Source organism: Bradyrhizobium erythrophlei, assembly GCF_900142985.1.
Taxonomy (GTDB): domain Bacteria; phylum Pseudomonadota; class Alphaproteobacteria; order Rhizobiales; family Xanthobacteraceae; genus Bradyrhizobium; species Bradyrhizobium erythrophlei_B.
In genome coordinates, this window is the sequence record NZ_LT670849.1 from 2,572,700 (window position 1) to 3,027,648 (window position 454,949).

The 454,949-nt window shown below is 61.3% G+C and carries 431 protein-coding genes, 7 tRNA genes, 7 pseudogenes and 1 riboswitch (2 of these 446 running past the window's edge); of the genes and pseudogenes, 229 read left to right on the forward strand and 216 right to left on the reverse strand.

The features are described from left to right. Window positions 1-1,785: the 3' portion of a putative bifunctional diguanylate cyclase/phosphodiesterase gene (locus BUA38_RS11900; RefSeq protein ID WP_072818096.1), read on the forward strand. The gene continues 108 nt to the left of window position 1, outside the view; 1,785 of the gene's 1,893 nt are visible here — the last part of the coding sequence; its start codon lies beyond the left edge, outside the window; its stop codon occupies window positions 1,783-1,785. 268 nt (window positions 1,786-2,053) lie between these two features. Here BUA38_RS11900 and BUA38_RS11910 read toward each other — a convergent pair whose 3' ends face one another. The 4 genes from BUA38_RS11910 to BUA38_RS11925 all read right to left on the reverse strand — a co-directional run bounded on the left by BUA38_RS11910 (window position 2,054) and on the right by BUA38_RS11925 (window position 4,622). Then, window positions 2,054-2,293: a hypothetical protein gene (locus BUA38_RS11910; RefSeq protein ID WP_072818098.1), complete on the reverse strand. Its 240-nt coding sequence runs from the start codon at window positions 2,291-2,293 to the stop codon at window positions 2,054-2,056. A 320-nt stretch (window positions 2,294-2,613) separates the two neighbouring features. Then, window positions 2,614-2,805, reverse strand: a complete 192-nt coding sequence (locus tag BUA38_RS11915; RefSeq protein WP_072818099.1) for a hypothetical protein — start codon at window positions 2,803-2,805, stop codon at window positions 2,614-2,616. Between the two features lie 544 nt (window positions 2,806-3,349). Beyond that, the gene (locus tag BUA38_RS36670) at window positions 3,350-3,739 is read right to left on the reverse strand and encodes a hypothetical protein (RefSeq protein ID WP_156898500.1); all 390 of its coding nucleotides are present in this window, start codon (window positions 3,737-3,739) and stop codon (window positions 3,350-3,352) included. 643 nt (window positions 3,740-4,382) lie between these two features. Then, the gene (locus BUA38_RS11925; RefSeq protein WP_072826056.1) at window positions 4,383-4,622 is read right to left on the reverse strand and encodes a PilZ domain-containing protein; all 240 of its coding nucleotides are present in this window, start codon (window positions 4,620-4,622) and stop codon (window positions 4,383-4,385) included. A gap of 520 nt (window positions 4,623-5,142) precedes the next feature. Here BUA38_RS11925 and BUA38_RS11930 point away from each other — a divergent pair. After that, window positions 5,143-6,120: an ABC transporter substrate-binding protein gene (locus tag BUA38_RS11930; protein WP_072818101.1), complete on the forward strand. Its 978-nt coding sequence runs from the start codon at window positions 5,143-5,145 to the stop codon at window positions 6,118-6,120. A 183-nt stretch (window positions 6,121-6,303) separates the two neighbouring features. On the opposite strand, the gene BUA38_RS11935 is transcribed toward BUA38_RS11930, so the two are convergent. From BUA38_RS11935 to BUA38_RS11950, 4 genes are all read right to left on the reverse strand, one after another. Next, window positions 6,304-7,521, reverse strand: a complete 1,218-nt coding sequence (locus tag BUA38_RS11935) for an ABC transporter substrate-binding protein (protein WP_072818102.1) — start codon at window positions 7,519-7,521, stop codon at window positions 6,304-6,306. A 543-nt stretch (window positions 7,522-8,064) separates the two neighbouring features. Continuing rightward, window positions 8,065-8,436 carry a hypothetical protein gene (locus BUA38_RS11940; RefSeq protein ID WP_072818103.1) on the reverse strand — a complete coding sequence of 124 codons (372 nt, stop codon included), beginning with the start codon at window positions 8,434-8,436 and terminating at the stop codon, window positions 8,065-8,067. Next, on the reverse strand, window positions 8,433-9,146 hold the full coding sequence (locus BUA38_RS11945) for a hypothetical protein (RefSeq protein ID WP_072818104.1): 714 nt from the start codon (window positions 9,144-9,146) through the stop codon (window positions 8,433-8,435). Before BUA38_RS11945 ends, BUA38_RS11940 begins: the two co-directional genes overlap by 4 nt. Window positions 9,147-9,978: 832 nt before the next feature. Next, window positions 9,979-11,502, reverse strand: a complete 1,524-nt coding sequence (locus BUA38_RS11950) for an SGNH/GDSL hydrolase family protein (protein ID WP_072818105.1) — start codon at window positions 11,500-11,502, stop codon at window positions 9,979-9,981. Between the two features lie 496 nt (window positions 11,503-11,998). Here BUA38_RS11950 and BUA38_RS11955 point away from each other — a divergent pair, with 496 nt between their 5' ends. Further along, window positions 11,999-12,796 carry a hypothetical protein gene (locus BUA38_RS11955; protein WP_072818106.1) on the forward strand — a complete coding sequence of 266 codons (798 nt, stop codon included), beginning with the start codon at window positions 11,999-12,001 and terminating at the stop codon, window positions 12,794-12,796. Window positions 12,797-13,496: 700 nt separating this feature from the next. On the opposite strand, the gene BUA38_RS11960 is transcribed toward BUA38_RS11955, so the two are convergent. The 7 genes from BUA38_RS11960 to BUA38_RS11990 all read right to left on the reverse strand — a co-directional run bounded on the left by BUA38_RS11960 (window position 13,497) and on the right by BUA38_RS11990 (window position 22,959). Next, window positions 13,497-13,862: a hypothetical protein gene (locus BUA38_RS11960; RefSeq protein WP_156898501.1), complete on the reverse strand. Its 366-nt coding sequence runs from the start codon at window positions 13,860-13,862 to the stop codon at window positions 13,497-13,499. 123 nt (window positions 13,863-13,985) lie between these two features. Continuing rightward, complete coding sequence (locus BUA38_RS11965) at window positions 13,986-14,666, reverse strand: TetR/AcrR family transcriptional regulator (protein ID WP_083587557.1); 681 nt, start codon at window positions 14,664-14,666, stop codon at window positions 13,986-13,988. Between the two features lie 726 nt (window positions 14,667-15,392). Next, window positions 15,393-15,581, reverse strand: coding sequence for a hypothetical protein (locus BUA38_RS36675; protein WP_156898503.1), 189 nt, complete (start codon window positions 15,579-15,581; stop codon window positions 15,393-15,395). A gap of 147 nt (window positions 15,582-15,728) precedes the next feature. Continuing rightward, window positions 15,729-16,379, reverse strand: a complete 651-nt coding sequence (locus BUA38_RS11975; protein WP_072818109.1) for an NYN domain-containing protein — start codon at window positions 16,377-16,379, stop codon at window positions 15,729-15,731. Between the two features lie 685 nt (window positions 16,380-17,064). After that, window positions 17,065-18,321, reverse strand: a complete 1,257-nt coding sequence (locus tag BUA38_RS11980) for an efflux RND transporter periplasmic adaptor subunit (protein WP_072818110.1) — start codon at window positions 18,319-18,321, stop codon at window positions 17,065-17,067. Further along, window positions 18,318-21,509 carry an efflux RND transporter permease subunit gene (locus tag BUA38_RS11985; protein WP_072818111.1) on the reverse strand — a complete coding sequence of 1,064 codons (3,192 nt, stop codon included), beginning with the start codon at window positions 21,507-21,509 and terminating at the stop codon, window positions 18,318-18,320. Before BUA38_RS11985 ends, BUA38_RS11980 begins: the two co-directional genes overlap by 4 nt. A gap of 277 nt (window positions 21,510-21,786) precedes the next feature. Beyond that, complete coding sequence (locus tag BUA38_RS11990) at window positions 21,787-22,959, reverse strand: patatin-like phospholipase family protein (RefSeq protein WP_072818112.1); 1,173 nt, start codon at window positions 22,957-22,959, stop codon at window positions 21,787-21,789. 685 nt (window positions 22,960-23,644) lie between these two features. Between BUA38_RS11990 and BUA38_RS11995 the strand changes: the two genes are divergently transcribed. Next, a complete protein-coding gene (locus BUA38_RS11995) occupies window positions 23,645-24,676 on the forward strand; it encodes a cytochrome P450 (protein ID WP_083587980.1) in 1,032 nt (343 codons plus the stop codon). 15 nt (window positions 24,677-24,691) lie between these two features. Here BUA38_RS11995 and BUA38_RS36680 read toward each other — a convergent pair. From BUA38_RS36680 to BUA38_RS12005, 3 genes and pseudogenes are all read right to left on the reverse strand, one after another. Continuing rightward, window positions 24,692-24,811: pseudogene (locus BUA38_RS36680) on the reverse strand (Ku protein); the annotation flags it as partial. 224 nt (window positions 24,812-25,035) lie between these two features. Beyond that, window positions 25,036-26,148, reverse strand: coding sequence for a Gfo/Idh/MocA family protein (locus BUA38_RS12000; protein ID WP_072818113.1), 1,113 nt, complete (start codon window positions 26,146-26,148; stop codon window positions 25,036-25,038). Between the two features lie 123 nt (window positions 26,149-26,271). Continuing rightward, window positions 26,272-27,276 (reverse strand): aldo/keto reductase, encoded by a 1,005-nt coding sequence (locus BUA38_RS12005; protein ID WP_072818114.1) that lies wholly within the window; start codon window positions 27,274-27,276, stop codon window positions 26,272-26,274. A gap of 137 nt (window positions 27,277-27,413) precedes the next feature. Between BUA38_RS12005 and BUA38_RS12010 the strand changes: the two genes are divergently transcribed. Next, window positions 27,414-28,313, forward strand: coding sequence for a LysR family transcriptional regulator (locus BUA38_RS12010; protein WP_072818115.1), 900 nt, complete (start codon window positions 27,414-27,416; stop codon window positions 28,311-28,313). Window positions 28,314-28,462: 149 nt separating this feature from the next. On the opposite strand, the gene BUA38_RS12015 is transcribed toward BUA38_RS12010, so the two are convergent. Next, the gene (locus BUA38_RS12015) at window positions 28,463-29,377 is read right to left on the reverse strand and encodes a LysR family transcriptional regulator (protein ID WP_072818116.1); all 915 of its coding nucleotides are present in this window, start codon (window positions 29,375-29,377) and stop codon (window positions 28,463-28,465) included. A 102-nt stretch (window positions 29,378-29,479) separates the two neighbouring features. Between BUA38_RS12015 and BUA38_RS12020 the strand changes: the two genes are divergently transcribed. Further along, window positions 29,480-30,481, forward strand: a complete 1,002-nt coding sequence (locus BUA38_RS12020; RefSeq protein ID WP_072818117.1) for an aldo/keto reductase family protein — start codon at window positions 29,480-29,482, stop codon at window positions 30,479-30,481. A gap of 215 nt (window positions 30,482-30,696) precedes the next feature. Further along, window positions 30,697-30,873, forward strand: coding sequence for a hypothetical protein (locus BUA38_RS36685; protein ID WP_156898504.1), 177 nt, complete (start codon window positions 30,697-30,699; stop codon window positions 30,871-30,873). Window positions 30,874-31,205: 332 nt separating this feature from the next. On the opposite strand, the gene BUA38_RS12025 is transcribed toward BUA38_RS36685, so the two are convergent. Then, window positions 31,206-32,003: an adenylate/guanylate cyclase domain-containing protein gene (locus BUA38_RS12025; protein WP_244553243.1), complete on the reverse strand. Its 798-nt coding sequence runs from the start codon at window positions 32,001-32,003 to the stop codon at window positions 31,206-31,208. 467 nt (window positions 32,004-32,470) lie between these two features. On the opposite strand from BUA38_RS12025, the gene BUA38_RS12030 reads away from it, so the two are divergent. Both BUA38_RS12030 and BUA38_RS12035 read left to right on the forward strand, forming a co-directional pair. Beyond that, window positions 32,471-33,481: a fumarylacetoacetate hydrolase family protein gene (locus tag BUA38_RS12030; RefSeq protein ID WP_072826059.1), complete on the forward strand. Its 1,011-nt coding sequence runs from the start codon at window positions 32,471-32,473 to the stop codon at window positions 33,479-33,481. A gap of 104 nt (window positions 33,482-33,585) precedes the next feature. Next, window positions 33,586-34,956: an IS5/IS1182 family transposase gene (locus BUA38_RS12035; protein WP_072818119.1), complete on the forward strand. Its 1,371-nt coding sequence runs from the start codon at window positions 33,586-33,588 to the stop codon at window positions 34,954-34,956. Window positions 34,957-35,504: 548 nt separating this feature from the next. On the opposite strand, the gene BUA38_RS12040 is transcribed toward BUA38_RS12035, so the two are convergent. Both BUA38_RS12040 and BUA38_RS12045 read right to left on the reverse strand, forming a co-directional pair. Next, entirely contained in the window at window positions 35,505-36,659 is a 1,155-nt protein-coding gene (locus tag BUA38_RS12040; RefSeq protein ID WP_072818120.1) for an IS110 family transposase, read from the reverse strand. Window positions 36,660-36,883: 224 nt separating this feature from the next. Then, window positions 36,884-37,935: pseudogene (locus tag BUA38_RS12045) on the reverse strand (IS110 family transposase). Window positions 37,936-38,243: 308 nt separating this feature from the next. Between BUA38_RS12045 and BUA38_RS12050 the strand changes: the two are divergent. The 4 genes and pseudogenes from BUA38_RS12050 to BUA38_RS12065 all read left to right on the forward strand — a co-directional run bounded on the left by BUA38_RS12050 (window position 38,244) and on the right by BUA38_RS12065 (window position 42,912). Beyond that, entirely contained in the window at window positions 38,244-39,446 is a 1,203-nt protein-coding gene (locus tag BUA38_RS12050) for a tetratricopeptide repeat protein (protein ID WP_072818121.1), read from the forward strand. Between the two features lie 246 nt (window positions 39,447-39,692). Then, the gene (locus tag BUA38_RS12055; protein WP_072826060.1) at window positions 39,693-40,679 is read left to right on the forward strand and encodes an ABC transporter substrate-binding protein; all 987 of its coding nucleotides are present in this window, start codon (window positions 39,693-39,695) and stop codon (window positions 40,677-40,679) included. 161 nt (window positions 40,680-40,840) lie between these two features. Further along, window positions 40,841-41,872, forward strand: a pseudogene (locus BUA38_RS12060) (IS110 family transposase). A 524-nt stretch (window positions 41,873-42,396) separates the two neighbouring features. Further along, on the forward strand, window positions 42,397-42,912 hold the full coding sequence (locus BUA38_RS12065; RefSeq protein ID WP_083587560.1) for a hypothetical protein: 516 nt from the start codon (window positions 42,397-42,399) through the stop codon (window positions 42,910-42,912). 258 nt (window positions 42,913-43,170) lie between these two features. Here the strand turns inward: BUA38_RS12065 and BUA38_RS12075 are convergent, their stop codons facing one another. Together BUA38_RS12075 and rocD are read right to left on the reverse strand one after the other, a co-directional pair. Then, window positions 43,171-43,515, reverse strand: coding sequence for an antibiotic biosynthesis monooxygenase family protein (locus BUA38_RS12075; protein WP_072818123.1), 345 nt, complete (start codon window positions 43,513-43,515; stop codon window positions 43,171-43,173). 124 nt (window positions 43,516-43,639) lie between these two features. Beyond that, a complete protein-coding gene (gene rocD / locus BUA38_RS12080) occupies window positions 43,640-44,854 on the reverse strand; it encodes an ornithine--oxo-acid transaminase (protein ID WP_072818124.1) in 1,215 nt (404 codons plus the stop codon). A gap of 305 nt (window positions 44,855-45,159) precedes the next feature. Between rocD and BUA38_RS12085 the strand changes: the two genes are divergently transcribed. The 3 genes from BUA38_RS12085 to BUA38_RS12095 all read left to right on the forward strand — a co-directional run bounded on the left by BUA38_RS12085 (window position 45,160) and on the right by BUA38_RS12095 (window position 47,274). Further along, the gene (locus tag BUA38_RS12085; protein WP_072818125.1) at window positions 45,160-45,387 is read left to right on the forward strand and encodes a hypothetical protein; all 228 of its coding nucleotides are present in this window, start codon (window positions 45,160-45,162) and stop codon (window positions 45,385-45,387) included. A 103-nt stretch (window positions 45,388-45,490) separates the two neighbouring features. Beyond that, a complete protein-coding gene (locus tag BUA38_RS12090) occupies window positions 45,491-45,691 on the forward strand; it encodes a hypothetical protein (protein WP_072818126.1) in 201 nt (66 codons plus the stop codon). Between the two features lie 935 nt (window positions 45,692-46,626). After that, window positions 46,627-47,274 (forward strand): ABC transporter ATP-binding protein, encoded by a 648-nt coding sequence (locus BUA38_RS12095; protein WP_072818127.1) that lies wholly within the window; start codon window positions 46,627-46,629, stop codon window positions 47,272-47,274. On the opposite strand, the gene BUA38_RS12100 is transcribed toward BUA38_RS12095, so the two are convergent. From BUA38_RS12100 to BUA38_RS12125, 6 genes are all read right to left on the reverse strand, one after another. After that, complete coding sequence (locus tag BUA38_RS12100; protein ID WP_072818128.1) at window positions 47,255-48,688, reverse strand: esterase/lipase family protein; 1,434 nt, start codon at window positions 48,686-48,688, stop codon at window positions 47,255-47,257. The two genes, BUA38_RS12095 and BUA38_RS12100, sit on opposite strands and share 20 nt — an antisense overlap. An 11-nt stretch (window positions 48,689-48,699) precedes the next feature. Further along, on the reverse strand, window positions 48,700-49,821 hold the full coding sequence (locus BUA38_RS12105) for a hypothetical protein (protein ID WP_072818129.1): 1,122 nt from the start codon (window positions 49,819-49,821) through the stop codon (window positions 48,700-48,702). Beyond that, window positions 49,821-51,002 (reverse strand): hypothetical protein, encoded by a 1,182-nt coding sequence (locus tag BUA38_RS12110; RefSeq protein ID WP_072818130.1) that lies wholly within the window; start codon window positions 51,000-51,002, stop codon window positions 49,821-49,823. The genes BUA38_RS12105 and BUA38_RS12110 overlap by 1 nt, the downstream gene beginning before the upstream one ends. Before the next feature lie 28 nt (window positions 51,003-51,030). Then, the gene (locus BUA38_RS12115; RefSeq protein WP_072818131.1) at window positions 51,031-52,917 is read right to left on the reverse strand and encodes a glycoside hydrolase domain-containing protein; all 1,887 of its coding nucleotides are present in this window, start codon (window positions 52,915-52,917) and stop codon (window positions 51,031-51,033) included. Between the two features lie 70 nt (window positions 52,918-52,987). Further along, window positions 52,988-54,178 (reverse strand): hypothetical protein, encoded by a 1,191-nt coding sequence (locus tag BUA38_RS12120; protein WP_072818132.1) that lies wholly within the window; start codon window positions 54,176-54,178, stop codon window positions 52,988-52,990. Between the two features lie 38 nt (window positions 54,179-54,216). Next, window positions 54,217-54,690 carry a hypothetical protein gene (locus BUA38_RS12125; protein WP_072818133.1) on the reverse strand — a complete coding sequence of 158 codons (474 nt, stop codon included), beginning with the start codon at window positions 54,688-54,690 and terminating at the stop codon, window positions 54,217-54,219. Window positions 54,691-55,494: 804 nt separating this feature from the next. Between BUA38_RS12125 and BUA38_RS12130 the strand changes: the two genes are divergently transcribed. The 3 genes and pseudogenes from BUA38_RS12130 to BUA38_RS12140 form a co-directional block, all read left to right on the forward strand. After that, complete coding sequence (locus BUA38_RS12130) at window positions 55,495-56,421, forward strand: hypothetical protein (RefSeq protein WP_072818134.1); 927 nt, start codon at window positions 55,495-55,497, stop codon at window positions 56,419-56,421. A 568-nt stretch (window positions 56,422-56,989) separates the two neighbouring features. Beyond that, a complete protein-coding gene (locus tag BUA38_RS37525) occupies window positions 56,990-57,619 on the forward strand; it encodes a neprosin family prolyl endopeptidase (RefSeq protein WP_072818135.1) in 630 nt (209 codons plus the stop codon). Window positions 57,620-57,966: 347 nt separating this feature from the next. Continuing rightward, window positions 57,967-58,464 (forward strand): annotated as a pseudogene (locus BUA38_RS12140) (IS5/IS1182 family transposase); the annotation flags it as partial. Window positions 58,465-59,078: 614 nt separating this feature from the next. Here BUA38_RS12140 and BUA38_RS12145 read toward each other — a convergent pair. The 4 genes and pseudogenes from BUA38_RS12145 to BUA38_RS38010 form a co-directional block, all read right to left on the reverse strand. Beyond that, on the reverse strand, window positions 59,079-59,954 hold the full coding sequence (locus tag BUA38_RS12145) for a hypothetical protein (protein ID WP_072818136.1): 876 nt from the start codon (window positions 59,952-59,954) through the stop codon (window positions 59,079-59,081). Window positions 59,955-60,276: 322 nt separating this feature from the next. Then, a complete protein-coding gene (locus BUA38_RS12150; RefSeq protein ID WP_072818137.1) occupies window positions 60,277-63,576 on the reverse strand; it encodes an HD domain-containing protein in 3,300 nt (1,099 codons plus the stop codon). Window positions 63,577-63,899: 323 nt separating this feature from the next. Then, window positions 63,900-64,739, reverse strand: a complete 840-nt coding sequence (locus BUA38_RS38005; RefSeq protein WP_244553244.1) for a helicase-related protein — start codon at window positions 64,737-64,739, stop codon at window positions 63,900-63,902. 176 nt (window positions 64,740-64,915) lie between these two features. Further along, window positions 64,916-65,461 (reverse strand): annotated as a pseudogene (locus tag BUA38_RS38010) (DEAD/DEAH box helicase); the annotation flags it as partial. Between BUA38_RS38010 and BUA38_RS38015 the strand changes: the two are divergent. The 5 genes from BUA38_RS38015 (at window position 65,384) to BUA38_RS12180 (ending at window position 70,648) form a co-directional block, all read left to right on the forward strand. Next, the gene (locus tag BUA38_RS38015) at window positions 65,384-65,641 is read left to right on the forward strand and encodes a hypothetical protein (protein WP_244553360.1); all 258 of its coding nucleotides are present in this window, start codon (window positions 65,384-65,386) and stop codon (window positions 65,639-65,641) included. The pseudogene BUA38_RS38010 and the gene BUA38_RS38015 sit on opposite strands and share 78 nt — an antisense overlap. 404 nt (window positions 65,642-66,045) lie before the next feature. Then, a complete protein-coding gene (locus BUA38_RS12160; protein ID WP_072818138.1) occupies window positions 66,046-66,930 on the forward strand; it encodes an HNH endonuclease in 885 nt (294 codons plus the stop codon). A gap of 348 nt (window positions 66,931-67,278) precedes the next feature. Beyond that, window positions 67,279-67,542, forward strand: a complete 264-nt coding sequence (locus BUA38_RS37820; RefSeq protein ID WP_197685928.1) for a hypothetical protein — start codon at window positions 67,279-67,281, stop codon at window positions 67,540-67,542. Window positions 67,543-67,573: 31 nt separating this feature from the next. Continuing rightward, window positions 67,574-68,701, forward strand: coding sequence for an MrcB family domain-containing protein (locus tag BUA38_RS12170; RefSeq protein WP_072818140.1), 1,128 nt, complete (start codon window positions 67,574-67,576; stop codon window positions 68,699-68,701). A 684-nt stretch (window positions 68,702-69,385) separates the two neighbouring features. Beyond that, the gene (locus tag BUA38_RS12180; protein WP_072818142.1) at window positions 69,386-70,648 is read left to right on the forward strand and encodes a vanadium-dependent haloperoxidase; all 1,263 of its coding nucleotides are present in this window, start codon (window positions 69,386-69,388) and stop codon (window positions 70,646-70,648) included. Between the two features lie 330 nt (window positions 70,649-70,978). Here BUA38_RS12180 and BUA38_RS12185 read toward each other — a convergent pair whose 3' ends face one another. The 4 genes from BUA38_RS12185 to BUA38_RS12200 form a co-directional block, all read right to left on the reverse strand. Next, window positions 70,979-71,434: a phage terminase small subunit P27 family gene (locus tag BUA38_RS12185; RefSeq protein WP_244553301.1), complete on the reverse strand. Its 456-nt coding sequence runs from the start codon at window positions 71,432-71,434 to the stop codon at window positions 70,979-70,981. Window positions 71,435-71,463: 29 nt separating this feature from the next. After that, a complete protein-coding gene (locus BUA38_RS12190) occupies window positions 71,464-72,738 on the reverse strand; it encodes a site-specific DNA-methyltransferase (protein WP_072818143.1) in 1,275 nt (424 codons plus the stop codon). Between the two features lie 181 nt (window positions 72,739-72,919). Next, the gene (locus BUA38_RS12195; RefSeq protein ID WP_172806023.1) at window positions 72,920-73,771 is read right to left on the reverse strand and encodes a helix-turn-helix domain-containing protein; all 852 of its coding nucleotides are present in this window, start codon (window positions 73,769-73,771) and stop codon (window positions 72,920-72,922) included. Between the two features lie 356 nt (window positions 73,772-74,127). Continuing rightward, complete coding sequence (locus BUA38_RS12200) at window positions 74,128-74,316, reverse strand: helix-turn-helix transcriptional regulator (RefSeq protein ID WP_072818145.1); 189 nt, start codon at window positions 74,314-74,316, stop codon at window positions 74,128-74,130. Window positions 74,317-75,040: 724 nt separating this feature from the next. On the opposite strand from BUA38_RS12200, the gene BUA38_RS12210 reads away from it, so the two are divergent. From BUA38_RS12210 to BUA38_RS12255, 10 genes are all read left to right on the forward strand, one after another. Beyond that, window positions 75,041-75,490, forward strand: a complete 450-nt coding sequence (locus tag BUA38_RS12210; RefSeq protein ID WP_072826063.1) for a DUF2924 domain-containing protein — start codon at window positions 75,041-75,043, stop codon at window positions 75,488-75,490. Further along, window positions 75,436-76,890, forward strand: a complete 1,455-nt coding sequence (locus BUA38_RS12215; protein WP_244553245.1) for a recombinase family protein — start codon at window positions 75,436-75,438, stop codon at window positions 76,888-76,890. The genes BUA38_RS12210 and BUA38_RS12215 overlap by 55 nt, the downstream gene beginning before the upstream one ends. Before the next feature lie 65 nt (window positions 76,891-76,955). Further along, window positions 76,956-77,324, forward strand: coding sequence for a hypothetical protein (locus BUA38_RS12220; RefSeq protein ID WP_244553246.1), 369 nt, complete (start codon window positions 76,956-76,958; stop codon window positions 77,322-77,324). A gap of 76 nt (window positions 77,325-77,400) precedes the next feature. Then, complete coding sequence (locus BUA38_RS12225) at window positions 77,401-78,930, forward strand: DUF2235 domain-containing protein (protein WP_072818148.1); 1,530 nt, start codon at window positions 77,401-77,403, stop codon at window positions 78,928-78,930. A 1,117-nt stretch (window positions 78,931-80,047) separates the two neighbouring features. Continuing rightward, window positions 80,048-81,250: an SIR2 family NAD-dependent protein deacylase gene (locus tag BUA38_RS12230; protein ID WP_072818149.1), complete on the forward strand. Its 1,203-nt coding sequence runs from the start codon at window positions 80,048-80,050 to the stop codon at window positions 81,248-81,250. 48 nt (window positions 81,251-81,298) lie between these two features. Further along, window positions 81,299-83,185 (forward strand): ATP-binding protein, encoded by a 1,887-nt coding sequence (locus BUA38_RS12235; protein WP_197685929.1) that lies wholly within the window; start codon window positions 81,299-81,301, stop codon window positions 83,183-83,185. Further along, complete coding sequence (locus BUA38_RS12240) at window positions 83,182-83,391, forward strand: KTSC domain-containing protein (protein WP_072818151.1); 210 nt, start codon at window positions 83,182-83,184, stop codon at window positions 83,389-83,391. Before BUA38_RS12235 ends, BUA38_RS12240 begins: the two co-directional genes overlap by 4 nt. Window positions 83,392-83,689: 298 nt before the next feature. Then, on the forward strand, window positions 83,690-85,009 hold the full coding sequence (locus BUA38_RS12245; protein ID WP_072818152.1) for a DUF2130 domain-containing protein: 1,320 nt from the start codon (window positions 83,690-83,692) through the stop codon (window positions 85,007-85,009). A 698-nt stretch (window positions 85,010-85,707) separates the two neighbouring features. After that, window positions 85,708-86,796 (forward strand): hypothetical protein, encoded by a 1,089-nt coding sequence (locus BUA38_RS12250; RefSeq protein WP_197685930.1) that lies wholly within the window; start codon window positions 85,708-85,710, stop codon window positions 86,794-86,796. 117 nt (window positions 86,797-86,913) lie between these two features. After that, complete coding sequence (locus BUA38_RS12255) at window positions 86,914-87,684, forward strand: hypothetical protein (RefSeq protein WP_156898506.1); 771 nt, start codon at window positions 86,914-86,916, stop codon at window positions 87,682-87,684. A 100-nt stretch (window positions 87,685-87,784) separates the two neighbouring features. On the opposite strand, the gene BUA38_RS12260 is transcribed toward BUA38_RS12255, so the two are convergent. Together BUA38_RS12260 and BUA38_RS12265 are read right to left on the reverse strand one after the other, a co-directional pair. Continuing rightward, window positions 87,785-88,588 carry a competence protein CoiA gene (locus BUA38_RS12260; protein WP_338076361.1) on the reverse strand — a complete coding sequence of 268 codons (804 nt, stop codon included), beginning with the start codon at window positions 88,586-88,588 and terminating at the stop codon, window positions 87,785-87,787. A 528-nt stretch (window positions 88,589-89,116) separates the two neighbouring features. Further along, a tRNA-Ser gene (locus BUA38_RS12265) sits at window positions 89,117-89,206 on the reverse strand. A 190-nt stretch (window positions 89,207-89,396) separates the two neighbouring features. Here BUA38_RS12265 and BUA38_RS12270 point away from each other — a divergent pair. Then, window positions 89,397-89,726 carry a hypothetical protein gene (locus BUA38_RS12270; protein WP_425304956.1) on the forward strand — a complete coding sequence of 110 codons (330 nt, stop codon included), beginning with the start codon at window positions 89,397-89,399 and terminating at the stop codon, window positions 89,724-89,726. A gap of 33 nt (window positions 89,727-89,759) precedes the next feature. Here BUA38_RS12270 and BUA38_RS12275 read toward each other — a convergent pair whose 3' ends face one another. The 4 genes from BUA38_RS12275 to BUA38_RS12290 form a co-directional block, all read right to left on the reverse strand. Further along, window positions 89,760-91,205 (reverse strand): trehalose-6-phosphate synthase, encoded by a 1,446-nt coding sequence (locus tag BUA38_RS12275; RefSeq protein WP_072818156.1) that lies wholly within the window; start codon window positions 91,203-91,205, stop codon window positions 89,760-89,762. 177 nt (window positions 91,206-91,382) lie between these two features. Then, complete coding sequence (gene otsB / locus BUA38_RS12280; protein ID WP_083587564.1) at window positions 91,383-92,219, reverse strand: trehalose-phosphatase; 837 nt, start codon at window positions 92,217-92,219, stop codon at window positions 91,383-91,385. Between the two features lie 5 nt (window positions 92,220-92,224). Further along, window positions 92,225-93,751, reverse strand: coding sequence for an MFS transporter (locus BUA38_RS12285; protein ID WP_083587565.1), 1,527 nt, complete (start codon window positions 93,749-93,751; stop codon window positions 92,225-92,227). Window positions 93,752-94,177: 426 nt separating this feature from the next. Then, window positions 94,178-96,217: a methyl-accepting chemotaxis protein gene (locus BUA38_RS12290; protein WP_072818157.1), complete on the reverse strand. Its 2,040-nt coding sequence runs from the start codon at window positions 96,215-96,217 to the stop codon at window positions 94,178-94,180. Between the two features lie 396 nt (window positions 96,218-96,613). Here BUA38_RS12290 and BUA38_RS12295 point away from each other — a divergent pair, with 396 nt between their 5' ends. Beyond that, entirely contained in the window at window positions 96,614-97,726 is a 1,113-nt protein-coding gene (locus tag BUA38_RS12295; RefSeq protein ID WP_072818158.1) for a CaiB/BaiF CoA transferase family protein, read from the forward strand. Window positions 97,727-97,738: 12 nt separating this feature from the next. Continuing rightward, on the forward strand, window positions 97,739-98,050 hold the full coding sequence (locus tag BUA38_RS12300) for a DUF1272 domain-containing protein (protein ID WP_072818159.1): 312 nt from the start codon (window positions 97,739-97,741) through the stop codon (window positions 98,048-98,050). Window positions 98,051-98,059: 9 nt separating this feature from the next. Here the strand turns inward: BUA38_RS12300 and fahA are convergent, their stop codons facing one another. From fahA to BUA38_RS12325, 5 genes are read right to left on the reverse strand one after another with little or no spacing between them, the layout of a single operon-like run. Next, entirely contained in the window at window positions 98,060-99,331 is a 1,272-nt protein-coding gene (gene fahA / locus BUA38_RS12305) for a fumarylacetoacetase (RefSeq protein WP_072818160.1), read from the reverse strand. A gap of 47 nt (window positions 99,332-99,378) precedes the next feature. Continuing rightward, a complete protein-coding gene (gene hmgA, locus BUA38_RS12310; RefSeq protein WP_072826068.1) occupies window positions 99,379-100,725 on the reverse strand; it encodes a homogentisate 1,2-dioxygenase in 1,347 nt (448 codons plus the stop codon). Window positions 100,726-100,727: 2 nt separating this feature from the next. Then, on the reverse strand, window positions 100,728-101,681 hold the full coding sequence (locus tag BUA38_RS12315; protein WP_072818161.1) for an MBL fold metallo-hydrolase: 954 nt from the start codon (window positions 101,679-101,681) through the stop codon (window positions 100,728-100,730). Window positions 101,682-101,699: 18 nt separating this feature from the next. After that, on the reverse strand, window positions 101,700-101,924 hold the full coding sequence (locus BUA38_RS12320) for a DUF2783 domain-containing protein (protein ID WP_072818162.1): 225 nt from the start codon (window positions 101,922-101,924) through the stop codon (window positions 101,700-101,702). Window positions 101,925-101,931: 7 nt separating this feature from the next. Continuing rightward, complete coding sequence (locus BUA38_RS12325) at window positions 101,932-103,560, reverse strand: FAD-dependent oxidoreductase (RefSeq protein WP_072818163.1); 1,629 nt, start codon at window positions 103,558-103,560, stop codon at window positions 101,932-101,934. Between the two features lie 203 nt (window positions 103,561-103,763). On the opposite strand from BUA38_RS12325, the gene BUA38_RS12330 reads away from it, so the two are divergent. Further along, complete coding sequence (locus BUA38_RS12330) at window positions 103,764-104,213, forward strand: MarR family winged helix-turn-helix transcriptional regulator (protein ID WP_083587983.1); 450 nt, start codon at window positions 103,764-103,766, stop codon at window positions 104,211-104,213. Between the two features lie 18 nt (window positions 104,214-104,231). Here the strand turns inward: BUA38_RS12330 and BUA38_RS12335 are convergent, their stop codons facing one another. Both BUA38_RS12335 and BUA38_RS12340 read right to left on the reverse strand, forming a co-directional pair. Next, window positions 104,232-104,576 carry a RidA family protein gene (locus BUA38_RS12335; RefSeq protein ID WP_072818165.1) on the reverse strand — a complete coding sequence of 115 codons (345 nt, stop codon included), beginning with the start codon at window positions 104,574-104,576 and terminating at the stop codon, window positions 104,232-104,234. Window positions 104,577-104,673: 97 nt separating this feature from the next. Beyond that, complete coding sequence (locus tag BUA38_RS12340) at window positions 104,674-105,480, reverse strand: N-acyl homoserine lactonase family protein (protein WP_072818166.1); 807 nt, start codon at window positions 105,478-105,480, stop codon at window positions 104,674-104,676. Between the two features lie 334 nt (window positions 105,481-105,814). On the opposite strand from BUA38_RS12340, the gene BUA38_RS12345 reads away from it, so the two are divergent. From BUA38_RS12345 to BUA38_RS12360, 4 genes are all read left to right on the forward strand, one after another. Then, on the forward strand, window positions 105,815-107,293 hold the full coding sequence (locus tag BUA38_RS12345) for a caspase family protein (RefSeq protein WP_072818167.1): 1,479 nt from the start codon (window positions 105,815-105,817) through the stop codon (window positions 107,291-107,293). Window positions 107,294-107,389: 96 nt separating this feature from the next. Beyond that, window positions 107,390-108,049 carry an OmpA family protein gene (locus tag BUA38_RS12350; RefSeq protein ID WP_072818168.1) on the forward strand — a complete coding sequence of 220 codons (660 nt, stop codon included), beginning with the start codon at window positions 107,390-107,392 and terminating at the stop codon, window positions 108,047-108,049. A gap of 42 nt (window positions 108,050-108,091) precedes the next feature. Further along, on the forward strand, window positions 108,092-109,006 hold the full coding sequence (locus tag BUA38_RS12355; protein ID WP_072818169.1) for an efflux RND transporter periplasmic adaptor subunit: 915 nt from the start codon (window positions 108,092-108,094) through the stop codon (window positions 109,004-109,006). Next, on the forward strand, window positions 109,006-112,131 hold the full coding sequence (locus BUA38_RS12360) for an efflux RND transporter permease subunit (RefSeq protein WP_072818170.1): 3,126 nt from the start codon (window positions 109,006-109,008) through the stop codon (window positions 112,129-112,131). Before BUA38_RS12355 ends, BUA38_RS12360 begins: the two co-directional genes overlap by 1 nt. Window positions 112,132-112,138: 7 nt before the next feature. Here BUA38_RS12360 and BUA38_RS12365 read toward each other — a convergent pair whose 3' ends face one another. Beyond that, window positions 112,139-112,813, reverse strand: a complete 675-nt coding sequence (locus tag BUA38_RS12365; RefSeq protein WP_072826069.1) for a Crp/Fnr family transcriptional regulator — start codon at window positions 112,811-112,813, stop codon at window positions 112,139-112,141. Window positions 112,814-112,978: 165 nt separating this feature from the next. On the opposite strand from BUA38_RS12365, the gene BUA38_RS12370 reads away from it, so the two are divergent. The 3 genes from BUA38_RS12370 (at window position 112,979) to BUA38_RS12380 (ending at window position 117,855) form a co-directional block, all read left to right on the forward strand. Then, window positions 112,979-114,832, forward strand: a complete 1,854-nt coding sequence (locus BUA38_RS12370) for an AsmA family protein (RefSeq protein WP_072818171.1) — start codon at window positions 112,979-112,981, stop codon at window positions 114,830-114,832. Window positions 114,833-114,940: 108 nt separating this feature from the next. Further along, on the forward strand, window positions 114,941-116,905 hold the full coding sequence (locus BUA38_RS12375; protein WP_072826070.1) for an adenylate/guanylate cyclase domain-containing protein: 1,965 nt from the start codon (window positions 114,941-114,943) through the stop codon (window positions 116,903-116,905). Window positions 116,906-116,943: 38 nt separating this feature from the next. After that, complete coding sequence (locus BUA38_RS12380; RefSeq protein WP_072818172.1) at window positions 116,944-117,855, forward strand: efflux RND transporter periplasmic adaptor subunit; 912 nt, start codon at window positions 116,944-116,946, stop codon at window positions 117,853-117,855. Between the two features lie 269 nt (window positions 117,856-118,124). Here BUA38_RS12380 and BUA38_RS12385 read toward each other — a convergent pair whose 3' ends face one another. Further along, window positions 118,125-119,009 carry a caspase family protein gene (locus BUA38_RS12385; RefSeq protein ID WP_072818173.1) on the reverse strand — a complete coding sequence of 295 codons (885 nt, stop codon included), beginning with the start codon at window positions 119,007-119,009 and terminating at the stop codon, window positions 118,125-118,127. Between the two features lie 378 nt (window positions 119,010-119,387). Between BUA38_RS12385 and BUA38_RS12390 the strand changes: the two genes are divergently transcribed. From BUA38_RS12390 to BUA38_RS12425, 7 genes are all read left to right on the forward strand, one after another. Next, window positions 119,388-121,127 carry a hypothetical protein gene (locus tag BUA38_RS12390; RefSeq protein WP_072818174.1) on the forward strand — a complete coding sequence of 580 codons (1,740 nt, stop codon included), beginning with the start codon at window positions 119,388-119,390 and terminating at the stop codon, window positions 121,125-121,127. Window positions 121,128-121,378: 251 nt separating this feature from the next. Next, the gene (locus BUA38_RS12400; protein ID WP_072818176.1) at window positions 121,379-122,104 is read left to right on the forward strand and encodes a thermonuclease family protein; all 726 of its coding nucleotides are present in this window, start codon (window positions 121,379-121,381) and stop codon (window positions 122,102-122,104) included. 90 nt (window positions 122,105-122,194) lie between these two features. After that, entirely contained in the window at window positions 122,195-122,980 is a 786-nt protein-coding gene (locus tag BUA38_RS12405) for an LssY C-terminal domain-containing protein (protein ID WP_072826071.1), read from the forward strand. A gap of 203 nt (window positions 122,981-123,183) precedes the next feature. Next, on the forward strand, window positions 123,184-124,371 hold the full coding sequence (locus BUA38_RS12410; RefSeq protein WP_072818177.1) for a pyridoxal-phosphate-dependent aminotransferase family protein: 1,188 nt from the start codon (window positions 123,184-123,186) through the stop codon (window positions 124,369-124,371). A 172-nt stretch (window positions 124,372-124,543) separates the two neighbouring features. Next, a complete protein-coding gene (locus tag BUA38_RS12415; protein ID WP_244553248.1) occupies window positions 124,544-125,614 on the forward strand; it encodes an ABC transporter ATP-binding protein in 1,071 nt (356 codons plus the stop codon). Window positions 125,615-125,622: 8 nt separating this feature from the next. Continuing rightward, a complete protein-coding gene (locus BUA38_RS12420; protein ID WP_072818179.1) occupies window positions 125,623-126,687 on the forward strand; it encodes an ABC transporter substrate-binding protein in 1,065 nt (354 codons plus the stop codon). A gap of 126 nt (window positions 126,688-126,813) precedes the next feature. Continuing rightward, a complete protein-coding gene (locus BUA38_RS12425) occupies window positions 126,814-128,532 on the forward strand; it encodes an ABC transporter permease (RefSeq protein ID WP_072826072.1) in 1,719 nt (572 codons plus the stop codon). On the opposite strand, the gene BUA38_RS12430 is transcribed toward BUA38_RS12425, so the two are convergent. Both BUA38_RS12430 and BUA38_RS12435 read right to left on the reverse strand, forming a co-directional pair. Continuing rightward, on the reverse strand, window positions 128,529-129,635 hold the full coding sequence (locus BUA38_RS12430; protein ID WP_244553249.1) for a hypothetical protein: 1,107 nt from the start codon (window positions 129,633-129,635) through the stop codon (window positions 128,529-128,531). The two genes, BUA38_RS12425 and BUA38_RS12430, sit on opposite strands and share 4 nt — an antisense overlap. Window positions 129,636-129,692: 57 nt before the next feature. Then, a complete protein-coding gene (locus BUA38_RS12435) occupies window positions 129,693-131,129 on the reverse strand; it encodes an MBOAT family O-acyltransferase (protein ID WP_072818180.1) in 1,437 nt (478 codons plus the stop codon). 144 nt (window positions 131,130-131,273) lie between these two features. Between BUA38_RS12435 and BUA38_RS12440 the strand changes: the two genes are divergently transcribed. Next, complete coding sequence (locus BUA38_RS12440; protein WP_072818181.1) at window positions 131,274-133,376, forward strand: S9 family peptidase; 2,103 nt, start codon at window positions 131,274-131,276, stop codon at window positions 133,374-133,376. A 131-nt stretch (window positions 133,377-133,507) separates the two neighbouring features. Here the strand turns inward: BUA38_RS12440 and BUA38_RS12445 are convergent, their stop codons facing one another. The 6 genes from BUA38_RS12445 to BUA38_RS12465 all read right to left on the reverse strand — a co-directional run bounded on the left by BUA38_RS12445 (window position 133,508) and on the right by BUA38_RS12465 (window position 139,800). Beyond that, window positions 133,508-134,227 carry a ribonuclease activity regulator RraA gene (locus tag BUA38_RS12445; protein ID WP_072818182.1) on the reverse strand — a complete coding sequence of 240 codons (720 nt, stop codon included), beginning with the start codon at window positions 134,225-134,227 and terminating at the stop codon, window positions 133,508-133,510. A gap of 132 nt (window positions 134,228-134,359) precedes the next feature. Further along, window positions 134,360-136,099, reverse strand: a complete 1,740-nt coding sequence (gene araD, locus BUA38_RS12450) for an L-arabinonate dehydratase (RefSeq protein ID WP_072818183.1) — start codon at window positions 136,097-136,099, stop codon at window positions 134,360-134,362. A gap of 123 nt (window positions 136,100-136,222) precedes the next feature. Next, window positions 136,223-136,723: a response regulator gene (locus BUA38_RS38020; protein WP_244553250.1), complete on the reverse strand. Its 501-nt coding sequence runs from the start codon at window positions 136,721-136,723 to the stop codon at window positions 136,223-136,225. A gap of 27 nt (window positions 136,724-136,750) precedes the next feature. Continuing rightward, complete coding sequence (locus BUA38_RS12455) at window positions 136,751-138,142, reverse strand: two-component system sensor histidine kinase NtrB (RefSeq protein ID WP_244553305.1); 1,392 nt, start codon at window positions 138,140-138,142, stop codon at window positions 136,751-136,753. Between the two features lie 453 nt (window positions 138,143-138,595). Beyond that, on the reverse strand, window positions 138,596-139,231 hold the full coding sequence (locus tag BUA38_RS12460; protein ID WP_072818184.1) for a response regulator transcription factor: 636 nt from the start codon (window positions 139,229-139,231) through the stop codon (window positions 138,596-138,598). Between the two features lie 263 nt (window positions 139,232-139,494). Further along, entirely contained in the window at window positions 139,495-139,800 is a 306-nt protein-coding gene (locus tag BUA38_RS12465) for a pilus assembly protein PilZ (RefSeq protein ID WP_072818185.1), read from the reverse strand. A 441-nt stretch (window positions 139,801-140,241) separates the two neighbouring features. On the opposite strand from BUA38_RS12465, the gene BUA38_RS12470 reads away from it, so the two are divergent. The 3 genes from BUA38_RS12470 (at window position 140,242) to BUA38_RS12480 (ending at window position 142,616) form a co-directional block, all read left to right on the forward strand. Then, window positions 140,242-141,420: a hypothetical protein gene (locus tag BUA38_RS12470; RefSeq protein ID WP_072818186.1), complete on the forward strand. Its 1,179-nt coding sequence runs from the start codon at window positions 140,242-140,244 to the stop codon at window positions 141,418-141,420. Between the two features lie 243 nt (window positions 141,421-141,663). After that, window positions 141,664-142,236, forward strand: a complete 573-nt coding sequence (locus BUA38_RS12475) for a TetR/AcrR family transcriptional regulator (protein WP_072818187.1) — start codon at window positions 141,664-141,666, stop codon at window positions 142,234-142,236. 182 nt (window positions 142,237-142,418) lie between these two features. Next, window positions 142,419-142,616, forward strand: coding sequence for a hypothetical protein (locus BUA38_RS12480; protein ID WP_072818188.1), 198 nt, complete (start codon window positions 142,419-142,421; stop codon window positions 142,614-142,616). A gap of 324 nt (window positions 142,617-142,940) precedes the next feature. Here the strand turns inward: BUA38_RS12480 and BUA38_RS12485 are convergent, their stop codons facing one another. The 3 genes from BUA38_RS12485 to BUA38_RS12495 all read right to left on the reverse strand — a co-directional run bounded on the left by BUA38_RS12485 (window position 142,941) and on the right by BUA38_RS12495 (window position 145,637). Continuing rightward, the gene (locus BUA38_RS12485; protein WP_172806025.1) at window positions 142,941-144,134 is read right to left on the reverse strand and encodes an ABC transporter substrate-binding protein; all 1,194 of its coding nucleotides are present in this window, start codon (window positions 144,132-144,134) and stop codon (window positions 142,941-142,943) included. Window positions 144,135-144,553: 419 nt separating this feature from the next. Next, on the reverse strand, window positions 144,554-145,177 hold the full coding sequence (locus BUA38_RS12490) for a DUF4865 family protein (protein ID WP_197685951.1): 624 nt from the start codon (window positions 145,175-145,177) through the stop codon (window positions 144,554-144,556). 76 nt (window positions 145,178-145,253) lie between these two features. After that, window positions 145,254-145,637 (reverse strand): tautomerase family protein, encoded by a 384-nt coding sequence (locus BUA38_RS12495; protein WP_072818191.1) that lies wholly within the window; start codon window positions 145,635-145,637, stop codon window positions 145,254-145,256. 111 nt (window positions 145,638-145,748) lie between these two features. Here BUA38_RS12495 and BUA38_RS12500 point away from each other — a divergent pair, with 111 nt between their 5' ends. The 4 genes from BUA38_RS12500 to BUA38_RS12515 all read left to right on the forward strand — a co-directional run bounded on the left by BUA38_RS12500 (window position 145,749) and on the right by BUA38_RS12515 (window position 149,175). Continuing rightward, window positions 145,749-146,600, forward strand: coding sequence for a LysR family transcriptional regulator (locus BUA38_RS12500; RefSeq protein WP_072818192.1), 852 nt, complete (start codon window positions 145,749-145,751; stop codon window positions 146,598-146,600). 131 nt (window positions 146,601-146,731) lie between these two features. Next, a complete protein-coding gene (locus BUA38_RS12505; RefSeq protein ID WP_156898507.1) occupies window positions 146,732-147,733 on the forward strand; it encodes an AlbA family DNA-binding domain-containing protein in 1,002 nt (333 codons plus the stop codon). A gap of 1,045 nt (window positions 147,734-148,778) precedes the next feature. Then, window positions 148,779-148,958 (forward strand): hypothetical protein, encoded by a 180-nt coding sequence (locus BUA38_RS12510; protein WP_072818194.1) that lies wholly within the window; start codon window positions 148,779-148,781, stop codon window positions 148,956-148,958. 13 nt (window positions 148,959-148,971) lie between these two features. Continuing rightward, window positions 148,972-149,175 (forward strand): hypothetical protein, encoded by a 204-nt coding sequence (locus BUA38_RS12515; protein ID WP_072818195.1) that lies wholly within the window; start codon window positions 148,972-148,974, stop codon window positions 149,173-149,175. Between the two features lie 873 nt (window positions 149,176-150,048). On the opposite strand, the gene BUA38_RS12520 is transcribed toward BUA38_RS12515, so the two are convergent. After that, window positions 150,049-150,135 (reverse strand) — tRNA-Ser (locus BUA38_RS12520). 324 nt (window positions 150,136-150,459) lie between these two features. Further along, complete coding sequence (locus BUA38_RS12525) at window positions 150,460-151,581, reverse strand: ROK family protein (protein ID WP_072818196.1); 1,122 nt, start codon at window positions 151,579-151,581, stop codon at window positions 150,460-150,462. A gap of 329 nt (window positions 151,582-151,910) precedes the next feature. On the opposite strand from BUA38_RS12525, the gene rplU reads away from it, so the two are divergent. The 3 genes from rplU to BUA38_RS12540 all read left to right on the forward strand — a co-directional run bounded on the left by rplU (window position 151,911) and on the right by BUA38_RS12540 (window position 153,521). Then, window positions 151,911-152,420 carry a 50S ribosomal protein L21 gene (rplU, locus tag BUA38_RS12530; protein WP_072818197.1) on the forward strand — a complete coding sequence of 170 codons (510 nt, stop codon included), beginning with the start codon at window positions 151,911-151,913 and terminating at the stop codon, window positions 152,418-152,420. An 84-nt stretch (window positions 152,421-152,504) separates the two neighbouring features. Further along, complete coding sequence (gene rpmA, locus BUA38_RS12535) at window positions 152,505-152,774, forward strand: 50S ribosomal protein L27 (protein ID WP_072818198.1); 270 nt, start codon at window positions 152,505-152,507, stop codon at window positions 152,772-152,774. 156 nt (window positions 152,775-152,930) lie between these two features. After that, complete coding sequence (locus tag BUA38_RS12540) at window positions 152,931-153,521, forward strand: GNAT family N-acetyltransferase (protein WP_072818199.1); 591 nt, start codon at window positions 152,931-152,933, stop codon at window positions 153,519-153,521. 7 nt (window positions 153,522-153,528) lie between these two features. On the opposite strand, the gene BUA38_RS12545 is transcribed toward BUA38_RS12540, so the two are convergent. Then, entirely contained in the window at window positions 153,529-154,446 is a 918-nt protein-coding gene (locus BUA38_RS12545; RefSeq protein WP_072818200.1) for a DMT family transporter, read from the reverse strand. Window positions 154,447-154,736: 290 nt separating this feature from the next. On the opposite strand from BUA38_RS12545, the gene obgE reads away from it, so the two are divergent. The 11 genes from obgE (at window position 154,737) to BUA38_RS12600 (ending at window position 165,948) form a co-directional block, all read left to right on the forward strand. Beyond that, entirely contained in the window at window positions 154,737-155,801 is a 1,065-nt protein-coding gene (gene obgE, locus BUA38_RS12550) for a GTPase ObgE (RefSeq protein WP_072818201.1), read from the forward strand. Between the two features lie 68 nt (window positions 155,802-155,869). Continuing rightward, the gene (proB, locus tag BUA38_RS12555) at window positions 155,870-157,012 is read left to right on the forward strand and encodes a glutamate 5-kinase (RefSeq protein ID WP_072818202.1); all 1,143 of its coding nucleotides are present in this window, start codon (window positions 155,870-155,872) and stop codon (window positions 157,010-157,012) included. A gap of 284 nt (window positions 157,013-157,296) precedes the next feature. After that, window positions 157,297-158,589, forward strand: a complete 1,293-nt coding sequence (locus tag BUA38_RS12560) for a glutamate-5-semialdehyde dehydrogenase (protein WP_072818203.1) — start codon at window positions 157,297-157,299, stop codon at window positions 158,587-158,589. Between the two features lie 40 nt (window positions 158,590-158,629). Continuing rightward, window positions 158,630-159,262, forward strand: a complete 633-nt coding sequence (locus BUA38_RS12565) for a nicotinate-nucleotide adenylyltransferase (protein WP_072826074.1) — start codon at window positions 158,630-158,632, stop codon at window positions 159,260-159,262. A 489-nt stretch (window positions 159,263-159,751) separates the two neighbouring features. Further along, window positions 159,752-160,102: a ribosome silencing factor gene (rsfS, locus tag BUA38_RS12570; RefSeq protein WP_072818204.1), complete on the forward strand. Its 351-nt coding sequence runs from the start codon at window positions 159,752-159,754 to the stop codon at window positions 160,100-160,102. 129 nt (window positions 160,103-160,231) lie between these two features. After that, window positions 160,232-160,714 (forward strand): 23S rRNA (pseudouridine(1915)-N(3))-methyltransferase RlmH, encoded by a 483-nt coding sequence (gene rlmH, locus BUA38_RS12575; RefSeq protein ID WP_072818205.1) that lies wholly within the window; start codon window positions 160,232-160,234, stop codon window positions 160,712-160,714. Between the two features lie 37 nt (window positions 160,715-160,751). After that, window positions 160,752-162,116: a murein hydrolase activator EnvC family protein gene (locus BUA38_RS12580; protein ID WP_072818206.1), complete on the forward strand. Its 1,365-nt coding sequence runs from the start codon at window positions 160,752-160,754 to the stop codon at window positions 162,114-162,116. Beyond that, complete coding sequence (locus BUA38_RS12585; protein ID WP_072818207.1) at window positions 162,113-163,492, forward strand: S41 family peptidase; 1,380 nt, start codon at window positions 162,113-162,115, stop codon at window positions 163,490-163,492. The genes BUA38_RS12580 and BUA38_RS12585 overlap by 4 nt, the downstream gene beginning before the upstream one ends. 183 nt (window positions 163,493-163,675) lie before the next feature. Next, window positions 163,676-164,899 (forward strand): divergent polysaccharide deacetylase family protein, encoded by a 1,224-nt coding sequence (locus BUA38_RS12590; protein ID WP_072818208.1) that lies wholly within the window; start codon window positions 163,676-163,678, stop codon window positions 164,897-164,899. Window positions 164,900-164,917: 18 nt separating this feature from the next. Further along, window positions 164,918-165,418 carry an RNA pyrophosphohydrolase gene (locus BUA38_RS12595; RefSeq protein WP_072818209.1) on the forward strand — a complete coding sequence of 167 codons (501 nt, stop codon included), beginning with the start codon at window positions 164,918-164,920 and terminating at the stop codon, window positions 165,416-165,418. Between the two features lie 26 nt (window positions 165,419-165,444). Next, entirely contained in the window at window positions 165,445-165,948 is a 504-nt protein-coding gene (locus BUA38_RS12600; RefSeq protein WP_072818210.1) for an RNA pyrophosphohydrolase, read from the forward strand. Here BUA38_RS12600 and BUA38_RS12605 read toward each other — a convergent pair. The 6 genes from BUA38_RS12605 to BUA38_RS12630 all read right to left on the reverse strand — a co-directional run bounded on the left by BUA38_RS12605 (window position 165,945) and on the right by BUA38_RS12630 (window position 172,800). Further along, window positions 165,945-167,630 carry an adenylate/guanylate cyclase domain-containing protein gene (locus tag BUA38_RS12605; RefSeq protein ID WP_072818211.1) on the reverse strand — a complete coding sequence of 562 codons (1,686 nt, stop codon included), beginning with the start codon at window positions 167,628-167,630 and terminating at the stop codon, window positions 165,945-165,947. The two genes, BUA38_RS12600 and BUA38_RS12605, sit on opposite strands and share 4 nt — an antisense overlap. Window positions 167,631-167,708: 78 nt before the next feature. After that, complete coding sequence (locus tag BUA38_RS12610; RefSeq protein ID WP_072818212.1) at window positions 167,709-168,116, reverse strand: F0F1 ATP synthase subunit epsilon; 408 nt, start codon at window positions 168,114-168,116, stop codon at window positions 167,709-167,711. A gap of 118 nt (window positions 168,117-168,234) precedes the next feature. Beyond that, window positions 168,235-169,677, reverse strand: coding sequence for a F0F1 ATP synthase subunit beta (gene atpD / locus BUA38_RS12615; RefSeq protein WP_072818213.1), 1,443 nt, complete (start codon window positions 169,675-169,677; stop codon window positions 168,235-168,237). A gap of 48 nt (window positions 169,678-169,725) precedes the next feature. Beyond that, window positions 169,726-170,604, reverse strand: coding sequence for a F0F1 ATP synthase subunit gamma (locus BUA38_RS12620; protein ID WP_072818214.1), 879 nt, complete (start codon window positions 170,602-170,604; stop codon window positions 169,726-169,728). 109 nt (window positions 170,605-170,713) lie between these two features. After that, the gene (gene atpA / locus BUA38_RS12625; protein ID WP_072818215.1) at window positions 170,714-172,243 is read right to left on the reverse strand and encodes a F0F1 ATP synthase subunit alpha; all 1,530 of its coding nucleotides are present in this window, start codon (window positions 172,241-172,243) and stop codon (window positions 170,714-170,716) included. Beyond that, window positions 172,243-172,800, reverse strand: coding sequence for a F0F1 ATP synthase subunit delta (locus BUA38_RS12630; RefSeq protein ID WP_072818216.1), 558 nt, complete (start codon window positions 172,798-172,800; stop codon window positions 172,243-172,245). The genes atpA and BUA38_RS12630 overlap by 1 nt, the downstream gene beginning before the upstream one ends. A gap of 650 nt (window positions 172,801-173,450) precedes the next feature. Between BUA38_RS12630 and BUA38_RS12635 the strand changes: the two genes are divergently transcribed. Beyond that, the gene (locus BUA38_RS12635; protein ID WP_072818217.1) at window positions 173,451-173,945 is read left to right on the forward strand and encodes a septal ring lytic transglycosylase RlpA family protein; all 495 of its coding nucleotides are present in this window, start codon (window positions 173,451-173,453) and stop codon (window positions 173,943-173,945) included. 133 nt (window positions 173,946-174,078) lie between these two features. On the opposite strand, the gene BUA38_RS12640 is transcribed toward BUA38_RS12635, so the two are convergent. Beyond that, on the reverse strand, window positions 174,079-176,292 hold the full coding sequence (locus tag BUA38_RS12640; protein WP_072818218.1) for a primosomal protein N': 2,214 nt from the start codon (window positions 176,290-176,292) through the stop codon (window positions 174,079-174,081). An 85-nt stretch (window positions 176,293-176,377) separates the two neighbouring features. Here BUA38_RS12640 and BUA38_RS12645 point away from each other — a divergent pair, with 85 nt between their 5' ends. Together BUA38_RS12645 and BUA38_RS12650 are read left to right on the forward strand one after the other, a co-directional pair. Continuing rightward, on the forward strand, window positions 176,378-177,349 hold the full coding sequence (locus BUA38_RS12645) for a tyrosine recombinase XerC (protein WP_072818219.1): 972 nt from the start codon (window positions 176,378-176,380) through the stop codon (window positions 177,347-177,349). Window positions 177,350-177,456: 107 nt separating this feature from the next. Further along, the gene (locus BUA38_RS12650; protein WP_072818220.1) at window positions 177,457-178,044 is read left to right on the forward strand and encodes a DUF4337 domain-containing protein; all 588 of its coding nucleotides are present in this window, start codon (window positions 177,457-177,459) and stop codon (window positions 178,042-178,044) included. Between the two features lie 16 nt (window positions 178,045-178,060). Here BUA38_RS12650 and BUA38_RS12655 read toward each other — a convergent pair whose 3' ends face one another. The 12 genes from BUA38_RS12655 to BUA38_RS12710 all read right to left on the reverse strand — a co-directional run bounded on the left by BUA38_RS12655 (window position 178,061) and on the right by BUA38_RS12710 (window position 191,790). Beyond that, window positions 178,061-178,591 (reverse strand): hypothetical protein, encoded by a 531-nt coding sequence (locus tag BUA38_RS12655; protein ID WP_072818221.1) that lies wholly within the window; start codon window positions 178,589-178,591, stop codon window positions 178,061-178,063. Window positions 178,592-178,626: 35 nt separating this feature from the next. Further along, entirely contained in the window at window positions 178,627-180,030 is a 1,404-nt protein-coding gene (gene lpdA / locus BUA38_RS12660; RefSeq protein ID WP_072818222.1) for a dihydrolipoyl dehydrogenase, read from the reverse strand. A gap of 36 nt (window positions 180,031-180,066) precedes the next feature. Beyond that, the gene (locus BUA38_RS12665; protein ID WP_072818223.1) at window positions 180,067-180,813 is read right to left on the reverse strand and encodes an SDR family oxidoreductase; all 747 of its coding nucleotides are present in this window, start codon (window positions 180,811-180,813) and stop codon (window positions 180,067-180,069) included. 31 nt (window positions 180,814-180,844) lie between these two features. Beyond that, a complete protein-coding gene (gene odhB, locus BUA38_RS12670; protein WP_072818224.1) occupies window positions 180,845-182,083 on the reverse strand; it encodes a 2-oxoglutarate dehydrogenase complex dihydrolipoyllysine-residue succinyltransferase in 1,239 nt (412 codons plus the stop codon). Window positions 182,084-182,196: 113 nt separating this feature from the next. Beyond that, window positions 182,197-185,154: a 2-oxoglutarate dehydrogenase E1 component gene (locus BUA38_RS12675; RefSeq protein WP_072818225.1), complete on the reverse strand. Its 2,958-nt coding sequence runs from the start codon at window positions 185,152-185,154 to the stop codon at window positions 182,197-182,199. Between the two features lie 136 nt (window positions 185,155-185,290). Beyond that, on the reverse strand, window positions 185,291-186,175 hold the full coding sequence (gene sucD / locus BUA38_RS12680; protein WP_072818226.1) for a succinate--CoA ligase subunit alpha: 885 nt from the start codon (window positions 186,173-186,175) through the stop codon (window positions 185,291-185,293). Between the two features lie 37 nt (window positions 186,176-186,212). Further along, entirely contained in the window at window positions 186,213-186,689 is a 477-nt protein-coding gene (locus BUA38_RS12685; protein ID WP_072818227.1) for a DUF1579 family protein, read from the reverse strand. Window positions 186,690-186,691: 2 nt separating this feature from the next. Beyond that, a complete protein-coding gene (gene sucC / locus BUA38_RS12690; RefSeq protein WP_072818228.1) occupies window positions 186,692-187,888 on the reverse strand; it encodes an ADP-forming succinate--CoA ligase subunit beta in 1,197 nt (398 codons plus the stop codon). A gap of 168 nt (window positions 187,889-188,056) precedes the next feature. Continuing rightward, on the reverse strand, window positions 188,057-189,025 hold the full coding sequence (gene mdh / locus BUA38_RS12695) for a malate dehydrogenase (RefSeq protein ID WP_072818229.1): 969 nt from the start codon (window positions 189,023-189,025) through the stop codon (window positions 188,057-188,059). A 133-nt stretch (window positions 189,026-189,158) separates the two neighbouring features. Beyond that, window positions 189,159-190,343 (reverse strand): cell division protein ZapE, encoded by a 1,185-nt coding sequence (zapE, locus tag BUA38_RS12700; protein WP_072818230.1) that lies wholly within the window; start codon window positions 190,341-190,343, stop codon window positions 189,159-189,161. Window positions 190,344-190,409: 66 nt separating this feature from the next. Continuing rightward, window positions 190,410-190,946: an RNA 2',3'-cyclic phosphodiesterase gene (gene thpR / locus BUA38_RS12705; RefSeq protein WP_072818231.1), complete on the reverse strand. Its 537-nt coding sequence runs from the start codon at window positions 190,944-190,946 to the stop codon at window positions 190,410-190,412. A 190-nt stretch (window positions 190,947-191,136) separates the two neighbouring features. Next, window positions 191,137-191,790, reverse strand: a complete 654-nt coding sequence (locus tag BUA38_RS12710; protein WP_072818232.1) for an arylesterase — start codon at window positions 191,788-191,790, stop codon at window positions 191,137-191,139. Between the two features lie 49 nt (window positions 191,791-191,839). Here BUA38_RS12710 and BUA38_RS12715 point away from each other — a divergent pair, with 49 nt between their 5' ends. From BUA38_RS12715 to BUA38_RS12730, 4 genes are all read left to right on the forward strand, one after another. After that, window positions 191,840-192,574 (forward strand): ABC transporter ATP-binding protein, encoded by a 735-nt coding sequence (locus BUA38_RS12715; RefSeq protein ID WP_072818233.1) that lies wholly within the window; start codon window positions 191,840-191,842, stop codon window positions 192,572-192,574. Next, window positions 192,571-195,141: an ABC transporter permease gene (locus tag BUA38_RS12720; RefSeq protein WP_072818234.1), complete on the forward strand. Its 2,571-nt coding sequence runs from the start codon at window positions 192,571-192,573 to the stop codon at window positions 195,139-195,141. The genes BUA38_RS12715 and BUA38_RS12720 overlap by 4 nt, the downstream gene beginning before the upstream one ends. Window positions 195,142-195,386: 245 nt before the next feature. After that, window positions 195,387-196,178 carry a Bax inhibitor-1/YccA family protein gene (locus BUA38_RS12725; RefSeq protein WP_072818235.1) on the forward strand — a complete coding sequence of 264 codons (792 nt, stop codon included), beginning with the start codon at window positions 195,387-195,389 and terminating at the stop codon, window positions 196,176-196,178. 80 nt (window positions 196,179-196,258) lie between these two features. Continuing rightward, window positions 196,259-196,789 carry a GNAT family N-acetyltransferase gene (locus BUA38_RS12730; RefSeq protein WP_072818236.1) on the forward strand — a complete coding sequence of 177 codons (531 nt, stop codon included), beginning with the start codon at window positions 196,259-196,261 and terminating at the stop codon, window positions 196,787-196,789. A gap of 58 nt (window positions 196,790-196,847) precedes the next feature. Here BUA38_RS12730 and BUA38_RS12735 read toward each other — a convergent pair whose 3' ends face one another. From BUA38_RS12735 to acnA, 3 genes are all read right to left on the reverse strand, one after another. After that, complete coding sequence (locus tag BUA38_RS12735) at window positions 196,848-197,219, reverse strand: DUF2794 domain-containing protein (RefSeq protein WP_072818237.1); 372 nt, start codon at window positions 197,217-197,219, stop codon at window positions 196,848-196,850. Window positions 197,220-197,665: 446 nt separating this feature from the next. Next, entirely contained in the window at window positions 197,666-198,433 is a 768-nt protein-coding gene (locus BUA38_RS12740; protein WP_072818238.1) for a DUF1223 domain-containing protein, read from the reverse strand. Between the two features lie 149 nt (window positions 198,434-198,582). Continuing rightward, window positions 198,583-201,303, reverse strand: a complete 2,721-nt coding sequence (acnA, locus tag BUA38_RS12745) for an aconitate hydratase AcnA (protein ID WP_072818239.1) — start codon at window positions 201,301-201,303, stop codon at window positions 198,583-198,585. A gap of 183 nt (window positions 201,304-201,486) precedes the next feature. Between acnA and ccmA the strand changes: the two genes are divergently transcribed. The 5 genes from ccmA (at window position 201,487) to BUA38_RS12770 (ending at window position 204,345) form a co-directional block, all read left to right on the forward strand. After that, window positions 201,487-202,089, forward strand: coding sequence for a heme ABC exporter ATP-binding protein CcmA (ccmA, locus tag BUA38_RS12750; RefSeq protein WP_072818240.1), 603 nt, complete (start codon window positions 201,487-201,489; stop codon window positions 202,087-202,089). Further along, window positions 202,086-202,754, forward strand: a complete 669-nt coding sequence (gene ccmB / locus BUA38_RS12755; protein ID WP_072818241.1) for a heme exporter protein CcmB — start codon at window positions 202,086-202,088, stop codon at window positions 202,752-202,754. The genes ccmA and ccmB overlap by 4 nt, the downstream gene beginning before the upstream one ends. A 70-nt stretch (window positions 202,755-202,824) precedes the next feature. After that, window positions 202,825-203,565 (forward strand): heme ABC transporter permease, encoded by a 741-nt coding sequence (locus tag BUA38_RS12760; protein ID WP_072818242.1) that lies wholly within the window; start codon window positions 202,825-202,827, stop codon window positions 203,563-203,565. Window positions 203,566-203,569: 4 nt separating this feature from the next. Next, window positions 203,570-203,746, forward strand: coding sequence for a heme exporter protein CcmD (gene ccmD, locus BUA38_RS12765; RefSeq protein WP_072818243.1), 177 nt, complete (start codon window positions 203,570-203,572; stop codon window positions 203,744-203,746). 2 nt (window positions 203,747-203,748) lie between these two features. Next, window positions 203,749-204,345, forward strand: a complete 597-nt coding sequence (locus tag BUA38_RS12770) for a DsbE family thiol:disulfide interchange protein (protein ID WP_072818244.1) — start codon at window positions 203,749-203,751, stop codon at window positions 204,343-204,345. 35 nt (window positions 204,346-204,380) lie between these two features. Here BUA38_RS12770 and BUA38_RS12775 read toward each other — a convergent pair whose 3' ends face one another. The 3 genes from BUA38_RS12775 to ftsY all read right to left on the reverse strand — a co-directional run bounded on the left by BUA38_RS12775 (window position 204,381) and on the right by ftsY (window position 206,691). Further along, on the reverse strand, window positions 204,381-204,998 hold the full coding sequence (locus BUA38_RS12775; protein ID WP_072818245.1) for a Crp/Fnr family transcriptional regulator: 618 nt from the start codon (window positions 204,996-204,998) through the stop codon (window positions 204,381-204,383). Between the two features lie 145 nt (window positions 204,999-205,143). Continuing rightward, a complete protein-coding gene (locus tag BUA38_RS12780; protein WP_072818246.1) occupies window positions 205,144-205,743 on the reverse strand; it encodes a septation protein A in 600 nt (199 codons plus the stop codon). Between the two features lie 9 nt (window positions 205,744-205,752). Then, the gene (gene ftsY, locus BUA38_RS12785) at window positions 205,753-206,691 is read right to left on the reverse strand and encodes a signal recognition particle-docking protein FtsY (RefSeq protein WP_072818247.1); all 939 of its coding nucleotides are present in this window, start codon (window positions 206,689-206,691) and stop codon (window positions 205,753-205,755) included. 176 nt (window positions 206,692-206,867) lie between these two features. Here ftsY and BUA38_RS12790 point away from each other — a divergent pair, with 176 nt between their 5' ends. Then, complete coding sequence (locus BUA38_RS12790) at window positions 206,868-207,608, forward strand: RluA family pseudouridine synthase (protein WP_072818248.1); 741 nt, start codon at window positions 206,868-206,870, stop codon at window positions 207,606-207,608. 3 nt (window positions 207,609-207,611) lie between these two features. Here BUA38_RS12790 and BUA38_RS12795 read toward each other — a convergent pair whose 3' ends face one another. From BUA38_RS12795 to dapF, 3 genes are all read right to left on the reverse strand, one after another. After that, a complete protein-coding gene (locus BUA38_RS12795) occupies window positions 207,612-209,003 on the reverse strand; it encodes an MFS transporter (protein ID WP_072818249.1) in 1,392 nt (463 codons plus the stop codon). A 120-nt stretch (window positions 209,004-209,123) separates the two neighbouring features. After that, window positions 209,124-210,395, reverse strand: coding sequence for a tRNA (N(6)-L-threonylcarbamoyladenosine(37)-C(2))-methylthiotransferase MtaB (mtaB, locus tag BUA38_RS12800; protein WP_072818250.1), 1,272 nt, complete (start codon window positions 210,393-210,395; stop codon window positions 209,124-209,126). Next, window positions 210,392-211,264, reverse strand: a complete 873-nt coding sequence (gene dapF, locus BUA38_RS12805; RefSeq protein WP_072826075.1) for a diaminopimelate epimerase — start codon at window positions 211,262-211,264, stop codon at window positions 210,392-210,394. Before dapF ends, mtaB begins: the two co-directional genes overlap by 4 nt. Window positions 211,265-211,466: 202 nt before the next feature. Here dapF and BUA38_RS12810 point away from each other — a divergent pair, with 202 nt between their 5' ends. Together BUA38_RS12810 and BUA38_RS12815 are read left to right on the forward strand one after the other, a co-directional pair. Then, window positions 211,467-212,135, forward strand: a complete 669-nt coding sequence (locus BUA38_RS12810) for a GyrI-like domain-containing protein (protein WP_072826076.1) — start codon at window positions 211,467-211,469, stop codon at window positions 212,133-212,135. Window positions 212,136-212,142: 7 nt separating this feature from the next. Further along, on the forward strand, window positions 212,143-212,862 hold the full coding sequence (locus tag BUA38_RS12815) for an SIMPL domain-containing protein (protein WP_072818251.1): 720 nt from the start codon (window positions 212,143-212,145) through the stop codon (window positions 212,860-212,862). Window positions 212,863-212,890: 28 nt separating this feature from the next. Here BUA38_RS12815 and BUA38_RS12820 read toward each other — a convergent pair whose 3' ends face one another. Then, entirely contained in the window at window positions 212,891-213,874 is a 984-nt protein-coding gene (locus tag BUA38_RS12820) for an MBL fold metallo-hydrolase (RefSeq protein WP_072818252.1), read from the reverse strand. Between the two features lie 239 nt (window positions 213,875-214,113). On the opposite strand from BUA38_RS12820, the gene ffh reads away from it, so the two are divergent. The 7 genes from ffh to BUA38_RS12855 all read left to right on the forward strand — a co-directional run bounded on the left by ffh (window position 214,114) and on the right by BUA38_RS12855 (window position 219,860). Next, window positions 214,114-215,667, forward strand: a complete 1,554-nt coding sequence (gene ffh, locus BUA38_RS12825; protein ID WP_072818253.1) for a signal recognition particle protein — start codon at window positions 214,114-214,116, stop codon at window positions 215,665-215,667. 51 nt (window positions 215,668-215,718) lie between these two features. After that, complete coding sequence (gene rpsP, locus BUA38_RS12830; RefSeq protein WP_072818254.1) at window positions 215,719-216,051, forward strand: 30S ribosomal protein S16; 333 nt, start codon at window positions 215,719-215,721, stop codon at window positions 216,049-216,051. A gap of 18 nt (window positions 216,052-216,069) precedes the next feature. Then, window positions 216,070-216,597 (forward strand): ribosome maturation factor RimM, encoded by a 528-nt coding sequence (rimM, locus tag BUA38_RS12835; RefSeq protein ID WP_072818255.1) that lies wholly within the window; start codon window positions 216,070-216,072, stop codon window positions 216,595-216,597. Further along, the gene (gene trmD / locus BUA38_RS12840) at window positions 216,594-217,313 is read left to right on the forward strand and encodes a tRNA (guanosine(37)-N1)-methyltransferase TrmD (RefSeq protein ID WP_072818256.1); all 720 of its coding nucleotides are present in this window, start codon (window positions 216,594-216,596) and stop codon (window positions 217,311-217,313) included. Before rimM ends, trmD begins: the two co-directional genes overlap by 4 nt. A 103-nt stretch (window positions 217,314-217,416) precedes the next feature. Beyond that, the gene (gene rplS / locus BUA38_RS12845; protein ID WP_072818257.1) at window positions 217,417-217,797 is read left to right on the forward strand and encodes a 50S ribosomal protein L19; all 381 of its coding nucleotides are present in this window, start codon (window positions 217,417-217,419) and stop codon (window positions 217,795-217,797) included. Between the two features lie 328 nt (window positions 217,798-218,125). After that, window positions 218,126-219,532, forward strand: a complete 1,407-nt coding sequence (gene leuC, locus BUA38_RS12850) for a 3-isopropylmalate dehydratase large subunit (RefSeq protein WP_072818258.1) — start codon at window positions 218,126-218,128, stop codon at window positions 219,530-219,532. Between the two features lie 112 nt (window positions 219,533-219,644). Next, window positions 219,645-219,860, forward strand: a complete 216-nt coding sequence (locus BUA38_RS12855; protein ID WP_072818259.1) for a hypothetical protein — start codon at window positions 219,645-219,647, stop codon at window positions 219,858-219,860. Window positions 219,861-219,975: 115 nt separating this feature from the next. On the opposite strand, the gene BUA38_RS12860 is transcribed toward BUA38_RS12855, so the two are convergent. Continuing rightward, entirely contained in the window at window positions 219,976-220,473 is a 498-nt protein-coding gene (locus tag BUA38_RS12860; RefSeq protein ID WP_156898508.1) for a hypothetical protein, read from the reverse strand. On the opposite strand from BUA38_RS12860, the gene BUA38_RS36690 reads away from it, so the two are divergent. Next, a complete protein-coding gene (locus BUA38_RS36690) occupies window positions 220,472-220,669 on the forward strand; it encodes a hypothetical protein (RefSeq protein ID WP_156898509.1) in 198 nt (65 codons plus the stop codon). The genes BUA38_RS12860 and BUA38_RS36690 overlap by 2 nt on opposite strands. A 126-nt stretch (window positions 220,670-220,795) precedes the next feature. On the opposite strand, the gene BUA38_RS12865 is transcribed toward BUA38_RS36690, so the two are convergent. Further along, a complete protein-coding gene (locus BUA38_RS12865) occupies window positions 220,796-220,993 on the reverse strand; it encodes a hypothetical protein (RefSeq protein ID WP_072818261.1) in 198 nt (65 codons plus the stop codon). A gap of 257 nt (window positions 220,994-221,250) precedes the next feature. Between BUA38_RS12865 and BUA38_RS12870 the strand changes: the two genes are divergently transcribed. Next, entirely contained in the window at window positions 221,251-221,469 is a 219-nt protein-coding gene (locus tag BUA38_RS12870) for a hypothetical protein (protein ID WP_156898510.1), read from the forward strand. 201 nt (window positions 221,470-221,670) lie between these two features. Here BUA38_RS12870 and BUA38_RS12875 read toward each other — a convergent pair whose 3' ends face one another. After that, entirely contained in the window at window positions 221,671-221,967 is a 297-nt protein-coding gene (locus tag BUA38_RS12875) for a hypothetical protein (RefSeq protein ID WP_072826077.1), read from the reverse strand. A gap of 248 nt (window positions 221,968-222,215) precedes the next feature. On the opposite strand from BUA38_RS12875, the gene BUA38_RS12880 reads away from it, so the two are divergent. The 3 genes from BUA38_RS12880 to BUA38_RS12890 all read left to right on the forward strand — a co-directional run bounded on the left by BUA38_RS12880 (window position 222,216) and on the right by BUA38_RS12890 (window position 223,841). Then, on the forward strand, window positions 222,216-222,506 hold the full coding sequence (locus BUA38_RS12880) for a DUF1330 domain-containing protein (protein WP_072826078.1): 291 nt from the start codon (window positions 222,216-222,218) through the stop codon (window positions 222,504-222,506). A gap of 24 nt (window positions 222,507-222,530) precedes the next feature. Continuing rightward, window positions 222,531-222,929, forward strand: a complete 399-nt coding sequence (locus BUA38_RS12885) for a metallopeptidase family protein (RefSeq protein WP_072818263.1) — start codon at window positions 222,531-222,533, stop codon at window positions 222,927-222,929. A 123-nt stretch (window positions 222,930-223,052) separates the two neighbouring features. Next, window positions 223,053-223,841: a hypothetical protein gene (locus BUA38_RS12890; protein ID WP_072826079.1), complete on the forward strand. Its 789-nt coding sequence runs from the start codon at window positions 223,053-223,055 to the stop codon at window positions 223,839-223,841. A 3-nt stretch (window positions 223,842-223,844) separates the two neighbouring features. Here the strand turns inward: BUA38_RS12890 and BUA38_RS12895 are convergent, their stop codons facing one another. After that, entirely contained in the window at window positions 223,845-224,723 is an 879-nt protein-coding gene (locus BUA38_RS12895; protein WP_072818264.1) for an HpcH/HpaI aldolase/citrate lyase family protein, read from the reverse strand. A gap of 323 nt (window positions 224,724-225,046) precedes the next feature. Here BUA38_RS12895 and BUA38_RS12900 point away from each other — a divergent pair, with 323 nt between their 5' ends. Further along, window positions 225,047-225,688: a carbonic anhydrase gene (locus BUA38_RS12900; protein WP_072818265.1), complete on the forward strand. Its 642-nt coding sequence runs from the start codon at window positions 225,047-225,049 to the stop codon at window positions 225,686-225,688. Window positions 225,689-225,728: 40 nt separating this feature from the next. On the opposite strand, the gene BUA38_RS12905 is transcribed toward BUA38_RS12900, so the two are convergent. Together BUA38_RS12905 and BUA38_RS12910 are read right to left on the reverse strand one after the other, a co-directional pair. Next, complete coding sequence (locus tag BUA38_RS12905; protein WP_072818266.1) at window positions 225,729-226,271, reverse strand: TIGR00645 family protein; 543 nt, start codon at window positions 226,269-226,271, stop codon at window positions 225,729-225,731. A 33-nt stretch (window positions 226,272-226,304) separates the two neighbouring features. Further along, window positions 226,305-227,339: an aspartate-semialdehyde dehydrogenase gene (locus tag BUA38_RS12910; RefSeq protein ID WP_072818267.1), complete on the reverse strand. Its 1,035-nt coding sequence runs from the start codon at window positions 227,337-227,339 to the stop codon at window positions 226,305-226,307. Between the two features lie 138 nt (window positions 227,340-227,477). Here BUA38_RS12910 and BUA38_RS12915 point away from each other — a divergent pair, with 138 nt between their 5' ends. Together BUA38_RS12915 and BUA38_RS12920 are read left to right on the forward strand one after the other, a co-directional pair. Next, entirely contained in the window at window positions 227,478-228,257 is a 780-nt protein-coding gene (locus BUA38_RS12915) for a hypothetical protein (RefSeq protein WP_072818268.1), read from the forward strand. A gap of 151 nt (window positions 228,258-228,408) precedes the next feature. Then, window positions 228,409-228,825 carry a hypothetical protein gene (locus BUA38_RS12920; RefSeq protein WP_172806026.1) on the forward strand — a complete coding sequence of 139 codons (417 nt, stop codon included), beginning with the start codon at window positions 228,409-228,411 and terminating at the stop codon, window positions 228,823-228,825. A 109-nt stretch (window positions 228,826-228,934) separates the two neighbouring features. Here the strand turns inward: BUA38_RS12920 and leuB are convergent, their stop codons facing one another. From leuB to BUA38_RS12940, 4 genes are all read right to left on the reverse strand, one after another. Next, window positions 228,935-230,047: a 3-isopropylmalate dehydrogenase gene (leuB, locus tag BUA38_RS12925; RefSeq protein WP_072818270.1), complete on the reverse strand. Its 1,113-nt coding sequence runs from the start codon at window positions 230,045-230,047 to the stop codon at window positions 228,935-228,937. 119 nt (window positions 230,048-230,166) lie between these two features. Then, window positions 230,167-230,952: a molybdopterin-dependent oxidoreductase gene (locus tag BUA38_RS12930; protein WP_072818271.1), complete on the reverse strand. Its 786-nt coding sequence runs from the start codon at window positions 230,950-230,952 to the stop codon at window positions 230,167-230,169. Between the two features lie 12 nt (window positions 230,953-230,964). Further along, the gene (locus BUA38_RS12935) at window positions 230,965-231,594 is read right to left on the reverse strand and encodes a cytochrome b/b6 domain-containing protein (protein ID WP_072818272.1); all 630 of its coding nucleotides are present in this window, start codon (window positions 231,592-231,594) and stop codon (window positions 230,965-230,967) included. Between the two features lie 327 nt (window positions 231,595-231,921). Further along, window positions 231,922-232,476: a fasciclin domain-containing protein gene (locus BUA38_RS12940; RefSeq protein ID WP_072818273.1), complete on the reverse strand. Its 555-nt coding sequence runs from the start codon at window positions 232,474-232,476 to the stop codon at window positions 231,922-231,924. 432 nt (window positions 232,477-232,908) lie between these two features. On the opposite strand from BUA38_RS12940, the gene BUA38_RS12945 reads away from it, so the two are divergent. Both BUA38_RS12945 and BUA38_RS12950 read left to right on the forward strand, forming a co-directional pair. Next, window positions 232,909-234,447, forward strand: coding sequence for a malonate--CoA ligase (locus BUA38_RS12945; RefSeq protein ID WP_072818274.1), 1,539 nt, complete (start codon window positions 232,909-232,911; stop codon window positions 234,445-234,447). Between the two features lie 37 nt (window positions 234,448-234,484). Next, on the forward strand, window positions 234,485-234,865 hold the full coding sequence (locus tag BUA38_RS12950; protein WP_072818275.1) for a hypothetical protein: 381 nt from the start codon (window positions 234,485-234,487) through the stop codon (window positions 234,863-234,865). Window positions 234,866-234,982: 117 nt separating this feature from the next. On the opposite strand, the gene BUA38_RS12955 is transcribed toward BUA38_RS12950, so the two are convergent. Next, window positions 234,983-235,843, reverse strand: coding sequence for a sulfite exporter TauE/SafE family protein (locus tag BUA38_RS12955; RefSeq protein ID WP_072826080.1), 861 nt, complete (start codon window positions 235,841-235,843; stop codon window positions 234,983-234,985). A 10-nt stretch (window positions 235,844-235,853) separates the two neighbouring features. Beyond that, the gene (locus tag BUA38_RS12960) at window positions 235,854-236,105 is read right to left on the reverse strand and encodes a hypothetical protein (protein WP_072818276.1); all 252 of its coding nucleotides are present in this window, start codon (window positions 236,103-236,105) and stop codon (window positions 235,854-235,856) included. 102 nt (window positions 236,106-236,207) lie between these two features. Between BUA38_RS12960 and BUA38_RS12965 the strand changes: the two genes are divergently transcribed. The 7 genes from BUA38_RS12965 (at window position 236,208) to BUA38_RS13000 (ending at window position 244,158) form a co-directional block, all read left to right on the forward strand. Beyond that, window positions 236,208-237,137 carry a LysR family transcriptional regulator gene (locus tag BUA38_RS12965; protein ID WP_072818277.1) on the forward strand — a complete coding sequence of 310 codons (930 nt, stop codon included), beginning with the start codon at window positions 236,208-236,210 and terminating at the stop codon, window positions 237,135-237,137. Between the two features lie 250 nt (window positions 237,138-237,387). Further along, entirely contained in the window at window positions 237,388-237,786 is a 399-nt protein-coding gene (gene sdhC / locus BUA38_RS12970; RefSeq protein WP_072818278.1) for a succinate dehydrogenase, cytochrome b556 subunit, read from the forward strand. 29 nt (window positions 237,787-237,815) lie between these two features. Next, window positions 237,816-238,190 (forward strand): succinate dehydrogenase, hydrophobic membrane anchor protein, encoded by a 375-nt coding sequence (gene sdhD, locus BUA38_RS12975; RefSeq protein WP_156898948.1) that lies wholly within the window; start codon window positions 237,816-237,818, stop codon window positions 238,188-238,190. Window positions 238,191-238,192: 2 nt separating this feature from the next. Continuing rightward, a complete protein-coding gene (gene sdhA, locus BUA38_RS12980; protein ID WP_072818280.1) occupies window positions 238,193-240,022 on the forward strand; it encodes a succinate dehydrogenase flavoprotein subunit in 1,830 nt (609 codons plus the stop codon). A 14-nt stretch (window positions 240,023-240,036) separates the two neighbouring features. After that, window positions 240,037-240,819, forward strand: coding sequence for a succinate dehydrogenase iron-sulfur subunit (locus BUA38_RS12985; RefSeq protein ID WP_072818281.1), 783 nt, complete (start codon window positions 240,037-240,039; stop codon window positions 240,817-240,819). Window positions 240,820-240,887: 68 nt separating this feature from the next. Beyond that, window positions 240,888-241,715 (forward strand): FkbM family methyltransferase, encoded by an 828-nt coding sequence (locus tag BUA38_RS12990; RefSeq protein WP_072826081.1) that lies wholly within the window; start codon window positions 240,888-240,890, stop codon window positions 241,713-241,715. 661 nt (window positions 241,716-242,376) lie between these two features. Further along, on the forward strand, window positions 242,377-244,158 hold the full coding sequence (locus BUA38_RS13000; protein ID WP_072818283.1) for an OmpA family protein: 1,782 nt from the start codon (window positions 242,377-242,379) through the stop codon (window positions 244,156-244,158). A gap of 73 nt (window positions 244,159-244,231) precedes the next feature. On the opposite strand, the gene argG is transcribed toward BUA38_RS13000, so the two are convergent. From argG to BUA38_RS13030, 6 genes are all read right to left on the reverse strand, one after another. Continuing rightward, window positions 244,232-245,569 carry an argininosuccinate synthase gene (gene argG / locus BUA38_RS13005; protein ID WP_072818284.1) on the reverse strand — a complete coding sequence of 446 codons (1,338 nt, stop codon included), beginning with the start codon at window positions 245,567-245,569 and terminating at the stop codon, window positions 244,232-244,234. Window positions 245,570-245,650: 81 nt separating this feature from the next. Then, window positions 245,651-246,433, reverse strand: coding sequence for a phosphatase PAP2 family protein (locus tag BUA38_RS13010; protein ID WP_072818285.1), 783 nt, complete (start codon window positions 246,431-246,433; stop codon window positions 245,651-245,653). A 43-nt stretch (window positions 246,434-246,476) separates the two neighbouring features. Next, entirely contained in the window at window positions 246,477-246,968 is a 492-nt protein-coding gene (locus tag BUA38_RS13015) for a hypothetical protein (RefSeq protein ID WP_072818286.1), read from the reverse strand. A gap of 64 nt (window positions 246,969-247,032) precedes the next feature. Beyond that, the gene (gene rlmN, locus BUA38_RS13020) at window positions 247,033-248,226 is read right to left on the reverse strand and encodes a 23S rRNA (adenine(2503)-C(2))-methyltransferase RlmN (protein WP_156898949.1); all 1,194 of its coding nucleotides are present in this window, start codon (window positions 248,224-248,226) and stop codon (window positions 247,033-247,035) included. Window positions 248,227-248,392: 166 nt separating this feature from the next. Next, window positions 248,393-248,812 (reverse strand): SRPBCC family protein, encoded by a 420-nt coding sequence (locus BUA38_RS13025; RefSeq protein WP_072818288.1) that lies wholly within the window; start codon window positions 248,810-248,812, stop codon window positions 248,393-248,395. Between the two features lie 9 nt (window positions 248,813-248,821). Then, entirely contained in the window at window positions 248,822-249,406 is a 585-nt protein-coding gene (locus BUA38_RS13030) for an invasion associated locus B family protein (RefSeq protein WP_072818289.1), read from the reverse strand. A gap of 211 nt (window positions 249,407-249,617) precedes the next feature. Between BUA38_RS13030 and BUA38_RS13035 the strand changes: the two genes are divergently transcribed. The 3 genes from BUA38_RS13035 to BUA38_RS13045 all read left to right on the forward strand — a co-directional run bounded on the left by BUA38_RS13035 (window position 249,618) and on the right by BUA38_RS13045 (window position 253,079). After that, a complete protein-coding gene (locus BUA38_RS13035) occupies window positions 249,618-250,592 on the forward strand; it encodes an NADPH:quinone oxidoreductase family protein (protein WP_072818290.1) in 975 nt (324 codons plus the stop codon). 356 nt (window positions 250,593-250,948) lie between these two features. Beyond that, window positions 250,949-251,869, forward strand: coding sequence for a hypothetical protein (locus BUA38_RS13040; RefSeq protein ID WP_156898512.1), 921 nt, complete (start codon window positions 250,949-250,951; stop codon window positions 251,867-251,869). A 28-nt stretch (window positions 251,870-251,897) separates the two neighbouring features. Beyond that, complete coding sequence (locus BUA38_RS13045) at window positions 251,898-253,079, forward strand: TAXI family TRAP transporter solute-binding subunit (RefSeq protein WP_072818291.1); 1,182 nt, start codon at window positions 251,898-251,900, stop codon at window positions 253,077-253,079. Window positions 253,080-253,154: 75 nt separating this feature from the next. Here BUA38_RS13045 and BUA38_RS13050 read toward each other — a convergent pair whose 3' ends face one another. Beyond that, window positions 253,155-253,529, reverse strand: coding sequence for a YkvA family protein (locus BUA38_RS13050; protein WP_072818292.1), 375 nt, complete (start codon window positions 253,527-253,529; stop codon window positions 253,155-253,157). An 81-nt stretch (window positions 253,530-253,610) separates the two neighbouring features. Next, a complete protein-coding gene (locus BUA38_RS13055; protein ID WP_072818293.1) occupies window positions 253,611-253,916 on the reverse strand; it encodes a 4a-hydroxytetrahydrobiopterin dehydratase in 306 nt (101 codons plus the stop codon). 286 nt (window positions 253,917-254,202) lie between these two features. Here BUA38_RS13055 and BUA38_RS13060 point away from each other — a divergent pair, with 286 nt between their 5' ends. Both BUA38_RS13060 and BUA38_RS13065 read left to right on the forward strand, forming a co-directional pair. Beyond that, window positions 254,203-255,630 carry a TAXI family TRAP transporter solute-binding subunit gene (locus BUA38_RS13060; RefSeq protein ID WP_083587570.1) on the forward strand — a complete coding sequence of 476 codons (1,428 nt, stop codon included), beginning with the start codon at window positions 254,203-254,205 and terminating at the stop codon, window positions 255,628-255,630. A 94-nt stretch (window positions 255,631-255,724) separates the two neighbouring features. Next, complete coding sequence (locus tag BUA38_RS13065; protein WP_156898513.1) at window positions 255,725-255,994, forward strand: hypothetical protein; 270 nt, start codon at window positions 255,725-255,727, stop codon at window positions 255,992-255,994. A 67-nt stretch (window positions 255,995-256,061) separates the two neighbouring features. On the opposite strand, the gene BUA38_RS13070 is transcribed toward BUA38_RS13065, so the two are convergent. Next, window positions 256,062-256,640, reverse strand: a complete 579-nt coding sequence (locus BUA38_RS13070) for a TIGR00730 family Rossman fold protein (protein WP_244553252.1) — start codon at window positions 256,638-256,640, stop codon at window positions 256,062-256,064. Window positions 256,641-256,802: 162 nt separating this feature from the next. Here BUA38_RS13070 and BUA38_RS13075 point away from each other — a divergent pair, with 162 nt between their 5' ends. Continuing rightward, entirely contained in the window at window positions 256,803-258,359 is a 1,557-nt protein-coding gene (locus BUA38_RS13075; protein ID WP_072818295.1) for an alkaline phosphatase D family protein, read from the forward strand. Window positions 258,360-258,371: 12 nt separating this feature from the next. On the opposite strand, the gene BUA38_RS13080 is transcribed toward BUA38_RS13075, so the two are convergent. Then, window positions 258,372-258,755 carry a response regulator gene (locus tag BUA38_RS13080; RefSeq protein WP_072826085.1) on the reverse strand — a complete coding sequence of 128 codons (384 nt, stop codon included), beginning with the start codon at window positions 258,753-258,755 and terminating at the stop codon, window positions 258,372-258,374. Window positions 258,756-258,960: 205 nt separating this feature from the next. On the opposite strand from BUA38_RS13080, the gene BUA38_RS13085 reads away from it, so the two are divergent. From BUA38_RS13085 to BUA38_RS13095, 3 genes are all read left to right on the forward strand, one after another. Beyond that, window positions 258,961-259,716: a Crp/Fnr family transcriptional regulator gene (locus tag BUA38_RS13085; protein WP_072818296.1), complete on the forward strand. Its 756-nt coding sequence runs from the start codon at window positions 258,961-258,963 to the stop codon at window positions 259,714-259,716. Window positions 259,717-259,961: 245 nt separating this feature from the next. Next, the gene (gene typA, locus BUA38_RS13090; RefSeq protein WP_072818297.1) at window positions 259,962-261,788 is read left to right on the forward strand and encodes a translational GTPase TypA; all 1,827 of its coding nucleotides are present in this window, start codon (window positions 259,962-259,964) and stop codon (window positions 261,786-261,788) included. 152 nt (window positions 261,789-261,940) lie between these two features. After that, a complete protein-coding gene (locus BUA38_RS13095; RefSeq protein ID WP_072818298.1) occupies window positions 261,941-263,188 on the forward strand; it encodes a flavin monoamine oxidase family protein in 1,248 nt (415 codons plus the stop codon). A gap of 3 nt (window positions 263,189-263,191) precedes the next feature. Here the strand turns inward: BUA38_RS13095 and BUA38_RS13100 are convergent, their stop codons facing one another. Genes BUA38_RS13100 through BUA38_RS13120 form a run of 5 tightly spaced genes read right to left on the reverse strand, consistent with a single transcriptional unit; the run spans window position 263,192 to window position 267,247 of the window. Further along, window positions 263,192-264,094, reverse strand: a complete 903-nt coding sequence (locus BUA38_RS13100) for an HNH endonuclease (RefSeq protein WP_072818299.1) — start codon at window positions 264,092-264,094, stop codon at window positions 263,192-263,194. 38 nt (window positions 264,095-264,132) lie between these two features. After that, the gene (locus tag BUA38_RS13105; protein ID WP_072818300.1) at window positions 264,133-264,540 is read right to left on the reverse strand and encodes a thiol-disulfide oxidoreductase DCC family protein; all 408 of its coding nucleotides are present in this window, start codon (window positions 264,538-264,540) and stop codon (window positions 264,133-264,135) included. After that, window positions 264,540-265,862, reverse strand: a complete 1,323-nt coding sequence (locus BUA38_RS13110; protein ID WP_072818301.1) for an SDR family oxidoreductase — start codon at window positions 265,860-265,862, stop codon at window positions 264,540-264,542. The genes BUA38_RS13105 and BUA38_RS13110 overlap by 1 nt, the downstream gene beginning before the upstream one ends. A 3-nt stretch (window positions 265,863-265,865) precedes the next feature. After that, on the reverse strand, window positions 265,866-266,333 hold the full coding sequence (locus BUA38_RS13115; protein WP_072818302.1) for a DUF2269 family protein: 468 nt from the start codon (window positions 266,331-266,333) through the stop codon (window positions 265,866-265,868). Further along, complete coding sequence (locus BUA38_RS13120) at window positions 266,330-267,247, reverse strand: alpha/beta hydrolase family protein (protein WP_072818303.1); 918 nt, start codon at window positions 267,245-267,247, stop codon at window positions 266,330-266,332. Before BUA38_RS13120 ends, BUA38_RS13115 begins: the two co-directional genes overlap by 4 nt. Window positions 267,248-267,478: 231 nt before the next feature. Here BUA38_RS13120 and BUA38_RS13125 point away from each other — a divergent pair, with 231 nt between their 5' ends. Both BUA38_RS13125 and ppa read left to right on the forward strand, forming a co-directional pair. Beyond that, window positions 267,479-267,988: a GNAT family N-acetyltransferase gene (locus tag BUA38_RS13125; protein WP_072818304.1), complete on the forward strand. Its 510-nt coding sequence runs from the start codon at window positions 267,479-267,481 to the stop codon at window positions 267,986-267,988. A 150-nt stretch (window positions 267,989-268,138) separates the two neighbouring features. Beyond that, complete coding sequence (gene ppa, locus BUA38_RS13130; RefSeq protein ID WP_072818305.1) at window positions 268,139-268,669, forward strand: inorganic diphosphatase; 531 nt, start codon at window positions 268,139-268,141, stop codon at window positions 268,667-268,669. Window positions 268,670-268,832: 163 nt separating this feature from the next. On the opposite strand, the gene folD is transcribed toward ppa, so the two are convergent. From folD to BUA38_RS13145, 3 genes are read right to left on the reverse strand one after another with little or no spacing between them, the layout of a single operon-like run. Further along, entirely contained in the window at window positions 268,833-269,717 is an 885-nt protein-coding gene (gene folD / locus BUA38_RS13135) for a bifunctional methylenetetrahydrofolate dehydrogenase/methenyltetrahydrofolate cyclohydrolase FolD (RefSeq protein WP_072818306.1), read from the reverse strand. A gap of 24 nt (window positions 269,718-269,741) precedes the next feature. Then, window positions 269,742-270,053 (reverse strand): DUF167 domain-containing protein, encoded by a 312-nt coding sequence (locus BUA38_RS13140; protein WP_072818307.1) that lies wholly within the window; start codon window positions 270,051-270,053, stop codon window positions 269,742-269,744. A gap of 11 nt (window positions 270,054-270,064) precedes the next feature. Next, complete coding sequence (locus tag BUA38_RS13145) at window positions 270,065-270,355, reverse strand: YggT family protein (RefSeq protein ID WP_072818308.1); 291 nt, start codon at window positions 270,353-270,355, stop codon at window positions 270,065-270,067. Window positions 270,356-270,566: 211 nt separating this feature from the next. On the opposite strand from BUA38_RS13145, the gene BUA38_RS13150 reads away from it, so the two are divergent. Then, window positions 270,567-270,642, forward strand: a tRNA-Ala gene (locus BUA38_RS13150). Window positions 270,643-270,837: 195 nt separating this feature from the next. Here BUA38_RS13150 and BUA38_RS13155 read toward each other — a convergent pair. The 5 genes from BUA38_RS13155 to BUA38_RS13175 form a co-directional block, all read right to left on the reverse strand. After that, window positions 270,838-271,620 (reverse strand): glutamine amidotransferase, encoded by a 783-nt coding sequence (locus BUA38_RS13155; protein WP_072826086.1) that lies wholly within the window; start codon window positions 271,618-271,620, stop codon window positions 270,838-270,840. Window positions 271,621-271,676: 56 nt separating this feature from the next. Next, window positions 271,677-272,456 (reverse strand): SDR family NAD(P)-dependent oxidoreductase, encoded by a 780-nt coding sequence (locus BUA38_RS13160; protein WP_072818309.1) that lies wholly within the window; start codon window positions 272,454-272,456, stop codon window positions 271,677-271,679. Window positions 272,457-272,654: 198 nt separating this feature from the next. Continuing rightward, a complete protein-coding gene (locus BUA38_RS13165) occupies window positions 272,655-273,131 on the reverse strand; it encodes a TerB family tellurite resistance protein (protein ID WP_072818310.1) in 477 nt (158 codons plus the stop codon). A 309-nt stretch (window positions 273,132-273,440) separates the two neighbouring features. Further along, window positions 273,441-274,850, reverse strand: coding sequence for an adenylate/guanylate cyclase domain-containing protein (locus tag BUA38_RS13170; RefSeq protein ID WP_072818311.1), 1,410 nt, complete (start codon window positions 274,848-274,850; stop codon window positions 273,441-273,443). Between the two features lie 52 nt (window positions 274,851-274,902). Further along, entirely contained in the window at window positions 274,903-276,291 is a 1,389-nt protein-coding gene (locus BUA38_RS13175) for a cytochrome P450 (RefSeq protein ID WP_072818312.1), read from the reverse strand. 229 nt (window positions 276,292-276,520) lie between these two features. Here BUA38_RS13175 and BUA38_RS13180 point away from each other — a divergent pair, with 229 nt between their 5' ends. Then, window positions 276,521-278,203 carry an MFS transporter gene (locus BUA38_RS13180; protein ID WP_072818313.1) on the forward strand — a complete coding sequence of 561 codons (1,683 nt, stop codon included), beginning with the start codon at window positions 276,521-276,523 and terminating at the stop codon, window positions 278,201-278,203. Between the two features lie 236 nt (window positions 278,204-278,439). Here the strand turns inward: BUA38_RS13180 and BUA38_RS13185 are convergent, their stop codons facing one another. Then, window positions 278,440-278,667 carry a hypothetical protein gene (locus tag BUA38_RS13185; RefSeq protein ID WP_072818314.1) on the reverse strand — a complete coding sequence of 76 codons (228 nt, stop codon included), beginning with the start codon at window positions 278,665-278,667 and terminating at the stop codon, window positions 278,440-278,442. Window positions 278,668-278,991: 324 nt separating this feature from the next. On the opposite strand from BUA38_RS13185, the gene BUA38_RS13190 reads away from it, so the two are divergent. Further along, window positions 278,992-280,014 (forward strand): polysaccharide deacetylase family protein, encoded by a 1,023-nt coding sequence (locus BUA38_RS13190; protein ID WP_072818315.1) that lies wholly within the window; start codon window positions 278,992-278,994, stop codon window positions 280,012-280,014. Between the two features lie 10 nt (window positions 280,015-280,024). Here the strand turns inward: BUA38_RS13190 and BUA38_RS13195 are convergent, their stop codons facing one another. From BUA38_RS13195 to BUA38_RS13235, 9 genes are all read right to left on the reverse strand, one after another. After that, the gene (locus BUA38_RS13195) at window positions 280,025-280,294 is read right to left on the reverse strand and encodes a hypothetical protein (protein WP_156898514.1); all 270 of its coding nucleotides are present in this window, start codon (window positions 280,292-280,294) and stop codon (window positions 280,025-280,027) included. 105 nt (window positions 280,295-280,399) lie between these two features. Then, window positions 280,400-280,825 (reverse strand): hypothetical protein, encoded by a 426-nt coding sequence (locus tag BUA38_RS13200; protein ID WP_156898515.1) that lies wholly within the window; start codon window positions 280,823-280,825, stop codon window positions 280,400-280,402. A gap of 32 nt (window positions 280,826-280,857) precedes the next feature. Beyond that, window positions 280,858-281,187 carry a hypothetical protein gene (locus tag BUA38_RS13205; RefSeq protein ID WP_072818318.1) on the reverse strand — a complete coding sequence of 110 codons (330 nt, stop codon included), beginning with the start codon at window positions 281,185-281,187 and terminating at the stop codon, window positions 280,858-280,860. Then, window positions 281,184-281,645, reverse strand: a complete 462-nt coding sequence (locus tag BUA38_RS13210; RefSeq protein WP_072818319.1) for a hypothetical protein — start codon at window positions 281,643-281,645, stop codon at window positions 281,184-281,186. Before BUA38_RS13210 ends, BUA38_RS13205 begins: the two co-directional genes overlap by 4 nt. A 128-nt stretch (window positions 281,646-281,773) precedes the next feature. Then, window positions 281,774-283,414 carry an amidohydrolase gene (locus BUA38_RS13215; RefSeq protein WP_072818320.1) on the reverse strand — a complete coding sequence of 547 codons (1,641 nt, stop codon included), beginning with the start codon at window positions 283,412-283,414 and terminating at the stop codon, window positions 281,774-281,776. A gap of 110 nt (window positions 283,415-283,524) precedes the next feature. Further along, window positions 283,525-283,600, reverse strand: a tRNA-Thr gene (locus BUA38_RS13220). Window positions 283,601-283,886: 286 nt separating this feature from the next. Next, window positions 283,887-285,587, reverse strand: coding sequence for a heme biosynthesis protein HemY (locus tag BUA38_RS13225; protein ID WP_072818321.1), 1,701 nt, complete (start codon window positions 285,585-285,587; stop codon window positions 283,887-283,889). Between the two features lie 22 nt (window positions 285,588-285,609). Next, window positions 285,610-286,770 carry a COG4223 family protein gene (locus BUA38_RS13230; RefSeq protein ID WP_072818322.1) on the reverse strand — a complete coding sequence of 387 codons (1,161 nt, stop codon included), beginning with the start codon at window positions 286,768-286,770 and terminating at the stop codon, window positions 285,610-285,612. A gap of 33 nt (window positions 286,771-286,803) precedes the next feature. Further along, window positions 286,804-287,538, reverse strand: coding sequence for a uroporphyrinogen-III synthase (locus tag BUA38_RS13235; protein ID WP_072818323.1), 735 nt, complete (start codon window positions 287,536-287,538; stop codon window positions 286,804-286,806). Between the two features lie 29 nt (window positions 287,539-287,567). On the opposite strand from BUA38_RS13235, the gene tsaD reads away from it, so the two are divergent. Together tsaD and BUA38_RS13245 are read left to right on the forward strand one after the other, a co-directional pair. Further along, the gene (gene tsaD / locus BUA38_RS13240) at window positions 287,568-288,710 is read left to right on the forward strand and encodes a tRNA (adenosine(37)-N6)-threonylcarbamoyltransferase complex transferase subunit TsaD (protein ID WP_083587572.1); all 1,143 of its coding nucleotides are present in this window, start codon (window positions 287,568-287,570) and stop codon (window positions 288,708-288,710) included. A gap of 9 nt (window positions 288,711-288,719) precedes the next feature. Further along, entirely contained in the window at window positions 288,720-289,700 is a 981-nt protein-coding gene (locus tag BUA38_RS13245) for an NAD(P)H-dependent glycerol-3-phosphate dehydrogenase (protein ID WP_072818325.1), read from the forward strand. A gap of 45 nt (window positions 289,701-289,745) precedes the next feature. Here the strand turns inward: BUA38_RS13245 and BUA38_RS13250 are convergent, their stop codons facing one another. Both BUA38_RS13250 and BUA38_RS13255 read right to left on the reverse strand, forming a co-directional pair. Then, window positions 289,746-290,354: a hypothetical protein gene (locus BUA38_RS13250; RefSeq protein WP_156898516.1), complete on the reverse strand. Its 609-nt coding sequence runs from the start codon at window positions 290,352-290,354 to the stop codon at window positions 289,746-289,748. Between the two features lie 150 nt (window positions 290,355-290,504). Continuing rightward, window positions 290,505-291,248 (reverse strand): haloacid dehalogenase type II, encoded by a 744-nt coding sequence (locus BUA38_RS13255; protein ID WP_072818327.1) that lies wholly within the window; start codon window positions 291,246-291,248, stop codon window positions 290,505-290,507. A gap of 97 nt (window positions 291,249-291,345) precedes the next feature. Here BUA38_RS13255 and BUA38_RS13260 point away from each other — a divergent pair, with 97 nt between their 5' ends. The 3 genes from BUA38_RS13260 (at window position 291,346) to BUA38_RS13270 (ending at window position 292,331) form a co-directional block, all read left to right on the forward strand. Continuing rightward, the gene (locus tag BUA38_RS13260; protein ID WP_072818328.1) at window positions 291,346-291,759 is read left to right on the forward strand and encodes an EVE domain-containing protein; all 414 of its coding nucleotides are present in this window, start codon (window positions 291,346-291,348) and stop codon (window positions 291,757-291,759) included. Between the two features lie 108 nt (window positions 291,760-291,867). Then, window positions 291,868-292,065 carry a hypothetical protein gene (locus BUA38_RS13265; RefSeq protein ID WP_072818329.1) on the forward strand — a complete coding sequence of 66 codons (198 nt, stop codon included), beginning with the start codon at window positions 291,868-291,870 and terminating at the stop codon, window positions 292,063-292,065. Window positions 292,066-292,082: 17 nt separating this feature from the next. Further along, a complete protein-coding gene (locus BUA38_RS13270) occupies window positions 292,083-292,331 on the forward strand; it encodes a hypothetical protein (RefSeq protein WP_156898517.1) in 249 nt (82 codons plus the stop codon). Between the two features lie 642 nt (window positions 292,332-292,973). Here the strand turns inward: BUA38_RS13270 and BUA38_RS13275 are convergent. Further along, entirely contained in the window at window positions 292,974-294,140 is a 1,167-nt protein-coding gene (locus tag BUA38_RS13275) for a DNA topoisomerase IB (RefSeq protein WP_072818331.1), read from the reverse strand. 403 nt (window positions 294,141-294,543) lie between these two features. On the opposite strand from BUA38_RS13275, the gene acs reads away from it, so the two are divergent. Together acs and BUA38_RS13285 are read left to right on the forward strand one after the other, a co-directional pair. Then, window positions 294,544-296,496, forward strand: coding sequence for an acetate--CoA ligase (gene acs / locus BUA38_RS13280; RefSeq protein ID WP_072818332.1), 1,953 nt, complete (start codon window positions 294,544-294,546; stop codon window positions 296,494-296,496). Between the two features lie 421 nt (window positions 296,497-296,917). Continuing rightward, on the forward strand, window positions 296,918-297,427 hold the full coding sequence (locus BUA38_RS13285) for a L,D-transpeptidase (RefSeq protein WP_072826087.1): 510 nt from the start codon (window positions 296,918-296,920) through the stop codon (window positions 297,425-297,427). A 34-nt stretch (window positions 297,428-297,461) separates the two neighbouring features. On the opposite strand, the gene BUA38_RS13290 is transcribed toward BUA38_RS13285, so the two are convergent. Further along, window positions 297,462-297,680 (reverse strand): DUF1674 domain-containing protein, encoded by a 219-nt coding sequence (locus BUA38_RS13290; RefSeq protein ID WP_072818333.1) that lies wholly within the window; start codon window positions 297,678-297,680, stop codon window positions 297,462-297,464. 144 nt (window positions 297,681-297,824) lie between these two features. Here BUA38_RS13290 and BUA38_RS13295 point away from each other — a divergent pair, with 144 nt between their 5' ends. From BUA38_RS13295 to purH, 3 genes are all read left to right on the forward strand, one after another. Then, entirely contained in the window at window positions 297,825-299,180 is a 1,356-nt protein-coding gene (locus tag BUA38_RS13295) for an RsmB/NOP family class I SAM-dependent RNA methyltransferase (protein ID WP_072818334.1), read from the forward strand. Window positions 299,181-299,318: 138 nt separating this feature from the next. After that, window positions 299,319-301,073 carry a heparinase II/III family protein gene (locus BUA38_RS13300; RefSeq protein WP_156898518.1) on the forward strand — a complete coding sequence of 585 codons (1,755 nt, stop codon included), beginning with the start codon at window positions 299,319-299,321 and terminating at the stop codon, window positions 301,071-301,073. A gap of 70 nt (window positions 301,074-301,143) precedes the next feature. Further along, window positions 301,144-301,224: riboswitch (ZMP/ZTP riboswitch) on the forward strand. 22 nt (window positions 301,225-301,246) lie between these two features. Then, window positions 301,247-302,839 carry a bifunctional phosphoribosylaminoimidazolecarboxamide formyltransferase/IMP cyclohydrolase gene (gene purH, locus BUA38_RS13305; RefSeq protein WP_072818335.1) on the forward strand — a complete coding sequence of 531 codons (1,593 nt, stop codon included), beginning with the start codon at window positions 301,247-301,249 and terminating at the stop codon, window positions 302,837-302,839. A 16-nt stretch (window positions 302,840-302,855) separates the two neighbouring features. Here purH and BUA38_RS13310 read toward each other — a convergent pair whose 3' ends face one another. Then, window positions 302,856-304,241: an MFS transporter gene (locus tag BUA38_RS13310; RefSeq protein ID WP_072818336.1), complete on the reverse strand. Its 1,386-nt coding sequence runs from the start codon at window positions 304,239-304,241 to the stop codon at window positions 302,856-302,858. Between the two features lie 108 nt (window positions 304,242-304,349). Here BUA38_RS13310 and ggt point away from each other — a divergent pair, with 108 nt between their 5' ends. Then, entirely contained in the window at window positions 304,350-306,101 is a 1,752-nt protein-coding gene (gene ggt / locus BUA38_RS13315; RefSeq protein ID WP_072826089.1) for a gamma-glutamyltransferase, read from the forward strand. 6 nt (window positions 306,102-306,107) lie between these two features. Here ggt and BUA38_RS13320 read toward each other — a convergent pair whose 3' ends face one another. Further along, window positions 306,108-306,773: a glutathione S-transferase family protein gene (locus BUA38_RS13320; protein ID WP_072826090.1), complete on the reverse strand. Its 666-nt coding sequence runs from the start codon at window positions 306,771-306,773 to the stop codon at window positions 306,108-306,110. 148 nt (window positions 306,774-306,921) lie between these two features. Between BUA38_RS13320 and BUA38_RS13325 the strand changes: the two genes are divergently transcribed. The 4 genes from BUA38_RS13325 to panE all read left to right on the forward strand — a co-directional run bounded on the left by BUA38_RS13325 (window position 306,922) and on the right by panE (window position 310,132). Beyond that, entirely contained in the window at window positions 306,922-307,497 is a 576-nt protein-coding gene (locus BUA38_RS13325; protein ID WP_197685931.1) for a DUF2239 family protein, read from the forward strand. Window positions 307,498-307,779: 282 nt separating this feature from the next. Then, entirely contained in the window at window positions 307,780-308,388 is a 609-nt protein-coding gene (locus BUA38_RS13330; RefSeq protein WP_072818338.1) for a 2-hydroxychromene-2-carboxylate isomerase, read from the forward strand. 21 nt (window positions 308,389-308,409) lie between these two features. Next, complete coding sequence (locus tag BUA38_RS13335) at window positions 308,410-309,147, forward strand: SDR family oxidoreductase (protein WP_072818339.1); 738 nt, start codon at window positions 308,410-308,412, stop codon at window positions 309,145-309,147. A gap of 64 nt (window positions 309,148-309,211) precedes the next feature. Further along, entirely contained in the window at window positions 309,212-310,132 is a 921-nt protein-coding gene (gene panE / locus BUA38_RS13340; protein WP_072818340.1) for a 2-dehydropantoate 2-reductase, read from the forward strand. 105 nt (window positions 310,133-310,237) lie between these two features. On the opposite strand, the gene BUA38_RS13345 is transcribed toward panE, so the two are convergent. After that, window positions 310,238-310,774 (reverse strand): c-type cytochrome, encoded by a 537-nt coding sequence (locus BUA38_RS13345; protein ID WP_156898952.1) that lies wholly within the window; start codon window positions 310,772-310,774, stop codon window positions 310,238-310,240. Window positions 310,775-310,905: 131 nt separating this feature from the next. After that, window positions 310,906-312,165: a PQQ-dependent sugar dehydrogenase gene (locus BUA38_RS13350; RefSeq protein WP_072818342.1), complete on the reverse strand. Its 1,260-nt coding sequence runs from the start codon at window positions 312,163-312,165 to the stop codon at window positions 310,906-310,908. 308 nt (window positions 312,166-312,473) lie between these two features. Here BUA38_RS13350 and BUA38_RS36695 point away from each other — a divergent pair, with 308 nt between their 5' ends. Continuing rightward, complete coding sequence (locus BUA38_RS36695; protein ID WP_156898519.1) at window positions 312,474-312,626, forward strand: hypothetical protein; 153 nt, start codon at window positions 312,474-312,476, stop codon at window positions 312,624-312,626. Between the two features lie 5 nt (window positions 312,627-312,631). On the opposite strand, the gene BUA38_RS13355 is transcribed toward BUA38_RS36695, so the two are convergent. Then, window positions 312,632-312,706 (reverse strand) — tRNA-Gly (locus tag BUA38_RS13355). Window positions 312,707-313,076: 370 nt separating this feature from the next. Between BUA38_RS13355 and trxA (BUA38_RS13360) the strand changes: the two genes are divergently transcribed. Beyond that, window positions 313,077-313,991, forward strand: coding sequence for a thioredoxin (trxA, locus tag BUA38_RS13360; protein WP_072818343.1), 915 nt, complete (start codon window positions 313,077-313,079; stop codon window positions 313,989-313,991). An 87-nt stretch (window positions 313,992-314,078) separates the two neighbouring features. Continuing rightward, window positions 314,079-314,753 (forward strand): LON peptidase substrate-binding domain-containing protein, encoded by a 675-nt coding sequence (locus tag BUA38_RS13365; RefSeq protein ID WP_072818344.1) that lies wholly within the window; start codon window positions 314,079-314,081, stop codon window positions 314,751-314,753. A 9-nt stretch (window positions 314,754-314,762) separates the two neighbouring features. Here BUA38_RS13365 and BUA38_RS13370 read toward each other — a convergent pair whose 3' ends face one another. The 7 genes from BUA38_RS13370 to BUA38_RS13400 form a co-directional block, all read right to left on the reverse strand. Further along, entirely contained in the window at window positions 314,763-315,182 is a 420-nt protein-coding gene (locus BUA38_RS13370; protein ID WP_072818345.1) for a hypothetical protein, read from the reverse strand. After that, window positions 315,172-316,065, reverse strand: a complete 894-nt coding sequence (locus tag BUA38_RS13375) for an FAD:protein FMN transferase (protein WP_244553253.1) — start codon at window positions 316,063-316,065, stop codon at window positions 315,172-315,174. Before BUA38_RS13375 ends, BUA38_RS13370 begins: the two co-directional genes overlap by 11 nt. 1 nt (window position 316,066) lies before the next feature. After that, window positions 316,067-316,540, reverse strand: a complete 474-nt coding sequence (locus BUA38_RS13380; protein WP_072818347.1) for an FMN-binding protein — start codon at window positions 316,538-316,540, stop codon at window positions 316,067-316,069. Window positions 316,541-316,625: 85 nt separating this feature from the next. Then, entirely contained in the window at window positions 316,626-318,194 is a 1,569-nt protein-coding gene (locus BUA38_RS13385) for a hypothetical protein (protein ID WP_072818348.1), read from the reverse strand. Between the two features lie 274 nt (window positions 318,195-318,468). Continuing rightward, complete coding sequence (gene feoB / locus BUA38_RS13390; RefSeq protein ID WP_072826091.1) at window positions 318,469-320,340, reverse strand: ferrous iron transporter B; 1,872 nt, start codon at window positions 320,338-320,340, stop codon at window positions 318,469-318,471. Between the two features lie 21 nt (window positions 320,341-320,361). After that, window positions 320,362-320,643: a FeoA family protein gene (locus BUA38_RS13395; RefSeq protein WP_072818349.1), complete on the reverse strand. Its 282-nt coding sequence runs from the start codon at window positions 320,641-320,643 to the stop codon at window positions 320,362-320,364. A gap of 238 nt (window positions 320,644-320,881) precedes the next feature. After that, complete coding sequence (locus BUA38_RS13400; protein ID WP_072818350.1) at window positions 320,882-321,232, reverse strand: hypothetical protein; 351 nt, start codon at window positions 321,230-321,232, stop codon at window positions 320,882-320,884. 108 nt (window positions 321,233-321,340) lie between these two features. Here BUA38_RS13400 and BUA38_RS13405 point away from each other — a divergent pair, with 108 nt between their 5' ends. The 5 genes from BUA38_RS13405 to BUA38_RS13425 all read left to right on the forward strand — a co-directional run bounded on the left by BUA38_RS13405 (window position 321,341) and on the right by BUA38_RS13425 (window position 326,599). Beyond that, window positions 321,341-321,877 (forward strand): TetR/AcrR family transcriptional regulator, encoded by a 537-nt coding sequence (locus tag BUA38_RS13405; RefSeq protein ID WP_072818351.1) that lies wholly within the window; start codon window positions 321,341-321,343, stop codon window positions 321,875-321,877. A gap of 345 nt (window positions 321,878-322,222) precedes the next feature. Then, a complete protein-coding gene (gene cpaB, locus BUA38_RS13410; protein ID WP_072818352.1) occupies window positions 322,223-323,017 on the forward strand; it encodes a Flp pilus assembly protein CpaB in 795 nt (264 codons plus the stop codon). A 32-nt stretch (window positions 323,018-323,049) separates the two neighbouring features. Further along, window positions 323,050-324,564: a type II and III secretion system protein family protein gene (locus tag BUA38_RS13415; protein ID WP_083587989.1), complete on the forward strand. Its 1,515-nt coding sequence runs from the start codon at window positions 323,050-323,052 to the stop codon at window positions 324,562-324,564. 23 nt (window positions 324,565-324,587) lie between these two features. After that, the gene (locus tag BUA38_RS13420; RefSeq protein WP_072818353.1) at window positions 324,588-325,337 is read left to right on the forward strand and encodes a CpaD family pilus assembly protein; all 750 of its coding nucleotides are present in this window, start codon (window positions 324,588-324,590) and stop codon (window positions 325,335-325,337) included. After that, complete coding sequence (locus BUA38_RS13425; protein ID WP_072818354.1) at window positions 325,334-326,599, forward strand: AAA family ATPase; 1,266 nt, start codon at window positions 325,334-325,336, stop codon at window positions 326,597-326,599. The genes BUA38_RS13420 and BUA38_RS13425 overlap by 4 nt, the downstream gene beginning before the upstream one ends. Before the next feature lie 27 nt (window positions 326,600-326,626). On the opposite strand, the gene BUA38_RS13430 is transcribed toward BUA38_RS13425, so the two are convergent. Both BUA38_RS13430 and BUA38_RS13435 read right to left on the reverse strand, forming a co-directional pair. Continuing rightward, window positions 326,627-327,427 carry a tetratricopeptide repeat protein gene (locus tag BUA38_RS13430; protein ID WP_072818355.1) on the reverse strand — a complete coding sequence of 267 codons (801 nt, stop codon included), beginning with the start codon at window positions 327,425-327,427 and terminating at the stop codon, window positions 326,627-326,629. 172 nt (window positions 327,428-327,599) lie between these two features. Continuing rightward, window positions 327,600-327,845: a PilZ domain-containing protein gene (locus tag BUA38_RS13435; protein WP_072818356.1), complete on the reverse strand. Its 246-nt coding sequence runs from the start codon at window positions 327,843-327,845 to the stop codon at window positions 327,600-327,602. Window positions 327,846-328,226: 381 nt separating this feature from the next. On the opposite strand from BUA38_RS13435, the gene BUA38_RS13440 reads away from it, so the two are divergent. Continuing rightward, window positions 328,227-328,424: a Trm112 family protein gene (locus BUA38_RS13440; RefSeq protein WP_072826093.1), complete on the forward strand. Its 198-nt coding sequence runs from the start codon at window positions 328,227-328,229 to the stop codon at window positions 328,422-328,424. Between the two features lie 2 nt (window positions 328,425-328,426). After that, complete coding sequence (locus BUA38_RS13445; RefSeq protein WP_072818357.1) at window positions 328,427-329,368, forward strand: alpha/beta hydrolase family protein; 942 nt, start codon at window positions 328,427-328,429, stop codon at window positions 329,366-329,368. Window positions 329,369-329,381: 13 nt separating this feature from the next. Here the strand turns inward: BUA38_RS13445 and BUA38_RS13450 are convergent, their stop codons facing one another. Then, complete coding sequence (locus tag BUA38_RS13450) at window positions 329,382-330,602, reverse strand: ubiquinone biosynthesis hydroxylase (RefSeq protein WP_072818358.1); 1,221 nt, start codon at window positions 330,600-330,602, stop codon at window positions 329,382-329,384. A 95-nt stretch (window positions 330,603-330,697) separates the two neighbouring features. On the opposite strand from BUA38_RS13450, the gene tesB reads away from it, so the two are divergent. Next, a complete protein-coding gene (gene tesB / locus BUA38_RS13455) occupies window positions 330,698-331,582 on the forward strand; it encodes an acyl-CoA thioesterase II (protein WP_072818359.1) in 885 nt (294 codons plus the stop codon). Here tesB and BUA38_RS13460 read toward each other — a convergent pair. After that, a complete protein-coding gene (locus BUA38_RS13460; RefSeq protein ID WP_072818360.1) occupies window positions 331,567-332,445 on the reverse strand; it encodes a GYF domain-containing protein in 879 nt (292 codons plus the stop codon). The genes tesB and BUA38_RS13460 overlap by 16 nt on opposite strands. A 303-nt stretch (window positions 332,446-332,748) precedes the next feature. Between BUA38_RS13460 and BUA38_RS13465 the strand changes: the two genes are divergently transcribed. The 7 genes from BUA38_RS13465 to BUA38_RS13495 all read left to right on the forward strand — a co-directional run bounded on the left by BUA38_RS13465 (window position 332,749) and on the right by BUA38_RS13495 (window position 341,176). After that, window positions 332,749-333,087, forward strand: coding sequence for a P-II family nitrogen regulator (locus tag BUA38_RS13465; RefSeq protein WP_072826094.1), 339 nt, complete (start codon window positions 332,749-332,751; stop codon window positions 333,085-333,087). A gap of 455 nt (window positions 333,088-333,542) precedes the next feature. Further along, window positions 333,543-333,881 carry a P-II family nitrogen regulator gene (locus BUA38_RS13470; protein WP_072818361.1) on the forward strand — a complete coding sequence of 113 codons (339 nt, stop codon included), beginning with the start codon at window positions 333,543-333,545 and terminating at the stop codon, window positions 333,879-333,881. A 36-nt stretch (window positions 333,882-333,917) separates the two neighbouring features. Then, a complete protein-coding gene (locus tag BUA38_RS13475; RefSeq protein WP_072818362.1) occupies window positions 333,918-335,363 on the forward strand; it encodes an ammonium transporter in 1,446 nt (481 codons plus the stop codon). 258 nt (window positions 335,364-335,621) lie between these two features. Next, on the forward strand, window positions 335,622-336,836 hold the full coding sequence (locus BUA38_RS13480; RefSeq protein WP_072818363.1) for an aminotransferase class I/II-fold pyridoxal phosphate-dependent enzyme: 1,215 nt from the start codon (window positions 335,622-335,624) through the stop codon (window positions 336,834-336,836). Then, complete coding sequence (locus BUA38_RS13485; RefSeq protein WP_072818364.1) at window positions 336,836-339,286, forward strand: DNA translocase FtsK; 2,451 nt, start codon at window positions 336,836-336,838, stop codon at window positions 339,284-339,286. The genes BUA38_RS13480 and BUA38_RS13485 overlap by 1 nt, the downstream gene beginning before the upstream one ends. A gap of 126 nt (window positions 339,287-339,412) precedes the next feature. Beyond that, window positions 339,413-340,243 carry an outer membrane lipoprotein carrier protein LolA gene (locus BUA38_RS13490; protein WP_083587574.1) on the forward strand — a complete coding sequence of 277 codons (831 nt, stop codon included), beginning with the start codon at window positions 339,413-339,415 and terminating at the stop codon, window positions 340,241-340,243. Between the two features lie 117 nt (window positions 340,244-340,360). Then, complete coding sequence (locus tag BUA38_RS13495) at window positions 340,361-341,176, forward strand: exodeoxyribonuclease III (protein ID WP_072818365.1); 816 nt, start codon at window positions 340,361-340,363, stop codon at window positions 341,174-341,176. A 20-nt stretch (window positions 341,177-341,196) separates the two neighbouring features. Here the strand turns inward: BUA38_RS13495 and BUA38_RS13500 are convergent, their stop codons facing one another. Together BUA38_RS13500 and BUA38_RS13505 are read right to left on the reverse strand one after the other, a co-directional pair. After that, the gene (locus BUA38_RS13500) at window positions 341,197-341,637 is read right to left on the reverse strand and encodes a cyclic nucleotide-binding domain-containing protein (RefSeq protein ID WP_072818366.1); all 441 of its coding nucleotides are present in this window, start codon (window positions 341,635-341,637) and stop codon (window positions 341,197-341,199) included. A 39-nt stretch (window positions 341,638-341,676) separates the two neighbouring features. Beyond that, window positions 341,677-342,363, reverse strand: coding sequence for a response regulator transcription factor (locus tag BUA38_RS13505; protein ID WP_072818367.1), 687 nt, complete (start codon window positions 342,361-342,363; stop codon window positions 341,677-341,679). 224 nt (window positions 342,364-342,587) lie between these two features. Here BUA38_RS13505 and BUA38_RS13510 point away from each other — a divergent pair, with 224 nt between their 5' ends. Continuing rightward, the gene (locus BUA38_RS13510; protein WP_072818368.1) at window positions 342,588-343,157 is read left to right on the forward strand and encodes a L,D-transpeptidase family protein; all 570 of its coding nucleotides are present in this window, start codon (window positions 342,588-342,590) and stop codon (window positions 343,155-343,157) included. An 18-nt stretch (window positions 343,158-343,175) separates the two neighbouring features. Then, on the forward strand, window positions 343,176-343,961 hold the full coding sequence (locus tag BUA38_RS13515; protein ID WP_072818369.1) for a 2-keto-4-pentenoate hydratase: 786 nt from the start codon (window positions 343,176-343,178) through the stop codon (window positions 343,959-343,961). 13 nt (window positions 343,962-343,974) lie between these two features. Here BUA38_RS13515 and BUA38_RS13520 read toward each other — a convergent pair whose 3' ends face one another. Beyond that, complete coding sequence (locus tag BUA38_RS13520; protein ID WP_072826096.1) at window positions 343,975-344,664, reverse strand: YggS family pyridoxal phosphate-dependent enzyme; 690 nt, start codon at window positions 344,662-344,664, stop codon at window positions 343,975-343,977. Window positions 344,665-344,767: 103 nt separating this feature from the next. Between BUA38_RS13520 and BUA38_RS13525 the strand changes: the two genes are divergently transcribed. The 4 genes from BUA38_RS13525 (at window position 344,768) to holA (ending at window position 350,891) form a co-directional block, all read left to right on the forward strand. After that, window positions 344,768-346,462, forward strand: coding sequence for a diguanylate cyclase domain-containing protein (locus BUA38_RS13525; RefSeq protein ID WP_072818370.1), 1,695 nt, complete (start codon window positions 344,768-344,770; stop codon window positions 346,460-346,462). A 126-nt stretch (window positions 346,463-346,588) separates the two neighbouring features. After that, complete coding sequence (leuS, locus tag BUA38_RS13530; RefSeq protein WP_072818371.1) at window positions 346,589-349,213, forward strand: leucine--tRNA ligase; 2,625 nt, start codon at window positions 346,589-346,591, stop codon at window positions 349,211-349,213. Then, window positions 349,200-349,751 (forward strand): LPS assembly lipoprotein LptE, encoded by a 552-nt coding sequence (lptE, locus tag BUA38_RS13535; RefSeq protein WP_072818372.1) that lies wholly within the window; start codon window positions 349,200-349,202, stop codon window positions 349,749-349,751. The genes leuS and lptE overlap by 14 nt, the downstream gene beginning before the upstream one ends. A 111-nt stretch (window positions 349,752-349,862) precedes the next feature. Then, window positions 349,863-350,891: a DNA polymerase III subunit delta gene (gene holA / locus BUA38_RS13540; RefSeq protein WP_072818373.1), complete on the forward strand. Its 1,029-nt coding sequence runs from the start codon at window positions 349,863-349,865 to the stop codon at window positions 350,889-350,891. An 18-nt stretch (window positions 350,892-350,909) separates the two neighbouring features. Here the strand turns inward: holA and BUA38_RS13545 are convergent, their stop codons facing one another. The 7 genes from BUA38_RS13545 to hemJ form a co-directional block, all read right to left on the reverse strand. Beyond that, on the reverse strand, window positions 350,910-351,791 hold the full coding sequence (locus BUA38_RS13545; RefSeq protein ID WP_072818374.1) for a ParB/RepB/Spo0J family partition protein: 882 nt from the start codon (window positions 351,789-351,791) through the stop codon (window positions 350,910-350,912). A gap of 64 nt (window positions 351,792-351,855) precedes the next feature. Next, window positions 351,856-352,707, reverse strand: coding sequence for a ParA family protein (locus tag BUA38_RS13550; protein ID WP_072818375.1), 852 nt, complete (start codon window positions 352,705-352,707; stop codon window positions 351,856-351,858). Beyond that, window positions 352,704-353,423, reverse strand: coding sequence for a 16S rRNA (guanine(527)-N(7))-methyltransferase RsmG (rsmG, locus tag BUA38_RS13555; protein WP_072818376.1), 720 nt, complete (start codon window positions 353,421-353,423; stop codon window positions 352,704-352,706). The genes BUA38_RS13550 and rsmG overlap by 4 nt, the downstream gene beginning before the upstream one ends. Before the next feature lie 98 nt (window positions 353,424-353,521). Then, window positions 353,522-355,417: a tRNA uridine-5-carboxymethylaminomethyl(34) synthesis enzyme MnmG gene (gene mnmG, locus BUA38_RS13560; RefSeq protein ID WP_072818377.1), complete on the reverse strand. Its 1,896-nt coding sequence runs from the start codon at window positions 355,415-355,417 to the stop codon at window positions 353,522-353,524. Between the two features lie 106 nt (window positions 355,418-355,523). Continuing rightward, a complete protein-coding gene (gene mnmE / locus BUA38_RS13565; protein ID WP_072818378.1) occupies window positions 355,524-356,885 on the reverse strand; it encodes a tRNA uridine-5-carboxymethylaminomethyl(34) synthesis GTPase MnmE in 1,362 nt (453 codons plus the stop codon). A 201-nt stretch (window positions 356,886-357,086) separates the two neighbouring features. Further along, window positions 357,087-358,352, reverse strand: coding sequence for a transcription termination factor Rho (gene rho, locus BUA38_RS13570; protein ID WP_072818380.1), 1,266 nt, complete (start codon window positions 358,350-358,352; stop codon window positions 357,087-357,089). A 258-nt stretch (window positions 358,353-358,610) separates the two neighbouring features. Then, the gene (hemJ, locus tag BUA38_RS13575) at window positions 358,611-359,033 is read right to left on the reverse strand and encodes a protoporphyrinogen oxidase HemJ (protein ID WP_072818381.1); all 423 of its coding nucleotides are present in this window, start codon (window positions 359,031-359,033) and stop codon (window positions 358,611-358,613) included. A gap of 468 nt (window positions 359,034-359,501) precedes the next feature. Between hemJ and BUA38_RS13580 the strand changes: the two genes are divergently transcribed. Genes BUA38_RS13580 through dnaQ form a run of 4 tightly spaced genes read left to right on the forward strand, consistent with a single transcriptional unit; the run spans window position 359,502 to window position 362,290 of the window. Beyond that, window positions 359,502-360,338, forward strand: coding sequence for a pyruvate, water dikinase regulatory protein (locus BUA38_RS13580; RefSeq protein ID WP_072818383.1), 837 nt, complete (start codon window positions 359,502-359,504; stop codon window positions 360,336-360,338). After that, window positions 360,335-360,943 (forward strand): Maf family protein, encoded by a 609-nt coding sequence (locus BUA38_RS13585; RefSeq protein ID WP_072818385.1) that lies wholly within the window; start codon window positions 360,335-360,337, stop codon window positions 360,941-360,943. Before BUA38_RS13580 ends, BUA38_RS13585 begins: the two co-directional genes overlap by 4 nt. A gap of 1 nt (window position 360,944) precedes the next feature. Next, window positions 360,945-361,544: a dephospho-CoA kinase gene (coaE, locus tag BUA38_RS13590; RefSeq protein WP_072818387.1), complete on the forward strand. Its 600-nt coding sequence runs from the start codon at window positions 360,945-360,947 to the stop codon at window positions 361,542-361,544. 44 nt (window positions 361,545-361,588) lie between these two features. Continuing rightward, window positions 361,589-362,290 (forward strand): DNA polymerase III subunit epsilon, encoded by a 702-nt coding sequence (gene dnaQ / locus BUA38_RS13595; RefSeq protein ID WP_072818389.1) that lies wholly within the window; start codon window positions 361,589-361,591, stop codon window positions 362,288-362,290. Here dnaQ and secB read toward each other — a convergent pair. Next, window positions 362,287-362,778 carry a protein-export chaperone SecB gene (gene secB, locus BUA38_RS13600; RefSeq protein WP_072818391.1) on the reverse strand — a complete coding sequence of 164 codons (492 nt, stop codon included), beginning with the start codon at window positions 362,776-362,778 and terminating at the stop codon, window positions 362,287-362,289. The two genes, dnaQ and secB, sit on opposite strands and share 4 nt — an antisense overlap. A 654-nt stretch (window positions 362,779-363,432) precedes the next feature. Between secB and BUA38_RS13605 the strand changes: the two genes are divergently transcribed. The 3 genes from BUA38_RS13605 to BUA38_RS13615 are packed head-to-tail and all read left to right on the forward strand — an operon-like array spanning window position 363,433 to window position 366,228. Beyond that, a complete protein-coding gene (locus BUA38_RS13605; protein WP_072826097.1) occupies window positions 363,433-364,137 on the forward strand; it encodes a Tim44/TimA family putative adaptor protein in 705 nt (234 codons plus the stop codon). A gap of 34 nt (window positions 364,138-364,171) precedes the next feature. After that, window positions 364,172-365,650, forward strand: a complete 1,479-nt coding sequence (mltA, locus tag BUA38_RS13610; RefSeq protein ID WP_425304976.1) for a murein transglycosylase A — start codon at window positions 364,172-364,174, stop codon at window positions 365,648-365,650. Window positions 365,651-365,652: 2 nt separating this feature from the next. Next, a complete protein-coding gene (locus tag BUA38_RS13615; protein ID WP_072818394.1) occupies window positions 365,653-366,228 on the forward strand; it encodes a Smr/MutS family protein in 576 nt (191 codons plus the stop codon). A 4-nt stretch (window positions 366,229-366,232) separates the two neighbouring features. Here the strand turns inward: BUA38_RS13615 and BUA38_RS13620 are convergent, their stop codons facing one another. From BUA38_RS13620 to hslV, 5 genes and pseudogenes are all read right to left on the reverse strand, one after another. Beyond that, complete coding sequence (locus tag BUA38_RS13620) at window positions 366,233-367,357, reverse strand: hypothetical protein (RefSeq protein ID WP_072826098.1); 1,125 nt, start codon at window positions 367,355-367,357, stop codon at window positions 366,233-366,235. A gap of 203 nt (window positions 367,358-367,560) precedes the next feature. Then, a complete protein-coding gene (gene hslU / locus BUA38_RS13625) occupies window positions 367,561-368,862 on the reverse strand; it encodes an ATP-dependent protease ATPase subunit HslU (RefSeq protein ID WP_072818396.1) in 1,302 nt (433 codons plus the stop codon). Window positions 368,863-368,911: 49 nt separating this feature from the next. Next, window positions 368,912-369,505: a DUF2585 domain-containing protein gene (locus tag BUA38_RS13630; RefSeq protein ID WP_072818397.1), complete on the reverse strand. Its 594-nt coding sequence runs from the start codon at window positions 369,503-369,505 to the stop codon at window positions 368,912-368,914. A gap of 14 nt (window positions 369,506-369,519) precedes the next feature. Then, window positions 369,520-370,015 (reverse strand): annotated as a pseudogene (locus tag BUA38_RS13635) (GNAT family N-acetyltransferase). Window positions 370,016-370,027: 12 nt separating this feature from the next. After that, on the reverse strand, window positions 370,028-370,588 hold the full coding sequence (gene hslV, locus BUA38_RS13640) for an ATP-dependent protease subunit HslV (protein ID WP_072818399.1): 561 nt from the start codon (window positions 370,586-370,588) through the stop codon (window positions 370,028-370,030). A gap of 206 nt (window positions 370,589-370,794) precedes the next feature. Between hslV and hisB the strand changes: the two genes are divergently transcribed. From hisB to coaA, 7 genes are all read left to right on the forward strand, one after another. Then, window positions 370,795-371,388: an imidazoleglycerol-phosphate dehydratase HisB gene (hisB, locus tag BUA38_RS13645; RefSeq protein ID WP_072818400.1), complete on the forward strand. Its 594-nt coding sequence runs from the start codon at window positions 370,795-370,797 to the stop codon at window positions 371,386-371,388. 25 nt (window positions 371,389-371,413) lie between these two features. After that, entirely contained in the window at window positions 371,414-371,944 is a 531-nt protein-coding gene (locus tag BUA38_RS13650) for a DUF2628 domain-containing protein (protein ID WP_072818402.1), read from the forward strand. Beyond that, the gene (gene hisH, locus BUA38_RS13655; RefSeq protein WP_072818404.1) at window positions 371,941-372,591 is read left to right on the forward strand and encodes an imidazole glycerol phosphate synthase subunit HisH; all 651 of its coding nucleotides are present in this window, start codon (window positions 371,941-371,943) and stop codon (window positions 372,589-372,591) included. The genes BUA38_RS13650 and hisH overlap by 4 nt, the downstream gene beginning before the upstream one ends. Next, window positions 372,588-373,328, forward strand: coding sequence for a 1-(5-phosphoribosyl)-5-[(5-phosphoribosylamino)methylideneamino]imidazole-4-carboxamide isomerase (gene hisA / locus BUA38_RS13660; protein WP_072826099.1), 741 nt, complete (start codon window positions 372,588-372,590; stop codon window positions 373,326-373,328). Before hisH ends, hisA begins: the two co-directional genes overlap by 4 nt. 65 nt (window positions 373,329-373,393) lie before the next feature. Next, entirely contained in the window at window positions 373,394-374,167 is a 774-nt protein-coding gene (gene hisF / locus BUA38_RS13665; RefSeq protein ID WP_072818406.1) for an imidazole glycerol phosphate synthase subunit HisF, read from the forward strand. 89 nt (window positions 374,168-374,256) lie between these two features. After that, on the forward strand, window positions 374,257-374,580 hold the full coding sequence (locus tag BUA38_RS13670; protein WP_072826100.1) for a phosphoribosyl-ATP diphosphatase: 324 nt from the start codon (window positions 374,257-374,259) through the stop codon (window positions 374,578-374,580). Window positions 374,581-374,595: 15 nt separating this feature from the next. Then, window positions 374,596-375,552 (forward strand): type I pantothenate kinase, encoded by a 957-nt coding sequence (coaA, locus tag BUA38_RS13675; RefSeq protein WP_072818408.1) that lies wholly within the window; start codon window positions 374,596-374,598, stop codon window positions 375,550-375,552. 6 nt (window positions 375,553-375,558) lie between these two features. Here coaA and BUA38_RS13680 read toward each other — a convergent pair whose 3' ends face one another. The 4 genes from BUA38_RS13680 to BUA38_RS13695 all read right to left on the reverse strand — a co-directional run bounded on the left by BUA38_RS13680 (window position 375,559) and on the right by BUA38_RS13695 (window position 380,176). Next, complete coding sequence (locus BUA38_RS13680; RefSeq protein ID WP_083587575.1) at window positions 375,559-376,620, reverse strand: alpha/beta hydrolase; 1,062 nt, start codon at window positions 376,618-376,620, stop codon at window positions 375,559-375,561. Window positions 376,621-376,847: 227 nt separating this feature from the next. Continuing rightward, the gene (locus tag BUA38_RS13685; protein ID WP_072826102.1) at window positions 376,848-379,085 is read right to left on the reverse strand and encodes a PAS domain-containing hybrid sensor histidine kinase/response regulator; all 2,238 of its coding nucleotides are present in this window, start codon (window positions 379,083-379,085) and stop codon (window positions 376,848-376,850) included. 147 nt (window positions 379,086-379,232) lie between these two features. Then, entirely contained in the window at window positions 379,233-379,619 is a 387-nt protein-coding gene (locus BUA38_RS13690) for a hypothetical protein (protein ID WP_072818409.1), read from the reverse strand. A gap of 149 nt (window positions 379,620-379,768) precedes the next feature. Next, window positions 379,769-380,176, reverse strand: coding sequence for an LIC_13387 family protein (locus tag BUA38_RS13695; protein WP_072818411.1), 408 nt, complete (start codon window positions 380,174-380,176; stop codon window positions 379,769-379,771). Window positions 380,177-380,436: 260 nt separating this feature from the next. Between BUA38_RS13695 and BUA38_RS13700 the strand changes: the two genes are divergently transcribed. Genes BUA38_RS13700 through BUA38_RS13710 form a run of 3 tightly spaced genes read left to right on the forward strand, consistent with a single transcriptional unit; the run spans window position 380,437 to window position 381,590 of the window. Continuing rightward, window positions 380,437-380,613 carry a hypothetical protein gene (locus BUA38_RS13700; RefSeq protein ID WP_156898520.1) on the forward strand — a complete coding sequence of 59 codons (177 nt, stop codon included), beginning with the start codon at window positions 380,437-380,439 and terminating at the stop codon, window positions 380,611-380,613. A 43-nt stretch (window positions 380,614-380,656) separates the two neighbouring features. Further along, window positions 380,657-381,085 (forward strand): cupin domain-containing protein, encoded by a 429-nt coding sequence (locus BUA38_RS13705; RefSeq protein ID WP_072818415.1) that lies wholly within the window; start codon window positions 380,657-380,659, stop codon window positions 381,083-381,085. A 40-nt stretch (window positions 381,086-381,125) separates the two neighbouring features. Beyond that, window positions 381,126-381,590, forward strand: a complete 465-nt coding sequence (locus BUA38_RS13710) for a cupin domain-containing protein (protein WP_072818417.1) — start codon at window positions 381,126-381,128, stop codon at window positions 381,588-381,590. 251 nt (window positions 381,591-381,841) lie between these two features. Here BUA38_RS13710 and BUA38_RS13715 read toward each other — a convergent pair whose 3' ends face one another. Both BUA38_RS13715 and BUA38_RS13720 read right to left on the reverse strand, forming a co-directional pair. Then, complete coding sequence (locus BUA38_RS13715; protein WP_156898521.1) at window positions 381,842-382,942, reverse strand: BMP family ABC transporter substrate-binding protein; 1,101 nt, start codon at window positions 382,940-382,942, stop codon at window positions 381,842-381,844. Between the two features lie 105 nt (window positions 382,943-383,047). After that, the gene (locus BUA38_RS13720) at window positions 383,048-383,797 is read right to left on the reverse strand and encodes a GntR family transcriptional regulator (RefSeq protein WP_072818419.1); all 750 of its coding nucleotides are present in this window, start codon (window positions 383,795-383,797) and stop codon (window positions 383,048-383,050) included. A gap of 271 nt (window positions 383,798-384,068) precedes the next feature. Here BUA38_RS13720 and BUA38_RS13725 point away from each other — a divergent pair, with 271 nt between their 5' ends. From BUA38_RS13725 to BUA38_RS13735, 3 genes are read left to right on the forward strand one after another with little or no spacing between them, the layout of a single operon-like run. After that, complete coding sequence (locus BUA38_RS13725) at window positions 384,069-384,251, forward strand: ribbon-helix-helix protein, CopG family (RefSeq protein ID WP_072818421.1); 183 nt, start codon at window positions 384,069-384,071, stop codon at window positions 384,249-384,251. Next, window positions 384,248-385,204 (forward strand): DUF1989 domain-containing protein, encoded by a 957-nt coding sequence (locus BUA38_RS13730; RefSeq protein ID WP_072818423.1) that lies wholly within the window; start codon window positions 384,248-384,250, stop codon window positions 385,202-385,204. The genes BUA38_RS13725 and BUA38_RS13730 overlap by 4 nt, the downstream gene beginning before the upstream one ends. Continuing rightward, on the forward strand, window positions 385,204-385,857 hold the full coding sequence (locus BUA38_RS13735; protein ID WP_072818427.1) for a flavin reductase family protein: 654 nt from the start codon (window positions 385,204-385,206) through the stop codon (window positions 385,855-385,857). Before BUA38_RS13730 ends, BUA38_RS13735 begins: the two co-directional genes overlap by 1 nt. A 108-nt stretch (window positions 385,858-385,965) precedes the next feature. Here the strand turns inward: BUA38_RS13735 and BUA38_RS13740 are convergent, their stop codons facing one another. The 4 genes from BUA38_RS13740 to rsmI all read right to left on the reverse strand — a co-directional run bounded on the left by BUA38_RS13740 (window position 385,966) and on the right by rsmI (window position 389,353). Continuing rightward, a complete protein-coding gene (locus BUA38_RS13740) occupies window positions 385,966-386,931 on the reverse strand; it encodes an MBL fold metallo-hydrolase (RefSeq protein ID WP_072818431.1) in 966 nt (321 codons plus the stop codon). A gap of 122 nt (window positions 386,932-387,053) precedes the next feature. After that, window positions 387,054-388,001: a glutathione synthase gene (gshB, locus tag BUA38_RS13745; protein ID WP_072818433.1), complete on the reverse strand. Its 948-nt coding sequence runs from the start codon at window positions 387,999-388,001 to the stop codon at window positions 387,054-387,056. A gap of 40 nt (window positions 388,002-388,041) precedes the next feature. Continuing rightward, window positions 388,042-388,428: a YraN family protein gene (locus tag BUA38_RS13750; protein WP_072818435.1), complete on the reverse strand. Its 387-nt coding sequence runs from the start codon at window positions 388,426-388,428 to the stop codon at window positions 388,042-388,044. Then, complete coding sequence (rsmI, locus tag BUA38_RS13755; protein WP_072818437.1) at window positions 388,415-389,353, reverse strand: 16S rRNA (cytidine(1402)-2'-O)-methyltransferase; 939 nt, start codon at window positions 389,351-389,353, stop codon at window positions 388,415-388,417. Before rsmI ends, BUA38_RS13750 begins: the two co-directional genes overlap by 14 nt. 270 nt (window positions 389,354-389,623) lie before the next feature. On the opposite strand from rsmI, the gene BUA38_RS13760 reads away from it, so the two are divergent. Then, a complete protein-coding gene (locus BUA38_RS13760; protein WP_083587576.1) occupies window positions 389,624-390,904 on the forward strand; it encodes a penicillin-binding protein activator in 1,281 nt (426 codons plus the stop codon). Window positions 390,905-391,058: 154 nt separating this feature from the next. Here BUA38_RS13760 and hemW read toward each other — a convergent pair whose 3' ends face one another. The 3 genes from hemW to rph form a co-directional block, all read right to left on the reverse strand. Continuing rightward, the gene (gene hemW / locus BUA38_RS13765) at window positions 391,059-392,246 is read right to left on the reverse strand and encodes a radical SAM family heme chaperone HemW (protein ID WP_072818439.1); all 1,188 of its coding nucleotides are present in this window, start codon (window positions 392,244-392,246) and stop codon (window positions 391,059-391,061) included. A 134-nt stretch (window positions 392,247-392,380) separates the two neighbouring features. Then, entirely contained in the window at window positions 392,381-393,010 is a 630-nt protein-coding gene (gene rdgB, locus BUA38_RS13770; protein ID WP_072818441.1) for an RdgB/HAM1 family non-canonical purine NTP pyrophosphatase, read from the reverse strand. 3 nt (window positions 393,011-393,013) lie between these two features. Continuing rightward, complete coding sequence (rph, locus tag BUA38_RS13775) at window positions 393,014-393,727, reverse strand: ribonuclease PH (protein ID WP_072818443.1); 714 nt, start codon at window positions 393,725-393,727, stop codon at window positions 393,014-393,016. A gap of 156 nt (window positions 393,728-393,883) precedes the next feature. Here rph and hrcA point away from each other — a divergent pair, with 156 nt between their 5' ends. After that, window positions 393,884-394,972, forward strand: coding sequence for a heat-inducible transcriptional repressor HrcA (hrcA, locus tag BUA38_RS13780; protein WP_072818445.1), 1,089 nt, complete (start codon window positions 393,884-393,886; stop codon window positions 394,970-394,972). 106 nt (window positions 394,973-395,078) lie between these two features. Continuing rightward, window positions 395,079-395,681 (forward strand): nucleotide exchange factor GrpE, encoded by a 603-nt coding sequence (gene grpE, locus BUA38_RS13785; RefSeq protein ID WP_072818446.1) that lies wholly within the window; start codon window positions 395,079-395,081, stop codon window positions 395,679-395,681. Window positions 395,682-395,821: 140 nt separating this feature from the next. Here grpE and pncA read toward each other — a convergent pair whose 3' ends face one another. Further along, window positions 395,822-396,538: a bifunctional nicotinamidase/pyrazinamidase gene (pncA, locus tag BUA38_RS13790; protein ID WP_072818448.1), complete on the reverse strand. Its 717-nt coding sequence runs from the start codon at window positions 396,536-396,538 to the stop codon at window positions 395,822-395,824. Window positions 396,539-396,668: 130 nt separating this feature from the next. Continuing rightward, window positions 396,669-397,604, reverse strand: coding sequence for a hypothetical protein (locus BUA38_RS13795; RefSeq protein ID WP_072818450.1), 936 nt, complete (start codon window positions 397,602-397,604; stop codon window positions 396,669-396,671). Between the two features lie 354 nt (window positions 397,605-397,958). On the opposite strand from BUA38_RS13795, the gene dnaK reads away from it, so the two are divergent. The 9 genes from dnaK (at window position 397,959) to BUA38_RS13840 (ending at window position 405,634) form a co-directional block, all read left to right on the forward strand. Further along, window positions 397,959-399,860, forward strand: a complete 1,902-nt coding sequence (gene dnaK, locus BUA38_RS13800) for a molecular chaperone DnaK (protein WP_072826105.1) — start codon at window positions 397,959-397,961, stop codon at window positions 399,858-399,860. A gap of 127 nt (window positions 399,861-399,987) precedes the next feature. After that, the gene (dnaJ, locus tag BUA38_RS13805; protein WP_072818452.1) at window positions 399,988-401,121 is read left to right on the forward strand and encodes a molecular chaperone DnaJ; all 1,134 of its coding nucleotides are present in this window, start codon (window positions 399,988-399,990) and stop codon (window positions 401,119-401,121) included. Window positions 401,122-401,306: 185 nt separating this feature from the next. Further along, window positions 401,307-401,909, forward strand: a complete 603-nt coding sequence (locus BUA38_RS13810) for a class I SAM-dependent methyltransferase (RefSeq protein WP_072818454.1) — start codon at window positions 401,307-401,309, stop codon at window positions 401,907-401,909. 46 nt (window positions 401,910-401,955) lie between these two features. Beyond that, window positions 401,956-402,534 carry an NADPH-dependent FMN reductase gene (locus tag BUA38_RS13815; protein WP_072818455.1) on the forward strand — a complete coding sequence of 193 codons (579 nt, stop codon included), beginning with the start codon at window positions 401,956-401,958 and terminating at the stop codon, window positions 402,532-402,534. Window positions 402,535-402,541: 7 nt separating this feature from the next. Beyond that, the gene (gene pyrF / locus BUA38_RS13820) at window positions 402,542-403,249 is read left to right on the forward strand and encodes an orotidine-5'-phosphate decarboxylase (protein ID WP_072818457.1); all 708 of its coding nucleotides are present in this window, start codon (window positions 402,542-402,544) and stop codon (window positions 403,247-403,249) included. 21 nt (window positions 403,250-403,270) lie between these two features. Further along, entirely contained in the window at window positions 403,271-403,576 is a 306-nt protein-coding gene (locus BUA38_RS13825; protein WP_072818458.1) for a DUF1330 domain-containing protein, read from the forward strand. Between the two features lie 51 nt (window positions 403,577-403,627). After that, window positions 403,628-404,443: a 4-hydroxy-tetrahydrodipicolinate reductase gene (gene dapB, locus BUA38_RS13830; protein ID WP_072818460.1), complete on the forward strand. Its 816-nt coding sequence runs from the start codon at window positions 403,628-403,630 to the stop codon at window positions 404,441-404,443. A gap of 28 nt (window positions 404,444-404,471) precedes the next feature. Next, on the forward strand, window positions 404,472-405,095 hold the full coding sequence (locus BUA38_RS13835; protein ID WP_072818462.1) for a 2,3-bisphosphoglycerate-dependent phosphoglycerate mutase: 624 nt from the start codon (window positions 404,472-404,474) through the stop codon (window positions 405,093-405,095). Beyond that, window positions 405,092-405,634, forward strand: coding sequence for a GNAT family N-acetyltransferase (locus tag BUA38_RS13840; RefSeq protein WP_072818463.1), 543 nt, complete (start codon window positions 405,092-405,094; stop codon window positions 405,632-405,634). Before BUA38_RS13835 ends, BUA38_RS13840 begins: the two co-directional genes overlap by 4 nt. Here BUA38_RS13840 and BUA38_RS13845 read toward each other — a convergent pair. Further along, window positions 405,631-406,524, reverse strand: a complete 894-nt coding sequence (locus BUA38_RS13845) for a methylated-DNA--[protein]-cysteine S-methyltransferase (RefSeq protein ID WP_072826106.1) — start codon at window positions 406,522-406,524, stop codon at window positions 405,631-405,633. The genes BUA38_RS13840 and BUA38_RS13845 overlap by 4 nt on opposite strands. A 118-nt stretch (window positions 406,525-406,642) precedes the next feature. Continuing rightward, complete coding sequence (locus BUA38_RS13850) at window positions 406,643-407,161, reverse strand: DUF2244 domain-containing protein (RefSeq protein WP_072818465.1); 519 nt, start codon at window positions 407,159-407,161, stop codon at window positions 406,643-406,645. Window positions 407,162-407,183: 22 nt separating this feature from the next. Here BUA38_RS13850 and nth point away from each other — a divergent pair, with 22 nt between their 5' ends. The 4 genes from nth to BUA38_RS13870 all read left to right on the forward strand — a co-directional run bounded on the left by nth (window position 407,184) and on the right by BUA38_RS13870 (window position 410,506). Continuing rightward, a complete protein-coding gene (nth, locus tag BUA38_RS13855) occupies window positions 407,184-407,960 on the forward strand; it encodes an endonuclease III (RefSeq protein ID WP_072826107.1) in 777 nt (258 codons plus the stop codon). Window positions 407,961-408,156: 196 nt separating this feature from the next. Then, window positions 408,157-409,362 (forward strand): ABC transporter substrate-binding protein, encoded by a 1,206-nt coding sequence (locus BUA38_RS13860; protein WP_072818466.1) that lies wholly within the window; start codon window positions 408,157-408,159, stop codon window positions 409,360-409,362. A gap of 71 nt (window positions 409,363-409,433) precedes the next feature. After that, window positions 409,434-409,781 (forward strand): hypothetical protein, encoded by a 348-nt coding sequence (locus BUA38_RS13865; protein ID WP_156898522.1) that lies wholly within the window; start codon window positions 409,434-409,436, stop codon window positions 409,779-409,781. Window positions 409,782-409,855: 74 nt separating this feature from the next. Further along, a complete protein-coding gene (locus BUA38_RS13870) occupies window positions 409,856-410,506 on the forward strand; it encodes a polysaccharide deacetylase family protein (protein ID WP_072818468.1) in 651 nt (216 codons plus the stop codon). Between the two features lie 4 nt (window positions 410,507-410,510). On the opposite strand, the gene BUA38_RS13875 is transcribed toward BUA38_RS13870, so the two are convergent. Together BUA38_RS13875 and BUA38_RS13880 are read right to left on the reverse strand one after the other, a co-directional pair. Further along, complete coding sequence (locus tag BUA38_RS13875; protein ID WP_072818469.1) at window positions 410,511-411,263, reverse strand: sulfate transporter family protein; 753 nt, start codon at window positions 411,261-411,263, stop codon at window positions 410,511-410,513. A 152-nt stretch (window positions 411,264-411,415) separates the two neighbouring features. Then, the gene (locus BUA38_RS13880) at window positions 411,416-412,261 is read right to left on the reverse strand and encodes a YiiX/YebB-like N1pC/P60 family cysteine hydrolase (protein ID WP_083587577.1); all 846 of its coding nucleotides are present in this window, start codon (window positions 412,259-412,261) and stop codon (window positions 411,416-411,418) included. Window positions 412,262-412,646: 385 nt separating this feature from the next. Between BUA38_RS13880 and BUA38_RS13885 the strand changes: the two genes are divergently transcribed. Continuing rightward, window positions 412,647-414,050 (forward strand): flavin monoamine oxidase family protein, encoded by a 1,404-nt coding sequence (locus BUA38_RS13885; protein WP_072818471.1) that lies wholly within the window; start codon window positions 412,647-412,649, stop codon window positions 414,048-414,050. Then, window positions 414,050-414,742 (forward strand): ATP-binding protein, encoded by a 693-nt coding sequence (locus BUA38_RS13890; RefSeq protein ID WP_072818473.1) that lies wholly within the window; start codon window positions 414,050-414,052, stop codon window positions 414,740-414,742. The genes BUA38_RS13885 and BUA38_RS13890 overlap by 1 nt, the downstream gene beginning before the upstream one ends. A gap of 140 nt (window positions 414,743-414,882) precedes the next feature. Here BUA38_RS13890 and pheT read toward each other — a convergent pair whose 3' ends face one another. From pheT to rpmI, 5 genes are all read right to left on the reverse strand, one after another. Further along, complete coding sequence (gene pheT, locus BUA38_RS13895; RefSeq protein ID WP_072818475.1) at window positions 414,883-417,288, reverse strand: phenylalanine--tRNA ligase subunit beta; 2,406 nt, start codon at window positions 417,286-417,288, stop codon at window positions 414,883-414,885. Continuing rightward, window positions 417,285-417,758 (reverse strand): endonuclease domain-containing protein, encoded by a 474-nt coding sequence (locus BUA38_RS13900; protein WP_338076355.1) that lies wholly within the window; start codon window positions 417,756-417,758, stop codon window positions 417,285-417,287. The genes pheT and BUA38_RS13900 overlap by 4 nt, the downstream gene beginning before the upstream one ends. Before the next feature lie 77 nt (window positions 417,759-417,835). Beyond that, complete coding sequence (gene pheS / locus BUA38_RS13905; RefSeq protein ID WP_072818477.1) at window positions 417,836-418,918, reverse strand: phenylalanine--tRNA ligase subunit alpha; 1,083 nt, start codon at window positions 418,916-418,918, stop codon at window positions 417,836-417,838. A gap of 172 nt (window positions 418,919-419,090) precedes the next feature. Next, window positions 419,091-419,450, reverse strand: coding sequence for a 50S ribosomal protein L20 (rplT, locus tag BUA38_RS13910; protein ID WP_072818479.1), 360 nt, complete (start codon window positions 419,448-419,450; stop codon window positions 419,091-419,093). 70 nt (window positions 419,451-419,520) lie between these two features. Further along, window positions 419,521-419,721, reverse strand: a complete 201-nt coding sequence (gene rpmI / locus BUA38_RS13915) for a 50S ribosomal protein L35 (RefSeq protein WP_072818481.1) — start codon at window positions 419,719-419,721, stop codon at window positions 419,521-419,523. A 274-nt stretch (window positions 419,722-419,995) separates the two neighbouring features. Between rpmI and BUA38_RS13920 the strand changes: the two genes are divergently transcribed. Next, window positions 419,996-420,418 (forward strand): hypothetical protein, encoded by a 423-nt coding sequence (locus BUA38_RS13920; protein WP_072818483.1) that lies wholly within the window; start codon window positions 419,996-419,998, stop codon window positions 420,416-420,418. A gap of 179 nt (window positions 420,419-420,597) precedes the next feature. Here the strand turns inward: BUA38_RS13920 and infC are convergent, their stop codons facing one another. Beyond that, complete coding sequence (infC, locus tag BUA38_RS13925; protein ID WP_156898956.1) at window positions 420,598-421,137, reverse strand: translation initiation factor IF-3; 540 nt, start codon at window positions 421,135-421,137, stop codon at window positions 420,598-420,600. 255 nt (window positions 421,138-421,392) lie between these two features. Between infC and BUA38_RS13930 the strand changes: the two genes are divergently transcribed. Together BUA38_RS13930 and BUA38_RS13935 are read left to right on the forward strand one after the other, a co-directional pair. Continuing rightward, window positions 421,393-422,193 (forward strand): alpha/beta hydrolase, encoded by an 801-nt coding sequence (locus tag BUA38_RS13930; protein ID WP_072818484.1) that lies wholly within the window; start codon window positions 421,393-421,395, stop codon window positions 422,191-422,193. A 75-nt stretch (window positions 422,194-422,268) separates the two neighbouring features. After that, window positions 422,269-422,736, forward strand: coding sequence for a nuclear transport factor 2 family protein (locus BUA38_RS13935; RefSeq protein ID WP_072818486.1), 468 nt, complete (start codon window positions 422,269-422,271; stop codon window positions 422,734-422,736). Here BUA38_RS13935 and queG read toward each other — a convergent pair. Then, a pseudogene (queG, locus tag BUA38_RS13940) lies at window positions 422,733-423,842 on the reverse strand (tRNA epoxyqueuosine(34) reductase QueG); the annotation flags it as partial. The gene BUA38_RS13935 and the pseudogene queG sit on opposite strands and share 4 nt — an antisense overlap. A 54-nt stretch (window positions 423,843-423,896) precedes the next feature. Further along, the gene (locus BUA38_RS13945; protein ID WP_072818490.1) at window positions 423,897-424,589 is read right to left on the reverse strand and encodes a glutathione S-transferase family protein; all 693 of its coding nucleotides are present in this window, start codon (window positions 424,587-424,589) and stop codon (window positions 423,897-423,899) included. A 180-nt stretch (window positions 424,590-424,769) separates the two neighbouring features. Here BUA38_RS13945 and BUA38_RS13950 point away from each other — a divergent pair, with 180 nt between their 5' ends. Next, window positions 424,770-425,576, forward strand: a complete 807-nt coding sequence (locus tag BUA38_RS13950) for an undecaprenyl-diphosphate phosphatase (protein WP_072818492.1) — start codon at window positions 424,770-424,772, stop codon at window positions 425,574-425,576. Between the two features lie 4 nt (window positions 425,577-425,580). On the opposite strand, the gene BUA38_RS13955 is transcribed toward BUA38_RS13950, so the two are convergent. Continuing rightward, window positions 425,581-426,549 (reverse strand): complex I NDUFA9 subunit family protein, encoded by a 969-nt coding sequence (locus BUA38_RS13955; RefSeq protein ID WP_072826112.1) that lies wholly within the window; start codon window positions 426,547-426,549, stop codon window positions 425,581-425,583. 175 nt (window positions 426,550-426,724) lie between these two features. Here BUA38_RS13955 and BUA38_RS13960 point away from each other — a divergent pair. Then, window positions 426,725-426,811 (forward strand) — tRNA-Leu (locus BUA38_RS13960). A gap of 67 nt (window positions 426,812-426,878) precedes the next feature. On the opposite strand, the gene BUA38_RS13965 is transcribed toward BUA38_RS13960, so the two are convergent. Then, entirely contained in the window at window positions 426,879-427,214 is a 336-nt protein-coding gene (locus tag BUA38_RS13965; RefSeq protein WP_072818494.1) for a hypothetical protein, read from the reverse strand. A gap of 175 nt (window positions 427,215-427,389) precedes the next feature. Continuing rightward, complete coding sequence (locus tag BUA38_RS13970; protein ID WP_072818495.1) at window positions 427,390-427,638, reverse strand: hypothetical protein; 249 nt, start codon at window positions 427,636-427,638, stop codon at window positions 427,390-427,392. A gap of 170 nt (window positions 427,639-427,808) precedes the next feature. Between BUA38_RS13970 and BUA38_RS37530 the strand changes: the two genes are divergently transcribed. From BUA38_RS37530 to ptsN, 8 genes are all read left to right on the forward strand, one after another. Further along, window positions 427,809-427,967, forward strand: a complete 159-nt coding sequence (locus BUA38_RS37530) for a hypothetical protein (protein WP_172806027.1) — start codon at window positions 427,809-427,811, stop codon at window positions 427,965-427,967. A 179-nt stretch (window positions 427,968-428,146) separates the two neighbouring features. Continuing rightward, window positions 428,147-428,773 carry a ribonuclease D gene (locus tag BUA38_RS13975; protein ID WP_072818497.1) on the forward strand — a complete coding sequence of 209 codons (627 nt, stop codon included), beginning with the start codon at window positions 428,147-428,149 and terminating at the stop codon, window positions 428,771-428,773. Between the two features lie 252 nt (window positions 428,774-429,025). Beyond that, a complete protein-coding gene (gene lptC / locus BUA38_RS13980; protein WP_072818499.1) occupies window positions 429,026-429,757 on the forward strand; it encodes an LPS export ABC transporter periplasmic protein LptC in 732 nt (243 codons plus the stop codon). A gap of 4 nt (window positions 429,758-429,761) precedes the next feature. Then, on the forward strand, window positions 429,762-430,532 hold the full coding sequence (locus BUA38_RS13985; protein WP_072826113.1) for an LptA/OstA family protein: 771 nt from the start codon (window positions 429,762-429,764) through the stop codon (window positions 430,530-430,532). A 214-nt stretch (window positions 430,533-430,746) separates the two neighbouring features. Continuing rightward, on the forward strand, window positions 430,747-431,733 hold the full coding sequence (gene lptB, locus BUA38_RS13990) for an LPS export ABC transporter ATP-binding protein (RefSeq protein WP_072818501.1): 987 nt from the start codon (window positions 430,747-430,749) through the stop codon (window positions 431,731-431,733). Window positions 431,734-431,867: 134 nt separating this feature from the next. Beyond that, a complete protein-coding gene (rpoN, locus tag BUA38_RS13995; protein WP_072818502.1) occupies window positions 431,868-433,505 on the forward strand; it encodes an RNA polymerase factor sigma-54 in 1,638 nt (545 codons plus the stop codon). A 60-nt stretch (window positions 433,506-433,565) separates the two neighbouring features. Beyond that, window positions 433,566-434,171: a ribosome hibernation-promoting factor, HPF/YfiA family gene (gene hpf, locus BUA38_RS14000; protein WP_072818504.1), complete on the forward strand. Its 606-nt coding sequence runs from the start codon at window positions 433,566-433,568 to the stop codon at window positions 434,169-434,171. A 321-nt stretch (window positions 434,172-434,492) separates the two neighbouring features. Beyond that, window positions 434,493-434,954 carry a PTS IIA-like nitrogen regulatory protein PtsN gene (gene ptsN, locus BUA38_RS14005; RefSeq protein WP_072818505.1) on the forward strand — a complete coding sequence of 154 codons (462 nt, stop codon included), beginning with the start codon at window positions 434,493-434,495 and terminating at the stop codon, window positions 434,952-434,954. A gap of 99 nt (window positions 434,955-435,053) precedes the next feature. Here the strand turns inward: ptsN and BUA38_RS14010 are convergent, their stop codons facing one another. From BUA38_RS14010 to BUA38_RS14025, 4 genes are all read right to left on the reverse strand, one after another. Next, window positions 435,054-435,317 (reverse strand): DUF1150 family protein, encoded by a 264-nt coding sequence (locus BUA38_RS14010; RefSeq protein ID WP_072818507.1) that lies wholly within the window; start codon window positions 435,315-435,317, stop codon window positions 435,054-435,056. A 50-nt stretch (window positions 435,318-435,367) separates the two neighbouring features. Then, on the reverse strand, window positions 435,368-435,793 hold the full coding sequence (locus tag BUA38_RS14015) for an Hsp20 family protein (protein WP_072818509.1): 426 nt from the start codon (window positions 435,791-435,793) through the stop codon (window positions 435,368-435,370). Window positions 435,794-435,984: 191 nt separating this feature from the next. Beyond that, window positions 435,985-437,184, reverse strand: a complete 1,200-nt coding sequence (locus BUA38_RS14020) for a CaiB/BaiF CoA transferase family protein (RefSeq protein WP_072818511.1) — start codon at window positions 437,182-437,184, stop codon at window positions 435,985-435,987. A gap of 118 nt (window positions 437,185-437,302) precedes the next feature. Beyond that, window positions 437,303-437,728, reverse strand: a complete 426-nt coding sequence (locus BUA38_RS14025; RefSeq protein WP_072818513.1) for an organic hydroperoxide resistance protein — start codon at window positions 437,726-437,728, stop codon at window positions 437,303-437,305. 155 nt (window positions 437,729-437,883) lie between these two features. Between BUA38_RS14025 and BUA38_RS14030 the strand changes: the two genes are divergently transcribed. Then, complete coding sequence (locus BUA38_RS14030) at window positions 437,884-438,345, forward strand: MarR family winged helix-turn-helix transcriptional regulator (RefSeq protein ID WP_072826114.1); 462 nt, start codon at window positions 437,884-437,886, stop codon at window positions 438,343-438,345. Between the two features lie 87 nt (window positions 438,346-438,432). Here BUA38_RS14030 and BUA38_RS14035 read toward each other — a convergent pair. Both BUA38_RS14035 and BUA38_RS14040 read right to left on the reverse strand, forming a co-directional pair. Further along, window positions 438,433-438,508 (reverse strand) — tRNA-Ala (locus BUA38_RS14035). 63 nt (window positions 438,509-438,571) lie between these two features. Continuing rightward, window positions 438,572-438,985 carry a TIGR02300 family protein gene (locus BUA38_RS14040; RefSeq protein ID WP_072818514.1) on the reverse strand — a complete coding sequence of 138 codons (414 nt, stop codon included), beginning with the start codon at window positions 438,983-438,985 and terminating at the stop codon, window positions 438,572-438,574. A 147-nt stretch (window positions 438,986-439,132) separates the two neighbouring features. Here BUA38_RS14040 and aroA point away from each other — a divergent pair, with 147 nt between their 5' ends. The 11 genes from aroA to BUA38_RS14095 all read left to right on the forward strand — a co-directional run bounded on the left by aroA (window position 439,133) and on the right by BUA38_RS14095 (window position 450,310). Then, window positions 439,133-440,482, forward strand: a complete 1,350-nt coding sequence (gene aroA / locus BUA38_RS14045; protein ID WP_072818516.1) for a 3-phosphoshikimate 1-carboxyvinyltransferase — start codon at window positions 439,133-439,135, stop codon at window positions 440,480-440,482. Further along, a complete protein-coding gene (gene cmk, locus BUA38_RS14050) occupies window positions 440,479-441,117 on the forward strand; it encodes a (d)CMP kinase (protein ID WP_072818518.1) in 639 nt (212 codons plus the stop codon). Before aroA ends, cmk begins: the two co-directional genes overlap by 4 nt. A 241-nt stretch (window positions 441,118-441,358) precedes the next feature. Beyond that, window positions 441,359-443,062 carry a 30S ribosomal protein S1 gene (gene rpsA, locus BUA38_RS14055; RefSeq protein ID WP_072818519.1) on the forward strand — a complete coding sequence of 568 codons (1,704 nt, stop codon included), beginning with the start codon at window positions 441,359-441,361 and terminating at the stop codon, window positions 443,060-443,062. Window positions 443,063-443,265: 203 nt separating this feature from the next. Next, window positions 443,266-444,243 (forward strand): signal peptide peptidase SppA, encoded by a 978-nt coding sequence (gene sppA, locus BUA38_RS14060; RefSeq protein ID WP_072818521.1) that lies wholly within the window; start codon window positions 443,266-443,268, stop codon window positions 444,241-444,243. Window positions 444,244-444,435: 192 nt separating this feature from the next. Beyond that, entirely contained in the window at window positions 444,436-444,735 is a 300-nt protein-coding gene (locus tag BUA38_RS14065; protein ID WP_072818523.1) for an integration host factor subunit beta, read from the forward strand. Window positions 444,736-444,796: 61 nt separating this feature from the next. After that, entirely contained in the window at window positions 444,797-445,180 is a 384-nt protein-coding gene (locus BUA38_RS14070) for a lipopolysaccharide assembly protein LapA domain-containing protein (protein ID WP_072818525.1), read from the forward strand. A 61-nt stretch (window positions 445,181-445,241) separates the two neighbouring features. Beyond that, a complete protein-coding gene (locus BUA38_RS14075) occupies window positions 445,242-445,901 on the forward strand; it encodes a phosphoribosylanthranilate isomerase (RefSeq protein WP_072818527.1) in 660 nt (219 codons plus the stop codon). Continuing rightward, window positions 445,898-447,115: a tryptophan synthase subunit beta gene (gene trpB / locus BUA38_RS14080; protein WP_072818528.1), complete on the forward strand. Its 1,218-nt coding sequence runs from the start codon at window positions 445,898-445,900 to the stop codon at window positions 447,113-447,115. The genes BUA38_RS14075 and trpB overlap by 4 nt, the downstream gene beginning before the upstream one ends. Beyond that, window positions 447,112-447,936: a tryptophan synthase subunit alpha gene (gene trpA / locus BUA38_RS14085; RefSeq protein WP_072818530.1), complete on the forward strand. Its 825-nt coding sequence runs from the start codon at window positions 447,112-447,114 to the stop codon at window positions 447,934-447,936. The genes trpB and trpA overlap by 4 nt, the downstream gene beginning before the upstream one ends. A gap of 101 nt (window positions 447,937-448,037) precedes the next feature. Beyond that, window positions 448,038-448,979, forward strand: coding sequence for an acetyl-CoA carboxylase, carboxyltransferase subunit beta (gene accD, locus BUA38_RS14090; protein WP_072818531.1), 942 nt, complete (start codon window positions 448,038-448,040; stop codon window positions 448,977-448,979). An 86-nt stretch (window positions 448,980-449,065) separates the two neighbouring features. Further along, window positions 449,066-450,310 (forward strand): bifunctional folylpolyglutamate synthase/dihydrofolate synthase, encoded by a 1,245-nt coding sequence (locus tag BUA38_RS14095; protein WP_083587991.1) that lies wholly within the window; start codon window positions 449,066-449,068, stop codon window positions 450,308-450,310. A 54-nt stretch (window positions 450,311-450,364) separates the two neighbouring features. Here the strand turns inward: BUA38_RS14095 and trxA (BUA38_RS14100) are convergent, their stop codons facing one another. The 3 genes from trxA (BUA38_RS14100) to addB all read right to left on the reverse strand — a co-directional run. Beyond that, window positions 450,365-450,685, reverse strand: coding sequence for a thioredoxin (gene trxA, locus BUA38_RS14100; RefSeq protein ID WP_072818535.1), 321 nt, complete (start codon window positions 450,683-450,685; stop codon window positions 450,365-450,367). A gap of 71 nt (window positions 450,686-450,756) precedes the next feature. Beyond that, window positions 450,757-454,284 carry a double-strand break repair helicase AddA gene (gene addA, locus BUA38_RS14105; RefSeq protein WP_072826115.1) on the reverse strand — a complete coding sequence of 1,176 codons (3,528 nt, stop codon included), beginning with the start codon at window positions 454,282-454,284 and terminating at the stop codon, window positions 450,757-450,759. After that, window positions 454,278-454,949, reverse strand: partial view of a double-strand break repair protein AddB gene (gene addB / locus BUA38_RS14110; RefSeq protein WP_072818536.1) — the final stretch only. 2,472 nt of this gene lie beyond the right edge of the window; only the last 672 of its 3,144 coding nucleotides appear in the window; the start codon falls outside the window, past its right edge — the gene reads right to left on this strand; its stop codon occupies window positions 454,278-454,280. The genes addA and addB overlap by 7 nt, the downstream gene beginning before the upstream one ends.

Genomic DNA, 454,949 nt, shown 5'->3' on the forward strand with positions numbered 1-454,949 from the left:
GATATCAGCGACAACCGCTCAATTCTCAAACGGCGCTTCGAGCGCCGGGGCTTTGATGTCGCCGAAGCCGAGTCGGGCCTGATTGCCATTGACATGATCGAGAAGACTCCGTTCGATCTGGTTCTCCTCGACGTGATGATGCCGGGCATCGACGGAATGGAGACGCTTAAGCGCATTCGCAGCCAGAAATCCGCCTCCGCGCTGCCGGTGATCATGGTCACCGCCAAATCGGAAAGCGACAATATTGTCGATGCGCTCGAGCAGGGCGCCAATGATTACGTCACCAAGCCGGTTGACTTCGCTGTGGCGCTGGCGCGCGTGAATACGCAGCTGAGCCGCCGGCGTGCCGAGCAGCAGGTAGCGGCGGCCAACGAGGAATTGCGCAAGGCCAACGAAGACCTCGAGCGTCGCGTCGAGGAGCGGACCCATCGGCTGATCGATGCCAATCAGCGGCTCAAGGAAGAGATAGCGGATCGCGAGGAATTGCAGGCAAAATCGCAGTATCTGGCCTATCACGATTCCCTGACCGGCCTCGGCAATCGGCTTTTGTTCAAGGAACAGCTCGATGAGGCGCTAAAGGACGTCTCGGTGACGCCGCATCCTTTGGCGGTGCTGTTCCTGGACCTCGATGGCTTCAAAGCCGTCAATGATACGCTTGGACATTCCGTCGGCGATTTGTTGTTGAAGTCCATCGCGGCGAAGCTGCGCGATCTGCTTCCCTCCACCGACCGGATCGCCCGACTCGGAGGCGACGAGTTTGCCATCCTTCAGATGTCGAGCCCGCAGCCCACATCTTCGACGTTGCTCGCGGAGCGGATCATCGAAATCGTCGCTGAGCCGCACAATATCGATGGTCATGAAGTCACCGTCGGCGCCAGCATAGGCATCGCGATCGCCCGTCCTGGCGAAATGAGCACCGAAAGCCTGCTCAAGAGCGCCGATCTCGCCATGTATAGCGCCAAGTCCGATGGCCGCGGCACCTACCGAATTTTCGACCCGCAGATGGACGCGGTTATTCAGACGCGGCGTTCGCTTGAGAGGGATATGCGGACCTCGCTCGCGCAGGGCGGATTCGAGCTCTACTACCAGCCGCTGGTCAACTTGCAGACGAAGCGGGTGACGGCCTTCGAAGCGCTGATGCGCTGGAACCACAGGGATCGCGGCGCGGTCCCGCCGTCGGAGTTTATTCCGGTCGCCGAGGATATGGGCCTTATCGTCCAGCTCGGCGAATGGGCCCTTCGGCAGGCGTGTGCAGAAGCAGTGGAATGGCCGGACGATATCCGGATATCCGTCAACCTGTCGCCGCTACAATTCTCAAAGGGGAATTTGGTGTCCACCGTCGTGAGCGCGCTGGCTTCCTCTGGCCTCCCGGCTTCTCGGCTTGAGCTGGAAATCACTGAATCTGTCTTGTTGGAAAAGTCCGAGCGCAATATTACGGTTTTGAATCGACTGCGCGAACTTGGCGTCCGCATCTCGATGGACGATTTTGGTACGGGTTATTCGAGTATCGGTTATTTACGCAGCTTCCCATTCGACAAGATAAAGATCGACAAGTCGTTCGTGCGTGACTTGCTCGTCGATGAGGGGAGCCTTGCGATCGTTCGCGCAATTGCCGGGCTCGGCGTCAGCTTTGGAATTACGACCACCGCCGAAGGCGTCGAGACCGAGGAGCAAGTGCGCTGTCTAAATCTCGAAGGCTGCATCGAGGTTCAAGGATATTTTTATAGCAAACCCATTGTGGCGAGCCAAGTCGCCGGCGTGCTCGCAAAATTGAACGAACAGTAATGAGTGAGTCGTCGATGCCGTTTTTGCTGATGAATTTCAGGATCTACATTTCATGCTCGAGAATTTCGAAGCAGATTATGCTGCAGCTTTGTCGCAGCGTGCAAATCGCCCGATGCGAGAACACGGCATTCCTGTCACGCCGGTTATCTCCCGACAGCGGGCATCTGATGACGGCTGCTTAGTGTCGGCCTTGGGCCAAAATCGGAAATCTCAATAAGAAGCCGCCCGCAGGCGGCGATTGGCGTGACCCACATTGGTCCGCACCGTTTCAGGTCTCCACCTTATGGAGAACAGTAGCGTCGTTCATAATCACGAGGCTGCCATCAAAGCGACCATCGAGCTGTTCGCCCGTGACTAGGCTGTAGCGAATCTTGCCGGGAATTCTAATTACCGAGCCCCCTAACGGCCGGCAGACAACCATGTCCTGCTTACGAACGACAGTATAACGCCGACCCATGTTATCTTCGGCAAAAAACCTATCTACTTCCTTTTCTGTTATTATGCCCATCGAGCAGAACTCCGCTCTGCACACACATGGCCGGACGGTATCCGTAAATCGCGAACGAAGCGGTTAAGTCGATAATCCCAGGTTGATCTTAATTTGAAGATAAACTGCTCGATTGGGACGCGACATATCACCGGCGGCTCTATTTCGGTCGCTGTAGTCCAATTGCGCCAAACGGCGCGTCCGCTTCACCCTCCGACAACGGACATCGTCTGCAACTGAGCATGTCTGTTTCGTGCCAAACCCGGACATGGCGGATGCGAGCCACATCCAAAAGGAAAAGCCGCCTTCAGGCGGCTCCTGGATAGACACGTTCCGCCAATCTACGCCTTCAACCAGCGGGTCCCAACCGCGATTGACTTGATTGGTTTTCTCTCTAGAGGTTCATTGCTGTGCAAAAGCTCTTTTGCATCATGCACAGCCCGCAGCGCAGCGGCTTTCCGGTCGAACTTAATGATGCCGATTTGCCCCTCGCAAACGATCCAGTCTTGATCGACGTGAATGATTCTGTACACGGCGACGCTCCTCTCAAATTTGAAGCATCTATTGCCTTAAACAGGAACGTTCTAATTCACGCCGGTTAACGCAAATCGCGCCGGGCCAAAAAAATTCGGCCCTATAAAGGTTAATAAGACCAGAGAAAATTGCTGCCTTCGAGGTTGCCCCATGGAACTAAGGGCGACTCTCGTCAATAGCACTCGACCGATCTAATCCGGCAAGTCGCTCGTCGAGTGCCAGATCGAATTCGAAGTTACATGCCGCACAGCGGTAGCGATCATTGGCGCACACCCAAGCAATCGTTTTTGGCGCTGTCATACCGCACCGGGGACAGGCGATTTCAACGCCATTATCGTATAAAAAAAGAGTCATGGCTTGGCGTCGAGAGCCTCCTTAGGCGACAATATCAATCAGCGCCGCAGCATCAACTGCGGACATAGACGCTGTTCAAGAGCCCGTTTCACAAGGCGAATGATGATGTACGGTTCGATTACATGATGACGATTCGGGGCCGGAGCAACCGCCGCGTTAGTGTGCAGCATGGAAAGCAGGTTCGAGGTTCTAAGGCTTGATATCGGAAAGCGCTTTTCTCAGAGTTATTTTCTCTGTTGGTAGCGGAGTCTCGTCGGTAGCGAAACTGCTTTCGATCCATTCAAGTGTTCGGAGAACTTCCGGGTAAATTGAAAAATCGTACTCGCTCCGCGCTACTCCGAAAAACTCTCGACCCCTTTCACTGGCTAAAGCTCGTCTTAACCGCCTTGTAAAAAGTGACAACTGCTCGTTAGTAGGTCTAACGCCGGCCTGAATGGTTTTTCTCTCCATCCGCCGGTCTACCGCTTCGCGTCGTTCACCAATCATCTGTTTTTCTGCGTCTGAGCGCGTGTCCGTGCCAGACCGCCGATCCTCAGTGACTCGCTTGTCTGATTTTGAACGGCTATAATCGCTATCCATCGGGACCCTCCAGAACGGAGTTTGCCTACGTGCACGCAGCGTTGGCAGACTTGGTTGATGGTAGCTTATCTGTCCGAGATTTTGGCGCCGTGACCCGCTGCATTACAAGGCGACAGCTCCGGCACTCGAATGTGAAAATGAGCGGTTCTGAACGCCAATCTTCGCGACAAGACATCACCATTTTCGAATGGCAACTTGGGCAAACGGGCAGAGGCTGACCAAAAGAAGCGATAAGGTTCGTAGCCGTCGAGATGAAACGAGCATCCTGCATGAAAGCACCAGCTAACCCCAAAATGACCCTTGATTCCATTCACCCTCGTTCAGCCAGATAAGCGCTTCGCGTGCGCCTAACCGAATGATTCTCTCCTCGTTGAAGAGCGACGGGATGCACGTTGAGAGATATAAGAGGTATCCCCGGCGGTCACGAAAGAGCGCTTCTCGTGCTTCACCAGGCGCAAGCGTTTCCGTGTCTAGCAAGGCAATGTTTCGCAAAAAGAGCATCTGCATTATTCGGAATACCATTTGTTGAAGTAGAAAAATCGATCTAACTGACTTGAACTCAAATCGGGGCGGATCAGACATTCAGATCTCACCGCAAGATTTCATCATTACTCTGGGCTGCTAAGGTTCCTTAGATATAAGTTCAGTCGAACGTAACGCCCAGGCGAAAGTCTCTTCGCCACACCACCCGACACCGCAGATTCAACCTTTCCTCCGACAAGATCAGAGAGAATGTTGAAGGCATCCCCTTTGCTTGCGAAACTTCCAGTGAAGCACCGGTCATCGATATGTCGCGAACGATGCAGGGAGTTTTGTCGCCGCCGCATTCGATTATGGCAGGCTTCGCAACACGGACCCGCGGTGCACTCCGAGTTTGAACCATCCTGCTAACCCCGACATAAGCTTTGCGTTGTTTCCGGGTTGCAGCTCCGCCACGCGAGAAAAAAGCGAACTGACTGCCGCTATTGAGCTGCGAAACTATGCTAGCCCTCGTTCGCACACACAGCGAGCATCACCAAATGAAGTCAGCAAACTTCGAAATGAGAAAAAAACACATTTGAAAAGCTTTGTTATCTTCAACGTCAATCGTTAATTATCCGCTAATCATAGCTTTCCGTGCAGGCAACAAGAATGACCGGTTGGCCCTCCTCGAATGTCGCGAATTATCGCACTTCCGCCCAAACTCGGAAATCGCTGGTCGCAATCGCGGGGTCCAGTTTACCCCTGAAAGCAGACTCAAGTTGGTCATCGCGGCATGTCGGTTTAGTGCCCAGAAGGGGAAATCAGTCGCCGTCAGGACGGTGCTAAGCCCAAACGTCACAGATGGCCTTATCAAACGGACGGCGTCCGCCTTGGCGTGCTATCGTGTTCAACACTGAAAACCTTTGAGTAAGGGAGCTGGTATGAGGCGCCGCGAGTTCATCAGCCTTCTCAGTGGCGCAACGGCATCGCTCGGCGTGTCGTTGCCGCTCGCTGCACAAGAAGCGGGCCGCATCTACCGTATCGGCTTCTTGAGCGGGGGCCCGCGCGACGCGGCGCATATCATTGCTTTCTTCGAAGAATTGCGCAGGTCGGGCTTCAGCAGCGGCCAAAATCTAGCGATTGTCGCTGGCGGATTTGGTCTGCGCGACGAACAGTTTGCTGAAACCGCTGTGACACTTGTCGAAGCGGCGCCCGATGCAATCGTCAGCACTGGTCCGGTTGCCACCCGCGCTGCGCAGGCGGCGACGAAGACGATTGCTATACTTGCTTCGTCCGACGACATGGTGGCGGATGGATTGGTGCCGTCGCTTCGGCAGCCGGGTGGCAACATCACCGGCGTCAGTCTGTTCGCGCCGGAACTCGACGGCAAGCGGCAAGATATCTTAATGGAGGCGGTGCCCGGCATTCGGCGCGTCGCCGCGCTCGCTGATCCCAACGTCGCCACTACCGAGCATCTTCAGGTCTTAAGGGATCGGGCGCGCGCTCGCGGCGTCGAATTATCGGTTGTTTCCGCACGCACACCCGAGGAGATCGCGCCAGCCTTGAACGCGGCGAGTGCCTCAGGGGCCCAAGCACTCAACGTTCTGGCAACGCCGCTGTTCTTCTTCAATAGGCATACCGTGATCGTGCGCGCCGCAGCGTTGCGCCTGCCCGCAATGTACCAGTGGCCTGAAATGGCAGAAGAGGGCGGCTTCGCGGGGTACGGTCCGCGTATCACTCAATGGTACCGTGAGCTGGCCCGGTTAGTCGCCAAGGTGCTGCGCGGCGCCAAACCTTACGATCTTCCTATCGAACAACCGACAAGGTTTGAGCTGGTCATCAATCTCGAGACGGCCAAGGCGATCGGTCACGAAATTCCGACCGGGCTCATAGCGCGTGCGGACAAGGTAATAGAATAAACGGCGGTGGTGGCGTTGCTCGCGCCCATGTCTCGTTCGGGTCATTCGCGTCGCTTTGACCGCGCGCCGCTCACTTCCGGTCTTCCCCGATAAGCAGTCATTCTCGGGTCGTTCGGTATGTGTCAAAGGTGCCATGAGTCGACCTAGACGCCGACGGGATTTTGCCGCGTGGACCATCTAGTGTCAGTTACCAGCGACCACTCCACTGTAGAGAGGACCGAGGAGCTCAATGGTTTCGCCATTGAAGCGAGTCATTTGCATGTGCTTTACAGGGAAATAGTCAGTTGGACTCGTATTAATTTTGATGCCAGGAAGTAGCAGTCCTAATTCAAGGTCTTTGATGTTGGCGGCCTGGCGCATGACATTTTCGCGTGTGAGATCGTCGCCGCATTGCCTCAAAACCTGGACCATGGTTTGAGCCACGAGATACCCGTAGGCCGTGAATGTATTGGTGCGATCGCCCTCGGGATAATACTTGGCCATGAAGACCTCCCATTCCTTAACTGCCGGATCATCCTTCAAAAGCGGGTCAGAGGGATCTTTGAGATAGCCCGCCGACAGAATGCCATTTGCGACCTCAAGGCCGGCTGGTTTCATAACCGCGCCGATCGAATTCGATATACTCGCGAGTAGTCGGATCGGCTTCCAATCCAACTCAGCCATCCTGCGTATAGCTTGGACAGCTGTCTTCGGCGTAGCCGCTAAGAAAATGATGTCGGCACCGGATTCCTTGAGGGAAATAACCTGTGAATCGACCGTCGGATCGGTGATTTCGTAAGGGACTTCAGCAACGACCTGCATCTTGCCGTCGAGGCCCTCCTTGAGGGCCATCAGATATTCCTTGCCCACATCGACGTTTAGATAAAGGACGCCGACCCTGGAGCTTGGATGGTTCTTAAGCAGATACTGCGCGTAGATGCGTCCCTCATTATCGGCCGTCGGTGACCACCCCATCGTCCATGGAAAATTCTTCGGATCACCGAATCTTTTGTTAGGAGCCGAAACAAAAAGCTGGGGCACCTTCCTATCATTTAGATATTTCTCGATGGCAATATTCATCGAGCCGCCGAGACTCTGAAAAATCAAAAGGACTTCGTCTCCCTCGACAAGCTTGCGCGCCTGTTCGACCGTTTTTGCGGGATTGGAGCTATCGTCATAGCTGATAAACTTGATTTTGCGTCCGTTGATGCCGCCTTCCGCGTTAATCTTTTCGAAGTAGGCTGTCTCTGTCTTGCCAATGACGCTGTAGGACGAGATCGGCCCGCTGTAGGGCATGATGTTGCCGATCTTTATTTCGCTATCGTTAGCACCCGGATCGTACTTCCTTTGAGCAAGCGAGGGGCTTGCAGCAATAGTCGCCAGTCCGAGAACACCCACCATCAACAGTCGCAGGCTGCCCATAATTCCCTCCCACCAACAAGCATTGGTCGACACTACCTCTCCCACTAAAAGCTACGGCATATTCGACAATCCTACTGCAACTTGAAGGTAAGGGATATCTGGATCAGAGGTTGCGGTCGGCGATATTTGACCAGCCCGTGTCCGCCTCGGATCAGTCGCGTCGGTTTGACCCTCTGCCGATTACTTCCGGTCGGGCCCTTATGAGCAGACACAGACCGGCCAGGCATGTCTCAAAAGTGCCAACAGTGGGTCCGCACATGATGTCCGAATCGGGTCAATCGCGTCACGCTGACCGCTCGCCCCTCACTTCCGGTCTTCCCGAAATAGCAGACATTCTCGGGGTCATTCGGCATGTCGCAAATGTGCCAGACTCGGACATCGGGCTAATCATTCGATCGCCGCGTCGGGGCGGGCTAGGATCGCGGCGGCACTGCTAACAGCAGCTTCTCTTTCCCTTTGCGTCTTCACGTAATCAAACATCGAACCGTGGCCCGATCAGCAGCATGGTGACGAGGATTTGCCACCATGCTGCTGTCGTCTACGTTACGGCAGCACGTTGGTGAAGCCTCCGCCGACACCGACACCATGGTTGTTGGAGAAGGCGCCGCTCAAGGCCGCACCGCCACCCGGACCAGCCACTGCACCGGACTGACCGACCGATTGGCCGATGGAACTGCCAATGCCCGCACTGAGGCTTCCCGCAGGCGTCGCAACGGCAACACCGCTCCCCACCGAGGTATTGATACCATTGGCCGCCGAGGCCGCTGCTGCGTTACCCAACGTTCCAGCGCCGGTGATCGTGGTCACATTACCAAGATTGAAACCACCACCAATGGCGAGCGTCGAGCCGGCATCGGCCGGCACAATGCTTCCCACCAGAGCGATGAACGCGGCACTCATCAATAGCTTCTTCATTGTGACTCCTCCTTTTCGGTTCCCGCCACGGCGGTTGCCGGGACGGGTGATGCTGCCGCGTGAATGACTTCACTGCTCGGCACCGATTTCTTCTTCCATGCCGAGCGGTGAACGGTGCGAGCCCAGACGCGGCAGCGCTGCTGGGTCACATCGTAGTCCTTGCAAAGACGGTTCTTGCCGGTCGCCCCCACCAGCCAAATATCGCCGATGGTGGAGGACTGCTCCCCGGAAGCTTCCGCCCGCGCGTAGCGGGCGGGCGCGGGCGGCAGGTACTGGTCGCAAACCTCCGGCATCGCGCGATAGACGTCGCCGTTAAGGCAAAGCCGCGCCACTGCGGCCTTCTTCAGGCCCATGCTCCACAGCGTCCGAGCATCGAGCCGCGCCGCGCAGCCAGGATCAGGGATCGTGGTGCCGAAGCTGAATCCGGTCCCGACAAACGCTCCGCCGCCGGAAATCGACCCGAGGCACGTTTCGAGCCCGGCCGCGGCCAAGCCCGGTGCGACAACGCCCGGCACGTTCTTGACCGTCTGATCGGCCGGCACGGTGCTGTTGCTGGTGATCGTCGCCGCGCCGCCCTGCCCCGAGATCGCCTGCGAAGTCGACGTTGATTTGGCAACGCCGACGCCCGTCCCCATCGCCGTCGATGATTGAGCGCACGCAGGCCCGCTCGCCGCCATCGCAACGATGGCAGCCGACAAAAGCCGCTTCATGTGTGGTTCTCCGCGCGCCGGTGAAATGAAAATTCACAGCCGTCCGCCGACGGCGACACGAAGAAGAAAAAGCTATCCTTGCTTGCTCACGAGACGCAGCGCGTCGGTGAACTCTCCCAATTGATTCAATTTATCTTAAATTTTAGCATTTTCATCCGCAGATTTGTTTCGTGGTTAACAGGCGCGACCGCTATCACTCAATTTGGCAATGCGCCATCAGCAGGCTTACCGACGCCTGCGAGCAGTTCATCGCCGGGTTCGTGCAAGCAGCTGCAGATGCGTTGGACCGCGTGATAACAGTGCTTTGCGGCGACAGAATTGTTTACCAATCAATGTCCCTGATTCTGGTGTCCGCAATGCTGCCGGACATACGCGATCATTCTGGCTGCCGACAGCGACCGACAAATTTATCCCGACTTTCGTCGCGCAGTATAACTTCAGCCGAGTGTATGTCTGTTGTGGGATCTGCGGACGTTCTTGCTCTGTATGATCATGGTCTGCTTCGCATCCGAAAGCGGACCTTCGAATACCCCCCTCGAATTTCGCGATACTTTTTCAGATGAGGCTGTGAGCTCACTGAAAATAAATAGTTAGCTGCCGATAGCCGCTGCCCCACCTTCGGCTACACCATCTCCGTAAGTATCCGACACAGCGAGATTTTCTTAGACCCCAAGTTGGGGGCTGCTACAAAACCGGCCAACTCGCGCTCAAAAATGGCAGCCGAGCAGAAAAAAATCCCTGAGTGATAGTGGGGCCGGTCGGCGCACGCCGGTTTGCTAGAGATTGACCCACCCCCCACGGTCGGGACCGGCACCCCGCCAAGTCCTAAACTCTAGCGGCGATGCTTTTTCAACTTTAGCGATGCCTCCGGTGCCCGGGCATTGGCATCGAGCGATGTCGATGCCAATGGCGTCTCACCCTTGGCCTCTTCGTGTCGGACTTCGCGGCGCGGCCACGCAAAATCATCGGCGCGGCCGGGCGGCGGCGTCAGCGCTTCACCCTTGAACAGCGTACGTGCGGCGAGCGCATCGACCGCGGCAGGTCGTGTACCCGGCGCCCCGAGCAATTGATCGGTGGGGACCGAGGAGGCCGCCAAGGGAACGATCGGCCCGGCCAGCGGACGCGGCGTCGGCTGACCCGGCAGTGCATTGGCGTCGGGCGTCGTAGGCTCGGTTGGCAGTGTGATCGGCGACGAACGCGCGGCGAGCAGGCGCGTGATTTCGCGCTCGACATAATGTGCGAGCTTACGCGCGCCGGCCTTGGTGAAGTACACGCCGTCAGAAGAACGCAGCTGTCTGGTCTGACCTTCGAAGTCCGGGCCCTTCTGCAGGAAGCGGCCAGCCTCATCAACAAAGCCATCCCAGACATCAACATAGGTGATGCCGGCCTTGCCGGCCACATCGCGATAGAGCGAATCCAGGAACAGCGTGTCGGCGGTCGCCTTGGGGCCATACACCACCGGCAGACCAACCCATAACACCGGCACCCCCTTGGACTTAAGCACGCCGATCATCTCTTCGATCTTTTTTTTGTAGAGCTCGACCCAAGGTCCCTCGCGAAACTCATAAAGGCCGTTCGGCGAGCGCGCGGCTTTCTCCGGTGCTATGACCGTCGGCGGCACATCACTGTTGTCGGCGGCATCGGCCGGCGATAATTCGTAATCCGTAGCCTTGGTTGAGCGATCGGGCTTCGCGGCGGGTCTTGCGCCTGAAGGCTTGCTGTCAGGTTTGGCCTTGGCGTCCTTGTCGCTCTTCTTGTCCGGCAATTTATTGTCGGATTTATCGGTCGCGGGCTCGCGAATTGCGATACGGTCATCGAGCCCGAGCATGACGACAATGGCGTCCGCTTTTTCGGTGGCGAGAATGCCTTTGGCGGCGGCGGCCCAATCGGCCGGATCGCCCTTCGGCTGATATTTGATCAGGCCGGAAACTGTTTTGTGTTTGCGGATCACGCCCATGTCGGGCTGTTCGGCATAGGCGTCTTCAAGACCATAGGCGAGCCAGTCCGCCATGGCGTCACCAAGCACAAGAATGTGGCGCTCCGGTACAGTATTGCGTTTGTCGGGCGGCGGCGCCTTGGAAAAATCCCCTTGCACGGGCTGTAACGTTTGCCGGCCATTCCAACGAGGCTGCGGCGCATGCTGCTGGAACGGCGTAACCGCGTCGTTACCAGGCCAGCCGCCACCGAAGCCGGCGCCACCGCGTTGTGGTTGCGGCCGCTGCTGAAATCCACCGAAATTAAAGAACTGCGCCGAAGTGGGTCCGACCATGCCGACCACCATCCCCGCCGCAATGGCTAGCGCAATCAACCGGCCACTCTCGGTAAAGATGCACGGCTTCTTTGGCTTGTCCGGCATGCTCTTGGACCGCACAGACGCATAACTCGCCTCGACGAAGACTACCACTAACGCTGTGACGAGTCTCAGGTTACCGTGAAGAGCGTTACCGCCAGTGAGGGCCAAACGAGCAACAGCCCATGTCCGGTTCGGGCCAAACGCATCGCCCTGACGGCGCCCCGCACACTTCCGGTCTTCCTCTATGAACAGAAATCACGCAGTGCGAGGGTGACCTCCAACTTTCTGGCCGACGGACAAAACCGTGCGGAGCATCGTCGCCTGCTTGACGCCAGCGTCGAGACGTCACGACCACACGACTTCGCGTCCGCCTCAGCGTTCGTCTCGTCGCGCCAACAGCGAAAGTTTTGCATTCTTATTCACGAAAGTCCGCCTCCCGCTTGATCGGTTCCCAAACCCCAGTGAAATCAAGGATTCTCCTCAATCGTGGCGGTGATTGTCGCTTTTTGGCCCTCAATAGCAGCGTACTCGTAAACCAATAATCAGGAGGCATCACCCAATGCCGACGAAAGACGGTTTGACTAACGACCATCCTTTGCCTCTCTTTCTCGCCGAACATGCCGAAGAACCTGAGCAGTGGGATATCGGGAGCGCTTGGGATAGAGCGGTTATCTCGTCGCGAATCCTCAAGACGAGTATTTTGGCTGTAACGGCGACAGCGATCGGTGTCGCGGTTATATCGGTGGGAAATCCAGTCATGCTTCTTGCGAACGTCAAGGCCTCGCTGTTCGACGCATCGGCGTTGCGTCCTGGCACTGGTCAATCGGCGCCAACAATTCAATCGACCGCCGGCACTCAGGATCTACTGCCGACCGCAAGGGACGAGGCGCCAATTAACCCCGGCGCTAACCCTGAGTCGGCGCCGCCATCAGACGGCATCGCAACGGATACGCCAACACGCAACGAAATTGCTGCCGCTTTTGAACCTGCCGATCAGAGTCGGGCCGAAGCGGGTCAACCGTCAGCCGATGACTTGTTCAAGCAATTCCAAGCGTGGGCGGCACAGCAAGATCAACGGGCACAGGTCAGTTCCGCACAACCCGCGCAAGATGCCTCATCACAGGTTGTGCAAAATGCCCGACAACAGGTCCGACCCATGCAAGTGCACCGACAGGTCCGTCACGTGCAGAATGCGCGGGCAGAGATCCAGTCGGTGCAAAATCCCCGAAAAGGGGCCCGGCAGGAGCAAAATGTACGAATACAAGTCCCGCCCGTACAAGACGCCCGAGTACAGGGTCAGTCTGTACAAAATGCCCAGGCACCGTCGTTCCTGCAAAGCCTCGGTTTGCGCAATTAGACCTAGCAGGAAGTGACGCTCTCCAAGCCTGATCAAGCCGTTTCGATTGGCGGTCTTGTTGAGCGATGATATTCTGTATTTGAGGGTTGGTCTAACCCTAGGGCATGGACGATCCTTGATGCACGGGGTCGCACCCCAAATGTGCGGTCGAGTAGCCGGCCCATTGTTAGGCCGAGGGGCCGGGGGTCGCTCCCCCGGCTTCCTTTAGCCGCCTCAGTGGCAACGCCGAAGTACCGCCGAGCGAGAAGGTAGCAAGTTCCGCACCTTCGTTGTCGAGGGGCGCCAGCAGCCCCGCCGACAGATACAACTAAATCGCCGGACTCGTGAAGCTCCAAACGGGCGACTTTCTCTCTTCCTCAACGCAAGGGACGAGAACCGCGAGCTCACCACCTGCTTTGGCGAAAACCGCGAATTCCCGTTGGCGTCAAACTCACACCTCGGACCGCAGCAGCGCTAGGTCCGCGCATCCCCTAATAGCGGACGGGCGTCGCCGCAACCAAGGCCGCGTCGTCCAGCACCGCTAGCTACTCACGAACTGCGCGGCGTGATCGAACTGGGTCTAGTCTTTCGGCGCCCTGCACTCCGCTTTCGCGGTTAGGCGCGCCTGAGCGATGCACACTGTCTAGGCTTTGTTAGTTTTCTTATCAGTTGCCGACACATATCTACCGTCGGCAATTGGAGAGCTTCTGCCGGAACCTTATCAACTCCGAGCCGACTTCGATTGACGAGCGCGCTTTTGCAGCAAGATCACGCCTTCGGCGATTTCATCGCGCGCCTTGTTGTATGCCTTCATCTCATACTTTGTCGGCTGCTGGTCGCCCCGATTTTCGATCGGGATTTTCGCATTGAGGTCCAACATCGCGGCGACCATTCGAAGCGCCCCCCGCAAGACGGAATTAATCGGTTCGTCGATATCGTCTTTGCCGCGCTCAAGCTTCAGCATCCGGATAGCCACACCCTTGGGGTCGGAACTTTCTTTTTCTGCGGCGTCATAAACCGCAACAAACTCTTTCATATCTTCGACTAGATCGGATTTTGGCCGTTTGCCGCTTAGAGTATGCAGCATGCTTCCGGCTAGACGACGACGCTGTATCGGGGAACGTTCTAACCGCACGGCGCCCTCGCGTAGTGAACCTGCGTCGCGGAGGACCGACCGACAGCAAGCGACCCTTTTAGGATACAGCTTGGTTCATTTGGCGCGAATCCCACTCAGGAAGAAGTCGACGGCAGCCTTTCGATGTCGCTCTTCGGTCTTTGGATCGGTTGGGATGCCGTACAACGTCAGACGTTTGCCGTGCCCCAGCACAAGATTGAGGAACATGTCAGCCGCAAGTTCTGGGTCGTCCACTTTGATATGGCCGCGGGCGGCGGACTGACGCAAAATAGTTGAAACGCTCCGGACCGCACGTAGCCAGCCTTCTTCGTTTGCAAGTTTTGCCAACTCAGGAAATTGGACAGCCTGCGCCGAAAGGATCCGCTGCAGCGCGCCCGCGTCAGGCGCCAACGTGTATGCAACCATATGTCGGCTAAGCTCATGCAAAGTCGTCTTGATGCTTTTGGGGCTGGTCTCGGTTGCCTGGGCTTCAGCCGCCGCTGATACCGGAGCGAACCACCTTCGTATCCTGCCTCGCAGAACGGCGGCGAAAAGATCCCGCTTATCGTGGTAGCGAGCATAGACGGTTGGCTTGCTTATGCCTGCCGCCTCCGCAACCGCATCGATAGATGTGCCGTCAAAGCCTCGCTCCATGAACAGCCTCGTTGCGACGTCGAGCAATCGCACGTCACGCGCCTCAGCCTCTTCCCGGGTGGGACGGCCGCCACCACCCCGCCGGATCGTCCGCTCGAGAGCTTTAATTCCTGTCTTGGTCAACCAAAATTCCCTTGTCACCCGATTGAAGGTGGGATTATATAAACGATACAGTTTGGTTTTTTAAAACTACCTGCCTGAATGCTCTTCGTAAAGGTGCTCATAGGCAACGGTCAGCGAAAGGGTCCTCGCCTCGGCACCGCAACTGAGAGACTGGACCGCCGCATGAACTCTTTGATCGAAGCTTATCAGGGCATTTTTGCGGGGACAAGATTCGCGACCACGGGGTTCGCGATGGAAACGGCCGGCCTAGGTTGCCCCACCTCGCTAGGCTTGGACGTCGTGGAGCGGCCTGCCTGTAGGATTGTCCCGAATCTCGGGCAGGCCGCTCGTGGATTGCAACCCTGGTATATGGTGCTCTCGAGGGAGAGCCCGCGGAAGAGATTTTGACCATGCCCAATCGGTCAATTTCCGACCCAGCCCCACTCCACGCGGTGGTCATTCTCTCTGTGAGCATTGGGGTTGTCGTTTCGGCCCTGGTTCTCCTCGTCCTCGTCATCTTCTTTTGATGAACGGTGCACGACGTGATCGAGTCGGTCGGGTCAGGGATTTCAATATCCGGCAGAAATGCTCTGGCATTCTATCTTCCCGCCCTCTTTCTCCCGGCGCCGCAAGGAGAAGATTTGCGTGTACGGACTTCGAGCCGGTTCGTTAAATCCGCCGCCGGTCCGGGATCCATGTAACTGGTGGAGGTCGGCGGCTAAGGGCATGGCCAGCACTTGCTCGAGCTTAATCGAACTGCACGACACCGAGCATCTCGGCATAACAGGCCACGGCAAAAGCCAGCCCCAACAATATCCCGGTCGCGAAAAGCAATCGGCGAAGGGATCTCGCAACTACTTCAAGGTTGGGGCTCTCGCCGTCGTCCGCCTTTTCCATAGCTAACACAGGATGCCTCCTGGCGGTATCGGTACGCACCGACGATCTCCGTTCGGACGCCTTCGGCCATCCGGCTATTGGGGGCATGCGATGGTTCGGCTCCCGCTGGGCCAACGCGAACGCAATCGAGCTCAGAGCCGAGGCGAGAGAGCATGCACCACAGCGACGCGGATAATGCTGAAGGCCCTAACGCGACTTTGCGCGTTCAAGTTCGGTTTCCCGCGGCGCATAGCCGCCTCCTGACGATGTCCGCCGCTGAACGTGGTGCGTGGTATGTTGATTCGCTTCGCGCGGAACCGGACGCTGGGACGGATCGCGGCCGAGCTTGGATTGCAGTTCCAGTAGATCGGTGAAAACGTCGGCCTGGCGTCGCAACTCGTCAGCGATCATCGGCGGCTGGCTCGAAATCGTCGAAACCACGGTCACATGGACGCCACGGCGTTGCACTGCTTCGACGAGCGAGCGAAAGTCTCCGTCCCCGGAGAAGAGCACGATGTGATCGACGTGGGCGGCGAGTTCCATGGCATCGACTGTAAGCTCGATGTCCATGTTGCCCTTGACCTTCCGGTTGCCGGTGGCGTCGACAAATTCCTTGGTGGGTTTGGTAACGACGGTAAAGCCGTTGTAATCGAGCCAATCGAGCAGCGGACGAATTGACGAGAACTCCTGATCTTCAATGACCGCGGTATAGTAAAATGCGCGCACCAGCGTTCCCTGGCACTGGAACTCCTTTAGAAGCCGCTTGTAATCGATGTCAAAGCCGAGCGCCTTGGCGGTAGCATAAAGATTGGCGCCGTCGATAAAGAGCGCAGTCCTGTTAGCTGAAGAAACTGTCATTTGCCGCTCCTTCGTTCAATCTAAGCTAATTTTCTTGACGACGCCGCGCCCACGCAGAAACACCAACGTAACGTATCGTCGCGTATGGGCTTGTTGCCTTCGAACTTCTCGGCGCGAAGGTGACCATTGACGCCGCACACATGGCATCCAATGGCGTCATTCACTCCTTTTGTGCGCGGACCTGTCGGGCGTTCTCATGAGATATAAACGATACAGTATAGTTTTCAACTTGCCAAGCGGTGTGCGGGTTTTTTGCGGAGCCGCCTTGGGAGTCACGGATAGCGGCCCCGCGCGCAAATCTGCGTCGGGCATAACTCTGCAGATCGTCGAACTGACGCCAACCTTGCTCACGAATAGCGGCAGGTCGATATCGCGTTCGGCGCGTTCGAGAAGATCCCGGCCGGCTTCCGGTCCGAGGTGCTATGGCACAGCCACGTTCACGATGATCTCGGTTCACCGTGGCTGAGGGCCAGCCGTCTGAGCTACGGACCCAAGCGCCCGCCCGCGACCAGGACGCGCAACCGCGGGTGGCGGCCGATGATCAGTGATCACGGGTTCGCTCATCTCTCGCATACCGTAAGTGCCGCGGCCGTTATCGAAGAGCGTATTGTCGAATTCCCGAGCTCAGCCGATGATTTGGTGCGCGCCCAAGGACTGTCTGCGACACAGCGTGGCCTCAGAAGATCTATGACTTGCTTTGTCCCAGGCGTACCTTGCTGCCGTCGGGCAGATCGACGGCTGGATTGAGGATCACCTGATCGCCCCCCTTGACGCCGCTGTTGATCTCGACTTCTTTCCCAAGGTCGCGCACGATCGTCACCTTGCGCAGATGCACCACACCATTCTCCACCACTCCGACCTGCAGCCCCGCCTCGTTGAAGATAATCGTATCCGCGGACACCTTGAAGCTTGGAGTCTTGCGCGGAATGTGGAGCTCGATGGTGCAGTAGATCCCGGGGCTGAGAGTTCCGTCGGGATTCGGGATATCGATTTCCGTCAGCAGGGTGCGGGACCCGGGCTGCAAGGCGTTGGCAATCCGCGTCACCTTGCCTGGAAAGGTGCGATTCGGGATTTCGGGCACGTGCACGACGGCTTCGATGCCCGGCTGCAATCCGAACGCTTGGTCCTGCGGCACGAAGACCTGGGTTCTGATCACGTTGCCCTGCATGATCGTGAACATGAACGTGCCGCTGGTCGCGTCGGCTTGCACCAGGCTGCCAATATCCACATTGCGCTGGGTAATGACACCCTCGAACGGCGCTACCACGCGCTGATAAATTTTCTGCTGATGCAGGACCTGCACCTGAGCTTCTTCCGCAACTACGTTGGCCTGTGCGACGTCGACGGCCGCTTCCCGTGCCTTGAGCGTCTGGACGTCGATGGTCCCTTGCTGAGCGGTCAGCCAGCCTTTGCCGACCAGCGGGCTATCGCGGTCCCATGTCACCTGCGCAAGCAGCCGGTTGGCTTCCGCCTGCTGCAGTGCCGCCTTGAGCTGTCCCAGCGTGGCCTCGGCCTGCGATATCTGGTGATCGAGTTCGGGAGCCACGATCTCGGCCAGCAATTGTCCCTCCACTACCCTGTCGCCAATGTCCACTTCGCGCTTAGCGAGATAGCCGCTCGCGCGAGCGAACACGTTTGCGGCCGCGAATGCCGACGTGGAGGCGGGCAGACTGACGATTTGGATGCTGCCGCCGGGCTGTACCGACGCCACGCGAACCTCCGGGACAAGATCGCGGCTTTGCTCCGCGGTGGCGATCACCTGTCGGTGCTGCTCATAGTGGCTCCATGCTCCGAAAGCCAGCGTTGTCACTAGAAGCAGCACCACCCCGAGAACAGGCAACAGGCCTGTCCAACGGCCGCGATCCGCGCGGCGCAACGAGGCGCCTGCTTTGTCGTTCGTCTCCAGCGCGCGCTTGAAATTTAACGGTTCGTTCGAATTCATTCCGGTACCTCGTCAAACACGCCGCGATGTGGTGTGCCGTCGTTTCGTTTGCGAAGTAACGCGAACAGATACGGCACCAGAAACAGTGTGGTCGGCGTGGCGAACAGCAGGCCACCGACAACCGCCCGTGCCAGGGCCGCATTTTGCTCTTCGCCGGCGCCGCCAATAGCCATCGGAATCATGCCGACGATCATGGCAGCCGCGGTCATCAGTACGGGGCGGATCCGCGTGTGCCCGGCCTCGATGGCAGCCTGGAATGCAGTCTTTCCCGCTAGTTGCTGTTCTCGAGCGAATGTCACCAAAAGAATCGAGTTCGCCGATGCGACTCCCACCGCCATGATCGCGCCCATCAGCGAAGGCACATTCAGGGTGGTGCCAGTAACGAACAGCATGGTGACGATGCCGCACAGTGTCGCCGGCAAGGCCAGGATGACAACGAACGGATCGCCGAAATTCTGATAGTTCACGACCATCAGCAGATAGACAAACACTGCGGCGAACAGCAGGCCGATGCCTAGATCGAGGAATGCGCCGTTCATGCTCTCGATTTGCCCGATAACCTGAATGGTGTTTCCGGGCTTAAGCTGCTTCTGCAGGTCGGCCACGATATTGCTGATGTCGGTGGAGACGCTGCCGAGATCACGGCCCTGCGTGCTGGCGTACACCTCATAGACCGGCTGTATGTTGGCTTGGTTGGCGTTGGTCGGGATGTTAGCTCGCTTGAATGTCGCAACGTTACTCAGCAAACCCGGTACCGGGACATCGGTCAGGGATGAGGATAGTGAAGTGGAAACCGGCGTATTGCCGAGATCGCTCAGCGAACCGATCCTGTTCTCCGGCGTCTGGACCGCGAGATAATATGGGATTCCCGATTTCGGATCGGTCCAGAAATTCGGTGTGACCTGCTCGGATGAGCTCAGGCTGACATTGAGGTTGGTGGCAATGGTGTTCGCATTCAGCCCGAGCTGCGCCGCTCGCGTGCGGTCGATAGTGACATAGAACGCGGGCGCATCGACTTCCTGCTGCAGATGCGCGTCCACGATTCCCGGTATCGTCGCGATGCGCCGGCGCAACTCCCGCGCAACCCGCAGATTGTTGGCCCTGTCATAGCCGGCGGTACGCACGTCGATTTGCGCCGGCAGCCCGAAATTGAGGATCTGGGTGACGATGTCGGCCGCCTGAAAGTAGAATGTATCTTCGGGAAATTTCTCGGGCAGCACCGTTCGCAGCTTGCGGACGTATTCACCGGTTGCCGCGTGCCCCTCCTTCAGCGAGATCAGAATGAAGCCGTCGTTCACGCCGATGGTCGAGCCATCGGTGAACGCCAGATTGTAGGCCCTCGCCGGCAGCCCGATATTGTCGACCATCAATTCGCGATCGCTCTCGGGAATGATCTCGCGGATCTTGTTTTCGACCTCCTGGAAATTCCGCTCGGTCGATTCGATCCGGGTACCGGCCGGTGCACGAAGGTGAAGCTGAATCTGTCCGCCGTCGATGGCCGGAAAGAAGTCGCGGCCGACCAATGGGAACATCACCCCTCCGAGGACCAGCAGCAGAACCATAGCGGTAGGAATAATGAACTTGTTCTTTAGCAATTCCTTGAGCGACCCCGAATAGGCCTGACGCATCGACTCGAAGCGTCGCTCGAACGCTGCATGAAAACGGGCGAATAAGCCCCGCGGAGTTCCCTCAATGGGACCATGATGTTCATTCTTAAGCAACAGGCCGATGGTGATCGGCGTCAGGGTGCGTGACAGACCGTAAGAGGCCAGCATTGCGAACACGACTGCCAATCCCAGTGGCGTGAACAAATATTTTGCCGGACCGTCGAGGAACACCACGGAGGTAAAGACGCAGCTGATAGCAAGCGTCGAAACCAGCGTCGGCACGGCGATGCCGGCCGCTCCATAGAGCGTCGCTTGCGGCAGTGGTTGCCTTTCTTCCGTAAGCAGGCGGTGAGTGTTCTCGATCGTGACCGTCGAATCATCGACTAGGATTCCGATCGCAAGGGCAAGTCCGCCGAGCGTCATGGTATTAATGGTATTGCCGAGGAAATATAGCGCGATCAGCGAGCTCAGAATCGAAAGCGGGATCGAGATCATGACAATGAGTGTCGATCGCCACGATCCGAGGAACAGCAGGATCATCATTGCCGTCAGCGCGGCCGCGATCGCGCCCTCGCGTAGCACACCGATCACCGATTCCTTCACGAACACGGACTGATCGAACAATTCATGTATCTGCATGCCGGGAGGTGCAGCGGCTCGCGATACCTGTAAAGCCTTACGGACCGCGTTGACGACGCTTAAGGTCGAAGCGTTACCGTTCTTGATTATGCTGAGCAGAACCGATCGCCGGCCGTTCTCCCTCACGACGTTTTGCTGCACCAGCCAGCCGTCGTGAACCTGGCCGACGTCCTTTACGAATACGGTGGCGCCGTTCACGACCTTGACCGGAATATCGTTGAGATCGTCGATGGTCGTGGGCGTCGCGTTGGTCTGAACCGCATATTGCTTGTTGTCGATTTTTGCGGTGCCGGAGGGAAGCGTTAGATTCTGAGTATTGACCGCGTTCACTACGTCAAGCGGCGTCAGCCCCTTGGCCAGCAGCTTTGACGGATCGAGATCAACCATGATCTGGCGATATTTTCCGCCCGCAGGAGTCGGAAGCGTGATCCCGGGTATCGGGGCCAGTTGCTGGCGGATTCGATAGATGCCGTAGTCATAGAGTTGCTGCTCGCTGAGCGTATCGGAACTCAAGCTTATCTGAAGCACCGGGACGCTCGACGCATTGAATTGCACCACCGTCGGGGCCTGGATTCCCGGCGGCAGCGCCGAGCGCACACTGTTCGTCGCGGACACAATCTGCGCTATGGCGAGGTCAAGATTGACGTCTGGCTGGAAGAAAATCTTCTGGACCGAGAGCCCGGCTAAGGACTGAGCCTCGATGTTCTTGATGCCGTTGACGTTCGTGCTGATCGTATACTGGCTGTAGGTGGTGATACGCTGGTCTATCTCCGGCGTGCTAAGGCCGGTATAGGTCCAGATCACCGTCACGACAGGAATGTTGATTTCCGGGAAGATGTCCGTAGGCATTTTCCAGCATGCAACGACGCCCAGAAACATTATCAGCGCCGCCGCCACGTAGTATGTGTGCGGAAAACGTAGAGCGAACCGAACAATGCCCATAGTCTATCCTTCCGATGGCCGGTCTTCGAAGGCCGGAGGATACCGACGCGGGTCTTGCTCAAATTTACCCGGCGACTTCGCCGCAATTCGTAGCCGTCTGCTACAGACAATCCGGAGACTCGTCGCGTCCGATCTCACTAACCATCGGAGCAAGGTATGCGCCCGTTTTTAAACTATACCGTATCGTTTTTACTTTAGCAAGCCGGCCTTGGCGGTAGAATAAAGTTTGGCGCCGTCGATAAAGAGCGCAGTCGATGCAGCGCTTGTCGTTTTGTCCCTAGTCGCGACCGTCCCGCTCCAGGTCGAAAACCGCGACGCTTTCGTGATTGGCAGGTCGTTTCAGAACATTCGGATGCCGTAGCGTCCGCACCGTGTCTTGGTAACCGGCGCGCCAATGAGTCTCCATGCTTGAGCGCGAGAATTCGTAGTCTTTAGAGTTTCCCTCGTAGTTCTTGGCCCGATAGATTAAGTGTACCATGTTGTAGACCTTGCGGCCGGCGATGGAGCCGAGCAGTTTCGCATTGGGTTCGTCCTTCAGATTATCAGGTAGGCTCTCAAGCAAGGCGGCGACGGTGTTGCGTATCCGCTGGGCACGCTTGAACTGGTCCGTGTTGGCTCGGGTGCGGCTGGAATATTGGATCTCTTTTTGTCGCGTTTCGACTTCGGCCATGTTGCCAGGAAAATCTCCCCGCGCACTCCATAGGTCGACCTGGAACGCCAGCGTGTCCTGGCGCGGAGTGCTGTCCAGCACCCATTGCAACGGGGTGTTCGAGATAAGGCCGCCATCCCAATAGCGCTCGCCGTCGATTTCGACCGCCGCAAAGGCCGGCGGCAATGCGCCGCTAGCCATCACGTGCTCGGGCCGGATCGTGTGGGTCGTCGAGTCAAAATAAACGAAATTGCCACTCCGCACGTTGACCGCGCCGACGCTGAACCGCATTTCCCGAGCGTTGATGCGGTCAAAATCGACAAGGCTTTCGAGCGTGCTTCTTAGCGCGGACGCATCGTAGAAGCTGGTCGCTTCGATCGATCCCGTCGGATGCAGCCAGGGAGACAGAAGTCGCGGCGCGAAAAATCCGGACGCACCGCTCAACATGGCTGAATTGGCGCTGATTTGGTTCATGAGTCCACGGACCCAGTCGCCCTTCGCCAAAGGCGTCAGAAAATCCTGCGGCCAGCTCCCAAAGACATCCGAGGTAACGCGCTCCCAGAACTCTCGTAGCTTTTCCACCCGCCTTTCCGGCGGGTTGCCTGCGATAAGGGCCGAATTGATGGCCCCGATCGAAATACCCGCTACCCAGTCCGGGTGGATGCCGGATTGCACCAGTGCCTCATATACGCCAGCCTGGTAAGCTCCAAGGGCGCCACCCCCCTGCAGCAGCAACGCGATGCACTCGAAGGGCGGGCGGCCCTCAGTGCAATGGTGTTTTTTCTGGTCGGCCGGCAACATGATTTTAAGGCTCCTCCAAGGTGGCCTTAGGTTCTCCGAGATCCACAGCAGGCTCACCATGGCCTCGACACCGCCGGCGAATAGGTCGTCAAGCGGTCGGAGACTAATCGCTAAAGAATCTGGCGGATCCCGGTGTCAGGGGCCTTCTGAATCGCGTCAAGGAGCAACTCGTGCCGTTGACGACATCAATCTGGGCTGACGGATCATTTCCGGGCGCGAAGGTGACTACCTCACGCCGCATACGTGGCATCCCGCGACGTCATTCACTCCTTTTGTGCGCGGCCGCACTTGTCGGCATCATGCCCGCGTGCTATGTAAACGATACAGTATAGTTTCCATCGTGCCAAGCCCGGCAAGCGAATTTTTTGCGGAGCCGGCTTGAGAGGCATGGATAGCCGAGGAACCCAGTTCTCACCGAAATCAGGAGTCACGGGAGGCCGCCTTCTTTTAGTGGTTTCCGACTTTGCGGAAACGCCGCTCGGATAACCGGCCTTATTCGTGAGGATGCAGGAACATCTCCCCAGTGCACCACCCAGACCGTCAAGATGATCAAAAGACTTCGTTCTTGAGGAGTGAGAGGAACCAAACTCCGTTTGAACGAATATCCAACGAAGTGGTCAGGATTCGCGGCATCCAACTTGCGCGCCAGATCCTTCGGAGCGACGGTCTCCGGCAAGCTGGATTCATGGCGGAGATTGCAAATCGATTCACAAAGCGTAGCCGTGCGCCCGTCCTCTTTCAGGAGGGGGACGCTCATCGGAAACAAAGGAGTGCTACGGCGCGCTTCTTTGCTCCCAAGGTCGTCGCTACTCGCTACCGTCAACTTATGCTGGAGCAGAGCAAGCGATTGATGAAGGACTTGCGTTCGACCGGCCGCGCTCAACTGGATTCGCTGGGCCTGGAGCTGTCTGTCGCCGTGACCGCCGAGATAGTTGGGCTGACTGATCGGTGCAGCCCTGGTTTGGCAAACCGGTTAAGTAGCTTCTGCAACGAAGAGCAGCAGAGTTCCGGAAGGCTGGCGACCTTCACAAGAATGGCCTTTGCCCTTTATCGGATGGTGCGGTTTTTCTTATGCGACGTGATGCCGGCGATAAGGTCGCGCAGGATTGTTCGGCGGCAAGACATCATTTCGCATCTGATCGATCAAGGCTACAGCAACCGGGAAATTCTTATCGAGTGCATAACCTACGGCGCAGCGGGCGTCGCGACAACCCGCGAACTGATCGTTGTGGCTGCCTGGCATCTCTTTGACCGCATGGATCTGCGGATGCGGTTTCTGAATGGTGACGAAATCGACCGAATCGCAATCCTTGAGGAGGTGATTAGACTTGAACCTGTCGTTGGCCTGCTTTATCGGCGCGCCGAACAGAACCTGCTTCTCGACAACAACGGACGAGCGGAAAGTATATCGGCCGGCACGTTGCTCGCGATAGACATTCGAGCCGTCAACGTCGATCCCGCGGCCGCGGGAGTCTGTCCTTACAGACTCGATCCGGACCGACGGATTGAGGATCATAGATTTCCCGGAAGCCTGATGAGTTTTGGTGATGGTCCGCATCGTTGTCCCGGTGCAGCGGTCGCATTGCTAGAAAGCGCAATTTTCCTCAACCACCTTTTTAGGGTTCCTGGAATTCGGCTGACGCACACGCCTACGATGACGTCGAATCCACTAGTCGAAAGCTACGAACTCCGGGGTGCCATCGTCGAGTGCAACTAGCGCCTTCAATCAGGCTTTACCGGCTCGCTTCTGGTTGATCAGGTCAATCAAGGCAGTCTCATAGTGGTCCTCGAACTTCTCAGGCCCGAACGACCCAGACTCCTGGTTGACGATATGCTTGGCAAGATCGAGCATACTCCCCTCCCAAAGGTGACGCCCCAACACCGACTGGATCACCTCTGTCCCGCCGTGGCACCTCGTTAAAGGACGGTTGCAGCTGCATTTGGCCGGCTATATTAGGTCTCGCGGATGCTTATAAGAATGCCGTAAATATAGCGGAGCGGGACCGGTCCCGCGCGGCGCGGCCCTTGCTGCCGAAGAAGAGCGCGTTTTTCCGACCCATTCTTCGATTGGCTGACTCAGGTTAACTTGGTGCGACGCTCGGTTTCGGCAGCTTCCTCAACTGCCGCGATCACCCGATGCAGCGCGACCGCGTCGTCGAAGCTTGGCGCCGTGTGGGTGCCTTCCTGCAGGTCCTTGGCCATTCTGGCGTAGTTGCGGGCGATGTTCCCGGGGATCACCTCCACAGGGAAGCCAGTACGGTAGGACGCAGGAACCTCCAGCGTCTGGAACGCCTTCTGGTCGCCCCGCGCACCCTTGAGCGAGAGCGGCACGAGCTGCGCGTGGCCGAAGGGGCCGGATACCCGGATATCTCCCTTCGTGCCGTTGATCTCCCAGAGGAGGCCGTCGCCGTCCCGCGCCATCCCGCCGCGATAGTGAATGGAGACGGGTGCGCCGTTGGTCAATACTCCGCTCACCAGTACCTGGTCAGGAGCGGACACAGGCAACGTCTCGCCGGTATCGGCGACAAGCGCCGTGGTACGCCTAGTGGAGAGCACCGAAGATACATCTGCGAACTTGCCCAGCACATCGGTAAGCGCAGCGAGCGTATGTCCCACCGGAATCGTCAGCATGGTGGCGCCACCAGCCTTGTCGAGCAGATAGGCATTGTCTTTCTTCTGAGGGATGACCCCGCCCCAGCCACCGCCTCGCGCGATTAGTGTGGTCGACAGCACCTCGCCGACGAAGCCGTCCGCGATGAGCTTCTTCAAATACTCAATTTCCGGGGCGACACGCGCTTGCGTTCCGATCACGCCCAACACGCCCTTGGCCCGGGCGACCGCGGCGAGTTTCTCGGCTTCCGCCAGGCCGTTGCCCAGAGGCCATTCGCAATAGACGTGTTTGCCCGCTTCGATCGCCGCCTTAACGATCTCCAGATGATGGGTCACCTTGACCGTGACGGTCACGATGTCGATCTCGGGTGCCGAAACCATCTCCGCAACATTTGCGTATGCCTTCGGCAGACCCATAGCGGCGGCCGCCGCTTGGGAACTTTCCAGGCTGGTGTTAGCGACGCCGGCGATCTCGAAGCTCTCAGGCAGCGCGCGCAGCGCAGGGACATGGCCTCGGGCTGCCCAGCTCCTGCCAGGTTGCAACCCGACGATGCCCACCTTGAAGCGTTGTTCAGTCATAATGTTCGGTTCTCCATCGGCCTGTCTCGGCCGGGCCGTAGTTTGTGCTCAAGCCCATACAAGCCGGAGGCCGATGGTTGAGACCACAAGGGCGCTCCGGCCGATTCACGCGTCTTCATCTGGTTACTCCGGGTGCGGTGATTGGCGCTCGGACAGCTTGAGGACTGCGGGCGGCAGCCGCTCGCCAACGACCTCGATCCGGGCCAGGCGCGCCTCGATGGCGGCCATGTCCTCATCGGAAAGGCTCACTTCGGACGCGCCGAGATTTTCCTTCACGCGGTCTAATCGGCGCGTGCCGAAGATCGGCACGATGCTGGGCCCTCTTGCCAGGAGCCAGGCGAGCGCAACCTGCGCGGCGGTGGCGCCCTTGGCCGCGGCGAGCAGTTCGACGGCCTCGACCACAGCCTGGTTGGCCTTCATCGCCTCGGGAGTGAAGCGCGGGGATCCCGCGCGGAAGTCGTTCACACCGAAGCTCGACGTACTCGGAACCTTGCCGGTCAGGTAGCCCATCCCGAGCGGGCTCCAAGGCACGAAGCCGATGCCTAGTTCTTCGCAGAGAGGCAGCACCTCCGGCTCCGGGTCGCGGGTCCACAGCGAATATTCGCTTTGGATCGCAGTGACGGGCTGGACGGCATGGGCGCGGCGGATAGTGTCCGCCGCCGCTTCTGAAAGACCGAAGTGGCGCACCTTGCCGGCCGCAATCAGGTCCTTCACCGCGCCGGCAACGTCCTCGATGGGGACGTTTGGATCGACGCGGTGCTGGTAGAGAAGATCGATGTGGCTGGTGCCGAGGCGTCGCAGCATCGCATCCGTTGTGCGCTTGATGCGCTCCGGCTGGCTGTTGAGCCCGCGACGTTCGCCCGTCGTCGGATCAATGTCGAAGCCGAACTTGGTGGCGATCAAGACCTCATTGCGGAAGGGCGCCAGCGCTTCCCCGACCAAGGCTTCGTTGGTCCAGGGACCGTAGACCTCGGCAGTATCAAAGAGGGTGACGCCGAGGTCTAGGGCGCCGCGTATGACGCGGATGCTCTCGGCCTTTTCCGGCGCTTGGCCGTAGGTCGAAGCGAAGCTCAGGATTCCAAAGCCGAGTTCGGACACCTCCAGGGCGCCCAACTTTCTCATGCGCATCTTGCAACTCCTATCGAACCGGATGGCCGAGCGCCGTCGGCGGCGCTGGCCGTCGATGATGTCGAGCGAAGATGGACTGGCAGCGTGCAGTCGATTAGAGTGGTAATCGTGCATGAAGCTATTAGCGAGGCTTATGAATGCTGAACGACGAACTGAGCGACCTCGCGAACTTCGCCGCTGTTGCGGATGCCCGCAGCTTCACGCGCGCCGCGGCCAAGCTTGGGAAGTCGCAGTCAGCCTTGAGCCAGTCGGTCCGCCGGCTAGAAGAGCGCCTGAAGCAGCGTCTACTCACGCGCACCACCCGCAGCGTGATGCCGACGCCTGCGGGCGAGCAACTCTTGAGCACGCTTCGCCCCGCTCTTGGCGAGATCGAGGCTCAGCTCAATGCGCTCAGCGAGCTGCGTGAATTGCCCTCGGGATCGCTCCGGCTCACCGCCGGCCGGCATGCCGTTGAGACGGTGTTGTGGCCCGCCCTGCTTCGGCTGAATACGCGCTATCCCGACATCAAGGTTGAGGTGTCGATCGAACCCGCTCTCACAGACATCGTCATCGAACAGTACGACGCCGGCGTTCGGAGGGGGGAACAGATCGCCCGGGATATGATCGCCCTGCGTATCGGCCCTGATCTACGGATGGTGGTCGTCGGATGCCCGGCCTACCTCGCAGAACACGGCATCCCGGTCGAACCGCAGGACCTCACGCATCATCGCTGCTGCAACATCCGCCTGCCGACCTCCGGCGGCCTTTATGCCTGGGAGTTCGAGCGCGACGGGCGCAGCGTCACCGTCAACGTCGATGGCCCCTTCGTCCTGAACGACATGCGCCTGCTCATCGATGCCGCCCTTCATGGCGCGGGGTTGGCGATCGTGTTGGAGGACATGGTGGCGCCGTTCACCGCCGATGGACGCCTGGTCCGGGTATTGGAAGACTGGAGCCCGCCGATCTCCGGCTACCATCTCTATTACCCTAATCGGCGCCACCCTTCCCCGGCGTTCGCTGCGCTTCTGAAGGAACTACGGGCCAACTCTCATCTATAAGTAGGGCGAATGGCGGATAGCGCGTACCACCGGTGACCGGCGTTGTGCTGCGGACGATATCGCGCCGGACGAGGACGACGAGGCGATCACCTTGTCAGCGCGGTCGGTTGCTGCGCACGCGCCGCGATCGACCGCCCGTCCGGTGTCCTTCAAGACGCCTTCGCGCGATTCCGATAGACCACCTCCTTGGCCAGATCGACGAAGGCACGAAAGCTCGCGGCCATGTGGCGGCGTCCCGGATAATAGAGGCAATATCCGGGATAGGAGGGCGTCCACTCGCTTAGAACTTCAATCAGCCTGCCTGAGGCGATGTCATCAGCAACCGTCCACTCGCCTACATAGGCAAGACCGATACCGGCCCTGCTCGCTTGCGCGATCATCTCGGGCTCATCGAGTGTGAGGGGCCCCGGCACATCGATCCTCATCGCTTCGCCGTGACGTTCAAACTCCCAGCGGTAGAGGGCGCCGCTTGAATAGCGCGCGCGGATGCATTCATGATCCATCAGATCGGCCGGCGCGGTGGGCCGGGACCTGTTTGCGAAATAGCTTGGCGCCCCGACCACGACATGCCGCGTATGTGGACCAAGCGGCATCGCGATCATGTCCTGCGGAACCGCTTCAGCCAAACGCACCCCGGCGTCGAACCCGTCCGTGATGATGTCGATCAGCCGCCCCTCGGTTACGATTTCGATCTTCATCTCGCTATAGCGACGAAGATACTCGACGACGAAGGGCATCAGCAGCCGGCGTCCCCCGGCGAGCGAGCAACTGAATCGTAGTGTGCCTGTCGGTTTGCGGCTGTGATCGGCGATCGCCTGAGCGGCATTGCGGATGTCCGACAGCGCCGGCGCGATTGCCTCGACGTATTCGCGGCCAGCACTCGTCAGGGCGACGTTGCGCGTCGTGCGGTTGAAGAGGCGAACGCCAAGACGGTTCTCAAGACCGGCGACGGCATTGCCGATCGCTGTCGGTGACATCTCAAGTTCGCGTGCCGCCGCACGGAAGCTTCCTAGCCTGGCGATGGCGACCACAGCCTCGAGTTCCATCAGTCCACTCTTGTGCATTGTCACGATTCTCTGGATACGCCATCGCAGTTTATCTCGATTATCGAGACGATCAAAGTCCGTTATGGGAGAAGCCATACTCAATGACGCAAGGCGGTCGGAATGCCCAAAGCCCCCATCACCAACATCACCTTCGGCACCATGACGCTCGGCTACCGCGGATACGGAGCCCGGGTTCATGACGCTGCGACCGCAGACGCAATGCTTGGCGCCGTCTTGGAATTTGGCCACAACCAGCTCGACACGTGCTCTGTCTATGGCGATGGAAGCTGCGAACAGATGTTGGGTGATCTCCGCGCCGGCGAACGGTTCGGCATCGCCACGCGGATTCCTTCCGGAAACACTCGCGGCCACGAACCTGAGAATCTGAAGCGAGTCTTCAAGGAGTCCCTGGCGCGCCTGAAGACCGACAAGGTCAAGATCTTCTATTTAGTGACGCGCGACAACGCAACGCCGATCGAATCGACGCTGTCGACCGTTCAGGAACTTCATGATGAAGGCCTGTTTGAAGAGTTCGGCGTCAGCAATTTCAGCGCGTGGCACGTGGCAGAGACATCGGAAATAGCCGCGCGCCATGGATGGATAAGGCCGAGCGTCTACCAGGGAATGTACAACGCGATCACGCGTGCGGTTGAACCGGAACTGTTCAAATGCCTCGGCAACTATGGCATCCGCTTCCATGCTTTCAATCCGCTGGCCGGCGGCGCTTTCAGCAGGAATTTTGCCGATAGCGCTGCGGTAGCCGGTTCGCGTTTCGACAGCTCAACTGCTCAAGGAAAACTGTATCGCGATCGCTATCTGAACGACGCCTATCTCGATGCCTTGGCGGAAATCCACCGATCGTGTGTGGGCCATGGTCTCGATGCGGTCTCCGTGGCGCTGCGCTGGCTGATTCATCACTCCCAGCTAAACGCCGGACGCAACGACGGCGTCATCATCGGCGCCTCTTCACTGGAGCATCTGCGGCACAATCTTACGGCCGTGACTGAAGGTCCGTTGCCACCCGATGTCCTGATTGCGATCGACGATGCAGCCCTCAAGGCCCAGCCGAAATGGCCACCCTATTTCTTCGGCAACGAGGTCTTCGGTCCTGGAGCGAAGTGAAGCGCGGTTGTAGAGTTAAAGAGCAACCGTCGGGTTGGAGCGGCGGCTGGCCGTCCCGGTCGGCTCAGCCCGCAAAGTCGGAACGCGAAGACCGAGACATTATAACAACAGTCGTCGTGCAAAATTCCAAAATGCTGACCCGGACGCGTGGTTAAGAAAACGTTAACTGATTTGTGGAGATATAAGCGCACCGATGATTCCAGAAGGAGTTCTCGATGGCGAAGTTTGCGATTGGCGAGACGGTCGATAACGCAGCCGACGACCATGAGGTGGGTAAGGTCATCGCCGTGTTCCCAACAGACGACGGCCACTTTAGATACGCGGTTGACATGGAAGGGTACGGCGCGCTCCAGTTTTTCAACGAAGAAAAACTAGTCGTTCACCCCTGCTAGGAATGGCTCATGATGGGCCGCGCAACGCGGCCCGTGGTGAGGCCAATTCGCAAGATCAAACTCGATCGTGTGTACGCGCAACCGTGGGGTCCGCGTTACCCCCGCGAACGGAAGTAGTTTGGCGAGCCCTTAAGGTCCGGAAATGGGATGGACCGGCCGTGCTCCCGCCCCGAACCACTCAGACAATGAGCGGAGGGCTGAGAAGCACGAGGAGCAGATCGCCATGCCCCATAATAAAACCGCTACCGTCGCACAAACCATTGGCATCGATACGGGCAAGAATAAGGGCCATAACCCGACATGCGGTCAGGTCCATCGCCACAGAGACATCATCATGCGGTTTGAGCAGTGGGAATATCGAGACCGACTACATCAATCCCTTCTACACGTCCGCGAATTGGAAGCCGCCCCAGATCGCGAACCTTCACCGGCAGTGCGGACCGAAACTGCTCCATGCCCGCTCGCGATGCGAGAAAACCGCCCTCAACGCTGCGGCTGAGTTCCTCAAGTCGCGCAGCCGCGTTCATGACATCGCCGTTGAAGACGATCGCGCGCTTTATGTCGCCGATTTCGCCGACGATCACCGCTCCAAAATGTAGACTTCCGCGAATGCGGGGTAGGACTCCGAACTCCCGCTCAAGCTGGCCAGCTGCGAGCGATAATTCATCGCGCATCGCTATGAAACAACGCAGCGGACGGCAATCGACTGCGCCGCTGCGTTCGCGCCAGGTCACGATCACCTCGTCGCCGACATAGTTAAGGACTTCACCCCGATAATCGACCACGGCAAGGGTAAGCAGACGAAAGGTGCGATCGAGCAGGCGATGAATGGCGATCCCGCCGAGCCGCTCGGCCAGTCCCGTTGATCCCGCTATATCGACAAAAAGCACGAAGCGGTTTTCCTCGACCGGGAGATGATATCGCCCAGTGACGAAGTTTAGGAATGCGCGGGGCCCGATGATGTTGGCGATCCCGAGAACGAGGTTGGCCAAAACCACGAATACAACGGAGTAGACGATAGATATCCAGAAGGTCTTGCGAGACGGATCGGGAGGAACCCGCGCGATAATCTCACCCAACTGGAAGTACAGAATGGGAACGATGATAGCCGCATAGATTGCGGTTCGCACCAGCAGATTGGCTGTGAACGAAAGGCTACCAAGCCACGGACGCATCGGACCTTCCAGGACGAACAGCGAGATGCCGCCGAGCGCGACCCCAAGAAAGACTCCATACGCAATCCCTGCCGCTATCGCAGAAGGCGACATGAGACCATTTGCAACAACGAAAGCGACTCCTCCGATCGCGCTGGCAACGGTGACGACCGCAAGCAGTCGCAGCTTTCTTTCAAGCCGTGCGTTCATCGGACCCTCATCTGTCTATAGCGCTAAGAGAGGCGACATGCGCCCTTTGCAACACAGTATAACCACGAGAATTGCTTCCTAGTCCGTTGCGGGACGTATCGCGGACATTGCCACCGAAGATATATATTTGCGGGGCGCAACGTTCGGCTCTTCCAATTCGACCCTCCTTCTGTATCGTCGGCCAATTGGAGCGAGCCGAGCTTGCGCCTAACCGTTTTCAAACGGAGGAAACGATGACCACGCGCCGGGATTTCATCAAGACCGCAGTCGCGGCAACCGTCGGCACCTCGGCCTTCGGGCAAGCAACACAAGCAAAGACGGATCCTGCGACTGGGCCAAAACAATTGCCACGGGGGCTAACTCTGCTCTCGATTGCAAAGGCTGGCGGTGCCGAGACACTCGGCGTGAAGTTGCCGAGTGGCATTCTGGACGTCGCGGACGCGCGAGAGGCATTGAAGATCAACGCGCCAACGACGCTTGAGGATCTCCTTGCCTCTGGGAATGCTGGTGCTCTCGAGCAACTGATCGCCGCAGGGAAGGACCGACGGGAATTCCTGCGCGACGAGGTCAATATCAAATTCGGCCGCTTGTTTACGAAGCCCGGGAAGATCGTTTGTGTGGGCTTGAACTATAAGGAACACGCCGAGGAAGCCGGGGAGAAACTCCCGACAGTGCCCATCCTGTTCAACAAATTCAATAATACACTCAGCGCTCACAATTGCACGATCAAGCTTCCGCCTCGCGAAGTCTCCTATAAGTTCGACTATGAGACCGAACTCCTAGTAGTAATGGGAAAGACGGCTCGCAACGTTTCGGAAGCGGAGGCCCTCGACTATGTGGCTGGTTACGCGATTGGACACGACTTCTCAGCCCGCGATCTGCAGCTCGAGACGGGCGGCCAATGGATGGTCGGCAAGACGTTGGACGATTTCGCGCCCATAGGACCGTACTTCGTATCGGCGGATCTAGTGGATCCAAACAATCTGTCTATCGAGACGTTTGTGAACGATGAGACAAAGCCGCGTCAGTCGTCCCATACCTCGAAGTTTATCTTCAATCCGCAGAAGGTGATTTCATACACTTCCAAGATGTTTGCGCTGGAGCCGGGAGACATCATCTTCACTGGTACCCCTTCGGGGGTGATCATAGGTATGCCGAAGGAAAAGCAGGTTTGGCTCAAGGCTGGCGACAGAATCGTAAGCCGGATCGATAAACTTGGAACGTTGAAGTTTGATCTCGCTTGAGAGAAAAACTTCCGCCATTGGCAGATTTTGTTGCAGAAGTCGGTTGAGACAGGCCTCCAACCGTGATTCCGTTGTGTCGACGCGAATCGCGGCGAGGTCGATCCATGATGGGCCGTCTGAAGAGTGACCAAGGTCAACTGTTCTACGAGTTTCATCTTGGCGAGGCGGTTCCCGAAGATCATCTGGTGCGGAAGATCGATGCTGCTCTCGATCTTTCCTGGCTTCGCAGCGAACTGGCACCTCATTATTCATCGATGGGTCGCCCATCAATCGATCCGGAGTTGATGATCCGGATGCTGGTCGTGGGGTATGTCTTTGCGATCCGCTCGGAGCGATTGATCTGCCGTGAAGTGCAGGTGAACCTCGCCTATCGCTGGTTCTGCAAGCTCGGCATCGAAGATGCCATCCCGGACCATTCAGCGTTCTCGCGTGCCCGCAACGAGCGTTTCCGCGAGGGGAATGTTTTTCGCCACGTGTTCGAGCGGGTCGTCGAAGCGTGCCTCGCGGCTGGGCTGGTTGGGGGTGAAGGTTTTGCCGTTGATGCGAGCCTGATCGCGGCCGACGCCAACAAGCAGCGCTCGATCGCGGGTCAGGATTGGCGCAGGGATCGCGATCCGGCGAGGTCTAGCCGTGCGGTGAAGGAGTATCTGGCGACCCTCGACGATGCGGCGTGGGGCGCCGCCAGCGACGTTGTCCCGAAGTTCGTCTCGCCGTCCGATCCGGCGGCGCAGTGGACCGGGGCTCACAAGGGGCCAGCGTTCTTCGCTTCCTCCGACAACTATCTCATCGACGTGAAGTTCGGCGTCATCGTTGACGTGGAGGCATCCCGCTCCATTCGCCAGGCCGAGGTCGGCGCGGCGAGGACCATGCTCGAGCGAACGGAGGAGCGCTTCGGCCTCAAGCCGGAGCGGCTTGCGGCCGATACCGCCTACGGGACGGCTTCGATGCTGAACTGGCTGGTCGAGGAGAAGGGCATCGCGCCACATATTCCGGTGAACGACAAGTCGCAGCGAGACGATGGCACCTTCTCACGCAGCGATTTTCGATATGATCCGGCAAGCGACATCTACCTCTGCCCGGGTGGAAAGCGGCTCAGGACGAGCGGCACGGTGCACGATGACAAGACGCTTCTGTATCGTGCCAGCAGGCGGGACTGCGGGATATGCCCGCTCAAACCCCAGTGCTGCCCAAAGGAGCCATCACGCAAGATCCCGCGCGACATCCATGAGCGCGCCCGCGACGTTGCCCGGTCTTTCGTTGGCTCCGAGGGCTTTGAGCAGTCGCGGCGTGAGCGCAAGAAGATCGAGATGCGCTTTGCACACCTCAAACGTATTCTGAGGCTCGACCGGCTTCGACTGCGTGGCCCACGAGGGGCCCAAGATGAATTTGTTCTAGCCGCCATCGCCCAGAACCTACGACGGCTAGCCAAATTGGTCGCCCGGCCGCCGCCATATGCGCTTCAGTGCATCGCGTAGCGTCACAGTTGCGTAAACATCAGGGTGGCAGCCGCTCAGGATTGAGCGGCATCAACCGCCCCGTCAAAAACCTCAATCGCAATCCTCGCCAACCCAACCAACTACTTTCGCAACAAAATCGGCACTTTTCCGACGTTACCGACCACGCAGTCCACGTCTGTTCACGAGGGTAAAGCGGACTCGCAACGTACCTGCGAAACGACGCGAATGACCCGGATGTATGGACCGGCTGCTTTTCGCAAGAGAGATCGTGCGTGGATAGCGGAAGTCGCTGATAAGTATCCGGCCTCACATGATGATTCCTCTGTCAACGGTTTTCTGCCGACGGCGATCCGAGGTGAGCTCTCTTGCTGCAGGGCTTCCCTGCTAACCTCACATCCGGCGGGATGGTAATCCCGACCACTGTCCCACATTCGGGACGGGAGAGCTTCGAAGGAACGGCACCACTCTGTGAAGACGGCGCCGAAGCGCCACGCCGGACAACGGCGACGTTCCCTCGGATCACCGGACCGCTGTGCCGTTGCAGCGCTGCCCGGTTTCGGCGACGGTTAGATGGAGGGCTTCATGACCGCACCCTCAAGCATCACACCGTCGATGACGAACCGCCATAAGGCAACCAGGAGTTTACGCGCGAGCGCGACCACCATGACCTTGCGAACGCGGCGGCCAGTCGAACCGACGCGCTCACGGAACCAGACCACCTGCGTGGCGCCCGGTTGGTAGCGTTGCCAAAGCCAGGCCAATTCGACCATCACTGTTCTGAGCCGACGGTTGCCCGCTTTCCCGATGCCCCGCTCACGATCGATGCCCCCGCTGTTATACGGGGTCGAGGTGAGGCCGGCGTATGACCCGAGCGCCTTGCCATTAGCGAAGCGTCGAACAAATGCTTCTCGCACCAGCACGGTTGCGCTCTGCACACCGATGCCGCGCAGGCGGATGAGTTGCTGGATCATTTTTCCGGCCTGGTCCGGAGCGTCAGTTTTAGCGACGGCATCACGTTCAAGTTCTAACTCCGCAATCTGCACAAGCACGAGTTCCAGCCTCGTAAGCAAACGCGCGATCTTGGCCAATGCATTTGGCGGTATCGGATTGCCAAGGCCGGTCCGCAGCTCAGTCAGCCGGCGGCGACGGCTTTGAAGAAGGGGATTGTAATCGTCCGCGCCCAGTGTCGCCAGAATGGCGCCGATCCGATTCACGAGGCCGACGCGCTCGGAGACCAGCTCACTCCGCTCCCGGACACACCGCCGCGCATCCTCATCGGCTTCGTCTGGGATTGGCACCATCGAACAGACGCGGGGCTCACCGCGAAGCCAGGCAAGCAAAGTGCGCAACAGCAGCTCCGCATCGATGCCGTCCGATTTGGCGCGACGCATGCGCCGGTCCACCGGTACACTCGAAGGCTGGACGACGTGCACCTCTATGTCATGCGCTATGAGCCATCTCGCCAGCCAAAACCCGCACCATCCGGCCTCATAGCTGGCGATCACGCGCTTGACCGGGCGACCAGCGGCAGCAGCTCGGGTTCGATAGCCATTAATCGCCACCAACAGATCATTTTTATTCGGCTCGATAGTCCGCTTTGCCTTGGTCTGCGAAAGGCCAGGCACCTGCCCCGCTAACACCCAGCTCTTGTTGCTCAACTCAATCGCTAGAACGAGCGTTTGATCGTAATCGACAGGCAGAATGTTGGTCGAATGATTCATGATCAGACCTCCGGTTTAGGAGGACGCAGCTTAGCTCCTCTGCGCCTCAATCATGGGATCTGTTTGATCGGCTCGCGGGCCGTGGCCTTGATGGGAATACGCACGCATCTTGGTCTCATTAACGGACAGGTTGGCGAACAACCATTCGGGTCACCAGACTCTCGATGCGTTCATCGATCCGTTCCATGCATTTTCTCTGTCGCGAACTCCGATGAGGTCTTGGCTCAGATCGCCACGGCCTCGTGACGGTTGATGTCAAAGGTCTTTTCGTTACGCAGGATGCTCCAGGCGATCCGTGCCAGTTTGTTGGCGAGGGCCGTCGCCAGCTTGTTGCGGTGAAGACGTGGTGCTGCGTTCAGAAGCCATGCTCCAAAGCTGAAGCGCTCCCAATTGTGCGGACGCATCAGGATGACGTTTGCGGCCTGGATGAACAGGGTTCTGAGATACTTGCTCCCGCGCTTGGAAATGCGGCCGAGGATGGATCGGCCACCTGTGCTGTACTGGCGTGGTACGAGACCAAGCCATGCGCCGAAATCGCGTCCGCGCTCGAATGCCTCGCCGGTACCAATGGCGGCGACCACGGCGGTCGAGATCAGCGGGCCAATGCCGGGAACGCTCATGAGGCGCTGGCAATTGGCTTCCTTCTCGCTGATCTTCTCGACTCACCGGTGATCGTCTCGATTCGTTTATCGAGCGAAATCCAGTCCTCATAAAGGCCCGCGATCAGGCCGCCCATCCGGGGCGATATCTCGTCCTGGCGGTTCTTTAAAATTGCCAAGAGAGAGTTGCGCAGAGCCCTCGATCCGGTCCTGACCGCGATGCCTTGCTCGATAAGGAAGGCTCGGATCTGATTGATCGTGGCAGTCCGACGCGAGACCAGGCGGGAGCGAACGCGATGGCAGGCCTGAAGATCGAGTTGATCCTGTGTCTTCTCGCGCACGGTGCGCAGGTTCGGCCGCAGGGATGCTTCAGCAATGGCTTCGGCATTGTTGTAATCGTTCTTTTGCCCCTTCACGAACGGCTTCACATAGATCGCAGGGATGATCCTGGGCTCATGCCCAAGCTGCCGCAGAGCCCGGCTGATAAAGTGCGCACTCAGGCACGCCTCCATGCCGACGATGCTCGCAGGCAGTCTTTTGAAGGTCTCAATGAGCGCAAGTCGCTTGATCTTGCGGCGAAAAGCGATCTTACCGTCTGCGCTAAAGCCGACAATGTGGAAAACTTCCTTGCCAATGTCGACGCCGATCGAGGCCAAGGGCGGTGTGGTGGTATCCATGGGCTGCTTCTCCGGGTGCTGCGGTATAGTCTTTGAAGACTATCCCCGCGGGGGAAGCAGCCGGTCCATCCCATTAGCGGAGATTTCGCGCGCCAACCAGATGCAACGGCGGAGGATGCCCGTTCCAGCGGCATACCGTGCAACGATTGCTTCGCAGCATCCGCCGCAAGAGCACGACGGCAGGGCCGTAGACCGTTCGGAGACAGGCCTATAGAATAATTAAGCGAATGCTTAACAGGGATATAGAAGGCCGATCCAATGAGGAAGCAGTGCTGGCTTATGGAGGAGCGTGCGCTGCGGCAATTGTAATGTTGACGTTATCCTCGGCGGACGCACAGTCGCAAAATTGGAAGTGGTGCGCCAAGCTGGTGCCGAACGTTACGCCGGACATGCAAATATTCGGCTGCAAAGCGCTGATAAAATCGGACAGCACAAGTCGACCGGACGCGGCTTTCTCCTACAATCTCGGTAACGGGTATTATGACAAACAGGATTACCAACTAGCTATCGCCAACTACAACGACGCCCTCCGGATCAGACCCCGTGACGTGCATGCATTAAAAAATCGGGGGAGAGCGTATCACTTTAGCGGCGATTACGATCGTGCAATCGCCGACTATAATGAGGTCATCCGGCTTAGCCCAGATGATAGCGTTCCGTTTTTTCTTCGAGGCTTGGCGAACTACAGAAAGAAGGACTACGACCGCGCGATTTCAGATTACGATCAGGCTCTTCTGCTTAATCCAACAGACGAGGAATCTTTTGGCGCACGCGGAAATGCCTATTTCGACAAGAAGGACTATGATCGTGCCATCGCTAGCTATAACGAAGCGCTTCGGATCAAGCCAAATTATTTGAACGCATTGCACAACCGCGGCCGGTCTTACGAAATTAGGAACAACTACGATGCGGCCATTGCCGATTTCGGTGACGTGATCAGGATCGATCCTACCAACGCAAGTGTCCGCAACGAGCGTTGCTGGCTAAGGGCAATTACTGGTCACGATTTGCAAGAAGCACTTCTCGACTGCGATGAATCGCTTCGCCTTAATCCCGACGGCCACGCGCTTAACAGCCGTGGGCTCGTGCAACTCAAACTAGGTGCATTCGACCGAGCGATTACTGACTACGACGCGGCCATCATATTCAACGGAAATGACGCCGATTCATTATACGGGCGCGGCGTTGCGAAACTGAAGTTGGGCGATACAGCCGCCGACATCGCCGCCGCCAAAGCAGTGAAAGCCGACATCGCGGATGTCTATTCCAGTTACGGCATAGACGGGATTAGCCCTGTAGCCGGGATTAGCCCTGCAGCCACGCCTCCCACAGCTCAAACTGTTCAGACAGCGCCTTCCGCGGCGGGCGACTGTTCGCGAGCCGAGACGCATTGGAAGAGCGCCGAAGATATCAGAACGCTTGCGGCCTATCAGGACCACCTTAAGCGTTTTCCCAATTGTGATTTTGCGGGGCTAGCGGCCGCACGCATTGAGCAACTATCAAGGAACTAGTAGGATGTGCTATTGGCACCGAACGGACATGCCGCGATGTCCGAGTTGAATCTGCTTTCGGGGTTAAACCAGACCTCACGATTGCGGACGCCGACTTGCGAGTTTGACCCATCTCGGTCATTGCGCGAAGCCGGATTTTGTAACACAATTCACCCGCCGCGTCCTTTTCGCTTCCACTCATTTCTGATTTGATCCTCTGCATTACATGCCGAAGGCGGTCGGTCCTGTACCTTGGGGCTCGAAGAGATGAGACGGCGTCAACTCGTGGGGGGAATTGTCGGATCGGCGATATTCTGGCCGTTCGACGTGCTTGGGCAGCAAAGATCACCGGTGCGGCGCATCGCAGTTTTGTTGGGTTCGGCACCGTCCCCGCAGGCTGAGCAGTATCTTTCCGCGTTTTTTCTTCGTCTCGCAGACTTGGGATGGAAGGCGGGAGTTAACCTGCAAGCTGATGTTCGTTGGTGGAAAGACGGACAAGACCAGATGAAGCCCATTGTGGCGGAGCTGCTCGCATCGTCACCTGATGTTGTCGTTGCTTTCACCAATCTCGCCGTAGCCATTTTAAGGCCGTTCGCAGGAGACATCCCGATCGTATTTGTCGGCGTCGGCGACCCGATTGGTGACGGGATCGTATCAAGCCTGGCTCATCCTGGCGGCACTATCACTGGTTTTACCAGCCACGACGCTTCGATGGGCGGCAAATGGCTCGAAATGTTTAAGGAAGGCTGCCCTTCTCTGGCTCGCGTTACGGTGATCCTTCATCCAGAAACGCGTACCCACCGTGCGCATTGGCAATCCCTGGCGGCTGCAGCACCCCAATTCGGGATTGAGGCGACGGCTGCTGCTGTACACGACGCAGCCGAAATCGAGAATGCGATAGTCTCGTGTGCTTCAATGGAGAACGCAGGAATAGTTGTTCTTCCTCATGCCGTGACGCTTGTAAATCGCGAGCTCATTGTCGCGCTGTCGCTACGCTACCGCTTGCCTGCCATGTTCCCCGCCTTCGGAGCCATCGCGGCAGGGGCGCTCTTTTCTTATAGTCTGGACTGGGAAGTGAGCTTCCGCGGGACCGCTGAATACGTTGATCGCATTCTACGCGGCGAGCGGCCGGGCGATCTTCCGGTGCAGGAGCCAACCAAGTTCTGGCTTGCCGTCAACCTCAAGACTGCGAGCGCAATCGGGGTCGCGGTCCCTGCTTCCTTTGTGAGCCGCGCCGACGAGGTGATCGAGTAGAGCCGCGTTGCTGCACCGCATGAGTCCGGAAGTGGCACAAAGATGGGGTAATCGGCCGGCCCAGCTTGTGGATAGCTGAAGATTTTGGGTGCTGCGCTTCAGGCTGATGGTGAAACGAGGTCCGTGGTAACGGCCTCAAGCATCAGAAGGAGAAGCGCAGCATGGACCATTTTGCTGGATTGGACGTATCGGTCAAGGAGACAAGTGTCTGCATTGTGGATGACACGGGCAGGATCGCGAAGGAATTAAGGGTAGCAAGCGAGCCAGACGCTCTGCTGCGGGTTCTGGGGAACCCGGCCTACCGTTTCAAGCGGATCGGATTGGAGGCTGGGCCGCTGTCGCAATGGCTTTTCGGTGCGCTTGCCGAAGCAGGCTTGCCTGTCATCTGTGTCGAGACGCGGCACATGCGGGCGGTTCTGAAGGCGCAGATCAACAAGACGGATCGCAACGATGCGCGCGGTATGGCCCAGATGATGCGGGCGGGGCTTTATCGCCCGGTGCATGTGAAGACGCTACGCAGTCAGAAACTGCGAATGCTGTTGACCCATCGCAAACTGCTGCAGTCCAAGGCCATCGCCATCGATAACGACCTGCGAGGTACTTTGCGCAACTTCGGCCTCAAGGTGGGCGTGGTAGGAACGGTGAAGTTCGAGGCGCGCATCAAGGAGCTTGTCGAAAGCTTCCCGGATCTTGCTGAGTTAGTCGAACCGCTGCTGATTGTCCGGCGGACGCTTCGTGAGCAGATCGGCATTCTTCATCGTCGCTTGCTGGCTATCGTTCGGAATGATGATGTGTGCCGGCGCCTGATGACCATCCTGGGTGTTGGTCCCGTTGTGGCACTGACCTATCGCGCAACTGTCGACGTGCCCGCCCGCTTCCGAAACTCCAAGGCGGTCGGGGCGGTGTTTGGGCTCACGCCTTCCAGGTATCAATCTGGCGAGATTGACCGACCCGGCGCCATATCAAGGTGCGGTGACGAGATGATGCGGGCAATGCTCTACGAAGCGGCTCATATCATGCTGGTGCGTTTGGCAAAGTGGTCCTGGCTCAAGGCCTAGGCCATGAAGATCGCCAGGCACCGCGGGATGAAGAAGGCGATCGTGGCGCTGGCGCGCCGGTTGGCGGTGATCATGCACCGCATCTGGGTTGACGGTACCGAGTTCCGATGGAGCCGGGAAGTTACAGCGGCGTAGGATTAAACGCGATAGGAGGACACTCGAGCTCCACCGAGCGGTGGAATGATGTCCCTCGCGGGACGATGGATGAGGTGAGTTCGTATGTCCGCTTGGACCCACTGTCTGTAAGACGGCAAGGCCGCCCCAAAGATTGTTCCACCTCGTCTTCGAATCCCATACTGGAAGGGCCTTGGTGCCGATTCCGAAGAGAAGCACGAGCCCGTGGGCGACACCAACACCGCAAACATGGATAGTCTGAAAGTGCTTGACCCCTAACGGCCGATTAGAGAAGCAGACATGGCCGATCTCGATGACGATGTCCGCTTCTGAGGGCGAAACAGACATGACGACGCCGAGCTGTGACTTCCGTTAGTGACCCGTTGCGGACCCTCCGGCCACCGTACTCCGCAAGTAAGCGTCAGCAGAGATCACATTCCGTTGTTTTGGCCTGATGCCGATTGAGGTTCGACACAATCTAGGCACACTTGTTGGAGCGTTATGGCTCGCGCAACAGGCTGGTAGGGCTCAGCAGGGGATTGGCAATGCAAGCACCGATCATCTGGCTGGTCGTCGTCGCAGCCAATTGGCAGCTATTTCGAGTCCATGGCTTCAGGGCCTTGTGCCTGTTTCCGGCCGCCACGCTTTTGCTTGGCACCTCCGTTGTGTCCGCCGTCGAGGCGCCAAGCCGACCGTCCTTGGAAAAAAACAGTTTTTATCTGTCGTCCGCCGGTTTTCGTGTTCAGGTCGCCAACGATCCCGCTGGGCAAAAAGCGCTGCATGCGCTGCCGGCGCACCGTTTCGTCGTAAACGGAACTGGCGAAGCCTTGCGCTACTTTTACGCCGAGCCGCAGCATTGCGTCTGCATCTTCGTCGGCACCCAACAAGCCTATGACAGGTACCTCCAGATGCTCAACCAGCCGCTAAAGCCGACCGACGAAGTGGCTCCTGATTACAAGACCCAGACCGGCGTGCTGTCGAGCGGCCAGCCGTTGCGGCAGAGCACGCGTGGCGACCCCACCACGCTGTCGGATTATCTCAGCACTCTCTACCCTCATTAATGAGGGGCCGGGACGACTTCTATCTCGCGGTGCTCGCCGCGATCGCTGCTTCGCTGACCCGCAAGCAACAGGCGCGTCAGGCCAGCCCGATCGCCCCCTTCTCGCCAAGGAAGCATAGCAGTTACAACGGAGGTCAATACGGAGAGGCTTGCCTGAACGCGATGGTAGGGGCCGGTTGAATTGAAGGTCGTCTTGGGCAAATGGCGGGCAGCCCTCGCGAACAAGCTCAACTACGTCGCATGAGGCACTCACACTTCATCAACGTCGGCTTCCCGCCACCATGCCTTTGCTGCCTCCCACCGCCTGAATAATCTCGAACCCCTCGAACTGCGGGTGCCCAAGATAGAGCGGCTTGTTATCTCCGGCTTTGTGATGCGCGGCGCGGAAAGCTTCGGACTTTGTCCATGCTTCAAAGGTGGCGCGGTTCTTCCACACCGTGTGTGACGCATACAGCGTGTGGCCCTCTGCTTCAGGACCTTTGAGAAGGTGGAACTCTACAAAGCCCGGCACCTTGTCGAGTTGACTGTCGCGCGACAACCAGACGCTCTCGAATGCAGCTTCCGATCCCTTGATCACTTTGAAGCGGTTCATCGCGATGAACATCTAATGTCTCCTGTTATCGTGTTCGAGCCACTTAACCGATGACAGCGCAATCAAGCTATCGATAAGTATTTGAAAAGCGAAAAGGCAGAACGCTCTCCCGCGGGTGACGGCGAAGCATCGCTCATCATAAGAAATCCTGTCTCAAGGTGGCACCAATTCTCTCCAGCGCCCAATCAACTTGATCGTTGGTGATCACAAGGGGTGGGGCAATGCGGATCGTGTGTTCATGTGTGTCCTTGGCAAGGATGCCTCTGCTCTGCAGAGCCTCACAGTAACGACGTGCAGCGCCTGCTTCTGGGTGAAGTTCGACTGCCAGCATTAGCCCGCGTCCGCGCACCTCGCGGATCGTGTTGGCGCGGATGCTCCTGAGGCCATCGAGAAACCGCGCGCCCTGGACGGCGGCGTTCTCAATCATTCCTTCCTCGACAAGCGCGCGCAAAGCTGCCCGCGCCACCGCGCAGGCGAGCGGGTTGCCGCCGAAGGTTGAGCCATGCTGACCGGGTTTCAGGGTGCCCAGCACTTCGTTATTCGAAAGGACGGCCGACACTGGATAAAAGCCCCCAGACAACGCTTTGCCGAGTAGCGTGACATCTGCCTCGATGCCATCGTGTTGCTCAGCGAGCAACTTGCCGGTACGGCCGAGTCCGGTCTGGATCTCATCGAGGATAAGCATCACGTCGTGCGCGGTGCAAAGCTCGCGTACCTTCTTGAAATAGCCGGGCGACGGGAGGATGACGCCAGCTTCTCCCTGGATTGGCTCGACGAGGAAGCCGACAGTGTTCGGCGTTATCGCCTCCTCCAACGCCGTGGCGTCGCCGAAGGGTATGATTTTGAAGCCCGGCGCGAACGGTCCGAAGTGCTTGCGTGCGGCCGTGTCGGTGCTGAAGCCGACAATACCGAGGGTGCGTCCGTGGAAGTTGTCGGCGCAGACTATGATCTCGGCTTGCCCATCCGGCACGCCCTTCACTTCGTATCCCCATTTGCGCACGGCCTTGATCGCACTCTCCACCGCCTCGGCACCGCTATTCATGGGCAGTATCTTGTGCGACCCGGTGAGCTCTGCGATCTGCTCGTAGAAGGGGGCCAGTTGGTCGTTGTGGAATGCGCGGGAAGTCAACGTCAGCTTACTCGCCTGTTCCACTATTGCGGCCAGAATCTTCGGATGGCAGTGCCCCTGGTTCACTGCCGAGTAGGCTGATAGGCAATCGAGATAACGGGTGCCTTGCGTATCCCACACCCAGACGCCTTCGCCGCGCGATAGAACAACGCCTAGCGGTTCGTAATTCTGGGCGCCAAAACGCGCTTCCGTTGCGATGAAATCAGTTGCCGGTCGACCCATCTTTCAACACTCGAGTTGGAGCGAGCAACACCAATTGGGTCTCCAATCGGCTTTATCATAACCCTGGCTTGCGCCATAGGCCAGGATCAGTGGCATTACATGCGGCAGCCCGCGAGATGTCACAATCACAGGCTGGCGAAGTCCTCGCCATGGCGTAATCTTGAAACGCCAGCGCCATCACACCAACCAGCCAACGGCGCTTTCGCTTTGTGAGAGGTCCTGCAACGACGTTGGCAATGTCCTGGGCCTGTCCAAGACGCCCTAGCGGGGTAGTCGAAACATACATCTTCATTCGTTCCTCGGTGTTGGCGCTGCTTGACGATACGACCTCCATCCCGGAGCCGCTTCGCATTATTGCCACCTTGATGAAAGGCGTGATGGCAAACTGCGGGGTCTCGGACGATCTTGTCGTTGCGGCTCCCCCGCTTGAACTGCCGACCGTCGATTTTCACATGCTCTGGCATCGCCGCACGGATCAACATCCGGCTCATCAATGGCTTAGGGCCTGTATCGCCGAAGCAGCGGCAAATTAGTTGGCTGAGCCAACCAAGCCCGACCATGGCACTCCCTCCGGGGCGGCTTGCCCAAACCAGTCGACAATCCGCAATTCAAGAAGGTCGCCGAACGTATCGGCGAATGGGTGCACGGCTCGGAATTCCGATCGGCGTGCAGCCGAACCACGCCTGGCGTCACCTCTTCAAGAGCGTGGCGCGGCACGTCAGGATGGATCGTGAAGTCGAAGGATTCCTCACAGGGCATCGACCGAAGAATTCGAACGCCGGCAGCGACTACGGCGACCGGCGGATCGAGACAATGTCGGCGGAGATTGAGAGATAACCGCGTCCGCGAAATCCAGTCCGGTGGGAAAGAGGGCTCACGCCTGAGCGCTACGATGAAGCGCAGAATTTGCGGGGCGAATTTTGCGTTCGACGTCGAGCGGCTTGAGCTTGCCGGCCATGTGTTCTCCCTCGCAAAATGCATCCTCCGAACCCACGGCGAGCAGCTACGGCTTGCGCGGTGACTAAGGGTAACATCGCGGAACTGGCCAACTGCCTTTATCGCGCTACTCGTTGTTTTTGCTGTCGCTTCGAACAATGGGATACAAAGTAGTGGCGGAAGACCCATCTTCCGAACCCATGGTCAAAAAACTACTGCTTGCGGGAGGAATTAGCGCAAAATCGCGGAATTCTTCGGTGGCCTTGCGGAAGATTCGAACAATCGAATACTGGGGGGAGCTGTGGCGTAGAAATGGCGGAGGGAGAGAATCTAGAGAAAACCTTGCTCGAGTTTGACCGCAGACCCTCTCGCTAGGGAGGCATCCGGTCGAGCGGTCAGACTCTCTCAGTCCGGGACGGGACCCCCGCCGCGGTATACATTGGATCTTACAAAGTCCCGGGCGGAATCTAACTGATAGTCACGAGGCTCTCCCGCGGGTGAGGCTACATTTCATATCGAACGTGCCTGTTGCGTACCTATTCAAACTCCCGCCCGGCCCTTCGTTGGCAAAACGGACCTAGAGGCGCAGGGCACGCCCCGCACCGGATTCGATTTATCGTTCAGCACAATGGCCAAAGTGCCGACCCAATCGAAATTCGGTAGCATTAGGGCTATGAAGGCCGAATTCTACAATCAAACTCTAAATCCCGTCGACCGAGCGCTCTATTCGGCTTCCGGATTGGGGCTTATTGTGTTGAGAGCCTGATAGGGCATGCGAAACCTTTTGCGCCTGAAAGCTTGGCCGAACGCCAATTACCAGCGTTACGGGAGAAGAGATGTCGATAAAAATTGCGAAGAGCAAAGTCGCCCAAGGCATCTATCTTCTTCGTTTCAAGACCCAATATGAGCTGACGGCGACCTTCCTGCGAATACAGGAATACTACGAGTCGCCACACTTTCACGGCCGTATCTTCTCGCTGGAAGAATATATGGACTGGTATGCCAAGCGGCACGGCAATTTCACGTACTATGAGGACTGGGCGGGATTCAACGTACCCTCGACGGCGTTCCGGCCATTTTATGAGGGCAAGTTCGATCCGCTCAGCAGAAAAGAGAAACAGTTGCTGCGGCTCTTCAAAGACCTGCGGCACCGATTTTACGTGATCGGTATCTATGGCACCGGCGCCAAAGGCAGCTTGACCCACGAGCTTGCACACGCGCTCTTCTTCATCGACGATGCTTATCGGAAGGCTGTCAACGAGGCGATGCGCGGTTACGATACCAGCAAGCTTGCTAAAGAGATAGCCGAGGCAGGCTACGCAAAACATGTCATTCCTGACGAGATACAGGCTTACATAGTCGCGCCTTCCGGGAAGCTCGGAGCGGAACCCGCGCTCAAGCCCCTGAGGCAGGAGTTGCTCGCGCTCTTCAGGCAGTATTCCAAGAAGCTGTCGGTGTCCGGTCTCAGGAAAATTTCTGGGTGATATAGGCAATCGTCTGCGGCTGCCGGAAATAGTTACAGTGCCAGACCTGATCGGAGGTCCCGAAGTCGCAGGGTTGGTCGGCGAGCTGAAGGTGCGGTACGCCGAAATCGGTCATGGATGCAGTGTCGACCACCAAATCGTTGTGGTCGGGAAAAATCGCATTAGTCGCGATATCGGCGATCGTGCTCTTACGGAAGTATTGCCAGAATTTCCACGCGGGACTGGCCGTTTCGAAATTAGATTGCACCGCATAATAGAGAGGTTCGACGGCACATGGCCCGAGCCGTAAGCGATCGATTTCGTGGTTGTTGTTGACGGCCGATTGTCCGCAGAGCCCGGGTATCAGTGCGACGACACCGTCCACCAACGGTGTCCTAGCAAGCGCGCCGGTAGCCGACACAACGACCTGCACCAGTTTTCCAGCCACCCACATGAATGGGTTCGCGACGCCTACCAGGTTCAACGTTGCCTGCGCGAACGATCCGATGTTCGACAACAAGCTGAGCGCGCCCTGAAGCTTGTCAGGAGCGGCAAGCGACGTCCCGTTAAGTGGTGAGCCGACAAGGACGGCGCGTACTGGCCTGTCAGGCAAAATGCTCAACGATTTCCCGAATGCCTCCAGCCACCATCTCACCACCAACCCGCCGCGGCTGTGGGCGATGACGTCAATCTGGCCGGAGGCACTAGCGAAGAGCCGCTCGAGTTCAAGCGCGTTGATCATCGGGCTGATCGCCAGTGTTGCGTGCTCGAAAAATACGACATTTTTGTACGACTTTTCGCCACTCATTGCGGCGCTGAGGAAGTTCCGCCCGTCGTTGGTGGCCTTGAATTCATTGAGCATATTCTCGGCGTTCGAGAACGTTCCGTGCACGAACAGCAATGTATGGTCGCCGAGTGCGCCAGCAAAGTCGGCGTCGTCCAGTTTGAAGTCACCGTTAGGCGTGGTTCGGAGCGGCCTTAGTCGTGAGCGAAGCGAAACGTCGAGGGCTGAGTTGAGCTGCTGGTCGATTAAGCCAACCGCTGCAACGATCTTGTTCGGCGCTAACACCGGAAACGTTCGGGTTAACACCAGGGGCCCTCTTCTCATCTCCGGCGGGTTCACTATCGGCGGTACGGAGAGGCCCGCACGTCGGCGAAGTCGGCGGCGCCGAGGGCCGATATCAAGATCTGAGGGCACACCTTCCGGAATGTCGTCACTCCATAGAAGTACGCCATCCTTCTCAACTAATGAAACAGTTTTGATTGGGTCATCAGGAGTATTTGAGGCTCGCCTCCGTCGACGGCGCAAGCCGCCGACGGATGCTCCCTCCTCGTCGTACGGCCCGTAGAGTCCCCTAAACAGATCTTCGTCCTTGTCCCAAGCATCCGTCAGGGACAGAAAGAGGTCAGAGCTATCGTTGTCGTCTTGTGGCATGTTCGGATCCGTCAATCGTTGACGATCGGAAGCGGAGTCACTGGTGGACTGGCCATGCGCGCGACCTGGATGTCTAGAAGACTGTCGAACTCTTTTCGGCTGCGTAGGTTAGCACGGCCTTGCTCCTGCGCTTCAGCGAACCTTTTCGCTGCCGTCAGGTAGGTTGCCTCGAGCATTACCAAATGGCCCGAGGTCACATACGCCATTACCTCGGCATAGTTGAGCTTGGTCAACCGCCAGCCGTACGCGTCAACGTAGGGTAAGGCCGCTTCTCGAGCCGCCCGGCTTCCGACGCCAGGGACCGTCGGTGGAATCGTCTTGACGGAGACGAAGTGGTCGTGAGCGCCTTCCGAGCGCCAGTAACCGACAAATGCGTGGTCGACGAGCAGAACCACAACTGGATAGACGCCGATATATTCCAAGCATGAGGCGAGCAGGAGCGCGAGGTCTATGCAAGTACCACTATTTGAATTCAGTATCTCTGTTGGCGTGCGAAGGCGCTGAGTTTGTTCAGAATAGGCAGGTGGCGGGTTGATATACTGTATCCGATATTCGTTGACGAGCGCGGTCCAGATTGCCTGGACTTGTTTGTCGACCCGCGAGACTGATTCCTGATAACCATCGAAGCCGGCCGCAGGATCATCCATGATCCCAATGAGATAGCGTCGTGACGAATTTATTATTTTGAGAATGGCCGGATCCCTTGGCAACACAAAGGACGGCAGCCACGGATTCTTCTCGGTATCGTCAAGCCATTCATCCACAGGTATTAGAGTGACTCGCCTAGTATCTTCAAACGCAGTCTCGTTTTCGCAGGTCACCTTGACGTAGACCGTCGATTGCACGCGTTCGCGCAGCGAACGTGGAAGATTTTCCGTCAGCGGAATCTTGACCTTTGGCGCTAGCGCGAGTTGCACTTCATCAAGGAGCGCGTGTGTATATCGGTACGGATAGCTCGCGGCGCCGACGAACAACTCAACCCTTATCGCGATATCCCTAAGCGGCCGATCCACGAGTTTCGTTAAAGTCAGCGCATTCAGGAGTTCCCGATTGTTATGCAGCAGCGAGTAGTTAACCTCTTCGGCAATCTCGAGGTAGACGTGGAGGCAGTCGCCAATCGGAACATTGGGCATCAACGATCTCCACTTCGTCTTCTTGCCGAAGTGAATCGCCGTTTTTCGCGTGCATCAGACCGTTTGATGATGCTGCGACCCAGCCAGATGACAATGGCGGTGCCATGCATGCGCTCCCCGTCCATTGTCGACCATGCTTCGAGGAATGCAGCGGGGATCGGTCGACTACGATGGCACCACGCCCAGTAAAAGGCCTGAAAAAATCGTTCGGCAAACTCATCGTCGATCTCATCTAGGAAGCCGATAGCGGCATATGCGCCTCGCTTAACCAATTCACGAGCCGTGCGCGCTCCCGAATAATAGAGGTTTAGCGTAATGATAAACGGTGGCCTTTTTGATTCGAGCAGTAGGTCGGCTAGTTCGTCGTAACGGACTGGCAATTCGCTGTCGTAATCTCCGCGAAGGATCATCCCGTCATGCAGGTGGTCCGTCTTATCGATCACGTCGGCTTTTCTCGCCACCGCCGTGTAGAAATCTTCGATCAGCCAGGCAACCTGATGCGTGTCAATACCGGTAACGTGGATCGCTTCCCAAGCCCGTGAGTGAACTCTGGCTTTCAACTTGCTGAACGGTTCGGTTCGTGAGAACTCAAGCTCTTTCTTCCCACGGATATTTACCGCAGCGTTAATGCGCTCTTCTTCATCCTCGAATTCGTATTTCTGCTCGATACGCCCTGGTGAGCTTTCAACGAACAGGACATTTCTGGGTTTGGACGGAGTGACTGCGGAGCCATTCGAAAAGCATCGTGTAACCAACAGCGACTCGAAGCGCCCAATATTGCGTGTAGCTGAGCTCAGCAGATATTCCCAAGGGATTTCCGACGCTGCGTCCAAAAACTGAGCCGCATCCGACGTCGCCGAACCATCGCGGTACAGTTCGACTTCGATGTGCTCGGCCGATGCAAATCGCTGCATGGCGTCGCGTCCGATTCCCAGCTCCGCTAGATCGTCTATTGCCTTCGTGCCAAAATAGTCGCGCATGTCAGGGGCGCCGGACCAGCGCGTTCTAACACGCAGAATATAGCCCCAATGCATGGCCATGCGGACGATGACAGGCGCTGCCTTACCCGGCACGAACTCTTCGATCAGCTCCTTGTTATCGTCGTGCGCGCGTATCGCGATCAGAGGCCGGTCGGCTTGAGGGATTGCTGTGTTTCTCCCGGGTGGGGTCCTTCTTGCCATCCACTCCCCCTTCAAAGCATGCTGGTTTCTAGAGGTGTTTGATCAACTGGGCACTGGAATAACCAACCTTGAGGCTTTGCATATCCGCCTGCAATTGTGTCCAGTTCACCCCGTCTGGCGTCGTATTCGAGGTCTCAATAAAATCCCTACTCAAGAGTGCGTAAGCTTCGTCGCAGTAGGCCGACCAGAACTGATAGGTCATCCGCTTAAGTTGACCCCAGGTGACGCAGAGCAGGCCGCGCTGGTCATAGCCGACCACAGGGACGGCATGCCCTCCCCACGAACCTGGCGCGCCAAGACCGGCAGCGCCGCCGGGCGGCACTGACCAAACATCCTGGGTCTGGGCTGACAGCGGCAGTGCCAGTCCGATATAGACATTTCCGAACCAGTGGATGGCATCCTTTATCGCGGTGACGTTACCGACCTCGATGCTGGCGTAGGCGGCCAGCATGTCGCCGTTGACGCCCTGGTTTAACCAGTGATTGAGCACGTCAACTTCGACTGCTCCTTGATCAGTGGATTTGTTTTCCGGGTTGTAACCGCCGACAGCCTCGTAAAGCTTGACCACGTCATCATCGGAAAGCCGCCGCGGCGCTTTAGTATAAGTAGTCCACTGCAGTATGGTGTGACCGACTGCTGCGCAGGTGCAATCGCCGAGAACATCATTTTGCATCATTCCCCAATCATCGACGTCTGAGAACCAGTCAACACTGTCAGGCGGTGCCGGCAGCGCGGCAAGCGGCAAATATGCTGCGAGCATCGGTACGCGAGGATCATGTCGCGCGTGCCGTTTCCCCAGCGGCATGTGGGAATAGTCGACGACCGGACGGGATGCCTGCGGTCGCCGGTTCGTTATTTTCGCAGCCGTTGCGATCACTGGCCATCGCGTCGCTATGATGAACTTTCGCAAGAAATTGCTGTCTTGCAGAGCGTGCCCCTGGTTGCCGCCGAGACCACGTATGACCGACGCGTCGACGATTTCATCGCAAAAGTCGACATGGTGGCCGCCATCTGGCCATTGAAAAACAACGATGCATCCGGGCTTTAAATCGCAAGCTGTGCCGTAGGTAACGTAGGATTTGGCAGCGGCGCTCTTAGTCGACCGGTAGCCAGTTTCTTCAAGGGCGGCACAGACGGTTGCGGCACACGACTCGGGCGTGAACCCGTTCAGCGCACCGTAACTCGTATGTGAGAATATTTCTTCGGTGAAGGCGGTTGGCTTTGCACCGGTTTGCTGGACCTCACCGCGATGCCGACGCATCCAGTCCATCCATGGTGTATCCGTTGCAGGGCTCGCTGCACGGGCCGCCACTTGCGCTGCCTGCTTGACGGAGAAGGCGCCAAAATCGCCGTTGATCTCGTTATTGTCGATACTAAGCCCATGGTAGGCTTCATCGATATTCGGATCCTGCGCCAGGGACCACTTCTTACTTGAATAGTACTGTTTTGATCCAGGGAAACCTCTTGAGGCGCTCAACCAGGCATGTTGGCACGCGCCATCGCTAAGTAGCGCATCACATACGACGCCATCACCATAGACACCAAGTAGATAGGCGCCATTGATTATCGACGAAACGCCACTGAAATAAGCGCGCACACCCGGCAAATCCTCGGTATCGAGTTCGGAATCCAACGCAAAGTAGATCGCGGTCCCTTTCGGCTGCCCGACATCCGTCGCCTGCTTCAAGGCAATTTTTGCATCGCGCTGGCCGGCAGCTTTGGTCAGAGCTGGCCGCGCCCCGTCCTCGAAGACCGTGAAAATCTGCAAGCCTGCAGTGCTGATCGCTAGTGCTTCATTTTTGGTCAGCCTCTTCTGCGGATTTGAAGAGTAGTAGCGGCCGACAGCGTCATATTCATCGGAAATGATAAATTTCAGGCACTTAGTGACGTCTTGGTCCGCATCCAGTGCTTTCATTTTGCAACTCCGCACACGAATATGTTCCATTTGAAAATCGGAGCAACGCGACGCCGTCGCGAAAAAATCGTCAAAGCGCGAAACCGAATTTAAGAAGTACCTGGTTGACTTTGACGAGTGTATCCTTGTCCGTTCCGTTGTCGTACTCGAGAGACACGGAAGATGTCCCTGGAATTACACACTGCGCTACGTCGCCTGTTTTGGGAGCCGAAGAATCAGTCGACTTGCACGAGCCGAGCTTGTACTGCAGTGCGATAGAGTAATAGGGGAGGTCCGCATTCGTGCGGCTGTCCCGGAAATATTGGGCAGTTCCGATAATTGAGAAGCGGCCAACAAGCCAGTCCGGCCAAAGATGGTTTTCGTCCCGAATGGGAAAGAGCCCTAGATGCGTCCGGACGATCGCACCGTAGTGGGCGGTGTCACCCTTCGTGAGGTTAGTCAAGCCGACTTCATTTACGTTCAGCCAATCGGTCTCAGCCCTGAACTGCCAGAAAAAGCTGTAGTATGGACTTCCTGCTCCGGTCGCGCCGAGCGCGAGCAGGGGCGCGACTGGCTCGTAAGCCAGAGTCGCCCCCTGCACACGAGCGAACCCGCTGAAATCCGTTTGGTAGAATGGCGACAAATACCAAAAATGGTCCTTGATGAACCACTCGGTTGTCGAGACGGCGATGCCGATGTCGGTGCCTGCTCGCAAAGCGCTGTTTGTACCCTTCTTCGCGGGATCGGCCCATGATCCGTTAGCCGAAACGAACGGCGCAACGGCATAACCCAGCACAAAAGGTTCGCGCGGATTATCTTGGCAGTGCGCGCCAAACGCGAGGTAGCTGACCCTACCGTTCACGGTCGCATTTTGTGTCTTGGCAAGTTGGTCGTTCGTGTAGCTCGCGGTAGCGCCCTTTGCATCTGTTGAGCTTGAGCTGGCCTGCGGGTCGAGATCGTAATAGAAATTGTCCAAAGGATCGGCACGGACGAAAATCCTTTTGGAATAATCCCAGCAACCTGGCTGAGTCAGCGGATTGGTCGACGCTGTCATCGCCTTTGGGGGTGGCACCGGCGTTGTATCCGGCTTCACAACCTTGTTGGCGATTGCTTTCGCACGGGCAGGTCTTTTTGAGATGTTGCGACAGATCGCCTGATCTGAGGGGTCGAGATCGGAGCGGGAGCAGTAAGACTGCAAATAGCCGGCAAGCTCTCCTGATCGCGCCGGCACGGTTTGAACAACAAAGAGGATTACAAATCCACCGGCGTATATGACCTTCATCGGTGCACTCCCCCAACTCAGAATTACCTAACTGTGGTTCACGACTTGCTCCGGTAGAAGTTCATGATGCAATTGACGAAACCACCGAGCGTCTTCCCGTTCGCGCGGACGTCCTCCGGCCAAAGCACAAGCTTGTCAGTATCGAAGCGCCCATACGTCATGCAGACCTGTGCGAAATACCAAATCCCGTCAGGTACAGACGCACCAGAGGAGTTGATCAGGCCGCCATCCACCTTGGTAGAATTTGGTGTCGCGGGGTTATACGGCTTACCTCCGGGTAATGACGCAGCCGCGTGAAGAACGATGTCCTTGGCGATGGCCGAGGTCATGGGACCCGACGACGTGAGGTCAACCGCCCTCGTCCGCAAGCGATGAGCTCTTAGCATCATACTCACGCCGGTTGCCTCTAACTGGGCAGCATGTGCGTGCAGATCTTTCGCCAGCGCCTTTTTTGACCTCTTTTTCTGTTTATTGGCGCGACCCCGCCTTTTGTCGGCAGCTCTCTTCGGCATGCCCAAAATCCGCTCGATAGAATGAAATAAAAAATGCTATTTTAAGTCTACGTACCAATCAGCACAGGAGTCAAAGAAATTTTTGGAACAAGGTGACGCACCTGCGCAGGCAGAAAATAATCACAGCTACCCGCATTGCCGCTGTCGCTATTCAGCAAAGTGTCGGATACCGCAACGCAATCGGGAGCTTTTGCTTGTAAACGGCAATTCGGAATGACCATTCCGACCGCTGAATTCTAAGCGGCCGCCGGGTTTCGTTCTTCAGTCCCGAGCGCCACCAGGAAATATAATCCGATGCTCATGTCCGCTTCGTCGCCAAGGTGATCCGAGATACTCAAAGCGCACAACGATAAGTGGACGACCGTCAGTTGAAGCGCGCTAACATTTTCAAGGCAACGTACCTGACCAATTATTGAAACGTCGCCAATCCGCGGGCCTTGCTGATTTTCAATCACGAATGCAACCCCTAACCGGCGGTTGCAGCATTAGCAGCCAGCATCGATGGATTGACAAAGTATTTTCCGCAGCTAATGATTGAAGCGCGCCGGTCCGTGCAAATTTGTCGGCGAATGAGTATTTTTATTCGGCGACGTACGTACTTTGCCGTCGCGTAATGTTGATGAGTTCGACAGCGGCTTTTCATTCCCGGGCTTTTTCTCGGAAGGCATCACAACCAAGCTTCGACTACGCTATCGCCGAAGTCGATTCTCGCAATTTTTGACTTTTGCTCAAGTTCGCTGGTTCGAACAGGAGATCGTTCCTGCACGTCTAAAAGCATAGCTTCGCAATCAAAGGGGGAACGTGATGCGCGAGGTTCAGAAGCTTTTTGGAATAGCGCTGTCGTTTGGTTTGACCGCTTGTGCAATCCACCCGCTTCCTGAGAATGTGACGGGCGTCAAGACGACCCAAATCGTTCATCGCATCAGATGCGAAGCACGCGATGCGGTGCTTGAGGCGGTCGCGAGCACACCACAACGGCAATCGGCGCTTAGTCAAATCGGCATCGTTTACGCCTTCTCCTTGTCAGGCACTGAAACGGACAGCTTTATGCCGTCGGCAACATTCATATCGCCGTTGGCAACCGGCTCTTGGAGCGTCAACGCTTCAGCCGGCGATACGGTTTCTCGGCAAAATGTTCGTACGTTCACGATAGTCGACAATTACAATACGCTGCTTCAGATGAACGCGGGCTTGTGCGCGGCACAGCCGAAGGGAGTAAACTATCAGTATCCCGTTGTTGGCAGCATCGGCATTGCGGAGATGGTCAGGACCTTCATTGGAATGGCTTCGCATGCCAATCTGGAGCCTGAGCAGCAAGGAAATATCACGCAGTTTAACGGCGCGCTTGATACAAACATCAATGGTGCCCCGACGATGGTCGACACCATTTCGTTTATGACGACGCTGAGCGGCGGCGTAACGCCTACACTCACATTGACACCCGTTGGATCGGCCACTCAGTTCACTGGAGCCAATCTAGGCGTAAGCTTCATGCGCCAGGACGCACATCAGGTCATTGTTGGCCTTGCACTTCCCGGTCAGATCGTTAGGCCGGTCTCTGCCAGTCATCTCTTGACTGCCAGGGTGTTCACCTCCGCCAATCAACCGCGGTCGCCGCTGCTGATTTCTGCAGCCTCGCCACGCACTGCGACCGAGCAGGCTGCACTAGAGGCGGTGAACAATCAGATCATCCGCTATCAGCTTCCAAGGCCGTTTATCGTGACGCAGTAGGAGCTGGGAGATCAAAATGCCGCGGCACCTAAACAGAAGCTCTTTTCATGCGGGCTCGGCGCCGCCTCTTATCCTTTCGTTTTTCATCGGCCTCGGGAGCGCTCCCGCGATATCCCAACAGCGAGCGTCGGTAGTCGTTTGCACGGCTCGTCCCACAGGTACAGCCGCGCCACCACTGATGACTCCCCCACCTCAAAAATTGACCTCAGACGGCTCAGTCGCGACACAAACGCCTTCCTTTGGGCAGCCCGTTTGCCCCGATGGGCAAATACCCGTATTCACGCCGCCTGCCAATTCGGCTCTCACCATCCGGCAGAACGGGACGCCGGGTAATCGGCCGTTAAAGGGTAATCCCCTTCTGCAGCCTCAATCATCCACCTCGGTCCCTTCGCCGGGACAGCAAGGCCCGGCCGTGTTCCGCGAGTTCAGCGAGGTGTACGGCGAACGCGCTCGTGTCCCGGAAAAACCGCCCGCTAACCCATCCCCGAATTGCCAGGGTAAGATGGACGATGGGAGTTGCTACTATTACGGCTCTGCGGGCCTTTGGCGAAACGTTACGGGAGGCGGGATGACGACTTCTGTCAACCGCCCCCGTTATGTCGAAACCAAAGGGCAGGGACATTCGCTGAACGAAATCGCCGTTCAAGGAGGAACGAAAGCGGACAACATTGCCGAAGTCGGCTGGATTGTCTCAACCGACTTTAACGGTGACGCTGATCCGCACATTTTCGTGTTTCACTGGGTCGATGGGATCGGCAAAGGCTACGATGGCTACGGCTGGGTCCAGTTCAGCAATCGCTATTATCCAACGCAGAATATCTCCGCACTTGTCGGCCGGGAAATTTACGTCGGGTATGTCCTGTACAAGGGCAATTGGTGGGCCTGGTTCGACGGCGATTGGCTCGGCTACTTCCCAGAATCACTGTGGGGAACCAACTTCGGCACCGCCACACTTGTTCAGTGGTTCGGCGAGGTTGCGACCGACAACGGCGTGCCTCCGCAGATAGAAATGGGTGACGGCAAATTACCGCCGCCACCGACCGCCGCTCATATGTTTAACGTTTGCGATGTTGACGTAACGGCATGGACTTGCTTCGTGCGCAACGACCAGCAGATTTCCCCGCCCGCTGCACCGAAATTCTACAGTATTTCTCAAACTGGTTTTGGCGATCTGCGCTACGGCGGGCCAGGACAATGAATGCCGCTGGCAAGATGGGAATCAAGCCTGAGATATCTCCGCGACCCGACTTGATTGAATTTTATTTTCGAGTTTGGTTGCATCGCCGAAGGCGATCGAAGGCACGCGGCTTCAGGCTGTTGCACCGACTTCCGCAAAGACCGTCGGTCCTGGTAAGCCGACGAACCAGCCTTCAAGAAGCAAGAACGCTCATGTTGTCTGGCTCCCACCGACAACGACTACCCCTCGCCGGTCGTTGAAGTTGTCATGCCAAGCGGCACAAGCCCGACCTCAGCTAGCGGCATCCTGCAAATGGCGCGAGGCGTTCTTCGGCACAATGCCGATAATTTGCGGGACAACAAAATTGCCCCGCGCCTTACGAGTTCGGCGTGAAGGCCTCCATCGTCACCAACAACCGCCGGGCTCCCGGTGGCCTGTTCGTGCTGCACGCCAGGGCGATACCCGATAACCCGTACGACGGTCACACCTTGCGGGACGTCATTGACTGCACCGAGACACTCACCGGCTGTCCGATCGAGCGAGCCTATATCGACAAGGGATACCGCGGCCACGACGCGCAAAATCCCCGCCGCGTCTTCATCTCCGGCCAGAAGCGCGGCGTCTTCGGTGCCATCAAGTGCGAGCCGCGCCGCCGCTCCGCCATCGAGCCCATCATCGAACACCTGAAGGCCGAAGGTCATCTCGGCCGCTGCTACATCAAAGGCCGCGCAGGAAACGCCGCCAACCATCCTCTGGGCCACAACTTCTGCCGCATCCTCGCCTGGCTGAGAGTACTCTGGTGCCTCTTCCTGTTCGCGACATGGGGCACGCTCGCCTGTCCAGCCTCGCTCAATTCGGCTTCTTAACGGACGACATCGTAGTCTTCGCGAGATAAATGTAATGGATTCCGCGGCTAATCCTACTTGGATCCACTGCATATTATCTCGTCAAGGGAATAGCCGCACTTATTCCCGCCGTATGTATTCAGGCGACGAGCAGTGTACGCCGTGCATCTGTCCTTTGCCCAACCCTCGATCGAACTGCCACAATATAAATAGACGTCGTGGGGAGGGCACGCTCGCTCATATTCACCAGCACAGATTCGATAAACGGTCGGAGGAGTCGGAGGAGTTGGGGAAGGAGTAGGAACAGCCGTAGTGGCGATCTGAGGAACAATCTTCGCGATACAATCAGCATATAATCGGTATGCCTCGATCCGATTGCCTTCGGGTATTAGCAAGAGAAATTCGGATGAAGAACGCAAGACTTGTCGGGAGCTCTCGCCCGAGTACAACTTGCTTATCGAATCTATGATATTTGCGCTCAGGCTAATCTTTTGGCTATCGGCGCAAGCCTTCAGCGAGCGATCAAATTCATCCGGCGTCGGCAAAGTTTGTGCGTCGCAAAATCGGTACATCGACAAGGCGATGAAAACGATTGAAAGACCAGTACGTCCGACTTTCATGAGAAAGGTGCTCCGCTAGGGCCCTGATTTACGTCGCCTGCGTGCGACGGGTCTTAACGAAGTACCGTCGTCGTTTGTCTCCGATGAAGAACAAGGATGCATATAGGCTGCACGCGGTCTTCGTCCCAAAAACACCTGAGCGGCCTCCACTAATTGTGACAAGATCAGCATCACGAGCGAGGTACTAAATCCTAAAATAAACGGTAGCAGCAAGATGACTGACTGTTTGGTAACAACACTCAAGTTTGGATCGTAAAATACCGTCGGCTTCCAAACCGCCTTGAGAAATTCCAGAAATTGCGGATATCCGAAGGGCAACGTAAGGACGACACCGAAAAGTGCGCCGAGAGCAATTCTTAGCGACATCAGACGGATATTTGTGAGATCAAATGTGATGTCGTCCTGGATAGAAAGCGCATTCATTCCAATTGACGCAGACGCTCCGATCGCTCCTAAGCTGGCTATCCATACTAAGTAAACCAGAAACAAGACATAGTCCGGGAAATCGACCGCGCCCATAACGAAGACTGCGAAAAAAATCGAGAGGCCAGCTAGGCCCAAAAAATAGAGAGGCAACCACGCGAGCATCCACGGGGTTTCTCCCATCAAGAACTTCCTTCGGAGTGCCGGTGTTAATGCTGAAAAGAGAGCTTGAGTGAATCTACCAACATTATTCCACTCTTCGGCCGTTGGCATCCTTCCTTTCGGATCGAAATACAGACCGAAAAGATCGCCAAAACTTATTGCCGAGTCTGACCCGCTGATGGGTATCGCCTCTTGAAAGAAAAATTCCTGCAACTGCTTGAGACGGCCAACCCGACGACAAAACGTTTCGTCGCCTATCGCGAAAGCGTCACCTGTGGTCAACGAGTCTGGATACGCTTCGACCATGCAATTAGCCCTTGATGCAACAATGTACTGGGCCAAAAAAGTATGCCTAACCATAGGCGCCGTCTAAATCACTTGCAACTCCGGGCTGATAACCTGCGACATCTAATTTGGGCTGAGAGTTCTGCCATCGGCCGAGGGAAACCTTTTCGCAGCTCGAGGCGTTTTCCGAAGAGCAGGGATTCGCGCACCACCTGTTATGGAACATAGGCAACTGGCCGAGAGCCACTCATCATATGAAATTCAAAAAATCTTCGAGCGTTTATCGTTTCGCATCGGCTCACCGATCAAGCAGTGCGCGACCTTCCATTTTTTTTGCTTCGTCTCAGCTTGAGAAATGAGTAGCCCTTCTAAAAATTTCTTCCGCAATCTCTCGGAGAGAAGGAGACGCAATCTGATCTCTGCAGTAGGCTATGAATTGGCGGCGGTCTTCCGGAATTGAAAATCTTTCTATATAAGCGAACGCTTGGAAAACCGCATCGAGCTTATCGAAGTCACGCGCCAAGGCCCCGCATCGATCGGTTCCTAATTCAAACTCCCTCCATCGCGTCGCGATCTCGGTTAGTCGAGATAAATTCTGGTACGTCGCGAGAGTGGCGATTCTTTCTATTGCCGGCCCCTCCTTGGCCTTTGTTGCGCCGTCAGCTGGCGTATAATCACCTATGTAAGCCTCTGCGAGATCATGATAGACGAGCAGTTGCAAGATTTTACTGCGCTCTTCTTCAGTCACCGGTGGCGTAACACAATTGCATAGTAGCTCCGCCAATAGCATGGTTCCGAAAACATGCGAGGCAACCGTTTCAATCACCTCTCCCTTCTCGGAAAATTTTCGTTCGATCCACCCTGCTCGCGGCAACGATTTTAGAGCATACAGCTCAAGTATAGCATCGATGCTCGAATATACCGGCTTGGAGAGGCTGTTGTGGACCATAACCAAAAACGCCCTTAAACGATCACCGAGGTTAATGTCGCTTCCGAGCACTCGAGTTATCAACCCAAGCTCCTCCTCTCGGTCCGCAGTCGCAAGATTGCCTTTCTCGTGGCGGAAGCGAACCAACGAAAAGTAAGTCAGAATGCAAATTCTATCATACTCTTTGCTGGCGCCTTTCAACGCATCGCTGATCCTCTGCCCTAAAATATGTCGTGTTCGAGACCAGCTACCTCCCTTGTCTTCCAACTCTAATTCAACTGTCATGCCGGTGCTTTGATGATCGCGGTAGTATTCGAGATGGAAGCTACGATTGAGACCATCTTCGTAAGGATCGCTCAGAACGTCGGAAATGTAAGAGTCGGTCGCCTCTCTGTTTTGGTTCATTGAGCGGCTAATTTGTAACGATCTCCTCGCCAATCTCCAAAATTTCATCGATTGCTCCTCTTTCGGCATTTCGGTCCGGTCGAGGAGATGAGGCGCGACGTCGTCGAATGCGGCTTGAGCTGCTCGTTTTCCTTTCGCTGATCGGGCACGGCCGAAAAGATAGAGAGCGTACGACAGCCCCGGGGGCTCCAGCTTGCTCAAGATCTTCCGCGCGGCTGCGAGAACGGTTTCCTCTATCCTGGGGTCGCTCAGGAGGTCTTTGACGTTTTTGTTCACGTCGTCAGAAAATACCAGTCCCAGAAAAGCCTTCTCGTCCATTCCGAGCGACCTGAAGGCAGTATCCACTTTATTAAATTCAGCAAGAATATAGACCGTCGCTTGCGCTATAAGGGCCGTCTGAACAACTCGTGGAAAATGTGCGAAAGCTTCTGAATATCGATCTGCCGCTTTTGTCCGTCGTTCAGCTTTCGCGTTTGATTTCGCCAATGCACGGCAATAGGAACGCATTGCTTCGACACAAATCAAATTGAAAGACGGATCTTTGATCCTCCCGTATGTATCGAAATACAGATTTTCCATGGAGCGAAGAACAAAGAGAGTGCCGTTCTCCAGCTTCGTGAACGCGAGTTTTTCAAAATTGTCCAAAAAGATTGAGATGACGAAATGGTTTAGATAGGAGAAGCCCAACCGTTTCAGTGAGGCCAGGATCTCAACTGATGATAACTTTGCCTCAAAGCCGCAGGTCTTCGCCATTCCTGCAATCACGGACTTTGCGCGCTCCTCGTCCCTAATGGAAATCGCCTTGAGGTCGACCACCAAATCAAACGACAAATCAAAGATATATGGCTCCTTGGACGAATCGTTGGCTGTTGTAATTAGTTCGAAGTGATCTCGGCCAAACGCAAAGATGAAGGTCGGCTCGTTTTCAGCAAGGAGTTCCTCAAGCAGATCTAGCAACGGCGGCTCGTCATCGTGGCCGAACAACTCATCCAAAAAAATAACAACGCTACGCTGTGAACCGATCAGATTTGGGGCATCGCGATTGATCCGCTGCAGCAGCGTTGCCTCTAGAGTAGATGACTTCGCTTCCGAGCATACGTTTCTAACATTCAAAAAAACTGTTTCGGGTGACAACGCCATCCGCCGGACGTACAATTGCGTTGCCTTGAGCACAGCACTTTTTCCGCCGCCACCTCGCCCTTGAACGAGGAACCGTCCTTTTCTTACCTTTCCGCAAACTCGAACAGCAAATTCGGAAAATTTCATCGAACCAAGCACCTCGTCAGGCCCACGCGAGGAAGTCTTGCTTAGTTCGAGGTTCGCAAAGCGATCGTCAAAATCAGACGGTTCAAGGGATGTGACAATCCTCTGGCCCGGGTAGTCCGATGAATAATCCGCGCTGTGTACCAAGCTGGCCTTAGCCAACGACGCTTGCTCCGCTCCAAACAGCTTGGGTTGGCGCAATAAGAGCTTCACCGTCTGACGTGCGTTAGCCATTGCCCATTGGCGGATCACACCCTTACCGATGGCATCGTATTCTGCCTTTTCCGACGTCGCCGGATCACTAATGGCGCGTATGGCATAAAATGGGGGTGGCACTTTGAGCGCCAACAGGCCATCTGAGATCAGTCCACTCTCCATGTCCGCCGCTACATAGTTGCGATCAGATCGTCTCAGCACCGACTCCTTGAATTTCTCCGATTTCATCAGCATGTTGCTAATGGCAAACGGCCCCGAGACGATCGCGGGTGCCTCAGCAAGCTTGTTTCTAGATTGCCACGTCCTTAGATTTCGCTTTTCTTCTTCAGTTAACTTCACACTCGACGCTCTAGCGAATGCGAAGAGGCCGTCGATCTTATTCGCTTCTTGAAACGGCACTGAATTTACGATGCTCGAGGCTATAGAGCTAACGGGCGCAGGCTTTCCGCCAGTCAGAATTTCATAGCCTCCTTCGTTGTCGTCCTGCGCAGCAGACCGGTGGTCGATGACATTAAGATGCGTGGGAACCACTACATCTCCCACCTTCGCATCCTTGATCATCCCCGAGATACCGACATTCAGAACAAATTTTGGCGAATACTCCCTAGCGAAGACTACAGCTGCATCCCTTATCCGGGGGCCGATCTCCCCCGCGACGACAAACATCCCCGTACGCCGGTGTCCCCCGTCATCGACATAATCGAAGGCGTGATACGGGAAAGATTCGAGGTTTGGCTGCTCTCTAAGGGGATAGAAGCCGTCGCGGTGAAATATTCGCGCTTCCTCCGTCAGAGCGACCAGAATAAGCACATCAATCGGATCAGTTGCCATTTAGCGCTCAAAAATGTTCAATTGGAAAACCGTGGTGGCACCCAGGAATGAATTTGGGCCCTTATCTTGTACAATTATAGTCACCTACCCAAGGTTGATGCAATCCAACAAACACGAGACCCCGCTCCCCTGGCCACAATGCTGGCAGGCATCTCTCGATCGGGCGCCTCCGTATTCAGAATCAAACTGACCGCATCGGCTTCTAGACAATGGGCGTTGTGAGCTAGGGACTAAAATTGGACACGACCGACGCTTCCGAACGTTCTTCTCCGAACCGGACATCGGAAGCCGACAGAGATGTTTGAGAAATTGCCGTCCGCGCGCTACTCACTGAGCGCCCTATTGACGAATGCGAGCGATCCCTGGCGGTCGATCAAGCGCTGTTGACAAGCATCGCAACACACCACCTTCTGCTGCCGCACTCCGCGATCCGCAAAGACTAGTTCCAACAGCCAAGTCGAAAAGCTCCTGCGTGCAGATCGCTTGGGTCCCGTGAAATACCCAACGAGAGCCTCGCGGAAGCATCCATCGGTCGTCGTTAAGCGTGCCATTCGATCGATTTGCGCGACCTTATGTTTCAAGGCGGCCAAGGCCTCGGCAGGCAACAATTGCGCGTTCCGCACCGCCCGGTCGGCCATAAACTGCAAGAGACGGGTATCGCGCCGCACATTGCTCCGGTCGTGCAACAGCACTGCAACAGAGGCTTTGCCGTCTCGGCCGGCCCGTCCAAATTCTTGCAAATAGTCCTCAATCGAGGACGGATGCTGCCAATGGATGACCATACGAACATTTTTGATGTCGAGTCCCATGCCGAAAGCGCTCGTGCAGATGATCCGATCTACCTCCGGCCGACTTTCTCCGGAAAACCTCTTCAAGAGCTGCTCCCGCTCCCAGGCGCCGCTGAGCTGCGAATGATAGAAAGGCGTTTCCAATCCCTGTTCGCTAAGATGCTTTTGCAGCGCCTCTCCAATCTTACGGGTTGGCACAAAAATCATTACCTTACCTCTATGGGGCATCCGAACACGGCACAGCTGGGCTATCACCCCAGGGCGTTCATCGACTGGCACGCCCCATCGAAGAAGCGCAATGTTGGGCCGGTCGACCCCACGCACGAATACTTCGGCGTCGGGAATCCCGAGCGACTCCAAGATGCGCTCTTGCATCTCCTGTCCGGCGGTTGCCGTGAACGCCAAAACGGGCGGCAAACCCAGAGCCTCGCGAACTTCTTTGAGACGGCCATACTCGGGCCTAAAATCCCTTCCCCATTGGTCAACACAAGGGCCTCGTCTATCACCAGAAACGCGGGGCGAACCGACCGCAGTTGCTCCTGCTCATGGGCGCTCCGAACAAAGAACCGCTCGGGCGCTACGTAAAGTAGCTTGAAAGAATTGCTCGCCAGCAACCGATAGCGAAGCCGTTTCTCATCTGAGCCGATGTCGCTGTTGATGAAGCTGGAAGGAATTTTGCGCCTTAATAATGAGGAGACCTGCTCGCCCATGAGCGCTTTCAGCGGGGAGACAACCACACTGACCCCTCGCCGTAGCACCGCCGGCAACTGAAAGCATAGCGTCTTGCCAAAGCCGGTCGGACTGACGACCAGCAGCGAACGACCCCTCAGAGCAGCTTGGACGACCGGCAGCTGCCCGTCCCGAAAACGATCCAAGTCAAAGAGCCGGAGCGCGGGCCCAAAGTTTTCGCTTTGCTCAGATACCGAACCCTGTCGATCGAGCCAGAGGGCTAGTCTCGCTGCCCAGCGTTCGATGACACGGCGAGCAAGTCCGGCGGAGAGTTTGGGATGATGTGCAGCATGACAGCCATCGCACAGGGTGATCAAATTAGATGGCTCATCGCTGCCGCCGGCAGAGCGTGGGACAAGGTGATGAATGTCGGCTTCATGGGGATCGCACGACCTCCCGCACTCGACGCACCTGAACTCATCGCGTCGAAGAATGCTCTCTCTAACTCTGCGCCAATTCTCTTCAACTGCACCCGTCACGATGATATCGCTTTTGTACGAATAGTTGGATCTCAAGCCGCCCTCTGCAATGGCAACCGATTACCCTGATCGGACGCATCAGCGTTGACTAACGTACGGGTCAGGAAAAAGGAAGTAGCAGGACAGGGATAAGGTCTTGCGACGGTTTGGCGGAGATCGTGGCTCAGGTCACCACTAGTGGTGCGTCTGGCAGTTCCTTCCGCGCTTCGTAAACTAGAAGTTATGGCAGAATTCGGCTAATGGCCTAGAAGCGCACCCAGCAGGTTACCTTCTACGCAGACCAGTCTGATGGCTTGCGGGGCCAACAGCACCCTCCTTGGGGCTAGTAAGCGGCCCTAGCCAGCCATCAATTGCGGGTCTACCAAAAGACGAGCAGACGTCGGAATGCCTATTCAAAGTACTTTGCAAATAGCGTCGATATACTGATATTCTTTGTGAGCACCGTTCTAGGCTTACCTCGCGTTCATCGAAAAATGGGAATACCCCCGAACCTCGCAGCTGAAGTCCTAGCCAAGTGCGGCAGGCATTGCTGCATCTGTCGACGGTTTAGGCCGACCCAACTGCAAGTGCACCACATTGATGAACGGAAAGATGGAGGCGGTGATGATTTCGACAATCTTATTGCGATCTGCATCAGCTGCCACAGTGATGTTCACACAAATACCAAGCTGACGCGGCGCTTCAGCGACGAAGAACTTAAACGCCATCGCGATAACGTCTATCGGCTCGTTGCTGATGGAAAACTGCCGTCCGGCATCGCCGGCTCCGACGATCTCGTTGCAATAACAGCGGCCGTAATCGAAACCTTGCGTTCAAAATCCGGTCAGGAAGTTGCCGATGACAAGGACTTTCCGCTGGAAGCGCTGGATATATTGCTTTGCGCTACGGCCGAAAAGAAGCCCGTGAAGATACTTCGGGAAAATAGCGCTGTAAGCGTTCACGCTGGAAATGGGCACTTCTTGTTCGGCAGTGGCGAAGTCATCACGAATGGTCGACCTACTAGCGTACAGAAGCTCGTCTCGCTAGGGCTCGTCGAAGGTTCGGCGGACGTATTGGAAGTAACATCGAAAGGATACGCGTTCGCCGATGACGTAATGTCCGCCAATCCGAGATATACGATGCTGAAGGCAAAATGCCTCCACTGCAGCCTTCACTTTATTGTCTGCACAGATTTTCCGGAGCGGCACTCTCATGCGACGCTAATTTGTCCCGAGTGCGGGCAGCAACAAGGGGCTTTCCTAATTTGGCATCAGCAGATGTTCGGATTCATATTTCAATCCGTGCCCGGTAGACAGCAGGCTGTTGCTGGAGCTGGTATTGATCTGAAAGCAACGCAGTCTTTTAGAGTTAAAGAGTAGCGACAAGAGTATCCGCGCGGCCTCAACCAGCAACGGGTGATCGAGATTAACGTCCAGCGTGACCGCCCTCACGACTAGCTCTGCCAAGCCGTAAGTGGGGCGGTTCTCCAGTTTAAACTCTCCTTCTATACACGATCCTGAGGACTCGCCAGTTGCCAACCGCAAGATTCGGAGAAACGATCGTCGCCAAGGAGTGCGCCTGCCCGAAGTGCAAGCGTCCACCCACCCTCAAGCGCCTCCCCAACAACTTCAAATGCGCTGATCTTATTTGCGACTTCTGCGGATACTTGGCCCAGGTGAAGGCCGCCACTGTTCGAGACCACAACGTCGTTCCCGAAAGGATTTTAGGTGCGGCGTGAGAACCGCAAAAAGATGGAATGCCGGCTGCGATTTATTTCCCTAAAATACGCGATCTACTATTTGCCGGCCGACGTCGAAGAAGTTGCAATGTTCAAACCTCGCGTGCCGTTGTCGGAAATCGCACGGCGAGCCGGCTGGCGCGGCTTTCTTTACGATTTTAAGGGATCAGCGCAGCTTTTGGTGAGGCTGCGTCGAGCTGCAAATTGGTGCGGCAATACACGCGACATATCGATAAAGCGTCATCTCAAGTGATGTAGCGATCGGTTCGACACTGGGGAACGAGATGCTTGAGCTCGATAAGGTCTTTGAAGAATATCTTCCGAACTCGGAAGAGATGGTTGGAGACGTTAAGACCAGGCGACGGCTCAGCCCCGGACAGGCGCTCGCCGTTGACACCACGATCACAGATGATTTGCCTCGGCTAATCGAGATAATCATTTCTAGCTTTGGACGCGATGTCAAAAGCTACAGGGTCTATGGGTCGGTCGGTCAACTCAACTGGACCCTCGCCTACATCCCATGGGTAGCCGTCCTACGACGGAATATTACCACGTCAACTGAGCGTGGTTACTACGTCGTTTTGCTGTTCAGCCAGGACATGCAGGAATGCTTCCTGTCACTGAACCAGGGGTTCACTCAATTCCGGGAAACCTTTGGCGACAAGATCGGTCAAAAGAAGATCTCGCAAGTTGCTCGACTGGCGGCCGAGGTCCTACAAATCCCTCCGAGCTTTATCGTCGGGCGCCTCGACTTGTCGGCAACCAGACCCTTGGGGAAGGGCTATGAAAACGGTGCGATTGTCAGCCGCCGCTACAGCGTACACGATGATGTTTCCGAGGATCAGTTCCGAGCGGATCTTTCTCAGCTGCTAGAACTATACGACCAGCTAGCAACAAAGCTGGGCACCAATCTATCGGACCATCTCGATCAGCTATCTTCTGACGACTACCAAGAGGCTGCCAACGAAATTGCGACTACTGAGACGGAAAAGTCATTGCCATCGGGCAGTCTGCTGCCCCCCTCGAAAGTTGTCGGGAAAGAAGGAGCAAAGTACAAGCGAAATCCCGAAATGGCGGCTATTGCGATACGGGCCGCCAAGTATCAATGCGAAGTCGACCCATCCCATGGGACTTTTACGTCCCGAAAAACCAAACAACCATTCGTCGAGGCGCACCATCTAATCCCGATGCAACAACAAGACGAATATGAGGTCAGCTTAGATGTGCCTGAAAACATTGTCGCGCTTTGCCCCGGTTGCCATCGGCGATTTCATCACGCCCGATTCGGCGAGCTAAAGGCTTCGCTTGGCCAATTGTTCTCAGCAAGGGAAGGCGCTCTGAAGTCTAGAGACATCGTGTTGGAACTTGCGGGATTGCTAAAGATTTACAAAAGCGACGTTGATGAAGATTAGCACGAGACGTCGGCACTAAGCATCTAGCGGCTCGGGTCCCCCCTGGCGAATTTCGCGACGTTTTTCCAAAGACGCCCCTAGCTATCTCGATACAGGTGAAAATAAATGGCCGATTTGATTGAGCTAGCCGACGATCTAAGGATCTTCTCTCCACCCGAATTTCACAAGCCTTGGATTAGTCGGTGGTTTTTACGGTGCACCCGAAATTAGCGCTTTGCTGCCCACGGGACCCGTCAGCCAAAACCTTGGCGGACGAGAAAAAAATCCCTGAATGATGGTGTGGCCGGTCCATGGGCGATTGTTCGCCAGGGATTGACCCACCCCCAACCCCTCGCGTGCTCTGCCTCTAGTGAATCTTGTCGACCGCGTAACACAGCCACGGTTTCGGCCCCAGCCGCCGCATGTCAGTTTCACTCTGAGGAGCCGACATACGATAGACGTTCGGGCCGGCCGGCTATGGGCCAGAACCAGACTCGCAATGTGAGCTTATTCACATCCCGATCGACCGGGTTGTGCTTTAATGTCAACCGCAAGGTCGTCCGGTCTCTCGGAGAGCAGATGGCGACTTCCTCGATCCAGCGACGCAATTTCAGCTGTCTAACTAGCGGCTCGCCGCTGCGCGCTCGCAGCAGTCCGGCCTTGCGCATTTTCCGTGACATCTGCAACAGCATCTAGGAGGGACATATGCCCCTAAGCCATTTGATTTCCGCCGTCATGTTCGGATCTTGGCTTGCCATTGGCGTTCCCGTCTCGGCAAAGGCCAATGTCATCACCGATTGGGATGAGAAAGCGGTCGCTGTCGTTATGCCAGCTGGGCCTCTCGGCGTGTCACAGCAGATCTACACAGCTCAGCGAATGATGGGAATGGTCCACGCCGCGATGTTTGACGCGGTTAATTCGATTGAGCGGCGCTACGAACCGTATCTGGTGCAGTTGCCCGCGGATCCGGCCACTTCCAAGGAAGCCGCTGCTGCAGCGGCTGCCGCTACAGTACTGGCGACAATTGACGAAAAGACTGCGCGCGAAGTGACGGTCACCCTCGCGACCTATCTCGCATCGATCCCTGATGATGGTAGTGCGAAAGCGGATGGCATCAGGCTCGGCGAAGCAGTCGCTGCCAAGGTGTTAGAAGCCCGGGCAAATGATGATCACAACGCGGTCGATGACTACCGCCCAAGGACCGCGCCAGGCGTATATGTGCCAACCTCCATCACCGCGGCCTCGACCTGGTCGAAAGTGAAGCCGTTTGCCCTGACGACCGCATCCCAATTCCGACCAGATCCGCCAATTTCACTGTCGAGCAGGGAATGGGCAACTGACTACAACGAGATCAAGGACTACGGCCGCCAGACTAATGCCAAGCGTTCGACGCAGCAGACCGAGACCGCACGATTTTGGCTTATGGTCGGCCCACCAGCCTATCATCCATTCGTGCGTCAGCTCGTAACCGCCAAACAGATGAATGTCGGTGACAGCGCGCGGCTTATGGCGCTCGCGGCAATTGGCCTTAACGACGCGCTGATCGCCGTGTTCGATGCCAAGTACCACTATAACTTCTGGCGGCCCATAACTGCGATCCGGAATGGTGATATTGACGACAACGACCTCACGGAACGCGAGGCGACCTGGCAGCCGATTGACAATACGCCAATGCATCCGGAATACCCGTGCGCGCATTGCATCCTCAGCGGCTCCATCGCGGGTGTTATCAAGACAGCGTCAGGAAGCGAGGACATTCCCGAGATCGCGATAACAAGTCCCACCGCACCTGGCGTGACCCACCGCTTTACCAATATGACGGCCTTTACCGATGAGGTCGCGAATGCTCGTATCTGGTCCGGTTTCCATTACCGCTTCTCGACCCGGGTCGGTACGGATATGGGTCTCAAGATCGGTGAATACGTTGTGAAAAACGTGATGCAGCCAGCCCAGACGGCGGGACGTTAGCAACCCTTGCAGCCCGCGGGCGTGATTCCTGTGTCTCGATGGCGAGTGCCACTGCGGACCTCAAAAAAATGAGGCCCGCAGGGAATGATTTCGCGAGATGGAGACAAGCGTCCGCAGTTCTCGCCAAGGCATCCCGCGAAAGGAGCGGTATGCGGACAGCATGCAAATGTCGGGTCGGGTCAGCAGCTGTCACCCGCGCGCTGATGAACAGCTTCGGCTTACCGCCGAAAGCAGCCCATGAAGTCGTTCGGGGCTTTTCTTATTTAATTCCAACTTTTTGCGTGTGAACCAGGGACACCGGTCAACGGGCGCAACGCTGCCGACTTTTGGCTACCCCCCACCCTCCGGGACTTCCTCGTCATAGTCATCTTCCGTCAGTTCGAGGAGCGGGAGTTGATCGGGCGGCGGCACCAATATGCGGCTGCGGCTCGCAGGCGTGAACCCAAACTCAGATGCGATCCGCATCATCAGCTCCGCCTGCCTGTTTGCGAGCCCCAGATAGGGTGATTGCATGGGATAACCGGTCGGCGATTTCACCATCGTCCCATATTTCTGGATCTGTACCATTGCCTCCGCCCACAAAGCATACGCCCCGCAATAGGTAGCCAGCGCGCCGCGGTCGAGATGGGTGATCAAGTTCAGCTTCGACAACTCCGCCGTGAGGCGCTCCCATTCCTGCCTGGCTGTCGGGCTTAGTTCGGGCGGGCATTCCGGCGCAGCGGGCGCGGGCCTCGGCTCGTGCGGGTTCAGGGGACGCTTGCCGGGATTGCCGGTCAAAGCTTTCATCCTCGACGGTTTGGGTCTGCGCCCGCGGATCATGACGCTTCCTCGGCCCGGTGGGTTGCGGGCTCTAGCGTATCGAAGATAACGCCGTCGCTTTGGCGTTTGGCTTTCTCCCCCGTAAAGGCCTGCCAGCGGCGGATCGCGAGATCGACAAACAACGGATCGATTTCAATGCCGAAGCAGACGCGCCCGCAGGATTGCGCCGCGATCAGTGTTGTCCCACTGCCGAGGAACGGCTCATAGATTGCCTGCCCGGGGCTGGAATTATTCAACATCGGCCGGCGCATGCATTCGACCGGTTTTTGGGTGGCATGCTTAGTTTCAGCATCCTGCCCGCCGCTACCGATCGTCCAGAGGGTGGTTTGCTTTCGATCGCCGGTCCAATTGCCCTTCTTACGAACGGCGTACCAGCACGGCTCGTGCTGCCAGTGGTAATCACCCTGGCTCATGACGAGGCGCTCCTTAGCCCAGATGATCTGCGCCCGAATGGCGAAGCCGCTCTTCACCAAGCTGTCGGCTACGATGGTCGAGCGCAGCGCGCCGTGCCAGACGTAGGCGATTTCGCCTGGGAACAGGCTCCACGTCGGCGTCCAATCCGCGATCTCGTCGTTACGGATCTTGCCCTTCCGCGCCGAAGTATTGACGCCGCGACGATGGCGCCACTCGGGATCGTATTCAACGCCGTACGGCGGGTCGGTGACCATCAAATGCGGAACGACACCGGCCAATAGCAAACTCACCAGGCGCTCGTCCCGGCTATCGCCACAAGCAACGCGATGGGGTCCGAGCTCCCAAATGTCACCGGGTTGCGATACCGCGATCTCGGCGACTTCCGGGACTTCGTCCTCATCGATCAGACCGCTCTCAATCAGCGTAAGTGCCGCTGCCAGTTCCTTCTTGTTGAAACCGAGGGTGGAAAGGTCGGCGCCCATCCCCGAAAGATCGGCGAGTTCGAGGCGAAGCATTTCGGCGTCCCAGCCGGCGTTCAAGGCGATTCGGTTGTCGGCGAGCACCAACTGCCGGCGCTGGAATTCGGTCAGGCCTCGGAGCATGACCACCGGCACCGCCGCCAAATTGAGCTTGCGAGCTGCCGCTAATCGACCGTGGCCTGCGATGATGTCGCCTCCCTCACCGACCAGGATGGGGCTCGAGAAGCCAAACGCGCGGATGCTGCCCGCGATTTCCGCGACCTGGGCCGCACTATGGGTGCGCGCGTTGCGCGCGTACGGGATTAGTCGATCGAGCGGCCAATATTCGATTTCAAGGTCCGCAGGAACTGCATCGGCGTTGATTGCATCGAAATTCATTGTGCGATCTCTTTCTTCTGCCGTAGGGGCCCCACCCCCTTGGCAATTTCGCGACGTTTTTCACACGCACTACCGTCAGTTTGGCTCAACGTTTTTCGCTTTAGATCGAGACGACCGGCTTTTGCGAGCAGCGGTACTCAAAAAAAATGATTTTCAGAATTTCGCGCAAAAAGATGCGTCTCTAGGACACCGGTCCGGAACCCGGAGCAGTAGAGTTTTGGTCCCCCCCGGGGTCGAGCGCGATGGGCTTCGGCGAAGCCACGACGGTCGACTTTCGTGCAAGCAATTCGTTCAACAGACTCCTCAGTCCGGAGCCACGCAACTGCAGTTCGGCGTCGGTCGTCTCGCGCATCAGGTTAGGATCAATGGCTTCGACGATTTGACCGTAGAGAGATGGCTGATCGCCGTATCGATCGAACAAATCACGGTTCCAACGCCGCTCGGCGGCGTCGCGAGCCACGCTGCGAGACGCAGGTGACCACAACACACCCTGGGAGTTGGAGGACTCCGGATAATGCTTAGCTTGCCTTGCTAAGCCCTTTTCACTTTTTGACGCGCTTCGAGCAATTGCTGTATGAGATACTGCTGTTGCTAAGGTTCCCCTTAAAAGGTTCTTTTGAAAGGTTTGGGGGCCAACCTTGTCGCTGTCAAAGTGACATGCTTGGCCAGAACATGGTGTCACTTCCGTCTCAGACTTTTGCAAACGTCGCCGACTGCGCCGCGCGTTCCATTCGGCCACGACCTGGGTGAACCGCAGCCACACGGGCTCATAGCTATTCCGGTGGAAGTGACCACCGTGCCGAACGCGGCGAATATACCCGAGCTCGACCAAGCGATTGATCGAGCGCACAACAGTGCGGCGGCTCATCCCAATCAAATCAGAAATGCGATCAAGGCTCGGATCGCATTGCGCCGTCTTGCGATTGAAATGGTCGATAATCGCGGCGGCGACCCGCTTTTCGGAGTTCGATAACTCGGTCGCCAAGTTGATCGCCTTGTGGGCCAACAAGGTACTTAGGGCCGTCACGGCCATGTTCATCTCCGCCTCGAGCATGAGCGTCCTGGCTTCGCCGGAAAACGCTTCTTTGCAATTGCGCCTAGGGTACTCGTTCTAACGCGGCGGCGAGTTGAACTGCCTACCGGCGAGCCGTCGCGATCGAACAAGGCCTTTGGCTCTAGAGTAATCGGCGTCTCGACGACACCACCATCGGTTGGGAACTAGCCAGAGTTTCTGCTTGGCCACTTCCGATTCGGTCGGCTGATCGACCAAGCCTCAGCTGCGTATACGTTAGAGCCGGCTCGCGACAACGGTTGATCTGAGGTCAACGGGTTTGGACGTACACAAACGAGCAACCGCGCAAGCAGAGGAAAGCTCTAGGGCTGCATGACCTAGATCTGCTTTTCGATCCAAGCCAACAAGTCGCTCATTCGATAGCGAATCGAACGCCCGAGCTTGAGATAGGGCGGTCCTTTGCCTTCACTACGCCAAGCTTGCAGCGTGCGAAAGGACATGGATAGGAAGCGCGCGGCATCCTTTTCGGTGACAAGCGCGGATACATCGAGGTTTGGAGACAACATTGGGAGCTCTCCGTGAAGCCATAAATGGATGAGAGAGCAGCTGGAGTTCGGGCGAGATCGATCATTCGCGCACCAAGGCGATTGGCCGCCGGCGCGTCGTCAGCGCGCCGCAGCGATAGTCAGATCGATTTTGGAAAAGGAGAGGAGATTGCGCCCGTAGCCAGTGCTCAATCATACAAGACAAAAAAGCCCAGCTCCGGGCTGGGCTTTCTCGTATCTCTGAGCGCGCTTCGCGCGCCTGCCTGAATCGGTTCTAATCGATCAGACTTACGGCGGATCTATTCCGTTTGAACCGTTAGTCCGCGATGGCGATCACCAACCGATTCATTCTATCGCTCGCGTGCGACAGCCGCTGGAAAATAAAGGACTGATTCGCAATCTTCGTCAACCGAACGAAAGGCTCGACAGCTGATACATCGATTTTATCCACTGATGCGCCAAACTCCTTCTTGTACGTTTTAGATCGCTTAAACTTGTTTGACCCCGATGCAGGCACGAGCGGGCTAGAAAGAAGGCCGCCGTACGCTATGGCATAGGACATGCAGTGGCATACAGAAAAGCCGAAGCCAGTTCTCGATGAAATCGCGGGCATCTTAGCGGCAGGTCTCCTGCGTGTTCTGGAGCGGAAGTCCAGCCAAAATTTGCTCTGTGAGGCGAAAACCCCACTCGACTGTCGCCCCACTTCGAGGGGTCATGTCCAGCAAAAATGCAAGGACATCGCTCCGTGAAAGATACGATTTTGGCCCAGCTGATCGCCCTGAAAGGCGCCCCCGGGGATGCCTTAAAAGCCCGCTGGCGCGAACTTTTCGATTCCGAACCGCCTGCCTACAACCGCCGCTTTCTGGAGAGCCGGTTGGCCTACCGCATCCAGGAATTGGCCTATGGCGGCCTGAGCCGAGACACCGTCGATCGCCTAAAGGCGCTAGCGAAGCAACACGCCAGCAGCGATCCGGCTGAGCGGAAAGTCCGGCCTATCCTCCGACCGATTGCCGGGACCAAGCTCATCCGGGAGTGGCAGGGCGTCGAGCACTGCGTCACAGTGCGTCCCGATGATTTCGAATACCAGGGGCGGCCCTATCAGTCGTTGTCCTCGGTCGCGCGGTTGATCACCGGGACCAAGTGGAATGGGCTCGTCTTCTTCGGCCTAAAGCAAGCCGTCCAGGGGCGGAAGTAGCCATGGCGCGTCGCCGGTCGACAGGTCAGGATACTTTCTCCCAAGGGCGTACCGCGGCTTTTGGGGCCCTGGAGGCCGCAACTCGGGTACCCGGTCGCAAACTGCGCTGCGCCGTCTACACGAGGAAGTCCAGCGAGGAAGGCCTCGACATGGATTTCAACTCGCTGGACGCCCAGCGGGAGTCCTGTGAGGCATATATCTCGAGCCAAAAGGCAGAAGGCTGGGCGTTCGTTTCTGATCGTTATGACGATGGCGGCTTTTCCGGAGGAACGCTGGAGCGCCCGGCGCTGAAGCGTCTCCTCGCCGATGTCGCCGCCCGGAAGATCGATGTCATAGTCGTCTACAAAATCGACCGGCTTTCCCGCTCGATGCTCGACTTCCTCAATCTCGTCGAGCTGTTCGAGCGCCATGGGGTTACCTTCGTTTCAGTTACACAGTCCTTCAATACCAAGGATGCGATGGGCCGAATGGCCCTGAACATCCTCGTGACGTTCGCCCAGTTCGAACGCGAGCTGATCGGCGAGCGCATAAGGGACAAGGTGGCGGCCTCGCGCAAGCGCGGCAAATGGATGGGCGGCTGGACGCCACTCGGCTATGAAGTCCGCGACCGCAAGCTAATCATTCACGAACAGGATGCCGAGCGGGTACGCGCGATCTTCCGGCGGTTCGTCCAGCTCAAATCCGCCACCCTGCTCGCCCGCGAGCTCGTCGCCGCCGGCGCGACTAACCGATATGGCCACGTGCTGGACAAGGGCGTTCTGTACAAGCTCCTGCACAACCGCGTCTATATCGGCGAAGCCGTGCACAAGGGAACATCATATCCCGGCGAACACGAACCGATCATCGACCGCGCGCTGTGGGACCAAGTTCATTCCATTTTGAAGGTAAGCCCCCGCACGCGGGCTGGCAGGGCACGAGCCCAGACCCCAGCTTTGTTGCGCGGCCTCTTGTTCGGGCCCGATTGCGCGGCGATGTCGCCGACAAACGCGCGCAAAAAGGGTGGCAGGCTCTACCGCTACTACTATAGCCAAACGGCGATGAAACGGGGTGGCGGCGCCGACTGCCCGATCCGGATGGTCCCCGCCGCCGAAATCGAACGTATCGTCCTCGGCCAGATTCGGCATCTTATCCGGACGCCGGAGGTGATTGTTCAGACCTGGCGCGCTGCCAAAAAACTCGGCCATGAGGTAACGGAGCGAGAGGTCCGCTCGGCGCTTGCCGAATTCGAAGAGCTCTGGGACGAGCTATTCCCGGCGGAACAAGCCCGTCTTATGGAACTCCTGGTGCAGCGGGTCGATCTCTATCCCGACCGTCTGGATATTGCCTTGAAGATCGAGTGGCTGACCTCACTCCATAGCGAGCTTCGGCAAGCGGCCAACCTTCAGCAGGCCGCCGAATGATGCCGCCCAAAACCATAACCGTCGGCCCAGCCGAGCGACCAAAAATCAGCCGCGACGGCCGTATCATGGTCATTAGTATCCCGATATCGATGCGGCTGACGGGAGGTAGGAAGAAGATCGTCACCCCCGCCAATGCCGCGCCGTGGTCACCGCCGCCGGCCCGGGTTGACAATACGGTCGTCAAGGCACTGGCACGCGCTCACCGTTGGCGCGGTATGCTTGAATCGAATCTGTTTGCGACGGTGCGCGATCTCTCCAAGGCCGAGAAGATCAACGAAGCCTATGTGTGCCGGGTTCTTCGTCTGACGCTGTTGTCGCCCAAGATCACCGAGGCGATTCTTTCAGGAAGGCTGCCCGATACGATCGACCTGGCAAAACTCCTAAAGCCGTTTCCGCTCGAATGGGAACGCCAGGAAGCGTCTTTCCTTCGTTGAGGCGGCAACCCGTCTCTATCCCTTGCTCAATACAACTTATGATATAGATTGCGCAGCTCTCTATGAGGGGTGCGCGATGGCAAAGAACATCGTGATATTTTCAGACGGCACCGGCCAGGCTGGCGGGATCAACTTCGACGAAGCACGTACCAACGTCTACAAGCTTTATCGCGCGTGCCGGGTCGGCCCGGATTCGCCGATCAATCCTGCCGAGCAGGTTGCCTTCTATGACCCGGGCCTCGGATCCGCGGCGGACGGCAGTCAATTCAAGATTGGCTGGATGCGATGGATTTATAACCTCTTGAGCATGGCCACTGGATTAGGCATCACCAACAACATCATTGACTGCTATGCGGCAATCATCCGGCTCTACGAGGACGGAGACCGGATTTTCCTCATCGGCTTCAGCCGAGGTGCCTATACGGTGCGCTCCGTCGCCGGCGTGATGTCTTACTGTGGAATTCCGCGTCACCTACCTGAAAGCGCCCCATTGCAACTCGATCTCAAGGGATCCCGCGCACTTGCCGAGCACGCGGTAAAGGACGTCTATCAGTTCTGCTCGTCGTACGACCGTTCGAAAATCGGACGCTACCTCACCTTCATGATGCAAACGCGTGATGCGATCGCAGCAAAATTCAGATCGGATCACGGTTGCTCCGCTACAAAAGACGGCGTCGAACAGGCAAACGTCTTTCCTTACTTTATTGGGGTGTTCGACACTGTCGCTGCGCTTGGCAACAAGTGGCTAGCCCCGATCCTAATCGGCGCAGTCCCGGCTATTCCGTTTGTCCTATACTATCTGGGGAGTGCGCTTGACCCGATTTTTCCTGCGGCGGGCCGCGTTGCCAGGGATCTAGGCTATTTCAGCGTCGTGGTCGCCATTCTGGTCTATCTCAAGAACTACCTGAAAATCGCCCCCTCTCTGCCTGGATACGGCTTCTTCAAACGTCTTGCGACGCTGCACCTGACGCGGTCCAAGCACAGATTCTATGACACGACGCTGAACGTAAACGTCGACTACGCCAAACACGCGATTTCCATCGACGAAGATCGCGCTGATTTCGCCAGAGTGGGTTGGACGCCCACGGCGAAAAAACTCAACAGGCGAGACGACCACGATGACTTGTATTTTGAGCAGGTTTGGTTTCCAGGCGTCCATGCCGACGTGGGCGGTGGCTATATCGAAAACGAAGCTCGTCTGTCCGACGGCGCCATGAACTGGATGCTTGCTGCTGCGTCCATTGTTCCCAACGGATTGAAGCACGACGGAAGCGTTCTTGGGCTGTGGCCAAACCCAAGTGGCCCGCAACATGATGAGCAGGCGGGCTCCTTCTTCAAGAAAGCTTTGCGCGAGCTTCCGACCGACACCACGGGCGTGGCACAATCGCCCATGCACAAATCGGTCTACGAGCGTTTTACAAATGGTCCGGTGCTGATTTTCAATCAGATAGGACTCTATCGTCCGACCAATCTGCGAACCCACGTGGACTTCGCGCCGTATTTTGGTGGCGGCTCGAATCGTCCCGGACCAAATCCCCCAAAAACCTGCATTGCGGACGACATCGAAGCGAAGTGGATCGCGGCCAGCTGTCCTGGCCGGATCTAAAGCCTACGATTCGTACATGAGATGTTACGGAATAAGTCGGTCAGTGGCTGACCCGCACTGCTCAGAGACTGCCATCAATCGGGGCTTACTCGACGAGACATCCTAACTCGCGGCAGCAGCTCTAGCCCGGTAGTAGTCCCGCTTGCTGCTTCCATCCAAAGAATAGTGACGAGAGTTCTTCGGATAGAACGTTTGGCGTCGTCCAGCAGAACTTATCTCCCAAACATAAACTTGAGGAACGTGGAGCCGCTGGCCGATTGGATATGGTTCGCTTCGACGACTGACGACCATATGTGGGAATTCAACATCCTGGTATTCCTTGAACAGTGTCTTCAACATTGCCACTCTAGGGTTCTCGTGCGCCACGAGCATGGTCCTGTGCGGCTGGTTATCACCTAGCCTCAACAGTGGCCGTGGTTGTGTTACAGCCCTTGTCATCCCGGCAAACGCAGGCTTCGCAAAAAGCGATTGGAGCGCGGATCGTTTTCCCCCCAAGACAAAGAAGCATCGGGCACCAGATGCCTGCACCAGCAGCTCGAGACGGATCAAATCCCAGAGGATACTTTGAACCGATGGAATCGACGTTCCGACCCACTTCGACTCCACTGCGATCGAAATCGTTGGGTGCGGGTCACAAACAGCAAAATCGATCTCAGGCCTTCTACCAACCCCGGTAGAAAGCGCAGCCAGAATCGGATGCTTATATTCAGCGTGGGCTCGGTTGCCTGTTCGAGAACTCAATATTTGACCGATAGGATGTGTCAGATACTTCTCGCTGAATAACCCACTCCGATCACAAGCGAACTCGAATTGGAGCCATGCTCCCACTCCGGTCGTTAGAATTTTCGCGTAGTCCATCTCGCTCCCCTACCCTAAATCTCCTGACCATCACCACGGACGGCAGCTCCAAAAGTGGGACTATTATTGTATCGACACATGGCAACGGCCATGCCGAAGAAGTCTGTAGAGCAACTGACTCCATTAGCGTGTGTGGTTAGGCCTAGCCGGGCAGCGTCGGTTGGCCGACGCGCGATACTAGACAAACGCTTACCTTGACGGTTGTGCTACAAAAGTTACACAATCTGTAGAATCAAGATGTAAATTGGGGGCGGAAACGATGACTTCCGGGCACGACGCCCATCAGTGCGTGACGCAACTGAGACAGACGCTTGCTGCTGATAAGCTCCCGATCGGATTCTTCCTTGGCGCCGGGTGCCCTTGCGCCGTAATGGTCAAAGATAAAACCGGGTCCGGATCCTCGTCAATTATTCCGGACATTCGGGGACTTACCTCATATATCGACGGAATATTGACCGTTAATGAGGACGTGAAGGGCTCCTACGCAAAGCTATTGGGCCTGTTCAAGGAAGACGAGGTTGACGCGCCCAACGTTGAGGTGATGCTCAACCAAGTCAGGCAATTCAGTAAAGTCGCTGGGAAAGCTGGCGTCCGGGGGTTGGCCGCGGACGAACTGACTAAGCTGGACAAGCATATCTGTAACACAATTCGCACAAGAGTTACTCGAGCTCTTCCACCTCCCCCAACTCCCTATCATTGCCTCGCAGAATATATCGGACGTCATCGAACGACCTCTATGGAGCTGTTTACGACTAACTACGATCTCCTTCTGGAAGAGGCACTTGAGTATCACCAGGTGCCGTTTTTCGACGGATTTATTGGATCGGCTCGCCCCTTCTTCGACCAGAAAGCGATTGAAGATTCCGAAATCCCATCAAGATGGACTCGCTTGTGGAAGCTGCACGGATCTATCAATTGGCGATTTCACAAGGAATCGAAGTCTGTCGTTCGCACCGAGCGAGAGGAGATCGGCGACGAGCTGCTCATCCATCCGTCCCATCTGAAGTATGACGAGAGCCGAAGGATGCCCTACCTCGTCATGGCCGACCGTCTCAAACATTTCCTGAAGCGCGGCGAGCGTCCGGTAGCGCTCTTCCTTTTCGGATATTCCTTTGGCGATGAACACATCAACGAAGCCTTGGTCGATTGCCTCCAGTCAAATCCATCAGCCGCCTGCTTCGCGATGCAGTTTGGTGCGCTTTCCGGCTACCCTGCCGCCATCGAGCTTGCGGTCAAAAACTCGAACTTGTGCTTGATGGCAAAGGACGGCGCTATAATTCGCCGTCAACAGGGTGGTTGGCTCATGAACCCCGGCCGGGATATTTCCTCGCTCGCCGGTGTATTTACTGACGCAGGGGCTAAGGGCACCGACAACGATGCTCTCCGCCCCTGCCATTTTGAAATTGGTGACTTTGCCAAATTCGGGGACTTCCTGCGCTCGATCTCGAACGCAACGAACTGAGACAGGTATGCCGTCATGTCTCGGATAGACCCTACCCTGCTAGGCACTGTGGAAGACGTAAGCGGTGCGACCATCCGCGTTAAGCTCGGCAGCGAGACGGTCTCCGGACTGAGCTTCATCGAGGGGCAAAGCTATCGCGTTGGACAGGTTGGCGGGTTTGTACGTATTCCGCTTGGATTCGTGAACCTCTACGGAGTGATTTCGCAAGTCGGCGCTAGCGCCGTACCGGAGCGTCTGGCCGAGGTTGAGATCCACGGCAATAGGTGGATGACTATCCAGTTAGTCGGCGAAGGCCAGCCCGGAGCGCGTTTTGACCGGGGCATCTCTCAGTTTCCCACCGTCGGCGACACCGCCCATCTTGTTACGGAAGCTGACCTACAGACCATCTATGGGCGTCCTAACGACTATCGCTTCGTACAAGTTGGTCAGCTTGCGAGTGCGAACAGCATTCCAGCTTTGGTCGAAATCGACAAGCTCGTGACCCGACACAGTGCAGTGCTGGGCACGACTGGCTCTGGTAAATCTACAACGGTTGCCGGTTTGTTGGCCGCGCTTTCTGATCGTGGACGCTATCCTTCGGCTCGTATCCTGGTTATCGACATCCACGGCGAATATGGCAGAGCCTTGCAGGACCGCGCTGCGATTTTCCGAATTAGTCCGGATCTCGGGAAAGGCGAACTTCCGCTTTACATTCCCTACTGGGCGATGACGCTCGACGAACTTCTCCCCATAACGCTCGGATTGATTGAAAACTCCGCCGATCGAGGAGCGGTTATCGATCAAATTACCGCTCTGAAGCTCGACGGCTTAAAGACCAATGCTCGCCCTGGAGTAAGCGCTGACACTCTGAGCGTCGATACACCAATTCCTTTCAGCATTCATAAGTTCTGGTTTGATCTTCATTGCGAGATGCGATCAACGCATTTCGAACGTGACGGCCAGGCTCAATCCCGTGCCACCTGGGCTTTGGAAATCGATCCGGCAACAACAAAGGCCGCGCAGGAAGGAAGCCCGATCAGAGGCATTCCTCCTCGGTTCCGAGCCGCCAAAGATATTAAAGGTGATACTGAAAAGATCCGGCATAGCCGTTCACCCCTGTCGATCAGTCGACAGATCGATGCGCTTGGATCGAAAATTCGGGATCCTCGTTTCGATTTCTTGCTGCGTCCGGGACCTTACTGCCCAGCAGAAGATGGAAAAACCGAGCAGGACCTCGACACACTGCTTGCCGACTGGCTCGGCGATCGCAGCCCAATAACCATACTCGATCTGTCCAATATACCTCCTTCGATACAATCCGAGGTCGTCGGGGCTGTTCTTCGTATCTGCTACGACGCGCTTTACTGGAGCCGGAGCATCCCCGAGGGCGGTCGAGAACGACCGTTGCTTGTCGTGCTCGAGGAAGCACACGCGTATCTTCACGAAAAGCAGATCGCGTCGGCAGCTGTCAAGAAAATTGCCAAGGAGGGACGCAAATACGGGATAGGCATGATGCTGGTCAGCCAACGGCCGGCAGAGATAGACCAGACTATTCTTTCGCAATGCGGAACGTTGTTTGCACTCCGACTGTCCAACGCCGAGGACCGCAGCCATGTGAAGGGAGCGGCTTCCGATAATCTCGACGGTCTATTTGCGATGCTTCCCGTTCTGCGGACTGGAGAAGCCGTGATTATCGGCGAAGCCGTCAACTTGCCGATCCGCGCGCTCATCAATCCTCCAGGGGCCAACCGAAGGCCCGATAGTTCTGATCCGAAGGTAGTTCTCTCCGGCTCAGAAGCGGACGGATACGAGGGTCCGGGAGGCTGGAATCAAAAGCGCGATCCGGCGAACTATGCTGAAGCTGTCGAACTATGGCGCCGCCAAAATCCTCGGCCAACCAATGTCCATATCGATCCGATTGCTACCGCAACGACAAAACCAGGAGAGCAGAAGTGAAACGCGATCCAGTGACTTCTACCAACATTGCAGAGGTCGGCTACGACCCGAACAGCCGCACGCTTGAGGTCCTGTTTAACAGCGGCGCGGTTTATCAATATTTCGACGTTCCGCAACAAATCTACAACGACCTTATGCAGGCCCCTTCAAAGGGTGGATTCGTTAATGCGAACGTGAAGGGACACTATCGTTACGCTCGAATATAGCGGGAGTGGCGCAGTCTACAGGCATCATCGGCACGCGCCAGATCCCGGAACGTAGAGGCGCAGCTTGCGCGTCAACGCCGCCGATTTTCCGCCTCCCTGAGCCATCTTGAGGCAATCATCTCATGGTCTGTGGCTAATGGCGTTGTGCAGTCTGGGGTTTCGGTGGAAAACCAAAGGAAAGTGGCAATGTTTCCGACGTTGATCGAGAGATCCGGGGTAAAGCCACCTTTCCAACCCGCTGCCACACCTAGAGCGGCTTGTGGCCGGGCGACGCCCAGCCTGGCTTCGCGGAGGACTCATGAGCTTTCAAGCCACCGAGACGGGTTCAAATCATGAGCCCACGTTGCGCTGCCCCAACTGCAATCACGAAATTCGCTTGACCGAGTCCCTGGCGGCCCCGCTCCTCGCAGCCACTAAACAGCGGTTCCAAGAGCAGCTTGCTGCAAAGGATGCAGAAGTCCATCGCAAGACTGAGGCATTGCAGAAGGAGCGCGATCAAGTCGAACAAGAGCGCCAGACTATCGACGATCAGGTCAACCAAAGGCTGTCGGCCGAGCGTAGTCAATTGATCGCCAGCGAAAGCAAGAAGGCCCGCGACGCGGTTTCCGCGGAACTGCTCGCGCGCGACGGTGAATTGGCCGAAATACGCCAGATTCTGGAAGTGAATAACGCCAAATTGGCGGAAGCTCAGCAAGCCCAAGCTGAAGTGATGAGAAAGCAACGCGCTCTGGACGAAGAAAAGCGCGAGTTTGATTTGACAATTGAAAAGCGGGTTCAGGCGTCGATCGACGAAATTCTAGTTAAGGCTCGCCAAGACGCCGACGAGGCCGCGCGACTGCGCGTGGCCGAAAAAGATCAGACCATTGAATCGATGACGCGAACGATCGAGGAATTGAAGCGCAAGGCAGAGCAAGGATCGCAACAGGCCCAAGGCGAGGTTCTGGAGCTTGAGCTCGAAGAGCTTTTGCGCGGACGCTTTCCAACCGACTCCATCGACCCGATCGGCAAAGGTGAACTTGGTGCAGACGTAATGCAGCAGGTGAACGGCGCGATTGGCCAGCCCGCCGGCATCATTCTCTGGGAGATCAAGCGCACCAAGGCTTGGAGTGATGGATGGCTTGCCAAACTGCGGGACGACCAGCGCCGATCCGGCGCCGATGTGGCACTGATTGTCTCTCAGGCCTTACCTAAGCATGTCGAGCAATTTGATCTGGTCGAGGGCGTTTGGGTCGCTCATCCCCGTTGTGCTCTTCCGGTCGCTGTGGCCCTCCGCCAAGGATTAATCGACGTGAGTAGCTCACGATTGGTCCAGCAGGGCCAGGAAACGAAGATGGAACAGGTCTATCACTATCTGACCGGCACCAAGTTTCGCCAACGTGTGGATGCTGTCGTTGAAAAGTTCAACGATATGCGGGACGACCTCGACAAGGAACGCAAGTTCATGGGACGTCAATGGGCCAAGCGAGAAACACAGATTCTGTCGGTGCTCGACTCTACGGTCGGCATGGTCGGTGATTTGCAAGCAATTGCCGGCAAGGCAATGCCAGAGATCCCAAGCCTTAATTTGCAATTGTTGGAAGATGCGACCGAAGCCGAACGGAAGGTCAGCGGACTATGACGCCGGCGCCCGTCACCTCTACTGAATGAATTCGGTTCGAATTCTCGCCCTCGCGCCGCAGTTTAGGTGATGGATTTCTGATTCGCGTCGTCGCGAGCGGAGATCGGACCGACACGGGCTGCGAAGGTCTAATAGTCTCCGCAAAACGGGAATTTTTCGAGCATGTGCCGGAGACTTTCCGCCGTTTCTGGAGGCTGCGAGAGCGGGAGCTTAGAGACAAAGCTAAACGAGCAAAATCCCCGGTTTCCGGACCTGTGAAGTCCAGGTTATATTTCGTCGCTAACAGCGGGACTGCCTTGGCTGGCGTGGCAGGAATCAAAACCTCACATTTCTTTTGGCCAGGAACGGATCCACGATCGGCAGAAGACCTCGCGTTTTTAGTGGCAGCCGCAGCGACGCCTTACGCATCAATCACCAAGCTTGTGGCAATTTCTCCCCTGGGGCGACTCCGTGGCGATTCATATTTCACGAAAAGTCGCCCCAAAGGGCGGCCTTAGAAACGCCTGATAAATCACCAGCTCGTCTCGTTGCGGGGATGCGCAACAGACGTCCCCACAGATTGCCGCCGATTGTGATTTCTCTCAGCTCATAAGGACTTAGACCAGCTAGGGTTCGCTTTCCCCTTTCCCGCCGTTTCGATTCTTTGAGCCGCTGAGGTTTGGGGGAGGGGCGTATTTCCAGGTAGCCTCGATCATTGGTTGAGCTATCGTATATTGCGCTGTTGGGCATTCCACGGTGGGGTGGGCGAAATGTTCGAAAACAAGAAGTTCGACGTTGAACACGCATTGAATCTGTACGCCGATAGCTTTTCCCTTTTTCCGGCACCGGCAATCTATGACGAAGAAGCACTCAAGCCGCTTAAGTCGGTCATTGAGCGGTGCCACATCTATCTCATCGGCACCGTGCCGAAAGTCGACTTCGTGGGCGCCAGGCAATCCAATCGAACCCTGTTCGTTTCAATGGAAGTGCTCAGCAAGGCTTATGAGATCAGCTGGCCTCTGCCTGATGGCATTGAGCTGAAGCACGAAGACGGCCTTTGGTATCTTCTTGACCAGCAAGGAAAGCGAAGCTTTGTGACTGAAGACGCGATGTTCCAACAGTTGGCGCTGACTTATGACTGCTTGAAGTTTGACGTCCAGTACATCGGGCAAGCATATGGCTCGGACGGCTCTCGCAACGCCTTAGATCGCCTCCGAAAGCACGAGACGCTGCAAAAGATCTCCTTGCAGGGCGTTCCGGAAGGATACCGTCTCGAATTGATTTTGCTCGAAGTGGTGCCCGCGACACGGGTCGTAACCGTTTTTAACCCGAAGGCCGAAGACAAAACACAGGGGAGAGAACGGATCAAAGCGGGGCTAGATAAGCTTTTCGGTACCGACGAGAAGGAGCGGGTAAGCCTCTTCGAAGCGGCATTCATTCGCTACTTCAGGCCCCCCTTCAACGAGAAATTCAAAGATAGCTTTCCGTCAACGAACATGAAAGTGCTCAAAGATTGCTACGCCAAAGACTTTTCAGCGGTGGTGGCCGAAATTGGCTTCGACGAACTACCGTTCAAGCTTTGCTCCGGTCACGTTGAAGCCAAGGATCATCATATAGCCAGCTTTAATTTGAGCACCGCGGAAGAACGGGCGGTCTTTTTCTCACCGGCCGAAAAATCCGTAGTAGATCTAGCGAAGCTGGCGGATGCAATGTCAAATCTTACGGTCGGCGAATCTGTCGACCTCTCGAGATTGCTGCGAGAGAGATGGAAAATTCCTATCTCGGCTGAGAGTAAGAAACAGTCCTGAGCCCACGACCCTGCTGCCGTAATAGAGCGGCTAGCTAAGGTCGGCGCAAAAGAAAGCGATTTTGGATAGAAAAATGATCTATCGCAAAAGGAATTTTCCCGCCGGAAAGAAATGCAGATGGCTGATGAAATCGTATTAGCCTTTCATTTTGACACTCCGCCTCCAGCGGACGGTTTCGGTGACGTTTTTGTTGCGTTGGCACGGGACTATAACGAAGCGACCGAAGGTCGGGTTCTGGTTATCAAGAGTATTCAGAGCGGATCGATCATCGTTGCGCTGACGGATGCCGCATTAGCTGCAGCTCCTTACGCCGCTGGGGCGCTCGTCGTTATCGGAGCTGCCAATGCTGTGGCGACTTTTGCAAAAAACCTAAAAGAATGGTTTGGGCGCGCCAAATCTGATGAAGGCAGAAAACGCCTATATCGAAGAGGCAAGAAGGCACCAGGGCAGCGCTCCGTGGAAGCTATCATCACGGTCGCGGCGAAGAACGGACTAGGTGCGCGCGTGAAATACACATCTCCGAAGGGTGAGGTAATCGAGGCCGAATTGACGCCGGCTCAAGCTGTCCAAGCAGTCGAGATGTCGGCCACACGGCCAACGAAGTTAGCTGAGATCGAGGCGAAACAACGCCGAGCCCTCGCAAGACCCGATGTCATGGCCGCATTAGAAAAGTTACGCGACGCTGGCAATGCCAACCTTTCGCCGGTACAGATCGAAAGCCTCATCGATATCATTGTTGCCGCTCTCGAGCTGGCAGGGGCCGAATATGCGCTGCCATCAATTGCCGCTCATCTTGAGATGCACGGCATGCATGAATTTGCGAAGGCGGTTCGGAAGCATATAAAGAGACCGGGCGGTACACTCGCGCCACCGATTACGACAAGGTAGGCCCAGCAAAGTCCGCTTTCATCGCTCCCATGTCGGGAACGGCGTTTCGGGCAAAGGGTCGGCTGCGGTTCAAGAGGTAAGCTGACGCCATCCGATCCGCTCAAAATCGCTTAAATCGTCGGCGAGGCCATCCTCCACCGGGTATTCCTGGAAACCGTGGAGCCGCGCGTGTCCCCCTAATCCATTGAGTCAAACCGTCCAGATACTCTTGAACGGCGATCAATCGAGGACGACTTGGAGCTACTTGCAGAAATTGCTCACGCGACATTCCAACAACCACAGCACTTCCCTCCGCACGCCCCGGAAGGAGACACCAAAGCCCGTCTCTGAACGGATCTGGTGCTCGGCTTTCATCTAAGCCCCGGAAATCAAAAATGACCGGTATCGAGCTTTCAAGCCACATCGTGGGAAAGCATTGATCAGGGAAAGTGAGGAGAAAATATCCGTTGATAGGCGTGCGCCTGAAATCATCCTTCCCCTTGTTAAACCGTGGATAGTCCCGCTGCAGGCGGGTGCCATCAACAATCCAAATCATATTTCCGTAAAAGCGCTCGCGTTTAGTCCGTTCGAGCGGGTCGAGATGCGAATGCTGAAACTCAATCACGAGGCCATGTGGGGTACGAACGTCAGCAATGTGCTTTTCGCCGGATTGCCCATCGTACTGGATAATTTCCTGCCAATCGGCCGGAAATTTGTTCTTCCATGCGCGGTGCCATTCGGTTTCCTTTTCGGCCCAGGAATCGCAATCTCGAACTCCCCGGTGCGCCCAATGCGAGACTCTGTGCGCGCCACACTTGGCAATAACCTCGCCATTGCAATTGGGGCACATCCCCCTCCCGCCGGGGTGGGCTTCAACACGTTGAGCATTTACGAGCGCAAACTTCATGCTGCATGGCCCCCGCATCAGGACGGGAAGAAATAGCTTGAGCTTTGCCAAACCGTGTACGCCGGCAACATGATTGAGAACGCAACGCTGCTCGGTGAAACAGGTCGAAAGTTAATAGACTGGATTGGTCACTCGCAACTTGGCGGGCGCCGAGACGATTAGCGGTGGCCATTCGTCGGCGACATTTGGTTGCGGGGTTCAAAGTTGCCAAAATACAAAAGCCCTCGAAATCGTGACGATTTCAGTGGCTTATGTTTCTTTGGTTGCAGGGATAGGATTTGAACCTATGACCTTCAGCTTATAATGCACTTAGTTGGTTGAGGGAGAGGGATCCAAAATGGCTCGTTCGGAATCCGTTGTTACATCAAGTAAATCGGAGACCAGACTTCGTACTGCGGTACAAAGGCCTTGGAGAAAAATCTATTCTCCAGGCCCTATCGAGAGCATCTGATGCTGTCCGCCACATTCTCTGGGGCGAAAACCCAGGCAAAACTCGTGGGGTTTTTGCGGTTTTCCCGGCATTTGGTACGGCGAGCTTGTTTTTGGTGGCGGAGAGAGTGGGATTCGAACCCACGGTACGGTTTCCCGCACACACGCTTTCCAAGCGTGCGCCTTAAGCCACTCGGCCATCTCTCCGAAGAGGCTTCTCTTGAAGGGGCGCGCGGACTTTTGCAAGTGACCGCGAATGGCTTCGGAGCAATTTCCACAAGATATTGATATTGCTATATAATTTGTATAGCCGGCATTTCGGCTCCATCCATCTGAACCTAAAACCGCCGACGTCAGGCTGTTAGGTCGTAAGGCATGAATGACGGAGAAGCGCGACATGGCCGCCTACAAGGCAACGATGGTTCTGGTTATCCTGTCGGCTGCGGCTTGGGCAGTGCCGGCGCAGGCTCAGCAACGCTGTCATCGCGAAGGCACCGATGTGACTTGCGACGACGGGCATCGCGGCGTCTGGTCGGGCGATGCCATCATCTGGGCCGACGGCACCCAATCACGTTCGTCGCCGCACCCGAGTGTCATCATCGGCAACAAGTCATCTGTGCGCGTGGGACCTGGCGTTTTCGTCGGTCAGGGCAAAGGCATGGTGCCGCTCGAGGACCCGAGCAAAGCGCGCTGCGTCACCCTCGACGAGGTACCTTACTGCAATTGAGACGTGACCGCCGCCTGATCCGCCTGTCAACGATCACGCATTGACGGAACGGAGCGGCCGCAAGTTCGGCGACCTCACGACCGGCTGCGTCAACGCTTCTCCTTCGGAGCGCGCCTGTTGCAACGCCTCGACGAAACTGGAGAACCATTGCTGGATCGAACGGCGCTCGAGCTTTGCCATCATCGCCTCCCAGCGCATCCGCCGCTCGAGCAGCGGCATCGAGAGCGCGGTCGCAATGGTCCGTGCCATGCAATCGATATCGTGCGGATTGACCAGCAAAGCCGTATCGAGTTCGTTGGCCGCGCCCGCAAACTTCGACAGCACGAGAACGCCGGGATCATCCGGATTCTGCGCGGCGACGTATTCCTTCGCCACCAGATTCATCCCGTCATGCAGCGGCGTCACGACGCCAACCTGGGCGGTGCGATAGAAGCCGGCGAGCACCGTCTGGCTGAAGCCCTTGTTGAGATAGCGGATCGGCGTCCAGTCGACCTCGCCATGAAGGCCGTTGACGTCGCTCACGAGTTTCGCAAGCTCGTTTTGCAGATTGCCGTAAGCTTCGATCGCGCCGCGCGAAGGCGTTGCGATCTGCAACAGCGACACGGTGCGCGCCAGCGACGGGTGCGCCGTCCACATGCGGTCGAACGCCTTGATGCGGTTGACGAGCCCCTTGGAATAATCGAGCCGGTCGACGCCGATCGCAAGCTTCTCGCCATTCAGGCTGCGGCGCAGGCGCGATACGTCGGGATGCGATACCGCCTTTGCTGCCTGACGGGTAAATTTTTCGACATCGATACCGATCGGAAACACCGCAATGCGGGTCGTTCCGTGCTGTGACATCACCACGCCGTCCTCAACCATGAGGTCGAGGGTGGACGAGAGATAGTTGGAGAAATTTTCGCAATCGTCCTCGGTCTGGAAGCCGATGAGGTCATAGGCCAGCATGGCTTCAACCAGTTCGCGATGATGCGGAACGCCTTCGATGACATCCCGCGGAGCCCACGGCGTATGCAGGAAGAAGCCGATCGGCTGGTTGACGCCGAGGTCGCGCAATTCCGCGCCCAGCGCCAGAAAATGATAATCCTGAATCCAGAACGTGGTGTCAGGTTTACGGAACCGCAGCAGTGCCCGCGCCATGAACGCGTTGACTTCGCGGTACGAGAGATAATCGCCCTGCGACACGCGGATCAGATCGGCGCGCGAATGCAGCGCCGGCCACAAAGCCGAGTTGGCAAAGCCCTCGTAATAGCCGCCATAGTGCGCCGCCGGCAGATCGAGCATCGCGAGCGCGCCTGCGCCGAGCGCCTCGACTTCAGCAAAAGGTTCCTTCTGCACGCCATCGCGAACGCGGCCGCTGGAACCGACCCAAATCGCGCCTGATTTTTCCACAATCGGGAGCAATGCGGCCGCCAAACCGCCGGTAATCGGCTCGTTGGCGTTGCCGCGCGTAATGCGATTTGAGACGACGACGAGGCTCACCGGGTTCCCCTCCTGATGCTTCGCTCGCGTGTTAACAACCGTTCATCAATATGGTTCCTGGTCACTTTTCCTATGAATTGAAACCGAATTCAGGCGATGCAGCGTCCGGATTCGGCGGGCCTGCGTCAAAATTCGTTCACGCCCGATTAAGCGCTCTAAACGACATATTCCATCGATTCACGACGCCGCCGAAGCCTTGCCGTAATTGACGAGGCGCAGGAGCCAGGCCCTGACATGGCTCGGCTCATCGAATTGACCGGCCACGCCCTGCGCGTGTCGGCCAACCGAAAAAGCAATCCCGCCGAGACCGGGCATTGCTGCGAACACCGATTCATCGGTGACGTCGTCGCCGATGAAAACCGGACGGCGGCCCAGGAACGGCTCGTGACTCATCAACTCTCGTACGCCAGTCGCCTTGTCGAAACCTGACGGCTTGATTTCGCAGACGCATTTTCCGGGCAAAACCTCGATCGGCGCATTCGGCAGATCGGCCCTGATCAACGACACCGCCTCGTAGATCGCTTTCTCCGCATGCGGCGCTAAACGATAATGCAGCGCGAGCGAGTAGCCTTTGTCTTCCAGCAGAATGCCGGGGCTCAACCGCGCAATCGCCGCAAGGCGGCGTTTCAATTCCTGATCCATCGGCGGCGCGTGGGTGGCAACGGCTTCGCTGCCGATCGAAAGCCGCATTTCGGCGCCGTGCCCGCCAATCGCCGGAAACCGCTCCGGTGCGAAGATCAGGTCGATGTCGTTGAGCGAACGCCCGCTGACCAGCGCGAGCGCGCCGTTCGTCCGCTCGTGCAAGGTACGCAGCGTCGCCGCCAGTCCCGGTGGGACCCACACCTCGCGCGGCGTCCGCGCGAGGTCGAGGAGCGTGCCATCGATATCGAGCAGGATGGCGCACGCGTCGAGACACTTCGCAAGCTTTTCCGCAATCAGGTCCAGCGAAGCGCCCTCCACCGGCCAGGCTTCTTCGCGCGCAGGGATCACACGGCTTGCGAGACTTTCAATCATCGAGATTACTCCACGGACGCCAGCGGCTGCGCGACCGATTCCAACGAACGCCGTTCGGCCGCCACCGCATAGCGCCAGCCGACGGCGGCGGCGATCAGCATCAAGACGGAGCCAAGCAAATAACCCGCAAAGACGCTGCTGCGCGAGCCGGTATCGATCAGCGCCCCCAACAGGATAGGGCCGGCGACGCCGCCAATCGCGGTGCCGATCGCATAGAACAAGGCAATGGCCAAGGCACGCACCTCCAGTGGAAAATTCTCACTCACGGTAAGATAGGCAGCACTTGCGGCAGGAGAAGCAAAGAAGAAGATCACCATCCATGCGACGGTCTGGGTCTTGGCGCTCAATGCTCCGATCTCGAACAGGTAGCCCGAGAGCGCGAGCAGGATACCGGAAACGCCATAGGTCAGCGCGATCATCGGACGGCGCCCGAGCGTGTCGAACAAGCGGCCGAGCACCAGGGGGCCCAAGAAATTGCCGGCCGCGAATGGAAGGATATACCAGCCAACCTGATCGGCCGGTATCCCGTAAAAGTCGCTCAATACCAGCGCGAAGGTAAAAAAGATCGCGTTGTAGAAAAACGCTTGGGCGATCATCAGCACCAGCCCAACCAGCGAGCGGTCGCGATAGACCTTGAACAGCGTATGCGCGACCTCCGATAGCGGGGTGTAGTCGCGCATGCGTAGCCGCAACTTTGGCCGGGCAAGCGAAGGCGCGTCTTCGGCAGCAGCCGGCCGTTCCTGGGTGTGTCCGGTGACGGAATGCTCGATGTCGCGCATGATGGCATTGGCTTGATCCGGACGGCGGTGAATGATCAGCCAGCGCGGGCTTTCCGGAATCCAGATCCGCATCACGAACACGACCAGGCCGAGACAGGCGCCGGTGAGATAAGCGAGCCGCCAGCCGAGATCGACGTCGATCCAGTTGGGATCGAGCAACACGATGGCGCTGATGGCGCCGAGCGCGGCGCCGAGCCAGAAGCTGCCGTTGATGATCAGGTCGGTCCATCCGCGATAGCGCGAAGGTATCAACTCCTGGATCGTGGAATTGATGGCGGTGTATTCGCCGCCGATACCCGCGCCGGTCAGGAAGCGAAACAGCGCATAACTCGCAACGCTCCACGACAGCGCGGTGGCCGCGGTTGCGGCGAGATACGTCGCAAGCGTGATGAAGAACAACTTCTTGCGGCCGATGCGATCGGTCAACCAGCCGAAGCCGAAGGCGCCGATCACCGCGCCGGCCAGATAAGCGCTGTTGGCGAGGCCGACCTCGAAGTTCGAAAAATGCAGCACCGGGCTTTGCTTCAACGCGCCCGACAGCGCGCCCGCCAGCGTGACCTCGAGCCCATCGAGAACCCAGGTGATCCCGAGTGCCAGGACGACGCGGGTATGAAAGCCGCTCCACCGCAAGGCATCGAGGCGGAAGGGGATGCTGGTCTCGACGATGTCACGATCAAAGGTTTGGCCACGATCGACGGCAGCCGCAGGTTCGCGTGCAACATCCAGATCGCCCTGCCGTCGCTGCAAACCCATCGAGTGCCCACTTTCCGAAGTTCGTGCACCGTCTCAGCACCCACTTTTCACGAGCTTCGGAAAGTCATGGGCACCAGCCAACCTATGATTCTAGTACCGCTTTGCTATTTGACGTTCCTGGATCTAGTTCGCCGCTCGTGGTGCAGGAACTTCCAAATAGGCGGTACTAGCGCTACCAATCAGCGATTGCGGGAAAGCGAAGCTCTCTTCAAGGGCTAGGCGAAGGACCACCAGCTTAACCGTTAACGTCGCACACCCACCCCGGTTCCATCTGCGCGCGGAGGAAACGCATGGATTTCAAGCCCGTTGACGACGCGTGCGAGGGATTTGTGACATGACCCGGCAACGCAAAACGTCCGAGCGACGCTCGCACCGTCAGATCCAGGTGGCGATAGCGGTGCAGACTGCGCCGTCAGTGTTTCGCGATCAGGCCGCGCGAATGTTGGCCATGAAGCGGTCGAGCTCCTCGCGCAACCGCGCGCTTTCGGACGACAGCGACCGTGCGGCGTCCAGAACGTTAGCCGAAGCGGAGCCGGTTTCCGCGGCGCCCCGGTTGACCTCCATGATGTTCACGGCGGCCTCGCTGGTTCCCTCGGCGACGTTTTGAACACTGCGCGCGATTTCCTGCGTGGCCGTGCTTTGCTCCTTGACGGCGCTTGCAATCGTCGAGGCGATGCTCGAGATCTGACCGATGGTGCCGCCGATTTCCTTGATGGCGGCAACCGACTCCTCGGTCGCGCCCTGCATGCCGGTGATATGGCTGGAGATTTCGTCGGTCGCTTTGGCCGTCTGGCTGGCCAGTGACTTGACCTCGGACGCGACAACGGCAAATCCACGACCGGCGTCACCCGCGCGGGCCGCTTCGATAGTGGCGTTGAGCGCCAGCAGGTTGGTCTGTTCGGCGATCGCGGTGATCAGCTTCACGACATCGCCGATTTCCTGCGCGGCGCGCGACAGTTTGCCGATACGGCCATCGGTCTGTTGGGCCTGGAGCACGGCGGCTTCCGCGATCCGGTTGGATTCCTGGGCTTGCCTGCCGATTTCGTCGACGGACGCCGAGAGTTCTTCCGTGGCCGAGGCAATCGATTGCATGTTGCTGGAAGCATGCTCCGAGGCGCCCGCTGCCTGGCCCGAGAGATCCTGGGTGCTCTCGGCGGTGCGGGTCAGCGTTCCCGCGGACGCCTCAAGTTGGTGCGCGGACGCCGAAACATTGGCGACAATACTGCCGACGGTTGTTTCGAAGTCGTCGGCAAAACGAATGAGCTCGGCGCGGCGGCCCGCCGCGGCGGCCTTGTTCTGGCTATCAAGCGTGGCGGCATCGCGTTCCGCCTTGGCGACGGCCTGAATCTTGAATTCTTCGACGGCTGCGGCCATTTCGCCCAGCTCGTCCTTGCGGCCAAGCCCCGGCAGCACGACGTCGAACTTGCCACCGGCGAGTTCACGCATCGCCTTGCACATTGCGATCATCGGCCGGGAGATTCCCGCGCCCAGCAGGAAAGCCCACACCACGCCCAGCACGAAGCCCCCGATCGCAAGCATGATGATCAGATGCTGCGTCTCGCTGATGGTAGCGCTCGACTCGGCATCTAGCCGCTGCTGGTCGGCGAGCAGATCCGCCTTCATGGCGTTCGAAGCCTTCAGGATCGCGGTCGTGGAATCGGCCATCTCGATCGAGAGCTCGTCCACTTCCTTCGCATTCTCGATGAGCTTGGTCAGTGCCTTGCGGTATTCTTCAAGCTGGACGGCGGCATCCTTGATGGACTGCGCGACCTTGGGTTCGCCGGCAGGAATGGCCTGCAAAGCCGTTTCGACAAATTTCAGACGTGCCACCGCACTTGCAGCGACCGATTGATCGGAATTGACCTGGAATGTGTTGGCGAGCGCCGCCGCGGTCTGGAATTGCGCGGCGACCTTCTTGCTGGCCAGGGTGACCGCGGCCAGTGTGGAGTCATCTTCGACACCGCTCGGCAGGTCGTCGAGCTTGTAGCGCAGCAGGTTGCCGCTGCGCATCAACTGGTTCTGACTGACGAGCTCGCTGTCACGCTTCGACTTCAAGACGTCGGCGAAGATCTTGGTAAAGGCATGGAATTCACGGGCCAGGCGCGTCACCTGGTTGACGCGGGCCGGATTGGTCGTGCTCTTCATCGATTGATCGATGGCGTCCTTCAGCGCGACCTCCGCCGCCAAAGCCGCCTTGGCATCGTCTTCCTTGCCGGTCGCCACGAAATAGCGGGCCAGCGCCCGATAGGAGAGAAGTTCGCGATCGATATTCTGGGCGAGGTCGGATTCGGACACGCTGGCCCGATAGGCCGCAACGCCGTCCGAAACGCGCCCAAACCCGAGATAGGCAACGCCCATGCTGGCGGCCGAAATCGCGAGCACAACGGCGAAGCCGAGACTGATTTTTCCACGGAAGCGCAGGGTAAGCAGCTTTGGCAGCGCAAATTGCGGCCTGAAACCTTTCAAGAACCTCACCCCGGACTCCCTGTCGCCATTGCGAAGCCGGGCCTCGCTATGGAGTCCCGGTAGCCTGAAACCTAGAATAGAATGGATAAAAGGTCGTAAACCGGTGGTGCGACCGACCGATCGGCCGAAACCTGGTCTTAACGCTGCTGCGGCCGCCATTGACGGATGTCGGCGGTTTGACGAACTATCGCTACTAGCGGCGTGGATTTGACATTCGCTAACCGCTGGCCCGGCATTCGTAATGCGAATGTTAAATCCTAAACGCCGCTAGAAGCCGATATTCGCTAGTGGTCTCCGGATTCTTACATTTCGCAAAAGTGCCAGCCGAGAAGTCGGGCGGATGTTAGAATCCGACCACTAGCCCCTCACCCACGACCGCGATTTGGAAAAACGAAAGTGCCCGACGCGCCCGCCCATCAGACCTCGACGGCAGCCTCGGGCCCATTGACCGGTCTGCGCGTCGTTGAATTTGCCGGCCTTGGACCCGGCCCCTTTGCCTGCATGATGTTGGCCGACATGGGCGCAGAAGTGATCACGCTCGATCGTCTCGGTGCCAATAAGAACCAGCAATCGGCGACGGGGCGCGGACGCCGGATCGTCGAGCTTGATCTCAAGGACGACGAAGCACGCGCCCAGACCCTCGACCTGCTCGAACATGCCGATGCCCTGATCGAAGGCTTTCGGCCGGGCGTCATGGAGCGACTCGGATTCGGTCCCGACGTGGTGCACGCGCGCAATCCGCGTCTGGTTTACGGCCGCATGACCGGATGGGGACAGGACGGTCCTCTGGCGCAGGCCGCCGGCCATGACATAAATTATATCTCCGTCACCGGCGCGCTGGCCGCGATCGGCCCGGCCGAAAAGCCGGTCCCGCCGCTCAATCTGGTCGGTGATTTCGGCGGCGGCGCGCTGTATCTCGTCGTCGGCGTACTCGCCGCACTGCTGGAGGCGAAGAAGTCCGGCAAGGGCCAGGTAGTCGATGCCGCGATGTGCGACGGCGCGGCCTCGCTGATGACGATGTTCTTCGATTTTGCGGCCGCCGGCCGCTGGAACGGAGGACGAGAAAGCAATTTTCTCGACGGCGGCGCGCATTTTTATGGAGTCTATGAATGCGCCTGCGGCCGCTTCATCTCGATCGGGTCGATCGAGCCGCAATTTTATGCGCTGCTGCGGCAGCACGCCGGCTTGTCGGATCAAGCGTTCGATGCCCAGATGGACCGCGAAGCCTGGCCGTCGCTGAAACGAAGACTGGCCGAGACATTCAAAAGCAAGACACGCGACGATTGGTGCCGCATCATGGAAGGCACTGACATCTGCTTCGCGCCGGTGCTGAGTTTGTCCGAAGCGCCGTCTCACCCTCACATGGCGGCGCGCGGAACGTTCGTCGAGCGCCACGGCGCGATCCAACCGGCGCCGGCGCCGCGCTTTTCGCGGACCCCGTCTGTTATCCGCGAGACCGCGAAATCTGATATGGTCGACGTCATCAACGCATGGCGAGCGGGAAAATAGCAGGGAACGATCATGGCGCTGCAACTCCGGCCAAACTGCGAGTATTGCGACAAGGATCTGCCGCCGCATTCGCCCGATGCGCGCATTTGCAGTTTCGAATGCACGTTCTGTGCAGTCTGTGCGACTGAGAAGCTCGATAACGTGTGCCCGAACTGCGGCGGCGGCTTTGTTCCGCGGCCGATCCGGCCGGCCCATGAATGGCGGCCGGGTATTTCAGTCGAAAAACATCCTGCTTCAACCAAGCGCGTTCATCTCAAATACGATCTCGAGGATATCGCGGCGCATTCGAAACGTATCATGGACATTCCGCCCGAACAGCGCTGAGACCGCGCCTCATTCCGCAGGCAAGATCGTTCCCTCGACCTCCCCGAAGCCGACCCGGTAGCCGTCGCCCTGGCACCAGCCGCGCATCACAAGGGAGTCTCCGTCCTCGAGAAACGTCCGGACGACACCCTCTGCCAATTCGACAGGCTCGGTGCCATTCCAGGAAATCTCGAGCAGACTGCCGCGCTGGCTTTTTTCCGGCCCGGAGATCGTGCCGCTGCCGAGGAGATCGCCTACATTCATTGCGCAGCCGGAAGAGGCGTGGTGGATCAACTGCTGCACCGAGGACCAGTACATATACTTGAAGTTGGTTCGGCAGATGCGCGCAGGATTGTTCATGGGGGCGCCACGCAAACCGACTTCGAGTTCGATGTCGTAGTTGTTGGCTTGCATCTGTTTCAGATAAGGCAGCGGCTGCGGAGCCTGTTGAGGCCCCTGGCGCCGAAACGGCTCAAGCGCCGCTGACGTCACGACCCAGGGACTGATCGAGGTCGCGAATGCCTTGCCCTGGAACGGACCGAGCGGAACATACTCCCACTGCTGAATGTCGCGCGCGCTCCAGTCGTTCAGCAAGACAAAGCCGAAGATCATCGCTTGCGCTTGCGCTTCGGTCAGCGTTCCGCCCATGGGCGAGGCCTGTCCGATCACCGCGCCCATCTCGAGCTCGAAATCGAGCCGTTTGCACGGCCCAAAGCTCGGGTGTTCGGCGCCCGGCGGCTTCAGTTGCCCACGCGGCCGCCGCACTTTGGTGCCGGAGACGACGACGGTCGACGCGCGGCCGTTATAGCCGATCGGCATGTGCAGCCAGTTCGGCTGGAGCGCGTTGTCCTTGCCGCGAAACATGACGCCGACATTGGTGGCGTGTTCTTTCGAAGAATAGAAATCCGTGAAACCCGCGACCATGGTCGGCATGTGCAGTTTCACGTCGCGCATCGGCACCAGCGCCAGCTTCCGCAGTTCGTCATTGTCGCGCAGTTCATCATTATCGTGACGCAGAAGCTCGCTGATCCGTGCCCGCGTACTCTGCCAGACCTTCGGCCCGAGCGACATGAAATGATTAAGAGTCCTGCCGGCAAAAACGCCCGGACCGACATCGAAATTCAGCCGACCATCCTGCTCCAGCTCCCAGAGATCGAGCACATGGTCGCCGATGGCAACGCCGACGCGTGGCGCGAGGCCGTGCGCGGAGAACACCCCATAGGGTAAATTCTGGATCGGAAAATCGGATGTCGCTTCGACCGGGATAAAGGATCGAAGCGCGGGATCGTTGGGATGGGACATGACTGTCTTTCTTTCCCACTCCCATAAGGGGAGAGGGCTAAAGAGGGTTACGGCTTATTGGGATCAAAACGCTTTTCCAGCCCCTTCCAGCAATCCGCATAATCATCTTGCAGCGTCGCAGAATTGCCCGCATGCGCCGTCACCCGCTGTGGAAACCGCGTCTCGAACATGAAGGCCATCGTGCCCGTCAGCTTGACCGGTTTGAGCTCGCTGTTGCTGGCATGATCGAAGGCCTCGCGGTCGGGACCGTGCGGCAGCATCATGTTGTGCAGGCTGATGCCGCCGGGCGTAAACCCTTGCGGCTTGGCGTCGTACACGCCGTAGATCAGGCCCATGAATTCCGACATGATGTTCATGTGATACCAGGGCGGCCGGAAGGTGTTTTCGGCCACCGCCCAGCGCTCCGGGAAAATCACGAAATCGATGTTGGCGGTGCCGGCGGTTTCCGACGGCGAGGTCAGCACCGTGAAGATCGACGGATCGGGATGGTCGAAGCCGATCGCACCGACCGGCGAGAAACTTCGCAAGTCATATTTATAAGGCGCGTAGTTGCCGTGCCACGCCACGACATCGATCGGCGAATGCGGCAGCCTGGTCACGAACAGCGAGCCGCCCCATTTCACGAACAACTCTGTCGGCGTGTCCTTGTCCTCATAGCTTGCGACCGGCGTGAGGAAATCGCGCGCATTGGCGAGGCAATTGGCGCCGATCGGCCCGCGTTCGGGCAGCGTGAACGCGCCGCCGTAATTTTCACAAGCGTAGCCGCGTGCCGGGCCGGCGGTGAGTTCGATGCGGAATTTCACGCCGCGCGGGATCACGGCGATTTCGCCGGGTTCGACATCGATGCGTCCGAATTCGGTGACGAAACGAAGCTTGCCCTGCTGCGGCACGAACAGCATTTCGCCATCGGCATTATAGAAATGCTGATCGACCATGGATTTGGTGATCAGAAATATATGGGCGGCCATGCCGGCCTGCGTCGCGGCGTCGCCCGCAGTCGTCATGGTCTGCACGCCTTGCAGGAAAGTCATGTCCGCCTTCGGGATCGGCGCGGGATCCCAGCGCAACTGGCCAATCGCCATCTCGTGCTCGTGGCAGGGCGCGGTACGCCAAAGTCCCGTGTCGGCCTTTTCGAAACGGCCGGAATGGCGGACCGAGGGGCGAACGCGATAGAGCCAGGAGCGTTCGTTGGTGCCGCGCGGTGCGGTGAAAGGCGAGCCGGACAATTGCTCGGCATAAAGCCCGTAGGCGCATCGCTGCGGCGAATTGCGCCCGATCGGCAGCGCGCCGGGCAGCGCCTCGGTTTCAAAGCTGTTGCCAAATCCGGACATGTAGCCCGGAGTCACGCCAGCCGAACCACGATTGACGACGTCAGGAGAGGTATTGATGTTCATCGTCATTCTCCTTGCAGGGCCGCCCACATTTCCCGATCGCGCTTGTCGGTCCAGATGACGGGGTCGTCGATCCCGGAAGCCTCGTCGAAGGCACGCGAGACATTAAAGGGCAAGCAATGCTCGTAAATGGCAAAGCCTGAGAATTTCGGGTCCATCACTTCACGCGTGGCGGCCATGCTGTCCTTGAGACTGCGCCCCTTGGCGACGGATACCTCCGCGGCGCCATACAGTGTGGAGACAAAGTCACGCGTCATGGCGATCGCCTCGCGCGTCGTCGACAAACCTTTAAGCGCATCGCCGCGGCCCGGCGCGATGGCTTTGGGGCTAAAGGCGCGAATTTCATTCAGCGTCGATGGCCACTCGCGCAAATACGCATCTCCGCAATAACAGGCCGAGTGATACTCGATCAGATCGCCGGAAAACATCACCTCGGCGTCCGGCACCCAGGCGACGATATCGCCGGAGGTGTGCCCGGCGCCGAGTTGCATCAGCCGCACCTCGCGCTCGCCGAGGTAGAGCGACATCGAGCCCTCAAACGTCAGCGTCGGCCAGGTCAGTCCGGGAATGCTTTGCGCGTCCTGAAACAGCCGGGGAAAGCGGCCGTATTCGGAATCCCAATCCTGCTGCCCGCGTTCGGCTACCAGCCGATAGGTCTCCTGCGAGGCGACGATCGCCTGTGAGTGATAGGCGGACGCACCCAGCACGCGCACCGCGTGATAGTGCGACAGCACGACATATTTGATCGGCTTGTCGGTCACCGAGCGCACGCGCTCGATCACTTTCTGCGCCATCGCCGGCGTCGCCTGAGCGTCGAACACGAGGCAGCCATCATCGCCGACAATGACCGCCGAATTCGGATCACCCTCCGCCGTGAAGGCGTAGAGGTCGGCTCCGATTTCAGAGAAGGTGACCTTCTTCTCCGCCATGTCGGTGGTGGACGCAAATCCTTTGGCCATCGCTTCCCTTCCCGCCTGTTATTGTTGTTGCTGCTGTTGCTGGCTCACTTCCAGCATCCGCCGTTTCGCCAGCTCAATGGCCTCGCGCAAGACCTCGAGATCGCCAATGTGGTTGGCGAGAATAAGCACCAGCGCCGCATCGAGATCGGCGCTCGCCTCATCGCTCAATCCGCGGTGGGCTTCGACGATGGCGCGAAAGGCATCATCCGGCTTTTCAAAGTTTGAGCTGGTCGATAACACCATGGCATCCTCAACTATTACCCGATGCGCGCTTGAGCGCCGCATCGATCGCGTTGCGCGTCGGCCGGCGAAAGCGCGCGGCGACATAGCCGTCCGGCCGGAGCAGATAAGCGGTTCCGGGTTCGGCATCGTAACGCGCCAGGAACGTCTCGATCGCATCGAAGATACCCCCAATCCGGACGACGCCGACGCCGTCGGGCCAATCGGCCACCGCACCGTTTGCAAATTCGAGGATCGTAAATCCTCCGCCAACTGCCTTGAAGGCATCGGTGAGATATTCCAATCCGCTTTCAGCGGTTGCGATCGGCGCATCCCGCATCGACGCACCGGGTCTCACGCCTCCACGCCATGCGTCAACGTCTGGGGTCGAGAGCGGCGAATCGTAGGTCGAGGGCACCGACAGCCGGCCGGCATTGACCATCCGCTTGCCGAACTCAGTTTCCTTTGCCAGCGACAGCACCGCCTTGCGCAGACGCGCTTCGTAGGGCGAATTCGGCGCCATGAAGTCGGTCGAGCGGGTGGATTCGCGAATATTTTCGTCGGCCGCCTGGCTGCGCTCAACGTGATAGCTTTCCAGCAGCGTTTCGGGCGAAGTCCTGCGCAACACGCGATCGAGCTTCCAGCCGAGATTTTCGGCATCCTCGAGCCCCGAATTGGCGCCGCGCGCCCCGAATGGCGAAACCTGATGCGCCGCATCACCGGCAAAGATGACCCGGCCATGGACGAACCGCGCCATGCGCCGGCACTGGAATTTGTAGAGCGATATCCACTCGAATTCGAACTGATCGTGACCGAGCATGCGTGCGATTCGCGGCCGCACATTTTCCGGCCGCTTCTCCGCAACGGGATCGGCGCTGCGATCCAGCTGCAAATCGATGCGCCAGACATCGTCCGGCTGCTTGTGCAGCAAGGCCGATCGCCCGGCATGGAACGGCGGATCGAACCAGAACCAGCGCTCGGTCGGAAATTCGGCCGTCATCTTGACGTCGGCAATGAGAAACTGATCCTCGAACACCTGCCCCGCGAAGTCGGCGCCGACCATCTGCCGCAGCGACGAACGCGCGCCATCGCAGGCCACGACATAGCTGGCACCGATGCGATAGACGCCTTCGGGCGTCTCGATCGAGACGACCACGTGATCGTTGCGCTGTTCCAGCCCAATCACCCGGTTACGCCATCGCAGGGAAATGCCGGGCAGTTCCAAGACGCGATCGACCAGATAGGCCTCGGCGTAGAACTGCTGGAGATTGATGAAGGCCGGGCGCTTGTGCCCCCACTCGGGCAGCAGATCGAACTGGTAGAGCAGCGAGGGGCCGTGAAAGATCTTGCCGATCTGCCAGACCACACCCTTGTCGACCATGCGTTGGCCGACACCGAGCCGGTCCCAGAATTCAAGCGAGCGTTTCGAAAAACAGATGGCGCGTGAACCCTCGCCGATACGGTCAGCGTCGTCGAGCAGCACGACCGGCTGCCCACGTTGCGCGAGGTCGATCGCGAGCGACAACCCCACCGGCCCGGCGCCGACCACGACCACCGGATGCATGGCAATGTCAGTCCCGGCGCGGTCCTGATCAGCGTGGCGCTGGAAACCAAACCGCGTCCTGGCCCCAATGTCGGCCTGGGTATTGCCGTGTGTCATCTAGTGATCCGATTCCAACATTCGGATTGCGAACCCGCGGCCAGGTGAGAGCGAATGTCAAATCCACTTCACTAGCCTCTGGCCAGAAGAAAGCGGTCCTGTTAAATTAGTTTCAGTTGCAACTATCTTAGACCCGCCGCGTCGCCGGCGCAACCCGCATTGGAACCATTTTGGCCAAGACACCGCTCGATTTGTTCCGCTTTATGCCGTTCCGCCTCAACCGCCTCGCGGCGGAAGTCAGCAATGCACTGTCCATCGAATATCGCGAGCGCTATGGCCTCGACATTCCGGAGTGGCGGGTGTTGGCAACGATCGGCTTTTGTGAGGGCCCCTGCACTGCCCGATATATTTCGCATTGTACCCGCACGCATAAATCGACGATCAGCCGGGCTGTCACGACGTTGCTGCGGCGAAGGATTATCGAACGGGTCGCGAACGTAAACGACCGCCGCGAATTCGCCCTTCAGCTCACGCCCAAGGGACGCGCGCTCTACAAGGAATTGATCCCGCGCCTACTGCGCAAGGAACAGCAAATTCTCTCTTGCTTGTCGGCGCAGGATCGCAAGAAGTTCGCGGCAGCGCTCGGCAAGATCGAAGGCTATCTTGGTCTCGTGCAAACGATCGAGGAAGCCGGAAAGACCGGCACATATTGAAGCGCGGCGCCTTCGCTTTCATTTCACGGCGGTCACGACGATCTCGACGATATGCGGCGGCTCCAGTTCGACGCCGATGCAGGCACGCATCGGCGGATTGGCCCGGTCGACCCACTCGTCCCAGGCGCGGTTCATCTCGCTCTTCAGCGCCATGCCATTGATATAGACGATCGCCGACAGGATCTTGCCCTTGCCGGACCCGCATAGCGCGAGGCCCTCGTCGATCCGCGCCAGCGCCTTCTGAGTCTGCTCGTACATCGATGGCGTGACGGGATCGGGCGCGACCGCCACGGTGAGCACGAGATCGTCGTGAACGACGGCGCGGCTGCGCGTCGGCGTCAAACCTGGAAATCGGGTGATCATGCTGGCTCGTCTCCTGGTGTGGCGACACTGACGTTCCTTTCAGTGTGGCCCCGAGTTCTTCGAAGGAATGTCAGAACCGGGACACTAGCGCGCAAACTTATTTGGCAAAGGAACGCGACGGCGCCTGGTGCAGAGCGAAGGCATCGGTCTTGTCGCTGGCCCGCGGATAGATCTCGGCGACCAGCGGATCGTGACCTGGAATGATGCGATCGGGATGGCCGGCGAGGCGTTCGGCGGTTTCCCAGCCCGTGCACATGTCGCCGATATTGTAGACGATCGGAAACGGGCTGCGGCGATGGAGGTTGCCGTAGAAATGCGCCGCGTCCGACGCCAGCACGACCGGCCCTCGCGCCGTGGCAACCCGCACCACCTGCAAGCCGTCGGAATGACCACCGACATGATGCACCGTGACGCCGGGGGCGACTTCGCCCTCGCCCGCGTGAAAGGTCACGCGCTCGCCGTAAACATGGCGCACCATCAAGGTCACATGCTCGACCGAAAACGGATGACGGAGCGCGCCAAAACACATGCAGCGGCCGGTGGCGTAGCTCATCTCACGCTCTTGCAGGTGAAAACGCGCCTTCGGGAACAGGTCCAGATTGCCCGCGTGGTCGTAATGCAGATGAGTGACGATGACATCGCCGATTGCCTCCGGGCTGACACCGAAGCGCTTCAGCGCCTCCGCCGGGTTCAGCGTGAGCTTGCGGCTGCGCGCCGCGGCCTCTTCGGCATTGAATCCGGTATCGACGAGGATATTGCGGCCACCGCCCCGGACTAGCCAGACAAAATAATCGAGATCCGACGCTGCGGTCTCGTGCGGGTCGGGCGTGATGTAGTTCATGTTGGGGGTGCGCGGCGACATGGTCGCGTAGCGGAGCGCATAGATTTCGTAGGTCGTTTCCATCGGTTCTGCTTCTTTTGTTTGGTCCGGCCCCCAGCAAGCCACTGCCGTGCCAAAAGGTCAAACCGCCAAACCCGGCATGCGGCCATACGAAAATGGCAGTCAACGGCGATGTGTCAGCGCGATGACGCCCGCGGCGCCTGCTTCGCCGGATCGAGCGCGGGACTTCATGTTGACTGTCGTGCGCGGCGATTTGCCAGACCGTCAGCGGTTGACACCCGCGATAGGCGCGCGGTTTGATAATGCGATTTTCGTGAGATAAAGTTGCGGGCGCGCGAGTTCGGGGCAGGTGTTTAGTACCTGAACCGACTTTGGAAATTGGCTGGACGGGAGCAGAATGACTATCCGCCTTTCATTGCTGGCTCTTTTGGCCTTTTCGCTCGCGCCGATGGTGCCCTCCGCGGCGATCGCCGCGGACCGGTTTGCGCTTGTGATTGGCAACGCAAAATATCCCGACGCGGATGCGCCGTTGAAGGAGCCGGTCAGTGACGCGCGCAGCGTTGCCGACGAGCTCAAGCGGGACGGCTTCACCGTGGAAACCGGCGAGAACCTGACCGGCGAGGGAATGCACAAGGCGCTCGAGCGTCTCTATGGCCACATCAAGCCGGGAAATGTGGCGCTGATTTTCTTCAGCGGCTTCGGCATTCAGTCCAACCGCCAGAGCTTCATGATACCGGTCGACGCCCAGATCTGGACCGAGGCGGACGTTCGGCGCGACGGCATCAGCCTCGAAACCGTCCTTGGCGAATTCAACAACCGTGGCGCCGGCGTCAAGATTGCGCTGATCGACGCATCCCGCCGCAATCCGTACGAGCGCCGCTTCCGCAGTTTCTCTGCCGGCCTTGCACCGGTGATTGCGCCGAACGGCTCGCTGGTGATGTATTCGGCGGCGCTCAGCTCCGTGATGTCCGACAATGGCGGCGACCACAGCCTGTTCGTTCAGGAACTGCTCAAGGAAATCCGCGTTCCCGACCTGATGGCGGAAGAGACGCTCAACCGGACGCGCGTCGGCGTGACGCGCGCCTCGCGCAGCGAGCAGGTCCCCTGGATTTCGTCCTCGCTGGCTGAAGACTTCTCGTTTATTCCGGGGGCCAAGTCGGCCGTAGCCGCTCTCCCACAACAGCCGGCTGCCGATCCCACGCCTCCATCACCGCCGCCGCCAGCCTCTCCGCCACCTGCGGCTCAGCCGGCTGCGCCACGGGTCGATCCGCCTGCGCCGCCAAAGGCCGAGACGCCGATCCTGCCGCCGCCTGACAAGCCGGCGGTGGCGACCCTTCCGAGCAACGATCCGCCGCCTCGGCCACCCTCGCCCTCGCTCGCCGATGATCCGACCATCAAGAGCCTGACGGCCAAGCTCGTGGAAAACCCGGATGATGCCGGTGCTCTGTACCGGCGTGGACAGGTCTATGCGAGCAAGGGTGCCTATGACCTTGCGATCAAGGATTTCGGCGACACGATCCGCCTCAATCCGAAGGACGTCGAAGCCTACAACAACCGGTGCTGGGTGCGTGCCGTGACCGGTGAGTTGCAGGCGGCCTTGAGAGACTGCAACGAGGCGCTTCGGTTGCGCCCGAATTTCGTCGATGCGCTCGACAGCCGTGGATTGGTCAACCTGAAGAGTGGCTTGAGCAAGAACGCCATCGCTGATTTCGATGCTGCCCTCAAGATCAACCCGCGGCTGACGTCGTCGCTATATGGCCGCGGACTGGCCAGACAGCGCAGCGGCGCCGCTTCGGACGGCGAGGTCGACATCAATAACGCGAAGGCGATGGACCCGAACATCGTCAAGGAATTTGCAGACTACGGCGTGCGCTGAGGTAAGACCTCCAGGCGCACGGCCTCTCGAGGTTCGGTTCACGGGGCCGTTCCGAACCGACTTTCATGCGAATGCGTCCCTGAAGGAGAATTGGCAATGTCCCTGAGCCCGGCAAAGCGTGTCTCCGTCGCGATCCTCTCGCTCTTCGCCCTCGCTATTGCGTTTTCGTTTCATGCCGCCGGCGCGGAGGAGGCCACCGAAGACCAGATTCTGAGGGCGCTTTCCCCGGCGAAGCCGCAGGCTCTCACGCGCAGTCTCTCGATGGGACCCCCGGCACAGGACAATCCGGCGGCGACCGAGGCCGAAAGCAAGCTCGTGCAGTCGCTGCACAACCGGCCATCGCGCTCGCTATCGATGGGCGAGCGCGAGCAGATCGCCGCCATCGTCAAGGACAAGCCGAAGATCGATCTGGAGATCAATTTCGATTACAACTCCGACCGGATCAGCGCCAAGTCGCTGCCTTCGGTGCAGGCGCTCGGACGGGCGCTGGCAAACCCCGATTTGAAGGGATCGACCTTTATTCTTGCAGGCCATACCGATGCCGCGGGCGGCGACGCCTATAACCAGGACCTTTCGGAGCGACGGGCCGACTCGATCAAGCGTTACCTGGTCGAGAAAGCCAGCATTCCCGCTGCCGATCTCGTCGCCGTCGGCTATGGTAAAACCAAGTTGAAAGACCCTGCCAATCCGCTGGCGGAGGTGAATCGCCGAGTGCAGGTGGTCAATATGGAAAACAAGACGACCGCCGCGAAATAAATTCATGTACGCCCACCCGACGAAGGAGCGCCGAACCCGGCAATGAACCTGTTCCCCTATCTCAAGCCAGCCCTGGCGGCCGTATTTTTCATTGTCCTTGGGGCGGGATGGTACTGGTTCGAGCACCGTTCCCACTCGGAGGCAAAGGAAACGGCAAGCAATGCGCTTGTCGTCGTCACGAAATCCACCAATGCGTGCTTTTCCGATCTGGTGCGGGTGACCGGATTTGCGGTGCCGCGGCGCGAAGCGGTGGTCTCGGCCGATCAGGAAGGCTCAAAGGTCGCCGACGTGCTGGTCCGTGAGGGCGAGACGGTCGCCGAAAACCAGGAACTGGTGCGGCTCATCCCGCCGCCGACATCAGCCAATTCGCAGCGCACGCCGATATCGCTGCGCGCGCCGGCCGCCGGCCTTGTCACCCAGGTCAACACCATCGTTGGCGCTCCCGCTTCGCCGCAGGCAGGACCGATGTTCCGTATTGCCGTCAACAATGAGATCGATCTCGACGCCGAAGTGCCTGCCGTTCACATGATGAAGCTCAACCCCGGCGCTACTGTGCGGATCAGCCGTGACAATGGCCCCGACATCGTCGGCCGTCTGAGGCTGGTCGTGCCGCAAATCGATCGCAACACCCAGCTTGGCCACGTCCGCATCACCTTGACCGGAAATCCTGCGATCAAGATCGGCATGTTCGCCCAGGCCAGCATCGACGCCAGACGCAGCTGCGGTGTTGCGGTTCCGCGCACCGCGATCGACCACCTCACGGTTCAGGTGGTCAAGGGAAATATCGTGGAGACGCGCAAGGTCAAAGTCGGGCTCGTGTCCGACACCTCGATCGAAATTCTGGAAGGCCTCGACGTCGGCGAAACCGTCGTGGCCGACGCCGGCTCTTCGCTGCATGATGGCGACCAGATCAGAACGATGTTCGCCGAAGACCTCGATCGGACGCGGGTGCGCTGATGGCTCTCAATATCTCGGCATGGTCGATCCGCCATCCGCTTCCTTCCGTCGTCTTTTCCATCATCCTCCTGGTGCTGGGCTGGATCAGCTTCACCAAGCTCGCGGTGACGCGGCTGCCGAGCGCCGATATTCCGGTGATCTCGGTCACGGTGTCGCAGTTCGGCGCGGCCCCGGCCGAGCTTGAGTCCCAGGTCACCAAGACCATCGAAGACGGCGTGTCGGGCGTCGAAGGCGTGCGACACATTTCATCCTCGATCACCGACGGCCTGTCGGTGACGACGATCCAGTTCGCGCTGGAAACCAACACCGACCGCGCCTTGAACGATGTCAAGGACGCCGTCACGCGCGTGCGCGCCAATCTGCCGCAAAACGTCAATGAGCCGTTGATCCAGCGCGTCGACGTCATCGGCCTGCCGATCGTCACCTATGCGGCGATTTCGCCCGGCAAGACGCCGGAGCAATTGTCCTACTTCGTCGACGACGTCGTCAAACGCGCGCTGCAAGGCGTGCGCAACGTCGCCCAGGTCGAGCGCATCGGCGGTGTCGAGCGCGAAATTCTGGTCTCGCTCGATCCCGACCGGCTGCAAGCGGCGGGACTGACCGCAGTCGATGTGTCGCACCGCCTGCGCGGCACCAATGTCGATCTTGCCGGCGGCCGGGCCGAAATCGGCAAGAACGATCAGGCGATTCGTACGCTTGCCGGCGCGAAGACACTCAACGAACTCGCGGGCACCATGATCAGCCTGCCGACGGGCGGCGAAGTCCGGCTCGACGACCTCGGCACCGTCACCGACACCATCGCCGACCGCCGCACCTTTGCGCGCTTCAACGGCGAGCCAGTCGTGGCGCTCGGCATCAAGCGCTCGAAAGGCGCGAGCGACGTCGTGGTCGCCGCCGCCGTGCAGAAGCGCATCGACGACTTGAAAATTGCCCATCCGGAAGTCGACCTCAAGCTGATCGACACATCGGTCGAGTTCACCAAAGGCAATTACGAAGCCGCGATCTCGACGCTGTTCGAAGGCGCTATCCTGGCCGTCATCATCGTATTGCTGTTCTTGCGCGACATCAGGGCGACCATCATCGCCGCGATCTCGCTGCCGCTGTCGATCTTCCCGGCATTCTGGGCGATGGATCTTCTCGGGTTCTCGCTCAACCTCGTCAGCTTCCTCGCCATCACGCTGTCGACCGGCATTCTCGTCGACGACGCCATCGTCGAGATCGAGAACATCGTGCGTCACATGCGCATGGGAAAGTCGCCCTACCGCGCGGCGCTGGAGGCCGCAGACGAAATCGGCCTCGCCGTGATCGCAATCTCGCTCACCATCATCGCGATCTTTGCACCCGCCAGTTTCATGTCGGGCATCGCCGGGCAGTTTTTCAAGCAGTTCGGCATCACGGTGTCCGTGCAGGTGTTCTTCTCGCTGCTCGCCGCACGTTTCGTGACGCCGGTGCTTGCGGCCTATTTCCTGAAAGATCATCCGCACGACGATCCGCCGCCCGGCCGCGTGCTCCAGACCTATATCAGGCTCGTGACCTGGTCGGTTCAGCATTACCTGATCACGGTGCTGATCGGCTTCGGCATCTTTGCCGCCTCGATCTGGAGCATCTCGTTGCTGTCGCAGGGCTTCCTGCCGGCGCAGGACACGGCCCGCTCGCTGCTGGCGATGGAATTGCCGCCCGGCTCGCAGCTCGCTTTTACCGAGAAGATCACCGAGCAGATCGTGGCGCGCTTGCGCAAGCGGCCGGAGGTGAGGAACGTCTTCGTCGATGGCGGACGGGTGCCGCCAGGAACGTTCGAAGTCCGCCGCGCGGCGCTGATCATCAACTACACCCCGAAAACCGAACGCAGGATCACCCAGCGCGAACTCGAGCTGTCGATCAGCAAGGAACTCGAAAACGTTCCCGATATCAGGTTCTGGTTCCTCGACGAAAACGGTCTGCGCGCGATCTCGCTCGTCGTCACCGGCGCCGACAGCAACATCGTCAGCAATGTCGCCAGCGAACTCGCCAACCAGATGAAGCGGATTCCGTTGATCGCCAACGTGATCTCCGAAACCTCGCTCGACCGGCCGGAGCTTCGCATCCAGCCGCGCGCCGATCTGGCTGCCCGGCTGGGCGTTTCCACCGAGAGCCTGTCGGAGACCATTCGCGTCGCGACGATCGGCGACGTCGGCCCCGCACTTGCCAAGTTCGACGCCGGCGACCGGCAGGTGCCGATCCGCGTTCAGCTTGAGGACGGCGCGCGGGGCGACCTGAATATCCTTGAACAGTTGCGCGTGCCGCTCGGCGGCGGGCGTGGCGGCGTACCGCTGTCGGTGGTCGCCGATATCAAGCTCGATCAGGGGCCGACCAGCATCAACCGTTACGACCGCGAGCGACAGGCGACCGTCGCCGCCGATCTCGTCGGCACCTCGGCGCTCGGCGATGCGACCAAGAAGATCAACGAGCTTCCGGTCATGAAGAGCCTGCCCAAGGGCGTGAAAGTCAGCCCGTCGGGCGATGCCGAAAGCCTCAACGAATTGTCCGCGGGCTTTGCCACCGCCATCACGGCAGGCCTGATGATGGTTTACGCGGTGCTGGTGCTCCTGTTCGGCACCTTCCTGCAACCGATCACGATCCTGTTCTCGCTGCCGCTTTCGATCGGTGGCGCGATCGCGGCCTTGCTCGTGACCGGCAAGCAGCTCACGACGCCGGTGTGGATCGGCATCCTGATGCTGATGGGTATCGTCACCAAGAACGCCATCATGCTGGTGGAGTTCGCCGTGGAGTCCATCCGCGCGGGCAAGACGCGCGAATATGCCATCATCGACGCCGGCATGAAGCGGGCCCGACCGATCGTGATGACCACGATCGCGATGGCCGCGGGCATGATGCCTTCCGCACTGGCGTTCGGCGCTGGCGGCGAATTCCGCTCCCCGATGGCGCTCGCCGTAATCGGCGGCCTGGTATTTTCGACGATCCTGTCGCTGGTGTTCGTGCCGGCGATGTTCATGATGATGGACGATATCGGCACGCTGATCTGGCGCTCCACCAAGCGGCTCGTCACCTTGAACGACCCAGGCGAAAACCAGGCCGGAGAGCACAAGCCGCCGCCGGTCGTCCTGCATTCGCCGGCGGCCGAGTAACCGCCGGCTATTCGTTCCGCGCCACTGCCGTCAGTTTTTTCATGTTGTGCAGGAGAATGCGCCCGCGCTGAAGATCGAGAATGCCGTCCTTGCGCCAGAGCTGTAACTGGCGATTGACGCTCTCCCGCGCAGCACCAACGAAGACGCCGAGCTGCTCCTGGGAAATATGCACCTCGGAACCGAAATCGGATGCGAGCGCACAGAGCCGCCGCGCCAGACGAACCGGCAGCGGCTGCAAAACCGATTCCTCCATCCGTTCGCTCATCCAGCGAATGCGCTGGCACAGCAGCATGATCAGCTTGACCGCGACCCTCGGCTCGCGTTCGAGGAAGCTGAGAAAATCTTCCCGCCGCAGCACGAACAACTCGGTCGGCTCGCCGGCGGCCGCATCCGCCGTGCGGCTTTGGCCGTCAAGCACGGCGACTTCGCCGAAGAGGTCGCCGGCGCCTAAGAAATTCAGGGTCAACCGACTGCCGTCGGAAGCGCCGGTCTCGATCCGGATCTGGCCGCGGCGTACCCCGAACAAGGCGTCGCCGGGATCGCCCTTCTGGAACAACATCTCGCCTGTCTCGAGATGCTGGGTGTGGCAGAGCGTGGCGAGCCGTTGCAGTTCCTCGGCCCCGATGTCCGCAAACATCGGGTTCACCTTCAAAATAACGGCAAATTCGGCCTGTTTACTCATCGCAATGCCTTGGTCCGAAGCAGCGCCCGTCGGCGGCCGGAGGTCAATGGAACGGAACTGTGTCATAAGTCACATAGCATTGCAGCCCCGGCGCTGCCTTCGATAACTTGAACACGGCCGAAGCCATGCCGAACTGTAGGCGGACTGCCGATCTGGAACACCGACATGAGAACCTCGAAAATCATCAGTGGGGTTATCGGAGCGATTGTCGTTGCGGCCGTGCTGCTGCTTGTGGTCGGAATGCCGGCTGGCTTCCTGACCTCGGCCATTGCCGACCGGGTCGAGCGGGAAACCGGCTATCGCCTCACCATTGGCGGCTCGACCGGAATCGGGCTGTGGCCCACGCTGAATGTCACGATGCGCGATGTGACCCTTGAAGGTCCCAACGATCGCGAGAGCGGCAATCATCTGAGCATTGGCAGCCTTCAGGCCGACCTGACCTTCAGCAGTCTGTGGTCCAGCCATCCGGAAATTACCGAGCTTGCGATCAACCGGCCCGACATTCGTATTCCGCTGCGGCGCGAGCGGCGAGTAACCCCGGCAGCCTCCTCCCGTCCCGGCGCGGCCGCGAACAACACTTCGGCCGCACCGAAAATCCAGCGGATCACGGTCACCGACGGCACGGTCACGTTCTTCAATACACGTGACCACGTCGAAGACCGCATCGAGGGCATTGCCGCGCGCGCCACCATCGACACCGACCGTCATCTCAATCTCAACGGCAAGGCGCAAACAGGCGGCCATCCGCTTAACTTCGCGGCCAAGGCGTCGATGCCCGATCCCGCGGTGGAGCGGCAAACCATCCCGGTCGAGCTTTCGCTCGATGCGCCCGGCCTTTTGCAGGCGCCGCTGTCCGCCGAAGCCCAGCTCCGGATCAACGGCACCGCCGTGATGCTCAACGGCCTTTCTGGCAAGATGGGCGAGGACCTGTTCGATGGCGGGGCCTCGGCCGATTTCGCCAGCAAGCCGCTGGTCAAGGTCGATCTCGATTTCCGCCGGCTCGATATCGCAACCAACTCGGCGCAAGGCACGTCGCAAGGTGCGCAACCGGTCTGGAGCAACGATAAAATCGAACTTTCCCGCCTCAACTATGTCGATGCGCAGGTTCGCCTGTCGGCCTCCGAACTCAATATCGGGAGTGCGCATTTCGCACCCGTGGCGCTGGAGGCTTCGCTCGCGACTGGAATTCTCAAAGGCACCGTGTCCAACGTTGGCGCCTATGGCGGCCAGGCCACCGGCACCTTCGAACTCGATGTTTCGCCCGACAAGCCCACCTATGCGATCCGGTGCGATCTCAACGGTGTCCGCGCGCTGCCGTTGCTGAGTGCGGCGGCCGATTTCGACAAGCTCGACGGCAGACTGCAAGCCAAGATCGACGTCAGCTCGAACGGCCAAAGTCAGCAGGCGATCATGTCGAATCTCACGGGCAACGTGACGGCCAATTTCCAGGATGGCGCGATCCGCGGCCTCAACCTCGCGCAGATGATCCGCTCGCTCACCTCGGGCACGCTGTCCGGCTGGCAGGCGAGCCAGGAGAAGACCACCGACCTGAGCCAGCTCTCGGCCTCGTTCCAGATCGACAAGGGCCAGGCGACGACGTCCGACCTCAATCTGGTCGGGCCGCTGGTCAAGATGACCGGCGCCGGCACCATCGACGTCGGCGCAAAGACGCTTGCGCTCCGCGTTGATCCGAAGCTCGTGATGACGACCGAAGGCCAGGGGCGCGCAAGCGACCCGGCCGGCTTCGGCATTCCCGTTGTCATCGACGGGCCGTGGGCCGATCCCCGCATCTATCCCGATGTTGCCGGCATCGCATCGGGCAACAGCTCGCCAGGCGGCAACGATCCATCGGATACGCTCGGCAAGCTCGGCGCGGCGCTGGGTAATCTCATCCAGCAGGGGTTGAACGGTCAGAACCGCAATCCTCCCCCGAATGGAGGAGGACCGAATGATCCGGCCCAGCCGGATCAAAGCGGCCGCCAGGTCAACGACATCCTGAAACAGCTGTTCGGCCGATAGGCCCTCAACCAGGCCCCGCTCCCCTCGCCGCAGCGCGAAACGTGCTAAGGGTGGCGGCGATGACCACGCATGGCCGGCGCTGACCTGACCGGCCGATACAAAGGCTGGATGATCAGGGTGAAACGCGAAGATCGATCGCTGCGCAGGGGCCTGTTCGCCAAATATGTCGCGGCGCTGGTCGGCCTCGTCGTGTTCGTGCTCGCGGTCAACGGCGCGATCGAAATCTGGATCAACTACCACGCCACCCGAACCACGCTGACCGATTCCCTGGGCGAGCGGGCGGAAGCGGCCGCAGGCCGCATCGAACAGTCGATCGCCGAACTGGAACGGCAGATCAGCTGGGTGACGCGCGCCAGCGCGGTCAAGATCGAGGATCACCGCAACGATTACGCGCAACTTCTCAATCAGGTGCCGGCTGTCGAGCAGCTGATGTTGCTCGACGGCTATGGCCGCGAGAAATTGCGGCTGTCGCGCACCTCGGTTGCGGTCGGCAGCAACGCCGACTTCTCGCGCGACGTCCGCTATACCGAGACCCGCGGCAAGAGCGTGGCTTACGCGCCGGCGACGTTCCGGAATGCGGCACGCCCAGCAATGTCGATTTCGGTGTCGCATTCCGGCTTCAACGCCGACATCACCGTCGCCGATATCGACCTGCACTTCCTCACCGAGTTTCTCGGCGATGCCCAGACCGGCCGATCGAGCTTCGCCTATGTGATCGACCCGCAAGGTCGCGTGCTGGCGCGCTCCAGCCGCGGCCCCGAGACCGGCAAGTCGCTGGCCGACTTGCCCCAGGTCGCCGCCGCGCTGAAGAAGGACAATGCGCGTACCGACTTCGGCACCGATGCCGAAGGCGGTTCGGTGCTCACCGCCGCACGCGCGATGCCAAAACTCGGTTGGCACGTTTTCTTCGAGCAACCGGCGGCGCATGCGCTGGTGCCGATCCGCGATCAATTGACGCGCGCAGCGCTCCTGATTGCGCTCGGGCTTGTGGTCGCGATCCTGGCCGGTTCGATGCTGGCGCGGCGCATGCTGGTCCCGATCACGGCGCTGCGGCGCGGCGCCGATCAGCTCGGCGAAGGCGATTTCGGCCACCGCATCGAGGTGAAGACCGGCGACGAATTGGAAGAACTCGCCGGCCAGTTCAACCGCATGGCCGGCCAGTTGCAGGAGACCTATGCCGGTCTCGAGACCAAGGTGCAAGAGCGCACCCGCGATCTCGCCCAATCGATGAATGAGTTGTCGCTGGCGCATTCGACCGTGCAACAGCAGGCGGAGAAGCTGCGGGACCAGACCGAACAGCTGAAGGACTGGAACAAGTCGCTGGAAGACCGCGTGGAGAAGCAGCTCGCCGAGATCGAGCGCATCCGAAAGCTCGAACGTTTCCTGGCGCCGCAGGTCGCGCAACTGATCGCCTCCTCGGATGGACATGACTCGATCCTCGATAGTCACCGTCGCGAGGTGACGGTGGTGTTTTGCGATCTGCGCGGCTTTACGGCGTTCACGGAATCGACCGAGCCCGAGGAAGCCATGAACGTGCTGCGCGAATACCACGCGGCGCTGGGCGAGCTGACCTTCAAATATGAAGGCACGCTCGACCGCTATGCCGGCGACGGCGTGATGATCCTGTTCAACGCGCCCATTCAATTTGCCGACCACACCCGACGCGCGGTGCAAATGGCGGTCGAAATGCGCGATGCCATGGACGCGCTGACGACGCGCTGGCGCAACCGCGGACATTCGCTCGGGTTTGGCGTCGGCATCGCGCTCGGCTATGCGACGATCGGGCAAATCGGCTTCGAGCACCGGCTGGAATACAGCGCGATCGGCAGCGTCACCAACCTCGCCTCGCGGCTGTGCGACGAGGCCAAGGCCAACCAGATCGTCGTCAGCCGCCGCGTCTATGGCATCGTCGAGCCTTGGGTCGAGGGACGGCCGATCGACGATCTGCAACTCAAGGGTTTCAATCATCCGGTGCTGGCCGCGGAGATATTGAGCTGGCGGGAGGGGGCGGAAGTTGCGCCACCGCGAACTTCCGCGGAGACTGCGGTGGTAGCCGCCAAGGAAGCGTCCTGATATCCAATAGACCTCGAGAGTTGCCTGCCGGGATCGCCATGACACGTTCCACCACGCCTTTTGCGTTTAAAAAGCTGACGCCATCCGCTGCCGCGGTCTCGCTCGCCCTCACCCTCGCCTCCCCCGCCCTCGCCGCCGACGATCCCGCGGCCAAGGAAGGCGCCCCCCAAGGCGCGGCGGTGACGGTGCTGAAGGCGTCGAAATTCTGCTTCCCCAATCTGGTGGAGGCGTTCGGCATTCTGGTCCCGCGCGAGGAGACGATGGTGCGGCCGGACCGGCCGGGCCTGAAAGTCGCCGAGATCCTGGCCGACCCCGGCGATACCGTGACCGCGGGGCAAAATCTGGCGCGGCTGAGCCTCCCCGAAGGCGGCACGACGACGATATCGTCGCCGGTTGCCGGCACGGTGCTGACGTCGACCGCGCAAGTGGGCGCGCTTGCCTCGCCCCGCGCCGAGGCGCTGTTTTCCGTGATCGCGCGCAGCGAGTTCGACCTGGTCGGGATGGTGCCGACGCAGGATCTGCCGAAGCTCGCCATCAATCAGCCGGCGCGCATCCGCATCGTCGGCGCGGGCGAGGTCGAGGGCAAGGTTCGCCGCGTCTCGACCACCGTCGAGCCTAACAGTCAGCTCGGCCAGGTGTTCGTCAGCATCACCACCAACCGTAAGCTGTTCGTCAATTCATCCGGCCGCGCCATGATCAAGACCGGCCAGAGCTGCGGCGTGTCGGTGCCGCTGACCGCCGTGCTCTACGGCACCGCCGGCACGGTGGTGCAGGTGGTGCGGCGGGCGCGCATCGAAACCAAGCGGGTGGAGGTCGGGCTGATGTCGGGCGGCCAGGTCGAGATCCGCGAGGGACTGACCGAAGGCGACATCGTGGTGGCGCGCGCTGGCGCGCTGTTGCGCGAGGGCGATCCGGTGCGGCCGGTGACCGAGGCTGCGGAAGCGCGGTAGGGGCTTGGATCGGGCCGATCTGTCTAATGTCGTCCCGGCCAAGCGAAGCGTGCGAGCGCTGAGCCGGGACCTATAACCACAGGCTTCTATGGTTACGGGAGGTAACTAGCGCCGGTGTACCCGCTTGATAGGCCGCGGCGTATGGTCCCGGCTCGCGCGGAGCCTGTCATCGGGCGCGCATTCGCGCGACCCGTTGGCTTGGCCGGGACGACGGTGAAGGGTGTCGTCGCGGCCCCTGCGTTCGCAGGGGCGACCCAGGGCTAGCGGCCTTAATTGGCCTTCTTGGTTTCCGGCCGGTCGGCGTTGAAGCTGATTTCTTCCAGCAGCGTGGAAGAAACCGACGGCACCTGCTCGCCGTTGGAAGAGCGCGAAACCGCAACGCGGGTCTGGTTGAAGATCGCTTCGGCCGCCTTGGCCTGATTGTCCCGCGGCGTGTCGATATGCGTGAGCAGCTCGGTGACCAGCACCGAATTTTCGCCGGTGGAATCATCGGCCACGGTGCCCGGCGAAGTCGACGTCAACAGCAGCGCATTGTCGGGCAGCGTGATCGGCGCCAGACCATGCGAGAAGGTGCGGAAGCGCCGCTCGTAAGGATTGCGGCGGGAGGCATCGAGCACCACGACCTTGGCGGAAGCGCCAAATTCCTTGGCAGCGTCCAGCACGGACTCGACGGCAATGCCTTCGCGGCGCACGTCGGTCTCCTTCCAGATCACGGCATCGACCGGGATCATGTAGCTCTCGCGGCCGACCTGGATGCCATAGCCGCCGAAGAACAGCATCACCACCGAATCCGAGCGCACCTTCGACTTCAGCCGCGCCACCGCGCGGGTCATGTCGTCATGGGTGGCGTCTTCGATGGCGTCGACATCAAAGCCTTCGTGGCGCAGCGCGGCCGTCAGCGCCCGGGCGTCATTGACCGGCTGGGCGAGCGGCAGGCTGGCGTCGGGATAATGGCTGTTGCCGATGACGAGCGCGATCCGGGACGACCGCTTGGCGGTATCGGCCTGCTCGGCGGAAGCCACCTTGGCGCCGTCCAGCTTGTTCAGCGCGGCATGGGCCCCAAGCGCCAGCGACACGGTCCCGATCAACGCCGCCGCGACCGCGACCGAACGTCGGGACAAGCCAAGTTTGGGCAGCTGGCCGAACAAAGTCATCACAGGTCTCATTCGCACTCACTGTCTATCGCGCGCCGTCTTTAAGTCGCGCCAGCTAGCCGTCAGGTTTATGGGATGAGGGCCGTTTGCCGTCGAATTATGCTCAATTTGCGGCGTCGCAACAAACAAAGACTTAACCCGTCCCGTAACCTGCCCGCAACCTTATTTGTCCGTTAACGGGAACCCGGAACCCGAACTTATGTGATGTAAATCACACTCTCGCCTGTCCGCCGCAACCCCGTCCTGCGCATCTCATTTCCTTGAAATCGCTGCATCTTTCGTGCCATTGGTCGGACACTTGCAAGTCTAGGGAAAATTCGCGCGAAATGACCCATGCGTGAGCGCGGGTCTGAAACGCGCTGGGCGGAAAGAAGTTGCATGGCGTTTCACGAAATGGCCTCCGCCGCCTGCCGCGCGCTGACGGCCCGCAAGGACGGCCCGTCGCTCTATGACCTCTGCGATCCGCTGCTGCTCAACGGAGCCGGGAATGGCGCAAGCGGCGACCAGCACCTCGGCCAATTCTACCGGACCGCGCTCGCAAATGCGGCCTTGCGGCCGCTGCTCCGCCGGACCGGGCTTTCCGAATTGAACGATGCATCCCGGTTTGCGGCGCTGCGCCACGCCCTGACCCAGGCGCGCGACGACGAGCGGCCTGACTGGGCGGCGATCGGCCAGCCGGTGGCCGAACTGCTGGACACCGTCAAACTGCGCCACCCCCGCCCGCCCGCCGTCCCGCCGGAGGGGCCGCCGCCAGGCCTTTCCGACATCGAGCGCGTGATCCGCACCTGTGGCGCGCACCTGTTGCGGACGTTCCGCAATAACGGCTTCATCCCGGCCTATGCGTCGTTCAACCTGATCGGCGATCCCGACATCCATGGGCGCGAGTTCCTGATGGCGCTTACCGGGCTCGATGCGCGCGGCTACAAGAACTCGACGCTGCTGTTCAATCTGGCGCGAACCTTCATCGCGCGCTCGCCGGTGCGCGACCTCATCAATCCGTCCTGGAAAGGCATCGCCGAGCCGATGTGGCAGCCGATCCAGATCCGGCACCGCTCGGCCTACTACGATGCGTTCTATATCGAGTCGCTGCTCGGCTTTGTCGAAAGCGGGCTGGCCTCGCGCGAGGAAAGCGCCGCTGCAAAGCGCGCCATATCAGCCATGACCGATTTTTGCCTGGGCGCAAGCCGCGAACGTGTGCGCGGCGTCGACGGGCGCGACTTTGATGTGGTGACTGCGATTGCGCCCGCGCCGCATCCGCGGTTTTCGCGCTTCTTCGCCCAGATCAAGCAAACGCTCGGCTTCGGCCTGTATGTGCCGGACTGCGACACCACGGCCTGCGCGTTCTCGGCCGCGGCGCAAGCCGGCTCCAGCGATCCGATGCTCGATCAGCCGCTGCCGGATTTCTACAGCGGCTATCAGGTCAAGGCTGGCGCCAATGCGCCGAAGGTCACGGTCGCGATCAACGATCACATCGATTACGACGGGGCCATCGTCACCTGGATCGACAACATCAACGGCGACCGGCCCTACGGCAACGACCTCGACCCGACGCTCAATCTCGACGTGCTGGAAGCAAGCTTCCGCAATCTGGCGCGCTGGAAAATCCTTGAGACGCCAGAGCGGCTCGATCTGTTGCGCGGCATCGTCAGGTTTCAGAAGAACCTCGCCGCCAATGGCGCCTTCGCCGAGCCGCGCTCGCACATCTATTACCTGCCGGAACTCTACTGCGCCTATTTCGGCCGCTGCTACGCGGCTTTCATGGCGCTGCCTGAACAGGCGCGAGCCGCGATCGATCCCGATGGCGCGTTCGGGTTCATTCGCGAGCGGGTGCTGGCCTATGTGCAGGACGAACTGATCACCCACGAGATGAATCCGTTCGACGCGGCATTGGCGCTGATCGCACTCGGCCATCTCGGCGCGGAGGTCTCAACCCTTACGCCAGCCTTACATTGCATCGTGCGCCATCTCGGCGAAGGCGGCCGGCATGGACCGTTCAAGGCCTATGAGTGGAACAAGATGAAGACCCCGACCCGCATTCTCGTCGGCGGTCCGGAAGCGACCTCGGCCTTTGTGCTGATGGGCCTGTCGCTGGCGCGGGCCGCCTTGAAGCGGACGTAAGGTTGGCGCTGGTGTCCCGGTTCTGACATTCGTATGCTGTCGCGGCAGGCACCTTTACGAAGGTCAGAACCAAAGGGACACCGGCAAATATTGGTTTTCCAGTGTGGCTTTGACACTGACGTTCCTTTGACGAAGGCGCTGCGAGACCGAAAGGAACGTCAGTGTCGCCACACTGGCCAACCGGTTGCGATTTGCCGGAATCCGCAGCACAATCCGCCGCAACTCATTCCATTTTGAACGGGTCTTCATACATGCCGCGGAAACTCCTGTTCGCAATGACCATGCTTTTGCTGCCCACGTTGGCGCAGGCGGCCGACGTTACCGGCATCGCCAAGGTCCGCGAGGGCGATACCGTCGTGATCGGCAGCCACCGGATCCGGCTCGGTGGCATCGACGCCCCTTCGGTCGATCAGCTTTGCCTCAACAGCAAGGGCGAGCGCTGGACCTGCGGGATCGCCGCGCGCGACGAACTCATCAAGCATGGCGACAACAAGACCTGGACCTGTCACGGCCAGAACCCCGACCGGCGCGGCCGGCTGGTGGCGCGATGCATTGTCGATGGCGAAGACATTCAGAAGTGGATGGTGCGAAACGGCTGGGCCCTGTCCTACGTGCGGTTCTCGCACGACTATGACGCGGACGAAAAGGCCGCACGCGAAGACAAGGCGGGCATGTGGCAAGGGGCGTTCATCGCGCCCTGGGATTGGCGGGTCCGCAACAAGAAGACCACAATCCTCGGCGCCACCAAGCCGCCGGAGAGTGCGCATGCGATCCTGCTGGCGTCAGCCTCCGGGCCGGTCGCGCCGTCGCCGGACTGCACCATCAAAGGCAACGTCAATAGCGCCGGCGAATGCATCTATCACCAGCCGACCAGCCGCTGGTACGCCCGGATCGAAATGAAAGTCAGCAAGGGCACGCGCTGGTTCTGCTCGGTCGAGGAGGCCGAAGCCGCCGGATGCCGCGAGACCAGACGATAGCTCTACATCTCGTCGCATGGCGGCTACCGGAACGGAGACGCTGTGATCAACCTCTTTGGCATCCTGCCGTCGCATCATCCGCACGGAAAGCTGGAACAGTTCCTGCTCGCGGTACTCGCTTTCGTATTGGCGTACACGGCGCTCGCCTATCAGGCGCTGCCGATGCTGTGGAGCCACTACGAACATCAGCGCGGTCTCGCCGATCTGCCGATGGTGACGCGCACGGCGCAGGGCATTCCCGGCGATCCCATCAATGTCGGCTTGATCGGCGACAAGCTCGACGTGCTGTGCGCGATGCAGGCCGCGGGCTGGTACCCGGCCGATCCGGTGACGGCGCGGTCGTCCGTCGAGATCATCGGCAGCGTGCTGCTCGATCGCCCCTACGCCCGCGCGCCAGTCAGTCCGTTGTTCTACCTCGACCGGCCTGAAGATCTCGCCTTCGAGAAACCGTTCGGCGACAGCGCCGACCGCCGCCATCATGTGCGGTTCTGGAAAGTGCTGGATCAAGGCCAGGAAAAGCGCCCGGTCTGGCTCGGATCTGCGACCTTCGACCGTGGCGTCGGCGTCAGCCATTACACCGGCGCCGTCACCCATCATATCTCCGCCGATATCGACGCCGAACGCAACCTGCTGGCGTCAGATCTGGAAGCAGCACGGGTGGTCGATGCCAAATATCAGGTGACCGGCATCGGCGTGACGCTGACCGGGCGCAACGGCGGCGGCGATCCCTATTTCACCGACGGCGAAGTCTGGATCTTGCGGCTGGTGACGGCGTGCCAGAAAAGAACAACGCCTGCGGACGTCATTCCAAGCCCACTTGCAACCGAGATCAAGGACCAGATCTGGCATGCGGTCGCCAATACGCTGACAAAATGACCTGGAGCCCCGCTTTCGATTGTATCAAAACCGGGGCTCTAAATTTTTGTTTTGACGCGTTTTCTTCACGCGAACCGGCTTCCACTTCGCTCGAAAACGCTATGGTATGACAGCCTCACCCGAATATCATCCTATCCCGGCTTGAATTTCCCGCCATTCCCCTGCATCCCTTCCGGGCCTGAAATCTTGAGAGGAATCACGAAATGACCGTTCGCGCGGGCCGGGAATTCCTGGCGATCCCCGGACCCACCACCATGCCCGACGAGGTGCTCCAGGCCATGCACCGTCCGGCGCTCGACATCTATTCCGAGGAAATGGTGGAGTTGACCCAAGGATTGCTGCGCGACCTCTCGAGAATATTCGCGACCAAGGGCAAATCCTACATCTACATCGCCAACGGCCATGGCGCCTGGGAAGCCGTGCTGAGCAATGTGCTGTCGCGCGGCGACAAGATTCTGGTACTGGAGAGCGGCCGGTTTGCCATCAACTGGGGCAACGCGGCGGAAGCCATGGGCGCCGACGTCGAAGTTCTCAAGGGCGATTGGCGCCGCGCAGTTCGGATCGGCGAGGTCGAGGAGCGTCTGCGACAGGACAAGGATCACAAGATCAAGGCGATCCTGGTCGTTCAGGTCGACACAGCTTCCGGCGCCTGTAACGACATCGAAGCCCTCGGCAAGGCGATCAAGGCGACCGGCCACCCCGCGCTCTATCTGGTCGACGCCGTGGCCTCGCTCGGCTGCATGCCGTTCGAGATGGACGCCTGGGGCATCGATGTCGCCATGTCCGGCTCGCAGAAAGGCCTGATGACCCCGCCGGGACTGGGCTTCTGCGCCATCAACGACCGCGCGCGGGAAGCCCACAAGAAGGCCAATATGCGCACGCCTTATTGGGATTGGTCCGAGCGCGACAAAGCCGAGAATTACCGGATCTATGGCGGCACCGCGCCCGTTCATTTGCTGTTCGCACTCCGTAAAGCCATCGACATGATCGACGAGGAAGGGCTTGAAAACGCCTTCCTGCGTCATCGATTGCTTGCCGAAGCCGTGCGCCGCGCCGTGTCGACCTGGTCCGAAGGACAGGTCGTCAACTTCAACATCTCCGAGGCAGCCGAACGATCGAACACCGTCACGACGGTGCTGATGGGCAACAGCTACCGCCCGGCCGACCTTCAGCGCTACTGCAAGGAGAAATGCGGCGTCGTGCTCGGCACCGGCATCGGCGAACTGACAGGGCAGGCGTTCCGGATCGCCCATATGGGCCATGTCAACGCGCCGATGATCCTGGGAACACTCGGCGTGATCGAAGTCGGACTTCAGGCGCTCGGCATTCCCCACGGCAAGGGCGGCGTCGAAGCCGCGATCGGCTGGCTCGGCAGTAACGTTCCGGCCTGATGCTCTGAATCGAGGCGGTTGAAGACTTCCCGGCCGCCCCGCATTCGTGCTTATATTGATCTGACGATAAATAAGCACGCATTCCGCAAAACGGGCTCGTCTCGGTCGCAATCAGGTTTCCGCCCAAGGCGTCGATCTGGTTACGGCAGAATGCGCGAAAGAACATCAGGGAGTGAAGCGGTTGGCGTCGGTTGAATTGCGCGACCTCACCAAGCGGTTTGGGCCGGTGACGGTCGTTGATAACGTCGCGTTGCGTATCGATCACGGACAACTCGTCTGCCTTCTCGGCCCCTCCGGCTGCGGCAAGACCACGACGCTGCGGCTGATCGCGGGTTTTCTGGAGCCGACCTCGGGCGAAATCCACGTCGGCGACCGCCTTGTATCGTCGGCGGCGCGTACGCTGCCGCCCGAACAACGCAAGATGTCGATGATCTTCCAGAGCTACGCGCTCTGGCCGCACATGACGGTGGCCGAAAACATCACCTACGGTCTTCGTTTGCGGAAGATGGACCGCGACACCATCGGCAAGAAGCTGAAATCGATATTGCAAACCACCAAGCTCGAAGCGCTGGCCGAACGTTATCCCGGCGAATTGTCGGGCGGCCAGCAGCAGCGCGTCGCGCTGGCGCGTGCGCTCGTCGTCGAACCGGAAACCCTGCTGCTCGACGAGCCGCTCTCCAACCTCGATGCCAATCTGCGCGAGGAGATGCGCTTCGAAATCCGCCGGCTCCACGACGAATACCGCTATACGACGGTCTACGTCACCCACGACCAGTCCGAAGCGATGACGACCGCCGACATGATCGCGGTCATGAACGGCGGAAAGATCGACCAGCTCGGCACACCGGAAGACATCTATGACCGGCCGCAATCGGAGTTCGTCGCGCGCTTCATCGGCTCCAGCAACGTGATCAAGGGCGTTGCCCGCGACGAGAACCATATTTCGTTTTCCGGCGCGACCTTGCGCGTGGTCGGCGCGAAGCTTGCGGCCAACCAGGACGCCGCGGTCGCGATCCGCCAGCACGACATCCAGCTTTCGACCAGCGCGCCGGCGAGCGCCGACAACACCGTGAAAGCGACGGTGACGCGTCAGGTATTTCTTGGCGCCAACCGCGACTATGTCGTCGAGACTGCCGACGGCACCACGTTGCGCGCAGTCACCTCGCCACAGACGGCCGTTCCCGCGGGCACCGAGGTCTGGCTGACCTTGCCACCCGAGCGTTGCCGGGCTCTGATCCGATAGGGACAACCATGAAGCGGCGGAAACACTCCAGACGCGAAGCCATCAAGGGGTCGGCGGCACTGGGGCTTACGCTTTTTGCTTCGCCGCTCAAGGCGCAAGCGCCGGAGCCCGCCGCGATCACGCCGCAGCTGATCGAAGGCGCAAAACGCGAAGGCAAGGTCGTGCTCTATTCCGCGATGGACCTGCCGGTCGGCGAAAAGCTCGGCAATGCCTTCCAGGCGCAATTTGCCGGCATCGAGGTGCAGATCGAGCGCACCGGCTCGGAGCGGCTATTTCAGCGGATCGCCCAGGAATTCTCGTCCAATATCCACGCCGCCGATGTGATCGCAACGGCAGACGCGTCGCACTTTATCTCCTGGAAACGCAATGGCTGGCTGGCGCCGTTCGTGCCGGAAGACGTCGCGAAATTTTTCCCGGCCGAGTATCGCGACGCCGACGGCATGTTCATCACCTCGCGCATCTGGCTGTCGTCGATCGCGTATAACACCAACCTCGTCAAACCGGCTGAAGCACCCGCAAGCTTCGCCGAGCTGCTTGACCCCAAATGGGCCGGCAAGATGGTCAAGGGACATCCCGCCTACAGCGGCACCATCATGACCTCGACCTTTCAGCTCGTTCGCGAGCTCGGCTGGGAATATCTCGAAAAGCTGTCGAAGCAGCGCGTGATGCAGGTTCAGTCGTCGACCGATCCGCCGAAAAAGCTCTCGCTTGGCGAACGCGCGATCATGGCCGACGGCAACGAATACAATGTCGTGCTGCTCAAGGAAGCCGGTCAGCCGGTCGAGCCGATCTATCCGGCCGAGGGCACGCCGACCATCACGGGCCCGACCGCCATCTTTGCGAGCGCGCCGCATCCCAATGCCGCGCGGCTGTTCCAGGCCTGGCTGCACACGCGCGAAACCCAGCAATTCTTCACCGATTTCACCGCACAATATTCAGCCCATCCGCAGGTGACGCCGAAACCAGGCCGCCGCAAGATTTCCGACATCAAGCTGATGAAGGAAGACGCTGCTGGCGTGGAGAAGATGGCCGACGAAATCAAGACGCGCTATGCGCGGCTGTTTAGAGTTTGACTATCCCCTCATGGTGGGGAGGCGCATCCGCGCCGTCTCGAACCATGAGGCCACCGTGATACTCATCCTTCGAGACGCGGCTTCGCCGCTCCTCAGGATGAGGAGCGCCTATAGTTAGTGAACCGCATGACCGTCGCGAGCGACATCGATACGCCGAGAACCAGAATCGACTGGACCAAGCCGGTGCTGTGGCTGTTCGCAGCCATCATGATCGTTCTGATCGTGCTGCCGCTGTCGTGGCTTGCGATCTACAGCCTCACCGACAAGGCCAATCACGTCACGTTGCTGAACTTCGTCACGCTGTTTACTGACCCCGACTTCCTCGATCCACTGCTGACGACCGCGATCATTGCCACCAGCTCGGCCATCATCTGCTGCCTGATTGCCGCGCCGATGGGATGGCTGGTGTCGCGCACGGATATGCCGGGACGGCAAACCATCCGTGCGCTCGTCACCGCCTCATTCGTGACGCCGCCCTTCCTTGGCGCGGTAGCCTGGGAATTGCTGGCCGCACCGAACAGCGGATTGCTCAACCAGCTCTATCGTTTCCTGACCGGCGGCGAGTCCGACGCGCACCTGTTCGACATCTACTCGCTGCCCGGCATCATCTTCGTCATCTCCTGCTACACGTTTCCCTTTGTGTTCGTGCTGGTCGCCAACGCGCTGGACAACATGCCCGGCGAATTGGAAGACGCCTCCGCTATTCTCGGCGGCCGTGCGTGGACCACCGCGCGGCGCGTGACAATCCCGCTCGCGATGCCAGCCATCGTCGCCGGCGCGCTGATCGCTTTCCTTCAGGCCATGACGCTGTTCGGCTCGCCGGCCATCCTGGCGCTGCCGGCCGGCTTCCACACCATGACGACCAAGATCTGGAGCCTGTTCCAGTATCCGCCGAAACTGGAGCTCGCCGCGGCGGCCGCCGTGCCGTTGTTGATCCTGACCATTCTGCTGTTGCAGGGGCAGAAGTTTCTGTTAGGCCGGCGCGGCTTCTCGGTGCTCGGCGGCAAATATGGCGCGCCGCGCCGGGTCGAGATGAAGAGATGGCGCTGGGTGGCGCTCGGCTTTTGTCTCCTGATGCTGCTCAACCCGGTGTTCCTGCCGTATTTCGCGCTGTTCAATGCGGCGTTTTCGCCGAATGCCACCACGCTGGTGACGCCCTCGACCTTGACGCTGCACAACATCGTGTTCGTGTTCACCGAACTGTCGTCGACCCAATTGGCGCTGAAGAACACCGTGATCCTCGGCACCGCGACCGCGACGCTCGGCACGCTGCTTGCGCTCGTGATCGCCTATGTCACCACGCGAAGGGTGATCGCGGGCCATCGCATCCTCGGCTTCCTCGCCACGGCGCCGGTCGCCGTCCCCGGCATCGTGCTGGGCGTCGGGCTGTTCCTAAGCTACACGCGGCCGCCCTTCGTGCTCTACGGCACGCTCTGGATTTTGTTGATCGCGTTTTTGACCATCAACCTGCCCTCGGCCTATCAGCAATTGCAGGCGGCATTCGCCACCGTCCATCCCGAGCTCGAGGAAGCGAGCCGCATTCTCGGCGCGTCGCGGCTGCAAGCGCTTCGCCAGATCACCGCACCATTGTTGCGCACCGGCGTCATCGCCACCTGGTGCTTTATCTTCATCGGCGTGATGCGCGAATTGTCGGCAGCGATCGTGCTGTTCACCTCGCAAACCAAGGTGATCAGCGTCTTGATTTACGACCTCAACGAGAGCGGTGACCTCGCCGCGATTTCCGTGCTCGGCATCGCCATGCTGCTGATTACCTTTGCCGTGGTGCTGGCCGTCAACCGTTTCCCGGGGCTCGGTGGCAATGCCGGGGCAAGACTGCGAAATTAGGGCGCGAGCTTATACGCCTCGACCTGCGCCTTGAGCCGGTCGAGATCGACCGTTGGCGCCGCGGCCTCGACGCGATGTTTTCCTTGCGCGAGCCAGCCGAGGATCTTCAGGTCAATATCGGGCGAGTGGTGGATCACGTCGGAATAATTGTTCAGATCGTGCGTAACGTCTTTCTCGCTACGAAAATCGAACAGCCGCACATTCGGAAACTCCATCAAGCGCCGGCACAAATACGCTGAGAACGCGTAAACGCTTTGCAGCGTTTCCGGCGAGGTCTCGCGCAACGCCACCCATTGCAGGATCGAATAAGGCGGCAAATAGACATCGAACGTCACGTCCGGATGGGCGCGGATCAAGCCAATCGCGTCGCGTTCGAAAACACGGACCTTCATGTCGTAGTCGGTATCGTCCAGCAGATATTTGCTGCGGACGGGGTTGGTGATGTAGCGGTAAGCCGCCATCGCCCGCTTGGCATTGTAAAGCGCGCTGAGGTCTTCTTCGCGCGGCAGCGTATTGATGTCGTCGACGTCTGCGATCGGAAGCTTGAACAGCGCCTCATTTGTCAGCGCGGCAACGGCCGGCTCGATCGGCGGGATCGACCGCGCGGCGATCCACATCGATTCCCGCGCCATGGCGCCATCGAACAGGTAGGAAGCGATGCCCTTCGCGTTGCCCCGGTAGAGGTTGGTCGGCAGATGCGTATTGGCGTTGATCTCGGGCGCGTCGTGAAATATCCAGTCGTCGACTTCCCAGATCACCCGCTTCGGCCGCCGCGCCATCGCTGCATCGAGCACGAAAACTTGCTCGCGCGAGCTTGAGCCGGTCATTGAAAGCTTCAGCGATTTCACCCCGAGAATGCGATCGATCTCGCGCTGGTGAAAATGGATCGCGAGCGAGGTCCCCATCAAGACGGTGTCGAACGACTGGCTTCTGATCAACCCGGCATTCTGCAAGCGGCTGTCTTGCGAATACATCGCCATGAACAGCCGCGCGGGGCGGAAGATCTGCAAGGGGTCGACGATGAAATTGAGCGCTGCCGCGGCCAGCATGATGGCGAGGCTCGCCGCGAAGAAACGAAAGATGTCTTTGGTCGGTTGATCCACTAGAGATCCTTTGATGAACTCGCAGCAAAACCGATAGGAACTTCAAAATTCGCCGCGCTAGAACCGGAAGTAAATGAATTCACTGTGTTGCTGGATACCGAGCACACCCAAGGCAAATGCCGCCGCACCACCGTAGAGCAACGCCGGCCGCACCTGCCATGTACCGAAACTCTTACCGACCGATCTGTTCTTGTGGTCGTAGCCCACGATCTCCTGTGTATTTGGCGCGAACCAGGCCAGCGCCGCATAGATCGCAATCAATATGCTTTGCGCGATCTCGGTGCGGCCGGAGACGATCTCACGGGGATCGGCCAAGCGTGAAAGCACGGAAGTCGCCGAGGCCAAACTATCGGCTCGAAAGAAAACCCAGGCGACGACGACCGCAAGAAACGTCAGGAGAAACGAGACGATGCTGACCGGGCGCTTCAACGCCTCCGGGATCCGCGGCCCGTAGTTTGCCCAGGCGTGATTGATGCAGAGATAGAGCCCGTGCAGCGCACCCCAGATCACGAATGTCCAGGCCGCGCCGTGCCAGAGGCCGCCGAGCAGCATCGTGATCATCAGGTTCACATAGCGTAGCAGTGAGCCGTGCCGGTTGCCGCCGAGCGGGATGTAGAGATAGTCGCGCAGGAACTGCGACAGCGTCATGTGCCAGCGGCGCCAGAAGTCGATGATGCTCGTGGCCTTGTAGGGCGAGTTGAAATTCAGCGGCAGGAAGATGCCGAACATCAGCGAGATTCCGATCGCCATGTCGGAATAGCCGGAGAAGTCGAAATAGAGTTGAAACGTATAGGCCAGCGCGCCGATCCAGGCCTGGTCGAACGAGGGCGACGCCTGATGGAAGGCAACCGCGACCAGCGGCTGGATGCCGTCGGCCAGAACGGTCTTCTTGAACAGGCCGATGCCAAAAATGATCAGGCCATACAGGATCAGGCGCGGATTTATCCGCTTCGCCTCGGTGGATTCAAACTGCGGGATCATGTCCCGGTGATGCAGGATCGGGCCTGCGATCAGATGCGGAAAATACGTCACGAACAGCGCGTAATGCGGCAGCGCATAATGCGCGACCTTGCCGCGATAGGCATCGACCAGAAAGGCGATCTGGGTAAACGTGTAGAAGGATATGCCGACCGGCAGCAGGATGTTCACTACAATGGACGTCGAAAACATTGCGTTGACGTTGGCGACGACGAAGCCGGCATATTTGAAGACGCCAAGCGTAGCGAGGTCGCCGGCGACACCCACCGTCAGCACGGCAAAGCGCGGCCGCTCGCGCAGATTTCGCGAGATCAGCAACCGGCCGATGAAATAGTTGAACGCGATCGAGGCCAGCAGCAACGCCACGAACGGCCAGTTACTGAACGAATAAAAAGTAAGCGACGCCAGCGCGAGCCATATGACCGGGGCCGTTGCCCCGAGGCGATTGGCCGCGAAATAGCCAGCGAGAACGACCGGCAAAAAGATGAAAATGAAGGGATAGGAGTTGAAAAGCATTGGTTTCCTTCAAGGAAATCGAAGCCTAACCATACAAGCCTGTGATCAACAAGCTCTGGCAGAGGCGACGTATCTCTGGCAATCCGGCCCTGGCGACCCGATATGTCACCAGCCATTTCAGCCCGCAAAGCGAGACCGAGAACGATGGACCAGAAAAGCCTCCTGACGCCGCCGGTCGCAGAGCGCCGCCCGCATTCCACCACGACCCACGGGATCACGATCGTCGACGACTATGCGTGGCTGAAGGACGAGAACTGGCAGGACGTGCTGCGCGATCCGTCGATCCTGAATCCGGAGATCCGGAACTACCTCGAGGCGGAAAACGCCTATACCGAGAGCCTGCTCGGCCACACGGCCGGTTTGCAGAAGCGGCTGGTCAAGGAAATGCGCGGGCGCATCAAGGAGGACGATTCCAGCGTTCCCTCGAAGGACGGCCCTTATGCCTATATGCGCAAGTTCCGCGAAGGCGGACAGCATGAGTTGTTCGGACGCATGCCGCGCGAAGGCGGCGAGGCCGAGATCATTCTCGATGGCGACGAACTCGCCGCGGCTTACGAATATTTCAAGTTCGGCGGCGCGCGCCATTCGCCCGACCACCGGCTTCAGGCCTGGAGCGCCGACACCAAGGGCTCGGAATATTTTTCGATCCGGGTGCGCGACTGGGCGACCAAGAAGGACCTTGACGACGTCGTCGAGGACACCGACGGCGGCGTGGTCTGGAACGGCGACTCGAGCGCCTTCTTCTATGTGAAGCTCGACGACAATCACCGGCCGCTACAGGTCTGGCGCCATCGCCTCGGCACCAAACAGTCCGAGGATCTCCTGGTCTACGAGGAAAAAGACGCCGGCTGGTTCACCCATGTCCATGAAAGTTCCACCGGCCGCTATTGCGTGATCGCCGGCGGCGATCATGACACCTCCGAACAGCGCCTGATCCATCTTGCCGATCCGCTCGCCAAGCCGCGGCTGGTCGCCGCACGCGAGGAAGGCGTGCAGTACTCGGTCAACGATCGCGGCGATCAGCTGTTTATTCTCACCAACGTCGACAAGGCTATCGACTTCAAGATCATGACCACGCCGCTCAATGCGACCGAGCGCGCGAACTGGCGTGACCTCATTCCCTATCGCGAAGGCGTCTATGTGCTCGATCTCGAATTGTTCTCGGGCCACATGGTGCGGCTCGAGCGCGCCAACGCGCTGCCTGCCGTCGTCATCCGCGATCTCGCAAGCGGCGAAGAGCACGCGATAGCCTTCGACGAGGCCGCCTACTCGCTCGACACGCTCGGCACTTACGAGTTCGAGACGACCAACCTGCGCTTCTCCTATTCGTCGATGACGACGCCATCCGAGATCTACGACTACGACATGGCGAAACGGACGCGCACCTTGCGCAAGCGACTGGAAATTCCGTCTGGTCATAACCCGGCGGATTATGTCACCACCCGCATCATGGCAAAGTCGCATGACGGCGCCGAGGTGCCGGTCTCGATTCTGCACCGCCGCGACTTGAAGCGCGACGGCTCCGCACCTTTGCTGCTCTACGGCTATGGCTCCTACGGCATGGCGATGCCGGCGTCGTTTTCGGCCAACCGGCTGTCGCTGGTCGACCGCGGCTTCGTCTACGCCATCGCGCATATCCGCGGCGGCGCCGACAAGGGCTGGGGCTGGTATCTCGACGGCAAGCGCGCCAAGAAGACCAACACCTTCGTCGATTTTGTCGCCAGCGCGCGGGCGCTGATCGCGGAAAAATATACGTCCGAAAAGCGCATCGTCGCCCAGGGCGGCAGCGCCGGCGGCATGCTGATGGGCGCGGTCGCCAACAGCGCCGGCGAACTGTTCGCGGGCATCGTCGCCGAAGTGCCCTTTGTGGACGTGCTCAACACCATGCTCGACCTGTCGCTGCCGCTGACGCCGCCGGAATGGCCGGAATGGGGTAACCCGACCGAGAGCGCGACCGATTTCAAAACCATTCTTTCCTATTCGCCCTACGACAATATCGAGGCGAAGCAATATCCGGCGATCCTGGCGATGGGTGGCCTCACCGATCCGCGCGTCACCTATTGGGAGCCGGCGAAATGGGTGGCGCGGCTGCGCGCGACCATGACCGGTGGCGGGCCCGTGCTGTTGCGCACCAATATGGGCGCCGGGCACGGCGGCGCGTCCGGCCGCTTCAACCGGCTCGACGAGGTCGCGATTGCCTACGCGTTTTCGCTGTGGGCCGTGGGGCTGGCGGAAGCGGAGGGGTAAGTATCACGTGTCCCGGACGCGGCGCGTCACGGAAGTGACGCGACGCAGATCCGGGACCTATCGCATTTGGACCCCGGATCTGCACCGCATCGTTTCACGCTGCGCTGCGTCCGGGGAACGGAGAGAAGCGACTACCGCCCCTTCTCCTTGCGCCAGGCGGCGAAGTCGACCAGCGTCTGGTCGTCGGTCGCCGGATAAAGCCCGAGGATCGATTTCCCCTTTTGCACCTGTTCGATGACGAAATCCTCGAACGCGGTCATCTCGACCGCTTCGTTGGCGATCTCGTCGGCGATATGCGCCGGGATCACGATCACGCCGTCGCTGTCGCCGAGAATGACGTCGCCGGGAAACACCGGCGCATCGCCGCAGCCGATCGGCACGTTGATCTCGATCGCCTGATGCAGCGTCAGGTTCGTCGGCGCGCTCGGGCGGTGATGGTAGGCGGGGAAACCGAGTTTCGCGATCTCGACGGAGTCACGAAAGCCGCCGTCCGTGATCACGCCGGCGACGCCGCGCTTCATCAGCCGCGTCACGAGTATCGCTCCGGCTGACGCCGCGCGCGCATCTTTCCGGCAGTCCATCACCAGCACGCTGCCTGGGGGACAATCCTCGACCGCCTTGCGCTGGGGGTGGCTACGATCGCGAAACACATCGATCTTGTTGAGGTCTTCGCGGGCGGGCATGTAGCGCAGCGTGAAGGCCTCGCCGACCAGCACCGGCTGCTCCGCGCTCAAGGGGTGCACATCCTGAATCATCTGAATGCGAAAGCCGCGCTTGAAGAGCGCGGTGGCCACCGTCGCGGTAGAGACCGTCTTCAGCTTGTTGCGGGTGGCGTCGGAGAGTTTTGACATGGTTTGCTCACTTCTTTTTTCGTCATTCCGGGATGCGCCGAAGGCGCAGACCCGGAATCCATTTCTCCCAGCATCCGCGCGGCACCATGGATTCCGGGCTCGAGGCTTCGCCTCGCCCCGGAATGACAGGGGTTAAAAGATAGAGGGCTCGCCGACCGGCTTGCCGAACGTCGTTTCAAGAAAATCGAAATCGCAGCCTTCATTGGCCTGCTTGATGTGCCTGGTGAACATCCAGCCATAGCCGCGCTCGAACCGCGTCTCCGGCTGCTGCCACTCGGCACGGCGCTTTTTCAGCTCAGTCTCGGAAACGTCGAGATTGATGGTGCGCGCGTCGACATCCAGCGTGATCTTGTCGCCGGTCTTCACCAGCGCCAGCGGACCACCGATATAGGATTCCGGCGAGACATGCAGGATACAGGCGCCATAGCTGGTGCCGCTCATGCGCGCATCCGACAGCCGCACCATGTCGCGCACGCCCTGCTTCACGAGCTTGGTCGGAATCGGCAGCATGCCCCATTCAGGCATGCCCGGACCGCCTTGCGGGCCGGCGTTGCGCAGGATCAGCACGTGATCCGCCGTGACGTCGAGATCGGGATCGTCGACCGCCTTCTTCATCGACGGATAGTCGTCGAACACCAGTGCGATGCCGGTATGCTTGAGGAAGCGCGGATCGCAAGCCGAAGGCTTGATGACGCAGCCATCGGGCGCGAGATTGCCCTTCAGCACGGCAAGCGCGCCTTCGGCGTAGATCGGATTGTCGACGGTGCGAATGACGTCGTCATTATAGACTTCGGCGCGCGCGATATTTTCACCGAGCGTCTCGCCCGTAACCGTCAAGGCGTCGAGGTGCAGATGCGGCTTGATCCGGCTCATCAGGCCGGGGAGCCCGCCGGCGTAGTAGAAATCTTCCATCAGATATTTGTCGCCGGAGGGCCGCACGTTGGCGATGACCGGCACCTTGCGGCTTGCCTTCTCGAAATCGTCGAGGCTGATGTCCTGCCCGGCGCGGCGCGCCTGCGCGATCAGATGGATGATCGCGTTGGTGGAGCAGCCCATCGCCATCGCGACCGTAATCGCATTCTCGAACGCCTTTCGGGTCTGGATCTTCTTCGGCGTCAAATCCTCCCAGACCATCTCGACGATGCGCCGCCCGCATTCCGACGCCATGCGGATGTGGCCGGCGTCGGCGGCCGGTATCGAGGAGCCGCCCGGCAATGTCATGCCGATCGATTCCGCGATCGCCGTCATGGTGGAAGCCGTGCCCATGGTCATGCAGGTGCCGTAGCTGCGCGCGATGCCCGCTTCGACATCGACCCAATCCCGCTCGGAAATTTTCCCCGCGCGCCGCTCGTCCCAGTACTTCCAGGCGTCCGATCCCGAACCCAGCGTCTTGCCCTTCCAGTTGCCGCGCAGCATCGGACCGGCCGGCAGATAGATCGCGGGAATGTTCATGCTGGTCGCGCCGAGCAGAAGCGCCGGCGTGGTCTTGTCGCAGCCGCCCATCAGCACCACGCCGTCGACGGGATGGCCACGCAGCAATTCCTCGGCATCCATCGCCAAGAGATTGCGATAGAGCATGGTGGTCGGCTTCAGAAAGGACTCCGACAACGACAGCGCCGGCAATTCCATCGGAAAGCCGCCAGCCATCAGGATGCCGCGCTTGACGTCATCGACGCGGCTTTTGAAATGCATGTGGCAGGGTTGGGCGTCCGACCAGGTGTTGAGGATCGCGATGACTGGACGGCCTTTCCATTCCTCCGGCGCATAGCCCATCTGCATGGCACGCGAACGATGGCCAAAGGCGCGCAAATCGTCGGGCGCGAACCAGCGCGCACTGCGGAGCGTTTCCGGACTTTTCTTGTTTTCGGTCATGGTGGCACCTCGAGACTTTAACCAAAGTCATGTCACAAGCCATCCATGACGAGCAAGGGCCGCGCCGATCGTCGGGAGAAATTTATGGCAGCCCGCTGACCCGGACAGGGCGCATCGAAAGGCCTACTGATCGACGAAATTTCCGGTCAGGGCCTCCCGCAACCGTTGGGCCAGTTCGGCCTTGCGATAGGGCTTGTTCAGCATGATCGATTTCCCGCCCGCATGCCCCTTCTCGATCGGCATCTCCAGGGCATAACCGGTGCTGAAGACAACAGGCAGGCCCGGCCTTAATTCGCGCGCCTTGTCGGCGAGCTCCCAACCGCTCATGCCGCCCGGCATGACGATGTCTGTGAAAAGCATATCGATATCGGGATGGTCTTTCAGCTTCTGCAAGGCGTCATTGCCGTTGACGGCTGCGACAACCGAATAACCGAGATTTTCGATCCGAAGGACGACAGAGGAACGGACAAACGGATCGTCCTCCGCCACCAGAATTTTCTCGTGACCGCCCGGAAGTGGCGCCTCTTCCGCAACCGCCTGATCTGACGGCCCTCGTCCCTTCGACACACGCGGCAGAAAGATCCGCACCGTCGTTCCAAGTCCCACTTCGCTGTAGATCGACACGTGGCTGTTCGACTGCTTCGCAAAACCTTAGACCATGCTCAAACCGAGCCCGCTGCCCTTTCCGACCTCCTTGGTCGTATAAAACGGCTCGAACGCCCGGGCCGCAACCTCCTCCGTCATTCCCATGCCATCGTCTGTCACCGCGATCATGGCGTATTCGCCGGCTTTGATCTCGGGATGCTGGGCCTGATAGTCGTCATCGAGCGGCACTACGCCGGTGTTCAACGTCAAATGGCCGCCATTGGGCATGGCGTCTTGCGCATTGAGCGCAAGGTTGAGAACCGAGGACTCGAGTTGGGCGCGATCGGCAAAGGCAAGCGTGTTTTTGGAGTTCGGCGTAATCGCGATCTCGATGTTTTCGCGCAAGGTTCGCCGCAGCAGCTTGCGCATCGAATCCAGCAGTTCATGGCAATCCACCTCGCGCGGGTGCAGCAATTGCCGCCGGCTGAAGGCGAGCAGTCTTTGCGTCAATTCTGCGCCCCGCTCGCCGGCCTGGCATATGTCGTCGGAAATCTGCCGCAGGTCCTGCCTCGACCTCAATTGCTCACCAAGAAACTCGGCATTGCCGACGATGACCGTGAGCAGATTGTTGAAGTCATGCGCGATGCCGCCGGAGAGCTGCCCCACCATCTCCATCTTCTGCGCCTGGCGCAGTTGCTCTTCGGTGTGCTTGCGACCGGTCAGGTCGTGGATGATGCCGACAAAGATCGATTCGCCGTCCTGCTTGGCCTCGCCGACGGATAATTCCATCGGAAACGTGGAGCCATCCTTGCGCATACCGATGACTTCTCTGCCGATACCGATGATCTTGCGCTCGCCGGTCTCCAGGAAGCTCCTGATGTAGTGGTCGTGATGCGCGCTGTAGCCAGGCGGCATCAGCATCTTGACGTTCTCGTGGAAGACTTCCGCGGCGCGATATCCGAACAACCGTTCACAGGCCGGATTGAACAGCAGGATGCGGCCGCGCGCATCGATCAGGATGAAGCCGTCGACCGCCGTTTCCACGACCGCGGTGAGGCGCGACATGCTTTCCCGCAGCGCTTGCTGCGCCTGGCGGAATTGCTGGAGCAGTTGCTCGGAATCCCGCCCCTTCATTTCCTCTTCCTTGAGCGCTTCCTGGGCCTGGCGCAGTTCGAACGGAGACGGGATCGTGAGCAGTTGCGGCAGCAACGGCCACAGCATGCCGGCGGTGACGACCGATGCGATCGCGGTGGCGGCCTTGACCAGGCCCTCGATGCCGTAGACCGGCACCCAAAGCGTATAGATCGAGAGAATATGCGTCAGGCCGCAGGCCAGGATGAAAATGCCGAACGACCAATAGACCCAGCCGAATTTGAGGTCGCGCCGCTTCGATACGAAGATCACGAGAACGAACGGAATCGAGAAGTAGGCCAGCGCGATCAGCGCGTCGGAAATCACATGCAACCATATGAGCTCCGGTTCCCACAGCAGGCAGATCCCGTGAGGAGAGAACATCGACGAATCCAGGATTCGTTCCAGGTATGCCCACATATCCAGCACCGTCTGTTTGAGGAGCGACGAGGTCCGCCGCTCACGTGCGTGTGGCTTTGACTCTGACGTTCCTTTGAAGAGGTCGCTGCAACACTGGAACGAGCGTCAGTGTCCTAACACTAGTGGTCCGATTCTAACATTCGCATCCCTCCTCAGCGGGCACTTTTGCGAATGTTAGAATCAAAGGACCACCAGGCAAATCAGATTCCAGTGGAGTTTAGGATTTGACATTTGCTCTGCGAGTTCGCGGCCAGGCGAGTAGCGAATGTCAAATTCCACCAGCGTCAGATTCGCCCGCAATCGCGGGCCCCATGTACTGGCGGCACGCATGTGTGAATCCGCGCCGGGCAGTGCTACCGGTCAGGACGCGCGGGCAGCCGTCATCACGATCCGGACCAGATCGGCCGCGTTTTTTGCGCCGAGTTTTTTCATGATGTTCGCACGGTGGTCTTCGATGGTGCGCGGGCTAATTCCCAAATGCCGCCCGGCCTCCTTGTTGGAGGCACCGGCCGTGAACTGCTCCAGCACTTCGCGCTCCCGGCGGGTCAAGGGCTCGCGGCCAGGGAAATGCAGGGAGCCGATGTTGGAAGCGGAGCGATCGGCCTGACGGCGCGCATAGGCCTCGATCGCCTCAGTCAGCCGCGCCACGATCTCGTTTCCGCGAAATGGCTTCTCGATGAAATCCAGCGCGCCGTGCTTGATCGCGCTGACCGCCATGGCGATATCGCCCTGCCCGGAGATGATGAAGATCGGCGCAGGATAGTCCTCGCCGCGCAATTCCTTCAGGACGTCCAGACCTGATTTACCGGGGATATGCACGTCCAGCAGGATGCAGGCCGGGGTGCGATTTCGCGCGACCGACAACAGCGCGGCGCCGTCGGCGAAACAAATGACCTCATAGCCGCCCGTTGACAGGACGATGGAAAGGGTTTCCCGGACGGCGGGGTCGTCGTCGACGACAAAGATTTCACCGCGAGAGGACGGCTTTTCGTTCATGTGACATCGTCCCTTGGACTGCAAAAAACGACGTGGGCCAGCCGGCTTGCACACCCTAATGCCGCAAATCGCTTCCCCCCGTATTTTTACGGGACTAACCCTTAACGCACAAGTAGCAGCACGAATTTGTCTAACGCGAATAGACCGGTTTTTGCCGGCCAGCGCCCTTCGCGTCGGTGAAATCGCCGCTCCGCCCAAATTATTTCTGGAAATGACAGGCCCTGTGCCGACCCGCGGGCCGTCTTCATTGGGCCGGATGGCCGCTATTGCGGGGAACTGGCCGCCTTCTTCTTGCGCGCCTTGGCCTTGAGGAACTGGATATCCATTTCGGTGCCGTTGACGCGGACGAGCTCGCAGCGGCGATAGGCAAGCCCGGTCGATGACAGGAGCAGGAAGAATTCCTTGAGATTGAGACCCTGGATGGAACCTTCCACCGTCAGCGCGGCGTCGTTGTCGGAGATCGCATTGAGGAGACAACCGCGGCGCCAGGTTCCGTCGATTCCCATGATGCAAACATCATGGCCCCGGCCGAACGTCACGCGTTCCTGTGCCTTTTTCTCTTCATTCATTGACGCAAACAACAATCCGGCGAGAACCCGACCAATGCGCCGACTTTCCGCAGAAATCGAACGCCGACATCCTTGCAACCGTTAGTGGGCTGGCGCCAATGAGGCGTTAATTTCGCTGCCCGGGCAAATACGGTAACAGAGCGCTTATCTCATCTTGGCGCGCGCTCGCCGACGCCCGATCGGCTCGCACGGTTAAATTTCGATGAAGCACTGGTGCTTCGGGAACAAGTAGCAAAAACCGCCGCATTCTGAGCGACATGCCGCGATCGGCGCCGCAGACGACTGTGTTCCCTCAAATGTGAACCGGTAGTTCCCCGGAACACGTCAGTGTCTTACCGCTTTTTTTACGACTTAATTTACGACGCCCTGCTTTGATAGCCTGGAAAATACCTTGCCGGCCATAAGCAGGGACTTTTCGCTATCCATCACAGCCATCTTGCAATGATTCAGAACCGCCTCAAGGAACTCTTGCAACGATTGACGCCGCCGACGCGCAGCAACCTGCTGGACGAGCTCGAGCGGCTGGAGCTTTCCGGCGAGGAGATTCCCGGCGCCGGCGAGGTCATGGAGACGTTGCGCGCGGAGTTTCGCGGCGGTGGCCAGACCCAGAAGCGCAACAGCATTCCGGCGCGCCAATTCTTCACCCCGCTGGAGCCGCTGCTGGTTGAAGGCTCTCCGCAACACGCCACGACCGGCGGGATACAGCGCACTTCGCTGTCGGCAATCTGGGAATGGATCACCCGCGACCTACTGCCGACCATGGCGCGCGATTACGTGAAAAACGTCAACGATCTGATCGGAATGGACAAGCAGCGCGAAGCCCGGCAGGCGGCGGCAACGTTCCAGGTCAAGGTCGTCAAGAGCATGGAGAACGTCCTTGCCTCGCCCGAGAGCGCCAACCAGATCAGGAACAGGCTTTCAGCGTATACGGCATCTCCGGCGGCCTTCGACGACCTGACAAAGATGCTCAGCGCGTTGCGGGCCCGCGACCAGCTCGCCAAATTGAACGAGGCGCTGCCGCCAAAGCTTGGCCGCTTTGAAGATGCCGACGTGGCCAAGATCGCCCCGCTGCTCGACGCGTTCGCGAAAGCCAATCCCGAACAGGTGTCCTTTGCGCTGATGCTGGTGGCCAAGAGATTAAAGACCCATTGGCAACTGATCCGTCTCGCCACCAAGACCGCGTCCAGCAAGAATGCCGCTGATGTCGCCGCTTCGCCGTACGCGGCCGCCGTCTCGATGGTGCTCGACCGTCTCGAAGACAAGCGCACGCTGCTGCGCGTCGCGCTCAAGAATGAGCGGGTTCTGGTGGCCAAGGAACTTCTGGTCGATATCTACGACACGGAATTCGCGCTCCGGGTCCGCATCGATCAGCTCGCCGAATCCGACTGGGGACGTCGGCTGGACGCGCTGATGGCCTCGATCACCGAGCTCGTGGAAAGCGAGATCAGCCGTTTCCCCGACAATGTCGGCCATGTCCTGGGGTCGCGCAGCCTGCGCCGTCACGACACGCTGATGGGCCGTCTGACCTATTGGGCGTGGAAGGGCCGCGACATCGCCAGCAACGGCGTCGCGCTTTGCAAGGGCGCGCTCGCGGGGACGGAAAAATCCCGCGCGGCCTGAAGGCCAGACCAACCCCGGCGTTGATGTGCCTAGCAAAAGTCCGCGGGCAGAAATTTTAATCCGCTACCCAGAATTTAACATTCGCTTAATGGTATTAAGGTAGCTACCAGCGATACGAATCAAGCTGACTGGTCAGTTTTTATGCTAACAGCGTTGAAATAAGTCACTTAGTCGCATATTTGTCATGCTTGCGAGAGGATTTCTCATCCCTCGCAGAGGGTAGATCCCTCGGGAGAGACGTCCATGGCCAGACCCAGCCTGCGCGAAAAACTCGCGAGCAGCGCGGTAGACACGTTGCATACGCTCGGATTCAAGGGATGTTCGATCCAGGACATTACCGATGCCGCCGGTGTACCCAAGGGATCGTTCTTCAATCACTTCGAGAACAAGGAAGACCTCGCGATCGATGCGCTGCGGCGCTATCTCGAAGGATCGCGCCCGGACATGCTGTTCGACGAGAGCGTGCCGCCGCTTGAGCGGCTGAAGAATCATTTCACGTTCTTGTCCGAGCGCCTGATCGCGAACGGTTTTGAGCGCGGCTGCATGTTGGGCCTTTTCTCGGCGGAGATGGCGCGCGAATATCCGAGGATGCGTCAGGAGCTGCGCGAGGTCTTCGACAGGTGGTGCAGCGGCGTCGAACAGCTGCTGCGGGATGCCCAGGCCAAGGGCGAAGTCGATCCGCGCCATGACGCCGGCCAATTGGCCCGTTTCCTGGTCAATTCCTGGGAGGGCGCCACCATCCGCCTGAGGATCACGCAGGACCGCCAGCCGATCGACGACTTCCTGAACGTCGCCTTCAAGGCGCTGTTAAAGTGAACGTGATCTTAAGCCGGTTGACATTTTAAGCTGACTGGTCATATTGAAAACATTGCGTATCCGTAATGGAGTTCGGCTTTAATCCGCCCCGAAGTCAATCTGACCAGTCACCTTCGATTCGGAATTGCGGTATTAAAATACTTACCCCAGCGGATGACGCCTCTAACCGAGAGAGAAGTATCATGACCCGCATTCTTTTCGCCTCTGCCGCCTTGATCGCGATTGCCGCCAGCCAGGTTGCTCCGGCAGCCGCCCAGGTGCCCGCCGGTCTGCTCCGGCTGGATTCGTCCACTCGGGCTTTGGAAGCCCAGGCCAACCTCGACCAGCCCAAGGTCCGCAACACCTACGCCCACGTTCGCAAGCATCACGTCGCACAGTAACGGGACACGACGTCAGGCGAACCTAGCGAACCTCCAAGAAACCCTCCTCGTGCGATGGCGCCCCTCTGCCATCGCACTCTTTTTTGTGCGCAGCGTGTGATGATTTTTGGCTGGGTCGCCCCTGCGAACGCAGGGGCCCATAACCACCGGCCTTCGTTTGTTATCGAAGATATCTCCGTGCAGTGCTCCAACGGATAGGCTGCGGCGTATCGGTCCCTGCGTGCCGCCTTCGCTAAAGCTTCGGCGCCCCGACGATCCTGCCCCGGCGAAGCCTTGGCGTAGACGGGTCGCAGGGACGACGTGGCGCGGCGCGATCGCTTGTTGTCACTGAGTCATCCTGCATTCGGTCCCGACCGGGAATGCGCTCGCTGCGGCCACGGTGCTCAGGATGCTGTACCAGGCGTGCGGCTCCGGCAGATCGGCCGACGCCCGCACCTTGGCAACATAGAGATCGTGGACGACCATGTGATCGCTGGCGCGAAACTCAGCGTTGCGCGCGAACATGTCGTTGAACGTGTGCCCGTCGAGCGCGCGAATGACCGCATCGGCATCGGTGGTGCCGGCGCTGCGAACCGCGTTCAGCCATTGCGTCGTCGCCGAATAGTCCGCGGCTTGAGCAGCGGTCGGCCGCAATCCGTTATGCGCGGCTGCAAAACGGTCGGACCAGGCGCGCGCCTCCTTGTCGAGATTCCAGTACCACGGCACGGCCGCCACCAGGCCGGCATAGCCGTCCTTCACCCGGTCGACGTCGGATAGATACAGCAGCGCCGTCGTCGTGGTCGCCGACACCTTCGCCTTCGTCACCGCTGACACCACCGCGTCGTCCTTGGCGCCGGCGTTGATCACCGCGATCACGTCGGGCTTCAAGGCGCGCGCTTCCTCGATGACATCAGCGTAGCCGTCTTCCTTGGCCGGCGTCAGAAACGTCTTGATTACTTCACCGCCATGCGCCGTGATTTTCGGCGTCATGGTCGCCACGCCTGCGCGGCCGAAGCCGGAGTCGTCCGCGATGAACACCCAGCGCTTGCCCTGCGCGGTTTGCGCGAGATAGTCCGCGGTCGAGGTTTCGATCGCCGTCAGGTCGAACGAGTAGTGATAGAAGTAGCGGCTGCATTCGCCGCGGGTGAGCGCGGGAGACGCCGATCCGGTCGAGATCGCCAGTTTCTTCCGTTCGGTCGCGACCTTGGAGATCGCGAGCGCAATCGGCGCATTCTGCACGTCCATCAACAGATCCGCGCCGGCATCATAGGCCTGTTTGGCAAGGCCGGGCGCCTCCGCCGGCTTGTTGTGGTCGTTCAGGGCGTCGACGACGATCGGGCGACCCAGCACCGTGCCGCCGAAGTCTTCCACCGCCATTTTCGTCGCATCGACGCCGCCTCGGCCGGCGCGTGCATCGTAGATATCGTCATCCTGGTCCGAGATGACGGTGATGCGGACCGGCGTCTGGTCGGCGGCCTGCGCAGCGCCGGCCCAAGCGGCGGGCGCGAGAGCGCACGTGACGAGCAACAGGACTTTCATTCGAGCGAGCATGCGACTGCCTTTTCGGGTATGACCAAAGAGAATGAGAGATGGGAAACGGTTGATGACGTCAGCTCCGCCAGACGGCGGAGCGCGCCACGTCATTTGGCCCTTACGGGGCACGTCAAACGTTGGATCATCAATCCGGGCGCAGGCAATACAATTGGCCGCGAGAGACGTTGAACAGTTGGTGAGCGCGGACACGCAGGCCCAGCGGGCCCCGTGGCTCGTGTCCCGGATGCGGTGCAGCGTCCCTTACGGTGCACCGCCGATCCGGGATCCATCTTTTCCGAATGCGGAGTAGGTCCCGGATCTGCGTGGCGGCCATAGCGCGTCGAAGACGCGCGTAAACGCGCTGATGGTATGCCGCAACGCGTCCGGGACACGCGTACGCGAAGCCAAGCATCGGGGTGAATTGCTTACGCCGTTGCCGGTTCACGCTTGGCGGGCGTCGCCTCCGGCAGTTCGGCGAGCAGCGGCCGCGCGAGATAGAGCACCTGATAGACCGTGCCTTCGTCGCGCGCGCTCGGTTCGTTTTCGGACAGCAAAACGCGGGTGAACTTCCACCGCTCGGCGTCGATACCGACAGCCGCAGCAACGGCGCCTGCGCGTTGCGCCAACTGGCTGTTACGTTCGATCTCGGCGGCGAAGGCTGCCGTCAGATCGGCATCGAGCGGAATGTCCTGCTCCTGCTTGATGGCAAAGCGCGCCTCGCGCCCGCTTCCCTTGGATGCATCGAGCACCACACGCGTCTCGATCGCGGCGCGGCCAAATGTGTCGGTGACGAACCTGTAGCGGCCATCCACCAGGAAATTGCGGAAGGCTTCGTCCTCGCGCCACAGATAGAGCGAGGAATATTCGTTGGCGATCGCGCCGAAATGCCCGCGCTCGCGCAACAGGAATGCCTTGAAATAAAGCGCAGGCACCGCATCCCACAATTGACCGCGCACGTGAGCGCGCTTGCGGATGGCGCCGACGTCGTGATCGGCCGGCAGCCGGTGGGCGTAGTGGGCGATGATTATGATGGTCTCCTTTGATTTGATTGAGTCGAAACTAGACTCTCGTTTTGTTTTGACGCGTTTTCTTCACGCGAACCGGTGCCCACTTCGCTTGAAAACCCTATTCGGCGTATTGCGCGATGCCGTTTCCGAACGACCAGTTCTCGGGCAGGACCTCGACGAGATTGATGAAGACGTCTTCCGAGCGGACGCCGGGATTCTTCGACAAATTGTCCACGATCGCGCGATAGAGCGCTTTCTTCTTCGCCACCGGGCGCGTGTTGCTGACGGTGAGCTGGATCAGCACCAGATTGTCAGTACGCGCGATGCCGCGATAATTCGCGCTGTAGCTGAAGTCCGTCTCGTCGTGCTCCGAAATGACCATGAAGCGGTCTTCTTCCGGCACGTCGAAGGTAGAGCGCATCGCGTCATAGACGCCGTCCAGAATGGCTTTGCGGTAAGCGGCGGGCTTGCCCGCCTTAAGGGAAACGCGAACCAGCGGCATGTTGACCTCCTGTTGTCGTGATCTCGACCGCAGAGATAGCACCGCATCAATCATTGTAAAATGGTATTAATTGCTATATCAATGATATCGATTTCAAATGGATAGATCTCCATGAAAGCGCTCGACCTCGAAGCCGTGCAGGCCTTCGTCCTCACGGCCGATCTGAAAAGCTTCACCCGCGCCGCTGAAGCGATGGACACCACGCAGTCGGCGGTCAGCCTCAAGATCAAGCGCCTGGAGGACGGTCTCGGCCGCAAGCTCTTGGAGCGAACGCCGCGGCTGGTGCGGCTGTCGGCGGATGGCAACGCCTTCCTCGAGCCGGCGCGCAACCTCATCGCCGCGCATCACGGCGCGGTCGGTTCTTTCGGCCGCAAGCAACGCCGGCTCGTCGTCGGCATCAGCCATCATATCGTCGGCAGCGAACTGCCGGTGTTGCTGAAGCGGATGAGCGAGTCCGAGCCTTCGCTGGTGCTGGAGATGCGCGTCTCGACCTCGCACGAGGCGCTGGAAGATTTCGAGCGCGGGAAGATCGACGCGGCGATCGTGTTGCGGCACGACAATCGCCGCCGCGACGGCGAGACCATTTTGCGGGAAACCTTTGGCTGGATGGCGGCGCCAGACTTCGAATACCGCATCGGCGAGCCGTTGCGGATCGCGACGCAGGCGGCACCTTGCAGCGTGCGGAGTCTCGCGCTCGACGCGCTGAAGGCGGCCGGCATTGCCTGGACCGAAGTGTTTGTCGGCGGCGGCGTTTCGACCATTGGTGCTGCGGTCTCCGCGGGCCTTGCTGCTGCCGCGCTCGGCCGCCGCGTCGCGCCGCATGATGTCATCGATGCCGGCGCGAAATTCGGTCTGCCGCCCCTGCCCTCACGCGACGTGGTGCTGCATGCGAGCGTCAATGACCGCGCGACGAAGAATTCGCTGAAGACGTTGGCGGCGACGATCCGGGCGACGGCGGGGTGAGTGGTTGGTGTAGAGCTCGGATTCTAAAGAAAAAGTATTCGATTTGCGACGCGATTGACGCTATTCAATCAAAGGTAGATCATCCATCGATTAGAATAGTACGCCTCTCTGGCGAAAAAGCGAACACGTGGATGCTGCTACTGAAAACTCGAGCTGATTTGGAAAGGTTGGTCGAAGAAGGCCTGCAGGAAAGTCTTACCCTCGAATACAAGGCATCGTCTGCACTTCAGAAGACCAGCGAGGCTCGTGCGGAATTGGTGAAAGACGTGACCGCTTTTGCGAATTCGGCGGGAGGCCAAATCATATATGGCATCAGCGAGCGCAAGGGCGGCATACCGCAGGGCATTGATGCTGGGGTAGACGCCAAAACGTTTTCACCGGAATGGTTGGGCCAAGTTATCGAAACAAATTCTGCTCCGAGAATCCAAGGTCTACAGATAGAAACAATCGTATTGAGCCAGGGCAATCCGACGCTGGTCGCTTACGTGCTTTCTATTCCGGCGGCCGTGACGTTTGCGCCCCACCAGAATTCAATCGATATGAAGTATTATCGGCGCTTTGAATCACGATCAGTGCCGATGCACGATTATGAAATAAGGGACGTTCTGCGTCGGGGAAAGTCACCGGAATTAAGCGTGAATTTTCTCTTTGCGGATGGTGGCGGCAAGACAAAGGACCACCGACACGCGGACGAAGTAATTGAGATCGAAGCAGCAATGCAGAATCTTTCTCCTGAACCTGCGCTGTACAGCTTGTTTGAGTTTTACTTTCAAAGTGAATTGATCATCGTCGAAACCGGCGCGTTCAGAAAAATTGATCCAAATTTGATTCTGGAGCCGTTTGCGCTGCACCGGCTTCAAAAATCGTTCATCACTCCGCCCGATTTTCCAATGTTGAAGGGATCTAGCGTGACCGTCGGGCCACCACGTATCGCGATCAGGATTCCGCGAGATTATTTCGGAAAGCCGCACTACTTCGCAATTGGTTATAGCGCGTCCACGGTTGGATTCAGTCAAGTCAAATATGCTGGGCTTCTCATGAACGAAGGCGCTTTGACAATTTCGGACTTTTTTACAGTGGATGAGGCTGCAAGAAAGTTAGCGGAACTAAAGGCACCTGCCGTAGCAAGCTAGTTACGCCAACTAAGCTGCCGCAATTCCTGCGAGCGGGGGGATGCATGGACTGGACTAAGTGGCGCCGCCGCGTGAGAGCAAACCGGAATCTAGAATGTCCTAGTTGTTTTATTTTCGACCTTCGGAATCTTTCTATTAGCTCTTGGACTTTCAGTGTTGTCCTTACTTCTCGGTTGATTGGTTAGACGACATCCTCATGAGAAGTGGCAACCCGAGCACGTATCTGCCGTTCGCAATCTGCCCGTCGTGCCAATCATCGCCAACATTTCCGCTTGGCCCGTCGGGCAAATCACCTTTAGAAGCCTCGCCGTCTCGCGCCCGAAAAGAGGGACGTACCGCGATCGTCACGGACGTTGGGCGCGGGATGCGATGGACGCTTTTCGGTTGCGCGAGACGGGCGCGGCCAAAGCGTGCGGCGAAATCGTGTGGTCCTGATCTCCCGACGCTGGGATCACGTTGGCGATGATGCTTGCGCTATCTGCGCCGACCACGGTGGCTAGCAAGCCCGGACACCGGGGAGAGCGCGTCATAAACCGCAAGACCATCGTGCAGGGCCGCGCAAAGATTTGGGCCAGGTGATTTGGGATGCCCAATCCCGACGGCGGCGGCACCAGCACAGATCGGTGATATCGACGGCCGATTAACTAGTCGCAGCGTTTGGCGAGCCTTTTGGGTCTTTTTAGAAGCATCCGCTTGGCCTTGGCATCTGCACGCTTCTTGAGTTCGATCTTGATTCTTTCGATCAAGGTCGTCACTTCCGATTTCTGAATTTTGAGAGTGGAGTTCACGTCGGCGCCCTCCGAAGACCGGCAGGCTAGTACGTTTTGGGAATAGGGCAACCTGCAAATCGTTTCCAATCTCCATTTCGTTGGCGGAAGCGACTTCCATAGCGCAACCCGGTCCCGAGTCTTCGGCTTGCGGCCAAGATCGTGACGAAAGTCGCCGCCATTAAACCTAATCAGCAATCTTAATCAGCGGTTTTTCTCGCGGCGCACCATTGCTGCGCTATCGTCATCTCATCGGTCACTGAAATTGGAGGTGATCCATGAGCGATAAAACAAGCAAAAACCTCGCGCAACGAGAGGCTGGAAGGACTTTTCAGCGCTCCAGTAAATCGATCGCAGCGACGGAGTACGGACAAGCGCAGGAAGCTTTTCGGAAAAATTACGAACGATTGAAGGCTGAGCGCCTGGCAAGAGAAGCGGCGAAGTCCGACGACAAATAACGGCGAGGACCGAATGGCAAAAGACAGTTACGCGAAACCGCAAAAGAGCACCAAGGCCGAGCTGCATGCGATGCTGGCCGAGGCGGTCCGCAATACGCAGCCCCAGCGGGAACCCGAGCCCGAGCCGGTTCGCGAGGCGCGACCCGCGCCGAAGCGCAATGCGCGAACGCGACCCGCACCGAAGCGCACGGCGAAAAGCAAAAGAGTTCGCCGCTAGGACGGTGCGATCCAGCGCTCGCCACCCAATCCAACTGATTGGCGGAGCCAATAACTTCTCCAAATGATTCCGCCAACAAAATCCAAGGAAACGCGGCCCGCTACACGCGAGCGTTTCCCGCGAAGACCATCACACCATCATCATCACAGCCGATCTCACTAATCGACGCCTCGACAACGCGATGCACCTTTTGCCCGTCGCGCCAATCCGTCGCGGACAATTCCGCTTGCCCCGTCGGGCAAATCACCTTTAGAAGCCCGCGCGTCTCGCGCCTCTCAAGGGCGTATCGCGATCGTCACGGACGTTGGCGCGGGATGCGATGGACGCTTTCGGCAGCGCAAGACGGGCGCTGGCTGGAAGCGTGCGGCGAAATCGTGTGGTCCTGATCTCCCGACGCTGGGATCAAGTTTGCGGGTGACGAGCCCGCGAACGACGGTGGCTAACAAGCCCGGACACCGGGGAGAGCGCGTCATAAGCCGCAAGAACCATCGCGCAGGGAATGCCGGATGTTTCGGCGTACCTGTGGTGACTAACTCGTGTGCTTTTTTGTTTTGCACGCGAGGCTGCGGGTGCGTTCGCGCACCGGCATTCCCTGTGCCCTCTTCTTACGAGGGACACGACGATGCATCACTCGGGCGCGAAACGTGCCGCGGGAAGGTGGAGGTGTGTCTGCTCTCGGTGTCATCGCCCGGCTCGACCGGGCGATCCAGTATTCCAGAGACAGTCGTGCTTGAGCCGATAGGCCTCTGGAATGCTGGATGCCCCGCGCGGGGCATGACGGCGAGTGAGCTGTTTGACATGTGAATCTGGATCAAGCCGCACACTCGGTGCGGGTGGCATGTCACCTGAAGCCAGCAAGGGCGAAGGGCGGCGCGGAGAGGGGGGGATTCGAACCCCCGATAGGCTTGCACCTATGCCGCATTTCGAGTGCGGTACAATCAACCACTCTGCCACCTCTCCAGGTGCAAATCAGGGCAAATCGGCTGCCCTGGGTCGAGGCGAGTTCTAGGCGAGGATGTCCGGCCAGACAAGGCGCTGGCGCTCTAAAAATTCCACCGGGCGAGGAGAAGTGGGACCGCCAGACGCGGAAAAAACCGGCGGTCCCGTGTCGGCTCATTGAAATTGCTGGTCGGAAGTGCGGCTTCGCGGATCCAGCCTGAGCGACGGGGACGAGCCTAGCGATCCCGAAACGCGCGGCAACGCGATCCCGTTCTTAACCTAACCGCTCAAGGTTACCGGGCGCGCGGCAGAGACGGACCGAAGCAAAAGCAGGCCTAAGACGGCTTAATCGCCCTTCTTCTTGTCCTTCTTGTCGTCGCCGCCGCGGTCCTTTTCCTTGTCCTTATCTTTGCCGTTCCGGCGATTGGAAAAGCGCGCATTGCCGAGCCCGGTGCCGATGGTGAGAACGCCCCAATGCTCGACATCCTGCATGAAGGGAACCTCCGACAGGCCCTGCGCGACGCCGTCATTGTGCATCAGAATCGCCGTGTCGTGATCGCCGATCATGGGGATCGCCTCGACCAGGCTCGCCGGCAGATTGAATTTGCTGCTTTCCCAATTGCCCGGCAGGTTCTGCGCGCCTTTTTCGATCGATCCGTCTTCGTTGATCACGCCGGGACAGGAGATCCCGATAAAGGGCGCAAGCTTGAGGCCTTCTGCTTCGGCCTCTTCGATCAAACCTTTCAGCATCTTGACCATGCGCTTGATGGCGCCCTCGCGCGTCGGCTCGTCATCGGCATGACGCCAGAGCTCGGAGTGCCAAACCTCGGCTTTCGACAGGTCCTTCGCCTTCTTCCAGCGGGTTTCGACCACGCCGCAGCGGATATTCGTGCCGCCAATGTCGATGGCGAGAATGCTGTCATAGCCCTCGAAAATCCACGACGGCGCCAAGTGCAGGCAACCGATCAGGCCGGCATCGTCCGGATCGAAACGGATCGGCAAGAGGTCGATCTTGAAGCCCTCGGCTTTCAAGAGACTATCGGTGCGGGCAATGGCGAGTTCGCCGACCCGGCTCTGGCGAAAGCCGCCGCCGACCACGATGCGCTCGGTGTCGGCCCAGGCCTTCTGCTTGAGGAAGCGCGACGTCACATAGGCGAGTTCACTGGCGAATTCCTCGATCGCGCCGTGCACCAGCGCCGCCTTGCCGACGTCATCGCCCGACAGGGCTTCATCGAGTTCGCTCTTGCTGATTTTGGCGGCGGATTTTTCGCCGAGCGGGTCCTCGCCGTTCTTCTTCAGCGGCTTGCGCAGGTCGTCGAGGATTTTCCGGAACGCGCCCTTGCTGGCGCGGTCGCCGATAAAACCGTCGTCGTCCTTCAATTCGACGTTGAAACTGTCGACTTCCACCGATGGCAGGCGGGAAGCGCCGTGCCGGGCAATTCCGGTCGCAAGGACTTCCTCAGCCATGTTACCCCAGCCAGTGCTTGAATGGGGACAACCGTCGGGAACCCCATTGGTTTCACCGGGATAGGCGGGAGCGGCGGGAAGCCGGCCGGAGGCGCCTTGGGCGCGCAAATCCCACGAAAATGGCCGGTTTTTTGGGCCATTTTCCTTGACTTGGGGCCTCTAGCGGCTATAAGTCCGGCACCCGGCGCGGGAGGTTTCTCGCGCTGTTTGTTTTTGCGCTGATTTAAGGCTTTTGGCCCGTCGCGCGGAAATTGAACCCATAACGACTGAAGAAAAAGCCGGCCCGGACTTTTGTTCGAGGCCGGGACCGAACACGAAGGAATAAAACGATGTTCGCAGTCATCAAAACCGGCGGCCGGCAGTACCGCGTCGTTCCGGATGATGTGCTCGAGATTGGCAAGATCGCCGGCGACGTCGGCACGATCGTGCAGCTTGGAGAAGTTCTTTTGGTCGGCGGCGAGTCCCCGATCCTTGGAACGCCCACGGTGGCCGGCGCGACCGTTGCAGCCGAAGTGTTGCAGCACAAGCGCGGACCGAAGGTCATCTCCTTCAAGAAGCGCCGCCGCAAGAATTCGCGCCGCAAGCGCGGCTATCGGGACGAGATCACGGTGCTTCGCATCACCGAGATCCTGACCAACGACAACAAGCCAACCGTCGGACCGCGCCCGAAGCGCGAGAAGGTGGTGGCAAAGCCCGAGAGCGACTCGGACGAGGCGCCGAAGGCTGCCAAGAAGGCCGCGCCGAAGAAGCCGGCCGCCAAGAAGGCCGCTGCCAAGCCTGCCGCTAAGCCAGCGGCAAAGAAGGCGCCGGCCAAGAAGGGCAAGACCGACAAGAAGTGATACGCTTCAGAAGAGCGTGACACGAAGTGAAATGAATTCGTCAACGAATTGATCTAGAGATCACGTAGAAGTTGGAGACGGGCCATGGCTCACAAAAAAGCAGGCGGTTCATCACGTAACGGCCGCGATTCCGCGGGCAAGCGCCTTGGCATCAAGGCCTATGGTGGCGAGCATGTGATTCCCGGCAACATTATCGCGCGTCAGCGCGGCACGACCTGGCATCCCGGCCTTAATGTCGGCATGGGCACGGACCATACTCTCTTTGCGAAGGTGGAAGGCCGTGTCGAGTTTCGTGCGAAAACTGGCGGCCGCACCTTCGTATCGGTGATTCCGATGGCGGAGGCGGCCGAATAGACGGTGGAACATGCTGATTCCGCCGGGTCCTGTTGAACCGGCGGAGCGCTTAGAGGCTCCAAGGGGAGGCGGGAAACCGGCCTCCCCTTTTCTGTTGCGCGCCTGTCGCTAGCGATGCGCCGCAACTTTCCAAGAGTGACCCTCAAGGAGCCTCTGATGTTGCAGGATATCCCGCCCACGGCGTTGCGCGAGGCTGGACGTTGCATTCTCGATACCGAGCGGCTGACGTTGCGCCGGCCGACGCTCGCCGACGTCAACGCGATTGCACGTCTCGCCGACAATCGCCGCATCGCGGTGAACACCCGCCTGCCGCATCCGTATTCGCAAAATCACGCCGTCGAGTTTGTGCGCCACGTGGCGAGCCAGCCGCGCGAAGTCGTGTTCCTGGTCGAACACAATCACACGCCGATCGGAATGGTCGGCGCCGGTTGGCGCGAGGCCGAGACTCCGGAGCTCGGCTACTGGCTGGGCGTGGACCATTGGGGGCAAGGCTTTGCCACCGAGGCCGCGCGCGCGGTGCTCGATTTCACCTTCGAGGAGTTCGACATCGCGTTCGTCCGCTCCTTTGCGCGGGTCACCAACCCCGCCTCGCGCAACGTGCTGGAGAAATGCGGCTTCCAGTGGAGCGGCGTGGAATTGCATCGCTTCGAATCGATCGGATCGTCGGCTCCCGTCGACTGCTTTCGACTGACGCGCGGCGTCTGGGCGTCGCTGAAGAACTGGGGCAGTTCGACGCGGCGCAAATAATGCACGCTCAGGCGGGCGGGCTTACTGCAATTTCAGTCCGCCCGAGCTGCCGCTCGCGGAAGAAAATATATAGCCCGGCGCCGATGACGACGGTGGCACCGATCGCTGTCGACAGTGACGGCACGTCGCCGAACACGATATAGCCGAACGCGACCGCCCAGACGATCATCGTATATTGATACGGCACGACGGTGCTGGCGGGCGCGAGCTTCAGCGAACGGTTAACGCAGAGCAAAGCGCAGGCCGAGATCGCGCCGGCCGCAAAGAACAGGACAAGGCTGCTCCAGGTCGGCGTCACCCAGCCGGCAGGCGCAATCACGAGGCCGAACGCCAGCCCGCCCGCGAACTGCGCCGAGACCAGCACGATGTCGGGCGTCGTTCGCAACAAGCGAGTGGTCAGCAGCGAACACGAGAACGCCAGGCTGCCGGCCAGCGCGATCATCGCCGGCCACGTGATCGTCTGCGCCGACGGTTGAAGCGCGATCAGGACGCCGCCAAATCCGACCAGGATCGCACTCCAGCGCCGCCATCCGATGCGCTCGCCCAATACCAGCCCCGACAAGGCGGTCACGAAAATCGGCGTCGCCTGGTAGTAGGTGACGACGTCGGCGAGCGGCAGATAGACGGTGGCGAGAAAGAAAGCGGCGATCTCCAGCGTCGACAGGACGACACGCAGCAGTTGCAACCAGGGCCGGTCCATGCGGCGGAATTCCGCACGATGCCGCCAGATCGATGGACCCATCAGCGCGAACGCCGCGCAGGAGCGCAGCAACATGAGCTGTCCGACCGAATAGGTCGCCACGATATATTTGCCGAGCGCGTCGCCGAACGCGAACATGGCGACCGCCGTCAGCATCAGCAGGATGCCGCCAAGGCGCGTGGAACGATCGTCGGTGACGGAGGATATGGTTGCGCGAAGGCTCATTGAACGAACGGTAAGCTAGATGATGGCGCCCACCTATCAGGTTGGCCAAAACCTCTCCAGCTCCGGTTTGGCATTGCTGCCATCGAAGCCGCCGATTGACCTGGCAGTCGCGGAGAAAAGGCCTGAAAATTAAGGCTTCCCGTCAAAATCGATGATTTGCAGGGTTGCCGCAGCGCGGCCCCTGCCCTACTTAGAACCTCGGCGCAGAACCGAGGTTCTAGACTGACGTCTTGACGCGTTTTCTTGACGCGAACCGGTGCCCACTTCGCTTGAAAACGCTATGGTAGCCCATGAAATTCCTTGACGAAGCCAAGGTGTATATCCGCTCCGGCGACGGTGGAAACGGCTGCGTGGCCTTCCGTCGCGAGAAGTATGTCGAGTTCGGCGGCCCTTCCGGCGGCAATGGCGGACGTGGCGGCGATGTGATCGTCGAAGTGGTCGACGGGCTCAATACCCTGATCGATTATCGCTATCAGCAGCACTTCAAGGCCCCGAAGGGCACCAATGGCATGGGCAAGGACCGCCATGGCGCCAACGGCAAAGACATCGTGCTCAAGGTGCCGGTCGGCACACAGATCTTCGACGAAGACAGAACGACGCTGATCCACGACTTCACCACACTCGGAGAGAAGTTCGTGCTTGCCGAAGGCGGCAATGGCGGATTCGGCAACGCGCATTTCAAGTCCTCGACCAACCGCGCCCCGCGCAACGCCAATCCCGGCGAAGTCGGCGAGGAACGCTGGATCTGGCTGCGGCTGAAATTGATCGCCGACGCCGGGCTCGTTGGTTTGCCCAATGCCGGCAAGTCGACCTTCCTGTCCAAGGTCAGTGCAGCAAAACCCAAAATCGCCGACTATCCCTTCACGACGTTGCACCCACAACTTGGCGTGGTGAATGCCGACGGGCGCGAGTTCGTGCTCGCCGACATTCCCGGACTGATCGAGGGTGCACATGAAGGCGCGGGTCTCGGCGATCGTTTCCTCGGCCATGTCGAGCGCTGCCGCGTTTTGCTGCACCTCGTCGATGCCACGACCGACCATGCCGGCAAGGCCTACAAGACGGTGCGCGCCGAGCTCGAAGCCTACGCAGGCACGCTTGCCGACAAGATCGAGATCGTCGCGCTGAACAAGATCGACGCGGTGACCGCGGAAGAGTTGAAGAAACAGAAGGAGCGGCTGAAGCGTGCTTCGAAGAAGACGCCGCTTCTGATTTCAGGCGTCACCGGCGAAGGCGTCGAGACCGCATTGCGGGCGCTTGTCGAGGTCATCGGCGAAGCGCCGGTTTCCAACAAGGCCAAGGCCGGTGCGCAGGCCGAGCCGTCCCAGGCTGAACCTTGGGCGATGCCGCCGGGCTAATTGCCTGTACCGTTGCACCATCTGCTATAACACCCTTCGAAGCTCCGCCCACACGGCTACAGAACGCCATGGCCCGCCCGAGTTTAAAAAACTTCCGCCGCATCGTCGTCAAGGTCGGCTCTTCGCTGCTGGTCGATTCGGCTGCCGGCGAAGTGCGTGCGGCCTGGCTTTCGGCGCTGGTGGACGATCTTGCCAAATTGCACCGCGAAGGACGCGACGTGCTGGTGGTCTCATCCGGCTCGATCGCGCTGGGCCGCGGCCGTTTGAAACTGCCGCGTGGCGCGCTGAAGCTGGAAGAAAGCCAGGCGGCGGCCGCCGTCGGGCAGATCGCGCTGGCCCGCATCTGGTCGGAAGTTCTGGGCGCGCATGGCATCGGCTCCGGGCAGATCCTCGTCACTCTTCAGGATACCGAAGAGCGCCGCCGCTATCTCAACGCACGCTCGACCATCGCCAAGCTCCTCGAATGGCGCGCGGTGCCGATCATCAACGAGAACGACACGGTCGCCACCAACGAAATCCGTTATGGCGACAACGATCGCCTCGCCGCGCGCGTGGCCACGATGACGAGCGCAGATCTTCTGATCCTGCTCTCCGATATCGACGGCCTTTATACGGCGCCGCCGGTCGCCAATCCCGACGCCAAGCTGATCCCGATCGTGGAGTCCGTCACCTCGGAAATCGAGGCGATGGCGGGAGCGGCCGAGTCCGAACTGTCGCGCGGCGGGATGTACACCAAGATCGAGGCGGCCAAGATCGCCACCATCGCCGGCACGCATATGCTGATCGCCTCGGGCAAGATCGAGCATCCATTGCAAGCGATCGCCGACGGCGGCCGCTGCACCTGGTTCCTGACGCCGGCCAATCCCGTCACTGCGCGCAAGCGCTGGATCGCCGGCTCGCTCGAGCCAAAGGGCACGCTGACCATCGATGCCGGCGCGGTCAGCGCCCTGCGCGCCGGCAAAAGCCTGCTGCCAGCCGGCGTGATCCGGGTGGACGGCCAGTTTGCCCGTGGCGATGCCGTGGTGGTCCGTGGACCCGACACCCACGAGGTCGGCCGCGGGCTTGTGGCCTACGACGCCGACGACGCTGAGAAGATCAAGGGCCGCTCGTCCGGCGATGTCCTGACGATCCTTGGCATCAGCGGCCGGGCCGAAATGATCCACCGCGACGACCTCGTCATCGGCCCGAGCGGATCGCTTCCAACAGGCTAGCGAACGTGGCCGCGGGCCACCATTTGGCGATGCCTACCGCGGCGGCACCGGCAAGATCGCCAAAATGGCTGTTCTGGCGCGCATCTGGCGCGCATGGGGATAGATAAAACCCGAAACCGTGCTGAATCGATGCCGGAGATTTCACGAGCTCGAAAATATAGCCTCGTTTTCGCAGGGCCAATGGCCGACCCTCCTCGCCCGCCGCTCCTGCATCTTGAGGTCGCGCCGGCCTTCGCAAACGGCGGTTTTTCATGCTAAAGCATGCTCTTTACCGGGATTTGGACATGACCGCGCCGCTGAAGGCGATCGACGGCAACGCCGATTTGACCGAATTGATGACTGTTCTCGCTGCGCGGGCACGTGGCGCCGCGCGCGTGCTGTCGCTCGCGCCTGCCGAGCAAAAAAACAAGGCGCTGGAAGCAATCGAACGCGCGATCCGGACGAATTCCGCAGCGATTCTCGCCGCCAATGCCGAAGACGTTGCTGAGGTTCGTGCCAACGGTGCGACATCGGCCTTCGTCGACCGCCTGACGCTGACTCCAAGCCGCATCGATGCGATGGCCGACGGGGTCGCAACCGTGCGCGCGATTCCCGATCCGGTCGGGGTCGTAACCGAACGCTGGCAGCGTCCAAATGGCATGACCATCGAACGCGTTCGCGTGCCGCTCGGTGTCGTCGCAGTGATCTTCGAAAGCCGGCCCAATGTGGCCGCCGACGCCGGCGTGCTCTGCCTGAAGTCCGGCAATGCCGTCATCCTGCGCGGCGGCTCCGACAGTTTCCGTTCCTGCCGCGCGATCCACGACTGTCTGGTGCAGGGCTTGCGCGAGGCTGGCTTGCCCGAGGCGGCGATCACGCTCGTGCCGACGCGCGACCGCGCCGCGGTCGGGCTATTGCTGACGGGATTGAATGGCGCGATCGACGTCATCGTGCCGCGCGGCGGCAAGAGCCTTGTCGGACGCGTCGAAGCGGAAGCACGCGTGCCGGTGTTCGCGCATCTGGAAGGCGTCAATCACGTCTACGTCGATCACGCCGCCAATCTGGATATGGCGAAATCGATCGTGCTGAATGCCAAGATGCGCCGGCCCGGAGTCTGCGGCGCGGCCGAGACCTTGCTGGTCGATCGCAAGGGCGTCTCGACGTCGCTCAAGCCCCTGGTCGAAATGCTGCTCGATGCCGGTTGCGAAGTGCGCGGCGACAGCACCGTGCAGCAAACCGATGCACGGGTGAAACCGGCTTCCGACGAAGACTGGGACACCGAATATGAGGACGCGATCATTGCGGCCAGGGTCGTGGACGGCCTTGATGAGGCGATCGCGCATATCCACACCCACGGCTCGCACCATACCGATGCGATCGTGACCGACGATCAGGCCGCGGCCAACAAATTCCTCAACGAGGTCGATTCGGCGATCGTGTTGCACAACGCATCGACCCAATTTGCCGATGGCGGCGAATTCGGTTTCGGCGCCGAGATCGGAATTGCCACCGGCCGATTTCACGCCCGCGGCCCTGTGGGCGCCGAACAACTGACGAGCTTCAAATATCGCGTTCACGGCACGGGGCAGACGCGGCCGTGATGTACACCACTGCCCGCGAGCGGGGAACGCGTTGAGAAAAATCTCTCCGGCCGCGTCCACTGTGGCGTCCGCCCTTCCGCCTTATGCCAACGGCATGCGCATCGGCCTGTTGGGCGGCTCGTTCGATCCGCCGCATCTGGCCCATCGCGCCATCAGCCTGTTTGCGATCAAGCGCCTGAAGCTTGACCGGGTGTGGTGGCTGGTGACGCCGGGCAATCCGCTCAAGGCCGACCGCGCGCCGCATGACCTTGCCGAGCGCATGGAAGCGGCGCGGCAAGTTGCACGCGATCCGCGCATCGAGGTGAGTTGTCTCGAATCCGTCATCGGAACGCGCTACACTGCCGAGACGATCAGATATTTGTGCCGCCGCGCATCCGGTCTGCATTTTGTCTGGATCATGGGAGCGGACAATCTTGCGCAATTTCACCGCTGGCATGATTGGCGAGTTATCGCATCCGAGGTCCCGATCGCGGTGATCGATCGCCCGCCCCAGACCTTCCGCGCTCTCGCTTCGCCGGCCGCCCAGGCTCTCGGACGCTACCGTCTTCCAGAAATTCACGCGGCGGGCCTTGCCGAACAGCCCACACCGGCCTGGGTCTTTCTCACCGGCCTGAAACTGTACCTGTCATCGACCGGTTTGCGGAACCAGGACGGAAGCTGGAGGACGGATTGAGGTCGCAAGCCGACCTCTCTAGTGGTCCGATTCCAACATTTGCATCCGATATGGCTGGCATTTTTGCAAATGTTAGAATCAAAGGACCACTAGCAAATATAGGTTTCTAGTGGAGTGGATTTGACATTCGCATTACGCACTCCGGGCTACAGTGTAGCGAATGTCAAATCCACTCCACTAGCATCAAAATACCGGTCGCCCACATTTTCCGAAGTTCATGTCGGGAGTGGCCGGATCGAGGCTTTCGAACTTCGGAAAACGGTGGGGTACCAGTGTGGCGGATTTGACATTCGCTACCTACGTCAGAACCGGGACACTGGATATTGAAACCATTAACCCCACATGCGTAGAATGAGGGCGGGCGTCCGAAGGATTCGGGTGTTCGCGATACAGTGAAAGGAATGGTCCCTGGCCACGTCTGTATTGTCCAAGTCTGTTTTACCCAAGGCAACCAAACCCGCGCGTAAAACATCGACCCAAGCTGCGGCCTTGAAGGCGCAACCAGACGCCGACAAGACCCTGAATATGATCCTCTCCCGCCTCGACGATATGAAGGCGGAAGAAACGGTCACCATCGACCTTCGCGGCAAATCGGCATTTTCCGACTACATGGTCGTCACCACCGGCCGGGTGAACCGGCACGTTGGCGCGATCGCGGAAAACGTCGCCAAAGGTCTCAAAGAAAGTGGAATCAAAAATCCCCACGTCGAAGGTCTGCCCAATTGCGATTGGGTGCTGATCGATTCCGGGGACGTGATCCTCCACATCTTCAGGCCAGAGGTCCGCGAGTTCTACAATCTCGAAAGATTGTGGACGCAGGGTCCGGCGAAGGCGGTCTAGCTTTCGGTCGAGAGTGGGGTTTGGAGTCCGGCACTTGCTTCCTGGGACCTCGTTCCGGAGGACGGCAAGTGTCAACTTGGTGGTCAGCCAAGTCTGTCTAGACGCAAACCCGAGCAGCTTGGCCTGATCATGCGCCTTCTCGTCATCGCCGTCGGACGGCTCAAGCAGGGGCCGGAGCGGGAACTCGCCGAACGCTATCGCGAGCGGTTCGACGACATCGGCCGCAAGCTCGGATTTCGCGGGCTTGAGATTCACGAGTTGCCCGAGAGCCGCGCCCGAGACGCAAATACCCGTATCTCAGAGGAAGCTGCGGCCATTTCGGCGGCAATCCCGCCCAAATCCGTGCTGGTCGCGCTCGACGAACGCGGTGACAGCCTCGACAGCGGTACATTCGCCCGGAATCTCGCCCGCTGGCGTGACGACCAGGCCGCCAATACTATCTTCGCAATCGGCGGCGCGGACGGACTTTCGCCTGAATTGCGGCGCAAGGCACAAATGAGGATGGCCTTTGGCTCCGCGACCTGGCCGCACCAGATGGTGCGCGTCATGCTTCTCGAACAGGTCTACCGTGCGGCCACCATCCTGGCAGGCCACCCCTATCACCGCGCATAAGGCGCAAAGCGCGCTGGCGTAAGGCACAACTGGATTGATGCAACCGGCACGGAACAATCCGCAACCTTACGGCGTCGCCCGCCGCGACGCGCTGGCCCGCCTTTCGGCCATTTTCGTTTCCGCCAGTTTTGTCTCGGTCGGCGCCCCCGCAACGGCGCAGGTTGCGCTACCTGCGCCGCAAGCGGCCGCATCGCCTGACGCAATCAAGCAGCGCGAGCAGGAGCTCGAGGCGACCCGCGCGCAGCAAAAGAGCTCGACCGAGTTGCAGCAGCAATTCAAGGCCGAGATCGCCGCGATCGGTCAGGACCGAGCTAAGCTCAATGCGCAGTTGATCGATGTCGCCGCGCAAGTCAGAACCATTGAAAGCCGAATCGGCGACGCCGAGACGCGGCTTCGCCCGCTCGATGCACGCGAGCAGGAAATCAGAGGTTCACTCGATTCGCGTCGCGCCGAGGTGGTGGAAGTGCTGGCGGCCTTGCAGCGCGCCGGACGCCGGACGCCGCCCGCTCTGCTGGTCAGGCCCGAGGATGCGCTGCAATCGCTCCGAACCGCGATCCTGCTCGGATCGGTTGTGCCCGAATTGCGTGCCCGTGCCGAAGTCCTGGCCAAGGACCTCGGCGAGCTCGTCGCCTTGCGCAAGGCGATTGGCGCCGAGCGCGATCGCCTGGCCGCCGACCGCGACCACCTGAGGGACGACCAGACCCGCCTTGCGGCCCTGGTCGACGAACGTCAGCGCAAACAAAGCGGAATCGAGAAGGACCTGGAGAGCGAAGGCTCGCGCGCCATTGCGCTCTCCAAGCAGGTCGACAGCCTTCAGGGCTTGATCAGCAAGATGGAACAGGACGTCAGGAGCGCGGCGAAAGCTGCCGCCACGGCCACCTTGCAGGGAGCGCCCAATCCAGCCGACGGGAAGCCGAATCTAAACGGCCTGAAAAACCCGTCCCGGTTGAGCCCGGCCATCGCTTTCGCCTCCGCCAAGGGATTGCTCGCTTTGCCGGTCAACGGTGTGAAAATACGGGATTTTGGCGGTTCCGACGGTGCAGGTGGCGTCGAAAAAGGCATTTCTTTGGCGGCCCGCGCCGGCGCGCAGGTCACAACCCCGTGTGACGGCTGGGTCGTTTACGCTGGTCCGTTTCGCAGCTACGGACAACTCTTGATCCTCAACGCCGGGGGCGGGTATCATGTCCTGATCGCCGGAATGGGGCGCATTTCGGTTAACATCGGACAGTTTGTTCTTACGGGGGAGCCGGTCGCGACCATGGGGACAACATCCCAGGTCGCTTCGATACTGGCAACCAGTGCCAGCCAACCCGTGCTCTATATCGAGTTCCGTAAGGACGGCACTCCCATTGATCCAGGCCCATGGTGGGCCGCAAATGAAGGCGAAAAGGTTCGCGGATGATGCGCAAGACTTCTCTCATTCTCCTCAGCGCCGCCACCGGCGCGGCATTGACGCTCTTCGTAACCCAGCCCCGTTCGGTGATGATGGGCTCGATTGCGCGCGCCGCGACGTCGGATACCTACCGCCAGCTCAATCTGTTCGGCGACGTGTTCGAGCGGGTGCGCAGCGACTATGTCGAGAAGCCTGACGACAGCAAGCTCGTTGAGTCCGCGATCAGCGGCATGCTGAGCGGCCTCGATCCGCATTCCAGCTACATGGATGCCAAGAGCTTCCGCGACATGCAGGTGCAGACCCGCGGCGAATTCGGCGGGCTCGGCATCGAAGTCACCATGGAAGACGGCTTGATCAAGGTGGTGTCGCCGATCGACGACACGCCGGCGTCCAAGGCCGGCATCCTCGCCAACGACATCATCACCATGCTCGACGACGAGCAGGTCCAGGGCCTGACGCTCAATCAAGCGGTTGAGCGGATGCGTGGCCCGGTCAACACCAAGATCCGGCTCAAGGTGCTGCGCAAGGGCGCGGACAATCCGATGGACATCACGCTGGTGCGCGACAACATCCGCGTCCGCTCGGTACGCGCGCGCGTCGAGGATGACGACATCGCCTATATTCGCATCACCACCTTCAACGAGCAGACCACCGAAGGCCTGAAGAAGGAAATCGCCAACCTGCAAAACCAGCTCGGTGACAAGCTGAAGGGCTACATCATCGACCTGCGCAACAATCCCGGCGGGCTTCTCGAAGAAGCCGTGACCGTTTCCGATGCCTTCCTCGAGCGCGGTGAAATCGTCTCCACCCGCGGACGCAACGCCGAGGAAACCCAGCGCCGCTCGGCGCGTCCGGGCGACCTCACCAAGGGCAAGCAGGTGATCGTACTGATCAACGGCGGATCGGCTTCGGCGTCCGAGATCGTCGCCGGCGCGTTGCAGGACCACAAGCGTGCAACGCTGATCGGCACCCGCTCGTTCGGCAAGGGTTCGGTTCAGACCATCATTCCGCTCGGCGCCGGCAATGGCGCCCTGCGCTTGACCACGGCGCGCTATTACACGCCGTCCGGCAAGTCGATCCAGGCCAAGGGCATCGTGCCCGACATCGAGGTGTTGCAGGACGTGCCGGATGAGTTGAAGGCACGCACCGATACCAAGGGCGAAGCCTCGCTGCGCGGTCACCTGACCAACGGCAGCGACGAGAAGACCGGTTCGCAGTCCTACGTGCCGCCGGATCCCAAAAACGACAAGGCGCTGAAGATGGCCGACGACCTGTTGCATGGCGTGAAGGTCAACGCCAGCGCGCCGGCCAGCGCAAGCGACGACAAGTCGACGACCGACAAGGCCTCGGTCGAAAAGCAACCTGCCACCAAGGAAGCCAATTAATCGGCTTGGCGCTGTTTTCCACAATCAAAGGGCGGCCCCGCGGGCCGCCCTTTTTGTTTGCCGTCATGAACCTCGAAAGCGCTCTGATGAGGCCGATCGGGCGGCTCTCCGAGAGCCCGGTTCCACCCTGCCGCCGCCTTGCGTGGCCGTGGTATCTTTAACCTCGATTGATTCGGGGATTCGATGGCAGAGGCGGCTGACGAGCTGAGCGCTCCGCTTGGACGGGAAACCGCGCGCGGCAAGCGCCGTTTTCGGCTGCCTTTCACCGGAAAGCAGGCTTTGGCAGCCCTGCTCGGGCTGTTTCTGGCGACTTTTGCCGGTTATGCCCTCTTCCACGACGACCCATTCGGCGGCGAGCCGCTGGTGCGAATCGCGATCGGGCCTTCGTCAGGCGAAGATAAAGCGGCCACGAAGTCCCCCGAGATGCCGGCCGAGAAACCCGCAACCGCGGCGCATGGCGCTGAACCCGCGGCCAATTCGAAGGCCACTAGCGCCTCCGAACAGCGCACGGTCACCATCATCGATGGCTCCAGCGGCGCGCGCCACGACGTAGCGATCGGCGGTGGCGAGGCGTCTGACAAGGATCCGGCTGCGGCTCCCGCCATGATGTCGGGGATCGACCCGCGGCTTCTGGAAAAATCCCGCTACGGCATGATCCCGATAGCCGCCGACGGGTTGAAGCCCGTCAGCGTCTATGCCGGTGACGTCGACCGGGCCAAGGCTGCAAAGATGCCGATCGTTGCCATCGTCGTCGGCGGCCTCGGCGTGGGCGCGGCCAAGACGGTGGATGCGATCCTGAAATTGCCGGCCGCGGTGACGCTGGCGTTTACCCCTTATGGCTCGGACCCAGGCAAGCTGGTCGAGCGGGCCCGCGCGCAGCATCACGAGATCCTGCTGCAAATCCCGATGGAGCCGTATGATTATCCCGACAACGATCCGGGACCGCAGACCCTGCTGACGACACTCGCGGCGGAGCAGAACGTCGATCGCCTGTATTGGCACCTCAGCCGGTTCCAGGGCTATGCCGGCATCGCCAATTTCATGGGCGCTCGCTTTGTGGCGACCGATACCGCGATGGCGCCGATCGTGAAGGAAGCCGCCAAGCGCGGCCTCGGGCTGTTCGACGACGGCTCGGCACGTAGCGTCGCCCCGTCGCTGGCGGCGACACAGGCGGTTCCCTTTGCCAAGGCCGACGTCCCGATTGATGCGGTCCCGACCTCGGGCGAAATCGATCGCGCGCTGGCCAAACTCGAGGGATTGGCCAAGGAACGCGGCATGGCGGTCGGCGTCGCCTCGGCTTTGCCGATCTCGATCGAACGGATCAGCGCCTGGACCCGGACGCTGGACAGCCATGGTCTTTTGCTCGTGCCATTGACAACCGCGATGCTGAAATCAAAATCAAGCTAAGCGAGAGGCCCTGACGGAATGGCGCGTTACGAAGACCTGCCCTATCGAACCTGTGTCGGCATGATGCTGATGAACGCAGCCGGGCTGGTCTTCATCGGTCGCCGGGCCGGCGGCATCGAGCATGTCGACGAGTCCCATGTCTGGCAGATGCCGCAAGGCGGCGTCGATCCCGGCGAGGACACCTGGGCAGCCGCCAAACGGGAGCTTTACGAGGAGACCAACGTCCGTTCGGTCGAGAAGCTTGCCGAGGTCGCGGACTGGCTGGTCTACGACATTCCGCGCACCATCGCCGGGCGGGCCTGGAAGGGCCGCTATCGCGGTCAGCGGCAGAAGTGGTACGCCGTGCGCTTCACCGGCAATGACGACGAAATCAATGTCGCAAGCCCAGGCGGGCACAAGGCCGAATTCGTGAGCTGGCGGTGGGAGCCCATGAAGAACCTCCCCGACCTGATCGTTCCGTTCAAGCGGCCCGTCTACGAGCGCGTGGTCAAGGAATTCGCCAAACTCGCGAGCGCCTGAGTTTTCCGCTGCCCGCTGAACCCCACATGCAGAAGCCTTACCGACCAAACGTTGGCGTTGCGCTCTTCAATGCCGCGGGCCGCGTGCTGATTGGACGACGATTCAGGGACGACGGCCCGGAAATCATCCTCCCCGGCCTTGAATGGCAGATGCCGCAAGGCGGCATCGACGCCGACGAAAATCCACGCGACGCCGTCATGCGCGAACTCTGGGAGGAGACGGGCGTGAAGAACGCCGACTATCTCGGCGAGACCGGCTGGCTGACATATGAATTCCCGCCCTATTCGGGACCGCCATCGCACCGGCTGGCGCAGTTTCGCGGCCAGCGACAGAAATGGTTTGCACTGCGCCTTACCGGCTCCGAACACGAGATCGATCCGTTGACGACACGCAACGACCAGCCGCCGGAATTCGACCAATGGCGCTGGGAGCGCCTCGATCGTGTCGCCGACCTGGTGGTGCCGTTCCGGCGCGACGTCTATCTGGCGGTCGCGCGACAATTTTCAGAGTTCGCGATCGCGCCGGATTAATTCGGTCCGACCAGAAACGGTCCGATGGCAATGACGCGGCAATCGCTGTCACGCCTGGCGCAGTTGTTCATGGCTTCGTTGATTGCGGCTTGCTCGCCGGGCGCTTTAAGCCCGAGGCCGGGCCGCCCCGCCGCGCCGACCGCAACTGCGCTCCATCCGCTGTTGCCGTCGGCGAGCTTGCGCATCACTTCGTCTCTCATCTCCGGCACGATCATCGCGTTCGTCCGGGCCTGAAAGAAACCGATCGCCCGCAGCGTCATCGGCGCCGGAACGACAAAGACGTCGTCGAGCGCGACGATCATGCAGGCCGTACCGATGGCGGCTCCGCACGTCTCGAGATTCCGGCGTATCGATTCTTCATCGCTCTCGATGCCGAAATTGAAGAAGAATTGCCCGGCCGGCCCGATCGCGATTGATCTGGACTTGCGGCTTTGCGGATACAGCGCCTCCAGCCTGACCTTGCCGACATCGTGTACGATCGGCGTGTCCTTGGCGGAGAACGGCTTCTCGATCAATGGATCGCGCCGCAGCCATGGCATCGGCGGCATCGGCGGCCGGCCATGCGGATAAACGACGGTATCGCCGACCGCGTAGACCTCGCATTTGCGCTGCGGTTGCATCGCATCCGCGAATTTTTGGCACTGCTCGAGCGCCTGATTGCGGGCGGCTTCCTCATTCGCCTGGTTCGCCGCAAAGGCATGAACGCCTGAAATCGTCAGCGCCAGCGCCTTGTCACCGCCGGCCGGCGCGTAGTCGGAGGCCAGACGCTGCCGCGCTCTGTCCGGAACGAAAGGGATGGATTCGGCGGCGAATTTCTCGGCGAGCGGCATCGCCGGAGGCGGCATCTGTTTCGCCGGCATCGGTGGCATTGGCGCAGCCGGCATCGATGTGGTTGGCATCGGCGGTGGCATCTTCGGCATGGCCGCCGTTTTCGGCATCGGTTCGGGCGCGGCTGGCGCAGCGGTCGGCGAAGCGATCGGGCTCGACGCCATCGAGGCCTTGGCGTTCTCCTGGATTTCAAGCTTGGTGAAATAGAGGAAGCCGCCGACGCCGATTGCGGCCAGGCACACCACCATCACCACCGCCGGCCAGAGCCAGTTCGGCCCGACCGAGCTTTGCGGAACAGGCTTCTTCGACGGCGGCAGCGGCGCCGCATAAGTTCCGTCTTCCCGTTTCATGGAGACCATGAAAGCGTGAACGGGATTGGGAATGTTTTTGACTTCCTGCGCGCCGATATCGGCGAACTGCACCGACAGCTTGTTGGCCACCTGCTCGTGGACGGCGCGTGAAACGCAGATGCCGCCGACCTCAGCAAGGCCCTCGAGACGGGCCGCGATATTGACGCCGTCACCGAGCAGATCGCCGTCGCGCTCGACCACATCACCGATGGTGATGCCGATGCGGAAGCTCATGTGGCGGCTGGGCGGATAAGCGAGATTGCGGGTGCGCAGACTTTCCTGGATGTCGATCGCGCACCTGACGGCCTCGACCGCGCTGGAGAACTCGGCCAGCACGGCGTCGCCTGCGGTGTTGAAGATTCGGCCGCCATACCGGCTGATGAAATCGTCGGTGACCTGACGGTACGAGGCGAGGCGGCGCAGCGTCTCCTCTTCGTCTTCAGCGACCAGTCTGGAGTAACCGGCAATGTCGGCTGCGAATATCGCCGCGATCTTGCGTTTCATGACAGCTGGCCCCGGATCTACCCAAGCGCGCTACAACATGCCGTCAGACGTCTGCGGTCGCAACCGCGACCTGGTCTCTTAGTGCATCGCCGTCGTATTCAGCTCTTGCTGGATATTCTTGAAGTGGTCGAGCCGCTCGATCGCCTTGTCGAGCTCGGAGCCTTCCTTTTCGGAGAGCTTGGCTTCCATGTCGGAAATCGTTTCCGCAAACTTCGCCCGGTCGAGTTCGTCGATCGAGGTGGCGACGTCGGCAAGGACCGTCAGGCCCTTCTCCGAAACCTCGGCAATCCCGCCGAGCACGATGATCTTCTGCTTCGAGCCGCCCGAAATCACCGTCAGGATGCCCGGCCGGATCGCGGCCACGACCGGTGCGTGACCGGCCAGCACACCGAAATCGCCTTCGGCGCCGGGAACGTCGACCTGATCGACCTCACCGGAGAACGCCATCTTTTCGGGCGAGACGAGATCGAAGTGAAAGGTGGCCATGGTCTTTCCGTTTTCCTTCCGTGGTCACCCGCGGGCTTGCACGCCCAGCGGGTCCATCAGTCGAAACCTGCTCTTTCGATGGGTCGCCGGATCAACCGGCGATGACGGCACCAAAAGCTTACGCGGCTTCGGCGGCGAGCTTCTTGCCTTTTTCGACCGCCTCTTCGATCGTGCCGACCATGTAGAAGGCGGCTTCCGGCAGGTGATCGTACTTGCCTTCGCAAAGATCGCGGAAGCCCTTGATGGTGTCGGCGAGGTCGACGAACTTGCCGGGCGAACCGGTGAAGACTTCGGCGACGTGGAACGGCTGCGACAGGAAGCGCTCGACCTTGCGGGCCCGCGCCACCGTGATCTTGTCCTCTTCCGACAATTCGTCCATGCCGAGAATGGCGATGATGTCCTGCAGCGACTTATACTTCTGCAGCACCTGCTGTACCAGGCGTGCGGTGCTGTAGTGCTCTTCGCCGACAACCAGCGGCGAAAGCATGCGCGAGGTCGAGTCGAGCGGGTCGACCGCCGGGTAGATGCCCTTTTCCGAAATCGCGCGCGACAACACCGTGGTCGCGTCCAAGTGGGCGAACGAGGTGGCGGGCGCGGGGTCGGTCAAGTCGTCGGCCGGCACGTAGATCGCCTGCACCGAAGTAATCGAGCCCTTGTTGGTGGTGGTGATGCGCTCCTGCAACGCGCCCATGTCGGTGGCGAGCGTCGGCTGATAACCCACGGCCGAAGGAATACGCCCCAGCAGCGCCGACACTTCGGAACCGGCTTGCGTAAAGCGGAAGATGTTGTCGACGAAGAACAGCACGTCCTGGCCCTGGTCGCGGAAGTGCTCGGCAACCGTCAGACCCGTGAGACCGACGCGGGCGCGCGCGCCCGGCGGCTCGTTCATCTGGCCGAACACCAGTGCGCACTTCGACTTCACGCTCGGATCGGGATTGTGCGGATCGGCGTTGACCTTGGATTCGATGAACTCGTGGTAGAGGTCGTTGCCTTCGCGGGTACGCTCGCCGACACCGGCGAACACCGAGTAGCCACCGTGCGCCTTGGCGACGTTGTTGATGAGTTCCTGAATCAGCACGGTCTTGCCGACGCCGGCGCCGCCGAACAGGCCGACCTTGCCGCCCTTGGCGTAGGGAGCAAGCAGGTCGACGACCTTGATGCCGGTGACGAGAATTTCGGCTTCCGTTGACTGATCGGTATAGAGCGGCGCTTCCTGATGGATCGCGCGCAGGTCCTCGGCCTGAACCGGACCGGCTTCGTCGATCGGCTCGCCGATGACGTTGATGATGCGGCCGAGCGTACCGGCGCCAACCGGCACCCGGATCGGTGCGCCAGTGTCAGAGACCTCCTGACCGCGGACCAGGCCTTCGGTGGTGTCCATGGCGATGGTTCGCACGGTGGATTCGCCGAGATGCTGGGCGACTTCCAGAACGAGGCGGTTGCCCCCGTTCTTGGTTTCCAGCGAATTGAGAATTGCCGGCAGGTGACCTTCGAACTGGACGTCGACGACGGCGCCGATGACCTGCGTGACACGCCCGTTCTGATTGGCTGGTGTGGCCATAACTCTCTCCTTCGAATTCCTAAAACCTCAGGGCAGCCGCCGCGATCGTCAGATCGCCTCGGCGCCCGAAATGATTTCGATCAGTTCCTTGGTGATCATCGCCTGGCGGGTCCGGTTGTAGACCAGCGTCTGCTTGCGGATCATGTCGCCGGCGTTGCGGGTCGCATTGTCCATCGCGCTCATCTGGGCGCCGTAGAACGAAGCGTTGTTTTCGAGCAACGCGCGGAAAACCTGAACCGCGATATTACGCGGCAGCAGCCGGGGCAGAATTTCGTCTTCTTCCGGCTCATATTCGTAGGAAACCGCAGGCGCGGACGTTGCGGCGGAGGCTTCCACCACCAGCGGAATGATCTGCTGTGCGGTCGGGATCTGGGCGATCACCGATTTGAAGCGCGAATAGAACAGCGTGCAGACGTCGAATTCGCCGGCCTCAAACCGCGTGATGACCTTGTTGGCGATGTCTTCGGCGTTGACAAAACCCAGCTGGCGAACCGAACGCAGTTCGACGCTTTCCACGATCTGCTTTTCGAAGGTGCGGCGAAGCTGCTCGAGACCCTTGCGGCCGACGCAGAAGAACTTCACTTCCTTGCCCTGCGCGATCAGCTTGTTGGCATGTTCGCGCGCGAGCCGGACGATCGAGGAGTTGAACGCGCCGCAAAGGCCGCGTTCGCCGGTGCAGACCAGAAGCAGATGCACCTGATCCTTGCCGGTGCCGGCCAGCAGCGCCGGCGCGCCGGGCGAGCCTGTGGCGGCGGCCGCGATGCCGGAAATCACCGCGTCCATCTTTTCGGCATAGGGCCGGGCGGCTTCGGCGGCAGTCTGCGCGCGGCGCAGCTTCGAGGCCGCGACCATCTGCATCGCCTTGGTGATCTTCTGCGTCGCCTTGGTCGAGGCGATGCGGACCCGCATGTCCTTCAGTGAAGCCATTCTTCGTTCACCCCGGCGATCCGATCCTTCACAAGACCAGACCGCTAGCCTGTCCCATCATCATGCCCGGCCTCGCGCCGGGCATTCGTTTGTTGTTCCGCGTTGGCCGTTACGCGAAGGTCTTGACGAAACCCTCAACCACGCCCTTCAGCTTGGCTGCGGTGTCGTCGCTAAGATCGCGGCTGTCGCGGATGGTGTTGAGGATGTCGACGTTCTTGCCGCGCAGCGTCGAGAGCAATCCGTCCTCGAACGCCCTCACCTTGTTGAGCGGAAGCGCATCGAGATAGCCGTTGGTGCCGGCCCAGATCACGCAGACCTGCTCTTCCATCTTCAGCGGCGAGAATTGCGGCTGCTTGAGCAGTTCGGTCAGGCGCGAGCCGCGATTGAGCAAGCGCTGGGTCGAGGCGTCGAGGTCGGAGCCGAACTGCGCGAACGCCGCCATTTCGCGGTACTGCGCCAGTTCGCCCTTGATCTTGCCGGCGACCTTTTTCATCGCCTTGGTCTGCGCCGACGATCCGACGCGCGACACCGACAGACCGACGTTCACGGCAGGACGGATGCCCTGGAAGAACAGGTCGGTTTCGAGGAAGATCTGGCCGTCGGTGATCGAAATCACGTTGGTCGGAATGTAGGCCGACACGTCGTTGGCCTGGGTTTCGATGACCGGCAGCGCCGTGAGCGATCCCGAACCATGGTCCTTGCTGAGCTTCGCAGCGCGCTCGAGCAGGCGTGAATGCAGATAGAACACGTCACCGGGATAGGCTTCGCGGCCCGGCGGGCGGCGCAGCAGCAGCGACATCTGGCGGTAGGCGACGGCCTGCTTGGACAAGTCGTCATAGATGATGACCGCGTGCATGCCGTTGTCGCGGAAGAATTCGCCCATGGTGCAGGCGGTGAAGGGCGCGATGTACTGCATCGGGGCCGGATCGGAAGCCGTGGCGGCGACCACGACGGAATATTCCAGCGCGCCCTGCTCTTCGAGCACCTTCACGAACTGGGCAACGGTGGAGCGCTTCTGCCCGATCGCGACGTAGACGCAATAGAGCTTGATGTTCTCGTCCGGTTGCGCGTTGAGCGGCTTCTGGTTGAGGATGGTGTCGAGCGCGATCGCGGTCTTGCCGGTCTGGCGGTCGCCGATGATCAGCTCGCGCTGGCCGCGGCCGATCGGAATCAGCGCATCGATCGCCTTGAGGCCGGTCGCCATCGGCTCGTTGACCGATTTGCGCGGAATGATGCCGGGCGCCTTGACGTCAACGCGCATGCGCTTGTCGGCCTTGATCGGGCCCTTGCCGTCGATCGGATTGCCGAGCGCATCGACGACGCGGCCGAGCAGGCCTTTGCCGACCGGCGTGTCGACGATGGCGCGGGTGCGCTTGACGGTCTGGCCTTCCTTGATCTCGCGGTCGGCGCCGAAAATAACGATACCGACGTTGTCGGTTTCGAGGTTCAGCGCCATGCCGCGCGTGCCGTTCTCGAACTCGACCATTTCGCCGGCCTGGACGTTGTCGAGGCCGAAAACGCGGGCGATACCGTCACCGACGGACAACACCTGCCCGACTTCGGAGACCTCGGCCTCCTGGCCGAAATTCTTGATCTGGTCCTTGAGGATCGCGGAAATTTCCGCCGCGCGGATGTCCATCAGCCTGCCTCTTTCATCGCGTGCTTGATCGAATTGAGTTTGGTGCGAAGCGAACTATCGACCATGCGGCTGCCGAGTTTGACAACAAGGCCGCCGATGATCGACGGATCGACATTCACGTTGAGAGAAACATCTTTGCCCGTCACCGACTTCAAGGCGACCTTGAGGGCATCGAGATTCTTGTCGCTGAGCTGTTCGGCCACCGTGACTTCGGCGATGGCCTCGCCCTTGAACTTCGCGACCAGCGCACCGAACGCGCGGATCACCTGATCCACCGCGAACAGCCGCCGGTTGGCGGTGAGAACTTTCAGGAAGTTGGCGGAAATACCGGAAATTCCAGCCTTGTCGAGCACGGCCGACAACGCCTTCGCCTGCGCTTCGGAGGAGAAAACCGGGCTGCGAACCAGACGCTTCAGATCGGCGCTGTCCGCCAGCATCGCCTCGAATTTATCGAGGTCGGCCTTGACTGAATCGATCGACCGTTCATCGCGCGCCAGTTCGAACAAGGCCGTTGCGTAACGACCAGACACTCCCGACACCGACGGATTCTCAGCCACAAGCGCGCTCTTTTTTTGCTGTCAAACTCGCAAGGGAAAAACCGTCGCCAAAATACGGCGCCTAGCGATCCAAGCCCTTGGAGTTCAAGCGGGACTTCGATTTTCGACCGGCACAGGCAGCGCCGGGACCGTTAAAATCGCGGCTTTGCTAACATAGCGAGACAGCAGGTGCAACATGACCGCCCATTCGCGGCGCTCCTTGTCGCACACGATTTGACGGCACCTCGCCCGACGATTCGCCGCGATGGTCAGGCGAACCATGGCGGTATTTAGAAACCGGATCGCCACAGACGAGATCGTTCCAAGCCTTGCTGCATGGCAGCATGCGCTCAGCGGGTGGAACGCGGAAAGGCACCCAGCCCTTCCCGGCTCGCATTACTTGCTGAAATCTCGGCAACCACCGCGAGAACTTCAAAGATCAGTAATAAGATAACCTTTGAAGTATAGATTGGTAAACTCAAACGTTAATTTTGGGGTTCCGGAACATCGTCTGATCTTCTGTTCCATCTCACGAGATGTTTCGCGGTGCGATAAACCAGTTCTACTGCCGTTTTTATGCCTCATTGCGGAATCAAACGGCGCTCCTGGACAACGGAGCGGGGGTTCCACATGCCACAGTTGTGGCATTACTACTTTGAGGGACTGATATAATGCTGAAACTCAACAAGCAGGCATTGGGAAAAGTAACCCAGTCGCGTACGGCGCTCATCCTTTTTGCCGCAGCTGCTTTTACCGGCGGTACCGCCTCTGAGGCCTCGGCGAGGCCCTATCGGCACCACCACCATCATCACCACTTTGCCCACCATGCCGCCCGGGCCGACAATGCCTGGCGCGAGTCCAATGCGTCGATCGGATCGGGCATGGGCCGGAGCTTCTCGGGGATCGCGTCGTTCTACGGCAATGAAGCCGGCCGCCAGACGGCCTCCGGTCAGCGCTTCAACCAGGAAGCCATGACCGCGGCCCATCGCAGCCTGCCGTTCGGCACCAAGCTTCGCGTCACCCATGGCGGCCGCAGCGTCGTCGTGACCATCAACGATCGCGGCCCGTTCATTCGCGGCCGGGTTCTCGACCTGTCAACGGGCGCGGCCCGTGCCATCGGCCTGACCAGCGCCGGTGTCGGCCACGTCACCGCCGAAGTCATGTAACTCGCGCGGTTTCCGCGCAGCCGTCACGATATTGGCGTTAGCGTATCCTCATCCAGATGATGGAACCAGTTTCGCGCTGATACCGAAAACCCGCCGTCAGAAATGACGGCGGGTTTTTGTATTTTGATACGGATCACAAAAAGCTCTGCGGATCGACATCGACCTCGAGCTTGAGATTGCCCTTGGTCTTCGGAGCCGCGCCCAACCACTCGCGCAGATATTCCGAAACGTCGACATTACGCAGCGACTTCACCAGAAGGCGGAAACGGTAACGCCCCTTGATGACGGCAAGCGGCGCTTCGGCAGGCCCCAGCACCTTGATTCGTTCGTCGATTGGCGCGATCGCGGCGAGCTTGCGCGCAAAACCTTCTGCCGTGGGCCGGTCGCCGGCGGATACGATCAGGCCCGCCAGCCGTCCGAACGGCGGATAGCCGGTTTTCTCGCGCATCTCGATTTCGCTGGCGTAGAACGCCTCGCGGTCGCAGGCGACCAGCGCCTTCATTACGGGGTGTTCGGGCTGGTGGGTCTGCAAATAGCCGACGCCCCGCCCCTGATCGCGCCCCGCGCGCCCGATCACCTGGTTGAGCAGCTGCCATGTACGCTCGGCGGCGCGCGGATCGCCGTTGCTCAGGCCAAGATCGGCGTCCACGACCCCGACCAGGTTGAGCCGCGGGAAATGATGACCCTTGGCCACGAGCTGGGTGCCGATGATGATATCGACCCGGCCCTCGGCAATTTCGTTCAGCTCGCTGCGCATGGTCTCGATCGAGGTGATGAGATCGCTCGACAGCACCATGGTCCGCGCATCCGGAAAAAGCTGGGCGGCCTCCTCCTGCAGCCGTTCGACACCGGGTCCGACCGCAACCAGCGACTCCTCCGCCGCGCAATTCGGGCACGCGTGAGGACGCGGCATCGAGAATCCGCAGTGATGACAGACGAGCCGCTGCCGGAAACGATGATCGACCAGCCAGGCATCGCAGATGGTGCAGGCGAAACGATGCCCGCAGGCCCGGCATAGCGTGAGCGGGGCGTAACCGCGGCGGTTGAGAAACAACAGCGCCTGCTCGCGCCTTTCGACTGCAAAGCGGATCTGTTCGGCCAATCGCGGCGAGATGAAACGGCCGCGCGGCGGCGCCTCGCGTCTCAAATCGATCGCCTCGATATGCGGCATATGCTGGCCGCCGAACCGCGACGGCAACGCGATGCGCTGATAGCGGCCCTTGCGCGCATTGACTTCGGTTTCGACCGACGGCGTCGCCGAGGCCAGCACGACCGGAATTTTGGCGACGTGCGCCCGCACCACCGCCATGTCGCGCGCATGATAATGCGCGCCATCGTCCTGCTTGTAGGCCTGCTCGTGTTCTTCATCGACGACGATGAGACCGAGGTCGGCATAGGGCATGAACAGCGCCGAACGCGCGCCGACCACCACCGGCGCCTCTCCGCTTGCGATCGCCGCCCAGTTGCGTTGCCGGGTGCGCGGCGTCAGTTCGGAGTGCCATTCCAGCGGCCGCACGCCGAAGCGCCGCGCAAAGCGATCGAGAAATTGTCCCGTCAGCGCGATCTCCGGCATCAGGATCAGCGATTGCTTGCCGCGCCGAATGGTTTCCGCGACGGCCTCGAAATAGACTTCGGTCTTGCCCGAGCCGGTGACGCCATCGAGCAACGCGACGTGAAACGTCCCGTTGGCCGCCAGTGCGCGCATGCCGTCCACGGCGGTCCGTTGTTGGCGCGAGAATTCCGGCACCGCGTAAGACGGATCCGGCGCCGGCGGCACCAGCGGCTTCGGCATCGCCTCCACGGTGAGCGTGCCTTCGTCGACCAGGCCATCGACCACGCCGGCGCTGACGCCGGCTTCCTTGGCGGCCTCGGATTTGCCGTGCAGCAGGCCGTCGGAGAGCAATTCGATCAACCGCCGTCGCGCCGGCGTCATTCGCTGTGGCGGCGGACCGACCAGCCGCATACCCATCCGCACCCGCTCGGGTCCGAGGTCCTCGCCCATGCGCAGGCACATTCGCAGCACCATGCCACGCGCCGACAGCGTGTAGTTGGAAACCCAATCGACGAGCGCGCGCAATTCGCCCTTGAGCGGGGGCACGTCGAGTTTTTCGCTGACGTCTTTCAGACGGTTGTGCAGACGCGGCTCGGGTTTGGCGTTCTCCGCCCACACCACGCCGACCACCTCGCGCGGACCGAGTGGAACACAGACCACATCGCCCGCCTTCAATTCGACGCCGCGCGGCACGCGGTAGGAATAGGTGTGGTCGAGCGCGACCGGCACCAGCACGTCGACGATCCCGGTCGACGATGTTGGCGGCGAGGAAGCGCGCGGGGAGTGGTCGTCCATCTAGATCCTGTTACCGGCGAGTTAGCGAAGGGTAAACCAGGAAGGTGCGATATAATCATAAGGAATCATCGCGCCAAAAGCAGATATGGCCAAGCAAGCCGCCACCTTACAGCCGATTGAGCTTGACTGCGCAGACGAATCGATCGCGCTCGAGATGGCGCGATGGCTCGCCTTCCTGCGCGCCGAACGGCGTTTGTCGCCCAAGACGTCGGAGGCCTATGCGCGCGACCTGCGCCAGTTCCTCCAATTCCTGGCCGAACATTGGGAAGCGCGCGTGACGCTGAAACGCTTTTCCGCGCTCGAAGCAACCGACGTCCGTGCCTTCATGGCAAAACGGCGCGCGGACGAAATCGCCGGACGCTCGCTGATGCGCGCGCTCGCGGGCCTGCGGTCGTTCGGGCGCTTCCTCGAACGCGAGGGCCGCGGCAAGGTTGGCGCATTATCCGCGATCCGGGCACCCAAGGTCGGCAAAAGCCTGCCAAAGCCGTTGCCGATGACGGCGGCCAAGCGTCTGGCCGATGCCGACGAGCGTGCCGGCGAAGACCGCGAGCCCTGGATCTGGGCGCGCGATGCCGCCGTAATGGCGCTGCTCTACGGTTCGGGCCTGCGCATCTCCGAAGCCCTCGGACTGAAGCGCCGCGACGTGCCCGCGCCCGGCGAAGGCGACGTTCTGGTGGTCATCGGCAAAGGCAACAAGACGCGCATGGTGCCGGTCCTGCAAAACGTCCTGGCGCTGATCCGGGATTATGCGGCCATGTGCCCCTACCCGTTGCCGGCGGAAGGCCCGATGTTCATCGGCGCCCGTGGCGGGCCGTTGCAGCCCCGCATCATTCAACTCACCATGGCGCGGTTGCGTGGCGCATTGGGCCTTCCCGACAGCGCCACGCCGCACGCGCTGCGGCATTCCTTTGCCACCCATTTGTTGTCGCGCGGCGGTGACTTGCGTGCGATCCAGGAATTGCTCGGCCACGCCTCGCTCTCGACCACGCAGATCTACACCGGGATCGACAGCGAGCGGCTTCTCGAAGTTTACCGAAGCGCGCACCCCCGCGCATAAATCCCGGCTAATTTCAGGCAAGGCTGTGAACATCGTTCGCGGCCGGACCCTTGCGCCGGCCTTCCTGTTCGTCCATCGTTGTTGCCGGTTTATGGGGGAGAAGAATCATGAGCGCGCATGAAAGCATGGAGCATGCAGAACACGCCGAGCATGCCTCGAGCGAAAACAGGAAGATCGCACTCCTGATCGCGGTGATCGCGCTGTGCCTGGCGCTGTCGGAGACGCTCGGCAAGGGCGCGCAGACCGAATCGATCGCCAAGAATGTCGAGGCGTCAAACCTGTGGGCGTTCTTCCAGGCGAAGAGCATTCGCCGCACCACGGTGCAGACCGCGGCCGAGCAGGCGAAACTCGCAAGCCCCGGCGACGACACCATGAAGGCGTCGGTGCAAAAGCAGATCGAAGACTGGCAGAAGACCGCGGCGCGCTATCGCTCCGAACCTGAAACCGGCGAAGGCACCGAACAGCTGGCGGAACGCGCCAAGCATGCCGAAGAAGAACGCAATCTGGCGACCGCCAAATACCATCACTTCGAACTGGCCTCGGCTGCATTCCAGATCGGCATCGTGCTCGCCTCGGCGACCATCATCACCGGCATCGCCGCACTCGCCTGGATCTCGGGCCTGCTGACGCTGGCAGGCATCGTGATGGCCGTACTCGGCGTATTCGCGCCGCACGCGCTGCACCTGGCATTGTAAAAGCGAAGATGAGAGTTCAGCGCGCTTCGTGCACGCTCTTGCGGAAGCGCTGGATCAACCGCAGCATCCGTGACGACCAGCGGTCGCCATCGCCACGTAGGATTTCGACGATGCGGCGCTTGATCGGATCGACCAGGGCGTTGGCCTTGGCGCGCAGGGTCAGCACGAATTCATAGAGCCGCTCGAACCACCCCATCTCCAGCAATTTCGGCCGCGTCACATCGAACACGAACGCGGTGACGCCGACGCCGAGCAGCTTCGCGAAGATGATCGTGGTGACGGCGCTGAGCCAGTACTCATGCGTCAGCAGCCAGAAGCCGACCAGCTTGAGCGGGAACAATGGAATCACCGGCACGGCGAACACTATCAGCGTCATCGCCGGCGACAGTGTGTCGACGCGCTCGGCCAGCCAAGCTTTGAATGCTTGCAGCGGAATCTTCGAAACGAACCAGGCGACGATCGGCTCGAGATGATCCCACAGCCACGCCTCGATCAAAAAGATGACCGCGAGCAGCACCCAGACCGGTTGAAGAAGGCGGCGTAGCATAAAATTATCCTGCCCCGACTCTCTCGGGACGAGGATCACATATGGATGGCGCGTTTGCCAACCGCAAGCGCGGCTTCTTTCACCGCTTCCGAGCGGGTCGGATGGGCGTGGCAGGTTCGCGCCAGATCCTCGGCGGAACCGCCAAATTCCATCAAAACAGCGGCTTCGTGGATCATTTCGCCGGCCTCAATGCCGATGATGTGCACGCCCAGCACGCGATCGGTCTTCGCATCTGCGAGAATCTTCACGAAGCCGTCAGTCGTCTGGTTGACCTTGGAACGGCCGTTGGCCGTAAAGGGGAATTTGCCGCTGGTATATGCCACACCAGCCTGCTTCAGCTCTTCCTCGGTCTTCCCGACGGAGGAAACCTCTGGCGTTGTATACACGACGCCCGGAATGACGTCATAATTCACATGGCCAGCCTGACCGGCCAAAATTTCAGCAACCGCGACGCCCTCGTCCTCGGCCTTGTGTGCCAGCATCGGACCGGCGATGACGTCGCCGATCGCATAGACGCCCTTCAGGCTGGTGGCGAAATGCGGATCGATCTGCACGCGGCCGCGATTGTCGAGCGCAACGCCCGCCTCTTTCAGGCCGAGGCCTTCGGTGTAGGGAACGCGGCCGATACAAACCAGCACCACGTCCGCTTCGATCTTCTCAGTCGCGCCGCCGGCCGCCGGTTCGACCTGCGCGACCAGCGCCTTGCCGGAGCTGTCGACGGCGGTGACCTTGGCGCCGAGCTTGAACGAAAATCCTTGCTTCTCGAGGAGGCGCTGAAATTGCTTGGCGATCTCGCCATCCATGCCGGGCAGGATGCGGTCGAGAAATTCGACGACCGTCACCTGCGCGCCGAGGCGATGCCAGACCGAGCCGAGTTCGAGCCCGATGACGCCGGCGCCGATGATCAGCAGCTTGCCCGGCACCTTGTCGAGCGACAGCGCGCCAGTGGAAGATACGATGCGCTTCTCGTCGATCTCGATGCCCTTCAGCCGCGCAATATCCGAGCCGGTGGCGATGACGATATTCTTGGTCTCGACGAGCTGCGTCTTGCCGTCCCCGCCGGTGACTTCAATCTTGCCGGTGCCGAGGATTTTCGCCTTGCCCGAAATCACGTCGATCTTGTTCTTCTTCATCAGGAACTCGACGCCCTTGACGTTGCCGTCGATGCCCTGCTGCTTGAAATTCATCATCGCGGGCAAATCGAGTTTCGGTGCGGAGACGCTGACGCCCATTTTGGCAAAGGAATGCGCCGCTTCCTCGAACATTTCAGAGGCGTGCAACAACGCCTTCGAGGGCATGCACCCGATATTGAGGCAGGTGCCGCCCAGCGTCGCGTTCTTCTCGACGACGGCGACTTTCATGCCGAGCTGCGCGGCGCGAATGGCGCACACGTAGCCGCCAGGACCGGTGCCGATAACAACAACATCATAAGAAGCCATGATCGAATCCTGTAACTGAAATTTGTGACGGGTGGTTTAGCGGCCGCCCGAGACGTCAAGAATGGCGCTGGTCACGTAGGAGGCCTCGTCCGACATCAGCCAAACGATGGCATTGGCGATTTCATCCGCCGTGCCGATGCGCTTCATCGGCACCACATGTGCGAGCCGGTGCGCGCGGTCGGGTTCGCCGCCGGAGGCATGAATCTCCGTGTCGATTAGGCCGGGACGAATTGCCGCGACACGAATGCCTTCGCCAGCGACCTCATAGCCGAGGCCGATGGTGAAGGAATCGATCGCGCCTTTGGAAGCGGCGTAATCGACATAGGTATTGGGCGCCCCTAACCTGGCCGCGACCGACGACAGGTTGACGATCGTGCCGCCCTTGCCGCCGTGCTTGGTCGAGAGGCGCTTCACCGCTTCACGGGCGCAGAGAATGCTGCCGGTGACGTTGACCGCCATCATACGCTGGATTCGCTCGGCCGACATCGCATCGACCCGGATCGAGGGCCCGACGATGCCGGCATTGTTGACGAGCGCGCCGAGCGTTCCTAAGGCATCCGCTACCTTGAACAGCGCCAGGATATCGGCCTCGCTGCCGACATCGCACTTCACCGCGATCGCCTTGCCGTTCTTGGCTTCGATGGTGCCTACGACCTCGTCGGCCGCTGTCTTATTGCTGGCATAGCCGACGACGACACGAAACCCGCGCGCCGCCGCGGCAATGGCGGTGGCGCGGCCGATGCCGCGGCTGCCGCCGGTGATCACAACAACTCTGTCAGTCACGAGAAAATCCTCACGGGCCCAGGCCGATTGATCAGAGATCCAGCACCAGCCGCGCCGGATCCTCCAGGCTTTCCTTCACGCGCACCAGGAAGGTCACGGCCTCCTTGCCGTCGATGACGCGGTGATCGTAGGACAGCGCCAGGTACATCATCGGCCGAATCTCGACCTTGCCGCCGATCGCCATCGGACGCTCCTGGATCTTGTGCATGCCGAGGATGCCCGCCTGCGGCGCATTGAGGATCGGCGTCGACATCAGCGAGCCATAGATGCCGCCATTGGTGATGGTGAAAGTGCCGCCCTGCATTTCGTCGATCTTGAGCTGGCCGTCGCGAGCGCGGCGACCGAAATCGGCGATGCTCTTTTCAATATCCGCAATCGATTTGACGTCGCAATCGCGCACGACCGGAACGACGAGGCCCTTGTCGGTGCCGACGGCGACGCCGATGTGGTAGTAGTTCTTGTAGATCAGATCGGTGCCATCGATCTCGGCATTGACGGCCGGGATGTCCTTGAGCGCCTGCACGCAGGCCTTGGTGAAGAAGCCCATAAATCCAAGCTTGCTGCCGTGCTTCTTCTCGAACACGTCCTTGTAGTGCGCGCGCAGCGCCATGACGTTGGTCATGTCGACCTCGTTGAAGGTCGTCAGCATCGCCGCGGTGTTCTGCACGTCCTTCAGCCGCCGCGCGATGGTCTGGCGCAGCCGCGTCATCTTCACCCGCTCTTCGCGCGCCGCATCATCGGCAGGCGAAGGGCTGCGAACCTGCACGGCCGCGGCCGGCTGGTTGACCGGCGTCGGCGCGGAAGCCGCCTTTTCAATCGCGGCGAGCATATCGCCCTTGGTGACGCGGCCGTCCTTGCCTGAGCCTGGAACCGTCGCGGCATCGATGCCGCTTTCGGCGGAAAGCCTGCGCACCGACGGGGCGAGCGGCGCATCCGACGGCGGCACTTTAGCGGCGGGCGCCGGGGCAGCAGGAGGTGCTGCCGACGATGCAGCCTTGGCTGGAGCAGACGCAGGCTTGGCGGCCGCGCCCGCCGCGCCGTCGGTGATCTGTCCCAGCAGCGCGCCGACAGCGACCGTTTCGCCGTCCTTGGCGCTGATCTCCCCTAACACACCCGCCGATGGCGCCGGAACCTCGATCGTCACCTTGTCGGTTTCGAGCTCGACCAGCGGCTCGTCCACCGCCACGGTATCACCGGCCTTCTTGAACCAACGGCCGATGGTGGCTTCGGTCACGGATTCGCCGAGCGTCGGCACGCGAATTTCAGTCATGATGTGCTTCCTCAATGCTCTTGTGTGGCCGTCATCCGCGAAGGCGGGAAATCAAATGCTTCGCAGCGGCCCAAACTGGATGCGCCCCGCTTTCGCGAGGCGCAAATCGGATTCTAGTTCAGCGCCTCGTCGAGCAGCGCCTTGAGTTGCGCCAGATGTTTCGACATCAGGCCGCTCGCGGTGGCCGCGGCGGCCGCACGTCCGGCGTAGCGCGGACGCTTGTAGGTGGCGTTGACCTGGTTCAGCACCCATTCGAGATAGGGCTCGATGAAGTGCCACGCACCCATGTTGCGCGGCTCTTCCTGGCACCAGACGACCTCGGCGCCCTTGAAGCGCGTCAGCTCGGTGACGAGCGCCTTGAGCGGCACCGGATAAAGCTGCTCGACGCGCATCAGGTAGATGTCGTCGATGCCGCGCTTCTCGCGCTCCTCGTAAAGGTCGTAATAGACCTTGCCCGAGCACAGCACGATGCGCCTGATCTTCTCGTCCGGCACCAGCCTGGTCTTTTCGTCCGGTTGCATCTGGGCGTCATCGTAGAGGATGCGGTGGAACGTCGTTCCCTCGCCGAGCTCGTCGAGCCGCGAGACCGCTCGCTTGTGCCGCAGCAGCGACTTCGGCGTCATCACGATCAGAGGTTTGCGGATTTCACGATGCAGCTGGCGACGAAGCATGTGGAAATAATTCGCAGGCGTCGTCGGGTAGACCACCTGCATGTTGTCTTCGGCGCACATTTGCAGGTAGCGCTCGAGCCGGGCCGAGGAATGCTCGGGCCCCTGCCCTTCGTAACCATGAGGCAACAGGCAGACGAGGCCCGACATGCGCAGCCATTTGCGTTCGCCGGAGGAGATAAACTGGTCGAACAGCACCTGCGCGCCGTTGGCGAAGTCGCCGAACTGCGCTTCCCACATCGCCAGCGCATTCGGCTCGGCGAGCGAGTAGCCATATTCGAAGCCGAGCACGGCCTCTTCCGAGAGCAGCGAATTGATGACCTCGTAGTGGCCCTGATCGACGCCGAGATGATTGAACGGCGTGTAGCGGCTCTCGTCTTCCTGGTCGATCAGAACCGAATGGCGCTGCGAGAACGTGCCGCGTTCGGAATCCTGCCCCGACAGCCGCACGTGATGGCCTTCCTCGAGCAGCGTGCAGAACGCGAGCGCCTCTCCGGTCGCCCAGTCGAGGCCGATGCCGCTTTCGATCGCTTTGGCGCGGTTGTCGAGGAAGCGCTGGATGGTGCGGTGAACGCGGAAGCCATCGGGCACCTTGGTGATCTTGCGGCTGATATCCTTCAGGACGGCGGTGTCGACGCCGGTGACGCCACGACGGGGATCCTCCTCCTGATCGGCGTACTTGAAACCCGCCCACTTGCCGTCAAGCCAGTCGGCCTTGTTGGGCTTGTAGCCGGCACCGGCCTCGAATTCGGCATCGAGCCGCGCGCGCCAGTCGGCCTTAGCCTTTTCGACCTCGCCTTCAGTCATCACGCCTTCGGCGATCAGCCGCTTCGCATAGATTTCGAGCGTAGACGGGTGCGCGCCGATCCTCTTGTACATCACCGGCTGGGTGAAGGCCGGCTCGTCGCCCTCGTTATGACCGTGGCGGCGGTAGCAGAACATGTCGATGACGACCGGCTTGTGGAACTTCTGCCGGAATTCGATCGCGACCTTGGCCGCGAAAACCACCGCCTCCGGATCGTCGCCGTTCACATGGAAGATCGGCGCGTCGATCATCTTCGCCACGTCGGACGGATAGGGCGAAGAGCGCGAATAGCGCGGATAGGTGGTGAAGCCGATCTGGTTGTTGACGATGAAGTGCAGCGAACCGCCGGTGCGATAGCCCTTCAAATCCGAAAGGCTGAAGCATTCCGCCACCACGCCCTGGCCGGCAAACGCCGCGTCGCCATGCATCAGAAGCGGCAGCACCGAAATGCGCATGTCGGGCGGATCGCCGTGCTGGTCCTGCTTGGCGCGCACCTTGCCGAGCACGACCGGATCGACGATTTCGAGGTGCGACGGGTTGGCGGTCAACGACAGGTGGATCTTGTTGTTGTCGAACTCGCGGTCCGACGAGGCGCCGAGGTGGTATTTGACGTCGCCCGAACCTTCGACCACATCGGGATTGGCCGAGCCGCCCTTGAACTCGTGAAACAGCGCGCGGTGCGGTTTGCCCATCACCTGGGTCAGCACGTTGAGGCGGCCGCGGTGCGGCATGCCGACCACGATCTCCTTCACGCCGAGATTGCCGCCGCGCTTGATGATCTGTTCGAGCGCCGGGATCAGCGATTCAGCGCCGTCGAGTCCAAAGCGCTTGGTGCCGGTGAACTTGACGTCGCAGAATTTTTCGAAACCCTCGGCTTCGACGAGCTTGTTGAGGATCGCGCGCCGGCCTTCGGGCGTGAACGAAATCTCCTTGTCCGGCCCTTCGATGCGCTCCTGAATCCAGGATTTCTGCGCCGCGTTGGAAATGTGCATGAACTCGACGCCGAGCGTCTGGCAGTAGGTGCGCTCGCAGATCGCGACGATCTCGCGCAAGGTCCCATATTCGAGGCCGAGCACGTGATCGAGGAAGATCTTCCGGTCGAAGTCGGCTTCCGTAAAACCATAAGAGCGCGGATCGAGCTCTTCGCGATCGCGCGGCGCCTCGATGCCGAGCGGATCGAGCTTGGCGTGGAAATGTCCACGCATCCGGTAGGCGCGGATCAGCATCAGCGCACGCACCGAATCGCGGGTGGCCTGATGCACGTCGGCGGAGGCGAGCTCGGTGCCGGCGACTTGCGCTTTCGCCGCGATCTTCTTGGAGACGGCCTTCTCGACTTCGATCCAGTTGCCGTCCAGCGCCGAGGTCAGATCGTCCTGCGGCGTGAGCGGCCAGTTGGCTTTGCCCCATGAGGGCCCTTCCGCGTTCTTGCGAACGTCGGCGGGCGCATCTTTCAGGCTCTTGAAGAACTCCTGCCACTCGGCATCGACCGAGGAGGGGTCGTTTTCGTAACGGGCGTAGATTTCGTCGATGTAGGTGGCGTTTGTGCCCTGCAAAAACGAGGAAAGGGCAAAGGCAGCGTTCGCATCCTGGCGAGACATGGGGCCGTCCTGATTATTTTCTTCATCGCGCGTAACAAACGGCGCGGAAACCGGACCGCTTGGTGCGGCCCGGCGGGTTCAGAACCTCTACCCTATTTAGGCGGAAACTTCGCGCCGAAAAGAACCAAAAAGTGAATTAGGACTTCAATTTTTCAACGAGGGTCTTTCCAAGCCGCGCCGGAGACGGAGAGACGGTAATTCCGGCCGATTCCATGGCCGCCGTCTTGGATCCGGCGTCGCCCTTGCCGCCGGAGATGATCGCGCCGGCATGACCCATGCGCCGGCCGGGGGGCGCCGTGACGCCAGCGATGAAGCCGACCATCGGTTTCTTGCGGCCGCGCTTGGCCTCGTCCTTGAGGAACTGCGCAGCGTCCTCCTCGGCCGAGCCGCCGATCTCGCCAATCATGATGATCGAGGTGGTCTTCGGGTCCGCCAGAAACTTCTCGAGCACGTCGATGAATTCCGTGCCCTTGACCGGGTCGCCGCCGATGCCGACCGCCGTGGTCTGGCCGAGGCCCTCCTGCGAGGTCTGGAACACCGCCTCATAGGTCAACGTGCCTGAGCGCGAGACGATGCCGACATTGCCGGGGCGGAAAATATTCGCGGGCATGATGCCGATCTTGCATTCGCCGGCGGTCATGACGCCCGGGCAGTTGGGCCCGATGAGGCGCGACTTCGATCCCGACAGCGAGCGCTTCACCCGCACCATGTCGAGCACCGGAATGCCTTCGGTGATGCAGACGATCAGCGGGATTTCCGCATCGATCGCTTCGCAGATCGCGTCTGCCGCACCCGGCGGCGGCACGTAGATCACGGAGGCGTCTGCCCCGGTCTTCTCGCGCGCCTCGCGGACGGTGTCGAACACCGGCAGGCTCAGGTGTGTCGATCCGCCCTTGCCGGGCGAAGTGCCGCCGACCATCTTGGTGCCGTAAGCGATCGCGGCCTCCGAATGGAAGGTGCCGTTCTTGCCGGTGAAGCCCTGGCAGATGACCTTGGTATTCTTGTCGATCAGGATGGACATGGATGAGGCTGCCTTCGCGAGGTAATCGGTAAAAGGTTCAGTGAATCCGCCGATAGACGCCGGTGATCACGTCGGACCACCCTTCGGCATCGGGCGAGTACTGGATTTTCATCGAGTAGCTGTTGTCGTCGATGACTTCGTAGACGTGGCGCGCATTGCCGCGCAGCGAGCCGCGCACGAGGATCAGCGATTTTCCGGTCCAGCCGCCGGAAGCCGGCGAAGGCGGATAGTAGCCGAGCGAGTCGTGCCAGAATAACTTGTAGAGGCGATCGTCGCGGTCGTAGGTGAAGACGCCATGGGTCGCGAAGCTCTCCTTGCCGTCGCGGGTCTGGCGGGTGTCCTGGATCAGGTAAAAGCCGTTGAGGTCGATCCGGGCGCTGACCTTGGATGTCGCCGGCCCGCCGGCGTTCCAGCGCGAGGGAAAGACCGTCTCCTCGCCAACCCATTCGCCCGCGAATACCGCGAGCTTGCGGTGTTCCTCGAGTGGCGTCTGTGCGGCGAGATGGTCGGCCATGGTCAGCCTCCCTTGACGGCCTTGACGATCTTCTGCGCGGCATCATCGAGATCGTCCGCCGGCAGCACGTTGAGGCCGGATTCGCGGATGATCTTCTTGCCGGCGTCGACATTGGTGCCTTCGAGACGCACCACCAGCGGCACCTTGAGGCCGACTTCCTTCACCGCGGCAACCACGCCCTCGGCGATGACATCGCACTTCATGATGCCGCCGAAGATGTTGACCAGGATGCCCTTCACATTGGGATCGGCGGTGATGATCTTGAAGGCGGCGGCGACCTTTTCCTTGCTGGCGCTGCCGCCGACGTCGAGGAAGTTGGCTGGCGCCATGCCGTAGAGCTTGATGATGTCCATCGTCGCCATGGCAAGGCCGGCGCCGTTGACCATGCAGCCGATGGTGCCGTCGAGCGTAACGTAGTTGAGATCGTATTTCGAGGCCTCGATCTCCTTGGCGTCCTCCTCGGTCTCGTCACGCAGCGTGACGATCTCGGGATGGCGGAACAGCGCGTTGTCGTCGAACGAGACCTTGGCGTCGAGCACGCGCAGCTGACCTTGCTTGGTCACGACCAGCGGATTGATTTCCAGCATCGCCATGTCCTTGGCGACGAACGCGGCATAAAGCTGGGCGGCGAGCTTCTCGGCCTGCTTGGCGAGATCGCCGGTGAGATTGAGCGCCTTTGCAACGGTACGGCCGTGATGGCCCATGATGCCGGTTGCGGGATCGACAGAGAAGGTGACGATCTTCTCCGGGGTGTTGTGCGCGACTTCCTCGATATTGACGCCGCCTTCGGTCGAAACCACGAACGATACTTCGGAGGTTTCGCGATCGACCAGGATCGAGAGATAGAACTCCTTGTCGATGTCGGAGCCGTCTTCGATGTAGAGGCGATTGACCTGCTTGCCGTGGGGACCGGTCTGCACCGTCACCAGCGTCGCGCCCAGCATTTGCTTGGCGAACTCGTTGACCTCGGCGACCGACTTGGCGATGCGCACGCCGCCTTTGCCGCCGGCAGAGGCTTCCTTGAAGGTACCCTTGCCGCGGCCGCCGGCATGGATCTGGCTCTTCACCACCCAGACCGGACCGGGAAGGCTCTTCGCAGCCGCATCGGAATCGGCGGCCTTGAGCACCGCGACGCCCTTGGAGATGGCGACGCCGAATTCGCCGAGCAGCGCCTTGGCCTGATATTCATGGATATTCATCTGGACGTTCCCCGAACCCTTGGACCGCGGTGCGTTTGGAAATTCACACCAGCCTTTCGGTCTGGCATACCATATACCAAAAGAACTGCAACCCGGACTGCCTCAAACGGCTTCAAAAAGCGAAATGCCGGAAATCGAGGTTCGATTTCCGGCAAAAGCCTTACCAAATCAGCGACCTAACAGGTCAGGCGCGATCTTTTTGCAGGCGTCAACCAGGCCCTGCACGGCCCCGACCGACTTGTCGAAGGCCTCGCGATCCTTACCGGTGAGCTCGATTTCGACGATGCGCTCGACACCCTTCGACCCGATCACGACCGGCACGCCGACATACATGTCCTTCACGCCGTATTCGCCGTTGAGGTAGGCGGCGCATGGCAGCACGCGCTTCTTGTCCTTGAGATAGCTCTCGGCCATCGCGATCGCAGACGCCGCCGGCGCATAGAAGGCCGAGCCGGTCTTCAGCAGGTTGACGATCTCGGCGCCGCCGTTGCGGGTGCGGTCGACGATTTCATCGACGCGGGCCTGCGAGGTCCAGCCCATCTTGACGAGGTCAGGCAGCGGAATGCCGGCCACCGTCGAATAGCGCACCAGCGGCACCATGGTGTCGCCGTGACCGCCGAGCACGAAGGCGGTGACGTCCTCGACCGAGACATTGAACTCGTCGGCGAGGAAATAGCGGAAGCGCGACGAATCCAGCACGCCGGCCATCCCCACCACCTTCTTCTGCGGCAGACCGGAAGCCTTTTGCAGCGCCCAGACCATGGCGTCGAGCGGGTTGGTGATGCAGATCACGAATGCGTCGGGAGCGTATTTCTTGATGCCGGCGCCGACCTGCTCCATCACCTTCAGATTGATGGAAAGAAGATCGTCGCGGCTCATGCCGGGCTTGCGCGGCACGCCGGCGGTGACGATGCAGACATCGGCGCGGTCGAGCGCTTCATAGGAATTGGCGCCCGTCATATGGGCATCGAACCCATCGACCGGCGAAGACTGCGCGAGATCGAGCGATTTACCCTGCGGCACGCCTTCGGCGATGTCGAACATGACGACGTCGCCGAGTTCCTTCAAGCCGATGAGGTGGGCCAGCGTTCCGCCGATCTGGCCGGAGCCAATCAGAGCAATCTTGTTGCGCGCCATGGGGTGTCCTTTGAAGCGATGGAGGTGGATAAAAGCCGTTTGAGGCTGGTTATCCCTTCTCACCGACCCGTTCAAGCTGCGGCGTGCTCAATTGTAGGTCTGCATTGCTTCCCGCGGCAGCAAAGGCCGGCGCCTACGTCTCCACCAGCCCCGTAGTCGAGCCGCTGGCCGCCGAATCCTTGTGGCCATGCGGCCTCCCTAAGTAGGATTCCGAGCCCATTTCGATCAGTCGCGACGAGGTCCGCTTGAATTCGTTGGCCTCGACGCCTTCGGTCGCCAGATAGAGCGACAGCGGATCGGCCGCGGCCGACGCCATCAGCTTCACGCCGTTGTCGTACAGCGTATCGATCAAGGTGATGAACCGCTTGGCGGCGTTGCGCTCGCCATAGTCCATCACCGGGATGCGATCGATCATGATGGTGTGATAGTCGCGGGCGAGCCGAAGGTAGTCGGATGCAGCCAGCGGTTGCTCGCAGAGTTCGGCAAAGGAAAACCGCGCCACGCCATTCGCCGAGCACGGCACATGCAGGGTGCGGCCCTTGATCGAAATATCGCGTGGACGACACGGCGCCTTGCCGGTCATCTTCGCCCAGGCCTTCTCGAGCGCCGTGGCGGCAGCGGCATCCGCCGGCACCAGCCACATTTTGACGCCTGCGAGTTTCTCCAGCCGGAAATCGGTTCGCGCATCCAGCCGCACGACGCTCATATGCTCTTCGATCTGCGCGATGAACGGAAGGAACAGCGCACGGTTGAGACCGCCTTTATAGAGGTCGTCCGGCGCCACGTTGGAGGTCGCCACCACCACGGTACCGAGTTCGAACAGGCGGGCGAACAGCCGCCCGAGAATCATCGCATCCGCAATGTCGGTGACGTGAAATTCGTCAAAACACAACAGCCACGCCTGCTCGAAGATCGCGTTTGCCGTCAGCGCGATCACGTCGCCGTCGGGAAGTTCGCCGCGCGCGATCTCCTGGCGAAAGCCGTAGATCCGTTCATGCACCTCGGCCATGAATTCATGGAAATGCGCGCGCCGCTTGTACTGGACCGGGCTCGCTTGGAAAAACAGGTCCATCAGCATGGTCTTGCCGCGGCCGACATCACCATGCACGTAAAGGCCACGCGGCGGGCCCTCGTGCTTGTCGCCAAACAGCCGACCGAGCAGACGCTGCCTGCGCAACGGCCTGTAGCGCTCGACCCGCTGCTCGAGATCGTCAAAGGCTTCCGCGACCTCGCGCTGCGCGGCGTCGGGCTCGATAGCGCCGCTTGAGACGAGCGCCTCGTACTGGTCGAGAAAAGTGGCAGGCGGGGAAGACGACATGGGTCCCTGTTACGGCCCAAGCTGCAAAAATTGCAAGCCGTCAATTGGTGCGAAGCGGCCGAGGCCTCACGCACTCAACGCATAGGAATCCTCGACCACATAGGGTCCGCCGCCAACCGAGGCGCGGGAGGAGAACAGCACGAAGCGGGAGGCTGTGAACACCTTGGTCGGAAAATAGCCGCGCACCGAAAGATAGTCGGCGACATCCTGCGCCGCCGCGTCGCGCAGCCGCGCCAGCGTAACATGCGGGGTGAATTTACGTCCCTCGGGATCGAGCCCGATCCGCTGCATCAGGCGTTCGAGTTCGGCCTGCAATTCGATCAGCGGCCGGCTCGGGGCGATGTTGGCGACAACCGCGCGCGGCTTCTTGCCGCCAAAACTCGAAAGGCCCTGGACGGCGACCTCGAACGGCTTGCGGTTGACCCGAAACAGCATGGAAGCAATTTCGTTGGCGGAAATGCCGTCGATGTCGCCAATGAAGCGCAAGGTGACGTGATAATTTTCCGGATCAATCCAGCGGGCGCCCGGCAGTCCACCACGCAATGAGGAAAGGGTTTGGCCGATTTCGGCGGGAATTTCCAGTCCGGTAAACAGACGCGGCATCGTTAGACTCCCGATGCTGGAACATGATTCGGAAAACAGAATAACAGCTTTCCTAAAAGATCATGTTCTCTGACAGACCCCGGCGACGAATCACCGGCATTATTTTTAGCGCAGTTATGTGACCCTGCGAAGCAGGTCCCGTTAACCGATCAGAAAGCTTCACCGCCGTGTCGCTCGCTCTGTTCGTTTTTCAGCTCGCGCGCCTCGATATCGAGCTGAGAAATGCCTCAACGCTAGGCAAGATATTTTTGACGATGATGTCAATTCCCTCCGCGGTTGGATGCATGCCATCGGCCTGATTCAGTTTCTTGTCGGCGGCGACGCCGTCGAGAAAAAACGGATAGAGCGGCACGCCGGACGATTTGGCGAGGTCCGGATAGATCGAATTGAAGCGGGCCGCGAAATCGGCGCCGTAATTTGGCGGCGCCAGCATTCCGCATAACATCACGGCGATGCCTCGCGCCTTCAGCCGCGCCACGATGTCGGTCAGCGCCCCGCGGGTGACGGCAGGATCGGTGCCGCGAAGCGCGTCGTTGGCGCCGAGTTCGACGATGACCGCCTGCGTGCCTTCGGGCACTGACCAGTCGAGCCGGTCCCGGCCACCTGTGGACGTATCGCCGGAAACGCCGGCGTTGGTCATATCGACCTCTATCCCCTTAGCCTTCAACGCCTTTTGTAACTTGGCCGGGAACGCATCGGCGCCGGCGAGCCCGTATCCGGCGCTCAAGGAATCGCCCAGCACCACCATCTTGAGCGGGGCACTGCCGACGGCCGCCGACGACTGCGCCAGGGCCGGTCCCGCAGCGACGGCGAGCAGACCCCACACGAGCATGTGCTTCAACATCGACAAGAGCCTCTCGACCACGGCCCCAGAACTACCATATGACCCAACCATGGACAGTCGCATCGAACCCTCATCCTTGTCCGGCCTTGCGCCGGACAGCATTTCTCTCTCCAACGTCAACCTGTCGCTCGGCTCGGGCGCGGCGCGTGTCCACATTCTCAAGGACATCAGCCTGCGTGTCGCGTCGGGCGAAGCGCTTGGCCTGATCGGGCCTTCGGGTTCGGGAAAGTCGACACTCCTCATGGTGATGGCGGGGCTGGAGCGTCCCGACAGCGGAGAGGTGGTGGTCAACGGAACCGCTTTCAATGCCCTCAATGAGGATGCATTGGCGCGTTTTCGAGGCCGTCAGGTCGGCATCGTCTTTCAGTCGTTTCACCTGATCCCGACGATGACGGCGCTGGAGAATGTCGCCGTCCCGCTCGAGCTCGCCGGCAGCCGCGACGCTTCGCAGCGCGCAGCGCAAGAACTCGCATCTGTCGGCCTCGGCGACCGGCTGCATCATTATCCGACGCAGCTTTCCGGCGGCGAGCAGCAGCGCGTGGCGCTGGCGCGCGCGCTGGCGCCCGACCCCGCCATCCTGGTCGCCGACGAGCCGACCGGCAATCTCGATGAGGCGACCGGCAAACAAATCGTCGACCTGCTGTTCACCAAACATGCCGAGCGCGGCATGACGCTGGTGCTGGTGACGCACGATGCCTCGCTGGCGCATCGCTGCGATCGTGTCGTTCGGCTGCGTTCGGGCCGCATCGATACGCAGGTCCCGGAGCGTGACGCCGCTTCATGACGATCGTGGCCGAACCCCTGTCCGGTAACCCGCCTGCGTCGCTGCCGCTGCGCTATGCGTTGCGCGAGCTGCGCGGCGGCCTGCGCGGCTTCTACGTTTTCATTGCCTGTATCGCGCTTGGCGTCATGACGATTTCAGGCGTCGGCTCGGTTGCCGCGAGCCTTGGCGACGGATTGGCGCGCGAAGGCCGCACCCTGCTGGGCGGCGACGTCGCTTTCTCGCTGTTCCAGCGCGAGGCGACGCCGGAGGAAATCGCCTTCCTCCGCTCGCGCGGCGAGGTGTCGTCGATTGCGACACTGCGCGGCATGGCGCGCGCCGCCGATGACCGTCTGGCGCTGGTGGAGATCAAGGCGGTCGATCAAGCCTATCCGATGCTCGGCCAGATCTCCCTTGAACCCGGGATGCCGATCGCCGATTTGCTCACTGAGCGTGATGGAGCCTTTGGCGCTGCGGCCGATCAAACGCTGCTGGCGCGGCTCGACCTCAAGCTCGGCGATCGCGTCAATGTCGGCCAGGCGGTTTTCCAGATCCGCAGCGTCGTCAATACCGAGCCGGACAAGCTCGCCGGCGGCCTCGGTTTCGGTCCGCGATTTCTGGTCAGCGAAGCCGGACTCCGCGCCACGCAATTGATCCAGCCCGGCAGCCTGGTGCGCTGGATCTATCGGGTGAAACTGCCCGACGACGTGAGCGGCAGCCGTAACACCACGCGGCTCATCGACGACACGCGGCAGGCGCTGCCTCAGGCTGGATGGGAAATCCGTTCGCGCGACAACGCCTCGCCGCAGCTCGAGCGCACGATCAGCCGCTTCACGCAGTTCCTGACGCTCGTCGGACTGGCGGCGCTCCTGGTCGGCGGTGTCGGCGTTGCCAACGCCGTGAAGAGCCATATCGACCGGCGCCGGGACGTCATTGCCACCTTCAAGGCGGTCGGCGGCACCGGCCGTGACGTGTTTTCGATCTACCTGACGCAGGTGATCGGGCTTGCCCTGATCGGGTCGATCATCGGCCTGGTCGCCGGCGCGGCATTGCCGTTTGCGATCGTGCATCTGTTCGGCAAGCTCCTGCCGCTGCCGATTGAAGCGGCGCTGCATCCCGAGGAGCTCGCGCTGTCGCTGGTCTATGGACTTCTCACGGCGCTGGCCTTCGGTTTATGGCCGCTCGGCCGCGTCCACGACGTGCCGGTCGCGGCGTTGTTTCGCGACACGGTCGCGAGCGCCTGGCATCGCCCGCGCTGGCCCTATCTCGCCTCGATGGCGGGGGTGATCACCCTGCTGATCGCTGTGGTCATCGGCCTTTCCTACGACAGGCGCGTCGCCACCGTCTTCGTGGTGTCGTCGATCGCCGTCTTCGTGCTGCTGCGAGGCATCGCTGCCGCGTTGATGGCACTGGCGCGCCGCTTGCCGCGCACGGAAATAACCATGCTGCGGCTCGCGATCACCAATATCTACCGGCCCGGCGCGCTGACGCCGTCGGTCGTGCTGTCGCTGGGCCTCGGTCTCGCCGTGCTTGTGACGATCACCCAGATTGACGGCAACCTGCGAAGGCAATTCATGGCGGCGCTGCCCGAGCATGCACCGTCATTCTACTTCATCGACATTCCCGCAACCGACGCTGACCGCTTCTCGGCGTTCCTGAAGGAGACCGCGCCCGGATCGACGGTCGAGGAAGTCCCGATGCTGCGCGGCCGCATCGTCTCGGCGCGCGGCGTGCGAGCGGAGGACCTCAAACCCTCAACCGACGCCGAGTGGGTACTGCAAAGTGATCGCGGCCTGACCTCGACCGGTGAAATTCCGAAAGGCTCCAAGATCGTGGAGGGACAGTGGTGGGGCGCCGACTATAGCGGGCCGCCGTTGGTTTCGATCGAGAAGAAGATCGCCGACGGGCTTGGCCTCAAGATCGGCGACGAGATCGTGGTCAATGTGCTCGGCCGCGACATTTCGGCCAGGATTGGCAACATGCGCACGATCGACTGGCAGGGGTTGGGCATCAACTTCGTGCTGGTATTCTCGCCGAACGCCTTCAGGGGCGCCCCTCATACACATATAGCAACATTGACCGAGCCCCATCCGGGCGCGGCCGGAGACGCCGCGATCGTCAAATCGGTCGCGAGCGCCTTCCCGATGGTCACGAGCGTGCGGGTTCGCGAGGCGCTGGAGACCATCGGCTCGGTCGTTACCAATCTCGTGCTGGCCATCCGCGGCGCCAGCGCCATCACCCTGATTTCGGCCATTCTGGTGCTCGGCGGCGCGCTGGCGGCCGGCCATCGCCACCGGGTCTACGATGCCGTCATTCTCAAGACGCTGGGCGCGACGCGCGCGCGGCTGATTGGCGCCTACGCCCTCGAATATCTGCTGATCGGCTTTGCCACCGCGGTCTTCGGCGTGATCGCGGGCTCGATCGCGGCATGGCTGATCGTGACAAGGCTCATGACCCTAAGCTTCGTCTGGCAAGCGGGCAGTGCGGCCGGCGTCGTGGCATCCGCGCTCATCGTCACGGTCGGGCTGGGACTGGCTGGAACACTGCTCGCCCTCAATCAAAAGCCGGCGGCGGTGCTGAGAAACCTCTGAAGTCCCACATATAAAAATTGTATAAAAATCCGAGCCCCGCGCTGGACGGCTTGTCGCATGCGCTCGCGACATTCAGCCGCGCGTGGACGCTTGCAGCGAATGTGTTACTTTCCCAGATATCAGAACGAAGATCGGATACCGCTTGATGACGCAAAATTAATGTCAGCGAGCGGCGCTATCCGGGTTAATTTCAACTGGTGAGGCGAGAGCCTGACGCCTGCCAGACAACAAACAGGAATTCGACCATGTCGGACCTAGACCGCAACTATGCCTCCCCCTTCGGCCGGGCCGCCGGGCGCGCTGACGCCGCGACCGTCGACGCCGGTCTGCGCGCCTACATGCTGCGCATCTACAATTATATGAGCATCGGCCTCGCCATCACTGGCCTTGCCGCGCTCGGCGTCTACATGGCCGCCGTGACCACCGACCCGTCGGGCGCCGCGGCCAAGATCGGCAGCGCGTTCCTGACCCCGTTCGGCTACGCGATGTTCGTGAGCCCGCTGAAGTGGCTGTTCATCCTCGCGCCGCTCGCGATGGTGTTCGTGATCTCGGCCGGCATCAACCGCCTGGCGCCTTCGACCGCACAGCTGTTGTTCTGGGCGTTCTCGGCGCTGATGGGCATTTCGCTGTCGTCGATCTTCCTGGTGTACACGCACACCTCGATCGTGCGGGTGTTCTTCATCACCGCGGCGACGTTCGGCGCGCTCAGCCTCTACGGTTACACCACGCGACGTGACCTGACGGGGATGGGATCGTTCCTGATGATGGGCCTGTTCGGCATCATCATTGCGAGCCTGGTCAACCTCTTCCTCGCAAGCTCGATGCTGCAGTTCGTGGTTTCGGTGATTGGCGTGCTGGTGTTCGCAGGTCTCACCGCCTGGGATACCCAGCGGCTGAAGAACGACTACATCTACGGCTACGCCCGGGCGGGTGGTGATGTGGCGGAGCGCGCGGCGATTACCGGTGCCCTGTCGCTCTACCTGAACTTCATCAACCTGTTCACGCTGCTGTTGCAGCTGCTCGGCCAGCGCGAGTAACGGCTCGGCAATCAGATATGGAAGCCCCGGCCTCAGCGCCGGGGCTTTTCTTTTGGGCGCCACGAAAATAATCTTCCGCAATGCCGTCGCTCGAAATCAGGCCGACTAGCGTCGCCGACCTGCCCTCCATCACCGAGATCTACGAACACGCGGTTCGCGAGGGAACCGCGACCTTCGAACTTGTTCCGCCCGATCTTGCCGAGATGACCCGGCGCTTTCAGGCACTGGTCGACAGCGGCTTTCCCTATCTCGTCGCCGAACTGGACGGCGACGTGGCCGGCTACGCCTATGCGAGTTCCTATCGGCCGCGGCCGGCCTATCGTTTCACGGTGGAAAATTCGGTCTATCTGCGGCCCGCGATTCACCGCCGCGGCGTCGGCCGGCAATTGCTCGAACGGCTGATCGCCGAATGCGAGGCCCGCGGTTTCCGGCAGATGATCGCTGTAATCGGTGATTCGGCCAATGCGGCTTCGATCGGCGTCCACGCAGCTTGCGGCTTCCAGATGATTGGAACCCACCCCGGTGTCGGCCTCAAATTCGGCCGCTGGCTCGATACCGTGATGATGCAGCGGGAGCTTGGCGAAGGCGTGAAGACGGTTCCTACAACCTGAGGCCATCCTTCGAGACGCGGCCTGTCGGCCGCTCCTCAGGATGAGGGCTCTTTCCTGATCACACGACCGCCAACTTGCGGTCGATCACCAGCAACACGCGGTCGAGTTCATGGCCGCGGCGCAGGATCAGGCCGCTGGCGGAGATCACGCTGTACATGCCCTGCTTGCGCGCCAGCCGCGGATCCTTCTCGATCCGGTAGAGCGGAACTTCAGAGGCACGTCGGAAGATCGAGAACACGGCCCGCTCTCGCAGGAAATCGATGGCGTAATCGCGCCACTCGCCGTCGGCGACCATGCGCCCGTACAAATTCAGAATGCGATTGAGTTCGAGACGATTGAAAGTCACCCGATTTGACATAACGCCCGCAGCGCTCGGTCGCGCCACGGCGCGTGCCTCGCTTGGATCGGTGTCCTCCGAGATCAAACTCATGGCACATCTCCTGTCATTTACCCGACATGATTGCGCCGACCGCGCGCCGCTGCAAGAGCCGTATTCGCGCACCCCTGCCGGCGGCGGCACTCGGATCATGCGACTTTCGATGGAATCACGGCTTCCGAGGCCGTCACGGGATCGTTAGCTCAATCATAATACCGCCCCACTTCTGCCAACGGCATGCCGTGCTGGACTGCGACAAGAGGCGCCTACGTTGGCCCGGTCCTTTCGATACCGGATTCCTCAGCCCCCAGCCCCCCGGGGTCGTCGGGACCGGGTCTAACGCAGAGTATTGATCCGTGACTGGACCAACGAGAGTTGGTCCTTTTTCTTTTTCGGACAGATTTTCTGCTTCGGACGAAAAGCAAATTGAAATCTCCGCGAGGAACCCCGCGCAGTTCAAACTCCGAATGCTTTCCAGATTGGTTGTCGGGAGATCGCGCTTAGTGAAGCGCCGTATAGGCCGCGCCTAACATCGGACCCGGCCGATCGCGGCTTCCATCCTGGACGAACACGGCCGCCGCATCGATCCCTTCACGGGAGACATTTTCCAGCGGAACCGTCCAGCTACCGGCGCTGCCGTTCCAGTCGCCGACCTTCAACACGTTGCGAACCACGTTGTAATAGGTCACTTCACGGCCGCGATTTTCGCCACGACCGATCGAGATCGGCACCGCCTTGGAGATCGAGCAAATCCAGACCTCGCCGTGCGTTGCAAGCGGCGGCCTGTTCGAAGCTGCGACCGAGACCGTGATCTGCTTGCCATTCAGCTTCATCGACACCGGAACCGACATCACGCCGTCGCTCTCACGGGTGACTTCGATCGCACGTTCGATCTCGCCGCGATCGCTGCCGATGACGTGCGCCTCGCCATTGACGACGGCTTGCGGCGTATAGACGTCGCGGTCGCCGCGCATCAGCGAGTAAGCCTTCTGGCGCGCGGAGAAACGCGAGTCCGCCAGCGTGTCTTTCCAGCCGAGATAATCCCAGTAATCGATCGGCATGCTCAGCGCGATCACGCTCGGGTCCTTGGCGAGTTCGCCGATCACCTTGTCGGCGGGCGGGCAGGACGAGCAACCTTGCGACGTGAAAAGTTCGACCACCGCGCGGGGCTCCGCAGCCGCCGCCGGACGAATGATAGCCACGATGGCGCAGACGCCCAGGGCGCTCGACCATCGCGAAATCGAATTACAGGCCATCATCACTGTCATACCGGGACCGGGGAATCATTGTTGCCTCCATTCGCCGCTAGCATCTAACGGACCATAAAGCCAACGGCTTTCGTACGGGCAAGAGCAGTCTTTTTTAGGCTGCCCGCCCCCCGGTCGCCACTCACTTAGCGGTGAGCCCCCGATCACAATTACGCGGCAAGCTTACGCAGCACGTAGTGCAAAATGCCGCCATTTCGGTAGTAATCCAGCTCGTCCAGCGTATCGATCCGGCAAAGCAACGAGATACGTTGCAGTGCACCGTCGCTCGACACGATCTCGGCGGTTAACTTTTGGCGCGGTTTCAGGTCGCCCTGCAATCCGCGTATGGTTACTTTCTCGTCGCCCTTGAGCCCGATCGACTGCCACGAGGCGCCGTCCTCGAAGGTCAGCGGCAGCACGCCCATGCCGACCAGGTTGGAGCGATGGATGCGCTCGAAGCTCTGGCAGACCACCGCGCGAACACCGAGCAGGCGCGTGCCCTTTGCCGCCCAGTCGCGCGACGAGCCGTTGCCGTATTCGGCGCCGGCGAACACCACCAACGGCACGCCCTCTTCTTGATACCTCATCGCCGCATCGTAGATCGACATCTGTTCGCCGTCGGGCCAGTGCTTGGTCATGCCGCCCTCGGGAATGTTGCCGTCAGCGCCCTTCATCATGAAGTTCTTGATGCGGATATTGGCGAAGGTGCCGCGCATCATCACTTCATGGTTGCCGCGCCGCGTGCCGTACTGGTTGAAGTCGGCCGGGCGCACCTGATGCTCGCTCAGGAATTTTCCGGCCGGCGACGTCAGCTTGATCGAACCCGCAGGCGAGATGTGGTCGGTCGTGATCTTGTCGCCGAACATCGCGAGAATCCGCGCATCGACGATGTCCTTCACCGGCTCCGGCTCTTTCTTCATGCCTTCGAAGTAAGGCGGGTTCTGCACATAGGTCGAGCTCATGTTCCAGCGATAGGTTTCGCTCTCGGTGGTCTTGATCTTGCGCCAGTTGGTATCGCCCTTGAAGACGTCGGCATACTTCTTCTTGAAGATCGTCGCGGTGACGAACTTCTTCATGAAGGCGTTGATCTCCTTTGCGGTCGGCCAGATGTCCTTGAGGTAGACCGGCTTGCCGTCCTTGCCGGTGCCGATCGGTTCGACCGCGAGGTCCTTCCTCACCGTGCCGGCGAGCGCGTGCGCAACGACGAGCGGCGGCGAGGCGAGATAATTCGCCTGCACGTCGGGCGACACGCGGCCTTCGAAGTTGCGGTTACCCGACAGCACCGCGGCGGCGACGATGCCGTTGTCGTTGATCGATTTGGAAATGTCTTCCGGCAGCGGACCGGAGTTACCGATGCAGGTCGTACAACCGAAGCCGACGAGGTTGAAACCGACCTTGTCGAGATCGGCCTGCAGTCCGGAATTGGCGAGATATTCGGCAACCACCTGGCTGCCCGGCGCGAGCGAGGTCTTTACCCACGGCTTTGCCTTCAACCCCTTGGCGACGGCGTTGCGGGCGAGCAGTCCGGCGCCGATCAAAACGCTCGGATTTGAGGTGTTGGTGCAGGAGGTGATCGCCGCAATCACGACGTCGCCGTGGCCGAGATTGAAGTCGCGGTTATCGACCGGATAGCGCGTCTCACCGTCGGCGCTCTTCTTGTATTCAGTGGCGAGCGCACCGGCGAAACCTTCCGCCACCGCAGGCAGGGCCACGCGTCCTTCGGGGCGCTTCGGACCGGCCATCGACGGCACCACGTCCTTGAGGTCGAGGACAAGCGTCGTCGTGAAAACCGGATCGGCCGACTTGGCGTCGCGGAACAGGCCCTGCGCCTTGGCGTAGGCCTTGACCAGCGCGACGCGATCGTTCTTGCGGCCGGAGGTCTTGAGGTAGTCGATGGTCGCGGCATCGACCGGGAAGAAGCCGCAGGTCGCGCCATATTCGGGCGCCATGTTGCCGATGGTCGCCTTGTCCGCGACCGAGAGATGATCGAGACCGGGGCCGAAGAATTCGACGAACTTTCCGACCACGCCCTGCTTGCGCAGCATCTGCGTGACCGTGAGCACGAGGTCGGTCGCGGTGACGCCTTCCTTGAGCTGGCCCTTGAGCTTGAAGCCGACGACGTCAGGCAGCAGCATCGACAGTGGCTGGCCGAGCATGCAGGCTTCCGCTTCGATGCCGCCGACGCCCCAGCCGAGCACGGCAAGACCATTGACCATGGTGGTGTGCGAGTCGGTGCCGACGAGCGAATCCGGATAGGCGACTTCGAACGTGCCCTTCTTCTTGCCGACGGTCAGCTTCTCCTTCTTGGTCCACACCGTCTGCGCGAGATATTCGAGGTTGACCTGATGGCAGATGCCGGTGCCAGGCGGCACCACCGAGAAATTCGAAAACGCCTTCTGGCCCCATTTCAGGAATTCGTAGCGTTCCTGGTTCTGCTTGTATTCCTCGACCACGTTCTTGCCGAAGGCCTTGTTGTCGCCGAAGAAGTTCACGATCACCGAGTGATCGATCACGAGATCGACCGGCACCAGCGGATTGATCTTCTCGGCGTCGCCGCCGAGATTCTGCATCGCGTTGCGCATCGCGGCGAGGTCGACCACGGCGGGAACGCCGGTGAAATCCTGCATCAGGACCCGCGCCGGACGGAAAGCGATCTCGTGCTCCAGCGTGCGCTTCTTCAGCCACTTGGAGACCGCGACGATGTCTTCTTTCTTGACGGTGCGGCCGTCTTCGTTGCGCAGCAGGTTCTCAAGCAGAACCTTCATGGAATAGGGAAGCTTGGATATCCCCTTCAGACCATTCTTCTCGGCCGTGGGCAGGCTGTAATAAACGTAGGTTTTGCCGCCAACCTTGAGGGTTTTCTGGCATTTGAAGCTGTCGAGAGAGGTCATGTGAGGCAATCCCAAATTGTCGGTCCATACCCGGCAAGGGTATTATAACACCAACTGAGGTCGTTGGCCGAACGGCCCGCCACATGCGGATTGTGCGGCGAGTCAAGTTCCGGCTTATAGAATCTTTCAACAATCACCGCCACACCGAGAAGTGGTCGCAGCAATGCGTGGCAGAGGAAAATAATGCGGCTCTCGGGACGCGGAGTGAGGTGTGTGCGGGGCGGCCGCGAGGTCTTTGCTGGCCTCGATTTCGAGGCCAATGCCGGCGAAGCCCTGGCCGTGGTCGGCCCCAACGGGTCAGGCAAAACCTCGTTGTTGCGGCTGATTGCGGGCGTTCTGGCGCCGGCCGGCGGGTCGATTACGCTCGAGCGCGGCGACGACGAACTGACGCTTCCCGAACAATCGCACTATCTCGGCCACCGCGACGCGCTGAAACCGGCGCTGAGCGTGTCGGAAAACCTCGCCTTCTGGCGGGATTTTCTCGGCGGGGCGCCGTCAAATCTGGCGGAAAGCCTGGCAACCGTCGAACTCGATCATGCGGCCCGTCTGCCGGCCGCCTATTTGTCAGCAGGCCAGCGGCGGCGGTTGTCGATCGCCCGCTTGCTGACCGTGCAGCGGCCGGTCTGGCTGCTCGATGAGCCGACCAACGCCCTCGACACCGCCGGGCAAAAGCTGTTCGCCAGCGTGATGTCCGAACATCTTTCGCGCGGCGGGCTGATCATTGCCGCAACCCACACGCCGCTCGGCGTAACCAGCCGCACCTTGCGCGTCGGAGACGGCTTGTGAGCGCACTCTCCGCCCTGATCCGCCGCGATATCCGGATTGCGCTGCGCGTCGGCGGCGGCGCCTTGATCGGGGTGTTTTTCTTTCTCACCGTCGTGGTGCTGATGCCATTTGCGATCGGACCGGACCTCGCGCTGCTCGCGCGGCTCGGACCCGCGATCCTCTGGCTCGGCGCGCTGCTTGCGAGTCTCTTGACACTCGATCGGCTGTTCACCGCCGACCATGACGACGGCTCGCTCGATCTGATCACGATGAGCCGCACACCGCTGGAACTGTCCTGCGCGGCCAAGGCGCTGGCGCATTGGCTTGCCGCCGGGCTCCCGCTCGTCATCGCCACGCCGGTGCTAGGATTGCTGCTCAATCTCGACGCCAGCGCCACGGCGGCGATCGCGCTCACGCTGCTCGCCGGGACGCCTGCGCTTACTTTCATCGGCATGATTGGCGCGGCGCTTGCCGTGACGCTGCATCGCGGCGGGCTATTGCTCGCGGTGCTGGTGCTGCCGCTGTCAATTCCCGTGCTGATCTTTGGCGTCGCCGCGTCGGAAGCGGCGATCACCGAGCCACTGTCGTTCGGTGCGCCGTTTTCGATCCTGTGCGCGCTGTCGCTGTTCGGCCTGATCGTCGGGCCTTTCGCGGCCGCCGCGAGCCTCCGTCACGGACTGGATTGATGTCTATCAACTCTCGCTGAGACACCTTATGCCGATTGCCTGCAACGCCTCCGACCATTAACAGGATGCCATGACGCTGATCGATCTCGCCAACCCGACCCGGTTCCTCGCCTTCACGGCGCGGCTATTGCCGTGGCTAGTGGCTGCGACCGCCATTCTGCTCGCGGTCGGCCTGTACCAGTCGGCGATGGCGCCCGATGACTACCAGCAGGGCGCGACCGTGAAGATCATGTTCATCCATGTGCCGAACGCCTGGCTGTCGATGTTCGTCTGGGGCGTGATGAGCCTGGCCGCGCTCGGCACGCTGGTCTGGCGGCATCCGCTTGCCGACGTCGCCGCGAAAGCCGCCGCCCCGCTCGGCGCCGCTTTCACTTTCCTGGCGCTCGTCACCGGCTCGCTCTGGGGCCGGCCGATGTGGGGCACCTATTGGGAGTGGGATGCCCGACTGACATCGGTGTTGATCCTGTTCCTGATGTATCTCGGCCTGATCGCGCTGTGGCGTTCGGTCGAGGATCCCTCGCGCGCGGCGCGTGCGGCCGCCGTGCTGACACTGGTCGGCGCCATCAATCTTCCGATCATCAAGTTTTCCGTGGACTGGTGGAACACGCTGCATCAACCGGCATCCGTGATGCGGATGGGCGGATCGACGCTCGACCGTGCCTTCCTGATTCCGCTGCTGGTAATGGCGGTCGCCTTTTCGCTGCTGTTCCTCACCTTGCATCTTGCAGCCATGCGCAACGAAATCCTTCGCCGTCGCGTGCGCGCGATGCAGATGATTCACGTGGCGCAAGCCGGCCAGCGCGCAGGCTAGCGTCATGTCGCTTGGTCCCTATGCGACGTTTATCGCGGCCTCCTATCTGGTGGTCCTGGTGGTTGTGGTGCTGTTGATCGCATGGATCGCCATCGACTATCGCAGTCAAAGGCGGCGGTTGAACGAACTGGAAACCGAAGGGGTTACCCGCCGCTCGGGACGCCAAACGACGGAGCTCTAGACATGGGCACGCCCGCCACATCGAACGAGACACCGCGAAGCTCGCGCTGGTTGATGGCGCTGCCGCTCGTCGTGTTTGCGGCGCTGGCTGCGATCTTCTGGTTCCGGCTCGGCAGCGGGGACCCATCACGGATTCCATCGGCGTTGATCGGCCGCCCCGCGCCACAAACCCCGCTGCCGCCGCTCGAGGGACTCACCAATAACGGCGCTGCAATCCCCGGCCTCGATCCCGCGACCTTCAAAGGCAAGGTCAGCGTCGTCAATGTCTGGGCGTCGTGGTGCGTGCCCTGTCATGACGAAGCCCCGCTCTTGACCGAGCTCGGCCGCGACAAGCGGCTGCAAATCGTCGGGATCAACTACAAGGACGCCGCCGACAACGCGCGACGCTTTCTCGGACGCTATGGCAATCCGTTCGGCATCGTCGGCGTCGACGTCAACGGCCGCGCCTCGATCGAATGGGGCGTCTATGGCGTGCCCGAAACCTTCATCGTCGGACGCGAAGGCACCATCGTCTACAAGCTCGTCGGCCCGGTGACGGCGGACAATATCAATACCGTACTGCGAACCGAGATCGACAAGGCGCTGAAGGCAGGCTCGTAACTACAGCTCCGATTCCGAAGTTCGCAAGCGCCGCACTAGCTCGATGGGCCTGGCGGTTGCGACGTCAGCGACAGGTTCTGGAACAGCCGTTTGCTTACCAGATGCAGAAAGTAAAAGCCGAACTTGGGGTCCTGCACGTAGAGCTGCTTGACGTGCTCGTAGCCGATCCGAAGCACATCGCCGCTTTCCATGCATTCGACGGTCGCCGTCCGCGCCTGACCCGCGTTCAATAAACCGAGTTCGCCAAACACCTCGCCGGTTGGCAGATCCAAATTCCGCTCCGTGACGCGGAACCGCCCTGAAACAATAAAAAACATTTCATCGGCCGGGTCGCCGCGACGGAACACAACGTCGCCGACAGAAAAGGATCTCGTCGAACTGAACGGCTTGACCCAGTTCAGGTTCAGGTCCTGCTTGGTGGCTTCCTCGATTTGCCGGATCAGCTTTCGCATCTGATGCAGCCTCAGAATATTGAGCGGCAACAAGATCAGATGGAGAAAGAGTACGGGATAGGCGTCGACGGCATACCCATAGCCGATGAAGAGGAAATTGCTGACGATGCCGGCGATCCGAAGCGGCACCATGGTTTTCATGTAGAACGTCACGAAAACGCATGACGCTGCGGCGTAGCCCAACAGTTCCGCGTGGGTCATTGGTCGCCTTCTTGCGGAAGAAATCGGATATCAAACCGCGCAAGCTTGCCGATGATTTCCGCAAATGCAAGACGCGCTGCAAAACGGAAGCAGACGACCATTCCAGCTCGCTCGCGGGTTCCCGCGACCGAACAAGCCGCCCAGTTCACTTGCTGACGTCACCCTCAGCCGCGTCGCTCGCCTGCAGCGAGACTGGATCGAGCTGGAAGCGCTTGACCAGCGGCATCTGGCTGATCGCGAAAATCATCGTCAGCGGGATCACGCCGAAGGCCTTGAAGCCGACCCAGAAATCGGTGCTCTGCGTGCGCCAGATGAATTCGTTCAGGATCGCCATCGCGAGGAAAAACAGCGCCCAGCGCAATGTCAGAATTCGCCAGCCCTTTGGCGTCAGATTGAATACCTGGTCGAACAGGATGGCGATGAAGGAACGGCCGAACAGCAATCCGCCGCCAAGAACGGCCGCGAACAGGCCATAGATGATGGTGGGCTTGACCTTGATGAAGGTCTCATCGTGCAGGACGAGTGTCAGCGTTCCGAACACCAGCACCACGACGCCGGTGACAAGCGCCATCAGCGGCACATGCCGTGTCACGACATAGGAGGCCGCCATCGCGGCGACGATCGCCACCATGAACGCAGCCGTCGCGACAAACAGATGGAATTTCGCATTCGCGATAAAGAATACGAGCAACGGCCCCAATTCGGTGGCGAGCTTGAACAGCGGGTGCGGCTGGGTCTTGTCCATACTGAAAGCCTATATCTCGATTCCGGCGATCGCCTTGGCAAAATCGCTCGCCGTAAACGGCGCGAGGTCGTCGATGCCCTCGCCGACGCCGATGAAATGCACCGGCAGCTTATATTTCTCCGCCAGCGCCACCAGAATGCCTCCACGCGCGGTGCCATCGAGCTTGGTCATCACAAGACCCGTGACTCCAGCGGTACGATGAAATGCATCGACTTGCGAGAGCGCGTTTTGTCCCACCGTGGCGTCGAGCACAAGGAGAACGGCATGCGGCGCCGTGTCATCGACCTTTCGGATGACGCGAACGACCTTTTCCAGTTCGTTCATCAATTCGGCCTTGTTTTGCAGCCGCCCGGCGGTATCGATCAGGAGCACATCACGCTTCTCCTCGCGCGCCGAGGATAATGCGTTGAAGGCAAGGCTCGCGGAATCCGATCCTTGCGCGCCGGCAATCACCGGCGACGTCGTGCGTTCGCCCCAGACCTTCAACTGTTCGATTGCGGCTGCCCGAAAGGTGTCTCCCGCGGCCAGCATGACCTTGCGGCCTTCCGCGGAAAAAATTGCCGCCAGTTTGCCGATGGTGGTGGTCTTGCCGGAGCCGTTGACGCCGACGACCAGAATGACGAACGGCCTTTGCGTCGCATCGATGATCAGAGGTTTTGCGACCGGCGCCAGCACCTTCTCGACCTCGGAGGCGACCACCGCCTTGACCTCATCGGCCGAGATCGACTTGTCGTAGCGGCCGTGACCGACGGCTTCGGAAATGCGCGCCGCGACTTCGGTTCCGAGATCGGCGCGGAGCAGCACGTCCTCGATGTCCTCGAGCATGGCGCGGTCGAGCTTACGCTTGGTCACGAGGTCGGCGACCGCCGTGCCAAGCGAACTGGACGTGCGCTTCAATCCGCTGGATAGCCGCCGCCACCAGCTCTGTTTAGGTGCTTCCTCAGTCATGGCGGGGTGTGTTGGCCGTTTAATCGCTAGCGATCCGATGCCAACATTCGCATCCCGTCTCAGCAGGCAAGTTTGCGAATGTTGGCATCAAAGGATCACTAGCAAGATATGAACCCGGTGGTGGAATTTTAGGGTTTGACATTCGCTTTTGGCGCTTGTGGTCGGTACTGTAGCGAATGTCAAACCCATTCCACCACAGTGAAAGCCTTGACCGTCCGATCGACGTTGCCCAGTTAACGGCGGAACAAATCCAGTCCCGCCTGCTTCATCGCGACGGTCTCATGCTTGTGATCGACAAGCCCGCAGGTCTGCCGGTCCATCGGGGTCCCAAGGGCGGTCCCAACCTGGAAGCTTCTTTCGACGCCTTGCGATTCGGCCTGCCTCGCCCGCCGGTACTGGCCCATCGGCTCGACAAGGACACGTCGGGCTGCCTCGTGCTTGGACGGCACCGCAAGGCCACCGCCTCGCTCGGGCTTTTGTTCAAGCACGGCAAGGTCTCAAAAACATATTGGGCGATCGTCGAAGGTGGCCCAACCGCGGATGAAGGCATCATCGACCTGCCGCTCGGCCGGCTCAACGCCGAGCGTGGCTGGTGGCAGAAGGTCGACGAGCAAGGTCAGCCGGCGGTCACCAACTGGAAAGTGATGGGGCGCGGCGACGGTCTGACCTGGCTGGCGCTCGAGCCCGTCACCGGCCGCACCCATCAACTTCGCGTGCACACGTCGGCCCAGGGCTGGCCGATCGTCGGCGACAATATCTACGGCAACGGTCCGCGCTTCGGTGAGCCGCGTTTGCATCTGCATTCCCGCGAAATCGGAATTCCGATTTCAAGGAACAAGGAGCCGGTGCGCGTGGTGGCGCCGGCGCCCGAACACATGCACGCGCGTTTGCGCGCCTGCGGGTGGAACGGCGAGTAGCCTCTACGCCGCCGCGACACCGGCGAAAGACGCCGCGCGCTGGCGCTCGTAATCCTGCTTTTCGATCGGCACCGCATCCGGATTGCCGAGATCGTTCGCGGCAATCCGATAGGTCTCGCGCGCCGAGAAGGCCGCCAGCGCCGAAATGACCGTGACGCCAAAGGCGATCGCGCCGACCGTGAACGCGACGTTGGTCGATCCGGGAGGAGCGACCGTTGCGAACAGCGCCGGCAGCAGCGCCGTGATCATGGTGCCGATATTCTGCGCGATCGCCATCGCCGAAACGCGGTACCTGGTCTGGAACAGTTCAGGATAGAAACTCGGAAACACCGCGTTGTAGCCCTGATAGACGAGGCCCCACATCAGAATCGAAAGCGCGATCGCCATCGGAACGCTCTTGATGCTGATCGCATAGAGATAGGCGAACGCGAGCAGGCCTGAGCCCAGCGCGCCGATGATCATGGGCGGCCGTCTGCCGATCTTGTCCGAGAGATTGCCGATCAGCGGGATCACGATAATGGCGGCGATATTGCCGAGCACCGGAATCCAGAGATAGACGTCAGGCCTGAAGCCGATTCCATAAGCCGGCTGCACCGCGTAGGCCGCGCCGAAGATCGTTGCCACGACCGGAATCGTGTTCATCAGCGCCATGAGGATCACGCGCAACATATCGGCCCAGCTCGTCTTGAAGGCCTGCAGGACGGGCGCTTTGGGGACGGCGCCCTGCTGGCTCTCCTTGGCGAAGGCCGGCGACTCCGCGACCTCGCGCCGGATGAGATAGGCGACGACCAGCACGAGGAAACTCAGCAAGAACGGGATGCGCCAACCCCAGGCGTTGAAATCTTCCTTGGGCATGTAGGCGGCGATCGGGAGGAAGACGGCGGCGGCGAGAATCTGCCCGGTCTGAACGCCCTGCAACGTAAAGCTGGCGAAGAATCCCCGACGGCCGAATGGCGCATGCTCAAGCACCATCGAACTTGCGCCTGAAATTTCGCCGGCGACCGCAAAACCCTGCATCAACCGCAGCGCGACCAGGAGCGCGGGCGCCCAGACGCCGATCTGCTGATAGGTCGGAAGCAGGCCGACCAGCACGGTCGAGCAGCCCATCAGGATCAGGCACAGCACCAGCACGCTCTTGCGCCCGTGCGTATCGCCGTAGTGGCCGAGCACGAAGGCGCCGATCGGCCGTGCAACATAACCGACGCCATAGGTTGCCAATGAGGCGACAATCGCCACGGTCGGATTCTGCGAGGGGAAGAAGATCTGCGGAAAGACGAGAGACGCCGCCGTCGCATAGATGAAGAAATCGTAGTATTCGAGCGTCGATCCGATCCAACCGCTGGCGGCCGCAATCTTCGATTGGCGCAAAAGCTTCGGGCTATCGCCTGACGTCATCTGTTTCCCCCGGTAGTGGCCGTTCGTGCGGCCGATTTTTTTGGAGTCTATCGCTCCCTGTCGGAAACATATCGCGAGGGCGCGATAACACAATTGCCAATTTGCGTGGTTCGACCTGAACTAGACGGCCAGGCGCGCGCCGTCATGGCCGGAGATCGTAAGCCGCCGCACGGCTCCCGACGTTTCGCCGCGGATCGCAACCGGCAGGAAGTGCTCGGTGCGGCCTTGCGTGGCGCTCTCGATCAGAATCTCGCGGCGTTTGCCGACCTCCGATTCGAGACGCCGCCGCAACGCGACCTCGCCGGCCGCGCGCAAGCGGCCGGCGCGCTGCTTGATCAAGCCGCCTTCGACCTGCGGCATGCGCGCGGCCGGCGTGCCCGGACGTTGCGAATAGGGAAAGACGTGCAGGAACGTGAGGCCGCATTCCTCCACGAGATCGAGCGAGCGGGCAAACATGTCTTCCGTCTCGGTCGGGAAGCCCGCGATGATATCGGCGCCAAACGCAATGTCCGGCCGCAGGCGCCGTACCTGCGCGCAGAAATCGATCGCCTGTTGCCGCGAGTGACGCCGCTTCATGCGCTTCAGGATCAGGTCGTCGCCGGATTGCAATGACAGATGCAGATGCGGCATCAGCCGCTTGTCGCCCGCGATCGCATCCAGAAGATCGCGATCGACCTCGATCGAATCGACGGAGGAAATCCGCAGGCGCGTGAGCTCCGGCACCTCCCGCAGAATCTGTTTGACCAATTGGCCAAACCTGGGAGTGCCCGGCAGATCGGCGCCATAGCTTGTCAGGTCAACGCCGGTCAGCACGATTTCTGGATGACCACGTTCGACCTGCGCACGGACTTGCGCGATCGCATCCGCCATCGGCACCGAACGTGAATTGCCGCGGCCGAAAGGAATGATGCAGAAGGTGCAACGATGATCGCAGCCATTCTGCACCTGCACGAAGGCGCGCGGCAGTCCGTTCTGCAAACCGTCCAGGCGAGGCGGCGCCGTCTGCCGCACCGACATGATGTCGGTGACCGCGATCTTGTCGCGAGATGCGCTGCCGGAATTGCGTTCGCCATCGAGCGCGGCACGCGCACCCGTCCAGGCTTCGCCCCGCATCTTGTCGTCATTGCCGACGACGCGATCGACCTCGGCCATATCGGCGAACATCCGGGCTTGCGTCTGCGCCGCGCAGCCGGTGACGACGATGCGCGCTAGTGGCCGCTCGCGCTTCAGCCGACGGATCGACTGGCGCGCCTGCGCCACCGCCTCGCTGGTCACGGCGCAGCTGTTGATGACGATGGTGTCGTTGAGCCCGGCACGTTCGGCCTCGTCGCGCACCACCTCGGACTCGTACGCGTTGAGGCGGCAACCGAAGGTGACGACCTCGACGCTCATGAGACGGAAGCAAACAGCGCCGGGTCGAACTGGCCTTCGAATTCAAACACGGCCGGCCCCGTCATCAGCACATGATCGTCGCGCTCGCGCCATTCGATGGTCAGCTCGCCGCCGGGCAACGTGATTTGCACGGTGCGATTGACGCGCTTCAGCCGCGCCGCCGCGACCGCGGTGGCGCAGGCCGCCGAGCCGCAGGCCCTGGTCAGCCCTGCGCCGCGCTCCCAGGTTCGGATCGTGATGTGGTCACGATCAACGATATGGGCGAGCGTGATGTTGGCGCGCTCGGGAAAGATCGGATGATTTTCCAGGAGCGGACCAAAGCGGCCGAGATCGTAGGCCTCAACGTCCTCGACCCAGAATATCGCATGCGGATTGCCCATGCTGACGACGGACGGCGTGTGCAGGATCGGCGCATCGATCGGACCGATCTGCAGCTCGATGCCGCGGGTGTCGCGAAATTCTTCCGCCAGCGGAATGTCTTGCCAGCCGAACTTCGGCACGCCCATGTCGACCGTATAGAGACCGGCCGCCGGCCCCTGCCAGCAATTCAGCAGACCCGCATTGGTCTCGAAGGTTACCGCGTTCTCGCCCGAGGCCTCGAAGATGCGCCGCGCCACACAACGCATGCCGTTGCCGCAGGCGCCGGCTTCCGAGCCGTCGTTGTTGTAGATGCGGATATAGGCTTCGGTGCCCTGAAGGCGCGGCGGTTGCAGCACCATCAACTGGTCGTAGTGAACGCCCTTGGGCGAAGCGACGGCGCGCGCGTCATCGGCCGTGACCGGACCGGGCCGGTCGCGCAGATCGACCACGACGATCTCGTTGCCGGCCCCGTTCATCTTGGCATAGCTGTGGTTGGCGAGCGCGCTCATCGATTTCATCTATCCAGCCAGTCTTATATGGCCAACGCCGGCATTTTAGCTAGATGTGGTTTATCTGTGTCGCAGGTCCTTGCCCGGCGGGGAGGAGGCATGAAATATCGGTAAATATCTGGCACGGGACGAACGCCACGCTTGCGTGTTAGACATCCGGGATTCGCGCATGCGGGCCAGAAAGGCCATGGAGAGGACCCCGATGAACTACGCCAGCTTTTTCCGCGTCGCCCTGGTCGCGCTGGTCCCGATGGTTGCCGCTGCACTCCCTGCCGCCCGCGCACAGACGCCCGCGCCCGCTCCTTCCACCCCTGCCCCCTCGGCGACGCCCGCCCCGCCGCCGGCCGAGACCAAATCTCCGGGCGACCTGCCGTCGACCACGCCTCCCGCTCCCGCGCCGGTTCAGGCCGCCGATCCCTTCGGCGAGCAGATCGCGCTGGCGTCGAAAACTGTCATCGCCACCAAGGGCACGGCGAACTGGGACACCGCGTTCGAGACGCTGCTGGCGTCATTGAAGACGCTGTCCGCCGAACTTGCGAAGCAGGGCGGCAAGGCCGCCGGCAATTCGATGATCGTCTACACCTCCACGGACGACACCGGCTTCAGCTATCTGGCGGAAATTCCGGTCGAGCAGGAACCGAAGGACCTGCCGAAGACGATCACCGTCGCCAAGTCGCCCGAAGGCAAGGCGCTCAAGTTCGTCCATCGCGGCTCATACGAGAACATGGACAACACCTACGAGGCCATCACCAATCACCTCGACGACAAGAAGCTCGAAGCCAAAGACACCTTCATCGAGGAGTACGTCACCGATCCCCTCAAGACGAACGAGGACAAGCTGGTGATCAATGTTTACGTTCCGCTGAAGTGAGGGCTTGATGAGCAGGCGGATTTTCTCTCGCGCTTTCTTTGTTGCTGCGGTTGCGGGCACGGCCTTCGCTGCGCCCGCCTGCGCCGAAGGAGATCAGCCGCCGTCCTTTATCTCCGTCACCGGCGAAGCTCGCATTTCGGTGCCACCGGATCTGGCGCAGATCGATGCCGGCGTGACATCGGAGGCGAAAAGCGCGCGCGAGGCGTCCGACGCCAACAACGCTGCGATGGGCAAGGTGCTGCTGGCGCTCAAGGGCACAGGCCTCGACGAAAAGGACTACCAGACCTCACGCCTGTCATTGCAGCCGCAATATTCCTCGGCCAAGTCCAGCGGACCTGCCGCCATCACCAGCTATCGCGCCAGCAACCGCGTGACGATCCGCCTGCGCGACGTCACCAAGGTCGCCAGCATCATCGATACGCTGGTCACCGCCGGCGCCAACGAAATCGGCGGCATCAATTTCATGGTGTCGCAGGCCTCGAAACTGCTCGACGATGCGCGCGGACAGGCGGTCGCCGATGCCCGCCGCAAGGCCGAGATCTATGCGAAGGCGGCGGGCGTCACGCTCGGCGCACCCTTGAGCATCTCGGAAGAGGGCGCCGCGCAGCCGCTGTTCCGCGCCCGGATGGCGGCGCCGATGGCGGCCGCGCCTGTGCCGATCGCGCAGGGCGAGGAGACGCTCTCGATCACGGTCGGCATGACCTGGGCGATCAAGAAAGAGCCGTAAGGTCTCGTCATTGCGAGCGCAATGACAACTAAATCTCGAACACCTGGCCCGGCTTGAGCGCGACGAAGCGTTCGCGCGGGATCTTCGCTGCGTCGAGCGCTTGCGCAAGCGCGATCACCGGCGCGTCGATCGCTTCGTCCGTGAGCTGAAACGTGCCGTTGTGATGGGCGAGCGCCTGCGCCGCACCACAATCGGCGAGTGCCATCACCGCGTCGGCGGGATTCATGTGCTGGTCCTTCATGAACCAGCGCGGCTCATAGGCGCCGATCGGCAACAACGCCAGCCGCAACGGGCCATGCGCCCTTCCGACATCGCGAAAGTGCTTACCCTCGCCGTAACCGGAATCGCCAACGGCGTAGATTTTCCCGGCCGGCGTCTCCAGGACAAAACTCGCCCATAGCTGACGATTGCGGTCGAACAGCCCGCGCGCCGACCAGTGCCGTGTCGGCACCAAGGTCACGGCGACGCCGTTGCCGAGTTCGACACGATCCCGCCAATCGAACGCCTCGGCGCGAATTTTTGAGTCCGCATTGCGCATGGTGAGATCGTTGCCGAGCGGCGTGATCACGCGCGGCGAGAATTTTTTCGCTAATCTCGACAGCGTGGCAACGTCGAGATGATCGTAATGGCCGTGCGAGACCAGTACGACATCGATATCGGGCAAGGCATCAAAGGCGACGCCGGGGTCGTTGTGTCGTTTTGGCCCGGCAAAGGCAAAGGGCGAGACCCGCTCCGACCAGACGGGATCGACCAGGATGTTGAGGCCCGCGGTCTGGATCAGCCAGCTCGCATGCCCCACGAACGACAGCCGCGCTTTATCGCCGTCGACGCGCGCAGGCGGGGTGTCGGCATGGGGACTGGGCGCCCATTCCGGCCACACCGCGCGCTTGCGATTGCTGCCGAACTGCCAGCGCAGCACATCGCTGAGCTTTTTGGGCGGCACGCCGTCGGGGTCGAAGAAAACCCGGCCATCGAAATGGTCGGAAGGAGGCTTGTTGCTGGAACCGTGCATGGGGCAGGGATTGGCGGTGAAAAGGCCCGGCTGCGCAAGGGGAAAGCAATGCCGGCGGGTTCACGAACGCGCCAGCCTGGATCAGGCTTTTCCTTGACTTTTGGCCGTTTGAGGCGTTTAAACCCGCCCAATTCATCGAAAAGATTGTCCTTTTCGACCCGCCGACCGGCCCCAGAGGCCGGAGGCTAACGCCCGACAGCGCGATGCGCCCTCGGGCGCAAACGTGTTTGGAGCAGCACTTGTTCGACAATCTGTCGGAAAAGCTGGGTGGCATTCTCGATCGGCTGACGCGGCGCGGCGCGCTGACGGAGGCCGATGTCGACGCGGCGATGCGCGAGGTACGGCGCGCGCTGCTGGAGGCCGACGTCTCGCTCGACGTCGTCCGCTCCTTCACCGAACGCGTGCGCGAGCAGGCGATCGGCGCCACCGTCGTCAAATCGGTCACGCCCGGCCAGATGGTGGTCAAGATCGTCCATGACGAGCTCGTCGCCACGCTCGGCTCCGACGGCCAGAGCATCGACCTCCATGCGGTGCCGCCAGTCGCGATCATGATGGTCGGCCTGCAAGGCTCCGGCAAAACCACGACCACCGCCAAACTCGCCCGCCGCATGGTCCAGCGCGACAAGCGCAAGGTGCTGATGGCCTCGCTCGATATCTACCGCCCCGCGGCGATGGAGCAGCTCGCGGTGCTCGGGCGCGACCTCGATATTCCGACGCTGCCGATCGTCGACGGACAGAAGCCGGCGCAGATCGCCAAGCGGGCGCTCGAGGCCGGCAAGCTCGGCGGCTACGACGTGGTGCTGCTCGACACCGCCGGCCGCACCACGCTCGACGAAGAGATGATGAGCGAAGCGGCGGAGATCAAGGCGACCGCCAATCCGCACGAAGTTCTGCTGGTCGCGGATTCGCTCACCGGCCAGGACGCGGTGAATCTGGCGCGCGCGTTCGATCAGCGCGTCGGGCTCACGGGTATCGCGCTGACGCGCGTCGACGGCGACGGCCGCGGCGGCGCGGCGCTGTCGATGCGCGCGGTCACCGGCAAACCGATCAAGCTGATGGGCACCGGCGAAAAGACCGATGCGCTGGAAGATTTTCACCCCTCACGTATCGCCGGGCGCATTCTCGGCATGGGCGACGTGGTCTCGCTGGTCGAGAAGGCCGCCGCCAATATCGACGCGGAAAAAGCCGCGCGCACCGCCGAGCGGATGCGCAAGGGCCAGTTCGACCTTTCCGACATGCGCGAGCAGTTGCTGCAAATGGCGAGCATGGGCGGCATCTCCGGCCTGATGGGCATGATGCCTGGCGTTGCCAAGATGAAGAACCAGATCGCGAACGCCGGGATCGACGACAAGATCATCAAGCGCCAGGTCGCGTTGATCGATTCGATGACGCGGCAGGAACGCAAGAGCCCGGACATTCTCAAGGCCAGCCGCAAGAAGCGGATCGCGGCCGGCGCCGGCGGCAAAGTCGAAGACCTCAACAAGCTGCTCAAGATGCACCGGAACATGGCCGACATGATGAAGGCCATGGGTTCGGGCAAGCGCGGCCCGCTCGCGGGTATCGCGCAGGCGATGGGCTTTGGCGGCGGCGCCATGCCGTCACCCGATCAGATGAAAGCGATGGCCGAGAAAATGAAAGGCGGCGGACTGCCGGAAGGCATGCCTAGCCTGCCGAAAGAACTTCCCGCCGGCCTTCGGACCGGTTTGCCGAACGTACCGGGGCTCACAGGACTGCCGAACAAGCCGACGCTTCCCGGCCTCGGCGGCTTTCCAGGCCTCGGCAAGAAGAAATAGCTGCAAGATTCACCCTCGTTCGAACAAACACACAGTCTTAAGGAGAACCAGATGTCAGTCGTTATCCGCCTCGCCCGCGCAGGCACCAAGAAGCGTCCCGTCTATCACGTCGTCGTTGCCGACTCGCGCTTTCCGCGCGACGGCCGCTTCATCGAGCGCCTCGGCCATTTCAATCCGCTGCTGCCCAAGGACAACACCGAGCGGCTGAAGCTCGACATGGACAAGCTCAAGGCCTGGCTCGCGAAGGGCGCGCAGCCGTCGGACCGCGTGATGCGTTTCCTCGACGCCGCCGGCGTGAAGAAGCGCGAGAAGCGCAACAACCCGGAAAAGGCCGTGCCGCGCAAGGAGCGCAAGGCGCAGGCCGAAGCCGCCGCGAAGTCGTAAGCCTTCCGGAAGGCGACGGTGCCTGCACAGGTCTGCGTCGCCAGAATCGGCGCTGCGCACGGCGTGCGCGGTGCCGTCAAGCTATGGACCTTCACCGAAGATCCGTTTGCGGTGAAGGACTATGGTCCGCTCTCGACCAAAGACGGCGCGCGCCACTTTGAATTGACCAGCGCGCGCGAGGCCAAGGACCACCTGGTTGTCACCTTCAAGGGTGTTGCGACCCGCAACGACGCCGAGCGCCTCAACGGCGTCGAGCTCTATATTCCGCGCGACAAACTGCCCGAGACCGATGACGACGAATATTATCACGCCGACCTGATCGGGCTCGACGCGGTAACGACCGTTGGTGAGTTGCTCGGCCGCGTGATTGCGATCCATAATTTCGGCGCCGGCGATATCATCGAGATCGCGCCGCCGAACGGTACGACGATCCTGTTGCCGTTTTCCAACGCCGTGGTGCCGACCGTCGATATCGCCGGCGGCCGCGTCGTGATCGAAATGCCGAAGGAAGTCGAAGGCGATAAACCAGGCGATGCAGAGCCATGACTTCACCCTGGCGCGCGACCGTTCTGACCCTGTTTCCGGAGATGTTTCCGGGGCCGCTCGGCGTGAGCCTCGCGGGCAAGGCGCTTGCCTCCGGGGTCTGGGCGCTGGAAGCGCGCGACATCCGCGATTCTGCCACCGACCGCCATCGCAGCGTCGACGACACGCCCGCCGGCGGCGGCCCCGGCATGGTGCTGCGCGCTGATGTTCTGGCGGCGGCGATCGATGCTGCGGCCGCAGCTCCTGACCGGCCGCATTTGCTGATGAGCCCGCGGGGTCGGCCATTGACCCAGTCGCGGGTGCGGGAACTCGCTGCCGGGTCGGGTCCATTGGTCATTTGCGGCCGCTTCGAGGGGGTGGACCAGCGGGTGATCGAAGCCCGCCAGCTCGAGGAGGTCTCGATCGGCGACTATGTGCTGTCGGGCGGCGAAATCGCCGCCATGGCCCTGATCGACGCCTGCGTCCGGCTGCTGCCGGGGGTGATGGGAAGAGCGGAATCCGCGTCCGAAGAGAGTTTTGCCGAATCCCTACTGGAATACCCCCAATATACCCGTCCTCAGACCTTCGAGGGGCGTCCAATCCCGGAAATCCTGACCTCGGGCGACCACGCCAAGGTTGCCGCCTGGCGGAAAGCGGAGGCAGAGGCCCTGACAAGGGCGCGGCGGCCGGACTTATGGCGGGCTTTCGAAAAGGCATCAAAAAGCACGACAAAGGAGTGACAAAGCTCACCCTTTGCCTTATACGAGCGCCAATTCCGAGAAGTGACGGCATGGATCGCGAGCCCCCCGGGTTGGCAGGGCGCGCCGCCGATGGAGATTACCAATGAACCTCATTCAGCAGCTCGAAAAAGAGCAATTCGAAAAGATGTCCGCCGGCAAGGACATTCCGGATTTCGCGCCGGGCGACACCGTGATCGTCAACGTCAAGGTGGTCGAAGGCGATCGCACCCGCGTGCAGGCCTATGAAGGCGTTTGCATCGGCCGTTCCGGCGGCGGCCTCAACGAGAGCTTCACCGTGCGCAAGATTTCCTACGGCGAAGGCGTCGAGCGCGTCTTCCCGGTGATGTCGCCGATGATCGATTCGATCAAGGTGGTGCGCCGCGGCAAGGTGCGCCGCGCCAAGCTCTATTACCTGCGCAATCTGCGCGGCAAGTCGGCGCGCATTGTCGAGAAAACCGACCACGCCAAGGCTGTTGGCGAGTAATTCGAGCCCCATAACGGCTTGTTCGAGAGCGCGGGGTTCGCCCCGCGCTTTTTTGTTGCCGGTGGACCGCCTTTCGCAGAGCAGTCTGGCGCGAAGGCATCTCGCGTTGACGCCTGCGCATGCTATATACGATCTCAAATGGTACTAGATCATACCAGCACTGCCCCTCGACGGATCGTCATCGACGATCACGCGCGCCTGCCCGGCCGCTTCTTCGGGCGGTTTGCGACGTCGGCGACCTCGGAACTTGCGCGCCCGCTTTGATGTGGCGCCGCTATTCGGCGCGTTTTCCGTCTCGCAACGATTTCGATTTTAGGAGCTCACGCTCATGTCCAAGCCGACAACCCTGTACGACAAGATCTGGAACGATCATCTGGTTCACGAAGCCGAAGACGGCACCAGCCTGATCTATATCGACCGCCATCTGGTGCACGAAGTGACCTCGCCGCAGGCGTTCGAAGGCCTGCGCGTCTCGGGGCGAAAAGTCCGTGCGCCTGAAAAGACGCTGGCCGTCGTCGACCACAACGTGCCGACCTCCGATCGCAGCAAGCCCAATCCCGATCCGGAAAGCGCCGAGCAGATCGCCGTGCTCGCCGAAAACGCCAAGCATTTCGGTATCGAATACTTCAATGAGTTCGATCGCCGCCAGGGCATCGTTCACGTCATCGGCCCCGAGCAGGGCTTTACCCTGCCCGGCACCACGGTCGTCTGCGGCGACAGCCACACATCGACCCACGGTGCGTTCGGCGCGCTGGCGCACGGCATCGGCACCTCCGAGGTCGAGCATGTGCTGGCGACACAAACCCTGATCCAGAAGAAGGCCAAGAACATGCGCGTGGTCGTCGACGGCAAGTTGCCGGACGGCGTCACCGGCAAGGACATCATCCTGTCGATCATCGGCGAGATCGGCACCGCGGGCGGCACCGGCTACGTGCTGGAATATGCCGGCGGGGCGATTCGCGCGCTGTCGATGGAAGGCCGCATGACGGTCTGCAACATGTCGATCGAAGGTGGCGCGCGCGCCGGCCTGATTGCGCCCGATCAAACCGCCTACGAATTCCTCAAGGGCCGGCCGAAGTCGCCAAAAGGCGCAGCCTGGGATGCAGCGGTGCGATACTGGGAAAGCCTGCGCAGCGATGACGGCGCGCATTTCGACCGTGAGATCAGGTTGGATGCAGCCAAGCTGCCGCCGATCGTGACCTGGGGCACCTCGCCCGAAGACGTCGCGTCCATCACCGGAAGCGTGCCGGACCCCGACAAGATCGCCGACGAAGCCCAGCGCCTCTCGAAGCAGCGCGCACTCAACTACATGGGACTGACGGCCGGCACCAAGATCACCGACATCAAGCTCGACCGCGTCTTCATCGGTTCCTGCACCAACGGACGCATCGAGGACTTGCGCGCGGCGGCCAAGATTGCAGCCGGCAAGACGGTGAACGCCAATGTCTATGCGATGATCGTGCCCGGCTCGGGAATCGTGAAGGAGCAGGCGGAAGCCGAAGGTCTCGACAAGATCTTCATCAAGGCCGGTTTTGACTGGCGCGAGCCCGGCTGCTCGATGTGCCTGGCCATGAACCCGGACAAGCTCAAGCCCGAGGAGCGCTGCGCCTCGACCTCGAACCGCAATTTCGAGGGCCGCCAAGGCTTTAAGGGCCGCACGCACCTGGTCTCGCCGGCTATGGCGGCGGCCGCCGCGATCGCCGGCCACTTCGTCGATATCCGGGAGTGGCATTAAATAGCGCGACTTGCGTCAAAACGGCGTCCTCAAAGAAGGACGCCGTTAACCGATTGCGCGCAGACTTGTCGGGCAGTGGGAGCCCATTTGTGTCTCCACGAAAGTATCCGTCATGGCCGACAAAACCGACAAGCCTGAATTCGTCGATACGATCGGCGAAGCGACAACGCAGCGCTATCGGCGCGTGATGCCGCGCGTCAACAAGAGCCCCGCCGCCAAGGAAGCTCCAAAGATGAGCAACTGGCCGCCGGTGCGCCTTGAGCAATGGCGGATGGAAAATCTGACGCCATGGAAGATCAAGCCCTGGAAGCTCAAGGACTGGATCTGAACCGGCCACCGGCCGCGCATGCGGTTTCGACAAAGCTTTGCCGTCGCACCAAAAGGATCAGGCGCCCGTTGAGGGCGCCTGACTCACCTCACCTCACGTGTCTCGAACCTCAACGTTAGGCGTGATGAAGCCTGCGATGATGGAAGCGCCGGTGTGCGCGGTGGTAATGGCGCTTGACGCGATGATGGCAGACGACGCGCGGGCCATGCACGGTCGACACCCGATGGCAGCCTCCTCCGGCGACAAAGGCGGGAGCGGGATAGACGACAGGATAGGCGGGATAAACCGGATCATCGTAGTAGGTGGAATCGTCATACGGGTAATCGTCGTAGTAGACGCCGCCGACAAAAACCCTGCCGAAATGATGCCGGCGAACGAATCCGTGGCCGGCATATCGGGGAACGCCGTATCGCGGGACACCTGCAACAGCCGCGGGTGCGACAACGGTCGCAGCACCAACGCCGATCGCGCTGCCGCGAACGAACGAGCCGCTCACGCCGCCACCGCTAAAGCCGTGACCGCCGCTCCAGCCGCCCGCGCCGCGGCTACTGCCGCCTCCACCGCCGCCGTGCATGCCACGGGCGTCGGCTTGCTGACCGGAGATCGACAACATGAAGAGCGCCAAGGCGCCAAATGCACGTGGCCACGAAAGCAATCGAACTGAACTACGCATCATCGGTGTGGTCCTTTTGGCTTTGCAAGGCAAAGCTCCGCCTCGGCGCATGACACGCGTCAGCCTGGCCGGTCATGTTTCGATGAGTGGTATCCTTGGAATTGAAACTAGAGCGAACAATCTGAACGCGCCATGAATGTTTCAGTCATCAATTCAAGCGACTGCGAATGCCGGAACCAGTTCCGCGCAAAAAAATTTGTAGCTTGGGGGGAATAAAAAACGAGCCCGCGTCGGGCGGGCCCGTTGATGTCACTCCACCAGCTTACCAGTGGCGGCGATGCCAGTGCCGGTGCCAGCGGCGATGCCAGCGGACTTCCGTCATCGAAGCCTTGGAGCCTTCCTGGATCGTGGTGACCGTGGCGGGATTCGCCAGCGACAGTGCCTGGGCCTGCTTGGCCGGAGCGGCAAGGACCAATACCGCGCCGAGTGCAGCGAGGCCCAGAACTCTCGTCATCTTCATTGATATCTCCCCTTCGGTGACCGGTACAATGCCAGCGCCATGCGGCCGATCTGATCAGCCGCTCTCCACAGCGCAGACCGCAAGCTGGGAGGGAGCGACGTCAATGGAGTGAGTGTCTGCGCCGGGATCACCAATGCGCTACTCATGATCGTGTTCCAGAGCGCGCGGAAAATTTAATAGGCGTGCCAAAAACGCATCTCGCCGCGCGACGTATCTTGAGTGAACAAGACGTTTCGTGAGTGAAGGAGGAGGTCGCGATGAGTCTTCCGCTTCGGCTTTGTGCACTTGCCGGTGGAATGTTTCTGTCTGTGACAGTCACGACAGCAGCATTTGCTTCTCAGGGACCTGGCACGGGTCCCGGCACGGCGAGCGCGGCGGCGCAGCTTGCAATCGCGATCGTCATTTATGGCGGCGCGGCCCTGATCCTTGCCGCTAGCCTGGCGGCTGCGATCAAGCGCGGGCTTTCAAAACGATGAATATGCGTCTGGTAGGATGCGAATTTAGAACCGGATCACTAGAGCTCCGATTCCGAGGTTCGCATGATATCGCGGCGACCTCTGATGCGAACCTCGGAATCAAAGGAGCTCTAGCAACTTACTGTTTCTAGTGCGGCTTCGAATTTGAAGTTCCTTTAACCAACTCGCGGCGAAACTGATAGGAACTTCAAATTCGCCGCACTAGCCGCGGCGCCAGACGCAGGTCATGCGCGGCACGATCACGGTGCCGCTCGGCCGGAATTCCTGCACGTAGGTGGCGTTGCAGACCCGCACCGCGTCGGGGCCCGGATTATAGCGCGGATACACGTCATCCGGCTCGGCGAGGGTGCGCGGATAAACGCGAACCCGCCGCGGCGGACGGGGGCGCGCTGGGCGTGCAGCCAGATCGTCTGGCGTCAACGCCTGCGCGACGCGTGTGCCCTGCTGCGCCGTCTGGGCTTCGGCGCTGACCGCAAGCAGCGAAGCGGCGCCGGTCATGGCGACAGAGAAGCTCACCGAAATTGCCAGTTTCTTGTAATCCATATGACGCGCCCCAAACTCGTTATTGACCCTACGGTCTCCGATTGCAGCGGCAACGTCAACTCCGCGGCAGGCCATTTTCCAGCGAACCGCGCGCGATGTCACCCGTTACGCCGGTGTCACGGGATTTTGCTGGACGCGGTTCCGCCATGTCGCGAAATTGCTCTAAACAGGCAGCCAGCGACGACGTGCGAGGGGAAAAGGTCATGACAGTGTATGTCATCGTGCAGCTCAAGATGACCGATCGCGCGGCCTACGACCGCTATCAGGCCCGCTTTTTCGACGTGTTCAAGAAATTCAGCGGACGGTTGCTGTCGGCGGACGAAAATCCGGCCGTGGTGGAAGGCGTGTGGGCATGCGACAAGCTGGTCCTGATGTCGTTTCCCGACCAGACCGCCTTCTCCGCTTGGGCCAACTCGCCGGACTATCTGGAAATATCCAGGGACCGCAAAGCCGGCGCGACGGCGGTGGTGTTGCTGGCAAAGGGATTTGGCTAAGACCTCAACTCTCAGGACAACGTCATGTGGACAACAGCCAAAGCACCGTCGCTTGCCGAAATGGAAGCCATGGCGCACGACATCTTCGGCCGCCTGCCCAAAACCTTCCACGACCTGTGTGAAGGCGTGATCCTTCGAGTGGAGGATTTCCCGACCGACGAAGTTCTCGACGAGATGGACGCGGAGAGCGAATTCGATCTGCTTGGCCTGTTTCAGGGGACCGGCCTGCCGCAGCAGAGCAGCGGTGACGTCGCGAGGCTTCCCAACCTGATCTGGCTCTACCGGCGGCCGATCCTGGATTATTGGGCCGAGCACGACGAGACGCTGGGAGGGATCGTCCGCCATGTGGTGATCCACGAAATCGGGCATCATTTCGGCCTCTCCGACGAGGACATGGCTGCTATCGAAGCCTCGGCGGGTTAGGTCGGCTTTCGCCCTTTTGCGAAGGGTTCATTCGCGATAAACGACAGCTCCCAAGTTGCTGCTGTCCGTTCCAACCAGGCAGTGACGCGTTTTCTTCACGCTTAGCTTGAAAACTCCATGGTCCTGCGTCCTGAAATCGTCACCTTCTGGCACGGCCCGCTCGACGGTTTGCGGCGTCTGTGCCTGCGTTCGCAGGTCGCCGCCGGCCACAAGGTGACCGTCTACAGCTTCGAGCCGATCGCGCAATTGCCTGATGGCGTCGGCAATGCCGAAGCCGAAGCGATCCTGCCGCACGCCTTCGCCGAACGCCTGCGTCCGGCACGGCCCGATGGCGTCTGGATCGACCGGACCATGCTGCAATTTTCGGATTTCTTCCGGATCCGGCTGATGGCGAAAAGCGCCGGGCTCTGGCTCGACGCCGACGTTCTCCTGCTCAAGGCGGCCGAGCTCGATCCCGCAAAACCCTATTTCGCGTGGGAGCGGCCGCGCCAGCTCGGCAACTCGGTTTTGTACCTGCCGCCGAACGATCCGATCGTCTCGGCTTTCGAAGCGTTGATGGCGCAGGACGAATTGACGCCGGACTGGTTGTCGCTCCAGCATCGCCTGACGTTTCTGCTGCACCGGTTGCGCGGGACGACGCGTCTGTCGGAAGTGCGCCTGGCGATCTATGGTCCGGCCTCGCTCACGGCACTCGCGCACCGCGCCGGCGAGTTGAACCTCGCGCTGCCGAAAAAGTCATTCTATGCCGTGCACGCCGAACCTGAGCTGTTTTTTCAGCCGCAGGATTTTTCAGGCCTGATCCGCGACCCCGAAATCATCGGCTTCCACATCTCGCCGAAGGGACGCGGCAACCAGAAGCCCGTCGCCGGCAGTCTGCACGCCTGGGCGGCGGAGAAGTTCGGCGTCGCGTAGCGCTTAACGCCCCATCGCGGCGATCGAATCCGCAATCGCGATCGTGCGGCGCGCCATATCGGCGTGCAGACGCTCCACCATCTGCCCATCGAGTGAGATGGCGCCGCGCGCGGCATTCTCCGGCTTTTCGAACGCGGCGATGACCTTGCGCGCCCGTTCGACCTCCTCGGCCGGTGGCGTGAAGATGACGTTGCAGGCCTCGATCTGGCCCGGATGAATCAGCGTCTTGCCGTCGAAGCCGAGATCGCGCGCCTGCGTGCATTCCTGATTGAAGCCATCGACATTGCTGAAATCGCTGTAGGGCCCGTCGAGGATTTCGAGGCCGTAAGCCCGTGTCGCCAGAATGCAGTGCGTGATCATCGGCAGCATGATCGCCCGTCCCGGCTGCATGCGGATTCGCGTCTCGCGCGAGATGTCATTGGGGCCGAATACAAAGCCTGACAAGCGCGGCTCGACATCGCGCGAGCTAGCTGCGAGTTCCTCCGCGTGCAGCACGGCGCGCGCAGTCTCGATCATGGCCCAGACGCGGATCGAGGGGTCGGCGTTCGCCGCATGCAACGCACTTTTGATGGTACGGATGTCATCGACGCTGGAAACTTTCGGCACCAGAATGGCGTGGGGCTTGGCCTTGGCGGCCATCTTGACGTCGTCGGCCCAGAACGGCGTGTCCAGTGCGTTGGTCCGGATCCAGATTTCACGCTTGCCGAATCCGCCGGCTTCGATCGCCTTGGCGATCTGGTCGCGGGCCAGACCCTTGGCTTCCGCCGCCACCGAGTCCTCGATGTCGAGGATGATGCAGTCGGCGGCAAGAATGCGCGCCTTTTCCAATGCGCGCGAATTCGAGCCGGGCATGAACAGAAGGCTGCGGCGCGGATGGGTCATGATTTCATCCCTTTGAGTTCGGCTCTTGAAACGAGCTCCAGCGGAACTGCCAATAGCCTATTGTTTCGGCATGGACCTTTTCCGGCGACGGCTTAACATCTCAAGCTTGGTTCCGAAAGTCTTGTTCCCGCCTGTCGCATGTGGTTAGCAGCTAGTGGAGTGGATTTGGCATTCGCTACCCGCCTAGCCGCAAATTCGGAAAGCGAATGTCAAATCCGAAACTCCACTAGAGACATATATTTGATAGTGGTCCTTTTGATTCTAACGTTCGCAAAAGTGACCGCTGAGAAGGGATGCGAACGTTAGAATCGGACCACTATCGAATGATCACCTTCCCGCAAAAGCTCATCGACGGTTATCGTACCTTCGCCACGCAGCGGCTGCCGACCGAGCAATCGCGTTACCGTGAGCTCTCCGAAGGTGGCCAGGCGCCGGAAGTCATGGTGATCGGCTGCTGTGACTCGCGGGTGTCGCCGGAGGTGATCTTCGACGCCGGTCCCGGCGAGCTGTTCGTGGTGCGCAACGTCGCCAACCTCGTGCCGGTCTACGCACCCGACAGCGGCACCCACGGCGTATCGGCCGCGCTGGAATATGCCGTCAACGTTCTCAAGGTCAAACACGTTGTGGTACTCGGCCACGCACAGTGCGGCGGCATCCGCGCCTTCATCGACAAGGCCGCACCGCTGTCGCCGGGCGATTTCATCGGCAAGTGGATGGCAATGTTCGTGAAGCCGGGCGAGGTCGTCGAGCAACGCGACCGGGAGAGCATGGCCGAGTTCACGGAACGGATCGAAAAGGCCGCCGTGTTCCGCAGTCTGGAAAACCTGACGACGTTTCCCTTTGTGCGCAAGGCGGTCGAGGGCGGCGACATGCAGTTGCACGGCGCCTATTTCGGCGTGGCGGAGGGATCGTTGTTCGTGCTCGACAAGACGAGCAAAAAGTTCGTGAGCGCAGGCCAGCCGTAAGGTCCGGCATAATGAAGCAGCGAAGCGAACGCCCTTCGCTTCAGTGATCGCTGCCCCAGCGATCGGACAGCGCCAGCATCACGGCCGAAACCACGAACACCAGATGCACGCCAACCAGCCAGGCCAGTTTCTGGGGTTCAAAGACCGTGTCGATGCTCATGAACGCCTTCAACACCTGGATCGCCGAAATCGCCACGATGGAGGCGAGCATCTTTTGCTTTAGTCCGGCGAAATCGACCTTGGTCATCCATTCCGGCCAGTCGGGGTGGTTGCCGGGATCGATCCGCGAGACGAAATTCTCGTAACCGGAAAAGACGACGATCAGGATCAGATTGCCGATCAGCGAGACGTCGATCAGGCTGAGCGCACCGAGGATGATATCGGCTTCGGTGGCGGCCGACGCGTGGAGGATGAACTCCCACAGCTTCGTGATGAATTTGAACAACATCACCGCGAGGCAGATGACGAGACCGAGATAGAACGGCGCCATCAACCAACGGCTGTTGAACAACAAGCCTTCGAAAGCGTTCTCGACGCGTTTCAGCTTTGGATTAGGCCGATAGGGAGCCGGCTGCTCGTTCATCGCAGTCGCCCTCCCGTTTACCCCGGCGCCCCGTTAAGCCGCCTTCTTCTTCGCGCTGATCAGCTTGCGGTTGATCAGGACTTCGGCAATCTGGATCGCGTTCAGTGCCGCACCCTTGCGCAGGTTGTCGGACACGCACCACAGCACAAGACCGTTCTCGACCGTCGCATCGGCGCGGATGCGGCTGATATAGGTGGCGTCTTCGCCGGCGGCCTCGTAGGGCGTGACGTAGCCGCCCGGTTCGTGCTTGTCGATCACGAGGCATCCGGGCGCGCTGCGCAGGATGCTGCGGGCTTCATCCGGAGAGATCGGATTCTCGAACTCGATGTTGACGGCCTCCGAGTGGCCGACGAACACCGGCACGCGCACGCAGGTGGCGGAAAGCTTGATCTTGGGATCAAGAATCTTCTTGGTCTCCGCCATCATCTTCCACTCTTCCTTGGTGTAGCCGTCCTCCATGAACACGTCGATCTCGGGGATGACGTTGAAGGCGATACGCTTGGGGAATTTCTTATTGATGAGTTCGCTGTTGGTGTAGACGGCCTTGGTCTGCGAGAACAGTTCGTCCATCGCATCCTTGCCGGCGCCCGACACCGACTGATAGGTCGAAACCACGACGCGCTTGATGATGGCCTTGTCGTGCAGTGGCTTGAGCGCCACGACGAGCTGCGCGGTCGAGCAGTTCGGATTGGCGATGATGTTCTTCTTGGTGAAGCCCGCGGCCGCATCCGCGTTCACTTCCGGCACGATCAGCGGCACGTCCGGATCCATGCGCCAGGCGGACGAATTGTCGATCACGACCGCGCCGGCGGCGCCGATCTTGGGCGACCATTCTTTCGATACCAAACCGCCCGCCGACATCAGGCAGATGTCGACGTCGGAGAAATCGTAGTGCTCGAGCGCTTTGACCTTCAGGGTGCGGTCGCCATAGGAGACTTCGACGCCGACGCTGCGGCGTGACGCCAGCGCCACGACCTCGTCAGCAGGGAATTTGCGCTCGTCCAGAATGTTGAGCATTTCCCGCCCCACATTACCGGTCGCGCCGACCACTGCGACTTTGTAACCCATCGTTCACTCTCCGAAGAAAAAAGCTCAGCCCCCGCCGCGCGCGGAAAGGGAAGAAGTGGCGCTTCTATGCGAGAAACGCCGTTAAGACAACGTTAGACCGGGCCTCACCGCCCAGCGTCTTTCGGCGCCGGACCCCTGATGCCATCGCACCCGAAAAATCACTTCATTCACCCGGCGCTGACCAACTTTGCCGACGAATGTTCCGCGACGCTGGCCCGCCTGCTGGCCTATGTGGGAACGCTCGCTTTGTTTGTCATGATCGGCGTGCATTCCTGGGACCAGTTGGAGCTGGACACGGCGGCCGAGCCGATCGAGCAGCCAGGCTTTACGCAAGCTCTGCGCTCACGGCCGGCATTTGCCGTCAGCTCGCTCGATCCGCCCGAAAAATCAGAGAGTTATGAAATATTTCGGCATCCGGCCGGCGGCCGCAAGGATGTTTTTCATTGGGGGCCGCCGGGCGAGAAACCGGTCGCCGAACTCGAAATCTACCGTCCAGGCAGCGAGTTTGATGGATCGGAGCCGGCAACGCGTGACCTCGCTTCGCGGATGGCCGAAGGGTCCCACGAGGTGCTGGAGGCGGCAGGCGTCATCGAGAGCAAATTCGGCTCGGTCGCGCTATTTCAACGGCCGGGCCGCATCGATCTGGCCAGGTCCTGCCTTGGCTTCAGCAGGAGTCTCGACGATTCAATCCTGCAAATCTCCGGTTGGTCATGTCAGGGAACCACGCTGCCGGCTCGCCGGGCCGCCATCGGCTGCATGCTCGACCGGCTGACATCGCTGGCGGCCGGAAACGAGCCGAGGCTGGCCGAACTGTTCGCCCATGCCGAGCTGAAGCGCAGCGGTTGCAGTGGTCCCCTGTCGATCGCGGCCGATTGGGCGACGGGTGTGGAGAATCCGCGCCTGCGCGGGCCGCTCTAATTGCGGCCCTCCCAAGGCACTGGTTTTCTTGACGCTTTATTCTCGCAAGTGTGGCCGGATTGACCTTGTGAGGTCGGGTCCCGACGTTACAATGCGCTCGAAATCAAGGATGGCGGCTGGTGTCCCGGTTAGCCGCGCAAAAGAGGACCCGATGACCCGAAGAATTTCAGCCGCGAGCAAGGTTGCGGTGCTGTTTGCTGCTGTCGCCATCGGCGCGGTCGGCTTCACCGCTTCGCAGGCCAGCGCGCAGGCGCCCACCCCGGCGCAGAAAAAGGAAGCCAAGCGGCAGTTCGACAGCCGTGGCCGTGCCTATTACGGCTCCGGTGGCCCGAACGTGTCCTATCAGGAAGGTCCGCATACCCGCGTCTTCGTCACCAAGCGTTCCTGGCTCGATGCAGGCACGGAAGTCCTGCCGGGCGACCGCAAGTTCCAGGACTATGCGTTCCCGCCGGAAGTTGGCTATCCGTCATTCGCGCGCGAGAACAACAACCGCCCGATCGACCGTTCGCCGATGAATCCGCCGTCGGATATGGGCGGCTACCCGTCGCGGATTCCGCTGCCCTACTAGGCGCTACGGCACCCGCCTGATTTACATCGCGCCCGCCACCTGCGGGCGCGATTTGCTTTTGGTGACGTGAACCTGACGCATCGCGGATGCGAATGTCAGAACCGGACCACTAGCCGTGCTGCGCCTGCAGCTCTTTCAGGATCGCTTCGCCCATTTGCGACGTTGACACTGCGGTGGTGCCCTCGGACTTGATGTCCGCGGTACGCATTCCCTTGGCGAGAACGGCAGCGATCGCCGCATCGACCTTGTCGGCAAGCGCGCCGAGGTCGAAGGAATAGCGCAGCGCCATTCCAAACGACGAAATCATCGCGATCGGATTGGCGAGACCCTTGCCGGCGATATCGGGCGCCGAGCCGTGCACCGGCTCGAACAGCGATTTGCGCTTCCTGCTCGTGGCGTCGATCTCGCCGAGTGAAGCCGACGGCAACATGCCGAGCGAGCCCGTTAGCATCGCCGCGATATCCGACAGCATGTCGCCGAACAGATTGTCGGTCACGATGACGTCGAACTGCTTCGGCGCCTTGACGAGATTCATGCCGCCGGAATCGGCGAGCTGGTGCTCGAGCTGCACGTCCTTGTATTCGCGGGCGTGAACTTGCGTGACGACCTCGTTCCAGAGCACGCCTGACTTCATCACGTTTCGCTTTTCCATCGACGTCAGCTTGTTGCGGCGCTTCCTCGCCAGATCAAAGGCGACGCGCGCAATGCGCTCGATCTCGTAGGTGTCGTAGACCTGCGTATCGATCGCGCGCTTCTGGCCGTTGCCGAGATCGGTGATGGTCTTCGGTTCGCCGAAATAGACGCCGCCGGTCAGCTCGCGGACGATCATGATATCAAGCCCCTCGACCACCTCGCGCTTCAGGCTGGAGGCTTCGGCCAGCGCCGGATAGCACACCGCGGGCCTCAAGTTCGCGAACAGGCCGAGGTCCTTGCGCAGCCGCAACAGCCCGGCCTCGGGCCGCGCCTCGTAGGGAACAGAGTCCCATTTCGGCCCGCCGACCGCGCCGAAGATCACAGCATCGGCGGCGGACGCCATCGCCATGGTCGCGTCCGTGATGCTCTGCTTGCTGGCGTCATAGGCGGCGCCGCCCACGAGCCCTTCCTCGGTCTCGAAATGCGCAAGCCCTTGCGCATTGATCCAGCCGATCAGGCGCTTGACCTCGCCCATCACCTCGGGGCCGATGCCGTCGCCGGGAAGAAGCAGCAGTTTATGGGTCGCCATGATCAATGCCTTCTTGAGAAACAGCTAGTTTGGCGGGAGTGCTAATGCGCCCCCGCGCCGATGGCAAGACGCCATTATCGGATGGCTGTTTCGAAGGTTGAGCGGGACCGGCCCTTCCGCTAGCTGCCGCTGAACGAATTATAGCCCTGGTCTTCCCAGTAGCCGCCCTTGTAGTCGTTGGTGACTTCCATCGAGACCACGTACTTCGGGTTCTTGAAGCCGAGCTTGGTCGGGACGCGGATCTTCATCGGAAAGCCGTAGGCGCGCGGCAGGATTTCGTCGCCGAACTTGAAGGCCATGATGGTTTGCGGATGCAGCGCCGTGCGCATGTCGAGCGGCGAATTATAGCCTTCGCGGTCGGCGCACTGGAACCAGCAGTATTTCGCCGTGGTGTCCGCGCCGACCAGCTTGAGGAAATCGCGCAGCGGCGTTCCGGTCCAGCTTCCGATCGCGCTCCAGCCTTCGACGCAGATATGACGGGTCACCTGCTTGACCTGGGGCAGCTTGTAAAGCTCCTCCAGCGTCCACGGCTTCTTGTTCTCGACAAGCCCGCTCACCTCGAACTTCCAGTCCTTGCCGTCGATCTCCGGTGCGTCGTCGAGTTCGTAGTAGGCGTTGAACGGGAACGGCTTGGTGATCGCGCTTTCCGGGAAGGTCGGCGCCATGGCATCGGGATTGAAAATGAAGGCCTGAAAGGCGTCGTTGAATTTCGAGACCTTCTTGAGCATCTCTTCGGCCGAAGACGAGTCCAGCACGTCGCAGCCCGTGAGCAGGGTCAGCGCGCCAAAGCTGGCGCCGCCGGCGATGAAGCGCCGGCGAAGCAGATCCGGCATCGCCTTGGTGGCGTCCTTGACCAGCAAGTGCTTGTCGACGCCCGGGATCAGAAGCTTGCGAAGTCGGCCCATGACTACTCTCCCTTAACGGCCGATGATCATGGCGCGCAGGCTCTTCGGCACCAGAACGGCCAGAAGAACATGGATCGCCATAAAAGCGACGATCGAGGCCATGCAGAAGAAGTGCACGTAGCGCGCGATATCGTAACCGCCGAACAACGCGGTCAGATACTGGAACTGCACCGGCTTCCAGATCGACAGGCCCGAAAGCACGATGACAACGCCAACCGCGATGATGCCGGTGTAGAGCAATTTCTGCACCTGGTTGTACTTGCTCAAGTCGTCATGCGAGAGCTTGAAGGTCATTGCAGCCACAGCGTCAGAGATGATGCCGCGGGCGGAAATCGGGAAAAGCTTCTTCCTGAAGCGTCCGGTCGCAAAACCCGTGACGAGATAAGCGAGGCCGTTGATCATCAACAGCCACATCGCAGCGAAATGCCAGAGCAGCGCGCCGCCGAGCCAGCCGCCCAGCGTGATCGAATGCGAGAAGGTCAGCTTGGTGAATAGCGGCGAGGCGTTATAGATCTGCAAACCCGACATGATCATCAGGATGATCGCGACCGCGTTGGTCCAGTGCATCACGCGCACCCAGGCCGGCTGAACGACCTTCGAGGCGGGCGCGGTCTTTTCCTCGGTGGCTGCAATGCTCGACATGATGTTCCCGTCGCTAAAAGCCAGATGTTCGAATATACGCCGAAAAACGGCGTTCGTTACTCCCAAAACACGCCCCTGCAACAGATCATCGCTGGCGGGACCGCCTCGGCGGTCACAAGAATGCGAGCCGGGGGTTAACCTAGTGCGGCGGATTTGACATTCGCATCGGTGGGGCCGCGAGTCTCCGAAGAGCGAATGCCAAATCCAAAGCCGCACTAGAAGCCTTAACATTTACCGGTGTCCCTTTGGTTCTGACATTCGCAAAGAACCTCTACGCGACAGGGCGCGAATGTCAGAACCGGGACACCGGTCCGCAGGGGTGTGACGTTACGACGCCGGCATCAGCACGGTGTCGATCACATGGATGACGCCGTTCGACTGATGAACGTTCGTGATGGTGATCGCGGCCGTGTCGCCCTTGGCATCGACGATCCAGGTCTTGCCGTCGGATTTCTTCACGGTGAGCTGTTCGCCTTCGACCGTCTTCAGCATCTTGCCGTCGGTCAGGTCGGACGCATCAAGCTTTCCGGCGACCACGTGATAGGTGAGGATCTTGGTCAGCGTGGGCTTGTTCTCGGGTTTCACCAGGGTGTCGACCGTGCCGGCCGGCAATTTGCCGAAGGCGGCATTGGTCGGCGCGAACACCGTGAACGGACCCTTGCCTTCCAGCGTCTCGACCAGGCCGGCAGCCTTCACCGCGGCAACCAGCGTGGTGTGGTCCTTGGAGTTGACGGCGTTCTGGATGATGTTCTTGGAAGGGAACATCGCCGCGCCGCCAACCATGACGGTCTTTTCCTGCGCGCTGACCGGCGCAACAACGGTCGCGGTCAGGGCAAGGGCGCCGAAAGCAACGGCAGAGAGAAGAGCAATACGCTTGGACATGGAAACGTCTCCCGATTGGGTAATGGCGCGCGGACATCCGCAGGCCCGTGAAGGTGCAACGGCAACGACAGTTCGAGACCAGGAAGCGGGTTGACTGCGTCGTCGTTGGCCCGAGCTACGGCGGGGTTTTGCGGCCGGTTTCGAAGAAAAATTCTTTGTGTTCGGTGAAACTATCGGCGGGATGGGACGTGGTTTGTCTTCCCTCACCGGACGAAGCGCGTCCAAAATCCGATCCAGGACCGCAACAGCCCGTCACGCTCCGCTGGAGCACGAACTTCGGAAAGTGGGCACTTGGCATGCAAACCGCCCGTTGCGCGGCAAACGGCCTCTTTGCTAGTGGTCCAGTTCCGGCGTTCGCCTCCCTTCCAGCGGGCACTTTGCGAATGTTAGAATTGGACCACCAGCGCCGCACCTCGCCGATCGGAATGACGCATGAACGCGAAGACGACCAACAAGAACGCCAATCTGTTTTCCCGCCTGTTCGACGGACTCGATGACCCGAAACGGCTTGCGATCGAAACCATCGATGGCACGCACATCAGCTATGGCGATTTGATCGCGCGCGCAGGCCAGATCGCGAACGTGTTGGTCGATCGCGGCGTGAAGCCCGGCGACCGCGTCGCGGCGCAAACCGAAAAGTCCGTGACTGGGCTCGTGCTCTATCTCGCAACCGTGCGCGCCGGCGCGGTCTATCTGCCGCTCAACACCGCCTATACGCTCAACGAGCTTGAATATTTCATCACCGACGCCGAACCGTCGCTCGTGGTGTGCGATCCGTCGAAAGCGGCCGGCATCGGCACCATCGCCGCGAAGGTCGGCGCCAAAGTGGAAACGCTCGGACCCGACGGCAAAGGCTCGCTCTCGGAAGCCGCCGACAAGGCGCGGCCCGAGTTCACCACCGTGCCGCGCGAGAACGACGATCTCGCCGCCATCCTCTACACGTCCGGAACCACCGGACGGTCCAAGGGCGCGATGCTGACGCACGACAATCTCGCCTCGAACTCGCTGACGCTGGTCGATTACTGGGGTTTCACGAGCAAGGACATCCTGATCCACGCGCTGCCGATCTATCACACCCACGGCCTGTTCGTGGCGAGCAACGTCACGCTGTTTGCGCGCGGGGCGATGATCTTCCTGCCGAAGCTCGATCCCGACCTGATCGTCAAGCTGATGGCGCGCGCAACCGTCCTGATGGGCGTGCCCACCTTCTACACGCGGCTGTTGCAAAACCCCGCGCTGAACAAGGATTCCACCAAGCATATGCGGCTGTTCGTGTCAGGCTCTGCGCCGTTGCTCGCCGAAACCCATCGCGAATGGTTCGCCCGCACCGGCCATGCCGTGCTGGAGCGCTACGGCATGACCGAGACCAACATGAATACGTCCAATCCGTACGACGGCGAGCGCGTCGCCGGCGCGGTCGGCCACGCGCTGCCCGGCGTCACGGTCCGCGTGACCGATCCCGACACCGGCAAGGAATTGCCGCGCGACGAGATCGGCATGATCGAGGTCAAGGGCCCGAACGTCTTCAAGGGCTACTGGCGAATGCCGGAAAAGACCAAGTCCGAATTTCGCGGCGACGGCTTCTTCATCACCGGCGACCTCGGCAAGATCGACGCCAAGGGCTACGTGCACATTCTAGGACGTGGCAAGGACCTCGTGATTTCCGGCGGCTTCAATGTCTACCCCAAGGAAATCGAGAGCGAGATCGACGCCATGCCGGGTGTGATCGAGTCCGCCGTGATCGGCGTGCCGCATGCCGATTTCGGCGAAGGCGTCACCGCGGTCGTGGTCTGCGACAAGAAGGCCAATGTCAGCGAGGCCTCCGTGCTGAAAGCGCTCGATGGACGACTGGCCAAATTCAAGATGCCCAAGCGCGTCTTCGTGGTCGATGAACTGCCGCGCAACACCATGGGCAAGGTGCAGAAGAATATTTTGCGCGAGACGTATAAGGACATTTACGCACGTAAATAATTCCGGCTACGAATTTTCCGTCGGGGGGAAGAAAGTGTTGAGCCGAGACAGCGCAGAAAGACTTGTTTTGTACCTGGAAGACGCCGAAGAGAACTTACAGCGTGCGCTCCTGGCCGTCTCCAGCTTTCCCAAGGAAGAGCGACAAAAATTTAGCAAATTGCTCTATCAGGCTGTCGCGGTACTGAATTCCGATGGCTGGAAACCGGTCTATGATGAGTACCCGGACCTTGCGCCGGAATATGAGAGCTTAGAACCGCCGACCATCAACAGCGAATTAAGTTGGGATAAGGTTAGCCTTGAGCCTCCGCTTACCGCGGAGGATGTCGACGCGATTCTATTGCCTTTATTGCGGTCGCATTGGAAGAAAGTCATGCTCGTTGTCTACGAGGCGCGCGATAGTTGCATCATGCAAAGGTAATGGATCAGCCGCGAGGTCTTCGCCGCCCGGCTTCGAGGCTTGGCGGATCGAAATGAAATCGAGGGCATCGGCGACATGCGGATGTGGGGCCACAGCGAAGTGCGGCTGAAGGACTGACTACTGCCCGTTCCACAGGCTGATCGCAAAACGCGTGCCGACGATCAGCAGATACGCGCCGTAACTGCGTTCCAGCGTCTTCTTCGACATCGCATGCGCCACCCGCACGCCGAGCGGCGCGGTCAGAAGGCTCATCGGCATCACCAGGATCGCGCCGATCAGCGAAACATAACCGAGCGCCAGCGGGAATTGCAGCGCCGCTATGTCGGGATAATGGGCGGCCGCCGGCCATCCCGCGTAGATATAGCCGAGCGCGCCCGGAATGGAGACCAGCACCGCGATCGCTGACGACGTCGCAACGCCCTGATGGATCGGCCGGCCGTAGAACGTCATCAGCAGATTGGCGAACAACCCGCCGCCAACGCCCATCAGCGTCGCCAGAAGCCCGACGCCAAGCCCGAAAACGCGCATCAGCGGTCCCTTGGGCAGGTCGTCGCCCAATTTCCAGTTTTCGTTGGCCGACAACAGCCGCACGGCGGCGAAATAGGCCACGATCACGAACACGATCTTGAACAGGCGTTCCGGCGCGTAACGCGCGATCACGCTACCGGCGAGCACCCCGATCAGGATTGGCAGCCACCAGGCCCGCAGGATTCCCATGTCGATGGCGCCGCGGGCGTGATGGGCGCGGTAGGAACTGATGGAGGTCGGAATGATGATCGCAAGCGAGGTGCCGACGCACAGCGGCATCCGCACCTCGAGCGGCACGCCGGCGAGGCGAAAACATTCGTAAAATACCGGGACCAGAATGGCACCCCCGCCGATTCCGAAGAGGCCCGCCAGAAATCCGGAAAGCGCGCCGACCGCCACCAGGAGCAGGGCCAGTTCGACCAGTTCTGAGACAGGAGCGATCACGACGATGTCCCGCAAATCATGCCAAGGTACCCGCGCCGTTGATTGCAAACGCGGCAAGGGTGGCAACCGCCGGCGCGCCTGCGATCACTGCAAATCTCAACAGCGCCAGTTGCGGATCGCTGCTCCCGCCAAACGACGCAACACCATCCAGCAAGAGGCCGATCACCGAGAAAGCCAGCGGGCAAGCCAGCCCGGCTGCGGAGCGGAAGTTGCGGCGCGGCGCGGCGTGTGTGACGGGACGCCAAAGCGGATCGAAATGGTTGAGCATGTGATGTCCTCCGGCGAGACAGGCATGACCATAGACTATTGCGAACTACGAGAGTATCAGCACATCTGAAAGAATAACTTGCGAAAATCGGAAGGATCGACGGTGGACCAACTGGCCGCGCTGGCGACATTCGTGCGGGTCGTGGATGCCGGCAGCCTGTCCGGGGCCGCGCGATCGTTGCCGAGTTCGTTGACATCCGTCAGTCGTCAACTCTCCGCGCTCGAGCGGCATTTCGGGACACAATTCGTGCGGCGCACGACGCGCCGCCTCGTGCTCACGGACGAAGGGCGGATGCTCTACGAGCGGGCCAGGGCCATCCTGGCCGAGCTCAAGCAAGTTGAAACCGCGTTATCGGCGAACCGCGAGGTACCGACGGGACGGTTGCGCATCAGTGCACCCACGCTGATCGGCCGCATGCTGGTCGCGCCGGCACTGCCGGAGTTCCTGAGGCGCTATCCTTCGCTGTCGGTCGATTTGCAACTGGTTGACCGCACGGTGGACATGCTGGAAGAGGACATTCACGTTGCGCTTCGCGTCGGATACTTGCCGGATTCCCAGCTTGTCGCCCGCAAGCTCGGCGATATCCAGATGATCGTTTGCGCAGCGCCATCCTATCTGGAGCGGCGCGGCACGCCTACCGCGCCTGCCGAATTGACCGGGCACGATTGTCTCGCCTTCTCGGCCACGCCGGGCTTGAGCGAATGGCGCTTTGGCAGGCAAGCAAGGTCCGAAAGCAGGATTGCGATCTCGGCAAGGCTCTGGATCAATAGTCTCGACGCGCTGCTGCTTGCAGCAGAGGAAGGCGCCGGCATCGTGCGGCTGCCGTCCTGGCTGGTTCAGCGCAAACTCACAGACGGAAGCCTCGTGCGGATCCTCGAAGACCACGAGCCGCCGCGGTCGTCGCTGCATCTGTTGTTTCAGTCGGCCCGACTGGCCTCGCCCAAGACGCGCGTGTTCGCGGATTACCTCATCGAGCGATGGCGCCAGGCCGACCCATTCGGGTCGCGCGGCCAGCGCGTTCTTCGGGCATGACCGTTTCCCACGGCCGAACAAAGCGTTCTCGAGAACAAAACGTTCATGAATCGTGCTTCAGGTATACCAGCAATACCACGCCTTCACGGGGATCAATCCGGCAATAATGCAAGGCTCATCTGAAGCTATGAATTGTCATTCGGAAGCTCGAGGATTCGCCATTGCACTGGCTGTTTCGACTTCGTAAATAGGAATCGTCTACCGCGATCCACGAAGGGCCGTGCGGAGGCCCGCTACCCCAAAGCCACCGATGACTGCCAGGATCGAAAGACCGCTCTCTCCCCATCTGCAAACCTATCGCTGGACCCTGACGATGGCGCTTTCCATCGTCCACCGCGCGACTGGCATGGCGCTTTATTTCGGCACGCTGCTGCTGGCCTGGTGGCTGATCGCCGCCGCCTCGGGACCGAGCGCCTACGCCCACGTACACACCTTTGTCGCCAGCATTTTCGGCCGCCTGATCGTATTCGGCTACACATGGGCGCTGTTGCACCATCTGTTCAGCGGCATCCGGCATTTCGTCTGGGATCTCGGCTACGGCTTCAAGGCCAATGAACGGGAAGCCATGACCTGGGGGGCGCTGATTGCCGGCATTGTGGCAACCATCCTGCTCTGGATCGTCGCCTATGCGATCGGAGGCGGCCGATGAGTGCGCCGAACAACGGGGCTGCGAAGTCGATGCGAACCCCGCTCGGCCGCGTTCGCAATCTCGGCGCCTCGCACTCCGGAACCACCGATTTCTGGCGTCAGCGCATCACCGCGGTCGCGATGGCGCTCTTGATCGTTCCGGTCATCGTGGTGGTGATGATGATGCTGGGCAGCAATCACGCCGCCGCCACCCAGACGCTCGGCTCGCCGCTGGTCGCCATCATTCTCCTGTTGTTCATCATCGCAAGCGCCTGGCACATGAAGATCGGGATGCAGGTCGTCATCGAGGATTACGTACATAACGAACAGCTGAAGCTCGCTGCGATCATGGCCAACAATTTCTTTTCTTTTGCGGTCGCGCTGGCCTCGATCTACGCGATCCTCAAATTGTCTTCCGGAGTGTAACGATGGCCGACGGTGCGAACGGCAAAGGCGGCCCCGCCACCAACGGCAAGGCCTATCCGATCGAAGATCACACCTACGACGTCGTTGTGGTAGGCGCGGGCGGCGCCGGCCTTCGTGCGGTGGTCGGTTGCAGCGAGGCCGGACTTCGAACCGCCTGCATCACCAAGGTCTTTCCGACCCGCTCGCACACGGTCGCCGCCCAGGGCGGCATCTCCGCCTCGCTCGGCAACATGCATCCGGACGACTGGCGCTGGCATATGTACGACACCGTCAAGGGGTCGGACTGGCTCGGCGACCAGGATGCGATCGAATACATGGTGCGCAACGCGCCCGAGGCGGTCTACGAACTCGAACATTGGGGCGTGCCGTTCTCCCGCACCGAAGACGGCAAGATCTATCAGCGGCCGTTCGGCGGCATGACGCTGGACTACGGCAAGGGCCAGGCACAGCGCACCTGCGCCGCCGCCGACCGCACCGGCCATGCCATGCTGCACACGATGTACGGTCAGGCGCTGCGCCATTCGGCCGAATTCTACATCGAATATTTCGCCATCGACCTGATCATGGATGATCAAGGCACCTGCCGCGGTGTGATCGCGCTGAAGCTCGACGACGGCACGCTGCATCGTTTCCGCGCCCAGACCACCATTCTCGCAACCGGCGGCTACGGCCGTGCCTACGCTTCCTGCACCTCGGCGCACACCTGCACCGGCGACGGCGGCGGCATGACGTTGCGCGCCGGCCTGCCGCTTCAGGACATGGAATTCGTGCAGTTCCACCCGACCGGCATTTACGGTTCGGGCTGCCTCGTCACCGAAGGCGCGCGCGGCGAAGGCGGTTATCTCGTCAATTCCGAAGGCGAGCGCTTCATGGAGCGCTACGCGCCCTCCGCCAAGGACCTCGCCTCCCGCGACGTCGTCTCGCGCGCGATGACTATCGAAATCCGCGAAGGCCGCGGCGTCGGCAAGAAGAAAGACCATATCTTCCTGCACCTCGACCATCTCGATCCGAAGGTGCTGCACGAGCGCCTGCCGGGCATCTCCGAATCCGCGAAGATCTTCGCCAATGTCGACGTCACGCGCGAGCCGATTCCGATCCTGCCGACCGTGCACTACAACATGGGCGGCATCCCGACCAACTTCCACGCCGAGGTATTGACCAAGAAGGACGGCGACGACAACGCCATCGTCCCGGGCCTGATGGCGATCGGCGAGGCGGCCTGCGTTTCGGTGCATGGCGCCAACCGCCTCGGCTCGAACTCGCTGATCGACCTTGTGGTGTTCGGTCGCGCCGCCGCGCTGCGGCTCGCCGAGAAGCTCACCGCCAATGCCAAGCAGCCGGACCTGCCAAAGGAGTCCACCGACATGGCGCTCGGCCGGCTCGATCACTATCGTCACTCGTCCGGCGGCACGCCGACCGCGAAATTGCGCGAGAGCATGCAGCACGTGATGCAGAACAATTGCGCCGTGTTCCGTACCGGCGAGGTGCTGAACGAAGGCCAGAACCTGATTCACAAGGTCCATGGCGGCATCGGCGACATTTCGGTCTCGGACCGCTCGCTGGTCTGGAATTCCGACCTGATCGAAACCCTGGAATTCGACAATCTGATCGTGCAGGCCGTGGTGACGATGGATTCGGCCGCCAACCGCACCGAGAGCCGCGGCGCACATGCGCGCGAGGATTTTTCTACGCGTGACGACCAGAACTGGATGAAGCACACGCTGGCCTGGATCGACGAAAAGGGTAACACCGCGATCGATTACCGGCCGGTGCACAACTACACCATGACCAACGACGTTCAATACATCCCGCCGAAGGCGCGGGTGTATTAATCAGGCGAGCACAAATGGTTGAATTCGCACTGCCGAAGAATTCGAGAATCACCAGTGGCAAGATCTGGCCGAAGCCGGCCGGCGCCACCGAGACTCGGGAATTCAAGGTCTATCGCTGGAATCCCGACGACGGCAAGAATCCCAGCATCGACGTCTATCATGTCGATACGCACGATTGCGGCCCGATGGTGCTCGACGGTCTGATCTGGATCAAAAATCACATCGACCCGACCTTGACCTTCCGCCGCTCGTGCCGCGAGGGCGTGTGCGGCTCCTGCGCGATGAACATCGACGGCCAAAACACGCTCGCCTGCACCAAGTCGATGCATGACGTGAAGGACGGCGCGGTGAAGGTCAATCCGCTGCCGCATCAGCCCGTCGTCAAGGACCTGGTGCCCGACCTCACCAATTTCTACGCGCAATACGCCTCGATCGAGCCGTGGCTGAAGACGACCACGCCGACCCCGCAACGGGAATGGCGGCAGAGCCACGAGGATCGCGAAAAGCTCGACGGCCTCTACGAGTGCATTCTGTGCGCCTGCTGCTCGACCTCCTGTCCAAGCTACTGGTGGAACAGCGAACGTTTCCTGGGACCGGCGGCGCTGTTGCAGGCGACCCGCTGGGTCACCGACTCGCGCGATGAGGCGACCGGCGAACGGCTCGACAATCTCGAGGATCCGTTCCGCCTCTATCGCTGCCACACCATCATGAACTGCGCCAAGGCCTGCCCGAAGGGTCTCAATCCTTCCGAGGCGATCGCCGAGCTCAAATTGAAGATGGTCGAGCGGCAGGTTTGAGTCCGGCCCCGTTGGCCGGACGACCAAAAACAGCTATGCATCGCTCGTTTCGCCACGAGGATGTCCAGTTGACCCCCAGCAACGATCCAACGCCGCCGCCTTTCGGCGCATTTGCGCCGACGCCTGCGCAAGCCGCGGTCATCGCGCTTGCGCATCGCACTGGCATCAAGCGCGGTGCCTTTCGGCCCTGGCTCTCGCGCCTGATCAATTTGATCCGCAGCGGACCGGTCGATACGCATTACCAGGGCGCAGCATTCCGCTTCCACCATCTGGCCAGCGCCACCGAGCGCGGCGCACTGTTCAATCCCGACTACAATCTCGACGAGCTGACATTCTTGCGGACGCATACGCCCGCAGGCGGCGTGTTCGTCGATGTTGGAGCGAATGTCGGCACTTATGCGATGGTTCTGGCCCAGCATGTCGGCGCGAGCGGCAAGGTGATTGCGATCGAACCGCATCCGGTGCCGTTCGACCGGCTTGCTTTCAACCGCGCCGCGTCCGCCTTTACGCAGGTTCGCCTGGTGGCGGCGGCGGCCTCGGCGTCCGACGGCGAGCTGATGATGGAGACCGACAGCGACAACATCGGTGCAAGCCACGTCGTCATGGGCAAAGCGGGCAACCGCGCGTTCAAGGTGGCGGCGTTGCGGCTGCAACGCATCATTGATGAAGCCGGCGCCGACCATGTCGACAGCCTGAAGATCGATGTCGAGGGGTTTGAGGATCGCATTCTCACGGCCTTTTTCGCACAGGCGCCGGAAAGCCTGTGGCCCCGCGCGGTGGTGATTGAACATCTGTCGCGCGATGAGTGGGAGGATGACTGCATCGTTGACATGCAATCGCGCGGCTATTCGCAAATCGGCCGGACCCGCAGCAACACACTGTTGGCGCGCAGCTAGTGGTCCGATTCTAACATTCGCATCCCTTCTCGGCAGACACGTTTGCGAATGTTAGAATCAAAGGACCACTAGCAAATTCAGGTTGCTAGTGGAGTTTTGGGATTTGACATTCGCTTGAAGAGCAAGCGGCCAACTGAGTAGCGAATGTCAAATCCACTCCACTAGAGCCATTCCGCGGGGAACATCGTTTTGCCGGCGTCGTTAGCTCTTCAGCACATCCTGAAGAGCCGCAATGCAATGCCGATCGAGCCGTCAGAGGACCCTCCGATCAAACCGGGACAGCCCGCCGAGCCACCGCGGGAAAATCCGCCAGGAAGTCCCAACCCCGAGATTCCACCGCCGGTGCACGAGCCGGACGAACCGCAACGGCCCGAGGAGTTGCCAGGCCATACACCCGATGAAATGCCGGTGCCGCCCGGACCACCGGGGCCGACCTCACCGCCACCTACGGCGTCCATTGCAGCCTGAAAACAAGCTCTGAATGCATCATGAACGACCGCGCGTCGAAACGGCGCAGTATCAGAAAATAAATCCGAGTTCCCCTTTGAAACCCGCCACAATCCGGCCTAACGCTTGTTTAATCGCTGATGTTTGTTGACATTCTCACCTGCGTTTCCACCACGACCCTCACCTTTAGAATTCTCCCCGGGATCCAAAGCACATGACAAATCTGAGAATCGCGTTGCTTGCCACGACCGCGCTGTCGGCCATGCAACTGATGACCACCCCATCGCACGCGCAGTCGGCATCGATCGTCGTTGCGCAACGAGAGGAAGTGGGTCCTGACGGGAAACCCAAGCAGCCGCCGAAGGAAGCGCCGAAGGGAGCTCCACCGGCGCGCCCTGCTACACCGCCTCCAGCGCCTCCACCACATCCGGCTGCGCCACCTCCGCCTCCGCCACCGCACCCGGCTGCACCGCCTCCGCCGCCGCCACCGCATCCGGCTGCGCCGCCTCCACCCCCGGCTCCGCATTCAGCGACGCCACCTGCACCGCCAACTCCGCCACCGGCCGCCGCGCCGCAGCAGGAGCGCGGAAGGGAAATAGAGCGCGAACGGCAGCAAAAGGGAGCACCGCCGGCTGCGCAGCAGCCGCCCGCGGCGCCTCCGACAGCTGCTCCGCATTCGGCCACGCCACCTGCACCGCCAACTCCGCCACCGGCCGCCGCGCCGCAGGAACGCGGACGAGAATTCGAACGCGAACGGCAGCAAAAGGGAGCACCGCCTGCTGCGCAACAGCCTGCTGCGCCGCCGACAGCACCGGCAGGAACTCCTCCCGCGGGAGCGCCACCTGCTGGCGCACCCGTGACGCCGCGCGCTGGTCCCGGCACGGTGCCGGGTGGCGCACCGACACCCGCACCTGGAAACCAGACGTCGGCGCCGCCGCCTGGCGCACCCGCCAATGCAGCGCCAATGGTCCGCCACGCGCCGCCCCAGGTGAGCGCGCCGTTGCCGCCACCACCTGCGCCACAGAACCTGACGCCGCTTCCGGCAAACCCGGCCGCAGCGCAGGGCCCGCGGCGGCTTGAGGATTTCCGAAGCGAACGGCGCGAAGTTCAGGAAGGCGGCCGCACCGTCATCACCGAGCCCGGCCGCATCATCATCCGCGACCCCTCCGGCGGGTCCTTTGTCCGCCACGACGAGAACGAGCGCTTCCGCTTCGGCGCGCGCGATATCCAGACCCAGCGCGTCGGCAACGAGACCCGCACCGTCATCATCCGTCCCGATGGTTCGCAGGTCATCACGGTGATCGCGGCCGACGGCTCGCTGTTGCGCCGGATCCGCCGCGACGTGCGCGGCGAGGAGTTCATCATCATCGACAACTCCTACCGCGATCCGCGCGCGGTCGGCGGCTTCTACGTCGACCTCCCGCCGCCGGTCGTCCGCATTCCCTACGACCGTTACATTGTCGACGCTGAGGATGCGCCGCCTGACATGATCTACGATACCATGGAGGCGCCGCCGGTCGATCGCATCGAGCGCCGCTACACGCTGGATGAAATCCGCTACAGCCCGAACGTGCGCATGCTGATGCCGAGCATCGACGTCAACACCATCAACTTCGACCTCGGCTCATGGGAGATCCCGCCCGACCAGGCCTCGAAGTTGCAGGTGATCGCCGACGGCCTCAACCGCGCCATCCAGCGCAATCCGCGCGAGGTGTTTTTGATCGAGGGCCACACCGACGCGACCGGCAACGACACCGACAACCTGTCGCTGTCCGACCGCCGCGCCGAGTCGGCTGCCGAACTGTTGACTCAGCAATTCGGTGTCCCGGCTGAAAACCTGACCTCGCAGGGTTACGGCTCGCAATATCTGAAGGAGCAGACCAGCGGGCCAAGCCGCATCAACCGGCGCGTCACCATCCGCCGCATCACGCCGCTGCTCAATGGTGGCGTGGCGTCGTTGCCGCCTCCCCCGCCCGGCATCGCGCCGCCGCGGTAAGCAAAACCATCGGAAAATGAAAATGGCCGGGAGCAATCCCGGCCATTTTTGTTTACGCCAAATTCGATGCGTCTCAGTCCTTGTCGCTTTCGAGCTTGAGGATCGGAGAGCCCTCGCCGATCGAGATCAGGCCCGCCTTGGAATAGATATCGAGCTTGGCGCGGGTGTCGGCGATGTCGAGATTGCGCATGGTCAATTGACCGATGCGGTCCGCCGGCGTGAACGCGGCGTCCTCGACCTTCTCCATGCTCAACCGCTCCGGCTGATAGGTCAGATTCGGACTCTCGGTGTTCAGGATCGAATAATCGTTGCCGCGGCGCAGTTCGAGCGTCACTTCTCCAGTAATGGCGCGCGCCACCCAGCGCTGCGCGGTCTCGCGCAACATCAGGGCTTGCGAATCGAACCAGCGTCCCTGGTAGAGCAGCCGGCCCAGGCGCAGGCCGCCGATGCGATACTCCTCGATGGTGTCCTGGTTGTGGATGCCGGTGATCAGGCGCTCATAGACGATGTGCAACAGCGCCATGCCCGGCGCTTCATAGATGCCACGGCTCTTGGCTTCGATAATGCGGTTCTCGATCTGGTCGCTCATGCCGAGGCCGTGACGGCCGCCGATGGCATTGGCTTCAAGGAACAGCGCGACCGGATCGGCGAACGTCTGGCCGTTCAGCGCGACCGGCTGACCTTCGACGAACCGCACGACGACCTTCTCGGGCTTGACCGCGCAGTCGTCGCGCCAGAACGGCACGCCCATGATCGGGTTGACGATCTTGATACCGCTGTCGAGGTTCTCGAGATCCTTGGCCTCGTGCGTCGCACCGAGAATGTTGCTGTCGGTCGAATAGGCTTTTTCGGCGCTCATCTTGTAAGCGAAACCGCTGGCGGTCATGAACGCTGACATCTCGGCGCGTCCGCCCAGTTCGTCGATGAACTGCTGGTCGAGCCACGGCTTGTAGATCTTCAGGCCGGGATTGGTGAGCAGGCCGTAGCGATAGAACCGCTCGATGTCGTTGCCCTTGTAGGTCGAGCCGTCGCCCCAGATGTTGACGCCGTCTTCCTTCATTGCCGAAACTAGCATCGTGCCGGTCACCGCGCGCCCGAGCGGCGTGGTGTTGAAATAGGTCGCGCCGCCGGTCGAAATGTGAAACGCGCCGGCCTGAATGGCGGCGATGCCTTCGTGCACCAATTGCGTGCGGCAATCGACGAGCCGCGCCTTTTCGCCGCCGAACTCCAGCGCCTTGCGTGGAATCTCGTCGTAGTCGGCTTCGTCGGGCTGGCCGAGATTGGCCGTATAGGCAAAGACACGGGCGCCCTTCTGCTTCATCCAGAGCAGCGCCGCACTGGTGTCGAGACCGCCCGAGAAGGCGATGCCGACTTTCTCGCCCTTGGGCAGGCTTTTCAGGATCGTACTCATGGAGCTTCCAATCGGTCGAAATTCAGATGCTTGGATGCGCGAATATCAAATTTCGCCAATAACAGCACGCTTTAATCGTAGTTAAGACGACGCCGACGGTGCCGGGCCGACTTCGCGGCCTCGCCAGCGTTGCAAAGCCCGATATCCGGGCCATGCGAACCGCGTTAGCGCCGCATCGACCCGCTCATCGCTCAGACGGGTGGAAGTCCAGCGATAGACATAGCCGTGCACCAGCCAGATCACGAGAAACGTCACCAGGCCTGCGATGGCCACATCGGTGAAGAAGTGTCCGCCGAATGCCATCCGCAGCCCGCTCGTCGCCACGCCGAACAGGGTCGCGGCTGCATAGGCGAGCGGTCGCCATGCCGGGGGCGCCAACGCGGCGGGGGCGTAGGTCCAGAATGCGGTGGCGCCTTCGCCAGAGAAGAACGAACAGTTGCGCGCGCAAGCCCCGCGCGGATCCCACCACGGCACAAAGCTCTGGTCACCGTTGAACTGGCTCACCGCCACCGGACGCGGCCGGCCCCAATAGCTTTTGAAGGTGAGATTGGTGAGCACGCCGGCGGAAAGAAGCAGCGTGACCAAGAGGAACACCATCGCCCGGCCGGATATCATCAGCGGCCGGTCCGGCCGCGCCAGTTTGACGATCAAGGCAGCGATCGCCGGCAGCGCGAGAACCCAGGCGATCACCATCGCGCCGTCGCGGGCAATCGCCGCGAGCGCGTTGAGCTTCAGCGGAAACGTGCGCGAGGCCTCGTCGTAAAACAGCGAAGCGAGCTTCAGGTCGAGTTCGGGATAGATCCCGAACAGCAGCCCGATTGCGAGCGCGAGCGCCAGCGCGACAATCAATCCGGTCCGGTTCATGGCGCGGGGTTTAGCCGAGACGGCAAACGATGAAAAGCCACCCTTACCGCTGCGACGGCGATTGCGAGGGCATGGGCGGCGGGCGCCTTGGCGGCGGCGACGGCACGCGCCAGACGCCGGCGTTGCGGCCGGCAATCACCCAGTAGACCAGGCCGGCGAGGATACCGGCGCCGGTCATGATTTCCAGGTGACGTCGCACAACGCCCTGAAACTGAAGCTGGTCGGGATCGAAGGGAACAAGCCCGAGATAGCAGGCGAGCCCGACGAGGCCGCCGCCGACTGCATAGGCCAACGCACTGCGGACGTAGAAGGCTTCGGTGATCAAGACCACGATCATCGCCGGCACCAGCGCAAATCCGCTGACAAAGATGAAGCCGAAGCCGAGCACGATGTTGAGAACGCCCGGATCGACCGGTCCGGCACCGAGATCGGAGAATTCCGGAAACATGATCGCGCCGACCACAACCGCGCCTGCGACAAGGCAGGCGGCGAGAAACGCGAAGAAAATGACGAACAAACGGCCGATCAGCGTCATAGCGGGAATCTGTGTTTGGGCATGATCTTGTCCGAAAACCGGCTTCCACTTTTCGGGATCATGCCTAATCCGTCATCGCCATCGCGCGCAGCGCCTGCCGCTCGCGCGCCGATAGTTTTTCGGTCTCCGACTTCAACTGGCCGCAGGCGGCAAGGATGTCGCGGCCACGCGGCGTGCGCACCGGCGACGAATAGCCGGCGTTGAAGATATATTCGGAGAATTTCTCGATTCTCTCCCAGTCGGAACATTCGTAAGCCGTACCCGGCCACGGATTGAATGGAATGAGGTTGATCTTGGCCGGAATCCCCTTCAGCAGCTTCACCAGAAGTTTCGCATCATCGAGCGAATCGTTGACGCCCTTGAGCATCACATATTCGAAGGTGATACGCCGCGCATTCGATGCGCCGGGATAATCGCGGCAGGCCTGCAACAGTTCGGCGATCGGATATTTGCGGTTGAGCGGCACCAGCTCATTGCGCAATTCGTCGCGCACCGCATGCAGCGAGATCGCGAGCATCACACCGATTTCCTCGCCGGTCCGCTTGATGTTGGGCACCACGCCCGAAGTCGACAGCGTGATGCGGCGGCGGGAAATGCCGATGCCTTCGTTGTCAGCGACAATGAGAAGCGCGTCGCGCACCGCCTCGAAATTGTAGAGCGGCTCGCCCATGCCCATCATCACGATATTGGTGACGAGGCGGTTGCCATTGGGCGTCTCGCGATCGATCCAGTCATTGAGGCGATCGCGCGCCACCATGATCTGGCCGACGATTTCGCCTGATGTCAGATTGCGCACCAGGCGCTGCGTCCCGGTGTGGCAGAATGAGCAATTGAGCGTGCAGCCGACCTGCGAGGAGACGCACAGCGTGCCGCGATCGGTCTCCGGAATGTAGACGCATTCGACTTCGTGCGCCCTCTCGAGCTTGTCGCCGCTCGGCAGGCGCAACAGCCATTTGCGGGTGCCGTCGCTGGAAATCTGCTCCGCCACCACCTCAGGCCGGTCGACGGTGAAATGCTGCTCGAGTTCCTTGCGCATGTCCTTGGAGATCGAGGTCATGGTCTCGAAATCTTGCGCGCCGCGGACATACATCCAGTGCCAGAGCTGCTGCACGCGCATCTTGCGCTGCGCCGGGGCCACGCCGATGTCGCCGAGCTTCTCAGTCAGTTCCTCGCGCGACAGCCCGATCAGCGAGGGCCTCGCCGGCGGCACGTAGGATTCCAGCGGTACCTTTTCCAAAGGTGCGCTCGTGCCGGTCAATTCGGTGGTCGTTTGCGTCACTCGGTCTCTCGCTGGAATTTGTCGGGGCCTCCTTCGAGGGCCCGCCCAGTGTGGTGGTTCGGAAGTTCGAAACGTGGCTCCGCCACGAACTTTGGAACCGGGACACTAGCGCCGCGCCCTTATATAGCATCGCGGCGAAGCCCGGCTATCCCTCGCAGCGCCGTTTCAGCCCCTGCGCTTCCAAGGCGAGGTACTCCCGCGTGATCTTTTCGGCCCTCGAGCGGACCAGCCGGGCGAGCCAGCCGGTCTGGGCAAAGCCGAGGGTAACCGACACCGTTCCACCGCCACGCGGCTCAAGCCGGTGGGTCGCGACGCTCCTGATGCCGAAGGCCTCGCTGACCCATGTAAACGATCTTCCCGGTTCGAATTCCGTCACCGTCCAGACCGCGACCGGAATGCGCGGCTGGTGAACGCGCGCGCGGCTGCCGATCCCGAACGCGCCATGGTCCAGTCGCTCGACCTTGTCGATCGATCGCGTCCATTCGCTCCAACGCTCGACGTCCACGAGCGTCGCCCAGATGCTTGTGGCCTCGGCACGGATCTCGGCGGATTGTTGCAAGTTCATTGGAAAAGCTTAGCGCCGGCAGTCCTGGGCGACGCGATCGAGCGCCTGGGACAGGCCCTTCAGCGAGAACACGTCGATGGTCTCGGTCCCCTTGGAGGAGACGCCCTTGACCGTCACATCGGCCGCCTTGCGCATGGCGTCCACCATCCGCTCTTCCTCGGCCGCGTTCTTGATCCAGAGGCCGTCGCCCTGCGTGTACATCGCATAGGCCGCACCGCCGACTTCCAGCGTCGATTCCGACCCAGGCTTCAGGGCATAGCCAATCATGATCGACACCTCGTTGACGACCTTTTCGGCCGGGCGCGTGGAGATGAAGGCGTAGGCCGGATCGCGCGGCCGGTTCGGCGGGTTGGTTTTCGACGACGAAGGCTTCGCCAGCGCGAAACACACCTTCTTGCCGTTCGGCGTCGCCATATAGGCGCCCCAGGTGCCGAACTGGCCGATCAGTGTCGGCTCGCTGCCGCCGATAGCCGGAACTGCGGCAGCTTCCGGCTTGGTGGCGGCCGCCGCCTTTGCGCCCTTCGAGGTGGCCTGCGCCAACGCATGACAAGAGGTGGCGCACAGAAGCGCTGCCGAGATCGAAGCTGCCAGCATTCCCCGCACGGACATTGCCGATCTGGTCCCCCATCATTGTGACTGGAAGATGGCCCGGCATCCTCCGGTCACGGGAGCGATGAATAGCGGGCCGAAGGGCGATTCGGAAGGTGGGCAGACTATCGCAGCCAGCGCCATTTAGGCGCTAGTGAGTCGGTTTGACATTCGCTACCAATGCGGGAGTCACCGTGCCACGAACTCAGGACCCGCCATGAAAGCCATGCTCTGCTCGCAATATTGCGGCCCCGACGATCTCGTCCTGACGGAGATACCGGACCCGGTGGCAGGCCCCGGCGAAGCCGTGATTGCGATCAAATCCGTGGCGCTGAATTTCTTCGATCTCCTGATGATTCAAGGCAAGTACCAGATCAAGCCACCCTTCCCGTTTTCGCCGGCCGCCGAAGTGGCGGGCGTGGTCGAAAGCATTGGCGATGGCGTCAGCGGCCTGAAGCCAGGTGATCGCGTGATCGCGTCCTGCGGCCACAACGGGGCGCGGGAAAAGATCGCGCTGCCCGCAGGCTCCATTGTCAAAATTCCGGACGGGCTCGATTTCGATCGCGCCGCCGGCGTCATTATTACCTATGGCACCGCGCTGCATGCGCTGGAGGATCGCGCGAGCCCCAAGCCGGGCGAGACGCTGGCGGTGTTGGGCGCGGCCGGCGGTACCGGGCTTGCGGCCTGCGAGCTCGGCAAACTGCTCGGCCTCAAGGTGATCGCCTGCGCCTCGTCGGAAGCGAAGCTCGATTTCGCCAAGGCGCATGGCGCCGAACTCGGCCTGAACTACGCCAGCGAAGATCTCAAGGAAGGGCTGCGCCGGCTCACCGGCGGCAAGGGCGTCGATATTATCTTTGATCCGGTCGGCAGCGGCTATGCGGAAGCCGCGCTGCGCTCGATCGCCTGGGAAGGCCGCTTCCTGGTGATCGGTTTTGCCGCCGGCGAAATTCCGAAAATGCCGCTCAACCTCGCTCTGTTGAAAGGCTGCGACATCAGGGGCGTTTTCTGGGGCGCATGGGCGCGGCTCAACCCGGACAAGAACCGCGCCAATCTCCAGCGGCTGGTGCAATGGGCGGCGGAAGGCAAGATATCCTCCCACGTTGATCGCACCTTCCCGCTGGCGCAAACCGCCGACGCGCTCAAGGTGCTCGCCGGCCGCCAGGCGATGGGAAAGGTGATCCTCCATCCCTGAAGACGCCGCAGTTCCCGGCTGCCGCAATTCGTCACGGCTAACGCGAACGTGACGGTCGGGTGACGCGCATATGGTTAAAATGGTGATTCTCGGACGTCAGGCGCTTGATCTTGTGTCATCCGCCTTACGGCGCCCCAGCTTTTCCTCATTTGGGCCGTGCTTGGACAGTCCGCCGCGCCGCGGCGCTGCACTTAAATGCCCAAATGAAATCAAAGAATCTCCCAAATCGGCATCGTGATTGTCGCTTTTTGGACGGATTCAAAATGCGTTTTAGCAACACTTTATTTAGTAGCGGGCAGGGGCCGTGAACTGATGCCGGCAGTGCCCGATGTTGCGTAGTAACGGGAGGCATCACCATGGCGCAGGATCCGCGCTACAACCGTTCGTATCAAGCGCCGTATGATTCTGACTACGCTTCATACGACAATCAATATGCTGAACCGGTCGATCTCGACGCGTTTGGTTCACAACTCAGGTCGCAACATCCTTCGCGATCGGTAGCGACCCGGGAAGAATTCCTTCCCGACGATTCCGTTCCGCTGTTTTTGTCCGGCGCGGATGACGACGTTCGTTCGTCGAAGTTCGGCCGCCAGCGAAAAAACGGCTCGCGTGTCCTGAAAATCGGCGCGTTCGCGGCCGCGGCTCTGATCGCCACGTTTGTCGCCGTCAAAAATCCCTTCACCGTTTTCGCCAATGCGACCGCCTCGCTGATGGGCTCCTCTGAGGTTCGATCCGCGCAAGCTCCGGCCGCCCCGCCCCGTCCGGCCGGGCCTGCCGCGGTAGCCAGCACGCCCGCGATGGTCGCAGGCCCGGCGCTGGCGACCGCCGCAGCTCTGCCCTCACGCGACGAAATTGCAGTCGCGCTCCGGACCGCACATCAGAACCAGGCGCCGGAAGTCCAGCAGCCTGCCGCGGCAGTGGTGGCAACGGCGGCAGCGCCCACGGTTGCCATGACGCCGCCGGTTGCGCCCGCAACACCGCCGGCACCGGCGGCACGACGAATGGACAGCGATGAGCTCGCCAACCTGATGGCACGCGCAAAGGCCTTGCTGGCGTCGGGCGACATCTCGCCTGCCCGCCTGCTGCTTGAACGTGCCGCGGAAGCGCACGAAGCAAGCGCGGCCTTGATGCTGGCGCAGACCTACGACCCCACGGTGCTGGGAACGCAGGACATCCGCAACATCACGCCGGACCCGGCGATGGCGCGCACCTGGTACCAGCGCGCCGCACAACTCGGCTCGGCTGACGCGCAGCGGCGTCTCAGCCAATTGCAATAGTCGTCTTTCATTCAGGGGTAGGAAAAAAATGCGACGTTTGATTGGAATGGCACTCGTTGCCACGATGATGGCGTTTGGTTTCGCGGCGCACGCGGAGGAATCCCAGGTCGATCCTGCCAAGGTCTCCGACAGCCTCAAGGCGATTTTCCAGTTCGGCTCTGCCGCCACCAAGCAGGCGCTGAACCAGAACACGGTGACACTGATCACCGGCACCATCGGCGGCACCTATGTGCAGTTTGGTGCCGATCTGGCCTCCGTGCTCGACGACGGAAACAAGTTACGCGTACTTCCGATCGTCGGGCGCGGTTCCGTGCAAAGCGTTGCCGACATCCTGTTCCTGCAAGGCGTCGACATCGGCATCGTGCGCGCCGACACGCTCGACTATCTGGAACGCAAGGGCTTCGCCAAGGACATCAAGAAGCAGTTCACCTATGTGACCAAGCTCTACAACGAGGAAATGCAGATCATCGCGCCGAAGTCCGTCAATTCGCTGCGCGACCTCGAAGGCAAGACGGTCAGCGTTGACCTGCCGAACGGCTCTACCTTCGTTACCGTGCTGACGGTGGCGGACCGTCTCGGCATGAAGGCGAACTGGGTCTACATCGAACAGCGCATCGCGATGGAGAAGCTGAAGAAGGGCGAAGTCGACGCCGTGATCGTGGTCGGCGGCAAGCCCTACAAGTCGGTTTCGAACTTCGGCAATGACGGCCGCTTCCATCTCGTGAAGGTCGACTACGAAAAGCCGTTGCAGGGCGACTATCTGCCGGCGACCCTGACCGCCAAGGACTATCCGAACCTGATCGCCGAAGGCGAATCGGTCGACACCATCGCGGTACCGGCGCTGCTTGCGGCCTATAACTGGGCGCCCAACACCGACCGCTATCGCAAGCTGTCGCTGTTCGTGGATGCCTTCTTCACCAAGTTCCCGCAGTTCCAGAACCCGCCCTTCCACCCGAAGTGGAAAGAGGTTTCGCTCGCGGCTCCGCTGGCCGGCTGGACGCGGTTGCCATCGGCCCAGCAGTGGCTCGACACGCACGGCATCGAGCCGGTCTCCCGCAACCGCTTCGACGATTTCCTGAAGCAGAGCGCGGTTTCCGGAAAATTGCCGGCCGATGCCGACAAGGAAACGCTGTTCCGGCAGTACAAGGCCTGGGAGGCCGACCAAAACGCCCGCGCGCAGGCGCAGGCACCGGCGCCCAAATCGCGATAACGCTCCAAGAAACAGGGAGAGCGAAAAGGGCCTGACGTGGCAATCACGTCAGGCCCTTTGAATTTGGACTCGCCGTCAGACCTCGGTTTCTGTAATCCGTTTCAACTTGGCCTGTGCAGCCTCGCGATGCTCCGGCGTGATGTGTGCGGCCACCAGACGGATCGCGGTCGCCAGCACCGCGGCATCGTCGGTGAAGCCGAGCACCGGCAGCATGTCCGGGATGAAATCGAACGGCAGGATGAAATAGGCGATGGCGCCTAGCAGCGCCGCCTGGACGTGACGCGGCGTCTGGCGATCGAAGGCGCAGTAATAGGCGCTGAGCAGATCCTCGGCGAACGGCAGCCTGGCGGCCACGCGTTTGAACTTGCCCCAGAAACGCTTGCGGACGCTCTCCTGGTCCCTCGCCAGCCGATCGGCCGGCTCAAACCCAACCGTGTGTTCCGAAGCCATGACGCTTGCGCTCCCTCGAAATCCGCGCGTTTAGCTGGGGATCGCGTGCCGTTCCTGCAAGCACTTGCGCCGTGGTCCGCGCTACCCATGACCCAGTTGAGCGGCGATCGCGTTCATCGCCTTGGCCAGTTCGATATCGCGTTGGGTGACGCCACCGGCATCGTGGGTCGACAACACCACCTCGACCGTCTTGTAGACATTGCGCCATTCCGGGTGATGGTCGCTCTTTTCGGCCACCAATGCCGCACGGCCCATGAAACCGAACGCCTCGTTGAAATCCTTGAACACGAAAGTGCGCTCGATGGCGTCGCGGCCGGCGACTTCCGTCCAGCCTGATAGCTCCTTGAGCGCCGTTTTCCGTGCCTCCGCTGTCAATCGTTCCACCACGATGGCCTCCTTAAGGCTCTCACCCAGCTAACTATCTAACACCAAACGGCGGTACACGATCCGCAAAAACAGAGACCATCGCCTTCAAAAAGACGCTGTTGGATCAAAGACATGAGCCTGCAAAGGCCCCGCGCGATCCCCCGGATGGAGGGAGAATGACGGGCCGTCCGATGGTAGCACTGCTAACCATGACGGCGATGTAATTCAGGAAAAGGCACCATATTTGCTACACTTCTGGCCAAATCGGATTGGCAGCCCCCCTTTGGACCTGAATTTTTCCAGATCGATGGAAAGCGGCCGTGATGCGTCTGCGGGTGCTCCAGCGGAGCCGCCAGGCGCGCCATCTCCGCATCCCTCGGCGCGGGGAAACGTCGCGCTCGTGGTTTTGGCCGGGATTCTCGCCATCATCGGCGTCATGGCCGCGGGCTATTACTTCGCGGTGCGCCCCGTCACCTTGCGGATCGCGGTCGGCCCTGCCAACAGCGACGACCTCAAGGTGGTCCAGGCCTTGAGCCAGGCCTTCCTGACCGCTCACAGCCAGATTCGTTTGCGGCCGATCCAGACCGATGGTGCGACCGCGAGCGCCCAGACGATCGCCGACAGCAGGGCCGACCTCGCCATCGTTCGCGGCGATCTCAACGTCCCGAAAAATGCGCAAGCCGTCGCGACCTTGCGCAAGAACGTCGCCGTGTTGTGGGTGCCGGCGCCCATGAAGGGCAAAAAGGCGACCGCCAAGATCACCAAGATTTCGCAACTCGCCGGACACCGCATCGGGGTCGTCGGCCGTACGCCCGCCAATATCGACCTGCTCAAGGTGATCCTGGCGCAATATGGCGTGGACCCCGGCAAGGTCGACATCGTGCAATTTCCGATCACGGAGGCGGCTGACGCGATCCGAAACCAGAAGGCCGACGCCTATCTCGCCGCGGGACCGCTCAACAGCAAGATCACCTCGGAAGCGGTTGCGGCTTCGACCCACGACGGCAAGCCGCCGAAATTCCTGGCGATCGATTCGGCGGAGGCGATTGCGCAAAATCATCCGATGTACGAGGCATCGGAAATTCCGGCCGGCGCGTTCGGCGGCTCGCCTGATCGTCCCGAAGACGAAGTGAAGACGATCAGCTTCTCGCACCATATCGTGGCGCGAAAGGACCTCTCCGAAACCACGGTGGCCGCCTTCACACGACAGCTCTTCGCCATTCGCCAGAACGTGATGAGCGAGTTTCCGCTCGCGGCCAAGATCGAAACGCCCGATACCGACAAGGACGCCTTCATTCCCGTGCATCCCGGGGCAGCCGCCTTTGTCGACGGCGAGGAAAAAACCTTCCTCGACCGTTACAGCGACATCATCTGGTGGAGCCTGATGGGCCTGTCGGCGACGGGCTCGATCGGCGCATGGTTTGCCGGCTATCTGAAGAAGGACGAACGAGGCAACAGCTCCGGCTTGCGCGAACGGCTGCTCGACATGATCGCCACGGCGCGCCACAGCGATTCATCCGACGAACTCGACCGCCTTCAGGCAGAAGCCGACGACATTTTGCGCGATACCCTGCATGGCTTCGAGCACGGCGCCATCGCGGAAGGTGCGCTGGCCGCCTTCAACATCGCGCTCGGACAATTGCATCAGGCGGTCGCGGACCGGCGGGCGCTATTGATGAATATCTCGCAGAACCTGCAACGGGCAGGCTCGGCGCTGCGGGTGACCGGAACCTGAGCCCCCTCCCTTCACGCTAAGGTGTGCGGCCGCGCGGAACTCACCCGCGAGGGCCAAGGTTTGTTCCTCGTATTTTGAAATGAGGGAGATCACCATGCGATTCAAGTTTGTGATCCCGGCGCTGGCGGTATTGGCCACGACGCTGGCCACACCGGCTTTTGCGCAGGAGGTGCGCGTCTATGGCCCCGGCTACTACGGCCCCGGCTATTATGGCCCCGCCTACCGACACCGCGTGTTTCGGGACGCTTACGCCGCAGGGCCCGTAATCGGGCCGCTCTTTTATGGCGACGGCTGGGTCCCGGAACCGATCTTCGATCATTCGAGGGCGGGTGGCATTGACCCGAATATCCGCCCGTCCAACTAGCGATGAGTGCGTCGGCAGGTCGCGCGTGCGGCCTGCCGATTTTTTTTCGCTCACCGCAAAGCAGGCGTCACAGCCACTTCGGCACATTGGTCGGAACGAAGTGGCGTAACCGATCGATCAGCGCGGCGGGGTCGGGATCGACAGAGATCGAGTGCCGGTGTTCGGGCGGCAAAAACTTGCAACTCACCATGTGGTCGATGAAGGTGAGAAGCGGCCGGTAGAAGTCGGCGATGTTCAACAGGCCGACCGGTTTATCGATCTCGGAAAGCTGGTTCATGGTCCAGACTTCCATCATCTCTTCCATGGTGCCGATGCCGCCGGGCATGGCGATGAAGGCGTCCGCGAGTTCGACCATCCGCTGCTTGCGAAGGCGCAAGGAGGCGACGATCTCGCTGCGGTGGAGACCAGGATGCGCGTGTCCCCGCTGACGCAATTTCTCGGTGATAACGCCATGTGCGGTGCCGCCGGCATTGATCAGGCTATCTGCGACAACCCCCATCAGGCCCTTCGTCGTGCCGCCATAGACCAGCGTAATTCCCGCCTCGGCCAGCGCCTGGCCGAGCCGCCGCGCGCCGTCGGCATAGGCATCCGAATCGCCGAAATTGGAACCGCAGAAGACGGCGACGCTGGTGATGGAGCGCGGCACGGATCGGACCTCTCGCGTCAGTGTTAAACCAATGTGCCGCATCATCATTTGGATCGACGACGAGATCAACCGCCGCGCATGGCTGGCAGGCAATCTCGACGTCACATTGATCCCCTAGGTTTGGAGCATGCTAACTTGTGGCATGACCGATCCGAGGCGCGCATGAAGATCAGCTTTTCTCGCGGGGTCTCCCGCCGGCGTTTCGTCCAGCAAACGGCTGGCGCGGCCGCCTTCGTGGCCATGCCCTATCTGTCCCGCGCCGCCGACCGGCCGGCCGTCACCCACGGTGTGCAATCCGGCGACGTCAATGCCGACGGCGGCGTGGTGTGGGCGCGGGCCGATCGCCCCTCGCAAATGCTGGTCGAAGTCTCGACCACCGAATCCTTTTCGGGCGCGCGCGCTTTGCCGCCGATCGCCGCCCTCCCGGAAAGCGATTTCACAGCGAAAATGCTTGTCGAAAATCTTCCCCCGGGGCAGGAGATTTTTTATCGCGTCAAATTCCGCGATCTGTCGCATCCCGACGTCGTCGGCGAGGCCGTGACCGGGCGTTTCCGCACGGCGCCAGCTGACCGGCGCGACGTCAGTTTTGTCTGGGGCGGCGATGTTGCCGGCCAGGGCTGGGGCATCAATCCGGACGACGGCGGCATGGTGAGCTTTGCGACCATGCGCAAGCACCGGCCGGATTTCCTGATCCATTCCGGCGATACGATCTACGCCGATGGCGTATTCCCGGCCGAGGTGAAATTACGCGACGGCAAGCTCTGGAAAAATCTGATGATCCCGGAGAAGACGAAAGTCGCCGAAACCACCGACGAATTCCGCGCCGCGCATAAATACAATCTTCTCGACGACAATGTGCGCGCCTTCAACGCCGATGTTCCGATCTTCGTGCAATGGGACGATCACGAGGTCACCAACAACTGGTCGGCGTCAAAGCAGCTTCCAGCGGCTTACAAGGTGCGCGACATCAACCTGCTGGCGGCGCGCGCCTCTCGCGCCTTCCACGAAATGTATCCGTTGCGTGAAAGCATCGTCGAACCAGGCCGGGTTTACCGCACCCTCAATTACGGTCCGCATCTCGACGTCTTCATGCTGGACGAACGCAGCTACCGCGGCCCCAACGGCCCAAACCTGCAAGAGACCTACGGCCCCGACGCCTATTTTCTCGGGCCGGACCAGATCGCCTGGCTGAAGCGCAGCCTGAAGAACTCGCGCGCGACCTGGAAGGTGATCGCTTCCGACATGCCGCTCAGCCTCATCGTCGACGACGACTACGCCGCCAAAAAAGGCTCGGAAGCGTTCGCGCAAGGCGACGGACCACCGCGCGGGCGGGAGCTCGAGATCGCCGATCTCCTGCGCTTCATCCGGGATTCAAACATTGCCAACACGGTTTGGCTGACCGCCGACGTGCATTATGCGGCCGCGCACTACTACAACCCGGACAAGGCGCAGTTTCAGGAGTTTTCGCCGTTCTGGGAATTCGTCGCCGGTCCCCTGCACGCCGGAACGGGTTCGCAGAACGGGCTCGACAACACGTTCGGCCCTGAAGTGAAGTTTGTGAAAGCGGCAGCTGCCGGAGCGGTGTTGTCACCCTCCGATGGCTATCAGTTCTTCGGTCATGTCAGGATCGAGGGTACGACAGGTCAGATGACGGTCACGCTGCGCGACCGCAACGACGTCGCACTGTGGTCGACGGTGCTAGATCCAAGATCGACCTGAAATCTTCTTCCGTCACTTCGCCGCGCGGCCGGCGCTCCGCAACATCGCCCGCATCGCGTCGGAGGTGCAGGGTTTTGGCAATCGCGGCTTGTGCGCGAACTCGGCAGGAAGCGCGGCATCGGCGCCATAGCCGCTGATGAACGCGAAGGGAATGCCGAGCGCTTCCAGCCGCTCGGCCACTGCAAAGCTTTTCTCGCGCAACAGTCCGATATCGAGCAGGGCGAAGTCCGGCGCGCGTTCCTCGATGAGCTGAAGCGCACGGGCCACGCTGCCCGCGGTGCGAACGATCTTCACGCCGAAGCGAAGAACGGTGTCTTCGAAATCCATGGCGATGATCGCATCATCCTCGACGATGAGGACATCGCCGGGGAGCCCATCACTCGACGCGTCGATCATCGCAAACAATGAAGGTTCCAGAAAAAGGCATGAGTTACGGCAGAACTGTTCTGCCGTACGTGCATTGGCGAGGCTGCCCCCTGTCCCGCGCATGAAACCACCACATCCGGCGACCGTTGTCTGTGCACTTGTGCACGGAACTTCGAAACGTCGACAGCTATTGTGAGACCCGCGAGCGAAGAAGTGGAAAGGCAAGGTGGTTCGAATGAACTCACAGGGAAAACCTGCGCGCGGTAGCGACCGGCCGAATAACAATCTGCTGAAGCGGCTGAGCGAGAGTGACTTCTCGCTCATCGCTCCGCATTTGACGGCGGAGGAAGCTGCCGACGACGACCTGCTCTACAATCCCGGCGACGATGTCGATGTCGTCCACTTTCCATGCGACGCTAGTCTGGCTTCCTATCTCGTTTCCAACGAGGACGGCCGCGACGTCGAGACCGTGCTGGTTGGACGCGAGGGCGCCGTTGGCGGAATCGTGAGCCTCGGCCATTTGCCGGCCTACACCCGGATCACCGTGAAGTTCGGCGGACCTTTTGTGCGACTGCCGATCAGCAAGCTCGACGCGGCCAAGACGGCTTCTGTCTCGTTGCGCAACGTCTTCGCACGCTATGCGGATTGTTTACTCGCGCAGATGTTTCAATCGACCGCCTGCAATGCGATCCATTCCATTGAGCAGCGCACCGCGAAATGGATCATCTCGGCGATGGAGCGCACCAATGGCGACAACGTCGTGCCGCTGACCCATGAGCAGTTGTCGACGCTGCTCGGCGTCGGCCGCAGCTATGCCAGCCGGGTGATCCAGACCTTCAAGGCCGAGGGCATTGTCGAGACCCGGCGCGGCTCGATCGTGGTGCGCGATCCCGACCGTCTCAGGATGAGGGCCTGCCTGTGTAACGAATCTGTCAAAAACCACTTTGAGGAGGTGTTACGGGGGGTCTATCCGAGCGAGACCGTCCAATAGGGCCATTCCCCCGGTATTTTTCGGGCCAAACGGCTAACCAATTCACAAATAACACATTGTTTTCCGACGATTCCTGACTATATTGCGCCGCAGTAAAGGCGTGCCCGGCTCTTTTGGCCGGGCTTCCTTTTTGGGTGCCAAAGCACCTATCCGAAATCCAGGGTTTTAAGCGTGATCCGAACAAGCGGGTCCCGGTTTTCCGGCGAGATCGCGCTTCTTCCATTGCCTGACGCAGAAGAAACAAAATGAACCTTCGCAACGTCGCCATCATCGCTCACGTCGACCACGGCAAGACCACGCTGGTGGATCGCCTGCTGCAACAGTCCGGCACCTTCCGCGAGAACCAGAAGGTTGCCGAACGCGCCATGGACTCCAACGACCTGGAGCGCGAGCGCGGCATCACGATCCTGGCCAAGGCCGCTTCCGTGCAGTGGAAGGACACGCGCATCAACATCGTCGACACGCCCGGCCACGCCGACTTCGGCGGCGAGGTCGAGCGTATCCTCAACATGGTCGATGGCGCGCTGGTGCTAGTGGACGCGGCCGAAGGCCCGCTGCCGCAGACCAAGTTCGTGGTCTCGAAGGCGCTCAAGGTCGGCCTGAAGCCGATCGTCGTCATCAACAAGGTCGACCGCCCGGACGCGCGGCCGACCGAGGTCATCAACGAAGTGTTCGATCTGTTCGCCGCGCTTGATGCCAGCGAGGAGCAGCTCGATTTTCCGATTCTCTATGGCTCAGCCAAGCAGGGCTGGATGGCGGATCGCCCGGAAGGTCCGCAGGACCAGGGCATGCAGCCGCTGTTTGACCTGATCCTGCGCCACGTCGCCGCCCCTACCGTCCAGGAAGGGCCGTTCCGCATGATCGGCACCATTCTGGAAGCCAACCCCTATCTCGGCCGCATCATCACCGGTCGCATCACGTCCGGCTCGATCAAGCCGAACCAGGCGGTCAAAGTGTTGTCCGCCGACGGCAAGCTGATTGAACAGGGACGCCTGACCAAGATCCTCGCCTTCCGCGGCATCGAGCGCACGCCGCTGGACGAAGCCGAAGCCGGCGACATCGTCGCCATTGCCGGCCTCACCAAGGGCACGGTGGCCGACACCTTCTGCGATCCTTCCGTTGAGACGCCGCTGCCGGCGCAACCGATCGATCCGCCGACGGTATCGATGTCGTTCATCGTCAACAATTCGCCGCTCGCCGGCACCGAAGGCGACAAGGTCACGAGCCGTATGATCCGCGACCGTCTGTTGCGCGAAGCCGAGGGCAATGTCGCGCTGCGCGTCACCGAGGCCGACGACAAGGATTCGATGGAAGTGTCGGGCCGCGGCGAGTTGCAGCTCGCGATCCTGATCGAGACCATGCGCCGCGAGGGTTTTGAGCTCTCGGTGTCGCGCCCGCGCGTGGTCCTGAAGAAGGACGAGACCTCCGGCGACTGGCAGGAGCCTATCGAGGAAGTCGTGATCGACGTCGACGAGGAGCATTCCGGCGTCGTCGTGCAGAAGATGAGCGAGCGCAAGGCCGAGATGATCGAGATGCGCCCGTCCGGCGGCAACCGCCTGCGGCTGGTGTTTTACGCGCCGACCCGCGGCCTGATCGGCTATCAGGGCGAACTGCTCACCGATACCCGCGGCACCGCGATCATGAACCGCCTGTTCCACGGTTATGCCAGCTACAAGGGCGAAATCCAGGGCCGGCGCAACGGCGTGCTGATCTCCAACGATCAGGGCGAAGCGGTGGCTTACGCGATGTTCAAGCTGGAAGACCGCGGCCCGATGATGATCGAGCCCGGCTGGAAGGTCTACAAGGGCATGATCGTCGGCGAGCACACCCGCGACAACGATCTCGAGATCAACGTGCTCAAGGGCAAGCAGCTCACCAACATCCGCACCACCTCCAAGGACGAAGCGGTGCGCCTGACGCCGCCGATCAGGATGACGCTGGAAAAGGCGCTGGCCTATATCGAGGATGACGAACTGGTCGAGGTGACGCCGAAGTCGATCCGGCTGCGCAAGAAGTTCCTCGATCCGAACGACCGCAAGCGCGCCGAAAAGGCCAAGCAGGCGGTAGCATGAGCGAGCCTATTGGCTTGGCCGCGGCGGTTTAATATTGATGGTCATTCCGGGGCGCGTCGCAGACGCGAACCCGGAATCCATAACCACCATCGGGAGTATGGATTCCGGGTCTGCGCTGCGCGCGTCCCAGAATGACGATGGTGAGATGATTCATGCCCCTCCCCTCCTCCATCGATGTCGCGGTGATCGGCGCGGGCGCCGCGGGCCTCGGCGCCGCGCATGCGCTAAAGCGCGCAGGCCGCTCGTTCGTCGTCCTGGAAGCGCGCGACCGCGCCGGTGGACGCGGCCACACCATCACGGCGGCGCCAGGCATTCCCTTCGATCTCGGCTGCGGATGGCTGCACTCCGCCGACCACAACGCGTTCGTCAAAATCGCCGGGCAGCTTGATTTCGAGATCGACAAGACGTTGCCGCCGTGGCGCGACCGCATCGCCGTCAACAAGGCATTTCCGGCGAAAGATCGAGCCGACTTCATCCGCTCGCTCGACGAATTCTTCGACCGGATCGAAGAGGCCGCCAAAGGCGGCGTCGATCAACCGGCCAATCTCTATCTCGAAGCCGGCAATCGCTGGAATCCGATGATCGACGCCGTCTCGAGCTACATCAATGGCTGCGAGACCGACCGGCTGTCGATTCTGGATTTCGACGCCTATGAGGATACCAACCTCAACTGGCGGGTACGGCGCGGCTATGGCGCGCTGATGGCGGCCTATGGCGCAACGCTGCCGCTTGTCTTCAACTGCGCCGTGACGCTGATCGATCATTCCGGCAAACGTCTGCGCATCGAGACGTCACAGGGCACGCTCGCGGCGGACAAGGCCATCATCACCGTGCCGACCAACCTGATCGCGCGGGAAGCCTTGCGGTTTCACCCGGCGCTGCCGGAGAAAGTGGATGCGGCCGCAAACCTGCCGCTGGGGCTCGCCGACAAGGTGATGCTCGCGCTCGACGACGCCGAACAATTGCCGATCGACGGCAATCTGCGCGGCGCGACCATGCGCAGCGAGATGGGGACGTATCATCTACGCCCGTTCGGGCAAGCGTGCGTCGAAGGTTTCTTTGGCGGACGATTTGCGCAAGGCCTGGAAGACGCCGGCGACGGCGCCTTCGCAGCGCAGGCGATCGACGAGATCGTGTCGTTCCTCGGCAATGATTTTCGTCGCAAGCTGAAGCCGCTGAAGGAATCGCGCTGGGCGCATGATCCCTTTGCCCGCGGCTCCTATTCGCACGCGCGGCCGGGCCATGCGGGTAAGCGCGCAATACTCGCCGCGCCCGTCGATGGCCGCCTGTTCTTTGCCGGCGAGGCCACTTCGCCCAACTTCTTCTCCACCGCCCACGGCGCGCATGATTCGGGAGAGCGGGCGGTAAAGGAAGTGATGGCGAAGTCTAGCTCGACTTAGCTGCTAGCCCTTGTAAACGTTATCCCGGTGGAATTTTAGATAGTAGGGATTTGGAAAGGACGCAGGATCGTTCGGTAAGTAAATTGTCCCGCTTTGGTTTAGGAGACGAACGGCATCTTCAGGGACATGATTTTTCGCAATTAGTATTTTGTAATCGTCCCCTATCGAAAGCAGACCTCTATCAAACATCCAGTGCGCTGTACCGGACAATGCCAGCCCATTGCGAACGGAATCAGGTCCGTTTGATGCCACCGGCTGAATGTGTGCCGCCTGCACTTCCGGGCGTCCACCTCCATTGATCAGCCGCAATCCCGTCATGGCGCATCGGTTGGAATAAGCATTGCGCACATTGAGCATGAACGAGCGCTCGCGAAACGGCTTAGAAACAGTCATTTCAACGATTGGACGTTCAAATGGCGTTTGAGGCTTATCACCCATTCCCGGAGATATAGGCTGTTGATACGATTCAGTTTGGCCAAGAACAGGAGCGAATCCGGCTTTCAAAATGCGGTCGAACTCATCATCAGGAATAGTTCGCACGGCGCGCCCAAACGCACCCTTATTGGTGCTGCCATCAGCTTTTTTAAGCGCACTTTCATAATATTCACTGCCGTCAACAAACGGGACCGCCCTGTCAAAATCTAAGTAATTGTCTACAACTGCGTAAAAATGACCTGCTAGCTCATTGTCCTCAATCAAGTCTATGACGCGAGCAACCGCAAAATAGGTCTGGCGACCGCGCCTGCTCGACAAGTCAGTGCTTGATCGTCTTGGCTCGTAGTAAACGATGTGATCGCCGATCGATTGCTTGACTTGATTCAAGTACGTACGCGGAAAGTGATATCGGGCCTCGGGGAGGTCCTTATAACCTGGCATTACTTTTGTAGTGAAAACCGCTTTGGTCATTTAGCCAGGATAGCCTTCGTATTGGCGTTGGCAATCGATCACTCGATCACCCTCGCCCGCATGTCCGCATCCGGCACAAAGCACGCATCGTACTTTCCGAAAATGCGGTAGCGGTTTTTAGCGACGAGATTGTAGACCGTGTTGCGGAGCGGTTTTGGCACCGCCAACAACACGCGCGTCCAGCGCCAACCCGGCAGGTTCGAAAGCACAGTCAACGCCGCATCGGATTTGAAGTAAGCGACACCGCCGCGAATGACCGCATTGGTGTCGGGATCGGCGGGATCGATGCCGAAGGCCTGCGCCAGCCGCGTCCCATAAGCAGACTGGATCGCGGTGAAGCGAAAGCGCTTGTCGGGGTCGCGCGCGGCGATAAAGCGAATCCAGCGCGAGCAGAACACGCAGACGCCGTCATAGAGGATCACGTCATCGTCGGGCCAGGCGCGCATTATCTGTTATCCAGCATCATCAGCGCCACCAGCATCAGCACGATCGCAGGTCCCGTTTTCACCAGCGCGCCAAGCGGCTCGATCCAGAGATCCGGCGTCAGGATCGCCGCACCCGCCATGTAACCCAGCGCCGCCAGGATTCCCCAAATCAGTCCGAAAGCGCAAGTTCGGCGAAAGGCAATCAGCACGCCGGTCGCCATATCCATCAGGCTGGTCAAGACGGTCACCGGCGCAACCAAGGCCGCTGGGAAGGCGTGCGTTCGCAAGATATTCGCCGCGGCGTCATAGGAAACGAACAGCGCGATGAAACCCGAGACGATCCAGAACACGACTAGGCTCGCGATGATTAATGCCTTGATCAGATAAAGCCGCGCGAACCATTTGTCCTGAATGGTGGCGGGATGCTTGCCGAGGATTTCCGTAACGGTTTTCGGGACCAGGCCCGTCGCGGCCATCCAGATGGAGGGATCGCCCCGCACGCCGCGGCGCAGTTCAGCGATCGCCGTGCGCCGCATCGGCGGCGTCCACCCTAGCCAGGTCACGAGATCGGCGGACATGACGCCGAGACCGAGCAGAAGAGCCGGCACGGGAATGCGCGGCGACCTTTCGGTGCCGAACGAGCGGCGAAAGGCCTCGATCACCTCGCCCAACGTTATCGGCTGCTGCTGCATCAGATCCCAGCTTACAGCATTGGCCGCGCCGTCATCGATGTCGCGCGCGGCCAGCCATGCGATGGTCTCGGAAATATCTTCCGCGGCGACCGGCTGGAACGGCACGGATGAATCGGCCGCCGGCATTTCGAGCGGCAACGCGGCGAGCGCGCGGACCATCGCGCTGCCGCCAAAAGCCGCGGGCGCGATCACGAAGCCGGGCCGCAGGATCGCGTATGAGACGCCCGACGTCGCGATCAACCTTTCCGCCTCGCGCTTGGTGAGGCTGAACGCCGTGTGATCGTCCTCGGCAGCGCCGGGAATCGCGATGTGAACCAGCCGGATGGTCCGGCCGCTCTCCTTGATCGCCTGCAAGAGGCGCGCAACGAAATCGCGGTGCACCGCGCGGCTGTCGCTGCCAGGGCCGTCCTGAAGCACCCCTAGGCAATTGACCACGACGTCGACCGCGTGATCGCGCAGCAGGCTCGCCAGCGCGGCCGCATCCATCGCCATGATCGGCAGCTCGATATCGAGCGCGCTCATCGCCTGTCCCGCCGCGAATTTCCGGGCGACGCCGGTGGCTTGAAAGCCCCTCGCGCGCAAATCATCGCTGATGAAGCGGCCGATCAGGCCGGAAGCGCCGAGGACGAGGATGTTGCGGGTGACAGTCATGAGCTAAATCGGTTTTGCAATCATCAGCCAGAGAATGATCACGACAGAGCCGAAGCCCGGAATACCGAACCAAACCCAGCGGCGAAACAGCGCAAAATAACGCGGCGGCAGCGGCTCGCGCTTCTGTTCTGCGATGCGCGCCAGATCGCGCATCTCGATCTGCATGAAGATCACGGGAATCCAGAACACGCCCGCCAGCACATACAGCGCCAGCGAGACCATCAGCCATCGTTCGGTAAAGCTTGTCGCTGACAGCATCATCAGCAGTCCGCCGCTCACGGGTTGCAGGATCACCGCGCTCAGCGTGAACAGCATGTCTGCGATCACGACGACGGCCGCCGTGCGGGCGATGAAGGAGACGTCGCCCGTTCGATGCGCCATCAGCATGAAAAAGGCGATGCCGGTGCCAGTGCCGAGGATCACGATCGCGCCAAGCACGTGCAGGTACTTGGCGAGGAAATAGATCGTCATGGTTTTTTCGAACCTGCGGCTGACGGCGCCTTCAGCAGGCGATCGAGTTCGCCCGCCACCAGTTTGACGCCGTTGTCGGTCTCAGCCATCCAGTGGCCCTCGCCGTCATAGGCGGCGAGCTGACGGAAATCGACTTTGCCGCCGCCGGCGCGGAAGGCATCCGCCAGCTTGCGCGAAAAGTCCGGTGGGAAATAGCTGTCGTTGGCGGCGACCAGCCATGACACGGGAATGTGCGCGCCGTGACCGAACTCATTGGCCGCGGCGAGCAGCGTGTGCGGGGCGCAAATCTGGTTGGGCAAACCGTTGGCCTGGCCGCCGCGGCCGGGCGCAAAGACAATGATGGACGAGATTTCAGCCGGATCGGCATTGGCCAGCGCCAATGCGCCCCAGCCGCCGGCCGAATGCCCGATGATCACGGCCTCGTCGCGCCGGATGAAGGGTTGCCCGCGCAGATAGTTGAACGCCACGGAAATGGCCTCGCGGGTCGCGCGTCCCGAATGGAGATAATCGGCTTCGTCGCAGCCGCGCTGATCTTCCAGATAATCGCCGCCGGTCGCGCCATGGCCCAAACGTTCCGGCACCAGCACGGCAAATCCCCGCGCCACCAGAAATGCCGCCAGGCTGCGATATTCCGGCTGTCGCATCTGCGCCCGATAGATCACGTTTTGGGTAGAGGCATGCGCAATCACCGCCAGGCGAAACGGGCCCTCGCCCGGCGGGCGAAACAATACCGCATGCGATGCGACATGCGGATCGGGCGACGGCACCAGCCAGGCCTGCGCCCGATTGGGTTCGGCTTCCGCGCTCACCGGGCCGAACGGGCTTTGCGCCATCGCGGCGGGCGCAATTGCCAGCAGGATGACAACAAAAAACCCCCGAAACCAAGGGGTCCGGCACCCTTGAAAGGGTTGCATGACGGATTTCCTGAATTGCTCACGCCGAATCAAATCGTGCGCCTCATCCCGTGATAGCCAACGTTAAGAACCGCCGCTGGACCCGTCCATTCCACAAAATCTGGTCTCAAATACCCGCGGGTGTTCGCTTTCGGCACAGAGGCCGCGTAGAGTGATGCAGAAAATCCACAGGTTAACCGATAATTAACGATAGACCTTGATGCCGGCCCGCTGACTTGCTTTGATCAGCCCATGAGCACAACCCTAATCGAAGTCCGGCCTGCCAAGGCTGCCGACGCAACGGCGGTGGCTTCTACCCACGACGAAGCCTGGCGCGCGGCCTATCAGGGTATCATTCCCGGGGCTGAGCTCGAAAAGCTGATCAACCGCCGCGGCCCGCAGTGGTGGGATTCGGCGATCCGCAAGGGCAGCCGCGTCAGCGTGCTCGTGTTCGGCGACAAGGTCGCCGGCTATGCCAATTACGGACGCAACCGCGCGCGCAGCCTGCATTTCGAAGGCGAAATCTACGAACTCTATCTGCGCCCCGAATTTCAAGGCCTCGGCTTCGGCCGTCGGCTGTTCTCGGCCGCACGGCGCGACCTCGGGCAGAGCGGCCTGAAGAGCATGGTGATCTGGGCGCTCTCCGACAACGAGGCGGCGACTGAATTCTATCGCGCGCTCGGCGGCCGCATGGTCGCACGGTCCTCGGAGAAATTCGGATCGAAGTCGCTCGACAAGGTCGCTTTCGCCTGGACGAATTAATCCCGCGAAATTGAATTTTGTTTCCGCCGCAGTGCCGGCCGGCCGAACGGCGTTGAATCTTGCGCGTTAAGGCTGTGCCCAAACAATCAGCGAAGATACCGCCGCTATTGGCGTAGACTGGCCTCAGCAAAAAACGATCCGGAGCCTACCATGCGTATTGAAGCGATTTCGATCGGCGTTGACCCGCCACGCGAGGTCAACGTCATCATCGAAGTGCCGGTCGGCGGCGAGCCGATCAAGTACGAGCTCGACAAGGAGGCCGGCACGCTGGTCGTCGACCGCTTCCTGTACACGGCGATGCGCTATCCCGGCAATTACGGCTTCATCCCGCACACGCTTTCCAACGACGGCGACCCGTGCGACGTTCTCGTCGCCAATACCCGCGCCATCGTGCCGGGCGCGGTCATGAGCGTGCGGCCGGTCGGCGTACTGTTGATGGAGGACGAGGCTGGCGGCGACGAGAAGATCATCGCGGTGCCGTCGTCGAAGCTGACGCAGCGCTACGACAAGGTGAAGACTTACAGCGACCTGCCCGACATCACCTTGCAGCAGATCCAGCACTTCTTCGAGCACTACAAGGATCTCGAACCGAAAAAATGGGTAAAGGTGCTGCGCTGGGGCGGCGCCGAGGACGCCCATCAATTGATCGCGGAAGGCATCGCGCGGGCGAAGGGGAAGTAGTTTTCCCCTGTCGTTCCGGGCGCGAGCATAGCGAGCGAACCCGGAACCCATAACCACAGGCGCTCGTGTCGCGAACGACTACGGCCACCAGCGCGCTCGCTTCATCGATTCCGCGGTATGGGTCCCGGCTCGCGCTTTCGCTTGGCCGGGACGACCACATCTTTCACACACCAGGCTTCGGCAGCCCCGCAATCGCGCAGGCCGCGCGCAAGGTATTGACCAACAGGCACGCCACCGTCATCTGGCCGACGCCTCCCGGCACCGGCGTGATGGCGCCGGCGACAGCAGCGACTTCCGCAAACGCGACGTCACCCACGAGGCGCGTCTTGCCGTCAGCGCTCGACAAGCGATTGATGCCGACATCGATCACGGTCGCACCCGGCTTGATCCAGTCGGCGCGCACCATTTCGCGTCGGCCGACGGCGGCATAAACCAGATCGGCCCGGGCACTCAAGTGTTTGAGATCGCGCGAGCGCGAATGCGCGATCGTCACGGTCGCGTTTTCATTGAGCAGCAACTGCACCAGCGGCCGGCCGACCAGATTGGAGCGTCCGATCACGATCGCATTCATGCCTTCGAGCGAGGCATGCACGCTCTTGCTCAAGATAATGCAGCCGAGCGGCGTGCAGGGCGACAGCGCGGCAAACCCGCCGGCGAGCCGGCCGGCATTGCTCGGATGCAGCCCGTCGACATCCTTGGCCGGATCGATCGCATTGATCACGGCCTCGGTGTTGATGGTTTTCGGCAGCGGCAACTGCACGAGAATGCCGTGCACCAGCGGATCGCGGTTGAGCCGCGTGACCAGCGCCAGCAGGTCGGCCTCCGCGACATTCTCCGGCAGCACGTGTTCGAAGGACGCCATGCCGGCCTCCTGCGACTGTTTGTGCTTGCTTCGGACATAGACCTGGCTTGCGGGATCGTGGCCGACCAGAACCACCGCGAGGCCCGGCGTCAGTTCGTGGTCGCGTTTGACCCGCGTGACCTCGCCGGCGACGCGGGCGCGAAGCTCGGACGCGATGCGTTTTCCATCGATGATCTGCGCCGTCATGGATCGATCCCTGCAATCCCTATTTCACGTCGTCAGCGCGCGAAGCGCCTCACTGAGTTTCCCGGGATCGCCATCGACGGCGACCTGCTTGAGGCGCGAGGTGACCCCGGACAGAATTCTCACGCTGGCCTTCCGCACGCCGAGCGACTTCGCCAGAAGCTCGGTCACCGCGCCGTTGGCCTCGCCGCCTTCGGCAATGGCGCGCACCCGGACTTTGACCACGGCGCGGCCATCCGCCATCACCTCGACACCATCGATTTCATCGCGGCCGCCGCGCGGCGTGACGCGCAGCGCGATGCTGATCCCTTGGGCGGAGTAGCGCCAGGGATCGGCCATCTAGCACACGATCAGAAGACGTTCGGATAGATGTAATACTGGATCACGCGCTGAATGAAGAAGATGATCAGGATCAGGATGATCGGCGAAATGTCGAGCCCGCCCAGATTGGGCAGGAAGGAGCGGATCGGCGCCAGCACCGGCTCGGTGATCCGGTACAGAAACTCCGCGATCGCCGACACCAACTGGTTGCGCGTGTTGACGACATTGAAGGCGATCAGCCAGGACAAAATGGCGGCTGCAATCAACAGCCAGACATAAAGATCCAGAACGATAAGAATGATGTCGAGGACGGCACGCATGGCGGGGCTGCTCGCTAGAGGGTCGATCGGCGGGGTCGAACACCTTGCTAAATATCGGTTCCCCACTGCGCAAACAAGGGAAGTTCCCGGCAAAAGGACGGAAAAACAATGGCTTCGCCGTTCTTGACTTGGCCTTGGCGCGGATTGTAAATGGCGCCGCTTGCTTGCGGTTTCTTAGCTTTTGCCGCAGCGACATCTACCTAGGCGATTTGGGGCCATAGCTCAGCTGGGAGAGCGCGTCGTTCGCAATGACGAGGTCGGCGGTTCGATCCCGCCTGGCTCCACCAGCCTTCGCAGGCTGCTCCTGCTTCGGCTAGGCAAGCCACTTTCGTAGCGAAGGCTGTCACGCCGTAGCCTGAAAGGCGAAGGCGGACGCAGGACATTCGCTGCGCCTGCTTCGGCTGGGTAAACCCGGAAAATCTCTCGTAGCGAAGTGAGCGAAGCCTCGTCGTAGCCCGAAGGGCGAAGACGGGCGTCAAAAATTACTCCGCCGCCTCCATCATCATTTCCGGTACCCGGCTCAGCCAACCATCGAGAAAGTGACTTAACCAGGCGCGCTCGGAAACGTCGTGGCAGGCACGTCCGGCAAAGTGCTGATGGCGCGGATGGGCGCCGGGCATATCGAGGCGATCGGCGCCACACGCCGTCCAGCGGCACATCATCGCGTAGGTCACGTCGGGGTGAAATTGCAGGCCGAAGGCATCGCCATATCGAATGGCCTGCATCGGGAAGTCGTCACCTTCCGCCAGTAACTCGGAGCCTGCGGGAAGCTCAAAGCCTTCGCGGTGCCAGTGATAGACCTGATCAGGCCAGTGCGCGCACAGCTTCCATCCGGCCCGTGTGGGGCGGATCGGATAATAGCCCATCTCGACGCGGCCGCCTGCGTGAGGCGCCACGCGCGCGCCGAGGTGCTTCGCCAGCATCTGCGCGCCGAGGCAGATGCCGAGGAACGGCCGCTGTTCCGAGAGCGGCACCGCGATCCAGTCGATCTCGCGGCGAACATAGTCGTCCGGATCGTTGGCGCTCATCGGCCCGCCGAAGATGACGGCGCCGGCATGCGCGGCCAGCGTTTGCGGCAGCGCGTCGCCAAAACGCGGGCGGCGGATGTCGAGCGGATAGCCGAGCGCGCGAAGCGCGTTGCCGATGCGGCCCGGCGTCGAGGTTTCCTGGTGCAAAATAATCAGGACGGGCAGGAGATTAGCCGACGGTCCCGCTATGACCGGCGCGGTTTTGCGCACATGACCGAGTGTGGCGGAAAGCGACATCGCCTTCACGAACCTCCAAGCCCGTGATCGTAGCCAACCGATCGTTAAATTTGGATTTAGCGCTGGCGGGTCTGAAAGCGCGTGACGGCCGAAATGATAAAGCCGCGCGGGACCAGCCGCAGCATGAACGGCACGATCTTGATGCCGAGACCGGGCAACACCGCGCGCTTGTTCGCCATCAGGCCGCTATAGGCGTCGGCTGCGACATCCCTTGCGGACACGTTGAGAACGGCGGAATCAAATCCGGGTTTGAAGCCCGCGCGAGTCTGGAACTCCGACGGCACAGGCCCCGGGCACAGCGCGGTAACCCGGACGCCTTTGGGTCCAAGCTCGCCGCGCAAGGCTTCGGTGAACGACAGCACATAGGCCTTCGAGGCGTAGTACACCGCCATGCCCGGCCCCGGCAGGAAGCCCGCGATCGACGCGACGTTGAGCAGCCCGCCGCGGTTTCGGATCAGTTGATCGGCAAAGCGCAGCGACAGATCGGTGAGCGCGCGGACGTTGACGGCGATCATCGCGAGCTGCTCGTTGCGGTCGAGTTCGACGGCGCGGCCGAACAAGCCAAAGCCTGCATTGTTGACGACGAATTCGACTTCAACGCCGGCATCGCTCAGCGCCGCGGCGATGGTGTCGCAGGCCGCAGGCTGTTCGAGATCGCAGGGAATGACGATCGGAGCGGGCAAGCCTTTGCCGGAGAGCTCTGCGGCCAGTGCTTGCAGCCGGTTGGCCCGGCGCGCCACCATCGCCACGCGATGGCCTTTGGAAGCGAAGACACGTACCAGCTCGGTGCCGATCCCCGCCGAAGCCCCCGTAATCAGCGTCACCCGCTCAGCCACGATCCTAGCCTGTCCATAATACGTTTACGGGATACGCCTTAAGCGGGATACGGGCGGCCTGCAAGCGTTTCGGAACCCGCTCCAACAAGCGATCGGGGCAGAGGCGTGTGCGGCCAGCGCAGGACGCAGCAGAGGACCGCTACATTAAAAATTGTTTAGGTAGCTATGTCGTTAGCATGGGAAGCCGCGCCCAGACTATCAGCCGCCGGAAACCGGCACGGGCTGCCTGGCGGCGACACGATGCTTGAGATCGATGCGGTCACGGGAGGACACCGCCAACAGATCGGCGGCCCGCCAAACCACATTGTCCTCGAATTCGCTGACCTGACCGTCCGCGTACACCAGCTCCCACATCATCTCGACGATGCGGAGCCGGCCGGCATCATCGACGGAGCGCATGATGACGCTGGTGAAATGATAGAGGTCGACGGCCTCGCCCTCGACCAGCGTTGCAGATGCAATCAGCTTGTCGGCAGCGCCCCGATCGAGCCCGAAGCGGCTTTCGATCAGGCTGTGAAGCTTGCGCTTTTCGTTCTCGGATGGGTCGCCGTCGAGCGAAATGACGTGAACCAGCAGTGCCGTCGCGGCAAGACGATAGCCGGTATCGTCGAGGTCGCGGGGTTCATGGGACGGGGAGATAACGTCAGCGATGAATTGGCGCAGTCCGTCGAGCATCAGGGGGTCTCTAATTGGCCTCTCTTGAAATCTATATGGCGTGGAACACGAACGCGCGCAATCGGCGCGTGTTCCGGCGCTAATTACCTTTCGGCAATGTTGCAGTATTCCTTTCCTCGTCATGGCCGGGCATAGCCGTTCGAAGAACGGCGTCGCTTCCGCTCGCCTATGACCCGGCCATCCACGTGTTATTTCGCGGAAATACAGTTAAAGACGTGGATCACCGCGACAAGCGCGGTGATGACAGTTTCGATACGGAAGCAATCTGGATTGCTTCGTCGCTAATGCTCCTCGCAATGACGGTGGCGTCTACGGTATTTCGTAAACCAGGACCTTGTCGGCGATGCCGCGCAGCGCTGCCTGCTTCTGGATCGGCGTGATCGCCCGTTCTTGCAGGATCGCCGATACGGCTGGCACCTCGACCACCCCGCCGGTGGCGTGGATCGATCTTGATGTCGCGAGCCCCTGGACCCGGGCTGCGATGTTGACGGTCTGGCCGAAATAATCCTGCCGTTCGTTGAGCATCACCGCGAGGCAAGGTCCCTCGTGAATGCCGATCTTGACCACGAGATCCTCGGTGCCGCGCTCGACGTTCAGCTCGTCCATCGCCGCGCGCATCTTGAGCCCGGCGGCTATCGCGTGCTCGGGCTTGACGAAGGTTGCCATCACGGCGTCGCCGATGGTCTTCACCACGGCGCCTTTCTCCGAGGCAATGATCTCGAGCAGCGCGCGGAAATGCGCACGCACCAGATCGAAGGCGGCGAGATCGCCGACGCGTTCATAGAGCGCGGTCGAGCCCTTCAAATCGGTGAACAGGAAGGTCAACGAGGTGATCTTCAACCGCTGATCGATATGGAGATTGTCGGCCTTGAATACGTCGCGAAACGTCTGGTTGGACAGCATCCGCTTGGCGGTGAGGAACGGACGGCGCTTGCCGAGCAAGTCATGCAGTTCTTCTGCGGCGATGAACACGGTCGGCAGCGTCCGCACGTCGGCCTGGTTGTCGAGCGCAAGCCGCAAAGGTCCCGGATGCATCACGATCGACCCGGTCGGCGGGTGTGACTTGTTGAAGACCAGCGACAATTGTTGCCGCTCTTTGGTCGGCTCGCCCTGGACGTCGATGAAATGCGCCGAATGCGTCACGGGTTCGAAGACGATGATGAATTGCGGCGGCAGTTGCAGCGACATGACGGCGCGCTCGCCGGCCGGTAGCTCCAGCGAATCGACCGTCGCCTTCTCGGTCAACGTCGAGAAAAACTCGGTGTTGAGGTCGATGCCCGAACTCCAGAACACCTGCTTGTAGTATTCCCACAGCGGCAACGAGTTCGGATCGTGCGCCGCGATGCGCCGGACCTTGGGGCTGACGGTGAAGGCAACCTCGACCTGCTCGTCGACCGAGGGCTCATAGCCGCAGGCGCAAAGGCCGCAATGATAATCGTCGCCGCGCAGCGATTTCAGCGTGTCGTGGGTATCGAGCACGCCGCTGCAGCCGGGGCACAGCACGTTCCAGGTGAGATCGAACAGGCCGAGCCGCGAGGCGTGCAGGAAGCCGGAGATTACCTTTTCTTCGTCGAAGCCGTTCTGCCTGGAAAAATCCAGGACATTGATGCGGTTGAGTTCATGATCCTCGCCATTCTCGACCAGATGCGCGATTCCCTCTGCGACCGCGGGATCGGCGATCTTCTTCAACGTTGCAAACTGGGCTTCCAATTCGCTCATGACGCGGTCCTGCCCAAGCTACGACTGACTTCAGAGGCTAGCGGCTTCAACGTCAACGCGGCGTGATCTCAAACACCGGAGAACGGTCCGGCTGCGTGGTGACGACGCCAAGCGGCATCACCGGATCTTTTTCCAGAAGCCTGACGCGGAACGCCGCAATGATTCGGGCCAGCACCAGCGTCGCTTCGACCAGTGCGAAGTGCGCGCCGATGCACACGCGTGCGCCGACACCGAACGGCAGATAGGCGAAGCGGTCGGGCGGCGGCGCCGGCGCCAGGAAACGTTCCGGCACAAAGGCGTTCGGATCGCGCCAGAGCTTTTCGTGCCGGTGCAACAGCCATGGCGCGATCAGGATCACGTCGTGCTTCTTGATCGGAATGTCCGTGATGACGTCGGGTCCGCTCGCCGCACGCGCGATCAGGAACGCAGGCGGATAGAGCCGCATGGTTTCGTCGACGACGGCGCGGGTGAATTTCAGCCGATCGAGGTCGGCCTCGCCATCGGCGGATACCTGCCGCGCTTCGGCTGCGAGTTGCTCCTGCGCGACCGGGTCGAGCGCGAGCATATACAGCGCCCAGAACAGCGCCGTCGCGGTGGTTTCGTGGCCGGCGAGAATCATGGTCGCGACCTGATCGCCGAGCTGCGCCTCGCTGAAGGCTTCGCCGGTTTCGGGATCGCGCGCCGCATTCATCAAATCGAACAGATCGCGCGCCGGGGCGCCTTCCTGCTTGCCGGCGGCGCGGCGTTCCGCCATCAACATGCCGATGAACTGCGTCCAGCGTTTGCGGAAACGCGCGCGCGCAAAGTCCCGCGGCGCCGGCCAGCCCCGCGGCAGCACCAGGTCGAGGAAATGCGGCCGCGCCAGCTTCTCGGCATACTCCATCACGAAGTCGCGCAAGGTCGCGCCGTGGCGTTCCATTCCAAACGAAAACATGGTGCGGCCGGCGATCTCGAGCGTCATGCGCTGCATGGTCTCGCGCAAATCGACGGGACCGTTGCTGATGCGCTTGAGGTTCTCGACCGTCTCGTCGGTCACCGCGACCATATGCGGAATGAGGGTACTCACCGCGCGCGGCGTGAAGGCCGGCGCCAGCGTGCGCCGCTGATGTTTCCACGCCCGGCCCTCGGCGATCAGCAGCCCATCGCCGAGCATCGGGCGCAGCACACGGAACCCGGCAGGCGTGCGCGAATAATTCTCGTAATTGTCGACCAGCACGTGGCGGATCGCATCCGGCGTATTGAGAATGAAGCTCGAATTGAACAGGAAGTGGCCGCGGATGATATCTTCCTCGTAGGCCCGCTGGCCCCAGGTTCCGATCGCGCTTTCGCGCATCTTCGCCATTCGCTGGAGCGCCGTCATGCTCTCCGGCGCGCGCGGCGGGCTCGGGGGAACCAGACGCGGGCGTGCAGCCGGAATATCCCAGGCTTCAGCGATGCTCACAGAGGTCGTCCTTGCAAACCCTGGGGTGGAGGAACTCCATCCCGCTTTGCATCATATCACCTCCGGAATCCGGGCGCCACGAAGGCGCATCCGCAGGGGATGCTTCCGATCAGCGCATTGTGACGGACGCATGATCCTGGCTATTTTGCCGCAGGCGTACCCCGCCACCTTACAGGCGCGGACCGGGTGAGAATCCCACTCGGCGAACCGGCCTTCAACGAAAGACGCCATGACCGAGCCAGCCCGCAGTATTTTAACCGACGGCATCGCAGCGCCACTGCGGCATGCCGCATTCCGGAGAATCTGGTCGGCGAGCCTGTTGTCCAACCTTGGCCTTTTGATCCAGGCGGTCGGCGCGGCCTGGGCCATGACCCAGATGACCTCCTCGGCCGACAAGGTCGCGCTGGTGCAGACCGCGCTGATGCTGCCGGTGATGCTGATTGCCATGCCGGCCGGCGCCATCGCCGATATGTATGACCGCCGCATCGTCTCATTGGTCTCGTTGTTCATTGCCCTGACCGGCGCGACCTCGCTGACCGTGCTGGCGTGGCTCGGCATGGTGACGCCTACGACCCTGCTGGTACTTTGCTTTGTCGTCGGCAGCGGCATGGCGCTGTTCGGCCCGGCCTGGCAATCCTCGGTCAGCGAGCAGGTGCCGACCGACATGCTGCCTTCCGCCGTGGCACTCAACGGCATCAGCTACAATATCGCGCGCAGCTTCGGGCCCGCCATCGGCGGCATCATCGTCGCCACGCTAGGTGCGGTCGCAGCCTTTGCCGCCAACGCCATTCTCTATCTGCCGCTGGTGGTGGCGTTGTTCGTGTGGCGCCGCGAGAGCGAACCGTCGCGGCTGCCGCGCGAACGGCTCAACCGCGCCATCGTCTCGGGCGTGCGCTACATCGCCAATTCGCCTTCGATCAAAATCGTGCTGATGCGCACCCTCGTGACCGGCCTGATCGGCGGTTCGATTTCGGCGCTGATGCCGCTCGTGGTCCGCGATCTCCTGCACGGCGGCGCGCAGACCTACGGCATCATGCTGGGCGCCTTCGGCATGGGCGCGGTGATCGGCGCGCTCAACATTGGCGAGGTGCGCAAGCGGCTTGGCGGCGAGGCCGCGATCCGCGCCTGCGCCATCTCGATGGGCGGCTCGATCGCCGCGGTGGCGCTGAGTCACGAGCCGGTCCTCACGGCGGCCGCTCTCGTGGTGGCGGGCGCGGCCTGGATGCTCGCGGTGGCCCTGTTCAATATCGGCGTGCAACTGTCGGCGCCGCGCTGGGTCGCGGGCCGTTCGCTGGCGATCTTTCAGGCCGCGATCTCGGGCGGAATTGCGATCGGAAGCTGGGGCTGGGGGCACCTGACCGACGCCGCCGGCGTCGAGGCTGCGCTGCTGGTCTCGGCCGCCTTGATGCTGTTGTCGCCGCTGCTCGGCTTCTGGCTGCATATGCCGCGGGTCGGCGCGCGCAACGAGGACGCCGAACTGCTGGCCGATCCCGAGGTACAGTTGTCGCTGACCGCGCGCAGCGGGCCTTTGGTGGTCGAGATCGAGTATCGCGTCGCGCAGGACAACGCCCGCGCCTTTCACAACGTCATGCAGGAAGTCCAGCTTTCGAGGCAGCGCAATGGCGCCTATGGCTGGTCGATCGCGCGCGACATCGCCGATCCCGAGCTATGGACCGAACGTTACCATTGTCCGACCTGGCTCGATTACCTGCGCCAGCGCAACCGCTCGACGCAATCCGAACGCGAACTGCACCAGAGCGCGATGGATTTTCATCTCGGGCCCGATCCGGTCCGCATCCGCCGCATGCTGGAGCGGCCGTTCGGCTCGGTGCGCTGGAAGGAAGAAAGCCCCGACCGCGCCGCACACGAGGTACTGCCGGTGGCTTCCGCCGCGGCAGGCAGCAGCACCTAGCTCTACTGCGTCAAAACCCTCATGGTGAGGAGCGCCACGCCCGAGCAGGCCAAGCGAAAGCGAGGCCGTTAGCGAACGGCGGCACAGAATGGCGCGTCTTCCGGACAATACTTCGTATTGCCGGGAGAACCATGAGGCCCCGGTGTCGGCGTCATCCTTCGAGACGCCGCTTGCGCGGCTCCTCAGGATGAGGAAAGGGCCAGCCACGACGCAGAGAGGTTAGATCGATAAGCCCTCTACTGCCCGTTTTCGGTCAGGACCTTGTCGCAGGCACGGCTGAGCCGGGCGCGATGCTGCTTCAGGCAGCCCAGCACGGCCGAATCGCCGTCGTTCATCTGGGCCCGGCAGAAGCGCGAGACATCGCGCGCACAGGCATCATGGCCTTGCTGCGCCGACGCATGCGATACCAAAAAAATCTGCGCTGCCAAGAGCGCCAACAAAAACAAAAATGAAATTCTCAACATGTGAACCCGCCTCATCCCTGACGATGCCCGGGATGTAAAGTCTGACGAACCCATGATGTCAATGCACCGGGCGCTCGCCGATTGCCCTACCGCTGCCCGCGATGCACGTTATTGCATGACGAAGTGAGGCTCGCTTTTCGGCGCGACGACCACCGGCGCGCCCCTCAGACAAGCCACCTCCTCGCCTGCGATCTCCCAATTTGACGTCGGCTCATCGAGCGCCTGCGACACCCAGCGACAGCCGGCGTTTGGGGAGCGTTAACAAATCTTTCTCATAAAGAAGGTCGGGCAAATTTGAGTTGTCGCAGTAACGAAAGAGTAACCATGCGTAACGCGTTGGGTCTGATGCTGATGAGTGTGGTGGCAGCCACGCTGATTGCTGCCGGTGGCTGGTTCTGGACCTCTTCAAGCCGAAGCGCGGCTGCTCCGCAAACCGTCGCCGCTCGAGTTGCCCCGGCGCCGGCCCCCGCTCCCGCCAAGCCCGCCGCAAGCCGCGACCCGATCGAGGTCACCGGCAGCATTCCGGAAAAGCCGGCCCCCGCCCCGCAGCCGAAACAGCTGGTTTGCGCCAATCCGAACGCGCTCGGCGTCTCCCGTGTGGTTGAGATCGACACCACGGGCGGCCCCGGCTTCGGCTTCGAGCATTTCAAGCAGATCGATTTCCTGAACGACAAGGAAGTCGTCTTGACGTTCGATGACAGTCCGTGGCCGGTCAATACGCCGGCCGTGCTGAAGGCGCTTGCCGAAGAATGCACCAAGGCGGTGTTCTTCTCGATCGGCAAACACGCAAGCTTTCACCCCGAGATTCTCAGACAGGTGGCGGCCGCCGGTCACACCGTCGGCACCCATACCTGGTCGCATGCCAACCTGAACTCGAAGAAGCTGAACGAACAGGCCGTCAAGGACGAGATCGAAAAGGGCAACAGCGCCGTCAAGCTCGCGCTGGGCACAGCGCCAGCACCTTTCTTCCGCTTCCCGGAATTGCAGCATAACCCGGCCGCGATGACCTATCTGGGCACACGCAACATCGCGATGTTTTCGACCGATCTCGATTCTTTCGACTTCCGGGCCAAGAGTCCGGAGCAGGTCATCAATACCGTGATGACCAAGCTCGAAAAGCAGGGCAAGGGCATCATCCTGATGCACGATTTCCAGAAGCACACGGCGGAAGCGATGCCCGAATTGCTGCGCCGTCTGAAGGCGGGCGGCTACAAGGTCGTGTTCATGAAGCCGAAGGCGCCGATGCAGACGCTCGCCGAATATGACGAGGCGCTGATCAAGGACATGAAGCTGCCGGCGACCAGCGCGCGGCCCATCGGCAGTGTCGTCCAGACGGTGTCGCAGTAGAGCGAGGTGATCAGGCGCCTTGTTTGCAGGGCAAATGAACTTCGGTCACGGGTAAGCTCGGCGCTGCTAGCGTTTTGGTCGCGGAGAGAAACTCCGCAAAGCTCGCCTCTGAAGACCAGTTCAGATAAGCGATAAATAGGCCCGCGAGCGCGAGCAGCACCACGACTTCGATGACGGCAATTCGGACGATCGAAGGCCAAAATCGCCGAGCGGGACGCGCGGCGTCCGGGGTGAAAGCGGCCTGACCGCAGGCCTGGCAGTGATCGGCTGATGAGGACATGGCTTCCTCCCGCAAAGAGGTTTGCACCCCCTTCTAGGGCCAGCCACCCATTTCCAATGTGAACAAGGTCACAGATCGGACCGAATATTTCGGACGTCGAGGATTTCAAGGCTTGGGCGCCAGCAGGCACTCCGCCACGACCAGCTCTTTCACCTTCTTGTCCGAAAGCTGGCGCCGCGAGACATCCACGGTCTCATAGCCGTCCTTGGCGCAGGTAATCGTGACCTGGCTCGCCGTTACGCCATCGCCGAAGTTCGGAATCAGCCGGTAGACGCCTTCGGAGTTGGTGCGCACCAGGATCCTGCGGCCCCCTGTCTCGGCCCTGACCTGAACGCCGGGAACAGGCTTCAGCGTTCCAGTCTCGCGGGCCGAGCCGACGAACGCCAGATCGACATCCTCGTCACGCTCGGAATCGAGTTCCCCCGAATGCGACGGATAAGACCAGAACGCGACCACCGCCAAAGCAGTGATGCCGGCAAGTGACGTGATCGCGGATGGTGCGGTGAAGCGGCGGCGCGGTGGTGTTGGCACTTTTTACCCTGCGAAGACTCTTCTTCGAATTTTCAGCGGAGAAAGAAACCGCGGAAAAGATAGAAGACGCTGATCATGACCACGAGTGGAATTGTCCATCCGAGCCAGTACTGCGTCGGCCGGTTTTTCAACAGCGGCAACGCTAGCACGCTCGCCACGGCCGCACCAAGGGTCGAGGTCACGAGCCAGCCATACCAATACATCGGCGGACCGTCTCTCGCAGGCTCGGTAAGCCAGCCCCATTGCCCGATCTTCGGATGATAGGTGAAGGGCGCCCAATTCACTTCGACCGACACGATGTAGATCAGGGCAAACGCCGCCGAGAAAATCGGGATGATCTTTTCGATTTGATTTTTGTTCATAGCCCGAAGAACCCGCGGATGTTGTTGAGGATGTGACCGACGATGAAACCGAACCAGACGATGAAGCAAAGCATCAGCGTGACGGCGGTGCGCGCGGAATCGCTGGCGGGATCCGGACGCCGCCAAACCAGCCAATACAGCGGCAGCAGGCCGAGGCCGATCGAGATGAACTGTTCCTTGATCTCGAATGAACCGACCGCCGGAAACAGGCGCGCGTTTTCAAGATAGGTGCGTACCCAGACGCGATAGATCGGATAGATATAGCCGCCAAGAAACGCGACAATCAGAAACAGCACAATGTTGGCGTTGACGTAGACACGGCTCGAGACCGATCGATACGCGTTGACGAATCCCGCTTTGCTCCGCGCAGGCCAAACCACCGCAATCGCCTGGTGCGTGATGCTGCCGAGCAGGGCAACGGCCAGAAGCCCGTGCAGGATGACCAGAAATGTCGACATTCTCCCCCCTTCTTTTATCGCGCAACAGTAACGCGATCGCGGCGCGATGAAACGCCACACGGCTTAGTTTTGTTCTAATTCGAAATTCGCGCAACGTCGCTGCTTTCGCCGCTCAAAAAGCGAACGCGTCAGCGGCGGCCTGACTCAAGTGCGGAAAACGGACCTGCGCCATAGACAATCCGGCCGTCGACCATCGTCAGCAACGACTTGATTTTCGCGATGTCGGAAATCGGCACCGTAAAATAATCGTCGCTGAGCACCGCGAGGTCGGCGAACATGCCAGGCATCAGCCGCCCCCTCTGATTTTCATCATGTGCAAACCAGGCGCTCCCTTCCGTGTAGATGCGAAGCGCTTGCTCGCGGCTCGGGATTTCCGATTTTTCCCGGGTTTCGACACCGTCGACGGTCAAGCCATCGAGCATCCAGCGCAGCGACACGAAGGGATTTTCGATCATCACGCGATTGGCATCGGTGCCGCCGCCCAAGGGAAGGCCGAGCCTGAGCGCCGAGACGATCGGCGGCGATCGCTGCATCTGCGCCTCCCCCCGTTCCGCGATGTAAGAGGTCGCGGCGAAGTAGAGCCCGTCCTGCATCAGCCAGCCGACGCCGAGCGCCTTCATGCGTTGCAGTGAAGCATCCGACGCATCGTGCAGATGCGCGATCGACCAGCGCAACGGCGCAATCGGCACCTCGCGATTGACGCGCTCGAAGACGTCGAGCAGATGGTGCACGGAGCGGTCGTTGTTCCAGTGCACCGTCAATGTCAGGCCCTGATCCGCGGCCCAGCGCGCGACGCGATAAAAGGCTTCCTTGTCGGCGTCACCAGGCGTGTCGTTGTTATACATGCCCCAGGTGATGCACTCGCCGATGCCGTTGAAGCGCAGCCAGCCATCGCCGGTCCCCATCGGCAGGAATTGCGTGAAGGCCTGAAAATCCTCGAGCTCTTTCCCCGGACGCGGCGCAAAGATGCTGTAGACCACGCGAAGCGGCAGCTCGTGCGCGCGCCACAACTGAAACAGCGCGGCGTAGTCGTCCGGCGCCAGATTGTGCCCGCCGGGATCGATCACGCCCGTCAAGCCAAACGAGCTCAACTCGCGCAGGAACGCCCGTGTCCCTTCGACCGCCTCTTGCGCCGACGGCTTTGGCAATCGCCCATAGAGTGACGTGATCGCGGGACCGCCGCCTGTGATCCAGCCGGTCGTCTCGTTTTCCCTGTTGCGCTCGAACTTCGCACCCGCCGGCAGGTCCGTTTCGGATTTTATGTTTAGCCTGTCGCGGCCTTCCGGGTTGATCAGCACGTAACCGTAGAAGAGCTGAATGTAGACGGGATGGCCGGACGAGACGCTGGCGATCTCCGCCTCGGTCGGCCGCCGGTTCTCGTCGAACTGACGCGGCGTCCAGCCGCCGGCAACGATCAACCACGCATCCGGACCGGCGCCATCCGCTGCCGACTTGAGGCGCCCGAGCGCTTCGCCAACGCTTCTCGCGCCCTCCCAGCTCACTTCGGTCGCATGACGAAAGCCGGCGCGAATGGCGTGAATGTGGGAATCGATCAGGCCGGGAATCACGGTGCGGCCGCCGAGGTCGATGATGCGCGTCGCTGGTCCAGCTGATTTTCGAAGTTCTTCCGAGCTGCCGGTTGCGGAAACGCGACCGGCTTCGATGGCAAGCGCCTCGGCGACGTCTGAGGTCGCGTCCAGCGTGACGATCTTGCCATTGAGGAACAGGATATCGGCGGGGTTGGCGCAGGCCGATACCGCGCCAAGCATGCCAAATATCCAAACCAGGAAAACGCGGAACAAACAGTCTGGCGATCTGCTCGGATGCATCGATACCCGCAAGCCATGATTTACACGGCGTATGCATTCCGCAGCGTGGCTGGTGCCGCAAACAGGACTCGAACCTGTGACCCCGTCATTACGAATGACGTGCTCTACCAACTGAGCTATTGCGGCGGACCGTATTCCCTTTCGAGGCAGTCCACTTCAGGCCGTTTTCTTGAGGCTCGGGATGTTCGTCCCTCGCCCCCTGAAAACGCCCGCACCTGATATCGGGCAGCGCCTGGATTGGCAAGGAAAACGCGAGCGCCTTTCTTATCCCTCCCCCTTGCGGGGTCCGAGGCGAGCGAAAGCGAGCCGGGGTGGGGCTTTCTCTAAGCAATCTCAATATCTGGACTTACGGGCGACGTCGGCACCCCCACGCGCGTCCCCGCGGGGGAGGGATAAGAGGATGCCCTTCGAATCAGCCCCGGATGCGCGAAAGAAACCCGCGCCAGCCCCCGGTCTGGCCGGGTACCGGCATTTCGGTGAATTCGTCCGGTTCGGTTCCATCATCGATGCCGGGATCGTCCGGCGGACGGACGATCGGAATGATCTGAGGAACCACCGGCGCAGGCTTTACGGCGATAGCCGGTATGTCGGTTCGCGCGCGAAACAGCGGGGGCGCGGCGGCGGGCGCGGTCGCGGGAGGCGGCGAAGGCACGGCGTCGATCACCGGCGGGTCGACGGGCGCATTGTCTTGCGCCAGTTGGTCGTGTGTTACCTGCCGATCTTCTATTTCCGGCGCAGCGCCGGAATGTTCGGCCGGCTCCGCGGCTCGCGGACCTGCGGCCAGCATCGCCTGCTCGAATGCTGACGGCTCGACCACGCCGTTGCCGGATGGCAGCGCCGACAACGGCATCTGCCACTGAAAAGCGTCGAGCCGCCCGGATACCGGCGACACCGGCCGCCAGCGGTCGGAGACATAGCCGTCCGCGGTCCAGACCGGATCGTGCAACGCGCGCACGGCTCGCAACGTCCAGGCGCGCGCTTTCCCGGTATCGCCATGTTCGGTGCGGTCGATCTCGGCCATCAGCATCGCCACGCGCTGTGTCGGCGCCTCCAGATGCGGCGCCAGCGCCGCGCGTGCTTTGGCAAACTCGGTGGCGTCGATGGCCGCGCGCGCCACCGCCAACGCGCTTTCCAGATGCCCCGGCGCCTTGGCCGCCAGCGTCTCGATCCGCACCAGCCGTTGCCGCGCGGAATCCCCCAACTTCACATGGGCATAGGCGTCGGCGAGATCGGGATGCGGCTGCGCCAGCCAGGCTGTTTCGACGAGGCGCATGGCGCGGCGGATCTGATGCGCCTCGCTCTGAAATTTGGCGGCGAGGACTGCGGCCGGCACCAGCGTCGGCGCGAGCTTTACCGCTTCCATCACGACGTCGCGGGCGGAATCGCGGTCCGTGGTTTCGAGTTCGAGCGCGCGCGCGGTCAGCAGCACGCCGCGCTGGCGGCGATAGGTCTCCTTGTCGACCAGCCCGGAGGACAGATTGTTCTCGAGAATCGCCAGCGCGCCCATCCAGTCGCCCCTGGCGCAGCGGAAACCGAGCACCGCTTGCGAGGCCCAGGTCGACGACGGCGAGGTTTTCAGCGCCTCTTCGGCGATCGCAACCGCAGCACCGACGTCGTCGGCGCGCTGCGCCTCGATGAACAGGCCGCGTAGGCCGAGCAGCCTCGTATCTTCGCGCGTTGCCATGGTCTGGAACGCCTCGCGCGCGGCACCACGGTTGCCGTCGAGCTGCGCCGATTGAGCGTGCAGCAATAACGTCAGCGGATCGCCCGCGGCATGGCGGCGTGCGACTTCGGCGTGCGCCCGCGCGGCGTTCGAATCGCCGTGACCGATCGCCAGCAGCCCCTGCGTGATCGCGTGGCGGCCGCGCGCATGGCGGCGTTCGCGGCGAGCCCTTCTGATTTTTTCCGGCAGCCGCCACAGCGCCCGCAGCACGGTCCAGCCGAACATCGCGGCGACGACGGCGGCGCCAAACGCAGTCGCGAATTCCAGCAGCGTGACATGCGCCAGCCCGCCAGCCCATGGAAACAAAACTTCGCCCGGCTGGTCGGCGAGCCACGCCGCACCGCTCGCAGCGAGCGCGACCAGCAGCAGAAAGAGAATGATCCGGTACATTGTTTAAGGCGCGGGTCTGGGTTTAAGGCGCGGGTCTGGCGAGCGCTGCCATGGCGTCGCTCGTGAAATGGCGGGCGGCCGCCAGCGCTGCGTCGCGCTCGGCTACCTTGTCGAGCCACGCCTGCGCGGGCTCACGGTCGGCGGGCGTCAGCGAATTCAGTTCGCGCCGCGTCTCGGCAAGATCGTTGCGCACGGCGGCCGCGGTGACGCGCGCGACGATGGCGCCGCGATCGCTGCCCGACGCATCCGTGCGCTCGATGCGCACGAGTTTCGCCGCGCCCGCCTGCAACCGGTCGACGATGCCGGTGCCCGTAGTGGCATTTCCCGGCCGCGGCGGCTCCAGTTTCGGCACCAGCGTCAACAACTCGCGACACAGGTTCGCCGCGTTCGGCACGCCCGACGCCGCAAAACCCTCCAGCGGCTGCAACTTCTGCGGATCGGGCGCGAGCGCCTTGGCGGCCTTGAGCGCTTCCTTGAACGGCTCGTTCTGGCGCACCGAAAGATCGAGCATCGAAGCCACCACCAGACGACGCAGCGCGATATCGTCGGCCGGCTTGTTGGCGGCTTGCGCGATGTTCTCGCTCTCGGCTCGAACCGCGCGCTCGATCTCGGCGAGACGGCCCTCGACGGCCGAGAGATCGGGCGAAGCCGCAGCCCTGGCCGCCGCAGGCGGCGCAGACTTCACTGCGTCAAGCTCGCTTGCGAGTTTGTCCGATCGGGCGCCAGCACTGGCCAACTCGGTGCGCAACTCGCCAAGCGATTTTTCCAGCGCATCGAACCGCGCCGCCAGCGTAAGGTCCGGCGCGGCGGGCTTCACAGGCCGCTCCTCGAGTTCGCCGATGCGCGAGGAAAGCATTTCGATGACGCGGGTATCGGAATCGGCGAGCGCCCGCGCGGTTTGACCAGGCCGGACCACCGCCCAGACGAGCGCGATCACCACGGCTGCTGCGGCCGCGCCGCTGACAGCCGCGACCAGAAATGGCTGAAGCGGCGCGAACGAGGCCCGCGAAGACGGCTTGGCTTCGCTTGTGTCGGCGGCGGCTTGATCGCCGGCACCATTGTCGCCAACGCTCCCGCTCGACGTCGTCACCTCGGAAGCCTCGAGGTCGATGGTCGGCGGCGCACGACGGGGCCGCGACGCGTCAGGCGCTGGCGCGGGATCATCGGTCCTGTTGTCTTCCATGCGGTTCCCCGGGGGTCGATTTCCGGTTGATCGTTAGCAAGTTGCTGATTCTAGCGCCACTAGTAAGGCGGCCTCATCCGGCGAGGGCGCGACGAAGAGGCGCGCCGCCCCGGCATCGCGCAAAACGGTCGCAATCCCCGCCGACAGGCAGCCCTGCGGCAGCGAAAGCGCCGATATTTCAACGCCGGCGGCGCGAACCGCCTCGATAAAGGCCCGCGCGCTGCGCCTTGAATAATGCAACACGGCGTTAACTTCATTGGCGGCGAAGGCGCGGCAGGTCTCGTCCGGCAAGCTCGGCACGGCGACCATCCGGTAGGTGGTTTGCGTGACGACCGTAAAGCCGCGCTCGCCGAGTTCACCCGGCAAGTCGCGCGCGAGGTCGGCGCCGGCCAGATAAAGCAACGGGCTGGTTTTCTTCAGCGCCTTCGCCTTCACACTGGCCAGCACGCGATCGCGCAGGCCCGCCGCATCGCTCTTGGCCGAGATGATGTTGGCAAACCCGGCTGCGCGCGCGGCGTCGGCGGTATGTTCGCCGACCGCAAACAGCGGCAGCTTGAGCAAGGGACTGCCGGAAAGCCGGGGCGCGATCGCACGCAGCGCGTTGGCGCTGGTGACGACGACCGCGCCATACGAGGTGTCGCCATCGTCATGGAAGGCGACCGGCTCGAAGCGCAGCATCGGCGCCAGCAGCACCTTAAAACCCCGGGCGCGCAGCGCGCCCGCGGTGCTCTCGCCATCGGGCAGCGGGCGAGTGACGAGAATGGCCATGCAATCGAACTTCCCAGGTCGAACCCTGAATGCTACCGAATAGGGAAACGCTGGATTACGCGAAAGTACAAGGGCTCATATTGGCCAACGACGTCAGAACATTGGTGCTGGGGATCGAGACCACCTGCGATGAAACCGCAGCCGCGGTGGTGGAACGTCTCGACGACGGCACGGCACGGATCCTGTCCAACGTCGTGCGCTCGCAGACTGAAGAGCACGCGATCTATGGCGGCGTGGTGCCGGAGATCGCTGCGCGTGCCCATGTCGATCTGCTCGACGGCATCGTCGACACCGCCATGAAGGACGCCGGCGTCGGTTTCGCGCAGTTGTCGGCGGTGGCGGCGGCCGCCGGCCCCGGCCTGATCGGCGGCGTCATCGTGGGCCTAACGACGGCGAAAGCCATCGCGATGGTGCACAACACGCCGCTGATTGCGGTGAACCATCTCGAGGCGCATGCGCTGACGCCGCGGCTCACCTGCGCGCTGGCGTTTCCCTATTGTCTCTTCCTCGCCTCCGGCGGCCACACCCAGATCGTGGCCGTGACCGGCGTCGGCCAATATGTGCGGCTCGGCACCACCGTCGACGACGCCATCGGAGAGGCGTTCGACAAGGTCGCCAAGATGCTCGGCCTGCCCTATCCCGGCGGACCGGAAGTCGAGCGCGCCGCGCGCGGCGGTAACCCTGCGCGCTTCGACCTGCCGCGGCCGATGCTCGGACGTGATGACGCTAATTTCTCGCTGTCGGGATTGAAGACCGCGGTGCGCAACGAAGCGGCGCGGCTGACGCCGCCGGACGCCCAGGACATTCGCGATCTCTGCGCGAGCTTTCAGGCCGCCGTGCTGGAATCGACCGCCGACCGGCTGAGCGTGGGTTTGAAACTGTTCGAGGCGCGCTTCGGTGCGCCGCGCGCGCTGGTCGCGGCCGGCGGCGTGGCGGCCAATCAGGCGATCCGCGGCGCGTTGCAGGACGTCGCGGCAAAGGCAGAGACCACGCTGATCATTCCGCCGCCCGCGCTCTGCACCGATAACGGCGCGATGATCGCCTGGGCCGGCGCCGAACGGCTCGCGCTCGGCCTGACCGATACGATGGATACCGCGCCGCGCGCGCGCTGGCTGCTCGACGCCAATGCCACCGCGCCGGCAGGTTATGCCAACAGCCGCGCCGGATTTTGAGAGACGTCAATGACCGCACTCAACTCAATCGCCGTTATCGGCGCAGGCGCATGGGGAACGGCGCTCGCCGGTGTCGCCGCCCGCGCCGGCCGCAACGTCATTCTGTACGCGCGCAGTGCCGAGACGGCTAAAGCCATCGCCGCCAAACGAAGCAATCCGAAGCTTCCGGGCGTCACGCTGCACGCCTCGATCGAGGTGACGAACGAGCTGAAACGCGCGGCGTCGGCCGACGCCATCCTGATTGCGACGCCGGCGCAGAGCCTGCGTGCCGCGGTATCAGCGCTCGCGCCACATCTGTCCGACGGCGCGCCGCTGGTCGCTTGCGCCAAGGGCATCGAACGCGGCACGCACAAATTCATGACCGAGGTCATTGCGGAGGCCGCGCCAAAGGCGCGAGCGGCGATATTGTCAGGCCCCGGCTTTGCCGATGACGTCGCGCGCGGGCTTCCAACCGCGGTGACGCTTGCCGCCGACGACGAAGAGCTTGCGAAGAGGCTGGTGCAGGCACTGGGGTCGGCGACGTTCCGGCCCTACCACACCACGGATGTGCGCGGGGTCGAGATCGGCGGCGCGGCGAAGAATGTGCTTGCGATCGCCGCCGGGATTTCGGTCGGCAAAAATCTCGGCGCTTCCGCACAGGCGGCCCTGACCACGCGCGGTTTCTCCGAACTGGCGCGGCTGGGCCGCGCCTTCGGCGCGCGCTCGGAGACGCTGGTCGGATTGTCCGGTCTTGGCGATCTGATCCTGACCTGCTCGACGCCGCAATCGCGCAATTTCGCACTGGGCCAGGCGCTCGGTCGCGGGCTGACGCCACCGAGCGGCAAGCTCGCCGAAGGCGCGTTCACCGCGCCGGTGCTGGTCGAACTCGCGGCCGCGGAGAATGTCGACATGCCGGTCTCGACCGCGGTCGCCGATATCCTGCGCGGCGCCGTCACCATCGACGAAGCGGTCGAAGGCCTCCTCACGCGTCCGTTCAAGGCGGAGGGCTGAGTGACGCACGTTCTCGGCGAGCCCCAGCGACCATCTTGCTCAGGCTCATCCGGACGAGACCGACAGAAGTCCCCAGTTAAATCCCCCGGCGCGCGAAACTTTTCCAGGCTCCTCAGGCCACTGCAATATCAGATATTTCAGCGATGGAGCCCACCAAAGCGTCGTGGTGCGGATCAGCCTGTTTTGCCAGTAATAATCCTTACGGATTTTGTAGGCCCAAAACTTACCGGCGGGAACAACGGCAAGCCCGTAGGCGTCGACCGCGTACTCCACCTCGCTGAATCTCGAGGGAAGATTGTAGTTGCTGGCTTTGCTTAAATGGCCGACGCGAAGAGGCCAAAGGTCGGCGATGAGCTTTTGTTCGGCCAGATCTTCATCGTCGAGACGAGCGCCAAAGCCGCCAAACCAATCGTATTTTCCCCATGCGTCCGATTTGACCCAACAGCGAAGCCCGTCTTGTTCGATTGCCACCACCCGGTTGGGGCGATTGGTGTTCGCCGCCCGGACATCATACGTAAAAACAGTTCCGGCATTCGGACAACCAAACTCAGCCGCGGGAGCGATCATCGAAGGGATTGGAATGAAGAACGCGTTCTGGCTGGTAGGCTCTTCCAGGCCGAACAAAACCAAAAGCAGCGATAACAGCACTTCCATCGGCGTCATCCCCGGAAGCAGTCGATTGCATAGGGCAACGAATGGCTATCCGGTCAGCCGTAAATAGATCGACAATTTAGAGGTGAAAAAGCCGCTCATATATCTGTTTCGTTTTTCGCTCGCGGCGCAAGGTTGAGCAGATGATGCGGCTCACTCCAGCACGAACTTCACGAGATCGGCCATTCCCACGCCGGTGCCATCCGGCGTGACGCCCAACTCTTCGACCGGCGCATTGGCGCGGTTGACCCAGAAGGTCGGATAGCCAAACCATTTGGCGCCGGCCGCGTCCCAGCCCGCGAAGGCGGCAAAGGCGATTTCCTCTTTCGGCAATTTGAATGCATCCGGTCCCATCTGATAGGCGACTGACGCAGGCTTGAAGGCCTGCACACGGTCGGTCGACAGATGCGGCTCGAAGAAACCGTCGAGCGCGGAATTGGCGACCACGGCATCGAGCATCTTTGCGGTCGGGTTCGCGAGGAACGCCATGCGGATGCCCGCAGCTTTCAACTCCTTCAAGGCGGGCGCGACGTCGGGCCAGGCCTTTAAGCTGAGCCAGGTTTGCATCAGGCTTTCGCGATGACCGGCGCTCAGTTCGACCTTCGACGCCCGCGCCGCTACGAGCAGTGAATCCTCGATGACATGCCAGAAATCCGTGTAATGGCCGCCCACCGTGCGCAGCCAGGTATATTCGAAAATCCGCACCCGCCAGATCTCGTTCAGCGCACGGCCTTTGTCCGGAAACAGCTCCTCGCTTTTGGCGAAGACCGGACGCGGATCGGTGATGACAAAGCCGTCGAAGGCGATCGCCTTGAACGGACGCGTCGCCGCAAAGGCAGTCGGCGCCGCCAGAGTAGCGGCGGCCAGCGTGACGAACTTCCGGCGATCGACGAACATGCAGGGCTTTCCCGTCTGGCGAGGGCGCGCGGCCCCTTGACGGCGCTTATAGCTCTGTCGTGGTATGGCTTGAGGTCACAAGGATGAGAATGACGTCATGAATTACTGGCTGGTGAAATCCGAACCGTCGACCTGGTCATGGGACCAGCAGGTGGCGAAGGGCGCCAAGGGCGAAGCCTGGACCGGGGTGCGCAATTTCACCGCGCGGCAGAATCTCGTGAACATGAAGAAGGGCGACAAGGCGTTCTTCTATCATTCCAACGAAGGCAAGGAGATCGTCGGCATCGCCGAGGTGATCGAGGAGGCCTATCCCGACCCGACCGACAAGACCGGCAAGTTCGTCTGCGTCGACATCAAGGCGGACAAACCGCTGAAGACACCGGTAACGATGGCCGCGATCAAGGCCGACAAGAAGCTCTCCGCCATGGCGCTGGTGAAATATTCAAGGCTTTCGGTGCAGCCGGTGACGGCGGAGGAGTGGAAGTACGTCTGCAAGATGGGCGGGGTGTGATCCTCATCCTGAGGAGCCGCGCCGGCGGCCTCTCGAAGGATGGGCCTCATGGTTCGCGACGCGCAAAGATGCGCTCCTCGCCATGAGAGAAACCGCGGAGCAACGACAATGCACTTCAGTTGGAAGGGTCTGCTTCTGGCGCCCTTGCCGGTGCCGCTGATCGGGAGCGTCGTGATGGCGCCGCTGTTGAACGGCGAAGGCCCGGTCGTGCTGCCGTTCTTTATCCTGTTAATTCCGGCCTGCATGATCTCCTACGGCACGACGGTCTTTCTGTTCCGCCGGCGCTGTTTCTGCTGTCGTTGTTGAGGCCGGTGACCGCCTGGATGGCCTGCGCACTTGGCTTTGCGCTTGGCGCGGCGATGATCGTGCCGATCACGCTGATGGCGTGGAAGGGAAGTGGCCCGGACTCGGGTCCCCCGACCGAAAGCTTCCTGACGTTTTTCGTGCGCTGGGCCGCCGATCCGTTCATGCTCGTCTTTCCAGCCGCAGGGCTCGTGACGGCGGCGCTCTACTGGTGGCATTGGACACGGAGCGAGTCGCCTTCGGAAGCGCCTTCAGCGATCAACAACTGATTTGCCCGTCGTGCCAATGTGCCGCAGACATTTTCGCTTGTGACGTCGGGCAAATCACTGGCACCTGTTCGTGCGTCTCCTGCCCGCCATGAGGGGCGTTTCGCGATCGTCACGAGCGTTGGGCTAGGGATGCGGTGGACGCCTGTCGCGCACAAGACGAATGCGTGATCAGGCGGACGACGAAGCCGTGTGGTCTTAGCGCCTCGACGCTGGCGCGAAGTTGGCGACGATGCTGGCACATCACGCTGATGACGGTGACAAGAAAGCCCGATCGCCGGAGAGAGCACGGAATAAGTCGTAAAACCATTCGCGTGGGGAATGCCGGGATGTTTCCGGCGACCTGCGGTGACTACACTCGTGTGTTTTTCTTTCTACACACGAGGCTGCGGGTGCGTTGGTGCGCCCGGCATTCCCTGCGCCCTCTATGATGGAGGGACAATGATTTTTGCAGAACTCGGGTGAATCAAGCCGCGGGGATGTGGAGTCGTGTGTGTTTTCAATGTCGTCCCGGCCAAGCGAAGCGCGAGCCGGGACCCATAACCACAGAAGGATGTTTTGATGCAGGCTGGGCCACCAGCTTTCGCCGTAATTCGAAGTCGTGGTTATGGGTCCCCGCTTTCGCGGGGACGACGCGAAGTGCCGCTACGCCGCAGCCGCCAACACCACCTGCGCCAGCAACTGCTCGCGCTTCTTCTGGGTGCGGTAGCCCTTCATGGTCGCGGCGAAACGTTCGAGGATGCCGTCCTCGAAGGCCGTGACGATGGTGTCATGCACATAGCTCTTGCGGCAGATCGCGGGCGTATTGGAAAGCTGATCGGCCGCGGCGCGGATCGCATCGTTAACCTGGCGCTTGCGGCCGCGCTCACTCGCCGCCGGCGAAACCCGCGACAGCGATTCGAGCACCACGGCCGATGCCATCAGCGTGCGGAAATCCTTCAGCGAAATCTTGATGCCGGCGATCTCGCGCAGGAACGAGTTGACCGCGGTGGTGGAAACGCTGCGCACCGTGCCCGACGCGTCGCGATACTGGAACAGCCGCCTGCCCGGCAGCGTGCGCAGAATCGGGATCGCACGCACGAGTTTCGGCGCATCGCATTCCTTGCGAACGGCCTTGCCGCCCTTCGCCTTGAAGGACAGCACGAATGCATCGCCGTCGAGGGTGACGTTGGACTTGAGCATCGTCGTGGCGCCGCGCGTGCCGTTCATCCGCGCATAGCTCTCGTTGCCCGGCCGGATGGCGGTACGCGCGATCAGTTCGATCACGGCGGACAGCGCGAACTCGCGCGTGGGCTCGTCGCCCGCCAGATGCGCCGAGACGTGGCGGCGAATTTTCGGCAACGCCCCGACGAGCTTGGCCAGGCGGTGCGCCTTGCGGTGCTCGCGGACCTTTTCCCAGTCGGTGTGATAGCGATATTGCAGGCGGCCGGCGGCGTCGCGCCCGACCGCCTGCAAATGCGAATTCGGATCAGGCGAATAGCGCACCTCGGCATAGGCCGGCGGCACCGCCATTTTGTGCAGGCGACGGATCACTTTGGCGTCGCGGATGTGCGAGCCGTTGGCGCGGACGAAGGAATAGCTTTTGCCGCGCTTGATGCGGCGAATGGTGAGTTGGTTCTGTTCGCCGAGGGTCAGGCCCAATTCCTTGGCCAGAATCTCGACCGAAGGCGCGGTCGGCTGGTCTTTTTTGCGGGCCAGGACGCCGGGCTTGGCGGGCTCCGGCTTCGGCCACTGTCCCAAGGCCTTCGCCAAAGCTACGTCAGGATCGACCCCGCCTGGCGGCGTAGTCACATAATTCTGCTGATCCATCATAGCCTTAGACGCCTTGCTCCAGTGCTTGCCCTGCTGGTGCCAGTTGACTGGCTTTGTTCTTTGGTCGGGTTTTCCCGCCGAAGGGGCCATTTAGGGGTGAATGCCTTAACGCACCAGCCCCCACTTTCTAGGGAGAAGGTTCCTAATTACCTTTCAGAGCCGATGCAGCCCTGCCCTGCACGCTCGAACCTGAGACCAGGCCGAGCCCAACAGCTCGCGAGCGGGCCCGTTTTGAAGGCCGGCAGTGGCTCGCCTTCGAAACAACCTCTTGCAACGAAAAAGCTCGCCGAAGGTCGTAGTCGTTGCGCTTGTCGGCACACTTCGTGCGAGCGCATAATCGATTTAAAGAATGAATGCTGCGGCCGTCGTGTCCGTTGGCCGCGCGCGGGGAGGAGAGATCCAAATGTCCGAGAAAATGTATGACGTTCCGGCCGAATGGGCCACGCGCGCCTGGGTGAACGACGCCAAGTACCGCGAAATGTATGCGCAGTCGATCAAGGATCCCAACGGCTTCTGGGCCGAACAGGCAAAGCGCATCGGCTGGATGAAACCCTTCACCAAGGTCGAGAATTCCTCCTTCGAGCCGGGCCACATCTCGATCAAATGGTTCGAGGACGGCGTCCTCAACGTCGCCTGGAACTGCATCGACCGCCATCTGCACGAGCGCGGCAACCAGACCGCCATCATCTGGGAGGGCGACGATCCTTCCGAGTCCAAACACATCACCTACAAACAGCTCCACGACGAGGTCTGCAAATTCGCCAACATCCTGCGTACCCGCAATGTCAAGAAGGGCGACCGCGTCACCATCTACCTGCCGATGATCCCGGAAGCGGCCTATGCGATGCTCGCCTGCGCGCGGATCGGCGCCATCCACTCGGTGGTGTTTGCCGGATTTTCGCCGGACAGTCTGGCGCAACGCATCAATGACTGCCAGTCCAAGGTGATCATCACCGCCGATGAAGGCCTGCGCGGCGGCAAGAAGGTCGCGCTGAAGGCCAATGTCGATGCGGCGCTGGCCAAGACCACCGGCGTCGACTGGGTCGTTGTGGTCAAGCGCACCGGCGCCAAGGTCGACATGAACCCCTCGCGCGACTTCTGGTACCACGAGGCCGCCGCGATGGTGACCACGGAGTGCCCGTGCGAGCACATGCACGCCGAGGACCCGCTGTTCATTCTCTATACGTCGGGCTCGACCGGCCAGCCCAAGGGCGTGCTGCACACCTCCGCCGGCTATCTCGTCTTCACGGCGATGACGCACCAATATGTGTTCGATTATCACGACGGCGACATCTACTGGTGCACGGCCGACGTCGGCTGGGTCACCGGCCACAGCTACATTCTATACGGGCCGCTCGCCAACGGCGCGACCACGCTGATGTTTGAAGGCGTGCCGAATTACCCGGATAATTCGCGGTTCTGGCAGGTCATCGACAAACACAAGGTCAATACATTCTACACCGCGCCGACCGCGATCCGCGCGTTGATGCAGGCCGGCGACGACCCGGTGAAAAAGACCTCGCGCGCCTCGCTGCGGCTGCTCGGCTCGGTGGGTGAGCCGATCAACCCGGAAGCCTGGGAGTGGTATCACCGCGTGGTCGGCGATCATCGCTGCCCGATCGTCGACACCTGGTGGCAGACCGAAACCGGCGGCATTCTGATTACGCCGCTGCCCGGCGCGACCAAGCTCAAGCCGGGTTCGGCGACGCGGCCATTCTTCGGCGTGGCGCCGCAGATCGTCGACGCCGACGGCAAGGTGCTGGAAGGCGAAGCTACAGGCAACCTCTGCATCACCAAGTCATGGCCCGGCCAGATGCGCACGGTCTATGGCGATCACGCCCGCTTCGAACAGACCTATTTTTCGACCTACAAAGGCAAGTACTTCACGGGTGACGGCTGCCGCCGCGATGCCGACGGCTATTACTGGATCACGGGCCGCGTCGATGACGTCATCAACGTCTCCGGTCACCGCATGGGAACGGCGGAGGTCGAGAGCTCGTTGGTCGCGCACGAGAAAGTCTCGGAGGCCGCCGTGGTCGGCTATCCCCACGACATCAAAGGCCAAGGCATCTATGCCTATGTCACGCTGATGACCGGCACCGAACCGACCGAAGAACTACGCAAGGAGCTGGTAGCGTGGGTGCGCAAGGACATCGGTCCGATCGCCTCTCCCGACCAGATCCAGTTCGCGCCGGGCCTGCCGAAGACCCGCTCCGGCAAGATCATGCGGCGCATCCTGCGCAAGATCGCCGAAGACGATCCGGCAAGCCTGGGCGATACCTCGACACTCGCCGATCCGGCCGTGGTCGACGATCTCGTCACGCATCGTCGAAACCGCAAAGGCGCGCCGGCGTAAGCGGCGAGCCTGCCGTTTTGGTTTGCGCGGCGCCGTGCGCGCCGGTACCGGCGCGCGGGCGGCGTTGACGGGCCGCTAGACTCACCAACATTGTCAGCACACGAACGAACCATCGTTGGCCGCGATGTTTTGGTCGTATCAGCGTGCTCCGCGCGAGCTCGTTCTTTGCGCCGGAAATGGGGACGGCGCGCGTCGCCCTCACGCAGATGTCATCCGGCGATGGGACGCCGCAGATGTTTCCTCACGGAGTGTGGTTTTCAGGTCATTTACTTTGTTTCGAACATTTTCTTTGCTCCACGCCGAAAAACCTGCCCCGCTTGCGCGTGCAGAACGCCCGCTTAACGGACGCGGTTAATATTTCATGGGAAGCCAGCGTTCCCGGATTTCAACTAGACGTAGCTTGGACGTATTGGAGATATCGATGTCTTTGAGGATGGCGGTGGCGGCGGCCACCATCGGCGCAGGCCTTCTAGCAGCCAATACGGCTCAGGCCCGCCCGGAAATGGTCGGTGTGAACGGCGAATATTCGCCCGGCACCATCGTCGTGAAGACCGGCGAGCGCCGCCTCTATCTCATCCTCGAGACCGGGCGCGCGGTCCGTTACCCCGTCGGCGTCGGCAAGTACGGCAAGCAATGGGCCGGCACCACGCGGATCAGCGGCAAATACCGCAACCCGGCCTGGTCGCCTCCGGCCGAAGTGAAGCGCGACAAGCCGCAACTGCCCGACGTCATTCCGGGCGGCTCGCCGCGCAACCCGATGGGGGTTGCGGCGATGACGCTGGCCGGCGGCGAGTACGCCATCCACGGCACCAACGTGCCGGGCTCGGTCGGTGGCTTCGTGTCCTACGGCTGCATCCGGATGCTCAACCCTGATATCACCGATCTCTATGAGCGGGTGTCGATCGGCACCACGGTGGTGGTAACGCGCTGATCGAACGGCCAAGGAACGGCGGGCGGAACAGACCTCAGAAGTCCGAGGCGATTCCCTTGTTCTCCCAATCGCCATACCGCGTCGGCTCGGGGCCCTTCGGGCCCTGAAACTCTTTCGGCCGCGACCGCGCCTCGACCTCCGCGGCCTTGCGCCGCGCTTCGGCCTCCGCCAGCGCGCGCTCTGCCGCGGGCGAAAGTGGCTTGCGTTCCGCTTGGTGAGCAACCAGATCAGACTTCGATGGATGGTCTGCCATCGCTGTTCGCCTCAGGTATCAGATCAAAGTCATACAGCCGATTCTTACAATTGGCATATTCTCATGCCAAATCGATTCCGTCCCGCTTTGCATGAGCTGACATGCTAACTGCGGCGCCAGATTACAAGATGTGTCCGTAGCTCCATGCCCCCGCAACGTTTCGCTTTACCTTCTGAAGTGCCAGGTCTTGCGGCGCGGCGGATCGCGGCCGACATTCTCGATGGCGTCCTGCACAAGCGACGTACGCTCGACGAGCAGCTCGATGGCACCGCCGCCCACCCCGGACTGAAAAGTCTTTCGGACCGCGACCGCGCGCTGATGCGCCGGCTGGTCGCAACCATCCTGCGGCGGCTGGGCACGCTTGGCCATGTTCTTTCACGGCTGCTCGATCGCGGCATTCCGACCGACGCACCCCGCGCCCAAAGCGCGCTGTTGATCGGCGCTGCGCAAATTCTCTGGATGGACGTGCCCGACCACGCCGCGGTCGACCTCTCGGTGCGGCTCGTGCAATCGGACCGGCGCGCCGCGAAATATGCCGGCCTCGTCAACGCCGTGCTGCGCCGTTGCGCGCGCGAGGGCCAGCCGTTGATCGACGAGGTGAAATCTCGAAATCTCGATGTGGCTCCGTGGCTGCTCGCGCGCTGGTCTGCCCACTATGGCGCGACGACCGCAAGCGCCATCGCGCATGCCATCGGCCAGGAACCCTCGTTCGACATCACGGTGAAATCCGATCCGTCGCAATGGGCGACGCGTTTGCACGGCGAGACACTGCCGACCGGATCGGTCCGCACGGTGTTGCAGGGCTCGGTGACGATGCTGCCGGGATTTTCCGAAGGCCAGTGGTGGGTGCAGGATGCGGCCGCCGCCTTGCCGGCGCGCCTGTTCGGTGACGTCGCCAACAAAAACATCGTCGATCTCTGTGCAGCGCCCGGCGGCAAGACCGCGCAACTCGCGCATGGCGGCGCGCGCGTGACCGCGGTCGATCGATCGCCGGCCCGCATGGCGCGGCTGCGCGATAATCTTGCGCGGCTCTCGCTCGATGCGGCATGCGCGGTGTCCGAAGGCAGCGAATGGCTCGCTCAAAACCGCGGTGACGGTTTTGACGGCATCCTGATCGATGCGCCCTGCACATCGACCGGAACGATCCGGCGCCACCCCGACATTGGATGGCTGCGGCAGGAATCCGATATCGCGCCGCTCGCCGCCACCCAGAGGCGGCTGCTGCAAGGCGCTGTCGCTGCTTTGAAAATCGGCGGCATGCTGGTCTATTGCACCTGCTCGCTGGAGCCGGAGGAAGGCGAGCAAGCGATCGCAGATCTCCTGAAGTCCGAAACGGCACTCCAGCGCGTGCCGATTGAAGCGAGTGAAGTCGCCGGCTTGAGCGAAATCATTACCGCCGACGGCGATTTGCGCACCCTGCCCAGCCACCTTGCCCATCCCGACCCGCGCCTGGCCGGTCTCGACGGCTTCTACGCCACCCGGCTGGTCCGGCGGAATTGACCGCCGATTTCGACTAAATGCTGATTTTGCACCACTTTTCGCCCCGACTGCGCTGATTCGGACCGTTCAAGGTGGTGTCTTGGCGGCGTTTCCGGATTAAAAGGATTCGGAAAGAATCTTTCCCAACCAAGGCAGGGCGTGTCGGTCGCGCGAAGCAGACGTATCTCGACGCTGATCCTGGGCCGCGTTGCACGCAACCTGATGGCGCGGGCAAGCAGCGGCTCAGTGGCATTGGTATCGCTGTGGCCGGGCCGGACCGACCGCCTCATTATCGCGCCACACGATCTGCGCACCGCCGACGCCACCCGCGCCGCCGAGATTTACGCCGGCCGCTTCGTCTTCGCCGGCAAGATCGTCACCTGCCACGGCCGTTCGATCTTCGAACTCGAGCCGCCGTCCGACGATTGGGAGGCGGCGCTTCTCGGTTTCGGATGGCTTCGGCACTTGCGCGCGGCCGATACCGCACTCACCCGCGCCAACGCCCGCGCGCTGGTCGAAGACTGGCTCTCCAATCCGAATTACAAACGGCCGATGGCGCGTCGCGCCGATGTGCTGGCGCGCCGGGTCATCTCCTTGTTGTCGCAAGCCCCGCTGGTGCTCGGCGACACCGACGGCAAATTCTATCGGCGCTACTTGCGCGGACTGGCGCGGGAAATCCGCCAGCTTCGCTCGGCAATGATCGATATCGCCGATGGCGTGCCGCGGCTTCAGGTGCAAATCGCGCTCTGCTACGCCTCGCTCTGTCTTGCCAATCAGGCGCGGCACATCCGCACCACGGCGCGCAAGCTCTCGGAAGAGCTGCAACGCCAGATCGTGCCCGATGGCGGTCACATCTCGCGTAATCCTGGCGCGCTGATCGAGCTTCTCACCGACCTGTTGCCATTGCGGCAGACCTTCGCGGCGCGCAACATCGCGCCGCCGCCCGCATTGTTGAACGCCATCGACCGCATGATGCCGATGTTGCGCTTCTTCCGGCACGGCGACGGCAACTTCGCGCTGTTCAACGGCATGAGCGGCACGCCGTCTGACGTGCTCGCGACCTTGCTTGCTTACGATGACACCCACGGCACGCCGATGGCCAACATGCCGCATACCGGCTTCCAGCGGCTTGATGCGGGCAGCACCGTCGTGATCATGGACGCCGGAGCGTCGCCGCCGCCGAACGTCAGCCAGGACGCCCATGCCGGCTGCCTCTCGTTTGAACTGTCGTCGGGAACGAGCCGCATCGTCGTCAACTGCGGCATGCCGTCGACCGGGCGCGACAACTGGCGCAGTTTTGCGCGAGGCACGCCGGCGCACTCGACGTTGACCCATCACGAAACCTCATCTTGCCAGTTCGTGGAATTTTCCGCGATGAAACGGCTGCTGCAAGGCGCGCCGATCGTCAGCGGACCGGCGGCGGTCGAAAGCCATCGCGAGGCGGTCGCCAACGGCATGCTGCTGACCACATCGCATGATGGCTACGTGAATCGCTTCGGCGTGATTCATCGCCGGGTGTTGATGCTCTCGCCGGATGGCACGCGGCTCGACGGCGAAGACACGGTGGCGCTGGCATCCGAAGGACGCTCGAAGGGCCGGGACACCGACTACGCGCTCCGGTTCCATCTGCACCCCGCGGTGAAAGCGAACCGTCTCAGCGACGCGCGGGGCGTCATGCTGGTATTGCCCAATCGCGACGTCTGGACCTTCGAGGCGCTCGACGACCGGGTCGAGCTCGAAGACAGTGTGTTTCTGGCCGGCAATGACGGGCCGCGGCGCACTTCCCAGATCGTGATCCGGCAGGACTCCCATCACGCGCCGTCGGTGCGCTGGAGTTTCGCGCGATCGAGCTCGTCGCCTGCGGCAACCGCCGCACGGCGCAGCGCCCGCCGCGAGCCGGAACTGCCGTTGTAAGATGCAGCGGAACAAATGGCGCAAGCCAAGCCTCGCGGTTGTGAACCTCGGCGAAAACTGCTAACGAGCGAGCGTCTCGCGCGACTGGCGACTTTGGATGGAGCACCATCGGGAAGCGCGGGAATATCCGCCGCGCGCCTGGGCAAAAGCACCTTGAACAGAGGATCTTGCCCATGACTGATCAGCTTCGTCACGTTACCCGCGCACTTCTCTCCGTTTCCGACAAATCCGGGCTGCTTGAATTCGCCCGCGCACTGGCGCTGCACGGCATCGAACTCGTTTCGACCGGCGGCACAGCCAGGGCGATCGCGGAAGCCGGGCTGAAGGTCAAGGATGTCTCGGACCTGACCGGTTTTCCGGAAATGATGGACGGGCGCGTCAAGACCCTGCATCCGAAGGTGCATGGCGGACTGCTCGCGATTCGCGGCAAAGCCGATCACGCCAGCGCGATGAAGAGCCACGGCATCGCCCAGATCGACCTCCTGGTCGTCAACCTCTATCCGTTCGAGGCGACCGTCGACCGAGGCGGGGACTTCGAAGAGTGCATCGAGAACATCGACATTGGCGGGCCCGCGATGATCCGCGGCGCGGCCAAGAACCACAACGACGTCGCCGTTGTCGTCGATGCCGCGGACTACCAGGCCGTTCTCGATGAACTCAAGGCCAATCAGGGCGCGACCACGCTGCACTTGCGACGGCGTCTTGCCGCCAAGGCCTACGCCCGCACCGCAGCCTACGACGCAGCGATCTCGAACTGGTTCGCAAATGAACTCAATACCGAAGCGCCGGATTTCCGCGCCTTCGGCGGCCGCCTGATTCAGGCGCTGCGCTATGGCGAGAATCCGCACCAGAAGGCCGCCTTCTACCTGCTTCCCGAGCGACGGCCCGGCGTTTCCACGCAGCGCCAGTTGCAGGGCAAGGAGCTCTCCTACAACAACATCAACGATACGGATGCGGCATTCGAATGCGTCGCCGAGTTCGACCCCAAGCGCACCGCGGCCTGCGTCATCGTCAAGCACGCCAATCCCTGCGGCGTGGCTGAAGGCAGCGATCTTCTGGACGCCTACCGCAAAGCACTCGCATGCGACTCCACGTCCGCCTTTGGCGGCATCGTCGCACTGAACCGGACACTGGACGCAGGAGCTGCGCGCGCGATCACCGAAATCTTCACCGAAGTAATCATTGCGCCCGACGCCACGCAGGAGGCGATTGCGATCGTCTCCGCCAAAAAGAATTTGCGGCTGTTACTCACCGGCGGGTTGCCCGATCCGCGCGCCATGGGTCTGACGGCAAAGACTGTCGCCGGCGGCTTGCTGGTGCAGAGCCGCGACAACGCTGTCGTCGACGACATGGTGCTGAAGGTCGCGACCAAGCGCGCACCGACGGAAGCCGAAATGCGCGATCTGATGTTCGCGTTCCGCGTCGCCAAGCACGTCAAGTCGAACACCATCGTTTATGCGAAGGATCTCGCGACCGTTGGCATTGGCGCGGGCCAGATGAGCCGGGTCGACTCGGCGCGGATCGCCGCGCGCAAGGCGGAGGATGCCGCGCGCGAGTTGAAGCTTGTGCAGCCGCTCACCAAGGGTTCGGTCGTCGCGTCGGATGCGTTCTTCCCGTTTGCCGACGGCATGCTCGCCTGTATCGAGGCTGGCGCGACCGCGGTGATCCAGCCGGGCGGCTCGGTGCGCGATAATGAAGTGATCGAGGCGGCCGACGCCCACGGCATTGCGATGGTGTTGACCGGCGTGCGCCATTTCCGGCACTGAGGTTTTTGCCGCAGGGCTAATTCCTCACCCGCGCCAATAGCGCAAGACCTGCGACAAAGAACAAGACCAGCATCGCCATGCCGGCTTTCTGGCTTTGGGTGACGGCTGTCACCACGCCGATCAGCAACGGCCCGATGAACGAAGTTACCTTTCCAGTTAGGGCAAACATGCCGAAGTACTGCGCGATGCGGTCCTTTGGGGCGAGATGAATGAGCAGCGTGCGTGACGCTGCCTGCAATGGACCACCGGCAGCTCCAATCAAGCAACCCAGCGCGAGATAGGCCCGCTCTGCGGGCGCGGCGAACAAGCCACCGCCTGGCGCCGGTGGCGTCACCGCCACGAACAGAATCCTGTCCTTGTCGACCAACAGGATTGCACAAATCGCCAGCAGCAGGATCAGCATGCTGCCGACGATGACCCGCTTCGGCCCGAGAGAATCGTCGAGCTTCCCGCCAAGCCACGCCCCGAATGTACCGGCAATGGCGAGGATAATGCCGAAGGTCCCGATCTGGATCGTGTTCCAGCCGAAGGTGCCGGCGGCGTAGATTCCACCGAACGCAAACAGCGACACCAGCCCGTCCGTGTAGATCATGTTGGCGAGCAGAAAGGCCGCGATGGATTTCTGATTCGGCAACTCGCTGAGCGTCCGCTTTAGCCCGGTCAACCCTTGGCGCAACGCCGGCCGCAGCGGAAGACCCGCCGGATAATCCGGCGTCAGCAAGAACATCGGCAGCACGAAGATGACGAACCAGATCCCGGTCAGGGGCCCCGTGATGCGATCGCCCTGATGAGTGGCCGGATCGAGGCCGAACAGCGGTGTCAGGCCAAACAGCGTACGCCCAGTCTCGGGGTTGGCGGCAAGAAAACCGAGCACCAGGATGAGACTGAGGATGCCGCCGACATAGCCGGTCGCCCATCCGGTACCGGACAGCCGCCCAATCCTCTCCGGCGGCACCAGCGTCGGCATCATCGCGTTGTTGAAGACGGTGGCGAACTCAACGCCGACGCTCGCAATCGAGTACGCCAGCAATAACGGAGGGATTATGCCGGGGTTTCCGGGCTCGCCGATCCACATCAGGCAGGAGCCAATCACCAGCAGTGCGCCAAATCCCGCAATCCACGGCTTACGACGGCCGCTGGCGTCGGCGATCGCACCTAGCACCGGCGACATCAGCGCAATCATCAATCCGGCCGCGGCAGTCGCAAATCCCCACAGCGCCTGCCCACTGGCCGGATCAGGTGCCACGAAGCTTGCGAAGTAGGGCGCGAAAACAAAAGTGGTGATCAACGTAAAATAAGGCTGTGCCGCCCAGTCGAAAAAAATCCAGCTGATGACACCGGCCCGGCCTGGGTAGGTTTGTGCTTTTTCCGTAACGGATGCCTCTGGAGCGATCACGTCCATGCTCAAAATATCCCGGTTCGCCGCTAGTGCGTCTGCGTCAACAACCGCCATATAGCATTGGTGGCAAGGTTAGGCTTTCGACTTCTGTCTGCTTGGCGGGGAAATATGATGAGACTGTTCAAGATATCACGGCGGGCAATATTCGCCGCAGGCCTGCTGGTTCTCTCGTTCTCCGTTCTCGTCGACGCCCAAGAACGGCGCCGCGGCTTCTACACGCCGCCCGCCGCCGACACGATCCACGCCATCCCGGCCGAACACGGCATGGTGGTCGCGCAGGAGAAAATTGCAGCACGTATTGGCACCGAGGTTTTGAAACGCGGCGGCAATGCGGTCGATGCGGCGGTTGCCACCGGCTTTGCCATGGCGGTGACTTATCCGCGCGCCGGCAATATCGGCGGCGGCGGCTTCATGGTCATTCATTCGATCGACAAGCATGAAGACATCGCGATCGATTATCGCGAAACGGCGCCGGCCGCGACCACGCCGACCATCTTCCTTGGGCAGGACGGCAAACCCGACAATGCCAAATCGCGCGATTCGGCACTTGGAATTGGCATTCCCGGCACGCCCGCGGGCCTCGCGCTGGCGCTCGAGAAATATGGCTCCGGGAAATTCACCCTCGCCGAATTGTTAAAACCCGCGATCGACCTGGCGCGCAACGGCGTGGTGTTGACCGACGACAGCGCCGACACCCTGCCCGATTGGCACCGGCGGCTGGCGCGCTGGCCGTCGTCGGCGAAAATCTTTTCGCGTCCCGACGGCACGTCGCTACGTGAAGGCGACACGCTGGTGCAGGCAGATCTCGCCGACACGCTGTCGGCGATCGCAGCACTTGGCCCGCGCGGCTTCTACGAAGGCGCGGTCGCAGAGAAGCTGGCAAAAGCCATTCAGGACGCCGGCGGGATCATGACGTCAGACGATCTCAAGGCTTATCAGCCGGTCATCCGTGCGCCGGTGCGCGGCAGCTATCGCGGCTACGACATCGTTTCGATGCCGCTGCCGTCGTCCGGCGGCGTGGGACTGGTCGAGACGCTCAACATCCTCGAAGGGTTTCCGCTTGATCAGATGCAGCAGGGTTCGGCCGGCTCGCTGCATGTCCTGATCGAGGCGATGAAGCGCGCTTACGCCGATCGTGCGCATTATCTCGGCGATCCCGCCTTTGTCAGCGCGCCGGTCGCAACTCTCGTCACCAAGGACTATGCCGCCAAACAGCGCGCAAGCATCGACCTTGACCGCGCAACGCCATGGGCCGACGCGGTCGCAGCTGCGCCGTTGCGCGAAGGCAGCAACACCACGCATTTTTCCGTGGTCGACAGTTTCGGCAACGCCGTCAGCAACACCTACACGCTGAATTTCAGCTACGGCGTCGGCCTCGTGGCTGAAGGTACCGGCGTGCTGCTCAACAACGAACTCGACGATTTCACCGCCGCGCCCGGCGCGGCCAACGCCTATGGCCTCGTCGGATTCGACGCCAATCTGCCGGGTCCCGGCAAACGGCCGTTGTCATCAATGTCGCCGACCATCGTGCTCAAGGATGGCAAGCCGGTGCTTGTCACGGGTTCCCCGGGCGGCAGCCGCATCATCTCGACCGTGTTGCAAGTGATCGTCAACGTGCTGGACTACCATATGGATGTCGCTGCCGCGGTCGCCGCGCCGCGACTGCACCATCAATGGCTGCCCGACGAGGTGCGGATCGAGCGCGGTTTTGTCGATAGCGCGCTGGAGGCACTCAGGGCCAAGGGCCATAAAGTCATTGAGCCGATGGGACAGACGTCGGCGAATTCGATCGCTATGACATCGAACGGGCTGCTCGGCGCACCCGATCCGCGCACCCGCGGCGCCGAAGCCGCGGGCGAATAGCTTACTTCACCGCCCGACCGTGTAAGGCCCACCTTTTTCCAGCGCGCGCTGATAGGCAGGCCGCGCATGGATGCGATCGAGAAACGCCATCGCTTTCGGATGACCTTGCTCGAGACCGCCGCGCGCCGCCGCCGCCTCCAGTGGAAAGCTCATCTGGATATCGGCGGCGGTGAACGCATCGCCGGTGAACCACTCGCTCTTGGAAAGCTCGCCTTCCCAGAAGGCCATATGCTGCTTGAGCTGCGGATTAACGAGACCGAGCAGCGCTTGATTGGAGACCTTGCGCACCAGCGGGCGGAGCAACGCCGGCGCCCGCTTCGGCATCAGCGTGAACAACAGTTTCAGCAGCAGCGGCGGCATCGCCGACCCTTCCGCATAGTGCAGCCAGTAGGTGTAGCGCAGCCGCTCCGGCGTATTCGGCGGCGGAATCAGACGACCGTTGCCATACGCGCCGACGAGATATTCCACGATCGCGCCGGACTCGGCGATGGTGTTGCCGTTGTCGGTGACGACGGGCGATTTTCCGAGCGGATGAATGGCGCGCAGTTCGGCCGGCGCGCGCATGTCCGGCTGACGCTGATAGCGCAAGATGTCGTAGGGAACGCCGAGTTCTTCCAGCAGCCATAGCACGCGCTGGGAACGGGAATTGTTGAGGTGATGGACGATCAACATCGCGCGATCTCCGGTTTCAGCGAATGCATTCCGTAGCAGCAGAGAGCCGGCATGGCGATTGGACGCGAATTCAATAATTTTACCCGGATGATATTGACAATACATTTACCCGGGTATAAATAGGTACATCAACACGGGGATGACGCCGATGACCTCCATGGGAAACTTCACCGCCTTCATTGGACAGCGCCGCCTGGCCACAGGTCCGCTTGCCGATGTCAGCTTGGCGATCAGGAAATCGACGAAACCTGCCGGTCACCAGCCAATCCTCATTTTCGACGACACCAGCGGAAGATCCGTCGATATCGACCTGCGCGGAACGGACGAGGAAGTCCTTGCTCGATTCCCGTCTTCGACGCCGGCGACTGAGCCGCCTGCACCGGAGCCGCGGGGCCGGGGCCGGCCGAAACTCGGCGTCATCGCGCGCGAGGTGACGTTATTGCCCCGTCACTGGGACTGGCTTGCCAGCCAGCCCGGCGGGGCGTCGGTGGCTCTGCGAAAGCTGGTCGAGGAAGCCCGCCGCACCAACGGCGATCGCGACCGTCATCGCGCCGCAAGGGACGCGGCCTATCATTTCATGTCGGCGATGGCCGGGAATTTCAACGGCTTCGAGGAAGCCTCGCGGGCCCTGTTCGCCGACGACCGCAGGCGATTCGGCGAACTGATCGCCGCCTGGCCCGACGATATTCGCGACCATATCATACGGCTAGTGGAGTGGATTTGACATTCGCTGCGCACCTAGCCGCGAGTTCAGAAAGCGAATGTCAAATCCCAAACTCCACTAGAAACATATATTTGCTAGTGGTCCTTTGATTCTAAGTTCGCTAAGTGCCTGCTGAGAAGGTATGCGAATGTTAGAATCGGACCACTAGCCTTTGGTGATCGCGACCCGGCTTGACGGCCATTAGCCGTGATCAAAGTATGACGATCGTCATTAGGCCTTGTGGACGCAACGCTCGCGTTGCGCCACAATGGCGGAACAAAATTAAATCCCCGGGAGGCCGTCATGAGCGCTGTTGCTCCGCAATTCATGTTCGATTTCGGCAGCCCCAACGCGTTCCTCAGCCATGAGGCCATTCCGGCGATCGAAAAGCGGATCGGGGCGAAGTTCGACTATGTGCCGGTCCTGCTCGGCGGCATTTTCAAGGCCACCAACAACAAGTCGCCCGCCGAGACGCTGGCGGGCATCAAGAACAAGCGCGAATTCCACGCGATCGAAACCGAGAGGTTCATCAAGCGCTTCGGGGTCAGACCCTACGCCTGGAACCCGTTTTTTCCGGTCAATACCCTAAACCTGATGCGCGCGGCGGTCGCAGCACAGATGGAGGGCGTGTTGGCAAAATATGTCGACGCCGCCTTTCACCACATGTGGGTCGAGCCGAAGAAAATGGACGATCCGGAAATTGCGCTGGCTGCGCTAGCGTCGTCGGGGCTCGATGCAAAGCGGCTGCTGGCACGCGCGGGCGAGGCCGATGTGAAGGCGAAGCTGATCGAAAATACGCAAAATGCGGTCGAACGTGGCGCATTCGGTTCGCCGACGTTTTTCGTCGGCAACGAGATGTTCTTCGGCAAGGAGCAGTTGCGCGACGTCGAGGACCTGATGTTGGGGAAGTAGCAGCGAAACGGAGAGCGGCCAATGCAAAAACGTGACGCCACGGTGGCCGTGATCGGCGCCGGCGACTATATCGGCGCCGAGATCGCCAAAAAATTTGCCGCAGAGGGATTTACCGTCTTCGCCGGCCGGCGCGATGGCGCCAAGCTCGAGCCACTGGTGAAGGACATCGAGGCGGCGGGCGGATCGATCGTGGCGCGCGCGCTCGACGCGCGAAAAGAAGACGAAGTCGCCGCTTTCCTGAACGATGCCGACAAGCATGCGCCACTGGAAGTGACCATTTTCAATGTCGGCGCCAACGTCAATTTTCCGATCCTGGAGACCACCGACCGCGTGTTCCGCAAGGTGTGGGAGATGGCCTGCTGGGCCGGCTTCCTGGCCGGGCGCGAGTCGGCGCGGCTGATGCTGCCGCGCGGGAAAGGAAACATCTTCTTCACGGGCGCGACGGCTTCGCTGCGGGGCGGCTCGGGCTTTGCCGCCTTTGCCAGCGCCAAATTCGGACTTCGCGGCGTGGCGCAATCGATGGCGCGGGAGCTCGGACCGAAGAACATCCATGTCGCGCATCTGATCATCGATTCCGGCGTCGACACCGCCTGGGTACGCGAGCGGCGCGAGCAGCTCTGGGGCAAGGAAGCGCTCAACAATCCGGACTTGCTGATGCCGCCGGCGTCCGTCGCCGCCTCCTACTGGCAGCTCTATCAACAGCCGCGCAGCGCCTGGACGTTCGAGCTCGAGATTCGCCCGTTCGGCGAAAAGTGGTAAGCAACTGGACGCATCAGGCGTCGTGCGCCTGGCATCACGCCCAATAACAAGAAGGAATCACATCATGCGTATCCTGGTGGTCGGAGCCGGCGCAATCGGCGGATATTTCGGCGGCCGCCTGTTGCAGGCCGGCCGCGACGTGACGTTTCTGGTCCGCCCCAAGCGCGCATCCGAACTCGCCTCCGCCGGTCTGGTGATCAAGAGCCCGAATGGCGACGTGACACTGACATCGCCGCCGACGGTCCAAGCCGACAAACTCGACAAGACCTTCGACCTCGTCTTGTTGAGCTGCAAGGCGTTCGACCTCGAAGACGCGATCAAGTCGTTTGCGCCGGCGGTCGGACCGACGACTGCCATTCTTCCGTTGCTCAACGGCATGAAGCACCTGGACGTTCTGGAGCAGCACTTTGGCGCGAATGCGGTCCTTGGCGGGCAATGCGCGATTGCGGTCACGCTCAACGCGCAGCGCGAGATTGTCCAGCTCACGCCGATGCAGTCGCTCGGCTTCGGCGAGCGCGACGGCAAGATGTCAGACCGCGTACGCTCGATCGCCGACGTCATGGCAGCCGGCAAATTCGGCGCCGCCGCGAGCACGCAAGTCATCCAGGACATGTGGGAGAAGTGGGTATTTCTTGCCTCGCTCGCTGCCTCGACCAGCACGATGCGCGCTGCCGTTGGCCCTATTCTGGCGGCCCCGGGCGGCAGGGATTTCATCCTCGGCATTCTCGATGAATGCAGCGCTGTCGCTACGGCTGAAGGTCACGCGCCCGCCGGTCCATTCTCCGAACGCGCGAAGGGCATGTTGACCGCGGAAGGTTCGCAACTCACGGCCTCGATGTTCCGCGACATCAAGGCGGGTGCGAAGGTCGAGGCCGATCATGTGATCGGCGACCTGATTGCGCGCGGTGATGCGGCGAAAGTGCCGGTGCCGAGGCTGAAGATCGCCTACACGCACCTGAAGGCGTATGAGAACGGGCGCGGCTAAATTCCTCATGGTGAGGAAGCGCGCCAGCGCTGTCTCGAACCATGAGCACGAAACAATCTCATCCTTCGAGACGCGGCAAAAGGGCCGCTCCTCAGGATGAGGTTTTCAGAGATGCGCAAGGTAATGCGCGAGCGCGATGATCTCTTCCTCGCTTAGGGGATAGGCGACGTCGGCCATCGCCGCCATGCCGCCGCCGGATCGTACGCCGGATTTGTAGTCACGCAGCGCCTTGAGGAGATATTCCTCGCGCTGGCCCGCAATGCGCGCCACTGCCTTGGTGCCCGCGAAGCTGTCGGTATGGCAGGAGGCGCAGCGCCGGCCGACGGCGGCCTGCGCGCCCTTTTGCGACAAATCGGGGTTGTCGTCCGGCGGCGCCTTCGGAGGCGTGAGCGAGGCAAAGTAGGCGCCGAGATTGCGAATATCCTCATTGTCGATCTGCTCGACGATGGGCTGCATCTGCTCGTTCTTGCGCGTGCCGGCGCGGAAGAACACCAGCTGCCACTGGATGAACTGGTCCGGCTGCCCCGCCAGTGAGGGAACGTTTTCCATTTGCGAGATGCCAACATCGCCGTGACAGGCTGCGCAGAGTTCGGCTTTTTTCTTGCCGGCCTCAAGGTCGGCAGCCAGCGACGTTACCGTCATTGCGACTGACGCAACCGCCGCGCAGAGGACATTTCGAAGGGATCGTCGGCGCAGCAGCATGTTTCGTTCCACACGAAGACAAAGCCTGCGGCCGCCCGTCACCGGCGGTCGCAGGCTTCCTGGTTCGGGTCCTACTTCTGATAGCTGATGCGATAGATCGCGCCAGCCCAGTCGTCGGCCACGAGAATCGATCCGTCCTTGTCGAGGATGATGTCGTCGGGGCGGCCGAGATAGCCCTGGTCGCCTTCGATCCAGCCTGAGGCGAACACGGTTTCCTTGGCGTTCTTGCCATCCGGATCGACGTTGACGCGGACGATGCGTGCGCCCTGATACTTGTGCCGATTCCACGAACCGTGTTCGGCGATCAGGATCGCGTTCTTGTACTCAGCCGGAAATTGATCGCCGGTATAGAACTTCATGCCGAGCGGAGCCACGTGCGCACCGAGATTGAGAGCGGGCGGCGCAAACTCCGAACATTGGTGACCCATCGCGAATTTGTCATCGGGCGTGTCGCCCTGATGACAATATGGATAGCCGAAATGCTCGCCGAGTTTTGAGATCATGTTGAGCTTGTCGCTCGGCATGTCGTCACTGATCCAGTCGCGCGCATTCTCGGTGAACCAGTATTTTCCGCTGCGCGGATCGACGTCGCCGCCGACACTGTTGCGGACACCGAGCGCGACGATTTCCGCGTTGCCGGTCTTGGGGTCGACGCGGCGGATCTGCGAGACGCTGGTCGGCGGAATGCCGATGTTGAAGGGCGGTCCGAACGGAATGTAGAACCAGCCGTCCTTGTCGGCGGCGAGATATTTCCAGCCATGCGCCGCGTAGGACGGCATGTCGTCATAGACGACCTTGCCCTGGCCCAGATTGTCGAGATTGGCTTCGGCGTTGTCGTAGCGGATCAGCTTGTCGACCGCGATGACGTAGAGCGCGCCGTCGCGGAAGGCGAGGCCAGTGGGCATGTTCAGGCCTTTAAGGATGGTCTTGACCTCTTTTTTCCCGCCGGCGTCCTTGATGGCGTAGACATTGCCGAGCCCGAACGAGCCGACGAACAGCGTGCCCTTGTCGCCCCAGGCCATTTGCCGCGCGGCGAGTACGCCCGAGGCATAGACCTCGATCTTGAAGCCTTCCGGCAGCTTGATCTTCTTGATCAGCGAGGCGAGTTCGGCGTCGGAAGCGCCGGTCGGCGGACCCGACGGCGGCGCCAGGCCTTTCTGTGCCTCGGTCTCATCGCCAAGGAACCAATCGTCCGGCGGATGGGTCCAGAATTCCTTTTTGCCGGATTCGTATTTCTTCAAAGGCTTGTCTTGCGCGGCAGCCGGACCGGTCGCCCCAACGGCCAGGATGGTTGCGAACGCAAGAACGGATCGATGGAACGTCGATTTCATCGCGTCTCTCCCTCAAGCAGCCGCGGGGCTGCGATGTTGTTGTTTGATGTGCCTTACGTGGGCGAATTCTTCGCGCGGCCAAAAAGCCTACCACATCATCGGACGGAGAGAAGCGAGCGGCATGTTCGCTTCAGGCGTGTATTCGAGAATATTTTTCGAGGCTCTGCCAAAAAGTAGCCAAAAAGTGGAAGGCGTGGCGCCATCACGGGTGCCGCGTACCCCACTCCCGCATCGTCCTGACGATGGGACCGCACGCGCGGCTCGATTGACTCCGAAATTATTTCGATAGTCATCGACCGGAGTTTGTCATGGGCGCGATCGAAAACCATGAGGCTTTTTACGCAGCGCTTTCGCTCACCATTCGACCGATACTGAAAGCTTCGCAACGCTCCAAGCGCGTGCCTGCAACGAAAATGGAGTCGGCCCTCATGGGCCGCTCCCATTTTTCCATTTCTCGGTGAGAAACTGGAGCGGGCGAAGGGATTCGAACCCTCGACCCCGACCTTGGCAAGGTCGTGCTCTACCCCTGAGCTACACCCGCATCCTTGGGATTGTCGCCTTAATGTCACCGGCGACCGCAGACCTATGCCAAATGCGGACTGCGAATGCAACAGCGGGCGCACGGCTTAAATTGGCGAAATCCTGAGAAATTGCAGACTTATGGTCAAAAGCGGCCAGAAATAATCGTCAATCCCATGCCACCTCGGCCGTAACGGCGGACGGGAGGCAGAAATTTGGTCGGAGGCTCGGACCCGCCCATGGCCGAGCGCTCCATCTCGGGCACCCCGGAACCAATTGAAATTTCGCATCGAACCGCCATTTGGGCATGAGAACAGCTGAACCACGAAGGCGGGCCGTGCTAGACAGGCCCCGCCAGCGCCAAATTTGACACACACTGAACGAGGATTGCCGTGACGATATTAGAGGGCAATGGAGCCGCGCCGCAGGCCGCGACCGACCTGATCAAGGAGACGACGACCCAGAGTTTCGTCAAGGACGTTATCGAGGAATCCAAACGGCAGCCGGTGCTGATCGACTTTTGGGCGCCATGGTGCGGTCCCTGCCGCCAGCTCACTCCTATCCTTGAAAAGGTCGTCCGTGCCGGCAACGGCAAGGTCAAGCTCGTCAAGATGAACATCGACGAGCATCCTGCGATTCCCGGCCAGATGGGAATCCAGTCGATTCCGGCCGTGATCGCCTTCGTCAACGGCCAACCCGCCGACGGCTTCATGGGCGCGGTGCCCGAAAGCCAGGTGACGGCCTTCGTCAACAAACTGACGGCCGGCATGCCCGGCGAGCCGAACATTGCCGAAATCCTGAAAGAGGCCGAAACCCTGCTCGCCGAGGGCGACGCATCCAACGCCGCCTCGATCTATGCCGAGGTGCTTTCGGCAGACGCCACCAACATCGCGGCAATGGCGGGACTGGCGAAATGCTACGCCACCACCGGGGCGATCGATCAGGCCAAGAAGACGCTGGCGATGGTGCCTGAATCCAAACGCGGCGACGCCGCGGTGAAGGCCGTGCAGGCCGCGATCGATCTGGCCGAACAGGCCAAATCGCTTGGGCCGATCGCCGAACTCGAACAGAAAGTCGCCGCAAATCCGCTTGATCATCAGGCGCGGTTTGATCTCGCGACCGCGCTCAACGCCGCCGGCAAGCGCACGGAGGCGACACAGCAACTGCTCGAAATCGTCAAGCGTGACCGTAAATGGAACGAGGACGGCGCGCGCAAGCAGCTGGTACAGTTCTTCGACGCGTGGGGCGCCACCGACGAAGCGACCGTCGAGGGACGAAAGCGGCTGTCGACGATCCTGTTTGCGTAGTTGCAGGTAACAAGCGGGCGTAACGCAAGGCCTTGGACGTGGGTCGCGAATAGCTGATCCCAGGCACGATATGGGCTGGTGACCGTAATGCCGATCAATGCCGAATATCGCGGACCTTCAGACCTTCCCGAAATTATTCCGGTATTTCCGCTGCCCGGCGCATTGCTGCTGCCGCGCGGGCAGATGCCGCTCAATATTTTCGAGCCGCGCTATCTGGCGATGGTCGACGACGCGTTCCGCGACGGCCATCGGCTGATCGGGATGATCCAGCCCGACGTCTCGCATTCACCGGACGAAGCCCATCCGAAACTGTTTCATGTCGGTTGCGTCGGGCGCATCACCCAGCTTGCCGAGTCCGGCGACGGCCGCTACGTCCTCGAACTCACCGGCATTGCCCGCTTCAAGATCGTCGAAGAGCCGAAGGTGCTGACCCAGTACCGGCAATGCAAGGTCGATTACTTTCCGTATATCGACGACTTTGCCGCTCGCAAAGGCGAGGAGGCCGTCGATCGGGAGGCTCTCCTGAAAGCGCTGACGGAATTTCTCGACGCCAACAATCTCAAGGTCGACTGGGAGGGCATCGAAAACGCGCCCAACGAAGCGCTGGTCAACGCGCTGGCGATGATGTCGCCTTACGGCCCGCCGGAGAAACAGGCGATGCTGGAAGCGCCCGATCTGAAGACGCGCGCCGAAATCCTCATCGCCGTGACCGAGATGGATCTCGCCAAGAAGCGCACCAGCAACGATTCCGGACTGCAATAGCGCTGCGGGCTAAGGCAGCTTGCGCCGGCCCAGGTAAATATGCAGCGGGAACAGCAGGGCCAATGAAAATCCGGCAGCGATGTGGATCCAGCTCATCCACGGCCGCAGCGTTTCCGATCCGAGATAATAGAGCCCGAAAGCGGTCCCGATCAGGATCGCGTTGAACGTCGCCATCGTCGATCCGGATATGCGATTCTTCCGGCTCCGCCACGCGCGCATCAGGTGGACTGGAATGAGGGCCCCGAGCAGAAGCAGCGTCACCATTGCCGTGCCGCCATGCGCCATCAGGAGATAGGCGATGCTTTGCTGCCAGATCTCGTCGCTGGAGATATCCTTTTGCCAATCCGCAACGAGCCAGCCGGCCCCGGTGAGCAGCAGGACCGTAAAGGATGCGTAGATCGCGTATCGGAATGAAGAACTAAGCCGCAAGGTGTACTGCGTTTTGCCAATCAGAGGAGATCTGGACCTCACCGTCCGAGGTGATCAGTAGCGCACTTGCATTGTAAAGCTCAAGCAAACCGGCTGCGTCCGTGCCGGAAATCGCGACGATTTTGGTCAAGGCGTCGGCAATCATGCAGGATGGAGCCCGGACGGTCACACCGTCGATCGCATTTGCCGGAGCTTGACCGTCGGGACCGATGATCGCCGATCCTGACGTTTCTACGGACCGGAAGGGATCGAACCGGCGCGCGGTAGATGCCAGCGCTTCGTTGGCGAATTCGACACGGCAGACCACGCGGCCGGGATCGCGGGGATAGCGAACATGAGCCGATTGCACCTGCGCTCCAAAAGCGGCGAGATCACCGCCGGCATTCACGAGACCCCAGGCCAGCGAACCCGATTCGCGAAGCGCCTCCAGCGCGCGATCGACGGCAAAACCCTTCGCGATTCCACCAAGGTCAATTCTCGCCTGGCGATGCCGAAAGCGGACCATCTGCCCATTGCGCAGCTCGATCGCGTCCGGCGTGCGCGCCTGCGCATCGATCGGCGCATCGGCGTCGAGCTTCGGCAAGACTCCCATGGACTGAAGGGCCGGCGCGACAGCGACGTCAAACACACCGTTCGACCGGTGATGAAGCTCCACGCTTGTCTCAAGCACGCGGAAGGTCCATGCGTGAACCTTGACCGGGCGATCGAAGGCTTCGCGGTTGAGACGGCTGACGTCGCTTTCGGAATCGTGAAAGCTCATCAGCCGGTGAACGACCGCGACCGCCTCGAACGCCGCATCAACCGCGCGATTGACCTCTGCCCGATCGGGCCCACTCGCCTCGATCTCCACGAAAGTCCCGAGCAAGGGTCTGGCGCGGCGCATTCTATTTAAGCCGGCTGCCATACGTCGCCAGTATGCGTTTCACGCCCTCGGTGACATGCGTCGAGGACAGCGTCGCGCCCGCAATATTCCTGATATCGCCATTGATCTTGAGCGGGTTGGCGTTCGTCTTTCCGACAAATTGAGCGAGCCAGCTGGGGCTTCTGATCTCGCCGCCGTACGATTCGCGATATTGCAGGATCTCAACGCCGTGCACCGCCCCTGCGGGCGTCAGTGCGACGGCGTAGTCGATATAAAGGTGCTTGCCGACGACCCGGTCGAAAATGAAAAAGCCCGCGACACGTCCGCCCGCTTCGGCCTTCCAGATCCTTCCCGACTGAACTTCGGTGAACTGGGTGGCCGACGGAAACGCCTGCTTCTGCGCTTCCTCGATCGAAAGGTATTGCATCGCATAGGCAGGCGATGCGACCGACGCTACCGCAGCCGCCGGCAGCACATATCGAATCCATTCCGTCATGATTCACCCGTTCCCATCATTTCCGTTTGGCAGCCGCGCGGCCTCTCCGACAGCACGGCTTTCACAAGCGTATTCCTCGCGGGGCTCAAAAGAAGAAGCCCACGCCACCGAGGTACGAATCCGAGAGCGCACCGACGAGACTCTTGTCGATCACCCTTTGATACTCGGCCTTCAGCACGATTTTTGGCGACGGGAAGACCGCAACGCCTGCGGTATGGAATTGGCGCTGGCCGGCGCCCGTCGGCGAGTTGATATCCGTTCCGGCAAACCCGCCTGTCTGGAGATTTTCGTAAGTGTAGTTATAGAACGGAACCGCTTCCCACTCGCTCCGCAGGATGGTGCCGAGCGGGATGTGATAGGCGATCTCGCCCGAATAGCCGAACATCGCTTTTCCAACATTGTTGGTTGGATCGCTGTCGTTGTTGGCCCGCAGGTTTGCAGGATTGCCGAATTCGACGCGGACGTATTCGCCGCGCAATTCGAGGCCGGTATTGGGTACACGATAGCGGAATTCGGCATCGAACATGGCAAGGCTGGACTTGCCCAGGAAGTTGCCAAGATCGTCATGGGCGCCACGTGGTGTCGTATTGGGCGAGTAATAGGCGCTGATGCTGCCTCCGAACCCCGGAAGGAATGTTGGGGTGACGTCGAGCCGGCCGGACACCGCGAGCGTATTGGAGAGTTGGTCAAAACCGCCGAGTGGCGGGTTTGAGAATGCGAGCGCGTTGGCCCCGTCGATGCCGGGGAAATACGGCGTACCGGGCAGCGGCACTGTCTTGGCGTCCGTGCGATTGGCAAACGAATCGCCAAAGTCCTCGTTGGTGGCGCTGAGCATGATCTGGTACCTCAAATCCTCGCTGATCGTGCCGTACACGCTGGTGCCGGGCACCTTCCAGGTCGACGGGATGATGCTGTTGTAGAGCTCGGGCCGGTTGACGCTGTAGAACTGCGTCGGTTCATGATGCTGGTTGATATATCCGATCGGCACCAGATCGATGCCCGGCGCGCGCCAGTTGAACTGATCGATGATCTTGAAATCAATCCAAAGCTGCTCGATCTCGGCGGTGCCATGCAGCTTGTCGTCGTTGTCGAAGCCTGAGCCGGCATGCTCGAATTCGATTTCGGCATTGAAGATAATGTTGTCGGTGATCGCATAGGTCGGCAACAGCACCATGCGCGCGGTATCGAAGCCACTCTGCCACTGACCATTGGCGGCAGGATTTTGCATCGACCCGAATTTGACTTCGCCGTAAGCCCCGATGCTCAGGCCAGCCACCGGCGACGGAGCGACGCCCAGGATCGGCAGGTCGGACGGCGGGGTGGAGAGGTCGAGCGTCTTGGGTTTGGACGACGGTTTGCCTTTCGGATCTTGCGGCAGCTCCGGTGCGGCGGCAACTTTGGCGCCTTTGTCGGTCTCGGGGGCTGGCGTTTTTTTCTGCGCCTTTTCGGAGCCGGCAGTTCGCTTCTTGTCGGCAGGTGCAGCCTCTTGTCCGGCGGCATCGGCAACCCGCTTTTGCCTAAGCTCGGCTTCGAGCGACTGGATACGCTTCTCCATCGCCTCCATTTTCTTCAGTACGGCATCACTGGCCTCACCCTCCGCTGACCAAGCGCTGCCGGAGCCAAGGAGAGAGATCGCGGTTGCTGCAAGCAGCATTCCCCGCCTCGAGCGACCAAACCAGGAAGAGAACGATGAAGAGAAGTGCAGAGAATGACACCGCGACATGAAGCCCCCAATCCGCGGAGATCAGGAACTCCGCGATTTCGTGGGGCCTTAGTAATCATTGCAACCTATTTCTGGGATTCGAAAATGGAACAGCGCAGCTGGAATCGCTCTACTTTAGAATTAGAACAAAACTAAATCTCCGGAAGGCCTCAAGATGACCGTTTGACGACGAAACTCGACCTCATCGGCGCGCCACTTGATTGCGCTAGCCGGCGCCGAAGGCGACCGCGACGTTGTAGGTGACGAGGCTCGCCGCATAGGCCAGCACGAACATATAGAGGAACGTCACCACCATCCATTTCGTGCCGCCGGTCTCGCGCCGGATTACTGCCAGCGTCGAGGCGCATTGCGGGGCGAAGATGTACCAGGCAAGCAGCGACAGCGCCGTCGCCAGGCTCCATTTGGTGGCCAGCACCTGCCCGATCTGATCCGCAGCCTCTTTGCCGCCCTCGATGGCGTAGACCGTGCCGAGCGCAGCGACCGCCACTTCGCGCGCGGCCATGCCAGGAATCAGCGCCACCACGATTTGCCAGTTGAAGCCAAGCGGCGCAAACAGCGGCGCCAGCGCATGTCCGATCATTGCGGCCAGGCTGTAGTTGATGGCGGGCCCTTCGGCGCCGGCGGGCGGCTGCGGAAACGACGCCAGGAACCAGATCAGCACCATCATCGAGAAGATTGTGGTGCCGGCGCGCACCAAAAACATCTTCGCTCGCGTGTAGATGCCGATCGCGATGCTCTTCAGCCGCGGCAATTTATAGTCCGGCAACTCCAGCATGAACGGCGCGGGCGCATAGTCACGCAGCATGAAAAACTTGATCAGGAACGAGACGAGCAAGGCACTGCCGATGCCGGCCGCATAGAGGCCGAACATCACGAGCCCCCTGAGGTTGATCCAGCCCCAGACCTGCTGGTCCGGAATGAACGCCGAGATAATCAGGGTGTAGACCGGGATTCGCGCCGAACAGGTCATCAGCGGCGCGATCAGGATCGTGGTCAGCCGGTCGCGACGGTTGTCGATGACACGCGTCGCCATGATGCCGGGAATCGCGCAGGCAAAGCTCGATAGCAGGGGAATGAAGGCGCGGCCGTGCAGGCCCGCACCACCCATGATGCGGTCCATCAGAAACGCCGCACGCGCCATGTAGCCAAAGTCTTCGAGCAGCAGGATGAACAGGAATATGATGATGATCTGCGGCAGGAACACGATGACGCTGCCGACGCCGGAGATCGCGCCGTTTTGCAGGAAACTCTGCAACAGCCCTGCCGGCAGCGTATCGTGCACCAGCTGGCCGAGCGCGGAAAAACCGTCCGACAGAAGCTCCATCAGCGGCTGCGCCCAGGCGAACACCGCCTGGAACATCACGAACAGCACGAGGCCAAGGATGAGAAGTCCAGCGACCGGGTGCAGCACCACGGCGTCGATCCGGCCCGACCAGGTGTCGGGTCTGGCTGGAAGACTGACGGTCTCGCCGATAATCCGGTCGGCCTCGCGCTGGGTGGCGCGCAAATCAGCGACCGAAAGCGGCTTCCAGAGATTTTCGCGGACCGCCGTCTCCGACTGCGCCGCGATTTCATCGGTCTTGCGCAATAGCTCGGCGATGCCGCTTTTGCGTACCGCAATCGACGTCACTACCGGAACGCCCAACATTTCCGACATGCGCGCGGCATCGACGGTGACGCCGCGCCGCGTCGCGATATCGAACATGTTCAGCACCAGCATCAACGGCCGGCCGGTCCGCTTCAGTTCGAGCAGAAGACGGATGGTCAGCCGCAGGTTGGTGGAATCCGCCACGCACAGGACGAGATCCGGGGGCTTTTCGCCGGCGGCGCGGCCCAGCACGAAATCCCGGGTGATTTCCTCATCGGGGCTGCGGCCGCGCAACGAATAGGTGCCGGGCAAATCGACGATCGAGGCCTGCCGCCCCAGCGGGGTGACGAAGAAGCCTTCCTTGCGCTCGACGGTGACGCCGGGATAATTCGCGACCTTTTGGCGGCTGCCCGTCAGCGCGTTGAACAGCGACGTCTTGCCGCTGTTGGGCGTCCCCACCAAAGCGAGATGCATTAACGGAGCTTCCATGACGCCGCACCAGTCCACCGGTCAGACGACTACGACGGCCATCGCCTCGCGTCGGCGCACCGCGACCGTCACGTTCTCGACGCGAACGGCAATCGGATCACGCCCGATAATGCCCTCGTGGAGCACCTCGACCCTGGCTCCCTCGACGAAGCCGAGCTCGATGAGACGGCTTTCCAGTTCGATCGCGGGAAGCGAGGAGTTCACCTCAGTGGCATCAAGATGCTGGATCACACCGGAATAGCCGCGCTTGGCGAGGCCAAGCCGCATCTCGGGTGGCGTACTGCTTTGATCGATGGCGGTCATGGTCTGTATTTTCAACCGCTGACGCCGAGGTCAAGCTTGGCGAGCTAAAACGCATTGATCTTAGAGCGATTTTAAACTGAGGCGGGCGTCCGCAACGCAAAACGCTGTCAAAACCGCTTCGTCGAGCGGGACGAAACGATCGAGCACGGGCATCACGGCCCGGTGAACAACTAGTGTGGCAACTCTGACGTTCCTTTCAGCGCCGCCGCGACAGGATGCGAATATCAAATCCACTCTACTAATAGCCGATCGCCGCCATCACGATGACCGCGCCAAGCGCGGCCCAGCCGAAATGGCGGCCGCGAAAGACCCAGAAATTGCCGATCACCCCGAAGGCGTACATCGCGCAGATCGTGACGACGATCCAGTGCCGGGCAGAGACCGAGGCAATCGAGGGCGCCGCCAGCAGAAGAATGCCGCCGCAGATCCATCCAACGGTGCCGATCTGCCAGCAAATCCGGATCAGGGTGCGAAGCCGCGGCGGTTCGATGGTGGCCCTCGAAAACACCCTGGTTTCGCCGAGAACGCCGTGGAGCACGGCCACCACGATCGCGGCAATTCCCGCCGCCGAGAGGAACATGTCACGCATCCGGCCTCTCCATAACCAATCTCCATACACTTGTGTATGGAGAGCTTGCGCCAGACCGCTGGCGTTGTCAATACAGTGGTGTATGGTGGGCCGTCACGGGAACGGCACATGGCAGATCAGCTCTCCGCCAGCGACTGGTTGGATCAGGGCATCAGGACGCTCGCCCAGGACGGCTTTACGGCGCTGAAAGCCGAGCCGCTGGCCAAGGCCATGGGCGTGTCACGCGGCAGCTTTTACTGGCACTTCGCCGATGTCGAAGCGTTCCATGCGGAAATTCTCAAATATTGGCGCGAGATCGCTGCTGAGCGAATTATCGACGATGTCGAAGCCGCCGCTGGAAAGCACAATGCGCTGGAATTTCTGCTGCACCGAGTATTCGGCGAGAGGCTGGCGCTGGAAAACGCAGTTCGTCGCTGGGCGGTGGTCGATCCGGCGGCAAGGGCCGCCGTGCGGGCGATCGACAAGCGCCGGCTGGCCTATGTCGAGCGTCTGTTGCTCGACACCGGGATTTCGCGGGACACCGCCCGCGCACGGGCGCAAATTCTCTATTGGGCCTATCTCGGCTTTGCGCTTTCGGACCGGCCTTTGCCTCAAGCCCGGCAACAGGCGGTGGTAGCCGAAATGCTCCGCCTCGCATCGCCGTAAGCCTGGTTGCCGAAGAAACCGCCGACAACTTTTGCCCGGATGGTGACTGAAACGTAATCGCCGTCGCCGTCCGGTTCGCGCGTCATCGGACTGGGTGCGGGCTGATCGTCTTCACCGGATAACCCGCGCGGCGGAAACGGCTATTCCGGGCAAGCACTCGAGGCGCCACCGCCGCATTGTGGCGGACAATAACCTTGCGTTCACCATGCGGGACAAATCGGCCTGCGCCCGCGCGCAAAGGTTCCTCCTTTCAAGGTCGCTTATACCTTTACCCCTTAGTCATCGCTGAAGGTGAGGCTTTCCGGCCGAACCCAGTGGCCTTTTGCGTAACAGTAGATCCTGCGTATGAACATCGCCCGCATTGTCGTTCTGACTATCGCCCTCAGCGCCGGCGGCGTTGCCGCCTATCTCGCCAGCGGAATCGACAGCAAGCCACCGGCTCCTGTCGAAGCCGTCGTCCAGATCAAGACCGTCGATATCCTGGTGGCGAAGTCCGACATCGGCCTTGGCCAGACGTTGACCGCCAACGACATGATCTGGGAGACTTGGCCGGCTGGGACCACGAGCAGTAACTTCATTCGCCGCAGCGATCGCCCGGACGCCACGAACCAGGTCGCTGGCTCGATCGCGCGCGCTCCCTTTGTCGCCGGCGAGCCCATCCGCGAAGCCAAACTGGTGAAAGCCGACGGCTCCGGCTTCATGGCCGCGATCCTGTCGAGCGGATATCGCGCCGTATCGACGGAAATTTCCGCGGAGACCGGCGCCGGTGGATTCATTCTGCCCAACGACCGGGTCGACGTCATTCTCACGCGCCGCGAGAAGAATCCAAACCCAACTCAGCCCGATCTCGTCGTTTCCCAAATCGCCCTGGCCAATATTCGCGTGCTCGCCATCGACCAGGCCCCGAAGGAAAAAGAGGGCACCAATAACGTCATCGGCCGGACGGTCACGCTTGAACTGAAGTCCGAGCAAACCACCGCTCTCGCCGCAGCACGACAGGCCGGAACGCTGTCGCTGGCGCTGCGCAGCATCGCCGACGCCAACCAGGTCTCGGTCAGCGCGAACGAAACAACTCAGCGTCCCGGCGTCAACGTGGTCCGCTACGGCGTCAACAACCCGCCCGCGCCCGTCTTGAAATGACGAGGATGCTCTTGATCAGAAGGAAGAAGAACATGGCTCTCAGGGGAAGCCGGACGTCCATTCGAACCCAGTTGATCGGCGCGCTGTCCGCCTCGGTGACAGTTCTCGCGCTTACATCGGGCCTGGCGCCGGCCGCCGAGAGCGACGCGGCTCCCGGACCCGCCATCATCAGCGTCCCGGCCACCCTGTCCCACGCCGCCGACCCCGCTACCACCTCGAGCATCCCGCAGAAAATCCGCTTTCTTGCGCTTGGTGTCGGCAAGTCGGCCATCATCGACCTGCCGCGCGACGTCAAGGACGTGCTGGTCGCCGATCCCAAGATTGCAAACGCGGTGATCCGCTCGCCGCAGCGGGCTTACGTCATCGGCTCAGCCGTCGGCCAGACCAACGTCGTGTTCTTCGACGCAGACGGCCAGCAGATCGCCGCCTACGACATCGCGATCAAGCGTGACCTCAACGGCGTTCGCGCCGCGTTGAAGCAGTTGTTGCCGGGCGCGGCCATCCAGGCCGAAGGCATCGGCGACAGCGTGATGTTGACGGGATCGGTATCGACCCCGATTGAAGCACAGCAAGCCGGCGACGTGGTCGCGCGTCTCGTGGGCGGCACGGACAAGGTCCTCAACTCAATCGTGGTCAAAGGCCGCGATCAGGTGATGCTGAAGGTCACCGTCGCGGAAGTCCAACGCAACATCATCAAGCAGCTCGGCATCGATCTCAGCGCCAATATGAACTACGGCACGGCCGTGGTGAACTTCAACAACGCCAACCCATTCACCGCAAACAGCGGACCGCTGACGAGCAACTCGCTGGTCGCCTCGGCGGTCAACAGGGCCGGCATTCCGACGGTCACGGCCACCCTACGCGCGATGGAAAGCGCGGGCGTCGTGCATACCCTGGCCGAGCCGAACCTCAGCGCGATCTCCGGCGAATCGGCGACGTTTATTTCAGGCGGTGAATTTCCGATTCCAACAGGCGTTACCTGTCAAACGACGACCGGAGGCGGCATCGGAAATTGCGTGCAGACGGTGAGCTTCAAGAAATTCGGCATCTCGCTCAATTTCACGCCGGTCGTGATGACCGAAGGCAAGATCAGCCTCAGAGTCATGACGGAAGTGTCCGAAGTCTCGCTCGAAAACGCCTTGCAGGGCGGAGTGGGCGGAACGACGATCCCCTCGATCAAGACTCGCCGCGCCGAAACGACGGTAGAGATTCCCTCGGGCGGCTCGCTGGCGATGGCAGGGCTGATCCAGGAACAGACCAAACAGGCCATCAACGGCATGCCCGGCGTCGATCAGATTCCGTTGTTCGGCCAGCTCTTCCGCAGCCAGGATTTCGTCAAGAACCAGACCGAACTGATGGTCATCGTCACGCCCTATGTGGTGCGCGCGGTCGCACAGAAGGAACTGTCGCGACCCGATGACGGATTTGCGCCCGCGTCCGACGCCCAATCAGCCTTGTTTGGCCAGATCGCGCGCATCTACGGCGTGCCTGCGCGGGTGGAGCCGGTCGCGAATTATCAGGCCAATTTCGGCTTCATCATTGATTAGGCCGGCGAGGCGGGGGAAGCACGATGACAAACGAGATGTCGCTTTTTCGCAATAAAGGGCTGCGTCTGGCCGGCGCGATGCTCGGCCTTTCGGTCGCGCTCGGGGCATGCACCGAAACCACGGGCAGCGTTGCGACGGCGCCAGGCGCGAGTATTCCCGATGATTATCGCCTGCGGCATCCGATCGCGGTGCAGGAAGCCGATCGCTCGGTCGTTCTGTTCGTCGGCCATGCGCGCGGCGGACTGTCTGCCGCCCAGCGCACCGACGTCGCGGGGCTGGCACAGAGCTGGGTCAGCGAAGGCACGGGCACCATCATCGTGGACGTGCCGGTCAACACCTCCAACGCGCGGGCTGCGGAAAGTGCGGCTCACGAAGCCAAGGCGGTCCTGGAGGCCGGCGGCGTGCCATCCAGCGGCATCAAGCTGCGCCGCTATACCCCTTATGATTCGCGGACCCTTGCGACGGTTCGCCTGACCTATCCAAGAATGACGGCGGTGGTAGGTCCTTGCGGCGTGTGGCCGGAGGATCTCGGCCCCTCGATCAAGGATCCGACCTACTTCGAGAACAAGTCCTATTACAATTTCGGTTGCGCCTATCAGCGCAACATGGCCGCGATGGTGGCGAACCCGTCCGACCTCGTGCAGCCGCGCCCTGAAACGCCATCCTACACGGTGCGTCGCACCGAGGGCTTTGAAAAATATCGCAAGGGCACGACCACCGCGACCGATTATCCCGAAGGCGAAAAAGCCAAACTCAGCGATGCCGGCAAATGATCTATTCGCGTAACGATTCAGACGATCTCGATGCTCTGCCGCCGCTCAGCGACGATTATATCTCGCCGGCGCCACGGGTATCGGTACAGGCCTTCTGCGAAAACACCGCGACCGCCGACGCGGTACAGTCGGCCGGTCTCGACCGCCGTCTGGCCAAGGCGCATCTCACACTCAAGATGGGCGGCATGGATGCCGCCATCGAGACCTATCACAGCGTCCCGACGCCGAACGTCATCATTCTGGAGACCAGGGCCGGCAAGGATATTCTGGTCGGCCTCGATGAACTCGCCACCGTATGCGACGCCGGCACCCGCGTCGTTGTCATCGGCAGCGAAGCTGACGAGGCACCCTACCGCGAGCTTGTACGTCGCGGCGTGAGCGATTACGTGGTCGGACCGGTCGAGACGCTCGACGTCGTTCGCGCCATCTGCGGGCTGTTCTCGGCGTCCGAAGATACCCCTGTCGGACGCATCATCGCCGTCGTCGGCGCCAAGGGCGGCGTCGGCGCCTCCAGCGTCGCCCACAACGTGGCCTGGGCGATCGCGCGCGACCTGGCGCTGGACTCGGTCGTCATCGATCTCGACATGGCCTTCGGCACCGCCAGCCTCGATTACAACAAGGACCCGTTGCAGGGCATCGCCAACGCCGTCTTCGCCAATGAGCGTCCCGACAGTTCCTTCATCGAGCGCCTGCTTTCGAAATGCAACGATCATCTCAGCCTGCTGGCCGCGCCGGCGTCGCTCGATCGTGTCTATGATTTCGGCGCCGACGCTTTTGACGCGATTTTCGACACTCTGCGCCTGACCACGCCTGTGATCGTTCTCGACATTCCGCATCAATGGTCGGGATGGACACGGCGCGCGCTCGTCGGAGCCGACGACATCCTGATCGTCGCCGAACCTGACCTCGCCAACTTGCGCAACGCCAAGAATATGCTGAGCCTGCTCAAGACGGCGCGTCCGAACGACCGGCCTCCGCTTTATTGTCTCAATCAGGTCGGCATGTCGAAGCGGCCGGAAATCAGCGCGCGCGAATTTGCCAAAGCGATCGAGAGCCCGCCGCTGGCTACGATTCCGTTCGATCCGAAGATGTTCGGCACCGCCGCCAATAACGGCCAGATGATCGCCGAGATCTCCGCCAGTCACCGCATCAGCAAGACCTTCGTCCATATCGCCAGTCAGCTGAACGGCCGTGGCGAACCGAAGAAGCCGAAGGGCTCGCTGTTTTCTCCGTTGATCAAGAAGCTCCGCGCCAAAGGCTGACACGGCACGCCGGACGAATTGGCGCGCTTAATCGGTTCGTGCAGCACCGCCGGGTGCGGGCTTTGCGGCGGCCTGCTTGGCCAGCATCCGTTTCAAATACGCGACATTGGCGGCCGCCTCCTCCGGAGGCCGGCCTTCCTTCGCGAGGCTTTCGGCCTCGGCCATATTTCCGCGCAGCCCCACCACCAGAGCGAGGTTCAGCTTCACGCGCGGACCGGCATCGCCATGCGCATTGGCACGGCGCAGCGTCTCTTCCGCCTTGGCGAGATCCTTTGAGAGAACGTAGGACAGCGCAAGGTTCGACAGCACCGACGGCTCGTCCGGCACGATGCGGAGCGCGCTTGCGTAGTATTGCCGCGCTTCCTCGCCACGCCCGAGCTGGTCGAGCACCGCGCCTTGCGCCGACAGGATACGCCAATCGGGATCCTCCGGCGAATGCGCGCGGCCAAGAACTTCGAGAGCCTGCTGGAAATTGCCGTTGTCGGCCAGCGCACGGCCATAGCCAGCCATCAAAGCCTTGTCGCCGGGATGAGCGATCGTGGCCTGCTCCAGCATGGCGACCGCCTGGGACCGCTGGCCGGAGGCGCGCAGCGCCTTTCCGTAATTCAAGGCGGCGTTCGCATCCTCCGGATGCGAACGGTAGCGGTCGCGATAGGATTCGAGGCTTTGGGCAGGTGACGTCTTCTCGGCTTTCGCGCCGAGCGATCCGGTGATGTCCGACATCCCGTCGGTCTGGCATCCGCACAGCGCCAGAAGCAGAACAGCCGACACCGCCGTCGCGGCACGGAATCTCGCAAGGCCGAGCGGCCGGGGCAGCGACGGATACATTCTGAAACTCTGAAGCCTGACACTTTCGGTCCGACACCCCGCGCTCCCCGGCTTTTCGGCGGGGAGCGAAAGGACATCAAACGAGCGGTACGCGCTTCAGAAGTGTATTCGGCTTAACCCTAAATTCCGGTTAAGCCCCGGCGCTTGCGAATGGCGACTTGCGCCGGTTAGCTCAGTCAAGGAATTGGGCGCCGAATTCGTAGCCGATCCGCCATGCCAGGCGACACTGGCGCGGCCGGCCTTCCGACATGATGATGGTGAATTCGGAAGGAACGTCGATATGCTCGGCGATGACCTTCACACCCCCCGACGAAACGTCGGTGATGGTACAGTCGCGCGGCAACGTACCGGTCCCGAACTGTATTTTGGCGAAACTCCGGCACACACGCCGCTCGCTCTGACGTCGATTTACAAACATGTCGATCCTTACCCACCCGGATTGTAGACCACTGGCACTCCTGCGGTTTTACTCAAGAAATATTGGAATTCGCCTAGCAGTTCCTGTGGTAATTGACCGGTTCTTTTCGAAGTTTCTTTACCGGTTCGGCTGGTGCCGCCGATCTGAAGTCCCTGCAGCACAAGCGACGAAGCCGATCAGGGACTTCAGATCGATCAAGCGGGAGCAGAATCAACTCGCTTGTTGGTGCCCACGGCTTTCCGAAAAATCCTGCCTTTCGAGCCGCGAGACGGCGACAGGTTTCGGCCGAATATGGTACAGGGGGCGCAAATCGCGGATGATCCGATCCCCCTATCCCACGCCAGGGTGGCCGGAATCGGAAGCACTATGCCGGAGACCAGCATGAACGCCTTGCCCGAACGTCCTGAAGGCACCGTCGATCCCAAGCTGCTGGAAATTCTGGTCTGCCCGATGACCAAGGGTCCGCTCGAATACGATGCGACACGGCAGGAGCTAATCTCGCGCACGGCCAAGCTTGCTTATCCGATCCGCGACGGCATTCCGATCATGCTGCCTGAGGAGGCGCGGAAGATCGACTAGCGATGCGCAAAGGCAGGCTCATCGCCGCGATCGCCCTCCTCGCCTTTTGCGGGACGATTGGGGACGCATCCGCCGGCGAAGCGACGATTCGCGTCGGCAACCTTGACGCCGTCCTGACCACGCCTGCGGATGTCGAACGGCCGCCGGTGGCAGTGTTGATCGCAGGTTCCGGCTCGACCGATCGCGACGGCAACGGGCCACAGGCCAAGCCCGCCACGCTGAAGAAGCTTGCCGAGCAGCTGGCGGAGCGCAAGATCGCAACGCTTCGCTACGACAAGCGCGGCGCCGGCGGCTGGAAGCCGGAATTCGGAAAGCCGGAGGACTTTCGCTTCAAGGACTATGTCGACGACGCCGTGTCGCTCGTGAATTACCTGCGCGACGGCGGCAAGTTCTCGCGCGTGGCGGTCGCCGGACACTCCGAAGGCGGGCTGGTGGCAATCCTCGCCGCGCGACAGACGCAACTCGACCGCGTGGTGCTGCTGGTCACGGCGGCGCGCCGTCAGGGCGATCTGTTGAAGGCGCAACTCGAACGGCGACAAATTCCGCCCGACGTTCTCGAACCGATCCTCAAGGCCATCGACAGCATCATGGCCGGGCAGACCGTCGATCCGCCGCCACGCGGCTTTGCCATTGCGCCATCGATGCAGCCGAGCCTGGCTTCGGCCTTCGTCATCGATCCGATCGATCCGCTGAAATCGATCGACAAGCCGGTCCTGATCGTCGGCGGCGGCCGTGACTTGCAGGTGGCGCGGCTGGATTTCGCGGCGCTCTCGGCGGCTTCACCCTTGGCAAAGACGCTGTGGGTGCCCGACATGAACCATGTCCTGATCGATGTCACCGACGACGCCGACAATATGGCCGCCTATAGCCAGACGGACCGGGCGCTCGACACGACCATGATCGATGCGGTCGCGGCCTTCATCAAGGCCGACGACAAGCGTTGACGGTCGCTTATTACTAGAGCGCTTCGCCCTTGAGAAGCCGCGGAACCTCGCCGGCAAGGCCGGCGGCCTGACGGATGAACAGGCTCTTCAGCGGCGGCGCGCGGTCGACCAGACCGAGGCCGATGTCGCGCACCGTGCGCAACAGCGTCGATTCGTTGGAGAACAGGAAGTTCAACGAGTTGGTCGCAAATCCCATCGCCATGGTGTCGAACCGCCGCCAACGCTGATAACGCTCGAGCACATCGGCCTGGCCGGGATCGATACCGAGCCGTGCGGCATCCACGATCACTTCGGCGAGCGCGGCGACATCCTTCAAGCCCATGTTGAGACCCTGGCCCGCGATCGGGTGGATGACATGGGCGGCATCGCCCACCAGCGCGAGCCGCTCGCTGATAAAGGATCGCGCCACGAAATAGCCGAGCGGAAAGGCGCGCGGCTTGTCGAGCACTTTCACGTCGCCAAGGTGCAGGCCAAACCGCCGCTCGAGTTCGGCTTGAAATTCGCTTTCGCCGAGCGCGACGATACGCGCCGCCTCGGCACGCTTTTCGGTCCACACCAGCGATGAACGCTTTCCGGAAAGCGGCAGGATCGCGAAGGGCCCTGCGGGAAGAAAATGCTCTTCGGCGCGGCCTTGGTGATCGCGCTCGTGGCCAACCGTGGCGACGATTCCGGATTGATCGTAATCCCAGCCGTGGGTCGCGATGCCGGCCCGTTCGCGCAATTTCGAACGCGCGCCATCGGCGGCCACCAAAAGGCTCGCCTCAATGACGCCGCCATCCGACAGCGTCACCGTGACGCCATCGCCGCGGGCGGCGAAATCGGAGACGGCGAGGCCGCGAAGATCGATCCCCTCCGCGACCGCGCGCCGAATCAGCACGTCGATCAGATAGCGGTTTTCGACCATATGCGCGAAAGGCTCGCCCGGCTCGACATGGCCGGAAAATGTCAGGAAGGCCGGCCGCGTCGCGTCTTCGAGTTTCGAGTCGGTAACGACCATGTCCAGGATCGGCTGTGCGCCACTGGCCACATCGGCCCACGCGCCGATGGTCTCGAAAAGCCGGCGGCAGGCCGCAACGATCGCCGTCGCACGCGGATCGCGGCTCGGCCGTGTCGCGAGCGCGGGATCGGCGACGATAATGGGGAGTTCCGGCCCAAGGCCCTGACGCAAGGCAAGCGCAAGCGCCAGTCCTGCAAACGCCCCACCGCCGATGACAATGCCTCGCTGTACCGACATGCTGGACCGCCTTACTCGAACCTGTAAGCTTGACGCTTGCTACCTTATTATAGCTGGGCGAAACAGACTCTATAAGCAAGGGGCTGGAGTTCACGATGTCCAAGAGCCTGATCGACCTGATTTCGATCCTCGATCTCGAACCGATCGAGGTGAACATGTTCCGCGGCAAGAGCCCGAAAACCAGCTGGCAGCGGGTTTTCGGCGGACAGGTGATTGGACAGGCCATGGTCGCGGCCTGCCGCACGGTCGAGGGACGGCTGCCGCACTCGCTGCATTGCTATTTCATTTTGCCCGGCGATCCGCAGATCCCGATCATTTACGAAGTCGAGCGGCTGCGCGACGGCAAGAGCTATTCGACGCGGCGGGTCACTGCGATCCAGCACGGCCAGGCGATCTTTTCGATCATGGTGTCGTTTCACGTCGAGGAGCCGAGCGACTTCGACCATCAGGACAGGATGCCCGACGTGCCGCCGCCGGAAAAACTCACCGCCGAGGAGATGGCCAAGCAGCCGATGTTCCGCGACATGCCGGAATTCGTCCGCCGCTATTATGAGTCCGACCGGCCGATCGAACTGCGGCCGGTCGAACTCGGCCGCTATTTCGGTCAGAAGATCGAGGACGGGCGCATCCATGTCTGGATCCGCACCGCTGCCAAACTGCCGGACGATCCGGCGCTTCACATGTGCGCGCTCGCTTATGCGTCCGACTTCTCGCTGCTTGACGCGGCGATGGCGCGCTACGGCCGGACGCTGTTCGACAGGCGCATGATGGCCGCGAGCCTCGACCATGCGATGTGGTTTCACCGGCCGTTTCGCGCCGACGAATGGCTGCTCTACGCCCAGGACTCGCCGAGCGCGCGTGATGGCCGCGGTCTGACCCGCGGCACGATCTTCACGCAGGACGGCACGCTGGTGGCGTCCGTCGCGCAGGAAGGCTCGCTCCGCGAACGAAGGCTAGCGCCGCCTCAGGCCTCGGCGTAAGCGCCGCGCTCGACCAGCACGGTCTGCGAGGCAAGCCAGCCCATCATCCAGCGCGCCACCCAGGGAATCGGGATGATGAATGCGGACGCGACGATGCAGACGACGGCACGCCAGAGATATTCGAGGCCGCTCGCCTTGAAGACGATCTCGCGGTGCGTACCGTCGACGTTGCGGTAAACCCAGCGCGTCTGCGCGGTGTATACCCAGGCCCAGCCGATAATGGTGAGGGTGGCCAGCGCGCCCAGAAGATTCCAGCCGAGATACATCCAGTACGAGCCGGAAAAACTCAATCCCAGCGGTTGTCCGCCCGACGAGAGGTTGGCAAAGAACCAGCGCAGCGCGGCCCAGCCCAAGGCGATCTCGATCAGGAACGAGAGGAAATTGGTGCTGCGGCCGCCGATGATGTGCAGCACAATGATCGCGACGACCCCGCCGAGGTAATACAAGAGAATGCCCATCGGCTCACCGGTGAAACCGAGATCCGGCCGGCCGGGCACGCGGGTACGCGAAGTGAGCCATTTCAGATTGCTGACGAGAATCCAGGGCAGCGGCAGGACGAAAATCACACCGAAGATAAACAAAAGAAATCGGCCGACGAACTCGAGGATTTCGAAATCGATCGATAACGCGCCGCCGTCCCCGTTGGCCATCGCCGGCATTCTGCCAGGCGTGGACGGCGACCGCGCTGCGGGAGAAAAGAAGCCGGGAATCTCGCCAGCGCTTTGCCAGCCCGCCATGCCCTCGGTCCAGACCAGCGTGTCGGCGCGAACCATACCCCTCGCGATGAAGTCGCGGAATTGAGCTTCCGGAAAAGGCCCTTGTTGCTGGCCGCGGTCGGCGTAGAACCAGTATCGGTTTGACATTCTTCCCCCTGACACACGGCGAGACGACGACGTTCGTGCGACCGATTGCCCGACCTTGGCAGATGAGGCCAGGCCGCCAGTGGTCCGATTCTAACATCCGCATCGCTTCTCGGCAGGCACTTTTGCGAATGTCAAATCCACTCCACTCGCGGAACTATCGACCGAAGGGATAATTTCGCAATTGTTTTTCGGTCACGCCGCCATCTATTGTGGGCTTGGGGGTAGAGGAGTGCCGCTCCCCTTCACAGCTTGACTGACCTTCGCTTGACTGACCTTCTCAATCCGGGAAATGAAGGCCTGAACATGAAGCTCGTTGTCGCCATTATCAAACCGTTCAAGCTGGACGAGGTCCGGCAGGCGCTGACCGCCATCGGCGTGCACGGCATGACCGTCACCGAGGTCAAGGGTTACGGCCGCCAGAAGGGCCACACCGAAATCTATCGTGGCGCCGAATATGTCGTGAATTTTCTGCCGAAACTGCGGATCGAGATCGCGGTCTCGACCGAGGTCGCCGAGAAGGCGGTTGAGGTGATCACCTCGAGCGCCCGCACTGGACAGATCGGCGATGGCAAGATTTTCGTGACGCCGATTGATCACGCCTTGCGGATCCGGACCGGCGAAACCGACAGCGACGCGCTTTAAGAGCGCTCGCAAGAACGCACCCGGGCAAAGCAGAGCTTGGCTGCCGTGGCGCTCATCTCCATTCTCTGGGTCGCCTATGGCTACTCGCTGGTGTTCGCCGGTGACGGTCCGCGGGCCGGACATTTCCCAGCACGGCGAGGCGCTGCAGTAGTAGGCCTTATTTGGATACCTTTGAACTGCTCGCTCGCTGAGCAAAGCGGGCGCGCGGCCTCCCGTATGCCCGATTCGTAAGCTGAACTGCCTAGCGTTTGGGCTGATACCTGCGGCATTGTTCCACACCTGCGCCGGGGCGCCCAAAAAGCGCGGTGTTAAGGGAGTGTTTCCAATGCCGGCCGAACTGGCACGGCATTTGATTCTACCGCCTTTGGCTGTACCCGCGTCGTGACCTTCTGCGTGGTGAATTTCAGTCGAGATCGCTCGGCCCTGGTGCCGAGTCCAAGCGGGGAATAAGACCCATGAAAATCGTTATGGCGATCATCAAGCCATTCAAGCTCGAAGAAGTTCGCGATGCCTTGACCGCCATCGGCGTTCACGGCCTGACGGTCACCGAGGTCAAGGGATATGGCCGGCAGAAGGGTCACACGGAAATCTATCGTGGCGCCGAATATGCGGTGAGTTTCCTGCCCAAGATCAAGATCGAGGTCGCGATCGCCTCGGATCAGGTCGACAAAACCATCGAAGCCATCACGCAGGCGGCCAAGACCGGCCAGATCGGCGACGGCAAGATCTTCGTCATCAACCTCGAAAATGCAGTCCGGATCCGGACCGGCGAGGCGGATGCCGCGGCGCTCTAGCGCCCTCACCCTTTTTCCAATCAGGAGTAAATCGAAATGACGTTCAAGCGTCCCACCAGCACGGGATTGGCGGCCTTCGCCGTCGGCCTGCTTGCCGCGAACGCTGCCTATGCCGAGCCGACGATCAACAAGGGCGACAACGCCTGGATGCTCACCTCCACGGTGCTCGTGCTATTGATGACGATTCCGGGCCTCGCTCTGTTCTACGGCGGCCTCGTCCGCTCCAAGAACATGCTCTCGGTGTTGATGCAGGTGTTCTACACCGTCTGCATCGTCGTCGTGCTTTGGGCGCTTTACGGCTACAGCCTCACCTTCACCGGCGGCAACGATTTCCTCGGCGGCCTCTCGAAGGCCTTCCTGTCGGGCGTGACGCCTGACTCCAAGGCCGCGACCTTCAGCGTCGACGCGAATATCTCCGAGCTCGTTTACGTCTGCTTCCAGATGACCTTTGCGGCCATTACGCCCGCGCTGATCGTCGGCGCCTTCGCCGAACGCATGAAGTTCTCGGCGGTCGCGCTGTTCATTCCGCTCTGGGTGACGCTGATCTATTTCCCGATCGCCCACATGGTCTGGTACTGGGCCGGACCGGACGCGATCTCGGATGCGGTGAAAGCGGTTACGGCAGCAGGCAGCGATGCGGCGAAGCTCGCCGCGGCAAAGGCCAAGCTCGCAGAAGTCATGGCCGACGGCGGCTGGATCTACAAGAAAGGCGCGATCGACTTCGCCGGCGGCACCGTCGTGCATATCAACGCCGGCATCGCAGGCCTCGTTGGCGCGCTGATCATCGGCAAGCGTATCGGCTACGGCAAGGACCTGATGGCGCCGCACTCGCTGACCATGTCCATGATCGGCGCCTCGCTGCTCTGGGTCGGCTGGTTCGGCTTCAATGCCGGCTCCAATCTTGAAGCCACCGGCGGCGCGGCGCTCGCCATGACCAACTCTTTTGTCGCGACCGCAGCGGCTGCGCTGTCGTGGATGTTCTGCGAGTGGATGCTCAAGGGCCATCCCTCGGTGCTTGGCGTGATTTCCGGCGCGGTCGCCGGCCTCGTCGCGGTGACACCCGCCGCCGGCTATGCCGGTCCGATGGGCGCGATCGTGCTTGGCCTGATCGTCGGCGTGGTCTGCCTCTTCTTCGTCACTGCCGTGAAAAATGCACTCGGCTACGACGACTCGCTCGACGTCTTCGGCGTCCACTGCGTCGGCGGAATCATCGGCGCGCTTGGCACCGGCATTCTGGTCAACCCGGCGCTCGGCGGCACCGGCATCATGGACTACGTCACCGGCAAGATCGCGGACTACGAATTCGGCGCACAGATGACCTCCCAGATCTGGGGCGTCTGCACCACGCTGGTGTGGTCGGGTGTCGGTTCGGCCATTCTCTACAAGGTCGTCGATGTCATCGTCGGTCTGCGCGTCAATGTCGAAAGCGAGCGCGAGGGCCTCGACCTCACCGACCACACCGAACGCGCCTACAACATGTGAGTTCTCCCGAGGGCACGCTCTTCCAAGAGGGTGCCCAGAACTACGGTTCGAGCACATACCCGGCAATGCTCAGACCGTTGAGGGGCTTCAGCGCAAGCTGGAGCCCCTTTTTTCTTAGGCTCTTCGGAAAGGTGGATTTCGACGCCCACGCCGATGGTTAATCGCGTCTTAACCTCGCCGTATCTATGGTGGTTTGATCCCTCTCCCGCAGGTCAAGACACGCGACCTGTGGCCTGAATGAGTGCTGGCGCGACAAGCATGGCCATGACCGCAACATCCCGCGCGCCGCAAGGCGCAGGAAACCAGGAAAGCGAACGCTCGCCCTTCCTGCGGGTGACCGAATTGCTGGCCCCTTATCAACCGGCCAAACCCTTGATAACGCTATCTTTAGGAGAGCCGCAGCATCCGGTGCCGGCTTTCGTGGGTCCGATTCTGGCCGCGCATATCGCAGATTTTGGCCGCTATCCGATCGCCAAGGGCATCGAGCCGTTTCGGCGCGCCGTGTCTGGCTGGCTGTCCCGGCGCTTTCGCCTGCCACGCCCCGTCGATCCCGAGACCGAAGTGCTGGTGCTCAGCGGCAGCCGCGAAGGACTTTTCCTGGCGGCGCTCGCCGCCGTTCGTTTTGTCGGCGAGCGCAAGGGCAAGCCGGCTATCCTGATGCCCAACCCCTTCTACCCGGCCTATGGCGCCGGCGCGCGCGCCGCGGGCTGCGAGCCGATCTATCTGCCGGCCACGGTCGCGAACGGATTCTTGCCCGACCTCGACGCGCTCGATGAGGAAACCCTTGCACGGACGGTGGCGATGTACATCGCCTCACCCGCCAATCCGCAAGGCTCGGTCGCGTCCAGGGATTATTTCGTCCGCCTGAAGCAACTTGCCGACCGCTATGGCTTCATGATCTTCAGCGACGAATGCTACTCGGAAATCTACACGCAAGAAGCGTCCGGCAGCATGCTTGAATGCGCCGGCGGCGATTTCGCCAATGTGGTCGCGTTTCAATCGCTGTCGAAGCGCTCGAACCTGCCGGGCATGCGCATCGGCTTTGCCGCCGGTGACAAGCGGTTTCTCAGCGCCTTCCATGAACTGCGCAACGTGGCTGCGCCGCAGGTGCCGGTCCCGGTCCAATACGTGGCGGCGGCTGCCTACAATGACGAAGCCCATGTCGAGGAAAACCGGCGTCTCTACCGGATCAAATTCGATCTCGCCGATCGGATTCTCGGCAGCCGTTACGGCTACCACCGTCCGGCCGGAGGCTTCTGCGTCTGGCTCGACGTCGCGGCGAAAGGCGGCGACGAAGCGGCCACCGTGACGCTCTATCGTGATGCCGGCGTTCGCGTGATCCCGGGCAGCTATCTCGCAAGACGGCAGCCGGACGGCAGCAATCCCGGCGCAGGCTTCATCCGTCTCGCGCTGGTCGCGGACAGTGAAACAACCGCCGAAGCGCTGCACCGGCTGGTTCAAACTCTGGGCTGATGAGCATGGCGACAATGGAACGCGTCATTCCCCTGGTGAGCCAGCTGCCGGCCGCGATCCGCGAGGCGCTGATGCGGCGCTTACGCGAGCTCGCGGGCCTTGGCCTGGTGGCATTGGCCGGCGGCGTGGCCGCGGCGCTTGCGACCTGGTCGGTGCAGGACCCGAGCTTCAGCCACGCCACTTCGCGTCCGATTCACAATATCGCCGGCTACACAGGCGCCATCAGCGCCGATCTCCTGATGCAGATTCTCGGCCTGGGGGCGATCATGCTGATCCTCCCGATCGCCGTATGGGGCTGGCGCATGCTGACCCACCGCACCTTCGATCGCGAGGCGCTACGGCTCGGCTGCTGGATGTTGTGCACGATTCTCGCCGCGGGATTTGCCAGCTGCTGGCCGCATGGCGGCGCCTGGCCGTTGCCGACGGGGCTTGGCGGCGTGGTCGGCGATGCGCTGGTGCGCGCGCCGGCTGTGGCGTTCGGTCCGCCCGGCTTCGTCTATAGCCTCGTGCTCGGAATGATTCTCGGCGCGGCCACGGTCGCAACCTTCCTGTTTGCAAGCGGTTTCGGTTCGCAGCCGCGCGACGAAGACTTGGCCTCGATCGAGGAGGACGATGACGAGCCCCTGACAGAAGACAAGGATGGCGGCTCGATCTCGCTCGGCTGGGCTGTCCACGCCTTCATGAGCACGAAGGCACGCCTCGCCTGGCTATTGGGTGCCGCCTATCGGTGGCTGGTTTCCAGCGGCTCCAATCATCAACGCACACCGTTGTCCTTTGATCGCCACGAGCCGAACCTCGGCGGCCGCGCCGCTCCCTCTATCGCCCCCGACGGCGGTGACGAGGAGTACGAGGAGGAAGACGAGGAAGAAGAAGAGCCGGCCGCGCGAGCGCCTCGCAAGAAAGCCGCGCCTAAATCGTCCGCGAAAAGATCCGAGAAATGGGATTTCCCGGCGATTTCGATGCTTGCCGCACCCAAGGCGACCGACCGCCAGCCGCTGTCCAAGGCCGAGCTGGAAAACAATTCGCGCCGGCTCGAAAGCGTGTTGCAGGATTTCGGCGTCCGCGGCGAGGTCGTCAAGGCCCATCCCGGTCCGGTGGTCACCCTGTACGAACTCGAGCCCGCGCCCGGCATCAAGTCGTCGCGCGTGATCGGGCTTGCCGACGATATCGCCCGCTCGATGAGTGCGCTCTCGGCGCGCGTCGCCGTCGTGCCTGGCCGCAACGCCATCGGCATCGAATTGCCGAACGCCCATCGCGAGAAGGTTTACCTGCGCGAACTGCTCACCGCGAAGGAACTCAACGAGTCCGTCGCAAAGCTTCCGCTCTGCCTCGGCAAGACCATTGGCGGCGACCCCGTCATCATCGATCTGGCCCGCACGCCGCATATGCTGATTGCCGGCACCACCGGCTCGGGCAAATCGGTCGCGATCAACACCATGATCCTGAGCCTCGTCTATCGGCTGCGGCCGGACCAGTGCCGGCTGATCATGGTCGATCCCAAGATGCTCGAACTCTCCGTCTATGACGGCATTCCGCATCTGCTGACGCCCGTCGTGACCGATCCCAAGAAAGCCGTTGTCGCGCTGAAATGGGCCGTGCGCGAGATGGAAGAACGCTACAAGCGGATGGCCAAGCTCGGCGTGCGCAACATCGATGGCTATAACGCGCGCCTCGGTGAAGCGAGGGCCAAGGGCGAGGAACTCACGCGCACCGTACATACCGGCTTCGACAAGGAAAGCGGCAAGGCGATCTACGAGGAAGAGAAGCTCGACCTCGATCCGTTGCCCTATATCGTCATCATCGTCGACGAAATGGCCGACCTGATGATGGTCGCCGGCAAGGACATCGAAGGCGCGGTGCAGCGTCTTGCGCAGATGGCGCGCGCCGCCGGCCTGCATGTGATCCTCGCGACGCAGCGGCCGTCGGTCGACGTCATCACTGGCACCATCAAGGCAAACTTCCCGACCCGCGTCGCCTTCCAGGTCACGTCAAAAATCGACAGCCGCACGATCCTCGGCGAAATGGGCGCCGAACAGCTGCTCGGCCAGGGCGACATGCTTTACATGGCGGGCGGTGGGCGCATCAGCCGCGTGCACGGTCCTTTCGCGTCCGACGAGGAAGTCGAGAAGGTGGTGCGCCATCTCAAGACGCAAGGCTCGCCGGAATACCTCGAAGCTGTTACCGCCGAGGAGCCCTCCGAAGAGGACGGCGCGGTATTCGATGGCACCAGCATGGGCAGCGACGGCGGTGGGGACCTGTTCTCGCAGGCGGTGGCCATCGTCAAACGCGATCGCAAGGCCTCGACCAGTTATATTCAGCGCCGGCTGCAAATTGGCTACAATCGTGCGGCATCGCTGATGGAACGAATGGAACTTGAGGGCATCGTGGGGCAGGCCAACCACGCCGGCAAACGCGAAATTCTCGTTCCGGAAGAAGAGGGCGGCTTCTGACCTACCGTTCACGGGCCTCCAGGCCGCATTTTTTCACGGAAAAACGATAGCCCGCCTGGGGCGAAGCACGATAAAAGAGCCGCAAACCGACGGGACGATGCGTTGACCGATACCCAGAAAAATCGAATGGCTACCCGCTTCGCGCTTGCCTGTAACCGCGCAGCCTTCACGAAAGCGGCGGCGGCGTTTGCCGTCACCGCCTATGTCGGCGCCGTTTCAACGCAGGCCTTCGCGCAGGCTCCGAACCCGCCGCAGGGCATTCCCGCTCCAAAACCCGCCCCGAAGTCCCGCGACGGCGCGGTCGACGCGCCAAGGGGGCCGGCCGCTACCGGCGCGATGCAGACACCGCCCACGCCGTTCATTCCGGACCCGCATCGCAATTTGCCCTTGAGCATCTTTGCGACCTTCGACGACAAGCAGAAGGCGCAGGCCGCCAAGATCAGCACCTACCTTTCGTCGCTTCAGACGCTGATCGGCAACTTCGTTCAGGTCGGCCCCGACGGCAGCAAGACCAAGGGCCAGTTCTTCATCCAGAAACCCGGCAAGGTGCGCTTCGAATATGAATCGCCGAATCCGATCGCGATTGTCGCCGACGGATCGATGGTGGCCGTACGCGACCGCAACCTTTCGACCCAGGACCTCTACCCGCTGTCGCAAACGCCGCTGCGGTATTTGCTGTCGGACCGCATCGACCTGATGAAGGATACCAACGTCGTCAGCGTAACCGCCGACGATCTTTTCGTCAGTGTCACGATCGAGGAGCGGCAGTTGCTGACCGGCACCAGCCGCCTGATGCTGATGGTCGGCGCCAAGGACGGCCAGCTCAAGCAATGGACCGTGACCGATCCGCAGGGCTACGACACCACGGTCGCGGTCTATAATCTCGACACGTCCAGGAAGATCGATCCGGGCATGTTCAAGATCGACATGTCGGAAAAGACCTTTCCGCCGGGCTGATCTTCGAGCCGAATTTTATCGAACAATCCACTGTTGAGTGGCCACGCTGCAAAATCATCCTTGATCGCAGGCCGGAGACATGCGTGTTCTTGAAACACACTCGTCTCATCGGTCCTCATGCGCTTTTCCCTGACAACCTGGAACATCAATTCGGTGCGCTTGCGCATCAATCTCGTCGCCAAATTCATCAAGTCGGTGAGGCCTGACGTCCTGTGCTTGCAGGAGACCAAATGCATCGACGATGCATTTCCGCTCAAGCGCTTCAAGCGGCTCGGCTATGAGCACATCGCATTGAACGGCCAGAAAGGCTATCACGGCGTCGCCATTGTCTCACGGCTGCCATTCGAGAAGACTGACATCCGGACCTTCTGCGACAAGCTCGACTCCCGTCACATCTCCGTCGAGTTCGGACCAGGCGCCCAGCTCGCCCGGCCTCTGGTCCTGCATAACTTCTACGTACCGGCCGGCGGCGACATTCCGGATCCCGCGCTCAATCCGAAATTCGAACACAAGCTGCGATTTCTCGACGAGATGAAATCCTGCGAACCGCTGCATCCGCGCGGCGAGGATCGCCACATTCTGGTCGGCGATCTCAACGTCGCGCCGCACGAGAACGACGTCTGGTCGCACAAGCAATTATTGAAGATCGTTTCGCACACGCCGATCGAATGCGAGAAACTGCTCGCCGCGCAGAACCAGGGTGACTGGATCGATGTGGCGCGCGATCGCATTCCGATGTCGGAGAAAGTCTATACCTGGTGGAGCTATCGCGCGGCGGACTGGACGGTCGGCGACCGCGGCCGCAGGCTCGATCACATCTGGGTCTCCCGCGCGCTCAAGGAGCGGGTCAGCGACTTCCGGATCGTGCGCGATGCGAGAGGCTGGGAGCGGCCGTCCGACCACGTTCCCGTAACGGTCACGCTCGATCTTTAGATTTCGAATCGCTCGACAATTCAGGTAGAGAGCTTGCCGCTTGCCATCAGAATATCGCTGGCGATCTGGCTCGTACGCTTGGCAAATTCGTCGCGCAGCCGCCGCGCAGCCGCCGGATCGCTTTCCAGCACCCGCTGAAACAGGCTGCGGGCGACGCGAATCACCGAGGAATCTTCCAGCGCGGTCGCCGTCGAAGGCCGCCGCATCGCGTTGATCAGCGCAAGCTCGCCGATCAGGGCACCGGGACCGGCCACGACCTCGGCACCACCATCCTGAATACGAAACGCGCCGCGCTGGACGATGAAGCCGGCATCGGCCTCGTCGCCAGCATGGAAGAGCGCGGAGTCGCGCGGCATGTTGCGTTGTTCGGAGCCGATCGCCAGCATGCGCAACGACGCGGTCCCGAGCACGCGAAGCGTCGGGACTCGCTCCAGCAGGGCGACATCATCCTCGATCGACATCAGAGACCAGTTGCGCGACGAATCGTGAAGCGAATCGTATCACGGCACCAGTTTGTAGCCACCGGCTTCCGTCACCAGTATCTCCGGATTGGCGGCGTCCTTTTCGATCTTCTGGCGAAGCCGGTAGATATGGGTTTCCAGCGTGTGCGTAGTGACGCCGGAATTATAACCCCAGACTTCCTGAAGCAGCGTCTCGCGCGACACCGGCGCCTGACCGGCACGGTAGAGGAAGCGGAGAATCGCGGTTTCCTTTTCCGTCAGGCGAACCTTGCGGGCGTTGGCGCCCGTCAGCATCTTGGAGCCGGGACGGAAGCTGTAGGGGCCGACCGAGAACACGGCGTCTTCGCTGGCTTCATGCTGGCGAAGCTGCGCGCGGATGCGCGCCAGCAGCACCGCGAAACGGAATGGTTTGGCGACATAGTCATTGGCGCCGGATTCCAGTCCCAGGATCGTATCCGAATCGGTGTCATGGCCGGTCAGCATGATGATCGGAGCCTTGAAGCCACCCTTGCGCAGGGAACGCACGACTTCGCGGCCATCGGTGTCGGGCAGCCCGACATCCATCAGCACCAGATCGGGCGCATCGGTCTTGGCGGCGGTCGCGCCTTTGGCGCCCGTGTCGACGGCGGAAGCTTCGAATTCGTCGTGTAGCGATAGTTGCTCCACCAGCGTATCGCGCAGATCGGTATCGTCATCTACGATCAGGATCTTGCGGGCATTGGCCATGGGTATAGTCCTTATGAAGGCAGCGGCGCGGGCCCAGGGGGTTGGGCCGGGTCGTAGTGGTCAAACGGGGATCTTCAAGACTTTCGTCATGAGGTATGCGGCTGTTACGAATTCACAAGCCGAAACGCAATCTACCCTAGGATTCGCGGGCATTTAGATGAATGTCCTGTAATGCGGCGGGTCGAATTGTCCCATGACCCGCAATCGAAAGACTCCGGAAGTCCATGGATAATTCCCGGTTTTCAGACACTTATGCAAAAAACGGACGCGACCAGCCGCTAACCACGATTCGCATCCATGCGGCGGCGGGTAACCCTTGCCGCGGCTGGCTCATGGCCGGCCGACAGACGATCCCGGTTGCGCTGGGCCGGGGAGGGATCATTGCCAATAAACGCGAGGGCGACGGGGGAACCCCGAAAGGAACTTTCCGGCCGCGGCAATTGTGGTGGCGCGCCGACCGCTCGCCGAGACCTCAAACCTTCCTGCCCCTTCGTCCCATCCGTCCCGAGGATGCCTGGTGCGAGGACCCGACCAGCCGCCATTACAATCAACCGATCGAGCTCGGCAGCGAGACCAGCGGCGACCGGCTCACGCGCGAGGACCATCTCTACGATTTCATCGTCGAGATCAATCACAACACCTCACCGCGCATCGCCGGCCGCGGCAGTGCGGTGTTCCTTCATCTCGCGCGCCCGAATTTTTCGCCGACGGCCGGATGCGTCTCGATGACAAAATCAGCCATGCTGCAATTGTTGCGCCGGATGGGCACCGATACCAAGATCATCATCAGCTGAAATCTTAAGGGAAGCACGATGCTCGACGACGACAAGATCGCGGCTGCCGCAAAGACGCTGAGCGATCACTGGCGCGCCGGCACCAAGCTGACGAACCTCGACGCTTCGATCCGGCCTCGGGATCGCGCCGAGGGTTATGCGGTGCAGGCCGCGCTTGCAAAACAATCGAGCAGCCCATTGTTCGGTTGGAAGATCGCAGCGACCAGCGAAGCCGGACAGAAGCACATCAATGTCAGTGGGCCGCTCGCGGGACGCATTTTCACGCAGACGGTCGTCGCCGATGGCGGCACGGCTTCGATGAAGGGCAACGAGATGCGGGTCGGCGAAGCCGAATTCGCTTTCCGGTTCGCGCGCGATTTGCCACCACGGACCGACCCCTACTCGATGCAGGAGGTGTTGGGGGCCGTCGGCACGCTGCATCCGGCGATCGAAATTCCGGATTCGCGCTTTGCGGATTTCGTCAGCGCCGGCGAAGCCCAGCTCATCGCCGACAATGCCTGCGCGCACCTCTTTGTGCTGGGCGACCCGACCTCTGCAGACTGGCGCAGCCGCGATCTCATCGAGGAGCGGCCGGTCGTCACGCTGCGAGGCGAAAAACATATCGGCCACGGCAAGAACGTGCTCGGTGATCCGCGCGTCGCGCTCGCCTGGTGCGTCAACGAACTGCGCGCACTCGGCATCACGCTGCGCGAAGGCGAGGTCATCACGACAGGGACTTGCTGCACGCCGTTGCCGATCCAGGCCAGCGACGTCTTTGCCGCCGACTTCGGCGCGCTCGGAAAAGTATCGGTGGGATTTGGCTAGGGCTGCTTCGCCATTAGCCCCGATGTCCGAAGATCGCCGAGCCAACGCGAATGTGGGTTGCGCCCATCGCAATTGCGATCGCGAAATCCGCACTCATGCCCATCGAGATATTCGCCAGGCCGTTGCGCGCGGCGATCTTGGCCGTCAGCGCGAAGTGCGGCGCCGGCGCATCGTTGACCGGTGGAATACACATCAGGCCCGAAATCTCCAGCCCGTACTTCTCGCGACAACTGGCGATGAAGCCGTCGGCCTCCGTGGGCGCGATACCGGCTTTTTGCGGCTCTTCGCCGGTGTTGAGCTGAACGAAGAGTTGCGGCCGCCGGGACTGTGAGCGGAATTCCCTGGCCAAGGCTTCGCAAAGGCTCGGACGATCGACCGAATGGATCGCGTCGAACAATGCCACCGCTTCCTTGGCCTTGTTGGATTGCAGTGGACCGATGAGATGAACGGAAAGGCCGGGGTAGGCCGACATTAACCCTGGCCACTTGCTCTTGGCTTCCTGAACGCGGTTCTCCCCGAATACGCCTTGTCCTGCCTTGATGACCGGCAGAATCGCCGGCGCATCGAAGGTCTTGGAAACAGCAACGAGCGTCACCGTCGCGCGATCGCGACGCGCCTCCTTGCAGGCCCGTGCAATCGCCTCTTCGACGGCGGCGAGTCCGGTTGGTAAATGTTCGGTTAGCGAAGCGTTTTCAGAGGCCATCGGCGCCGCCAGTTCGAAATCGATCGATTGTTTCATTTTTATATATTCGGAACAGAGCTTCTTGAAGGCTTCCCTATACGGTGCGCTTGGGGCGGGAACCAGCATGTCAGGCTTTGACATCAAGCGCAAAAGTGCAGGACTGGACAAGCTATTTGGAATCCGCGCGCGGCTAGCCCTGCTGGCGCTGATCCTGGTGGCGCCGTTGATGCTTGAACGTGCCCGCTCGCTCGAAGAGACCCGCAACAAGCAGATCGCACACGCCTACTCCGAATTCACCAGGCTTGCCCAGCAGAGCGCCGACAGCCAGCGCGAAGCCGTCGCTTCGGTCGAGACCGTGCTGAAATCGGCGGCCCATATTCAGGCCGCGACGAGTGCCTTTGAGCCGAACTGTAACACGCTGACGGCCAGTCTTCCGGTCAGGTTGCCGTGGATTCGCAGCCTGTCGATCGTCGGCAATGACGGCCGGATCAAATGCGCAACCCTCGACACGCTGCTCAACCTCGACCTGAACGACCGCGATTATTTCAAACGGGCGCGGTTGGCGCGCGACCTCGTGTTCAGCGATTTTCTGCATTCCAAATACGACAATGAGCCGATCGTGATGGCGGCCTATCCGGTCGCCGCGGTTACTCCCGAATCCGACCTGCTCGTTGTGGCCGCCATCAATCTCGACTGGATGTCGAAGATCATGAACGACCTCTCTGGTCGCCGCGGCATTTTGGCCATCCTCGTTGATAGTACCGGAACGGTGCTGGCGGCGCCGGCGGATATGACACGCATGGTCGGCCGCTCGCTCACCGGCGTCCCGGCGCTGGCCGGCGCGGTCACACGCGCGATCAATTCCGATCAAGAGACCGGCTTGTTTTCGTTTCCCTCTACCGACGGGGTCAAGCGCACGTTGAGTTTCTCGCGCATTCCCGGCACGGAATCGCGCCTGCTCCTGATCGTCGACGAAGCCAAGGTGGCCGCCGGCATCAACCGCGAGATCCGCAACGCCTACTTGCTGCTCTGCCTGGTCTGCGCGTTCGTGCTGGTGGGAGCTCTCGTCGCCGCTGAAAAGCTCATCATCCAGCCTATCCACAAGCTCGTGACGATTGCACGCCGCTTCGGCGAAGGCGATCTGTCGGCCCGCGCGGCCGACAGCCGGTTGCCGGCCGAGTTTGCGCCGCTCGCCCGCGCGTTCGACGCCATGGCGAGCCAACTCTCGGAACGGGAGCGCGATCTGATCGCCTCCAACGACCGCCTTACCGTGATAGCCTCGATCGACATGCTGTCGGGGCTCGCCAATCGCCGCGGCTTCCAGAGCCGGCTCGATTTCGAGTGGATGAAGGCCCAGCAATGCGGCGGTGAGCTGTCGCTCTTGATGATCGACGTCGATCACTTCAAGTTGTTCAACGACACCTACGGCCATCCCGAGGGCGACGCCTGCCTCTCGCGGATTGGCGAAGCGCTCGCCGGCATCGCCGCGGCGACATCGGGCTTCGCCGCCCGCTATGGTGGCGAGGAATTCAGCCTGTTGCTGCCGAACACCACGACCGGCCGCGCACTTGAGATCGGCGAAATGGCGCGGGTGACGGTACAGGAGCTGGCCATCCCGCACGTCACCTCCAGCCATATGGCGGTCACGGTCAGCGTGGGCGTGGCCGGCGTGAAGCCGTGCGAGGCGCTTAACCCCAGCGACCTCCTCGAGGCTGCGGATGCGAGCCTCTATGTCGCCAAGCGCAACGGCCGCAACGCCGTGGCCGAACACGGCCTTGGCCGAACGGCCGAGAACGGCGCCGTCGCGCTCGCCAGCTAGGTCACCCTCAGCCGCCGCCGATCGGATCGCGGACCGCCCCGCCCCGTTGACCGGAAAGCTGCTTTTGTGGCCTATTCCGCCGTCCTTGACGGATGGCCCGAATCCACGAAAAGCCCCCACGATTCCATGAGTTCCGAACGCTATAACGCCCGCGAATCCGAGCCCTATTGGCAGCGCCAATGGGATGAAAAGGCGATTTTCGCCGCCAAGAACGACGATCCGCGGCCGAAATACTATGTGCTCGAGATGTTCCCCTACCCTTCCGGGCGCATCCATATCGGGCACGTCCGCAATTATACGCTCGGCGACGTGCTGGCCCGCTTCATGCGCGCCAAGGGATTCAACGTGCTGCATCCGATGGGCTGGGATGCGTTCGGGCTGCCGGCCGAAAACGCGGCGATCGAGCGCAAGGTGGCGCCGAAGGCCTGGACCTACGACAACATCGACGCAATGAAGAAGCAGTTGCGTTCGATCGGCCTCTCGCTCGACTGGTCGAGAGAATTCGCCACCTGCGACCCGTCCTACTACCGGCACCAGCAAAAGATGTTCAACGACTTCCTGCGCGCAGGGCTCGCCGAGCGCGAGAAGCGCAAGGTCAACTGGGACCCGGTGGACATGACCGTGCTCGCCAACGAGCAGGTGATCGACGGTCGCGGCTGGCGCTCGGGCGCCGTTGTCGAACAGCGCGAAATGAATCAGTGGGTCTTCAAGATCACGAAGTACTCGCAGGAACTTTTGGACGCGCTCGATACGCTCGACCGTTGGCCGGACAAGGTGCGGCTGATGCAGCGCAACTGGATCGGGCGCAGCGAAGGCCTGCTGGTCCGCTTTGCGCTCGACGAGGCAACGACGCCTGCCGGCGAAACCGAGCTGAAGATTTTCACGACGCGGCCCGACACGCTGTTCGGCGCCAAATTCATGGCGATTTCGGCGGATCATCCGCTGGCGCAAGCTGCTGCTGCGAAGAATCCCGCTCTCGCCGAATTCATCGCCGAGATCAAGCGCATCGGCACGGCGCAGGAAGCGATCGATACCGCCGAGAAGCAGGGATTTGATACCGGCATCCGCGCCATCCACCCGTTTGACCCGAACTGGAAGCTGCCGGTCTACGTCGCCAACTTCGTGCTGATGGAATACGGCACCGGCGCGATCTTCGGCTGCCCCGCACACGACCAGCGCGACCTCGATTTCGTCAACAAGTACAATCTCGGCAACACGCCGGTGGTTTGCCCCGAGGGCCAGGATCCGAAAACCTTCGTGATCACGGACACCGCCTATGACGGCGACGGCCGCATGATCAATTCGCGCTTCCTCGATGGCATGACGATTGATCAGGCCAAGGAAGAGGTCGCGAAACGGCTGGAGAGCGAGTTGCGCGGCAATGCGCCGGTCGGCGAGCGGCAGGTCAATTTCCGCCTGCGCGATTGGGGCATCTCACGCCAGCGCTACTGGGGCTGTCCGATCCCGGTCATTCATTGTCCGAAATGCGACGTGGTTCCGGTCCCCGACAAGGACTTGCCGGTGGTGCTGCCCGAAGACGTGACCTTCGACAGACCGGGCAACGCACTCGACCATCACCCGACGTGGAAGCACGTCAATTGTCCGCAATGCGGCGGCAAAGCGACGCGCGAAACCGACACCATGGACACCTTCGTGGATTCGTCCTGGTATTTCGCGCGCTTCACCGATCCCTGGAACGAGACGTCGCCGACCACGCCTGCCGTCGCCAACCGGATGATGCCGGTCGACCAGTATATCGGTGGCGTCGAGCACGCGATCCTGCATCTCTTGTACAGCCGCTTCTTCACCCGCGCGATGAAGGCCACCGGCCACATCGACATGACGGAACCGTTCGCCGGCATGTTCACGCAGGGCATGGTGGTGCACGAGACCTATCAGAAGGCCGACGGCACCTACGTCACGCCGGCGGAAGTAAAGGTCGAGATGGTCGGCAGTGAGCGCCGCGCCATCATGATCTATGGCGGCGACGAGATCACGATCGGCCCGATCGAGAAAATGTCGAAGTCGAAGAAGAACACGGTCGACCCCGACGACATCATCGCGACCTACGGCGCCGACGTCGCCCGCTGGTTCATGCTGTCGGACTCGCCGCCCGACCGCGACGTGATCTGGAGCGACGAGCGCGTGCAGGGCGCTGCGCGTTTCGTGCAGCGTCTCTGGCGACTGATCAACGAATCGGCCGAGATCGGCGCGGTGGCGCCGGCGGCACGGCCTGCATCCTTCGGCGCGGATGCGCTCGGCTTGCGCAAGGCAACCCACGGCGCACTCGACAAGGTGTCCACCGGCATCGAGCGACTGCACTTCAATGTCTGCCTGGCCCATATCCGGGAATTTTCCAACGCGCTCGGCGAAATCCTGGCCCGGCCCGGTCAGCGCGCGCCCGACCTGATTTGGGCGATCCGGGAAGCCGGCGTCACCCTCGTCCAATTGGTTGCGCCAATGATGCCTCATCTGGCGGAAGCCTGCTGGGTGGTCCTAAAGCAGCCGGGTCTGGTCTCGGAGGCGAACTGGCCCCAAATCGAACGAGATTTGCTGGTTGAAGACACGGTGACGCTGGTCGTCCAGGTCAATGGCAAGAAACGGGGTGAGGTGACTGTGGCGCGCACCGCCCAGAATCCGGAAATTGAGGCTGCCGTTTTGGCCCTTGATGCGGTAAAACAATCCCTAGGGGACAAACCCGTGCGTAAAGTGATTGTTGTTCCGATGAGGATCGTGAATGTCGTTGGCTAGGATTCGAATCCTCAGTCGGTTTCTCGTCGTGGCTGCGCTGGCGGCCCTGACGGCGGGTTGCTTTCAGCCGATGTACGCCGAACGTGCCGACGGTACGCCGGGCCTACGGGACAAATTGATGGGCGTGGAACTCCCGCCCGTCGACAAGCCCAACTCATCGCGCGAGGCCCGCATCGGTGTCGCAATCCGCAATGCATTGGCGTTCAAGCTTTATGGCAATGCAACCGGTGGACCGCCGACCCATCGGCTGGTGATCAAATTCAGCACCTCGCGTTATGACCTGTTGACCGACCCCAATACGGGGCTGCCGACCAGCGAAAATTACGGCATCGACGCCCAGTACAATTTGATCGACAACGCGACCAACAAGTCGGTGATGACCGGAACCACGTTCTCGCACCTCTCCTTCGATATTCCCGGCAGCTACCAGCGTTTCTCCCGCGAGCGCGCCCTGCGTGATGCCGAGGATCGCGCCAGTCAGGAAGTCGCCGAGAACATCAAGACGCGGCTTGCCTCCTACTTCTATTCCGGCGCCTGAGTATTTAAGCCTTCGCCACCCTCCGAGAAGCAAGACGCAGGTCTTTCGTTGTCTCGGCCATTCGCGTTGGCGCGGCTTCGCCAATCCGAAAACGACAGGTACTGTTCGCCCATGGTGGCGCTTCGCGGAAAAGAGATCGACAGCTTTCTGGCTCGGCCCGATCCGGGCCGTCCGATCATCCTGCTTTACGGTCCGGATGCGGGTCTCGTGCGTGAGCGCGCCGAAGCGCTGTTGGCGTCGGCGGTCGACGACCCCACCGATCCATTCTCGCTGGTCAGGCTGGACGGAGATGAGCTTTCGGCCGAACCATCGCGGCTGGTCGATGAAGCCTTGACCATTCCCCTGTTCGGCGGACGCCGCGCGATACGCGTTCGCGCCGGTTCGCGGAGTTTTGCCAGCGGCGTCGATGCGCTGGCGGAGACGCCGCTGAAGGACTGTCGCATCGTGATCGAGGCCGGCGAGTTACGGCCAGAATCCCCGCTGCGCAAGGCTTGCGAGCGCGCCAAGACGGCGGTGGCGATCGCCTGCTATCCCGACACCGAACGCGACCTCGCCAAACTGATCGACGACGAACTGAAGCTCTCGAATCTGCGCGTCGCCTCGGATGCCCGCGCGGTATTGATGGGCCTGCTCGGCGGCGATCGGCAGGCATCGCGCAATGAACTGCGCAAGCTGACGCTCTATGCGCATGGCAAGAACGAAGTAACGCTCGACGATGTGATGGCGGTCGTGGCCGATGCCTCTGAGCTCAAGATCGACCCGATTGTTGACGGCGCCTTTGCCGGTAATCCCTCCGCCGTCGAGACCGAATTCGCCAAGGCGATGGTCGCGGGCACCTATCCCGGCGTGATCATCTCGGCCGCGCAGCGCCAGGCCGCGTGGCTGCACAATTCCGCGGTCGCCATCGCCGATGGAACGCCGATCTCCGCCGTGCTCGACGGCGGATTCCCACGGTTGCATTTTTCACGAAAGAACAATGTCGAGGCAGCGCTGCGCAACTTCGACGCCGCGCGGCTCATGCTGGTGATCGATCAGCTCGCAACGGCCGCGCTTGAAATGCGCAAGCAGGCGACGCTCGCCGCTGCCATTGCCCAGCGCGCGCTGCTTTCGATCGCAGCGAATGCCAGACGGCGGGGCTAAGCGGAAAGCCGCGGCGCTTTAATTCTTGGAACTCAGCCTTCTCACGACTTCGTCGAGCTGATCGAGGTCACGGTAGCGGATGTGAACGACGCCGCCGGGATCGCCGTGATCGATACTGACCGATAGCCCAAGTGCATCGCTGACGGTCTTCTCCAGCGACACGGTGTTGGGATCCTTGACCTTGCCGCCGCCCCTCGCCTTTTGCGGCTTGCGCTCCGGCACGCCCTCCTCATGGGCCAGGGCTTCGGTCTGACGCACATTGAGGCCTTCCTCGACGATGCGCTTGGCGGCGGCGACGGGATCGGGAACGCCGATCAACGCCCGGGCGTGGCCGGCCGACAACTGGCCGAGTGCGATGTAGCTTTGAACCTCGGCCGGCAGTTTCGTCAGCCGCATCATGTTGGCGACGTGGCTGCGGCTCTTGCCGACGATTCGCGCGATGTCTTCCTGGCTGCGTTTGAACTCGTTGGCGAGGGCGTGATAACCCTGCGCCTCTTCCATCGGATTGAGATCCTCGCGTTGCACGTTTTCGACGATCGCGATCTCGAGCGCATCGGAATCGCTGACGTCGACCGGCACGATCGGCACTTCATGCAGGCCCGCGGCCTGCGACGCCCGCCACCGGCGCTCGCCGGCGATGATCTCGAAGCGATCTTGGGCGCCCTTCACCGGCCGCACCACGATCGGCTGGATCACGCCGTGCTGACGAATCGAATCCGCAAGCTCCTTCAGCTCGGCATCGGCAAACTCGCGGCGTGGGTTGCGCGGGTTGGGCTTGAGAAACTCGATCGGCACCTTGCGCTGCGCGCGCGGCCGCTCGACGTGAGCGGCCTCGCCGCCGACATCACCGATCAGACTTGCAAGGCCGCGCCCCAGTCGCGAACGCGCTTCGTCCGCCATCGCCAGCTCCCTTGGATTCAACGCAACTACTCCCGCTTCGTAATCAACCCAAACAATGCCCTGCTCAGTGTGGACGAAGTTCGCGCTCGCGCTGGATCACTTCGGTGGCGAGCTTGAGATAGGCTTCGCTGCCAACGCATTTGAGATCGTAGACCAGCACCGGCTTGCCATAGGACGGCGCCTCGGAGATGCGTACGTTGCGCGGGATCATGGTGTTGTAGACCTTGCTGCCCATGAACTGGCGCACGTCGGCAACGACCTGGTTCGACAGGTTGTTGCGCGAGTCGAACATCGTCAGCACGATGCCGTGGATCGAGAGATTTGGATTGAGCGTGGAGCGTACCTGTTCGACGGTTTGCAGAAGCTGCGACAGACCTTCGAGCGCGAAGAACTCGCACTGCAACGGCACCAGGATCGCATCGGACGCCGCCATTGCATTGACCGTCAGAAGATTGAGCGACGGCGGACAATCGATCAGCACGTAGGTGTAGTCGGCATCGGGCTGGACGTTGTGATTGAGGGCTGCGATCGCGTCGCGCAGGCGGAACGCGCGGCCCTGGGTGTGGCCGAGTTCGAGCTCGAGGCCCGACAGGTCCATCGTCGACGGCGCGATATGCAAACGCGGCACCGCGGTCGCCACCACCGATTCGCGCAACGGCGCTTCGCCGATCAACACGTCATAGGTGGAGCAGTTGCGGTTGCGGCGGTCGATACCGAGACCGGTGGAGGCATTGCCTTGCGGATCGAGATCGACGATCAGCACGCGCTCGCCGATCGCAGCGAGCGCGGTACCGAGGTTGATCGCGGTCGTGGTCTTGCCGACGCCGCCTTTTTGGTTGGCCAGCGCCAGAATGCGCGGATGGCCCGGCTGGGTCCGTTGGCTATCCTCTTGGAATACCTGATCTATTTCGCTCATAGCGGGCTGCCATCGTGGCCTGTGGAGGGGTTGCGATGTTTGATTTCGTCGATTTCGACGATCCAGCCCTGTCCCCCGGTCCGGCTGGAATGCAAACGAGGCTCAATTTTCCAGTATTTAGTGGCTTCGGTCAATTCTACTTCTACATCTTGTCCTTTGAGAAATAGCGCCTTTGCCCCCCTTTTGACCAAGGGCACCGCATAACCGATGAGTTGATGTAGCGGAGCCACTGCTCGCGCGGTGACGCAATCGATCGGGCCTGCGACCCTATCCACAGTATCCTCAATGTTAGCCAGATGGACAGTCCCCGGCGCTCCGGTCACGCGCAATGCCTCACGCAGAAAGCCGGCCTTCTTGCCGTTGCGCTCGACCAGATGGACCATCGCGCCAGGCGTCTCAGTGAGGGCGCACGCCAGAACCATTCCCGGAAAGCCGCCGCCACTTCCCAGATCCATCCAGACTTTGGCGGACGGGGCGAGATTCAAAAGCTGGAGCGAATCGGAGACGTGCCGGCTCCAGAGTTTCGGCAACGTCGCCGGCGAGACCAGATTGGTCTTCGCCTGCCAGGTCCAGAGGAGCTCGACAAAGCGATCGAGCCTTGCCTCTGTTTCACGTGAAACAGGCGTCAGCGCCAGCGCGGCGGCGCGGTCGGCGGCAAGCGCCTCGCGCGACGGGATTGCTTCGCTGGGTGCTGGGCGCGGCGGCGCGGTGTTCATGGCGAATCGCTTGTTTCACGTGAAACAGGGTTAGCGTTTTCTAGCGAAGTAGATACCGGTTCGCGCGACGAAAACGCGTCAACGAAATCCAGAAGCTTTTATCCCGACGTGGCCGAGGCGCTTGCTGGCGTTTTCCGTCGGGCCTCCCGCCTCAGATGGGCGGCCAGAATGCCAAGCGCGGCCGGCGTCACACCATCAAGCCGGCCGGCCTGACCCACGGTGCGCGGCTGCGCCGCCTTGAGTTTGACGCGGGCTTCGTTGGAAAGGCCGGACACGGTATCGAAATCGATGCCGGTGAGAACCAGGCCTTCGTCGCGCCGGAAGGCTTCGACGTCGGCGATCTGACGCTTTAGATAGACGTCGTATTTAGCATCGATCTCCAGATGGACCGCGATCGCTGGGTCAACGGCCGAGAGCTCAGGCCAAATGGCGCGGACCTGGTCCCAGCCGACTTCCGGATATGCCAGCAGCTCAAACGCCGACCGCCGCTGGCCATCCCGGTTGAGTGAGAGACCGTATTGGGCGGCTTCATTCGGAGTCAGGGTTAGTGCCTGTGCCCTCGCCTTTGCCTCGGCCAAAGCCGCCATCTTTGTCCGGTGCCGCATCGACCTCGCAGCCCCAACGCATCCAAGGGCAATCCCCTTGTCGGTTAGACGCTGATCGGCGTTGTCGGCGCGCAAGGTCAGGCGATATTCGGCGCGCGAAGTGAACATCCGGTAGGGCTCGGTAATCCCGCGCGTCACCAGATCGTCGATCATGACGCCGAGATAGCCCTCGGCACGGTCAAATATGATGGGCTGAGATCCGCTGGCGGAAAGCGCCGCGTTCAGACCGGCGACCAGCCCTTGGGCGGCGGCCTCTTCATATCCGGTGGTCCCGTTGATTTGTCCGGCCAGGAAGAGCCCGGGAAGCCGCTTGGCCCGAAGGGTCGGCTCGAGTTCGCGGGGATCGACATGATCGTATTCGATCGCATAGCCCGGGCGGACCATCCGCACCCGTTCGAGCCCCGGGATCGAGGCAAGAATGCCGAGCTGGACTTCCTCCGGAAGCGAGGTCGAGATGCCGTTGGGATAAACCGTGGTGTCGTCGAGACCCTCCGGCTCCAGGAAGATCTGGTGCCCATCGCGATCGCCGAAGCGAACGATCTTGTCCTCGATCGAGGGGCAGTAGCGCGGTCCGGAGCTTTTGATCTGGCCCGAATACATCGGCGAGCGATGCACGTTGGCCCGGATCACCTCGTGAGTGGCCGCCGTCGTTCGCGTGATGCCGCACTGGATCTGAGGCGTCGTGATCCGATCAGTCATGACCGAAAACGGCTCCGCCGGATCGTCCCCCGGCTGCATCTCGACCGCCGCCCAATCGATCGTGGTGCCGTCGAGGCGGGGCGGCGTGCCGGTCTTCAATCGGCCCACGGTAAGGCCGATCCGTTCAAACGAGGATGAGAGGCCAAGCGCCGGCGCTTCACCGACGCGGCCCGCGGGCCAGTTCTTCTCGCCGAGATGGATCAGGCCGCGGAGGAACGTGCCGGTCGTCACCACGACCGCGCCGGCAGATAGCTCGCGACCATCGGCGAGCTTGATCCCGCGCAGCCGGCCGTCAGCGGTTAGAAGTTCATCGGCCTCGCCCTCGACCACGATCAGGTTCGCAGTCTCTCGGATCGCGGCCTGCATCGCCGCTGCATAGAGCTTGCGGTCGGCCTGGGCGCGGGGGCCACGGACCGCCGGACCCTTGCGGCGGTTGAGCACGCGAAACTGAATGCCGCCTGCGTCAGCAACTCGGCCCATCAGTCCATCAAACGCATCGACCTCCCGAACGAGGTGACCCTTGCCCAGACCACCGATCGCTGGGTTGCAGGACATCGCGCCGATGGTCGAAAAGCGATGGGTCAGCAGCGCCGTTTTCGCGCCCATCCGCGCCGCGGCGCTGGCGGCCTCACAGCCGGCGTGGCCGCCGCCGATGACGATGACGTCAAATGAGTCGGTGTGGGAGGTCATGCGGCATCTTCTATACCGCAGCCGTCAAACCCGGAAGTGACAAAGGCAAGACACGTTTCACGTGAAACAGTTCGCTTACCGTGATATAGAAGTGAATTATAATTCACTACTTACCGATGCAGAACTCCCGGAAGATCTTGTCGAGAATATCCTCGACATCGACGCGCCCCAGCAAACGGCCAACTGCCTGCGACGCCGCGCGCAGCTCTTCGGCCACCAGCTCATCGCCCTGCCCAGCGATCGCCAGACCGCGGCGTAAGGCGTCCGCAGTTTCGCGTAGCAATCGCCGCTGTCGCTCGCGGCCGATCAGACTGTCCTCGCCCGATCCAAAATACTCCTGCGCAAAAGCAGCCAGCGCGCCGACCAGTTCCGAAACGCCGTCGCCCTGGCGCGCGGAGATACGGAAGATTTTTTCGGTCCCCTGCCCCGGCTGATTTTCTTCTTCAGTTCCCGCTCGGCCGTTGGCCGACTCGATATCGATCTTGTTGCGAATGATCCATCGCGCAGCGCCCGCGGTCTCGACCTCACCTCCGCCCTGTCCGTGCCCGGCGTCACGCACCCACAGCACCAGGTCGGCTTCTGCCGCGCGCAATCGGGCACGCCGGACGCCCTCCTGCTCGACCGGATCTTCGGTGTCGCGAATCCCCGCGGTGTCGATCAGCGTCACCGGATAGCCGTCGAGATCGAGCTGAACCTCGATGACGTCGCGCGTGGTGCCGGCATGGGGCGAGACGATCGCAACCTCGCGCCGCGCCAGAAGATTGATCAGCGTCGACTTGCCGACGTTGGGCGGACCCGCAATCGCAACGGTCAGGCCGTCGCGCAAACGTTCGCTTCGCCCCTGCCCGGCCAGCGTTTCCTCGACTTCGGCCAAAAGCGATTTCACCCGGTCCAGCGCCGGCGCGATCAGTTCCGCGGGCACGTCGCCCTCGTCGGAGAAATCGATGCCGGCCTCGATCAAGGCCGCGGCCTCGATGATGCGCACCCGCCAGTCCCGCGCTCTGTCCCCGAGCAGTCCCTTGAGCTGACGCAAGGCATGGCGACGCTGCCGATCGGTGTCGGCGTGAATCAGATCGTCGAGCGCTTCCGCTTCGGTGAGATCGAGTTTGCCGTTTTCAAAGGCGCGGCGGGTGAACTCACCGGGCTCGGCGGCGCGAACATTTTCAAGTTGGGCAAGCGCTGCAAACAACGCCGCCTGCACCGCACGTCCGCCGTGAATGTGGAACTCGGCAACATCTTCACCGGTCGCACTCGCCGGTCCCGGAAACCAGAGTACGACGCAATCGTCGATTCCCCGCCCCTCGCCGTCTCGCAGCAGGACGCGCGTTGCTACCCGAGGGTCAGGCACCCTGCCCGCCAGTTTCGCGACCGCAGCGCGGGCTTGCGGTCCGGACACCCGCACGATGGCGATCGCGCTCGGCGGCCGGCCTGTCGACAACGCAAAAATGGTCTGATCGCGTGGGTACATGCCCTATTAGGTCGCGGGCCGCAGAAGATGCAATGAAATTGGAGTTATGCGGCTTTGACTCCGGACCCGTGGCCCCAAAAATGCTGCGGCTTTTGCTGCAACCATCTTTGCAGCAAAATCATCCGAGCGCGCCGGCCTGGCTCAAAGAAAAAGGCGCCCCCGCTCGCGCAGAGACGCCCACTCGGCCAATGGCCCAGTTCTTTACGTGTTCATCGATTCGAAGAATTCCGCGTTGTTCTTGGTGTTGCGGAGCTTGTCGAGCAGGAAGTCGATCGCATCCATCGTGCCCATCGGGTTCAGGATTCGCCGCAGCACGTACATCTTCTTCAGGACCTGCGGATCGGTGATCAACTCTTCCTTGCGGGTGCCGGAGCGCGAAATGTCGATCGCCGGGAAGGTCCGCTTGTCGGAGACCTTGCGGTCGAGAATCAGTTCGGAGTTGCCGGTGCCTTTGAACTCTTCGAAGATCACTTCGTCCATACGGCTGCCGGTATCGACCAGCGCGGTCGCGATGATCGTCAGCGAGCCGCCCTCCTCGATGTTGCGCGCGGCGCCGAAGAATCGCTTCGGCCGCTGTAACGCGTTGGCGTCGACACCGCCGGTCAGCACCTTGCCGGATGACGGCACCACCGTGTTGTAGGCGCGCCCGAGCCGCGTGATCGAATCGAGCAGGATCACAACGTCACGGCCGTGCTCGACCAGGCGCTTGGCTTTCTCGATCACCATCTCGGCAACCTGAACGTGACGCACGGCCGGCTCGTCGAAGGTCGACGATACGACTTCGCCCTTCACCGAGCGCTGCATGTCGGTGACTTCTTCAGGCCGCTCGTCGATCAGAAGAACGATCAGATAGCATTCGGGATGATTGGCGGTGATCGAATGCGCGATGTTCTGCATCAGCACGGTCTTACCCGTGCGCGGCGGCGCCACGATCAAGGCGCGCTGGCCTTTGCCGATCGGCGCGACAATGTCGATGACGCGGGCCGACAGGTCTTTTCTGGTGGGGTCTTCCAGTTCGAGGCGGAAGCGTTCGTCCGGAAACAGCGGCGTCAGGTTGTCGAAGTTGACCTTGTGCTTGGATTTTTCGGGGTCTTCGAAATTCAGCGTGTTGACCTTCAGCAGCGCGAAATAGCGTTCGCCTTCCTTCGGGCTGCGAATATGGCCTTCAATGGTATCGCCGGTGCGAAGTCCGAAGCGGCGGATCTGCGACGGCGAAACGTAGATATCGTCGGGGCCGGGCAGGTAGTTGGCGTCCGGTGAACGCAGAAACCCGAAGCCGTCGGAGAGAACCTCGACGACGCCTTCGCCGATAATGTCGATTTCCTGGATCGCGAGTTGCTTGAGAATGGCAAACATCAGCTCCTGCTTGCGCATCGTGCTGGCGTTTTCGACCCCTTTCTCTTCGGCGAATGCAACGAGTTCCGCCGGCGTCTGAGCTTTGAGGTCTTGGAGTTTGATTTCCCGCATTGGGGTGGTCCTGTGGGGTACTTACGAGAGGGGGGGGTGCAAGGAGGCTTTTCGGAAATGCGAACCGAAGTCAGAAGGTCCGCAGGTCTAAGCAAGGAAAGCGCCGAGGAGGCTTCAAACCTGATGCGGCGGCCGGTCCAACAAGGAAACCGGGACGCGTCCACATCCGCCTGCGTAGGGTGGGAATAAACCCAATATAGAAAACTGACGAAGTTTCCGCAAGATGGCGTCATGGCGCGCGAGCGTCGCCGAGAGCGGCTAAAACGGCTTTACCACTACCAGGATGACGATCCCGATCATCAGCAGGGTCGGTACCTCGTTGATTATGCGATAAAATTTCTGTGACCTCTGATTCCGATCCGCCGCGAAATCCTTCACGCAACGGGCAAAAAAGCCGTGGATGCCGGACAGCACCAGCACAAGTAGCAATTTTCCGTGCAACCAGCCCGCCGAAAACCAATGACCGCTCCAGGCGAGATAAAGCCCGGCGAGCCAGGTCACGATCATCGCCGGATTGATGATCGCTCCCAGCAGCCGTCGCTCCATCACCTTGAACGTCTCGGACTGCTTCGAACCGGTCTCAGCTTCGCAATGGTAGACGAACAGCCGCGGCAGATAGAGCATGCCGGCCATCCAGGAGATGACCACAATGATGTGCAGCGCCTTGATCCATTCGTACACCGGAACTCATTCCTTCAAGAACACACGAAGCACGACGAGTGCCACCGCGACAAGCCAATCATCTTGCCGCGAACGACATTGTCTGAGAGGCAGATGAGAGATATCCGCAAGCGGCACTTATCTAAACTAATAATTTTAGAATCTTAAGGTTTGAGTCTAAGTGACCGTGGATTGGACTCACACAAAAACGTCCGATCGTTTTTCAAAGCTTGCGCACAGCCGTCGACAATTCCACCGCGTTTCCGACGAACTGCCGTAACGACAGGTGTTTCAATTGCTTGGCCGCCGGTCCGGGCAGGTTATAAAGAGACAAATCCACAAAACCCCACTAACGTCGGTCAGGACGAACGGACTTATCCTCGTTGGGAGCATTGTGAAGAAAAAAGCCTGCTATCCCCGATCGAATAAAATGCCCGCCGATCTCTCGAATAAGCTCCACAAGGATTCACAGACTACACAGGGTTTTACGTGTCCCCGACCAGCAACTATTTCCACCTGCATCTGGTTTCCGATTCGACCGGCGAGACGCTGATCACCGTGGCGCGCGCGGTCGCCGCGCAATACGCCAACGTTACGCCGGTGGAGCATGTCTATCCGCTGGTCCGCAGCCAGAAGCAGCTCGATCGGGTGCTGAGCGAAATCGAGGAAGCCCCGGGCATCGTGTTGTTCACGCTGCTGGAGAAGGATCTCGTCTCAAAACTTCAGTCGAAGTGTCAGGAAATCAACATTCCGAGCCTGTCGATCATTGGTCCGGTGATGCAATTGTTCCAGGCCTATCTCGGCGCGCCGACCTCGGGACGGGTGGGGGCCCAGCACGTCCTGAATGCCGAATATTTCAAGCGCATCGATGCCCTGAATTACACCATGATGCATGACGACGGTCAGCACGTCGAAGGTCTCGAGGAGGCCGACGTGATTCTGGTCGGCGTGTCCCGCACCTCAAAGACGCCGACTTCGATCTACCTGGCCAACCGTGGCATCCGCACGGCCAACGTGCCACTGGTGCCAGGCATTCCGATTCCGCATCAACTGGAAACGCTGACCAAGCCGCTGGTCGTGAGTTTGCACGCGACGCCGGAGCGGCTGATTCAGGTCCGGCAGAACCGGCTGCTCAGCATGGGCGACCGCGACAACGATACTTATATCGATCGCCAATCGGTCGCCGACGAAGTTGCCTATGCACGGCGGCTGAGCGCCAAGTTCAATTGGGCGCAGCTTGACGTTACCCGCCGCTCGATCGAGGAAACCGCCGCGGCGGTCCTGAAACTCTTTGCCGACAGGCAACGGCACCGGTTGTCCGAATGAGCCTGTGGTTAGGAAAAGAGCCGCTGGTGCTGGCCTCGCAGAGCAAGGCGCGGCAGATGCTGCTTGCCAAGGCCGGCATCGCCTTCGAGAGCGATCCGGCCGACATCGACGAGCGCGCGATCCAGGCTTCCTCCGGCCGGTCGGCGCCGGGCGAGATCGCAGGCCTGCTGGCGCGCGAAAAGGCCTTTTCCATCTCGAACCGACGGCCGACGCGTTATGTTATCGGGGCCGATCAAACGCTCGCGTTGGGATCGCACATCTTGAATAAACCCGAGGGCAGGGCGCAGGCCGCCGACCAGTTGCGCGCCCTTGCAGGCCATCGCCACGAACTTCATGCGGCGATCGCGGTGGCGCGCGATGGAAAAGTGCTGTTCGAGCATGTGTCGATTGCCCGCATGACCATGCGGCCGCTCCGCGACGCCGAAATCGAGAACTATCTCAATGAAGCCGGGGACGCGGTTACCTCAAGTGTCGGCGCGTATCAGCTCGAAGGGCTTGGCGTTCATTTGTTCGAGCGTATCGAGGGCGATCACTTCACAATCCTGGGCCTTCCATTGCTGCCGCTGTTTGCATTTCTGCGCAGCGAGCACTTGCTGGGTATTTAAGATGATTGTTCTCGGACTGACCGGCTCGATCGGAATGGGAAAGTCGACGACCGCGGCATTGTTCGCGGAAGCCGGTGTGCCTGTGTATGACGCCGACGCTGCCGTGCACCGGCTTTATGAAGGCGAGGCGGTTGATGCGATCGAGGCGGCGTTTCCCGGTACGACCGATCATGGCAAGGTCGATCGCACCAGGCTCTCGGCCCACGTGGTGCATGATCCCGCCGCCATGAAGAAGCTGGAGGAAATCGTACACCCCATGCTCGGGGCCTCGCGCCAGAAGTTTCTTCAGGACGCCGAACAGTCCGGTGCTCCCGTGGCGGTCGTCGACGTGCCGCTGCTGTTCGAAACTGGGGGTGAGAAGCGCGTCGATGCGGTGGTCGTGGTCACGACCAGTCCGGAAATCCAGCGGATGCGGATTCTGGCGCGGCCCAATATGAGCGCGGAAAAACTCGCCGCCATTCTGGCGCGGCAAATGCCCGATACTGAAAAAAGGCAGCGCGCGCATTTCGTCGTGGATACCTCGCACGGTCTCGACCCCGTGCGAGCGCGAATCCGGGACATTCTGACCGAGGCTGCTAAAATGACGCCGCGACGAACCTGATTCGTCCGTTCTCGTTTGTCTGTTCTCGGCGGTTCTTTCATTCCATGCGCGAAATCGTTCTCGATACCGAAACCACCGGCCTTGATCCCTTGCGCGGCGATCGGCTGGTCGAAGTCGGCTGCGTCGAGATCTACAACCGCATGCCGACCGGGCAGACCTTCCATCGTTATTTCAATCCGCAACGGGACATGCCGGCGGAGGCCTTTGCCGTGCACGGGCTCTCGAGCGAGTTTCTTTCGAACAAGCCGCTGTTCGAGGAAGAGGTCGATGACTTCCTGGCGTTCATCGCCGATGCGCCGCTGGTGATCCACAACGCCTCGTTCGATATCAGCTTCATCAACGCCGAGCTCGACCGGATCAAGCGGCCTCCGATCTTGCGGGATCGGTTGGTCGATACCTTGCTGCTCGCGCGGCGCAAGCATCCCGGTGTGTCCAATCGCCTTGACGATCTCTGCTCGCGCTATTCGATCGACAATTCAAGGCGCACCAAGCACGGCGCATTGCTTGACGCCGAGCTTCTCGCGGAAGTTTATATCGATCTGATCGGGGCGCGGCAGTCGCAGCTGATCCTGGCGTCCGAATCCCGCGAAATCCGGGTCGCAGGCGTCGGCGAGATGCCGCGGCGGCAGCGCGAAACACCGCTTGCACCGCGCATCACCGAGGCCGACCGCGCGGCGCATCGCGAGTTTGTGCTGACGCTCGGCGACAAGCCGATCTGGAACGAATTTCTGCCCGCGGCTTCTTAGCTAGGCTTGATCTGCGAAGCCTGCATCTCCGCCGCCTGCCGTTCCATGTTCTGACGGTACAGACCGACAAAATCGACGGGATCGAGCATCAAGGGCGGGAATCCGCCGTCACGAACGGCCGTGGCGATAATCTCGCGGGCGAATGGAAACAGCAGGCGCGGGCATTCGATCATGACCAGCGGATGCAGGTTTTCCTTCGGCACGTTGAGGATCCGGAACACGCCGGCATAGACCAGCTCGAAGCTGAACATCACCTTGCCGGCGTTTTCAGCCTTGCCTTCGACCGACAGGGCGACTTCGTAATCGTCCTGACCAACGTTGTTGGCGTTGACGTTGATCTGGATGTTGATCGCCGGTTGCTGCTGTTGCGGCGCCAGCGAGGCGGGCGCATTCGGGTTTTCGAACGACAGATCCTTGGTGTATTGCGCCAACACGTTCAACTGCGGAGGAGGGGCCGCCTCGGGGGGCGTGCCGTTGCCGTTGGTCATGCGAATGTCTCCTGGAGCGGTTTGGCGAAGCGGAGCCGTTTGGCGCGTCCGGATTCGCGGAAAAACGGAAGCAAAAAAGCGTTGTCGGGGCGAGTGGCTATCATAGGGCCGGCTCTTTCCACAAGGATGACCGTCAGGGCGGCGCGCTGAAGCGGCCGAATTTGCTCAATTGTGTGAAGGCCGGGAACGGGTGGGTCATCTAAACGATTGAAGATACGTCATTTCTGGTCAGCTGAGGGTTTCCCCTCAGGCTTGAAACGCGATAGAATCCAAATGAGGGTAAACGGGCGACAGTCGAAAGGGTGGCCCGTATACAAGGACCCGGCATTCTTGCCATTAGGTGCCATTGGCCGGCCAAGGTTTCGTGCTTACATGCGGCTTGCAGCGACCCTAGTAGGAACTTCAAATTCGCCGCACTAGTGTGGCGGATCAGAAGTCCGCATCATTGCTGCCGCGAGTTTGTCATGCGGACTTCCGATCCAAAGCCACACTAGATCAATAGGTTTGCTAGTGTCCTATCGATTCCGAAGTTCGAAACGTGGCTCCGAAAATGCTACGAACTTCGGAATCGGGACACTAGCCCATCGATGATGTAATCTGCCAGTGCCGGCCAGGGTCCGCCGCCGGCATCTGGAATCGGAAAGCGAATTCGACGTGGATATTTATACGATCATCTTCCTGGCGTTGGCCGTGTTCATCTTTCTCCGGTTGCGCAATGTCCTCGGACAGCGCACCGGGAACGAACGGCCTCCCTATGATCGCGCGGCGCGTAACATTGTGCAGGGCGCGCCGGACAGCAACGTGGTTCCGATACCCGGAACCGTGATCGATCAGGCGCCGCTGGCGCCGACGGCCGACGTTGCGCCGCCGACCGATCGTTGGAAGGGGATTGCCGAACCGGGCACGCCGCTCGCCCAGGGTCTTGACGGGATTTCCGCCCAGGATTCCTCGTTCGATCCGCGCCACTTCGTCAGCGGTGCGCGCGGCGCCTATGAAATGATCGTGCTGGCATTTGCAAATGGTGACCGGCGGGCGCTGAAAGACCTGCTGTCCGGCGAGGTCTATGACAGCTTCGACGCTGCCATCAAGGATCGGGAACGCCAGGAGCGCAAGACCGAGACGCGCTTTGTTTCGATCGACAAGGCCGAGATCGTCGGTGCGGAAGCGCGTGATCGCAGCGCGCAACTGACTGTGCGCTTCGTCTCGCAAATGATTTCGGTCACCCGCGACAAGACCGGCGCCATCGTCGACGGCAACCCGGACAAGGTCGCCGATATTACGGATGTCTGGACATTCGCCCGCGACCCGACCTCGCGCGATCCGAACTGGAAGCTGGTTGGCACTGGTAGCGCGCACTAATCGCCTGCGGCCTGTTGCCGCGACGCTCGGTGTGATGATTCTGGCGCTATTGCTGCTTCCGCTTGCGGCGACAGCTGCGCGTAAAGCGCGCCCACTCGCTGCGCGAACCGTGCATTCGCAGGCTCCCGCCCCCCGCGTCCTTCCTTACCCGACACTCGAATGGCCGATCGTGGTCAACGGCGCCCAGTACGCGCCATTGGGCTGGGGTGATATCGCCGGCTGGGCTTCGGACGATCACGTGCAGGCCTACAAGGCGTTTCGCGTCAGTTGCGCTTCCATCGCAGCTCAACGAAATCCGCCGGAAGATTCCAAGGCGCTCGGCGCTTCGTTGCGCGAACCGTGCCGCGCCGCCAAGACCCGCGAGATCACCGAAGATGCCGAGGCGCGTGCGTTCTTCGAGGAGAACTTTCTCCCTCTCCAGATTTCCCGGCTGGGCGAGGATGCCGGCTTTGTCACCGGCTATTACGAGCCGATCCTCGACGGGTCGCGGACGCAGACGGATGTCTATAACGTACCGATCTATCGTCGGCCGTCCAACCTGTTTGTCCGTGGTTTCAAGCAGGACGCGCCGAGCCTGCCGAACAAAGGTCAGGTGTTTCGCAAAATCGGCCGCCGCAAGCTCGTGCCCTATTACGATCGCGGCGAAATCGAAGACGGCGTGATCGCGGGTCGCGGGCTGGAAATCTGCTGGCTGAAAGATCCGACCGATCTCCTGTTTGCGCAAATCCAGGGGTCGGCGCGAATTCGTCTTCAGGACGGTCTAACCATCCGCATCAATTACGATGCGCATAACGGTTATCCCTATACGGCCGTCGGCCGCATCCTGATCGACCGTGGCATCATTCCAAAAGAACAGATGTCGATGCAGAAGATCCGGGAGTGGATAGAGCAAAACCCCGATGGCGCGAAAGAACTACGGCGGCAAAACCGCGCCTATGTGTTCTTCCACGAGGTACAGCTATCCGACAAGGACGAAGCCGTGGGCGCCCAGGGCGTGCCGTTGACGCCGGGGAGGTCGATCGCGGTCGACAATTCGCTCCATGTCTACGGCACGCCGTTTTTCATCGAAGGCCAGCTCCCGATCGACTCGGTGCAATCGAAAACGCCATTTCGGCGGCTGATGGTCGCGCAGGATACCGGTTCGGCCATCACCGGTCCGGCGCGCGCCGACATCTATTATGGTGCGGGCTCCGAAGCCGGCCGCATATCGGGGCGTTTCCGCCATAACATGCGCTTTGTCATGCTGGTGCCAAGGAGCCTCGATCCCGTCGCCCGCGGCCGCAAGATGCCGCTGCCCGATCCGCGGCCGTCAGAAAAAATTGCCAGGCTGTTTCCGCCGGGCGATCTTGCGAAGGACAAGCCGAAGGAGCCGGCGGACGCGGCAAAGCCGGCCTCGGCCCCGACTCCCGTCGCGCAGGCAACCGAAAAAGTACCACTGCCGGAGGCGCGGCCGGTGATAGAGCCTGAACGCGCCCGTCCCCGCCGTCGCCGGTTTTATCGCTATAGACAATAAGCATGAAGCGACCGCCTCAGATCCTCGACCCGCCGCGCCGCAAGCGAACGCTGAGCGACGAAGAGCACGCGCTGTGGCAAAGCGTCGCCAAGCAACTCAAGCCGCTGCGGAAGAAGCATTGCGTGGAGATTCCACACGCTGTTCGGTCAGAGACGGAAATGGCGTCCGTAAAACCGGTACGCCCGCTATCGGCAATCCCGGTCGTCGCGCCGCCATCAAAGAAGCCGGCGACGCCACCGCTCGTGCCAATCGGCCGCCGCGAGCGTTCGCAACTCTCGAAGGGAAAAAAGGAGATTGAGGCCCGCCTCGATCTTCACGGCATGACGCAGGCACGCGCCCATCGGGCGTTGTCGGGCTTTTTGCATCGCGCGCATGGCGATGGCCTGACCTTCGTGCTCGTCATTACCGGCAAGGGCAAGGTCGGCGCCGAAGCCGAGCGCGGTGTGCTTCGCCGCCAGGTGCCGCAATGGCTGAGCCAGCCGGAATTTCGGACATTGGTCGTCGGCTTTGAAGAAGCCCACGTCGGTCATGGCGGCGCAGGTGCGCTCTATGTGCGGATCCGGCGCTCGCGGATTTAATTTTTCAGAACGGACGTATCACGCCGACACGCGGGATCAAGGACACGATCCAGCCGAAGAAAGCGGTCTTGCGATCGTCGTTCATGATCGGCGGGACCGTCTTCGACGATGGCAGCGTCTTGACCGCGTGGAGGATCAGGAAAAGACATACCACCCAGTTCGAGACCCAACGCGCGTAGTCGAACACAATCGCAAACATGATGAGAGTAGCCACCGTCACGCCGACGATGCCGGCGACGACAATGCGGCGATGAAAATCATCCGCAAGTGCGCTGACTGAAGCCGCAAAATACCGCCAGAGCGGCGAGTGCAACCAGATCAGCAGGGCGTACACTGGCACGCCGAGAAGGTTCGAGGGCATGCGGGCCCAGGTATCGCTGATTTCCCTTGCCAGCGGCTGGTACCAGATGAAGCTGAAGCCCAGGAAGTCGGTGCGTGTGGGATCAGCCATCCGGGTCTTGAGATAAGCGACGAAGTCGCTTTCCGGAGTCGGCATCGTTCCCCAGAACTGCAATTCGACAAACAGCGCGCCAAGCGTAAGCGCCGCGATCGTGCCCACCGTGAGGTTGGCGCGGTTGATGCCCACAGACAGGTAGTGCCGGATGACCACGATTACCGCGATGGCCGGCACATACATCAACAGGTGGATGTGGTGGATCAGGATCAGGAGGATCGAGAAGACCGCGGCCAGCAACACGAAGCCGATCCCCTGCGCCGGGATCAACAGCAGGATGATCGCAAACAGGCAGCCGTAGATGTCGAAATGCCCGAGCGTGTGCATGAAGTTCTTGAGAAAGAACGGCGAGCCCGCGGTGAATACGAACAGCGGCAGATGGGCTTCATCGAAGCCAAAGGTGCGCCGGAATATCTTGACGAACAGGAATGCGGTCAGAACCCAGACCGCGCCACCAAGCGCGAACACCAGCCATACCGGGACCTGCTGGGCGAATAGCGATAGAGCCTCACCGATCAGCGCGCGTTTGGCGAACCCGAAATGGTAATCGACGAGCAGATGGATGTAGGGGACGTATGGCGGCAGCGTGATCTTGTGGATCAGCACCCCTGCGATCACGACGACGTTGACGGCGAGCATCAAGCGCCAGGGATTTTGCCACGTACGAGGGCTCACGCCTGCCTCTCGACGTCGCCCCGGCCAAGCGAGCCAACCGGTCGCGCGAATGCGTGACCGATGACAGCTCCGCGAGTGCGAGCCGGTATCCATAACCACCAATGTTGGTATTGCGCCAAGGCCGGGGCTGCTCTTCGTTTTACAATACGTGTTAGTGGTTATGGGTCCCCGCTTTCGCGGGGACGACAACCGAAGTGACAATACTACAAAATAAACCGGCTCAGGTCGGCATTCTTGGCGAGATCGCCAACGTGCTTTTGAACATATTCCGCATCGATGCGGATGGTTTCGCCATGGCGATCCGGCGCCGCGAAGGAAATCTCGTCCAGCACGCGTTCCATCACGGTTTGCAGGCGACGCGCCCCGATATTCTCGACGGTCGAATTGACGGCCACCGCGATGTCCGCGAGCGCATCGATGGCGTCGTTGGTAATGTCGAGCGTGACGCCTTCGGTCTGCATCAGCGCCACATATTGCTTGATCAGCGACGCTTCAGGTTCGGTCAGGATCCGGCGCATGTCGTCGCGGGTCAGCGCTTCGAGCTCGACACGGATCGGCAGCCGGCCCTGCAATTCCGGCAACAGGTCCGATGGTTTGGCGATATGGAACGCGCCGGAGGCGATGAAGAGAATATGATCGGTCTTCACCGCGCCGTGCTTGGTCGACACCGTCGTACCCTCGATCAGCGGCAGCAGGTCGCGCTGCACCCCCTCGCGCGACACTTCGCCGCCGACGCGGCCGTCGCGCACGCAGATCTTGTCGATTTCGTCGAGGAACACGATGCCGTTATTCTCGACCGCGGCGATCGCCTCGAGTACGAGCTGATCGGTGTCGAGCAGCTTGTCGGCTTCTTCGTTGACGAGGGTCTCGTGCGAACCGGCGACCGTCAGCCGCCGCGTCTTGGTGCGGCCGCCCAATTTGCCGAATATGTCGCCGATCGAGATTGCGCCCATCTGCGCGCCAGGCATGCCCGGGATTTCGAACATCGGCATCCCGCCGGACGCCTGGGTCTCGATCTCGATTTCCTTGTCGTTGAGCTCGCCGGCGCGCAGTTTCTTTCGGAAGGAATCGCGCGTGGCCGCGCTCGAATTGGTCCCGACCAGCGCGTCGAGCACGCGGTCCTCGGCGGCAAGCTGCGCGCGGGCCTGCACATCCTTGCGCTTGCGCTCGCGGGTTTGCGCGATCGCGACTTCGACGAGATCGCGGACGATCTGTTCGACGTCGCGGCCGACATAGCCGACCTCGGTGAATTTTGTGGCCTCGACCTTGATGAAGGGCGCGCCTGCGAGTTTCGCCAGCCGCCGTGCGATTTCGGTCTTGCCGACGCCGGTCGGTCCGATCATCAGGATGTTTTTCGGCAGCACTTCCTCGCGCAAGCCTTCCGCCAGCTGCTGACGTCGCCAGCGGTTGCGCAAGGCGATGGAAACCGCGCGTTTGGCGTCGGCCTGGCCGACGATAAAGCGGTCGAGTTCGGAGACGATTTCACGGGGAGAAAAGTCGGTCATGGCTTCTAGCTAGGATCGGAAGCTTGCGGGAGCAAGCCGATTTTATGTTTCAGATGATGGGAGGGCCAGCCTGCCACTGCCGGATCGCCTCGAAGGGGTGGATCAGCATGATGATATTCAGCGTCAGATTGTCGCGAATGTGAAGGCCAACCAGGATCTCGAAAGCGATCGCGAGCAGGACCGTCAGCCACACCGGAAGGCGTCTCGCCAGCAGGAAGCCGGTTACCATGAACAGCGTGTCGGAGACCGAATTGACGATGCTGTCGCCAAAATAGTCGAGCGAGACGGTGGCGCTGCGATAGCGTTCGATGATCCAGTTCGAGTTTTCGACCAGCTCCCAGCCGATTTCCACGACCATGGCCATGGTCAACCGTGCCGGCCACGGCAATCGCGAAAATATCAACCAGGTCGCGGCATAGAACAGGAAGCCGTGAATGACGTGAGAGAACGAGTACCAGTCGGCGATGTGCTGGGAGTTCTCGGAGCTTTGGACGACGCCATGCCAGAGCTTGATATAGCCGCAGGTGCACATCGGCACGCGGCCCATTACGAACAGAAGCGTGGCCTGCAAGGCAAGCAGGCCGGCCGCGATCAGCACCCACGATTTGGTCGGAAGCGAAGATTTGACCTGAAGCTCGGACATGAGATCAGGAAGTATCAGGAATCGCGGATCATAAACAGCGCCGTTCCATCCGGCGTCTCGACGAGGCGGTCGCGGCGAAACCCGGCCTTTTCATAGGCCCGGATGGCCCCGATGTTGGCAGGATCGGGATCGGTGACGACACGCGGCGTCCCGGCCGCCAGCAGTTCGTCGGCAAAGGTGCGAACGAAGGCGGAGCCGTGACCGTGCCCCACCACGTCCGCTTCGCCGATGAATTGGTCGAGCCCCCGCGTGCCTGCGGGCTGTTGGCCGAAGCCGGTATTCCAGGCGCTTAATCCAGGCGCTTAAATTGTAGCACTGCAAGTAGGCGAACTCGCGCCCATCGGCCGTGACGATGAATTGCGCCATGTCGGGATGATCGAGGTCGCCACTCACGAGTTCGAACTGCCCGGCCGGGTCGTGCCACCACTCACTGACATGCGGCGTCTCCAGCCAGCGCTTGATGGTTGGAAGATCGCCGGCCGACATCGGACGAAACGCATAGGCCGTCATGCCAGTGGTTCACTAACCGGCTTGCAGCGTCTCAATGGTGACGTTGCGGTTGGTGTAGACGCAGATGTCGGCCGCGATATCGAGCGCCCGCCGCACGATCGTCTCGGCGTCCTTGTCGGTATCAACGAGCGCGCGCGCTGCGGCGAGCGCATAATTGCCGCCGGAGCCGATCGCCATCACGCCCTGTTCCGGCTCGAGCACATCGCCGGTGCCGGTCAAGACCAGCGAAACGTCCTTGTCGGCGACGATCATCATCGCCTCCAGCCGCCTCAGATAGCGGTCAGTCCGCCAGTCCTTGGCGAGTTCGACCGCGGCGCGGGTCAACTGACCGGGATATTGCTCAAGCTTGCTTTCGAGCCGCTCGAACAGCGTAAAGGCGTCGGCGGTCGCTCCGGCGAAGCCGCCGATCACGTCGCCCTTGCCGAGTTTACGCACTTTTTTGGCGTTGGACTTGATCACGGTCTGGCCGATCGAGACCTGGCCGTCGCCGCCGACCACGACCTTGCCGCCCTTGCGGACCGTTAAAATCGTGGTGCCGTGCCAAACCGACGTCTCGGGAGCTGGTGAGTTCATGGAATACCTCGTGACTCGCCTGATTTAGGGTCAGAAGCGTGGGGTTACAACTCGGGGTCCTCGGTCGGGCGCTTCTGGGGTCGAAATTCCGGTCACCATAGGCGGAAGTTGGGCCGCCAAAACACCATCCCGCAGTGGCGAAGCCGAGGGCGGCCTGTTAAAAGAACCGCGTTTTCGGCCAATGGCTTGGTTAGGGAAAGATTTTGATGCGCAGCGCCACCATCAAGCGCAAGACCAAAGAGACCGACATCGAGGTGACCGTCAACCTCGACGGCACGGGCGTATCCAACGTCACGACCGGGATCGGCTTCTTCGACCATATGCTTGACCTTTTGGCGCGCCATTCCCGCATCGACATCACCGTGAAGGCCAACGGCGATCTTCACGTCGATCATCACCACACCACGGAAGATGTCGGCATCGCGCTCGGGCAGGCGGTAAAGCAGGCCTTGGGAAGCATGGCCGGGATCACCCGCTATGCCAGCGTCCACATGCCGATGGACGAGACCCTGTCGCGGGTCGTGATCGACATTTCGGGCCGGCCGGTGCTGGTGTTCAAGGCCGAGTTTCCTCGCGACAAGGTCGGTCAATTCGACACCGAGCTGGTGCGCGAATGGTTCAACGCATTTGCGATGAATGCCGGCGTGACTTTGCACGTCGAGACCCTATATGGCGAGAATAGCCATCATATCGCCGAGTCCTGTTTCAAGGGCCTGGCGCGCGCGTTGCGGACGGCGATTGCCATCGATCCGCGTGCGGCTGGCGAAGTGCCATCGACCAAGGGTCAGCTCGGCGGCTGATCCCGCTTTTGGGCGGAGAGTAGAAATGCCGGTCTATACCGTTCATGCCCCTGTAGCGAACAGCATGGATTTCCGTGCGACCGATCGCTTTGCGTTCGTGCGCGACGGCTTCCATGTGTGGGCGGCGGCTTTCGGCGTGCTGTGGCTGGCCTGGCATCGGCTTTGGCTCGCGCTGCTGGGCTGGATCGTGTTGATGACCGTCATCGACATCGCGATGGTCAAGTTTGGCGTCGCAGCGGGGGTGGTGTTTCTGGTCGATGCGCTACTGGCTTTGCTGTTGGGATTTGAGGCCGCAAGCCTCAGGCGCTGGACGCTCTCACGCCGCAAATGGCGGCAGCTCGATATTGTCGTCGCAGACGACGAGGAGGCGGCCGAGCGCCGCTTTTTCGATCGCTGGACCGCGCGGCAACGCGTGGCAGGCAACGATCAACCGGCCGTTGATCGCGGTGGCCCGCCGCCGACGCGCGATGTGCCGGGACAACCCTTTTCACGACCGCCGTCACCGCCGCGCGACGACATCATCGGCCTGTTTCCGGAGCCGGGGGCGTCGCGATGACCGTTGCCATCATCGATTACGGCTCCGGCAATCTGCACTCGGCGGCGAAAGCCTTCGAGCGCGCGAGCCGCAGCATGGAGACCGGCGAAAAGATCCTCGTCACCCGCGATCCCGAAGCCGTTTATCGGGCCGATCGAATCGTGCTGCCAGGCGTCGGCGCCTTTGCCGATTGTCGTCGTGGTCTCGATGCGGTGAACGGCATGGTCGATGCTTTGACGGAAGCCGTGCGGCACAAGGCGCGGCCGTTCTTCGGCATCTGCGTCGGCATGCAGTTGATGGCGACGCGCGGCAAGGAATACGTCACGACCGAGGGCTTCAACTGGATTGCCGGCGACGTCGAGAAGATTTCGCCGCGCGATGAAAGCCTGAAGATTCCGCACATGGGCTGGAACACGCTCGATGTGTTGCGCGAGCATCCCGTGCTGGAACGGTTGCCGTTGGGGCCGAAGGGCCGCCACGCTTATTTCGTGCACTCCTATCACCTCAACGCCGCCAACGAGGCGGATGTGCTGGCGCGTACCGACTACGGCGGCCCGCTGACGGCGATCGTCGGTCGCGACACGGCGATCGGGACGCAATTTCACCCCGAAAAAAGCCAGCGCTTCGGGCTTGCCTTGATCTCGAACTTCTTGAAGTGGAAGCCGTGATTCTTTTTCCTGCCATCGATCTGAAGAATGGACAGTGCGTGCGCCTTGAGCAAGGCGACATGGCGCGCGCCACCGTGTTCAATCTCGATCCGGCGGCACAGGCCTCACACTTCGCGTCGCAAGGGTTCGAGTATCTCCACGTCGTCGATCTCGATGGCGCCTTTGCCGGCAAGCCGGTTAACGCGCTAGCCGTTGAAGCGATGTTGGCCAGGGTCACGATGCCGGTGCAGCTAGGTGGCGGCATCCGCGATTTGAAGACGGTCGAAGCATGGCTCGAAAAAGGCATCACGCGGGTGATTATCGGCACCGCCGCCGTGCGCGATCCTGAACTCGTCAGAAGTGCTGCGAAGAAATTTCCCGGCCGCGTCGCGGTGGGTCTCGATGCCCGCGACGGCAAGGTAGCGGTCGAAGGCTGGGCGCAAACGTCCGAGGTAACCGCGCTCGATATCGCAAAACGGTTCGAAGATGCCGGCGTTGCCGCGATCATCTTTACCGACATCGCCCGCGATGGCCTGTTGAAGGGCCTGAACCTCGAGGCCACCGTTGCACTCGCCGACCGCATTTCCATTCCCGTCATCGCCTCCGGCGGATTTGCCTCGATCAATGACGTGAAAGAGCTGCTCGATCCGCGCGCGAAGAAGCTTGCCGGCGCTATCGTCGGCCGCGCGCTCTATGATGGCCGGCTTGATCCCGTTGCCGCGCTCGCGCTGATCCGCAGCGCGCGGGCAGCAGCATGATCCGGAAAAGTGGGAACCGGTTTTCCGAATAAGATCATGCGCAAAACAGAAATCTAGGAGTTGCCATGTTCAAGGTTCGCGTGATCCCCTGTCTCGACGTCAAGGACGGCCGCGTGGTCAAGGGCGTCAATTTCGTCGATCTTCGCGATGCCGGTGATCCCGTCGAAGCGGCGATTGCGTACGATGCCGCCGGCGCCGACGAACTTTGCTTCCTCGACATCACGGCGACCCACGAGAACCGCGGCATCATGCTCGACGTGGTCCGCCGCACGGCGGAAGCCTGCTTCATGCCGCTCACGGTCGGGGGCGGCGTGCGCACGGTCGATGACATCAATACGTTGCTGCGCTCCGGCGCCGACAAGGCCTCGATCAACTCGGCCGCGGTCAGCCGCCGCGAATTCGTCAAGGAAGCCGCTGAAAAGTTCGGTGACCAGTGCATCGTGGTCGCGATCGACGCCAAGCGGGTAAAGCGGGGCGCCAAGGATCGTTGGGAAATCTTTACCCATGGCGGCCGCAACGCCACCGGGATCGATGCCATCGAGTATGCCCAGGAAGTGGTTTCGCTCGGCGCCGGCGAAATCCTTTTGACCTCGATGGACCGGGACGGCACCAGACAAGGCTTTGACTTAGCCCTGACGCGGGCGATTGCCGATAGCGTTTCAGTGCCGGTCATCGCCTCCGGCGGGGTCGGCAATCTCGACCACCTGGTCGACGGCGTCCGTGAGGGGCGTGCGAACGCCGTGCTGGCGGCGTCGATCTTCCACTTCGGCGAATTTACCATTCGGCAGGCCAAGGACCACATGGCCCGCGCCGGCTTGGCCATGCGGCTCGATCCCTGACGACTCTTTATGACAGAAGTGCTACAAGTCAGCGGTAATCGGCGCCCGTGATGCCGGCGCATCCATGTTTCGAAGTTGAGTTTGACGTGATGTCGCGTTTTTCACTCCATGACCTTGCCAGCATTATCGACGCCCGCGCCGCATCCAGCGGCGAGGTTTCGTATACCCGCAAGCTTTTGGACAAGGGGTCGGAACATTGCGCCAAGAAGTTCGGCGAGGAAGCGGTCGAGACCGTGATCGCCGCGATCGGCGACGACCGCGACCACTTGATCGCGGAAAGCGCGGACACGCTGTTCCATTTGCTGGTGCTGTTGAAGTCGCGTGGCGTCAGGCTCGACGAAGTCGAGGCCGTGCTGGAGAAACGCACCGGAACGTCTGGACTTGAGGAGAAAGCCGCGCGCAAGCGCGACTAACAAACAGGCGCCGTCATGGATATCAGGGCACCGGACCAGCAGTATAACCCTTACCGGATATTTTCCCGGGAGCAGTGGGCGCATCTGCGCGACGACACGCCGATGACGCTGGAGCCCGGCGAGTTCGACAAGCTGCGTTCGATGCACGACCGCCTCGATCTCAAGGAAGTCGAAGAGATCTATCTGCCGCTGTCGCGACTGTTGTCGATCTATGTCGATGCCACGCAGCGATTGTATTATTCGCAGCGTCAATTCCTTGGCATCCAGGACCGCAAGATGCCTTATATCGTCGGTGTGGCCGGCTCGGTCGCGGTGGGCAAATCCACCACCGCGCGCGTGCTGCAAGCGATGCTGGCGCGCTGGTCGCCGCGGCCGAAGGTCGACATGGTGACGACGGACGGCTTTCTGTTTCCGAATGCCGTGCTCGAGCGGCAAGGCCTGATGCAGAAGAAAGGCTTTCCCGAAAGCTACGACCTGCCGCGGCTGTCGTCGTTCCTGAGCGACATCAAGTCGGGGCGAGCCAAGGTACGCGCCCCGGTCTATTCGCATCTGACCTACGACATCGTTCCGAACCAATGGATCGAAGTCGACCGGCCCGACATCCTGATTGTCGAGGGGGTCAACGTGTTGCAGACCGGCCGCCTTCCGCGCGATGGCAAGGCGGTGTCGGTGGTTTCCGACTTCTTCGATTTCTCGGTCTATATCGACGCCGAGGAGCCGGTGCTCCGCGACTGGTATGTCCGCCGCTTCCTGGCCCTTCGCGATACGGCGTTCCACGATCCCAGGTCGTATTTCCATCGCTACGCGCTGCTGTCGGACGAGGAAGCGACTGCCACCGCGATCGCGATCTGGGAGCGCACCAACCTCGCCAATCTCGAGGACAATATTTTGCCGACGCGGCCGCGCGCGACGCTCATCCTCAAGAAAGGCGCCGATCACGTCGTGGAGACCGTCGCGCTACGGCGGCTCTGAAGATCGCTACTTCAGTGCCAGCGGCCGTTCTTCGTCGAGAAATCCCATCAGTTCGTGGAAGAACTGAATCCGGTTTTTTTCCAGCATCACGGTATGCGTGCCTTCCGAAAGCTCGATCAGCCGCTTGTACGGCGTGTTCTTGAGCTGCGCGAAGTAGTTTTGCGCCTGATAGGACGGAAGGTCCGCATCCCATTCCGCGTGAAGCAGGAGCGTCGGCACCGTGATCTTGCCGGGATCGTAGAGCGCCTTGCCGGAGCCGTAGGTGTTCGCGCTGTCTTCCATCACGCCGTTCGGCGCGCGCAGCTTCGGCGGATTGTGCTTGGCGGCTTCAGGATCGGTCGCCCAGGTCGCTGTAGCCCAGGCTTCGAACACGCCGGGCGGAATCAGATCCGCCTGCTTGTCTTCCGCAACGCCCTTCAGCCAGCGCGCCTTGGCGGAATCCTTCGACACCAGCCGGTAGGCGCCAAGCGGCGTCGCCCACGGCGTGGCCGGCTCGTTGCGGATCCATTGCGGCGCGTACAGCACGAGCTTGGCGACCTTGTCGTTATGCTCGGCGGTATAGGAGCCGGAGATCGAGGTGCCCCACGACCAGCCCATGACGTTGATCTTCGCGACCTTGCGCTTCTTCAAAATGTAATCGACCGCCGCGCCCAGATCATGGGCGGCGACTTTGGTCGACACGATCGGCCTGTTGGCTTCGGCCGGCTGGCTCATCTCCGGCGGCCGCGTGGAATGGCCGTAGCCTCTGACATCGACGAGATAGACGTCGTAACCGCGCAGCGCGATCAGGTCCATCATCGACACGCCCTCGATCGGGAGGTCGAAGGCGGTTTCCGCCGGATAGGTCGCGCCATGCACGAAGATCAAAATCTTGTCGGGTGAACTCTCACGCCCCGCCAGGTGCTTGTTGCGCACAAACAGCTCGATCCCTGCGTCTCCCGACGGGATCATGGTGTCGGAAGATTCAAGCTTCGGCTCTTCGGCGTTCGCGAAAGAAAGGGCGGAAAGGCTTGCCGCAACAACTGATGTCAGCAACAAGAAAGAAAGCCGCAAAAAACCCGCGCGCATCGAACACCTCCCGTGAGATCTTTTAATTGAGGCGGATGCTCGATGGAATCGGCGGCCGCTGTCAAGGCGGACTATTGCAACCGGGCTTTGCGCTAGGGGCGTCGTCATTGCGAGGAGCGAAGGCGACGAAGCAATCCAACCAGCCTTGGCGACAAAGTTCTGGATTGCCTCGCTTGCGCTCGCAATGACGGCGATGGCGTTCAAATCCTGAAGCGTGATGTCGTCCTTCAGGCCACGACGTGCGGCGAAGTACTGAGTCCCGCGAGCGCTTCAGTGAGCTTCTCGCGATCGAGCGGCTTGACCAGGAATCCGTCCATGCCCGCTTCAAAACAGGCGTGGCGGTCCTCGGCCAGCGTATTGGCCGTCAGCGCCAGGATCGGTGTGCGGCGGCCGTTGGTCTCGTTGAGGCGGATGCGTTTGGTCGCCTCGATGCCGTCGAGGCCCGGCATCTGGATATCCATCAGCACCAGGTCGTACGGCGCGCCGGCCGATCGTGCGGCGAGCCAGGATTCCAGCGCTTCCTCGCCATTGGTGGCGATCAGCGCCTGATGCCCGAGCCGGGTCAGCAGCGAACGCATCAGCAGCGCATTGATCTCGTTGTCTTCGGCGACCAGCACCGAAAGACCTCGCGGGGCGCTGACGGCCTCTGCGGCCTTCAGCGGCTCCGCCAAGGCCTCGTCGATCAGGCTTGGCGCGGAAATTTCCGGCGAGCTGACAAGACGCGCGGCGAGCGAAGCCGCGCGCAGCGGCTTGACCAGATAGCCGGTGAGGGCTGAGCTTGCCGAGAACTGCAATTCCTGCCGCGCTGCCGGCGTAAACATTACGATCCGCTGGGTTGCGAATGACCGGGCCGCCGTTGCCAGCGTCTCGACGCATCCGAGCCCCAAGGTGTGATCGAGCAGGACCGCGTGCCAGGTACGTTCTGGCAGCAGAGCGAGCGCCACGTCGGGATCGGAAACCACGCAGGTCTGCCCGCCCCATCGCTCCAGCCGCCGCGCGATCAGCGAGGCCTCGATGCTCTGCGGCGCGACCAGCATCACCGAACGAGCGGCAAGATCCGGCGGCGCAAAAGGCTGGGCCGCATCGCTGCTGGGCGCCAAGGCAACGCTGACCACGAAGGTCGAGCCTTCGCCCGGCGTGCTTTCCAGCGTGATCCGTCCGCCCATGCGCTTGACGATGCGTTCCGAGATGGAGAGGCCGAGGCCGGTGCCGCCGTAGCTCCGTGCGATGCCGTCGTCGGCCTGTTCGAATTCGCGGAAGATGCGCGCCTGCGCCTCCGGCGCAATGCCGATGCCGGTATCGCGCACCAGGAAGGAAATCTCGTTGGGCCAGATGCCGGGCTCGACGATCAGCGCCACGCCGCCGGCTGTGGTGAATTTGATCGCATTGCCGGCGAGGTTGAGCAGCACCTGCCTTAAGCGAGCGGCGTCGCCGACCACTGCCACCGGCAGGCGGTCATCGACATAGGCTGCGATTTCGAGTTTTCGCGCCTGCGCCCGCGGCGCCAGCAGCTCGGTGATCTCCTCGATCAGGGTCGTGAGCGCGAAGGGGCGCGATTCCAGATCGATCTTGCCGGCCTCGACCTTGGAGTAATCCAGCAGCTCCTCGATCAGCGCGAGCAGGGCGTCGCCGGAGGTCTTCACCGCCCTGGCATAGGTCATCTGCTCCGGCGTCAAATGGGTATCGAGCAGCAGGCTGCTCATGCCGATGATGCCGTTGAGCGGTGTGCGGATTTCGTGGCTTGTCATGGCGAGGAACCGCGACTTGGCGCGATTGGCGGCGTCTGCCTGATCGCGGGCCTCGGAAAGCGCACGCTCGGTCTCAGCTCGGTCGGTGACGTCGCGGCCGACGGATTGCATTTCGGCAGGTGCGCCGGCATCGAAGCGAACCAGCGCCTCGCGCCAGGCGATCCAGCGCGGGCCGAGCCTGGTCTCGATCCGCTGGTCGTGAATCCGCGTGCCGTTGGGTTCGATCGCGCTGTCGCCCTGTTCCAGCACCGTGAACTGGAATTGACTGCCGATCAGCTCAACGCGGTCTCTGCGCGCCAGCTCGCAATAGGCGTCGTTGACAAAGGTGATGCGGTGATCGGCGTCGCGCAGCACGATCAGGTCGCCTTGCGATTCGAACAGGCTGCGCGCCCGCTCTTCGGCTTCCTGTAGTTCCCAGTTGCGGTCGGCCAATGCCTCGTTATGCAGAGCGACCTTGCGCATCTTCTTGCGCAGGAAGCGCATCCGCATGCTCAGCGTGGCGAGTGCAACGCAGGCGATCGCAAACAGGAAGCTGGCGCCGATCGCAAAATTATTGGGGTCGTAGCCCGAATGCTCCGATCGGCTGCCGGCAATGAAGCCATAGCCGCCGCCGAAGGCCGCGGAGAAGATCACAAGCGAGCGAACGGTAACGGATATCCACGGGTGACGCCGCGCAAAGCGACGCAGATGCAACTTGACCCGTACCATCCGCCCCATCACCGACCACCCAACGAGTTCTTTGGCTTTGGCGATCAAGATGCCGCTTGCCACCTTGCGAAGTGCTTGAGGACCACTTCTCGTTCCCCGTGCGCTGCGAACAGGGTTAACCGGACGTTAAAGCGCGCAAACGGTGTTTGCCGAGGGCTATCTCGCTGCGACAGTGATAGGAACGTCGATTCGCCGCGCGAGTGGACCTTTCAGCTCTTTCAGCATTCCATCAACCAGGATTTTAAATTCCCGGCTTGTTTGGGGAAGATCGTTGAGGCGCGAAGCTATCATTTCCTTGGAGAAGTCTAGCTTCAGCGTTTCGCAATGTTTAATCAGTGCCTCTAGATGATCTTTTAGATCGCCTTTGGATTCTTCGCTGCGCGGCTTCAATGCGGTCTGTTCATCTGGATCATTGAAAAATAGCCCCGCATATTCATCGTGGATGTACATCCCCAGATGAACGTAGGCATCCGCATAGACTCTCAGCATTTCAAATAAGCTCCAAAGCACGCCGGGAGAGAATATTTCTCCGGCGCTACTCATAGTAGCGCCACGAGTTGAGCCCTAAAATGGGTATTTTAAGTATTACAGGACCGAGAAGCTCTAGAACAATTGAAGAACTCGCTTTCGCGCTTTCGACCAGCATCGGTACAGCGCGGGCGCGTCCAAGGAGAGGATCTGATTCCGAGGCGTCAGGCTTTCGCGTATGCCGCGACCAGAACGATCAGCAACGCCGCCGAGAACAGTGCCGGAACCGGCAAGATGAACTGCCAGGCGATGATGCCGCCGGCCAAGGTAGCAACCGCGAACGCGGCGATCATCGGCCGCACCTGCGCCGCGTCCGTGCGCGCCAGCGAGGCGAGCTGCCACAGCAATACGGATTGCAACAGCATGGCAACCGTGAGCGACCAGCCAAACCCCATGAAGAAATCGAGATAGGACCGGTTGGCGCCCATCGTGTCGAAACGAACGGTTTCCATGGCCTTGAGCACGTCGTTGTCGCCCATCGGGGACCATCTCTTGAGGCCGCCGAGCGAATGCCCAAGCGCAAACACCAGCGAGATGACTGCCGAGATTCTTAAGAGCACGGTCGTGGTCATGGCAACGGCTCCAGCAAGGTACTTTCAAAGCCTGCTTGATCTCACCTTCACGAGGGCCCAGGCGGCGATTAACGGCTGAAGAATACAGTGTGCGCGGCTCGAGATCATTACGGACATTTTCCTGAAAAATCACAATACTCTTTTGTCTCAATGACTTCCGACGGCCGCCCTAATTTTGGCGACCCGGGTTCCACCGGTTTTTGAATGTGCCTATGCGCTTTCGGCTCCCCTCCAGGGCGTTATTCCCTGCGGAGGGAATCATGCCGATCTATCGCGCGTATCTGATTGATAAAGACGACCGGGTGGACTCCTTCAGACCGGTCGAGGCCGATGATGACGAGGAGGCGCTGGAGGCGGCGCGGCGGCTCGTCGATGGCCATGATGTCGAGGTGTGGCTTCTCGACAGGATGGTCGGCCGCATGAGTAAGCCGGTATAAGCGTGCCGAGACGACGGATTTATCAATCCAAGCGGAGGGCAGGATGACAGCATCACCGACCGATGGCTTCGCGTTGATCAAGCCGGGCCAGACCTATCTCGGCAAGCAGGGCATCGTGTACGGCGCGGGCGCGTCGAAAGAGACGGTCGGTGCGGAAAAGATCTGCATGAACGTGATGCCGATGCCGCCGGGCGCGGTGGCGAAGGCGCACTACCACAAGGACATCGAGACCATCGCCTATATGCTGGAGGGCGAGTGCGCCGTCTATTACGGCGATCACCTCGAGAAACGCGTGCTTGTCGCTCAAGGCGAGCAGTGTTTCTGCGACGCCAATATTCCGCACGCGCCGCGCAACGAAAGCGGCAAGCCCTGCACCTGGATCGTGGTGCATTCCTCCGGCAGCGATCAGGACGGCATCGTGCTGTTGCCGGAGCTCGACAAGGAGTTGGCGGAGCGATTAGCGAAAGTCTGACTTCGGCGCATTTCCACTTTTCGCTTTAAGGGAGGACCCAATGTTCCGTCTCGCGTTCCTCGTTTTGCTGACACTTCCTCTCGCGACGGCCTGCCTTGCACAACAATTTCCAATTATGCCGGGCGGCGAGTTGCCGGTCGCCACGATCGAACTGGACAAGATGCCGTGGACAACGATTCCCAGCATCAGTGCCGCACAGCAATTCGCGACCATCGTCGGAGACCGTGCGAAACCGGGATTTTATATTCAGCTCGTCCGGTGGCCGCCCCATTCGGTCCTCAAGGCGCACTCTCACCCCGACGACCGATATGTGATGGTGCTAAGCGGCACGTTCTATCACGGCATCGCCGACAAATTTGACGAGAGCAAACTGGAAGCGAGGCCCGCGGGCAGCTTCTTCACCGAGCCGAAGGGTGTTCGTCATTTCGGAATGACGAAAGATGAGGGAACGGTGCTCTATTTTGTCGGCACGGGCCCGTCGACGACGGACAATCTGGAAAAATGAGATCGGACTATCCGCCGAGCGCCGGTTGCCGCAGCTCGACAAGGAATTGGCGGAGCGGCTGGCGGCGTGAGGGGATTGATTCGATTGTAACCGCGATGGCGGTGTGCTCCCTCTCCCCTTGCGGGAGAGGGTTGGGGTGAGGGGTCTCTCGCTAGCACAAGAACCCCTCACCCGCCCGACTTCGCTGCGCTTCGCCGGGCGACCTCTCCCGCAAGGGGAGAGGTGAAGCGCCCTCTTGGCGACTTCGTGCCTCACACCGAGCCGATGATGCCTTCGACCAGATAATCCGTGGTCTCCAGCTTGGGATCGTAGAGGGGCGTGTCCTTGTCGGTGATCACCTTGCCGGTGTTGCTCTTGACCGTGCCGGTGAAGATCGGTTTGCCCGCCTTCAGGTCGGCGATGGCCGCCATCGCCGCGTTACGGCCGGCATCACTGCACCCAGCGCCGAACGCCGTGCTCTGCACCATGTCCTTGTCGTAGCCGCCGATCACCATGTTCGGCAGCTTCTCGCCCTTGGCCAGGAGGCCGGCGAAGCTCGTGTAGATCGTGCCCCACTTCAGCTCGGCGCCGGTGATAAAACCCTTCGGCGCAAGGTCGGCCTGGCTGGCATTGTGGCCGCAGCTCTTGACGCCGCGCTTCTCGGCGGTCTCGATCACCACCTTGGGGCTGTCGATGTGGCAGGCGATGACGTCGCAGCCGGCATCGACCAGCGCGTTCGCGGCCTCCGCCTCGCGCACCGGCATCGCCCAGTCGCCGGTGACGATCAGTTGCACCGTGACGTTCGGGTTCACCTTGCGCGCGCCCAGCATGAACGAGTTGACGTTGCGCAGCACCAGCGGGATCGGCTTGGCGGCGATGTAGCCGATCTTGTTGGACTTGGTCGACAAGCCCGCGGCGATGCCGTTCACATAGTGACCCTGGTCGAGATAGCAGAAATAGCCGCCGGCGTTGGCGGGATGCTTGTCGGCCGACCACAGCGAGGTCGGGTGGCGGAATTCGATCTTCGGATATTTCTTGGCCGCATCGACCATGAAGGGGTTGAAGTAGCCGAACGAGGTCGGGAACAGCAGCGTCGCGCCGTCGATGTTGATCATCGACTCCATGGTCTTTGCGACTGCGACCGTCTCCGGCACGTTTTCTTCCTCGACCACCTTGACGCCGGGCAGGTCCTTCAGCGCCTTGGCGCCGACCGCGTGGGCCTGGTTCCAGCCATAGTCGGCGCGCGGGCCGACATAGATGATGCCGATGGTGAGACCGGCGGCCTGCGCCGGTGCTCCGAGGCCGGACAGCACGAACGGGCTGGCGGCTGCGCCGGAAAGAAAGGTTCTGCGGGAAATCGAACGCGTGATCATAGGCAAACCTCCGTCATGGCTCGCGGCATTGGCGCAGCAAGCGGTGAGAGAAAACGTCAATGCAAAAGACAGGCCGTGAAAGGGCCTAAGGCGGAAGCGACAGGATCATCGTTTCCCCCTGACCTTCGGTTTGGAAATCCGGGCGACTTTCGTGGAACCGGCGTCGAGCTGGCCGGCATAGCGCGACAGCACGGCGCCGAGATCGAAACCGGCGTCGCGTCCGGAATCGAGCAACGCCCGCTGCTCGACCCCGCCAATATGATGATCCATGATTTTGGTCGCGGCCTCGGCATTGCCGGCGCGCAAGGCGGCGACGATCTCGCGATGTTCGTTGACGGCGCAATCGGCCGAATGCGGCCGGCCATAGAGTGCAAGGATTAGCGAGCAGCGCGACACCACTTCGCTGAGGTAACGGCGCAGCAGCGTGTTGCCCGCCATCCCGCCGAGCCGGGTGTGGAATTCGCCGGCGAGCCGTATCGACACGCGGGCATCGCCCGCCTGCCGCGCGGCCTCTTCGGCGCGCACATGCCCCTCGAGGTCGGCGCCGAATTGCGGCTGCCAGCGCCCGATGACGAGGCGCACGACCTCGCGTTCCAGCATCTTGCGGGTTTCGAAGATTTCCCGCGCTTGGTCCAGCGTCGGCTTGGCGGTGGTTGCGGTGCGCCGTGGCGGCGCGTCGACCAGTCCTTCGCCCTGCAACTGCGCCAGCACTTCCCGAACCAGGGTGCGGCTCATGCCGAAGCGGATGCCGAGTTCGTCCTCCGGCAATTTGGTGCCGGGCGGCAGCGCTTGTTCGATGATCGCCTGCCGCAGGGCCTGGCACGCCAGATCGACACGGGTGGATTTCTTGCTCATCCAAAGTATTCCGCCCAAGTGTTCCGCCGAGGCTTTCCCGATCCACGCCGACCGGTGAAATCCCGTGTACGGTATCACCGTAAACTGTACACAGGATGCGGAAATAATAGCCGTGGCGCGCGAATAAGCGGCACCGATTCGCCCAAAGTTTGCGCTCGATTAGCCCCGAAATCCGCCGATAATGCCGCCGACTGAGCGGGCGAGAGTCGCATCAACTTTCGCCAAAACTGTATACAAGATTTTGCCGGCGAGGCGCCAAGAGGGCCGTTAAATGGCGGAAAACGTGATCAAATTGCAGCTCAACCAGCAGCAACTGGAATTGCTCGACCGCACCATTGCGCGCGGGGTAGCAAGCGATCGCGCCGCTCTGGTTCGGCTGGCGATCCGAGAATATGCCGCCGCGCGCAAGGCCGAGGTGACGGCGAAGCCGAACGATCTGGAGCCGAAGCGATGAGCGCCGTAGCCGCTGCGATGAGCGAACGCCAAATACTGTTCGAACACGTGCTCGAGCCCGGCACCGGCAAGGCGATCGAGCTCCTGAAGGGGCAGATCCTGCGCATCGAGCAGGTCGAAGGCGGGCAATGCGCCGACTTCAACTGCTTCAACCTGCATGACTACAAGGAGTTCATGCATTGCGGGCGCACCCGCACGGTGCACGGCTTTCATCCCAGCAAGGGAACGTTCATGTGGTCGGCGCCGCCGCGCGAGCGGGCGATGCTCTACATTCTCGAAGACACTGTGGGGCGCAACGACGTGCTGTTCCCCCGGTGCAGCGCCTATGTCTACGAGGCGTCCTACGGCTTCTCGGTCCACACCAACTGCCACGACATCCAGGCCGAGGCGCAGCGCGAATACGGCCTGACGCCGGACGACGTGCACGATTCCTTTAATCTCTTCATGTGCACCGGCGTCGACCAGGATGGCCACGCTTTCATGACGCGCCAGACCACCAAGGCGGGCGACCATGTAGACCTGCTGGCGCTGATGGATGTGCTCGCGGTGCCGAATGTCTGCGGCGCCGACGTGATGCGCACCAGCAATTTTGCGCTGAAGCCGCTCAAGCTCACGGTGTTTGCGGCGACGGAGGCGGACCTCGCGCGCGTGCCGAAGACGCCGGTGCTCAAGAGCCAGCGCACGCCGAAGGATTTTCGCAATCCCACGATCAAGGCCGATCGCGCGTTGCGGCGCGATTCCAGTTACAGGTCCGAATTCCCGAACACGCCGATCCGCATCACCGAGCTTCCGGTCGAACTGTCGGCGGAGGAATTCGCAGCCTTCAAAGCGGTCAAGCGCACCGACATCTACGGCGAGGACGACGCGGCCGCGTTGCGCGACCTCCTGTTCTCCTGGTGGGAAGAGCGGTTTCTTCATGCCCATGCCGGCGCGCCGGCGATCGAGAGCGAATGATGGACGCGAAGCTCTCCGAACCGCACGACGTGACCTTCGACTTCCGCGAATTGTCGGCGCGCGAGAAGTACAAGTTGATGATCGGCACCGTGGTGCCGCGTCCGATCGCGCTGGTGACGACCGTCGACCTGCAAGGCCGCGTCAATGCCGCGCCGTTCAGCTTCTTTAATTGCCTGTCGGCCGATCCGCCGATCCTGGCGCTGGGCGTGGAAAATCACCCCGACATGCGCTTCAAGGACACCGGGCTCAACATCCGCCTGACCGAGGTCTTCACGGTCAACATCGTCTCGCACGCGATTGCCGAAGCGATGCATGTGTGCAGCGTGCCGTTTCCGCCCGAGCGCGACGAATTAAAGGCCGCGGGCCTCACCGCGATGCCAGGCCAGACGGTGGCGTCGCCCTGGATCAAGGAAGCGCCGGCGGCGTTCGAGTGCCGGCGTCACATCACGCTCGAACTCGGCAAGTCGCGGCAGATCATCATGGGCGAGATCCTGTTCGCGCATTATCACTCCGACGTCGTCGATGCCGACCGGCTGCATATCGATCCGGCGCGGCTGGACGCGATCGCACGCCTCGGCGGCAACACCTGCTCGACGATCCGCGACCGCTTCGACATGCTGACGCCGACGCTTGAGGACTTTCGGGCTGACTGACGCCAAATAAATTCGGGGGCGGCGCATGATCCGGAAAAGTGTGTAGCGGTTTTCCGAAAAGATCATGCGCAACAAGGGATCGCCCCCGAACGAGCGGTCATTTCAAGGCTAAAGCTGTCTCGGCTCGGGGACGTAATGGAAGCCCTCAGCCGTTTTGGCGACATGGCCGATGCCGGGCCACGGGTAGTGATAGGCGAGCACCGGAATCTTTTGCGTCGCCAGCATGTCCAGCATTTTCACGCGGCTGCCTGCCGCTTGCGCCGGATCGGTGTCGTAGGCGAATTCCATCCGCGGCTTTTCCATCAAGAGAATCGGATGGTGGGTGAGGTCGGCGGTGTAGGCCAAGGATTTTCCGCCCGACGAAATCACGAAAATGGTGTGGCCGACGGTGTGTCCCGGCGCTGACAGCGCTGTCACACCCGGCAGGAATTCCTGCTCGTTCTTGTAGAACACGATGCGGTCGCGGACCGGCGTCAGGTTCTTCTTGGCGTGGTCCACGAAGTCTTTCATCTTCGGGCCGGCCTTGTCGTAGTCGGTCCAGTAATCGAGATCATTTTCCGCGATATAGAATTGGGCGTTCGGGAACAGGTTCTTGCCGTCGTCGCCCACCACGCCGCCAATGTGGTCGATATGGCCGTGCGAGAACACCACGGCGTCGATGTCTTCCGGCTTGATGCCGGCATCCTTCATGCTCTTCTGCTGTTTTCCGGTAGCGTTGCCGAACATCTTGGACGTGCCCATGCCGGTGTCGAACAGCACAAGCTTGTCGCCGAAGTTCACGATCGGCGAATTCTGTTCCAGCACGACGTTGTTCGGGGCCAGGAAGTTGTCGGTCAGCATCTTGCGAAGTTCGTCGTCGGGCACGCCGGTGAAGGTTCCCTTGGGATCGCCGAGGCCGAGCGCGCCGTCGGAGACGACGGTCACTTCCGCGTCGCCGACATCAAAGCGATAGAAGGTTTGCGGCGCCGGGCCGAGCTTTGGCGCTTTCGCCTGCGCGATATCGCCTAGCAGGGCCGATGTGGTGAGACCTGCGCCGAGCGCAAGCAGAGACCTTCGCGAAACATCCGATGTCATGCGTCTTCCTCCACGGTGTGATGGATCGTCTTGTGACGGCGATCTTGGCCAATAGCCTAACCGAAAAGCTGCGACCGCTTTTTGACATTTGGAAGGCGTAAGGTCGCAGGCGGCGAATGATTCTATTTTTGGCTGCGCTTGCTCTCGATCGCGTCCCAGACCTTTGCCGCGACATCCGGCCCGTTGAGCCGGGCGATGGCGCGAATGCCCGTCGGCGAGGTCACGTTGATCTCGGTGAGATTGCCGTCGATCACGTCGATGCCGACAAACAGCAGTCCGCGCTTGCGCAATTCGGGCGCAAGTGTCGCGCAGATTTCGCGCTCGCGATCGGAAAGTTCCGTGGCCTTTGCCGCGCCGCCGCGCACCATGTTGGAGCGCAAGTCGTCTGTGGCCGGCACGCGGTTGACGGCGCCGGCGAATTCGCCGTTGACCAGGATGATGCGCTTGTCGCCGTGCATCACCTCGGGAAGGAAGCGCTGGATCACCCATTGCTCCTTGAAGGTGACGGAGAACAGGTCGAACAGGGAGCCGAAGTTCATATCCTGCGGCATGATGCGGAACACCGCGGCCCCGCCATGACCGTGCAGCGGCTTCATGACCACCGCGCCGTGCTCGTCGCGAAACGCGTTGATCTCATCCAGGTCGCGCGAGATCAGCGTCGGCGGCATCAGTTGCGGAAAATCCATCACGAACAATTTTTCCGGCGCATTGCGAACGCTGGCCGGATCGTTCACCACCAATGTCTTCGGGTGCAGTCGTTCGAGCAGATGGGTCGAGGTGATGTAGGCGAGGTCGAATGGCGGGTCCTGCCGCAGCAGGATGACGTCGAAGGCGGATAGCGGCTCGCGGCGCGGCTCGCCGAGCGTGAAATGGTCGCCGACTTCATCGCGCACCGTCAGCACCTGCACCGGCGCCACGATCTCGTTGCCGCGCTGCGAGAGCTTGTCGGGTGTGTAGTAGGACAGCCCGTGCCCGCGCTTCTGCGCTTCAAGCAGCAGCGCGAAGGTGGAATCGCCGCGGATGTTGATGCGCGCGATCGGGTCCATCTGGACGGCGACGTTCAGTTTCATGGGCGGGTCCGTCAGCTTTCTCGGTCGGGACGAGTACTATCTAAACACTTGCATCGAACGCCGCCATGACATGGCGCGGCAAACGGCGCGGCGCAATCAGCATGGCGTCGAAGCGCAGATCATACTCGGCGTGTTCGGGATGCGCCATCAGCCAGATTTGCGCGGCGGCGATGATGCGCGTCTGCTGGCGCGGCGTCACCGCATAGGCGGCCTCATCGAGGCTCGCGCGCGCCTTGACCTCGACGAAGGCCAATAGATGACGCCGCCGCGCCACGATATCGATCTCGCCATGCGGGGTGCGGAAGCGCCTGGCAAGGATGCGGTAGCCCTTGGCGATCAGAAATGCCGCGGCGCGGGCCTCCGCCGAGATGCCGGTACGAAACGCTTCGACGCGTTCGGTGGAGGCCGGCTTGTCAGCTCTTGCCATGCCCGCCCTTGGATAGTTCCAGCGCACGGGCATAGATCTCGCGTCGCGGCCGTCCCGAAACCTCCACCGCATGCGCCACCGCGTCCTTGACGCTGTCGCGCGCCAGCCGGTCGCGCAGGAGATCGTCGACCTCCGCCGCCGACATGAGCTGGCTGCCTTCGGCCTGCGGGCCGATCACCAGCACGAATTCGCCGCGGGTCTCGAGCGTGGCTGCGGATTGCGCCAGGTCAGCAAGCGATCCGCGGCTGACTTCCTCGTGCAGCTTCGTCATCTCGCGGCAGATCGCGGCATCGCGACCGCCCATGATCGCGGCAAGGTCGGCGAGCGTCTCCTGCACGCGGCTGCCGGATTCGAACAGGACGAGCGTCGCATCGAGCCGCGAAAGCTCGGTGAGGCGCGTGCGTCGCGCGGTCTGTTTCGGAGGCAGGAAGCCCTCGAAAAAGAAGCGGTCGGTCGGCAGCGCCGCCACCGACAATGCCGTCAGCACCGATGAAGGCCCCGGCAGCGCCACCACGCGATGTCCCGCCGCGCAGACCTCGCGCACCAGCTTGAAGCCGGGATCGGAAATCAACGGTGTTCCGGCGTCGGAGACCAGCGCAATCGATGCGCCTTGCGCCAGCCGCTCGAGAAGTTTCGGCCGGGCAGAAGCGGCGTTGTGTTCGTGATAGGGCGTCAACTGTGCCGTGATCGCATAGCGCTCGGTCAGGCGGCGGGTGATTCGGGTATCCTCGCAGGCGATCAGGTCGACGCCGGCGAGCACTTCCAGCGCGCGCAGCGTGATGTCGCCGAGATTGCCGATCGGCGTTGCCACTAGATAAAGGCCGGCCGGCGGCTTGGGCGCGGTCAGCCTCTCGCCGTGGATGGCATAGTTCCGCTTCCCGGATTGTTCCGGGGAGATCGGTTGATCGGTGGATACAGCCCGCATAATCGTGATAATCTAAAGCAGAGAGAGGGAGAGTGCGAACCGCGGCGAGGGGCGCGCACGTATCTGATCGGGATATGGCCGGCAGGCCAGTCTCTTTCACGTGGCTGAGGGGTGAAACCCGTAACCGGCCAAAGCGCCGAGGAGCCAAAAACCTTTTGTTTTGGTTAACTATTTCGCCGACAATATGCCTGAATCCACCCCTCCTGATGCCCCAAACGGGGCGAGGGCGAGGTCCCGGCCTTCAAGAGGCCTGGGACAGGAAAAGAGATTATGAGAGTGGATCCGTTCGATCCCAAGGTTGAATCCGACAAGTCTGGAACCGAGCAGTCTGAACCCGGCAAGTCCGGGATTTTAGGCTCGAAGGCCAGCCGGCGAAGCGCGCTTGGACTCCTGCTCGGCGCGCCGCTGCTTGGCGCGTGCGCGGGTGTCCAGCAAAGCATCAGCCAGTTTTCCGTTCCGAATCCGTTCAGCTCGTCGCAACCGGCGACCGGCCCCGCCGGAGGGCCGCAACAGCCGTCGACCTCCATCGGTAACGGCCAGGTCAAGGTCGCGCTGATCCTGCCGTTGTCCGCCGGCGGCAATGCGGGTACCGCGGCGACGTCGATGAAGAATGCGTCCGAAATGGCGCTCGCGGAATTCCTCAATCCCAACCTTCAGCTCCTGATCAAGGACGATGCCGGTAGTCCGCAAGGCGCGCAAGCCGCGGCCCAGCAGGCCGTCGACGAAGGTGCGGAAATCATTCTCGGGCCCCTGTTTGCTTCCTCGGTCCCGGCGGTCGCGCAGGTGGCGCGTGGGCGCGGCATTTCGGTGATCGCGTTTTCGACCGATTCGAGCGTGGCGTCGCGTGGCGTCTATCTCCTGAGCTTCCTGCCGGAGTCGGACGTCAACCGGATCGTCGAATATGCGGCCACGATCGGCAAGCGATCCTTTGCAGCGATGCTGCCCGAAAACGCCTACGGCAATGTGGTGGAGACGGCGTTCAAGCAGGCGGTGCCAAAGCGCGGCGGCCGCGTGGCCATCTTTGAAAAATACGGCGCCGATCGCGCCACGACCGCGCGCACCGTGGCCCAGTCGCTGCAAAACGCCGACTCGCTGCTTCTGGCCGACGACGGCGAAGCGGTAGTTCAAACAGCGGACGCGCTGACCGCGGCCGGCGCCAATCTCGCCAACGTGCAATTGCTCGGCACCGGCCTTTGGGACAATCCGCGCGTGTTCGCGAGCCCGAGGCTGCAAGGCGCGTTATATGCGGCGCCGGATCCCGCGGGCTTCCGCAGCTTCGCCAACCGCTATCGCAACAAATATGGCGGCGAGCCGGTGCGAACCGCCACGCTTGCCTATGATGCGGTGGCGCTGATCGCGGCCCTTTCGCGCACGCAAGGCGGCAAGCGCTTCACGACCGAGGTGCTGCTCAATTCGTCCGGTTTCGCCGGTATCGATGGTCTGTTCCGGTTCCGCGCCGACGGCACCAACGAACGCGGGCTTGCCGTCATGCGCGTCACGTCCGGTGGCCCGACGCCGGTTGCCGGCTCGCCGAAGAGTTTTGGGGCTTAATTCCTTCCGTCGTCCCGGCCAAGCGAGCACTGGCGAGCGCGAGCCGGGACCCATAGCCCCGATGGCGATTATTTCCATCCGGTCGCAGCTGCAGCTCGCTCTCGCCTCAAACGCCTGTGGTTATGGGTCCCTGCTTTCGCAGGGACGACAGAGATTACGCCGCCAGATCCGCAACCACCGCATCCAGCACCGGAAAGCCGGCTTGCGTGACGCGCAAGCGCCCACCGTCGTCGACGGCAATGGCGCCTTGCTCGCGCAACAGCGCGATGCGGCGCGGATCGAGCGGGCGGCCCGACAGCGCGGTATAGCGGCGGGGATCGATGCCTTCGGCGAGCCGCAGCCCCATCAGCAGGAACTCGTCGGCGCGTTCTTCGCTGTTGAGGAGATCGTCGACCACGACGCCGTGGCCGTTGGTCTCGACCCGCATCAGCCACGCTTCGGGACGTTTCTCGGTCGAGGTCGCATGCCGCACGCCGTCGATATCCAGACGGCCGTGTGCGCCTGGGCCGATCCCGGCATATTCCTGGCCCCGCCAATAGACGAGATTGTGCCGGCATTCGGCGCCGGCACGTGCATGGTTGGAGATTTCGTACGCGTTCAAACCGTTGATATCGCAAACTTCCTGCGTCACGTCGTAGAGCGTCCGCGCGAGCGCCTCATCCGGCGTCTTCAGTTTGCCGGCCGCGTGCAGGCCGAAGAACGGCGTGCCTTCCTCGATCGTCAGTTGATAGAGCGAGAGGTGTTCGGCCGCTTCTCGAATCGCCAACGTCAACTCGCTGGTCCAGGCCTCCGCGGTCTGGTCGGGACGCGCATAGATGAGATCGAAGGAATAGCGTTCGAACGAGCGACGCGCGATGGCGATCGCATCCAGCGCCTCGCGCGCCGAGTGCAGCCGTCCGAGCTCTTTCAGTGACGCATCGTCGAGTGCCTGCACGCCGAGCGAGACGCGGTTGACGCCGGCGGCGCGATAGCCGGCGAAGCGCGTTGCTTCCACGCTGGTCGGATTGGCCTCCAGCGTCACTTCGGCGTCGCCAGCCACGTTCCAGTGCTTGCCGATGGCGTCGAGGATCGCGGCGACCGTCCGCGGTTGCATCAGCGAGGGCGTGCCGCCGCCGAGAAAAATCGAGGTGACTTCGCGGCCATCAGCGCGGCTTGCGGTGGTCTCGATCTCGCGCGCAAAGGCGCGCGCAAAACGCTCCTCGTCGATGGCGGCGTGACGGACGTGGCTGTTGAAATCGCAATAGGGGCATTTCGACAGGCAGAACGGCCAGTGCACGTAGACGCCGAAGGCTTCTTGCTGGTTTTGCCCACTAGTGCCTACTTTCCGAAGTTCGTGCTCCATCTCAGCAGCCACCTTTCACGAACTTCGGAAAGTCATGGGCTCTAGCAAACTTAACAATTCTAGTGCCGCTTCTCCATTTGAAGTTCCTGAACGGAATTCGCAGCTTGTGGTGTAGGAACTTCAAATGGGCGGCACTAGTCAAGGCAGCGCTCCGCGAGTTTGACGAAAGCGCGCGCCCTGTGGGAGAGCCCTTTGCCGAGCGGCGGCAGGCCGTGCTTCTCGATTCCGCTCATCTCGCCGAAGGTGCGGTCGTGGCCGTCGGGCAAGAACATCGGATCGTAGCCGAAGCCGGCGGTGCCGCGCGGCGGCCAGACCAGCGTGCCGTCGACGCGCGCCTCGACTTCTTCGAGGTGGCCGTCGGGCCAGGCAACGCACAGTGCCGAAACGAAGTGGGCTTTTCGCTGGGCGGGTTCGGTCGCGCCGCGCTCGGCCAGCAACCGTTCGATCCGGGTCATCGCGCCGTTGAAATCTTTCGACGGTCCGGCCCAGCGCGCCGAATAGATTCCGGGTGCGCCGTCGAGCGCGTCGACCACGAGACCGGAATCATCAGCAAACGCAGGAAGGTTCGCCGCCGTCGCGGCCGCGGCCGCCTTGATTTTGGCGTTGGCGGCAAAATTGTCGCCGGTCTCTTCGGGTTCGGCGAGATTGAGATCGGTTGCCGAAATCGCCGTGACGCCGTGCGGCGCCAGCAATTCGCGCATCTCGACGAGCTTGCCGGGATTATGGGTCGCAATCACAAGCTGGCCGGTTATGCGACGGGGCATCTCCTACCCCACCGCCATCTTCTGCAAGTCGACAAGCCGGGCGACGCCCTTTTGCGCCAGCGCCATCAGCGCCAGGAACTCGTCCTGCGAGAATGGCGTCTTCTCGGCGGTGCCCTGCACTTCGATGATCCGGCCGTCGCCGGTCATGACGAAATTGGCGTCGGTCTCGGCAGAAGAGTCCTCGGCGTAATCGAGGTCGAGCACCGGCGCTCCGTTATAGATGCCGCAGGAGATCGCGGCGACATGGTCGCGCAGGACGTTGGTCTTGATCATGTTGCGCGCCTTCATCCAGGAGATGCAGTCGGCGAGCGCGACCCAGGCGCCGGTGATGGAGGCGGTCCGTGTGCCGCCGTCGGCCTGCAGCACGTCGCAATCGACCGTGATCTGGCGCTCGCCGAGCGCTTCCAGGTCGAGCGCAGTGCGCAGCGAGCGGCCGATCAGACGCTGGATCTCCACCGTACGTCCGCTTTGCTTGCCGCTGGAAGCTTCCCGCCGGGTGCGTTCCAGGGTTGCCCGCGGCAGCATGCCGTATTCGGCCGTCACCCAGCCGCGGCCCTGACCCTTGAGCCAGGGCGGAAGGCGTTCTTCCAGCGTCGCCGTCACCAGCACATGGGTGTCGCCGAATTTAACGAGGCAGGACCCTTCCGCATACTTGACCACGCCGCGTTCCAGCGACACGGCGCGCAGTTCATCCGGCGCACGGCGGCTTGGACGCATGAGAATCCTCCGAAATTAACCAAGGCACAGCCTATTTGACGGCCCGGCGTCCTTCTAGGAGGGCGCCTGCGGTGCGGCAAGGCTTTTCCTTGATGCACGCTTGTCAGGGGACACCTAGATAGACAAGATCAGCGCGATTTTTGGGAGTTTTCGATTTTGGCTCATCACGATCCGATTGGCCTGATTTCCTCGCATGCCGGGCTTGCCCAGCTCAACGAGCGCTCGCGGGACATCTTTCGCCAGATCGTCGAGAGTTACCTCGCCACCGGCGAGCCGGTCGGTTCGCGGAATATTTCGCGCCTGATCGCGGTTCCACTGTCGCCGGCGTCGGTCCGCAACGTGATGGCCGATCTCGAGGCGCTCGGGCTGATCTACGCGCCGCACACCTCGGCCGGCCGGCTGCCGACCGAAATAGGCCTGCGGTTCTTTGTCGATGCCCTGATGCAGGTCGGCGATCTCACCGAAGCGGAGCGGCAGTCGATCCAGACCCAGCTTGCGGCTGTAGGGCGGGCGCAATCCGTCGAGGCCGCGCTCGGCGAGGCGCTGACCCGGCTCTCCGGGCTGACGCGCGCCGCCTCGGTGGTGTTGACCGGCAAATCCAATTCGCGGCTGAAGCACATCGAATTCGTGCGGCTGGAACCGGAGCGGGCGCTGGTCGTGCTGGTCAGCGAGGACGGCCAGGTCGAAAACCGCGTGCTGGTGCTGCCGCCGGGCGTGCCGTCGTCGGCGCTGATCGAAGCGACCAACTTTCTCAACGCGCGGATCCGGGGGCGAACGCTGGCGGAAGCGCGGCTCGAACTCGAAACCGCGCTGGCGCATGGCCGCGCCGAGCTCGATCAGCTGACGCAGAAGGTGATCGCGGCAGGGCTCGCAAGCTGGTCCGGCGGTGAAAACGAGGATCGCCAGCTGATCGTGCGTGGCCACGCCAATCTCCTGGAAGATCTGCACGCGCTCGAAGATCTGGAACGCATCCGCCTGTTGTTCGATGATCTCGAGACCAAGCGCGGCGTCATCGATCTGCTCGGCCGCGCCGAAAGCGCCGAAGGGGTGAGGATTTTCATCGGATCGGAGAACAAGCTGTTTTCGCTGTCGGGTTCGTCGACGATTATCGCGCCCTATCGGGACGGGGCGGGCAAGATTGTCGGCGTTCTCGGCGTGATCGGGCCGACCCGGCTCAATTATGCGCGCGTGATCCCGACGGTGGATTACGCGGCGCGGATCGTCAGCCGCATGCTGGGCGGCTGATCCGGGCGTCTCACAGCCCGTTTGGAGCTTGATTTTCGGCCGCTAAAGCACGATATCCGGCGCAATCATTCAACGATCCAGCAGACGATTTCGAAAAGGTAGTCGCATGACCGATCCCAAGGGGCAGAACGACAATTCGGCGAGCCCTGAGCAAGGAGCGGAGCCCGTGGTTTCCAAGCCCTACATCATGCCGGACGATCCGGAAGAAGGGTCTGCGGAGGCGCTCGCCAAGGAACTGGCCGAGGCGCGCGACAAGACCCTGCGCACGCTGGCCGAAATGGAAAACCTTCGTCAGCGGACCCGTCGGGAGGTTGCCGATTCGAAGGTCTATGGCATCACCGGCTTTGCGCGCGACGTGCTCGACATCGCCGATAGTCTTCAGCGCGCGCTCGATGCGGTGCCGGCTGAGACGCGGGAACTGGCCGACCCGATGCTGAAGACGCTGATCGAAGGCGTCGAGCTCACGGAGCGCTCCCTGCTCAATACGCTCGAGAAAAACGGCGTCAAGAAGTTCGATCCGCTGGGCGAGAAGTTCAATCCGAATTTCCAGCAGGCGATGTACGAAGTTCCCGATGCTTCGGTGCCGGCGGGTACCGTGGTGCAGGTGGTTCAGGCCGGCTACACGATCGGCGAACGCGTGCTGCGTCCGGCGCTGGTCGCTGTCTCCAAGGGCGGGGCGAAGACGCCCGCGCCGGAGCAGCAGCAATAAGCAGGCGGCTCCTGACCCCCTCATCCTGAGGAGCGCGCATTGCGCGCGTCTCGAAGGATGTGGCCCGTGTCGGCGGCCTTATGGTTCGAGACGCCGCGTCAAATGACGCGGCTCCTCACCATGAGGGTCAGATATCCTTGTTACACGGCGATATCGCTGGACTGGATTCGCTTCACGCCCGCCTTGGCCATGTCGGCCCATGCCTTGGCAAGCGAGCCCTGGGTGTCGATGCCGCGGCAGGCGTCCTCGATGACATAGGCGTCGAAACCTGCCTTGCGCGCATCCATCGCGGTCCACGCCACGCAGAAGTCGGTAGCAAGGCCCGCAACGAAAAGTTTTTGCAGCTTGCGCGCCTTGAGCCAGGCGGCAAGGCCTGTCGTCGTCTTGCCGTCGGCCTCGGTGAAGGCCGAATAGCTGTCGGTGTCCTTGTGATAGCCCTTGCGGATGATGAGCTCGGCCTGCGGGATCGAGAGATCCTTCGACAGCGACGCGCCGTCGGTGCCCTGCACGCAGTGATCGGGCCACAGCACCTGCTTGCCGTAAGCCAGATCGACGGTTTCGAACGGTTTCTTGCCGGCATGCGAGGACGCGAACGAGACGTGCCCGGGGGTGTGCCAGTCCTGGGTCATCACGACGTTGGCAAAGCCCTTGGCGAGCTTGTTGATGACCGGGACGACCTGATCGCCCTCTTTCACGGCAAGGCTGCCGCCGGGCAGGAAACAATTCTGTACGTCGATGACGAGCAAGGCCGATGCATCGTCGATCTTGATCGAGGCGGCCGCCCAGAGCGGCCGTGAAGCAACCACGGTGGCGGCGAGGCTGCCCAGGGTTGCGAGTGTCTGTCTTCGGTTGATCATGTGGTGCCCTCCCTCTTCAGGACGAGGGTAGCAAATCAGGCGGCCGGCGGAAGATCAAGAAAGTGGCGCTGTCTGCTACACAAACTAGCGCCCCGATTCCGAAGTCCGTGCGGACTTTTGAACCGCTACGCTAGCGCGGCTCGATTGCGTCGCGGACCGCGCGGAAACGCGGAAAGGCCTTTTCCCATTGATCGCGCGGCGCGCTGCCGATGATCCGCATCGAGCCCCCGCCGCCGAAGCGCAGCCACTGCACCAGCGTGACCGGCGTATCGTTACGGCCAGAGGTGGCATCGATCCGGGTCTCATATCCCGCCATCCCGTCGATCCGGACCGGCTCGGACATCGTGATTTTTCCGGTGTGCATGCCGGGAATGGCGCGCGCGGCCTGATCGGCGAAGCGGGCGCGGTCGTCCGGCTGGGCGGGTGTCGCCGCCATCAGGCCGATCACCATGAAGGGCGCGGCCTCGAAACCGGTCTCCTCCTCGCCGTCAGCGAGAAGGAGCGCGCCGGTCGCGCCCAGCGCACGAACATGCTTGAAGTCGCCGAGATTGCTGACCTTGAACGGCATCAGCGCAAGCTGTTCGTCGACCGGGACTTCCTTGCGAATGACGGCGGATGCAAACATCTGGCGAACCGCATCGTCGCTGTAGATCTTGGTGGCGTTCTCCGGCACCTGGACGTCGACATAGCCGGAGAAGCTCCCGCCGGAGAGGATCATCGAGTAGTGGCGGAAAACACCGGAGGCGTTCTTGACGGTCTCTGCCGTGTAGTACGCCGTTCCGGCGCCGGTCTCGAGGCTCTCCGGCTTGACGGCGGAGCCGGCCGCCGGATTGGTCTTGACCCCGTTCATGACCTCGCCATAGGCGCCCGCCGGCAACTCCGCGACCAGCACCTTCACGTTCTGGTCCTCCGTCGTGAAGCCCGAAAAGGTCTTGGCGGGGACGAGGCCGACCAGCGGCGTCATCCCGACCCGGGCCCCCGGCGGGAAAACCGGGTCGGCGGCGAGCGCGCCGGCGATAGTCGCGGCCAGCCAGGCGAGGACGGAAAGCAGTCGGAGATAGGTCATTTGGCGATCTTCTCGGGTGGTGTTGGAGTCCGTTCGATCAGGGGCTTCCCCCTGTCCCGGTTGGGAGCGCTTTTAACGGTTTTGCCGTCCGGGCGACAGCGGTATGGGAGGCGAGGGGACGCCGCCTCCCGGTATTACCCCGGGGCGGTCCGGCTGTGGTCGCGCCCCGAAACTATCTTTAAAAGTTGAGGGGCTTGGCGGACGAAGCTTGCGCGATCCTCCTTGCACGCCATACACCCCCTCCTATATGAGGCTCACCGTCGCAATATCGCGAGTATTTGATCGTTGGGGGTCCGGATCAGGCGCCGACAGGGCCTCAAGCCGACCTGCCGCAAAAAGAAGGATATGAGGACCATGGGAAAGGTCATTGGGATCGATCTCGGCACGACGAATTCGTGCGTTGCCGTAATGGACGGCAAAAACGCCAAAGTCATTGAAAACGCCGAGGGCATGCGGACCACCCCGTCGATCGTCGCTTTTAGCGATGATGGCGAGCGGCTTGTCGGCCAGCCGGCCAAGCGCCAGGCGGTGACCAATCCCGAGCGAACCTTCTTTGCGGTGAAGCGCCTGGTCGGCCGCAGGTACGACGATCCGATGGTGGAGAAGGACAAGAAGCTCGTCCCCTACAAGATCGTGAAGGCCTCCAACGGCGATGCCTGGGTCGAGGCCGACGGCAAGACCTATTCGCCCTCGCAGATTTCCGCCTTCATCCTTCAGAAGATGAAGGAGACCGCTGAAGCCCATCTCGGCCAGAAGGTCGAACAGGCCGTCATCACGGTTCCCGCTTATTTCAACGATGCCCAGCGTCAGGCCACCAAGGACGCCGGCAAGATCGCCGGCCTTGAAGTGCTGCGCATCATCAACGAGCCGACGGCGGCCGCGCTTGCCTACGGTCTCGACAAGACCAAGTCCGGCACCATCGCGGTGTACGACCTCGGCGGCGGCACGTTCGATATCTCGATTCTCGAAATCGGCGACGGCGTGTTCGAGGTGAAGTCGACCAACGGCGACACCTTCCTCGGCGGCGAAGACTTCGACATGCGGCTGGTCGGCTATCTCGCCGATGAGTTCCAGAAGGAGCAGGGCATCAACCTGCGCAACGACAAGCTTGCCTTGCAGCGGCTGAAGGAAGCCGCCGAAAAGGCCAAGATCGAATTGTCGTCGACCACGCAGACCGAAATCAACCTGCCGTTCATCACCGCGGACCAGACCGGTCCGAAGCATCTGACCATGAAGCTGACGCGCGCCAAGTTCGAGGCGCTGGTCGATGACCTCGTGCAGAAGACCATCGAGCCGTGCCGCAAGGCGCTGAAGGATGCCGGCCTCACCGCCGGCGAGATCGGCGAAGTGGTACTGGTCGGCGGTATGACCCGCATGCCGAAGGTGCAGGAAGTCGTGAAGCAGCTGTTCGGCAAGGAGCCGCACAAGGGCGTCAACCCGGACGAGGTCGTGGCGATCGGCGCGGCGATCCAGGCCGGCGTGCTGCAAGGCGACGTCAAGGACGTGCTGTTGCTCGACGTGACACCGCTGTCGCTCGGCATCGAGACGCTGGGTGGCGTGTTCACCCGCATCATCGACCGCAACACCACGATCCCGACCAAGAAGAGCCAGGTGTTCTCGACCGCCGAGGATAACCAGAACGCGGTCACCATCCGCGTCTTCCAGGGCGAGCGTGAAATGGCGGCCGACAACAAGATTCTCGGCCAGTTCGACCTGATGGGCATTCCGCCGGCGCCGCGCGGCATGCCGCAGATCGAGGTGACGTTCGACATCGACGCCAACGGCATCGTCAACGTGTCCGCCAAGGACAAGGCGACCGGCAAGGAGCAGCAGATCCGGATTCAAGCTTCCGGCGGTCTGTCCGAAGCCGACATCGACAAGATGGTCAAGGATGCCGAGGCCAATGCGGCCGACGACAAGAAGCGCCGCGAGGCGGTCGATGCCAAGAACCACGCCGACTCGCTGGTGCATTCCACCGAGAAGGCGCTTGCCGAGCACGGCTCGAAGATCGCGGACACCGAACGCCGCGCAATCGAGGATGCCGTCAGCGATTTGAAGGAAGCGCTGAAGGGCGACGACGCCGAGGCGATCAAGGCCAAGACCAATACGCTGGCGCAGGCCTCGATGAAGCTCGGCGAGGCCATGTACAAGCAGCAGGCCGAGGCGGACGCCGCCAAGGACGCTGCGAAGGACGACGTGGTCGACGCGGAATTCACCGAAGTCGACGACGACAAGAACAACAAGAAATCTGCTTAAAGAGCGACGAACGATGGCCCCCCATTCTTGCGAGTGCGCGCAGCGTCTCGAAAGAGTGGGGGTTATTTTTTCTTTAAGCCGAAAGCGGCATTGTGGGCCGCGGATGAATTTCGGGCGGGTTTGACGGATGTCCACCAAGCGCTGTTATTACGAAACGCTAGAAGTCGAGCGCACCGCCGACGAAACCAGACTCAAGTCGGCCTTTCGCAAGCTTGCGATGAAGTGGCATCCGGACAAGAATCCCGGTGACGCCCAGAGCGAGGTCCGCTTCAAGGAAATCAACGAAGCCTATGAGGTTCTGAAAGACGGCGACAAGCGCGCCGCCTACGACCGCTTCGGCCATGCCGCTTTCGAGCAGGGTGGCATGGGCGGCGGCCCTGCGGGCTTCGGCGCCGGCTTTGCGTCCTCCTTCTCGGATATTTTCGAAGACCTGTTCGGCATGGCGAGCCAGCGCGGCCGCGGCGGCCGCGAACGTGGCGCCGACCTGCGCTACAATATGGAAATCAGCCTGGAGGAAGCCTTCCAGGGCAAGACCGCGCAGATCGAGATCCCGGTCTCGGTGACCTGCGAATCCTGTTCGGGCATCGGCGCCAAGGCCGGCACCAAGCCGAAGACCTGCAGCATGTGCGGCGGCGCCGGGCGGGTGCGGCAGGCGCAGGGCTTTTTCACCCTCGAGCGCACCTGTCCGGGCTGTCAGGGCCGCGGCCAGATGATCGAAGAACCCTGTCCGTCTTGCACCGGCACCGGCCGGGTGACCCGCGAGCGGACGCTGTCGGTCAATATTCCGCAAGGGGTCGAAGACGGCACCCGCATCCGCCTGGCCGGCGAGGGCGAGGCGGGCCTGCGTGGCGGGCCTCCCGGCGACCTCTACATCTTCCTGTCGCTGACGGCGCACGAGTTCTTCCAGCGCGATGGCGCCGATCTGCATTGCCGGGTGCCGATCTCCATGGTGACGGCAGCGCTTGGCGGCGAGTTCGAGGTGCCGACCATCGACAAGGGCAAGACCAAGGTGAAAATCCCGTCGGGGACTCAGTCGGGCCGCCGCTTCCGCATTGCATCAAAGGGTATGCCGGTGCTGCGTTCGCGCCAGGCTGGTGACATGTACGTCCAGGTCATGGTCGAGACGCCGCAGAATCTGACCAAGAAACAGCAGGAATTGCTGGCTGAGTTCGAAAAATTATCCTCCGGTGCAACCCAACCCGAGGCTGCGGGTTTCTTTGCCAAGGTCAAGGACTTCTTCGGCAACCGTGCCAGCGCGTGATTCGCGTTGGTGTCGCTTGTTTGCGCGCTCGAAACCATAACGAGCACAGCGTCTTGCGAAGCTGGTATGCTGGCCGCCAACGCGCCACAAGGCGCGTTTTGCTTGACCAGGTCGTTGGCTCCCTATACCTCTTTGTGACTGTTTTCTGACATTGTGCCGCGAAAGCGGTCCCGCCTGGTAGCGACATGCCATTGCAATCGTCCGTGCGTGCGTTGAAAAAGCCGCTTCGTCTCGATGATGAAGTCCGTTTTCTCCGTTCATGGATTGAAAAACCACTTCACATGGGCGCGGTCATGCCGTCGGGCAAATTGCTCGCGCGCACCATGGCGCAATATGTCGACATCGAATCCGACGCGCCCGTCGTCGAGTTGGGTCCCGGCACCGGTGCGATCACCAACGCGCTGATCGAACGCGGCATTGATCAGAAGCGGTTGGTGCTGGTCGAGTACAATCCGGGCTTCTGCGCGCTGCTGCGCGATCGTTACCCGCATGCCAAGGTCGTCCAGGGCGATGCGTATCGTTTGCGGGATTCGCTGCGCGAGGCGCTCGATGCGCCGGCCTCCGCCGTCGTGTCCGGTCTGCCGCTGGTGACCAAGCCGATGCAGATTCGCCTCAAGCTGATCCGCGATGCGTTCGCGGCGCTCGCCCCTCGCGCGCCCTTCGTGCAGTTCACCTACTCGGTCGCGCCGCCGATCCCGAAATCGCTGCCCGGGGTTTCCACCGAAGCCTCCGAGCGCGTCTGGATGAACCTTCCGCCCGCCCGCGTCTGGGTGTATCGCAAGGGCTAAGCCGTCCCCGGTTCGGCGGAGGGCGATCGCTGAACCGATCTGGAATATGGCCGCACTGAAAATCCTGGTGATCCCCGGTTCGCTGCGGACCGGCTCTCTGAACGCGAAGCTGGCCGCGGTCGCCGCCCATCGTCTGGCCCAGGACGGCGCCGAGGTGACGCGGCTGTCGCTCGCCGATTTCTCCCTGCCGATCTACGATGGTGATCTGCAAACGAGGTCCGGCGTGCCGAAGAGCGCCGTCGATCTCAAGCGGATGATCGGGTCGCATCACGGCGTCCTGATCGTCACACCGGAATACAACGCGTCGGTTCCTCCGTTACTCAAGAACGCCATCGACTGGGTCAGCCGTGTGCAGGATACGCACGAAGCCAGAGGCCAGGTATTTCGCAGCCGCGCCTTTGCGATTGCCGGCGCCTCGCGCGGCCGTCTTGGCGGCGCGCGGGCGATTGCGGCGCTGCGGTTGATCCTGACGGCCTGCCAGGCACTGGTGATTCCGAACCAGCTCGCGCTGGCCCACGCCGACGAAGCCTATGACGACATGGAGCGCTTGAGGCATCCGCCCGATCTCGAGGCGCTCGGCGCCATGTCGCGGCAGTTGATCGACGTCTCCCAGCGCCTGATGTGAGGGTCACATGCCGCAATTGATCGCCCCGAAAGACCGCCTGATCGTGTCGCTCGATCTGCCGGCGCTCGAGCCGGCAGAGGCGATGATCGCGCGGCTTGGCGACAGCGTGACGTTCTACAAGATCGGCTATCAGCTGGTTTATGCCGGCGGCCTGTCGCTCGCCCGCAAGCTCAGCGCGGCGGGAAAGAAGGTGTTCATCGACGTCAAATTGCACGACATCGGCAACACCGTGATGCGCGGCGTCGAAAGCCTGTCCACGCATGGCGCCACGTTCGTGACCGTGCATGCCTATCCGCAGACCATGCAGGCCGCGGTCGAGGGGCGCGGCAATTCCGGCTTGCAGATTCTCGCCGTCACCGTGCTCACCTCCTACAACGAAGCCGATTTGCAGGAAGCCGGCTACCGGCACGCCATTTCCGACATGGTGGCGATCCGCGCGCGCCAGGCCAAGACGCTCGGCGTCGACGGGCTGGTATGTTCGCCCGAAGAGGTGGCCGCGTTGCGCGCGATCGTCGGCGATCAGATGAGCCTGGTGACGCCGGGCATCCGGCCCGCCGGCAGCTCGGTTGGCGACCAGAAGCGCATCATGACGCCGGCACGCGCGATCGCCGCCGGCGCCGACTATCTCGTGGTCGGCCGTCCGATCGTGGAAGCCACCGACCCGAAGGCGGCGGCGGACGCGATCCAGGCCGAGATCGCGCAGGCGCTGAGCTAAGCTGACACAGGGAGAAACAAGATGGCAAAAGGCTACTGGATCGCGCGCATCGACGTGCACAATCCCGACGGTTACAAGGAATATGTCGCGCAGAACGGTGCAGTATTCGCAAAATACGGGGCCAAGTTCCTGGTGCGCGCCGGCCGGCACGTTTCCAAGGAAGGCTCCTCGCGCACGCGCAATGTGGTGATCGAGTTCAAGGACTATGACACCGCCATCGCCTGCTACAATTCGCCGGAATATGTCCGCCTCGTCGCGCTGCGCAGCCCGCATTCCGAGGGTGATCTGGTGATCATCGAGGGCTATGACGGCCCGCAACCCGCCTGATCGGTTGCCGGAACTCGTCCCGCCCGCTATAGCGCTTGGAGAGGGTTTGCCATGTCCGAGATGCGTCTGATTGTTGCTGGAGCCGGCGGCCGGATGGGCCGGACGCTGACACGCGTCATTTCCGAAACCGAGGGTGCGGTGCTGGCCGGTGCGCTGGAGGCGCCGGGCTCGGAGCTGCTCGGCAAAGATGCCGGCGTGCTTGCAGGGCTGCCTGCCAACGGTGTCGAGCTATCCGCCGACCTGTGGTCGATGTCGGCCAATGCCGACGGCATTCTCGACTTCACCGTGCCGGGCGCCACCATCGCCAATGTCGCGATCGCCGCCGAGCGCGGCCTCGTTCACGTCATCGGCACCACGGGCTTGTCGTCGTCCGATGATGCCGTGATCCGGAGCGTGACCTCGCGCGCGATCGTCGTGAAGTCGGGCAATATGAGTCTCGGCATCAATCTGCTCGCTGCGCTGGTCAAGCGCGTGGCGCAGTCGCTCGATACTTCGTTCGATATCGAAATCCTCGAGATGCACCACAAGGGCAAGATCGATGCCCCCTCCGGCACCGCGCTGATGCTGGGCGAGGCGGCAGCCGCAGGCCGTGGCATCCCGCTTGCGGGACATTCGGCGCGTGGCCGCGACGGCGAGACCGGGGCGCGCCGCCCGGGCGATATCGGCTTTGCGTCGTTGCGCGGCGGCACCGCCGCGGGCGATCACAGCGTGTTCTTTTCAGGCCCTGCCGAGCGTCTGGTGTTGTCGCACCACGCCGAGGATCGCATGATCTTTGCCCACGGCGCGATCAAGGCGGCGCTCTGGGCCCACGGCAAGAAGCCCGGTTATTACACCATGGCCGACGTGCTCGGGCTCGAAAACTTCTGACCTCAATTCAAACGAAAGCCTTTCAGAAATGAGCGATCGTCTTCTCGTCTTGGTGCGCCACGGCCAGAGCGAATGGAATCTGAAAAACCTCTTCACCGGCTGGAAAGATCCCGATCTCACCGAGGCAGGTGTTGCTGAAGCCAGGGAAGCAGGCCGCAAGCTGAAGGCGCACGGGCTGGTGTTCGATCTCGCCTTCACCTCGGTGCTGACGCGCGCCCAACACACGCTCGATCTGATGCTGGAGCAACTCGGTCAAACCAAAATTCCTGTTCACAAGCACCTGGCGCTCAATGAGCGCGACTACGGCGATCTCTCCGGTCTCAACAAGGATGACGCGCGCAAGAAATGGGGCGAGGACCAGGTGCTGATCTGGCGCCGCTCCTACGACGTGCCGCCGCCGGGTGGCGAAAGCCTGAAGGACACGCTGGCGCGCACGCTGCCTTATTACGTGCAGGAGATCCTTCCCTGCGTGTTGCGCGGCGAGCGCACGCTGGTTGCCGCGCACGGCAATTCGCTGCGCGCGCTGATCATGGTTCTGGAAAAGCTTTCGCCGGAAGGCATTTTGAAGCGTGAGCTCGCCACCGGCGTTCCCATCATCTATCGGCTGAATGCCGACGCCACGGTCGCTTCCAAGGTTGATCTGGCTGCGTGAGCACGGGCGGCACGAGCGTCGAGATCGTTTCGCTTGCGGCCCCGGTAAGCGAGCGCGCGCTGGACGAGCTCGCCGAGGTGCTGGCCGACTGCGTCGAAGGCGGCGCCAGCGTCAACTTCATGTCGCCCTATTCGCCAGGCGAGGCGCGCCGCTTCTTCGACAAGGTCGCAAGCGGTGTCGCGTCGGGAGATATCGTGCTGCTCGTGGCCCGGCTCGAGGGCAGGATCGTCGGCACCGTGCAGCTTGGGCTCGATACGCCGCCGAACCAGCTCCACCGCGCCGACGTCAAGAAAATGCTGGTGCATCGCTCGGCGCGCGGCCGCGGCGTCGGCGCGGCGCTGATGGCGGCGATCGAAGAGCAGGCGCGACAGCACGGGCGCTGGCTATTGGTGCTCGACACCGTGCCCGGCGAAAGCGGTCATCGGCTCTATCTTCGGAGCGGCTGGTTGCAGAGCGGGACCATTCCGGATTTCGCGCAGTTTCCGGACGGCCGGTTCTGCGACACCGCGATCATGTGGAAGTGGCTGGATCGCGATTAATTCATCCCCACTTGCCCTGCTTCCCAGCCCATCATTGCCTGCTTGCGGGTGATGCCCCAGTGATAGCCGGTTAGCGCGCCGCTCTTGCCCAGCGCGCGGTGGCAGGGCACCACGAAGGAGATCGGGTTCTTGCCGACCGCAGCTCCGACCGCGCGAGACGCTTTGGGGCTCTCGATCTTCTTGGCGATATCGGAATAGCAGACGGCCTGGCCCATCGGGATTTTCAGCAGCGTCTCCCAGACCCGAACCTCGAAGTCGGTGCCGATCAAGGTGACGCGCAGCGGCTGGTCCGGCCGCCACAGTTTTTTGTCGAAGATGCGCTGGGCCAACGGGGCGGTGCCGAGATAATCCTCGATGTAGATCGCGCGTGGCCAGCGTCCAGTCATGTCGGCGAGTGCGGCTTTCTCTTCGCCGGCATCGGCAAAGGCCAGGCCCGCAAGACCCCGATCGCTCCCCATCACGAGCGCGGTGCCGAAGGGCGAGGGATGAAAGCCGTAACGGAGCGTCATGCCGGCGCCGCCGGCCTTCCACTCACCCGGCGACATCGCTTCATGGGTCACGAACAGATCGTGCAGGCGGCCGGGCCCGGAAAGGCCGGAATCAAGCGCGGCATCGAGCACGCTCGCCGAGTCGCGCAAGAGATTCTTGGCGTGATCGAGCGTCAGCGCCTGCATGAAGCCTTTCGGCGTCAGCCCGGCCCAGCGGCGAAACAGGTGGTGCAGCTCATCCGGCGTAAGGCTCGCCGCCTCCGCCATCGCTTCGATGGTCGGCTGCGTCCGCCAGTGCTCTGAGATGAAGGCGATGGCGCGGCGCACGGAATCATAGTCGCGAAGGGCTGCGTTCTGTGTGCCCGGCTTGACCAGGCGGATTTCATTTGCGGCTGATATCATGGCGTCATTCATGGCATGTTTGATCATGCCACCGATGTAGGCCTGACGTGTCGTCCAAACCACCCGATTTCCGACTGCCATAGCGTTTGGCGCGAAGCGGACTCGTCAAAACAAAAGCCTAGCTCAGCGGATTATAGGTCACCCCGCGCTTGGCAGACTGGAGCGCAGCCATTAAAGCTTTGGAAAAGCTTTCCTTTTCCTCAGCGCCCAGAAAACTTCCGATCGCGACGCGGCGGCCTTTCGAGACCAGATAAAGCCGCTCGATGCCAAATTCGGCGTGCGTCTTGCGATCAAGCTGCACCCACAGCGGATTGAAGGAGAATTCCATCACGTGGCCGCGATGGCTGATCCGCCGCACCCGAAGTTCTGACGGCGTGACGCGAATTTCCTCCGACGCCCTGGCGCGGCGAAAGTTGATGCGAAAGGCCCAATAGATCGCGAGCACGTCGAAGCCGAAAAAGCCGAAGACCGGCCAAGCGCCCATCAGGAGGAAGGCCATGCCCGCAGCAAAGCTGACCACGCTGATAAACGCCATGACCACCAGAAAGCCGGTGCGGTTGAGCGAGCGGTGCGGCGTCAGACGCGCCGAAAACAGCTCCGCCTCGTAGCCCGGATCAAAATCGTTGCCTGAAGTCATGACGTATCAGTATACCCAACCTATGCCGAAAATCACCCGCCGTGCTGTCGCTAAATCGAAGCCTAAATCGAAGCCCAAGTCGAAGGCTGCCGTTCGGCGCGTGGTAAAATCCGGTGGAAGCAAGAAGGCCGCAAAGGCCGCACCCGCTGCCAAAAAGACAAAACCCTGGACCGAAGCCGAGGTGCGCGAGGCGTTCGAACGCTTCCGCAAAGCCAATCCCGAACCGAGAGGGGAATTGGAGCATCTCAATCCCTTCACGCTGCTGGTCGCGGTCGTGCTGTCGGCGCAAGCCACCGATGCCGGTGTCAACCGCGCGACGCGCGCTTTGTTTCCGATCGCCGATACGCCGCACAAGATGCTCGATCTCGGCGAAGAGAAGCTGCGCGACTATATCAAGACCGTCGGGCTTTACCGTACCAAAGCGAAAAACGTCATCGCGCTGTCGGAGAAACTGATCCGGGAGTTCGGCGGCGAGGTGCCGCGCACGCGGCCTGAGATCGAGTCCCTGCCGGGGGCGGGACGCAAGACCGCCAATGTCGTGCTCAACATGGCGTTCGGCGAACATACCATGGCGGTCGACACGCACGTGTTTCGCGTCGGCAACCGGACCGGAATGGCGCCGGGCAAGACGCCGCTGGAAGTCGAGCTGGGGCTCGAGCGCATCATTCCCGATGAATTCATGTTGCACGCGCATCACTGGCTGATCCTGCACGGCCGCTACACATGTCTGGCGCGCCAGCCGCGCTGCGCGGTCTGTTTGATCAACGATCTCTGCCGCTGGCCGGAAAAGACGCCATAGGCGAGCGGAAGCGAAGCCGTTCTTCAAAAAGAGGCGAGCGGAAGCGAAGCCGTTCTTCAATTCGGAGCCGGCGCGTCCCGATAGCTGCGTCATTTTCGCCGGCCGGACCTTGTGGTGGAAGGGTCCGTTAGCCTAGGCTCGCCGCCAATGCGCCAAAGCCCGCAATAAGGGCTGCGCATCGTACGGGAGAGACGCCATGCGGCTGCGGCTTGCGCTGGTTTCAGCGCTGTTGGTCACGGGACTGGCTTCGCATGAGGCGCGCGCGCAAGTTTCCGACAACGTCGTCAAGATCGGCGTGCTCAACGACCAGACCGGCCTTTATGCCGATCTCGGCGGTCCAGGCTCGGTGGTGGCGGCCAAAATGGCGGTCGAGGATTTTGGCGGCACCGTGCTTGGCAGGCCGATCGAGGTGATCTCGGGCGATCATCAGAACAAATCCGATGTCGGTGCGGCCATTGCGCGTGAATGGTTCGATGTCGGCAAGGTCGACATGGCGATCGGATTTGATCACTCCGCCGTTGCGCTTGCGGTCTCCGCGCTCGGCGCCGAGAAAAATCGCATCGTGATTGGCGGTGCGATCGGCTCCACGGCCTTTACCGGCAAATCATGCACGCCGACGGCAGCCTCCTGGATCTACGACTCCTATGCTTTGACCACGAGTCTTGCGAAGGCGGTGGTGGCGGAAGGGCGCGATAGCTGGTTCTTCCTCACCGTCGACTACACCTTCGGGCATTCGCTGGAGGCCGACGCCACAGCCGCGGTCAAGGCCGCCGGCGGCAAGGTGCTCGGCAGCGTTCGCCATCCGCTCAACACCGCCGATTTCTCCTCGTATCTTTTGCAGGCGCAGGCGTCCGGCGCGAAGGTTGTCGCTTTCGCCAATGGCGGCGGCGACATGGTCAATGCCACCAAACAGGCCAACGAGTTCGGCTTGGCGAAAGATCAATCCATCGTCTCGCTGCTCGTGTTCATTTCCGACGTCCACAGCATGCAGCTTCAGGCAGCGCAGGGGCTGAAGTTCGTCACCGCGTTCTATTGGGATCGCAACGAGGAGACGCGGGTCTGGTCCAAGCGCTTTTTTGAGCGGTTTAACCGGATGCCGACCATGCCGCAGGCCGCCGTCTATTCGGCAATCACCCACTACCTCGGCGCGATCGTCGCCGCCGGCACCGACGAGGCCAGGGCGGTGATGGCGAAAATGCGCGAACGGCCGGTCAACGATTTCTACGTCAAGGGCGGCAAACTGCGCGAGGACGGCCGCCTGGTCCACGATATGTACCTGGCACAGGTCAAGACGCCGGCGGAATCCAGGGGTCCATGGGATTATTACAAGATCCTCGCCACCATTCCCGGCGATCAGGCGTTTCGGTCGCTGGCCGAGGGCGGATGCCCACTGGTGCGGTGAATTTGAAGCTTCGGAATCCGAGCTTCTCGTGGCTCGATCATTCGTGGTCCGGCGCGAGACCGGCGGCACTTATGGGATTTTATATCTCCTCGGCGGTACCACGCTCCGCCGGTGAACCCTTTGCCGGCCTGCTGCGACTAAACTTGCGACAACCCGGCAAAGGGCACCCGTGCGTCGTGATCAAGAAAACCTGGTACGTTTCGATCCATCTTCCGGAAGAACAGAAGACCGGGCACTATTCGCGTCGCTCGGAGACCTTTGCCAACGAGGCCGAGGCTAAACAGTTTGCGGCCAGCAAAATTGCAGCCGGCACCGAGATCAGCGCCGGAACGCTGAATCCCGTCACACCGAAGCGAATTATAAAACCCTCCGAAATCGAAAAATGGCTCGCCGAGAAGACCAGCCCGTGCGGGGGCTAGCAGCCCGCTTCTGATCCTCTATTGCGCAAAACGCCAATTGCCTTCGACCACCATGCGCGTCTATTAGCTGCTCTATGGTCGACAGACGCGTCACGCTTACTTTCGATAATGGCCCCACGCCTGACGTGACCGAGCGCGTGCTCGACATTCTGGCGGGGCAGCGAATTCTCACGACGTTCTTCGTCATCGGCAGCAAGCTCGGCGAACCCGCTGCCGTCAGCCTGATGCAACAAGCGCATGCGGCGGGTCACTGGATCGGCAACCATACATTTTCGCACACGGTTGCGCTCGGCGACCGGCCGGATCGCGACTATGCGCTGAGTGAGATCGAAGGCGCGCAAGCGCGCATCGGACGATTCGCACATCCCGAGAAGCTGTTTCGGCCCTATGGCAACTCCGGCCGTCTCGGACCCCATCTTCTCAGCCGGGCGGCTCTCGACCATCTCGTCGCAAACGACTACCGGACAATCATCTGGAACAACCTGCCGGGAGACTGGAAAGACCCGGACGGCTGGGTCGAAAGCTGCATGGCGCAGGTGTCGGCCCAGGACTGGAGCGTGGTGGTGCTGCACGACATCGAAGGCGGCTGCCTGACGCGGCTGCCGGAACTGCTCCGGCGGCTCGAAGACCTCGGCGTGACGTTTGAGCAGGACTTTCCGGACGCCGTCACGCTCACGCGCAAAGGCCAGATCGTCAGTCTTCCGGAAAGTTACGTCGCCGACTAGCCGATCAAGCCACCGGCAATCTCGTCTTTCGCGAAGGTTCGATCAGCTCAGGTCTTGGTCCGCTCAACCGCTTGTGCATGTGAACCATGAAGGCCATGCCGAACAGCGGCGTCGCCAGGTTGACGATCGGGATCGAGACGAAGGCTGCGATGAAAAGTCCCGCCGTAAACACGGTCGCAGCGTTATCCTTGCGCATGGCCTTGGCGTCCTGCGGCGAGCGGAACCGCATCGCCGCCAGTTCGAAATATTCGCGGCCCAAGAGCCACGCCATGGCGATGAAGAAGATGATGAAGCCCGCGCCGGCGAACAGCACAAAGGGCAGCACGATCAGATAGACCAAAATCGTGAGCGATGCGGTCTTGAGGCCCTGGGTAACCGCAAGCGGCAGCGGCAGCGCGACACCGGGCCGCTCGGCCGGATAATGCTCGCGCTCGACATGGTCGGCGACGTCGTCGACGAAAAAACTCGCGACCAGCGAGGTGATGGCCGGCATCAGCATCACCGCGCCGAACACGATGCCGAGGCTTGCGGCGATCGAGACAATCCAGGCCAGCACATTGAGCGTGGTTTGAAAGGAAGGGCCCAACAGCGCTTCGGCCCATACCTCGCCGGAAGTCGCAAGCCAGCTCAGCAGGCGCTGCAAGCCGATCGCCACCACGACGATCAGCACCAGTGCCATACCGATCGACCGCCACAGGATCGAGCGCATTGGCGGCGACAGGATTTGCGACAGCGCCTTGACCGCGGCATCAAGCATGATGGGTTTTGCCTTTCGCTTAAAGCCCCCGCGAGAGGTAGCCACGGGCGAGAGGTTCGGCAAGCCCCGGCTTTGTTGCAAGGCGTAGCCCGTCGTTAGCGAAAAGATGCGGGGAAAGTATCGCGGATGAGGTTGGAGATCGTGCGCGCTATTTACGCAACCGGAAGCGGCGCTTCTTCGTCAACCGTTTCAGGAACAAGCGGCGGTGTTTCTGGAAACACACCGAATTGGCCCGCTACCTCCTGGAGCGGCTTCTGCTTGTCGGCCCAATGCAGTGCGGTGTAGTCGAACCCGGTCACGATCGTCGGCTTGACGATTTCGAAATAGGGCGAGATGTCGAAGTCGCGCGGCATATAGAGCGAGGAGTCGCGGATATGCAGGATCTCGCGGCGCGCCTGCCGTGAGCCGGCGCGCGTGATCTTGGGCAGGATCGGGTAGCGCACGGCGTCGAAGGCCTGTGCGATCAGGGCCGAGCAGATGATCTTGGTCGGATCGCCCGAGCCGAATGCGATCATTCGCCGCCGGAATCGTTGCGGGACCGGCAGCGGAATCAGGAAGCGCATCAGATCGAGAATATTCTTGGTGTCGTAGCCGAAGCCGATCCGGTTGATGGCGTAGCGGCAGACCGTGTAGCGGTCTTCGTAGGTCAGGCCCACCGGCCGGCACAGCCGCGTATGGTAGGTGAAATATTTCGACAGCGGCGCCGTCGTCACACCCTCGCCGATGTTGGCTTCGATCAGGACGTGCTGCTCGCCGTTCGGCTCTTCCGCGCCGTCAACCGGGCCGACATAGAGCGCGGCATGCGACCAGGTCGATTGGGTCAGGTATTTGATGATGCCCGAAATGCGGTTGTTGCCTTCGACCAGCAGCACGTCGCCGGGCTGGACGATGTTGCGCAGATGGTCGGGCTCGCTCGGGGTGAACGGCTCGTAGCCATGCACTTCCTTCTGAAGATAGGAAGCGATCCACTTGCCGACGGTGTCGAGCATTACGCCCATTTTTCCCCCCAAGCGGATTTGGCCTAGCCGCAAGGGGCTTATCCGTCCGCTTTTTGGACTCTTATCTTGGTCGAAAGCCGTTGCAATTTAGTTCATGCAAGCGGCTGGTCAATCATGATTGATTCACCATGATGCTTGCCGCCACCGCCCGGATGCGGCAAGTTCGAAAATTCACTCACACCAGTGGAGTGGACTTGACATTCGCTAACCGGCCGCCGCGAGTTTGGAAAGCGAATGTCAAATCCTAAACTCCACTGGAAACATATATTTGCTAGTGATCCAATGATTCTAACATTCGCAAAAGTGCCTGCTGAGAGGGGATGCGAATGTTGGAATCGGATCACTAGTTGTTGACTCTCTTTTCAAGAATTTCGGACCCTGCGATATGGCGATGACGCGACGCGAGCTTCTTGCGGCATCGGCTGCCATGGCGATGGCGCCACTCGCCGGCCGCCGCGCCTTCGCAGCCCCGCTGCCGCGCGAGGCTGACATTGTCGTGATCGGCGCGGGCGCAGCCGGCGTCGCTGCGGCGCGGCGAATTCAGGCGGCCAATCGCAAGGTGATCGTGGTGGAAGCCGACAGCCGCCTGGGGGGCCGCTGCTGGACCGACGCTACCGGCTTTGACGTGCCGTTCGACCGTGGTGCGCGATGGCTGCACAATCCCGAGACCAATCCGATGGTGAAACTGGCGCGCAGTGCCGGGCTCGATATCTCGGCGGCGCCTTTGGGCCAGAGAATCCGCATCGGACAACGTTACGCGCGCCCCGGCGAGACCGAGGAATTTCTGGCCGCGCTGGTTCGCACCAACCGCGCCATCGACGAAGCCTCGCGCGGCGGCAAGCCCGACGTGGCCTGCGCTTCGGTGCTGCCGAAAGAACTCGGTGACTGGGCGGGCACGGCGGAATTCGTGCTCGGCGCCAACGGCACCGGCAAGGACCTGCGCGATGTTTCTGTGATGGACAAGACGCGGGCGCAGGACCGCAATGCCGCGATCGGCTGCCGCCAAGGCGTCGGCGCGCTGGTCGCCAAGCTCGGCGAGCAGGTGCCGACGGCGCTGTCGACGCCGGCAAACCAGATCGTCTGGAACAACCGCGAGGTCGCGGTCGAAACGCCGGCGGGGCGGATCGCGGCGCGCGCGGCGATCGTCACGGTTTCGAGCAATGTGCTGGCGGCCGGCAACATCAGGTTCACGCCCGAACTGCCGAAGCGTCAGATCGAGGCCGCATCGAAGCTGTCGCTCGGCAGCTACGACCGGATCGCCCTACAACTGCCCGGCAACCCGCTCGGTCTCGGGCGCGACGAGGCGGTCATCGAACAGAGCAAATCGACCCGCACGGCGTTGCTGTCGGCCAACGTCGCAGGCTCGTCGCTGTGTTTGATCGATATCGGCGGCTCGTTCGGCCGCGATCTCACCAGCCAGGGCGAGAAGGCGATGGTGTCGTTTGCGATCGAGTGGCTGAACGGGCTGTTCGGCAGCAATCTCGCGGCTTCGGTGAAGCAATCGAGCATGACGCGCTGGAATGCTTCGCCGTTGACGCTCGGTGCGATGTCGGTAGCCGCGCCAGGCAGCCAAGGCTCACGAAAAATCCTCACCGAGCCGCTCGGCAATCTCTTCCTCGCGGGTGAAGCCAGCCACGAAACCCTGTGGGGTACGGTCGATGGCGCCTGGGAGAGCGGTGAGCGCGCCGCTGAAGCCGCGCTGAAAAAGATCGGTGCGCTCAACGATTCCATCGCAGCGCCCGAGCGGCCCGGCCAGCGCCGCCGGGCGCGCGGGGCATCGTTCAACTGATGACGCAGACGACATCGCGGCCCAAGGCGCGGATCAAGGCGCTGATCTCCTGGTCGAGCGGCAAGGACAGCGCATTCTCGCTTCACGAAGTCAGGCAGGCCGGCGAATTCGACGTCGTCGGCGCGGTGACCACCGTTACCGAGACGTTCGGCCGCGTCTCCATTCACGGCGTGCGGGAAGAGATTCTGCGGGCGCAGCTTGAGGCCGCAGGTCTGCCGCCGCGCATCGTGCCGATTCCCTACCCTTGCCCGAACGACATCTACGAAGCGCGCATGGGCGAAGCGGTCGCACGTGCCGTGAAAGACGGCATCACCCACATGATCTTCGGCGATCTCTACCTCGCCGACATCCGCGCTTATCGCGAACAGAAACTCGCGGGCACGGGCATCACGCCGGTATTTCCGTTGTGGGAGAAGCCGACGCGCGCGCTGGCGCGCTCGATGATCGAAAGCGGGCTCAAAGCTTATCTTGCCACCGTCGACCTGAAAAAATTGCCGGCGGAATTCGCCGGGCGAGCTTTCGACGAGAAACTTCTCGCCGATTTGCCTGATGGCGTCGACCCCTGCGGCGAGAACGGCGAGTTTCACACCTGCGTCGTGGCGGGGCCGATGTTCTCGCGCCCGCTTGCCGTGAAACCTGGCGAGCGCGTCGAACGCGACGGCTATGCCTATTGCGATTTAGTGATGAAGTAAGACGGTAGCGCAGATCGTCCCGAGGCTGTCATTCCGGGGCGCGAGAGAATCGAGCGAACCCGGAATCCATTTCGCAACTTGCCGTATCGATAGATGGATTCCGGGTTCGCGCTGCGCGCGCCCCGGAATGACCAAAAACCTTACCGCAGCACGCCGCCGGTCTTCTTGCTGACTTCCGCCACGATCTTGGCCGCGACTGCCTCGATTTCCTGATCGGTCATGGTCTTTTCGCGCGGCTGAATGGTGACGGCAATCGCGACCGACTTCTTGGCCTCGTCGATGCCCTTGCCTTCATAGACGTCGAATACCGTCACGCCCGTGATCAGCTTCTTGTCGACGCTCGAGGCCGCGCGCAGGATATCGCCGGCTTTCACGGCGCGATCGACGATGAAGGCGAAATCGCGCGACACCGGCTGGAACGCCGAGAGTTCGATCGCCGGCTTGGCGCGGGTCGGCCGCTGCTTGGCCTCGGGAATGCGGTCGAGGATGACCTCAAAGGCGACAATCGGGCCGTCGGCGCCGAGCTTCTCCAGCACGCGCGGGTGTAACTCACCGAAATGGCCAAGCACGTTTTGCGGGCCGATCTGGATGGTGCCGGAGCGGCCGGGGTGCAGCCATGACGCTCCACCCGGCACCACCTGCAAGGCCGAGACCGGCGCGCCCGCGGCTGACAGCACGGCGAACGCATCGGCCTTGGCGTCGAACAGGCTCGCTGTGGCCGAGCCGGACCAGTTGCGTCCGAGTCCGGCCGAGGAAGAGAATCCGTGACGTACGCCGGCTGAGGCCGTGAACTGGTCTTCCGGTTGGTCGCCCTTGAAGACCTGACCGACCTCGAACAGCGCCACATCAGAAAAGCCGCGATCGGAGTTGGCCTGCGCTGCCGCAATCAGTCCCGGCAGCAGGCTCGGCCGCATGTCGGACAGATCAGAAGCGATCGGATTGGCGAGCGAAAGCTCCGCCTTGCCGCCACCAAACGATTCGGCCTGTGGCCTGGAGATGAACGACCACGTCACGGCCTCGACCATGCCGCGCGCGGCGAGCGCGCGCTTGGCGCGCCGCGTGCGCAGTTGCATCGGCTTGAGCACGGGCTTGCGCGGCGCATCGCCGCGCTCGAACGGCGTCATCGGCACGTGATCGACGCCGACGATGCGCACGATTTCCTCGACGATATCGGCCTTGCCGTGCACGTCCGATCGCCAGGAGGGAACCGCGACCTTCACCATCGCGCCGCTGCCAGCCACCATGAAACCAAGGTGGGCGAGGATGCGCTTGATTTCCGGGAACGCCACGTCGATGCCGGCGAGACGCTTCACCTCGGCAATCGGGAAATCGATGATGCGGTCGTCGCCGAAGGCGTTGCCGACCACGATGTTTTCGGATGGAGCGCCGCCGCAGATTTCCATCACCAGCTTCGTGGCCATCTCCAGCCCCGGCACCATGAAGGCCGGATCGACGCCACGCTCGAAACGATAGCGGGCGTCCGAATTGATGCCGAGCTTGCGGCCGGTTTGCGCGATGTTGATCTCGTTCCACAGCGCTGATTCGATCAGCACATCGGTGGTTGTCTCCGAGCAGCCGGAGGCCTCGCCGCCCATGATGCCGGCGAGCGATTCGACGCCGTGCTCATCGGCAATCACGCACATCGAGTTGTCGAGCGTATAGGTGCGGCCGTCGAGCGCCAGCAGCGTTTCGCCGTCGCGTCCGCGCCGCACCACGAGATCGCCCCTCACCTTGGCCGCATCGAACACGTGCAGCGGCCGCGCGCGGTCATAAGTCATGAAGTTGGTGATATCGACCAGCGCATTGATCGGCCGAAGCCCGATCGAGGTCAGCCGCTTTTGCAGCCATTCCGGCGATGGTCCGTTCTTGACACCGCGCACCAGCCGTAGCGCGAAGCCCGGACAGAGGCCCTGGTCTTCGACCTTCACTTTCACGGGGCAGGGGAATTCACCCTTGATGGCGCGGATCGCCGGGTCCTTGAACTTGCCCATGTCGGCGGCGGCAAGATCGCGCGCGATGCCGTGGACGCCGGTGCAATCCTGCCGGTTCGGCGTCAGGTTGATCTCGAACACGGCATCGCCAAGCCCCGCCCACCCGGCGTAAGGCGTGCCGATCGGCGCGTCGGCCGGCAATTCCATGATGCCGTCGTGGTCTTCGGAGATCTTCAGTTCGGCTGCCGAACACAGCATGCCGCGGCTCTCGACGCCTCTGATAGTGCCGACGCCAAGCGTGATGTCCTTGCCCGGAATGTAAGTGCCGGGCGGTGAGAACACGCTGATGAGGCCGGCGCGCGCATTCGGGGCGCCGCAGACGACCTGCACCGGCGCCGCACCGTTACCGGTATCGACCATGCAGACCCGCAGGCGATCCGCGTTCGGATGCTGTTCGGCCGAGATCACGCGCGCAATGGTGAAGGGCGCGAGTTGTTTGGCCTTGTCTTCGAGGCTTTCGACCTCGAGCCCGATCATGGTGAGCTTCTCGGCGAGCTTCTCCACCGTCTCGTCGGTGTCGAGATGTTCTTTCAGCCAGGAGAGAGTGAACTTCATGGCTGTCGGCCTCCGGTGTTACTGCTCCCTCCCCCCTTGTGGGGGGACTTTCCCCTCCCCCGCTTGCGGGGGAGGGTTAGGGTGGGGGCTCTTTCTTCAACGGCAGAAGCAATTGTTTCGAGAACACCGGTGCGATTTGTCATTACGTCAAGGTTGCTAAAGCGAAGAACCTGAAAGCCTTTGGCTTCGATAGTCGCTGTCCGTCTCACATCAGCCTTTTCTCCACGGGAGGAAAAATGCTGACCACCGTCAAGCTCAATAACAAGTTTGGCGGCATGGCACATAAAATCGGCAACGTAAGTGTCTATCGGGACTTGCCTGCGGAAGCCGGCTCCGCCTAGCCGGTGACCACGTAATTCAGACCAGAGGATTCTTTCAGCGTCCGTAGAATTCCTTCGAAGTGCGCGAGCATTGGCGCGAAGCTTGTGCGAGACGTTCCAGCCAGGACTCTTGCGATCAACCATCGGCATGCCCCCACCCCAACCCTCCCCCGCAAGCGGGAGAGGGAGCCTCACCTTTCGTGCGGGAGGACTGTTGGCAATCACTCTCACGTGCTCAGCCCTCCCGCCAGTGTCGGGATGTCGAGCGGCTTGAAGCCGTAATGGGCGAGCCAGCGCACGTCGCTCTCGAACAATTGCCGCAGATCGCTCATGCCGTATTTCAGCATCGCGATGCGGTCGATGCCCATGCCCCAGGCAAAGCCCTGATACACATCGGGGTCGATGCCGCAGGCGCGCAGCACGTTCGGATGCACCATGCCGCAACCGAGAATCTCGAGCCAATCCTCGCCTTCACCGAAGCGAATTTCGCCGTTGCCGCGCCGGCACTGAATATCGACTTCGAGCGACGGCTCCGTGAACGGAAAGAACGACGGCCGGAAGCGCATGTTGATGTGGTCGACCTCGAAGAAAGCCTTGCAGAATTCGTGCAGGATCCATTTGAGATGGCCGAGGTGCGAGTGCTTGTCGATGACGAGGCCTTCGACCTGGTGGAATTGCGGCGTATGGGTCGCATCGGAATCGATGCGATAGGTGCGCCCCGGGCAGATCACGCGGATCGGCGGTTTTTGCGACAGCATCGTGCGCACCTGCACCGGCGAGGTGTGGGTCCGCAGCAGCATGCGCGAGCCGTCTTCCTTCGGGTTGAAGAAGAACGTGTCGTGCATTTCGCGCGCCGGATGGCCTTCCGGGAAATTCAGTTTGGTGAAGTTGTAATCGTCGGTCTCGATGTCCGGTCCTTCGGCGACGGAAAAGCCCATGTCGGCGAAGATCGCTGTCAGCTCGTCCCAGACCTGGCTCAAGGGGTGGATTCGGCCCGCTTCCGTCGGCGCCTCGCGCAAGGGAAGCGTGACGTCGACGGTCTCGGACGCCAGCCGCGCGTCAAGCGCGGCCGATTTCAGGACCTCGCGCCGCGCGGTGAGCGCTTCCGTGACCTTGTCCTTGGCGAGATTGATCTTGGCGCCTTCAGTCTTGCGCTCGTCGGGCGACATCTTGCCGAGCGTCGCGAGCAGGGCCGAGATCGAGCCTTTTTTGCCGAGGGCCGCGACACGCACGGCCTCGAGCGCGGCTTCGTCAGACGAAGCGGCGATTTCTGTCAGAATTTGCTGTTCGAGCGTGACGAGGTCGGACATGGCGACGAACACCCCAAGAGAAAGCGCTCGCAGTCCATTTACGCCGTCATCATCCGCGAAAGCGGATGATCCAGTAATCACCGATACTGATGTCGGAGGTTACTGGATGCCCCGCCTGCGCGGGGCATGACAGCGGGATTGCAAGCTACCGCAGCGAATATGCGCTGACGCCTCAGGCCGCGAGCGCTGCCTTGGCCTTTTCTGCGATCGCCTGGAACGCGGCGGGCTCGTTGATCGCGAGATCGGAGAGCACCTTGCGGTCAACCATAATGCCGGACTTTGACAGGCCGTTGATAAACACGCTGTAGGTCATGCCAAACGGGCGGACGGCGGCGTTGAGACGCTGAATCCACAGCGCGCGGAAGGTGCGCTTCTTGCGCTTGCGATCGCGGAAGGCGTACTGGCCGGCCTTTTCGACTGCGGGCTTGGCGGCGCGAATCGTATTCTTGCGGCGGCCGCGATAACCCTTGGCGGCCTTGTAGACTTTCTTGTGCTTGGCGTGGGCGGTCACACCGCGTTTGACGCGAGCCATGACGGAGCTCCTTGAAATTCGGAAAAATGGGTGACGGATCGCCGCGCGAACGGCGTGGCGTTAGGCGCGATCAGGCGTTCGGCAGGAAGTACTTCTTGACGTTGTCGCCGTCGGTCTTGAACAGCACGCGCGTGCCGCGCAGCTGCCTGATCTGCTTCTTCGTCCGCTTGATCATGCCATGGCGCTTGCCGCGCTGGGCGTGCAGGACTTTGCCTGTGGCAGTCACCTTGAAGCGCTTTTTAGCGCCCGACTTGGTCTTCAGCTTGGGCATTTGGCTCTCCTAATTGCCGCAGAAAAACCCGCCGAAAACGGCGTCCTTGCGGCTAAAATGCTCGTTAGAGCGTTGAAAGTGCTCAGGTTTTTACGTCAACCGACAAAACCCGCACGGTCATCGCCACGGCAGCCCTATTCAGCCGGGCGATGAAGGTCGCGCTTATGGCAGAACAACTTCATTTTGGCAACGATGAACCGCCAAATCAGCTTCGCCGACTGATGTCAGGATGCCGACATTGGCACCGCCAACATCAGCCGCAGGGCAGGACAAAATGAGCATTTCAGCCCAATCGATTACCTCTTTTTCGAATTTCAAACGGAGCGGCTTCGCACGGGGCGCTTTTGCCCTCGCGATAACAGCTTTTGCCGCCGCGACCGCGAGCCCGGCATCGGCCGGCCCCCGGCCGGGCGCCTATGACGGCAACTGGAACGTGACCTTCACCACCAGGGCCGGCAATTGCTCTTCGACCAACAGCGCGCCCTTTGCCGTATCCGGTACCCAGGTTTCATCGGCCGGCGGCGGCAAGGTGACGGGCGGCGTGCGCCCCAACGGGACCTTGGCCGTCAATATCTCGGTCGGTATGTCGCATGCGAGCGGCACAGGTCGGCTGGCCGGCAATTCCGGCGCCGGCCGCTGGAGCGGCGTCATCACCGGCGACAAGTGCAGCGGCACCTGGGTGGCGACCAGAACCTAGCATCGTCGTCGCGTCCCCGGCGCCGTCATTGCGAAGAGCGAAAGCGACGAAGCAATCGCTGGATTGCTTCGCTATCGCTCGCAATGACGAGATTGCGGCCGTGCCAACCGTCGGTGGTTATGGGTGCCCGCGCCAGTGCGCAATTGCGCACAAGGCGGGGACGACCATTGAGGGGTCAATCAGCGCGGCGCCAGAACCATGACGACCTGGCGGCCTTCAAATCGAGCGTCCTGCTCGACCTTGGCAAACTCTGCGACGTCGGTCTTGATCTTGTCGAGAAGCTTGGTGCCGATTTCCTGGTGCGCCATTTCACGGCCGCGGTAGCGCAAGGTGATCTTGACCTTGTCGCCTTCCTCGAAGAAGCGCTGCATGGCGCGCATTTTCACGTCGTAGTCGTGATCGTCGATCATCGGCCGGAGCTTGATCTCCTTGATTTCGACGGTCTTCTGTTTCTTGCGGGCTTCAGCCGCTTTCTTCTGCGCCGAGTACTTGTACTTCCCGTAGTCCATGATCTTGCAGACGGGAGGACTGACGTTCGGCGAAATCTCAACGAGATCCATTCCGGCATCGATCGCCATTTTGATGGCGGCGATCGTCTCGACCGTGCCCTGGTTCGTGCCGTTCTGGTCGATTAGCTGAACCGTTGCGTTGCGGATCTCATCATTGGTGCGCGGCCCGTCTTTGGCAACTGCGGGCGGGGCTCTATTGGGACGGCGAATGGGTGGTTCTCCAAAATTGTGAGCGAAGGTCGTAGTTTGAAGGAATAAGGCGTTGCGGGCAAGCAAACTTGCCCTTTGGCCGCCAAAAAGCATCAAATGCGAGGCTTTTGGGCCACGCGAGATGTTTCGACCGGCGAGATAGGACGAAGCCAAACCTTCCGCAAGCACCATAACGCACAAGGTCGCATTTGGTCCCGGCATCTGGTTGACGTGACTTGACCGCTCGCGCACAGAGACGTTCGGAGTGACGATCCCATGACCAGCCCCGAAACGAGCCCGGAAACTCCCCGTTTGATCGAAGTCGGCCAGACCGATGCAATTCGTCGCATCGCGGTCCGCGTCCGGGAAGGGGCCCAGCCCGGACTTTTCTGGCTCGGCGGCTTCAAGTCGGACATGCAGGGCACCAAGGCCGTGGCGCTGGACGCATGGGCGGCCGAGCGCAAACGCGCCTGTGTCCGGTTCGATTATTCCGGTCATGGCGAATCCGGCGGTGATTTCGTCGATGGCACCATCGGCCAGTGGCTGGAAGAGAGTGTTGCGGTATTCGAGCGATTTTGCGCCGGACCGCAGGTGGTGATCGGTTCCTCGATGGGCGGCTGGATGGCGCTGCTGCTGGCGCGGGAGCTTGCCAGGCGCAAGGAATCCGGAAGTCAGCCCACGCGCGCCTCGCTCAAGGGGCTGGTGCTGATCGCGCCGGCGCCGGATTTTACCGAGGAACTGATGTGGAAGGGGTTTTCGCCGGAAATCCGCCACCAGATCGAAACGTCAGGCGTGTGGCTGCGTCCGTCCGAATATGGCGATCCCTATCCGATCACCCGCAATCTGATCGAGGAGGGCCGCAAGCACCTCCTGCTCGGCGGCTCGATCGAGGTCGGCTGTCCCGTGCATATCCTGCAAGGCGCGCAGGACCCCGACGTGCCATGGAAACACGCCTTCGCGCTGACCCACCGCTTGCCGGCCGAAGATGTGGTGCTGACCATGATCCAGGACGGTGATCATCGCCTGTCGCGGCCGCAGGACATTGCGCGGATTCTCGCAGCCGTGGCGGAGTTCTAGTTTTTTGTTTGACGCGTTTTCTTCACGCGAACCGGTACCCACTTCGCTTGAAAACGCTTTTGGGGAGGGAACGTCATGACGACGCAAGAACTGCTGCGTGCGTTTTGCGACGCCGTCGAACAGCGCAACGGTAAAGCCTTTGCCGATTTGTTTTCGGAGGACGGCGTCTATCACGACGTGTTCTACGGCGCCTTCGAGGGCCGCGCCAAAATAGCCGAGATGATCGATGAGGTGTTTTATCGTACTGCGACCGATTTCCGCTGGGACATGCATTCCCCGCTCAGCGACGGAGAGCAGCTCTACGCGCATTACACGTTCAGCTACCGCTCGACGCTGCCTGAGGCAAAAGGCGCGCGCGTAATGTTCGAGGGTGTGGCGATGATGAAGCTGCGTGATGGCAAGATCGCCAGCTATCACGAGGTCGCCAACACCGCGCCGGCCTTCGTTGACATGAACTTTGCGCCGGAGCGCATCGTCAGGATCCTTGCCAGGCAGGGCGCGGCGCTGAAAGCGCGGCCGGAGATGCGGCGGCACCTCGCTTAGGATCGTCCCGCAATCCATTCCGCGTGCACGCCCTCGTCAGTCTCCGCGGCAGCATTGCACGCAAGTGCCGCAAAACGATCGCGGCCTGCCAGTTGCGACAGTGCCCATACCGCCGCGCCGCGCACGATCGGGCTTGCATCGGCGAGTAGTCGCTCGGCCTCGCTTGCCAGTGAGGCGTCGTTCGAGTTACCGATCGCGATCAGCACGTTGCGGATGAAGCGGTCGCGGCCGATGCGCTTGACCGGCGATTTTGAAAACAGACTGCGAAACGCTGCATCGTCGAGCCGCGCCAGCGACGAGAGCTCGGGCGCACGTAGCGCCGCGCGGGCTGAGAGCTTCGCTTCATGGCCAACTCGCGCAAACTTGTTCCATGGGCAGACCGCAAGGCAATCGTCGCATCCGTAGATCCGATTGCCGATGGCTTTGCGGAATTCGTGTGGGATCGGTCCCTTGTTCTCGATCGTGAGATAGGAAATGCAGCGCCGCGCATCGAGCTTGTACGGCGCAGGGAAAGCGGCTGTCGGACAGATGTCGAGGCAACTCCGGCATGAGCCGCAGTGGTCGGTGTCAGGCTCATCGCGCGGCAGATCGGCATCCGTGAAGATCGCACCGAGAAAAAGCCAGGAGCCGAATTCGCGCGACACGAGATTGGTATGCTTGCCCTGCCAGCCGAGGCCGGCTGCCTGCGCCAGCGGCTTTTCCATCACGGCGGCGGTATCGACAAAGACCTTGACCTCGCAGACAGCCGTCGCGGCCAGCCAGCGCGCCAGCGCCTTCAGCCGCTTCTTGATCACGTCGTGATAGTCGTCGCCCTGTGCGTAGACCGAGATCGCGCCGCGGCTGCGCTGCTGCAAAATCGAAAGCGGATCTTCATCGGGGCCGTAATTGACGCCGAGCATGATCACCGAGCGCACGCTCGCCCACAGATTTCGCGGATCGCTGCGGCGCTGCGGATTGGCCGCGAGCCAATCCATGTCGCCATGGCCGCCTGTGCTAAGAAATTCGAGAAAATATTGCCCGGCTTTGGCGGTGGCGCCGGGATCGGTCACGCCCACACAATCAAAGCCGAGCGTGCGCGCTTGCTCGATCAGCGCCTGTTTGAGATCGTCACGCATGGGGGCGAAAGTGCGCACGGCTTGCCGCGCAAAGAATGATCGAGATCAGAAGTCGAGGTCGACATAGGTGCGCGACGCCGGCACGCCCGCAAGCCACTCGCTCAAGAGCGGGCGGAACGAGGGCCGGGACTTGACCCGCGCATACCAGGCCTTGGCTGCGTCGTCCTCGCTCCATGGCACGTCGCCCAGATAGTCGATCGCCGACAGATGCGCCGCGGCGGCGAGATCCGCGAAGGTGATCCGGTCACCGGCGAGATAGTTCCGCGTTCGCGCCAGCCAGCCGATATAGGCCAGATGATAGCGCACATTCACTTTCGCCGCGCGCATCACGTCGGCTGACGGCGGGCCGCCGCCTTCCTGCTCGCTCATGAAACGCTTGTAGATGCGCTCGGTCACCAGCGGGTTCGAAGCTTCCTCGAAGAATTTTTCGTTGAACCAGGCCATCAGCCGCCGCACTTCGATGCGTTCGGCCATGGCTTGCGGCAAAAGCCTCCGGTCGGCCGCCTCCGCGCCGAGCGTCTCGTCGAGATATTCGGCGATGATGCCGGCGCCGGGAATTGCGGGTTGTCCTTCCGCGATCAGGACCGGCGTCGCGCCGGCAGGGTTGAGTGCAAGAAACGCCTCGCGCCGCTCCCAGGTCCGCTCTTCCACCAGATTGAGCTCAACGCCCAGTTCGCCAAGCACGAGGCGGACGAAGCGTGAGTGCGGGCAGAACGGATGATGAAACAGCGTGAACATGAAGTCCTGAAATTGCTAATTGCGCCGCCAAACTAACCAAGGTTTCGACCGAGGCAACCTTTTTTGCCGTTGCGGCATCTAACCGAATAAGCGAGAAGATTTCGGCCGTTTTCGGCCGTGACGGCTCCAATTCGATGCCATCGCATCAATCACCAATCCTGGAAAGAGGGCACTTAGATCATGCTGTCTGATTCGCTGCGGGCGGTAATTCTCGGCATTGTCGAGGGCATCACGGAATTTCTGCCGGTTTCATCGACCGGCCACATGCTTCTCGTGAAGCGCTTCTTTGGACTTGGCGAGGGCGCCTTCTGGGACAGCTTCGTCGTGTTGATTCAGCTCGGCGCGATTCTGGCGATCGTTGGAATCTACTTCGCGAAATTATGGAAAGTTGCGTTCGGCATGTTTTCCAATGCCGATGATCGCCGCTTTGTCATCGGTGTCCTGGTCGCATTTCTGCCGGCCGTGATCATCGGCTTGATCGCCGGCAAATATATCAAGGAAGTCCTGTTCAATCCGTGGGTCGTCTGCTTTTCGTTGATCGTGGGCGGCGCGATCCTGCTCTGGGTCGATCAGCTCGATCACAACCCGACCGAACATGACGCCACCAAGTTCCCGCTGCTGACTTACCTGTGGATCGGCATCGCGCAGTGCCTGGCGATGATTCCCGGTGTCTCCCGCTCGGGTGCGAGCATCGTAGCTGCGATGCTGCTTGGCGCCGACAAGCGTGCGGCGGCGGAGTTCTCGTTCTTCCTGGCGATCCCGACCATGATCGGCGCGTTCGCGTATGATTTCTACAAGAACCGCGCCGAGATGACCGCGGACCATCTCGGCACCATCGGAATCGGATTTGTGGTCTCGTTCGTCGTCGCGATCATCGTGGTGAAGGGGTTTCTCGGCTACGTCACCCGCCACGGCTTCACGCTGTTTGCGTGGTGGCGCGTCGTCGTCGGCACGCTCGGCCTGATCGCGCTGGCGATGGGACGGTAAGGCTTCAGACGCTCATGTGCGTGAACTGGCCCGCTTTACGGAAACGCCAGAGATATTGCGGCGCGACCCCTTCAAGCGAATCCGGTACGATGCCTAACCCTTCCAGCGTGAGGCCGGCGGACTTCGCGGCCTCCGACACCACGTTGTCGCTGCGCAGAAGCTCGACCTGATCGGGGGTCAGCTTGAAGGGGCCCGGCGCAAACTGCAGAAACAGCGCCTGCAATTTCGCCAATCCGAACGGCAGCGACACCAGCATGCGGTCGCGGTCGGTGATCTCCTGGATCGCTTCCATGATCTCGCGCATGGAAAGCACTTCCGGGCCGCCGAGCTCGTAGGTGGCGCCGGCCTTGGCCTTGCCGTCGACGGCATCCGCGACTGCGGTGGCGACATCGCCGACATAGACCGGCTGCATCTTGGTCGTTCCGCCCCCGATCAGCGGCAGCGCCGGTGACATCCGCGCCAATGCCGCAAAACGGTTCGTGAATTCGTCCTCCGGGCCGAACACGACCGACGGCCGCATGATGGTGGCGGAGGGAACCGCCGATAGCACGGCCTGTTCACCGGCGGCCTTGGAACGCGCATAGTGCGAGGGAGAGTTGGCGTCGGCGCCGATTGCCGAAATATGGACCATCCGCGCGCCCGCGGCGGCCGCGGCCTTGGCGACCGTGCCCGCGCCTTCGGCCTGCACGGCGTCAAAGGTCTGTGCGCCGGACGGCGCCAGGATGCCGACGAGGTTGATGGCGACGTCGGCGTCGCGCATCGCGGCCTCGACCGAAGCCGGGTAGCGCAGGTTGGCCTGCACGGCATGGATCTGTCCGACCTTGCCGAGCGGCTGGAGGTGACCGGCGAGCTCCGGCCGACGCACGGCCACGCGGATGCGATAATCGCGTTTGCACAGCGCCCGCACCACGGCGCGGCCCAGAAAGCCGGACCCGCCAAAGACCGTCACCAGGGTTTCCAGGTTCGATGCCATGTTCGGTGCCTTCAGGTTTATTTTGGGGTCGACTTTTTCGGGGCGATTCGGCCGCAAGAAGCCGATATTTGAGCGATTTGGCGATACGCTATCGCACTTTGGCTGTACAGCCTATTTCAAAGAGCCCAACTGCAATTTGACAAGTGCGCGACCGAACCTTAACTAGCCGCCCCATGCCCAGGTGGCGGAATTGGTAGACGCGCTGGCTTCAGGTGCCAGTGACCTAACAGTCGTGAAGGTTCGAGTCCTTTCCTGGGCACCATCCACTCTCGCCAAATCTTCAAGGAGACGGCGGAGCATCTGCAAAGCGCGCGATTGCGCCGGCAGGTTTAAGCCAACGCCACCAGCGGCTGAAGCCGGTCGGCAATCCTGTTCAGCGTCTTCGGGCTGTCGCTCATCAGGGAGAGATAGCTCAGCGAATGCTCGTAATAGATGCCGACGGACTCCTCGCCAAACCGAAGCACGCCTTCGACGTCGTCTTCCATGGCTTCATAGCCCGGCAGTTCAACGGACGTCGGCGCATCCTTGCTCAGCGCCGCGGCGATATCGGTCAGCATTTCCCGAAAAGGCGTCGAATGGTCGAAGGCATTGCCTGTCCACAGGACAAGCTCCCATCCGCGCTTGCGGTGAGGTTCGATGGCCGGTTGGGCGTAGACCTTGATCATGGCGGTGTGTTCAACGTGGTTTCGAGATGACGAGGCATCTTACCATCCGCGGAGGTCCACGCTTCTGCAGCCTGCAAAACCGGTACACAACCGGTCAGCGGAATGGCTCAAAAGCCCCGCAAAAAATGTAAAGAATTAGAAAACATTAACCACGCCCGAGCGGCGGCTCCGCAAACTATGCCGAACCATCGCCTTCCGGCTCGCCCTGACGGTGGCCGCCTGGACCCCGGTTGAAGACGCCATAACTGCTGGATTTCATGCCGGCCGTGCCATCGCTGGCGACCACTGTCAGCCCGAGCTTCAACAGCTCGCGCACGGCCGCCGCCCGCGTGGGCATCCGGCGCCTAAATCGAAAATCGTCCAGGGCCGCCAGTTCTTCCGGGGAGAGCATGACCTGCAATCGCTCGCCACGTGTGTCGTTCATCGAAAATCCCCGAATTGAGATGATTGAGGCTATTGAGTAATTTACTCAAATCACTAGGGCTTTAAAGGTTCCCAGAATGCGTGATTTTAGTAAAATACAATAGCATATTCAATAGTTTAAGGTTGATTCCGGGCGCGGAGCGAGTCAGGATGGCGAAGGGAGGACTTCCCATGGCCGACCAAATCAAGCTGCCGCGCGCGCTCTCCGACGAGCCCAATGCGCCAAAGCCGCTGCGTCCGAGCCACCAGAAGATCATCGAGAACCTGGATCGCTGGGCCAACAGCAGCGAGCTTCAGCCGCCGAGGCGGCCGGACGACGAGGCCGCCTGATCTCGCTCCGCCCGGCGTCGACCAAAACGCTTCGCGGCATTTTGCTGACGAAAGCTGCGCGTGCCCGCTCGCCTCTTGCCGGGTTGAGCGCTAGGTTGGGCTCGTAGTTCGATCCAACATTTGCGAAATGTTAGAATCAAAGAACTACTAGCTTCAAATCGACCAGAGGCCCTCCATTCATGACCGTACGCCAGCATCGCGGCGACCTGCCGGATCTCAGCCGCTACACCGACGCGGTGGCGATCGACACCGAGACCATGGGGCTCAATCCGCATCGCGACCGGCTTTGCGTCGTGCAGTTGTCGAATGGCGACGGCAGCGCCGATGTTGTCCAGATTCCGCGCGATCACGGCCGTGGCGCGGCGGATGCGCCAAATCTGAAAGCGCTGCTCGCCAATCCCAAGATCACGAAGATCTTCCACTTCGCCCGCTTCGATCTCGCTGCGCTCTATCACAGCTTCGGTGTGATGCCTGGACCGGTCTATTGCACCAAGATCGCCTCACGGCTTTCCCGCACCTATACCGATCGGCACGGCCTGAAGGATCTGGTGCGCGAAGTGCTCAACATCGAATTGTCGAAACAGCAGCAATCGAGCGACTGGGGCGCGCCGGCTTTAAGCGAAGCACAGCTCGCCTACGCGGCCTCCGACGTTTTGCACCTACATGCCCTGCGTGAACGCCTCGACGTCATGCTGGCGCGTGAAGGCCGCACCGAGTTGGCGCAGGCCTGCTTCACCTTCCTGCCGACACGGGCCAAGCTCGATCTGCAAGGCTGGGAAGCCGAGGACATTTTTGCGCATTCGTGAGCGAGCGTGACAGCCGTCCGCCATCAAGAAGCTCGATAAGAAGATTCTTATGTGAGTGTGAGTGGTCGACGTTTGCTGAAGCCTGGCTTGAGCAAATCGAAGCAATTGCTTGATCGTGCGGGCGGTTGATTCGCCCCTTTTCAGACACACTCCTGAAAGAAGTGCGACAGTTGCGGGCTGTGCGACCCGATCATCTCCGGGTAAAATAGCCGGACATATCGCTGCTTAACGAACGTCGGAAAGTGGACGCTGGTGAATTCGGTCCAGAACCCCGCCTATCAGGCCGGCATGGAGGCGCGCTTTGCGGTCGCGGCGCGCCACAGCCGGATGGTCCGCATTTTGCGGGTCGCCGTTCCCGGCGCCGTCGCGCTGTCGCTCGCGACCATCATTCTGGTGTCGGTGTTCAATCCGTTCCGCATGCTGCTGCCGAAGTTGCCGATCGACATGAGCAACCTCGTTGTCTCCGGAACCAAGATCACGATGGAATCGCCGCATATGTCAGGCTATTCGCAGGACCGGCGGCCGTATGAGGTCTGGGCCAAAACGGCTACCCAGGACGTGACCGATCCGGACCATGTTGAACTAAAAACGCTGCGGGGCAAGGTGCTGATGGAAGATCAGTCGACCGTGACGCTCGAGGCAGTGAACGGATTGATGGATACCAAGCAGTCGCTGCTTGATTTGCACAAGGACATCTATCTGCAAACCACCACCGGCTATGAAGCGTGGCTCAGCCAGGCCTTCGTCGACATGAACAAGAATACCGTGACATCCGACGAGCATGTCGACGTCAAATGGGCCGACGGAAAAATCTCCGCCGACAGAATGAAGATCACGGGCGGTGGCGAAGTCGTCCGTTTCGACGGCAATGTCGTGATGAATATCGACAAGATGCCGCCGGCCGCCGATGCCGCGCCTGAGCCTGCTCCGCCGCCGAAGCCCGCAAAAGCGCGGCCGGTCGTCAAATCCTCCAATGCGAAATGATCCGATGAAGCCATTGCACTTCAAGCCATCGCGCCGGGAAATCTTCAGCTACCGTGCCGCCTGCATGGCCTTTGCCGTCGCGATGCTGCTGGCAGGCGAATCCTCCGCGCAAAGCACGATGACCGGCGTGCCGAACGCCATGCAGGGTTTTTCGCAAAACCGCGATCAGCCGATTCAGATCGAGGCGGCCTCGCTCGAAATGCGCGACAAGAAAAAGGAAGCGACGTTTTCCGGCAATGTGAAGGTGATTCAGGGCGACACCACCATGACCTCGAAGACGCTCGTCGTGTTCTACGAGTCGAGTGGCCAGGGAGCGGCACCGGCGACGCCGGCTTCGGCTGCGAACACCAAGTCCGGGCCTAAGTCTGCGCCGGTTCAATCGGCACCGATGCAAGCGGCGACGCCGGGTCCGGGCGGCGCATCGTCGATCAAGCGGCTCGAGGCCAAGGGCAATGTGGTCGTGACGCAAAAGGATCAGGTGGTGACCGGGGACACCGCCGTGTTCGACACCAAGACCAACCTCATCACCATGCTGGGTGGCGGTGGCCCCGTTGTGCTGACCCAGGGCAAGAATGTGCTGCGCGGCGATCGCCTCCTGGTGGACATGACGACGGGTGTCTCCCGAGTCGAGTCGGAGTCGGGCCGAGTCCAGGGCCTGTTCTTGCCCTCCAACCAGAACGGCACTGCGCCGACGTCTCCGGCGACTGCCGGTGCGCCGTCGCCGGCGACGCAGGGACCCCAGCCGCTGACCCTCCAGCCCGGGCACCCCAAATAAACCAAGGCAACATCAGTACCTTAGGGAATTTGCGGTCCGGCGCAGGTTGAAGCTGGCCGCCTGAGCCTGTATCTACCCCGCGGGGTCGCACGCTTTACGAAACGCAAGCCTGGTCCGCTGGGCAAGGGAAGTCCGTTCATTCATGCTGGGCAGGCGAATCAGTCGCCGCGACCGGCAAGAGCGGAATTCCCTCGAAGGCACGGACGAAGCGGGGATGATGGATCTACTCGGAATGTTCCGGCGGCGCCCCGCAAACCGCGGCAGGGGCTTTGCGCGCTCGCGCGAGGATATCACGGCGCTTGGCGACAGCATGGGCGAGATGATGTCGAGCCCGCTGCGCGATGCCCCGCCGCTCGCCCGCGCCGCGCCCTCGCCGACCCTGGAATTGCCCCGCGCTGAAAAACCTGCCGCGCGGCCGGCGCCTGCGAAGGCTGCGCCCCGAACCAATGGCGCGGCCGCGCCGCGGGCAGCCCCGCGCGCCGGATACCTGGCTGTGCATAGCGTGGAAAAAAGCTTCGGCACCCGCAAGGTCGTGCGCGGGGTCAGCATCTATGTCCGCCGCGGCGAGGCCGTTGGTCTCCTCGGTCCGAACGGCGCCGGCAAGACCACGGTGTTCTACATGATCACCGGGCTGATCAAGGCCGATCGCGGCGCCATCGAACTCGATGGCCACGACGTCACCAAGCTGCCGATGTATCAGCGCGCGCGCCTAGGCATCGGCTACCTGCCGCAGGAAGCCTCGATCTTTCGTGGTCTCACCGTCGAGCAGAACATCCGCGCGGTGCTCGAAGTCGTCGAGCCCTCGCGCAAGAAGCGCGAGGCCGAGCTCGATTCCCTGCTCGATGAGTTCAACATCACGCGGCTGCGAAAGACGCCGTCGATCGCGCTTTCCGGCGGTGAGCGGCGGCGCGTCGAGATCGCGCGCGCGCTCGCCACCCGTCCGAACTACATGCTGCTCGACGAACCGTTTGCCGGCATCGACCCGATCGCGGTCGGCGACATTCAGGATCTCGTTCGCCACCTGACCAATCGCGGCATCGGTGTCTTGATCACCGATCACAACGTTCGCGAAACGCTCGGCCTCACCGATCGCGCCTATATCGTTTATGCCGGTGAGATTCTGACCGAAGGCAGTCCGGACGAGATTGTCGCCGATCCGGACGTGCGCCGGCTTTATCTCGGCGAGGAATTCCGGCTCTAATAGGGGCGGGATTAACCAGCCGGACAGGCTGTGGCGCTCAGACTTTTTTCCGTGGAGTCAAGCCGTGTACATCGGCTGTCGACTAGGATAAGCAAGAATCGGACCAAGTTTTTTGGGAATCGGTTTTTGCCTACATGGCGCTGACGCAGAGATTAGAATTCCGCCAGTCACAGTCGCTGGTCATGACGCCGCAGCTGATGCAGGCGATCAAGCTGCTTCAGCTCTCCAATCTCGACCTTTCGGCCTTCGTTGAAGAGGAATTGGAGCGAAATCCGCTGCTGGAGCGCGAAAGCGACGGCCCGGAGGCCCCGGTCGCCGGTGAGCAGGCATCCGGTCAGGCCGAGGGTTCCGAAAGCGGTTTTGGCGAGGAGTTTTCCGGCGACCAGACCGATTCCGGGGCAGACGGCTTCGAGCCCGCCCAGGAAGAATGGATGAATCGCGATCTCGGCAGCCGGACCGAGATCGAGCAGACCCTCGATACCCCGCTCGACAACGTTTTTTCGGAAGAACCCGCCGAAGCGGCTGCCCGCAGCGCGCAGGATGCCGCGCCGACGACCTATACCGAATGGGGCGGCGGCGCTTCCAGCGATGACAGCTATAATCTCGAAGCCTTTGCGGCGGCCGAAGTGACGCTCGGTGGGCACCTGGCCGAGCAATTGGCGGTGGCCTTCTCGGCACCCGCGCAGCGCATGATCGGTCAATACCTCATCGACCTCGTCGACGAGGCCGGCTATGTGCCGGCCGATCTTGGCCAGGCGGCCGAGCGGCTTGGCGCTTCGCCTGACGACGTCGAGGCCGTGCTTTCGGTGTTGCAGAAATTCGATCCGCCCGGCGTCTGCGCGCGATCCTTGAGTGAATGTCTGGCGATCCAGTTGCGCGATCTTAACCGTTACGATCCCGCGATGCAGGCGCTTGTCGAAAATCTCGAACTGCTGGCCAAGCGCGATATCGCGGCCTTGCGCAAATTGTGCGGCGTCGACGACGACGACATCACCGATATGATCGGCGAAATTCGCAGGCTCGACCCGAAGCCGGGCCTGAAGTTCGGCGCGGCGCGCACGCAGACCGTCGTACCGGACGTCTACGTGCGCCCCGGTCCCGATGGCGGATGGCACGTCGAACTCAACAGCGAGACGTTGCCGCGCGTTCTGGTCAACCAGACCTACTATTCCGAACTGTCGAAGACGATCAGGAAAGACGGCGACAAATCCTATTTCAGCGACTGCTTGCAAAATGCGACGTGGCTGGTTCGCGCGCTCGATCAGCGTGCCCGCACCATTCTGAAGGTCGCGACCGAAATCGTCCGCCAGCAGGATGGCTTCTTCACCCATGGCGTGGCGCATCTTCGGCCGCTCAACCTGAAGGCGGTGGCGGACGCGATCCAGATGCACGAATCGACGGTCTCGCGCGTCACCGCCAACAAATACATGGCGACCAATCGCGGCATCTTTGAATTGAAATATTTCTTTACCGCCTCGATCGCATCGGCGGATGGCGGCGAGGCGCATTCGGCGGAAGCGGTGCGGCATCACATCAAGCAACTGATCGACGCCGAAGACCCCGCGCTTATTCTCTCGGACGACACCATCGTGGAACGATTGCGCGGGACCGGCATTGATATTGCCCGCCGCACCGTCGCCAAGTACCGCGAGGCGATGCGAATCCCCTCGTCGGTCCAGCGCCGGCGCGACAAACAAAGCATGCTCGGCAATGCCCTGTCGTCACCTGCCGCTTCATCCTCCGATCGTTCGAAGGACCCTCAGCCGGCCTGATTTGCGTCCTGCTGAAATCGGAATAGTCTTGGTGCGCGCACTAAATGATCGAGGCACCCCATGACTCTCCGGATCTCTGGAAAAAGCATCAGTGTCGGCGACGCCTTGCGTGGGCGCGTGAGCGAGCGCACCGACGAAGTGCTGCGCAAATATTTCGACGGCAATTACTCCGGCCACATCACGCTGAGCAAGGACGGCTCGGACTTCCGAACCGATTGCGCACTGCATCTGGATTCCGGCATCACGCTGGAAGCGGATTCCAGCGCCTCCGATGCCTATGCCAGCGCGGATCAGGCGCTGTTGATGATCGAGAAGCGGCTGCGCCGCTACAAAAGCCGCTTGAAGGATCGTTCGGCGCGCAAGGCGCATGCGGCGTCGCAAGCGCGAGCCATTGACGCGCTGACGCTTGATGCGCCGAGTTACGTGATCGAGGCGCCACCTGAGAGCGACGACGAGATGCCGGGCTATAATCCTGTCATCATCGCCGAGGCGACGACGTCCCTGAAACGCCTTTCGGTGTCGGAAGCGGTCATGGAACTGGACCTGACCGGCGCAGTCTGTCTCGTGTTTCACCACGGCTCGAGCGGCCGGGTTAACGTCATCTATCGCCGCGCTGACGGTAATGTCGGATGGGTCGATCCGCCCGCCGTAAAGGCGGCAGACTGACGGCCGGGATGGAACCGGGCCTTGCCGAAAAGATGATGTCAAAACAACACGCTAGGCGTCATGCCGGCCTGGTCCCAAACTATCGCTGGGAAGGGTGTAAATCGGCATTGACGGCCACCTGGACCCTCCCTATGTTCCGCGCCCTTAACGATACGGGACAGGGGAAACCCTGTAGGTGTTGGCACCGCTCTTGCGTTGGAGTAGAAGCCCCACCAACTAGGACCGGGGTGGCGGACGGCCGCCTCTCCACCTCATTCGCCCGCCGAAGTCTGTTCGCAACCTGACGATCGCTTTACCTGGCAAATTACCTCGGAACGCCCCATGACGATTACCGATCTGGTCGCACCCGAGGCGATTCTCCCGGCATTGAAAGTCAACAACAAGAAGCAGGCGCTGCAAGAGTTGGCAGCCCGCGCCGCCGAGTTGACCGGACAGAACGAGCGCTCGATCTTCGAAGTGCTGTTGCAGCGTGAGAAGCTGGGGACCACCGCGGTCGGATACGGCGTCGCGATTCCGCACGGCAAACTTCCCAAGCTCGAAAAGATTTTCGGCCTGTTCGCGCGGCTCGACCGTGCGATCGACTTCGAAGCGATGGACGGTCAGCCGGTCGATCTCGTGTTCCTGCTGCTGGCGCCGGAAGGCGCGGGCGCCGATCACCTGAAGGCGCTGGCGCGGATCGCACGGCTGTTGCGCGACCAGGATGTGGCGAAGAAACTGCGCGCCTCACGCGAGGCCCAGGCGATCTATTCGGTTCTGGCGCTGCCGCCGGCGAGTGCGGCCTGACACCATCCATCCATGAAAAAACGCGGACGGCCCGATGACGGGCGGCGATCCGCGTTTGATCTACTCGCAAACTCGTTCGGCGTGAACGGCCTTAGGCCGTCAGTGCACGCTGACGGCTTGCAGTTCGTTGCTCCAGGCATTCGCAACGGCGGCTTCCCGGCTGTCGGTCAGCATGATCGGGGTGCCGTCGGCGGCATGGAGTGCGAACAATTTCAGTCCCGGCGCGATCTTCGGCGCTTCCGGAAACAGGCCCGGCACGTCTTCAGAGCGGATCTGCTTCACATAGGCGATGTGGCCTTCGCCCAGGCTCGCCAGCGCCTCCAGGGAGACGCGAGGTTCTAAAGCGATATTAACTTCAGTCATGGTCTCGACTCCTTCACAAGTCCAAGCGGTCGAGTCCGCTACTCGTTCCATTATTCGTGCTCATTGATAGCAATTGTCTTAACGACCCTTTCCGGCTCAGGCCGGGCGAGATCGATCGACAACAGCCCGTTCTTCAAGTCCGCGCCCAGCACGAGCATCCCCTCCGCCAGCACGAAGGTGCGCTGGAAGTGGCGCGCGGCGATGCCGCGATGGATGTATTGCCGGGCCTTCTCTTCCTGCTGACGGCCGCGGATGACGAGCTGGTTTTCCTCAGTAGTTATATCGAGTTGGTCGCGGGTGAACCCGGCAACCGCGAGCGTGATTCGCAGCCGTTCCGGCTGCCCATTGGCACGATCGCATCGCTCGATGTTGTACGGAGGATAGCCGTCGGCACCCTTGACGACGCGATCGAGCGCACGCTCGATTTCGTCAAATCCCAGCAGAAACGGACTGGATAACGAGGGAACACGAGACATCTTTGCAAAGTCCTCTCGAAGCGACTTTGAGTTTTGGGGCCCTTGCGGCGCCCCAGTTTGACCTGAGGGTGGATTCACCCACCGATCAACAAGCAATATGGGCATAAATCGAGGCGATTCAAGCGCCTTGAGCGCCTGGCTGGAGCCTTCCCCAAAAGCCTTTCCGAAGCATTACCAAAGCACTGTGACCCTTAACGGCGGCGCTCGGTGCAGATCACGCCGCTGGCCTTCAAGGCCTCGATTTCGGCAGGGGAGTAGCCGAACTCGGCGAGTACCTCAGCGGTGTGCTGGCCGAACTTCGGCGGCAGGTGGCGCAAGCTCGGCTTGCTGCGCCCCATACGAATCGGCGAGGCGACGCCCTTGTACCAGTCCTTTTCGATGACATCGCCGCGGTGGACGGCGTGGGCGCTGGTGAGCGCCTTGTCGATCGACTGGACCGGACCTGCCGGCAGGCCCGCGGCCAGCAGACGATCGCATAAGGGCTCGGCTTCATACTGGCTGAAGACGGCGGCGAGTTCGGCGCGCAAGGCCTCTCGGTTGGCGATACGATCCCGGTTGCGGACAAAGCGCGGATCGGAAGCGAGCTCCGGCTTGCCGATCTCCTTGCAGAGCTTGCGGAAGGTGCCGTCATTACCGACGCCGATGAAGATGTTGTCGGTACGGGTCGGAAAGATCGCGTAGGGCACGAGGTTCGGATGCTCGTTGCCGGTGAGCGACGGCGGCTTGCCGTGCATGAAATAATTCGCGTTGTGCGGATGCATGACGGCAAGGCCGGTTTCGAACAGCGTGGTTTCGAGAAATTGCCCTTGTCCCGAGCGTTGCCGCTCCGACAGTGCCATCAGGATGCCGATCGCGGCGTAAAGTCCGGTCGTGATGTCGACGACGGGAACGCCGATCCGCATCGGGCCGGATTGCTGTGAACCCGTTGCCATGATCATCCCGGTCATCGCCTGGATGATGGCGTCGTAGCCGGGATTGCCGCCGCGCGGGCCGTCGGCGCCAAAGCCGGAAATGCGGCAGTGGACGAGCTTCGGAAATTTCGCGCGCAGGGTCTCGTTGCCGATGCCCCATTTGTCGAGCGTGCCCGGCTTGAAGTTTTCGATCAGCACGTCGGCGCCTTCGAGCAGCTTCATCAGGACGGCGCGGCCGCGTTCGGAAGCAAGATCGAGCCCGATCGAGCGCTTGTTGCGGTTGATGCCGACGAAGTAGGCCGCATCGTCCTCGTGGAAGGGCGGGCCCCAGTCGCGCACCTCGTCGCCGGCGGGGGGCTCGACCTTGATCACGTTGGCGCCGTGGTCGGCTAGAATCTGGGTGCAGAAGGGGCCACCGAGCACGCGCGTCAGATCGATCACGCGCAGGCCCGTCATCGCGCCCGAGTTGGCTTCAGTCATCGAAAACCTTCGCTCAATCCATCAAATGAGGATTTCAGAGCTAGCGGTCTTCTGAAGCCGCATCAAATGTTTTTCGAACAGAGCGGCCTGCCGGGATGGCAGGCCGCTCCTTGATTAATCAGACCACGGTCAAGCGGACATCCACGTTGTTACGCGTGGCGTTGGAGTAGGGGCACACCTGGTGGGCCTTGGCGACCAGCGCTTCGGCATCGGCGCGCGCCAATCCCGGCAGCGAAACCGCCAGCGCGATATCGAGACCGAATCCACCTTCCGAGCGCGGGCCAATACCGACCGTCGAGGTCACCGAAGCATCCGCGGGCACCTTCGGGCCGCCCTGCGAGGAAACGAATTTCATCGCGCCGATGAAGCAGGCCGCATAGCCGGCGGCGAAAAGCTGTTCGGGATTGTTGCCGGCGCCGCCGGCGCCACCGAGTTCCTTCGGCGTGGTGAGCTTGACGTCGAGCGCACCGTCGAGGGTTGCAGCGTGGCCGTCGCGGCCGCCGGTCGCCTTGGCCTGGGTCTTGTAGAGCACGTTCACGGACATCGGTTTCTCCTCTGGTTGGCTGTTAGCGCGATCTGTATTGCAAACAATTAGATTGTGTGCAATATAAAAAGCGAAGCTTCACATTTAATTGTTCGCAATTGAATGCGGGCTTTGCCCGGCCCACAATGGCTGTCAATTGTGACGAGGATGAAGAAATGGCCCGAAAGCCGACCGCCGCCGACCAGTTGCTCCGGCTCGACAACCAGATCTGCTTCGCCGTCTATTCGGCGGCGCATGCCTTCAACCGGGTCTACAAGCCGCTGCTCGACCGGCTCGGCCTGACCTATCCGCAATATCTCGTCATGCTGGTGCTGTGGGAGCGCGATGGGGTTGCGGTCAAGGAAATCGGCGAGCGGCTTCATCTGGATTCCGGCACGCTGACGCCATTGCTCAAGCGGCTGGAACAAGCCGGGTTCATCAAGCGCACCCGCTCGACCGAAGACGAGCGCCAGGTGCTGATCGACCTGACCTCGCCGGGTCAGGCGCTGAAGGAGAAGGCGCGCACCGTGCCGCCGTCGATTCTGGCGGCCTCGCAATGTTCGGTCGCCGAACTAACGGCCGTGAAGGACGAAATCGTCGCGCTGCGCGACCGGCTTAACGCCATGGCGGGGGTGTGAACCAGGCCGTCGCCCTTCGGGCTACGACGCGGCTGCCTCCGCTACATTGTGGCTCGCCGAGCCGAAGCAGGCGAAGCCTGCGGAGGCTGGTGGAGCCAGGCGGGATCGAACCGCCGACCTCTTGCATGCCATGCAAGCGCTCTCCCAGCTGAGCTATGGCCCCATCAACAACAGCGCGCCTGGGCGACGCGCCTCACATGACCCTGATCACAGATCAGGGTCGATCTCAAGTCTCCTCGTCACCGCTGACATCGCCAATGATGTCAGTGACGTCTTCGTCGCCTTCTTCTTCGTCGGCGATAAAGGTGGAATCGTCGTCGTCATCATCCTCGATCGTTTCGTCGATCTCGATGTCGTCTTCCGATTCAGGCACGACCGCCTTGACCTTGCCGGTATTCTCCTCGGCATCGGCCTCCTCGAGCGAGACCAACTCTTCGGTCTCCGCGGGCTCAACTACCGCCTCAGGGGCTACCGCGGCGGTGGCACGCGCTTCGCTGCGCGAGGCCCGAACGGGGGCCACGGGCGCGATCGGCACCACCTCGCCGGTGTAGGGCGAGATCACTGGGCTCTTGTTGAGGTCGTAAAATTTCTTACCCGTCGTGGGGCAAATGCGTTTGGTTCCGAGATCGGATTTGGCCACGTTTGGAATCCTGGGAATCTTGAAAAGCGGTGCTTCACTTGGCTAGTTGAAACGCCGCTGTCAATAGTGCTTTGCAGGAGATAAAGCCGGGTACGAACCCCGTTCCACCGGCCGATCGCCGTGCGGACGCCGCCAAAGGACACAATCTTGACCCATTCGGATCGCCCCGCCGATCATAAAACCCCTCTCGAAGGCCGTAGCAGCGGCCCCCTGACCGGACGGGTCCGTGTTCCCGGCGACAAGTCGATCTCGCACCGGGCCCTGATTTTGGGCGCGCTTGTGCTCGGGGAAACCCGCATTTCGGGCCTGCTGGAGGGCGAAGATGTCCTCAATACCGCCAAATCGATGCGCGCCCTGGGCGCCAGGGTCGAGCGGACGGGTGATTTTGCCTGGTCCGTGAGGGGCGTGGGGGTTGCCGGCTTTGCGCAGCCCGATGCGCCTCTCGATTTCGGCAATTCCGGTACCGGCTGCCGCCTCGTGATGGGGGCGGTCGCCGGCTGTCCGATCGCAGCCGTGTTCGACGGCGATGCATCGTTGCGTTCGAGGCCGATGCGGCGCGTGCTCGATCCCCTCGAATTGATGGGCGCCAGGGTCACCTCGGGCGGTGAGGGCGGCCGGCTGCCGTTGACGCTGACCGGCGCGCGCGATCCGCTACCGGTGAACTACCGCACGCCGGTGGCATCCGCGCAGATCAAGTCGGCCGTGCTGCTGGCTGGTCTTGCCGCGCCGGGCGTCACGACCGTCATCGAAAATGAAGCCAGCCGCGACCACACCGAACTGATGCTGCGGCATTTCGGGGCCGAGATCGTCTCGACGCCGGAAGGCCAGCACGGCCGCAAGATCGCGCTCACCGGCCAGCCCGAGCTGCGCGGTGCAAAAGTGGTCGTGCCCGCCGATCCATCCTCGGCCGCCTTTCCCATCGTCGCGGCGCTGATTGTCGAAGGGTCCGACCTGATTTTTTCCGACGTCATGACCAATCCGCTGCGTACCGGGCTGTTCACGACGCTGCGCGAGATGGGCGGCTCGATCGAGGAAAGTGACGTGCGCGGCGATGCCGGCGAGCCGATGGCGCAGTTGCGCGTGCGCGGCTCCAGGCTGAAGGGCGTCGAAGTGCCGCCCGAGCGCGCGCCCTCGATGATCGATGAATATCTGGTGCTGGCGGTGGCCGCGAGCTTTGCCGAAGGCACCACCATCATGCGGGGCCTGAGCGAATTGCGGGTCAAGGAATCCGATCGCCTCGCCGCGACCGCCGACATGCTCCGCGTCAACGGCGTCAAGGTGGAGATATCAGGAGACGACCTGATCGTCGAAGGGCGAGGCCATGTGCCCGGCGGCGGCGTGGTTGCCACGCATATGGACCATCGGATCGCGATGTCGGCGCTGGTGATGGGGCTTGCCGCCGACACCCCGGTCAAGGTCGACGATACCGCTTTCATCGCCACCAGCTTTCCCGACTTCATTCCGATGATGCGCGGTCTCGGGGCCGACTTCTCATGATTATCGCGATCGACGGACCGGCGGCTTCCGGCAAGGGCACGCTCGCCAAGCGCTTGGCCGCGCATTACGGCTACCATCATCTCGATACCGGCGTGATTTATCGCGCGGTCGCGCATGCCTTGATTAGCCAAGCCCTCGACCTCCGGGACGAGGCCGCCGCGGTCCAAGCCGCGCAAAGCCTCGACCCCGCAACCTTCGACGACCCCGCGCTCAAATCGCACGACGTCGGCTCGGCCGCCTCGATCGTCTCCGCGATCCCCGCGGTGCGGGCGGCGCTGCTTGAGTTCCAGCGTGACTTCGCCGGAAAACCGCCGGGCGCCGTGCTCGACGGCCGCGACATCGGCACCGTGATTTGCCCGAACGCCGAAGTGAAGATTTTCGTGGTCGCTGACCCCAAAATCCGGGCCCGTCGCCGGACGCTCGAGGCGCTGGACCGCGGCGAGAGGGCGAACGAGGCGGCCATCCTGGCCGACATCCTGGCGCGGGACGAACGGGACCAAAACCGGGCCGTTGCGCCTTTAAAGCCGGCCAAAGATGCTTACTTGCTCGATAACTCCCATTTGGATATAGAAGGCGGCGTCCGGGCCGCCATCGACATTGTCGAGGCCGTCCGAGCGGGCCGGCGTGAGGTTTGAGCCTTACGCCGTCATTGGAGGAAAGCCCGCTCCGTAGGCCTAGAAGTCGATAGCTCGAACAGAATTTTCGAGACCATCCGTTTCCGGACACACATCAACGCATCGAACGTGCAGGCCAACAGCCGGCCCGCCGTCGCAATTGCCTGCGAGGCGGTCGTCAGAGTTTGCGGAACCCTGACCCTTCGCGTCCGACGCGCCCATTCACACGTAGTGCCGGCAATCGTCCGCATCTGGAGAACAAATGGCTTCGACTGCTACTTCTTATAATCCGACCCGCGACGATTTCGCCGCGATGCTCGATGAATCCTTCGCCGGCGGCAACCTTCAGGAAAGCTCCGTCATCAAGGGCAAGGTTGTTGCGATCGAGAAGGACATGGCCGTCATCGACGTCGGCCTGAAGACCGAAGGCCGCGTGGCGCTGCGTGAATTCGCCGGGCCCGGCCGCGAAAGCGACCTCAAGGTCGGCGACGAGGTCGAGGTGTTTCTCGACCGGATCGAGAATGCGCTCGGCGAAGCCGTGCTGTCGCGCGACAAGGCGCGCCGGGAGGAGAGCTGGGGCAAGCTCGAGAAGGCCTTCAACAACAACGAGAAGGTTCACGGCGTCATCTTCAACCAGGTCAAGGGCGGCTTCACCGTCGACCTCGACGGCGCGGTGGCCTTCCTGCCGCGTTCGCAGGTCGACATTCGCCCGATCCGCGACGTCGCGCCGCTGATGAACAACTCGCAGCCGTTCCAGATCCTCAAGATGGATCGCCGCCGCGGCAACATCGTGGTGTCGCGCCGCACGGTTCTGGAAGAGACCCGCGCCGAACAGCGCCAGGAACTGGTGCAGAACCTCGAAGAAGGTCAGGTGATCGACGGCGTCGTCAAGAACATCACCGACTACGGTGCGTTCGTCGACCTCGGCGGCATCGACGGCCTGCTGCACGTCACCGATATCGCCTGGCGTCGCGTCAACCATCCGACCGAGGTTTTGACCATCGGCCAGACGGTGAAGGTCAAGATCATCAAGATCAACCACGAGACCCACCGCATTTCGCTCGGCATGAAGCAGCTGCTCGACGATCCGTGGCAGGGCATCGAGGCGAAATACCCGCTCAATGCGCGCTTCCATGGCCGCGTCACCAACATCACCGATTACGGTGCGTTCGTCGAACTCGAGCCGGGCATCGAAGGCCTGATCCACGTCTCCGAAATGTCGTGGACCAAGAAGAACATGCATCCCGGCAAGATCGTCTCCACCTCGCAGGAAGTCGAGGTGCAGGTGCTGGAGGTCGATTCGGTCAAGCGCCGTATCTCGCTTGGTCTCAAGCAGACCATGCGTAACCCCTGGGAAGTGTTCGTCGAGAAGTTCCCGGTCGGTTCGACCGTCGAGGGCGAAGTCAAGAACAAGACCGAGTTCGGTCTGTTCCTCGGCCTCGAAGGCGACGTCGACGGCATGGTCCATCTCTCCGACCTCGACTGGAAGCAGCCCGGCGAGCAGGTGATCGACAACTTCAAGAAGGGCGACATGGTCAAGGCCGTGGTGCTCGACGTCGATGTCGAAAAGGAGCGTATCTCGCTCGGCGTCAAGCAGCTCGAAGGCGATCCCTTCGCTGAGCCGGGCGACGTCAAGAAGGGTGCGGTCGTCACTTGCGAAGTGCTCGACGTGAAGGAAGGCGGCATCGACGTGAAGATCGTCGGCACCGACTTCACCACCTTCATCAAGCGCTCCGAACTCGCCCGTGACCGCAACGACCAGCGCTCTGAGCGTTTCGCCGTCGGCGAGAAGGTCGATGCGCGGGTGATCCAGTTCGACAAGAAGGCCCGCAAGGTGCAGGTCTCGATCAAGGCGCTCGAAGTCGCCGAAGAGAAGGAAGCCATCGCGCAGTACGGCTCCTCCGATTCGGGTGCGACGCTCGGCGACATCCTCGGCACCGCGCTCAAGCAGCGCACCGACAAGTAAGATTGAGGCGTCTCGCCTCGACAACGGGCCCCGGTTTCGACCGGGGCCTTTTTATTTTCCTCTCCCGCAAAGGGAGGAAGTAGGGACCGCGTCTTGTTTTCTTCAAATTGCGCCGCAATTGATGTAATCAGGGCACGGGATTTTAGGGATGTGGAGCGAATACCGCTCGGCCCGTCAAAGGCATGCTTTCGGGAGAAATTTCGATGTCGCTCGACTCCGATGTCATCGTCGATCGCCGCAGAATCCGGCGCAAGCTGACGTTCTGGCGCGTGGCTGCGGCGTTGATTGCAATTGCCGCGATCATCGCGGTGGCGACCATCGTAACTCCCGACAAGGGCGGGCTGACCTCGGCGGGATCGATCGCCCGCATCAGCATCGAAGGCCTGATCCGCAGCGATCGCGAGCGGGTCGAGGCGCTGGAGCGGCTGGAGAAGTCGCCAGCCGCCGCCGTCATCGTGCATATCAATTCGCCCGGCGGCACCACCGCCGGCTCCGAGCAGCTTTACGACGCGCTGACGCGGCTGAAGGCCAAGAAGCCGATGGTTGTGGTGGTCGAGGGCTTAGCTGCGTCGGGCGGCTACATCACCGCGATTGCCGGCGACCACATCATCGCCCAGCAGAGTTCGCTGGTCGGTTCGATCGGGGTGCTGTTTCAGTTTCCGAATTTCGCGGAATTGCTGAAGACCGTCGGCGTCAAGGTCGAGGAAGTGAAATCCTCGCCGCTGAAGGCCGCGCCGAACGGTTTCGAGCCGACCAGCCCGGAGGCCCGCGAGGCGCTTAATTCGCTGGTGAAGGATTCCTACGCCTGGTTCCGCGGCCTCGTGAAGGAAAGGCGGAGCATGGACGATGCGCTGCTTGAAAAGGTTTCCGACGGGCGCGTCTTTACCGGCCGTCAGGCGGTCGAGCTGAAGCTGATCGATCAGTTGGGCGACGAGAAAACCGCCGTCGCCTGGCTGGTTGTGCAAAAAGGCGTCAAGGCCGATCTGCCGGTGCGTGACTACAAGCTGACGCCGCGCTTCGGCGACCTCACCTTCCTGCGCACCGCGGCCGCCTTCACCTTCGATGCGCTTGGTTTGAGCGCGATCGCGCGCCAGATCGAGCAGACCGGCATGGCGCAGGCGGCGGACCGTCTGGGCCTTGAGGGCATGCTCGCGCTCTGGCAGCCGGCAGGGGCAAATTGAACCGTTAGCGGTCCGATCCGCTGCGCCAGGTGGTCTTGCCGCACTGCGGTTTTGGGGTGCGGGTGCTGTCACAATCCGGCATCAGGACGGTTGTCACGTGATTTCGCTGGCCCCAAATTTCATTTAGCGTCTTGACAGTTCAACGTATTTTCACGGAAATGCGGGACCGAATGTTCCCGGATCCACGTCTCGATGATCAAATCCGAACTCGTTCAGCGCATCGCCGAGCACAACCCGCACCTCTACCAGCGGGATGTCGAGAACATTGTTAACGCGATTCTCGATGAGATCGTTGCAGCCTTAGCGCGTGGCGACCGGGTTGAGTTGCGCGGTTTCGGCGCGTTCTCGGTCAAGCACCGCCCGGCGCGCGCGGGCCGTAACCCTCGTACCGGAGAGCATGTGCCGGTCGATCAGAAGAGCGTGCCGTTTTTCAAGACCGGCAAGGAAATGCGCGAACGGTTGAACCGCGAAGGCGGCGGAACCGACGCCTAGGGTTTGAAAGTCCACATCGCCCTGATTCAACGGTCTGCTTGATTCAAAGAGCGAGAGGGCCATGCGCAAGTTTCTCAACGCGGTTGTCCTGATCCCGCTCGGCGTGATCTTCGTGGTCTTCGCGGTGGCCAACCGCCACATCGTCACCGTGTCGTTCGACCCGTTCAATTCAAACGACCCGGCCCTTGGAGTTAGCCTTCCGCTCTTTGCGGTTATCATTGTCGTCGCGATCCTGGGGGTCGTGGCTGGCGGCGCGGCCACCTGGTTCGGCCAGCGCCGCTGGCGGCGCGCCGCCCGGCAGCATGAAATGGACGCCCAGGACATCCGCGCCCAACTGGCCGATTTGCGCGCCGCCGTTACCGCCTCGAAGCCGCGGGATGTGAGCCCGTCGGCAGCCTTCCCCCCGGTTACATATCGGCGAGACAAGCAGGGCGCGACGTTGTAGAACGCGCGCCGAATGCCCTTATTGGGGCTGAGCTGTTCCCTTAACCATTGCCTTTGAACCCATGTCCTTGATCGTCAAGATTTGCGGCCTGTCCACGCGCGAGACGCTCGACGTCGCGCTGGATTCCGGCGCGGACATGGTGGGGTTCGTGTTCTTTCCGCCGTCGCCGCGGCATATCGAGCTGCCGGCGATGAGCGAGCTGGTCGAGGTCGCACGCGGCCGGGCCGAAATCGTCGTTCTGACGGTCAACGCTGACGACCAGATGCTGGACCAGATCGTACGGCAAGTGCGGCCGGATTGGCTTCAGCTTCATGGAACGGAGTCTGCGGAAGCCGTGGCGGCCTTCAGGCAGGCATTTGGCGTCCGCGTGATGAAAGCATTGCCGATTGCAGCGCGTGGCGATCTCGGTCGCATTCCTCGATACGCGGCAGTCGCCGACCGCATCCTGTTCGACGCACGCGCGCCGAAAGAGGCGACACGTCCCGGCGGCCTCGGAGCCGTATTCGACTGGCACCTGCTTGAGAACCTTGACCTTGCGGTGCCGTTCATGGTTTCGGGCGGTCTTCACGCCGGCAATGTCGCGGAAGCCGTCCGAGTGACCGGCGCCGGTGGCGTGGACGTATCCTCCGGCGTGGAGCGGGCGTCCGGCATCAAGGACCCCGAGATGATCCGCGCCTTTATTCGCGCCGCGCGCGCAACTGAAGAACTGATGGTTCGATGAACAAGCCGATCCCCAATTCCTTCCGAAGCGGTCCCGACGAGCACGGGCACTTCGGCATTTTCGGCGGCCGGTTCGTCGCCGAAACGCTGATGCCGCTGATCCTCGATCTCGAGAAAGCCTACGCCGCGGCGAAAGCCGATCCGGCCTTCCACGCGGAAATGAACGGCCATCTGCGCGATTATGTCGGCCGGCCGTCGCCGCTTTATTTTGCCGAGCGGCTCACCGAGCACCTCGGCGGCGCGAAGATCTATTTCAAGCGCGAGGAGCTCAATCACACCGGCTCCCACAAGGTCAACAACGTGCTTGGCCAGATCATGGTGGCGCGGCGCATGGGCAAGAAGCGCATCATCGCCGAGACCGGCGCCGGCCAGCACGGCGTCGCCACCGCGACGCTGTGTGCACGCTTCGGGCTTGAATGCCTCGTCTATATGGGCGCCATCGATGTCGAGCGGCAGCAGCCGAATGTGATCCGCATGGAGATGCTGGGCGCCAAGGTGATCCCGGTTCAGTCCGGCACGCGCACGCTGAAGGACGCCATGAACGAGGCGCTGCGCGACTGGGTCACCAACGTGCACAACACGTTCTATTGCATCGGCACGGTCGCAGGTCCGCATCCCTATCCGGCGATGGTGCGCGACTTCCAGTCAGTGATCGGCGAAGAGACACGCAAGCAAATGCAGGAAGCCGAAGGCCGCTTGCCGGATTCGCTCGTCGCCTGCATCGGCGGCGGCTCCAATGCGATGGGCCTGTTCCATCCGTTCCTCGACGATCCTTCCGTCGAAATCTTCGGTGTCGAGGCCGCCGGTCATGGCTTGACGCAATTGCACGCGGCATCGATTGCCGGCGGCCGGCCCGGCGTGCTGCACGGCAACCGCACCTATCTGTTGATGGACGACGACGGGCAGATCCAGGACGCGCATTCGATCTCGGCCGGGCTCGATTATCCCGGCATCGGGCCGGAGCATTCCTGGCTGCATGAGATCGGCCGGGTCAAATATCTGTCGGCGACCGATGACGAAGCATTGGCCGCGTTCCAGTTGCTGTCTCGGCTGGAAGGCATCATCCCCGCGCTCGAGCCTGCGCATGCGATCGCGAAGGTCATGGAGCTCGCGCCCAAACGGGGCAAGGATCATCTGATGGTGGTCAATCTCTCCGGCCGTGGCGACAAGGACGTGCCGCAAGTCGGCGACATCCTGCGGGGGAAGAAGAAGTGACCACCCGTATCGATGCGCGCTTTGCGCAACTGAAAAAAGAAAACCGTTCGGCCTTCGTTACCTTCCTGATGGCCGGCGATCCCGATCCCGAAACCTCGCTCGAAGTCATCAAGGCGCTGCCGAAGGCCGGCGCCGACGTCATCGAGATCGGCATGCCCTTCACCGATCCGATGGCCGATGGTCCCTCGATCCAGGCGGCGGGATTGCGCGCGCTTCACGCCGGCATGACCCTGAAGAAGACGCTCGCGTTGGTGCGCGAGTTCCGCAAGGGCGATGACGCCACGCCGCTGGTGCTGATGGGTTACTACAACCCGATCTATATTTACGGCGTCGACAAGTTTCTGGCCGATGCCAAGTCCGCCGGCGTCGACGGTTTGATCGTTGTCGATCTTCCTCCGGAAGAGGATTCCGAACTCTGCGTGCCCGCAATGAAAGCCGGGTTGAATTTCATCCGCCTTGCGACGCCCACCACGGATGACAAGCGGTTGCCGGCGGTGCTCGCCAATACCTCGGGCTTTGTCTATTACGTTTCGGTCACCGGCATCACCGGCAGCGCCAGCGCCGATTCCAAAGCCGTTGGCGAGGCGGTTGCTCGCATCAAGCGCCACACGGCATTACCGGTCTGCGTCGGCTTTGGCATCCGCACGCCGGAGGCGGCCCGGGCGATTGCGGCCGATGCCGATGGCGCGGTGGTCGGTTCTGCGCTGGTCGATGCCTTGCGCGGCAGCCTCGATTCGACCGGCAAGGCGACGGCCGGGACCGTCACCGCCGTCGTCGAACTGGCAACCGCGCTGGCGTCTGGCGTACGGGCCGCGAAATAGTTCGTAATATTTCGGAGCGCAAAGCGTTACCCGTCGCCTTGCCGGGCCCTTTCGGGAAGGCCATATATGTTGAGACGCATGAAGGCAGTTCGGAGCAAACCATGAATTGGCTCACCAACGTCGTCCGGCCGAAGATTCGCAACATTCTGCGCCGTGAGACGCCCGAGAATTTGTGGATCAAGTGTCCGGACTCAGGGCAGCTCGTGTTCTACAAGGACGTCGAGGCCAATCAGTTCGTCATTCCCGGTTCGAACTATCACATGCGCATGGGCGCAGTCGCGCGCTTGAAGTCGATCTTCGACAACGAGACATGGTTCGATGTCGCGCTGCCGGAAGTGCAGGCCGATCCCTTAAAATTCCGTGACGAGCGCAAATACGTCGATCGCGTGCGGGATGCGCGAGCGCGGACCGGGCTCAACGATGCCGTCAAGGTTGGCTACGGCAGGCTCGAGGGTGCTGCCGTCGTCATTGCCGTGCAGGATTTCGATTTCATGGGTGGCTCGCTCGGGATGGCGGCGGGCGAGGCGATCGTGCGCGGGCTAGAGCTTGCGCTGGAAAAGAAATCGCCCTTCATCGTATTTGCCGCTTCCGGTGGCGCGCGCATGCAGGAAGGCATCCTGTCGCTGATGCAGATGCCGCGGACCACGGTCGCCATCCAAATGCTGCGTGAGGCGAAACTGCCTTACATCGTCGTGCTGACCAATCCGACCACCGGCGGCGTCACGGCCTCCTATGCCATGCTCGGCGACGTGCAGATTGCCGAGCCCGGCGCCCTGATCGGCTTTGCCGGCGCACGCGTGATCGAACAGACCATTCGCGAGAAATTGCCGGATGGATTCCAGCGCGCCGAATATCTGAAAGACCACGGCATGGTCGATATGGTCGTACATCGTCACGAGCTGCGTCCGACGCTGGCGCGGCTCTGCCGCATCCTGACCAAATCGCCGGCGACGGCAAACGAGTCGAAACCGGCTGCGCCCGTGGCGATGCCGGCCACGATCCCTTCGCCAGCGGAGATGGCGCCGGCCGCGCCATCCGCGTGAGCGGATCATCGCCGGTGCCGCACGGCGACCTGATTGCCCGCGTGTCGCAACTGCATCCCAAGCGCATCGACCTCGGTCTGGAGCGCATGCAACTGTTGTTGCAGCGGCTCGATCATCCGGAGCGCAAGCTGCCACCGGTCATTCATGTCGCCGGCACCAACGGCAAGGGCTCGACGATTGCGTACTTGCGAGCGATCCTGGAAGCCGCCGGTCATCGCGTCCACGTCTTCACCTCACCGCACCTGGTCAGACTTAACGAGTGCTACAGGCTTGGCCGTATCGGCGGTGGCGTCCTTGCCGATGACGCGGAGTTGTCCGCGGCGTTCGAGCGTTGCGAGCGCGCCAATGCCGGCGAGCCGATTACGCTCTTCGAAATCGAAACCGCCGCCGCCTTCGATCTGTTCGCGCGGCATCCGGCGGATGCGGTCCTGCTCGAGGTCGGTCTCGGCGGAAGGCTCGATGCCACCAATGTGATCGAGCGGCCCGTGGCCAGCGTGATCACGCCGGTCGGGATCGATCACACCGAATTTCTCGGCCCCTCGCTGCGATCGATCGCGACTGAAAAAGCCGGCATCATCAAGCGCGGCGTTCCCGTCATTTGCGCGCAACAGGAGCCGGAGGCGCTGGCCGAGATCGAGCAATGTGCGAAGCGGCAGCGCGCGGCCCTTCATCGCGCGGGCGAGGAGTGGCATGTCAGTGTCGAGCGCGGGCGCCTAGTTTATCAGGACGAGCGCGGCTTGCTCGATCTCCGGGCGCCGCGGCTGTTCGGCCGTCATCAGTTCGACAACGCCGGCCTTGCGGTGGCGACGTTGCGCGCCATCGACGCTTTCAGAGTTGACGCAGCTGCGTTCGAGGCGGGCGTGGCAACCGCCGAATGGCCGGCGCGGATGCAGCGTCTGGGCCCCGGCCCGTTGGTGGATCAAGGACCTGCGGGCGGGGAAATCTGGCTCGACGGTGGCCACAATGCGGAAGGTGGCCGTGTCGCAGCCGCCGCGCTCGGCGATCTGGAAGAGCGCGTGTCGCGTCCGCTGGTCGTGATCGTCGGCATGATGGCGAACAAGGACGCCGCCGGCTTTCTCGCCAATTTCGCCGGCCTCACCCGCCACATCATCGCGGTCACGATCCCGGATCGCGAAGGCGCCATGCCGCTTGATAGGTTGATGGATGCCGCGCGTGGCTTGAGCATGCGCGTGGAGAGCGCCGCCAGCGTCGAGGCGGCTTTACGGACCGTCGCCCAGCTCGCCTATGAAGTTCGGCCACGCATCCTGATCACGGGATCGCTCTATCTTGCCGGCCATGTGCTCGCCGCGAACGGCACGCCGCCGAATTAAAAACGGCCGGCTTGCGCCGGCCGTCCGAAATATCATCTCGTTTCGCGAAAGCGATCAGACCGCAGCGGTGATCCACTGCTGAAGCTTTGCCTTCGGCGCGGCGCCGACCTGACGCGAGGCCATCTCGCCGCCCTTGAAAATCATCAGGGTCGGGATCGACATCACACCGTATTTCGACGCGGTCTTCGGGCTCTCGTCGACGTTCAGCTTGACGATCTTGACCTTGTCGCCCATCGCACCGGCAATCTCGTCGAGCGCCGGAGCGATCATGCGACACGGGCCGCACCATTCAGCCCAGAAATCGACAACGACCGGGCCCTGCGCCTTGAGCACCTCGGCTTCGAAATCGGTGTCGGAAACCTTACCAACGGACATCTGAATACCTCGTTCGGTTCAGGAGATGCGGCATCTTCGGAAGAATCGCCGCAGGGATCATGCAACCCAAACTATGAACGCACCCTTGCTGGGTCAAGCTTTGGCGTCCCGCTACCAATGGATGCCAGTTCGGCGTCCAGCGAAGAAGCCGAAATCTCCATCAATTCAGGGGTTTCGGTCCAAAGTAATGCCGCCCGGATCGGCTTCTGGGGATAAAGTTTCGCAAGGAGCGCGCGGTAAAGGGCCAATTGCCTGACATAAGCAGCGGGCGCCTCCGCCGCGGAAGCGGGCGGGGCCTGGTTGGTCTTGAAATCGACGATCAAAATTTCGTTTTCGGTGACCACCAGACGGTCGACCTGCCCGGAAACCGTGACCGGCGCGCCGCCCGGCCGGTCGAGTCGGCCGACCACAGGCACCTCCGCGCGGCTGCCGTCCGCGAAGACGGCCGCGAATCGGACATCGCCGATCAGCGCAAGCACGTTTGCGGCGAGCGCGTCCTGTTCGCCTCCGGTCCAGTCGCTGGCGTTACGATGCAGAAAATTGAGCGCGGCATCGCGCCGCCGCGCAGGCGCGACATCGGGTAGTGATTGCAGCAGCCGATGCACCAGCGTGCCACGTTGTAAAGCGCGCGACCGCTGTTCGACCGCTTCGCTGGATTTGATACGCCGCGCCTTGTTGCCATCCGCTTTGTTGTCACCGGCATCGGATGGACGCAGCAGGTCCGCCGTTGTCGACCGGTGAGGCAGCGGCGTTCGCAGCCATGACGGCAACGCAAGTGGCGCGCTTGCCGCCGCCGTGATCGCGCCGCCGGTGTGTGCGCCGTCTTCCGGCCGTGTATAGCGCCGGATCGCCCCGTCATCCGTATCGAGGATCTCTTCCTGAAGTCCGGAAGCCGCAAGGCCCGTGTCGGCCAGATCGTACCAGCAGAGTTTTCGAATGGTGTTGACGTTGCCGGGCTTGATCCCTGCGACGATCAGCCGGTCGGCGGCGCGCGTCATCGCCACATAAAGCAGCCGGCGATACTCATCCTCGGTCTCGGCGAGCATCGCCTCTCTTGCCTTCGCGACGCCCAAGGGATCGTCGGCCTTCCTGCCGGCCCAGACCATGACGTTGCCGCCGTTACCTCGCGGCAGCTGGATCAGCCGCAATCGCTGCGTATCCGCCGGCGACGACGTCGTATCCACCATGAAGACGACGGACGCTTCCAGGCCCTTGGCGCCGTGCACGGTCATGACGCGGACCTCGTCGCGCGAGATCTCCATGTCGCGCTTCACTTCAGTGTCGGCCAAACGCAGCCAGGCCATGAAGCCCTGCAACGACGCCGGGGCCTTGCGCTCGTAATTCAGCGCGAGCTCGAGAAACTCGTCGAGCGCGTCGTTGGCTTCATGGCCAAGCCGCCGCAGAATGCGCTGCCGGCCGCCGTCGCCGCCGAGCAGCCAGGCGTAGAATGCGAATGGCGTTTCATGGACGACGCGACGCTCGCATTCTTCCAGCCGCGCCAGCGCATCCCCAGATTTCGGATGGATCGCGGCGTGCTGCGACAGCGCCGCGCGCAACGAACCCTTGCGCTCCCAGGCGAGCGTGAAGAGGTCGTCGTCGTCCAGTCCGAACAACGGGCTCTTCAAGGCGACCGCGAGCGCCAGATCGTCCTGCGGCAGCAGCAGCGCATCCGCGAGGTTCATCAGGTCGATGATCGCGATGTGCTCGGTCAGTTTCAGCCGGTCGGCGCCGGCGACCGGGATGCTGGCGTGCTTCAATGCCTGGATCACCGCGTCGAACAGATTGCCGCGCCGGCGCACCAGAATCAGCACGTCGCCGTAAGCCAGACGCCGGCGCGCGCCATTGGGGCCGGTCATGGTGCCGCTTGCAACCAGCCGCTTGATCTCGGCCTGAATGCGTTGTGAGAGTTTGACTTCGGGGCTCGTCACGGAGACGCCATCGAACGGCGCGCGCCAGCCCTCGATGTCCTTGCGGTCGTCGGCTTCCGCCAGCGGCCATAACTCGATCACGCTCGGACCGGCATCGTCGAGCGAAAGATGCGGCGGCATGCCGTCACGATCGGTGGTGATGCTCTGGTAGACCTCGGGCAACTGGAATGCGCTTTCCACTGCGCGCAACACGCCGGCGCCGGACCGGAACGAATAGGTGAAGGAGATCGCTTCGAAGCCGAGGCCGGCCGCCTTGAAACGTGAGCTGAAGTTCTGACGGCGTTCGGCGAACTCACGAGGTGCTGCGCCCTGGAACGAGAAGATCGACTGCTTTTCGTCGCCGACCGCAAACACCGTGCGCGTGACGCCGTCGCGCGCGCCGTGGCCGGCAGCAAATTCGGAAATGATATGCTCGACGATGTCCCATTGCCGCGGACTCGTATCCTGCGCCTCATCGATCAGAACATGGTCGACACCGCGATCGAGCTTGTAGTGTACCCAGCCGGCCGAAATCTTATTCAGCATGGCCAGCGTCTTGTCGATCAGGTCGTCATAGTCGAGCAGTCCGCGCTCTTCCTTCTCGCGCCGGTAATTTGCCGCGGCCGCAATCGCGATATGCAGCAGCGCCTCGGTGCGGTCTCGCGTAATCACGGCGCGACGCTTTTCGATCAACGGCGCAAGGCGCGCGATCTCATTGTCGAACAGGCGGGCGACGGATGGATTTTTGTCGACGAAAGCCTTAGTCAGGACAGCTGCCCGCGGCTCCTTTTTGTCGGTGAGAAATACGGAGAGATATTCATCGACTTGCGCCGTACCAATGACGGCCAGCGACGCGCGCAATTGTTCGGCTTGCTTCTGGTCTTGTTTGCTACTGGCAGCGAGCACGCCTGCGATTTCCAGCCAACGCCTGCGTGGCAGATAGGGGCCGTCGAGGATTTCGCGCTCGACCTCCTCGACACGTTCATCCGCGCTCACGCCGAGCGCCGCAGACATCTGCGCTGCCGCGGCTTCGGCATTTCCGGCGGCATCGGTCCAGGCCAGGAAATGATCGCGGGACAGACACGCCTCGCGCACGACGTCCTTGAAGGTGACGTCGGCGGCGTTCGCCATCGCGGTCTGGAGTGCGCGGCCAAGCACGCTGTCGGGGACGCGCGAGGCCTCGAGAAAGACCTTGAGGTTGGCGCGCTCCATCATGTCGGTCTGGTCGCGATCGTCGAGCACGGCAAAGCGCGCCGGCACGTTGGCCTCGAACGGAAACTGCTGCAACAGCCGCGTGCAGAGCGCGTGGATGGTCTGCACCTTCAAGCCACCCGGCGTCTCCAGCGCCCGCGCGAACAGTTCGCGCGCGACCTTGCGCAGCCTCACGGTGGGATGTGGAAGCCCGGCGTCGCGGATCGCCGCATCGAGCGCATCGTTGTCGAGTGTCACCCAGTGACCGAGCGTGGTGAACACACGCTCCGCCATGTTGGCGGCCGCCGCCTTGGTGAAGGTGATGCACAGGATCTTTTCCGGCGGCACGCCCGACAGCAACAGGCGGATCACGCGTTGCACCAGCACGTGCGTCTTGCCGGAGCCCGCATTCGCCGAGACGAAGGAGGAGAGAGCCGGATTCGAGGCGCTCGCCTGCTTGTCGCGGACCGCGTCGGGGATGCTGCGCACGGCCTTCACCATTCCGGCAACCCCAATCCACCGGCCGCCGACCACTCCTTGATCCGCGCCAGATCGTCATAGACGCCGTAGCGATTGGTCCACATCGGCAGGTTCAGCGAGCGGTACGGCTCGGCCTCATTCTCGAATTTGCGGATCAGTGCCTCCAGCTGTACGAGCGCGTAGTCCGCGGCTTCATCGGGCGGCTGGGGCGTTTCGTTCCTGATCTTCAGCTCCAGCGATTTGTGCTCGCCGGGCGGGTTGTTGCCGCTGATCCTGACATAAGCGAGTTCGCCGACGGATGAGCCGGCATCGATGCCGTCGAAGCCGCCCTGGCGCAGGATAGCCGATTCCAGCGTGAGCTGCGGCGACAGACCCATCCGCACCTGTTTTCCGGTCGGCGGCGTTCCTGTCTTGTAGTCGAGGACGACAAAGCTGCCGTCGGCGCGGCGCTCGATGCGGTCGGCGCGCGCGGAGAGATAGAACGTGCGCCCGTCGTCAAGGGGAATCGCAATCTCGCCGCGGATCTCCGCACGGATCGCGGCTATATTGCCCCGGCGCGACGCCTCCCATTCGGAAAACCACCTGATGACGCGCTGGAAGCGCGGCCACCACAAGGCGCGCGCCTCGGGCCGTTCCATCAGCGGCGCAAAATATTTTTGACCGATCTCGCGGAGCGCTGCGACGGG

Coding starts and splice junctions, on each gene's coding strand:
- BUA38_RS11910 (WP_072818098.1), bottom strand. CDS start 2,293: ATGGGCATAATAACAGAAAAGGAAGTAGATAGGTTTTTTGCCGAAGAT.
- BUA38_RS36670 (WP_156898500.1), bottom strand. CDS start 3,739: ATGGATAGCGATTATAGCCGTTCAAAATCAGACAAGCGAGTCACTGAG.
- BUA38_RS11925 (WP_072826056.1), bottom strand. CDS start 4,622: ATGGTTCAAACTCGGAGTGCACCGCGGGTCCGTGTTGCGAAGCCTGCC.
- BUA38_RS11930 (WP_072818101.1), top strand. CDS start 5,143: ATGAGGCGCCGCGAGTTCATCAGCCTTCTCAGTGGCGCAACGGCATCG.
- BUA38_RS11935 (WP_072818102.1), bottom strand. CDS start 7,521: ATGGGCAGCCTGCGACTGTTGATGGTGGGTGTTCTCGGACTGGCGACT.
- BUA38_RS11940 (WP_072818103.1), bottom strand. CDS start 8,436: ATGAAGAAGCTATTGATGAGTGCCGCGTTCATCGCTCTGGTGGGAAGC.
- BUA38_RS11945 (WP_072818104.1), bottom strand. CDS start 9,146: ATGAAGCGGCTTTTGTCGGCTGCCATCGTTGCGATGGCGGCGAGCGGG.
- BUA38_RS11950 (WP_072818105.1), bottom strand. CDS start 11,502: ATGCCGGACAAGCCAAAGAAGCCGTGCATCTTTACCGAGAGTGGCCGG.
- BUA38_RS11955 (WP_072818106.1), top strand. CDS start 11,999: ATGCCGACGAAAGACGGTTTGACTAACGACCATCCTTTGCCTCTCTTT.
- BUA38_RS11960 (WP_156898501.1), bottom strand. CDS start 13,862: ATGCTGCATACTCTAAGCGGCAAACGGCCAAAATCCGATCTAGTCGAA.
- BUA38_RS11975 (WP_072818109.1), bottom strand. CDS start 16,379: ATGACAGTTTCTTCAGCTAACAGGACTGCGCTCTTTATCGACGGCGCC.
- BUA38_RS11980 (WP_072818110.1), bottom strand. CDS start 18,321: ATGAATTCGAACGAACCGTTAAATTTCAAGCGCGCGCTGGAGACGAAC.
- BUA38_RS11985 (WP_072818111.1), bottom strand. CDS start 21,509: ATGGGCATTGTTCGGTTCGCTCTACGTTTTCCGCACACATACTACGTG.
- BUA38_RS11990 (WP_072818112.1), bottom strand. CDS start 22,959: ATGTTGCCGGCCGACCAGAAAAAACACCATTGCACTGAGGGCCGCCCG.
- BUA38_RS11995 (WP_083587980.1), top strand. CDS start 23,645: ATGGCGGAGATTGCAAATCGATTCACAAAGCGTAGCCGTGCGCCCGTC.
- BUA38_RS12000 (WP_072818113.1), bottom strand. CDS start 26,148: ATGACTGAACAACGCTTCAAGGTGGGCATCGTCGGGTTGCAACCTGGC.
- BUA38_RS12005 (WP_072818114.1), bottom strand. CDS start 27,276: ATGCGCATGAGAAAGTTGGGCGCCCTGGAGGTGTCCGAACTCGGCTTT.
- BUA38_RS12010 (WP_072818115.1), top strand. CDS start 27,414: ATGCTGAACGACGAACTGAGCGACCTCGCGAACTTCGCCGCTGTTGCG.
- BUA38_RS12015 (WP_072818116.1), bottom strand. CDS start 29,377: ATGCACAAGAGTGGACTGATGGAACTCGAGGCTGTGGTCGCCATCGCC.
- BUA38_RS12020 (WP_072818117.1), top strand. CDS start 29,480: ATGCCCAAAGCCCCCATCACCAACATCACCTTCGGCACCATGACGCTC.
- BUA38_RS36685 (WP_156898504.1), top strand. CDS start 30,697: ATGGCGAAGTTTGCGATTGGCGAGACGGTCGATAACGCAGCCGACGAC.
- BUA38_RS12030 (WP_072826059.1), top strand. CDS start 32,471: ATGACCACGCGCCGGGATTTCATCAAGACCGCAGTCGCGGCAACCGTC.
- BUA38_RS12035 (WP_072818119.1), top strand. CDS start 33,586: ATGATGGGCCGTCTGAAGAGTGACCAAGGTCAACTGTTCTACGAGTTT.
- BUA38_RS12040 (WP_072818120.1), bottom strand. CDS start 36,659: ATGAATCATTCGACCAACATTCTGCCTGTCGATTACGATCAAACGCTC.
- BUA38_RS12050 (WP_072818121.1), top strand. CDS start 38,244: ATGTTGACGTTATCCTCGGCGGACGCACAGTCGCAAAATTGGAAGTGG.
- BUA38_RS12055 (WP_072826060.1), top strand. CDS start 39,693: ATGAGACGGCGTCAACTCGTGGGGGGAATTGTCGGATCGGCGATATTC.
- BUA38_RS12065 (WP_083587560.1), top strand. CDS start 42,397: ATGCAAGCACCGATCATCTGGCTGGTCGTCGTCGCAGCCAATTGGCAG.
- BUA38_RS12075 (WP_072818123.1), bottom strand. CDS start 43,515: ATGTTCATCGCGATGAACCGCTTCAAAGTGATCAAGGGATCGGAAGCT.
- rocD (WP_072818124.1), bottom strand. CDS start 44,854: ATGGGTCGACCGGCAACTGATTTCATCGCAACGGAAGCGCGTTTTGGC.
- BUA38_RS12090 (WP_072818126.1), top strand. CDS start 45,491: ATGGGTGCACGGCTCGGAATTCCGATCGGCGTGCAGCCGAACCACGCC.
- BUA38_RS12095 (WP_072818127.1), top strand. CDS start 46,627: ATGTCGATAAAAATTGCGAAGAGCAAAGTCGCCCAAGGCATCTATCTT.
- BUA38_RS12100 (WP_072818128.1), bottom strand. CDS start 48,688: ATGCCACAAGACGACAACGATAGCTCTGACCTCTTTCTGTCCCTGACG.
- BUA38_RS12105 (WP_072818129.1), bottom strand. CDS start 49,821: ATGCCCAATGTTCCGATTGGCGACTGCCTCCACGTCTACCTCGAGATT.
- BUA38_RS12110 (WP_072818130.1), bottom strand. CDS start 51,002: ATGGCAAGAAGGACCCCACCCGGGAGAAACACAGCAATCCCTCAAGCC.
- BUA38_RS12115 (WP_072818131.1), bottom strand. CDS start 52,917: ATGAAAGCACTGGATGCGGACCAAGACGTCACTAAGTGCCTGAAATTT.
- BUA38_RS12120 (WP_072818132.1), bottom strand. CDS start 54,178: ATGAAGGTCATATACGCCGGTGGATTTGTAATCCTCTTTGTTGTTCAA.
- BUA38_RS12125 (WP_072818133.1), bottom strand. CDS start 54,690: ATGCCGAAGAGAGCTGCCGACAAAAGGCGGGGTCGCGCCAATAAACAG.
- BUA38_RS12130 (WP_072818134.1), top strand. CDS start 55,495: ATGCGCGAGGTTCAGAAGCTTTTTGGAATAGCGCTGTCGTTTGGTTTG.
- BUA38_RS37525 (WP_072818135.1), top strand. CDS start 56,990: ATGACGACTTCTGTCAACCGCCCCCGTTATGTCGAAACCAAAGGGCAG.
- BUA38_RS12145 (WP_072818136.1), bottom strand. CDS start 59,954: ATGGTCGAAGCGTATCCAGACTCGTTGACCACAGGTGACGCTTTCGCG.
- BUA38_RS12150 (WP_072818137.1), bottom strand. CDS start 63,576: ATGGCAACTGATCCGATTGATGTGCTTATTCTGGTCGCTCTGACGGAG.
- BUA38_RS38005 (WP_244553244.1), bottom strand. CDS start 64,739: ATGCAAGAGCGCATCTTGGAGTCGCTCGGGATTCCCGACGCCGAAGTA.
- BUA38_RS38015 (WP_244553360.1), top strand. CDS start 65,384: ATGACAGCCATCGCACAGGGTGATCAAATTAGATGGCTCATCGCTGCC.
- BUA38_RS12160 (WP_072818138.1), top strand. CDS start 66,046: ATGGGAATACCCCCGAACCTCGCAGCTGAAGTCCTAGCCAAGTGCGGC.
- BUA38_RS12170 (WP_072818140.1), top strand. CDS start 67,574: ATGCTTGAGCTCGATAAGGTCTTTGAAGAATATCTTCCGAACTCGGAA.
- BUA38_RS12180 (WP_072818142.1), top strand. CDS start 69,386: ATGCCCCTAAGCCATTTGATTTCCGCCGTCATGTTCGGATCTTGGCTT.
- BUA38_RS12185 (WP_244553301.1), bottom strand. CDS start 71,434: ATGAAAGCTTTGACCGGCAATCCCGGCAAGCGTCCCCTGAACCCGCAC.
- BUA38_RS12190 (WP_072818143.1), bottom strand. CDS start 72,738: ATGAATTTCGATGCAATCAACGCCGATGCAGTTCCTGCGGACCTTGAA.
- BUA38_RS12195 (WP_172806023.1), bottom strand. CDS start 73,771: ATGGCCGTGACGGCCCTAAGTACCTTGTTGGCCCACAAGGCGATCAAC.
- BUA38_RS12200 (WP_072818145.1), bottom strand. CDS start 74,316: ATGTTGTCTCCAAACCTCGATGTATCCGCGCTTGTCACCGAAAAGGAT.
- BUA38_RS12220 (WP_244553246.1), top strand. CDS start 76,956: ATGGTCATTAGTATCCCGATATCGATGCGGCTGACGGGAGGTAGGAAG.
- BUA38_RS12225 (WP_072818148.1), top strand. CDS start 77,401: ATGGCAAAGAACATCGTGATATTTTCAGACGGCACCGGCCAGGCTGGC.
- BUA38_RS12230 (WP_072818149.1), top strand. CDS start 80,048: ATGACTTCCGGGCACGACGCCCATCAGTGCGTGACGCAACTGAGACAG.
- BUA38_RS12245 (WP_072818152.1), top strand. CDS start 83,690: ATGAGCTTTCAAGCCACCGAGACGGGTTCAAATCATGAGCCCACGTTG.
- BUA38_RS12255 (WP_156898506.1), top strand. CDS start 86,914: ATGGCTGATGAAATCGTATTAGCCTTTCATTTTGACACTCCGCCTCCA.
- BUA38_RS12260 (WP_338076361.1), bottom strand. CDS start 88,588: ATGCGGGGGCCATGCAGCATGAAGTTTGCGCTCGTAAATGCTCAACGT.
- BUA38_RS12270 (WP_425304956.1), top strand. CDS start 89,397: ATGGCCGCCTACAAGGCAACGATGGTTCTGGTTATCCTGTCGGCTGCG.
- otsB (WP_083587564.1), bottom strand. CDS start 92,219: ATGATTGAAAGTCTCGCAAGCCGTGTGATCCCTGCGCGCGAAGAAGCC.
- BUA38_RS12285 (WP_083587565.1), bottom strand. CDS start 93,751: ATGGGTTTGCAGCGACGGCAGGGCGATCTGGATGTTGCACGCGAACCT.
- BUA38_RS12300 (WP_072818159.1), top strand. CDS start 97,739: ATGGCGCTGCAACTCCGGCCAAACTGCGAGTATTGCGACAAGGATCTG.
- fahA (WP_072818160.1), bottom strand. CDS start 99,331: ATGTCCCATCCCAACGATCCCGCGCTTCGATCCTTTATCCCGGTCGAA.
- hmgA (WP_072826068.1), bottom strand. CDS start 100,725: ATGAACATCAATACCTCTCCTGACGTCGTCAATCGTGGTTCGGCTGGC.
- BUA38_RS12315 (WP_072818161.1), bottom strand. CDS start 101,681: ATGGCCAAAGGATTTGCGTCCACCACCGACATGGCGGAGAAGAAGGTC.
- BUA38_RS12320 (WP_072818162.1), bottom strand. CDS start 101,924: ATGGTGTTATCGACCAGCTCAAACTTTGAAAAGCCGGATGATGCCTTT.
- BUA38_RS12325 (WP_072818163.1), bottom strand. CDS start 103,560: ATGACACACGGCAATACCCAGGCCGACATTGGGGCCAGGACGCGGTTT.
- BUA38_RS12330 (WP_083587983.1), top strand. CDS start 103,764: ATGCCGTTCCGCCTCAACCGCCTCGCGGCGGAAGTCAGCAATGCACTG.
- BUA38_RS12335 (WP_072818165.1), bottom strand. CDS start 104,576: ATGATCACCCGATTTCCAGGTTTGACGCCGACGCGCAGCCGCGCCGTC.
- BUA38_RS12340 (WP_072818166.1), bottom strand. CDS start 105,480: ATGGAAACGACCTACGAAATCTATGCGCTCCGCTACGCGACCATGTCG.
- BUA38_RS12345 (WP_072818167.1), top strand. CDS start 105,815: ATGACTATCCGCCTTTCATTGCTGGCTCTTTTGGCCTTTTCGCTCGCG.
- BUA38_RS12350 (WP_072818168.1), top strand. CDS start 107,390: ATGTCCCTGAGCCCGGCAAAGCGTGTCTCCGTCGCGATCCTCTCGCTC.
- BUA38_RS12355 (WP_072818169.1), top strand. CDS start 108,092: ATGAACCTGTTCCCCTATCTCAAGCCAGCCCTGGCGGCCGTATTTTTC.
- BUA38_RS12360 (WP_072818170.1), top strand. CDS start 109,006: ATGGCTCTCAATATCTCGGCATGGTCGATCCGCCATCCGCTTCCTTCC.
- BUA38_RS12365 (WP_072826069.1), bottom strand. CDS start 112,813: ATGAGTAAACAGGCCGAATTTGCCGTTATTTTGAAGGTGAACCCGATG.
- BUA38_RS12370 (WP_072818171.1), top strand. CDS start 112,979: ATGAGAACCTCGAAAATCATCAGTGGGGTTATCGGAGCGATTGTCGTT.
- BUA38_RS12375 (WP_072826070.1), top strand. CDS start 114,941: ATGATCAGGGTGAAACGCGAAGATCGATCGCTGCGCAGGGGCCTGTTC.
- BUA38_RS12380 (WP_072818172.1), top strand. CDS start 116,944: ATGACACGTTCCACCACGCCTTTTGCGTTTAAAAAGCTGACGCCATCC.
- BUA38_RS12385 (WP_072818173.1), bottom strand. CDS start 119,009: ATGACTTTGTTCGGCCAGCTGCCCAAACTTGGCTTGTCCCGACGTTCG.
- BUA38_RS12390 (WP_072818174.1), top strand. CDS start 119,388: ATGGCGTTTCACGAAATGGCCTCCGCCGCCTGCCGCGCGCTGACGGCC.
- BUA38_RS12400 (WP_072818176.1), top strand. CDS start 121,379: ATGCCGCGGAAACTCCTGTTCGCAATGACCATGCTTTTGCTGCCCACG.
- BUA38_RS12410 (WP_072818177.1), top strand. CDS start 123,184: ATGACCGTTCGCGCGGGCCGGGAATTCCTGGCGATCCCCGGACCCACC.
- BUA38_RS12420 (WP_072818179.1), top strand. CDS start 125,623: ATGAAGCGGCGGAAACACTCCAGACGCGAAGCCATCAAGGGGTCGGCG.
- BUA38_RS12425 (WP_072826072.1), top strand. CDS start 126,814: ATGACCGTCGCGAGCGACATCGATACGCCGAGAACCAGAATCGACTGG.
- BUA38_RS12435 (WP_072818180.1), bottom strand. CDS start 131,129: ATGCTTTTCAACTCCTATCCCTTCATTTTCATCTTTTTGCCGGTCGTT.
- BUA38_RS12440 (WP_072818181.1), top strand. CDS start 131,274: ATGGACCAGAAAAGCCTCCTGACGCCGCCGGTCGCAGAGCGCCGCCCG.
- BUA38_RS12445 (WP_072818182.1), bottom strand. CDS start 134,227: ATGTCAAAACTCTCCGACGCCACCCGCAACAAGCTGAAGACGGTCTCT.
- araD (WP_072818183.1), bottom strand. CDS start 136,099: ATGACCGAAAACAAGAAAAGTCCGGAAACGCTCCGCAGTGCGCGCTGG.
- BUA38_RS12460 (WP_072818184.1), bottom strand. CDS start 139,231: ATGAACGAAAAGCCGTCCTCTCGCGGTGAAATCTTTGTCGTCGACGAC.
- BUA38_RS12465 (WP_072818185.1), bottom strand. CDS start 139,800: ATGAATGAAGAGAAAAAGGCACAGGAACGCGTGACGTTCGGCCGGGGC.
- BUA38_RS12470 (WP_072818186.1), top strand. CDS start 140,242: ATGATTCAGAACCGCCTCAAGGAACTCTTGCAACGATTGACGCCGCCG.
- BUA38_RS12475 (WP_072818187.1), top strand. CDS start 141,664: ATGGCCAGACCCAGCCTGCGCGAAAAACTCGCGAGCAGCGCGGTAGAC.
- BUA38_RS12480 (WP_072818188.1), top strand. CDS start 142,419: ATGACCCGCATTCTTTTCGCCTCTGCCGCCTTGATCGCGATTGCCGCC.
- BUA38_RS12485 (WP_172806025.1), bottom strand. CDS start 144,134: ATGAAAGTCCTGTTGCTCGTCACGTGCGCTCTCGCGCCCGCCGCTTGG.
- BUA38_RS12495 (WP_072818191.1), bottom strand. CDS start 145,637: ATGCCGCTGGTTCGCGTTTCCCTTAAGGCGGGCAAGCCCGCCGCTTAC.
- BUA38_RS12500 (WP_072818192.1), top strand. CDS start 145,749: ATGAAAGCGCTCGACCTCGAAGCCGTGCAGGCCTTCGTCCTCACGGCC.
- BUA38_RS12505 (WP_156898507.1), top strand. CDS start 146,732: ATGCTGCTACTGAAAACTCGAGCTGATTTGGAAAGGTTGGTCGAAGAA.
- BUA38_RS12510 (WP_072818194.1), top strand. CDS start 148,779: ATGAGCGATAAAACAAGCAAAAACCTCGCGCAACGAGAGGCTGGAAGG.
- BUA38_RS12515 (WP_072818195.1), top strand. CDS start 148,972: ATGGCAAAAGACAGTTACGCGAAACCGCAAAAGAGCACCAAGGCCGAG.
- BUA38_RS12525 (WP_072818196.1), bottom strand. CDS start 151,581: ATGGCTGAGGAAGTCCTTGCGACCGGAATTGCCCGGCACGGCGCTTCC.
- rplU (WP_072818197.1), top strand. CDS start 151,911: ATGTTCGCAGTCATCAAAACCGGCGGCCGGCAGTACCGCGTCGTTCCG.
- rpmA (WP_072818198.1), top strand. CDS start 152,505: ATGGCTCACAAAAAAGCAGGCGGTTCATCACGTAACGGCCGCGATTCC.
- BUA38_RS12540 (WP_072818199.1), top strand. CDS start 152,931: ATGTTGCAGGATATCCCGCCCACGGCGTTGCGCGAGGCTGGACGTTGC.
- BUA38_RS12545 (WP_072818200.1), bottom strand. CDS start 154,446: ATGAGCCTTCGCGCAACCATATCCTCCGTCACCGACGATCGTTCCACG.
- obgE (WP_072818201.1), top strand. CDS start 154,737: ATGAAATTCCTTGACGAAGCCAAGGTGTATATCCGCTCCGGCGACGGT.
- proB (WP_072818202.1), top strand. CDS start 155,870: ATGGCCCGCCCGAGTTTAAAAAACTTCCGCCGCATCGTCGTCAAGGTC.
- BUA38_RS12560 (WP_072818203.1), top strand. CDS start 157,297: ATGACCGCGCCGCTGAAGGCGATCGACGGCAACGCCGATTTGACCGAA.
- rlmH (WP_072818205.1), top strand. CDS start 160,232: ATGCGCCTTCTCGTCATCGCCGTCGGACGGCTCAAGCAGGGGCCGGAG.
- BUA38_RS12580 (WP_072818206.1), top strand. CDS start 160,752: ATGCAACCGGCACGGAACAATCCGCAACCTTACGGCGTCGCCCGCCGC.
- BUA38_RS12585 (WP_072818207.1), top strand. CDS start 162,113: ATGATGCGCAAGACTTCTCTCATTCTCCTCAGCGCCGCCACCGGCGCG.
- BUA38_RS12590 (WP_072818208.1), top strand. CDS start 163,676: ATGGCAGAGGCGGCTGACGAGCTGAGCGCTCCGCTTGGACGGGAAACC.
- BUA38_RS12595 (WP_072818209.1), top strand. CDS start 164,918: ATGGCGCGTTACGAAGACCTGCCCTATCGAACCTGTGTCGGCATGATG.
- BUA38_RS12600 (WP_072818210.1), top strand. CDS start 165,445: ATGCAGAAGCCTTACCGACCAAACGTTGGCGTTGCGCTCTTCAATGCC.
- BUA38_RS12605 (WP_072818211.1), bottom strand. CDS start 167,630: ATGAAACGCAAGATCGCGGCGATATTCGCAGCCGACATTGCCGGTTAC.
- BUA38_RS12610 (WP_072818212.1), bottom strand. CDS start 168,116: ATGGCCACCTTTCACTTCGATCTCGTCTCGCCCGAAAAGATGGCGTTC.
- atpD (WP_072818213.1), bottom strand. CDS start 169,677: ATGGCCACACCAGCCAATCAGAACGGGCGTGTCACGCAGGTCATCGGC.
- BUA38_RS12620 (WP_072818214.1), bottom strand. CDS start 170,604: ATGGCTTCACTGAAGGACATGCGGGTCCGCATCGCCTCGACCAAGGCG.
- atpA (WP_072818215.1), bottom strand. CDS start 172,243: ATGGACATCCGCGCGGCGGAAATTTCCGCGATCCTCAAGGACCAGATC.
- BUA38_RS12635 (WP_072818217.1), top strand. CDS start 173,451: ATGCTGAAACTCAACAAGCAGGCATTGGGAAAAGTAACCCAGTCGCGT.
- BUA38_RS12640 (WP_072818218.1), bottom strand. CDS start 176,292: ATGGACGACCACTCCCCGCGCGCTTCCTCGCCGCCAACATCGTCGACC.
- BUA38_RS12645 (WP_072818219.1), top strand. CDS start 176,378: ATGGCCAAGCAAGCCGCCACCTTACAGCCGATTGAGCTTGACTGCGCA.
- BUA38_RS12650 (WP_072818220.1), top strand. CDS start 177,457: ATGAGCGCGCATGAAAGCATGGAGCATGCAGAACACGCCGAGCATGCC.
- BUA38_RS12655 (WP_072818221.1), bottom strand. CDS start 178,591: ATGCTACGCCGCCTTCTTCAACCGGTCTGGGTGCTGCTCGCGGTCATC.
- lpdA (WP_072818222.1), bottom strand. CDS start 180,030: ATGGCTTCTTATGATGTTGTTGTTATCGGCACCGGTCCTGGCGGCTAC.
- odhB (WP_072818224.1), bottom strand. CDS start 182,083: ATGACTGAAATTCGCGTGCCGACGCTCGGCGAATCCGTGACCGAAGCC.
- BUA38_RS12675 (WP_072818225.1), bottom strand. CDS start 185,154: ATGTCTCGCCAGGATGCGAACGCTGCCTTTGCCCTTTCCTCGTTTTTG.
- sucD (WP_072818226.1), bottom strand. CDS start 186,175: ATGTCCATCCTGATCGACAAGAATACCAAGGTCATCTGCCAGGGCTTC.
- BUA38_RS12685 (WP_072818227.1), bottom strand. CDS start 186,689: ATGGCCGACCATCTCGCCGCACAGACGCCACTCGAGGAACACCGCAAG.
- sucC (WP_072818228.1), bottom strand. CDS start 187,888: ATGAATATCCATGAATATCAGGCCAAGGCGCTGCTCGGCGAATTCGGC.
- mdh (WP_072818229.1), bottom strand. CDS start 189,025: ATGGCGCGCAACAAGATTGCTCTGATTGGCTCCGGCCAGATCGGCGGA.
- zapE (WP_072818230.1), bottom strand. CDS start 190,343: ATGTCGTCTTCCCCGCCTGCCACTTTTCTCGACCAGTACGAGGCGCTC.
- thpR (WP_072818231.1), bottom strand. CDS start 190,946: ATGCCGCGTCTGTTTACCGGACTGGAAATTCCCGCCGAAATCGGCCAA.
- BUA38_RS12710 (WP_072818232.1), bottom strand. CDS start 191,790: ATGTTGAAGCACATGCTCGTGTGGGGTCTGCTCGCCGTCGCTGCGGGA.
- BUA38_RS12715 (WP_072818233.1), top strand. CDS start 191,840: ATGGACAGTCGCATCGAACCCTCATCCTTGTCCGGCCTTGCGCCGGAC.
- BUA38_RS12720 (WP_072818234.1), top strand. CDS start 192,571: ATGACGATCGTGGCCGAACCCCTGTCCGGTAACCCGCCTGCGTCGCTG.
- BUA38_RS12725 (WP_072818235.1), top strand. CDS start 195,387: ATGTCGGACCTAGACCGCAACTATGCCTCCCCCTTCGGCCGGGCCGCC.
- BUA38_RS12730 (WP_072818236.1), top strand. CDS start 196,259: ATGCCGTCGCTCGAAATCAGGCCGACTAGCGTCGCCGACCTGCCCTCC.
- BUA38_RS12735 (WP_072818237.1), bottom strand. CDS start 197,219: ATGAGTTTGATCTCGGAGGACACCGATCCAAGCGAGGCACGCGCCGTG.
- BUA38_RS12740 (WP_072818238.1), bottom strand. CDS start 198,433: ATGACAGTGATGATGGCCTGTAATTCGATTTCGCGATGGTCGAGCGCC.
- acnA (WP_072818239.1), bottom strand. CDS start 201,303: ATGACCTCTCTCGACAGCTTCAAATGCCAGAAAACCCTCAAGGTTGGC.
- ccmA (WP_072818240.1), top strand. CDS start 201,487: ATGCGGCTCTCGGGACGCGGAGTGAGGTGTGTGCGGGGCGGCCGCGAG.
- BUA38_RS12760 (WP_072818242.1), top strand. CDS start 202,825: ATGACGCTGATCGATCTCGCCAACCCGACCCGGTTCCTCGCCTTCACG.
- ccmD (WP_072818243.1), top strand. CDS start 203,570: ATGTCGCTTGGTCCCTATGCGACGTTTATCGCGGCCTCCTATCTGGTG.
- BUA38_RS12770 (WP_072818244.1), top strand. CDS start 203,749: ATGGGCACGCCCGCCACATCGAACGAGACACCGCGAAGCTCGCGCTGG.
- BUA38_RS12775 (WP_072818245.1), bottom strand. CDS start 204,998: ATGACCCACGCGGAACTGTTGGGCTACGCCGCAGCGTCATGCGTTTTC.
- BUA38_RS12780 (WP_072818246.1), bottom strand. CDS start 205,743: ATGGACAAGACCCAGCCGCACCCGCTGTTCAAGCTCGCCACCGAATTG.
- ftsY (WP_072818247.1), bottom strand. CDS start 206,691: ATGACTGAGGAAGCACCTAAACAGAGCTGGTGGCGGCGGCTATCCAGC.
- BUA38_RS12790 (WP_072818248.1), top strand. CDS start 206,868: ATGTCAAACCCATTCCACCACAGTGAAAGCCTTGACCGTCCGATCGAC.
- BUA38_RS12795 (WP_072818249.1), bottom strand. CDS start 209,003: ATGACGTCAGGCGATAGCCCGAAGCTTTTGCGCCAATCGAAGATTGCG.
- mtaB (WP_072818250.1), bottom strand. CDS start 210,395: ATGAGCGTCGAGGTCGTCACCTTCGGTTGCCGCCTCAACGCGTACGAG.
- dapF (WP_072826075.1), bottom strand. CDS start 211,264: ATGAGCGCGCTCGCCAACCACAGCTATGCCAAGATGAACGGGGCCGGC.
- BUA38_RS12810 (WP_072826076.1), top strand. CDS start 211,467: ATGAACTACGCCAGCTTTTTCCGCGTCGCCCTGGTCGCGCTGGTCCCG.
- BUA38_RS12815 (WP_072818251.1), top strand. CDS start 212,143: ATGAGCAGGCGGATTTTCTCTCGCGCTTTCTTTGTTGCTGCGGTTGCG.
- BUA38_RS12820 (WP_072818252.1), bottom strand. CDS start 213,874: ATGCACGGTTCCAGCAACAAGCCTCCTTCCGACCATTTCGATGGCCGG.
- rpsP (WP_072818254.1), top strand. CDS start 215,719: ATGTCAGTCGTTATCCGCCTCGCCCGCGCAGGCACCAAGAAGCGTCCC.
- trmD (WP_072818256.1), top strand. CDS start 216,594: ATGACTTCACCCTGGCGCGCGACCGTTCTGACCCTGTTTCCGGAGATG.
- rplS (WP_072818257.1), top strand. CDS start 217,417: ATGAACCTCATTCAGCAGCTCGAAAAAGAGCAATTCGAAAAGATGTCC.
- leuC (WP_072818258.1), top strand. CDS start 218,126: ATGTCCAAGCCGACAACCCTGTACGACAAGATCTGGAACGATCATCTG.
- BUA38_RS12855 (WP_072818259.1), top strand. CDS start 219,645: ATGGCCGACAAAACCGACAAGCCTGAATTCGTCGATACGATCGGCGAA.
- BUA38_RS36690 (WP_156898509.1), top strand. CDS start 220,472: ATGAAGAGCGCCAAGGCGCCAAATGCACGTGGCCACGAAAGCAATCGA.
- BUA38_RS12860 (WP_156898508.1), bottom strand. CDS start 220,473: ATGTTGTCGATCTCCGGTCAGCAAGCCGACGCCCGTGGCATGCACGGC.
- BUA38_RS12865 (WP_072818261.1), bottom strand. CDS start 220,993: ATGAAGATGACGAGAGTTCTGGGCCTCGCTGCACTCGGCGCGGTATTG.
- BUA38_RS12870 (WP_156898510.1), top strand. CDS start 221,251: ATGAGTCTTCCGCTTCGGCTTTGTGCACTTGCCGGTGGAATGTTTCTG.
- BUA38_RS12875 (WP_072826077.1), bottom strand. CDS start 221,967: ATGACCGGCGCCGCTTCGCTGCTTGCGGTCAGCGCCGAAGCCCAGACG.
- BUA38_RS12880 (WP_072826078.1), top strand. CDS start 222,216: ATGACAGTGTATGTCATCGTGCAGCTCAAGATGACCGATCGCGCGGCC.
- BUA38_RS12885 (WP_072818263.1), top strand. CDS start 222,531: ATGTGGACAACAGCCAAAGCACCGTCGCTTGCCGAAATGGAAGCCATG.
- BUA38_RS12895 (WP_072818264.1), bottom strand. CDS start 224,723: ATGACCCATCCGCGCCGCAGCCTTCTGTTCATGCCCGGCTCGAATTCG.
- BUA38_RS12900 (WP_072818265.1), top strand. CDS start 225,047: ATGATCACCTTCCCGCAAAAGCTCATCGACGGTTATCGTACCTTCGCC.
- BUA38_RS12905 (WP_072818266.1), bottom strand. CDS start 226,271: ATGAACGAGCAGCCGGCTCCCTATCGGCCTAATCCAAAGCTGAAACGC.
- BUA38_RS12910 (WP_072818267.1), bottom strand. CDS start 227,339: ATGGGTTACAAAGTCGCAGTGGTCGGCGCGACCGGTAATGTGGGGCGG.
- BUA38_RS12915 (WP_072818268.1), top strand. CDS start 227,478: ATGCCATCGCACCCGAAAAATCACTTCATTCACCCGGCGCTGACCAAC.
- BUA38_RS12920 (WP_172806026.1), top strand. CDS start 228,409: ATGACCCGAAGAATTTCAGCCGCGAGCAAGGTTGCGGTGCTGTTTGCT.
- leuB (WP_072818270.1), bottom strand. CDS start 230,047: ATGGCGACCCATAAACTGCTGCTTCTTCCCGGCGACGGCATCGGCCCC.
- BUA38_RS12930 (WP_072818271.1), bottom strand. CDS start 230,952: ATGGGCCGACTTCGCAAGCTTCTGATCCCGGGCGTCGACAAGCACTTG.
- BUA38_RS12935 (WP_072818272.1), bottom strand. CDS start 231,594: ATGTCGAGCATTGCAGCCACCGAGGAAAAGACCGCGCCCGCCTCGAAG.
- BUA38_RS12940 (WP_072818273.1), bottom strand. CDS start 232,476: ATGTCCAAGCGTATTGCTCTTCTCTCTGCCGTTGCTTTCGGCGCCCTT.
- BUA38_RS12945 (WP_072818274.1), top strand. CDS start 232,909: ATGAACGCGAAGACGACCAACAAGAACGCCAATCTGTTTTCCCGCCTG.
- BUA38_RS12960 (WP_072818276.1), bottom strand. CDS start 236,105: ATGCTCAACCATTTCGATCCGCTTTGGCGTCCCGTCACACACGCCGCG.
- sdhC (WP_072818278.1), top strand. CDS start 237,388: ATGACTGCCAGGATCGAAAGACCGCTCTCTCCCCATCTGCAAACCTAT.
- sdhD (WP_156898948.1), top strand. CDS start 237,816: ATGCGAACCCCGCTCGGCCGCGTTCGCAATCTCGGCGCCTCGCACTCC.
- sdhA (WP_072818280.1), top strand. CDS start 238,193: ATGGCCGACGGTGCGAACGGCAAAGGCGGCCCCGCCACCAACGGCAAG.
- BUA38_RS12985 (WP_072818281.1), top strand. CDS start 240,037: ATGGTTGAATTCGCACTGCCGAAGAATTCGAGAATCACCAGTGGCAAG.
- BUA38_RS13000 (WP_072818283.1), top strand. CDS start 242,377: ATGACAAATCTGAGAATCGCGTTGCTTGCCACGACCGCGCTGTCGGCC.
- argG (WP_072818284.1), bottom strand. CDS start 245,569: ATGAGTACGATCCTGAAAAGCCTGCCCAAGGGCGAGAAAGTCGGCATC.
- BUA38_RS13010 (WP_072818285.1), bottom strand. CDS start 246,433: ATGAACCGGACCGGATTGATTGTCGCGCTGGCGCTCGCGCTCGCAATC.
- BUA38_RS13015 (WP_072818286.1), bottom strand. CDS start 246,968: ATGACGCTGATCGGCCGTTTGTTCGTCATTTTCTTCGCGTTTCTCGCC.
- BUA38_RS13025 (WP_072818288.1), bottom strand. CDS start 248,812: ATGAACTTGCAACAATCCGCCGAGATCCGTGCCGAGGCCACAAGCATC.
- BUA38_RS13030 (WP_072818289.1), bottom strand. CDS start 249,406: ATGCTGGCAGCTTCGATCTCGGCAGCGCTTCTGTGCGCCACCTCTTGT.
- BUA38_RS13035 (WP_072818290.1), top strand. CDS start 249,618: ATGAAAGCCATGCTCTGCTCGCAATATTGCGGCCCCGACGATCTCGTC.
- BUA38_RS13040 (WP_156898512.1), top strand. CDS start 250,949: ATGGCGCAGGATCCGCGCTACAACCGTTCGTATCAAGCGCCGTATGAT.
- BUA38_RS13045 (WP_072818291.1), top strand. CDS start 251,898: ATGCGACGTTTGATTGGAATGGCACTCGTTGCCACGATGATGGCGTTT.
- BUA38_RS13050 (WP_072818292.1), bottom strand. CDS start 253,529: ATGGCTTCGGAACACACGGTTGGGTTTGAGCCGGCCGATCGGCTGGCG.
- BUA38_RS13060 (WP_083587570.1), top strand. CDS start 254,203: ATGGAAAGCGGCCGTGATGCGTCTGCGGGTGCTCCAGCGGAGCCGCCA.
- BUA38_RS13065 (WP_156898513.1), top strand. CDS start 255,725: ATGCGATTCAAGTTTGTGATCCCGGCGCTGGCGGTATTGGCCACGACG.
- BUA38_RS13075 (WP_072818295.1), top strand. CDS start 256,803: ATGAAGATCAGCTTTTCTCGCGGGGTCTCCCGCCGGCGTTTCGTCCAG.
- BUA38_RS13080 (WP_072826085.1), bottom strand. CDS start 258,755: ATGATCGACGCGTCGAGTGATGGGCTCCCCGGCGATGTCCTCATCGTC.
- BUA38_RS13085 (WP_072818296.1), top strand. CDS start 258,961: ATGAACTCACAGGGAAAACCTGCGCGCGGTAGCGACCGGCCGAATAAC.
- typA (WP_072818297.1), top strand. CDS start 259,962: ATGAACCTTCGCAACGTCGCCATCATCGCTCACGTCGACCACGGCAAG.
- BUA38_RS13095 (WP_072818298.1), top strand. CDS start 261,941: ATGCCCCTCCCCTCCTCCATCGATGTCGCGGTGATCGGCGCGGGCGCC.
- BUA38_RS13100 (WP_072818299.1), bottom strand. CDS start 264,094: ATGACCAAAGCGGTTTTCACTACAAAAGTAATGCCAGGTTATAAGGAC.
- BUA38_RS13105 (WP_072818300.1), bottom strand. CDS start 264,540: ATGCGCGCCTGGCCCGACGATGACGTGATCCTCTATGACGGCGTCTGC.
- BUA38_RS13110 (WP_072818301.1), bottom strand. CDS start 265,862: ATGACTGTCACCCGCAACATCCTCGTCCTCGGCGCTTCCGGCCTGATC.
- BUA38_RS13115 (WP_072818302.1), bottom strand. CDS start 266,333: ATGACGATCTATTTCCTCGCCAAGTACCTGCACGTGCTTGGCGCGATC.
- BUA38_RS13120 (WP_072818303.1), bottom strand. CDS start 267,247: ATGCAACCCTTTCAAGGGTGCCGGACCCCTTGGTTTCGGGGGTTTTTT.
- BUA38_RS13125 (WP_072818304.1), top strand. CDS start 267,479: ATGAGCACAACCCTAATCGAAGTCCGGCCTGCCAAGGCTGCCGACGCA.
- ppa (WP_072818305.1), top strand. CDS start 268,139: ATGCGTATTGAAGCGATTTCGATCGGCGTTGACCCGCCACGCGAGGTC.
- folD (WP_072818306.1), bottom strand. CDS start 269,717: ATGACGGCGCAGATCATCGATGGAAAACGCATCGCGTCCGAGCTTCGC.
- BUA38_RS13140 (WP_072818307.1), bottom strand. CDS start 270,053: ATGGCCGATCCCTGGCGCTACTCCGCCCAAGGGATCAGCATCGCGCTG.
- BUA38_RS13145 (WP_072818308.1), bottom strand. CDS start 270,355: ATGCGTGCCGTCCTCGACATCATTCTTATCGTTCTGGATCTTTATGTC.
- BUA38_RS13155 (WP_072826086.1), bottom strand. CDS start 271,620: ATGTCGCTTTCCGCCACACTCGGTCATGTGCGCAAAACCGCGCCGGTC.
- BUA38_RS13165 (WP_072818310.1), bottom strand. CDS start 273,131: ATGCTCGACGGACTGCGCCAATTCATCGCTGACGTTATCTCCCCGTCC.
- BUA38_RS13170 (WP_072818311.1), bottom strand. CDS start 274,850: ATGAGCGAATTGGAAGCCCAGTTTGCAACGTTGAAGAAGATCGCCGAT.
- BUA38_RS13180 (WP_072818313.1), top strand. CDS start 276,521: ATGACCGAGCCAGCCCGCAGTATTTTAACCGACGGCATCGCAGCGCCA.
- BUA38_RS13185 (WP_072818314.1), bottom strand. CDS start 278,667: ATGTTGAGAATTTCATTTTTGTTTTTGTTGGCGCTCTTGGCAGCGCAG.
- BUA38_RS13190 (WP_072818315.1), top strand. CDS start 278,992: ATGCGTAACGCGTTGGGTCTGATGCTGATGAGTGTGGTGGCAGCCACG.
- BUA38_RS13195 (WP_156898514.1), bottom strand. CDS start 280,294: ATGTCCTCATCAGCCGATCACTGCCAGGCCTGCGGTCAGGCCGCTTTC.
- BUA38_RS13205 (WP_072818318.1), bottom strand. CDS start 281,187: ATGAACAAAAATCAAATCGAAAAGATCATCCCGATTTTCTCGGCGGCG.
- BUA38_RS13210 (WP_072818319.1), bottom strand. CDS start 281,645: ATGTCGACATTTCTGGTCATCCTGCACGGGCTTCTGGCCGTTGCCCTG.
- BUA38_RS13215 (WP_072818320.1), bottom strand. CDS start 283,414: ATGCTTGGCGCGGTATCGGCCTGCGCCAACCCCGCCGATATCCTGTTC.
- BUA38_RS13225 (WP_072818321.1), bottom strand. CDS start 285,587: ATGTACCGGATCATTCTCTTTCTGCTGCTGGTCGCGCTCGCTGCGAGC.
- BUA38_RS13230 (WP_072818322.1), bottom strand. CDS start 286,770: ATGGAAGACAACAGGACCGATGATCCCGCGCCAGCGCCTGACGCGTCG.
- BUA38_RS13235 (WP_072818323.1), bottom strand. CDS start 287,538: ATGGCCATTCTCGTCACTCGCCCGCTGCCCGATGGCGAGAGCACCGCG.
- tsaD (WP_083587572.1), top strand. CDS start 287,568: ATGCTACCGAATAGGGAAACGCTGGATTACGCGAAAGTACAAGGGCTC.
- BUA38_RS13245 (WP_072818325.1), top strand. CDS start 288,720: ATGACCGCACTCAACTCAATCGCCGTTATCGGCGCAGGCGCATGGGGA.
- BUA38_RS13250 (WP_156898516.1), bottom strand. CDS start 290,354: ATGGAAGTGCTGTTATCGCTGCTTTTGGTTTTGTTCGGCCTGGAAGAG.
- BUA38_RS13255 (WP_072818327.1), bottom strand. CDS start 291,248: ATGTTCGTCGATCGCCGGAAGTTCGTCACGCTGGCCGCCGCTACTCTG.
- BUA38_RS13260 (WP_072818328.1), top strand. CDS start 291,346: ATGAATTACTGGCTGGTGAAATCCGAACCGTCGACCTGGTCATGGGAC.
- BUA38_RS13265 (WP_072818329.1), top strand. CDS start 291,868: ATGCACTTCAGTTGGAAGGGTCTGCTTCTGGCGCCCTTGCCGGTGCCG.
- BUA38_RS13270 (WP_156898517.1), top strand. CDS start 292,083: ATGGCCTGCGCACTTGGCTTTGCGCTTGGCGCGGCGATGATCGTGCCG.
- BUA38_RS13275 (WP_072818331.1), bottom strand. CDS start 294,140: ATGATGGATCAGCAGAATTATGTGACTACGCCGCCAGGCGGGGTCGAT.
- acs (WP_072818332.1), top strand. CDS start 294,544: ATGTCCGAGAAAATGTATGACGTTCCGGCCGAATGGGCCACGCGCGCC.
- BUA38_RS13285 (WP_072826087.1), top strand. CDS start 296,918: ATGTCTTTGAGGATGGCGGTGGCGGCGGCCACCATCGGCGCAGGCCTT.
- BUA38_RS13290 (WP_072818333.1), bottom strand. CDS start 297,680: ATGGCAGACCATCCATCGAAGTCTGATCTGGTTGCTCACCAAGCGGAA.
- BUA38_RS13295 (WP_072818334.1), top strand. CDS start 297,825: ATGCCCCCGCAACGTTTCGCTTTACCTTCTGAAGTGCCAGGTCTTGCG.
- purH (WP_072818335.1), top strand. CDS start 301,247: ATGACTGATCAGCTTCGTCACGTTACCCGCGCACTTCTCTCCGTTTCC.
- BUA38_RS13310 (WP_072818336.1), bottom strand. CDS start 304,241: ATGGACGTGATCGCTCCAGAGGCATCCGTTACGGAAAAAGCACAAACC.
- ggt (WP_072826089.1), top strand. CDS start 304,350: ATGAGACTGTTCAAGATATCACGGCGGGCAATATTCGCCGCAGGCCTG.
- BUA38_RS13320 (WP_072826090.1), bottom strand. CDS start 306,773: ATGTTGATCGTCCATCACCTCAACAATTCCCGTTCCCAGCGCGTGCTA.
- BUA38_RS13325 (WP_197685931.1), top strand. CDS start 306,922: ATGACCTCCATGGGAAACTTCACCGCCTTCATTGGACAGCGCCGCCTG.
- BUA38_RS13330 (WP_072818338.1), top strand. CDS start 307,780: ATGAGCGCTGTTGCTCCGCAATTCATGTTCGATTTCGGCAGCCCCAAC.
- BUA38_RS13335 (WP_072818339.1), top strand. CDS start 308,410: ATGCAAAAACGTGACGCCACGGTGGCCGTGATCGGCGCCGGCGACTAT.
- panE (WP_072818340.1), top strand. CDS start 309,212: ATGCGTATCCTGGTGGTCGGAGCCGGCGCAATCGGCGGATATTTCGGC.
- BUA38_RS13345 (WP_156898952.1), bottom strand. CDS start 310,774: ATGACGGTAACGTCGCTGGCTGCCGACCTTGAGGCCGGCAAGAAAAAA.
- BUA38_RS13350 (WP_072818342.1), bottom strand. CDS start 312,165: ATGAAATCGACGTTCCATCGATCCGTTCTTGCGTTCGCAACCATCCTG.
- BUA38_RS36695 (WP_156898519.1), top strand. CDS start 312,474: ATGGGCGCGATCGAAAACCATGAGGCTTTTTACGCAGCGCTTTCGCTC.
- BUA38_RS13365 (WP_072818344.1), top strand. CDS start 314,079: ATGCCGATCAATGCCGAATATCGCGGACCTTCAGACCTTCCCGAAATT.
- BUA38_RS13375 (WP_244553253.1), bottom strand. CDS start 316,065: ATGCGCCGCGCCAGACCCTTGCTCGGGACTTTCGTGGAGATCGAGGCG.
- BUA38_RS13380 (WP_072818347.1), bottom strand. CDS start 316,540: ATGACGGAATGGATTCGATATGTGCTGCCGGCGGCTGCGGTAGCGTCG.
- BUA38_RS13385 (WP_072818348.1), bottom strand. CDS start 318,194: ATGCTGCTTGCAGCAACCGCGATCTCTCTCCTTGGCTCCGGCAGCGCT.
- feoB (WP_072826091.1), bottom strand. CDS start 320,340: ATGGAAGCTCCGTTAATGCATCTCGCTTTGGTGGGGACGCCCAACAGC.
- BUA38_RS13395 (WP_072818349.1), bottom strand. CDS start 320,643: ATGACCGCCATCGATCAAAGCAGTACGCCACCCGAGATGCGGCTTGGC.
- BUA38_RS13400 (WP_072818350.1), bottom strand. CDS start 321,232: ATGCGTGACATGTTCCTCTCGGCGGCGGGAATTGCCGCGATCGTGGTG.
- BUA38_RS13405 (WP_072818351.1), top strand. CDS start 321,341: ATGGCAGATCAGCTCTCCGCCAGCGACTGGTTGGATCAGGGCATCAGG.
- cpaB (WP_072818352.1), top strand. CDS start 322,223: ATGAACATCGCCCGCATTGTCGTTCTGACTATCGCCCTCAGCGCCGGC.
- BUA38_RS13415 (WP_083587989.1), top strand. CDS start 323,050: ATGGCTCTCAGGGGAAGCCGGACGTCCATTCGAACCCAGTTGATCGGC.
- BUA38_RS13420 (WP_072818353.1), top strand. CDS start 324,588: ATGACAAACGAGATGTCGCTTTTTCGCAATAAAGGGCTGCGTCTGGCC.
- BUA38_RS13425 (WP_072818354.1), top strand. CDS start 325,334: ATGATCTATTCGCGTAACGATTCAGACGATCTCGATGCTCTGCCGCCG.
- BUA38_RS13430 (WP_072818355.1), bottom strand. CDS start 327,427: ATGTATCCGTCGCTGCCCCGGCCGCTCGGCCTTGCGAGATTCCGTGCC.
- BUA38_RS13435 (WP_072818356.1), bottom strand. CDS start 327,845: ATGTTTGTAAATCGACGTCAGAGCGAGCGGCGTGTGTGCCGGAGTTTC.
- BUA38_RS13440 (WP_072826093.1), top strand. CDS start 328,227: ATGAACGCCTTGCCCGAACGTCCTGAAGGCACCGTCGATCCCAAGCTG.
- BUA38_RS13445 (WP_072818357.1), top strand. CDS start 328,427: ATGCGCAAAGGCAGGCTCATCGCCGCGATCGCCCTCCTCGCCTTTTGC.
- BUA38_RS13450 (WP_072818358.1), bottom strand. CDS start 330,602: ATGTCGGTACAGCGAGGCATTGTCATCGGCGGTGGGGCGTTTGCAGGA.
- tesB (WP_072818359.1), top strand. CDS start 330,698: ATGTCCAAGAGCCTGATCGACCTGATTTCGATCCTCGATCTCGAACCG.
- BUA38_RS13460 (WP_072818360.1), bottom strand. CDS start 332,445: ATGTCAAACCGATACTGGTTCTACGCCGACCGCGGCCAGCAACAAGGG.
- BUA38_RS13465 (WP_072826094.1), top strand. CDS start 332,749: ATGAAGCTCGTTGTCGCCATTATCAAACCGTTCAAGCTGGACGAGGTC.
- BUA38_RS13470 (WP_072818361.1), top strand. CDS start 333,543: ATGAAAATCGTTATGGCGATCATCAAGCCATTCAAGCTCGAAGAAGTT.
- BUA38_RS13475 (WP_072818362.1), top strand. CDS start 333,918: ATGACGTTCAAGCGTCCCACCAGCACGGGATTGGCGGCCTTCGCCGTC.
- BUA38_RS13480 (WP_072818363.1), top strand. CDS start 335,622: ATGGCCATGACCGCAACATCCCGCGCGCCGCAAGGCGCAGGAAACCAG.
- BUA38_RS13485 (WP_072818364.1), top strand. CDS start 336,836: ATGAGCATGGCGACAATGGAACGCGTCATTCCCCTGGTGAGCCAGCTG.
- BUA38_RS13490 (WP_083587574.1), top strand. CDS start 339,413: ATGGCTACCCGCTTCGCGCTTGCCTGTAACCGCGCAGCCTTCACGAAA.
- BUA38_RS13495 (WP_072818365.1), top strand. CDS start 340,361: ATGCGCTTTTCCCTGACAACCTGGAACATCAATTCGGTGCGCTTGCGC.
- BUA38_RS13500 (WP_072818366.1), bottom strand. CDS start 341,637: ATGTCGATCGAGGATGATGTCGCCCTGCTGGAGCGAGTCCCGACGCTT.
- BUA38_RS13505 (WP_072818367.1), bottom strand. CDS start 342,363: ATGGCCAATGCCCGCAAGATCCTGATCGTAGATGACGATACCGATCTG.
- BUA38_RS13510 (WP_072818368.1), top strand. CDS start 342,588: ATGGATAATTCCCGGTTTTCAGACACTTATGCAAAAAACGGACGCGAC.
- BUA38_RS13515 (WP_072818369.1), top strand. CDS start 343,176: ATGCTCGACGACGACAAGATCGCGGCTGCCGCAAAGACGCTGAGCGAT.
- BUA38_RS13520 (WP_072826096.1), bottom strand. CDS start 344,664: ATGGCCTCTGAAAACGCTTCGCTAACCGAACATTTACCAACCGGACTC.
- BUA38_RS13525 (WP_072818370.1), top strand. CDS start 344,768: ATGTCAGGCTTTGACATCAAGCGCAAAAGTGCAGGACTGGACAAGCTA.
- leuS (WP_072818371.1), top strand. CDS start 346,589: ATGAGTTCCGAACGCTATAACGCCCGCGAATCCGAGCCCTATTGGCAG.
- lptE (WP_072818372.1), top strand. CDS start 349,200: ATGTCGTTGGCTAGGATTCGAATCCTCAGTCGGTTTCTCGTCGTGGCT.
- holA (WP_072818373.1), top strand. CDS start 349,863: ATGGTGGCGCTTCGCGGAAAAGAGATCGACAGCTTTCTGGCTCGGCCC.
- BUA38_RS13545 (WP_072818374.1), bottom strand. CDS start 351,791: ATGGCGGACGAAGCGCGTTCGCGACTGGGGCGCGGCCTTGCAAGTCTG.
- BUA38_RS13550 (WP_072818375.1), bottom strand. CDS start 352,707: ATGAGCGAAATAGATCAGGTATTCCAAGAGGATAGCCAACGGACCCAG.
- rsmG (WP_072818376.1), bottom strand. CDS start 353,423: ATGAACACCGCGCCGCCGCGCCCAGCACCCAGCGAAGCAATCCCGTCG.
- mnmG (WP_072818377.1), bottom strand. CDS start 355,417: ATGACCTCCCACACCGACTCATTTGACGTCATCGTCATCGGCGGCGGC.
- mnmE (WP_072818378.1), bottom strand. CDS start 356,885: ATGTACCCACGCGATCAGACCATTTTTGCGTTGTCGACAGGCCGGCCG.
- rho (WP_072818380.1), bottom strand. CDS start 358,352: ATGCGGGAAATCAAACTCCAAGACCTCAAAGCTCAGACGCCGGCGGAA.
- BUA38_RS13585 (WP_072818385.1), top strand. CDS start 360,335: ATGAGCCTGTGGTTAGGAAAAGAGCCGCTGGTGCTGGCCTCGCAGAGC.
- coaE (WP_072818387.1), top strand. CDS start 360,945: ATGATTGTTCTCGGACTGACCGGCTCGATCGGAATGGGAAAGTCGACG.
- dnaQ (WP_072818389.1), top strand. CDS start 361,589: ATGCGCGAAATCGTTCTCGATACCGAAACCACCGGCCTTGATCCCTTG.
- secB (WP_072818391.1), bottom strand. CDS start 362,778: ATGACCAACGGCAACGGCACGCCCCCCGAGGCGGCCCCTCCTCCGCAG.
- mltA (WP_425304976.1), top strand. CDS start 364,172: ATGATTCTGGCGCTATTGCTGCTTCCGCTTGCGGCGACAGCTGCGCGT.
- BUA38_RS13615 (WP_072818394.1), top strand. CDS start 365,653: ATGAAGCGACCGCCTCAGATCCTCGACCCGCCGCGCCGCAAGCGAACG.
- hslU (WP_072818396.1), bottom strand. CDS start 368,862: ATGACCGACTTTTCTCCCCGTGAAATCGTCTCCGAACTCGACCGCTTT.
- BUA38_RS13630 (WP_072818397.1), bottom strand. CDS start 369,505: ATGTCCGAGCTTCAGGTCAAATCTTCGCTTCCGACCAAATCGTGGGTG.
- hslV (WP_072818399.1), bottom strand. CDS start 370,588: ATGAACTCACCAGCTCCCGAGACGTCGGTTTGGCACGGCACCACGATT.
- hisB (WP_072818400.1), top strand. CDS start 370,795: ATGCGCAGCGCCACCATCAAGCGCAAGACCAAAGAGACCGACATCGAG.
- BUA38_RS13650 (WP_072818402.1), top strand. CDS start 371,414: ATGCCGGTCTATACCGTTCATGCCCCTGTAGCGAACAGCATGGATTTC.
- hisH (WP_072818404.1), top strand. CDS start 371,941: ATGACCGTTGCCATCATCGATTACGGCTCCGGCAATCTGCACTCGGCG.
- hisF (WP_072818406.1), top strand. CDS start 373,394: ATGTTCAAGGTTCGCGTGATCCCCTGTCTCGACGTCAAGGACGGCCGC.
- BUA38_RS13670 (WP_072826100.1), top strand. CDS start 374,257: ATGTCGCGTTTTTCACTCCATGACCTTGCCAGCATTATCGACGCCCGC.
- coaA (WP_072818408.1), top strand. CDS start 374,596: ATGGATATCAGGGCACCGGACCAGCAGTATAACCCTTACCGGATATTT.
- BUA38_RS13680 (WP_083587575.1), bottom strand. CDS start 376,620: ATGCGCGCGGGTTTTTTGCGGCTTTCTTTCTTGTTGCTGACATCAGTT.
- BUA38_RS13685 (WP_072826102.1), bottom strand. CDS start 379,085: ATGGGGCGGATGGTACGGGTCAAGTTGCATCTGCGTCGCTTTGCGCGG.
- BUA38_RS13690 (WP_072818409.1), bottom strand. CDS start 379,619: ATGAGTAGCGCCGGAGAAATATTCTCTCCCGGCGTGCTTTGGAGCTTA.
- BUA38_RS13695 (WP_072818411.1), bottom strand. CDS start 380,176: ATGACCACGACCGTGCTCTTAAGAATCTCGGCAGTCATCTCGCTGGTG.
- BUA38_RS13700 (WP_156898520.1), top strand. CDS start 380,437: ATGCCGATCTATCGCGCGTATCTGATTGATAAAGACGACCGGGTGGAC.
- BUA38_RS13705 (WP_072818415.1), top strand. CDS start 380,657: ATGACAGCATCACCGACCGATGGCTTCGCGTTGATCAAGCCGGGCCAG.
- BUA38_RS13710 (WP_072818417.1), top strand. CDS start 381,126: ATGTTCCGTCTCGCGTTCCTCGTTTTGCTGACACTTCCTCTCGCGACG.
- BUA38_RS13715 (WP_156898521.1), bottom strand. CDS start 382,942: ATGATCACGCGTTCGATTTCCCGCAGAACCTTTCTTTCCGGCGCAGCC.
- BUA38_RS13720 (WP_072818419.1), bottom strand. CDS start 383,797: ATGAGCAAGAAATCCACCCGTGTCGATCTGGCGTGCCAGGCCCTGCGG.
- BUA38_RS13725 (WP_072818421.1), top strand. CDS start 384,069: ATGGCGGAAAACGTGATCAAATTGCAGCTCAACCAGCAGCAACTGGAA.
- BUA38_RS13730 (WP_072818423.1), top strand. CDS start 384,248: ATGAGCGCCGTAGCCGCTGCGATGAGCGAACGCCAAATACTGTTCGAA.
- BUA38_RS13735 (WP_072818427.1), top strand. CDS start 385,204: ATGGACGCGAAGCTCTCCGAACCGCACGACGTGACCTTCGACTTCCGC.
- BUA38_RS13740 (WP_072818431.1), bottom strand. CDS start 386,931: ATGACATCGGATGTTTCGCGAAGGTCTCTGCTTGCGCTCGGCGCAGGT.
- gshB (WP_072818433.1), bottom strand. CDS start 388,001: ATGAAACTGAACGTCGCCGTCCAGATGGACCCGATCGCGCGCATCAAC.
- BUA38_RS13750 (WP_072818435.1), bottom strand. CDS start 388,428: ATGGCAAGAGCTGACAAGCCGGCCTCCACCGAACGCGTCGAAGCGTTT.
- rsmI (WP_072818437.1), bottom strand. CDS start 389,353: ATGCGGGCTGTATCCACCGATCAACCGATCTCCCCGGAACAATCCGGG.
- BUA38_RS13760 (WP_083587576.1), top strand. CDS start 389,624: ATGAGAGTGGATCCGTTCGATCCCAAGGTTGAATCCGACAAGTCTGGA.
- hemW (WP_072818439.1), bottom strand. CDS start 392,246: ATGGAGCACGAACTTCGGAAAGTAGGCACTAGTGGGCAAAACCAGCAA.
- rdgB (WP_072818441.1), bottom strand. CDS start 393,010: ATGCCCCGTCGCATAACCGGCCAGCTTGTGATTGCGACCCATAATCCC.
- rph (WP_072818443.1), bottom strand. CDS start 393,727: ATGCGTCCAAGCCGCCGTGCGCCGGATGAACTGCGCGCCGTGTCGCTG.
- grpE (WP_072818446.1), top strand. CDS start 395,079: ATGACCGATCCCAAGGGGCAGAACGACAATTCGGCGAGCCCTGAGCAA.
- pncA (WP_072818448.1), bottom strand. CDS start 396,538: ATGATCAACCGAAGACAGACACTCGCAACCCTGGGCAGCCTCGCCGCC.
- BUA38_RS13795 (WP_072818450.1), bottom strand. CDS start 397,604: ATGACCTATCTCCGACTGCTTTCCGTCCTCGCCTGGCTGGCCGCGACT.
- dnaK (WP_072826105.1), top strand. CDS start 397,959: ATGGGAAAGGTCATTGGGATCGATCTCGGCACGACGAATTCGTGCGTT.
- dnaJ (WP_072818452.1), top strand. CDS start 399,988: ATGTCCACCAAGCGCTGTTATTACGAAACGCTAGAAGTCGAGCGCACC.
- BUA38_RS13810 (WP_072818454.1), top strand. CDS start 401,307: ATGCCATTGCAATCGTCCGTGCGTGCGTTGAAAAAGCCGCTTCGTCTC.
- BUA38_RS13815 (WP_072818455.1), top strand. CDS start 401,956: ATGGCCGCACTGAAAATCCTGGTGATCCCCGGTTCGCTGCGGACCGGC.
- pyrF (WP_072818457.1), top strand. CDS start 402,542: ATGCCGCAATTGATCGCCCCGAAAGACCGCCTGATCGTGTCGCTCGAT.
- BUA38_RS13825 (WP_072818458.1), top strand. CDS start 403,271: ATGGCAAAAGGCTACTGGATCGCGCGCATCGACGTGCACAATCCCGAC.
- dapB (WP_072818460.1), top strand. CDS start 403,628: ATGTCCGAGATGCGTCTGATTGTTGCTGGAGCCGGCGGCCGGATGGGC.
- BUA38_RS13835 (WP_072818462.1), top strand. CDS start 404,472: ATGAGCGATCGTCTTCTCGTCTTGGTGCGCCACGGCCAGAGCGAATGG.
- BUA38_RS13845 (WP_072826106.1), bottom strand. CDS start 406,524: ATGATATCAGCCGCAAATGAAATCCGCCTGGTCAAGCCGGGCACACAG.
- BUA38_RS13850 (WP_072818465.1), bottom strand. CDS start 407,161: ATGACTTCAGGCAACGATTTTGATCCGGGCTACGAGGCGGAGCTGTTT.
- nth (WP_072826107.1), top strand. CDS start 407,184: ATGCCGAAAATCACCCGCCGTGCTGTCGCTAAATCGAAGCCTAAATCG.
- BUA38_RS13860 (WP_072818466.1), top strand. CDS start 408,157: ATGCGGCTGCGGCTTGCGCTGGTTTCAGCGCTGTTGGTCACGGGACTG.
- BUA38_RS13865 (WP_156898522.1), top strand. CDS start 409,434: ATGGGATTTTATATCTCCTCGGCGGTACCACGCTCCGCCGGTGAACCC.
- BUA38_RS13870 (WP_072818468.1), top strand. CDS start 409,856: ATGGTCGACAGACGCGTCACGCTTACTTTCGATAATGGCCCCACGCCT.
- BUA38_RS13875 (WP_072818469.1), bottom strand. CDS start 411,263: ATGCTTGATGCCGCGGTCAAGGCGCTGTCGCAAATCCTGTCGCCGCCA.
- BUA38_RS13880 (WP_083587577.1), bottom strand. CDS start 412,261: ATGGGCGTAATGCTCGACACCGTCGGCAAGTGGATCGCTTCCTATCTT.
- BUA38_RS13885 (WP_072818471.1), top strand. CDS start 412,647: ATGGCGATGACGCGACGCGAGCTTCTTGCGGCATCGGCTGCCATGGCG.
- BUA38_RS13890 (WP_072818473.1), top strand. CDS start 414,050: ATGACGCAGACGACATCGCGGCCCAAGGCGCGGATCAAGGCGCTGATC.
- pheT (WP_072818475.1), bottom strand. CDS start 417,288: ATGAAGTTCACTCTCTCCTGGCTGAAAGAACATCTCGACACCGACGAG.
- BUA38_RS13900 (WP_338076355.1), bottom strand. CDS start 417,758: ATGCCGATGGTTGATCGCAAGAGTCCTGGCTGGAACGTCTCGCACAAG.
- pheS (WP_072818477.1), bottom strand. CDS start 418,918: ATGTCCGACCTCGTCACGCTCGAACAGCAAATTCTGACAGAAATCGCC.
- rplT (WP_072818479.1), bottom strand. CDS start 419,450: ATGGCTCGCGTCAAACGCGGTGTGACCGCCCACGCCAAGCACAAGAAA.
- rpmI (WP_072818481.1), bottom strand. CDS start 419,721: ATGCCCAAGCTGAAGACCAAGTCGGGCGCTAAAAAGCGCTTCAAGGTG.
- BUA38_RS13920 (WP_072818483.1), top strand. CDS start 419,996: ATGAGCATTTCAGCCCAATCGATTACCTCTTTTTCGAATTTCAAACGG.
- BUA38_RS13930 (WP_072818484.1), top strand. CDS start 421,393: ATGACCAGCCCCGAAACGAGCCCGGAAACTCCCCGTTTGATCGAAGTC.
- BUA38_RS13935 (WP_072818486.1), top strand. CDS start 422,269: ATGACGACGCAAGAACTGCTGCGTGCGTTTTGCGACGCCGTCGAACAG.
- BUA38_RS13945 (WP_072818490.1), bottom strand. CDS start 424,589: ATGTTCACGCTGTTTCATCATCCGTTCTGCCCGCACTCACGCTTCGTC.
- BUA38_RS13950 (WP_072818492.1), top strand. CDS start 424,770: ATGCTGTCTGATTCGCTGCGGGCGGTAATTCTCGGCATTGTCGAGGGC.
- BUA38_RS13955 (WP_072826112.1), bottom strand. CDS start 426,549: ATGGCATCGAACCTGGAAACCCTGGTGACGGTCTTTGGCGGGTCCGGC.
- BUA38_RS13965 (WP_072818494.1), bottom strand. CDS start 427,214: ATGATCAAGGTCTACGCCCAACCGGCCATCGAACCTCACCGCAAGCGC.
- BUA38_RS13970 (WP_072818495.1), bottom strand. CDS start 427,638: ATGAACGACACACGTGGCGAGCGATTGCAGGTCATGCTCTCCCCGGAA.
- BUA38_RS37530 (WP_172806027.1), top strand. CDS start 427,809: ATGGCCGACCAAATCAAGCTGCCGCGCGCGCTCTCCGACGAGCCCAAT.
- BUA38_RS13975 (WP_072818497.1), top strand. CDS start 428,147: ATGACCGTACGCCAGCATCGCGGCGACCTGCCGGATCTCAGCCGCTAC.
- BUA38_RS13985 (WP_072826113.1), top strand. CDS start 429,762: ATGAAGCCATTGCACTTCAAGCCATCGCGCCGGGAAATCTTCAGCTAC.
- lptB (WP_072818501.1), top strand. CDS start 430,747: ATGATGGATCTACTCGGAATGTTCCGGCGGCGCCCCGCAAACCGCGGC.
- rpoN (WP_072818502.1), top strand. CDS start 431,868: ATGGCGCTGACGCAGAGATTAGAATTCCGCCAGTCACAGTCGCTGGTC.
- hpf (WP_072818504.1), top strand. CDS start 433,566: ATGACTCTCCGGATCTCTGGAAAAAGCATCAGTGTCGGCGACGCCTTG.
- ptsN (WP_072818505.1), top strand. CDS start 434,493: ATGACGATTACCGATCTGGTCGCACCCGAGGCGATTCTCCCGGCATTG.
- BUA38_RS14010 (WP_072818507.1), bottom strand. CDS start 435,317: ATGACTGAAGTTAATATCGCTTTAGAACCTCGCGTCTCCCTGGAGGCG.
- BUA38_RS14015 (WP_072818509.1), bottom strand. CDS start 435,793: ATGTCTCGTGTTCCCTCGTTATCCAGTCCGTTTCTGCTGGGATTTGAC.
- BUA38_RS14020 (WP_072818511.1), bottom strand. CDS start 437,184: ATGACTGAAGCCAACTCGGGCGCGATGACGGGCCTGCGCGTGATCGAT.
- BUA38_RS14025 (WP_072818513.1), bottom strand. CDS start 437,728: ATGTCCGTGAACGTGCTCTACAAGACCCAGGCCAAGGCGACCGGCGGC.
- BUA38_RS14030 (WP_072826114.1), top strand. CDS start 437,884: ATGGCCCGAAAGCCGACCGCCGCCGACCAGTTGCTCCGGCTCGACAAC.
- cmk (WP_072818518.1), top strand. CDS start 440,479: ATGATTATCGCGATCGACGGACCGGCGGCTTCCGGCAAGGGCACGCTC.
- rpsA (WP_072818519.1), top strand. CDS start 441,359: ATGGCTTCGACTGCTACTTCTTATAATCCGACCCGCGACGATTTCGCC.
- sppA (WP_072818521.1), top strand. CDS start 443,266: ATGTCGCTCGACTCCGATGTCATCGTCGATCGCCGCAGAATCCGGCGC.
- BUA38_RS14065 (WP_072818523.1), top strand. CDS start 444,436: ATGATCAAATCCGAACTCGTTCAGCGCATCGCCGAGCACAACCCGCAC.
- BUA38_RS14070 (WP_072818525.1), top strand. CDS start 444,797: ATGCGCAAGTTTCTCAACGCGGTTGTCCTGATCCCGCTCGGCGTGATC.
- BUA38_RS14075 (WP_072818527.1), top strand. CDS start 445,242: ATGTCCTTGATCGTCAAGATTTGCGGCCTGTCCACGCGCGAGACGCTC.
- trpB (WP_072818528.1), top strand. CDS start 445,898: ATGAACAAGCCGATCCCCAATTCCTTCCGAAGCGGTCCCGACGAGCAC.
- accD (WP_072818531.1), top strand. CDS start 448,038: ATGAATTGGCTCACCAACGTCGTCCGGCCGAAGATTCGCAACATTCTG.
- BUA38_RS14095 (WP_083587991.1), top strand. CDS start 449,066: ATGCAACTGTTGTTGCAGCGGCTCGATCATCCGGAGCGCAAGCTGCCA.
- trxA (WP_072818535.1), bottom strand. CDS start 450,685: ATGTCCGTTGGTAAGGTTTCCGACACCGATTTCGAAGCCGAGGTGCTC.
- addA (WP_072826115.1), bottom strand. CDS start 454,284: ATGGTGAAGGCCGTGCGCAGCATCCCCGACGCGGTCCGCGACAAGCAG.